The following is a 461,373-nucleotide window of genomic DNA, read 5'->3' as shown; positions in this document are numbered from 1 at the left end:
CGTGGTACCCGGGGAACTTCCCGGCATCCTGCGCACAGGCCGCCGCGTTGGCCGCACGGAGCGAGCCGGAGCCGCCGAAGTTGCCATCGATGAGGGTCACGAGGTGGTACTCGGTCCTCAGTTGCCCGGCCTCGCGCAATTCGTTGATCGTTTTACGGAAGCCGTTCTCGAAGCCGGCACACCCTGGGCAGCGGAAGTCCTCGTAGACGGTGAGGGTGGACGCCGCGCCTGCCGCGCCTGCCGGGATGGCCACCCGCTTCTTGCCGGCCGCGCCCTTGGGCTCGACCACGGGGCCCCGCGCGTCGCCGGCATCGTCATCGTCCTGGCCGGCGATCAGGGCGCCGATGCCGCCCACCGCGCCGAGCACCACCACGATGACGCCCGCCGCGATCAGGGCGCGCTTCCGCTTTCGCCGCGCCTCGTCCATCGCGCGCTGTTCTTGCAGTCGCTCGCGAGCGCTGCGCTTATCCGTACGGTTGTGACTCACGCCCGTGCACAACGACGCACCGGAGCACGGCTGCGCTCCGGTGCCAGGTATTCGCCCGATCGAGCGATGGTTGCGCAAGGTGGCCACACGGCGGGCGACGGGCTGGCAAGTGCGTCGAGGCCCGGCTCAGGTGGTGGCCTTCCCCGCTCGCACGGCGCGAGCCCGGCCCACAAACGGCCGGCAGACGGCGGTGCCGACAACCGAGGCAGCGGCGGGAGCGGTGACCGCGGCGCCCGGAGCACAGTGCTGGGCGAACCCAGCACCGGCGAAGAACACCGCCACCGACACCGCCGGTGGGAGCGCGAACACACCGCACCCCGGACAGCGGGAGCTGCCCGGGGTGCGGGTGCGGGTCGGCGGCGGTGGCGTACCGCTAGCGGCGTTACGCGCGCTGGCGTACCCCCTTGGCCAGGTCGGCCGCTAGCGTGCGCACGCCGGCCAGGCCCGTTTCCAGGTCGGGCGCGTCCAAAAGTTGCTTGACGAAAGCGGAGCCGACGATCACGCCGTCCGCGAACTGCGCCACCTCGGCGGCCTGTTCGGGGTTGGACACGCCAAGGCCCACGCACACCGGCAGTTCGGTGCTGGCGCGGGTGCGGGTCACCAGGTCCTGGGCCTGGAGACCAACGGACTCGCGGGTTCCCGTGACCCCCATCAGCGACGCCGCGTAGACGAAGCCGCTGCCCGCGGCCGTGATGGTGGCCAATCGCTCGTCGCGGCTGCTCGGTGCGACCACGAACACGGTGGCAAGCCCGTGCTGCTCGGCCGCGTCCCGCCAGACCCTGGACTCCTGTACCGGCAGGTCGGGCAGGATGCACCCGGCGCCGCCGGCCGCGGCGAGATCGGCCGCGAAGCGCTCGACGCCGTACCGGTCCACCGGGTTCCAGTACGTCATGCACAGCACCGGCGCGCCGGTGGCCGCATGCACCTCGCGGACCGTGCGGATCACATCCACGATCTTCAGGCCGCCGCGCAACGCGATGTCGTCGGCGGTTTGGATGATGGGCCCGTCAAGTACCGGGTCGCTGTGTGGCAGCCCGACCTCCACGATGTCGCAACCGCCCTCGACCATCGCGGAGATGGCGCGCACGCCGTCGTCCACGGTGGGGAAACCAGCCGGGAGATAGCCGACAAGCGCGGCCCTGTTCTCGGCTCTGGCCTGGGCGAGTACGCCGTTCAGCAGGGTGATGTTGCCGCTCATTTGGCCCCCTCGTCGTCCGACCCGTCATACAGCCCGAAGTAACGGGCGGCCGTGTCCATGTCCTTGTCCCCACGCCCGGAAAGGTTGACCAGGAGTAGTCCATCGGGGCCCAGCTCGCGACCAAGCTCTAGCGCCCCGGCGAGCGCGTGCGCGCTCTCGATGGCGGGGATGATGCCCTCGGTTTGCGACAGCAGCCGCAGCGACTGCATGGCGGCGTCGTCGGTCGCGGAGCGGTATTCGGCCCGCCCCACGTCCTTGAGGTAGGCGTGCTCGGGGCCCACGCCCGGGTAGTCGAGCCCGGCCGAGATCGAGTACGGCTCGGTGATCTGTCCGTCCTCGTCCTGAAGGACGTACGAACGAGAGCCGTGCAAGATGCCGGGGTCGCCGACGCTCAGCGTGGCAGCGTGCTCGCCGCTGTCGATGCCGTGCCCGGCGGGCTCCACGCCCACCAGTCGGACGCCTTCGTCAGGGATGAAGGCGTGGAAGAGGCCGATCGCGTTGGAGCCGCCGCCGACGCAGGCCACGGCCACGTCGGGCAGTCGCCCGGCCCGCTCCAGGATTTGGCGGCGGGCCTCGACCCCGATCACTCGATGGAAGTCGCGTACCAGTGCCGGGAAGGGATGCGGGCCCGCGACGGTGCCGAACAGGTAGTGGGTGCGGTCCACGTTGGCGACCCAGTCCCGGAACGCCTCGTTGATGGCGTCCTTGAGGGTCCGGCTGCCGGACTTCACGGCGATGACCTCGGCGCCGAGCATCCGCATCCGGGCGACGTTCAGCGCCTGCCGCTCGGTGTCCACCTCGCCCATGTAGATGGTGCATTCGAGGCCGAACAGCGCGCACGCGGTGGCGGTAGCCACGCCATGCTGCCCGGCGCCGGTCTCGGCGATGACCCGGGTCTTGCCCATGCGCTTGGTGAGCAGCGCCTGCCCGAGCACATTGTTGATCTTGTGGGAGCCGGTGTGGTTGAGGTCTTCTCGCTTGAGGAAGACCCGCGCTCCCCCCGCGTGCTCGGCGAACCGAGGCACCTCGGTCAGGGCGCTTGGCCGCCCCGTGTAGTTGACCATCAGCTCGCCGAGTTCGGCGGCGAACTCCGGGTCCGTCTTGGCCTTGTCGTACTCGGCGGCGACCTCATCGACCGCGGCAACCAGCGCCTCGGGGATGAACTTGCCGCCGAACGCGCCGAAGTACCCCTCGACGTTCGGGATCTGACCCTGGGGGTCGGGAATAAAGAAATCGGAAGTCATCCGGTGCACTCCTCAGCCGGGGCCTTGGCCCCGCGGATGTCACGGGCGCACCCAGCCGCGCCGCCGGGTCGGCAGCAGACCGGGATCGTCAAGATCGCGGTGCGCCGCTCGGCGGGTGGCAGAGTACGCCGTAAGGAAAAGACACGGAAAGTCACGATACGAACCGCGAGCGCCGGCGCGGCGGCCCTGTCGAGGGACGCGCCGCAGTCGGGCGCTCGATACACCGAGCCACCACCGCGATCAGCGCACGGCCAGCCCTCGGCACGGCCTACCGGTGCGCCACCCCGGCAGCCGGATGGCTGGCGGAGGGGGCTCGGCATGGCTGCGTACCCGCAGGGGATGGCGGGGCGCGGTGCGGCTCAGCGGCCGGTGGGCGCCCCCGGCCATCGACGGCCGTTGACTTGTCCTGGCTCACAGCCAATGTGGTAGCGCACCCGGCGCCCCCGCACTCGACGAGCGGGCGCCCGGCAGCCGCGGTGCCAGGGAGGCAACGCGCGGCGATCGGGCTCGGCGCAGGCGGCGAACATGGCGGAAAGTCAGCCCCGTCCGTGCCGCAGCGCGGGGTGGGCGCCGGCGGCCACGAGGTCCGCGACGGCGGTCTTCGGGTCGCGGCCGGTGACGAGCGACTCGCCGACGAGCACGGCGTCCGCGCCCTCGTTCGCGTAGGCGATCAGGTCGTGCGGGCCGCGCACGCCGGACTCGGCGATCTTCACGATGTGCGGCGGAATCTCGGGCGCGACCCGGGCGAAGTTGCCCCGGTCCACCTCAAGGGTCTTCAGGTTGCGGGCGTTGATGCCGATGATGCGTGCGCCGGCGGCCACCGCGCGCTCCGCCTCCTCCTCGTCGTGCACCTCCACGAGCGGGGTGAGCCCGATCGACACGGCGCGCTCGATCAGCGAGACCAGCGCCTCCTGGTCGAGGGCCGCAACGATCAGCAAGATGACGTCGGCACCGTACGCACGGGCCTCCCACAACTGGTAGGAGGTGACGATGAAGTCCTTGCGCAGCACGGGGATGTCCACCCGGGCGCGCACGGCCTCCAGGTCGGCGAGCGAGCCGCCGAAGCGACGCTGCTCGGTCAACACGCTGATGAGCGCCGCGCCGCCCGCCTCGTAGTCGGCGGCGAGCCCGGCCGGGTCCGCGATGGCGGCCAGCGCGCCCTTGGACGGGCTGGAGCGCTTGACCTCGCAGATCACCTTGACGCTGTCGCCCTTGAGCGCGGCCACACCGTCCTTGGCCTGCGGTGCCTTGGCGGCGCGCTCCTTGAGCTCGTCGAGGCTGACCTGAGCCTGCCGTTCGGCGAGGTCGGCACGGACTCCGTCGATGATCTCGTCGAGCACACTCACGGAGCGGCCCCCTTCCGATGGAGCTTGGTGGTCGGCGCCGGTGCGGCGGATGACCGCATCACCAGGCACTGGCGATGGTAACCGCCGCGGGACTGAGGGCGCGCATCCGGTTGACGACAACGCCATCATCTGGACGCCCCGGCAGGTGACGGACAGGCATCAAGGGGCCAGCGCAGTCCCGTATGGCAGGTTGCGGACGAGTGTGAACATCAGCACCAACAGGCCCAGGGACCACCAGGCGCGACGCATCCGCTGAGGGCGTACGGGGCGCGTGGCAAACGCCGGGCGCGCAGTGCGTGCGAGATGTGGCAGGCGTGCGCACCGGGCGCACCAAACCGTCCACGCGACGGCGCAGGCGACGTACCCGGCGACCGCCAGCGCATTGGCGCCCAGCGCCGCGGCAAGGTCGCCGTGGGCCAGGCAGTACGCGCCGCGCAGCCCGCCGCAGCCGGGGCAGAGCAGACCGGTGTGTTGGAGCATCGGGCAGGCGGGGTAGTGCCCCGGCTCGTGGGGATCGACAGCGGCCACACTCGCGAAGGCGGCCACGGCGCCTACGAGTACACCGATCGGGGCTGCCAGGCGGCGCGGGAGTGAGACGACGCGGGAGTGGCTGGGCCGGAGCTGGTCGGACACGGTTCGAGTGTCCGCCCGATCGGGCCCGCGCGCAGCTCAGGGGGCGCGGCAGGGGCCGTTCCGGGCGGCGAGTGACGGGGGCGGAGGCCCGTACGGAACCGCCGACACCCGGGGGGCCGTGCAGGGCGTACGAGAGGGAAGTCGCACGGGGGGCGCCCGGGGGTGGGGGCAGGGGGCGGGGGCCCGGGGGTGGGGCCCCCAGGCCCGGCCGACTACGGGCGTCGGTTACGGCTGCGGGCTGTGCTGCACCACGTGCGGTCGCCGCTTGGGCTGGCCCATTCCGGCCGCGCGCATGGCCATGCCCACGACGCCGCCGACCACCACCACACCGAGCCCCGCCCAGAAGCCCACCGGGTTGGCCAGCACGGTGAACGCACCGGAAATGCAGAAGCCGATGAAGGCGATGATGACGCCGGTCCAGGCGGCCGGGGTGTGTCCGTGACTGGTACCCGACATGAGTTCTCCTCGTTCGCTGTGTCGCTCCCCCCACCACGCCAGACGGCCGGACACCGGCTGGGCGCAGTTCGCGGGGAGTTGCCCTCAGATTCGGGGCATGGGGCTGCGTTGGACCATTGTCCCTGACGTGCTGAGGTGAGATCAGCCTGGGGTGGGCCGAGTGGGAGGCCCACGGGCCGGCAGTGGCTTTCGGGGCGGGCGGCTCGGGGCGGGCGGCTCGGGGCGGGCGCGCCAGGGTAAGCGTGCGCGGGCGGGGGTGAGCGTTCAGCCCCCGGCTCAGCCCACGCGGCCGGTCGGGTCCTCGCCTCGGTCCAGGGCCTTCCACAGCTCCTCGGGCCGATCGGGGTCGGGCGCCGGGCGGGAGCGGCGCGGGCGGGGCCGGTCCGTGTCGCCACCGGCGCGCTCGTACCGCCCCGACATGGCGGGCCAGGCCCGGCCGTAGCCCAGCGCCAGCACCCCGGCGAGGAAGATCAGCACGCCGCCGGTGAACGCCACCCAGGGCCAGGGGGTGTGGCTGACGCCGTGGATGGCGGTGTCGGCGATGCCTGTGGTCTCGGCGGCCTTGGCCTCCAGGGCGGAGGTGTCGTCCAGCGCGAGCAGCGAGCCAACGGCGATGCCGGCCCCGCACAGGGCGAGGACGCCGGCGACCGCGTACCGGCCAAGGCCACGCGCGGCGAACACCGCGATCAGTGCGGCAAGGCCGACGATGGCCAGCGCCCCGGGCAGACCGGTGATGTCCTGGCCATCGACCGCGCGCCGCAGGTCTCCTTGGGCGAAGACCGCGTTGCCCTCGGCCCAGGTGCGGCCCGAGGCGAGCAGAACGAGGGCCGCGCCGAGCGCGGCGAACAGCAGCGCGGCGGCAAGGCTGAGCTTGGTGCGCTTGCCCGCCGCGCTGCCGCTTTTGGCGCGTGCGGCGGCCTCGGCTTGGTTACGGGGCTGGGGAACAGCGGCTGTACTCACGCCTACCACTATCCCTCACCCGATGGTGCGGCAGGTTGCGCGGGGCCCCTGCCCGCAGCACAGGCCCACCAAGAGCGGCCCCTGCCAGCAGCGAGAAGGCCGGCTCTTCCCCGTACGCGAGACCCGACCCGCCCGCCCCACACCACATGACCTTGCCGAGGGCTATCCCCGCTGGAGTCGGTTGGCCGTGGCGACGGCCCGCAGTACCGCCGCCGCCTTGTTGCGGCATTCGGTGTTCTCCGCAGCCGGGTCCGAGTCGGCGACGACGCCCGCGCCCGCCTGCACGTAGGCCGTTCCGTCCCGGAGCAGGGCGGTGCGGATCGCGATCGCCGTGTCCGAGTCGCCTGCGAAGTCGAGGTAACCGACGCAGCCGCCGTACAGACCGCGCCGGGTGGGCTCCAGCTCCTCGATGATCTGCATGGCGCGCGGCTTGGGCGCGCCGGAGAGCGTGCCGGCCGGGAAGCAGGCGGTGAGTACGTCGAAGGCGGTACGTCCGGGCGCGAGGTTGCCGGTGACCGTGGAGACGATGTGCATGACGTGGCTGTAGCGCTCGACGGACATGAAGTCCACGACCTCCACGCTGCCCGGCTCGCACACCCGGCCGAGGTCGTTGCGCCCCAGGTCAACGAGCATCAGATGCTCGGCCCGCTCCTTGGGGTCGGCCAGGAGTTCATCCGCGAGGGCGGCATCCTCCTGCGGGGTGGCGCCGCGCGGCCGGGTCCCGGCGATCGGGTGCAGCATGGCGTACCCGTCCTCGACCTTGACCAGTGCCTCCGGGCTGGAGCCGACCACGTCGAAGGCGCCGGTGGCGGTGCCATCGGCGCCCGGGAAGCGGAACAGGTACATGTAGGGGCTCGGGTTGGTGGCCCGCAGGACCCGGTACACGTCCAGGGCACTGGCCTCGCAGGGCGTCTCGAACCGCTGCGAGGGCACGACCTGGAACGCCTCGCCCGCGTGGATGCGCTCCTTGATGTCCCGTACGACGTCCATGTACGCCTCGCCGCCCCACAGCGCGGTGAACTCGGGTAGTTCGGCGGGCGGCAGCACGGCGGGGCTGGTGGGCATGGGTCGGGCGAGGTCGGCGGTCATCGCGTCGAGCCGGGCGACGGCGTCGTCGTACGCCTCGTCGATGCCAGTGTCGAGGTCGTTGTGGTTGATCGCGTTGGCGATCAACAGCACCGTGCCGTCCCAGTGGTCGAGCACGGCGAGGTCCGAGGTGAGCAACATCGTCAGTTCGGGCAGCTGCAGATCGTCCCGGCCGCTGTCGCCGATCTTCTCCAGCCGGCGCACGATGTCGTAGCCGAGGTAGCCGACCATGCCGCCGGTGAACGGCGGCAACTGGATGAGGCCACCTAGGTCGCGGGGAGTGTGCAGGGCCTCGACGGTGGCGCGCAGCGTCTCCAGCGGATCGCCGTCCGTCGGCACGCCGACCGGCGGGGTGCCGAGCCAGTGGGTGCGGCCGTCGCGCTCGGTGAGGGTGGCGGCGCTGCGCACGCCGATGAAGGAGTAACGGGACCAGGAACGGCCGTTCTCCGCCGATTCGAGGAGGAAGGTGCCCGGCCGCCCGACCCAGTGCGGCCCGCCGCTCTCACCCTGGCCCGAGGTCTCGTCGTGGCCGGTGGCGCTGCCTTGGCGCGCGGCACCGTCTTGGCCAGCGGCACCGTAGCGGCGCACAGCGCTGGCTGGACTGTTTGGGCTGTCGGCGGGGGAACCCGCCAGCTTGCGGTACAGGCCGACCGGTGTGTCCCCATCCGCGAGCAGCCTGCGGCTGACGGGGATGACGCGGCGGTCTGCCGCCAGCTTCCGGAAGGTCTCGCGGTCCATGGTGCCCGTCGCGTCCGTCATACCCGCATCGCCCGTCGTGTCGTGCGCATCGCCTGCGTCCTGGTGGCCCCGGGGGCCTGGTCTTCGAAGTTCCGGGGGCGGTCGGGGCGCCGAGCGTGGCCGGAGCCCGGGAGATCCGGGAACCAAGCCGTGCCCAGTGCCCCGGCCGGAGCCGGGAATCCGCTCGCACTCATCGTCCCGGGGCACCCGGTCCCGACCGGTGACCCCATCATGGTCGGTGTCCGCGCTCGACGGCACCGGTGGTCGTCATGGCAGCGGAGCCTACTGCCCCAGTGGCAGCGTGCCCGCGTCGAAACAGGTGCGGTCGCCGGTGTGGCAAGCCGCGCCGACCTGGTCCACCTTGACCAGCAAGGTGTCGGCATCGCAGTCCAGGGCCACGGACTTGACGTGCTGTACATGTCCGGAGGTGTCGCCCTTGACCCAGTACGCCCGCCGGCTGCGGCTCCAGTACGTGCAGCGCCCGGTGGTCAGGGTGCGGTGGAGGGCCTCATCGTCCATCCAGCCGAGCATCAACACCTCGCCGGTGTCGTGTTGCTGGGCGATGGCGGGCACGAGGCCATCGGCGCTGCGCTTGAGACGATCCGCGATGGCGGGGTCAAGTCCGCTGGTGGGGCCGGCCGGGACGGCGTCCGCGGCATCATACGAGGCGCTCGCTGCCGTGGCCGGGGTCGCTGCCGGGGCGCCAGGGGTGGGGTCGAGACGGGACATGGGCCCATTATGCCCAGCGGGAGATGCCTCGGCGGGCGCCTTTCCTTCAGTCCGTACATCGCCACTGCGGCACCATTCGTCACGCGTAGCCCACAGCCGTCAGCCCAGCGCTCCGTGCTCATCCCCCTTCCGTACCCACCGCGTACCCACCGCATCCGCCGCATCCGCCGCGTACCCACCGCGTGACCGCCATGTGCCCGCCCCGTACCCATCGCGTCCCGACCCCGTACCAGGAAGCAGCCCGGTGGTGGCGAGACCCGGACCATGCGGCATGCTGCTGATATGACATATCCGCCGCCGCCGAACGACCCTCACCAGCCGGGAAACTACGGCGGCTTCGGCCCGCCGCAGCAAGGTTTCGGGCCGCCCGCACAGCCCGGAGGGCCGCCTGCGGGCGGACCGCCCATACCGCCGGGCGGGCCGTACATGCAGCCGGGTGGGCCGCCCATGCAGCCCGGTGGCTTCGGGGCGTACCCGCCGCCTCCGCCGCCGCCCCGCCGTAACAACGGGAAGATCGCGGCCATCGTCGTGGGCTCCGTAGTGGCGATCGCCGTACTCGCGGGCGTCGTGGTCGCCGCGACCGGGGATGACGGCGACGACAAGGCGGCCAAGGAGAAGCCTCGCGACGCCCCGATCTCGTCCGTGCCGAAGGTGCCGACAGGTGTGCCGTCCCTCGATCTGCCGTCCGCGTCGGAGTCCCCGGGCCAGGGAGCCCCGGTCGGGGGTGGCAGCCAGACGCCCAGCAGCGGTCCGTCCAGCACTCCGTCCGCCGCGCCCACCGACCTGGTGCCCTACGTCGTGCTCAGCCCGGGCACCTGCTTCGACCACCCGGGCCTCGACCCCAGCGTGAGGCAGGTCGAAAAGCGGGCGTGCACCAGCGCGCACGACGGCGAGGTGATCTCCAATGCGACGCTGACGGGCACCTTCAGCACCGAGAAGGAGATTCAGACCAAGGCTCTGTCGCTGTGTGAGCCGGCCGCGAAGGCCCGGTTGCAGAAGATCCCGGCGGGCAAGACGTACTTCTACTACGCGCTCTACCCCTCGCAGTCCACCTACAGCATTCGCGGTATGGACCAGGTCTCCTGCTCGTTGACGCTCAGCGCTTCCCCGGGCGGCGCGAAGTTGACGGAGAAGCTGCCGTCGAAGTAGCAGCCCGGCCGCCGATCCATCGACCAGCCGGCCCTCGACCAGCCGCCGCTGGCTCCGGGCCCCACCCGCCGGGACGACTCGCGGGTGGCACGGCCGCGCCGCGCGGGTGCGCGGCGCGGCTGCACCCGCCGCCGCGCCGGCTGTGCCAGCCGTGTCAACCGTGTCCGGGCGGCTTCGCTGGCCGTAGGGTGGCGACATGTCTACGTACGCGAAGCGCGAACGGCTGGTGCTCGCCGACCTGTTGGAGGGTGCCGGGCCCCAGGCTCCGACCCTGTGCGGCGACTGGACCACCCGCGACCTGGCGGCCCATGTGGTGGTGCGTGAGCGCCGCAGTGACGCCGCCGCCGGCCTCCTGATCAAGCCGCTGGCGGCCCGGCTGGCGCGGGTGCAGGGCGAGTTCGCGGCGAAGCCGTACGAGGAGCTGATCCAGCTCATCCGTACGGGCCCGCCCCGGTTCTCGCCCTTCGCCCTGAAGCAGGTCGATGAGGCCGCCAACATCGTCGAGTTCTACGTACACGCCGAGGACGTCCGCCGCGCCCAGCCCGACTGGACCCCGCGCGAGCTGGACCCGGTCTTCTCCAGCACCCTGTGGAGCCGCGTCGAACGCGTGGCCCGCGCACTGGCCCGCAAGAGCCCGGTGGGCCTGGTCGTACGCATCCCGGATGGTCGCACGGCGGTAGCCCGCAAGGGCACCCCGGTCGTCACGGTCACCGGCGACCCCGCGGAGGTACTGCTCTTCCTTTACGGCCGCCAGGACGCGGCACGCGTGGAGGTAACGGGCGACAAGGAGGCGGTAACCCGGGCCCGCGAGGCAAGCCTGGGGTTGTGACCTCGGGGGCCGCGGCTAGCTCCCGACAGCGTCGGGCGCGAGCTGGTACAGGGGCGGGCCGGCCCGGGCGCCCGGGCCGGCGTCCGGGGACGCGTGGCCCCCGTGCTGCTCACAGGTGCGCGGCCGACATCGGCGGCATCACGGCCCAGGACGGTCAACTGCGCAGCCAGGCGCTCTACCTCGGTCACGACCTCTGCGGGCAGGCCACCCACGACGTGCTCGGCGTCCGGGTCGTAGCTCCAGGTCCAGCCGCCGCTCACGAGGAGATCTCGTGGTGTGCCAGGTCGGTGATCTGTTGCAGCTCGGCGAGTGCAGAGCGAAGAACCTCTCGGTCCGTCGCCTCTTCGGCCGCCCTCTCCAGCTCGCGTAGCCGTGCGGCGCGGGCCGGGTAGCGCTGGATGGCGACGAACTCGCCCCACCACTGCAAGAAGGTACGCAGTGGGGCGATGGTGCTCTGAGCCGCGGCCTGCTCGACCGCGCGATCGAGATGCTCGGCGAAGGACGGCAGCTGAGCGGGGGCGATCTGGGCGACCGCGGCGCGAAGAGCTGACAGAGTGAGTGCCGGCATGGGGATGAGGGGCCCATCGGGGGCAGCGGGCTGCTCGGTCATCGAAATGTCTCCTGGGCGGCGATCCGCGCGATCACCATGTCCGGGCCGTAGTGGGAAACGCTGAACTGAGCCTACGCCCGCTCCTCGCCAGCCACCCAGCAGCCGACACTCCTCGATCGCCGCGGAGCGCGTGGGACCGCGGCCAGCCCGGATCTCTGTGCGAAGACGCAGGCACCCGGAGCGCGCACCCATCACACACCGGCCCCTCCCCCACTCACCCAGCAGTTGGGCACCCCGCCGCCGCTCCTCGCACCGACCCGCAGCGCACTCACGAAGTAGCCTGCTGCGCCCACGCCTTGTGGACGTCGAAGACGACGAGCATGCCGCCACATCCGTCGGGCTCCGACCACCACTCGTCGGCCAGCGCGTCCACGATCATTAGGCCGCGCCCCCAATCTCGTCCGGCTTCGCCCTGCGCGGCCGTAACGTGGCGACGCGTCCTGGATTGCGGACTTTCACCCGCAGCGTGGTCCCCACTCGATACCAGTCCACACGCACACGCCACACCCCCTCCGCGTCCCCGCACCGGATCGCGTTGGTGACGAGTTCCGAAAGCATCAACTCACAGTCGTCCACGGCGCAGACAAGGTGCTCGTAAGCGACGATCTTGCGGAACCAGCGCCGCGCTCGCGCGACGGACTCGGGCTCCGGACGCAGCACTATGGCCCCAACCCAGCGGGGACCCAATTCGTCGTCGCGTACTCCCCATTCGGGCGCCATCGAGCCACCTCCGCAAGAGACTTCTCTAGAGAGATTCAGACGCCCCAATGAAACCCAAACTTCTCTAGAGATGTCAACCGGCCTATCACCCCCGCCGCTCACGCCAGCGCGACGCGACCTAGGGTGTCTCTAGAGAGGATGGAGGACGAGCGTTGACAGCAAGCCGAGGCGACGGACAGCTCAAGTACCAGCGCATCGCCGAGACGCTCAAGGCGGCGATTGCCACGGGTGAGTACGGTCCGGGCGACCGGCTCCCCGGCGAGAACGAGCTGATGGCCACGCACCAGGTCGCCCGAATGACGGCACGGCAAGCGCTCGGCGTGCTGCGGAGCGAGGGGATTGCCGAGGCCCGCAAAGGCGCTGGGGTTTTCGTACGCACCTTCCGCCCCATCCGCCGGCACGGCATCCAGCGCGTGGCCCGGGAACGGTGGGCGGCGGGTCAGTCCGTTTGGACGGCCGACCTGGACGCAGGGCGGGAACTGATCGTGGATGACGCCTCGGTACGCGAGGGGCAGGCCCCTGAAAACGTGGCGGCTACGCTCGGGCTCCGGCCAGAAGAACCAGTGTGTGTCCGCACGCGCCGCTTCGTACTCGACGACAAACCCGTCCTGCTCTCCGCCTCCTACCTCCCGGCCTCCCTGGTCGCCGGTACGGCCATCGCCGAGCAGGACAGCGGCCCCGGCGGCATCTACGCCCGACTCGCCGAACTCGGGCACGCGCCCGCCCACTTCCGCGAGGAGATCCGCTGCCGGATGCCCACGGCGGCCGAGACGCAGCGGCTCCAGCTCTCCAGCGGCACGCCCGTCGTGCTCATCTGCCGCACCGCCTTCACCGCCGATGACCGGGCCGTGGAGGTCAACGAGATGGTGCTGGACGCCAGTTCGTACATTCTGGAGTACGACTTCGACGCCTGAGCCACCGAGAACGCCCGGCGCGCCACCGGCGCCGCCGCCCCTCGCACCGGCCCGCAGCGCACTCACGAAGCGAGCCGCCCGCGCCGCGCGCCCTACCCCCGGCCCGCGCGCCCCCGCGGCAGCACACAGGCCGGCGCCAGCCCCTGCCCGGCGGGCCCGTTCAGCGCGGACCGCCCTGCACTCAGGGCCCGGCTACGGGGGCTCATCACCCCCGGGGGCCCCGCCACGGCCCCTACCGAACCGGCTGCCCCGCCTCCCGTAGAGCCCCCTTGACCTCGCCGATGCGTAGGTCGCCGAAGTGGAACACGGAAGCCGCCAACACGGCGTCAGCACCTGCCGCGATGGCCGGGGGGAAGTCGGCGAGCTTGCCGGCGCCGCCGCTGGCGATGACCGGGATGGTGACCTCCGCGCGGACGGCCTTGATCATCGCCGTGTCGTAGCCGTCCTTCGTGCCGTCCGCGTCCATGGAGTTCAACAGGATCTCGCCGGCGCCGAGTTCCGCCGCGCGGTGTGCCCACTCGACGGCGTCCAGGCCCGTGCCGCGGCGTCCGCCGTGGGTGGTGACCTCGTAACCGGAGTCGGTCTCGGTGCCCTGCGGGCAGCGGCGGGCGTCCACGGAAAGGACGAGGACCTGGCTGCCGAAGCGCTCGGCGATCTCGCGGATCAGTTCGGGTCTGGCGATCGCGGCCGTGTTGACGCCGACCTTGTCCGCGCCCGCCCGCAGCAGCCGGTCCACGTCCTCGGGGGCACGTACCCCGCCGCCGACCGTGAGCGGGATGAAGACCTGCTCAGCGGTGCGACGGACGACGTCGTAGGTGGTCTCGCGGTTGCCAGACGACGCGGTGATGTCCAAGAACGTCAACTCGTCGGCGCCCTCGTCGCCGTACAGCCTGGCCATCTCCACCGGGTCGCCCGCGTCCCGCAGGTTTTGGAAGTTGACGCCCTTGACAACGCGGCCGTTGTCCACATCGAGGCAGGGGATGACTCGGACCGCGAGGGTCATGGCATTCGTCCTTCGGTGGTGCGGGCCGCGCCGTCGTCGGTGGCGCGGGATGTGCTGTCGCCGCTGGTACGGGCCGTGCCACTAGCCTCTTCCGCGGCCGGGGCGGCGGCGCGGCCGGGGCGGAACGCTTCGAGTTCCACCTCGACCAGCACCCGCGAGTCAACGAAGCCCGAGACCACGACCAGCGTGGTGGCCGGGCGCACGGCGGCGAAGATCTCCCGGTGGGCGCGGCTGACGGCGTCCACATCGCGGGCGTGGGTGAAGTAGACGCGCGTACGAAGGACGGCGTCGGCGCCGAGGCCGAAGCCGCCGAGCGCGGCGAGCGCGTGGCGCAACGCCGCCAAGGTCTGCTCGTACGGGTCGCCTTCACCCTGGAGTACGCCGTCTACCAGGGGCATGGTCCCGGCGACGAAGACCAGGTCTCCGGCCGCCACGGCCCGCGCGGAGCCGATCGTCTCTTCCCAGGGGCTCTCGCTCTGGTGCCGCTCGATCGTGTGCTCATGCCGGACGGGCTCGGGTGTGGTCATACGGACACTGCCTCCAACGCCTCTTCCAAGGTGAACGCCTTGGCGTAGAGCGCCTTGCCGACGATGGCACCCTCGACGCCCTCCGGTACCAGCCTGGTGATCGCGCGCAGGTCGTCAAGGGAGGAGACGCCGCCGGATGCGACGACGGGCCGGTCGGTGACGGCGCAGACGTCGCGCAGAAGCTGGAGGTTCGGGCCCTGGAGCGTACCGTCCTTGGCGATGTCGGTGACCACGTAGCGGGCGCAGCCCTCCGCGTCGAGTCGGGCCAGCGTGGTGAACAGGTCGCCGCCGTCGCGGGTCCAGCCCCGGCCGCGCAGCGTGGTGCCTCGCACATCGAGGCCCACGGCGATGCGGTCGCCGTGCTCGGCGATGGCCTTGGCGACCCACTGCGGGGACTCCAGGGCCGCGGTGCCTAGGTTGACCCGGGTGCAGCCGGTGGCCAGCGCGGCCTTGAGCGAGGCGTCGTCGCGGATGCCGCCGGACAGCTCGACCTTCACGTCCATGGCCTGGGTGACCTCGGCGATCTGGGTGCGGTTGTCGCCGGTGCCGAACGCCGCATCGAGGTCCACCAGATGCAGCCACTCGGCGCCCGCTTGCTGCCAGGCGAGCGCCGCGGCCAGTGGGTCGCCGTAGGAGGTCTCGGAGCCGGATTCCCCGTGGACGAGGCGGACGGCCTGGCCGTCGCGTACGTCTACCGCGGGGAGGAGTTCGAGCTTGCTCATCTGGGTCCAGTCTTTCGAGTCAAGGACGGATAAGACGGAGAAGGGCCAGTGAACGGCGCCTAGAGGGTGCCGAGCCAGTTGGTCAGCAGGTGCGCTCCGACGTCGCCGGACTTCTCGGGGTGGAACTGGGTGGCCCGCAGCGGGCCGTTCTCCACGGCCGCCACGAACGGCTCGCCGTGCGTGGCCCACGTGACCTGGGGCGGGCGCATGGCGGGGCTGGTCGCCTCGAATGTCCACTCCTGTGCGGCGTAGGAGTGCACGAAGTAGAACCGGGCGTCCGCGTCAAGGCCCGCGAACAGCGCGGAGTCCTCGGCCGCGTTGACCGTGTTCCAGCCCATGTGCGGTACGACGGGCGCCCGCAGCGGGCCGACGGTGCCGGGCCACTCGTCCAGGCCTTCGGTCTGTACGCCGTGCTCGATGCCGCGCTCGAAGAGGATCTGCATGCCGACGCAGATGCCGAGCACGGGGCGCCCACCGGCGAGCCTGCGGCCCACGATCCAGTCGCCGCGCGCCGCGCGCAGGCCCTGCATGCAGGCGGCGAAGGCGCCGACGCCGGGAACCAGGAGCCCATCGGCCTCCATGGCCCGGTCGTAGTCGCGGGTGATCTCGACGTTCGCGCCGACGTGGGCCAGGGCCCGCTCGGCGGAGCGCACGTTGCCGAAGCCGTAGTCGAGGACCACCACCGAGGGCGTGCGCCGGGTCATCCCCACACCCCCTGGATGCGCAGCACGCCCGACACCAGGCACATGGCGGCGCTGATGCCGAGCAGTACGACCACGCCCCGGGGCATCCCCTGCTTGGTAAAGGAGTAGACGCCGCCGAAGAGGAAGAGCCCGACGACGATGAGGATGGTGGACAGACCGGTCACAGCGTTCTCCCGTTCATGACGGCCGTGGGCGCCGCGGAACTAGCCGTGGGCGCCGCGGGGGTGGGGGCTGCGGGCGTGGCGGTCTCGCGGCGGCTCACAGCGCGCCCTTGGTCGAGGGGAGGATGCCGGCGGCGCGCGGGTCGCGCTCGCTCGCGTACCGCAGGGCCCGGGCGATGGCCTTGAACTGGCACTCGACGATGTGGTGCGCATTGCGCCCGTACGGCACGTGGACGTGCAGCGCGACCTGCGCCTGAGCGACGAAGGACTCCAGGATGTGCCGGGTCATCGTCGTGTCGTACGCCCCGATCATGGGGGCGATGTTCTCGGGCTCGGTGTGGACGAGGTAGGGGCGCCCCGAGAGGTCCACGGTGACCTGGGCGAGCGACTCGTCCAGCGGCACCGTGCAGTTGCCGAAGCGGTAGATCCCCACCTTGTCGCCGAGCGCCTGCTTGAAGGCGGCGCCCAGGGCGAGGGCGGTGTCCTCGATCGTGTGGTGCGTGTCGATGTGCAGATCGCCCTCGGTCTTGACGGTAAGGTCGAAGAGGCCGTGCCTGCCGAGTTGGTCGAGCATGTGGTCGTAGAAGCCGACCCCGGTGGAGATCTCGGTCCTTCCAGTGCCGTCCAGGTCGATCTCGACCAGCACGGATGTTTCCTTGGTCGTGCGTTCCACGCGTCCTACGCGGGTCATCGCTTGTTCTCCTTCAGTACCGCCCGGACCGCGTCCAGGAACGCGTCGTTCTCCGCGGGAGTGCCCACACTGACCCGCAGCCAGCCCGGCACGCCGTTGTCGCGGACCAGCACACCGTGATCGAGGATCGCTTGCCAGATCGCCTGCTGGTCGGCGGGGGGCGTGTCCCCTGACTCGCCCGCCGCACCCGGATGGGTGGAAGGGAAGCCGAACTGCACGAAGTTGGCATCCGAGTCGGTGACCGCACAGCCCATGGCGCGCAGTTCCGTCACCAGCCGGTCGCGCTGGGCCTTGAGCTGCTCCACGTACCCAAGGAGCGTATCGGTGTGTTCCAGTGCGGCGAGCGCGGTGGCTTGGGTCACGGCGGACAGGTGGTAGGGCAGCCGCACCAACTGCACGGCGTCCACGACGGCCGGATCGGCGGCCAGGTACCCCAGGCGCAGACCGGCCGCGCCGAACGCCTTGGACATGGTCCGGGTGAGGACCAGCAGGGGGCGGTCCGCGATCAGCGGCAGCAGCGACGGCTGGTGGCTGAACTCGCCGTACGCCTCGTCGATCACCACCAGCGCCCCGCCCTCCCGCTCCCTGGCGGTCTGCGCCGCCTCGTACAGGGCGAGCACGGTGGCCGCGTCCACGGCGGTGCCGGTGGGGTTGTTCGGCGAGCAGATGAAGATCACGTGCGGGCGCAGCCGGGCGATCTCCGCGGTGGCGGCGGCCACGTCGATGGTGAAGTCGTCGCGCCGCGGCCCGGAGATCCATCCGGTGCCGGTACCGCGCGCGATGAGGGCGTGCATGGAGTACGAGGGTTCGAAGCCGATCGCGGTACGGCCGGGGCCGCCGAAGGTTTGCAGAAGCTGCTGAATGATCTCGTTCGAGCCGTTGGCGGCCCAGACGTTCGCCAACTCCACCGGGTGGCCCGCGGTGGAGGAGAGGTAGCCGGCGAGGCCGGTGCGCAACTCGACCGCGTCCCGGTCCGGGTAGCGGTTGAGGCCGCGGGCGGCCTCGGCGACCCGTTCGGCGATCCTGGCGACCAGCGCTTCGGGCAGCGGATAGGGGTTCTCATTGGTGTTCAGCCGCACCGGGACATCGAGCTGCGGCGCTCCGTACGGGCTCTTGCCGCGCAGTTCGTCCCGGATGGGGAGGTCATCGATTCCGGTCACGTGCCTTGCGGAGCCTTCCGTGCGGTGGCGGCGTTGCCCGGGACGGCCGGGGTCGCGTGGGGTGCGGGCGGTAGCGCGTCGCCGAAGCGCGCCGTGAGGGCGGCGCCGTGCGCGGGCAGGTCCTCCGCGTCGGCGAGGGTCACCACGTGTCCGGTGACCTCGGCGAGGGCGTCTCGCGAGTAGTCCACCACGTGGATGCCGCGCAGGAAGGACTGCACCGACAGGCCGGAGGAGTGGCAGGCGCAGCCGCCGGTGGGCAGCACGTGGTTCGAGCCGGCGCAGTAGTCGCCGAGCGAGACCGGTGCGTAGGGACCGACGAAGACCGCCCCTGCGTTGCGGACCCGGGCGGCGACCTGGGCCGCGTCCCTGGTCTGGATCTCCAGGTGCTCGGCGGCGTACGCGTCCACGACGGCCAAGCCCTGGTCGATGTCGGACACGAGGACGATGCCCGATTGCCGCCCGGCCAGCGCCTCGGTGATGCGCTCGCGGTGCTTGGCCTGGGCGACCCGCGTCGTCAGCTCGGCTTCGACCGCATCGGCCAGCGACGGGGAGTCGGTAACGAGCACGGCGGCGGCCAGCGTGTCGTGCTCGGCCTGGCTGATCAGATCGGCTGCGACGTGGCCGGGGTCGGCGCTGTCGTCGGCGAGGATCGCGATCTCGGTGGGCCCGGCCTCGGCGTCGATGCCGATGCGGCCCTTGAGCAGGCGCTTTGCCGCGGCCACCCAGATGTTTCCGGGGCCGGTGACGAGCTGCGTGGGGCGGCACTCATCGGTGCCGTACGCGAACATGGCGATCGCCTGAGCGCCGCCGGCCGCGTACACCTCATCCACGCCGAGCAGGGCGCAGGCGGCGAGGATGGTCGGGTGCGGCAGGCCGTCGAAGGCGGCCTGGGGCGGTGAGGAGACCGCGAGCGAGGACACGCCCGCCTCCTGCGCGGGCACCACGTTCATGACCACCGATGACGGGTAGACGGCGTTGCCGCCCGGCACGTACAGGCCGACCCGCTCGACCGGCACCCAGCGCTCAGTGACGGTCCCGCCGGGCACCACCTGGACGGTGTGGTCGCGGCGGCGCTGCTCGCGGTGGACGATCCTGGCCCGCCGGATGGACTCCTCCAGCGCGGCCCTGACCTTCGGGTCGAGGTCTTCCAGGGCCTGGCTGATGGTCTCGGTAGCCACCCGCACGCGCTCGATGCGCACACCGTCGAACCGTTCCGCGTAGTCGATCAGCGCCGCGGTGCCACGATGATGCACGTCGTCGCAGATGGGCCGCACCTTTTCCAGGGCGGCTTCGACGTCGAGCTCGGCACGGGGCAGCAGGTCGCGGTCGATCCCGCCATTGGCCCCAGGGGCCACAGCGGTACCGCGCAGATCGATTCGGGAGATCACGCAATCAATTGTCTCAGACGTGTCCCGAGCCCCGCCCCGCCGTATCAATCACTGATACCAGCCCCCTAGGTTGGCGCTGACCAGTGGTGTTCAACCGGTCACGCAACGGGAATGTGGTCCGTACAGGCGTACGGGGCATAGGGAGGGGACACAGCGGTGACGGAACCACATGACGGGGACCCGCCCGACGGGCTTGGTCTGACTCCCGCCGAGTGGGGTATGTGGCAGGCGTTCCGCACCGGCAGCACCTTCGATTTACGCTCCCCCAACCAGCACCGCAACGACCCCACAGGCCCGCACGCCTGGGGCCCCGAGCGCAGCGTGCGGGCCCGGGTGCTGGCGCTGCTGCTCCTTGAGCCGCCGGCCGCCCAGCCGGGCCGGGTGGCCGCGCTCAAGCTGAACGGCGCGTACGTCACCGGCACCCTTGAGCTGTCCGGCGGCACCATCGCCCCCTTCGTCGAGCTGCGCAACTGTCGCTTCGAGCAAGAGGTGTTGCTGCCCGAGAGCCGGTTCACCACGCTGCGTCTGGTCGGCTGCGCCATCCCGCGCATCGAGGCGGCCCGGCTGCACACCGAGGGAGACCTACACCTGCCGCGCTGCACGGTGGACCGGGGCATTCGGCTCACCGACGCGCATATCGGTACGGACCTCCTGCTCAACCAGCTCGTGGTGCGCAAGGACCGATATGGCAGGTCGATCGCCGCCGATGGGCTCAACGTGGCCCAGGACCTCCAGGCCGAGCTCATCGAGTCCTACGGCGAGTTGACCATGCGCGGCGCGCACATAGGCGTCTCGCTCAGCCTGCGCGGCAGCAAGCTGCGCAACCCGTACGGCCGCAGGGCGCTCAACGCCCCGCAGCTCAGCGTGGAGCGCACGCTGTACCTGACGCCCGCCGGCCTCACCGGCTCGCCCAACTCGACGGACTTGAGCGGTTTAAGCGATTTGAGCGGTCTGCCGTATTCCACCGACACCACACCGCCGTACGGCATCGCGCTGCCGCCGACCGGCGGCGTGCGCACCCAGCGCTTCGAATGCGAGGGCGGCGTCCGGCTGGACGACGGCCGGTTCGGCGACGCGATCGACATCGACCAGGCGCGCTTCACCATGGCCAGCGACCAGGAGTTGTCGCTGCGCCGGGTACAGACGCCGGAGCTGCGGTTCATGTGCGAGCGCCAGCAAAACGGGCGCGTGGTGCTCTCCGGCGCGAAGGTGGTCAACCTCGTGGACAAGTCCACGAGCTGGCCGGGGCCCGGCGGTTTGGCCATGGCGGGATTCGCGTACGAATCGCTGATACCGCGCGGCCACTTTCCGCTCGCGCGGCGCCTTGAGTGGGTGGCCGCCGCCACCCCCGAGTACGCGCCGGAGCCGTACGAGATGCTGGCCACCGCGCTGCGCGACTGCGGCGAGGAAGAGTCCGCCCGCGAGGTGCTGCTCGCCAAGCAGCGCCGCCGGCGCGAAACGCTGCCGCTGGTCGGGAAGATGTGGGGCTACCTCCAGGACTGGATGGTTGCTTACGGGTATCGGCCGGGCCGGGCGGCGGTGTGGATCGCCCTGCTGTGGGGCGTCGGCGCGGTGTTCTTCTCCAGCCACCAGCCGGCGCCGATCAAGGGTGATGAGGGCCCGGAGTGGAATGCGGCCCTGTACACGCTGGATGTGCTCCTACCGGTCATCGACCTCGGCCAGGCCAATTTCTGGACGCCGGAGGGCCGGGCCCAGTGGGTGACGGCCGTGCTGGTGCTCCTTGGCTGGATCTTGGCGACCACGGTCGCGGCGGGCGCCTCCCGCCTACTGCGCCGCAACTAGCCAGGGCCTGCACATCTCAAGGCGGCTTCGTCACATCGAACCTGACGGCGAAAACCCGCCCCAACGGGCAGACTTGGGGCCCCGTACACCCGCGCTACCCGCGCCGCGACCAGGGATACGGGCGCAGCCCATTAGGCTTACCCGTCGTGACTGCCGCCCGCCTGCCGCTCTTCCCGCTGAACACCGTGCTGTTTCCCGGCCTCGTGCTGCCGCTGAACATTTTCGAGCAGCGGTATCGCGCGCTGATGCGCGACCTCGCGGCGCTTTCGTCAGACGAGCCGCGCAACTTCGCCGTCGTCGCCATCCGCGACGGCCGCGAGGTCGCGACGACCGCCCCTGGCATGCCCGATCCCACCGCCCAACCGGAGCGCGGGGCGGCAGCGGGGTTCGGTGACGACCCGATGCGAGCACTGCACTCGGTGGGTTGTATCGCCGACGCGGCCACCATCCGAGAGCAGCCAGATGGCACCTTCGAGGCGATCGCCACCGGCACCACCCGCTTCAAGCTGCTGTCCGTGGACGCCTCGGGCCCGTATCTGACCGCGGAGGTCGAGCCGCTTGAGGAGACCGCGGGCGACGGCGCGGGCGCGCTGGCCTCGGGCGTCGTACGGGCGTTCCGCACCTACCAAAAGCGGCTCGCAGGGGCCCGCGAACGGAGTGTGACCACCTCTGACCAGGACCTGCCGGACGAGCCATCGGTGCTGTCGTATCTGGTCGCTGCCGCGGCGGTGCTGGACGTTCCTGCCAAGCAGCGGCTGCTTCAGGCGCCCGATACGGCCAGCCGGCTCGCGGAGGAGCTGAAATTGCTGCGCGCCGAAGCCGCGGTGATCGGTAAGCTCCCGTCCCTGCCCATGATCGACCTCACCCGGCGCCCCACCAGCCCCAACTGACCAGCAGGGCCCGTTCGCGGCGATAGTGGCCGCGAGCAAGCCTCTGGGCCGAGCGCCCCGGCTCAGCACCTGAGCGCGCGCACCGGCCGAGCGCCCCGACCGAGCGGGAGGAAGCCCTCGTGGCAAGGAAGCCGCAACAGCATGCGAAGGCGGCGAAGGGCAAGAAGCAGCCATCCGGTGGCACTCCGGCCACGGTCGTGCTCACCGAGGCCGGCACGGATTTCACGCTGCACTCCTACCCGCACGATCCGGCCGACCCCGCGTACACCTCCTACGGCGAGGAGGCAGCCCGTGCGCTGGGCGTCGCCCCCGAGCAGGTCTTCAAGACGTTGGTCGCGGACGTGGACGGCGCGCTGACGGTCGCCATCGTGCCGGTTTCGGGCTCGCTCGACCTCAAGGCGCTGGCCGCGGCGGTGGGCGGCAAGCGGGCCACGATGGCGGACCCGGTAGCAGCCGAGCGCGTCACCGGGTACGTACGAGGCGGCATCTCGCCCCTGGGCCAGCGCAGGCGGCTTCGTACGGCCCTGGACGCCTCAGCGGCCGGCCATGCCACGGTGTGCGTCTCGGCGGGGCGGCGCGGCCTGGAGGTCGAGCTCTCCCCCACCGACCTCGCGGCCCTCACGGATGCGGTGATCGCCCCCATCGCCCGTGCCTGACCCCTGGACGTTGGGCGCGACCTCCGCTACGACAGACAGTGCGGGCCGCCGCACGCGCGCCACGCACCGGGGAGGACGTCCATGTCCAAACGCACCCGCAAGCGCCGCTGGCGCCTGAAGAAGTCCAGAGCCAACCACGGCCGCCGCCCGTCGTAACCCGCACCGGCGCGGGCAGCGATCAGCGGACAGCGGACAGGCAGAGCCGGCAGGCAGGCGCGGGCCAGCGGGCAGAGGCACGTAACGCGGCAGATGCTTGCGGCCCAGCCCACCACCGCGTCTACCAGGCAGCGCTGATGACAGCGCGCTGACGACACTGGCGGGTACGAGACGTGCGCCTACGAAGCTCCCGGCGCGGGTCAAGAGCCCTGCGGCGGCTGTCCTGCGGACGATCCGTGCGGCGGCTCCGGAGACTGCACGGGCCGTGCGGCCGGTGCGGGCTGCCCGGACGGCTGTTCAGATGGCGCAGGCTGCTGCCCGGGCGGCGCGGGCTGTTCCGGCTGCGCTCCCCACGAGCTCTCGCCCTCATGCGCTGCCCCCGGTCCGGCCGCGAGGTGCTCCGCCTCCTGCGGCTCGGGGTCGCGTGGGCCCCACAGCCCGCTGAGGATGAGCTGCATCACCATGGCGGCCACGGGCCAGGCCAGCAGCGCGCCCTTGGCCTTCAGTTCGAGTGGCCCGTCGAAGGGCACCCGGTTGCCGGCCTCCCGCGCGCTGACCGCCAGATCCGTCTCCGGGCCGAGCCGGACTCCGAGCCGCCAGCCGAGCCAGGAGGCGAGCAGGCCGCCGATGGCCAGGGCGAGCACGAGCGGCACCCCGCCGGTACGGCGGAACCAGAAGACGAGCGCGGCCGTTAGCAGCCCCAGGCCGAGCGCGATCAGCACGAACGTGCCGTCGCCGCCGATCGCCTCCTCGCCCTCGGAGTTCTTGAGGTAGACGACATTGCCATCGGCGACCATCTGCACGCGCGGCGCCAGCCACACCCACAGCAGGCCAAGGATGACGCCGGCAACAGCGACGGCGACCGTGATGATGGCCGCGTCCCGAAGTTCGGACCGCGTTCCGGGCCGCGCGCTGGACCGCCCGGCGCCGTGCGCTCGCCCGGCGTGCGGGTCATCGGCAGCGGCCGGGGGCCCCGACTGCGGCTGCGACTGCGCAGGGGGCTGCGGGCCGGAGTCCGGTGAGGGCTGGTCGGAGGGTGTCAACGGTGCGGTCACTCCGTCATCGTGCCAGGTGGGGGGTGTACGTGGGTCGGCAGGCGGCCCACTGCGCTGCGTCACTGCACCGCCGCCTTGCGGTAGGCCCAGGTAGCGGCGGCCAACGATACGACCCCCACCGCCGCACAGACTCCGAGGTTGATCCCCACGGCCAACCAGTCGGTGTGCGTGTCGAAGGAGTGGGCGAGCGCCTCCACACCGTACGTGGAAGGCAGCAGATCGCGGGCGAACTGCACCGGCGCGGGCATCCGTTCGGGGGGCAACACGCCGAGCAGCAGGGCAGCGGACATGCCGAGTTGCCCGCACAGCGTGGCCAACTCGGGGCGGGGTGCTAGGAGCCCAAGGGCCGCGCCGAGCCCGGCGAGCGCCGCCCCGGACAGCGGAATCACGGCGAGCAGCACCCATAGGTGCATCATCGGCAGCCCGAACAGCATGCTTCCGACGACGGCCGTGACGATGGTCCCGGGCACGGTGAAGGAGGCGTACGCGCCGGCGGCGCCGAGCACCACGGCCGCCGGTGGCACCGGCAGCGTCGCGTAGTGATCGAGCCCGCCGCTGGCCCGGAGCTGCCCGAAATACTGGGCGAGCAAGTTGAGCGCGACGAACGCGACGACCAGGACGCTGGCCCCGGCGACCACGGCGCGCGCCTCGCTCCCACCGTCCACGACCCCGCGCATCATGACCATGATGCCGATGGACTGGAAGGTGGCCACGAACAGCAACGGGATACGGGCCACTCGGGCCCGCGACAACTGGGCCCGATACACAGCGGCAAGCGCGGGCAGCAACCGCGCCCGCGCCGCAAGCGGGGCCGCCTCGCGCACCCCGGCATCGGCACCGGCGTTGGCGTCGCCGCCCGGCTCGGCTGCGGCACGGGCGGGCACGGCCTCCGCAGACACGGCACTCACGTTGTGCGGCTCCTCTTCAGTACGTTCCGTACGAGCTGACCAGCGACGGCGCCATGCGCTGCGCAGCGGCCCGATGCGCTGCGCAGCCTCCCGCACCCTGTCACGCGCCCCGCCTCCCAGTCCGCCGCCCGACCACTGTCGTCCCGTGCTCGCTGCCCCGACCGGACGGCTCACGCCTTCACCAGGCCGTCCGTACCTTGCGTGCGCCCACCCAACGCCAGGTAGACGTCCTCCAGGCTGGGCGTGGTCAGGGTGAAGTCGTCCAGGGCTGCGAAGGCCGGGCCGCCGGTCACCGCGGCGATCACCGCGCGTGCCTCTTCCGGCGCCAGCCGCAGCGTCCAGCGCCGCCCCGCCGCGCGGGCGGCGTCCTGGAGTGCGGCGACCTCGGGCACATCCAGCGGCGGCTGATCGCGCCACACGAGATCGACCCGTACATCACCGGCGACGAGCGCCTTGAGCCCGGAGGGCGTGTCACAAGCGATGACCCGGCCGTTGTCCATGACCGCGACCCGGTCCAGGACCGTCTCGGCCTCGATGACGTTATGGGTGACCAGCAGCACGGTGGTGCCGCTCTCGGCCCGTCTGCGGTCGATGGCCGACCAGACGGCGCGGCGCGCGATGGGGTCCATGCCGGTGGTCGGCTCGTCCAGCACCAGCATGGGGCGCTCGCCTACCAGCGCCGCCGCCACGCAGGCCAGCCGCCGCTGCCCGCCGGAGAGCTTCTTGATCGCCCGGCCGGCGATGGGCGCCAGGCCGAGTTCGTCGAGGACGGCATCCCGCTCGGCTCGGGCTCGGCGAGCGTCAAGCCCGCGCAGCCGCCCGGTCGTCTCGGCGGCCAGCGCGACGGTCAGTTCATCGAGGGCGGTGGATTCCTGGCCCAGATAGCCGACGAGACGCGAGGCCCGGTCCGGATGCCGTACGAGGTCGTGGCCGAGCAGATCGACGCTGCCTTGCTCCGGCTTCAGCAGCCCGGTGAGCTGACGGACCAGCGTGGACTTCCCCGCACCGTTGGGCCCGAGCAGTCCAAAGATCTCGCCCCGCAGCACGTCGAGGTCGATGCCGTCGCTGGCACGAATGGCGGGCCCCTGGGGGGCGCCGCGGCGGGCGCGGGCGGCTGGGTACGTCTTGACGAGGCCGCGCACCACGCACACCGCGTCGCTGCTCGCCGTCTTGCCCCCGGAGCCGCGCTCCGTCTGTTTCGCGCCCGTCCTCACGAGCTATGAGGGTACGCGCCTTGAGGTCACCGCCCTGCTTCGGGGCCGCTTCGGCACCCTTCCGTCGCCACCCGGAACCCGCCCGCAACGGTGTCAGCACCCGGTGAGCTACGACGGCTATCAGCCACCGCCACACGCGCCCGGGCGACGGTCGGGCGGCGCGGTCCATGGCACATCCGACGGCGAATGGGCCAATGAGTTGGCGCAGGTCACCGCCCGCAGCGCGGCACAAGACGGCGCAAACCGTGACGGAATTGCGTCGGCGGCCTCACGAGATGGTGCCGAATCACACCGAAATCAGCGCTCGCCCCCGCGCGACAGGGCGGGTTCCGGGGTGGCTACTGCACGGCGGGGGCGTGATCTACCGCCATCCGAGTGTCGATTTCACGCCAGAAGCCGGCTCGGATCGCGTAGCGGTCGTGTTCGTCAATCTGGTCGTCCTTGTGCGCCAGCAGCCCGAAACGGGCCGCGTAGCGCAGCAGTTCGCCGTCGATACGGTGGGGAATGCGCGGGTACTCCGTGGAGAGCTGTTGAACGTGCACGGAGTCCGAGAGCCGCTCGATCCAGCGCCTGGCGAAGACCTGCCCGACCTCGAAGGGGTCGCCGCTGACGGCGGTGATGTCCTCTTCCCGGTCGGCCCAGCGCTGTTCGGCCGTCGTGAGCTGGGCCAGCATCGGCAGCGAGGCGGTCTCGGAAGGTTCGCCGGTGGCGGCGGCCGTGCCCCGCTCCACCCACCCCTTGTCCGATGACCAGCGCAGCGTGGCGGTAGCTACCGGCTGGGGAGGCTGGGAGCCCGCGGCGCCGAGGGCCGCCGCGCCCGGCCGCCCGAGCCCGGCGAGGTCTTTGGGCGTGGGGACGCCGCCCCCCTTGCTGCCGCTGCCGGCGGTGCCGTCAGCGGGAGTCGTTTCGGTGGCCGCCGCGGAGTCGGCGTCCCGCTGGTCGGTGCTGGTGGACCCGGCGGGCGCGGGGCGTGCCGTGCCGTTGCGCCCGGTCGGGCGGCTGGTCTGCGATCCGGCGGCGGCAGCGGCAGCGGCGGCGGCCGTCTCGGGTAGCGGTGCGGAAAGGATGGCGGCGATCTCGGGGCGGGGCTCGGAGCTGGACGCACAGGGACCGCCGAGTTCCTTGGCCCGTACCGCCTGGGTGATCCACGTTCGATCGAGCACGCGCCGCTCATCGGCCTCGGCGACCAGGTCCTCGGACTGGTTGTAGTCGCCGTCAGCGGCCTGGACCGCCCACAGGTGCACGGCTACGCCGTGTTCCTTGGCTGACATCAGACCGGGCAGCAGATCGCCGTCTCCCGTGACGAGAACGATGTCGGAACACGCTCGGTTGCGGGCGAGTTCCGTCAGTTCCGCATGCATGGCGGCGTCCACCCCCTTCTGCGCCCAACGGCCGTCGCTGCGGGTCAGAGCCCCGAGTCGGACGGTGACCCGAGGCATCACGCGCAGTCGGCGGTGCTCGGGCTGCGGCACTCGATCGGGGGCGCCGTCAAACCAGTAGATACGCAGCAGCGGCCGTTCCGTGTCGGCCTCGGCGCGGTCGCGCAACCCCTTGATGAGGGCGGTGTGATCGACGGTGATGCGGGAGCGGGCAGGTTCCCCGGCGAGCAGGCTCGCGGCGGCGCCCAGCAGATACCCGGCGTCCACCAGGACGACGCAGCGGTCCACGTTCCACCCTCTTTCCTCACGGTCCAGTGTGCGGCAGCCCCCCGGCACAGCCCTGCCCCGGCATTTTGCCTCGGCTTTCCTTTGAGTCTGCCCGACCGTACGAGGGTTATCAGCCCGAACTCGATCATCGGCGTGGCGGATACGGAAGGCCCTAGCCCATCGCGCCGTTCACACAGGGTAATTGCCCGAAATGCAGGCTTCTGATGGTCGTGCCAGGGTGTTTTTCCAGGGGGTAACCCTCTCACTGGAGGCACGACGATGGGCAAGCACAAGCGCGAGCGAAATCAGCAACAGAAGGCCAGCGCCGCCGAACGCAGCCAGCAGCAGGCCCAAAAGTCCGCTGTGGAGGCACAGTCCCCAGGCCAAGCGCAGGCACAGGGAAGCCCGGCGGATGTGGCCCGCAAGCATCAGCGCAGGTTCGGACACAACTGATTTCCCGCATCAGCGCGGCCACCGCCGACCGACCGACTCCGCCCTCACCATGCCCCTCACAAGCCCCTGTGAGGACTCTCCCGTCCCACGAACGCGACGCAGCTAAGTACGCGGCGAGCAATGACCGAGCCGCCCTGCATACGCGGTGCCGGCACGCGAGAAATCGTAGGAAAAGCACGGCAGTAACCCGGGGCAACAGAGGAAAAGGGCCCGTAAAACACAAGGAAAAACTGCAAGAAAGAGCTCAAAAAGGGGGCGCGTTCACGAAAGAACGCGCCCTCTTCCGATGCCTCCACCACCACGCTACGCACGGCCGCTACTCCTGCACCGTGGCCACTGGCATCACCATCACCACCAACACCACCGGCACCGGCACCGGCACCGGCACAGCCGACGCGCCGTACGGCCGCCGCCCCCGGCCCCGGCCACCCACTCCCCGGTAGCGGGGGCGCGAACGACCGGGCTTGTCGTTACGCGCCCAGGCAGGACGGGCCGAGCAGCACCTTCAAGTCGCCGAAGAGTGCCGGGTCGGCGGTGACCCGGTGCCGGTCGAGCCGCAGCACGGTGGTCTTGCGCGCGCCCTGGAGCTTGATCCGCACCTCGGTGGAGCCGCGGTGATGGGTCAGCACCTCGCCCAACTTCTCCACCAGCGGCGGAGTGACCTTCACGGTGGGGATGGTGATGGTGACCGGCGCATTGGCGGACGCCTCAGACACATCGGGGACCATCATCTCCATGGCGACCAGCCGGGGCACGTCCTCACGCTTGTCCAGCCGGCCCTTGACGAAGACGACGACGTCCTCGATCAGTTGGGTGGAGACGAGTTGGTAGGTGGCGGGGAAGAACATGCACTCGATGGAGCCCGCGAGGTCCTCCACGGTGGCGATGGCCCAGGCGTTGCCCTGCTTGGTCATCTTGCGCTGGAGGCCGGAGATGATGCCGCCGATGGTGACGATCGCACCGTCCGCGTGCTCACCGCCGGTGAGCTGCGAGATCGCCGCGTCGGCCTTGTCATTGAGCACATGCTCGATGCCGAACAGCGGGTGGTCCGAGACGTAAAGACCGAGCATCTCCCGCTCTTGGGCGAGCAGATACGACTTGTCCCACTCGATGTCGGAGAACTCCACGTCGAGTCCGAAGCCAGGCGTGTCGTCGCCGCTGTCATCCCCCATGCCGCCGAAGAGGTCGAACTGCCCCTCTGCCTCCTTGCGCTTCACCGCAACCACGTTGTCGATCATGACCTCGTAGTGCGCGGTGAGGCCCTTGCGGGTGTGGCCCATCTCGTCGAAGGCGCCGGCCTTGATCAGCGATTCAGTGGTGCGCTTGTTGCAGCAGACCGCCTCGACCTTGTCAAGGTAGTCGGGGAAGGACGCGAACTTCCCCTTCGCCTTGCGGCTGCGAATGATCGAATCGACAACGTTCTGGCCGACGTTGCGCACGGCGGTGAGGCCGAAGAGGATCACGTCGTCACCCTGCGCGGCGAAGTTCGCCTCCGACTCGTTGACGTTCGGCGGCAGCACCTTGATGCCCATGCGGCGGCACTCGTTGAGGTAGACCGCGGACTTGTCCTTGTCGTCGCGCACCGAGGTCAGCAGCGCGGACATGTATTCGGCCGGATAGTTGGCCTTGAGGTAAGCGGTCCAGTACGTGACCAGGCCGTACGCCGATGAGTGCGCCTTGTTGAACGCGTACCCGGCGAAGGGGACCAGCACGTCCCACACGGCCTGGACCGCCTCGTCCGAATAGCCGCGCTCGCGGCAGCCCGACCGGAACGGAATGAATTCCTTGTCGAGGACTTCCTGCTTCTTCTTACCCATGGCACGCCGCAGCAGGTCGGCCTGTCCCAGCGAGTAGCCGGCGAGCACCTGCGCGGCCTTCTGTACCTGCTCCTGGTACACGATGAGGCCGTAGGTGATGCCGAGGACCTCCTTGAGAGGCTCCTCAAGCTCCGGGTGAATCGGGGTGATCTCCTGCTGGCCGTTCTTGCGCAGCGCGTAGTTGGTGTGCGAGTTCATGCCCATGGGGCCCGGCCGATACAGGGCCGAGACGGCGGAAATGTCCTCGAAGTTGTCGGGCTTCATCAGCCGCAGCAAGGACCGCATCGGGCCGCCGTCGAACTGGAAGACGCCCAACGTGTCGCCTCGGCACAGCAGTTCGTAGGTCGTCGGGTCATCGAGCGGAAGCGAGAGCAACTCGATGTCGATGCCCTTGTTCCGCTTGATGAGCTTGACCGCGTCATCCATGATCGTCAGGTTGCGCAGGCCCAGGAAGTCCATCTTCAGCAGGCCGAGGTCTTCACAGGTGGGGTAGTCCCACTGCGTGATCGTCACGCCGTCGGAGTGCCGCACCCAGACCGGAACGTGGTCGGTGATGGTCTCACTGGACATGATCACGCCGGCCGCGTGCACACCCATCTGCCGCACCAGGCCCTCGACACCCTTTGCCGTGTCGATCACCTTCTTCACGTCCGGCTCGTTCTCATACATCGCCCGCACCTCGCCCGCCTCGCTGTAGCGCGGGTGGGAGGGGTCGGTGATGCCGGCGAGATTGATGCCCTTTCCGAGTACATCGGCCGGCATGGCCTTGGTGATGCGGTCGCCCATCGCGTACGGATAGCCGAGCACCCGGGACGAGTCCTTGATGGCGTTCTTCGCCTTGATCGTGCCGTACGTACCGATCATCGCGACCTTGTCGGCCCCGTACTTCTCGGTCACATACCGAATCACCTCGGCGCGCCGACGCTCGTCGAAGTCGATATCGACATCGGGCATCGACACCCGCTCGGGGTTGAGGAACCGCTCGAAGATCAGCCCGTGCTCGATCGGGTCGAGGTCGGTGATCCCCAGCGCGTACGACACGATCGAACCGGCCGCCGAACCGCGCCCGGGGCCCACCGCGATCCCGTTGTTCTTCGCCCACATGATGAAGTCGGCAACCACCAAGAAGTACCCCGGGAACCCCATCTGAATGATGACGCCCATCTCGTACTCGACCAGCTTTTGCCGATCCTCGGGAACTCCTGCCGGATAGCGCCGGGCCATGCCTCGCTTGACTTCCTCCTGGAACCAGGAGACTTCGGTGTAACCATCGGGCACATCGAAGCGGGGCATCAGGTCACGCTTTTTGAACCAGCCTGTCGTATCGACCTGTTCGGCCACCAACAGCGTGTTGGCGCACCCCTCCTGCCATGCGTCGGATGAGTCCACCGCATACATCTCATCCGTGGACTTGAGGTAATAACCCGTCCCATCGAACCGGAACCGGTCCGGGTCCGAGATGTTCTTCCCCGTCTGAATACACAACAACGCATCGTGGGCGGCTGCCTCATGCGCATACGTGTAATGCGAGTCATTGGTCACCAGCGGCGGGATACCCAGCTTCTTCCCGATCTCAAGCAGGCCGTCCCGCACCCGCTTTTCGATATCCAGGCCATGGTCCATCAACTCCAGGAAGTACCGGCCCTTCCCGAAGATGTCCTGATACTCGGCCGCCGCCTTCAACGCCTCATCCGCATGCCCGAGCCGCAGCCGTGTCTGCACCTCACCCGACGGGCACCCGGTGGAGGCGATCAAACCCTCCGCATGCTGGGCGATCACTTCCTTGTCCATCCGGGGCCACTTCGTCAACCACCCCTCCTTGTACGCATCCGACGACAACCGGAAAAGGTTGTGCAGCCCCGTCTGGCTGGCCGCCCAGATCGTCTTATGCGTATAGCCACCCGAACCCGACACATCGTCGCGCTTTTGATGCGGCTGACCCCATTGAATACGCCGCTTGTTTCGCCGCGACTCGGGCGCCACATACGCCTCGATCCCGATGATGGGCGTAATGCCTGCCTTGGTCGCCTGCTGGTAGAAGTCGTAGGCACCATGCAGGTTCCCGTGGTCGGTCATCGCGATATGCGACATGCCCATCTGCTTGCACGCATCGAACATGTCCTTCAGTCGCGCCGCACCATCGAGCAGCGAATACTGAGTGTGCACATGCAGATGCGTAAAGGGCGGTTTGGCCACGGTGGAAGACCTCCGGCGAACAGTGGGTGACGGCTGTTCCCCTCCTCCCCGCAGGGTGAGTCAGGAGGGAAAGATGGCTCTGAAGTCTACGTCGAGCGACCGACACCATGCGGGCACTCGCGGATAGCCTTGCGCGTTGGTACCGGCGGAACAGCAGTTCCATGCGACGCACCCCAGGAGGACCAAGCGATGGCGACCGAGCACGGCCAGGCCGCACAGCGTGGCGAGCGGATTCTCGCCGTCTTCGACACCGCCTTCGGCGAGCTGCTCGCCGCCGATCCAGCGGCCTTCCGGGTCAAGTTCCGGAAGATGGCCGCCTCCGCGTTCGCCTTCTACCGGGGCACGGCCTGCCTGTTCTACGGCGATCTTGAGGACGAGCGGGACGGCGGTCCGTATCTGGACGAGCGCACCAGCCGGGTGTGGATGCACGGCGATCTGCACGCCGAGAACTTCGGCACGTACATGGATGCCAACGGTCGGCTCATCTTCAACGTCAACGACTTCGACGAAGCGTACGTGGGCCCCTTCACCTGGGACCTCAAGCGCTTCGCGGCCTCCGTGGCGTTGATCGGCTACACCAAGGCACTCAGCGACGAGACGATCACGGCGCTGGTGCGCGCGTACGCACGCGCCTACCGGGAGCGGATTTCGGCCCTCGCCTCCGGTGCCAAGGACGACGAGGTGCCACCGTTCACGTTGGACACCGCGGACGGGCCGCTGCTCGACGCGCTGCGCGACGCCCGCTCACTCACCCGATTCGGGCTGCTTGAGTCGATGACCGAGATCCGCGACTTCGAGCGCCGGTTCGCCGCGGGCGGCGGCTCCATCGAGCTGGACGCGGCCACCCGGTACAAGGTCCTGGCGGCGTTCGACGGCTATCTGGAGACGCTGCCGGAGTCCAGCTTGGACCGGCCCGACTCCTACCGGGTCAAGGACGTCGTGGGCCGCCGCGGGATCGGCATCGGCAGCGCGGGCCTGCCCTCGTACAACATTCTCCTGGAGGGCAACAGCGACGCCCTGGAGAACGACGTGGTGATCTACATGAAGCAGGCGCAGACCCCCTCCGTCGCCTCGCACATCACCGACGAGCGGGTCCGCAGCTACTTCCAGCACGAGGGACACCGCACGGTCATCTCGCAGCGCGCCCTTCAGGCGCACGCCGATCCGTGGCTGGGCTGGACCGAGTTGGACGGTTCGGGCCAGCTCGTGGCCGAGGTGTCGCCGTACGCCGTTGACCTGGACTGGTCGGACATCGACGACCTCGATGAGATCACCCAGGTCGTCGCCGACCTAGGCCGCGCCACCGCCACGATGCACGCGGCGGCCGACGACGAGAGCGGCCATTCGCTGGTGCCGTTCTCCACCGAGCGCGCCATCGACGCGGCGATCGCCGCCGATGAGGACGGTTTCGCCGACCTGCTGGTGGACTTCGCGCACTCCTACGGCGCGCGGGCCCGGGCGGATCACCAGATCTTCGTGGACCTCTTCCGCAACGGAGCCATCCCGGGTCTGTGACCCAGCCCCGCGGGGCAGCCAACGGTCGGCTCGCGCTGCTGGCTGCGCTGCCCCGTACGGGAAGCGCGAACGGCCCCATGGAGGTACGAGCCGGTCCCCAGGGGGCGCGAGCGGGCCCATGGAGGGTTGGGCGTGAGCCGATCCATGGGGGTAGGCCTAGACCACCTTGCACGAAGGCGGTGGTAGGCGTTGGGCGGGCGCTGCGGCAACGCGCCGGTGAGGGCCGAACCCGTGTCCGACCCCGCTATGGTTGCTCGCCATGCAGCCAGGTCAGCAGCAGCCCGGGGAAGAGCAGAACCCACAAGGACCGCCTCCCAGCCCGCCGTTCCCGCCTCCTCCGCCCGCTCAGCAGCCGGCGGCAGCGCAGCCAGGCCCCTACCCGCAACAGCAGCCGGGGCCGTACCCACAGCAGCCAGGCCAGTACCCGCAACAGCCGGGACAGTACCCGCAACCGCAGGGGCCCGGCGACCCGCAGTGGGGTCAGCCCGGGGTGCCCGCACCGCGCAAGGGCGGCTCGACGCGCCGCACGACCATGGCCGTCGTCGCGTCGATCGCCGCGATCGCGCTGGCGGCCACCGCGTTCCTTGTGCTGGGCAACGATGACGCAAACAGCGGCAGCAGCGCGAATGACGACACAGCAACCGCCGGAAAGCCGGCGCTCACGGGCGGCAACGACGGCGACGACGCCAGCACTTCGGGCGGCACCGGCGGTGATACGGGAGGCCCGAGCGGTGGCGCTCAGGAGCCGCCCGGAAAGCTCGTCAAGCCCGCGAACAGCACGGGCGTGGACGGCACCACGGTCATCATCGGCCCATCCGATGCCTCGGCGACCCTGGACGTCTACGAGGACCTGCGCTGCCCGCCGTGCGCGCACTTCGAGCAGAACGTCGGCGAGACCATCATCAAGGACGTCAAGGCCGGCAAGTACAAGGCGTCCTTCCACATGGCCACGTTCCTGGACGGCTCCATGGGCGGCAACGGCTCCAAGAACGCCCTCAGCGCCCTGGGGGCGGCCCTAGACGTCAGTCCCGAGGCGTTCCTCCACTACAAGAAGGCCCTCTACGCCCAGGGCAACCACCCCGAGGAGGGCACGGACGCCTTCGCGCAGGACTCCCACCTGTTGAAGGTCGCCGACCAGGTCCCCGAGCTCAAGACCAACACCAAGTTTCAGGCCCATGTGCGCGCCGGGACCTTCGATGCCTGGGCGCTGAAGATGTCCGCGGCGTTCACCGCCAGCGCGGTGCAGAGCACACCGACCGTCGAACTGAACGGCCAGAAGCTGACCGCGAACGGCATGGGTGCTCCGATGACCGCCGAGGAGTTCACCGCAGCGGTGGACGGGCGCATCTAGGTTTCGCGGCCACCGCTCGCGATGCGGCCAGGCGCGCGGCGGGCGCGGGCTGAAACGCCCGCCGCCCGCTCCCGCCACGACACCGTATGATCAATTCCGAAAAAGTAATGTGAAATACGCCACACCGGCGCGGCTGAGCGGCCCTGTCGCCGCGACCTGCACGGCGATGCCGAATCTTGACACGCCACTTATCCGCGCCCGTGGCACACTCTCGGGCGATGGACATATCGGCGGCACGGTTGCGAGCGGTGCGCGCAGCGCTGTTCACAGCGCTGTGCGTGACGCTGTCCGCTGCTTCCCATGTGCTGCTCTCCCGAGCCCCGCTCCCGTTGCCGATCATCGTGCTGCTGTGCGGTGTCGTCTTCGGCATCGCTTACGCGCTGGCGGGCCGTGAGCGCAGTTACGGTGCGATCGCCGCCCTGCTGATTCCGCTTGAACTGGCCGCTGACACCGTTTTTACCGCCGGTCAACACGCCTGTTACGGGCAGGCGGGCGGGCCCGTCGCAGGTCCGCTGCGCACGATGGGCGTAGATCTGCTGTGCCACGGCGGCGATGTCGGCTCCCCGCTGGCCCAACTGACCGCCGATGGCGGTAGCGCCGCCGTCACGGCCTCGGCAAGCGCTCATTCGGTGGCGCCCTGGCTGCTCCTCACCGCCCATGTGGCGGTTGGTCTGATCGCCGCCGCCTGGCTGCGCCGGGGTGAGGCCGCGCTGAGCCAAGTGGTACGGGCCCTCACCTCCTTCGCGTTCCGCCCGCTCCTGGTGGCGTTCGCCGCCGTCGTCACCGACCGGCTGCCCCGCTCGGCCACCCGCCCCGCGTGCCGTCCGCTGACCGCGCGCAGCCTGCCGCTCCTCCTGCACTCCGTCGTCAGACGCGGCCCGCCGCCCGTCTGGGCCCTGGCCTAAGCACAGCGCCCCTAGGCGCCCCGGGCACCGCGCCGCGTGCCGCCGCCATCTCGCGGACCTACGGCACTGCGCGCACCGGCGCATTGGCGATCACCGCCAGTCGCCGCAGCCGACTTCAGACATACGACGACGGAGAACACAGTCATGAGCAATCGAAACAACCAGCAGAACAAGCAGGCGGCCCGAGAGCGGCTGCGCGCCGAGCGGGAGAAGCAGGCGAAGAAGGAGAAGGTGCGTCGGCAGCTCGTCGTCGGTGGCTCCATCGTCGCGGTCCTCGCCGTGGCGGGCGGCATCGGCGTGGCGGTCGCCAACATGGGCGGCGGCAGCGAGAACAGCGAGATGAGCGGTCCGGAATGGCGTTCCGCCGCCGCGAAGAAGACGTATGCGCAGCCGGCCAACACGACCGGTGACAAGGGCACGGCGATCGTCATCGGCGACGAGAAGGCCAAGGAGACCATCGACCTCTACGAGGACCCGCGGTGCCCCGCGTGTGCGACTTTCGAGCAGCTCAACGGCAAGCAGGTGGACCAGGACACCAAGGACGCCCGCTATAAGGTGCGGTTCGTCCTGGTCAACTTCATTGACGACATTGCCGGAGGCAGCGGGTCGAAGAACGCCGTCAGTGCGCTCGGCGCCGCGCTGAACGTCAGCCCGCAGGCCTTCCTGGACTACAAGACGGCGCTCTTCACCAAGGACAACCACCCGGAAGAGCGCGACGACCAGTACTCCAACGACAAGAAGCTGTTGGAGATCGCCAAGCAGGTTCCCGCGCTCAAGGGCAACCAGAAGTTCGAAAAGGCCGTGAAGGACGGTACTTACGACAAGTGGGCGCTGGAAATGGGCAAGCTCTTCAAGAAGAACAACATTCAGGGCACGCCCGCGCTCATGCACAACGGCGAGAAGGTCACCGTGAACGGCAAGGACACGCCCATGGCCCCCGAGGACTACATCAAGGTCATGGACGAGAAGTTCCCCAAGAAGTAAGGGTGCGGGGCGTGGGTGGGCCGCTGCCGCCCACCCACGCCGGGCTCCGTCGCCCAAGCCGCCCGCACGGAACGCTGCCCTAAACGTTGCCCCGAACAAGCCGCCCGTACGGAGCGCTGCCGCGAAACGACGGTTGCACAGTTCAGTCCGCATAGGCAGTGCCAGCACGGGACTTCGTCTCGACGCCGGCCGCGTGCTGGTGCCTCGATGGGCGCATACCGCTCGTGAACGGGGGCCGTCCGGCTCCGGGCCCTGCGCATCGCTGGCGTGACCAGCAGGTGTCGAGCACGCCACATCTCGTCGCAAGCCTGCCACTGACGCCTACCGGCCAGTATGGTCATCGGCCGTGACCTCTCAAGACGCCATATCTCGCCGCTCCGCCGTTACGGCCGTCGCGGCCTCAGCGGCCCTGCTGCCCCTGGCCGGCCTCTCCCTCGCGCACGCCGCGACCGATGGCCCCGCTTTCCTGCACGGCGTGGCCTCCGGTGACCCGCTGCCCGACGGCGTGCTGCTGTGGACGCGAGTCACCCCGAGCCCGGACGCCGTGCCGGGGTCCGGGCGCGGGCCGGCCGTCGAGGTCACCTGGGAGGTGTCCGAGGCGGAGGACTTCGCCACCGTCGTCGCGCACGGCAGGGTGAAGGCCACCGTGGACGCCGACCACACCGTCAAGGCCGATGTGCGCGGGCTGCGGCCCGGCACCGCGTACTCCTACCGCTTCGCGGCGGGCGACGCCGTCTCCCCCGTGGGCCGCACCCGGACCGCCCCGGCGCACAACACCTCGGACGGCAATGTGCGCTTCGGCGTGGTCTCGTGCGCGAACTGGGAGGCCGGGTTCTTCTCCGCGTACCGGCATCTGGCGGCCCGCAGGGACGTGGACGCGGTGCTGCACCTGGGCGATTACCTCTACGAGTACCCCGCGGGCACCTACCCGGCGGCGAAGTACGGCGTGCGCCGGCACTCCCCCGCCCGTGAGATCGTCACCCTCGCCGACTACCGCGTTCGGCACGGCAACCACCACACCGACGCCGATCTACGGGCCCTGCACGCGGCGCATCCGGTGATCGCCATCTGGGACGACCACGAGTTCGCCAACGACGCCTGGTCGGGGGGCGCGGAGAACCACACCCCGGGCACCGAGGGTGAGTGGGCGGCCCGGGTGGCGGCGGCAAAGCAGGCGTACTTCGAGTGGATGCCGGTACGGCCGAGCACGGCGGGCACCACCTACCGCAGGCTGCACTTCGGCTCACTGGCCGAGTTGCACCTGCTCGACCTGCGCTCGTTCCGCTCCCAGCAGGTGACGGCGGGCAGCGGGAGCGTGGACGACCCGGATCGCACGATCACCGGACGAGCCCAACTCGACTGGCTCAAGGCCGGGCTCGCGACCTCCAGCGCGCGCTGGAAGCTCGTCGGCACCTCGGTGATGATCTCCCCGTTCGCCTTCGGCGCGCTCCCTGCCCAACTGCTGAAGCCGCTGGCCGAGTTGGTGGGGCTGCCGAACGAGGGGATCGCGCCCATCGTGGACCAGTGGGACGGCTACACCGACGACCGCCGCGAGTTGCTGGGCCACCTACGCGAGCGGAGCATCGACAACACGGTCTTCCTCACCGGCGACATCCATATGGCCTGGGCCAACGACGTGCCGGCGAAGGCCGCGACGTACCCGCTCTCGCCCTCCGTGGCCACCGAGTTCGTGGTCACGTCGGTCACCTCGGACAATGTCGATGATCTACTGCACGTCGCCCCACACACCCTCTCGCTCGCCGGGGTCACCGCGATCAAGGCCGCCAACCGGCATGTGAAGTGGCTGGACATGGACTCACACGGCTACGGCGTGGTCGATGTGACGGCGGAGCGCACGCAGATGGACTACTTCACCATCTCCGACAAGACCGACCCGAACGCCACCACTTCCTGGGCTCGCTCCTACCGAACCCAGTCGGGCACCCAACGCCTGGAGCGGGCCGACCAGCCGGTGCGCTGACACGGCCAGAGCCGGGGGTGCGGTGTCGCGGGCGCGGCCCCGCGGGCCGACCGCCCCCGGGGGCTCCTCGGGGGCCCGAGCCCCCTACAGCTCGTCCAGGAACCCCAGCGCCACCTTCCAGGTGCTTTCCGCGGCCTCTTCGTCGTAGTCCGGCAGGTCCGGGTCGGTGTAGATGTGGCCGGCGCCCGGGTAGCGGTAGACCTCCACGTCCGCGCCGGCCCGGCCCATCCGCAGATACCAGGCGTTGAGCCAGTCGTGCGGCTCGAACGGGTCCGGGTCCGCCACGTGCAACTGCACCGGCAGCCCGTCCGTGGCAGCGTCGTCCGCGATGTCCGACGTGCCGTGCAGCAGGAGCAGCCCGCGCGCCTTGGTGTCGCCGAGTGCGAGAGTCTGCGCGATCGAGCCGCCGAGCGAGAAGCCCGCGTACACCAGGCCACGCTCGGAAAGCGGGGCCACGGCGCGCACGGCGCGCAACAGCAGCTCGTCCTTGCCGATCGCGTCCTTGATCGCCATGCCGGCTTCGACGGTTTCGGAGGTTCAACCCTCGTAGAGGTCGGGCAGGTGCACCTCATGGCCCGCGGCACGCAACCGCTCGGCAGCCGTGTGCACGGCAGGGCGCAGCCCATACGCGGAGTGGAAGAGCACAATTGTCGATGGCCGGGCCACTGGAGTCACATCCCTGTCGCTGTTTCGTAGGTATCCCATCGTGCCAGTTACGGTGGCGGACGGTGACCCGCGAAGAGGACCCGAAGAGGAGCTGAAGTGTCCATGGAGGACGTGCTGCGACCGCTGATCGTCATCGGCGGTTCGGTCACGCTCACGGTCGTCGTCGGCTGGGTGGTCGATCGGCTGTTGAACAAGACCGACCAGCGCCACCCCGAGACGCCGCTGTGGGGGCTGCTGCGCCGCTGCCGATACCCCTTTCAGGTGGCGATGTGCACAGGGCTCATACACGGCTCGTACCGCGAGACCCAGCTGCTCGACAAGGACAGCCACTGGGACGCGATCGGCCTCGTCCTCACCCTGATATTCATCGTCATGGTGGCCTGGCTCGCGGTGCGGATCTCGGCCGCCGTGATCGAGTCGAGTTACGCGCGCTACGCCACCGGCCGCCGCGATCCGGCGCGTGCCCGCCGGGTGCGTACCCAGCTCACGCTGATTCAGCGGGTGGTCGCCGCGGTGGTGGGGGTGGTGTCAGCCTCCGTGGTGCTGCTCCAGTTCCCGGCCATGCAGGCGTTCGGCACCTCGATGTTGGCCTCGGCCGGTGTGCTCGGCATCGTCGCCGGTATCGCCGCCCAGTCCACCTTGGGCAATCTCTTCGCCGGGCTACAGATCGCCTTCGGGGACACCGTGCGCATCGGGGACACCGTGGTGGTCGAGGGCGAGTGGGGCACGGTGGATGAGATCACTCTCACCTATCTGGTCGTCCGCACCTGGGACGAGCGGATGATCACGATGCCTGTGTCGTACTTCACCAGCAAGCCCTTCGAGAACTGGTCGCGCGGCGGCGCTCAGATGACCGGCACCGTGTTCTTCCAGCTCGATCACGCGGTGCCGGTGGAGAAGATGCGCGAGCGGCTTCGGGTGGTACTCGACGACTGCCAGGCGTGGGACGGCCGGGCCTGGAACCTGCTCGTCACCGACACCACGCCCAGCACCGTCGAGGTACGGGCGCTGGCCACTGCACGCAACGCGGATGACCTGTGGACGCTGCGCTGCGAGATCCGTGAGCGGCTGCTGACGTGGCTGCGCGACGAGCACCCGTACGCCCTGCCGCGCATCCTCACCGCCCCCGCCCCCGGGCGGGACACCGGCCACCTTCCGGCCCAGGGGCCCGCACCGCAGTCCCCCGGGGACGTCCTGGGCGCTGCGGGCGCTGCGGGCGCTGCGGGCGCAGCCTCGTCGTAAGCCCCTACGCACCGCACCGCACCGCCGCGCTGTCGCACCGCTGCGCCACCACACCGCCGCACCGCTGTCTCGCGTCGGCGTCGGCGTCGGCGTCGGCGTCGGCATAGCCGCACCCCGCGTCAGGGCCGATCCGGCGGCAGGGTCCCGCGCAGGCTGCGCATGTCGAGCTGGTGGAGCACTCGGTCGGTGATCTCCGGGTCGGCGCCTGGCTCGCTGCGGACGGCCAGCACCTCGTGCCGGGCCGCCGACAACAGCTCGCCGTGGATGTGTTGGAGCCGCTTGCCGCGCGCCACCCGCCGTTCGTGGCTCTCCCGCCGGTCGTCCGCGACGATGTCGGGGCAGATGCGGGCGCCGAGGTCGTACGCGCGGCGGGCGAGCTGTTCCAGCAGTTCATCCGGGAGATCCTCCTCTTCCTCGATCTCCTTGAGCCGGCGCCGGGTCGCCTTCAGCACCCGTTCCGCCAGCTCCCGCTCGAACGCCTCCTCCGCCTTGGCATCGGGGCTCACCCGCAGCCGGCGCACCAGCCACGGCAGGCTGAGCCCCTGGATGAGCAGGGTGGCGAGCACCACCGAGAAGGCAATGAACAAGATTTCGTCCCGGGCCGGGAAGTCGCCGCCGTCGTCCACGGTGAACGGAATGGCCAGGGCCAGCGCAACCGATGCCACGCCGCGCATCCCCGACCACCACATGATGACCGTCTCCCGCCAGCTCATCGGGATGTCCTCGTCGTAATCCCGCCGCTGGTGCAACCGCTTGGCCAGCCACGCCGCGGGCAGCAGCCACAGCAGCCGCATCCCCACCACGACCGCGACGATGGCCGCACCGGTGCCAAGGAACTCGTCCCAGCGTCCAGCCGCGGTGCCCACGACGGCATGCAGCTCAAGCCCGATGAGCCCAAAGGCCACGCCGGTCACCAGGGTGTCCACCACCTCCCAGAAGGTGCGCCCGGCCAGCCGGCCCAACACGTCGTCGGCGTCGGCCGCGTGCTCGGACAAGAAGAGCGCCGTGGTGAGCACCGCGAGCACGCCCGAGCCGTGGAACTCCTCGGCCAGTACGTACGCGGCGAAGGGCACAAGCAGCGTCAGCCCGATCTGGAGCGTCGGATCATCGAGGAGCCCCATCAGCTTGGACGTCGCCCAGCCGAGCAAGAGCCCGACGGCGACCGCGACGACCGCCGAGAGCGCCAGCGTCCCGGCCGCGCTCGGCAGCGAGAAGCTACCGCTGACGGCGGCGGCGATCGCCACGTGGTAGAGCACGATGGCGGCGACATCGTTGAACAGCCCCTCGCCCTCCAAGATGGAGACCATGCGGCGCGGCAGCCCAAGCCGCCCCGCCACCGCGGTGGCAGCGACCGGGTCCGGTGGGGCGACCAGCGCGCCGAGCGCCACGGCGGCGGCAACCGGCAGCCCGGGCACCATGGCATGCGCGAGCGCCGCCACCGCGGCGGTGGTGACGAAGACCAGGGCGACGGCGAGCAGGAAGATGGCCCGCTTGTTGGCCACGAACTGCCGCCACGAGGTGCGCTGCACGGCCGCGTACAACAGCGGAGGCAACACCAGCGGAAGGATCAGGTCCGGCGGCACCCGAACGTTGGGCACCCACGGCAGCAGCGCGAGGGCCACACCGATCAGCGTCATCAGCACCGGTGGTGGCAGGCTCAATCGCTCCCCAACGGGAACCATCACCACGGCCCCGAGCAGCAAGAGGAGCAGTAGGGCTAGCTGATCCACGGGCCGTGCCCTTCCGGAGTCGGTCAGACGATCACGGCTTCAAGCCTGCCATGCGGTACGACAAATACCGCACTGAGCCCTCGCGTGAGGCGCACTCCGCGCTCCGTTGGACCACCAGCCAGCCCCGCACCGCCATGTCATCGGCGGTGGGGCCGTGCAGGTTAGGCGCTTTCCGCCCGCACCCGGTCCAGCGCCTGCTGCAAGTCCTGCGGGTAGGTGCTCTCGAACTCCACCCAGCGCCCGTCCGCCGGGTGCTCAAAGCCCAGCCGCATGGCGTGCAGCCACTGCCGGGAGAGCATCCATCGCTGGGCAAGGGTCGGGTCTGCGCCGTAGGTGAGGTCGCCGACGCACGGATGGCGATGCGCGGCCATGTGCACCCGGATCTGGTGCGTACGCCCGGTCTCCAGCTTGATGTCCAGCAGGCTCGCGGCCCGGAACGCCTCGATCAGGTCGTAGTGCGTGACGCTGGGCTTGCCATCGGCGGTGACCGCCCACTTGTAGTCGGCGGTGGGGTGCCGGCCGATCGGCGCGTCGATGGTTCCGCTCATCGGGTCCGGGTGGCCCTGCACCAGCGCGTGGTACCGCTTGTCCACCGTGCGCTCGCGGAACTGCTGCTTGAGCAGGGTGTACGCGCGCTCCGACTTGGCGACGGCCATCAGCCCCGAGGTGCCCACGTCGAGCCGGTGCACGATGCCCTGACGCTCGGCGGCGCCCGAGGTGGAGATGCGGTAGCCGGCGGCGGCGAGGCCACCGATGACGGTGGTGCCACTCCAGCCGGGGCTCGGGTGTGCGGCAACGCCGACCGGCTTGACGATGACCACGATGTCCTCGTCGTCGTGCACGATCTCCATGCCATCGACGGGCTCGGCGATGATCTGCACGGGCGGCGCGGCCTGCGGCATCTCTACTTCAAGCCAGGCCCCGCCGGAGACCCGGTCGGACTTCCCGGCCTCTGAGCCGTCCACCCGCACCTTCCCCGCGGCGGCCAGCTCGGCCGCCTTGGTGCGGGAGAAGCCGAACATTCGGGCGAGTGCGGCATCGACACGCTCACCCTCTAGGCCATCGGGTACGGGCAGCGTGCGGATTTCGGGAAGCGTACTCACCCAACGAGTATGCCGGACGGCCACCGCGTCTTCGTACGCCCGTCCTGTTCCCCATACCGTGCGGGACCGACAAGCGACACGGTCAACGACCCGCGAACCCGGAGCCAACTGGGCCGTGGCGCCCGTGGCGCCACTGACGTCGGGTGGGGTTACTCACCGTCCGACGTCAGTGCGGATGCACCGTGCCGTCTGGGTCCAGGCCACGAAAGGAGAGGATCACGATCGTGATGCCGCCGCAGACGATCGCGGAGTCGGCGAGGTTGAAGACCGCGAAGTTCGCGGGCGCGATGAAGTCAACCACCGCGCCCTTGAACCCGCCGGGGGTACGAAACAGTCGGTCGGTGAGGTTGCCGAGCGCCCCACCGAGCAGCATCCCCAGCGCGATCGCCCACGGCACGCTGTACAGCTTGCGGGCGATGCGGGCGATCACCACGATCACGATGGCGGCGATGCAGGTGAAGACGATGGTCATCGCCTCGCCGAGGCCGAAGGCGGCACCACGGTTGCGCACCACCTCAAACCGCAGCCAGCTCCCCAGCACATCGATGGAACCCTCGTGCTCAAGCTGGGACACCACAATGATCTTCGTGCTCAGATCGAGCAGGTAGGCGACCGCGGCGACCGCGAGCAGCACAAGAATGCGCCGCTCGCCCCGCCCGCCGGTCGTGCCCGGCTCCGCCGAGGCGCCGGCTTCTTCCACCTTCGCCGGCTCTGCCGAGGCGCCGGCTTCTTCGGCCTTCTCCGGCTCTGGCGTTCCGATGGCCTGCTCCGCCTCTGTCACGTGAGTCCCTCAACGTCGCTTCCCCCGGGCGCCAAGCCACCCTGGTAGAGCACGAGCGTACGACACCCCCGTTACGCCATCGTCAGCGGCGTTCTTGCCGTTGCTTGCACTCCACGCACAGCGTGGCCCGCGGAAAGGCCTGCATCCTGGCCTTGCCGATCGGATTGCCGCAGTTCTCGCACAACCCGTACGTCCCGGCCTCAAGCCGCGCTAGCGCACGCTCGCTTTGGAGCAACATCTCGCGAGCGTTGCTGTTCAACGCCATCTCGTGCTCGCGCGTGACGTTCTTGGTGCCGGTGTCGGCCTGATCGTCGCCTGCCCCATCGCCGGAATCTCGCAGCAGACCACTCAGCGCCTCCTCCGATGCCTGAATCTCGGAGCGCAGCCGCTGTGCCTCCTCTTCCAACGTGGTACGCGCCTGGTCCACCTCGGCCGGTGACCAGGGGTCCTCGTCCGGCCGGATGGCCAGCTCGCCCGGTTCCGCGGGGGCAGCCACCCGGGCTCCCGGCACCGCGCCCACCTCCGGCTCGGCCCGCTTGCCGATCGACGCCCCACCCGGAGTCTCCTTAGCAGCCACCTTCTTGGCTCCCGTCTTTTTCGCGGGCACCGCCTTCTTGGCCGGTGCGGCCTTCTTGGCTGTGTTCTTTTTTGTTGTGTTCTTCTTCGCTGCGCTCTTCTTTGCTGCGCTCTGTTTTGCTGCGCGCTCCTGTGCTGTGCGTTCCTTTGCCGGGGCCGCCGCGGTGGCCTCCTTGGCTTGGGCCTTAGCCGGTGCCTTAGCCGGTGCCTCAGCTGCCGTGGTGGCCTTCTTTGCCGGTGTCGTCTTTCGCTCGGGTGCGCCCCGGATGGCAGGTGCGTCCTTCCGTGCCGATGCCGCCTGCTGCCCGGGCGACGACGACGTTGCGGAGGATGTGTGTGGCGCGGGTGCGGCCCGCCCGGCCGACGCCGTGGACTGCTGCACGGCGGTCTTCCTCACCACCTTGGCCGCGCCCCCTTCACATACTGTGATCTTGCGCGCGCATCGTGCCGGAACGATAAAACGACTCCCACCACGCGGCAACAGGGCACGCCGCCCTCCGAAGCCCCGGGCACCTCCACCCGACAAGACGCGGTATGCGGCCCGCCACCTGGCAGACCGGTCTCAACCGTTGTGCCCCACGGCACGCGGGGTAATCCGACCTCGATCGCGCCCGCCGCCGCGATGGCCACCGCACGCCGGAGTCGGGCAGATCGGCAGGTGGGTGAGGTGCCGATGAGAGCCACGGGACGACAGCAGCCAAGGCCAGGCGGCCTGCGACAAGAGCGAGAGCGCGGGAAGAGGCGAGTGCAAGAGCGCAGCAAGAAGGGCAGCGCGGTGGGGAGAAAAACACGGTCGGCCGCCCACCGCACGGGCCGTACACTGAGCGCAGCGAGAGGCGTAGAAGGGGACGAGTAGCGCCGTACGCAGCCAGGAGCGATCCGGGGATGGTGTGAGCCCGGAGGCCAGCGCGACGTGAAGATCACCCCAGAGCCGCCGGAGGAAAGCTCCCCGCTCCCGTAGCGGACGGACGCGAGTAGAGCCGGCAGCGCGACCCCAATGAGGGGGCCGTGAACGGTGTTCACGGCCAAGGAGGGTGGTACCGCGGGAGCAACCTTGCTCTCGTCCCTTCGACGGACCACGCAAGCCGTTCCGCCGGAGGAAGAGACAGTTTCATGACGTCGCAGCCGTCCCAGCCGCCGCTGTACCGCCAGGTACCCGCCCAGGTGGACCTCCCCGCCCTGGAACACGCCGTGCTCGACTTCTGGCGTGAGAACAAGGTCTTCGCCCGCTCGCTCGAACAGTCACAGGGGCGCCCGGAGTGGGTGTTCTACGAGGGCCCGCCCACCGCCAACGGCATGCCAGGGGCTCATCACATCGAGGCCCGAGTCTTCAAGGACGTCTTCCCGCGCTTTCGCACCATGCGCGGCTACCACGTCGCCCGCAAGGCCGGCTGGGACTGCCATGGGCTGCCCGTGGAGCTGGCGGTCGAGAAGGAACTGGGCTTCAACGGCAAGAAGGACATCGAGGCGTACGGCATCGCGGAGTTCAACGCGAAGTGCCGCGAGTCGGTGACCCGGCACACCGACGCCTTCGCCGAGCTGACCACGCGCATGGGGTACTGGACCGACCTCGATGACGCCTACCGCACCATGAACCCGAGTTACGTGGATTCCGTGTGGTGGTCGCTGAAGGAGATCTTCGCCAAGGGCCTCCTCGTCCAGGACCACCGCGTCGCCCCCTGGTGCCCGCGCTGCGGCACCGGCCTGTCGGACCACGAGCTGGCCCAGGGCTACGAGACGGTGGTCGATCCCTCCGTCTATGTGCGCCTGCCGCTCACCTCCGGGCCGCTCGCCGGCGAGGCCGCGCTGCTGATCTGGACGACCACGCCGTGGACCCTGGTCTCCAACACCGCCGTCGCCGTACACCCCGACGTTCGCTACGTGGTCGCCTCCAACGGCCAGGAGAAGCTGGTCGTTGCCGAGCTGCTTCTTGGCAAGGCGCTGGGCGAGGGCTGGGAGGCGACCGGCCAGTCGTTCACCGGCGCTGAGATGGAGCGCTGGACCTACCAGCGCCCCTTCGAGCTGGTCGAGCTGGCGGACGCCAACTTCGTCGTCAACGCCGAGTACGTGACCACCGAGGACGGCACGGGCCTGGTCCACCAGGCCCCGGCCTTCGGTGAGGACGACCTCAAGACCTGCAAGAACTACGGACTTCCGGTGATCAACCCGGTCCGCCCCGACGGTACGTTCGAGGCGGAGCTGCCGCTCATCGGCGGCCAGTTCTTCAAGAAGGCCGACGAGGTCCTGGTCGCGGACCTCCAGGCGCGTGACCTGCTGTTCCAACATGTGGCGTATGAGCACAGCTACCCGCACTGCTGGCGCTGCCACACCGCACTGCTCTACTACGCGCAGCCGTCGTGGTACATCCGCACCACGGCCATCAAGGACCGCCTCCTGGAGGAGAACGAGCGGACCAACTGGTTCCCCGACTCGGTCAAGACCGGCCGCTACGGCGACTGGCTGCACAACAACATCGACTGGGCGCTGTCCCGCAACCGCTACTGGGGCACCCCGCTGCCCATCTGGCGTTGCGAGGAGGACCACCTGACCTGCGTCGGCTCCCGGGCCGAACTCAGCGAGCTGACCGGCAGCGACCAGTCGAGCCTCGACCCGCACCGCCCGTACATCGACGAGGTCACCTTCGCCTGTCCGCACGACGGCTGCGCGCTCACGGCCGTCCGCGTGCCGGAGGTCATCGACGCCTGGTACGACTCGGGAGCGATGCCGTTCGCGCAGTGGGGCTACCCGTACCAGAACAAGGAACTCTTCGAGAAGCGCTACCCGGCGCAGTTCATCTCGGAGGCCATCGACCAAACGCGCGGCTGGTTCTACACGCTGATGGCGATCGGCACCCTGGTCTTCGACAAGTCGTCCTACGAGAACGTGGTCTGCCTCGGCCACATCCTCGCCGAGGACGGCCGCAAGATGTCCAAGCACCTGGGCAACATCCTGCAACCGATCCCGCTGATGGATCAGCACGGCGCGGACGCGGTGCGCTGGTTCATGGCCGCGGGCGGCTCCCCGTGGGCGGCACGCCGAGTCGGGCACGGCACGATCCAGGAGGTGGTGCGCAAGACGCTGCTCACCTACTGGAACACGGTGGCCTTCCAGGCGCTGTACGCGCGTACCTCCCAGTGGGCGCCCAGCGCATCGGACCCGGCCCCGGCCGAGCGCCCGCTGCTCGACCGCTGGGTGCTCAGCGAGTTGCACGCGCTGAGCGACCAGGTCACCGCCGCCCTGGAGGCGTACGACACACAGCGCGCGGGAAAGCTGCTTTCGGCGTTCGTGGATGGCCTGTCCAACTGGTACGTGCGCCGCTCCCGGCGCCGCTTTTGGCAAGGTGACGCGGCGGCGCTGCGTACCCTGCACGAGGCGCTGGAGACCGTCACCCGCCTGATGGCGCCGCTGGTCCCCTTCATCACGGAGCGAGTCTGGCAAGACCTGGTCGTGTCTGTAGACGCGGACGCCCCAAGCTCGGTGCACCTGGCGACGTGGCCGGAGGCCGACCCCGCGCTGATCAACCCACTGCTGTCGGAACAGATGCTGCTGGTGCGCCGGCTGGTCGAACTGGGCCGCGCCTCGCGCGCCGAGTCCGGCGTGAAGACCCGGCAGCCGCTGTCCCGGGCGCTGATCGCGGCGAGCGGCTTCGACACCCTCCCCGACGAACTGCGGGCGCAGATCGCCGAGGAACTGAACGTGACGTCGCTGGCCTCGCTGTCCGATATGGGTGGCTCGCTGGTGGACACCACGGCGAAAGCCAACTTCCGTGCACTGGGCAAGCGGTTCGGCAAGGGAGTCCAGGTGGTGGCCAAGGCCATTGCGGACGCCGATGCCGCCGCGCTCTCCCTGGCGCTGCGCGAGGGCACCGCGGCGGTGACGATCGACGGCGAGCGCGTTGACCTCGCGCCCGACGAGGTGATCATCACCGAAACCCCGCGTGAGGGCTGGTCGGTGGCGTCCGATGCGGGCGCGACGGTCGCCCTCGACCTGGAGATCACGCCGGAGTTGCGCCGCGCGGGCCTGGCCAGGGATGCGATCCGGCTGATCCAGGAGGCGCGGAAGAACTCCGGTCTCGATGTGGCGGATCGGATCGCGGTGCGCTGGTCGGTGACGGAGCCGGAGACCGCCGAGGCGGTCACCGAACACTCCGCGCTCATCGCGGACGAGGTGCTGGGCACGGACTTCGCCCAGGGCGCGGCCGACGACAGCTTCGGCGAGCCCTTCACGGACGAGGCCCTGGGCCTGACGTTCCGGTTGCGCAAGGTGTAACGCCGACCGCTCATCGAGCCGGGCCACGCCCCTCGTTCCGCGCACACCGCGCGCGGGCCGGGGGGCGTGGTCGTTGCCGGGCAGGAGCGTGTCGCGCAGAGGCACGCTATCGCGCGCGGGGGCGCGCCAGGCAGGCGCCGTCGTGCCCGCACCGCCGCGCAACAGGGCACCCCCGAGCGCTCCCTCACGCCAACCACCACAATCCACTCACCGTGCGTTCACGCCACGCACCACAATCCGGCACGACAACGGGCCGGGCCCCTGGGAAGTCCCAGGGGCCCGGCCCGTAAATCCGCCGACGACTAGCGCCCAACGACGCTGCGCGGCCTAATCAGTTGTCGTCCTCGTCGATCAGGAAGCCACGCATCGGCGACGGAGCTTGCTGCATCGGCTGCGGACCTTGCGGTCGCACCGGCGCCATCGGCTGTGTCATCGCCGGGGACATCTGCTGCTGCCCACCGTACGAGGGGGCGTTGCCACCCATGCCCTGGTTCCCGCCCATGCCCTGGTTGCCACCCATGCTCTGGTTTCCACCCATGGTGTGACCACCGCCGCCCATGGCGCTCGCACCGGCCGAGGCCATGGAGCCGCTCATCGAGGGGGACGGCGGCAACGAGGCAGTGGCCGGGTTGCGCGGCGGGGCCAGCGAGTCATCGGCCTGGTTCTCCAGCTGACGGAGCTGGCTCTCCAGGTACGACTTCAGTCGCGTGCGGTACTCGCGCTCGAAGCCACGCAGGTCCTCGACCTTGCGCTCCAACGTGGCGCGGGCCGACTCCAGCGAGCCCATCGCTACGCGGTGCTTCTCCTGCGCGTCCCGCTCCAACGCATCCGCCTTGGAGCGCGCGTCGCGCTCCAGGCCCTCGGCACGGCTACGCGCCTCACCGACGATCTTGTTGGCCTCGGAACGGGCCTCCGCGATCGCCTGGTCGGCGGTCTGCTGTGCCAGCGAGAGCACACGGGCGGCGCTGTCGCCGCCGGGGCCCTGCCCGGGCTGCTGATGCTGCGGGCCGGGGCCACCCATGGGGCCACCCATCGGGCCGTGCTGACCCATTGGGCCAGGGCCGCCTTGGCCCATCGGGCCGGGGCCGTGCGGGCCCTGCGGGCCATGGCCACCGGGGCCTGGCGGAAGCTGCGGTGCACCACCGGGCAACTGGGGCGGGCCGCCCATCTGTTGCTGTTGCTGCTGCGGCGGCACCGGCTGCGGTCCTGATATGGCAGCGGGCACGGGGGCGCCGGGCCTGTCCTGCGGCTCCTGCTTACGCATGCCTTGCTGCTGGTTTTGCGCAGCGGCACGGGTAGCAGCGGCCAGCTTGGCCCGGAGGTCCTCGTTCTCGCGGAGCAGTCGGGTCAGTTCCGCTTCGACCTCATCGAGAAAGGCATCGACCTCGTCCTCGTCATAGCCTTCTCGGAGGCGGACGGTCGTGAACTGCTTGTTCCGCACGTCCTCGGGGGTCAACGGCATCTCTTCTTCACCTCAACGTTGTCGTCGGCAATCGGCAAGACCGTATCGTTCACAACCCGCTCACCACGGAGATCAGGATGTAAACGATGATCATCAATACGAAGAAGGACAGGTCGAGCGCCACGCCCCCGAGACGCAGCGGCGGAATGAACCGCCGCAGAAGCTTGAGTGGCGGATCGGTGACAGTGTAGGTGGCCTCAAGGACCACCACCATCGCCTTGCCTGGTTGCCATGAGCGAGCAAACTGGAAGACGTAGTCCATCACCAGTCGGAAGATCAGTACGACCAGGAAAACCAACAGCACGACGTGGATCACGTCCAGTGCGATGTTCATCCCCGCGCGTCCCTCTCCCCTTGCTCATACCTGGCCTTGCGGCCGCCGATTGCCTGGTGTTGCGTCTCAGCTCTGGTTGAAGAACCCACCCTCTGCGATACGGGCCTTGTCCTCCGCCGTGACATCGACGTTAGCAGGCGACAACAGGAACACCTTCTGAGTCACCCGTTCAATACTTCCGTGCAGACCGAAGACTAGACCGGCCGCGAAGTCCACAAGCCGCTTCGCGTCAGTGTCATCCATCTCAGTCAAATTCATGATCACGGGTGTGCCCTCGCGGAAGTGTTCCCCGATAGTACGGGCTTCGTTGTAGGTACGAGGGTGCAGTGTGGTGATGCGGTAGGGCTCCCGCTCGGACACGACCTTGGGCATGATCACCGGTGAGTTCTTCTCCAGGCTTTGACGTTCGGGTGTGATAGATGCCACGGGGGCGATTCGGGCGGGACGTCCGGTTTCGGTGACGAGAGGAGCCGGTTCACGCTGTGCGGGTGGATGAGCAACTCGCACCGGTTCGTCCCTTTCCGGTCGCGTTTCGACCTCCGACTGGTGCTGCCGCCGCGCACGTTCCGGTTCCGGTTCGGGCTCGAAGTCATCGTCGGGGTCGAACCCCCGGCCGTCGTACCCATCGTCCTCCACGAGGCCGAGGTAGACCGCCATCTTGCGCATAGCGCCGGCCATTCTCTGCGTCCTCCGCTCTGTGGTGGATCGCTTCCGCCACCAGATGCCTTGAATCCACGCGGCCTGCCCGCCTTTTGGCGGGAATGACCATATTTTCTACTGTGGTCCGACTTGCTTGGCGACGTTACCCGAGCCGAGGTCGGACTCCGAGTACCGCAGTCCCGACGCGTAGATGTGTCGCACCGGCCGCTACGGCCTCTTCGAGGTCCGAGCTCATTCCGGCCGAGACCATGGTGGCAGTCGGATGAGCCACGCGCAGGCTGGATGACATTTCCCTCAATCGCTCAAAAGCCGCCCGCGGCCTACCCGCGTAAGGCCCAACGAGCGGAGCAACCGTCATCAGCCCACACAGGCGCAGCCCTTCGGCCTCCGCCACCGCGTCAGCGAGCTCATCCACCCGGTCCGGAGCGACGCCGCCCCTGCCTTCGGCGTCCCCCGACTCAGCGTCAAGGGCCACCTGGAGCAGACAGTCGAGCTCACGACCGGCACGCACCGCGGCCGTCGAAAGCGCGTTGACCAACCGTTTCCGGTCAACAGACTGCACAACGTCAGCGTAACTGGCTACGGAACGAACCTTGTTCGTCTGCAATTGCCCCACAAAGTGCCATCGCAACAGCAGGTCCGTACAGGCCGCAGCCTTGGGAGCGGCGTCCTGATCGCGGTTCTCGGCGACCTCGCGCACCCCGAGCTCCGACAACAGCCGGACGTCATCGGCCGGGTAGGTCTTGGTGACCACGATGAGCGTGACCTCCGAGCGCTGGCGGCCAACGGCCGCACACGCGGCGTCGATCCGCTCCTCCACCCGGGCCAGATTGTCCGCCAATTCGCTTTTACGGTCCGTCATCGCGCTGCCTCCCCACCCTCGTCGTACGCCCCCGGAAGCCAGACATAGCTCGCAAGCCGCCCCGTACTGCGCTCACGCCGATAGGAGAAGTGGTCCGCTGACTCCAGCGTGCACACGTCGGAGCCTACGAAAGACGTCGTCACGTTGACGCCGAGCCCAGCTAGTTGGGCTCGTACCCCGCGGGCGACATCGACCGCTGGGGTGCCCCAACTCGTGGTGGCCCAGGCCTCGGGCACCACGGCGGCCACCGCGGCGCGCATCTCCTCGGGCACCTCGTAGCAGTGGCCGCAGACCGCCGGGCCAGTACGGACGACCATCCGTGCGGGCTCGGCTCCGAGCCCGACCATGGCCTCAACCGTCGCCGGAACCACCCCTGCCACCAGCCCCGGCCGCCCCGCGTGGGCGGCACCGGCCACGCCGGCGATCGGGTCGGCGAGCAAGACCGGGGTGCAGTCGGCCGTGAGCACCGCAAGGGGCAGACCCCGCTGAACCGTCACCACCGCGTCAACCTCGGGGATCTCCCCCTCCCCCCACGGACCGCGGACGACGGCGACGTCTCGACCGTGCACCTGGCGCATCCACACCACGCGCCCCGCGTCAAGACCGAGCGCCCCTGCCGCGCGTGCGCGGTTGGCCCGTACCGCGGCTGGGTCGTCACCGACCGCGCCACCGAGGTTGAGCTGGTCATACGGAGCGGCGCTCACCCCACCCCACCGGTCGGTGAAGGCGAAGTGCGCGCCGCTCGTCTCGTTGTGGTGCCCTATCACTGTGTGCTGTTCACTTCAGTCGTGCTCACGCAAGGCCGGTCACTTCAAGAAGTCCGGCACATCGAGCTCCTCGGCCGCGCTGTCCTGGTAAGGACGGGCCGGGGGCACCTGCGGTGAACTAACGGGCGGAGCGGGAGTCTGACCGTGGTGGCCGGGGTAGGAAGACGGCACCTCGGCGACCGGGGTTGGCTCGGGCTCAAGCGGCTCCCCCTGCTGCGAGCCCGGCACGCCCTCGCGCGAGGTGACGCTGCCAAGGCCGCCATAGCTGGACCGGGAATCGGCCGGCGCGCTCGGCCGACCGCTTTGGCCGCTGGAAGCGGAGGAGCCGTCATCGCGGCCTCCGTACGAGCCGAGCGCCTTGTCCCGGCTGCCCTTGGGCGGGGGCTGTCCCCCGTCGAAGCCGGCGGCGATGACGGTGACCCGCACCTCGTCGCCGAGGGCATCGTCGATCACCGCACCGAAGATGATGTTGGCCTCCGGGTGCGCCGCCTCGCTCACGAGCTGCGCGGCCTCGTTGATCTCGAAGAGACCGAGGTCGGAGCCGCCGGAGATGGAGAGCAGCACGCCCCTGGCGCCGTCGATGGACGCCTCAAGGAGCGGGGAGGAGATGGCCATTTCGGCGGCGGCCACCGCACGGTCGTCACCGCGTGCGGAGCCGATGCCCATCAGGGCGGAGCCGGCTTCCGACATCACGGACTTGACGTCCGCGAAGTCCAGGTTGATCAGGCCGGGGGTGGTGATCAAATCGGTGATGCCCTGCACGCCGGACAGCAGCACCTGGTCCGCGGACTTGAACGCGTCAAGCACGCTGACCTGACGGTCCGAGATGGACAGCAGTCGGTCGTTGGGGATGACGATCAGGGTGTCAACCTCGTCCCGCAGGCCCGCGATGCCGTCCTCCGCCTGGTTCGCACGGCGGCGGCCCTCGAAGGTGAAGGGGCGGGTGACCACACCGATGGTCAGTGCGCCCAGCGAGCGTGCGATGTTGGCGACGACCGGGGCGCCGCCGGTGCCGGTGCCGCCACCCTCACCCGCGGTGACGAAGACCATGTCGGCCCCCTTGAGGACCTCTTCGATCTCCTCGCGGTGATCCTCGGCCGCCTTGCGGCCGACGTCGGGGTTGGCGCCCGCGCCGAGGCCACGGGTGAGTTCACGACCGACGTCGAGCTTGACGTCGGCGTCGCTCATCAGCAGGGCCTGCGCATCGGTGTTGATCGCGATGAACTCGACGCCCTTGAGCCCGACCTCGATCATCCGGTTGATGGCGTTCACGCCACCGCCGCCAATGCCGACGACCTTGATGACTGCGAGGTAGTTCTGCGGTGCTGCCACGTCGAAGGCCTCTCGCCTCGATTTACGTGTCGTCGCCCGCTGTTGTTGCGGTGCGCCGACGGATGCCGATGGGGCGGTCCTCAATGCCGACCCAAACCCTAACCCTGAAGTTTAGGGTTATCTCTGTCACTGTTCCGTGAAGTCTTTGGAACAGGACACTAAGTCGACAAGTGGCGCGCGTTCAATGAACACGCCGAACCTCCCGTTTTTCTTTTCACCCTATGTGATCACCCAGGGGGCTAGCCAGCCGGGGGCTGGCCAGCCTCGATGCGCGTCAACTCAACGACAACGCGCCAACAAGTCTGAAGTCAACTCCCTGACACAGCAGGCGCGCCCGGCGCGCTGACGTCGAAGTGCTCCGCCTCGCGCTCCGCTTTCAACAGCGCGACCAGAGCGACGGACTTCGCCTTGTCCTGTTCCGGGCTTCCCCACTGCACCGTCCGGCCGTCGGACAGCTCAAGGCTAATGGCGTCGTAGGAGCGTACGCGGATGACTCGGGTATCCGCGCGAACCGTGGCCGGAAGGCTTGACGCGACCTCCACCGCCGCCCGACGCAAATATTCTTCACCGAATCTCCGCAGACTGGGCGAGCGCTTCGCTTCCATTTCCAGTCGGGGAATGCCCTTCGGCGCCTTGGCGACGGTGGCGAAACGCACTCCCTCAGCGTCCATTTCGATGAACTTCCCGGCTTTTTCCAGGAGGAGTTCTGGCTGACGCTCAGTCACTTTAAGGCCGATGGTGTTCGGCCAAGAGCGCTCAACGTGCACCGAAGCGATCCGCGGCAGCTTGGCACGCAACCGCTTCGCCACCGTACCGGTGTCCACCGACATCAGCGGCGCATCCATGGGCACCGCCGCCGCCTCGCGCACCTCCTCGGGCCGCAACGCCTCGGCGCCTTGGACCGTCACCCGCTCCACACGCAGCCAGTCGGAGCCGTACAGCACCCAGAGGCTGACACCGCCGAGCAAGACGGCGACGATGGCGGCCAGCACCAGGGTGCGGCGAGGGGGAAGCCGCAGTCGGTCGCGGATTCGCCGTGGGGGCGGGCCGGAGGACTGCGAGCGTTTCTCGCGGTGTGCGCTCCCGCGCTGGGCGGTCGTCGGTCCGGCCACGCTCCCCAAGCCTCCTGCTGTTATTGGCCGCTACCCGGCCCTGCGGGCAGCGATCGCCTCGTACACCATCCCGACGAGGAGTTCGTCGGCGTCCCTGCGGCCGAACTCGGAGGCGGCACGCGACATTTCGAACAGCCGGTGCGGATCGCCCAGCACGGGCAGCACGTTGCTTTGCACCCACTCCGGCGTCAGCTCGGCGTCATCGACGAGCAGTCCACCACCCGCCTTGACCAGTGGCTGGGCGTTCAGTCGCTGTTCGCCGTTGCCGATCGGCAACGGGACGAACGCGGCGGGCAGCCCAACAGCGGACAGTTCGGCGACGGTCATGGCGCCCGCACGGCAGAGCATCATGTCGGCCGCCGCGTACGCCAGGTCCATCCGGTCCACGTACGGTACCGGGATGTAGGGCGGCATTCCGGGCATGTTGTCCACGCGCGGCATTTCGTTCTTCGGGCCGACCGCGTGCAGGATCTGAATTCCGGCGCGCTGCAAGAACGGCGCGACGGACTGCACCACCTCATTGAGCCGCCGCGCGCCCTGCGAGCCGCCGGAGACCAGCAGGGTCGGCAGGTTCGGGTCGAGCCCGAACGCGGCGCGGGCCTCGGGCCTGACGCGGGCGCGGTCAAGGACGGCGATGGTGCGCCGCAGCGGGATGCCTACGTAGTGGGCGTTGCGCAGCTTGCTGTCCGGGGTGCTGACCGCGACGAACTTGGCGTACCGGGAGCCGATCTTGTTGGCCAGGCCCGGGCGGGCGTTGGCCTCGTGGACGATGATCGGCACTCCGAGGCGCTTGGCGGCCAGGTAGCCGGGGAGCGCGACGTAGCCACCGAAGCCGACGACACAGTCCGCCTTGGTGCGTTCCAGGATCTGCTCGGCAGCCTTGATGGTTCCGCGTAGCCGTCCGGGGACGGTGATCAGCTCAGGTGTGGGCTTACGGGGCAGCGGTACGGCGGGGATGAGCCCGAGTTCGTAGCCCCGCTCGGGCACGAGCCGGGTCTCAAGACCCTTCTCCGTGCCCAGCGCTGTGATCCCCACGGTTGGGTCCTGCCTGCGCAGGGCATCCGCGAGGGCGAGCGCGGGCTCGATGTGACCGGCGGTCCCCCCACCGGCGAGTACGACATGCACCGAAATTCACCGCTCTCCGGACGGACGTTTCTTGACGCGCCGTCTCATCGTCTTCCATCTCACCCCAGGCTGCCGCATGGCCAACGCAGCTCGGGCACCGGGCTCTGCACGCGCGAAGGCGATCAACAGACCGATGGCGAACATGGTCGGCAGCAGGGCTGAACCTCCGTAGGAGAACAGCGGCAGGGGGACTCCGGCGATCGGCAGTAGACCGAGCACCGCACCGATGTTGATCACGGCCTGCGCCGTGACCCAGGTGGTCACACCTCCCGCGGCATACCTCACGAAGGGGTCCTCCGTGCGTCCGGCCACGCGGATACCCGCATAGCCTAGAGCCGCGAAGAGGGCGAGCACTGACAGTGTCCCTGCGAGGCCGAGTTCCTCGCCGGTGATGGCGAAGATGAAGTCCGTGTGAGGCTCAGGGAGTTCACCCCATTTTTCCATACTGGCGCCGAGTCCGGAACCGAACCATCCGCCATTGGCCAGAGCGTAGATGCCGTGCACGGCCTGCCAGCACTGATCGTTGGAGCCGGGATCGGTGGCACCGATACAAGCCAGCCGCGACATCCGGTTGGGGCTGGTCTTGATGAGGATGAGACCCACGATGGCCGCCGAGCCGAGTACGCCGACAAAGAGTCGGGTCGGTGCACCGGCCAGCCACAACAGTCCGAACAGCACCGCGGTCAGGATGATCGCTGTGCCCATGTCGCCGCCCAGCATGATCAGCCCGAGCAGGACGAAGGCGGCCGGAACCAGCGGCACCAGCAGATGCTTCCACTGGCCCAAAAGGTGCTTCTCCTCCTTGCGTGCGAGAAGATCGGCGCCCCACAGCACGAGTGCCAGCTTGCCGAACTCGCTGGGCTGGAGCTGGAAAGGACCGCCGAGCGCGATCCAGTTCTGGTTGCCGTTGACCGCGACTCCGATCCCCGGCACTTGGACCAGGCACATCAAGACCACGGATACGGCCAGCAGCGGGTAGGCCAGCGCACGGTGCAGCCTGATGGGCATCCGCACGGCGGCCAGCATCAACAGCCCGCCGATGATGGCCGCGAGCAACTGCTTACGGAAGAAGAACGAGGGGGCGAGCCCAGACTGCAACGCCTTGATCTGGGATGCGGAGTAGACCATCACCAGGCCGAGCACGATGAGCAGGACGCTGCCGCCCAGGATGAGGTAGTACGCGGTGAGCGGCCGGTCCCAGGCGCGGCGGGCCCGCTCGCGCAGCCGTGCCAGCGCCACCAGCGGGCTGCGGCGTGGCGGCCTCGACGTAGGCGGGCGCCTGGCCGTGCCGCGGCCTGCCCGAGCGCCCGCGGCGCCCGCCCGCGCGGGCGGTGCGGTGGCTCGCCCGCGTAGCGCGATACGGGCAGCAGAGCGCGGAGCGCGGGCGACAGAGCGCGGGGCGCGGGCAGCAGAGCGCGCGGAGTCGTCGGCCATCATCTCGGTGTCCCCTCCACTGATGTGCGGCGCCGCGGTCCACGGCGCGGGGACCAACGGCTAGCCGTGCTCGGCTCGGCCGGGGGCGAGCGCGCGCACCGCGTCGGCGAACGCCTCGCCGCGCTTGTTGTAGTTGGTGAACATATCCATCGATGCGCACGCGGGGGCCAAGAGCACCGTGTCGCCCGATTCCGCGAGCCCCGCAGCTGCCTGGACCGCCGCGGACATCGCACCAGTGTCCGTCCGGTCGAGGTCGACCACCGGGACCTGCGGGGCGTGTCGCGCGAGGGCTTCCCTGATCAGCGTGCGATCGGCGCCGATGAGGACCGCGCCGCGCAGCCGTGCGGCCGACGCGGTGACCAGCTCGTCGAAGGTGGCGCCCTTGGCGAGGCCCCCCGCGATCCACACGATGGGCTCGTACGCGGCCAACGACGCCTGCGCGGCGTGCGGGTTGGTCGCCTTGGAGTCGTCCACGAAGTCAACGCCGCCCACGGTCGCGACGTGCTCGATGCGGTGCGGCTCGGGCCGGAAGGCGCGTAGTCCGTCGCGTACGGCGGCGGCGGGCACACCGTAGGCGCGGGCGAGCGCGGCGGCGGCGAGCGCGTTGGCGATGGTGTGCGGAGCGGCGGTGCCTGCGCCGGCGGCCAGGTCCACGACCTCGGCCAGCTCCTGGGCCTGGCGCTGCCGGTTCTCCACGAAGGCGCGGTCCACGAGGATGCCGTCCACGACGCCGAGTTGGGAGGGGCCCGGCGCGCCGAGGGTGAAGCCGATGGCGCGGCAGCCTTCGGCCACATCCGCCGCCCGTACTAGTTCCTCGGTCCCCGGGTCTGCCGCGTTGTAGACGCAGGCGATCTGGCTGCCCTCGTAGATGCGGCCCTTGTCGGCCGCGTACGCCTGCATGGAGCCGTGCCAGTCGAGGTGGTCGGGGGCCAGGTTGAGTACGGCGGCGGAGTGGGCGCGCAGCGAGGGCGCCCAGTGCAATTGGTAGCTGGACAGCTCGACGGCGAGGACGTCGTACTCCTGCTCGCCGAGTACGACGTCGAACAGGGAGACGCCGATGTTGCCGACTGCCGCGGTGCGCAATCCGGCGGCCTCCAAGATGGCGGCGAGCATCCGTACCGTGGTCGTCTTGCCGTTGGTGCCGGTGACGGCCAGCCAGGGCGCGGCCGGCCGGCCCTGGCTGCCGCGTAGCCGCCAGGCGATCTCCACGTCGCCGACCACCTCGACGCCCGCCGTGGCCGCCGCATCGAAGAGCGGGCTGGTCGGCTTCCAGCCGGGCGTGGTGACGACCAGTTCGGTCCCTGCGGGCAGGGTGTCGCCGTCGCCTAGGCGCACAGTGACACCCAGCGCCTCAAGTTCGGTGGCCTCGGCGCGTTGGCGCTCCCCGTCGCTGCTGTTCACGACGGTCACCTGGGCCCCGAGGCCCCGCAGCGCGCGCGCTGCGGGGACGCCGGACACGCCGAGGCCGGCGACGGTGATGTGCCGTCCTGCGTACGTGTCCGTCACTTGGCCGCCGCCCAGCCCGCGTAGAAGATGCCGAGCCCGACGATCACGCACATGCCTTGGATGATCCAGAATCTGACCACCACCAGCACTTCGCTCCAGCCTTTGAGTTCGAAGTGGTGCTGGAGTGGCGCCATGCGAAAGACGCGCTTTCCGGTCATCCGGAAGGAACCGACCTGGATGACGACGGACATCGTGATCAGGACGAACAGGCCGCCGAGCAGCGCGAGCAGCATTTCGGTACGGGAGCAGATCGCAAGCCCGGCGAGCGCGCCGCCGAGGGCGAGTGAGCCGGTGTCGCCCATGAAGATCTTGGCCGGCGAGGTGTTCCACCACAGGAAGCCGAAGCAGGCGCCCATGAGTGCGGAGGCCACGATCGCCAGGTCGAGCGGGTCACGCACCTCGTAACACGCCTGCCCCGCGGTCGGCATGTTCGCGCACGACTCCTGGTACTGCCAGACGCCGATGAAGGTGTACGCACCGAAGACCATCACCGATGCGCCGGTGGCCAGGCCGTCGAGGCCATCGGTGAGGTTCACGCCGTTGGACATCGCCAGGATCATGAACAGCGCCCAGATCACGAAGATCACGGGGCCGATCTCCCAGCCGAAGTCCTGGGTGAAGGAGAGCCGGTCGGAGGCCGGGGACTGGCCGCGGGCGTCCGCGAAGTTGAGCGAGAGGATCGCGAAGCCGATGCCCACGATGAGCTGCCCGGTCATCTTCGCCTTGGCGCGTAGCCCCAGGCTCCGCTGTTTGACGATCTTGATGTAGTCGTCGAGGAAGCCGACCAGGCCCATGCCCGTGAAGAGGAAGAGCACGAGCACGCCGGAGAACGTCGGCTCGCTTGAGGTGATCACCTTCGTCAGGACGTACGCGATGATCGTGGCCAGGATGAAGGCGATGCCACCCATGGTCGGAGTGCCGCGCTTGCCGTGGTGGCCGCGTGGGCCATCGTCACGGATGTACTGCCCGTACCCCTTGCGGGCGAGGAGCTTGATCAGCAGCGGGGTGCCGACCAAGGTCAGGAAGAGTCCGATCACTCCGGAGAAGAGGATCTGCTTCATCGCGCGGCACCCTCGCCCTCGGCAGCGCCCGGTTCACTCAGTAGCTCCATCGCGACCTGCTCCAGGCCGACCGACCTGGACGCCTTCACCAGCGCGATGTCTCCCGGGCGCAACTCTCTGCGCAACAGTTCGACCGCCGCCCGCGCGTCGGACACGTGCACCGACTCCTCACCCCACGAACCCTCGTTCTTGGCGCCCATGTCGATCCAGGCAGCCTCCCGGCCACCGATCGCCACGAGCTTGCTGACGTTGAGCCGGACGGCCAGCCGTCCGACCGCGTCGTGCTCGGCGAGTGACTCCTCGCCGAGTTCGGCCATCTGACCGAGCACCGCCCATGTGCGTCCCCCCTGTGCCCTATGAGCCGAGCCCATCGCGACGAGCGCGCGCAGCGCGGCTCGCATGGAGTCGGGGTTCGCGTTATAGGCGTCGTTGACGATCGTCACGCCGTCCGCGCGCTCGGTGACCTCCATCCGCCAGCGGGAGAGCTGTCCGGCCTCGGAGAGCGCACGGGCGATCTCAGGGGCTGGCATGCCCAACGCGTGGGCGACGGCGGCAGCGGCGAGCGCGTTCGACACGTGGTGCTCACCGTACAGGCGCATGGTCACGTCACCGCACCCGGTGGGTGTGCGAAGCGTGAAGCTAGGTTGTCCGAGGTCGGTAAGCCGGACATTCTCGGCGCGTACGTGGGCGTCAGCGGCCTCGCCGAACAACAACACGCTGGCCTTGGTGCGCGAGGCCATGGCGCGTACCAGCGGATCGTCGGCGTTGAGCACCGCGACTCCGCCCGCATCCGCGGCCGGCAGCACCTCGACGAGCTCGCCCTTGGCCTGCGCAATCTGCTCCCGGCTGCCGAACTCCCCGATGTGCGCGGTGCCGACGTTGAGCACCAGGCCGATGTGAGGTGGCGTCAACTCCGCGAGGTAGCGGATGTGGCCGATTCCGCGCGCCCCCATCTCCAAGACGAGGTGGCGCGTGGTGTCGTCGGCGCGCAGCGCGGTGAGCGGCATGCCGATCTCGTTGTTGAACGAGCCAGGCGTCCACACCGTGGGCCCGAGCCGCTCCAGGAGTTGGGCGATGAGGTCCTTGGTACTGGTCTTGCCGGCCGATCCGGTGAGGCCGATGACACGGGCGCCGAGCCGCTCAACGACGGCGCGTGCGAGCGCGCCGAGCGCGGCGACCACGTCGTCCACGACGATCGCGGGCACGCCGACGGGCCTGGCGGCGATGACCGCTACCGCCCCGTCGGCGATGGCGCCCTCGGCGTAGTCGTGCCCATCGACGCGCTCGCCCGCGATCGCGGCGAACAGGCCCCCGGGCCGCACCTCGCGGGAGTCGATGACAACGGGCCCGGTGACGAGCCGCTGGAGGTCCGGTATGTCGTGCGGCTGTCCGCCGACGAGGGCGGTGATCTCAGCGAGAGACAGCGAGATCACAGGTCACCTCCGGCGTTTCCCGTGGGCTGCCTGGGAGAGGGTGATGCGCGCATGGCGGTGGGTCATCCCTGATCGTCGTGGTGCTGCGTACGAGAAGCGCTGGGCGCTGCGGATGTGTAGTGCTGAGTGCCGGATTCTGGCCGGGCTGCCACGATGGCCTCGCGCAGCACCTGCCGGTCGTCAAAGGCGCGTACTACGCCAGCGATGTGCTGGCCCTGCTCGTGGCCCTTGCCCGCCACGATGACCGTGTCGCCGGGTTCGGCGCGGGCGACGGCCGCGGCGATGGCGGCGGCGCGCTCCTCTTCGACCAACACCGTGCCGCGCTCGTGCGTGGGCACATCGGCGGCCCCCGAGAGCATGGCAGCCAAGATCGCCAACGGGTCCTCGGAGCGCGGGTTGTCCGAGGTGAGGACGGCGGTGTCGGAGAGTCGGGCCAAGGCCGCGCCCATGGCGTGCCGCTTGTGCGGGTCGCGGTCGCCGCCGCAGCCGAGTACGGCGTGCAGTTTGCCATCGGTGACCTTGCGCAGTGCGCGCAGGACGGACTCGACGGCGTCGGGCTTGTGCGCGTAGTCCACGACCGCCAGGTAGGGCTGGCCCACATCGATGCGCTCAAGACGGCCCGGCACGCCGGGCACGGCGGCGACGCCGTCCGCGGCGATCTGCGGGTCGATTCCGGCGACGACCAGGGCGGTGATCGCGGCGAGCGCGTTGGCGACGTTGAAGGGGCCAGGTAGCGGGGCGCTGGCGCGCACCGCCTGGCCCGCGGGGCCGAGCGCGGTGAACGTCGAGCCGAGTTGGCCGACCTCCACGTCATCGGCACGCCAGTCGGCGTCCGGGTGTCCCTCGGCGGAGAACGTGGTGACGGGAATCTCGGCCTCGCTCGCGAGGCGCTTGCCGTACCCGTCGTCGTAGTTGATGACCGCGGCACGGCTGCGATCCTTGGTGAACAACCGCGCCTTTGCCCGGTAGTAGTCCTCCATGTCCGGGTGGAAGTCGAGGTGTTCGGGGCTGAGATTGTTGAAGACGGCGATGTCAAAGACGCAGCCGTCAACGCGGCCCAGGACCAGCGCATGGCTGGAGACCTCCATGGCGACCGAGCGCACACCGCGCTCGCGCATCACCGCGAACAGCGCCTGGAGGTCGGTCGCCTCGGGCGTGGTGCGTTCGGACTTGATGCGCTCGTCGCCGATGCGGGTCTCTACGGTCCCGATCAGGCCGGTGAGGCCCGCGGCTGCCGGCTCTGCGGCGCCGCGCGCGCCGGTCTCGGGTCGTGCCGGGCCGCTCTGCACGGCCAGCGCCGCGCGCAGACCGCCTTCCATGAGGTACGCGGTGGTCGTCTTGCCCGACGTACCGGTGATACCGATCTGGAGCAGGTCATCGCCCGGCTCACCGTAGATCGTGGCCGCGAGTGCGCCCATGCGGGCCCGTGGGTCCGGCACGATCAGCGCCGGGAGCCCGGCTGCCCGGACGCGCTCGGCGCCCGCCGCGTCGGTCAGCGCGGCGATGGCGCCGAGATCGGCAGCTTGGGCGACGAAGTCGGCGCCGTGCAGGCGGGCGCCGGGCAGCGCGGCATAGATATCGCCGGGGCGTACCGCGCGGGAGTCATGTGTGATGCCGGTGGCCTCGGCGCTCTCCTTGGCTGCCGCTGGGGCCTCGATGCCGAGCTGACCGGCCAGCTCCGCGAGGGGGGTGGGGCGCACCCGGGTGGGGCGAGGCGGACCTGGATAGACCGAGGCCGCTTCTTTCTGGGTGGTTTGGGACTGATCAGCGTGTGGCACGGCGGTGAGCGTACCGGGCGCATGGGGTCCGCCGCTAAATGAGGGTGGCGCGAGGGGAGCCCCTGGTGGCTGGGCGAAAGCCCCACCCGTCGCCGCGAGCGTGGCGCAGGGGCCCGGCGCCACTGCGCCGGTGGGCGTGGATGACCCACCAGGCGCGCCTACCGCGGGCGCTGGGGCGATGCCGGGCGGGTGGTGGGTCGGGCGGCGGGGCCCACGGTTCCCGGGTTCGGGGGTGATCGTACTCACGGCTGCCCGCGCTCACCCTCCGGGCTGGTACGTCACGGGCAGCCGCACGGGCGGCTTGCCGGTAGGCGCCACCCGCATGGTCTTCAGCGCGAACTCCATCACCTTTTTGTAGACCGGGCCGCAGACCTGGCCGCCGAAATAGCTGCCCTTGGTCGGATTTTGAACCGCGCAGTACACGGTCACTCGCGGCTTGTCCGCGGGCGCGAACCCGGCGAAGGAAGCGGTGTAACCGTGGTAGCGACCGGTTTTGGGGTCTACCCGGTTGGACGTACCCGTCTTGCCCGCGACGCGGTATCCGGGGATCTTCGCCTTCGCCCCGGTGCCCTCCTGATCGTCAATGACGGACTCCAGCATGTGAGCGAGCGTCTTCGCCGTCTGCTGGCTCACCACGCGGCTGCGCGCCGGCTCGGGCGCGGGCGTGAACTGCCCGTCTGGCCCCTTGGTGCCTCGTACCAGCGTCGGTACGACGCGCTCGCCGCCACCCGCGATGGTGGAGTACACCGACGCCGCCTGCACGGCGTTGAGCGATAGGCCCTGTCCGAAGGGGATCGTGTACTGCTGCGAGGCGCTCCAATCCTGCGGTTTGGCCAAGATGCCGGGGGTCTCACCGGGAAAGCCGAGGCCCGTTGGCCGGCCCAGGCCGAAGCTACGCAGATAGGAATAGAGGATCTGATTGGACGCAGCCTGGTTTTTTCCTAGTTGTTCGGTGGCCAGGATGGTGCCGATGTTGCTGGACTTGGCGAGCACGCCGTTGAGCGTCAGATGCCAGGTGGGGTGGTCGATGTCGTCGGCAAACGCCCGGTCGGCGCGCGGCAGGCGGTTGGGGACCTCGACGGGGGTGCTCGGCGTGGCCACGCCCTCCTCCAGGACGGCCGCAAGCGACATCAGCTTGCTGGTGCTTCCCGGCTCGTACGCGTCGGTGAGCGCGGCGTTGCCCAACGCCTGCGGATCGGCCGCCGAGACGTTGGCCGGGTCGAAGCCGGGCGCGTTGGCCAACGCCAGGATCTCGCCCGTCTTGGTGTCCTGCACGACGACATAGCCGCGATCCGCCTTGGACTCCTGCACCTGGTCGCTGATCGCGCGCTGCGCGGCCCATTGCAGGTCACGGTCGATGGTCAGCTCCACATCGGTGCCCGGCACCGCGGACTGTTCCTTCACATCGCCGGTGGGCACCTGCCGGCCACCGGATTGGGCGTACACCCGCTTGCCGTCCTTGCCGGCCAGCTTCGCGTTCAGCAACTGCTCGACTCCGGCGCCGCCCTTGCCCTGGGAGTCAACGAAGCCGAGTATCCCGGCGGCGAGTTCGCCATTGGGATACACCCGCTTGCTGTGGGCCTCCCGGTTGATTCCGGCCAGCACATTGACGCCCCGGCCCTTGGCCTCCTTGTCGGCGAGCGCGCTCTTGAGGTCCTTGAGCTGATTCCACACCTGCGGCGTCTGCTGCCGGGCGAGCACGGCGTACTTGGACTTGGGGTTGGCCGTAAGCGTCCTGACCAGTGTCTCCTCGCTGACGCCCAAAATCGGCGAGAGCAGCACGGCGGCCTGTCGTGGCGCATCGGCGGTCTTGGCGCGTTCGGGGGTGAGCAGGTCGGGCGCCGCGGTGATGTCGTACGCGTCCACGGTGGTGGCCAGGTCCACGCCGCTGCGGTCGGTGATCGATCCACGCTCGGCGGCCAGGGTGACCGGAATGTAGCGGTTGACGTTGGCCTTGGCGGAGTAGGCGTTGGCGTCCACGGCCTGTACCTGGAGCAGCCGCACCACGAAGGCGAGCATCACCAGCGTCAGGCCCAGGCTCACCAGTCGCAGCCGGGGCCGCGGATTGCCGAATCGCACCGGCGGGCCGCCCGAGCCCCGCGGGCGGGGCGCCCGGGGGCGCCCTGAACGGTCGCGGGCGGGCTTGCGCCACTGCGCCGCGGTCATCGACCGGCCGGCGACCCGATCGCGGCCGGCCCCCCGGTCGCCATCCCCGCGATCGCCATCCCCGCGACCCTCGGGGGCAAGTCCGCCACCGAAGCGGCCGTTGCCACGGTCGTCACCGTTCCCGCCTCCGGCGGCATCGGCGCGCTCCGGGCCGACGTCGCCGCCGCGGGCCCCTACGGCGCCCGCACCAGCCCCGGCGTCGTTGTGGGGATGCTCCCGCCGGCGCGTGCGGCCGGCCCCCGACTCGCGCCGCTCCTCGCCGGTCCGCTCCTGGCCGTTCCGTGCCTGCCCGTTCCGTGCCGCTTCCCGCGGGTGGATCACACCGGGCGGGACGCCGTCACGCTGTCCTGGATCACCCTGGCGAGCCTGCGCACGCGGACCGGCCTGCGCGCGCAGGCGGTTCTCCTCGCGCGTGCGCAGGCTCGCGCGCCGGGCGCGCTCTCGCGAGCGCGCGCCATCGTCCGAGCCGGAGTCCGGCTCACGTCGCGAGCGGCCCCCTGGTCGCGGGCGCTCGGCGTTCTCGTCGTAGGAGCTGTCCCCGTCGTAGGAGCCGGCTCCGTCGTACGAGCCGTCGCCGTCATACGGGCCAACCGGTCGCAGCCGGCTGCTGTCGCCGCGGAACGGGCCTGCCGACCGTGCGCGGTCGGTGCCGCCGGGGTACGGGCCTGGTGAGGGGGCACGGCCGCCCTCACGGCGGGGCACCGCGCCACGCATGCGGGAGGCGCCGCCTTCGCGCGGCCGGGGCGCGCCACCCCAGCGCGGCCCGGGCTCACTGGCGCCTGGGCCGCCCTGACGGGGCGCGCGCTCGCCCTCGCGCGGGCCTGGGCCCTCTCGCCGGGCGCCGGTGCGGTCCGTGCGCGGGCCGTCCGCGCGGCGTACGCGGTCATCGGGGTACGGGCTTTCGCCGGCGCCCGGGCGCCCCGCCGGCCGGGGCCCACCCCCGGGGCCGGGGCGAGCACCTGGAGCAGGGCGGGCGTCTGGGGCAGGGCGAGCGCCGGCGCGCGGGCCTCGCGCCGCACGGTCCGTACGGTCCGTACGGTCCGTACGTTCGGCGCGTTCGGCGCGTTCGGCCCATCGGGCACGCTCGGCTTGCTCGTCTCGGCTGGCACGCTGGTCCCGGCGTCCCGGTGCCTCGCGTGGGGTCCTGGGCTCCCCCGGCGGCTGCGGGTCGCGGGGCGGCTGCCGTCCCTCGCGCCGCTCTTGGCTGCTCCGTGGCGGCTGCCCTGGCCGTTGGCCGCCGGCGGCCCGTGCACGTTGCGCATCCCGCGCAGCACGGCGGTCGCTCAACTGCCGCTCGTCGGCCGGGCCTGAGCCACGCCGCTCCCCCGGGCCGTTGGGGCCTCGGCGATCACGTGGGGCGCGGCGGTCGCCCGGCTCTCGCGGGTCCCTCGGCTCCCGGCCGGTCATTTTCGGCCTCCGTCCTGGAAGTGCGGCACCACGTCACCTGCCGGAGGTCGGGATGGAATTCGCTGGCGTACGGGCGCCGGGCGCCACGGGCTGGCCGGCGAGCGCCCCCGCATCGGCGGGGGCGGCGTGCTGAGCGGTCGGGGCGGCACCCTGAGCACCCTGAGCACCCTGAGCACCCTGAGCACCCTGAGCACCCTGCCCGATGGTCGGGGCGGCGCCTGGCATCGCGCCAGGTTGCACAGCAGTGTTTCCGGAGTACCCGGAGTTCCCGGAGTACCCGGAGTTCCCAGAGTTCCCGAAGTCTCCTGAGCCGAAAGGCGGTGTCAAAGTGCCCGAGGACGTACCGGACGGCGTGGCCCCAGGCCGCAGCCCGGGCGGTAGGGAGCCGGTCGGAGCGCCTTGGGTCAACGGCTGGCCGGTCGCCGGCGCTGGCACGCCGCGTACCGTGCCGTCCGGGTTCAAGAAGGCGGGGCTGCCGCCCGGTACCAGGCCCAGCTCACGTGCCCGCTGCTCCAAGGTGTCCGGTTGCGCGAGCGCGTCCACCTCCTGCTGAAGGCCCTGTTGCTCGTCCGTCGCGTCGTTGGTTTGGCGTTCCAGCCGGCTCAACTCGAAGGAGCCCTGGTTGAGCGAGGAGTTGAGGAGCAGCAGGGTGATCAGCCCGGAGCCAAGGAGCACGACGACAAGGAGCACGAAGGGGGTACGCCGCGCATTTCCCACCCCGTGCGGGCCCGCTGGCCGCAGCCGGACCAGCCGGGGCACCCTGCCACCGCCCCCGCGGCGCCCCGGGCCACTCACGGGGCCTCCTCGCGAATGCGCTGCGCGCCGCGCAGCCTGGCCGGGGCGGCACGCCGATTTTCGGCGACCTCCGCCTCGGTGGGCAGCTCGGCGCCACGGGTGAGGAGGCTCAAGCGCGGCTGGTAGCGCTCGGGCACGACGGGCAGCCCAGGTGGCGCCGTGTTTGCGGCTCCGGCCGCAAACACCCGCTTGACCAGGCGGTCTTCAAGCGAGTGGTAGGCGAGCACGGCGATACGGCCACCGACGGCCAGGCGGGAGACGGCGCCGGGGATGGCCCGCTCAACGCTCTTCAGCTCGCCGTTGACCTCGATGCGCAGGGCCTGGAAGGTGCGCTTGGCCGGGTTGCCGCCGGTGCGCTTGGCCGCCTGCGGGAGCGCGTTACGGATCAGCTCGACGAGCCGGGCGCTGTTGCGGAACGGTTCCTGGTCGCGTTCGCGCACCACCACTTCCACGATCTTGCGCGCGAACTTCTCTTCCCCGTACGTCCGCAGCACCCGCACCAATTCGCCCGGCGGGTAGGTGTTGAGCACCTCGGCGGCGCTGATTCCGGTGCTTTGGTCCATGCGCATGTCCAGCGGCGCGTCCTGGGCGTACGCGAATCCGCGGTCGGCCTCGTCCAACTGCATGGAGGACACGCCGAGGTCGAACAGGACGCCCTGCACCCGGGGCACTCCCAGCCGGTCAAGGACATCGGGCAACTCGTCGTAGACCGCGTGCACCAAGGTGGCGCGGTCGCCGTACGGGGCGAGGCGCTCGGCGGAGAGCTTCAATGCGGCGGTGTCGCGGTCGAGCGCGATGAGGCGGGCGGCGGGAAAGGTGCGCAGCAGCGCCTCGCTGTGCCCGCCGAGTCCCAGCGTGCAGTCCACCACCACCGCCCCGGGCTCAGCAAGCGCCGGGGCGAGCAGATCCAGACAGCGGTGGAGCATGACGGGAACGTGGAGAGCGTTGCTGCTCATGCGCCCTTCCAGGGAGGGTGGGGGTCGCGTGCCGCTGGGTCCCCGCCCGCTCGCTGAAGGGGAAGCGGCCTACTGGCGCCGGGGAAGTGACGTCAGGCGGCCGGGAGCGGGAGGAGGCCGAGTGGCACGTACACGCCGCACACGCGGGAGATTTGTCGATTCATAGGGGAGCACCACGTCTCCCACTTCGCGTCACTTTAGTGCACTCGTCCCCTCGGTCAACCAACCCACCAGCGCGTCTCGCGCCTGTTCTTTACCGCTTGGACCACCCGTACGGAGTAACCGACAACCCCCCTGTGGGTTACCTCACATGGAGTCGGGTTGATCGCGTTTGCCCGACCCTCCCGCGTCGTCCCGCCCCGCTGCCAGTTACGGTCGTGACATGCCGACCTCCGCGCCTTCACCGCTGCCCCCCTCTCACGACAGCGACAGTGCTCCGCTGGGCACGGTGACCGACTCCCTCGTCGAGGCCAATAAGCGTTACGCCGCCGAGTTCACCGACCCCGGCATGGACGCTCACCCGGTACGCCGAGTCGCAGTCGTCGCCTGCATGGACGCCCGTATCGACCTCCACGCTGCGCTGGGCCTCGAACTGGGTGACTGCCACACCATCCGCAATGCGGGCGGCGTGGTCACCGACGACATCATTCGCTCGCTGACGATCAGCCAGCGAGCGCTCGGCACCCGCAGCGTCGTACTGATCCACCACACCAACTGTGGCCTACTCACCCTGACCGAGGACTTCCGGCACGAGATCGAGGAGGAGGTCGGCCAGCGCCCCGCGTGGGCGGTGGAGGCTTTCCGAGACCTGGACGCGGACGTTCGGCAGTCGATGCAGCGGGTGCGCACCTCGCCGTTCCTGCCGCACACCGATGACGTGCGCGGTTTCGTCTTCGATGTGGCCACGGGATTGCTGCGGGAGATCAGCCCGCGCAACTGAGTGTGCCGCCCTGCCGCCGGTGCGGCCGGTTCCGGAACCTGCGATCATGCCTGGCCAGACCAGTACGGTCGGGCAGGAGTGCGGACACGCCTGGCCAGGTGCCGCGAAAGCAGGCAATCGATACCGAATCAGCGAGCTCAATCCGCTACAACGCCTTCGTTCCCGGCATTTCGCCCCCGGTTATCCACAGGCGAGTGACGGAAAGCGGCAAGGGCGGCAAGAATGCGTAGGTGACATCACCCCTCGCCACTGTGAGGGGTGCGGTGTCGGCATTTGGGGTGGACCGGTCCGCATCATGGACGTGGTCTGGAGAACGGGCCGAGGAGGGCCGGGTGACGACCTATGACGAACGAGCGAGCCTCAGCGATCTGACCACCACAGCGGATCGGGTCCGCAGGTCGGTGGAGGGTGTGATCGAGGGCAAGCCCGAGGTCGTACGGCTTTCGCTGACCGTGCTGCTCGCCGAGGGACACCTGTTGATCGAGGATGTCCCAGGGGTGGGCAAGACGATGCTCGCCAAGGCGCTGGCGCGGTCCATCGACTGCTCAGTGCGCCGCATCCAATTCACGCCCGACCTGCTGCCTTCGGATATCACCGGAGTCAGCATCTATGACCAGCAGCGCAAGGAATTCGAGTTCAAGCCGGGTGCGATCTTCGCGCAGATCGTCATCGGCGACGAGATCAACCGCGCCTCGCCCAAGACCCAGTCCGCCCTCCTTGAGTCGATGGAGGAGCGCCAGGTCACCATGGACGGGCAAACCTACGAGCTGCCCGACCCCTTCATGGTCGTCGCCACCCAAAACCCGGTCGAGATGGAGGGCACGTACCCGCTGCCCGAGGCCCAGCGCGACCGTTTCATGGCCCGCGTGTCCATCGGCTATCCGCACCCCGAAGCGGAGCTGCAAATGCTCGATGTGCACGGCGGCGTGTCGCCCCTGGACGATATGCAGCCGGTGGCGCACGCACACGACATCATCAAGCTGGTCGATGCGGTGCGTACGGTGCACGTCTCCGAGCCGGTGCGGCGTTACGTAGTCGAACTGGTCGGCGCCACGCGGCACCACCCGGATCTGCGACTGGGCGCGTCGCCACGCGCCACGCTGCATCTGATGCGGGCCGCGAAGGCAGCGGCGGCGCTCAGCGGCCGGGAGTATGTGCTCCCCGACGACGTGCAGGCGCTGGCCATATCCGTCCTTGCGCACCGGTTGTTGCCCACGGCGCAGGCCCAGCTCAATCGGCGTACTGCGGATCAGGTCGTCGGCGAGATCCTGCACCGTACGCCGGTGCCTTCGCCGTACGGCCAGCAGCCTCCGGGCGCCCGGGGGGCGTGATGTCCGCCGGGGGGATGTCGGCGGAGCAGGACCCTAGTTTGGGGGGTGCGCGCGCGGCGCTCGCCGGGCTGACGACGCGCGGCAGGTCCTTTCTCGCCGCGGGCGTCGCCGCCGCGGTGTGCAGCTTTGTGCTGGGCCAGGCGGACCTGCTGCGGGTGGGGTTGCTGCTGACTGCGTTGCCGCTGGTGTGTGTCGCGGTGGTCTACCGCACCCGGTATCGGGTCTCGGGCAGTAGACGGCTCACCCCCGGCCGGGTCCCAGCGGGCTCCGAGGCCAGGGTGCACCTGCGCATCGACAATGTGTCTCGGCTGCCCACCGGCGTGCTGATGTTGCAGGACCGGGTGCCGTACGTGCTGGGCCCCCGGCCTCGGTTCGTGCTGGACCGGGTGGAGACGGGCGGTCAGCGCGAGGTGTCCTACCGGGTGCGCTCCGATTTGCGCGGGCGCTATCCGCTGGGACCGTTGCAGTTGCGGCTGACCGATCCGTTTGGCATGTGCGAGCTGACCCGTGCCTTCAGTAGTTACGACACGCTGACGGTGGTTCCCCGTGCGGAGCCGCTGCCCCCGGTGCGGCTCTCCGGTGAGGCCGCTGGGTACGGGGATGGCCGGCATCGCTCCCTGGCACTGGCCGGTGAGGACGATGTGATCCCCCGCGGCTACCGGCACGGTGATGATCTGCGCCGGGTGCACTGGCGCTCTACCGCACGCTACGGCGAGCTGATGGTGCGCCGCGAGGAACAGCCGCGGCGAGCCCGCTGCACGGTGCTCCTCGACACTCGCCGGACGGCGCATCGAGGCGCCGGGCCCGACTCTCCGTTCGAGTGGGCGGTATCGGGCGCGGCCTCGACCACGGTGCACCTGCTGGAGCGGGGGTACTCGGTGCGGCTGCTGACCGACACCGGCAGCTCGGTGCCCGGCCACGACGGCGCCGGAGGCTACGCCGGCTCCCACGACTCGGCGGACGCCGCCGGATTGATGCTGGACACTCTCTCCGTGGTGGAGCACTCCGACGGCGCCGGGTTTTCCCGCGCCCACGACGCGCTGCGCGGCGGGAACGAGGGGCTGCTCGTCGCCTTCCTGGGCGAGCTGGACGAGGAACAAGCGACCTTGGTGGCTCGCATGCGACAACGCAGCGGCGTGGCCGTGGCGTTCGTGCTGGACGGTGCCGCCTGGGCCCGTGGCGTGCACGGCCCACCGTCACAGCGGTTCGATGAGCGTCTGCGACTCCTACGAGACGCGGGGTGGACGGTGCTGCCCGTCGCCCCAGGCATGCCGCTGCCCGAGCTGTGGCGGCAGGCCGACCACTACCGCACGCAGCACGGCGGCATGTCGGCGCCGGGCGGCGCGAGCGGAGGCTGGGCATGAGCGGAAGCGCGCGACTGGCGCTGTGCGCGGCGCTGGCCACCTTGGCGGCGAGCTGCGCGATGCTGCCGCTGATCGATACGTCCGGCTGGCTCCTGCAAGCGACGTTACTGCTCGGCATCCAGACCTGTGTGGGCGTGCTGGCCCGGCGAGTGCCGTTGGCCCGCCTGGTGACCGTCGCGGCCCAGGCCCTGGTGGGGCTGCTGCTGCTGACCGTCTCATTCGCCCGTGGCCAAGCCATCGCGGGGGTGTTGCCGAGCCCGGCCGTCTTCCGCGAGTTGGGCCGGCTCATGTCCGAAGGCGTCGATGACGTCGGGCAGTACGCCATCCCCGCGCCCGGGACCACCGGCATCAAGCTGTTGCTCGTGGGTGGCGTCCTGGTGATCGGCCTGTGGGTGGACGCACTCGCGGTGACGTTCCGCAGCGCCGCGCCCGCCGGGTTGCCCTTGCTCGCGCTGTTCTCGATCGCAGCAGGCCTATCCGATGACGGAACGGACTGGCTGTGGTTCTTGGCAGCGGCGGCCGGCTATTTGTTGCTGCTGCTCGCCGAGGGCCGGGACCGGTTGTCGCAGTGGGGGCGCGTGTTCAGTGGCGGCGCCGGGCCGCGCGGGCAGGGACGGGCGTCTTCCGGTCTCGACGGAGCGGGCAGTACCTCGCTGTCCCCGGTGCGGACCGGACGCCGGATCAGTGTGCTCGCGCTCGGCATCGCGCTCGCCGTGCCGGCGATCCTCCCCTCACTGAACAGCGGGCTGCTCAATGACCAAACGAGCGGCGGCACGGCCGGCGACGGCACGGGCGGCACCATTTCCGCGGTCAATCCGCTGGTGTCCCTACAGAACAGCCTCAATCAGCCGGAGGACAAGGAGGTGCTGCGCTACCGCACCTCCGCTTCCGACACCCAGGACATGTACCTGCGCATCGTGGCACTCGATACGTTCGACGGTGCCGCGTGGAAGCCATCCGAGCGCCGAGTGCAGGACGTGCCGGATCAGTTGCCGACCCCGGTAGGGCTGCGCTCCGACGTGCGTACGGGCTCCGTAGACACGGTGATCAAGGCCGCCGACTGGTACGCACAGAACTGGCTTCCGCTCCCCTACCCCGCATCGACGGTGCGCATCGACGGACGCTGGCGCTTCGAGCCGGAAGGCCGCACGGTCGTCGGCGACCGAGGACAAAACACCCGCGGCGCGCAGTACGAAGTGTCCAGCCTGACCGTGCAGCCCACCGCCGCGCAGCTAGCGCAGGCCCCGGCACCCCCGGCACAGCTGCTGCGCGAATACACCCAGGTGCCCGACTCGCTGCCGTCGGTCGTGGCCAGCACGGCGGAGCAGGTGACCAAGGGCGCAGGCAACGCGTACGAACAAGCCGTGAAGTTGCAGAAATGGTTCTCCCTTGAGGGTGGTTTCCGCTACGACACCCAGGTAAAGGCGGGTAGCGGCAGCAAGGCGATCGCCAAGTTCCTTGAGCAGCGTGAGGGCTTCTGCGTCCACTTCTCGTTCTCGATGGCGGCAATGGCCAGGACGCTCGGTATCCCGGCCCGAGTCGCGGTCGGCTTTATGCCGGGCGCCGCTCAGACGGACGGCTCGATGTCGGTTGGCCTGCGGGACGCGCACGCCTGGCCCGAGTTGTACTTCGAGGGTGTCGGCTGGACTCGTTTCGAGCCCACGCCCAGCCGGGGCACGCAGCCCGACTACACCATCGATGAGACGCCATCCGAGGACGACCCGGCCGTGCCGCTGCCTCAGCCGACCAGCGCGGACGAGCCGTCCGCTCGCCCTTCGCCTTCCGAGAGCTGCACCGCCGACATGAAGCGACTCGGCGAGTGCGGTGGGCCGGCAGCCAGGGAGCCGGACGAAGACGACAAGGACAGTGGTACGCCCTGGGGCAAGATCACACTGATCAGCTCCGGTGCGTTGGCGGTGGTGGTGATCCCCCTGTTGCCGCTGCTCTGGCGAGTGCGGATACGGTCCCGCCGGCTGAGCGAAACGGCCGGGCGTACCCCGGAGGCCGCCGCGGCCCGCACGGTGGCCGCCTGGCAGGAGCTGCTGGACACCGGCTGGGACCACGGCATCCTCCCGGACGAGTCGCTCACCCCGCGCAAGGCGGCGGCCCGGATCGTCGAGGCGGGCTCGCTGGAGGGGCCACCGGCGGACGCGGCACACCGGGTGGCGGCGGCCGTGGAGGAGACCTGGTACGCCCCGCGGCCCCGACCTGTGGCGAGCCTGGCGGCGGACGTACGACTGGTGGCGACCGGGCTGCGCGACGCAGCCACCAAGCCCACCCGGCTGCGTGCCCTGCTGCTGCCTCGGTCGGCGTCGCGAGTGGCGACGGAGGTGTCTCATCGCGGGTCCGTGCTGATCAACCGGTGGCATGACTCCGCCTGGCAGCGAAAGCTCACTAGCCTGCGCTTCCCGGGACGCCAGCGCGGCTGAGCCTCGATTGAGCGGGCGCGTCGCGCCCGCACCCGCGCCCGCACCCGCACCCGCACCCGCGGGGATGGTCCATCGGGCCTCGTGCACTCGTCACGCTGTGACTCGTCGCCCCCGCACCCGCGGGGTGTCCTCTCCTGGGGCGGCGGCCCACCTCTTGGCGCCGCTGTCGCCGCCGCCTTCTCGGGGCGGCGCGCTGCGGGTGCGCTCCCTGGGTATTCGGTGCGCCTGTCCGTCGCGGCCTGTACGGGGAGCCCGCACGGGTCTGCCCGCGCCGTAGCCGAGGTGGGCGAGGCCGGGGACGGCGAAGCTCGCCGCTACACCATGACAAAAGAGCTATGAGCGGAGCGTCACTCGTAAGTGACGCTCCGCTCATAGCTCTTACCGTTAGACGGCCTTCAATGAGTCGTCAAGCAGCCTCAACCTAAGTCCTACACCGTGCGCGGTTTTCGTCGTCCAGGACAACCACGCCTTGGCATGTGTGGAATCCAGCGAACTCCTAGTGCCCCTGCTCATCGCGGCGACGCTGCCACCGCTCCTCGATTCGGTTCATCATCGAACGGCGCTGATGACGGCTTGGCCTGCGCGATGCTGCTGCCCCGCCGTCTCCTGTTCCCTGGGTCTGGGCCTGGGCCTGCTCACCTGGCTTGGGTGCCTTACGCCAACCGGTCACGGCCAGAACGGCGCATCCCAGCATGACGAGGAACCCCACAACGCTGATCCAGATCTGCTGGGCGACCATCCCAGCCATCAAGAGCGCGATGCCCACCAAAAAACCCGCGACCGCCTGGTAGACCCGGCGACGGGTGTATGTGCGCAGGCCGCTACCCTCAAGCGCTGTCGCGAATTTGGGATCTTCGGCGTACAGCGCTCGCTCCATCTGCTCGAGCATGCGCTGCTCGTGCTCCGAGAGCGGCACGGAGTCCTCCTACTCGTCGGTCGCGGGGGGCGACCGGGGTGCGACCCTTCCAGGATAGGCAGGGAATCGCCCCCGTGAAACCCGCCCCTCTGCGCCAATTCACCCACCAGTACCGCAGTGGTGCCTGATGGCTCTGAGACGTCCATTCCCCACCCACCGACCCGCCATGCCGGACCGTGTGCCTTCGATCATACGGTGGGAACGAGCTGATCGGGTGGCCTGTGGCCGACTGCACGCCGCTCTGGCGGCCGTTGCCACGCGCTAGTCCACGCGAGTGACGGGTGGGACGGGGATCACTGCCGCTCGGCCAGTACGTGCAACTGGGTGGCGACAGAGTGGAACGCGGGCTGCTCAGCCGCCGCGGCCTCCAGCCGCAGCAGCGCGTCCATGGCCCCCGGTTCGGTGTCCACCAGGACGCCCGGGACCAGGTCAGCGAAGACGCGCACGCCGTGTACGGCACTCACGCGCAGCCCCGCCGCCGTCACCAGCTCGGACAGTTGGTCGGCCGTGAAGCGCCGCGGCACCGGGTCGCCCTCGCCCCAGCGGCCCGCCGGGTCAGTGAGCACCTGCCGGGCCTCCACGAAGTGCCCGGCCAGCGCGCGGGCGAGCACCGCCCCGCCGAGCCCGGCGGCGAGCAGGCTGAGCACGCCCGCGGGCCGCAGTGCTGCGACGGCGTTGCGTACGCCTTCGGCCGGGTCGTCCATGTACTCCAAGACGCCGTGGCAGAGCACCACGTCGTATCCATCGCGGTTCACCACGTCGAACAGGCCGTGGGCGTCGCCCTGCACACCGCGTACCCGATCGGCCACACCGGCCTCGGCGGCCCGGCGCTCCAAGGCGAACAGCGCGTTGGGGCTGGGGTCAACGACCGTGACCCGGTGTCCCAGACGGGCGACGGGAACCGCAAAGTTGCCGGTCCCGCCGCCGGTGTCCAAGACGTCTAGGGCAGTGTGATCGAGGTGATCGAGGTGGTGGTCGGGGTGGTCTGGGTGGTCGGGGCTGCCGGTGTGGACGGGGTGGCCTACCGTGCTCGCGCCGTCCTGGCCCGCGGCCTTGACCCGGCGATCCAGGGCGCCCCGCAGGACCTCCCAGACCACGGCAGTACGAAGAGACGCACGGGGGCGCAACGGGTCTGACACAGCGGGTGGCTCCTCGGCGCGGTGCCGACACGGCCTGCGGCGGTGTCGGCGAGAAACTGACGTCGTAGAACCCCAGCCTATTGCCTCCGATGCGGTGACCGGTCGCGTGGTGTGGGTCGGCCGCGTCAGCCTCCCGCCGCGTCGTCGCGTGGCGCGTCGTCGCGTGGCGCCTGCCGGGGCAGCACGGGTTGCAGCACCAGCATGCGCTCCACTATGCGCAGGAACATGCCGGCGTCCCGCAGCAGGTCGTCCGCGTCTCGGTCGCTGGCCGCGCCGTGTATGCCTGCCTCGGCCCGCGCCCTGCGGCCGGCGCCAGAGGCGAACAGCGCGCTCCACTCGGTCAGTTCCGGCATCACCTCGGGCAGCACCTCCCACGCGCTGCGGATGCGCTGGCGTCGCCGTGGGCTGGTTTCGGGACGGCCATGGACGGCGAGCACGGCGGCAGCCGTGCGCAGGGCGGCCAGATGCGCAGTGGCGAAGCGCTCGTTGGGCGCCGCCAGCACGGCGGCCTCTTCCAGTCCCTGATGGGCCTGGGTGAGCAGGTCGAGGGCCGCGGGCGGGGCTGTGGCACGGCGGAGTACGGGGTGGACATCGCTCGCGGGACCGGTCAACGAAGGGGCAGCGGCGGCATGGTGCCGTCGTGCGGCGGCGGTACTGGCCATGACGAACCTCCTGTCGTCGTCGGGCGGTCCGTCATGTGGTAATGGGACCGCCTTATGTGCCCATCGTGGGGCACACCACTGACAATCGGCTCTGACCTGCGTTAACGCCGATAGCACAGCGGGCGGCAGGGCGCCGACGCGGCACGCTGACCACACCGCGAAAGCCGCTGCTGCCACGTCGGTTCGGGAGTGGTCCAGGCCGTCTTCGGCAGCGCACCGAACCAGCACCCACCACATCGAGCCGATTCCCACAGCAGAGCCACGGCCGCGACCCACGCCCGTCAATCCGAGCTCCACATTCCGAGCTCCGAACCCCCCGACTGGTGTGACGACGGCTGGTCCGTGCATACTTTTTAGACTGACCAGTCAGCCTAAAAGGAGTCTCGTGAACCAATCTCCTCGTCCTGCCGGGGAGGCACACTCCCCGCCCGGGGCGGCCGTCATGACCCAGGGGCTGGGCGTGCGCGGCCCGCGCGGCTGGGCGTTCAGCGACATCAACATCACTGCGGCGCCCGGCGCGCTGATCGCCGTCGTGGGCCCGTCCGGCACTGGGCGCACCTGCCTGCTGCTCGCGCTCACCGGCCGCATGCGCATCACCGCCGGGCTGGCCGAAGTGGGTGAGTACCGGCTGCCGCGGCAGATGACAGCCGTGCGCCGCAGCACCGGGCTCGGCCCCGTGCCCGGCGTATCGGATCTCGAACCGGCGCTCACCGTCGCCGAGCAGCTACGCGAACGGGCCCTACTCGCCCGCCGGTTCGGCGGCTCCCTGCGTGGGCTGCTCCGACCGCGCGCCGAGCGTGCGGCCGACTCCCGCGCGCGGATCGACAACGCGTTGAGCCGTGCCGGTCTTGACCTGGACACGCTACCGAAGGGGCCGCGCACGGCCGTGCGCGATCTGGAGCGCCTTGAGGCCCTACGGCTCTCGGTCGCCCTCGCGCTGATCGGCTGCCCCCGGCTACTGGCCGTCGATGACGCCGACCTCAAGCTGTCGGCGGCCGACCAGGCCCGCGCCTGGTCGATGCTGCGCGGCATCGCCGATGGCGGGACCACAGTTCTCGCCGTATGCAGCGAACCGCCGCAGGGTGCCGTGGTGGTCACCACTAGGCGGGCCGACCGCCCGCGAGAGGCCAGCGGGCTCAACGCAACCAGCACAACCAGCGCAGCCAGCACAACCAGCGGGCCCGGTGAGCTCGACGGGGCCAGGAAATCCAGCCAGACCAGCAAGACCCGTAAGACCCGCCAGGACCGCACGGCACATGAGCACGAGGAAGGGGCGCCGGATGCGATCGCCGAAGCTGGCCGCGCTTGAGCTGAAGCGATTCGGTCGGGGCAAGCTGCCGCGGGCCGCCCTCGCCGCGATACTGCTGCTTCCCCTGCTGTACGGCGCGCTGTACCTGTGGTCCTTCTGGGACCCGTACGACCGTCTGGACAAGATTCCGGTCGCGCTCGTCAACGCCGACAAGGGCGCCACGGTAGGCGGCGAGAAAATGGTCGTCGGCGACGAACTCGTCAAGGGACTACGGGACAGCAACACGTTCGAGTGGCACGAAACCACCGCCGAGCAGGCACGCAAAGGGGTCGAGAAGGGCACGTACTATCTGTCGCTGACCGTCCCCTCCCACTTCAGTAATCAGATCGCCTCAAGTTCCGGTGATGCGCCGGAGACCGGTGCGCTGAAGGTGCGTACGAACGACGCCAACAACTACATCGTCGGACAGATCTCCCGCACCGTGTTCTCCGAGGTGCGCGCCGCCGCCTCCAGCAAGGCGTCGCGCGGCTTCTACGACAAGATCTTTGTGAGCTTCTCCGACATCCATGGAAAGACGGCGGAAGCGGCCAAGGGTGCCGACAAGCTCGGCGACGGGATCGGCAAGGCGAAGGACGGCGCCGACAAGATCCACAAGGGGCTCGACAAGGCCGAGAAGGGCAGCAAGTCCCTCAGCGGCGGGGTGACGAAGCTCCACACCGGCTCGGGCCGGTTGAAGACGGGTGCGGGCGACGTCGCCGAGGGCACCCAGCAGCTCGCCGACAAGGTCAACGGTGCCTACCGCGACAACGCGAACGCCCGCCGCTTCCTCACGGAGCACGGCAAGGACATCGGCGACGCCTCCCAACTCGTCGCCGACGCCTCGCGGCGCATCGGCGGCGACCTCGACACGCTGCCCGCGTCCACCACCACCGCCGCGACCAAGGCCCGGACGGCGGCCGATGATCTCGCCGCCGAGCACCGGAGCCGCTGTACGGGGCTCACGCCGCCGACGAGCGGCCCGACCGGTGGCGCCGGCCCTAGCCAGGGCCCGGGAACCGCTAGCCCCAAGGACACCACTGGCCCCAGTGACCCCGCTGGTCCTCACAACGGCAGTAGCGCGAGCGCCCCGGGCGCCGGTCGGACCGCCCCCGGCGCGCGGTCGGGCGCACCCGAGGCGAACGCCTCGCTGCCCGCGCCCGTGTGCGACTCCCTCAACAAGGCCGTGGACGCCGCCGACAGCGCCGCCGACGTGGCGGAGGACCTCGACACTCTGGTGCACAAGAACACCGATGGTCTGGACAAGCTCGCCCGCGACCTAGACGACGTGCACGACAAGGCCGCCTGGCTGGCGCAGCACGCCCCGAACCTGAGCAGGGACATCGACGCGGCCGTAACCAAGATCAACGCGCTCAACGCGGGCGCGCACAAGGTCGCCGCCGGCGCCGGGCAACTGCACGGCGGTCTCAGCACCGCCAAAACCGGCGCCTCGTCCCTGCACACCGGCGTTGATGACCTGCACACCGGAGCGGGCAGCCTCGACGGGGGCCTGTTCAAGCTCGTGGACGGCTCAGGGAAGCTGTCCGGCGGGCTGCATGACGGCGTCAAGAAGATCCCCGACTACGGGAAGCAAGAGCGGGACGCTCGTACCGAGGTCATGGCCGACCCCGTACAGCTCGCCTCCCAGTCGATGCACGCGGCACCCAACTACGGCACCGGGTTCGCCCCGTACTTCATCCCACTTTCCCTGTGGGTCGGCGCGATGGTGGCGTACATGCTCATCCAGCCGCTCAACCGGCGCGCGCTGGCCGCCGGGGCGTCACCGCTGCGGATCACGCTAGCGGGCTGGCTGCCGGTCGCGGCGATCGGTGCCGTGCAGACGATGGTGTTGATGTCCGTGCTGCACTGGGGCCTTGGCCTGGAGATGGCTCGCGCCGCGGGCACCGTGGGCTTCCTGCTCCTGGTCACCTGTTGCTTCGCTGCGATCGTGCAGTGGTTGAACGCGCGCTTCGGGCCCGCCGGACGCATTCTCGTCCTCGCGCTGCTGATGCTTCAGTTGACGTCGGCCGGCGGTACCTATCCGGTGCAGACCAGCCCGGCGTTCTTCAACGCCCTGCATCCGCTGCTGCCGATGAGCTACATCGTGGAGGCGCTCCGCAGGCTGATCACCGGCGGCGGGCTGGAACCGGTATGGCAGGGCAGTGTGGTCCTGCTGGCCTTCACCGTGGGCGCGCTGGCCCTGACGACCGTGTCGGCCCGCCGCAAGCAGGTGTGGTCCATCGACCGGCTGCACCCGGAGCTCACCCTGTGAGCGGCGCGAACCGCCGACCCGCGCCGACAGGCAGAATCGGGGGCATGGACACCAGCGCCGCGCCCGCATCACGAACACCCGCGGGATCGCCCGCCGACAACCGCAGGCAGGCCACCCGGCGCAAACTCTTCGAAGCCGCCGTCACGCTCATCGCGGAACAGGGCTTCTCCTCCACCACGGTGGACGAGATTGCCGAGCGGGCAGGCGTTGCCAAGGGCACCGTCTACTACAACTTCGCCAGTAAGTCGGTGCTGTTCGAGGAGTTGCTGCGGCACGGCATCGAACTGCTGCGAGACGCGCTCCAGGAGGCTGCCGACGAGGTGGCCGCGCGCGGCGGCAGCAGCGTTGCCGCACTCGACGCGATGATCCGCTCCGGACTCGTCTTCATCGACGGCTATCCGGCGCTGACCCAGCTCTACGCCGCCGAGTTGTGGCGCACCAACCGCGCCTGGCAGTCCACGCTGATGGTGGTACGCGCCAAGGTACTGGCCGTGATCGAGTCCGTACTGCACGACGGGGTGGCCAAGGACGAACTGAGCGCGGAAATCGACATCGGCCTGACGGCGTCGGCCCTGTTCGGGATGGTGTTGGTGGCGGCCCTTGACTGGAAGTCCTATCAGCCCCAGCGCTCGCTCGACGATGTGCACGCCGCGCTCTCCCTGCTGATCCAGGGGCGAGTGAGCGGCAACCGCGCGACGGGCCCGGCCCCGGCTTCGTAGCGGCGCACGGGGGAGCGGCGTGCGGGGGCGGCGTGCGGGGGCGCGAGGCTACGCCGTGGTGCGGGCTCTGCGCGCCGGCTCGACAACGGAGAAGGCGCTGTTCTGGCGTTGATCGATCCCCCTCGACCGACCCCAGAACAGCGCCTCCCCCTACGCCCCCGCGGCTCCCCCGAACCCCGCCCCCGTACCCCGTGCTCCCCCGTGCCCCCGTCATCCCCCGTGCCCCAGTTGCCCGAGGCTCCCCCGCTGTCGGGCTCCCCCGAACCAACCCGCCCCCCGTCACGGCCGGGCCGCCGCGCCGTTCCGCCGCCCCGTGTCGGCGGTGCGGCGCCAGCGCCCCTTCCGTGCCCCTCACTCTTCCGTCTTCCCAGGCCGGGCCCCATCCGCGCGGCTACTCATCTGTGCGCCTAGGTAGAGGTACTCAGGCTGTGAGTGGCGGCGCCCAGCCGCAGCCGCGACCGGGCGGCAGCGTTGTTAGACGCAGCCGGGCGGCGGCCTTGTCAGTGGTGGCGGATAAAGTCGTTGGCATGGCACGGATTGCGGTGATCGGCGCGGGGATGGGCGCGATGGCAGCCGCCGCCAGGCTGGCCGTCGCGGGCCACCGGGTGGCGGTGTACGAGCGTGGGCGAACTCACGGCGGCGGCGTGGGCCGTCGTGAGCGGGACGGGTTCGCCTTTGACACCGGCCCCGGGTTGCTGCATCTGCCCGCCGTCTACCGCGATCTGTTCGTCAAGACCGGCAAGGAGACGCTGGAGCAGTGCGTCGATTTGCGGCAGGTCGATCCGGCCGCTGCCCACATCTTCCCCGGCGGGGCGCGGGTCGCCCTGCCGAACGCCTCCCGAGCCGGGGTGGTCAGTGCGCTCGACGCCGCGCTTGGCACGGGTGCGGGTGAGCGGTGGAGCGAGCTGATCAACCGCGCACGCGAGGTATGGGATGCCACCCGGCGGCCCCTGCTTGAGGAGCCGTTGCGCGCCGACGTGGCATCGCTGGCCGATGACCCGTATCCGGCACTGCGGCGCGGCTGGTTTCCGCGTGGCGGCCCGGCCCCGCTAGCCAAGGTTGCCCGGCGTGAGCTGGCCGACCCGCGGCTTGCCGCACTCTTGGAGAGTCACGCCCTGGCGTACGGCCTCGATCCGCGGCACGCGCCCGCCAGCGCAAGCGTGCTCGCCTATATGGAGCAGACCTTCGGCAGTTGGTACGCACGGGGCGGGATGCGGGCTTTGGCCAACGCGCTCTACGAACGCTGTCTGGCCCGCAGGGTGGAGTTCGCCTTCGACGCGGAGGCCGTGGCCGTGCGTACCAAGGGGGGCCGGGCCGCGGGCGTTGAGTTGGCGAACGGCTCGGTGATCGATGCGGACCTGGTGGTCGCCGGGGTGAGCCCGGCGCGGCTGGAGCACCTGCTTGCGGCGGGCGCCACCGTGGCCGACCCCGCCCTCGCCGCTACCGGTCCTGCTGCGGGAGCTGGCGTCAGCGGCGCGAGCGCGGGCCGCCCCGGCCCGGGTCGGGAGCAGGCGCCGCTCGGCCGGTTTTCGGTGTTCCTCGCGCTGCGCGGCGCCAGGCCCGCCGGAGCGGCGCACCGCACGGTCGTGCACTCGGCGGACCGCGACGGGGAGTACGCGGCGCTGTTCCCGGCGCTGCCCGGACGCAGCCGGCCGGGCAGCGCCGAGCGGGCAGCGCCCGGCGCAGGGGTGGCAGAGCAGCCGACGGTGACCGTGTTGCGCCCCGATGACCTGGAACTGGTGCCGGACGGCGATCACGAGGCGGTGACCCTCACCGCTGCCGCGCGCCCGCATGGCGCGGTGGACTGGGCCCGCTCTGCGTCATGCACCGCGCTGGCCGAGGAAGCTGCGGACCGGCTGGTCACGGCCGCCGAGGTGGCGGTACCGGGCCTACGGGACCGGCTGCTGTGGCGCGAGATACGCACCCCGTACGACACTGCCCAGGACACGGGCGCGGCGACCGGCGGCGTGCCGGGCCCTGCCCTCGCGGGCGCCGGCGGACAGTTCCTGGCACCGACGAACCTGAGCCGGCTGCCGGGGCTGTATGTGGTGGGCGGTTGGGCGCATCCGGGCGGCGGCCTCGCGCACGCCGGCATGTCGGGCGCTATGGTCGCCGGCCTGATCATCGATGGCGCGGACTGGCGCGGCTCTCAATAGCGGTATTGCTCGTCGTGGCCTGTGTCGCGGTAGTCCGGGTCGTACGGATAGGGCTGCGGTTGCCCGGCGGGCGGAGCCCCCGGTGGCATCTCGCCGTCGCGCTGCTGCGGCACCCACACGCCGTCCGACGGAGTCTGCGGATACTGTTGCGGCGCTCCATAGCCATCGGCCGGATAGCCGCCCTGGCCATAGCCGTCGCTGCCCGGATCGCCGATGTCATAGCCCGCGCCATAGCCGCCGCCTGGGTCTCCTGCGTATCCCGGTCCGGCGAACTCCTGCCCGGAATAGCTCGGCTCGGCGAGCTGCGGCTCGGGGTAGCCGCCGCCGTCAGGAACGCCCTGGCCGTCGTAGCCGGCTTGGGGGTAACCGTCTGGGGGGAAGCCGGCTGCGGCGTAACCGTCCTGGGCGGGTGCCGGCGGCTGACCGTAGGGATCGTAGGGGCCCGGCGTGTTCAGGGCGTCCTGACCGTAGGCGTCGAGCGGATGGCTGGTGTAGGCGTAGGGGTCGTCGGTGGGCGGCGGGGCGCTGCCGTAGGACTGCTCGGAGTTGCCGGCGTAGCCCCCCGCGCCGTAACCGTAGGCGTCCCCGGCATGACCGTCACCGCCCGGCGGATAGCCGTGCTGGCCGTCGCTGGCGTCTTGCCCTGCGTATCCCGCGTACGCCTCGAACCCACCGGCTGCGTCCGCTGCACCGCCGTCGCCGCCTGGGGCTTGGCCGCCCTGGGCGCTGGGTGTTCCGTGCGCGGCGTCCGGAGCACCGGGGGCGGAGGCGCCCGGAGCACCGGCTGCGCTGTATATGCCGTAGCCGTCGGTGTCGTCAGGTAGCGGCTGCGGCTGGTAGGTGGGCACGGGCTGGGTGACGAGCGGGGCGGCGGCCGGGGGCGGCAGCGCGTCCGGTTCCGCTTGTAGATCGGAGACCCGCAGCGTGGGCTTGGCGGCCGGGGCCGCGGCGCCCCTACGTCGCTTGCTGCCGCCGCTGCCCCGGCCGCTGTTGCTGTTGCTGTTGCTGTCAGGACCACCGCGCAACGACCAACCGGTGGCGAAACCACGTCGGAAGGACAGCGTGACGTAGGTCTGCCCGACCGCGAAGGCCGCCGCACCCGCCGCGATGACGAGCACCGAGGGAAGCACGACGCCCACCACGACGCAGAGGAAGCCGCCAAAGGCCAACAGCCGCCAGCGCAACCGGGCCTTGTACTGGAGCAGTACCTCACCGAGCAACCACAGTGCGACGACGCCGAATGCGCAGTAGAGGACCGCCCAGCCCATGTCCGCCCCTCTCGTCCGGCCGCAGAGGTCCGGCCGTCACCGCCGTCAGGACCGTTGGTGCAGCCCCAGGTTCTCGTAGATCTCAAGCGTGGCCGTGGAGTGATTCAGGGTGATGAAGTGCAGCCCGGGGATCTCTTCGGCCGTCAACCGCGCGCACAGCTCAGTGGCGTAGTCGATTCCGATTGAGCGTACAGCCGCTGGATCGTCCTTGACCGCCAGGATGCGAGACGCAAGTTCGGGCGGGAAAGCGGCGTTGCTCAACTGCGCGAAGCGCTCGATCTGCCGAACGTTAGTGACCGGCATGATCTCGGGGATGATTGGGGTCGAACAGCCCGCTGCCGCGACCCGGTCCCGCAACCGCAGATAGTCCTCCGGATAGAAGAACATCTGGGTGATCGCGAAGTCGGCGCCCGCGCGGCACTTGGCGACGAAGTGCCGGACGTCGGCGTCCCAGTCTTGTGAGCGCGGGTGCATCTCGGGGAACGCCGCGACGCCGACGCAGAAGTCGCCGGACTCCTTGATCAGCTCGACGAGTTCGGCGGCGTAGCCGATGCCCTCGGGGTGGCGCACCCACTCGCCCATCGGATCGCCGGGCGGGTCGCCGCGCACCGCGAGCATGTTGCGGATACCCGCGTCGGCGTATTGGCCAATCACATTGCGTAGCTCGGACAGCGAGTGGTTAACGGCGGTGAGATGGGCGACCGGGGTGAGAGTAGTGTCCGTGGCAATGCGCTCCGTCGCACGCACGGTGCCCTCGCGCGACGAGCCTCCTGCACCGTAGGTGACAGAGACAAAGGTGGGCGCAACGGCCTCAATGCGGCGAATGGCATTCCACAGGGTTCGCTCGCCCTTCTCAGTCTTCGGGGCCGAGAACTCAAAAGAATAGGACTGTTCGCCGGAAGCGAGCAGGTCGCGCACGGTACGGGCGTGGTCGGTCCGGGTGGACGCTGTGCCTAGGGCCATACCAGCAGGTTATCCAGCCGATCGGCGGGCCCCCAACCTTCCGTTGCGATATGTCCGCTAGGCCCGGATCGATGTCCAGCTTTCGGACAACGACCCGGGGTTCGTTGGCGCGGCTGCGCTCTCGGAGCAGGCCACTTTCTCAGCGCAGGCCGCTTCGCTCACCCGAAGGCGGCGACAGCGGGCTAGCGGTGGCTCTGTTGGGCCGCGCGCTCCCGCACCCGCTTGGCCAAGCTGGCGGTGGCCTCGGCCGGGTCATCGGCCTCGGTGATGGCGCGCACCACCACCACCCGGCGCGCTCCGGCGTCGAGGACCTCCTCCAGGTTGGCCGCGTCGATCCCGCCAATGGCGAACCAGGGCCGGTCGCAGGCGAGCGACGCCGCGTACCGCACCAGGGGCAGCCCGGGGGCGTGCCGGCCCGGCTTGGTCGGCGTCGGCCAGCAGGGGCCCGTGCAGTAGTAGTCAACGCCGGGCTCGACGGCCGCGGCGGCGGCCTCCGCCTGCGCATGGGTCGATCGCCCGATCAGCACCTCGTCGCCGAGGATCGCCCGAGCCGCGGACACCGGCAGGTCACCCTGGCCCAGGTGCAGCACCTGGGCCCCGGCCGGCTGCGTCCCGGCCGGCTGTGCCCCTGCCCGCTGTGGGCCGCGGGTGGCGAAGGCGACATCGGCGCGGTCATTGACTGCGAGCAGCTTGCCATGCCTACGGCACGCCTCGGCGAACACCGCGAGGTGATTGAGCTCCTCGGCCGCCTCCATGCCCTTGTCCCGCAGTTGCACGATGTCCACACCGGCGGCGAGCACCGCGTCAAGGAACTGCGGCAGGTCGCCCTGGCGCTTGCGGGCGTCGGTACACAGATACAGCCGGGCGTCGGCGAGTTGTTGGCCTGCGGTGGCCATGGAGCGGTCTCCCCCCAAATCGGCGGCGTACGGGCCGGGCGAGGTGAGCCCCGGCCCGTACGCCGGTCGGTTGCGTTCTCTACGTATTACGAAGGAGCGCGGACGGCGGAGCCTCGCGGGCGCGGGCCCGCTGCTGGCGGCGCCGCCCCGCGCGCTCGGCTCACACCGCGAGCGCCTGCGCCCGGCGCTTCACCTCCGTACCGCGGTTCTCGCGGAGCGCCTGTGCTGGGGTGCCGGGGAGCGTTGGGTCCGGAGTGAAAAGCCACTCCAGCATCTCTTCGTCGGTGAAGCCGTCGTCCCGCAGCAGCGTCAAGGTGCCGACGAGGCCCTTGATGATCCGGCCGTCCTCAATGAGATCGGCAGGCACCTGGAGCACGCGGTTCTCACCGCGGCGCACCGCAATCAACTGGCCCTCCTTGACCAGTTGCCGAACGCGGGTCACCTCGACGTCGAATTGTTCGGCGATGTCGGGGAGGGTGAGCCAGGCAGGGACGAGAGCATCGGTCTTTGCGTCAATCTCGGTCACGGGACAAGCCTGCCATCTGGGACTGACAGTGGGTAGCCGGAGCGGCCCGCCTGTCGTCGCTCCGACCGCGGCTACGTCCCGTCTGCCGGGCCGTGACCTGCACGTCCTGGCCTGCGGCTGGCGTCTCGTGCGCCGGCTGGTGGCGGCGATGCTAGGCCGGGCCGGGGGTGCTGGGCTACGCCGTGTGCAGGCACCATAAGGACCTCACCGTACGGCGGATTTCAACGGAATTGAGGGGTCGGCCGCGCGGGTCGTGTCCAAACCGGCGCCGCGCTCGATGAGCTTGCGGCCCTGGGTGAGGTCACGAGGACGGCCCACCGCCAGCAGAGCGATCAAGACGCCCTCGCGTAGCCAGCACACGGTCCACGCGGCGCTGGTCGGGTCGCCGCGCCACACCAGCGTGTCCGCGGCCGTGTGGTGCCCCGCGTACTGCACGAACCGGCCGAATTGCTCGGACCAGAAGTACGGCACCGGGTCGTAGACGGGGCCAGTGAAGTTGGCGGCCTCGCCGCCGACGATGTGTGCGGCAACCGTGCGCGGGCCCTGAAGCGCGTTGTCCCAGTGGTGGACGAGGAGGCGCTGTCCATAGCGGGCCGAGGGGAAGGAGACGCAGTCACCGACCGCGTAGACGCCGGGTACTGAGGCTCGGAGCGCGTCATCGGCGAGGATGGAGCGGTCCGGCGCGAGGGCGATGCCCGAGCCAAGGAGCCAATCCGTCGCCGGCCTGGCTCCGATGCCGACGACCACGGCGCCCGCGGGCAGCCGGGTGCCGTCATCGAGCAGCACTACGCCGTGCTCCACCGCGCTCACCCTGGCCCCGGTGCGCAGCACGGCACCGCTGTCCGCGTACCAGCCGACCATGTGAGCGGCCACCTCGGCCGGCAGCGCGCCCGCTAGCGGGCGCTCCGCGGCCTCGACGACGGTGACCGCACAACCCGCCTCGCGAGCCGCGGTCGCGAACTCGGCGCCGATCCAACCCGCCCCGACGACCACGATGTCGCGCTGCGCGGCAAGCACCGGACGCAGCCGCTCCGCATCGTCCAGCGTCCGCAGCACATGCACCCCTGGTACGCCCTCGCTGCCGGGCAGCGCGATCGGCTCCGCGCCGGTGGCGATGACGAGATGTCCGTACGGCACGGGGCCCGCATCGGTCTGAACGAGTCGTTCCGCAGGGCGTACGCCGGACACCCGCCGCCCGAGCTCCAGGTCTATGCCGAGCGCGGCGAAGTCCACGTCGAACGCCGAGCCATCGGCCTTGCCTAGCAGCACCGTCTTGGAGAGCGGGGGCCGGTCGTAGGGCGGGTGGGACTCGGCTCCCAGCAACGAGATGTCGCCGGTCCAGCCCTGCTCACGCAGGGCGACCGCGGTCTGCACCCCGGCCATCCCGGCACCGACAATCACGACCTTTCGGTCGTCGCGGCCCAGGCCACCGGTCACGTCGCCGCCACTGCGGCCGATGCTCGTTGCCTCGGTGTCCTCGCTCACGCGATCACTGTAAGACGACGGGTGTCGCCCGCCGCAGCGCCGTGCGGGGAGATCTCCGACACAAGACGCCACCCGGTACAGCGGCGTGAGCTGCGACCTCAGCCCCGGTCCACGCCCGCACCCGCCCCATCCGGCGGCCCGGACCGCACTCAACCCCGCCCCGCCCGGTGGCCCGGACCGCACTCAACCCGCCCCGCCCGGTGGCCCGGACCGCACTCATCCCGCCCCACCCGGTGGCCCGGTCGGTGCCCTGACCACCGATGCGGGTCAGCTCCATTCCGGGCGCCCCCGCGCCCGTACTAGGGTGGCGGGTGCACACCACTCGCGGGAGCCCGGACGCACCGGGCTGAGAGGGGGGCTGGCGGCCCCCGACCGTACGAACCTGATCCGGGTCATTCCGGCGAAGGGAGGGGCTGGACGCCCATGCACGCGTCTGCCGATGGCGGGTCCGCTGCGGCCCCGCCACCCCACCACGATCCCCAACACCCCACGAACCCGCAGCACCCCATGAACCCGCGGCGCCGCGGGTCCCCTGGCGCCGCGCGGCATGAGCCCGCGCACGGCACGGCGACGTTCGCGGCCCACCCAACGCCATCGGCCGCCGCCGGCGAGCCCGAAGCCACCTCCGGGCCGACCCCGGCTACCGCGGCGCAACCGGTCGAGCCCGCCGCCCGGCAGGCCGCGCCGACAACCTCCGATGTCCGCTGCGATGTACTGGTGATCGGCGGCGGCATCATCGGCCTGGTGACCGCCTGGCGGGCCGCGCAGCGCGGGCTGCGCACCGTGGTGGCCGACCCGGCGCCCGGTGGCGGGGCAGCTCAGGTCGCTGCGGGGATGCTGGCCGCGGTCACCGAGACGCACTTCGGTGAGGAGCTACTGCTCGGCCTCAACCTGGCATCAGCGCGCCGTTACCCCGCATTCGCCGCCGAGCTCGAAGAGGCGAGCGGCCAGCCAACCGGCTACCGCACCTGCGGCACCCTCGCCGTCGCACTCGACTCCGACGACCGCGCCCAGCTTCGCGATCTGCACGCATTGCAGCAGCGCTGCGGGCTGGACGCGCAGTGGCTCACCGGGCGCGAGTGCCGCCGGCTTGAGCCCCTGCTCGCGCCCGGCGTACGCGGTGGCCTACAGGTCAGCGGCGACCACCAACTCGACCCCCGGCTGCTCGCCAGCGCCCTGCTGACCGCCTGCGAACGGGCCGGGGTCGGCTTCCACCGCGCCTGGGCGCAACGGCTGACCCTGACCGGCGCCGAAACCGGGGCCTGGACCGAAACCGGGACCGGAACCAGGACCAGGACCGAAACCGGAACTGAGTACGGAGCCGGAACTGGGCACGGAGCCGACGACCACACCGCCGGCCTGGGGCGCGCAGCGCAGGGCGCAGGGCGCGCGGGGGCAGACCACCGCGCCACCGATGGGCTGCGCGCCACCGGCGCCGTACTAGCCGATGGGACCCGAGTCGCGGCGGGCCAGGTCGTGCTCGCGGGCGGCAGCCTCAGCGGGCGTCTTGCCGGTGTGCCACCACATGTCGTACCACCGGTACGGCCCGTGAAGGGGCAGTTGCTGCGGCTGCGGGTGCCGACCGCGCTGGCCGCCGCTGGGCCGTTTTTGTCCCGCACGGTACGAGCCGTCGTCCGCGGCGGGCACGTCTACCTCGTCCCCCGAGCCAATGGCGAGCTGATCGTCGGCGCGACCACGGAGGAACTCGGCTGGGACACCACCATCACCGCGGGCGGCCTCTATGAACTGCTGCGGGACGCGCACGAGGTGGTGCCCGGTATTACCGAGCTTGAGCTCGTCGAAACGATGGCCGGGCTGCGGCCTGGCTCGCCCGACAACGCGCCCCTGCTGGGCCCGACCGGACTCCCCGGGCTGCTCCTCGCGACCGGCCACCACCGCAACGGGGTGCTGCTCACTCCGGTGACCGGCGATGTGATGGCGGAGGTACTGACCGGCGGCCAGCTACCCGCGCTAGCGCGACCCTTCACGCCGCTGCGCTTCACCGCGCCCCCCGAACCTGCCCCGGCCGCCCCCTATGCGCGCCCGGACACCGTCCCCTTGGCCCACCACACCCGCACCGGGGCGCCCCGGCCAACCGACGCATCCCAGGAGCAGCAAGCATGACCGTCTCCGTTTCCCTCACCGTCTCCGTCAACGGTGAGATCCGACAGGTGCCCGCTGGCATCACTCTCGACCAACTCGTCGCCACGCTGACCACCGCACCGGGTGGGGTAGCCGCCGCCGTCAACGAGACGGTCGTGCCGCGCGGGCAGTGGCCCGTCACCGCGCTGTCCGCCCAGGACCGCGTCGAGGTGCTCACCGCCGTCCAGGGAGGTTGATCCGTACCCATGTCCCATACCGCCCTCAACCACCTCCAGGCCGCCACGGCCCACGCGTCCCTGCCGTCCACCCCATCCGTCACGCCCACCTCCTCCGCCCAGCCCGCCGGGGCCGCGGCCTCCACCGGAACCGCGGACTCCGCCGGGGAGCACGGGTTTACGCCATGCCCCGATCCGCTGACCATCGCCGGGCAGCAGTTCGCCTCCCGACTGATCATGGGGACCGGCGGCGCCCCCAGTTTGGAGATCCTGGAGCGCGCGCTAATCGCCTCCGGCACCCAGATGACAACCGTCGCCATGCGCCGCCTCAACCCCACGGTTCAAGGCTCCGTGCTGTCCGTACTCGGCAGGCTGGGCATCCAGGTGCTGCCGAACACGGCGGGCTGTTTCACGGCCGGTGAGGCGGTGCTCACCGCCCGGCTGGCGCGGGAGGCGTTGGGTACGGACTGGGTGAAGCTGGAGGTCGTTGCCGACGAGCGCACTCTGCTGCCGGACCCGGTTGAGCTGCTGGACGCGGCGGAGACGCTGGTCGAGGACGGGTTCACAGTGCTGCCCTACACCAATGACGACCCGGTCCTCGCCCGCAAGCTGGAGGACGTCGGCTGTGCGGCGATCATGCCGCTAGGCTCCCCGATCGGCTCCGGGCTCGGCATCCGCAATCCGCACAATTTCCAGCTCATCACCGCGCACGCCCAGGTGCCCGTCATCCTCGACGCGGGCGCCGGCACCGCATCCGACGTCGCGTTCGCGATGGAGCTTGGCTGCGCGGCCGTCATGCTCGCCTCCGCCGTCACCCGAGCACAGGAGCCTGAGCTCATGGCGGAGGCGATGCGGTACGCGGTGTCGGCGGGCCGCCTCGCCAGCCGCGCGGGCCGCATCCCGCGGCGGCACTTCGCCGAGGCGTCCTCACCTGCGGACGGCCGGGCGGCCTTGGACCCGGAGCGCCCGGCGTTCGGCTAGGCGGGGGCGCGGGCCACAGGGCGGAGGCCACGGGGCGGGAGGCGGGGACTACCGGGCGGGAGGCGGGGACTACGGGGCGCAGGCCGGCGCACCGAGCCTCCCACTCGAACAACCGTCCGATCCTCCTGTCACCGTTCGGCTTCAGTCGTCTCTTCCCCGATGCTGGTGAGCGCGGGTGTCGGGGCCTACTCGTAGACTCCTTTGTCGTGGATACGACCCTGCAAGACCCTCTCGTCGGGCACGTGCTCGACGGCCGCTACCGGATCGAGGCGCGAATCGCCATCGGCGGTATGGCGACGGTCTACCGGGCCGTCGATACTCGCCTCGATCGGGTGCTCGCGCTCAAGGTGATGCACCCCTCGTTGGCCGCCGACGCCGCGTTCGTCGAACGGTTCATCCGGGAGGCCAAGTCGGTGGCCCGGCTCGACCATCCCAATGTGGTGGGCGTGTTCGACCAGGGCACGGACGGCACCTACGTCTACCTCGCGATGGAGTACGTCGCGGGGTGCACGTTGCGCGACGTGCTGCGCGAGCGCGGTGCGCTCCAGCCCCGCGTCGCACTCGACATCGCGGAACCGGTGCTCGCGGCGCTGGGCGCGGCCCATCTGGCCGGGCTCGTGCACCGCGACATGAAGCCGGAGAACGTCCTGATCGGGGACGACGGTCGGGTGAAGGTCGCCGACTTCGGGCTCGTACGGGCCGTGGACACGGCGACCAACACCTCGACCGGCGCCGTACTGGGCACCGTCTCCTATCTGGCGCCCGAACAGATCGAGCACGGCACGGCCGACACACGGGCAGATGTGTACGCGTGCGGCGTGGTCCTGTACGAGATGCTGACCGGCGCCAGGCCCCACTCGGGCACCACTCCGGCGCAGGTGCTCTACCAGCAGTTGCACGAGGAGGTACCGGCCCCGTCGCAGAGCGTGCCCGGGCTCGCGCCCGAGCTGGACGAGCTGGTGGCCAGCGCGACCGCACGCGACCCCGAGCTGCGCCCGGCCGGTGCCGTTGAGTTCCTGGGCCTGGCGCGTACGGCGCGCTCGGGCCTCACCGATACGCAGCTCGATGTGGCCCCGCCGCTGGCCAAGGCGGGGACGCTTGACACCCCGGTGCGACGAGCGGGCAGCGGCCCCGACGACCGTACGAGCGTGCTCCCGCGGGCCGCCGCGGCCCGGGCCAGCACCGCGCAGACCCAGCGGCAGCCCGCCCCCCGCGCCGAGGCCGACCCGAGCGCAGGGGCAGCCGGGGAGGACGAGCTGAACCGCACCAGCGTGCTGCGGCCCCAGCTGCTGCCGGAGCGCCCCGTCAACGACGAGCCCCCGCCGCGCCTGCCCCGGCGCGCCCCCGGCGGGCTGCGCATGCCACGCCGTCCGGTGCTGACCCTGGTGACGGCGGTGCTGCTGCTCCTGGGCATCGGACTGGGCGTTTGGTACATAAACTCCGGCCAGTTCACGCATGTGCCCGCGGTGCTCAGCATGGAGCAGGGCAGGGCCGAGAAGAAGATCCATGACGCGGGTCTCGACGTGAAGGTCAAGCACGGCTTCAGTGACGTCGTGGACAAGGGCAAGGTCATCTCGACCCATCCAAAGAGCAACGCCCGCATCCGCAACACGGGAACGGTGACGATCACGATCTCGCGCGGTACGGAGACGGCCGAGGTGCCGAATGTCGCCGGGATGTCCCTGGACGACGCCAGAGCGAAAATCGAGGACGCCGGGCTGAGCGTCGGCAAGGTGACCAAGCGGTTCAGCGATGAGACGCCGCGCGGTGACGCCTTGACCACCGACCCCAAGGCCGGTTCGGAGCGCAGGCCGGATTCGGCGGTGTCGATCACCGTGAGCAAGGGTGCACCGATCGATGTTCCCGATGTGATCGGTGACGAGATCGAAGAGGCCGAGTCCGCGCTGCGCGACTCAGGGTTCGAGGTCAAGATCGCCGAGGAGCAGGTGTTCTCGGACGAGGACAAGGACACCATCGCCGCTCAGAACCCGCCCGAGGGGTCCCGCGCAGCCGAGGGCGACACGATCACCCTGACGGTCTCCAAGGGCGAGGAAATGATCGAGGTGCCCTCGGTCGAGGGCAACAGCCTCGACGACGCACGGGACAAACTGGAGGAAGAGGGCTTCGAGGTCGGCGTCGATCGCTTCTTCTTCGGCGACACGGTCTTCCACCAGTCGGTCGATGGCGGCGACGAGGCCCCCAAGGGCAGCAAGATCACCCTGCGGGTGCGCTGAACGCGGCGAGCACCGTAGGACCAACAACAGGACCGACCGCACCCAGCACGCAAGCACGCCCGCCCCGGCCATGCGCCACCAGCAGCCGTACGGCGGCCAGGACAGCCGCACGGCCCTGCCGCAACCAGCAACCAGCAACCGTGCCGCCGTACGGCGGCCGTGCAGCGGCTGTGAGGTGGCCGTGAGGTGGCCAAGGACACCGGGGCCAGCGCTCCGCGGGGCCGTTTCGGCTGGCACCCTGGGTACGTGAGCACGTCTGTTATTCGCACCCGCAACCCCATCGGTGGCCATGTTCCCGTCGCCGGAGGACTCGCCTCCGTGGGGCTCCCCTACGCCCGTGACCTGGGTGCCGAGGCCGTTCAGGTCTTTGTCGCCAACCCGCGCGGCTGGGCCACACCGCTCGGGAATCCGCGCCAGGACGAGGAGTTCCGTGCGGCCTGCGCCGCCGATTCGATTCCGGCGTACGTCCATGCGCCGTATCTGATCAATTTCGGCTCGCACACCGAGGCGACGGCCGAGAGGTCGGTGGACTCGCTGCGGCACTCGCTGCGCAGGGGCCGGGCGATCGGGGCGCTCGGGGTGGTCGTCCACACCGGCTCGGCGACCGGCGGACGACCGCGCGAGACCGCGCTGGCGCAGGTCAGGGAGCGGTTGCTGCCGCTACTTGACGAGCTGACGCACGACGATGACCCGTGGCTGTTGCTGGAGCCGACCGCGGGGCAGGGGGCGTCGCTGTGCGCCCTCGCCGAGGACCTAGGGCCCTACTTCGAGGTACTCGACCGCCATCCGCGGCTCGGCGTCTGTCTGGACACCTGCCATGCGTTCGCGGCCGGGCATGACATGGCGGCCATCGGAGGCACCAAGGCGCTGCTGGATGAACTGGTCGAGGTGACGGGCGAAGGTCGGCTGAAATTGATCCACGCGAACGACTCGAAGGACGTCGTCGGCGCCCATAAGGACCGGCACGAGAACATCGGCGCCGGGCACATCGGGGCCGATGCGTTCGGCGAACTGTTCGCCCATCCGGCCACCGCCGGTGTGCCGCTGGTCATCGAGACGCCCGGCGGCAAGGAAGGCCATGCGGCGGACGTGGCGCGACTCAAGGACCTCCGCGCGGCGGCCTGAGAGCCCCCGCGCGGCGCCCACCAGGGCCGCAGCCCCGGCACAAGCGAGGCGCCAGCGGGCTCCTGACCCAGGCAAGCGAGGCGCCGGCTAGCAGTCGGCTACAGTTCGGGCCCCTCGCCCGGCTTCTCCTGGTAGGAGTAACGCTGTTCGCGCCAGGGGTCACCGACGTTGTGGTAACCGCGCTCTTCCCAAAAGCCCCGCCGGTCCGCGGTCATGTACTCCACGCCGCGGACCCATTTCGGGCCTTTCCACGCGTAGAGCTGGGGCACGATGAGTCGGACCGGGAATCCGTGTTCGGCGGTCAGCGGTTCGCCGCCCTTGTGCGTGGCGAAAATCGTCCGCTCGGCGGCGAAATCTTCCAGTGGCAGATTCGAGCTGAAGCCGTATTCGGCCCACACCATCACATGGGTGACATCGGGGGCCGGTGGCACGCGTTCCAGAAACAGTTGGGCCGGCACGCCGCCCCACTCCGCTCCCAGCATGCTGAACTTCGTTACGCAGTGCAGATCGGCCATGATGGTGGAGTACGGAAGCGCCGAGAATTCCTCGTGCGTCCAACAGCGCTTGTCGCCGTCTGCTGTCGCGCCGAATACCCGGAACTCCCAGCGGTCAGGGCGAAACCGCGGCACCGGCCCGTAGTGCGTGACCGGCCAGCCCCGCTGTAGCCGTTGTCCCGGAGGTAGCTGCCCCTGCGCCCCTTCACGACCTTCCGGCTGACCCATGCCTCCATGGTGTCAGACCTTCGGGGGTGGTCGTGACCAGCAACTCTGCTATTCGGGCAACTCATACTAAGCATGCACTTACTGGACGGTGTCGCCGGCGCGGTGCGAGGATGCGCACGAACTCCCGTTCCCGCTTGCTTTGGAAGGAGCCTCTGCGATGCAGGGCGACCCCGAGGTCCTTGAATTCCTCAATGAACAGCTCACCGGCGAGCTCACCGCGATCAACCAATACTTCTTGCACGCGAAAATGCAGGAGAACTTCGGTTGGACCAAGCTCGCGAAGTACACCCGGCACGAGTCGTTCGACGAGATGAAGCACGCCGAGGTGCTGACCGATCGGATTCTGTTCCTGGAGGGCTTGCCTAACTACCAGCGGCTGTTCCACGTACGAATCGGCCAGACGGTCACCGAGATGTTCCAGGCGGACCGGCAGGTCGAGGTGGAGGCGATCGACCGGCTGCGGCGCGGCATTGAGGTCATGCGGGCCAAGGGCGACATCACGTCAGCGAACATCTTCGAAAAAATCCTCGAAGACGAGGAACACCACATCGACTATCTCGACACCCAGCTTGAGCTGATCGAGAAGCTGGGCGAGCCGCTCTATATCGCGCAGATCATCGAGCAGCCCGAGAGCTAACCGGCGCCGGCTTCGGCAGATCGTATGCGCCGCCGGGCGGGCGCCTCATGCAGCCGGGTCCGCTCGCTTCGGACGGCGGTGCGATAGCGCTGATCGGCCGACAGCACGCAGTCAGGCCGCTTCGGCAGCGGGCAGCGCCGAGGGCACATCGGCCGTCTCCGACGCCAGCGCCGGGGACAAGTCGGCCATCTCCGACGCCAGCGCCGTGGTCGCACCGTCGGCGCCGAGTCGGTCGAGCACCTCGCGCCGGGGGCACCCAGCGCCTCGCCCGAGCAGCGCCTGTATGCGACGTACGCACGAGCCGCAGTCGGTGCCAGCCTTGCTGGCAGAGGCTATTTGGCGAGGCGTACAGACACCGCTGTCCGCATGCTCACGTACTTGCTTCTCGGTGATGCCGAAGCATGAACAGACGTACACGCGGTCACCACCCGGACGGATTGATAGGGAAACCCCATCGCCATTGATTGATGAGGTTACCCTTACCTTACCCGGCCTCCCTGGGTGATAACAGCTCAGGCAACAGCAGTGGGGCGCGGATCACAGATCCGCGCCCCACTCGCCATCTCACTAGCTGATTTTTTACTGGTGGCGGTACATCTCCGCGACCAAGAAGGCCAGGTCAAGGGACTGGCTGCGGTTCAGTCGGGGGTCGCACGCGGTCTCGTAGCGCTGATGTAGATCGTCCACGAAGATTTCGTCGCCGCCGCCCACGCATTCGGTGACGTCGTCGCCGGTCAGCTCGACGTGGATGCCACCGGGGTGGGTGCCCAGGCTCTTGTGGACCTCGAAGAAGCCCTTGACCTCGTCCAACACGTCATCGAAGCGTCGCGTCTTGTGCCCGGAGGCCGCCTCGAAGGTGTTGCCGTGCATGGGGTCGCTGATCCAGACGACCTGAGCGCCGGACGCGGAGACCTTCTCCACCAGGGTGGGCAGCTTGTCGCGGACCTTGTCCGCGCCCATCCGGGCGATGAACGTCAGCCGTCCCGGCTCGCGGTCCGGGTCGAGGCGCTCGATAAGGGTGAGCGCGTCCTCGACCGTGCTGGTCGGGCCGAGCTTCACCCCGATCGGGTTGCGGATCTTGGAGGCGAACTCGATGTGCGCGCCGTCGAGCTGCCGGGTGCGCTCACCGATCCACACCATGTGCCCGGAGACGTCGTACAGATCGCCGGTGCGCGAGTCAACGCGGGTGAGCGCCGACTCGTAGTCGAGCACCAGGGCCTCGTGGGAGGAGTAGAACTCGACGGTCTTGAACTCTTCGGGGTCCACCCCGCAGGCGTTCATGAAGTTCAGCGCGCGGTCGATCTCGCGCGCCAGCGCCTCGTAGCGCTGCCCGGAGGGGGACGACTTCACGAAGTCCTGGTTCCAGGCGTGCACTTGGCGCAGGTCGGCGTAGCCACCGGTGGTGAAGGCGCGCACCAGGTTCAGCGTTGCGGCGGACGCGTGGTACATCCGCTTGAGCCGCTGCGGGTCCGGAATGCGGGCGGCCTCGGTGAACTCGAAGCCGTTGACGGAGTCACCACGGTAGGTGGGCAGCGTCACACCGTCGCGGGTCTCGGTCGGCTTGGAGCGGGGCTTGCTGTACTGGCCCGCGATCCGGCCGACCTTGACCACCGGCACCGAGCCCGCGTACGTCAGGACGGCGCCCATCTGGAGCAGCGTCTTGAGCTTGTTGCGGATCTGGTCTGCGCCGACGGCGTCGAACGCCTCCGCGCAGTCACCGCCCTGGAGCAAAAACGCCTCACCACGCGCCACCGCGCCCAGCCGCGCGCGCAACTGGTCGCACTCGCCTGCGAAGACGAGCGGCGGATACGACTCAAGCTCAGCGAGCACATCGCGCAGAGCCTCGTGGTCCGGCCAGTCGGGCTGCTGCGCCGCGGGAAGGGAGCGCCAGGTGTGGCCACCGGCGTGGGTTTCAGCGTTCACGGTCACGTCGTCAACATTACGGGGTCCTGGCGGGCCCCTACGCCTTCGCCCATAAGTTGAGACACTTCCCTGATTGATTAGCAGCCTGATTCGCAGCCGGCCACACGCGACCCCCGCCCCGTTGCTGACCTGCGCCGGAGGCTTCACGACCGGTTGCGCGCCGTCCGCTCTATCTGGCCGGCCGGCGCTCGACGCACTGCTCGGCGTCACCGACCACCGGCATACCCCGCCCGGTCGGCGAGCCCTCGCGGAGTTCCTCCGGTCGCCAGCTGCCGGCAGCCGCCCAGCGTCAGGTATGGTGCCGCTCATGTACGCGCAGCCAGCTAACTTCTGGTGGTGGACCGCTCACTCGGCGGCCCACTAACGCGCGTTTCACTCAACGCCACGCGAAGGCCGCCCCGAGGGGCGGCCTTCGCTGCGTTTGCAGGCCGTTCCTCCCCTGAAGGTCCACGACGAGCCCCGTGGACTCCGTTCCGGCAGGAAGGACCCCGCCATGTCCCACCACACGCCACCACCTACCGCATCCGAGCTTGTTCGGCGCCTGCTGACCGCCGGCTGTCCGCCGTTCGCCCTCCTGCGCCGCCGCACCCCGGGGCACGACCAGGACACCGTGGAGGTGCTGATCGGGCCGGTCTGCGAGGTGTCTCGGCTCGCCGATATCCCGCTGCCGGCCGAGGAGGCGGGCCCGCTGCCGGACGGCACAGCGGTATCGGACGCGCTCGCCCTCGTACCGTTTCGGCAGATCCGCGAGCGCGGCTTCGACGCGCACGACGATGGGACGCCGCTGGCCGTGCTGCGTCCCGACGAGGCGTACGCGCTGCCGCTAGGTGACCTCCTGGACGCGCTGCCCGCCGACCCGGTCCAGGTGCGTGACGGCGCCTTCGACATCGATGACGACGCATACGCGCAGATCGTGCGGCGCGTCATCGATGAGGAGATCGGCACCGGCGAGGGCGCCAACTTCGTGATTCGACGAACCTTCCAGGGCGAGATTCCCGGCTTCGGTGCGCAGGAAGCACTCGCACTGTTCCGGCGGCTGCTGGCCGGCGAGCGCGGCGCGTACTGGACGTACGTGGTGCGCACCGGCGAGCGGACGCTGGTCGGTGCCAGCCCCGAGGTGCACGTGCGGATGTCGGGCGAGACGGTCGTGATGAACCCGATCAGCGGCACCTACCGCTACCCGGAGCAGGGCCCCGACGCCGAGGGGCTGCTCGCCTTCCTGCGCGATCGCAAGGAGGTGGAGGAGCTGTCGATGGTCGTGGACGAAGAGCTGAAGATGATGTGCGCCGTCGGTGACCGGGGCGGGGTGGTCGTCGGTCCCCGGTTGCGGGAGATGGCGCATCTGGCGCACACCGAGTACGAGTTGCGCGGGCGCAGCACGCTGGATGTGCGGGAGGTGCTGCGGCAGACGATGTTCGCGGCGACCGTCACGGGTTCTCCGGTGCAAAACGCGTGCCGGGTGATCGCCCGGCATGAGCCGCCCGGTGACGACGGCCGGGCCCGCGGCTACTACGCGGGGGCGCTCGCGCTGATCGGCCGGGACGCCGGAGGCGCCCGCACCTTGGACTCCCCCATCTTGATCCGTACCGCCGACATCGACGTGCACGGACGGCTGCGGGTGCCGGTCGGGGCGACCTTGGTGCGGCACTCAGACCCGCGCGGTGAGGTCGCCGAGACGCACGCCAAGGCGGCCGGGGTGCTGACCGCGCTGGGCGTGCGGGCAGCGCCGGCGCGCCCCACCGGAGCGAGCCCCACCCGGCTCGCGGACGATCCCCGGGTGCGGGCCGCCCTAGATGCGCGGCGCGCGGATCTGGCACCGTTTTGGCTGCGGATGCGCACGCCAGGGCCTGACGAGGGGCGGGCGGGGCATGCGCTGGTGATTGACGGCGAGGACACGTTCACGGCGATGCTGGCGCATCTGCTGGCCACGTCCGGGCTGCGGGTCGAGGTGCGGGGGTTCGCCGAACCAGGACTGCGGGAGGCGGCGCTGACGCATCCGGGCCCGATCGTGCTCGGCCCCGGGCCCGGCAATCCCATCGACAGCTCCGCCACCTCCCCCACAGCCGACCCGAAGATGCGGCTACTGCGCGCTCTCGCGGCCGATTTGGTACGTCACCATCGGCACGGGCTGCTTGGCGTGTGCCTGGGCCATGAGCTGATCGCGGCGGAGTTGGGGCTTGACATCGTACGCAAGCAGGTCCCGGCACAGGGCGCCCAGGAACGGATCGACTTCTTCGGGCGGCCGGAGACCGTTGGCTTCTACAACACGTTCACGGCCCGGTGCGATGAGCCCGTGGTGCACAAACTGGCCCTGCAAGGCGTGGAGTTGAGCCGCGACTCGATGAGCGGTGAGGTGCATGCGCTGCGCGGGGCTGGCTTTGGCGGGCTCCAGTTCCACCCGGAGTCGGTGCTGACGTTGAACGGTGCGGCGTTGGTGGCGCAGGAGTTGACGCTCGCCCGGGAGACGGTGCCGCTGAGCTGACGGGAGCGGCGGCGCCAGCGGACGAGTGGCGAGTGGACGGGGCCGGGCCACGGCCCCGTCCACCGGTGTCCACCAGCATCCGCCGGCGCCGGCCCATCCGATCCGGGCCAGGCCCGGTAGGGCTAAACCGAACCAGACCTGCCGAACCAGACCGGGCCGAAGCAGACCGATCCGGGCCAGACCCGGCAGGGCCAGCCGGGCCGCCCCGAGGCGCGCTCGTGCCGGGGCGGCCGGTGGCGCGTCAGCCGAAGAAGACCCCGGCCTCCGCGTAGAGCTTCGGGTCCACGGTCTTCAGCTTCGCGGTCGCGTCGGCCAGCGGCACGCGCACCACATCCGTGCCACGCAGCGAGACCATCACGCCGTAGGCCTCGTCCCGCACCGCCTCGATGGCGTGCAGACCAAAGCGGGTGGCCAGCCAGCGGTCGAAGGCACTGGGGGTGCCGCCGCGCTGCACGTGGCCGAGCACGGTGGTCCTGGCCTCTTTGCCGGTGCGCCTTTCGATCTCCTTGGCCAGCCACTCGCCGACGCCGGAGAGCCGCACATGCCCGAAGGAGTCCAGCGAGCCGTCCTTGAGGACCATCTCGCCGCCCTTGGGCGTTGCGCCTTCCGCGACCACGACGATGGGCGCGTAGCGAACCTTGAACCGGGACTCGACCCAGCCGCAGACTTGCTGCACGTCGAATCGCTGCTCGGGGATGAGGATGACGTTGGCACCGCCCGCAAGCCCCGAGTGCAGGGCGATCCAGCCAGCGTGCCGGCCCATCACCTCCACCACCAGGACCCGCATATGCGACTCCGCCGTGGTGTGCAGTCGGTCGATGGCCTCGGTGGCGATGTTGACGGCGGTGTCGAAGCCGAAGGTGTAGTCGGTGGCGGACAGGTCGTTGTCGATGGTCTTGGGGACGCCGACGCACGGCACTCCGTACTCGTCCGACAGGCGTGCCGCGACGCCGAGGGTGTCCTCGCCGCCGATCGCGATCAGCGCGTCCACCTCGTACTTGGTGAGGTTCTCCTTGATCCGACGGATGCCGTTCTCCGCCTTGAGGGGGTTGGTCCGCGACGATCCGAGGATGGTGCCGCCGCGCGGCAGGATGCCGCGCACGGCGGGGATGTCGAGCGGCACGATGTCGCCCGCCAGTGGCCCGCGCCAGCCGTCTCTGAATCCGGTGAACGAGTATCCGTAGTCCTGGACGCCCTTACGCACCGCTGCGCGGATGACCGCGTTGAGACCGGGGCAGTCACCGCCTCCGGTCAGCACTCCGACCCGCATCGCATCTTCCCTTCTCCCGTGAATGACCCGATATGACGGACCACGCTAACGGTGATCCAGGTCACAGGGGATGGGGCGGTTGATGAATTCCGTTGCCCCGCGGGGAAGTTGAGTTGCCGCGTTCACCCGTACGAGGGGCACGGACGGCGCAGCGCGTTCGTTCGGCGGTCGCCTGCGGCTTAAGCGCCGTCGTCCAGGCCCCGTTCGATGGCGTAACGCACCAGCTCGACGCGGTTGTGCAGTTGTAGCTTGCCGAGGGTGTTTTGGACGTGGTTTTGCACGGTGCGGTGAGAGATGACCAACCGCTCGGCGATCTGCTTGTACGAAAGGCCCTTGGCGACCAGGCGCAGCACCTCGGTCTCCCGGTCGGTCAACCGTGGGGCGCTCGGTTCGTTGGCCCGGGCCGGGGCCGGGTCGGTGGCGAGCCGCCGGTACTCGCCGAGGACCAGGCCCGCGAGGCCAGGGGTGAACACCGTGTCGCCGGCGGCCGTCCGGCGTACTGCGTCCACGAGTTCGGCGGTGGACGCCGACTTGAGGAGGTAGCCGGTGGCGCCCGACTTCACGGCCTCCAGCACATCGGCGTGCTCGCCGCTCGCGGACAGGACGAGCACCCGCAACGCCGGGTTCGCGCCCACCAGTTCCTTGCACACCTGCACGCCGGGCAGGCCGGGCAGATTGAGGTCGAGCACCAACACCTCGGGCTCGACCGCCATCGCCCTACGCACCGCCTGCGGCCCGTCACCTGCCGTCGCCACCACATCGAAGCCGGCCTCGGCCAGATCGCGGGCGACCGCGTCCCGCCACATCGGGTGGTCGTCCACCACCATCACTCGTACGGTCGCTGCCTCGCTCATGACGCGTCCTTCCTCCCCCGCGGAACTCTGAGCTCCACCTCCGTGCCCTGTCCGGGGACCGATACGAGATCCGCGCTCCCGCCCAGGTCGCGCAGGCGTCCTCGGATCGAGAGGGCGACGCCGAGCCGCCCCTCGCGTTCGGCGTCCGCGAGCCGCCCCTCCGGTATGCCCGGGCCGTCGTCGCGGACGGTGACGATCACGGCGTCCGGTTCGTCCTCGACGAGAATCCACGCCTGCGCGTCGTCCCCCGCGTGGTTGCGCACATTGTCCAGCGCGGCACTCACCGCCCCTGCCAGCTCTGCCGCGGCGGAGCCCGGCAGCAACACGGGAGCACCCGGTTCGGCGAACGAGACTTTGGCCCCGGCGTGCGGCGCCAGCAGCGCCCGTAGGTCGTACGGCTCGTCGCCCGGGTCATCTGCGGCGTCCGCAGCGCGGCCCGCGATCCTGACGGTCGCCACCGGCAAGGCGTCGCCTCCCACCGGCCCGGCCGCCGGGCCGTGGCCGCGCTGGCCAAGACCGCTGGAGATCAGGGTACGCAGCGCCACCTCCTGCTCGCCCGCCATCCGGCCGAGCTCGGCCGCGTCGCCGCCGATGGCGACGCCGCGCCGCTGCACCATGGCGAGCACCTGAAGCACACTGTCGTGGATGTCGCGGGCGAGTCGCTCCCGCTCTCGGGTGGCCGCCTCGATCTGTAGGGCGCGGGCCAGCGTGCGCTCACTGGCCCTGGCCACCTCGACCACGTAGCCGATGGCCACGCTGGCCACCCACACCAGCAGCACGTTGTGCACCGTGTTCTGCGCGAAGGCCCCGCGCTCGGCGATGTTGGCGACGCCCGCCACAGCCGACGCCACCGCGCCCCAGCGCCAGCCGCCCTTGATGGCGAAGCCGAGCACGGCGCCCGCGGTCCAAATCGACGGCAGGGTTGGCCCGCCGTCCACGATCCGCTCATGGGTATCGACCAGCGGCGTCAACAGGATGCCGACGATCGCCACGCCGAGGTCCACGATCAAAAAGCGCTTGGTGCATCGCTCGGCAGAGGCCACCATGCGCCAGGTGAAGGCCATCCAGCCGGCCAGCAGCAGCATGTACGCCCCGGCGCCGAGGGGATGCTCGTACTCGTGGTAGCCGTGGGCGTACAGGGCAATCGCATACAGCGCGGCGAGTATGCGGTAGCCGGTGAGGGCGCGCCACAGTGGCTGCTCAACGGACATGCGCACCACGCGCTCACGCACCGGACGCTCACGTACCTGCCGCTGAGCCATCTCCCCCACCCCCGCTGGGCACCGCTCCCCTATCGGCGTCGGTGGCCTAGTCGGCCTTGTCCCGCTCCGCCGTGTCCTGGCCGTCTGCAATACGCGAGCTATCCGCGAGGCCCGAGCTGTCCGGAGCATCCGACTGCGTTGGCCTGCCGTGCTGTTCGTGCCCGGTCTTGGCAGGGGGCGCGACCCTTTCGGCCTTCGCGACCTTTGCGCCCTTTACTCCTCTTTCTTCCTCTGCCTGCTTCTTCGCCGCATCGGCGAGTTGCCGCTTGGCGGCGGTCGCGTAGACGTCCACGTACTCCTGGCCGGACAGCTTCATGATCTCGTACATCACCTCGTCGGTGACCGAGCGGAGGATGAACCGATCGCCGTCCATGCCGTAGTAGCGGCTGAAGTCCAGCGGCTTGCCGATCTTGATCCCGGGGCGCATCAGCTTCGGCATCACCTTGCCCGGCGGCTGAATCTTCTCGGTGTCGATCATCGCGACGGGGATCACCGGAGCGCCACTGGCCAGCGCGACGCGGGCCAAACCACCGGGCTTACCGCGGTAGAGCCGCCCGTCCGGGGAGCGGGTGCCCTCCGGGTAGATGCCGAACAGCTCACCCCGCTCCAGCACCTCGATGCCGCTCTTGATCGCGGCCTCGCCGGCGCCGCGGGCCCCCGAGCGGTCCACCGGAAGCTGGCCCACCCCCTTGAAGAAGGCGGCGGTCATCTTGCCCTTGAGGCCAGGTGAGGTGAAGTACTCCGCCTTCGCGATGAAGGTGACCTTCCGGTCGAGCATCGCGGGCAGGAAGAAGGAGTCCGAGAAGGAGAGGTGATTGCTCGCCAAAATCGCAGGCCCCTCAGCTGGGATGTTCTCCAAGCCCTCCACCCAGGGCCGAAAGGCAAGCTTCAGCGACCCACCGATGGAAAGCTTCATTGCGCCGTAGAACAAACCGAGGACCTCCTGTATCCGACGAGGAGACCTTAACCCGCCGCGCGGCGGGGCTCTCGCCCGACGTTCGAGCGGGCTCGCGCGCCCTGGCCCGTGGCCGGCCGTACCACCGCTGACCAGTGTCCGCCGGGCCCATATCGGGCACCGATCGGCCTACCCGGCGTGCGGCGCTCCGCGTAGGCTGAAGTCCCAACCGTCCGGCCGCGTCCGGCCCCTGACCGAACGGAGACCCCGGTGCCGCTGTCCCCCGGAGCCGAGCCGTTCCACCACATCGGCGGAGCTGTCGGCGTGCTCGTCTGCCACGGCTTCACCGGCTCCCCGCAGTCCGTTCGGCCCTGGGCCGAGTCTTTGGCCGAGCGCGGCCACACCGTTTCGCTGCCCCTGCTGCCCGGTCACGGCACCCGCTGGCAGGACCTGGCCGTCACCGGTTGGCAAGACTGGTACGCGGAGGTGGACCGGGAGCTGCACAGGCTGGCGAAACGCTGTGAACAGGTCTTTGTGTGTGGCCTTTCCATGGGTGGCGCGCTGGCGTTGCGGCTCGCGGCCCGGCACGGGGACACCGTCAGGGGACTGGTTTTGGTCAACCCGGCGAACAAGGTGCACGACGTGGCGGCCAGGGCGCTGCCGGTCGTACGGCATCTGGTGCCTTCGACGAAGGGCATCGCCAGCGACATCGCCAAGCCGGGCTCCCAGGAGTACGGCTACGACCGGGTGCCGCTGCACGCCGCGCACTCACTGCGGCAGCTCTTCCAGCAAGTGGACGCCGATCTTCCGCGTGTCACCCAGCCGCTGCTGCTGTTGCACAGCCCCCAAGACCATGTGGTGCCGCCGGTGGACTCGGCGCGCATTCTGGGCCGGGTCGCGTCCACGGACATCACCGAGCGACTGTTGGAGCGCAGCTACCACGTGGCCACGCTGGACTACGACGCGGACCTGATCTTCGCCGACACGCACCGGTTCATCAGCCGCCTCGCGCCCGGTGTCAGCGCGCCGCATCCGGATCGGGTGGGCTAGCCGTGCCACGGGCTGAGGGAGAGACGGGCCCGGGCCCGGTGCCCGAGCGCGACGCCAACGCGGACGCGGACCAGAAGCTGACCGGTCCCGCTGCCGACGAACAGCCGGACCCCCACCCCCAGGACACCGCCGCCCCCGTGGACGCTGACACCCCGGGCCACGCCGTCCGCCCGGACGACACCCAGACGAACGACGTAAGGGCGGATGGCGTACAGGGCGACGGTGTACGGGGCGATGGCGTACGGGCGGAGGCCGTGCCAGGCGATGCCGCGCAGGCCAACGACGTACAGGCGGACGCCGCACAGGCCGATGCCGTACGCACCGACGACGGCGCGCTCCCGACCGCAGGTCCAGCGGAGTCAGCCAGCCAAGCGGCGCCCGGCCCGGACGGCGACGACCACGCCGGCACTGACACTGGCGACAGGGGCGAGGGCACGAACGGTACGCACCGCACGACGGGTGATCTGGCAGCTCATGGCGGCGCGGCCGACCAGGGTGGGCCAGCCGGACAGAACGGCCCCACGGCCAAAGACGGCACGGTCAAACACGGTGCTGTCAGAGACAACGCGGCCAAGAACGACGCCACCGGCAGCGGCCGGCCTGGCAGCGGCGGGAGCAGCGCCGAGCAAAAGCGTGCGGCCTCGGAGCGCTCGGCCGACGACGACGCCTGGGCCGAGATCGTCGCGGCCTATGGCGAGGAGCCACCGGACCCGCCGGGCGTGGCCCCCTGGTCCGCGGCCGATGGCCGGGCCGAGTCAATGATGGACGGGTCCGGCCGGGAGATCGCCCCGGGCAAGCCCGACAAGACGCTGGGCACAGCGGACGACGCCACGCCCACGCGGCGGGCCGGGGCGGACGGCAGCGAAGGCCGGGGGCCCGACACGGACCCGGACGATTCGCAGGCGCGACCGGCGGTGCCGGTCGGTAGCTCCGTCGTCTTCGCGCCGGGCGTGGGCCCGCGCGATTGGCGGCCCGCCGAGCCATCGGACAACGACCTCGACGCGACCGACGAGGGCCATTTCGTCCCTCCGGAGCCGCCGCCGCTGCCGCGGGCCGACACCACGGCGCGCTTCGCCTGGCTCGCCGTGCTCGGCGGGCCGCTCCTGCTGCTGCTGATGGTGGTGTTCCAACAGGAGATCACCTGGTGGATCGCCACCCTTGGCGTCGGCGGCTTCCTCGGCGGCTTCGCCACGCTGGTCATGCGGATGCGGAGCGATGACGAGGAGGACGAGGACCCCGGACGGGGCGCGGTCGTCTGACCGCGCGGGCCGTCGTCTCGCCCCGCCAGGTCAGCTGGTGGCCGTAGGGGGTTGGGGCAGGCGAAGTGCGGCCAGCACCGGCAGATGGTCGGCGGCGGCGTGCAGATCGGCGGCGCGCACTCCAGCGAGCCCGTTCGGCACTCCGCAGCCGAGAACCTCGACGCCCTCGGTGGTCAGCACGGCATCGGGGCGCTGACGCGGGTCCGCGGGTGTCGAGGTGTACTCGCTGCCCCACGGTTTCGCCACCCAGGCATCGCACAGGGGGCCGGTCAGGCGCTGGAACGCCCTGCCGTCCGGACGCTCGTTGAGGTCACCCGCCAGCACCGCGTACGGAGCGTCCAACCCGGACAGCCGGTTAAGCAGCGCCCCCGCCTGGTTGTACCGTTCGCCGGCGGCGGGGCTGAGGTGGCAGCTCACCACGCCGAGCCGCACCTCGCCGAACCGCAGCACGGCCGCGGCGAAGCCGCGCCGGTGCTGACCGGGCGTACGCGGCAGCAATACCTCCTCGGTGTGCTCCACCTGGGCCCGTAGCGTGCTGAAGATTGCCGGGCCCGTGGTGGTGGCGCCGCCCGTCACGTGGAACAACTCGGCGTCGCGGGCCAGCCGTGCCAGCGCCTTGCGCCAGCGGAAGAATCGCGGCGCCTCCTGGACGCACACCACATCGGGCGCGGTTGCGCGGATCACCCGGGCCACCGTCTGCCGGGCGGTGCCCGGCCGCTGGCCGGGCTCGTCGCGCAGTGAGCGGATGTTGTAGCTGAGCACCCGCACCACGACGGAGCCGTCTGGCTCCCTACCGGATGCGGGCAGATCGTGCTGATCACTTCGTACGGCCGCGAGCGTCACTTCGCCACTCCAGAACTGAAACCGGACCCTGATGTTCTTCTCTGCGGTACTGCCGTGCGTGGTACTACCGTTGCCGACGATGCTGGTGCGGCCGAAGTTCCCCAAGTAACCGGCGAGTTCGACAGGCCCCGGACGATCGCGGAGTTCCCGCGTCCGCTCTCGGGCCCTCCCGGCGTTCGCCGCATCATTCCCGGCCGCAGCGTTCCCGGCCGCACCCGTCCCTGCCTTCGCCGCATGGGGTTACAGGCGCCTTCAGGAGTGACCGATGCCGGCGCGAGCCCGCCCCCGGCGCCGGCGGGGAGCGCGCGCCGCCTTGATCAGCCCTGACGGGCCAGGTCCGCCGCGCCGACCAGCCCTGCCTCGCCACCGAGTTGGGCCGCCAACACCTGTGCGTGGGGGCGCCATTGGCCGCCCACCAGCCAGCGCCGGAAGGACTTGCGGATCGGATCGAGTACGAGGTCGCCCTCGTCGGAGACGCCGCCCCCGACGATAAACGCGGACGGGTCGAAGAGCGAGGCGAGGTCGGCGAGGCCCGAGCCAGCCCAACGGGCAAGTTCGCGGAAGGAGTCGATGGCGACCGGGTCGCCGTTTCTGGCGGCCTGGCTCACATGCCTGCCCTCGATCCCGGCGGCGGTGCCGTCGCCGAGGCTGAGCAGGACCGTCGCGTTCTCCGGGGTCGCGGCGGCGCGTTGCTTCGCGTACCGAACGAGAGCCCGTCCGGAGGCGTACTGCTCCCAACAGCCTTGGCTGCCGCAGCCGCACAGCAGGCCGTCCGGCACTACTCGAATGTGCCCGAACTCGCCCGCGACGCCGAACCGGCCTCGACGTAGCTTGTTGCCGATGATCACGCCGCCACCGAGCCCGGTGCCGAGCGTGATGCAGATGACGTCCTCATGGCCCTGGCCCGCGCCGAACCGGTACTCGCCCCAGGCCGCCGCGTTGGCATCGTTCTCCACCACGACCGGCAGCCCGACGCGCTGTTCGACCTTGTCCTTGAGCGCCTCATGGCGCCAGTTGATGTTCGGCGCGAACAACACGGTGGCGCGCTTGTCATCCACGTAGCCGGCGGCTCCGATGCCGACCGCCTCCACCTCGTGGTCAACGCTGACGGTACGTACCGCCTCCGCGATGGCGTCCACAACGCCCTCTGGGGTCGGCGGTGTCGGCACCTTGCAGGTGTCGAGAATCGAGCCCTCTTCGTCAACCACGCCTGCTGCGATCTTGGTGCCGCCGATATCGACGCCGATGGTGAGTCCCATGTGTCCCTCAGTTCTCGGTCGAACCTCGCCGCGGCTAACCGTACCGGAGGGCGGCCTCAGTCGAGGTCGATGCGTTCACTTCCTGGAGGCGTATCGTCTCGATCGTCCCCCGAGTCATGCTCCGCAGCCGCCCCCTTCGCGCTCCCGCGCGCTGCCTGGTCATCGCCCTTGGTCCATTGCTGCTCCTGCCCGATGACCGCTGCTCGATAGGCTGCAAGCAGCTCTGATCCGGCCGTCGCAAGGTGATCGAAGACATCGGGGTTGCGCTCGATAACGGGTTCCACCACGGCCTTCGCCTGCCCGATGACTTGCCGTACGACGGTTTGGGCAGCTATGCCAGCGATCGGGCCTTGAAGCGAAGAGAGCTTGTTGGCCACCGCTTCCGCCAACTTCCGCAGTTCCTCGGCGGCGCTGGTCGGCTGCGGTCCGTAGTGGGCCCGTCGCCTGGCGCGTTCGGCGGCGAGGTCCTCGGCACACGCCTGCTCCCAGGCGTTCGGGTCGGGCACGGACCGGGGCTGGCTCTCCTGGCCCTCCTGGCTTGGCTGGTCGGCTGGGGTGGCGTCGTCTTCTTGGGCGGCCTGGTGGGCCCGACTGGCCCGCCCTGCCCGGTCGGGTTGGGGGGCCTCTCGTCCGCTGTCCGCGCCGTCCTGGCCGGGTTCAGGGGGAGGGCTGGGCACGCCTTCGACGTCGTCCGGGCGCTCGGTGGCATCGCTCATGGCGGACTCCTGCGGTGCGGCTGGCCGGTCGGCCCGTCCGGGGCGATCGGCCCGGCCTGTTCTGGTCGGCCCATCCGACGTTACCCGAACGGCGGTGTGCCGTTCAGGGCCTGCGGGGCCACAGCTGCGGATCGGGCGCGAAGCGCACCCGCAGCTCGCCCTCGTGCAGACCCGCGCCGGATACGGTGCACCGGCGCAGCGCGGACGGCAGCGGCAGCACCCGGCGGAACTGCCCCGCGGTGATCACCAGTTCATCACCGCGCCGCACCAGCCCGATCTCGCCCCGCTCGGCCCCCTCCAGGGGCAGCCGCCACACCAGCAGCCCCTCGCTGGCCAGCCGGTCCTCGATGGTCCGGGGGTCGGCTGCGGGCCGATCGGGGCGCAGATCGGGGGCGCCGACCACGTCCGCGATCATCCCGAGGTCCGCGAGGCCGCGCGGATCACGCCCCAGATGCGGCACCTCGCGCACCAAGCTGCCGGGCGGCCTGGCCCTTGGACTGGCCGATGGGTGGGGCCCGGTCCGGTCGGCGGCGCGCTGCTCGTCGTACGGGCCTGCCGGCTCCGTCCGCTCGTACGCCTCCCGCAGCTCCTTGAGCGCGGCCTGCTGCTGACCCGAAGCGGCGGTCAACCAGGGGTCGGCGGAGCCCATGGGCAACAGCCGGTTGGCGATCACCGCATCCACCCGGCACCCGTAGAGGGCGAGCCCGGTGCGGGCCGAGCGCAGGGCTCGGGCGGCCAGCGGTCCCGGCTCGGTGACCAGTCGTACCGTCAGCGCGTCGGAGTCGATGATCCGCTGCACGGCGTCCAGCTCGCTGTGCCACTGCGCCACCGTCTCGTACAGCCGCTGTGTCGGTACGGGCACGCCGGCGAGCTGTGCCAGTACCGGGTGCAGCGCACGAGCGGCCTGTCGCTCAGCCGGCAGCAACCGCCGCAGATAGCGGCCGAGTTGCTCCGGCAGCGCCAGCAGTCGGGCCGCCTCGGGCGCGGGCGGCATATCGATGACGAGCACGTCCCAGACGGGTTCGCCCGCGTGGTCGTCGTACGGGCCGCCCCCGCCCGCGGGGTCCGCGTCTGCATGGCCCAGGTCCGCGCGCTCAACGCCCCTGTGGGCCGCTCGCACCGCTGCCAGCAGGGCGAACGCCTCGGCGCCGGGCAGCTCGGTGGCTTCCTCGGCCTCCAGGGCCGTGGCACCGACGAAGTCGAGAACGGCGCGGGCGCGGTCCTGTACGGCGGTCAGCTCGGTCCGGAAGTGCTCGCCCGTAGCGATCCGGGCCGCCCACAGGCCGCTGGCCATCTCCACGGGCGGGGTCCAGGGCGCGGTCTGCTCGGCATCGTCAACAGCGGAAGTGGAGGCAGCACCAGAAGGGCTAGCAGAGGCGTAGGAAGCGGAAGCGGCAAAGGCGACGGCAGCCGGCGGCGCGCCGTCAGCGCCGAAGATTTCGTCCAGGGTGCCGTCGCGGCCGGTGGTGAGCAGCAGGGTGCGGTGCCCGGCGCGGGCCGCCGCAAGTGCGGTGGCGGCGGCAATGGTGGTGCGGCCACTTCCGCCGATGCCGGTGATGAGGACGGTACGCATCTGGGTCAACCGGTCACGCCGGTCTCCACGCGCTTCTTCAGGCCCGCCAACGCCCGGTCGATGATGACCTTCTCGGCCTTGCGCTTGATCATGCCGAGCATGGGGATCTTGACGTCCACGGTGAGTTGGTAGGTCACCTGGGTGCGGGTGCCGTCGCCGATGGGGGCAAGTCGGTAGGAGCCGTCGAGCGAGCGCAGCATCTGGGACTTCACGAGCGACCAGCTCACCTCTCGCTCCCCTGACCAGGTGTACGCGAGGGTGTGGTCGTCCTTGATGGCCCCGGCGTCGAGTACCAGCCTGACCTGTTCGGCACGGCCCTGTGGGTCCTTCGCGAGGACCTCGGCCTCCTTGACCTCCCCGGTCCACTCGGGGTAGCGGTCGAAGTCGGCGATCACCCCCATCACGTCGGCCGGGGCCGCTTCGATCGTGATGCTTGAGCTGGTGTGTTCCGCCATCGCCGTGGCTCCTCCATACCGGTCCGCCGCCTCGTACGCCTGCCGCTGAAGGCTACCGCGCGCCGCCCACCCGCCCGACCGCCGGCGACCGGTCCCGCCATACGGCCCCGCACGGGGGCAAGTCCGCGCCGTGGCGCACCGCGCTTCATGGCGGGCTCAGGGCAGGCGCACAGCATGTCCACGGCGGGCCCACAGCGGGAGTACGGCGCCCGGGCGGCAGCTCCATGGCCCACCGGGGCTCGTACAGCCGTACGGGGGCGTCCAATGGGCGTGGGGCGGGTCTACAGCGAGCGTGCGGCGCGGGGGCGACTGGCTGCGCGACGCATGGCTGCGCTGCGCCGGACGGCCGGCGACCGCCTCACCACTCCAGGACCCAGGGCGTGCCCGTCGAGGCGAAGTGACCGACGTTGACGCACTCGGTGGCGCCGACCCGCATCCGGCGGGCGAGCGGCTGGTGGACGTGGCCGAACAGGGCGTACATCGGCCGGGTCGCGCGGATAGCGTCGAGCAAGGCCGAACTGCCGCGCTCGAAGCGCCGGGCGACGGTGTCGTAACACAGTTCGGGCACGTTGGGCGGAATGTGCGTGCACAGCACGTCCACCTCGCCGAGTGCGGCGATCTTCGCCGCGTAGGTGTCGTCGTCGATCTCGTACGGGGTGTGCATGGGGGTTCGTAGTCCGCCGCCGACGAAGCCGAAGACCCGGCCCCCGATCTCCACCCGTTCGCCGTCCAAGACGGTGGTGCCGGCGCCCGTGTACTCGGGCCACAGAGCCGGGATATCGACGTTGCCGTAGGTGGCGTAGGTCGGCGTCGGAAAGGCGGCGAAGAGCTCGGCATACTGCCTGCGGACCGCTACCTCCACGGCCGCCTCACGGCTGCCGCCGCTTCGCTCCTCGACCTCGGCCCACAGCATGCGGGCGAACTCGCGGGCCTCATCGAAGCGGCGGGCGGTGCGCAGGGCCACGATGCGGTGGGCGTTCTCGATGCCGAACAGGTCCGGGAAGATGCCGCGCGAGTGATCGGCGTAGTCGAGGAAAAGCACGAGGTCACCGAGGCAGACCAGGACATCGGCGCCCTCGCCCGCCGTGCCCAGATCCCGGCTGTTGCCATGCACATCACTGACCACGTGAACTCGCATGCGCCTCACCCTAGGCCCGGTAAGTGGTTCGCCGGAAGGGCCCCCACCTGCGGTTACTTCCGCGTCACCCTGCTTTGGCACTACTGTGCGCGAAGCAGCCTCCATGGTGTGTGACGCATAAAACATCTAGGCGTGACCCCTATACCAATAGCCGTACCGATGGGTAACGTCCGGGCAGTCCTACCCCACTGCCTGATCATGGACCGCAGCCGACGTAGCACGCCACAGCGACGTGGCGCCGGCGCCCGACGAGGAGCAGCAGTCTTGCGCGAGTTCAGCCTCCCGGCCCTTTACGAAGTACCGGCCGTCGGCAATTTGACGGACCTCATCCGGCGCAACGCCGCCCAGCATCCGAACGTCGCCGTGCTCGGCCGCAAGGTCGAGGGCCAGTGGCAGGACGTCACGGCCGCCACCTTCCTGGCCGAGGTGCGCGCCGCGGCCAAGGGGCTGATCGCCTTCGACGTGCGGCCGGGCGACCGGGTCGGCCTGATGTCCCGCACCCGCTACGAATGGACGCTTCTCGACTTCGCGATCTGGAGCGCGGGCGCGGTCACGGTGCCGGTGTACGACACCAGTTCGCCCGAGCAGATCCAATGGATTCTCAGCGACTCGGGCGCCGTGGCCTGTCTGGTGGAGACGCCGGAGCACGAGGCCATCGTGGAGTCCGTACGCGACGGATTGCCCGCCCTCGACCATGTGTGGCAGATCGAACAGGACGCGGTGGCGGTGCTTGAGGCCGCCGGCGATGAGGTCACGGACACGGCCGTCGATGAGCGCAGCGCCGCGGCGACCGCCGACTCCCCCGCCACGATCGTCTACACCTCGGGTACCACCGGGCGCCCCAAAGGCTGTGTGCTGACCCACCGCAGCTTCTTCGCGGAGTGCGGCAACGCCGTCGAACGCCTGAAGCCGATCTTCCAGACCGGCGAGTCATCGGTACTGCTCTTCCTGCCGGTGGCGCACGTCTTCGGCCGTCTGGTGCAGGTGGCCGCCGTACTCGCGCCGATCAAGCTCGGCCATGTCGCCGACGTCAAGACCCTCACCACCGAACTCGCCTCCTTCCGGCCGACGTTGGTGCTCGGTGTGCCGCGCGTCTTTGAGAAGGTCTACAACTCGGCGCGGGCGAAGGCCCAGGCGGACGGCAAGGGCAAGATCTTCGACAAGGCGGCGGAGTGCGCCATCGCGTACAGCCGCGCCCTCGACACCTCGGGCGGCGTGCCGCTCGGCCTGCGGCTCAAGCACAAGGTCTTCGACCGGCTGGTGTTCAGCAAGCTGCGCGCCGTGCTCGGCGGCCGGGCCACGCACGCGATCTCCGGAGGCGCACCGCTGGGCGAGCGGCTCGGGCACTTCTACCGGGGCATCGGCTTCACGGTCCTTGAGGGGTACGGCCTGACGGAGTCCTGCGCGGCCACCACGTTCAACCCGTGGGACCGGCAGAAGATCGGCACGGTGGGCCAGCCGATGCCGGGCTCGGTGGTGCGCATCGCGGACGACGGCGAGGTGCTGCTGCACGGCGAGCACCTGTTCAGTGGCTACTGGAACAACGAAACGGCCACCGCCGAAGCGCTGTCCGAAGGCTGGTTTCACACCGGCGACGTGGGAACGCTCGACGAGGATGGCTATCTGACGATCACGGGGCGCAAGAAGGAGATCATCGTGACGGCGGGCGGCAAAAACGTCGCCCCCGCCGTCATCGAGGACCGCATTCGGGCGCACGCGCTGGTTGCCGAGTGCATGGTGGTGGGCGAGGCGCGACCGTTCGTCGGCGCGCTGATCACGCTGGACGAGGAGTTCTTGCCCCGCTGGGCGGCCGAGCACGGGAAGCCCGCCGACAGCGCCGCTGCCGACCTGCGTTTCGACCCCGAACTCCGCGCCGAGGTTCAGCGCGCGGTGGACGACGGCAACGCGGCGGTCTCCAAGGCCGAGTCGGTCCGCGAGTTCCGCATCTTGCCCACGCAGTTCACCGAGGACTCGGGCCATGTGACGCCCTCGATGAAGCTCAAGCGGAATGTGGTGGCGAAGGACTACGCGGACGAGATCGAGGCCATCTACCACGGCTGAGCCCGAGCCGGCCCCAAGGACGCGGCGGCTCCTCTCGCCGCGCCCACACCTCGCCCCTGCTCCGCCGCGTGTCGCCACTTCCCCACCCCGCCCGTGAAGCGCACAGCGCAGGCAGCAGCGCACGCCCCCGCTCAGGGCGTGCGCGTTAGAGCAGTTCCGCCAGGCGCTGGGCCAACAGGTCCCAGCGCCAGCGTTCTTCGACCCAGGCCCGGCCGCGCTCGCCCATGCGGTGGCGTAGGTCCGGGTCGGTCAACAGGGTGACGATCCGGTCCGCGCTCTCCTCGGGCGAGCTGCCCCGTACGACCCAGCCGCTCTCCCCGTCGAGTACCGCGTCCGGCGCGCCACCCGAGTCTCCGGCCACCACGGGCAACCCGGTCGCGGACGCCTCCAGGTAGACGATGCCAAGGCCCTCGACGTCGAGCCCACCACGCCGGGTGCGGCAGGGCATCGCGAAGACATCGCCCGCCCCGTAGTGGGCCGGCAGCTCCGCCGCGGTCACCGGGCCGGTGAAGCGCACCGAGTCCGTCACGTTGGTCTGCCGGGCGAGCCGTTCCAGCTCCGCCCGGTACGGGCCGCCGCCGACGATCAGCAGCACCGCGTCCGGCACCCGGCTCAGGATGCGCGGCAGCCCGAGGATCAGTGTGTCCTGCCCCTTGCGCGGTACGAGCCGCGATACGCACACCACCACGGGGCGGCCGGCGAGGCCGAGCCTGGCCCTGAGTTCCTGGCCGCCGGAGCCGGGGTGAAAGGTCTTCTCGTCCACGCCCGGCGGCAGGGGGACCATGCGGTCGGCGGCCCGCCGCTCAAGTGCGCCCGCGATCCGGGAGCGGGTGTACTCACCGAGGTAGGTGAGGGTGTCGGTGCCTTCCCCGATCCGGCGTAGCAGCTGCCGGGCGGCGGGGAGCTGGGCCCAGCCGGCTTCGTGCCCGTGGGTGGTGGCAACCAGCCGCCGCGCGCCCGCGGCGCGTAGTGCGGGGGCCATCAAGCCCAGCGGGGCCGCGGCGCCGAACCACACCGAGGAGCAGCCGTGCGCGCGCAGCAACTCGCTCGCCCGCCGGGTGACGCGGGGCGTGGGCAGCAGCATGGTCGTAGGGTCGCGCACCACCGTGAAGGGCTGCTCCGCGTCGAAGGCGGCGCATGCTTGTGCGCCTTCCGGTCCGCGCTTCCAGGTACTGGCGTAGACGACGAGCTGTGCCGGGTCCAGGCGCAGCGCCATGTTGTGCAAAAACGTTTGGATGCCGCCGGGTCGGGGCGGGAAGTCGTTGGTGACGATCAAGGTCTTGTCCATCGCCGCCGACAGTACCCAAACCGATCCCTCCACGGCGTCGCGCAGCGGCATTGCGAAGGGGGCATTACGCAGGGCGTCCCGCAGTATTCCCGGTCAGTGCTCCCGTCGTGCTCCCCTCGTGTTCCCCTCGGCGTTCCCCGTAGGCGTCCGCCGTCGCTCGCGCTGGACCACGGCCAGCTTGGCGGTCCTACGGCACCTGCTGTCGCCGTGGCTGCGGCTCGGCCTGCGCGCCGAGTTGTTTCTTCAGGTAGGACCGCCAGCGCTCCGTGAACTCATCCTCACTGATGCCCAGTTCTCGGCGCAGTGCCTCGCGCACGGCTCCTTGGCGATCAGGCGCCTTGCCGACCGCGCGGTAGAAGGCGACCAGCTTCCGCTCCCCCCACTGGTCGGCGATCATGCGGCAGGCGAGCCAGCCCTGCTCGTACGCCTGGGCCAGCACATTGCCGTCTCCGGTGAAGCCGAAGTCGGCGTCGCCCGGCAGCTCACGGGGCAGCTTGCCGCTCTCGACGGAGCGGGTCAGCTCGGGGGCGACCTGACGGGGGTAGGTCTTGGTCTCGCGGTAGCCGATCCAGTCGGCGAAGCCCTCGGAGAGCCATAGCGGGGTGCTGGGGGAGGTGTGGGCGCGGGTGGCGACATGGGCGCTCTCATGGGTCATCACGACCCGCCGCCCGAGGTCGCCGAGCACGTCGTACGCGTCGGGGTTGACGATCACCCGATCTGCGGGCACGGTGCCCGAGCCGCCGATCTCGCCGGTGGTGACCGCGGCGATCCCCCGATAACCGGAAGCGGAACCGCCGAGTAGGCCCGCCATGTCGCCCAGCGAGCTCGGCACCTGGACCACCACGCGGCCCGCCCACGGTCCGCGCCAGGCCCGCTGCACGGCGGGCACCGCGCCGTCCGCGGTCTCGGCGACGTCCTGGAGGTAGCGCCGGTCATGGCCGACGCCGAGCACCAGGCTGTGCCGACCGCGGACCACCGAGACCCGGCCCTGATCCCATAGTTGCTGCACGTCGCGCTGGTCGGCCACCGGCGCGGCAGCGCCGGGCTCACCGTCGAACACCTCGTCCGCGGCCACGTACCAACGGTGGCCGTGCTGGACGAGGGTGAACCGCTGCGGTGCGACCACGGGCGCGGTGTCGTATCCCTTGATGCGGTAGCTGAGTTCAACCTGCACGGCGACCCTGCGCCCAGTGCCCACGACGGGCGGGAAGCCGCCCTTGCGGACCAGGCGGTACTGCCAGGAGCTGAGCGGCACCTCGGCCAGGTCGTCGAACATCCGCTGCTGGTCGGTGCGATGGCGGCTGGCCACGCGGTCAACGGTCGCCAGATACGCGTCCTTGTCCCGGTCCCGCACGGCCTCGGCACGCCGCTCCAGCAACCGTTGGATGCTTCGGACATCGGGGTCGGGCTTCTCCGACTCATCGTCCCAGCCCGCCATCGCGGCCAGCGCGCTGAGCATCGCCGTCAACGCCACCAGGACGGCCACTACGCCACTGACCGCCCACCGTCCACCCCACCGCAACCTGCCCGCCACGCCGTCGATCGTACGGGCTGCCCGCCGGCAGCATCAGCCGAACACCGATGCCGAGGCGGCCGACGCCGCACTCCGTGTCAGGGCCGGTTGACGGAGGACACGGGCATCATCTGGACGGGGTCGTAGCGCACCTGCGCGCCCGGGTAGGGGGCGTGGATCACCTGTCCGCTGCCCACATACATCCCGACGTGGCTGGCGTCGTCGCGGTAGACCACCAGGTCGCCCGGTTGCGCCTGGCTCAGCGGCACCCGTTGGCCGGCGCCGGCCTGCCCCTGCGAGGTGCGGGGAACGGACACGCCAGCCCGGTGCCACGCCCACTGGGTCAGCCCCGAGCAGTCGTAGGCGCTGGGCCCCGCCTGCCCCCAGGCGTACGGCGATCCAACGGCCTGCTGGGCGGCGCGCACGGCGGCGGCGGCGCGCGAGGAAACCGTGACCGCACCCGCCACACCCGCCTCGCCGGGCTGCTCGTCCGGCCGGCCCTGCCGCTCCGTGCGCTGCGCGCGCTCGCCGCGCCGCACCTCGTCCCGTTCGGCTTGGGTGAGGCCGTTGAGGACCGTACGGGCGGCGGCGAGCTTGGCCGTCACCTCACGCTTGTGCTGGGAGACGGCCTTTCGGCTGCGTTCGAGCTCAACGAGCTTGCCTGCGGCCTCGGTACGTTCTTGCCGCAGCACCCGTTGTGCCGTGCGCAGCATCCGGAGTTGGCCCGTGTGCCGGTTGGTGATGCGGTCGAGCGTCGCGGACTTGGTGAGGAAGCCGTCCGGATCCTCGGTGAGCAGCAGGGTCAGGCTCGGGTCAACGCCGCCGGAGCGGTACTGGGCGCCGGCGAGCGCGCCGAGCGCGCCGCGCAACTGGTTGACCTTCTCCTGGCCACGGGCCACCCTGTTGTGCAAGACGTTCACACGATCGCGGAGTTCGTCGGTGTGCTCCTTGGCCAGGTTGTACTTCTCGGTGGCCCGCTCGGCCTGGTGGAAGAGACGATCCACGGTCCGCTTGGCGGAGCTGGTGCTCTGCGCGCCGTGGGCATCACCGCGCTGGGCGTCGCTGCTTGGCGGGCCGGCGGGCCGGGCACCGGGGTCGGCCCCGGCCGGGGCCGCGGAGAGCGCGACCGCTGAGGCGGCCAGCGCGGCGGACAACATGGTCACCCGGGCCGGCCGGTCATGTGCTGAGGGCGAGGTACGGCGATGGGACGCCACTGGAGGCCGCTTTCCCTTCCGCTGGGAGCGGTCCCCCGCGCCCACGGACAGGCGTACGACAGGGCGTGACCGCGCCGCAGACAGTAGCCGTACGACCACGGAGCATCCAAGGACCGTTCGGCGCACAACGCGCCGCCCTGCCCTGCCCGTCTCTCCCAAGGTGCAGGTCACCGGCATGGCAGGCGGTCAACCCGAAGCCCGGCGGTTCCCTCGAACGGGCGCTACGTTGGCGCGTGTATCCGCGCAGCGGTCGCTCGACGTGGGCAGCAGCACCGCCACAGCCCCGACGACCGGTCGGCGGCGGCGCCTCGCCTGCGCCCAACCCAGGGGCGTAGAGCGGCAATTGCGCGCGGTGTGCACAGGCCAGCGACGGGCGCTCAACCGAAAGCGCCCGGGCCGCCGTGCGGCCCGGGCGCCCGAAGTATGTACTCAGCCGACGCGGACGCCGAACTGGAACGGCATGTTGTTGATCGACTCGAAGCGCACATTGGCGCCGGGCTTCGGGGCGTGCAGCACCTGGCCGTTGCCCGCGTAGAGACCGATGTGGTGCAGGTCCCCGTAGAAGAGCACCAGGTCGCCGGGCTGGAGTTCGCTCTGCCCAATGCGGGTGCCGTTGTTGGCCTGCGCCTGCGAGGTGCGATCGAGCGAGACGTCAGCCTGGCCGTACGCCCAGGAGGTGAGTCCCGAGCAGTCGAAGGAGCTCGGCCCGGTGGCTCCCCACACGTACGGGGAACCGATCTTGGTCTTCGCGGCGGCGAGGGCGGCGCCGGCGCGGCCCGACACCGGCACGTCCTTGCCCGTGTCACCGGTGTCACCAGTGCCGCCGGCGTCCTTGCCCGTGTCCTCGCCGGTTTTCGTGTCGAGGTTGGCGCGCTCGGAGGCGGAGCGGTTGGCGCGCTCCTCCGCCTCGGCGATCTTCGCGCGTTCCTCGGCACTCAAAGTGTTGAGTAGCGACTGGGCCTTGGAGAGCTTGCCCTGGATGTCCTTCTTCTTGCCGCCCAGCGCCTTGCGCGTCTCGGCCAGGTCCTTGAGCTTCGAGCCGGCCTCCTCACGCTGCTGCTGGAGGGTGCGCTGCTTGTCGGCGATCTTCTTGAGGGAGCCCGCCTGCTTGCTGCTGACCTGGTTGAGCGTGGACGCCTTGTCCAGGTAGTCATCCGGGTCTGAGGCGAGGATGAGCTGCAAGGAGGGGTCCACGCCGCCGGAGCGGTACTGGGCGGTGGCCATCGAACCCAGGCCGTTACGGAGCTGGTTGAGCTCCCCCTGACCGCGTGCCACCTTGTCCTGGAGCGCGTCCACCTGCTGTTCGAGGGTGTCCTGCTTTTCCTTGGCCCCGTTGTACTTCTCGGTGGCCACCTCGGCCTCTTCGTACAGCTTGTCAACCTGAGCCTTGACGTCCTTCTTGGTCGGCTTCGGGTCGGCGTGCGCGGCCTGCGAGGTGAGGGCGACGGCAGCGGCGGCGGTCGCGGTGAGGACGGTTACCCGAGTGCGGCTCGGCTGCTTGGGACGACGGTGGGACGCCACAGTGGGCGAGCTCCTTCTTCCTCCAGCCGCCTACCGGGTGCTGGGGCGCTAACCCGGCTCTGTGTCACAGACACCCAGGGCGAGGGTCGGCAGCACAGACTCGGCGGTACCTCCGCTGCCACTCCGGATGAGTGATCAACCGCGCGAAGGTTCGAGGCTCGACCTTAGTGACCTCCCCGTGATCCGTTCAAACTCACAGGGGAAAATCTTGGCCGTCGGACGCATCCTTTACCAACATCACACATTCGGTGACCCCACACTGACACACAGCTCACCTCCGAGCAGCACATACGCGGCCATTGCCCGCGACCCGACGGAAGTTGACCGGTTCGTCCAAAGCTGCTCGTAGATGAGCCGCTATCAGATCGGATGCCGCGCCATTCGGCGCCGCGGGTGGACCGACCGCAGTGAGCGGCAGCCTGCGCGCCCCAGCGCGCCGCGGGGCGCACCGGCCGCTTCCCGTGCGCGCTTCCGGTACGCCGCTTCCGGTACGGGCCGACACCGGGGTGCGCCGGGCCAAAAAGATGCTGGGGCAAGGAGATGCTGGGGCCAGGGAGCGCCGACGTCGGCGAGTGCCCTGGCCGCTGGGGATCAGGTGCGCGCGAGGCGCTTGAGCAGCAGCGCGGACGCCACCGGGCGGGCCCCGGCCTTGGCCACGCCATCGGCCACCTCACGGTCGGTGGAGACCACCACCACGGGCCGACCGGGTGGCTCGGCCCGCACCAGTTGCCGAATCAGCTCGTCGGCGGTCACACCCGGCTTGCTGAACATCACCCGTACCCCGCGCGGCGGCGCGAGCAGCACCGGGGCGGCCAGCTCGGCCCCGTCGAAGACACAGGTCATCTCGGCGCCGGTCTGCGCCGCGAGCACCGCGAGGCCACCGAGCAGCCGCAGCCGCTGCTTTTCCAACGGCATCGTCGGATAGCCGGTCTTGGTGACGTTGTAACCATCCACCACCAGATGGGCCTGCGGCAGGGCGAGGAGTTGGTCGAGCAGCGCGGGGTCCATGTCGGACAGAGCGCGGGCCGCGATGTCCTTGGGCGTCATCTTGCCGGGCTCCACGGCGTCCACCGTGTCGGCCGGTCGCATGGAGGCGGGCGGCAACGCCAGTTCGCGGCGCAGCCCCTGAGCCGCATCGAGCATGGTGTCGAGCAACAGCCGCAGGCGCATGTCCTCCACGCTGCGTCCCTCGCGCACGGCACGGCGGCTGGCCTCAAGGGCCGCGTCGGTCTCGGCGAGCTTGGCCTTCAGGCGCCGCGCCTCCCCCTCGCCCCGCGCCTGCTCGGCCGCGGCGGCGGCGCGCTGGGCCTCCAGTTCGCTGGCGGACTTGCGCAGCGCCGCCTCACCGCGCCGGACGTCGCTGAGCGCGCTGCGCAGCTTGCGTTGGAGCGCGTCGGCCTCCTTGCGGGCCGCCTCAAGCTCCGTACGCGCGCGGTCCCCATCGCTGCGGGCTGCCGCGCGCACCTGATCCAGTTCTTCGCGCACCCGCCGTAGCTCGTCAAGGACCTGCTCCCCGGCGCGCTCGGCATTGACCCGCTGCGCCTCCTCGCCGGCGGCCTCGACGAGCTTGACCCAGCCGGTGGGCCGCAACACGTAGGCGATGGCGGCGACATCCACCGGGTCGGCAGCGGCCGGCGGCGATCCGGCGTCGATGGCCTCGGCCAGCTCGGACTGCGTCTCACGAAGCCGGGCGGCGATCCGCTGCCGGAACGCCGGCACCGTCGCGACGGCGACGGCCATGGCGTTTCCCGCGAACTTCGCCCGGCGCGTTGGGGTGAAGCGGGCGTACTGTCGCAACTGAGGCGGTAGCTCACCAACGGTCAACCCGCCGAAGGCATCGGCGACCAGGGACACGACCCGATGCCTGACCCCTTCGGGCAGCGGGCGGTCGAGCACCTCGGCAGCCTCGCCGGCGCCTTCGCAGTCGCCAGAGTCCCCGGCGTCCCCAGCACCATCAACAGCGTCTGGGCCGCTCGTCCGCTCCACCACCTGTCACCGCTCCGTTCTCAGGCGCTCGCGCCCGGGCGGTCCACCAGCTCGATCTGATCGACCGCGTTACACCAGCGGCAGCGCACCGACTCAATAGTCTCACTGACCACCTCGCGCTCCTCGATCCTGTGCTCCCCGGCCAGGTCGAGGTGGACGTACTCGACCACCTTGGTCGAGCGGGTCACATCGAAGCGGGTGAGGTTGCCGCACAAGGTGCAGCGCCAGCGAGTGTCCGCTGTCGGCTGGGGAACGGCCATGGTGTCGTCCTTAGTCTTCTTCGCGTTCGTTCGCGGCCCACGCGGTTTCCCGCCCGGCCTGCCGCGCGATACGGCCGCGTCCACACGCGTCGCACCAAGCGCGGTAGGCCACACACGGCCTACCGCCTGCCCCCGGAGCGCCCGGACCCCACCGCGGTGCGCCCTCGGACTGCGGGAGTGCTTCCCGTAACCCTACGGCCTGATGGACGTCGGGTGGGGGCCACAGCGGTACCCGGCACTCGGCGAGGCGATCCGCCGGGTTCATACGGATACGGGATGATCTGGACATGTTCAAGAAGGCGATGTCGTTCGACGGCCCTCTCATGACATATGCCCTCATCGCTAGTTGCTGTCTCCTCTTCTTGGTCAGCCCATCGGCCGAGCTGTCTCCCCCGGATGGGGCCCGGTCCGAACTCCTGCGCGCGCAGGCCGACTACTTTGCGCGCTGGGGTGTGGTGCCCGCGCAGTTGTGGGACGGTCCCGTTCCACTGGCCCTTGACCCACTGACAGCCCTCTTCGTCCACGGGAACTGGCTACACCTGCTGGGCAACATGCTCTTCCTCCATGTGTTCGGGACGATGGCCGAGGCACGCCTTGGCCGGCTGCGATTCCTGCTGTTCTACCTGGCCACCGGCTATCTAGCGCTCGTCGGCTTCGCCGCTGCGCACACGGAGTCCACCCAGCCGCTGGTGGGGGCGTCCGGGGCGATCTCCGGGGTGCTCGGCGCCTTTCTCTTCCTCTTTCCGCAAGCCCGGGTCACCAGCCTCTTCCCCTTTTTGTTCTTCCTACCGCTGCGCTTTCCCGCCTGGCTGGTCCTGCCGTTTTGGTGCACACTCCAATGGCTGGCCGCCCGCCAGAGCGGCCCCCGCCCCGGCGTCGCCTATCTCGCACATCTGATCGGCTTCGGCATCGGCTTCCTCTACGCCCTGGCCTGCTGGCGCGGGCGGGCGGGGGCTGAGCCGGACCCGAAGCGTCCGGCTACAGTGAAAGGGCCCGTCCAGGCCACCGAGGGAGACAGCCAGCCGTGATCACGTCGATCGTGCTCATCAAGACCAGCGTGGACCAGATCCCCGAGATCGCCGAGAAGATCGCCGCGCTGGAGGGCGTCAGCGAGGTGTACTCGGTCACCGGCGCGCACGACCTGATCGCCATGGTGCGAGTGGCTGAACACGATGACCTGGCGGACGTCATCCCCGGCCGCATCAGCAAGGTGCCCGGCGTGGCCGCTACGGAGACGCACATCGCCTTTCGTACGTACTCGCAGCACGACCTGGAGGCGGCGTTCGCCATCGGGCTCGACTCGTAGCGGCTCGCCCCGTAGCGGGCTCGACCCCGTAGCGCCTTGGGTGGCGCGGGACGTGCCGTCGAAGGTCGAACGCGAATTTGGCCCACCCTCGCGCGGCACACCCTCGCCCAGCTACGCCCGGCGCAGCCAGACCCGGGAGCGCGACACCGGATCAAGCCCGCACGGCTCCCGGGCCCGCGGGCCCGGGAAGCGCCAGTGTGCTCAGGCCGCCGCTGCTCCGCGGTCCGGTACGCAGCGGCCGTCCTCGGTGCGGTAGCTCCACCGCGCCCCGTCCTGCACCAGTTCCCGTACCGCCCGCACGAATCGCTCCACGTGCTCATCGGGCGTTCCCGCACCAAAGCTGACCCGAATCGCGTTGAGCGAACCCGCGCCGCCAGGCCCGTTGGCCTGCTCCGGCGCACCGCACTCCCCGGGCTCCGTCTGCTCTCCACCGAGCAGCGTCCGCACCAGCGGGTGCGCGCAGAACAGCCCGTCTCGTACGCCGATCCCGTACTCCGCGGACAATGCCGCCGCGAAGTGCGAGCTGTTCCAGCCGTCCACGACGAAGGAGAGCACTCCGACTCGGGGCGCGTCGTCGCCGAACAGTGAGAGCACCCGCACCTGCGGCACATCGGCGAGCCCGTCTCGTACCTTCGCGATCAGCTGCTGTTCCCTGGCCACCAGCGTGTCGAACCCCGCCTCGGTCAGCGCCTTGCACGCCGCCGCGATCGCGTACACGCCGATGACGTTGGGCGAACCGGCCTCGTGACGGGCGGCGGTGGTGTGCCACTCGACGTCCACCCCGCCGTCCACACGCCGCGCCACCGTGCGGCTGGCGCCGCCACCCGCGAGGTACGGCTCGGCTTCGCGCAGCCAGTCCGACCGCCCGGCGAGCACCCCGGAGCCAAACGGCGCGTACAGCTTGTGCCCGGAGAACGCGATCCAGTCCACGTCCAACTCCGCGACGCTGACCGGGTGGTGCGGCGCGAGTTGCGCGGCGTCAAGGACGATCCGGGCGCCGTGCGCGTGCGCCGCCTGCGCCAGCTCCCGCACCGGCCACAGCTCTCCGGTCACATTCGAGGCACCCGTCACACAGACCAGGGCGGGCGTCGCGTCCCGCTGCTGCTCGGCCAGCGCGCGCTCCAGCGTCTGCACGGCCTCGCCCGGCGACCGGGGGGCGCTGAGGTAGCTCACCTGTACGCCCTCGCGACGCTCCCAGGGCAGCAGCGACGCGTGGTGCTCGGTCTCGAACACGAACACCCGGGTGCCGGTGGGCAGCACGGCGGCCAGCAGGTTGAGCGAGTCGGTGGTGGAACGGGTGAAGATCACCTGGTCATCGGCGCGGCAGCCGAGGAAGGCTGCCACATCGGCACGACTGGTCTCGAACAGGTCGGTGGACAGCTGTGAGAGGTAGCCGGCGCCGCGGTGCACACTGCCGTAGTAGGGGGCGTACGCGGCCACGTCGTCCCACACCCGGCGCAGGGCGGGCGCGCTGGCGGCGTAGTCGAGCGCGGCGTAGGTGACCTCGCCGCCGGTGACCAGCGGAACCCGTACATCCGCACCCAGCACCGGCAACGGCGCAGCGGTCGTGGCGAGCGCGCAGGCGGGGTCGGATGGCGCGGCGCCGCCAGCGGAAGCAGCAACGGCGGGCGCCCCGCCGGCGGCGGCATGGGCCGGGGCAGATGCGGCCAAAGCGGTGGCCGGGGCGGTAGCAGAAGGGTGCGTGGACATGGCGAGATCTCCCGGCAGGGCAGGGCTTCGCAGCGAGGAAGCCGCATGGCTTTGAGGAAACGCACGACCGATGGCGCCGCCATCGGCTGGTGCAGAAACGGCCCTGACACGCAGGCGGCGGAGCTCATGCGAGCAGGTCAAGGGCCGGAATAACCGGAGGACCGGAAAACCGGTCAGCGGGAAAAAGGGGCTCGAAGCCCTAACGCATTCGCTGATTCACGGAGAATCTCCCTCGACCACCAGGACCCCTGGCTGTCTCACTCAGATCGAGTGCGAGGGGTCCGCGCTTGCCGTAGGCCTCGCTGCCTACGACCTGGTCATCACCCGGGGCACCCCGCCACGGACGGAGGGTTGCCGGACAGCGGGCCGGGGCCTATGTCGCTGTCACTCGTGACCTAGGCAGCATCATGCCACACACCGCGCGCACCGCAAACGCCCCCCGCTCCGCACCACTTCACGCCACCGCTCTCACCCCCACACCCCCGCTCGCACGCCCACGGCCCGCAGCGGCGCGCACCCACCCGCGCGCCCCAGCCCGCAGCGCACCCGGCCTTAACCGCACGCGAAGGGCGCGCCCCTGAGCGAGGCACGCCCTACACGAAGCAGCCGCGTCTACTGCTGGCTGACGGCAACCCACCGTTCGAGCGTCTGCTTCGCCGCGCCCGAGTCGATGGACTGTGCGGCCCGGCCCAGCGCTGCGCCGATCCGTTCGACCAGCGGCGGCAGCTCAAGGGGCGGTGCGCCCGCCTCGAAGCGTGCGGCCGACTCGGCCGCGGATGCGCTCAGCAGCCCGTCCAGGGCGACGAGCGCCGCCGCCGAGTTGAGCAACACGGCGTCTCGTACGGGCCCTCGTTCGCCCGCCAGGAGCCGGCGGGCCACATCGGCGTTGTACGAGGCGTCAGCCCCCCGCAGCGCCTCCACCGGCACCAGTTCGAGGCCGACGTCCCTGGGGTCGAAGATCTCCTCTCGTACGGTCCCGTCGCGGACCTCCCACACGCGCGAGGTGGCGGTGGTGGTCAGTTCGTCCAGGCCGTCGTCGCCCCGGAAGACCAGTGCGCTGACGCCCCGGCCCGCCAGCACCCCGGCGAGGATCGGCGCCATCCTGAGATCAGCGACGCCGGTGGCCTGGGCCCCGACGCGGGCCGGATTGGTGAGCGGGCCAAGGAAGTTGAACGTGGTGGGGATGCCGAGTTCGCGTCGGGCGTTGGCCACATGTCGCAGCGACGGGTGGAACTTGACGGCGAAACAGAAGGTGATGCCGGCCTGCTCGGCGACCTCGGCCACCCGTGCCGGCGTCAGCTCCAGATTGACGCCGAGCTTCTCCAGGACGTCGGACGAGCCGCTGGCCGACGAGGACGCCCGGTTGCCGTGCTTGACGACCCGGGCGCCGGTGCCTGCCACGACGATCGAGGACATGGTGGAGATGTTGACGGTCTTGGCCCCGTCGCCACCTGTTCCGACGATGTCCACGGTAGGGCCCGGGACTTCGATGAGGTTGGCGTGGTCGTACATCGTACGCACCATGCCGGCGACCTCGTCCACCGTCTCGCCCTTGGCTCGCAGGGCAACCGCGAACCCCGCGATCTGTACGTCGCTGGCCTCGCCCCGCATGATGCGATCCATCGCCCAGGCGGAGGCGTCGGCACTGAGATCCTGGCCGGCGAGCAAGGTGCGCAAAATGCCTGGCCAAGTGTGGGCCGTCGCGCTGTCGCCGCCTGCCGGGGTCACAACGTTCATGGTCCACGCTCCTGGTGGTGGGTTGAGTTTGCGGTCAGCCTATCCAGGGCCAGGGAACGGCGAAGAACCCCGTCCAGACCTCGGACGGGGTTCTCGCTGTGGCGATCAGTAGATGACCAGGCAGAGATCAGTGGTGGCCGTGGCCGCTGGTGATCTCCTTGTACTCCTCGGGGGTCGGCTTGGGGATCTGGGTGTCCTCGCCGTACAGACCCTTCGAGAGCTTGACGCGAAGCTTCTCGGAGCGGCTGGGCTTGCGCACCACACCGTTCTCATCCACCTCGGGCTCCAGCTCAAGCGGCTTGTACTGGTCGTGCGCCGTGAGGGTGTGCAGCTCATCCGACGACAGCGGCTCGTGCACCTCGATGAACTCGCCGTGCGGCAGCCGCTTGATGATGCCCGACTCGCGGCCGTGCAACACCTTGTCCTTGTCACGCCGCTGGAGACCCAGGCAGATCCGCTTGGTGACGATGAAGGCCAAAACCGGTGCGACGAAGAACGCAACCCGCGAGAACCAGGTGATCGCATTGATCGACAGATGGAAGTGCGTAGCCCAGATGTCGTTACCGCCAGCGACCAGCATGGTGAGGTAGCTCACGCACCAAGCGACACCGAAGCCTGTGCGGACCGGAGCGTTGCGCGGCCGGACCAGCAGGTGGTGGTGGCGCTTGTCACCGGTGGCCCAGGACTCGACGAACGGGTACGCCGCGATGGACACCAGCAGCAGCGGGAAGATCAACAGCGGAATGAACACACCGAGTACCAGAGTGTGGCCCCAGGCGTTGATCTCCCAGCCAGGCATCACCCGGATCAAACCCTCGGCGAAGCCGAGATACCAGTCCGGCTGGGCACCCGTGGACACCTGGTCCGGTCGGTAGGGGCCGATCGCCCACACCGGGTTGATGGTGGCCACGGCGGCGATCGCCGCGATGACACCGAAGACCAGGAAGAAGAAGCCTCCGGCCTTGCCCATGTACACCGGCAGGAACGGCGTGCCCACCACGTTGGTGTTGGTCTTGCCCGGTCCTGGCCAGTGCGTGTGCTTGTGCAGGAACACCATGATCAGGTGCGCCACGACCAGGCCGAGCATGATGCCCGGTAGCAGCAGGATGTGGATCGAGTAGAACCGGCCGACGAAATCGTGTCCGGGGAACTCGCCTCCGAAGAGGAACATCGACAGATACGTGCCGATCACCGGGGCCGACAGGATGGCGCCCTGGGTGAAGCGAACACCGGTACCGGAGAGCAGGTCATCTGGCAGCGAGTAGCCAGTGAGGCCGGTGAAGAGGCCGAGCACCAGCAGCAGGAAGCCGAAGACCCAGTTCATCTCGCGCGGCTTGCGGTACGCGCCGGTGAAGAAGACTCGCATCATGTGCACGAACATGGCGCCGATGAAGATCAGCGCGGCCCAGTGGTGGATCTGCCGGATCAGCAATCCGCCGCGGACCTCGAAGCTGATGTCCAGCGTCGAGGCGTACGCCTCCGACATCCTGATGCCCTGCATGGGGACGTAATCGCCGTGGTAGACGATCTCACCCATGCTGGGGTTGAAGAACATCGTCAGGTACACACCCGTGAGGATGATGATGATGAAGCTGTACAGGCAGATCTCACCGATCATGAACGACCAGTGATCCGGGAAGATCTTGCGCAGGTTGGCCTTGGCGAGGCTGTATACGCCTAGCCGGCTGTCGGCCCAGTCAGCGACACGCTCGCCCGCTGGAGCCTTTTTGCGCCGAGTGTCAGTTGCAGTGCTCATCCGCGCTCCCAGTAGGCAGGACCGACGGGCTCCGCGAAGTCGCCCATCGCCTCAAGGTAGCCCTTGTCATTGACCGTGATCCGAAGCTGCGGCAGTGAGTGGCCCGCTGGCCCGAAGATGACACGTCCGCCATCGGTCAGATCGAAGGTCGATTGGTGACACGGGCACAGCACGTGGTGCGTCTGCTGCTCATAGAGGCTGATCGGACAGCCCACATGGGTGCAGATCTTCGAGAACGCGACAATGCCCTCGTGCGACCAGTCCAGTTCGCGCTTGTCCTTGATGTTCTCCGGCTGTAGCCGGACGATCATGAGCGCCGCCTTGGCGATCTCGTTGTGGAAGTCGTGGTCTTCCTCGCTGAGACCTTCGGGCATGGCAAACGTCAGCGAACCAACGGAGATGTCCTCGGGGCGAAGCGGCTCAAGCGTGTTCTCGTTGATGAGCATCTTGCCCTTGGCCCACTTGGTGTGCCGGAGCTTGGTGCCCGGCAGCGGGCCGAGGTCGCGCAGCAGTACCAGACCGGTGAGCGGCACCATGGCCACCGCACCGATGAGGGTGTTGCGGACCAGCTTGCGGCGCCCGATGTCTGACTCGCGGGCACCCTCCTGGAAGCCTGCGAGCACCTCCTCGCGCACCTCGGGGGAGGCATCGAGGTCGTGTCGCTCTTCGGCGACCTCAACATCGGTCATCAGGGTGCGGGCCCAGTGGATGGCGCCGGCACCGATGCAGAACAACGCCAGACCGAGCGTCATGCCCAACGAGAAGTTGAGCGCGCTGACGCGTCCGATCGGGAAGATGTAGACGATCTTGTCAATGTCGAACGACACGTACGAGACGATGAAGCCGATCGTGGACAGCATCGACAGCGTGAACAGACCGGCAACCGCGCGCTCGGAGCGCTTGGCGGCCTGCTCATCAATGTCCTGAACACGATGCTCGTGGGGCGGCAGCCCGGGGTTGGCGAACGGGTCGTCCCGTTTCGACAGCGCTCCGCTGTCGGCACCTTCCGGCTGCTGCGGCAGGTTCTCTTCGGAGTTGTCTTTGGAGTTGTCTTGGCTGCTCATGACTTCTTGGCCTTCGTGGTCCGGGCTGCGACCCAAATGGTGATGGCGATCAGCAGACCCAGGCCGAACACCCAAGCGAACAAGCCCTCAACCACCGGGCCAATCCCGCCCAGCGTGAAGCCACCAGGGGTCGCGGCGTCTTCGCCGTTGACCTTGTCGAGATAGGCAATAATGTCCCTCTTTTCCTTCTCCGGCATGACCGTGTCGGGGAAAGACGGCATGTTCTGCGGGCCGGTCTGCATGGCCTCGTAGATGTGCTTCGGGTCCACACCGTCAAGGGAGGGCGCGTACTTGCCGTTGCTCAGCGCCCCGCCCTTGCCAGAGAAATTGTGGCACTGGGCACAGTTCGAACGGAAGAGCTGCCCACCGTTGGCAGCATCTTCCTTGCCATCAAGGCTGTACTGGCTCTTGGTCGGCGTTTCCGGGCCGGCACCGAGCGAAGCGACGTACGCCGCGAGCTGCTCGGTCTCGGCGGCCGAGTACACCTTGGGCTTCTTCGGCACCTGGGCACCGTTTTGCTGAGCCGGCATGCGGCCGGTGCTCACCTGGAAGTCCACGGCGGCGGCGCCGACGCCTACCAGGCTCGGACCGTCAGATGTGCCTTGGCCGCCTGTGCCGTGGCAGCTTGCGCAGCCCACGGCGTAGAGCTTTTTGCCCTCGTCGATGGCGAGGGAGGTCTGGGCCTCTTCGGCCTTGGCCTTGTCCGCGGGTGCGAACGCGGCATAAAGCCCCCCCGTGGCCGCCAGCGCGAAGAGTAGGACGACGAGCGCCGCCAGCGGGTGGCGCCGTCGTGCGGAGAGCTTTTTCACGGATTACCCCGGTGTCAGGATCTTCTGCGTCGATGCTTGGCTACGTCTCTGGTGAAACGCGGGTCCGGTGCGGGACCGGTTACTTGATCATGTAGATCGTGGCAAAGAGTCCGATCCAGACGACATCGACAAAGTGCCAGTAGTACGACACGACGATGGCCGCCGTCGCCTGTTCGTGTGTGAACCTCTTGGCCGCGTACGTCCTGCCTAGGACCAGCAAGAACGCAATGAGTCCGCCCGTCACGTGCAGACCGTGGAAGCCAGTGGTCAAGTAGAAGACCGAGCCGTAGGGGTCAGACGAGAGCGAAAGACCCTCGTGCTTGACCAACTCGGTGTACTCGAAGACCTGACCACCGACGAAGATCGCACCCATCACGAAGGTGACCACGAACCACATGCGCAACTTCTTCACATCGCCACGCTCGGCGGCGAAGACGCCGAGCTGGCAGGTGAGAGAGGAGAGCACCAGGATCGTGGTGTTCGTCGCGGAGAACGGGAAGTTCAGCGCATCGGCCATTTCCTTCCAGTGCTCGGCGCCCATCACCGATCGGATGGTGAAGTACATCGCGAAGAGGGCCGCGAAGAACATCAGCTCGGAACTCAGCCAGATGATGGTTCCGACGCTGGTGAGGTTCGGTCGGTTGACCGACGGGTGCGCGTGCCCGGTATCTACTGCTGTTGCTGTCGCCACGACCGACATTATGTCGGTCGCTTATCCCGCCCTCACCTCGGGGGGTCCCGTTCGGAGTGTCAAGGCTGTTCAAGCGGCTCGTACGGCCTATTGGCCCGGTCCCTCGAAGGAGCGAAGCGGTAGCCGGTGCTCCGTGGCACGTTCGGTGCGCCAGCGCTCCTGACGGCTCGTCGGCCCGATCATGAATGCGTACGACCCCTCCTCTCAGCGGGCCGTGGCGCAGTAGCATCCGCCCAGCGGACCCACTCCGTTTTGTGCTGTCCACCTGCCTGGAGGAAAGATGCGGCCCACTGCCACGGTGCTGGTCTACAGCGATGACGCGGGCACCCGCGAGCAGGTGCGGCTGGCCGCCGGGCGGCGACCAGCGGCCGATGTGCCCGAGATTGAGTTCTTTGAGTGCGCCACCTTGCCCGCGGTCCTTGAGGCCCTGGACGCCGGCGGCATCGACGTGTGCGTTCTGGACGGGGAGACGGCGCCCGCTGGAGGCATGGGCGTGTGCCGGCAGATCAAGGACGAGATCTACGCCTGCCCACCGGTGCTGCTGCTCATGGGCCGTCCGCAGGACGCCTGGCTGGCTACCTGGAGCCGCGCCGAGGCGGCCGTGACGCACCCGGTGGACCCGGCGGCGCTCGCGGACGCACTGGCCGGCCTGCTGCGCCGGCAACAGGCCATAAGCGCCTGAGCGGACGCCTGAGCGCTACGCGTTAGGGGGCTTGGCCAGCGCTGGCCAGGCCCCCTCGTGCGGTGCTGGGCCGGCGGGTGCCTGGCACGGGTGGCGCGCCGTCAGGCAGCTCAGATGGCCGGGCGCAGCCGGGCCGAGTCGGCGGGGCCGCTGCCGTCCCTGCGCCCTGCCGTCAGGGCGCTGCCCTGACGCCACTTGTCCCAGGACAGATTCCAGTCGCCGAAGCCGTTGTCGAACGGCGTCATCGTGGCGCCGTTGCTGCCCACCACCGTGACGAGGTCACCCGGGCGCACGGTGTCGAAGAACCAGTGGGCGTTGGCCGTACTCATGCCGGTGCAGCCGTGGCTGACGTTGGCGGAGCCTTGCGAGCCGACCGACCAGGGCGCGGCGTGCACGTACTCGCCGCTCCAGGTGACCCGGGTGGCCCAGTGCACCGGCAGGTCGTAGGACTCCGAACTGCCCTCGGCGATGCCGATGCTGGTGCCGCGCATTCGGACGAAGGACTCCTTGGCGAGAATGACCTTGACGCCGTTGCGAGTGTCGAAGCCCGGCTTGCCTGTGGTGATGGGGATGGTGCGGATCGTCTTGCCGTCCCGTGTGACGGTCATTTGGTGCGTGCTCGCGTCCGTGCGGGCCTCGATCCTGGCGCCGGTACGCAGCGTGAGAGGCTTGGTGGGGCCGCCGTGCAGCCCGTCTGCGAGCTTGATGCCGTCCAGGTGGCTGCGCACCGTGATGGTGGCTTTGGTGGGCCAATAGGCACGCGGGCGGTAGTGCAGCGTCCGACCGTCCACCCAGTGCCAGCTGCCCTCGACCGTGGGCTGGGAGCTGACACGCAGGGCGCGTTCGACGGTGGCGCGCGCCCCGCGATCCTCGACCGGGGCGCTGAGTTCGGCCGTAACGGGCTGGCCGACGCCGTAGGTGCCGCTCTCGGGGCCAAAGCGCACCCGCAGCCGCTTGTCGGCCGGCGCGGTGTTGAGGCCGATGGTCTTACGACCCGGCCTGCCGTCGCCGTTCTCGGTGCTCACGCGGAGCGTGTAGTGGGCTCCTGCGGCGAGCGGGGCGGTGGAGCGCCACCGTTTGCCATCGGCGGTGAGTTCGCCGCGTAGATAGCGGCCTGTGGCGTCGGTCGCGGTGACATCCGTGATGCGGCTACCGCCGCCCTTGGCGGTGATCTCCAGAGGCTTGTCCGGGTCGGCCTTGCGGTCGTCCCGGCCGCCGCTGAAGGAGATCTGTTCCGCCGCGTCGTACGGCTTGTCCGCCAGCGGGTCCGAAGAGGAACTCCCGCAGGCAACGACGCCTATCGCCAACGGCGCCACCAGCAGAGCACAGCGGATGGGTATTCGGGAGCGAGAGGTGTGGCTCATGACCACACGCTAAGAACGGCGGCGGGATTCGGCGCGCGCAGCGGCGCAAACGAGGGGCGGGCCCGCGGCCTACGGGGGCCGGCACGCGCCCCACACGCCGGGGGCACGCATGGCAGTACGCCCAGTACGAGCAGTACGAGCAGTACGAGCAGTACGAGCAGAGCCCGGACACCTGGGCGGTGTCCGGGCCCTACGCGCAAGCGGGTGCGAGCTACTGGGTGCGGTTCTCGCCCCGGTAATACTCGAAGACCCAGCCGAAGATGCTGATCAGGATGATCGGGGCGGAGAAGTACATCAGCCACCAGCCGAAGACGACGCCAAGGAAGGCGAACGCGCTTCCGACCGCCAAGGACAGCGGCTGCCAGCTGTGCGGACTGAAGAAGCCCAGCTCACCGGCGTCATCGGCGACGTCAGCGTCCTTGTTGTCCTGCGCTCCGGCATCCACCCGGCGTGCCGTGAACGCCAGGTAGTAGCCGATCATGATGCTGAGCCCGAAGGCCAGGAAGAGCGCGGTCGTACCGGCCGGCTCCTTCGACCACACGCCATAGACGATCGCCATGGCCAGGACGAAGACGGCGAGCCAGATGAACAGCCGGCCTTGGATCTTCACTTGCCTGCCTCCTTGCCACCCGCGAGGGCCTTCTCATCGGTGTGCTCGACGTTTTCAAGCTGGTCGAGCGCGGCGATCTCCGGGTGGTGCAGATCGAACGCCGGGGATTCGGAGCGAATACGCGGCAGCGTAAGGAAGTTGTGCCGCGGCGGCGGGCAGGAGGTCGCCCACTCCAGGGAGCGGCCGTATCCCCACGGGTCGTCCACCTCGACCTTCTTGCCGTACTTCGCGGTCTTCCAGACGTTGTAGAAGAACGGCAGTACGGACAGGCCGAGCAGGAACGAGCTGATCGTCGAAATCGTGTTCAGCGTGGTGAAGCCGTCCGCCGCCAGATAGTCGGCGTACCGGCGCGGCATGCCCTCGGCGCCCAGCCAGTGCTGCACCAAGAACGTGCCGTGGAAGCCGATGAACAGCGTCCAGAAGGTGATCTTCCCGAGTCGCTCGTCCAGCATCTTGCCGGTGAACTTCGGCCACCAGAAGTGGAATCCGGAGAACATGGCGAACACCACGGTGCCGAAGATGACGTAGTGGAAGTGCGCGACCACGAAGTACGAGTCTGAGACGTGGAAGTCCATCGGCGGCGAGGCCAGGATGACACCGGTCAAACCACCGAAGGTGAAGGTGATCAGGAAGCCGACCGCCCACAGCATGGGTGTCTCGAAACTCAGACTGCCCTTCCACATCGTGCCGATCCAGTTGAAGAACTTCACACCGGTTGGCACCGCGATAAGGAAGGTCATAAAGGAGAAGAACGGTAGGAGCACGCCGCCTGTGACGTACATATGGTGCGCCCAGACCGTCACCGAAAGACCGGCAATGGCGATCGTCGCGGCCACCAGACCGATGTAGCCGAACATCGGCTTGCGGCTGAAGACCGGGATGACCTCGGAAATAATGCCGAAGAACGGTAGGGCGATGATGTACACCTCTGGATGGCCAAAGAACCAGAAGAGGTGTTGCCATAGCAGTGCGCCGCCATTGGCCGCGTCAAAGATATGCGCCCCGAATTTTCGATCCGCCTCAAGGGCGAACAGCGCGGCGGCCAGCACCGGGAAGGCGAGCAGCACCAGCACACCGGTGAGCAGCACGTTCCAGGTGAAGATCGGCATCCGGAACATCGTCATGCCAGGTGCGCGCATGCAGATGATCGTGGTGATGAAGTTGACCGAGCCGAGGATGGTGCCGAAGCCCGAGAGGGCCAGACCCATGATCCACATGTCGGCGCCGATACCCGGCGAGCGGACCGCGTCCGACAGCGGGGAGTAGGCGAACCAGCCGAAGTCGGCTGCGCCGTCAGGGGTGAGGAACCCGCCGACCGCGATCAGCGAGCCGAGCAGGTAGAGCCAGTAGGCGAACATGTTCAGCCGCGGGAACGCCACGTCGGGCGCGCCGATCTGTAGCGGCATGATCCAGTTGGCGAATCCGGCGAAGAGCGGCGTCGCGAACATCAGCAGCATGATCGTGCCGTGCATCGTGAACGCCTGGTTGAACTGCTCGTTCGACATGATCTGCGTGCCAGGTCGAGCGAGTTCGGCGCGCATGAAGAGCGCCATGACGCCGCCGATGCAGAAGAACGCGAACGACGTGACCAGGTACATCGTGCCGATCGTCTTGTGATCGGTGGTGGTCAGCCATTTCACCACGGCGCTGCCGGGGGCTTTCCGATACTCGGGCGGTGCTGCCTTTGCCGTGTCGGCGGCGGCACCCTGAGGTTCGTTGAGGATGCTCACTGGTTCTTGGTCTCCGCGTTCTTTGCGGCGTCCGTCTGCTTGATGGTTGCCGGGAGGTAGCCGGTCTGACCCTTCTTCGCCAGGTCCTTCAGGTGCTTCCGGTACTCCTCGGGGGAGACCACCTTGACGTTGAAGAGCATCCGGGAGTGGTCCTTGCCGCAGAGCTCGGCGCACTTACCCATGAAGGTGCCCTCCTTGTTAGGAGTCACCTCGAAACGGTTGGTGTGGCCGGGGATGACGTCCTGCTTCATCAGGAAGGGGATCACCCAAAACGAGTGGATGACGTCTCGTGAGGTGAGCACGAACTGGACCGTCTCGCCCTTCGGCAGCCACAGCGTCGGTCCGGGCCAGCCCTTGTCAGGGTTGCGGTCGCCCGGGGTGCCCTTTTCGTACACGCCCTCGGCGCCCTTGGGCACGGCCTTCAGCATTCGGTCAGGAATGCCGGCGACCTCCTTGGGAGTTTTCGCGGGTGTGGACAGATTGCCGTCCACGTTCTCCATGTAGTTGAAGCCCCAGCTCCATTGGAAGCCCACCACGTTGATGACGTGGTCGGGCTTCTTGGAAGTCTTCAGGAGCTCGCTCTCATCGCGCGCGGTGAAGTAGAAGAGCACCGAGACGATGACGAGCGGCACGACGGTATACAGCGCCTCGATGGGCATGTTGTACCGCGTCTGCGGGGGTACCTCGACCTTGGTCCTGCTGCGCCGGTGGAATACGACGCTCCACAGGATCAGGCCCCAGACCAGCACGCCTGTGGCAAGTGCTGCCGCCCAGGAGCCCTGCCACAGGGAGAGAATCCGCGGCGCCTCCTCCGTGACGGGGGTGGGCATTCCGAGGCGGGGGAAGTCCTTGGATGTGCAGCCGGTAGCGGTCGCAAGGACCAGGCCCGCGGCCAGCGCCTGCGGCAGCTTCCGCCGCATCGGGCGCCGCGACGAGCGGTCGGAGCCGTTGGGACTCACGTAGCGCCTTCCCGAGAGTCTCGCCCGTGCGGCCGGCTGCGGCCGTCTCGCTGGTCGGTCGCCGGCCCGCTGCGGGCAGGGGTTTGGATGTTTATGCGGACCAAACCCTACTGGACGCTATTTGGGGCCGCGCGGGGAGGGTGCCCAACGCGCCGGTCCGCACCCCGAAGGGGTGGAACGGCCGGCTCCAGGCGGCATCTGACGGACCGCTGAAAGGGCCTTGAGCAGGGGATCGATGCGGCAACGGCGGCGGTCGCGCACGGGGTGCGGTACGGGCCGGAAGCCCGGCGGGGCGGGGCAAGGACACGTCGCTGACGGCGCTGACAGCGCTATCGGCGACCGCGCGTACCGCCCACGAGCTGGCCCGGTCCCCTCCGGCAACGGCCCGGGAGCCTCTTGGCCCACCTGGGCGACTCTGCGTGAGCCGCACTACGGCGTGCCCCCAACTGCGTCGTCTAGCGTTCCCCGCGTGCCCTACTTCGACGCGGCTTCCTCCGCTCCCCCGCACCCCGTGGCCCGGCAGGCGCTGCTCGCCGCCCTGGACGAGGGGTGGGCCGACCCGGCTCGGCTCTATCGCGAGGGCCGGCAGGCGCGGCTGCTCCTTGACGCCGCGCGGCAGACCGCGGCGGAAGCGGTCGGCTGCCGCCCGGACGAACTGGTCTTCACCCCTTCGGGGACGCGCGCGGTGCACCAGGGCATCGCGGGCGCGCTCGCGGGCCGCCGCCGGGTGGGCCGGGGCCTGGTCATCTCGGCCGTCGAGCACTCCGCCGTGCTGCACGCGGCCACCGCGCACACGACGGCGGGCGGCACGGTCACCGAGCTCGGCGTGGACCGTACGGGCCGGGTGTCGCCCGCCGCGTATGAGGAGGCGCTACGCCAGGGCGGTGACCCGATCGCGCTCGCCTGCCTCCAGTCCGCCAACCACGAGGTCGGCACCGAACAACCGGTGGCCGAGGTCGCCGCGATCTGCCGCGAGTCGAGCGTGCCGCTGCTGGTGGACGCCGCGCAGTCGCTGCCCTGGGGCCGGGTCGCGGACGGCTGGTCGCTGCTGACGGCGAGCGCGCACAAGTGGGGCGGCCCGGCGGGCGTCGGGCTGCTGGCGGTGCGCAAGGGCGTACGGTTCGCGCCCCAGGGCCCGCTGGATGAGCGGGAGTCGGGGCGTTCGGCGGGCTTCGAGAACCTGCCGGCCATCGTCGCGGCTGCGGCGTCGCTGCGGGCCGTACGGCAGGAGGCCGAGTCCGAGGCGCTGCGGCTGCGGGCCCTCGTGGAGGGGATCAGGACCCGGGTGCCGGAGCTGGTGCCGGACGTGGAGGTGGTAGGCGACCCGCTGCGACGGCTGCCGCATCTGGTCACCTTTTCCTGTCTCTATGTCGATGGGGAGACACTGCTGCATGAGTTGGACCGGGCGGAGTTCGCCGTCTCGTCCGGGTCCTCTTGTACGTCGAGCACGCTGACTCCCAGTCATGTCCTGCGCGCGATGGGCGTGCTCTCGGAGGGCAACGTGCGCGTCTCGCTCCCCCGCAGCACGACCGCCGAGGATGTGGACCGGTTCCTGGCCGTGCTGCCCGGGATCGTGGCGTCCGTACGGGAGAAGTTGGGCGCCCCCGTCGCGCGGCGGGCGGGCCCAGACACTGCGGCGGGCCCGGGTGATGCGGTAGGGGCAGGGGCCGCTGTCACGGCCGAGGTTCCGGCGCTGACCGTGGACGCGCTCGGTAAGCGGTGTCCGCTGCCCGTCATCGAACTGGCCAAGGTCATCGACAGTGTGCCGGTCGGCGCTGTGATCTCGGTGCTGGCCGACGACGATGCGGCGCGCCTGGACATTCCGGCGTGGTGCACCATGCGGGGCCAGGAGTTCGTGGGCGAGCGAGCGGCGCAGCGTGGCGTGGCCTACTGGGTCCGCCGGGCGTAACGGCCCTACGGCCCCGAAGGGCAGCCGACGAGCCGCAGCAGCCGAAGAAAAGTGCGGAAAGCGGCGGCGGGCAGGGTGCCGCGGAGGCAACCGATGGGTAGGGCCGAAGACGCGAGTGTCCGCATCTTCGGCCCTACCGAAGGCCGTCCGCCTCGTGCTGGCCCCGTACGGGGCCAGCCTCACAGCGAACTCAGGCTCGTGCGAGACCCGTAGCAGGCCGCTGACTTGTTGAGTGGTTCGCAGCTGCTCGGCCGATCAAGCGCGTATCAGACCAGTTCGGCCGGCAAATGCGGCTTGACCTCGCCCGCCGCCTCCGCCCCGTAGGCCTTTTGGAACCGCTCCAGGAAGCGTCCGGAGCGCAGCTCGTACTCCTGGGTACCCAGCGTTTCGATGACCAGCGTTGCCACCATGCAACCGACCTGGGCCGCTCGCTCCAAGGAGAGCTCCCAGGACACGCCGGCGAGGAAGCCGGCGCGGAACGCGTCGCCGACGCCGGTCGGATCGACCTTGGCGTTCTCCTCGGGCACGCCCACCTCGATGGTGGGCTCGCCGGTGCGCTCGATGCGCACGCCGCTCGCGCCCAGGGTGGTGACCCGGGTGCCGACCTTGCCGAGGATCTCGTCGGCGGTCCAGCCGGTCTTGTTTTCGATCAGCGCCTTCTCGTACTCGTTGGTGAACAGGTACGTGGCGCCCTCGACCAGACGGCGGATGTCCTCGCCCTCCATCCGGGCGAGCTGCTGGGAGGGGTCGGCGGCGAAGGCGAGGCCGCGTGTGCGGCACTCGTCGGTGTGCCTGACCATCGCCTCCGGGTCGTCGGCGCCGATCAGCACCAGATCGAGGCCGCCCACGCGGTCCGCGATGGGCTGGAGCTCGATCTGTCGAGCCTCACTCATGGCGCCGGTGTAGAAGGACGCGATCTGGTTGTGGTCGGTGTCGGTGGTGCACACGAAGCGCGCGGTGTGCAGCAACTCCGAGATGTGGACCGACTCGGTGTCCACACCGTGTCGGTCGAGCCAGGCGCGGTACTCGGCGAAGTCCTCCCCGGCCGCGCCGACCAGGACCGGGCGCAGACCGAGCGCGCCCATCCCGAAGCAGATATTGGGGGCAACTCCGCCCCGGCGGATGTCGAGAGCGTCAACCAGGAAGGACAGCGAGACCGTATGCAACTGATCGGCGACCAGTTGGTCGGCGAAACGGCCCGGGAAGGTCATCAGGTGGTCAGTGGCGATGGAGCCGGTAACAGCAATGCGCACGGCGAGTCTGCTCCTGCGGGCGACGACAAGGACGTTGGTAAGGACGATCGCTTCACGCTATCGGGTTCGCCCTCTCGCGCCGAACGGGCAAAACTACCCGATAGTAGGGCTTTCTTCGCGCCGTATGCCCTGCATACGGTTTCCTTAGCCGGGGTGTGCGTCAGTCCGCCCCACGGACCGGGAGAGCTCATGCATCAGCACGCCACCCCCGACCTTCCCGTTCGCGCCGCCGAACCAGAGTCGCTGGATGAACTGCGGGCCGACTGTGCGCGGATGGCATCGCGCTGGACAACGCACCACGGTGGGACCGCAGGGCCGCCGGTGGGCCCGGCGCAGATCCACGGCGTACGAGTGCCGTCGGCCTCCGCCCATTTGGTGGACGGGATGTCCGAGTACGGCGACTGAGGCTAGCTGCCGGCCGCATCGGCCGCACAGTCGGCACGGGCCGCGGGCCGCTGCGCGCGCCGCGCAGACCGGCCGCGCGCCTTGTGCGCGGGGTGCGTGCCCAGGCCGTGTGCGTGGGCCCGACACACGGCGCTCACCTCCGGTTTTCCGGGAGAAGTCACGCATCGCTTCGGTGGCCTAGGGGGGTCGTTGCGGGCCGCTGTGACATCTCGGGGGAACCGGCTGCTCCTTCGTTCCGTCCCATCGGCGTCCCTTCCAAGGGGATGGAGCCGAACCGAAGAGCGGAGCCGAAGGAGTAATACCGTGAGCACCGAGGACACCCCCGAGGACCTCTCCAAGGAGACGTCCGACTACACCGACACGAAGACCGCACGCAAGCGCCGCTCGCCGCTGACCATAGCGACGGTGGCCGCAGCGGTGCTGGTGGTCGGCGGCGGCGGCGCCTACTGGGCGTCGGCAGCCTCCGACGACGGCGGCTCGAAAGACGGCGGCCGGTCGAGTGACGCCGCAGAACCCGCGCCGCTGGCCCTCGACTCAACTACGGGTGAGGCGCGCGAGGGCATCGCCGTTGGCGAGCCCAGCCCCACCCGAGCCCGCTATCAGGCGCCCGGCGAACTCCCCGACGCACCGCGCGAGACAGCCCCGGTCTACCGCAGCGGGCAGAAGGTGGCCCGCGCGGATGTTGAGCGGCTGGCCGCGGCACTCAAGGTGTCCGGCACGCCCCGGCTTGAGCAGGGCGTCTGGACGGTGGGCGGCACCCCGAACCGGATGAGCCCGACGCTTCGTGTGAAGGAGACGGGCGCTGGAGGCTGGTCGTTCACCAAGGCCGGGGCGCCGGGCGGGGACGGCTGTCTGGAGCCGCCGCACACCATGGAGAACGGCGACAGCCCCGACTCATCGGCCCCGAGCTGCGGCTCGCTGCGCGATGGCAGGGGCGAGCGTGCCGGCGGCGCGAAGGATGCGCGGCAGAGCCGGGACGCCAAGGACCCCAAGAGCGCGCCGGCCACGGTGGACGGCGGAAAAGACCCGGTGTCGGCGGCCGAAGCGAAGGACGCAGCGCAGCCGGTACTGAAAACCCTGGGCCAAAGCGACGCCAAGCTGGATGCGAGCCGCACCTACGGGGCGATTCGCGGCGTGACCGCCGACCCTGTCTTCGACGGGCTGCCCACGTACGGCTGGCAGACCAACGTGGAGGTGGGCGTGGACGGCGAGGTGGCCGACGCCAGTGGCTTCCTCAGCAAGCTGACGAAGGGCGACGAGTACCCGTTGATCAGCGCCGACCAGGCGTTGAAGGCGCTGAACGCGCAGGGCGGCAGCGAGGGCGGAGTGTCCATCGGCGGCTGCGCGTCGGCCGAGCCCGCCACACCCGACAAGGGCAGCAAGGGCGATGAAGCCCATCAGGGTGGCGACGACAAGCGGGAGATCGCGCCGTGCGAGCCGTCGCCCGGCAAGCAGCCCGCCGCAGAGGTGCGCAAGGCCACGTTCGGGCTCGGCATGCGGTTCGTTGAGGGCCAGCAAACCCTGGTGCCGTCGTGGATGTTCACGGTGCACCCGGCAGACGCGAAGGACGGTGAGGCCGACTTCACCGTGACGCAGCCGGCCGTGGACCCGAAGTATGTGGCAGGTCCCAAGACCGCGCCCAGCACGCCGGCTGACGAGGGTTCAGGTTCGAAGACCGGCGACGGTGCGCACCCGTTGAAGCAGGTCGAGTCCTACCGCACGCACGGCAAGGAGCTGACCGTGCGGTTCTGGGGCGGGGTCTGTTCGACGTACACGGCCACCGCAGACACGTCGTCGTCCACGGTGAAGGTGCAGGTCAACAGCGCGCCGGAGAAGCCGGGCGGAAACTGCATCCACCTCGCCAAGGAATTCGAGAAGAAGATCACGCTGGACGGGCCGCTGGACGGCCGCGAGGTGATGGACGCGGCGTCGGGCAAGACGGTGCCCAAGGGCTCATCGAAGAACAAGTGAGGGCGGCCCTCGACGGGCCGTGACGGGCAGCACCATACGCAAGGCGGCGGTCCCTCAGTCTGTGGCTGAGGGACCGCCGCCCTGCGTACGTACGCCTTGTGCGCGTCAGCGTGGCCGGGGCGCGGGCGCCCCGGCAGGCTTCGCGGGTCCGCTCGACCAAGGCGCTTTCGCCATCGAGCGGACCCCGATGGCCTTAGCTGAAGGAGTCACCGCAGGCGCAGGAGCCCGTGGCGTTCGGGTTGTCGATGGTGAAGCCCTGCTTCTCGATGGTGTCCACGAAGTCGATGGAGGCACCACCCAGGTACGGGGCGCTCATGCGGTCGGTGACGACCTTGACGCCATCGAAGTTCTTCACGACATCGCCGTCGAGCGAACGCTCGTCAAAGAAGAGCTGGTAGCGCAGGCCAGAGCAGCCACCGGGCTGGACAGCGACGCGCAGCGCAAGGTCCTCACGGCCTTCCTGCTCCAGCAGTGCCTTGACCTTGCCCGCGGCGGCATCGGACAGGAGGATGCCGTCGATCGTGGTGGTGTCGTCCTGAACCGTCATCTGCTTCTCTCCCGGGTTGTACGGACTGCTTGCCCTCGGCTCCAACCCACGCCGCGCCGAATTCATTCCGACTCTGGCGCGTGTCTTCCCTCTTCATGCTCGCACACCGGTGTCTGGCCGGACATAGGCCGCCGGACCGGGAATGCGTCACATCGACATGATGGCCATCGTCAGGGTGACGCAAAGCGGCTATGATAGATAACGTCAATCAGACGAAAAGGCTTGTCTGCGGAAATAGAAAGGGTGCGTGCAGTGACCACCGCCCAAACTCTCGACGTCCAGCCCACGCCACTGGCCCTGCTACTCCTGGGCCGCGAAGCCGACCCCCGAAGCGAGCGCGGCGTGGAGTGCCCAGGGGACCTCCCCGCAGCCTCCGACCCCGACCTCGTGGCACGCGCCCGCGCGGCCAAGGAAAAGCTCGGGGACCGGGTCTTCGTGCTCGGCCACCACTACCAGCGCGACGAGGTCATCGAGTTCGCGGACGTCACCGGGGACTCCTTCAAGCTCGCCCGGGACGCCGCAGCCCGGCCGGACGCCGAGTTCATCGTCTTTTGCGGCGTGCACTTCATGGCCGAATCCGCCGACATCCTCACCGGCGACAATCAGCAGGTCATCCTCCCCGACCTGGCCGCGGGCTGCTCGATGGCCGACATGGCCACCGCCGAGCAGGTCGCGGAGTGCTGGGACGTGCTGACCGAGGCGGGCGTCGCGGAGGCGACTGTGCCCGTCTCGTACATGAACTCTTCCGCCGACATCAAGGCGTTTACCGGCAAGCACGGCGGCACGATCTGCACATCGTCCAACGCGAAGCGGGCGCTGGAGTGGGCCTTCGCCCAGGGCGACCGCCCTGCCAGCCCTGGTAGCCCTGCCAGCCCTGGCAGCACCGGCAGCACCGATACGAAGGTCCTCTTCCTGCCGGACCAGCACCTCGGGCGCAACACCGCCGTCCGGGAGCTGGGGATGACCCTGGAGGACTGCGTCCTGTACAACCCGCACAAGCCAAACGGCGGCCTGACCGTCGAGGAGCTGCGGGCGGCGAAGATGATCCTGTGGCGCGGGCACTGCTCGGTGCATGGCCGGTTCTCGCTGGAGTCGGTACGTGACGTACGAGAGCGCATACCCGGTGTCAACGTACTGGTGCACCCCGAGTGCAAGCACGAGGTGGTTGCAGCGGCGGACTACGTGGGCTCGACCGAGCACATCATCAAGACCCTGGAGGCCGCCCCTGCCGGGTCGAAGTGGGCGATCGGCACTGAGCTGAACCTGGTCCGGCGACTGGCGAACCGGTTCGCCGACGAGGGCAAGGAGATCACCTTTCTCGATAAGACGGTGTGCTTCTGCTCCACGATGAACCGCATCGACCTCCCACACCTGGTCTGGACCCTGGAGTCGCTCGCGAACGGCACGGTGATCAACCGCATCGAGGTCGATCGGGAGACGGAAAGCTTCGCGAAGCTGGCGCTTGAGCGCATGCTGTCTCTGCCGTAGCCGGGCGAGTCGCAGCGTGGGAAGGCCCGCGCGAGCAGGCCGGCGCGGATAGGCCCGCGCGAGCAGGCCGGCCCGCACATCGCACGCCCCGGCCGGCATCCTTGCGGTCTTACACCGTGGTGCCGGCCGGGGCGTGCCTGCGCGGGGCTCCAGGCACCCGCGGGCCCCGCCCCGTATCGCGGTGTGTTCTCGCCCCACCAGAGGGAGACAGCCCCGTCGATGCCCAGGTGGTTCGCGCCCCGGCACATGCCGCAGCCGCACTGCGTACGGCACTGCGTACGGCACTGCGTACGGCACTGCGTACTCGCCCGGTCTCACTCCGTTCGAGGGCGCACCAGTCCGGTTTCGTAGGCGATGACGACCAGTTGGGCGCGGTCGCGGGCGCCGAGCTTGGCCATCGCCCGATTCACATGGGTCTTGACGGTGAGCGGGCTGACCTGGAGTCGTTCGGCGATCTGGTCGTTGGAGAGCCCGCCGGCGACCTGCACGAGCACCTCGCGTTCGCGCACGGTGAGCGCCGCAAGCCGGGCCGTCTCGTAGCCGCCCCCGGCGGCCCCGCCGGAACCACCGCCCTGGGCCAAGAACTTGGCGATCAGCCCCTTGGTCGCAACCGGCGAGAGCAACGCCTCGCCCGCCGCCGCGACCCGGATGGCGGCCAGGAGTTCCTCGGGTTCGGCGCCCTTGCCAAGGAAGCCACTGGCACCAGCGCGCAGCGATTCCACCACGTACTCGTCCACTTCGAAGGTGGTCAGCATGACGATGCGGACCTCCGCGAGCGAGGGGTCCGCGCTGATCGTGCGGGTGGCGGCGAGCCCGTCAGTGCCGGGCATCCGAATGTCCATCAACACCACATCGGCGTTCGTGGCGCGGGTCAGTTCGACGGCCTCGGCGCCGTCCGACGCCTCGCCGACAACCTCCATGTCGGCCTCGGAGTCCACCAGGATGCGGAACGCGCTGCGCAACAGCGCCTGGTCATCCGCGAGCACCACCTTGATCGTCATACGCTCTCGTCCCCTCCCGTACGGCTGCGTACCGGAAGTGTCGCGCGCACCCGAAAGCCGCCTTCCGGGTGGGGGGCTGCCTCGCAGGCGCCGCGCAGCGCGGCGACGCGCTCGCGCATGCCGATCAGGCCGTGGCCACCGCCGTCAGCCGCCCCGGGCTGGACGCTTGGTGCCTCGGCCGTGCCGTTGCGGGCAGCGCCGCCGCCCCGGCCGCTGGTCTGCCCCGCCCTGCCGGCTGCCGGGCCTGCCTTGCCGGACCCCGGGGCTCCCTTGCCGCCTTTGCTGCCCTTGCCGCCACTCGTGCCGCCGCTGCTCCCCACACCGTCCGCGCCGCCTGTACCGGCGTTGGCCACTCCCGATGTCCCGCCGTCGTCGATGACGGTGATCTCCAGCTCGTCGTGCTGCCGGATGATGTGGACCTCGGCCGCCGCGGCCGGTCCCGCGTGCTTGTGCACATTGGTCAGCGCCTCCTGGATGACCCGGTAGGCGGTGAGATCGACGGCCGTTGGCAGGTCGCCGGAGACCTTGGCCACTTCCGCCGCGTCGGTGACCAGCGGGCCCGGCTCGCGCCGGCTGGCGGCCTCGACGGTGACCCGCAGCCCGGAGCGTACGAAGCCGTCGATGAGTTGGTCGAGCACGCCGAGCCCGGGGGCGGGCTCGGTGGGGGCCTCTGGATCGCCGTACTGCCGCAACAGGCCCACGGTCGCACGGAGTTCGCCGAGGGCCGACCGGCTTGCCTCGCGTACGTGCGCGAGCGCCTGCTTGGCCTGGTCGGGGCGGCTGTCCATGATGTGCGATGCCACCCCGGCCTGCACATTGACCAGCGCAATGTGGTGGGCGACCACGTCGTGCAGCTCGCGGGCGATGCGCAGCCGCTCCTCGGCAACCCGGCGCCTGGCCTCCTCCTCGCGAGTGCGCTCGGCCCGTATGGCGCGCTCCTCGATCGCCGCGACGAAGGCGCGGCGGCTGCGCACCGCGTCACCGGCGGCTGCTGCCATGCCGGTCCAGGCGAAGATGCCGAGGTTCTCCTGTGCGTACCAGGGCGATACGCCGAAGATCATCACGGTGCCGGTGAGCAGGACGACGGTGGCAGCGCCGATGCGCCAGGTGGTGTGACGATCGGTGGAAGCGGCGACGGTGTACAGCGCGACGACGACGCTGATCGCTAGTTGGGAGGGCGGCACGGTGCCCTCGCGGGAGCACACGATGCCCAGCATGCTCATGACGGTGGTCGCGGCGAGCACCGTACGGGGCATCCTGCGGCGCAGCACCAGGACGGCGCTGCACAGCGCGGCCAGGCCCACCAGGAGCGGCCCGACGTCGGGCCTGTTCTGGGATGGCCCGGACACCGAACTCATCAGGACGCAGAAGAAGACACCCGTAGCGATCAGGGCATCCACCGCGAGCGGATGCGCACGGAGCCAGGAAAACCGGACCGGCACCGGTCGCGGGGTGTCCGGTCCTGGGGCAGCGGGAGTCACGACATCCAACGGTACGGGCTGAGGCATGGGGCCGTTACCACTTCATAGCGCGGCTCGCCCCCGTCCCGAGAGGGGGAGTCCTCCGGTAGACGGGGGCGGTGGGAGCGCTGGTGTCAGGTGGGGTGCTGGGTGGCGTGGGCGGTGAATCGTGTGCGGTGGATCGTGTGCGGTGGGCCGTGGGGCGTTTTTCAGCCGGGGATCAGTCCGTCGTCGCTGAGCATCGCCTTGACCTCCTCAAGGGTGGCGTCAGGGCCGGGCAGGATGAGCTCCGATGGCTGGAGCGCAGCGTCGGGGAGCGGCTTGCCGAGGCGCCGTACGGCATCGAGCAGCGCGATCAACGTGAGCCGGAAGGCGGGGTGGTCACCGCGCTGTATCTCGGCGAGCAGCTCGTCATCCAGTCGGCCCAGTTCGGCGAAGTGGGCGTCGTCGAGCTCTACCTGTCCCTCCCCCATGATCCGTACGATCACGACGGCCTCCCTTGCTTACGATCTTGCTCAAGATTTCGCTCGGGGTCTTGCTCGGGCCTTGCTAGCGGGCTTGCTGGGGGCTTGCTAGCGGGCTTGCTCAGCGACGGGGCGCGACTGCTGCCGCGCCCCTGCCATCATTGCTTGTCGAAGCGCGGCTTGTGCTGGTCAACGGGCTGTACCTGGCTACCGGGCGAGCTTTTTCCGCCCTCGATGGACGGCGCTCCGCTGCCCCCGGCGAGCTCGGCCTTCATCCGCTGGAGTTCGATTTCCACATCCGTACCGCCCGAGATGCGGTCGAGCTCGGCCGCGATGTCGTCCTTGGCGGCCAGGCCGGACTGATCATCGAGCGCGCCCGAGGCGAGCAGCTCGTCGATGGCCCCGGCGCGCGCCTGGAGCTGCGCGGTCTTGTCCTCGGCCCGCTGGATCGCCATGCCGACGTCGCCCATCTCCTCGGAGATGCCGGAGAACGCCTCGCCGATGCGGGTCTGGGCCTGGGCCGCGGTGTACGTGGCCTTGATGGTTTCCTTCTTGGTGCGGAAGGCATCGACCTTGGCCTGCAACCGCTGCGAGGCCAGGGTGAGCTTTTCCTCCTCGCCTTGCAGCGTCCGGTGCTGCGTCTCCAGGTCGGTGACCTGCTGTTGCAGCGCGGCCCTGCGAGAGAGCGCCTCACGAGCCAGGTCCTCGCGGCCAAGGGCGAGGGCCTTGCGGCCCTGATCCTCAAGCTTCGACGACTGGCCCTGCAACTGGTTCAACTGCAGTTCGAGCCGCTTGCGGGACGTCGCCACGTCGGCGACTCCGCGTCGCACCTTTTGGAGCAGCTCAAGCTGCTTCTGGTACGAGTAGTCAAGGGTCTCGCGCGGGTCCTCGGCCCGGTCCAGGGCCTTATTGGCCTTCGCGCGGAAGATCATTCCCATACGCTTCATGACACCGCTCATGGGCCTCGCGCGCCCCCTTCTGACGGACTTCGGCTCCAGCACCCTCTACAGACCCAGCGTACGGGCCCTGCATCTATTACCGCACTGTTCAGGCGTTCCCGGACTCCTCCTCTAGGACGATCAGAGCTGCGCCGTCTCCCGCCCGAGGAGTAGGTGACGCCCGGGGAAACGCCGCTACACACAGGTACGACGTATGGCCGTTGCCGGATCGTTCCCCCCGCGGCTGTGGTCCATACCCCTACACCCCGTACCCTTGGGTTTCGTGTTCCGAAGCCGTTCGAAGGATGAGCAGTCCGCGCCCTCTCAGGTGTCCGCGGACCAGTCGCAGCAGACCCGTAACCCGCAGGCGCCCAAGGGTCGCCCCACGCCCAAGCGCAGCGAGGCACAATCGCAGCGCCGCAGTGTGGCCAGCACGCCAACCAACCGCAAGCAGGCCGCCAAGCGGCAGCGGGAGGCCCGGCGTGCGGACCTGGCCAAGCAGCGGGAGGCTCTCGCCAACGGCGATGAGCGCTATCTCCCCAACCGGGACCGTGGCCCGATCCGGCGCTTCGCCCGGGATTATGTGGACTCCCGGTTCGTCGTCGCGGAGTTTTTCCTGCCGCTCGCGGTGATCATCTTGATCCTGAGCATGGTGCAGGCCGGGGCCATGCAGCAGTACGTGCTGCTGCTGTGGATGATCGTGATCTTGCTGATCGTCATTAACTCGGTGTTCATGGGCATCTCGATGAAGCGCCAGTTGCGCAAGCGGTTCCCCGATGAAAACTTGCGCGGCGCCGTTCCGTACGCCCTGATGCGCAGCCTGCAAATGCGCCGACTGCGGTTGCCCAAGCCGCAGGTCAAGCGCGGAGAGCGGCCCTGAGTCCGGGGGCTGCCTTCGCTCGCGGCGCGGAGAACTGGCTCAGCGGCCTCGGCGCGTTGCGCAACACCGTCCGCCAGGAGCTCGTTGCACGGCAGTTGGACGAGCAGCTGGCCCAGCGCTTTCCCGCCGCGCAGCGGCTTCGGGTGCTCGACGTCGGCCTTGGCCATGGCACCCAGGCCCTTCGCCTGGCCCGCGCGGGGCACGAGGTCACCGGCCTTGAGTCGGACCCGGCGATGTTGGCCGCCGTGCGCGCCGCGCTCAGCAGCGAGCCGCGGTTCGTCCGGGAGCGCGTGCGACTCCTGCACGGCGACGCCCGGGATACCGGGGCGCATTTCCTGCCCGGCGCCTTCGATACCGTGCTCTGCCACGGTGTGCTGATGTACGTGCCCGAGCCCGATCCGATGCTCGCCGGTCTCGCTCGGGTGCTGGCCCCCGGCGGGCTGCTGTCGCTGGTCGTACGGAACGCCGATGCGCTCGCCCTACGGCCCGGGCTCGCCGGCGACTGGTCGGGCGCGCTCGCCGCGTTCGACTCCCCCGCGTACCGCAACCGGCTCGGCCTACACGTGCGCGCCGACCGGCTCGCGGACCTCACGGCCACGCTGGCGGGCATCGGTGCACCCGTGCACGCCTGGTATGGCGTGCGGCTGTTCACCGATGGCGCCGCCGATGGCGCCGCGCCCCCGGCCGCGCACGCGTTGGCCACCTTGCTGGACGCGGAGGACCGCGCCGGCCGCACCGACCCGTACCGGGCCGTGGCGGCGCTGCTGCACCTGTGCGGCGTCCGGGGCTGAGGCTGCTCCGTCAAGGCGGCGGAGGCCCGCGCCCGCCCGCGCCTGCCCGCGTCTGCGTGGCACACGCGTGGCGGCCACTGCGGCCCTGCCTGTGCCCGATAGCCCCGATAGCCCCGATAGCGGAGCACCCGCACAACGGCAGCGACAACAGTGGCGCCAACAGCAGCGACAACGGGCCACCTAACACAACGGCCTAAAATCGGCCGCGCGTTCGCGTCAGGCAAGGTGCTCCGCGGTGCGTCTGCCTTCCTGCCAGGAGTGGTTTCACAGTCAGGAGGGAACGTGCCCGCCCAGCAGGACGCCGCCACGCCGACGACACCCCCGGCCCGGCCAACGCCTCCCGCCCCCAGCTCTTCGTCAGCTGGTCGGGGACGGCCGGCCGATGTACCGGAGCAGCCGACGAAGCTGCCCGCGCGGGAGACTTGGGCCATCCTCTACGCGCACATTCGGCCGCACCGCTGGACCATCGCCCTGGCCGGGTTGTTCGCACTGTTCGGTGCGGCAACTGGGCTGGTGCAGCCGCTGGCCGCCAAGGAGTTGGTCAACCGGCTCGGTGACGGTGAATCGATCGCCGGCATGCTGATCGCGCTCAGCCTGCTGGTGGTGCTCGGCACGGTGATCGACGCGCTCGGCGCGTATCTCCTGGAGCGCACCGCGGAGTCCGTGGTGCTGGCCGCACGGCGCCGCCTGGTAGGGCGGCTGCTGCGGCTGCGACTGCCCGAGATCGAACGCACCCAGCCCGGCGACCTGATGTCGCGGGTCACATCCGACACCACCCTGCTGCGCTCGGTGGCCACGGAATCGCTGGTCGGGGTGGTCACCGGGGGTTTGACGCTGGTCGCGACCATCGTGCTGATGGGGCTGATGGACCCCCTGTTGCTGCTGGTCACGTTGGGCGTGATGACGCTGATCGGCAGCGCGGTGGGGCTGGTCATGCCTCGTATCGCTCGCGCCAGCAAGGCCGCCCAGGAGGCGGTCGGGGCGATAGCCACCGTGCTGGAACGCACCTTCGGCGCCTTCCGCACGGTCAAGGCATCCGGTGCCGAGGATCGTGAGAACGCCGCGGTGGACGCGGCGGCGCAGGACGCGTGGCGACATGGCGTACGAGCCGCCAAGTGGCAGGCGCTGGCGTGGTCGTCGGTGGGCCTCGCGGTCCAGGTCTCGTTCCTCGCGGTGCTCGGCGTGGGCGGCGCGAGAGTGGCGTCCGGGGCGACCGATGTGGGCACGCTCATCGCCTTCTTGCTCTTCCTGTTCTATCTCATCGACCCGGTCAGCCGGCTGGTGGGAGCCGTCTCGCAGTACCAGGTGGGGGCGGCTGCCGTGGCCCGGATCAACGAGGCCGAGCAGTTGGAGACGGAGGACGTGCCGGCGACGAGCGCGAAGGCCGCACGCAGCGCGACCGAGTCCGGCCGAGCAGCCGGCTGCGGTCCGGCGACGGTGGCCTTCGATGAGGTCACCTTCCGGTACCGCGAGGATCTGCCATACGTCCACCACGGTGTCAGTTTCAGCGTCCCCAGCGGCGGCCTGACGGCGTTCGTCGGCCCGTCAGGTGCCGGAAAGACCACCGTCTTCGGGCTGATCGAGCGGTTCTACGAGGCCACCGGAGGCCGCGTGCTCGTAGACGGCCAGGACGTCATGGACTGGCCCCTCGACCAGCTACGGGCCTCCATCGGGTACGTCGAGCAGGACGCGCCGGTCCTCGCCGGCACGCTGCGCGACAACCTCTTGTTCGCCCAACCGCACGCCACCGAGCAGGACATTCAGGACACCCTCGTCCGCACCAAGCTCGACGGCCTGGTGGAGCAACTGCCGGACGGTCTGGAGACGGTCGTCGGCCATCGCGGCAGCAAGCTGTCGGGCGGGGAGAAACAGCGGGTGGCCATCGCCAGGGCGCTGCTGCGCCGCCCTCGGCTGCTGCTCCTCGACGAGGCCACCTCACAGCTCGACGCGGTCAACGAGATGGCGCTACGGGACGCGATATCGGAAGCGGCACGCGAGACGACGGTTCTCGTCGTGGCCCACCGGCTGTCCACGGTCACCCTCGCCGATCGCATCGTGGTGATGGAGGCGGGCCTCGTACGCGCGGTGGGCACGCACGACGAACTGGTGGCGTCCGATCCGCTTTACGGGGAGTTGGCCGCGGCCCAGCTCCTCGCCACGGCGTAACGACGGGGCTGCGGCACAAGGCCGGGTCCACCGCGCACCCCGTGAGCCATGAGGGTCCGCCGCGCTTGGGCGACGGTGGCCCAAGCGGCGCAGTCCGCAGGCCGACAGGCCCACCAAAAGGGACACTTCCGGCATGAATGTCTCACGCGAACACGGTGTTGCGCGTCGGCTGGCAGGAGCGGCGTCCGCCGTGCTGTGTGCGGCGGCGCTGTTGAGCGGATGCACCTCCGACTCCGGCTCCGGCTCCGCCCCGGGCCCGGGCACGGGCTCAGCCTCCGGGGCCGACTCCGAGGCGGCGTCCAAGACGCCAGGTGAGGCCGCGCAGCCGTCCGTGCGGAGGGGCGACGGCGGCGAACGGGGTGGCGGGCAGGCGCTCCAGAGCGCCTACCAGCAGACCGTTCAGGCCGTGCTGCCGTCCGTCGTACAGATCACCACAGGTCAGGGCCTGGGTTCAGGCATCGTCTACGACAAGCGCGGCCATATCGTCACCAATGCCCACGTCGTCGGGGACGCCGAGGCGTTCGATGTGACGCTGGCCACCGGCCGGGACACGCTACGGGCGCGCGTCGTCTCCAGCTTTCCACCGCAGGACCTGGCCGTGATCAAGCTGGATGACCCGCCCAAGGGACTGAAGCCCGCGGTGTTCGGCGACTCGGGAAAGGTGGGCGTTGGACAGCTCGTACTGGCCATGGGCAGCCCACTTGGCCTGTCCGGGAGCGTTACCCAGGGCATCGTCTCGGCGGTGGGCCGCACCGTGAACGAGGGGAGAAGCGGCGGCGGCACGGGGGCGACGATCAGCAATCTGGTGCAGACGTCGGCCGCCATCAACCCCGGCAACAGCGGTGGCGCGTTGGTCAACCTCGACGAGCAGGTCATCGGCATTCCCACCCTGGCGGCCACCGACCCGGAGCTCGGCGACGCGGCGGCCGGGATCGGCTTCGCCATCCCCGCATCGACCGTCACCGACATCGCCGACCAAATGATCAAGAGCGGCAGGGTGACGGAGTCGGGCAAGGCCACGCTGGGTATCACCGGACGCACCGTGCTCGGCGCCGACTACCGCCCCGCCGGGGTCGCGGTCGCCGCGGTCGCCCGGGGCGGGGCCGCCGCGAAGGCCGGGGTCAGGGCCGGCGACATCGTCGTACGGTTGGGCAACGCGAAGATCACCACGATGTCTGCGCTCTCCGAGGCGCTGGCCCGGTACGCGCCGGGCGACCGGACGAAGCTGACGTACGCCCGCGATGGCGACGAGCGAACCGTCTCCGTGTCCCTGAGCCAGCTCTGAACCCCGCTCGATCTCCCTCGGGCCACGACTAGCTCCGCCGGCGCCCCGGCTAGACCTCCCCCGGCTCTTCCAGCTTCCCGCCCCTCCCCCGGCGCCCCAGCGCCTTTGGCATCTCAGCTCGGCGCCGCGAAACACCGGCGGACCCCGGCGGCAGGCCGGCGCACCCTGGCGGCAGGAAGGAAACACCAAGGCGCCCGCCCCCGGTGCGGGGACGGGCGCCACCTGGATACGAGCGCGTTCAGCCGGCCGCCTCGGCCTGGTCCGCGTGCAGGCTCATCGGCCCGTAGATCTTGGTGTCGTCCTCGAACAGGAACACCTGGTCCACGCCGCCGTCGAGCAGGTCTTTCCACACCTCACCGATCCAGGACTCCGCGTCCCCCTGGGTCGGAAAGTCGTCCGGCTCCACCGGAGAAGCCGTCTGCGTCCCATCGGCCTTCTCGAACCGCCACGTCCACGCCATGTCCGCTCCGTCTCTGCCGCCGTGTTGCCGTACGCCCCGGTGTCGGAGCGCACGCCCGCGGGCGTGCGCCGCAACCTGCGCTGCCGTGCACGCTCCGCGTCGCAGCGCAGAGCGTGCGGCCGGTACCGGATACGGCCTGCTTCCCAGGCAGACTAGCCCGGCCGGACACTCCGTCGGAGGTGGCCCCGCGCGCTCGCCGTCCGCGGACGCGAGACGATCAGGGTGTGGAACTGACTCTCCTCGGCACCGGAACCCCCAGCGGACTACCCCGGCCCGACTGCCCCTGCGCTACCTGCGCCACCGCCATCGGGCCCGGCGCACGGGCCGCGACGGCGCTGCTGATCGACGGCGCGCTGCTGCTCGACCTCACTCCGGGACCGGCCCTGGCCGCCGCACGGGCCGGGCGCACGCTCGCCGGCGTACGGCAGGTACTGCTGTCGCACCCGCACGACGGGCCCGCGGTCGAATTCCCGGCCGGGCTGCCCGCGCCCGGCCGGGCCGCGGACGGGCGGGAGCTGGCGCTGCTGAGCGGGCATCGGGCGCGGGCGATCGCGCTGGACGCGCCGGGTACGGGGTACGACGTGACAGGGCCCCAGGGCGAGCGGCTGCTGTATCTGCCGCCCGGCGCCGCCCCGGCGGGGCTGCCGGACCCCACGGTGGCGGGCACTGCGACCACCGCGCGCGGCGGCGCCCGTCCGTACGACATGGTTCTGCTCGACGTGCTGGGGCGCCCCGACGCGCTGGCCCGGCTGCGCAACGCTGGCCTGGCCGCGCCCACCACGGACGTCCTGGCCGTCCACATCGACCACACCGCGCCGCCGGGGGCCGAGTTGCACCGCAGGCTCGCCGCGGCGGGCGCGCGGACCGTCACCGATGGCGAGACGCTGATCGTCGGCGAGTACCACGCGGTGCCCGATCTGCCGCGGCGCACGCTGGTCCTCGGTGGCGCACGCTCCGGCAAGTCGCTGGAGGCGGAGCGGCGCTTGGCCGCGTTCCCCGATGTGCAATACGTGGCGACCGGCGGCGGCCGTTCGGGCGACCCGGAGTGGGCGGCGCGAATCGCCGCGCACCGCGAGCGCCGGCCGGGGAGCTGGCGTACGACCGAAACCTGCGATTTGCCGCCGCTCCTGGCGGGCGAGGGTCCGCCGCTGCTCGTGGACTGCCTGTCGCTATGGCTGACCGACGCGATGGACACGGTGGGCGCATGGGACGACCAGCGGTGGGCCGGCCGCGGTGCGGGGGCCCTGCGGGAACGCGTTGTGGAGCTGGTGGCCGCGGTGCGGGCCACCCGGCGCCCACTGGTGGCCGTGAGCAACGAGGTCGGCTCGGGCGTGGTGCCCGCGACGGCTTCGGGGCGCCGCTTCCGCGATGAGCTGGGCCGCTTGAACGCGGCCATCGCGGCCGAATGCGAGCACGTGCTGCTCGTAGTGGCGGGCCAGGCGCTGACGCTGCGCTGAGCGCTATGGGCGATCGAAGCGACGTGGCAACCGCGCTGGCGAGCAAGGCCGATAGGGAGAGCTGCGTCATCGATGCCGAGGGGGTGGCCACCCTCAGCACGAGCGCCGGCTCGTGAGCCGCGCTGCCGGGCACCCGGCGGGGTGGGACGAGTACAGGAGCGGGCCCCTGTGGGGCGCCCAGGGGCGATAGGGTTCGTCGGATGAGCGGCCTACACCTCGATGACTTCGTCGATCTGATCGAACGCCCCGACGGCAGCGTGCGACGCGACGCCGAGGAGCGCCGTGCCCAGCTGGTGACGCCACCCGGTGCGCTGGGGCGGCTTGACGAGCTCGGCGAGTGGCTGGCCGCTGCGCAGGCGAGCGTGCCGGTCAAGCCGATCGAGCGCCCGCGGGTGCTGCTGTTCGCCGGCGACCACGGCGTTGCCGAGCTGGGCGTCTCGGGGCGCCCGGCGGGCAGCACCAAGGAGCTCGTACGGGCCACGCTCGACGGCAGCAGCGCGGTGGCGATCCTCGCCCGCCGCTACGGCGCCGGGCTGCGCGTCGTGGACATGGCGGTGGACTGCGATCCGGCCGAGCTGCCCGACGAGGTCACCAAGCACCGGGTACGGCGGAGTTCGGGCCGCATCGACATCGAGGACGCACTCAGCGCCGACGAGGCAGAGCGGGCGTTCCGGGCCGGCATGGCGGTCGCCGATGAGGAGGCCGACTCCGGCACCGATCTGGTGGTGCTCGGCGATCTGAGCGTGGGCGGCACCACCGCCGCCAGCACCTTGATCGCGGCGCTGTGTGGCACGGACGCCTCCGTGGTCACCGGGCGCGGCGGGGTCAGCATCGACGACCTGGCGTGGATGCGTAAGTGCGCAGCGATCCGCGACGCACTACGTCGAGCCAGGCCGGTGCTCGGCGACCAGTTGGAACTGCTCGCCACATCGGGCGGTGCCGACCTGGCCGCGATCACCGGATTCCTGCTGCAAAGTGCGGTACGCCACACGCCCGTGATCTTGGACGGGGTGGTCTCGGCGGCGTGTGCGCTCGTGGCGCAGCGGGTCGCTTTCCGGGCCCCGGACTGGTGGCTGGCGGGCCAGGCGAGCGGGGAGCCGGCGCAGGCCAAGGCGTTGGACCGCGTCGCGCTCAACCCTCTTCTCGACCACGGCGTCAGTGTGGGTGAGGGGACCGGGGCGCTGCTCGCACTGCCAATGGTGCAGGCTGCGGCGGCCCTGGCAGCGGAGCTTCCGTTGCGGGACTGACGCGGGACCGACCGCCCGCGTGGGACACCGCGACCCGGCACGTACCGCAGGGCGCACTGAGGCAGGAGCCGCACGCGCCTCGTGGGACCTGTCGGAGCCCGGTGGGGAGCCGTGCGTCGCGGCATCCCCAGCAGGTGCGGCTGCCGAGCGCTGGCAGGTGCGGGCTGACCGAGCACCGGCAGGTGCGGGCTGACTGAGCACCGGCCAGTACGGGCCGACCGAGCATCAATTTCGGACAAATAGCTTTTCCCTCATATGCTCTATTTTTATGGGAGAAGTGCGCTTGAATCGGGATGAAGACGTGCAGCGGGGCCCGTGGGCCTATCGGGGTGCGGTGTTCGCGGTCTGGTATCTGCGGGCCATCACGTTCATCAACCTGCTGAGCGCCGTGTGGGTGTCCTTCGGCAACGATGTCCGCCGCCATAACGTCGATGAATACTTCACGCCCTATCTGCTGACAGCGGGCTTCTTCTCGGCCGCACTCTCGTTCTTCCTCGCCATCACCATGCGGCGCCGCAAGCGCGCCGCATGGATTCTCAACCTGGTGCTCAGCGGGCTGCTGCTGGCCGTCCTTGCGCTGGCCATCCCCTTCCACGAGTTTCGGCAGCACGCCCAAAACTGGGTCTCGCTGCTGCTGACCGCGCTGTTCGTGGCGGCGCTCCTGGTGGGCAGGCGCGAGTTTTACGCGAAGGGCGACCGCTCCAACCCCAAGCTCGCCGCGGCCGTCGCGGTGGGCGGGCTACTGGTCGGCTCGCTGTTGGCCGCAGCCCTGGTCACCATCGCCAATACCGCCGCGGACGACGAGCGCTCGACCTTCCTCACCCGCTGGCGGTACGGCATCATGCGGCTGATCTCGTTGGCCGCCGACGACGAGCGCTTTCCCGGCATTGTCACGCCCGGCTGGGTGGACGTGTTCATCAACATGCTGAGCACACTGTTGCTGCTGCTCGTGCTGTACGCCGCCTTCCGCTCCCGCCGCGTCGTCGATCCGATCACACCCGGTGACGAGGAGAAGCTGCGCACTCTTCTGGAGCGGCACGGCGAGCGGGACTCGCTCGGCTACTTCGCGCTACGGCACGACAAGAGCGTCATCTGGTCCCCTTCGGGGAAGTCCGCGGTCACCTACCGCGTCGTCGGCGGCGTATCGCTCGCCTCCGGTGACCCGATCGGCGATCCGGAGGCGTGGCCAGGGGCGATCGACCGCTGGCTCGCCGAGGCCCGCGAACACGGCTGGGCTCCCGCCGTGATGGGCGCCAGCGAAGAGGGCGGCACGGTGTACGCCCGGCACGGCATGGACGCGCTGGAACTGGGTGACGAAGCGTTGGTGGACACCGACGAGTTCACCCTTGAGGGCCGTGCGATGCGCACCGTGCGGCAGGCGTACAACCGGGTCAAGCGGGCCGGGTACACCGTTCGTATCCGCCGCCACGAGGAGATCCCCGACGAGGAGATGCGCGAACTCGTGCGGCTCGCCGACGACTGGCGCGACGGCGAGACCGAGCGCGGTTTCTCGATGGCGCTTGGCCGCCTCGGCGACCCGAACGACGGCCGCTGCGCGATGCTGGAGTGCTTCGACGCGGACGGCGAGCCCAAGGCCCTGCTCAGCTTCGCGCCCTGGGGGCCGCGGGGCCTCTCCCTCGACCTGATGCGGCGGGACCGCAACTCCGACAACGGGCTGATGGAATTCATGGTCCTAGAGCTCATCCAGCGATCGAAGGAGGTGGGCATCACACAAATCTCACTGAACTTCGCGATGTTCCGTTCCGTCTTCGAACGTGGCGCCAAGCTCGGCGCGGGCCCCGTGCTGCGGCTGTGGCGCTCGCTGCTGAGCTTTTGCTCGCGCTGGTGGCAGATCGAGTCGCTCTACCGCGCCAACGCGAAGTACCGGCCCATCTGGGAGCCGCGCTACCTGCTCTTCGAGAAGAGCACCGACCTGCTGCGGATCGGCCTGGCCAGCGCCCGGGCGGAGGGCTTCCTGGAGGCGCCCGGCCTGCCCAAGTGGCTCAACCGCAAGCATCTGGAGACCCGGCGATGATCCTCACAGCAGCGCGCCGTGCCGTACGGGCCGAATGGGGGCCGCTGGCCGGGGCCATCCGGGCGGGTCTGGTGCGTCGCAAGGCCGCGGCGTTGTCGGTGACGATCGCGGCCGTGTGTTTGATCGTGCTGTGCCAGTACCTGCAAAACCAGTCCTGGGGCCGCGGACCGGTCGAGTACCTCGGCTATGTCCAGACGTCCCAGCCCTGGTGGGTCTCGCTGCTCCGCACCCCCCTGTCGCTGTTCGTGCCCGCGCCCGACCTGCCGGTTTGGGGCGGACTGCTTCAGGTCTTCGTCGTCTTCGCCGTGTGCGAGTGCGCTCTTGGCTGGCGGCGCACGCTGCTGGTCGCGTACGTCGCCACGCTGGCGGGCACCACGTACGCGCGCATCGGTGTCGCGCTGGGCCCCGGTGGCCTCCTCGGCCTCCCCGCCTCCACCGCGGACATCCACGACACCGGCCCGTCCGCGGCCGTCGTCGGGCTGTCGGTGTACGTGTGCTGGCGCTACCGCGCCTGGTTGACCGGCACCGCGGTGGTGGGCTCGATGCTGTGGGAGATCTACGCCAAGCCGAACCTGGCGGGCCGGGAACATCTGGTGGCGATCATGGCGATCGCCGTGGTGTGCGCGGTACGTACGTACCGGGAACGCCGACGACGGCTCGTGCCCGCCCCTACCGCGGGGAAAGCCGGGGAGAAAGCCACGGAGGGAGCGGCACGGCTAGCCCCGCAGGGGCGGGAAGGACCAGCCCCGCAGGGGCGGGAAGGACCAGCCCCGCTGCGGGCGCTGGGCGAACGGCGGACACCGCGGGAGCGGCCAGCCCCGCAGAAACCGCGAGAACCGCGAGAACCGCAGGCAGCGCAGGCAGCGCAGGCAGCGCAGGCGCCGGAGGCTTCACGGACACCGTGGGAGCAGCGTCGGCGGGTCGTGCGTACGACCGGCTCCGCCAACTCCCCCCGCGGTCATGGCTCCGGAAAGCCGCCCAGCCAGTCCTGGGCCTTGCGCCGCAGTCGGTTCCATCGGGCGTCGTGACGCCGGGCGCGGTGCAGCGCCCTGGCGCGGGCCGCCGGCCGGTTTCGGTAGCGGCGCTTGGCCCACGGCGAGTTCGGGCGGGCTAGCCGCAGCGCGCCGAACAGCGCCACGAACGGCACCAGGACGCCGAGCACCGCGATGCGTGGCTTGCCCTTGGCCAAGGCAAGCAGCGAGAACACGAAGTTGCCGGTCACATTGAGCACGACCACGCGCCGGTCATGCCGCTCAGTCGCCGTCAGATCGTTGACGCCGAACGGCAGCAAACCTCCGAGCACCAGCGTCACCAGGGCCGCCGTCAGTACCACGACCTCCACGCTCTTGCGGCCCTGCTCCGTCCAGTACACGTCGTCCAGGTGCAGTACGAGCGCGAACTCGTCCAGCACCAACCCCGCCCCCAGCCCGAAGAGCACCGCGAAGACGGCGGCCTCGGCCCCATGTCGCCCGCTGGCGACCGCGCCGAACCCGCCGATGACGGTGAGCACCACGCCCGGCACCACGTGGTGCACATGCAGCCCGCCCGCCATCACGTTGCGGAACGGCCCCCTCCCCGCGCGGATCAGCCGGGTGATCAGCCGTACCGCGACGAACGCCAGCACGAACGAGGCCAACGCCAACAGCAACGGCAGCTTGCCGGGCTCCACGACGTTCCGCTGCCACCAGTACCCCATGGCCTCTCACCGTGCGCGATAACCTGCGGCGCGATGGACACCACGCCGCACCCGTCCCCCGCACGCCCGCCCCGCGCCCCGCGCCCCGGCCCGGGCGCCCTCGCGTCCGCTCTCGCGCACGGGATGCGGTTCGCCTTCGGCACGCTCACCGCGCTTCCGGTGCGGGTGACCCGCTGGGATCGGGCCGCCGCACGGACGGGCATGCTCTGCGCGCCGTTGGCCGGTCTCGTGGTGGGCCTGTTCGCGGCGGCCCCCGGCGGGTTGCTGCTCCTTGGTGGCGGCGGGCCGCTACTCGCCGCCGTCGCCACGGTCGCGGTGCCCGCTGCGGTGACGCGCGGGCTGCATCTGGACGGCCTCGCGGACACCGCGGACGGTCTTGGCAGCGCGAAGCCACCCGAGGACGCGTTGCGCATCATGAAGCGCTCCGACATCGGTCCGTTCGGCGTGATCACGCTGCTCCTGGTGCTGCTCGCGCAGGTCGCCGCTGTGTACGAGTTGTACGCGGACCGCTGGGCCAGCGGCGCGCTCGCGGTGACCGTGGCGGCGATCGCCGCGCGCTGCGCGCTGACCTTGGCCAGCCGCGCCGGGGTGCCCGCCGCGCGCCCTGAAGGGTTGGGCGCGGCCGTGGCCGGAGTGGTCCCGGTGCGCGCGGCGCTGGCCGCCGCCGCGCTGACGGCCTCGTGCTGCGCGGGCGCGGGGGCGCTGGAGGGCCCGTACGGCGCGCTGCGCTGCGGCCTTGCCGTGCTCGCTGCGCTCGGCGCCGCCGAACTGCTGCTACGGCACTGCCGGCGCCGTTTCGGCGGGGTGACCGGCGACGTGTTCGGCGCCTTGGCGGAAACGGCGATGACGGCGGCGCTGGTCGTGCTGACGCTGGGCTGAGGCAGCCTCGGCGACGGCCGGGCGGGCGGGCGCTGCCCTGCGCGCTGCCGGCGCTGCCCTGCGCGCTGCCGGCGCCCGCTTTCGCGCTACCGGCGCGGACCCCGCGCGGGGCACGCCCCCTCGTGTGCGCGGCCGGTCGCGCCCCAACCCCCGGGCGGAACACCGCAGATGAGGGGGCCGGCACCGCCCGTGCCCGCCGCCTAAGTCTCACCTTCCATCGTCCATCGGGCAGGTCAGCCCGATGCGGGCACAACACGCCCCGTACAGCGCGAGTTAGGCTCGCGATGGCCGCCACGACCACCGCACCGGGCCGCACCCCGTCATGGGATCAGCGCATACGATGCCCACGGCACGGCCGGCCCACCCAACGGCCCACACCTCAACGGAAGAGAGACCCCACCACCGTGACTGCTCTGACTCTCAGCACGTCCAGCGCGACCACACTGCGTGCGGACGCCGTCGTCGTCGGTGTGGCGAAGGGCGCCAAGGGCCCCATCGTCGCGTCGGGCGCCGAGGCCATCGACAAGGCTTTCGACGGCAAGCTGGCCGCCATCCTAGAATCCCTCGGCGCCTCCGGTGGCGAGGGCGAGGTCACCAAGCTGCCGTCCGCAGCCAGCATCAAGGCCCCCATCGTGCTGGCGATCGGCCTCGGTGACGCGCCCGCCAAGGGCGACGGCTTCGACGCCGAGACGCTGCGCCGGGCCGCGGGTGCCGCTGCCCGTGCGCTAGCCGGTACCAAGAAGGCCGCGTTCGCGCTGCCGCTGGAGGACGTCGAGTCCGCCGCCGCGGTCGCCGAGGGCGCGCTCCTCGGTGCGTACGCGTTCACCGCCTACCGAGGCGGCGACGACAAGGACAAGAACGCCAAGGGCAACGGCGCCGGCGCCAGTGCGCCGCTCGCGGAGATCACGCTGCTCGGCGGGAAGCCGCGGGACAAGGCGTACAAGGCGGCCACCGAGCGTGCCATCGCCGTGGCTGCCGAGGTCAACCGCGCCCGCGACCTGATCAACACCCCGTCCAACGACCTGAACCCGAAGTCCTTCGCCGAGCAGGCGCAGGCCGCGGCCAAGGAGTTCGGCCTGACGGTCGAGGTGCTGGACGAGAAGGCGCTCAAGAAGGGCGGCTACGGCGGCCTGCTGGGCGTGGGCCAGGGCTCCGAGAGCCCGCCCCGGCTGGTCAAGCTCACCTACACGCACGCCAAGGCGAGCAAGACGCTGGCGCTGGTCGGCAAGGGCATCACGTACGACTCGGGCGGCATCTCGCTCAAGCCCCCGGGCCACAACGAGACGATGAAGTGCGACATGAGTGGCGCCGCCGCCGTGTTCGCCACCGTCGTGGCCGCCGCCAAGCTGGGCCTCCAGGTCAACATCACCGGCTGGCTCGCGCTCGCCGAGAACATGCCGTCCGGCTCGGCGACCCGCCCCGGCGACGTGCTGCGGATGTACAGCGGCAAGACCGTCGAGGTGCTGAACACCGATGCCGAGGGCCGGCTGGTGCTCGCCGACGCGCTCACCCGCGCCTCGGAGGAGAAGCCGGACGCCATCGTGGACGTGGCGACCCTGACCGGCGCCATGGTGCTCGCCCTCGGCAACCGCACCTTCGGGATCATGTCGAACGACGAGGCCTTCCGCACCACCTTGCACGAGCTCTCGCAGGAGGCGGGCGAGCAGTCCTGGCCGATGCCGCTGCCCGCCGAGCTGCTCAAGGGCATGGACTCCCCGATCGCCGACATCGCCAACATGGGCGAGCGCGCGGGTGGTGGCCTGGTTGCCGGTCTGTTCCTGAAGGAGTTCGTGGGCGAGGGCATCACCTGGGCGCACCTGGACATCGCGGGCCCGGCCTTCCACGAGGGCGCGCCGTTCGGCTACACGCACAAGGGCGGCACCGGCTCCGCCGTGCGGACCCTGGTGCTGCTCGCCGAGCGCACCGCCGCGGGTGACCTGGGCTGATCGTCCAGCTCTTCGCGTGGTCCGGGGGCACGGGTGGTCCGGCAGCCGTCCCCCGGATGAACGCGGCAGTACCCAGAGCGTGACCAACGGCCCCGTGCGTCCAGCGCCCGGGGCCGTCGCACGTTCGCTGACAGCGATCTACTAGTCAGTACGAGCGGTGCGGGGCACCGCATCCGCCGGGGATTCGGGCCGTACGGGCGCTTTCGACCACCTCGGACACCGGCCCGGCGTCCCGCCGTCCGCGAACAAGTGCGAAGATGTTGTCTCGGCAGGACAGGGCCCCGGCTCACGCACACACCGAGCCAGACCGCATGGCCGAGCAGCTAGCGGCCGAACAACAGCCGCCGCCCGGTCACCGGCTCTGCTTCCGTAGGCTCTGCTGGAGACAGCAGAGAAACCGAAGCGCAGCGGAGTGACCGGCTCCGGCGTACCCATGCATGGAGGACGTGACGTGGCGAACGACGCCAGCACTGTTTTCGACCTAGTGATCCTCGGGGGCGGCAGCGGTGGTTACGCCGCAGCCCTGCGCGGAGCTCAGCTGGGCCTGGACGTCGCCCTGATCGAAAAGAACAAGGTCGGCGGCACCTGCCTGCACAACGGCTGCATCCCCACCAAGGCACTGCTACACGCCGGTGAGATTGCCGATCAGGCGCGGGACAGCGCCGAGTTCGGTGTCAAGGCCAGCTTCGACGGCATCGACATGGCGGCCGTGCACCAGTACAAGGACGGCGTGATCTCCGGCCTGTACAAAGGCCTCCAGGGCCTGATTGCCAGCCGCAAGGTCACCTACGTAGAGGGCGAGGGCCGGCTGTCGTCGCCGACCTCGGTAGATGTGAACGGCCAGCGTTACGAAGGCCGCCACGTCCTGTTGGCGACCGGCTCCGTGCCGAAGTCGCTGCCGGGCCTGGAGATCGACGGCAACCGCGTCATCTCCTCCGACCACGCCCTCGTCCTGGACCGCGTGCCGCAGTCCGCGATCGTGCTGGGCGGCGGCGTCATCGGCGTGGAGTTCGCCTCCGCCTGGAAGTCCTTCGGCGCCGATGTGACCATCGTCGAGGCACTGCCGAACCTGGTTCCGGTCGAGGACGTGAACAGCTCCAAGCTCTTGGAGCGCGCGTTCCGCAAGCGCGGCATCAAGTTCTCCGTGGGCTCCCGCTTCTCGGGCGTCGAGTACACCGCCAATGGCGTAAAGGTCTCCCTGGAGAACGGCAAGACCTTCGAGGCCGAGCTGCTGCTCGTCGCCGTTGGCCGCGGACCGGTCTCCCAGGGCCTGGGTTACGAGGAGGCCGGGGTCGCCACCGACCGCGGCTACGTCCTGGTGGACGAGTACATGCGCACCAACGTGCCGACCATCTCGGCCGTTGGCGACCTCGTCCCCACGCTCCAGCTCGCGCACGTCGGCTTCGCCGAGGGCATCCTGGTGGCGGAGCGGCTCGCCGGCCTGCCGACGGTGCCGATCGACTACGACGGCGTGCCGCGCGTCACGTACTGCCACCCCGAGGTCGCCTCCGTTGGCGTCACCGAGGAGAAGGCCAAGGAGCGGTACGGCGCCGACAAGGTCGTCACCTTGAAGTACAACCTGGGCGGCAACGGCAAGAGCCGCATCCTGAAGACCACGGGCGAGATCAAGCTCGTCCAGGTGCGGGACGGTGCCGTGGTTGGCGTCCACATGGTCGGTGACCGCATGGGTGAGCAGGTTGGCGAGGCACAGCTCATCTACAACTGGGAGGCCCTGCCCGCCGAGGTGGCGCAGCTCATCCACGCACACCCGACGCAGAACGAAGCCCTCGGCGAGGCCCACCTGGCGTTGGCCGGCAAGCCGCTGCACTCGCACGACTAGTAGTACCGGGCGCGACCACATCCGCAAGATTGTTAGGAGCAACCGAAACCATGGCGGTTTCCGTAACCCTGCCGGCGCTCGGCGAGAGCGTCACCGAGGGCACCGTCACCCGCTGGCTCAAGGCCGAGGGTGAGCGCGTCGAGGCCGATGAGCCCCTGCTTGAGGTCTCGACCGACAAAGTAGACACCGAGATTCCGGCCCCCGCGTCCGGCGTCCTGGCCTCCATCAAGGTGGCCGAGGACGAGACCGTTGAGGTCGGCGCCGAACTGGCCGTCATCGATGACGGCTCCGGCGCCCCCGCCCAGGCGGCCCCGGCCGCTGAGGCCGAGGCGCCCGCCGCACAACCCGCCCCTGCCGCACAGCCCGAGCCCGCCGCGCAGCCCGAGCCCGCCCCGGCGCAGGCCGAGGCCCCGCAGCAGGCCGAGGCCCCTGCGGGCGCGGCCGAGGGGACCGCGGTCACGCTGCCCGCACTGGGCGAGTCCGTAACCGAGGGCACCGTCACGCGCTGGCTCAAGTCGGTGGGCGACTCCGTCGAGGAAGACGAGCCGCTGCTTGAGGTTTCCACCGACAAGGTGGACACCGAGATCCCCGCCCCGGTCTCCGGCACCCTGCTGGAGATCGTGATCGGCGAGGACGAGACGGCTGAGGTCGGCGCCAAGCTGGCCGTCATCGGCGCCGCCGGTGCGGCTCCGGCCGCTGCCCCGGCCCCGGCAGCCCCGGCCCCGGCTGAGCAGCCGGCCCCCGCGCAGGCGCCCGCTCCGCAGGCGGCACCTGCTCCGCAGGCGACCCAAGCAACGACGCCTGCTCCGCAGGCGGCTACGGCACCCGCTCCGCAGGCGCCGACCGTTCCCGCCCCGCAAGCAGCCACCCCGGCTCCGGTCGCCCCGGAGCCGACCCCGGCCGCCCCGGTGCCCGCTCCGGCGCCGGCCGCGGCTCCGGCTGCGACCAGTGCGGACGCGGACGGTGCCTACGTCACCCCGCTGGTGCGCAAGCTCGCCGCCGAGAGTGGCGTCAACCTGACCACGGTCAAGGGCACCGGCGTCGGTGGCCGCATCCGCAAGCAGGACGTCGTAGACGCTGCTGCTGCTGCCGCTGCCGCTGCCAAGGCACAGCAGGCCGCTCCGGCGCCGGCCGCCGCCGCGTCGAAGGCTCCGGTCCTGGAGACCTCGCCGCTGCGCGGGCAGACCGTCAAGATGCCGCGTATTCGCAAGCTCATCGGCGACAACATGCTGAAGGCCCTGCACGAGCAGGCGCAGCTCTCCAGCGTGGTCGAGGTGGACGTCACCAAGATCATGCGGCTGCGGGCACGGGCGAAGGACGCGTTCGCACAGCGCGAGGGCCTCAAGCTCTCGCCGATGCCGTTCTTCGTGAAGGCCGCCGTCCAGGCGCTGAAGGCCTACCCGGCCGTCAACGCCCGGATCAACGAGACCGATGGCACCATCACCTACTTCGACACCGAGAACGTCGGTATCGCGGTGGATGCCGAGAAGGGCCTGATGACCCCGGTCATCAAGGGTGCCGGTGACCTCAACCTGGCGGGCATCGCCCGTAAGACGGCTGAGCTCGCGGGCAACGTCCGGGCGAACAAGATCAGCCCTGACGACCTGGCGGGTGCGACGTTCACGATCAGCAACACCGGCTCGCGCGGTGCGCTGTTCGACACGATCATCGTGCCGCCGAACCAGGTGGCGATCCTGGGCATCGGTGCGACCGTCAAGCGCCCCGTGGTCATCGACCACCCGGAGCTTGGCGAGACCATCGCCGTCCGCAACATGACCTACCTGACGCTTTCCTACGACCACCGGTTGGTGGACGGCGCCGACGCCGCCCGCTACCTGGGGGCCGTGAAGGCGATCCTGGAGGCCGGCGAGTTCGAGGTCGAGCTCGGCCTGTGAGCAACGCCGCATTGACGCGGTAACCCAGCGGCCCCGGTTCACCACGGTGAACCGGGGCCGCTGGCGTTCCGGCACCGGATGAAGGGCGAAGACAGGACCGGCCCCGGGGCCGAAACGAAGCCCGGGGGCCGAGACGAGACTCGGCTCAAGACGGCGTTACCGGGATAATGGCCGTCGTTTACCGCGCTCACCCCCCGTACGGCGCGCGACCACGAGGAGCACTTCCATGACCCCGCCAGTCGTCCACTCGCTCCGCGAGCAGATCCGCGAGCACATTCTGGAGGGGATCGTCAGCGGTCGCTGGCAGCCGGGCGAACGGATCGTAGAGCGGCACATCGCCGTAGAGCTCGCGGTCAGCCAAACGCCGGTACGCGAGGCACTGCGCGAGCTGGAGTCGCTGCGGCTGATCGAATCTGCTCCCAACAAGGGCGTACGCGTACGCAACCTGACTGCTGACGACCTCAAGGAGAGCTACCCGGTGCGGGCCGGTCTTGAGCAAGTGGCCGCTGAGCTGGCCGCCGGACGGCTGGCTGCTGACACGACGGCGCTGGAGCACGAGGTGGCAGCGCTGCGCGACGCGGACCGGGAACACGACGGCGAGGCTCAGGTCAGGCACACCGTGGCCTTCCATCGCGAGATCGTCATGGCCTCCGGCAACAGCGTGCTGCTGCACACCTGGGAGTCACTGGGCATCGAGGTCTGGACGACGCTGTCGATCCGCTGGCTGAGCCCGGAGCCGCGCTCCCACGCCCAAGAGCACCAGGAGCTCGTGGACGCCTTCCGCCGCCACGATCCGCAGATAGGGGATCTCCTGCGTACCCATGTTCTGAGTTGTGCCCCGCGTCTGTAATTCCGTCTGTGATCCCGTCTGCGATCCCGTCTTTGCTCCGGTCGCGCCCCGGGGCAGCGCGTCTGGCCGCGCGAGGAACGCGACGGATCGCGGCCTGAGCCATCGGGCATCAGGCATCGGGCATCGGGCATCCCAGACGGTCACGGGTCGGGGCGGTAGACGAGGACCATGGCGATGATCGCTGCGAGGAGTAGCCAGGCCATGTGCACGTTCTCTCCTCTGGGACGGATGGGACGGCTGAGGCAGCGGCGTAACGGTGCTCGGGTGCTGGCGCTCGGGTGCTTGGGGGGTGCTGGTGCTGATGTTGACGCTGGCGCGGGTCTGACCGCGCCTAGCGGACGGTGGCGGTCCGGTGCGTACGCCGTCGTGCGTACGCCGTCGTGCCCAGCCGCCTCCAGGCGCTCGCTTGGGCCGTTCGCCGCGGTGGGTGGCGGGAGGTCTCACGATGCCGCGCCTGGCACCCGGTGGGCATCGGACCACCGGTCACACCTTGGCTCGCACGGGTAGCCCGTGGGCTTACGTCCCCGGGCTCATGTCCCGCCGCAGGTCAGGTGGTTACGATCGCGCAGTGCCCATCACGTCTGCCATACCGCGCCCGTCGCGCCCTGCGCTGCCCCAGCGGGTGCCCACTCCCCAACGGATATGGCGGCGTGCACGGCCGGTCGCCGCGGCGGCGCTGGCCTGGTGCGGGGCCGTCGTGTACCCCTTCGCCCTGTTCTCAGCGGCGCAAGCGGGACCGTATCGCTCGGCTTCCCTACGGTTCACCCTGACGGCCGCCGCCACGGTGCTGCCGGTGTGGCTGTTACGGCGACGCCCGATGGCGGCCCTGGTGCTGATGCTGATCGGTACGTTCGCCGGAGCGACGCCGCAGGGGCCGCCCTGGGAGCAGGGAGTGCCGTGGGAGGTCAGCTATCTGCTGGTGTTGGTGGACGACGCCGTGGTCGGCTACATCGCCGCTACCAGGTCGCGCCGCACGGGTCTGGCCGCCGCCGCGCTGACCCTCATCGTGCAGATCGCTGTCGCGACGTCTCGCACCAGCGCGACCGATTCCTTCACCAACACCGTGCTCCTGTGCCTGGTGGCCCTCGTCGCCGCCTGGACGGCCGGTCGCGCACTGCAAGAACGCCGCGAGCACGCCGCCGCGCTCCGTACACAGGCCGCGGCCCAAGCGGTCACCGCCGAACGGCTGCGTATCGCCCGAGAGTTGCACGACATGATCGCGCACAGCATGGGCATCATCGCCATCCAAGCGGGCGTGGGTAGCCGGGTCATCGACACCCAGCCCGCCGAGGCCCGCACCGCCCTCACCGTCATCGAGGCCACCAGCAGGGAAACGCTCGCCGGGCTACGGCGGACACTCGGCGCCCTCCGCCGCACCGAGCCGACCGCCGGCTATGGCAGCGGCAGGGGCGGCGGTGCCGGCGCGCCCCACGAGCCCGCTCCCGGCCTCGATGACCTTGGCCGGCTGGCCGCCGCGACGGCGGACGCGGGCGTACGGGTGGAGGTGCGCTGGCGAGGAGAGCGGCGGCCACTGCCCGCCGATATCGATCTGGCCTGCTACCGGATCGTCCAGGAAGCCCTGACCAACGTCGTACGCCACGCGGGGACGAGCGCGTGCCGGGTGACCGTCGCCTATCAGGAAGCGGAACTGTTGATCCAGATCGACGACGAGGGTCGCGCAAGCACGACCGCGCCCGGCGAGAGGTTCGGCATCGTCGGCATGCGAGAGCGGGTCGGCCTGCTGCGCGGACAGTTCACCGCGGGGCCGCGCCCCGAAGGGGGGTTCCGGGTGGCGGCTCTGCTGCCGGTGCCGGTGTCGGTGCCGGTGGGGACAGCAACTGGCAAGCACGTGGGTGCGGACGTGAACGTGGGCGCTGATGCGGACGTTGATGGGGCCGTTGCTGGGAACGCGGGCGCTGATGCGGACGCAAACGCTGACGTGCGGAGGGTGGGCACAAGCTTGAGTACAGGCACGAGTACGAGTGCGGGTACACGCACGGGCCTAGGCGCGCGGCGGGGGGATCGATGAGTGTTCGTGTCGTGCTCGCCGACGACCAGCCACTGGTACGAGCCGGCCTTCGGGTGCTGATGGCTGACACGCCCAGCATCGTTGTCGTCGGCGAGGCCGCGACCGGCGCCGAGGCGGTCCGGCTCGCCGACGAGGTCCGACCGGATGTGGTGGTGATGGACATTCGGATGCCCGACATGGATGGAATTGAGGCTACGCGCCGGATCACGGCCGGCTCCCCATTGGTGCGCAGCCTCATCCTCACCACCTTCGATGACGACGACTACGTTTACGGCGCGCTGCGGGCCGGGGCCAGCGGGTTCCTCGTCAAGGACATGGCGCTCGAACACATCCTGGAGGCCATTCACGTGGTCGCCGCCGGGGACGCCCTGATCGCACCGAGCGTCACCCGCCGGCTGATCGAGGAGTTCGCGGGCCGCCCCGAACCCGCGCCGCCACCGCTGCCGACACATGGCATCACCGATCGGGAGCGCGAGGTGCTGACACTCGTGGGCCGCGGCCTGTCCAACGCGGAGATCGCCGCCGAACTGTGCATCGCCATGGCCACCGCCAAGGCCCATGTCGCACGGCTTTTCACCAAGCTCGGCGCCCGCGACCGGGTCCAGTTGGTGATCACGGCCTACGAGTTGAGGCTGGTCAGGCCGCACCGCTGAGGGGCCGTACGGGACCAGAAAGAGTTCGACGGAGCCAGCCACGGGACGTCCGGCGCCGGACGGGTGCCGCGGGAAAGGCCGCCGGGCAGCGAGCGCCGCGCTGGCATCTCGCTGGCGCCGCGCCGGGTGAGCTGCCGTGGCCGGGCGGTGGCCGACCCGGCACGGAGTGCCGGCGATCGAGACACCCCGTGCCGACTTTTGCCGATTCGCCGCGAACCATTGATCGATCATCGATCAGAGTCGTATGGTCAAAACGTGGGGCGCGACACCCCTGCCTGCCGCTCTCGCTCTCCCGTCCGGAAAGGGGCCACCCATGCCCGATCCCGTACGCATTCCGTACAGCCAGCTTGACCAGATCCCGGACCGGGACCCGCAGGAGACCGCCGAGTGGTGCGCGTCGCTTGACGCCGTAACCAAGGCGGCGGGCCCCAGCCGCGCCGCGTACCTGATGCGTCGCACCCTGGAGCACGCCGCGCGCTCAGCACCCTCGTCGCACGCCCCGCACGCCCCGCACCTGGGGGGTTTCCCGGGCCTTCCCGACCTGCTGGAAACCGACTACGTCAACACGATCCCCACCGCCGCCGAGCCCGCCTTCCCTGGCGATGAGGCGATGGAGTCCCGGATCACGGCGTGGACCCGGTGGAACGCCGCAGCGATGGTCACCCGTGGCGCGCGCTACGGCCTCGGCGGGCACATCGCCACCTATGCCTCCGCCGCCTGGCTGTATGAGATCGGCTTCCAGCACTTCTTCCGCGGCAAGGAGAGCGACCGTTCGGGGGACCAGCTCTACCTCCAGGGCCACGCATCCCCCGGCATCTACGCCCGCGCCTTCCTCGACGGTCGGCTCAGCGAGGCGCAACTCGACCGGTTCCGCCAGGAGGCGGACCCCGGCATGTCAGGGCTGCCGTCCTACCCGCACCCGCGCCGGCTGCCGTGGCTGTGGGAGTTCCCCACTGTCTCGATGGGGCTCGGCCCGCTCTCGGCCATCTACCAGGCGCGGTTCAACCGCTATCTGGAGCACCGAGGCGTCAAGGACACCTCCAGCTCCCATGTATGGGCCTTCCTCGGCGACGGCGAGATGGACGAACCCGAGTCAACCGCTGCCCTCGCGCTGGCGGGTCGGGAGAGCCTGGACAACCTCACCTTCGTCATCAACTGCAACTTGCAGCGCCTCGACGGCCCGGTGCGGCCCAACTTCAAGATCGTGCAGGAGCTTGAGGCACAATTCCGCGCCGCCGGCTGGAACGTGGTCAAGGCGCTGTGGGGCGCCGCCTGGGACGAGGTGCTGGCCCGCGACACCGAGGGCGCGCTGCTGCGCAGGCTGCGCGAGGTGCCGGACGCCCAGTTCCAGACGTACGCCACGCGCGACGCGGCCTATCTCCGCGAGCACTTCTTCGGCGCCGAGCCCGCGCTGACCGCGATCGGCCGCGAGCTGACCGACGCGAAGCTGCTCGAACTGTTCCAGACCTCGCGCGCCGGGCACGAGCCCCGCAAGGTGTACGCGGCGTACCGCGCGGCCATCGAGCACAAGGGTGCGCCGACGGTGATCCTGGCGCAGACCGTCAAGGGGTACACGCTCGGCCCCGGCTTTGAGTCCCGCAACGCCAACCACCAGATGAAGAAGCTGACGGGCAAGCAGTTCCGCGCCATGCGGGACCTGCTCGAACTTCCCATCCCGGACAGCGCGTTGAACGACGACCTGGTCCCGTACGCACACCCAGGCGAGAACTCCCCCGAGCTGCGCTACCTACGCGAGCGCCGCGCGGCTCTCGGCGGCCCCGCCCCCGCCCGCAAGGTGATCGCGAGGCCGCTGCCCGCCCCGGCCGCCACACCGTTCGAGGCGCTGTACAAGGGCTCCGGAAGCCAGGAGATCGCCACCACGATGGCGTTCGTCCGCCTCGTCAAGGACTTGATGCGGGACAAGGAGACGGGGCACCGCTGGGTGCCGATCGTGCCGGACGAGGCCCGCACCTTCGGCATGGAGTCACTGTTCCCCTCGGCCGGGCTCTACTCCCCGGTCGGCCAGACCTACGACCCGGTCGATCGCGATCAGCTCCTCTACTACAAAGAGGCAAAAAACGGTCAGATCCTCAACGAGGGGATCACCGAAGCGGGGTCGCTGGCCGAGTTCACCGCTGCCGCAACGGCGTATGCCACGCACGCCGAGCCGATGATCCCGTTCTACATCTTCTACTCGATGTTCGGCTGGCAGCGCACAGCCGACCAGTTTTGGGCACTGGCCGACCAACTCGGCCGCGGCTTCGTCATCGGCGCGACCGCAGGCCGTACGACGATGACCGGCGAGGGCCTCCAGCACGCCGATGGCCACTCCCATCTGATCGCCTCCACCAATCCGGCGGCGATCTCCTACGACCCGGCGTTCGCGTATGAGGTCGCGGTGATCGTCAAGGAGGGTCTGCGCCGAATGTACGGCGAGGTGGTCGATGGCGAGGACCCGAACGTCTTCTACTACCTGACGGTCTACAACGAGACCAAGGTGCAGCCCCCCATGCCCGAGGGCGTCGAGGAGGGCATCATCAAGGGCCTCTACCGCTACCGACAGGCCGACCCCACCGCGGTAGCCGCCGCCAGAGCCGCCACCGCCTCCGGCAACGCCACCGTCTTGGGGGGCGGCGACGCTGCCCCGCCGCACCTTCAACTCCTCGCCTCGGGCACCGCCATCCACTGGGTGCTGGACGCCCAGCGCTTGCTGGCCGAGGAATGGGGAGTGGCCGCCGACGTATGGTCGGCACCCTCATGGACCGAGCTGCGCCGCGACGCCCTGTCCTGTGACGCGGCGCAGCTCAAGGGCGAGGATCGGGTCCCATACGTCATCCGTGCCCTGGCCGGCGTATCGGGCCCGGTCCTCGCAGTCAGCGACTGGATGCGGTCGGTTCCCGACCAGATAGCCCCCTGGGTAGAGCAGGACTGGTCCTCAATCGGCACGGACGGATTTGGTCTCTCCGACACTCGCGAGGCCGCCCGGCGCCACTTCGGCGTCGATCCGCAGTCGATAACGGTGGCGGCACTCGCGGCACTGGCCAAGCGCGGCGAGATCAAACCGGAAACGGTCCGCGAGGCCGCCCAACAGTACGGCCTCTGATCCGCGCGGGCCGCAATCGGGGCGTGCTCCGAGCGGTGCGGGCTCTTCCGTGCCGCGGCGCGTGCGGTAAGCCGGCCGGCCCGTGGCGAGCCCGGCTCGGCCCCCTTCCCTACCGGCAAGGCGACTGTCAGTGGCCGCGTGCATGATGACCCCATGCGCGCGGCCCGACTGATCAAGATGGTGTTGCTGCTCCAGTCTCGGGCCTCCATGACGGGGGCCGAGTTGGCGGACCGGCTGGAGGTATCGGAGCGGACGGTGGTCAGGGATGTGCTGGCCCTGTCCGAGGCTGGAGTCCCGGTGTACGCAGACCGGGGCAGAGTCGGTGGCTACCGCCTCATCGGCGGCTATCGCACCCGGCTCACCGGCCTCGGCCGCAGCGAGGCGGAGGCGCTGTTTTTGTCCGGAGTGCCATCCGCCCTGCGCGAGATGGGCCTCGCGGACGCGGCTTCGGCGGCGCGGCTAAAGGTGTCGGCCGCGCTGTTGCCCGAGCTGAGCGACGCTGCGGACGGTGCGGCCCAGCGCTTTCATCTCGATGCGCCCGGCTGGTATCACGAGCCGACCCCGCCGCAGTTGCTGCCGACGATCGCGGACGCGGTCTGGGACGACCGGCGGATCACCGGGCGCTACCGCCGTAGCGGAACGGAGGTGGAGCGCACGCTGGAGCCGTACGGGCTCGTGCTCAAGGCAGGCGTCTGGTATCTGGCGGCGCGAGTCGGCGAGTCCTGGCGGGTCTACCGTGTCGATCGGTTCGCCGCCATCACCCGGTCCGATGAGCGCTTCGAGCGCGATACGAGCTTCGAGCTGCCCGACTTCTGGGCAAAGCAGGCGCAGCAGTTCCTACGCTCCATCTTGCAAACCGAGATCGTGTTGCGACTGTCCGAGCGTGGCGCACGACAACTGCCGCACGCCACGGACCCATTGGCCGCCCGGGAGGCGATGGCGGCGGCGGCCGGCCCCGATGAACAGGGGTGGATGACGGTCACCCTCGCCGTTGAGACGCTGGAGGTCGCCTACGAGCAACTGCTGGGGCTGGGCCCGGAGTGCGAGGTGCTCCAGCCATTGGCACTACGCGAGCGCGTCGCCGCAGCACTGGCCCGAGCGGCGGCCCTCTATGGTGAGCGATCCCCGAGGCAGTAGCCGGCCACCGCGGCACAGCGCCCCGGGAAGGCCCGGGCACTGGGCGGCCCCCCAGACAAGACCAGCCCAGACCGGCCCAGATCAGACCTGCCGAGATCCGAGCTGGCAGGGCCCCGCGGACCAAGCTCGGGCCAAGCCTGTACGGGGCTCGGGGGCTCGGGGGCTCGGGCCAAGCCCGTACGGGCGCGGAGCGCGGGGCCGCGGAGCGCTGGCCGAGCCGGTACGGGCCCCTGCCCGGCGTGGCACGGCCCCAAAGGCCCCGGTCACGCCGGCAGGGGTTCGTCAAAGGCCGCGCCTACCGGTAGTCCGCCGCCGTGCCGTCCTTGCCGCCGTAGACGATGTCGCGGAAGTAGCCGTCACAGTCCGGCTGCGAGCCATCGGTGTCCCTGAAGCCGTACACCTTGGCCAGTTCGCCGCTGGAGAGTGAGGCACCGTTCCATCGGGCCTTGCCCTCGTCTGCGGCGAGCGCGACGACCGCCTTGCCGATGAACGCCGGCGACTCGGCGATCGCGAAGTGCGGCTCCTGCGCGGTCGCGTCGCGCCAGTTGTCCTCCGTCACCCCGAAGTGGTCCAGCATCTCTTCCGAGCGCAAGAAGCCGGGCGACATGCTGACGGCCGTGCCGCCGTACTCCTTCACCTCCTCGGAAATGCCGAACGCCGCCCGGATCGGCACGTTTTTTGCAATATCGAAGAAGAGGTTGCTGCGATAGGTCTTGTTCGACTCGGCCGTGCCATCGGTCACCTCGACCACCAGCCCGCCGGCCCTGCGGATCACCAGGGGCAGCACGTAGTGGTTGGTGATGAGGTGGGTGTCGATGCCGAGCCGCAGCATGCGCAGCCCCTTGTCGAGGTCCACATCCCACGCCTTCGTATCGAACTCGATCAGCCGGTCGCCGCCCCACACCCCGTTGACCAGGATGTCCAATCGCCCTTGCTCGCCGTCGATGCGTTCCGCCAAGGCGCGTACCTGCTCCGGCTCCAGGTGGTCGGTGCGTACGGGGATACCGGTGCCGCCGGCCGCCGTCACCAACTCCGCCGTCTCCTCGATGGTCTCGCTCGCCCGGCCCACCTCGCTCACCAAGATTCCGGTGCCATCGGGGCCACCGGCCTGACGCGAGGTGCGGCCGGTCACATAGACGGTGGCGCCCGCCTGCCCCAGCGCGACGGCGATCGCCCTACTCGCGCCGCGCGTCGCCCCCGCGACCAGTGCGATTTTATCCGCCAGCGCGACTGTTCCCTCAGTCTTCACCTGCGCACGTCCCTTCCGCTTAGCGTGTCGCGTTGTTGCCGCGTGTTGCGTTGTTGCCGCTCACGACAGTGCCGGGAAATCGAGTCATCTCCTGTCGTGATTCCCGCGGGCGTGCCATGTCGGTACCCCGCACCGATGAGGCCACCTGGAACAAAACAATACAAAGCAGCCCGTCTCGTACGAGCGAATCGCACGACGGTCGTACGAGCTGGGAAATAACGGGCCGACCTGTGCGTGGTAACGACACAGCAGCATCCGGGGCACTCGGCGTGCATGGCCGGGGCGCAGGACCGATGCTGGTCCCTGTGATGGACGAGACGGAGTTCTGGGCACTGATCGACTCATCTCGTGAGGCCGCCGATGGCGATCCCGAGTATCAAGCTGACCTGCTGATCGACCGGCTGCTGCAACTCGACCCGGACTCCGTGGTCGATTTCGCCCGCCACTTCGACGCGCGCTACAACCGCGCCTATCGCTGGGACCTGTGGGGCGCCGCCGCCGTGCTGCTCGACGGCGCGAACGACGATGCGTTCGACGACTTCCGATGCTGGCTGATCGGCCAGGGCCGGGAGGTCTTCGAAGGCGCGCTGCACGAACCCGATGACCTGGCGCACCTGCTCGATGACTTCGACCCGCGCGCGGACGGTGATGCGGAGGATCTGGGCTACGCGGCGGACGAGGCGTACGAACAGCTCACCGGCGTAGAAACGCCCGACCTCGGCCTTGCCGAGCCCCCGAGCGAGCCCGATGGCCCCGCGCTCCCGCTCCGCGACACCAAGGCCCTGGCGGACCGCTTTCCCCTGCTCTGGACGCGGTTCCGCAAGGCCGGGACCTGACACCCGTAGCCCAGGGCCCGGGGCCGGGCGGCGTCAACTCGCCGGGCCCCGGGTCATCGGGTGCCAGGCCCACGGGCACCAGCTCGCTGGAACGCACCCGGGCACCACGTCTACAGCCGGCAGACAACGCCCTCAGAGGCTTCGGCCCATCAGCACATCGTCCACGTACGCCCCCTCCAGCAGGAACTCCCCCGCCAGCACCCCCTCCACGGCGAAGCCCGCAGCCTCGTACAACCGCCGCGCCGGCGTGTTGTGCCCCAGCACCCGCAGCGTGAGCCGCACCGCGCCTTGCCGGCGGGCCTCCGCACATGCCGCGTGCAACAGTCCCCGCCCCACGCCGCGGCCCCGGGCCCACTCATCGACGGCGAGCCCCTGGATCTGGCGTACATGCGCATTGGCGGCCAGCGGCGTCGGCGGGAGCAGCCGGATGTAGCCCGCCACCCGGCCGTCCACCTCGGCGACCAGGTGCTGCGCGGGCGGGTGCTGAGCGTCAAAGAATGGCGCGTAGGGGGGCGTGGGTCGCGGTTGCACGGAGTGCAACCGCGACCAGGCGCGCCGGTCGAGGGCGCCCAGCGCCGCTCCGTCCGCCGACCGCGCGAGCCGCACCGTCAGGCCACCGGCGGAAGGCTGCGCGGCGGGAGGCTGCGCGACGGAGGGCTGTGCGGCGGAGGGCTGTGGCGCAAGGCCGGCCGGGTGCGCGGACGACGGCCGCACCGGTTCGGGAACGGCGGGAGATGGCACCGGTGCGGGTTCAGACATGCGCAACACTGTGCCATCCGGTGCCGCGCCTCGGACATCCCTTTTCGCCCACCCCCCAGCGCTCCCCGCCGCTCGCCGCCCGCTCCAAACGCCTACTGCTCGCGCGTCCCCACTCTTCTTCCCACTCACCGCCCCCCGAGCCGCCCGCCACTCCTCGGCTACTCAGCTCCCCGGCTCGCCCGCTCCCCGTCCGCCTGTCTCCGCACATCCCGGTGCCCATCGGGGGCAGGATGGCCCCTATGCGTATCGCAGTCACCGGTTCGACGGGCCTCATCGGCTCCGCCCTCGCCCACGCGCTCCGCACGGACGGCCACCATGTCGTACGCCTCGTACGCCATACCCCGCGGACGGATCACGAGGTGGAGTGGGACCCGCGCAGGCAATGGGTGGACGCGACCGGGCTCATCGGCTGCGAGGCCGTGGTCCACCTGGCGGGCGCGGGCATCGCGGACCGGCGCTGGAGCGCTGCCCGCAAGCGGGAGTTGCGGGACAGCCGAGTGCTGGGCACCGCCGCCATCGCCGAGGCCGTCGCCTCGCTGGATACCCCGCCCGAGCTGATGATCTCCGGCAGTGCCATCGGCATCTACGGCGACACCGGCGACCGCCCCGTGGACGAGTACGCCCCGCCCGGGCATGGGTTCCTGGCCGATCTGTGCCAGGAGTGGGAGGAGGCGGCGGCGCCAGCCGTCGAGGCGGGCATCCGCACCGCGTACGCCCGTACCGGACTGGTCGTGGCGCGCCAAGGGGGCGCTTGGGGGCGCATGTTTCCGCTCTTCAGGGCGGGTCTCGGCGGACGGCTCGGCGCCGGAGACCAGTTCTGGAGCTTCATCGCGCTACGGGACGAGATCGCGGCCCTACGCCACATCATCGACACCGAGTCGCTGTCGGGCCCGGTGAACCTCACCGCACCGCACCCGGTCACCAACCGCGAGGTCACCGCCGCCATGGGCCGGGTGCTACACCGCCCCACCGCACTGGCCGTGCCCCGGCCCGCGCTACGCCTCGCCCTTGGCGAGTTGGCCACCGATGTCCTCAGTAGCCAGCGGGTCATCCCCCAACGCCTGCTCGACTCCGGCTTCACGTTCGCCTTTCCCCGCGTCGATGATGCGGTGCGGGCCGCCTGGACCACCCGCGGCACGGCCCAGGGAGCGCCCAACAGGCACTGAGCCCGCGGCAAGCCCCAGCCACTGCTCCGCCCAAGCGCGCCGCACGCCCCCTACCCGAGGGTCATCCCCGCCTCGTACGCCCGCACTCGCCCCGCACCCCGCGCCCGCGCTCCCCTACGTGACAGCTCACGCCTCCATGGTTGGGCTCACGCCCGCACCGTGGGGCTCACGCCCCCAACTCCCCGCGCCCCCGTCCCACCACCAGCACCCGAGGCGTCCGCCAGCGACGCACGACCACCGTGCGACCGCCGTGCGACCGTGCACGGTCCGTGCGCGACTGTCGTCGCCTGGCTCTCTCAGTACCGTCAAGCCCCCAAGACTGCGTCATGCATCCCCGTAGCCAGTTGAGGGCATCAAGGCCCAGAACACCTCGCAGCGACCTCGGGAGGGGCACGTGCTCAGCAGCACACGCCACACGGACGTCGTCATCGTCGGGGCCGGCCTCTCTGGCCTCGCCGCGGCCCACCAACTGACCAGCGCCGGACTGACGGTGACGGTTATCGAGGCCAAGCGGCGAGTGGGCGGGCGCATGGCGACCGAGGAAATCGACGGCTTCCGGCTCGATCACAGCAGCCAGTTCCTCAACACTTCCTTTCCCGAGCTCTGGCGCACGCCGGGGCTCAGGGGGCTGCCACTGCGGCCCTTTTCGCCCGGCGTACTGGTCCACGGCGAGGGCCGTACGCACCGGATCGGTGAACCCCGCAGTACCGGGGGTGTGTTCACCACGGCGCGCGCGCTCGCCACGGCGGCCCGCGCTCCGCGCATCGGCGGACTCGACCAGGCCCGGCTCGGTGCCGCGCTCAGCAGGCTCGCCATGGTGCCCACGCACCGGCTCCTGGCGCGCCCCGAGCGCCCCACGGCCGCCGCGCTCTCGGTCCGCGGCCTTCCCTCCCGCACGATCGACGGCTTTGTGCGCCCGCTCCTGACCGCGCTGCTCTCCGACCCGGATCTGGTGACCTCCAGTCGCTGCGCCGACCTCGTGCTGCGCGGCTACGCCCGGGGGCGCCTGTGCCTGCCGGCGGGCGGCGCGTCCGCTGTTCCGGAACTGCTGGCCCGTGCGCTGCCGCCGGGCACGGTACGTACCGGCGTACGGGCCGTCTCGGCCTCCACCACGACCGTCACCACCGCCGAGCACGGCGAGTTGAACTGTCGCTCCGTGCTGGTGGCCACCGGCGCCAAGGCCGCCGCGGAACTGCTGCCCGGGCTGCGGCTGCCGGACTTTCACCCGGTCACGGTGCTGCACTACGCAGCCGACGCGGCGCCACTGCGCGAGCCCGCCCTCATCCTGGCCAGCGACCGGCATGGCCCCGTCGCGTACACCACGGTGGCCAGCGAGGTGGACCCCTCACGGGCCAAGCCGGGCCATGCGCTGATCACCTCGGTCACGCTCGGCGCCGCGGCAACGGCCCCGACTGCCACGCTCGACCACGCCGTGCGCAACCAACTCGCCCGCGCCTACGACGCCTCAACGACCGGCTGGCGACTGCTCGCCGCCTTCCATGATCCCTACGCGGTGCCGGCCATGCCCGCCCCGCACGACCTGCGCCGCCCGGTCCGACTGCTCCACGGCCTGTACGTGTGCGGCGACCACCGCGACACGAGCTCGGCCCAGGGCGCGCTCTACTCCGGCCGCCGGGCGGCCCGTGAAGTCCTCCGTGACTTCGGCCTCACCCCGGGCTGCGACCCGGCGCCGCTCAGCGTGGCGGCGTAGCCGCGTAACCCGCCGCGACCGCCGGACGGGCCGTGCGGCACCCGTCCGGCGCCCGCGCGGCGGCCCATCCGGCACCGTTGGCCGGGGCGCTCCCCCGCAAGGCGCAGGGCGGTGCCCCAGGGCCACCAGCAGGCATCATCCGCGCCGGCGCTCGGACCTCACCCGAGCGCCGCTACCCGCTCCCGGTACCCGCGTACGGGCGCGGCGTCTCGGTACGGTTCGAGTCGGCGCTCGAAGTCGCGCACATACTCCACCGCGCGCACCGACCGCATCTCCGACGCCTGCTGCGCCGCCTCGGCGCCGAGCGCGCACGCCTGCTCCAACTCGCCAAGGCCAAGCCGGGCCGTCGCCAGCACCACTCGGCAAAAGACGCGGCTGCGTGCATACGCAGCGCCTCGCAGTTGCAGCGAACGCTCGGCGTGCTGGGCCGCTGCGCGGTACTGCTGGAGGTCCCGATAGCAGTGCCCGAAGTCGTCCGCGAGCTGCGACTCGTCGAAGAACCGCGCCCAATACGGGACGTCGTCTCCAGGCCGGGCCGTCTCCAGCGCCCGTTCCGCCCGCGCCAGCGACGCCGTGCAGGCGCGGGCCTCGGAGAGTACGCCGTGCCCGCGCGCCTCAGCGGCGTGCAACAGCGCCTGCACCACCGGCGGTGCGCCGGAGCCCACGCCCTGCTGGGCGACCCGCGCAAGCTGCACCGCCTCCCTGCCGTGCCCCAGATAGACGGCCTGGCGGCTCATCGTCACCAGCACATAGCTGCCGTACGCCCGGTCGCCGGCGGCCTGGGCAAGCCGCAGCGACTGTACGAAGTAGCGCTGTGCCAGACCGTGCGCGGCGATGTCGTACGAGGTCCAGCCGGCCAGCCGGGTCAGGTCCGCAACCGCGGCGAACAGCCGGCGCCCAACGGACTCCCCGTAGCTGCCCCGCAGCATGGGTTCGCCCTCGTGCTCCAGATAGCGCACCAGCGCCTGCCGCGCGTGCCCACCGCCGTACGCGTGGTCCAACGCCCTGAAAAGCTCACCGACCGAGCGCAACGCGGCGATATCGCCGGAGGTGACCCGATGCCCCGGGCCCCGGTCGGTGCGGTCGGTGAGCCGCTGTCGCGGCACCGCGACCCGGTTCTGTAGCGGAACGCGTGCGCTGCCCACACCTGCGACGGCGCCTGCGGCACCGGCCACCGCGGTCTGCCCAGCCGGCGCGCCGTGACCACCGCCCGGGCCACGCGCGGCCCCGCCGACGCCACCGTGCCCCACGGCACCGCCGGGGCCTGCGGCACCGCTGCTCCCCGGGCCGCCGGGGCGCCCTCCTGCGGGCCCCGCTCCTGGAGGCCCCGCTCCTGGGGGCCCCACGCGCCCGGGGCCCTCGGGCCCCCCGTGCGAGGGTCTGACGGGGGCCGGCGCGCCACGTGCCACCCGCTCGTCGGCGCGCCCGATCAGCCAGTCCCGGCTCGGCACCACCAGCCCGGCCGGGGTGAAGGCGATCTTCCGTAGTTCGCTGTGGCTGCCGGAGTCCTTCCGCCACAGCCCGCTGACGATGTCCACCGCCTCCTCGGGCGAGGAAGCGAACTCCAGGCCCGCGTACACCGGGGCGCACGCGTCAAGGCCGAGGTCCTGCGCGGACAGCCGTCTGCCAAGGCGCCGGGTGAAGACCTCGGCGATCAGCGCCGGTGTCGTGCCACGCGGCTGTTGTCCGCGCAGCCAGCGCGTCACCGACGTCTTGTCGTATCGCAGGTCAAGGCCGTGCTCTAGCCCAAGCTGGTCCACTCGCCGGGCGAGCCCGGCGTGCGAGAAACCGGCCTCGGCAATGAGCGCGGCGAGCTGACGGTTGGGGGTGTGCTGCGGGGGTCGTTCCGTCATCAGCCTGCCGGTCTCCCTGATCGCGTCGCTCTGTGGAACGGCGTGAATTTAGCGGTTGGCGGTGCCCTTCTCGCCACCTTCGCCCCACATTCATCCGATCGTGTGAGAAGCGATGAGATACGTAACGCCCGGCGCACGCCTACCTGCGCCGCTGTATCCCTACCCGCTTGCTCGGCGCCTCCCCTGTCTTTCTCTGCCCCTCCTTCCCCCCTGCCCCCTCTGCGCCGCCCTGCCCCTATCCACCCCCCTCTCTGCCCCTCCTCCGCCTCGTTTCAGGCTTGCCCCAGGCGCGTCTCACGCTCATCTCGGCCCCAGCTGCCACACGTGCCACGCCCTTCGCGCCCTCGGTCCCACCGACCGGCACGACGGCCGCGGAACAGCCGGCGGAATCGTCAGCGCACGGCCGCCTGCCGGTGGCCCGCACCGCCGCCGTACAGTGGCTGAGGCGCATCGGTTGCGAGTTTGTTCGAAGGAGCTGCCATGGGGCTTCCCCAGCCAATCGCAGAGCAGGACGAGCTGCGCTTCGTACACATGGGGTTCGGCGCAGAGGCCGTCGAATACCAGGAGGCCTGGCAGGAACAGCGCCGGGTGCACGCGGCGCGCTTCGCCGACGAGATCCCCGACACCTGCCTCCTCCTTGAGCACCCGCCGGTCTACACCGCCGGGCGGCGTACGGCCGACAACGAGCGCCCCCTAGACGGCACCCCCGTGGTCGACGTGGACCGCGGCGGCAAGATCACCTGGCATGGCCCGGGCCAACTCGTCGGCTACCCGATTGTGAAGCTGCCGCGTCCGGTGGATGTGATCGCCCACGTACGCCGCCTGGAAGACGCGCTGCTGCTCACCTGCGCGGAGTTCGGTGTGGAGACCACCCGCATCGAGGGCCGCAGCGGCGTATGGGTCCTGGGCGACCCCGTCGAGCAGCGTCCGGCCATCGGCGGCCTCAAGTTGGACTTCGATCCCCGGCTGGCCGACGAGGAGTTCGACGCGCGACTCAACGGTCCTGAGTACGCCCCCTCCAACGCGGGCCAGCGGCGCGAGGACCGCAAACTGGCCGCCATCGGCGTACGGATCGCCAAGGGCGTCACCATGCACGGCTTCTCGCTGAACTGCAATCCGGACAACACCTGGTTCGATCGCATCGTGCCGTGCGGCATCCGCGACGCCGGGGTGACCTCGCTCTCGCATGAGCTGGGCCGTGACGTACCGGTGGCCGAGGTGCTCCCCGTGATCGAGGGACACCTTCAGGACGTACTGAGCCACAGCGTGCCGCTTCCGCGCGCCGTGTGAGGAATGCACCCCGCAGCTCTCCGGTTGGTCTCGACAGAAGAGCATGTGTTGCACGGGCGTACCCTGGTGTTCGCCGAAGATTCGAAAGCCGCGCCGCCAAGCGAAGTGGAGTGCCGGACGTGTCCGCAGTCGCACCCGATGGACGCAAAATGCTGCGCCTGGAGGTCCGGAACAGCCAGACCCCCATCGAGCGCAAGCCTGAGTGGATCAAGACCCGGGCGAAGATGGGTCCTGAGTACAACCAGTTGCAGAAGCTGGTGAAGAGCGAGGGCCTGCACACGGTGTGCCAGGAGGCGGGCTGTCCCAACATCTTCGAATGCTGGGAGGATCGCGAGGCGACATTTTTGATCGGCGGCGACCAGTGCACGCGGCGCTGCGACTTCTGCCAGATCGACACCGGCAAGCCACAGGAGCTCGACCGCGACGAGCCCCGCCGGGTCGCGGAGTCCGTGCAGCAGATGGAGCTGCGCTACGCCACCATCACCGGCGTCGCCCGCGACGACCTGGAGGACGGCGGCGCCTGGCTGTACGCGGAGACCGTGCGGCAGATTCACGCCACCATGCCGGACACCGGCGTCGAGCTGCTCATCCCGGACTTCAACGCCGTACCCGAGCAGCTCGCCGAGGTGTTCTCCTCCCGCCCCGAGGTGCTGGCCCACAACGTGGAGACGGTGCCGCGCATCTTCCGCCGCATCCGCCCCGGCTTCCGTTACGAGCGCTCCCTTGAGGTGATCACCAAGGCCCGCGAGGCCGGCCTGGTCACCAAGTCCAACTTGATCCTTGGCATGGGTGAGGAGCGGTCGGAGGTCAGCCAGGCCCTGCGCGACCTGTACGAGGCGGGCTGCGAGCTCATCACGATCACCCAGTACCTGCGCCCCACCCCTCGGCACCACCCCGTGGAGCGCTGGGTGAAGCCGCACGAGTTCGTCGAGTTGAAGGACGAGGCCGACGAGATCGGTTACGCCGGCGTGATGTCGGGCCCACTGGTCCGCTCCTCGTACCGCGCGGGCCGGCTGTACCAGCAGGCCATCGAACGGCGTAACGCCACGCTGCCCGCAAAGACCGCCTGAGCGGCTGGTCGCCACCCCGGCCGCGACCGGCCGCGAGCTGCCGCCTTGGCCTGCTGTGCGGCCCGTACGACCTGCGAGAACATGCGCACGTACGGGCCGCACAGGCGTTACATGGGGCGCGACCACCTCGACACGCCCCGGTAACACCGATGAGTGACGATAGAGGCACAGAACGTTCACCAGTGGAATGACTCGCCCCGAGGAGACCGCCACCATGCTGGCCGCGCCTGTAAGCCCGCTCGCACGCCCGTCCGTCGCCGGGGCCCTGCGCACGATCGAGGGCCTGTTGATGAGCGCAGGGCAGCGCACTGCCCGTCGTAACGCGTGGACATCGGTGCTCGAAGACCGGCGTCGCGCCGAGGACCGTCGGGAGGCCGAACACCTGATGGAGGCCGTGGCGACCCGCACCTCGCAGGCGACGTAAACTGCCGTACATGGCGAGGAAGGAAACATCCGAGAACCCCGGGCGGCTGAAACAGATCGCTCTGACCTACAAGATGACCAAGAAGGCCGACTCAAAGGTCGGTCTTGTCGTCGCGGCTGTGGGAATCGTCACCTTCGGTGTCTTCCTCGCCATCGGCCTGTGGATCGACCATCCGATCCTGCTTGGCATCTTGGGCTTCGTGCTGGCCTTCCTCGCGATGGCCATCATCTTCGGCCGCCGGGCGGAGCGGGCAGCCTTCGGACAGATGGAGGGCCAGCCGGGCGCGGCTGCGGCCGTGCTGGAGAACGTGGGCCGTGGTTGGTCCGTGACGCCTGCCGTGGCCATGAACCGCAGCCAGGACGTCATCCACCGGGCAGTCGGCAAGGCAGGCATCGTGCTCGTCGCCGAGGGCAACCCGAACCGGCTCCGGTCCATGCTGGCCGCCGAGAAGAAGCGCATGGCCCGCATCGTCGCCGACGTACCGGTGCACGACGTGTTGGTCGGCAAGGGCGAGGGCGAAGTCCCGATCAAGAAGCTGCGGGCCACGCTGCTCAAGCTCCCCCGCGTCCTACCCGGCGCGCAGGTCACCGTGGTCAACGACCGGCTCAGGGCGCTCGGCGACTTGATGAGCAATATGCCGATCCCCAAAGGCCCCATGCCCAAGAACCTACGGATGCCGAAGGGCCGCTGAGCGAGCCTTCGAGCGGCGGCGACAGCCACCGCGAGCGCCGCACCGATGGGCGGTCCGGAACGAGTGTTCCGGACCGCCCATCGGCGTTCTCAGGACGGCTCGTACGCCTCGTGTACGTACGCGAGGTGTACGTACACGAGGTATCTGCGCGGATAAGGATCGGCAGGCTCGCTTGCCGATCGGCAGACAGGCTCACGGATCGACAGGCCGACAACCGAACAAGGCCGCGGATCTACGCACCTTCACAGGCGGATTTGGATGGCTCCCGCCGCACGGTCGTGTAGCCCGCGGGCGTCGCGGTCCCAGATCACGGCGGGGACCACGAGGCCGAGCAGCACGCAACGCAGCAGGGTGCGCGGAAACGACAGTCGGTTTCCGTCCAGGCCGATGACGCGCACGCGGCACAGCATCTTGCCCGGCGTGCAGCCGAGCGTGCCCACGGTCAGCAGGGACATCACCAAGAAGACGGGCAGCGCCCAATTCCCGGCCGACGCCGCGTTACGGTCGGCGATCAGGCCGTACGCAACGAGGAGGCACAACCCCCAGTCGACGAGGAGGGCCAGCATCCGCCGGCCGGGCGGCGCGATGGCGCCCTTCCCCTCGCGGGGCAAACCGAGCCGTTCGCCCCGGTAACCGAAATCGACGCCCATCTCCTCGGCCGTCGCGCGCGGCCCGGAGAGCCACGATCCGAGAACCTGCCTGTTATCCACTCCCCTACGGTACTGCGACCGCATACGCCCCCGTCCGCTCGGGGCCGGGAACGGCCTGATGGCATCGCCGTACACTGCCGCGAAGGGCGCACCCCGGCCCGCGTGCCGGTTAACCTCAGCGAAACAAATGGGTCATGCTCGGGAAATCCCGGCTACCTATGGTCGGGCCCAGCGCACCACCGCACAGGTCAGCGCGATCGAAGCAACCCCGACCGCTCCCGGCCGGGCTAGGAGGAGTGGGATGTTCCAGAACGGCGACGACGCCAAGAAGTACATTGCGGATGAGGACGTCAAGTTCGTGGACGTCCGCTTCTGCGACCTGCCTGGCGTGATGCAGCACTTCACGATCCCGGCGACGGCGTTCGACCCTGCCGAAGAGCTGGCCTTCGACGGCTCCTCGATCCGCGGCTTCCAGGCGATCCACGAGTCGGACATGGCGCTGCGCGCGGACTTGAGCACGGCGCGTCTCGATCCCTTCCGCCGGGACAAGACGGTCAACATCAACTTCTTCATCCACGACCCGATCACGGGCGAGCAGTACAGCCGCGACCCGCGCAACATCGCCAAGAAGGCCGAGGCGTATCTGGCCTCCACCGGCATCGCGGACACCGCGTACTTCGGCCCCGAGGCCGAGTTCTACGTCTTTGACAATGTGCGCTTCAACACCGCCGCTAACGAGTCCTTCTACCACATCGACTCCGAGGCGGGCGCCTGGAACACCGGCGCGGTGGAGAACAACCGCGGCTACAAGGTGCGTTACAAGGGCGGCTACTTCCCGGTTCCGCCGGTGGACCACTTCGCCGATCTGCGTGCGGAGATCTCCCTTGAGCTGGAGAAGTCGGGCCTACAGGTCGAGCGTCAGCATCACGAGGTGGGCACCGCAGGCCAGGCCGAGATCAACTACAAGTTCAACACGCTGCTGGCCGCGGCTGACGACCTGATGCTCTTCAAGTACATCGTGAAGAACGTCGCCTGGCGCAACGGCAAGACCGCGACCTTCATGCCCAAGCCGATCTTCGGCGACAACGGCTCCGGGATGCACGTCCACCAGTCGCTGTGGTCCGGCGGCGATCCCCTCTTCTACGACGAGCAGGGCTACGCGGGCCTTTCGGACATGGCCCGCTACTACATCGGCGGCATCCTCAAGCACGCCCCGTCGCTGCTGGCCTTCACCAACCCGACGGTGAACTCCTACCACCGCCTGGTCCCCGGCTTCGAGGCCCCGGTCAACATGGTCTACTCGCAGCGCAACCGCTCCGCGGCCATGCGCATCCCGATCACGGGCTCCAACCCGAAGGCCAAGCGCGTCGAGTTCCGCGCCCCGGACCCGTCCTCGAACCCGTACCTGGCCTTCTCGGCCCTCCTCCTCGCGGGCCTGGACGGCGTGAAGAACAAGATCGAGCCGGCCGAGCCGATCGACAAGGACCTCTACGAACTCGCCCCCGAGGAGCACGCGAGCGTGCCCCAGGTCCCCACGTCCCTGCCGGCCGTCCTGGAAGCCCTGGAAGCCGACAACGAGTACCTCCAGCAGGGCGGCGTCTTCACGTCCGACCTGATCGAGACCTGGATCGACTACAAGCGCACCCACGAGATCGCCCCCATCCAACTCCGCCCGCACCCGCACGAGTTCGAGCTGTACTTCGACCTTTAACGGGCCGGGGTCGAGCCCGCCCGAGAAAGCTCCCCGACGTTGCTGGCGTAACGCCAGGTGAGTTGTCGAAGGCCGCCACCGCGCAGGACGATTCCTGGGGGTGGCGGCCTTCGTGCTGCCCCGACCGCTTCAGGCGATGCGCGACGGGGCGATACGAGCGTCATCGTGGCAGGGCGAGAGGTCGGTCAGCGCAGTGCCCGGGGCAATTCCTCTCGGTGGACGATGCCCAGGCGCTGGGTGGCACGGGTCAGCGCTACGTACAGATCGCTCGTTTCGAACTGGGCGGGCTCCACCACCAGCACATGGTCGAACTCCAGGCCCTTGGCCTGGCGTGGGTCGAGTAGCACCAGCGGGCGCGTGAGGTCGGGCGTGGTGCCCGCGGTGACTCCCGTCAGGGCAGCGGCGATCTCCTCGTGCAGTGCCCTCGGCGCGATCACCGCGAGGCGCCCCTCGTGGGGTGTCAAGTCCGCGGCGGCCTGAGCCACTGCGCCCGGCAGGTTCTCGCCGGCATGCCGTTTCCACGGTGCCTCGCCGGTTGAGCGCACTGAGGTGGGGGACGCGATGGAAGGGTTCTTCTCCCGTACCACCCTGGCGGCCAGCTCCATGATTTCGGCAGGCGTGCGGTAGTTGACTCCCAGCGTGACGTGCTCGAAACGGTCACCGACATACGGTTGCAGGATCTTCTCCCACGACCCGACGCCGGCCGCATCGGATGTTTGGGCCGGGTCGCCGACCAAGGTCAGCGAACGGGTCGGTGAGCGGCGCATCAGCAGCCGCCATGCCATCGGCGAGAGCTCCTGTGCCTCATCGACGATGATGTGCCCGAATGCCCAGGTACGGTCGGCCGCGGCGCGCTCGGCCGCGCTGCGACGGTCGGCCTCCTCGTGCCGCTCCGCCATCCGTTCGGCATCGATGATGTCGTGGGCGGCGAGGACCTCGGATTCCTCGTCCTCGAACTCGTAACTCTCCGAGCCCCGCGACAGCTCCAAGACGCCCTGGGCGTAGGCGATCCGCTCCTGTCGTGCCGCCTCGGCCGCGGCCTGCTCGGCGCTGTCGTCGGCCCCCAGCAGCTCGGCCGCTTCGTCGAGCAGCGGGACGTCGGCCGGGGTCCACTCACCGTCGCCGGGTGCACGCCGGATGGTGTCGGCGTCCTGGTCCGATACGTACACGGGTGCGGCCAGGTAGTCGGCGAGGAACCCTTCGGGGGTGAGGGGCGGCCACAGCTCATCGACGGCGGCATGCACTGCCTTGCTCACGGCGATGCCGCTGCCGAGCTGGGCGATGTCGTCCGGGCCAAGGAAGTTGGGGCCGCCGTGAAGGTCGGCGCCGATGCGCTCGGTGAGCTGGGCGGTGAGGGCGTCGATGACCCGAAAGACGAAGTACGGGCGGGCGAGGTTGTGCGGCAGACGGGTGTCACGTGCTGCCTGGCGAGCCTCGTAGGCGATCTCCCAGTCGAGGACGAGGTCCCCTCCGTCGTCGTGCGGGATGATCAGCGGGGCGCCGGGGGCCGGCAACTGTTGCCGGTCGCGCACGGCGAGGGCGAGCGCCTCAGCCATCTGCTCGCCACCCTTGACGGCGCCGGCCCGGGGCGTGTCGGTGCCGGTGGCGTGGACGCCGGGGAAGAGTTCGGCCTGCGTGGCGAGGAGAACGCCGGTCTCGCCGAGCGCGGGCAGTACCTCCTCGATGTAGCGCAGGAAGGTCGGGTTGGGGCCCACGATGAGCACGGCGCGCCTGGCGAGCAGCTCGCGGTGTTCGTAGAGCAGGAATGCGGCCCGGTGCAGCGCCACGGCCGTCTTTCCCGTGCCAGGGCCACCCTCGACGACGAGGACACCACGGTGCGGGGCGCGGATGATGTTGTCCTGCTCCGCCTGGATGGTTCGCACGATGTCGCCCATGCGTCCGGTGCGCGCGGAGTTCAACGCCGCAAGCAGGACGTCGTCACCGTTCGGGTCCTCGAAGCCGGTGCGTTCGCGGTCCTTGAGGTCGAGGATCTCATCATGGAGTTCGATGACCGTGCGGCCCTCGGTGGCGATGTGCCGACGCCGGCGCATACCCATGGGGGTGTACCCGGTGGCGAGATAGAAGGGGCGGGCCACCGGCGCACGCCAATCGATCAGAAGTGGAGTGCGTGCGGCGTCGTCCTCGCGGATTCCGATACGCCCGATGTGGTGCGCAACCCCATCTGAGAGATCGATGCGGCCGAAACACAGCGAGCCGTCCACCGTATTCAGCGCGGCCAGCAGGCCCGAGCGCTCCGCGACCAGGACGTCGCGTTCGAGGCGGGCCTGCATGCCCGTCCCGACCGGCGTCAGTGCGTCCTCGACGTCTCGCGCGGCGACGAGGCGCAGCGCATCAACACGGGCATGGAGTCGATCGATGAATTCCTGCTCTCCCCGCAATTCGACGTTTTCCCGGTTTGACAAAACGGCTCCCTGTCGGATACAGTTCTCACTGTGAGGCCCCTTTGCGGGGCTTTTTTGCGTGGGCATAGAAGAACCCACTATACGCGAGATAATCCCCGGTCCGCCATTGCGGGCCGGGGATTACTCATATCGTCGCGGCAGCCGGTTTCCCTGCCGATCAGCGGCGCGTTCTCATCGCAGAACAGCCGCGTGGTGGGGGGCTTGCGCCTCCGCTAAGGGGCGCGTACGGCAATATCCGCACCGGCCGCGCTGCCCCAGCCGTAAACCGCAGCCCCGAGCCCCAACTCGGACCCGCAGCCCTCGCCTCCAGCTCGGACCCGCAGCCCCGGTTCCAGCCCCGGGCCCGCACCGCCTCCACCGCGCCTACTCCCCCTCAGCCGCCTCGTCCCTGGCGCTGAGGGCCACGTTGTTGGTGACCGTGAAGAAGGGCTTGATGCGGGTGGTGCCGCGGGTGGGGTGTTCGTGGAGGGCCGGGGGGACGTAGTCGGTCTTCTTGCGGTCCACGAGGTCGCCCGTGATGCGGCCCAGCGGGACGGGGGGCTGGTCGGCGGTGCGTACGGTGAGGTCCCACAGGTCGTGTTCCACGGTGCGGCGCTGGAGCGCCTCGGCGTACGGGAGCGTGAAGGTGAACAGGTCATCGCCCAGCGGGGTGACGGGGACGGCGAAGTCGTGTGCGGCGTCTTCGCGCGCTGCGGCGTGCACGGTCGCCTCGGTCAGCGGCAGCCCGGTGGGGGCGAGCACACGGGCGGTGATGGTTGCCGCGTCGTGAGTGATGGCGATGCGGGTGACCTCGGCGTGGGCGGGGCGTTGCCAGGTGCGTAGGGCGAGGAAGCCATCGGTGGTGGTGTACGGGACCCAGGCCGCGATGCCGTCTGCGTTACGTACCGGGGGTTGGCCGATCAGTCGGGCCTGTTCGGTGAGGGCCGCGGTCAGGCGGGTGCGGGTGTTGCTGCCGCGGGGTGCCACGTAGCAGTCCCAGCGGCCCTCCGGCAGCGTGTGTTCGCTGTGCTGGAGTGTCACGTTGACGCTGCCGTCGCCGGCGCCGGTTTCGGTTTCGGGTAGGGGGACGCGGACCTCGCGGCGCTGCGGGTCACGGCGCAGGCGGGCCACGAAGTCGAGAGGGCCGGCCGGTGGGGCATCAGCGGTCAGCCGGATACGGACATCGCCGATGGCGCTGGAGCGGGCGAAGGCCAGGTGTCGGGGTGTCGTTTCGGCTGCGCCCGGCGTTCCCGACTTGGCACCGGAGGCCGATGCCGCGCCGTCGTCGCCGCGCAGCGCGGCGCGCATGCGTCGCAGTAGGCCGGGGCGTTCGGCCTTGGGCGCGCGCTCGCGGTCTCGATCGCCGGCCCGGCCGGGGGCGCGTTCGCGCGAAAGGGTGGTGAAGAGTTCCTCGTACCGACGCCCGATGACATCAGGCGCGAACGAGGACGCCTTGGCGAGGGCTCCCGCGCCGAGTTTCCGGCGCAGCGTTTCGTCGGACATGAGGGAGCGCAGGGCATCGGCGTACACGCCGGCGCCCGGTATGGGTTCGTCTTTGGCGAGGGGGACGAGCAGGCCGTCCTGGCCGTGGCTGATGATCTCCGCGGGGCCGTGCGGGCAGTCGGTCGCGATGACCGGGACGCCGCAATGCATGGCCTCCACGATGGTCATGCCGAAGGACTCCATGTCCGAGGCGACCGCGGCCACGGCACCCTTGGCCCACTCGGTTTCGATGGGAGAGACCGCGCCCATGAGGAACACGCGGTCGTATAGGCCTAGTTCATCGATGAGCCGACGCAGCTTGGGCCGCTCGGGGCCGCGCCCGTACAGCCTCAGCGTCCAGTCCGGATAGTCAGCGGCCACGGCGGCAAAGGCGTTGATGAGCCGGTCGTAACGCTTGACGGCAACCAGCCGGCCAGCCGACACGATGACGCGGGAGTCCAGGCTGGAGGGTTCGACCTCGGGTCGGGGCACGCCGTTGGGGATGGCCAAGATGGTGGTGCCGATGCCGGGCAGGGCCGTGCGGTACTGGCGGGCGTCGGCCTCCGACACGGTCACGAAGGCATCGAGGTCGCGTAGCGCGGTGTTCTGGTCGGTGCGCAACTGGTCGCTGTGCGCGTCGAGCGAGAGGTGTTCTTGGCCGATGCGCAGACAACGGCGCTGCCCATAGCGGGCGAGGTAGCCGTTGAGGATGGGGCGGGTGGCGATCACCACGTCGGCGTCGGTTCGGCCGAGGAAGCCGGCGATGCGCTCATCGTGCAGTGCGGTGTAGCGCAGCCGGCCGAAGTCAACGCCCTTGTCGGGGAACATCGTGTTCGGCAGCTTGGTCAGTTCGTGCTCGCCCTCGTAGGTGGGGCTGTCCTCGCGCATATCGATCAGCGAGGTCAGGGGCACGCGAGCGTCGTACGACAACTGCGGCTCGTCGGCTACCCGGTGCACGCTGACGACCTCGACGTCGTGCCCGGCCGCCAGCGCGGTGGACAGGTTCAGCGTTGAACGGATAGTCCCCCCGATGCCGTACGCATTGTGGATCAGAAACACGATCTTCATCTGGGAGGCCCCCACCGCTACTGCCACCACGACCCACCGATGGGCTCGTGGACTGATGAACCTCTGGCCCACGCGGACAGAGGGCGCCCCTCGCTCAGGAGTACGGGTTACTGGAAGGGCACGAACGTGACCGCATGTGTCACATTCCGACAGCAAAATTAACCTAAACCCCGCGCACGCGTCATCTTGCGATCAGTTTTCGGCCTATGGCTTTCGCGTGCGCGAGATCAACATCGTGCGGAATGGTTGCCTTCTCCACCCTGCATGTGATGAGCGTCACAGCGAGTGTCGTCGGTGGCGTGGGTGCGTACGGGCGCGGGCGGTACGGCGACTACCGCCAGGGGCGCACGACAGCGGGCCGCCCCGTTCAGCTAGGAAACGGGCCGGCCCGGTCAGAAACGAAACTCGCGGCGTCACCTCTTGGCCCCGACTGTCGGGACGGCGAAGCCAGAACGGCCAGAAAAGCAGCGGCTCGGCAGGGGGCCGAGCGGGGCCGGGATGCCGAACGGGGCCGTCAGTTCTCCTGCTCTTCACCCAGCAGTTCGCGCAGCTCCCCCACCGCCTCCCGGAGCCGGGTGGCGAACGTGTGCATCTCGGCGGCCACCGGGCGCGGAGTGCTCAGATAGACGTTGAAGCGGTCGGGGAGCAGGACGTACGCGACGCCGATGCAGCGGCTGCTGGTGGAGCCGAAGCCGAAGTGCTGGATGTGTGCTGAGGGCGCGGAGCTGGTGCTCAGGTAGTCGTCCCGCATGATCCGCCAGCCGGGGCTGCGGTAGAGGGCGGGCTGTTCCGTGATCCCGAGGGCCTCGCCACGGCGGCGTTGGATCAGTTCCAGCTCCCACAGGTGCTGTTCGGGCGCCTGGCCCAGCTGGCATTCCTTGGCGCGGGCCACATGCTGGTCGGCGGCGGTGCGCAGCGCGGCGCGGCGGGTAGCCGCGTCCGCCGCCGGGTCCTCCATCGCCGCAACGAAGCGCTGGATCTCGGGGGTGACGACGCGCATCGCCTCGGTGCGCCCGCGCCGATACGAGCGGGTGGCGATCGACTCGTATGTGGCGCCAAGACGGCCCTTGGCACGCTGGTGGGCCAGTTGGTAGGCGAGTTGAACGAAGGCGTCCGGTGACACGCGCAGCGACTTGGCGGTGTTGGCGCCGAAGTCGGCGAAGGGGACGGTGCACGTCGCGGTGGCCTCGCCGTAAGCGGCGAAGGCGTCGGCGGCCGAGCGCACCTGGCCACGTAGCGCCTGGTCCAGCTCGAAGACGATGGGGCGCGGCGTCGGTGCGCCCTGGTCCGTGGCGCCGGATCGCCGGGAGTGCTCATCGGCCGGGGTGCCCAAAACGGCGTCCACGAAACTGAGGACGGTCGTTCCGTCCAGTTCGCAGTGCTCGACGTTGATGCCTGCCTGGCCATCGGCGAACACGATCAAGGAGAGCGCCTTGTCGAACCAGCGATTGCCCCGGTCGCCGTAGAGCAGTTCATCGCAGGTGTGCTGGATGTCGGCGGGGGCGAAGTCCTCAAGGCAGACGCAGAACAGCGCGGTCTCGACGTCGTCCAGCGCGTCCGCGTTACGCGGATGGCAGGCGAGCAGCGACTGGCGGGCAGCGGCCCACTCCGCGCGGGCCATGGTGGTGAGGTGCCCAACCGAGGTGTCGGGCGCCGGCGGCTCGGCACCCATCTCCAACACCGCGTGCAGCCCAGCCTCCACATCGTCCAGGCTGTGCGGTACGCCGTCCGGGCCGAGCACATCGAGGCGGAACATGGCGCCCCGGTGGAACACCACGATGTGCCGGGCCGGCGAGGGACCTGGCCAGCCTTCGGTGTACGGGGCGCGGACGGTGTCCTGGACCGTGCCGGGAATCCGGGTGGCGGAGAACAGGAATTTGTTCTGCTCCATCGTCTGCGGCTGCCCACGCTGCACGATCGGCGGCACCAGCTCCTGGTCGAGTTGTCGCTTGTAGTGCACGGCGCCGGCAATGAGCCCGGCGGCCCGCTGCACCTGCAGCTGGGCCGCGTCCTTGAACAGGAAGAAGAAGTTGGCGTTGAGCGCGATGCGATCGCGCCGACCCAGGTAGCGGTACGGCCAGAAGGTGTCCAGCCAGCTGTGCACGCCGTCGCTGGCGTCGTACGTCGCCAGTGCCGCTTGCAGGGCCTGCCCCGGGCCGTCGGCAGCGGCGAAGGCGGCCACCTCAGCCTCGGTGTCCGCCAACTCTTCGGCGGTCAGCAGTGGCGCGCACCAGGCGAGAAACCGCTGGCAGCTTTCCTCCAGCGTGGGCAGCGGAACACGCGGAAGTACGTCTTCATGCGCGAAGGTGGACGTGGTGGCCGCCGCGGCGGGTGCGGGCTCCCCGGTGCCCGTGGGCACGGTCGCCGAAGCGGTCACCTTCGGGGACGCCCCAGGGGTCGCCCCGGGCATCGCCCCCGGCATCGACGGCGTGGTTTCCGGTCCCTGACTCGTATGCATGTCTGCTCTCTCTTTACTCGTACGGGGCTACGGGGCTACGGGGCTAAACCAGCTTCGGTGTACCGGCTCGTGGACTCATAGCGGCCTGTTGGCGCGGGCGAGGGGGAAGCGGGCCAGGGGGCGAGGAGCCAAGGGTGCCAACGGCCGCTAATCGAGGAGCCGGTCACCACGGGCGGCCCCGCCTGCGGCTACGAGGCGTGCAGCCGCGAGGTGTTCGGGCAGCACCCGGCCGAAGAGCTGTCGGGTGCGCGCGACGCTGCCGACGACGCCGGGGCGCTCGCTGTAGGCGAAGATCGCGCAGTGCCGGGCGCTTACGCCGCGTACCGGGCTCACCCGGTGCAGCGAGTGACGGCCCTTGAAGAGTTGGAGGTCGCCGGCGCGCAACGGAAGGCGCCGGATGAACCGCTCGCCCCGCCCGTGGAGGACGTCCCCGACATCGTCGAAGTTCTCGGCGTGCGCGGACCTGATGTTGGGGCAGTATTCGAAGAGGCCGCCGTCTTCGGGCACTTGGGTCAGCATGCTCACGGTGAACTCGTTGGTGTCGAAGTGCCACGGATGTTCCCTACCTGGCCCCACGACGTTGAGCACGAGAGCGGAGAGCGGGTCCGCGAGCTCGTGCAGCGTGGGAAGGGTGAAGCAGCGAGCGATGAAGCGCTGAAACGCCTGGTGCGCGTACAGCTGGCTGATCAGGGCGGCAGCGGGAATACGGTCCCGGGCGACGAACGCGTTACCCCGCTCGAAAGACACCTGCCCAGGGTGTCCATCAGGTAACTCGGCGCCCACGGCGATGTTGTAGACATTGACCGTTTCCACGTCATAGTGCGCCCGGGGCGCGAGTGCCGCGCATTCCTCCCGTAGGGCGCCGTGCAGTGCCGGACGGATGAAGTCGCGCAGTACGGTGCAGCCAGCAGTGGCCAGTTCGCGCTGCGCATGGGCCACCACGGCCTGCCCCGCGGCCCCTGGGAGATCCAGCAAGGGGTACCGGGCCGTGTTGACCACCTGGTCAAGCCACGTCGCTTCCACAGTGCCCATGGGGGTCCTCTCCACGTACGAGTCGGCCAGTGCGAGCGAAAGGGCAGTTGCGGTACGTCCGCGGCCCCGCCGCCGGTTGCTCGCTGCGGCGTGGGGGCGGACCGTGGGCACCTGGCCCGCAGCATCGATTTCGGTAACTGTACTGACGGGTAACGCAGTTCGCGGTGCACACGTCACCACTGAATCTGTGACACGTCACACTATGCCGATGCCCGCACACCGCAGCGTGTGGGGGCACACCGCCCGCCTCTCCCCGCTCAAGCACCGCAACCTGAACCTGCTCGACCGCTACAGCTTCACCGCCAGCGTCCCGGCCGCCGGCGCCCTGCGCCCGCTGCGCGATCCGGACGCGCCCGAACTGGACGAGGACGACAGACGGGAGCGGGCAGGACTACGGGTGGCTGACTGGGGCGGTGATGAGCTTGCGGGCCGTCTTGTGGCGAACTACGGCGGTCAGGCGCCCGCGATCAGCGTACCGAGGGCCGTGCGCTGGTGGGTGACCGAGCGGCCTGTGCGGGTCGTCGTCACCATGCCTGCTGATCTGAGCGCCGCTGCGTGGGACGAGGCCGTCGCGTTGCTGACGTGGAGAGCGTGGGCCAGGGATGTCGTGGTGTGAGGCTCGGTGAGGAGGCGCAGGGCGTCCAGTCGGGTGCGGCCCAGGACGGCGGCCAGGGTCTCGGCGGGGACGACCGGACGCCCCGCGGTGGGCGGGAGCCCGGGACCGGCTGGGTACGTCAGGACTGCGGGATGGCCCGGGGTGACTTGGAGAAGTGGGCCCGCCGGGTGGTGGAAGGTGGGCAGCAGAACCAGGCCGCGCCCATCGAGGCAGACGTCGCGGTCCGGCGCTGCGCCGGGCCATTCCCACACGTCCTCGTGGAGTCGGCTGCCCGGGGCCAGGCCAGTCAGCGTGGCGGCCACGCCGTGCTCGGCGACCGTCAGGGCGCACCGGGTGAACTCCGCACGGTGCAGATCCTGTACGACGCACCAGACCGGCGCGAGGACCGTTTCGTACGCAGCCTGCTGGGCGCGGTGCAGGGTGCGCCAGGCCGTGTCGTCGCCCGCGTGCAGGCCGCGGATCCAGAGGGGGGCGGGCATCGCCCCGTAGACCCGCTCCAGTTCGGAGCGGACGAGACCGGGGCTGGTGGCGCGGATCTGTTCGAAGCCGTCGGCCATGGTGTCACCGAGGACGTCGAGGAAGGATGGCGGGCGGCCCGCTGGAACCAGGTCGGCGAGCGGGTTAGCTGCGGCCGGGAGGGAGCGCAGGACGCGTCCGCGCCACGGCGCGAACAGCGGCCCGCCATGCCGGTTCACGGCAGTCCTCAGGGTGGCGTGCAGCTCCTGGAGCGGCGCCGGGCGGGGAGCGAAGCGGATCTGGACGAAGTCCTGCGCGGTGAAGTGGATTCGCAGCACCCTCACAACTCCCCATCCCGGGCCAGCCTTTCGGCCAGGGCCTGAACCTTCGCACTGTGACGGCCGCCGCCCCAAGGATATTCGTATGTCTGCTCGACGCACTCTTCTGAAAGGCACCCTATTCGGGAGTGCCGCCGCCCTGCTGCCCACGGCTGTGTCCGCCTTCGGTGGCGGCCCGTTCCTCCGGCTGCCCGCGCCCGCCGGCCCGTACCCCGTAGGCATGCAGACGGTCCATCTGACGGACCCTGTCCGTACCGACCCATGGGTGGGTGGCGTGCGGGAGTTGATGCTGACCGTCCTGTACCCGGCCCGATCGGTACGCGGCTTCTCCCGGGCCCCGCAGCTCACCCCGGACGAGGCCGGGGTGTTCGCCGAGTACGCGCCGCACGTTCATCCGGGACTGCCGGAGCCGGGAGCGGTGGACTGGGGCGCGGTCCTCACCCACGGGTACGTGGGCGCGCCGCCGCTGCCCGGGCGGCGGCCGGTGCTGGTGTACTCACCAGGCGGCGGTGATTCCCGCACGCTCGGCACAACCCTCGCCGAGGACCTGGCGAGCCACGGCCGAGTGGTCGTCCTCGTCGACCACCCCGGTGACGCTTCTCAGGTGGAACTGCCCACCGGGATGCGCACGACGGTCCTGATCGGACCACCGGACCTGGTGACCTTCCGCACGATGGTGGACACCCGGATCGCGGACCTCCGCCTGGTCCTGGACCGGCTCAGCGACCTGCCACTCGCACCGGTCATGGACCTCTACCGGATCGGTTTGTACGGGCACTCCGCAGGCGGCACGGCGGCGGTGTACGCGGCCCGTCGCAACCGTAGGGTCGGCGCGGTGGCGAACCTGGAGGGCTATCTCGACCTGTACCCGTCGGTCGGCTTCGACCGGCCGCTGCTGCTGTGCCGCACCGACGGATTCGAGGGTGCCGCCCGTATTGAGTCCTCCTGGGCGACGCTTCCTGGCCGCCGCGTGCTGCTTGCCGACGCGAACCACTGGGCGTTTACCGACTACGGCCCGCTCGGCGCACGGCTCCAGACCGCGGGCCTGGTGACACCGACAGTACGGGCCGCGCTTATCGGCACCGGCGACCCGGCTGTGACCCTCGCTGAGGTACGACGCCGGGTGAGGACCTTCTTCGCCCACCATCTGTCGTAGCGGAACTACGAGGAGACGGCCGGTGGCCTGTCCAGTGGACCCGGACTCTCCGTGCTGGAGTACGCGCGGCCGGGCGACACCGTGCACATCTCCGAGGTGTTCCGCCTCATTCGCGGCACCGGGCGCATCGCCCGGTCCGCGATCCGCTACGGCGGTTCCGCTGCCGCTGAGGGGACGCGCGGGCGCGCCGCCGCAATGAAAGCGCCGCCGAGCCCGCCAACTCCAAGCCCGCCGCCCCGGGGCCAGGGCTCCGGGGCGGACGGTCGTCAGTGTGGTCAGTCGTCGATGTGACCGGTCAGTCGTCGAAGTGGATGAGGGAACGCACCATGTGGCACGTGGTGTCGGACGGCGGATGCACTCCGATGCGGACCGCGATATTGCGTATCCGGCGGTTGGATGCCTGCTCTGGGCGGTACACCCCGGCGTGCAGCAGGGCGATGGCCAGACGCATGGCCTTCAGGCGGCGGTGGTGGGTCTCGTACCACTCACGCGGGTGCCCGGCTGGCATCCGCTTCTTCGGCAGCGTCGGGAAGCTCGGCAGGTCCGGCAGGTACGGAAGAGGTGTTGCGGCAACGGCCATCGGCGTCCTCCAGAGGCGGTCGTTTGCCCTCTCTCTTACTCCTTGTATTTTACGCCAGGACACTGACAATCGCCCCAGGCCAGACGGGGTTTGGCCGAGGTGGAGGGGAGCGGTTGGGGGTACGGTGACGGGCATGGAGATCTGGATCAATCCGGCCTGTTCGAAGTGCCGCGGCGCCCTCGCTCTACTCGATGAGGAAGGCGCGCGGTACACCGTCCGTCGCTACCTCGATGACGTGCCGAACCACGAGGAGATCCGCGCCGTGCTCGACCGACTCGGGCTGGAGCCTTGGGACATCACGCGGACTCAGGAGGCCACCGCGAAGGAGTTGGGGCTGAGGGACTGGCCGCGCGATGCGGATGCGCGCGGCCGTTGGATCGCGGCGCTCGTACAGCACCCCACATTGATCCAGCGCCCGATCATCACGGCGGATGACAACTCGGCCCTGGTGGCACGTACGGATGAGGCGGTACGGGAAGCGATCTCCCGTTCCAAGGACTGAGCCAGCGCACGGCGAGATGCGGCGGTTGCGGCAGGTCGCAGCGCCCGGCGAGTGCACGGGCGCAGGGGCGCTGCCTGCGCCGTTGAGCCGGCGTGGAATTCGGGCCCGCGGGTCCGGTACGGAAGGGGTGCGCCGGCCTCCACGGCCCGGGCCGTTAGCCCAACGCCGGTGCCTCGTGCTCGGTCGGCGGCGGGGTGGGTGGCTCAGCCGACGACGGCGGGGACGCGGAGGGGGATGCGGCGGCGGACGCAGACGCGACAGCCGCAACGGAGGGCGCGGGGTGCGGGACTGCCGGTGGCACGGTGGACGGCGCTGCCGGCGTTGTCGGTGCTGGCGTTGTCGGTGCCGGCGGCGTTGCAGGGGCCGGTGCCGACCGGGGCACCGCGGATGTCAACGGCTCAGTCGCGCGCCCAATGGCCAGCGGGTTGGCGCCGTAGGTGATCCGGATGACGCCATCGGCGTGCCGCTCGGCGACGGCCTGGACACCGAACACCTCGCGCAGGACCTCGGTGGTCAGCACGTCGAGCACCGGGCCCGCCGCCGCCACGGTGCCCTCGTTCAGGACCACGAGGTGGTCACAGAGCCTGGCGGCGAGATCGAGGTCGTGCAGGACGGCGAGTGTGGTGGTGCCGGTGCCGCGGATGAGGTCGAGGAGTTCGAAACGGGCGCGGATGTCGAGGTGGTTGGTCAGTTCGTCGAGGACCAGCAGCTTCGGGCGCTGGGCCAGCGCGCGGGCGAGCAGTACCCGCTGGCGTTCGCCGCCGGACAGGGAAGCGAAGTCCCGGTCCTCCAGCGTGCGGGCGCCGCAGGCGTCCAGGGCCTCCTCCACCGCCCGATGGTCATCGGCGCCGTCTCGGCCGAGCAGCCCGTGGTGGGGGGTGCGGCCCAGGGCGACGATTTCCTTGACACACAGACCCACCGCGGTGCCGGCGCTGTCTTGCAGGACCGCGGCGGTACGTCGGGCCGCGGCGCGAGCCGGCAGTTTCCATACGTCGTCGCCGGCCACGCGCACCACGCCCCGGGCCGGGCGCAGCGACCGGTAGACGGCGCGCAGCAAGGTGGACTTGCCGCTGCCGTTGGGACCGATGAGTCCCACGATGTCGCCCTGTTGGGCCTCCAGGCTGACGTCACGCAGGATGGGCTGATGATCGAGGACGACGTGCAACCCGTCCACGGTGAGCTTCATGCGGTCCTCACGCTCCCCATCCGGTGTCCAAGGCAGTCGCTCCCGTTCTCAGTGGTCGAGCCGTGGCCCCGGGCCTGCGTCAAGGTCCCGGGCCGGCGTCGAGGCCCCATCGCAGCCGGGGGCAACGTCAGGTCCTCGACCCCCACGCCGAAGGCCAGTGTGCGTCCCGGGCTCGTATCGTGCCGCTCATCCGGCATCCAGACTCCTGTTGCGGCGCAGCAGCCACAGGAAGAAGGGTGCCCCGAACAGAGCGGTGAGGATGCCGAGCGGCAGTTCATTTGGCCGGTTAACGGTGCGCGAGAGCAGATCGACGACGACGAGGTAGATGGAGCCGACGACGGCGGCGAGCGGCAGTAGCCTGCGGTGATCGGCGCCGACTGCCAGGCGTACCAGATGCGGGATCATCAGCCCCACGAAGCCGATGCCGCCGGCGACGGCGATAACGGTGCCGGTCAGCAGCGAGGACAGCACCAGGAGCACGGCGCGCAGCCGGTGTACGTCCACGCCGAGCGCGGTGGCCGATTCATCACCGGCGAGCAGCGCGTTGAGCTGGCGGCCGAACAGCGCCAGAAATAGCGTGCTGCCGATGACGACGGTGCTCACCAGGCCGAGCTGGTTCCATTTGGCGCCCGCGACGCTGCCGAGCATCCAAAACATCACGGAGCGCAGTTCGGTGGGCGTGGCCTGGAGCTGGAGGTAGCTCGTACCGGCGAGGAAGAGATAGCCGACCGCCACGCCGGAGAGCACCAGTCGGGTGGGGGCGACGCGGCCTCGGGTCTGGCCGAGTACGAAGACCAGGGCGACGGCGATCATCGCCCCGGCGAACGCGGCGGCCGATACGCCGAGCCCACCGAGCGCGCCACCGGCCATGGTGATGACCATGACGGCGCCCAACGAGGCGCCGGAGGAGACGCCGAGGACGTACGGGTCGGCGAGCGGGTTGGCCACCACCGCTTGCAAGACCACTCCGGAGACCGCGAGCCCGGCGCCGACGAGTGCGGCGAGCACCACACGGGGGGTGCGGAAGTTCCATACGATCTGGTCGAGCGCGGGGTCGGCGGCGGAGCCGCTGCCCGTGAGGTGGTGCCACACGATCTGCCAGACATCGGCCACCGGGATGGTGACCGCGCCGATGCTCACGGCCACCATCATCGTCGCCGCGAGCACGGCGAGCAGGGCAACGAGCAGCGGGGCGGTGGGAATCTTGACGATACGCGGGCCACGCGGGCCCTTGACCGGGTGCGACGGGGGCGGCGGGCGCTGTTCCTTGGCGGGTGCGGGCGAGGTGTCGGCGGTCCGCGCGGCGAAGACGCGCAGCAGTACGCGACCGCGCGCCCGTGCGAGGCCGCGGGACAGCGTGGCTTTACGCGCCCGTGCGAGGCCGCGGGGCAGCGCGGCAGCACGTCGCGGTGCGAGGCCGCGGGGCAGCGCGAACGGGAACGGCACGGCAAGCGCATGAGACAGCGGTGGCAAGCGGGACACTAGGGGCGTGCGCGCGGTGCGCTGCCACGCGCTGGTGTGCGCGCTCACCGGTCCCCCAGCGCCTCCGGATGCAGCATCTTGCCGAGCTTGTCCACGGCCACGTCGTTGCTCGGTCCAAGGTAGATCGAGTCGGAGAGCACGATGTACCGGTTGTTCTTGGCGGCCGGCCACTGGGGGAACTCCTTGATCAGCTTGCGCGCGTAGGCTGCCGGGTTCTTGTCCTGGTACCCCATCACCACCAGCGCGTCCACGGGTTCGGCCGCGACCTTCTCCTTGCTCAGATCCGCGAAGGTGTTCTTGGTGGCCGATGAGAAGGCGTTGGTGCCGCCCGCCTTGGCGAGGATGTCATTCCAGATGCCGTTGGCCGCTACCGAGCTGAAGTCGTTGCCGCCCATCGACATGTTGGAGAAGACCACCATGACCCGGGGCTTCTTCTTGTCACCCTTGGCCTGGATCTTGTCGCTGACCTCGGCGATTCGCCGCTTCGAGTCGGCGATCAGCTTCTCCGCGCGCTTTTCGACCTGGAAGATCTTGCCCAGGTCGCGCAGCAGTTGATAGCTGTCCTCGATGGTCATCTTGGAGGTGTCTTCGTCGCAGCCCTCCGGTGAGATGTAGCTGTTCGCGGCGACCGTGGCGAGGTCGTCGCGAGTGGCGAAGCCGTTGCCCGAGGTGAATGCGTACCCGGTGGTCCCCAACACCAGGTCGGGGCGGAGTCCGAGCATCGCCTCGCGCGCGATGCCGAATGCGTCGTTGGGCTTGATACCACCGTCCGGCAGCTCTTTGATGGCCTTGGCTCGGCCTGCGACCTCGGAGGCTCCGTACCACTGCTGGTTGGCCACGATGCGGTCACCGAGGCCAAGGGCGAGCAGCGCGGAGACCTCGGCCACCGAGGCGCCGTTCGTGACGACGACGCGGCTGGGCGCCTTGGTGTACGTGGTGGTGCGCCCACAGTTCTTCAGCGTGACGGGGTAGCCGGCGCCGGAGCGTTCGCCCTTGCCTGCATTCTCCGTGTCCGTGGACGACGAACTGCCGCCGCAGGCCGCCGTGACCAGGCAGAGCGCTCCGGCCAGCACCGCGATGGCGGGCCGTTTCCTATGCATGCGGGCTCCTCGGGATGGTTCGGACTCCGCCTCAGTAGTCGGGGCGGAGTCCGCCCGGGTTCCCGACTTGGTCTAACCAGCCGCGACTGGCTCTGGTCGATCATCGCCCGTGGGGCGAGGCAGGATTCCGGTTTTTACGCAGTGGTCCAGATAACGGAAAACCAATGACCGGTCGATGGCTGGGCAGCTGATGCCGGTGCCCGCGAGGCCGCGCAGCACGTTGTCCGCCCGGATTTCCCCGAGTCCCAACTCGGGCTCCGCCGCGCCATTCGCCTCATCGGTGGCCGCGCCTGACTTCCCCGGTCCCTCCTCCGAGACCGTCTCAAGCTTTCCGCCGGTGGCCACTGCCCCGCCCTTGTCTGCCCCGCTTGCTTCTTCCGCACCGCCGAAGGTGTCGAAGAAGGCGAGTGTGGTCGTCGCCACATCGGCGGCCCGCGGCAGTTCGGTGCGCCACTGGCCCAGCGGCAATTGGCGTACCGGATAGCCGTAGGCCCGTACCCACGCATACAGGTCATTGAGCCGCAACTGAGGCGCGGGCGCATGGTTGTACACCACGTCCGCGTCCGGCCCACCGCTCAGCGCGAGCCGAACGACGGCGCGCGCCACGTAGTCCACCGGGGTCCACACCTCGGCCTCGAAGAGGTCGGGCACGATGCCGGCGGGGATGCCCGCGCGCAGCACGCTCCAGACGAAGTCGCGCTCGTTGACATAGCCGGTGTCGGGGGCGCCGACGATCCGGCCCAGGCGGTGCAGGGTGACCGGAAGACCGCGCTCCGCGGCTTGTTCGAGGAGCCGCTCGGAGGCCCATTTGCTCTGCTGGTAGCCGTAGATGAGCCCGGCGTGCGGCGGAAAGAACGCCTCGGGGACCTCGGGGCTGTGGCTGTAGGGCGGGGCCGTGGAGAGCGTGGAGATCAGATGGAACGGAACGCTGCGGGGCGCTGCCAGGCGCAGCAGTTCCCGGGTGGACTCGGTGTTGGCGCCCCGCAGGCTGGAATATTCGCGCATGATGCTCACCGTCGCGGCGTTGTGGAACACCGCGTCGCAGCTTGCGGAGAGTTCGGCCAGCCGCGCCGGGGCGAGGCCCAGGTGAGGTTTGCCGAGATCGGCGGGTTCGGCGACGATCCGCCGTGCCGCCTCGCCCACGGTGAGCTGCTGATCGTCCAGCGCCTGGCGGAGCCGGGCGGCGGCCTGCTCGCGGTCGGCCGCGCGTACCAGGCAGACCACCTCGGCGTCCGTGCTGGCCAAAAGCTCGGCCAGCAGATGGGCGCCGACGAAACCGGTGGCGCCGGTGAGCAGCACCTGGCGCGGCGGCGCAGCGCGGTCCACGGGCACGGGCCGCCTGGTGTCGGCGCTACCCGCGGGCCCGGTGGACTTGTTGGCAGCCCCGCCTGCGGACTCGGCGTCCGTCGTGGGAGCGACGCCGCTCCTTGTGCCGGGCACGATGTCGGCCGCTAGCACGGCATCGCGAGCGACCGCCGCGACGGCGGCGGGCAGGCCGGCGGGGATGCCGGCAGTGGCGTCGGCCGCGGCCAGCTCCTCGCTGGCCGGGCCCTGCGCCGCTGCCCCGGATGTGGCCGCGGCACCCTGCGCAGGTCCGCCGCCCGCGCGTTCGTCGAGGAAGGCGGCCAGCTCGCCGGCCGTGGGGTACTGGAAGAGCCAGGCCACCTTCACCTCGCGCGCCAGCTCCACGCCGAGCCGGTTGGCGACCTGGATGGCTTGGAGCGACTGGGCGCCGAGGTCGAAGAAGTCGTCCTGCGGAGCGATGTGTTCGGTGCCCAGAATCTGCTCCCAGACGCCGGCGATGGCCCGCTCCAGCGGATTGCCGCCGGGCTGCGCCGCGGCCTCGTCGGCGCCCCGGCCGGTGGCCGGGGCATCGAGCGCGGTGAGCGCATTACGGTCGATCTTGCCGGAGCTGGTCAGTGGCAGCCGCTCGTGGAAGGTGAGCGCGGAGGGAATCATCGCGGCCGGCAGCACCGCCCGCAGCCCCTCGCGTACCGCGGTCGCCTCCGGCGCCGTGCCATCGGCCACGAGGTGGGCGACGAGCCGGCGGGTGCCATCGGGCAGGATCTGCCCGACCACGGCGGCCTCCCGAATGCCCGGGTGGCGCAGCAGGGCCGTCTCCACCTCGGTGGGGTGCACCCGATGCCCGCTGATCTTGAACTCGCCGTCCACCCGGCCGATGAACCGCAGCAGTCCGTCGCCCGCGAGCCGCACCAGGTCGCCCGTACGGTACGCACGCGGCGCCCCGTCCAGCGCGGCCAGCGGGGCGAACCGCGCGGCGTCGGCCGTGTGCGCGCCCCGGTAGCCACGGGCGAGCGCGTCGCCCACGAGGTGGAGCTCGCCCACCGTGCCGGGCCCGCCCGCATCGGTACCGGGGCCGTCCGCCACCGGTACCAGGACGGCCCGGGTGCCGGGCAGCGGGCGGCCGATGGGCACATCGCCCGGGGCCAGTTCGGGGGCGTGCAAATCCGCGACGGTGGCGACCACGGTGGCCTCGGTCGGACCGTAGGTGTTGAACAGCCGCACCGAGGTACCCACCGCCCGCCGCCATCGATCTACGCGCTCGGGCACGGCAGCCTCGCCGCCGATGATGACGGTGCGTACGGCGGCGGGCAGGGTGGCGGCGCCGGTGGACAGCGCGTACGCCATCTCGTGCCAGTACGCCGTGGGCAGGTCGAGGACGCTGATGCGCAGCCGCTCGCAGGCGCCGGTGAGCGTGGGCACCGACTCGGTCATCTCGTCGGTGCGCACGACCAGCGTTGCGCCCGCGCACAGGGTCAGGAAGATCTCTTCGACGCTGGCGTCGAAGTGCAGCGGAGCGAACTGCAAGACGCGGTCTTGCGCACCGAGCTCATAGCGCTCGGTGGCGCCGGTGACGAAGTGGGCCAGCGCGCCGTGGCTGATCTCCACGCCCTTAGGCGCGCCGGTGGAGCCCGAGGTGTAGATGACGTACGCCAGGTCGTCCGGCGCGACGGCCGGCGGCGCGACCTTGCCATCGGCAACAGGATCGGCACCGAAAACGGCATCGGCATCGGCATCAGCTTCGGCCTTGGCCGTGGCTTCCGTGCGTGCGGTGGCATCGAGCAGCACCACCGGCACCGCCCTGGCGCCCCCTGGCAGCGGCACGGCACGTTCTCCGGGCCCGCTCTTTTCCTTGGCCCTGCCGGCACCTTCGGCCTCACTGGTCCCGCCGGATTCAGCACCGGGCAGCTTCGCCGCGTAGGCGGCGGTGGTGAGGACGGCGCCGGCTTCGGCGGCTGCCAGCAAGGCGGTGGTACGCGACGTGGGCGCGCCGGGGTCCAGCGGGCAGTAGGCGGCGCCTGCGTACAGCGTGCCGAGGATGGCGGTCACGGCGTCGATGCCGCGCGGCAGGGCGATGGCCACCAGCGAGCCGGGGCCGAGCCCGCGCGCGGTGAGCAGGTTGGCCACCCGGCGTGCCGCAGTGGTCAGTTCGGTGTAGCTCATCCGCTGTTCGCCGTGCTCGACGGCGGTGGCCGCACCCTGGGTCGCGGCCCGCTCGGCGATCCGGTCGAGCACCGGACGAACGCTTTCGCGCAGCGGTCCGCCGTCGATGACAGGCAGCGCGGCTGTGCCGCCCGCAGCTCCTGCCGCTGAGCCCGGGGCCGACCGGCCAGCACCGGCCACAGCGGCCCCACCCGTAACGACGGAGGTGGCAGCAGCGGAGCCGCCAGCCGGGCCCGCCACTTCGGACAGTGGCCGGTGCGGCTCCGCGAGCGCCGCACGCAGCAGCGCGAGCAGCCCCCGCTGATGCCCCGCCAGATCACTGACGCTGTACAGCTCGGGGTTGGCGTCGAAGGCGAAGCGCAGGCCCGCGCCCTCGGCCCGGTCGTAGACGTTGACGGAGAGGTCGTCAACGGGGCCTGCTGACACGTTGTGCACGGTGCTGGGGTGACCGGCGAAGCGCAGGTCGTACTCGAAGGGCATGATGTTCACGCCGGGGCCCGACAGCCGTTTCTTGCCGCCGATCAGCTTGAGGTCGCGCCGCAGATGCTCGTAGCGGTAGCGCTGGTGCGGTAGGCCCGCGCGAAGTTCGGCGGCCACCCGCGGGGCGAGGTCGGCGAGGCTGTCGCGGTCACCGATCGGCACCCGCAGCGGCAGTACGTTACGCACCATGCACGGCACCCGCAGCGACACCGAACCGAGCCGCCCCATCACGGGCACGCTCAGCACGGCCTCGGCGGCGCCGCTGACCTGCTGGATGTAGCACGCGGTGCTGGCGAGCAGCACATCCGACCAGGTAACGGACAGCTCGGCGGCGACCTTGCGCAGCGCGCCGACCTCGTCCGCGGCCAGGTCGGTGACCTGCCGTAGGAAGTCGCGGGCGGGCAGCCCGGAGTTGCTGGTGAGGCTGGGCACGGCCGGCCGGTCGGCGTACCGCTGGGTCCAGTACGCGCGGTCCTTCTCGCGCCGGGGCGAGTTCTGGTACGCGTGTTCCTCGTCGCGGACCGACTGGAACGTGCCGAAGCCGCTGTCGCCAGCGGCCTGGTCCGAGGCCAGCGCGGTGTAGACGTCGGCGATGCGGCGGGCGACGAGGGACAGCCCGAAGCCGTCGAGTGCGATGTGGTGGACCCGGTGATACCACCAGTGCTCATGGGTGCCGACCCGGAACAGGGCGTGCTCGAAGACCGGTTCGCGCTCCAGATCGACGGGGCGTGCCATGTCGCGGGCCATCCACGCCAGCGCGGCGGCGCGCGGCGCCGCCTCGGGGGTCAGGTCGGCGATGTGCGGGCGCCAGTCGGTGGCGGGCGTGGTGACCTGCCGGGGCCGGCCGTCGATGACGGTGAAGCGGACGTTCAGCGCCTCGGTTTCGGCGATCACCTGGTGCAGCGCCCGTTCGAACGCCGCGGTGTCCACCGAGCCCGCGATGCACACGTACTCGGCCGTGTTGAAAGCGGGGCTTTCCCGGTCGAGTTGCTGGCCGGTCCAGATGCCTTCCTGTGCGGCGAGCAGCGGATGGTGCTCCCCCGCCGGCACCTGCTGCCCTGCGGGCCCGTCGCTTGCGGTGCGTTCCGGGCTTTTGGTCTGCTTCGTGCCGTCAGGCTTGGGCATGTTCGGCTCCCGACAGGCGTTCCGACAGGAGGTCCCACCATGCGGCGAACGAGGTGCGTTCGGCGAGCTCCACGAAGCTCACCTCGGCGCCCGCCGCGCGCCAGCGTTCGGCGAGGCTGACGATGCGTAGCGAGTCCAGGCCCGCGTACAGGGGGTTTTCGCTGAGGTCTACTTCATCCGGCTGCTGGTGCAGCACCTCCGCGAGGTCGGCGCGGAAGGTCGCCAGCGTCAAGGGCTCAGACATGTCGTTCTCTCTTGGGTAGCGGGTGCGGGGGGCTGCGGCGACGGCGGTCAGTTGACCTTGCGCTCCGCGTCCTTCCAGAAGCGGTCGCGCAGTTCGCGGCGGAGGATCTTGCCGCTGGGGTTGCGCGGCACCTGATCGATGAACTCGTAGTGGGCGGGCAACTTGAAGCTGGCGAGCCGTTCCACCAAGAAGCGGTGCAAATCCCTGGGGGTGGGCTGCTGGCCTGGGGCGACGACGACGAAGGCGTGGATGGTTTCGCCCCAGCGTTCGTCGGGCGCGCCCACCACACATGCCTCGGCTACCGCGGGGTGCCCTTCTAGGGCGCCCTCGATCTCGGCCGGATAGACATTCTCACCGGCGACGATCACGGCGTCCTTGATTCGGTCGCTGATGAAGACGTAGCCGTCCTCGTCCAGATATCCGGCGTCCCCGGTGTGAATCCACTCGCCGACGAGCGTCTCGCGCGTCTTGTCCGGCAGGCCCCAGTATTCGATCATGCGCGCCGGGGTGGCCAGGCACACCTCGCCTACGCTCCCGGTCGGCAACGGCTCCCCGTCGCCATCGATGATCTTGGCGCGTACGCCGGGGTACGGGTGGCCCGCGGCCTTCATCCGGGGGTGGCCGGGGATGTGGGCGGCCGGGGGGAGGCAGACGGCCGTGTTGCCGGTCTCGGTCAGCCCGTAGATCTGGGCAAACTCACAGCCGAACATGGCCAGGCTCTGCTCCAGCAGCGCCTCGGAGATGGGCGAGCCGCCGTAGACGATCTTGCGCAGGGTGTGGAAGTCCTCGGGGGCCATGCCCGGCTCGGCGAGCATCATGCGCAGCATGGCGGGCACCACGCAGGCGGTGGTGATGCCCAGTTGCTTGATGAGGGCGTTGGCATCGTGGGCGGCGAACGCGCGCATCGCGACGACGGTGACGCCCGCGTTGAAGTTCTGCGTCGCCCACCACAGGCCACCGACGTGGAACCCGGGGATGCCGATCAGCGCGATGTCACCGGCGCGCCAGTCGATCCAGTCAAGGCCCTCGGAGGCGAGGGCGTCGCGGATGGCGAAGAAGCTGCGGTGCGCGAGCACCACGCCCTTGGGTAGCCCCGTGGTGCCGCTGGTGTAGATCTGGGCGACGGCGGTGTCCTGGGTCACCTCGCAGCTCAGGTCGGTGTCCGGGTGCGCGCGCTTCCAGGTGGCGAAGTCGGTGGCCGCGGCGGCGGGCGCGCCACTGGGTGCGGCGTCGGTGCGTCCCGCGGCTGGGGTGGCGGTGCGTCCCGCCGCTGGAGTGGCGGTCGGAGAGGTGGCGGTACCGGGAGGCGTGGTGGCTGCCTGCGTGGCGCCGGTGGTGCCCAGCCGAACCACCGTCGCGGGGGCGGCGTCCGGCAGCCGGTCGATGACCGGTGCGAACTCCGCCTCCAGGAACAGCAGTTCACTGCCGGAGTCGCGCAGGATGTGGCTGACCTCGGGCGCGGTCAGCCGCCAGTTTATGGGGACGAGCACGGTCTCGCTCTTGGCGCAGCCGAAGAGGATCTCGTAGTAGTGCTCGGACTCCTTGCCGAGGTAGGCGACGCGCGTGCCGGGGCCAAGGCCAGCGGCCTTGATGGCGTGCGCGATGCGGTTGCTCTCCCGGTGAAGTTGCCCATACGTCAGGACACGGCCCTCGCACAGCACGGCCGGGACGTCCGGCTGGCGCTCGGCGTGAAAGCGTGCCGTCTCGTCGAGGGTGTGCAGGTTCGGGTGGTGAAGCCTGCTGTCCGCTGTACGCGTCATCGTGGAATCGGCCATGTCCTGCGCCTCCGCATTCGGTCCGTGGTGCGGGCCGCCGCCCGTTCCGGCGGCGCGCACCACGGCGGGTGTTATTGCTGTGTGAAGGTGACGGCTAGGCGACGTTGACAAAGGCGAGGGTGACCTCGCCGTCGCAGCGACCGCCGTCGGCGTCCCAATACCGGTACGACGTCTCGGCGAACAACATGGGATTGCCGCCGCCTGGCGTACGCCGGGTAATGGAAAGGAAGGTCATCTCACCGGAGAATGAACGGGGGTTGATCGGCCGCCGGAAATTGCTGCCGAATCTTGCGATGAGAATGTCTGGAAGCTGGTGCCGCCAGTAGTCCTCCATCGTCCAGGAGGCAAACCCCGGCATGAGCCCTTCCTGCACGGACTTGGCGACCAGGTAATACATCATCTGGTTGTAGCAGATGTTCACCTCGACCGCGTTCAGATGCCCCGTGTCGTCGATATAGCACGACTCCGGAATGGCGAACGTGCAGCGCGCCGTGCCATGCCCGGCACTGGTGCCGACCTCCGCGGAGAGCAGGTACTTGCAGTTCTCCTTGTACGGGCGCAGCACCGGGGCGAGGAGATTCTCGTCGGTGGGATACCACTCCGGCGCCGAAGGCGGAGTGCCGACGGCCTGATCGGTGGCGTGCGGGCTCATCAGGCCGCGATTCCGTCGAAGAGCTTGCGCTCGTCGTGCACGGTGACCCGGAAGGAGACGGTCGGCTCCGGAGCGGAGGTGTGCAGGGCGCGGTGGATGAGGCTGCGGTTGTCCCAGACCAGCAAGTCGCCCTTCTCGAAGCTCTGGAGGTGGATGTTGGGGTGCGTGAAGGTTTCGTCAAGCTGCCCGGTGGCCTCGAAGAGCTCGTGCAGCAAGTCGGTCTCCAGCGGCTTGCCCTCCGCGTCCTGGATGTCCACGGTGAAGCCCTCGCTGAGGTAGAGCACCGTCTCCCCGGTCATCGGGTGCGTGAAGGTGGTGGGCTGCACCACCGGCGGAGTCTTGGTCTCGACCTCCTCGATGATTTCGGAGATCGGCCGGTAGACATCGTGCGGGCGAATCTTGAAGTACTTGCGCACGGAGTGCTTGCACTGCGTGCCCGCTGCCGCCTTCTTCAGGTTTTCGGGCAGCGCCTCGTACGCCTTGCCCATGTCGATGAAGTAGGTGCCGCGGTTCTTCTGCGGAATGACCTGCGGGTAGATCAGGGTGATGCCGAACGGGTCCGGCATGAACATGTAGTCGGCGTGCCAGAACTTGCCGGTCTTCGGTACCCCGATCTGCTTCCCGTCCTTGGGAACGTTCGAGGAAACGAAGATCTCCTCGACCTCGGGGTGCTGGTACATCGGCTCGTAGTAGGTCTCCGGACGACCGAGCCGCTTGCCGAGCTCCAGGAACTGCTCGGGCGAAAGGTCCTGCCCCTTGAGGACCGCGATCTTCTGCGTGTAGATGGCTTCCTTGAGTTTTTTGATATCCGCCTCGGAAGCACTGGCGTAGTTGAATCCGTGCACGGCGGCGCCGAGCGTCTTGCCTTCCTGCGGGATGATCTCCATGGTGACTGCCTTTCGGGGAATGGGTGAAGCCGCGGTGATCAGAAGTGGCTGGGAAAGGGCGCGTACGGCTATGAGGCGAGCCGTTCGTCAATGAGCTTGGCGGTCGCGCCGAGACTGAGGTCGGGGTGCAGCTCGTTGTCCTCGATGCTGACGCCCAGTTCACGTTCGACGTGCATGCTGATCTCGACGAGAGTCAGCGAATCGACGTCGAGCTCCGCGTAGGTGACATCCGGGGTGATGTCACCCGGCGGCGCCTCGTGCAACTTGGTCAGCAAGGCGATGAGCTGGTCATAGGTGGCGCTCATGACGCGTGAGGTCCTCCCTCTTCTGCGGGTGCGGATACAGGTGTGACTGTCGTGGGTGCGGACGGCGTACGAGGTGCCAGGGTGGGCCAGCTCAACAGGCACGAACCCCAGGTCAGGCCGCCGCCGAAGGCGGTGAGCAGAACCCGGTCGCCGGGCTCGATGACCTTGCGCGCCGCCGCGTCCGCGAGCGCCAGCGGAATGGAGGCGGCACCGGTGTTGCCGACCGACTCGACGTTGGAGACGCACCGTTCAGGCGGTAGACCGAGGTCGTCGGCGACCGCGCGCAAGATGCGCTGGTTGGCCTGGTGGGGCACGAAGTGATCGACCTCGTCCACCTTCCAGTCCGCGGCGGTGAGCGAGGCGCGGGCCGATGCCGACATGCGGGTGATGGCGTGTCGGTAGACCGCCTTTCCCTGCATGGCGAAGTGCCGATCGGCGCGGCTGACCTCACCCGGTGTGGAGCGCTGGCGGGAGCCGCCCGCCGCCACGATGATCAGTTCTTCCCCGGCGCCGTCGCTGCCGAGGTCGAAGTGGCCGATGGCGCCCGGCTCTTCGGAGTGTCCGGCGCGTAGCACGACCGCTCCGGCACCATCGCCGAAGATGATCGCGTTCGTACGGTCATCCGGGTCCACGATGGCCGAGTAGGTGTCCGCGCCGATCAATAGGACCCGGGTTGCGACACCCGCTGTGATCAGGCCGGCGGCCGAGGCGAGCCCGTAGACGAACCCGGTGCACACGGCGCTCACATCGAACGCCGCCGCGCCCGTGAGGCCGAGCCGGTGGGCCACCAGCGGGGCGGTGGCCGGGCAGCTCCGGTCGGGGGTGGTGGTGGCGACGACGAGGGCGTCCACCTGGGCGATACCGGCCGACTCCAGGGCCCGGCGACCGGCCTCGACGGCGAGGTCCGAGGTGGCCTGACCGGGTTCGACGAAGTGCCGCTGACCGATACCGGTACGCGTCCTGATCCACTCATCACTGGTGTCAAGACGCTGCGACAACTCATCGTTGGTGACGATGCGAGGCGGCACCCAACCTGCGAGCCCACACAGTACGGCGGCGCGCTCTCGCCGTCCGCCAGCCGCCCGCGGGCCGGACGGGTGCGGTCGATCGTCGGGTTCGGGGGGTGGGTCGGCGCTGGGCACAGCGGTCTCCTCAATCGGCATGCACGGGGTGAAGGTGAGGTGATGAGTAGGGGAAGGGGAGCCCGCCCGAGGCGGCGGGCGGTGAACGTGGGGCTGTTGGGCTAGCGACCGTTACCGGCCTGGAGCCCTCCTCAGCGCGAGGAGCACCAGCGCCCCGCAGCAGATTCCGGCCGCGATCAGATAGCTGACCAGGCGAATGCCGTCGATCAAGCCATCGTGCAGTGCAACGCCGCTCAGTCCGTCACTGTGCGTGTTGGCGACGGCGACCAAGATGGCGAGGCCAACGGCGCCGCCTACCTGGAGCGTGGTGGAGGCGAGCCCCGAGGCGATGCCCTGGTCGCCGGGGGCGACGCCGGAGGCGGCCACGATCCACATGGCGGTCCAGGCCGCCCCTTGACCCAGGCTCAGCAGTACCAGGCCCGGCACGAGGCGTCCGTAGGAGCCGTCGTCGGTGAAGCCCACAGCGAGCGCAGCGGCTCCGGCCGCGCCGAGCAGCATTCCGCCGAGCAGCGTGACGCGCACACCGAAGGCGGCGATGGCCCGCTCTCCGACCTGGGTTCCGGCCGCAACCATCACGGCCGGCAGCAAGAAGGCCAGGCCCGTATTGAGCGCGCTGTAGCCGTGTACGACCTGGAAGTAGCGGGTCAGGAAGTAGGGGACCGAGGCGAAGGTGGCGTTGAAGACGGCGGCCAGTGCCATGGCGGCCACCAGCGAGCGGTGCGCGAACAGCCGTGCCGGGGTGAGCGGATCGCGGGTTCGCGTTTCGATGACCGCGAACGCGACGAGCAGCAGCAGCGCGCACAGCGCGCAGCTCACCGTGGAGGCGCTGGACCAGCCCGCATCGGGCCCGCGAACCAGGACGAAGACCAGCAACGTGATGCCCGATGTCGCGGTCAAAGCGCCCAGCACATCGAAGTCCCGCTTACGGGACAGCGGCGGGTCGGCGGGAAAGAGCAGCCACCCGGCGAGCGCGATGGCCCCGGCCAAGGGGACGTTGACCAAGAAGACCGATGGCCAGTCGAACGCCTCCACCAGCACGCCGCCAAGCAGCGAGCCGAAGCACAGCCCGCCGGCTCCGGCCGCACCCCAAACGGCCAACGCCTTGTTACGGCGCGGGCCTTCCTCGTAGATCGTGTTGATCAGGGAGAGGGTGGCGGGAAAGAGCAGTGAGCCGCCGATGCCCTGCACGGCACGCACGGCGACCAGCAGCCAGGCCGTGTCGGACAGGCCACCGATGAGGGAGGAGACGGCGTACAACATGGCGGCGAGGACGAACATCCGACGTCGGCCCAGCAGGTCGGTGGCCCGGCCGCCGAGTAGCAAAAAGCCGCCGGTGGCCACCACATAGGCGCTGACCACCCACTGCAAGTCCTGCTCGGAGAAGCCAAGGCCGTCCTGAATGCTCGGCAACGCGACGTAGACGATGTTGAAGTCGAGCGCGATGACGAGTTGCGCGGCAGCCAGCACGAGCAGGGACAGCCCGAGGCGTTGGCGTGGTGGCGCAGACGACGACGTAAGTGCGGACATTCTCAGACATTCCCCCCTAGGAACCTACCGAAAGCGCAACAGCGGTTCCCCATGCCTTGTGCGACGGATCATCACTGCGGTGCCAAACGCTGCACCGCACACCGAAATGACCGGCTTGGGCGGTGGGCCTCGCCAACCCAGGGCCCCTGGTCTAGGACGCCTGGTTCATATGCCGGCGGACGGCTCGTTGTGGATGCTTGCTCACGCCTTCCGGTGCGGCAAGCGTTCGACTTTCTTTTCGGCCTGGCTCAGATTCCGGTTGCGGCTCCGGTTAAAGCGTCACCGAGCGTCAGCATGTAAAGCTGAAATCAGCCACCTGAAGAGACGCATTCTCTCCCCTTCTTCCACCCGGCCGGCCGGCGACCCAGGGCGTTACCCAACGAGAGAGTCAGCGAAACACCACCCAGCTTCGCGCTTTTTGCCCGGTTCGACAACCCTAAAGTCGGCTCGCATGGGCGTTTTTCAGCCATCGCCAGACGAGCTTACCGCCCCAGGGATGGCCGATTCAAGCGGGTACGCAGCTGGAATGCGAGCATCCGAGACGCATTCACGGGGCCGCTCGGAGCCCTTCATTCCGGGCTCCCAAGAAGGGCCTTTTCCAGTAGTCGCGCGAGAACCCAATTGAGTTCCCAACAGATGCGAACTTCTTCATCACATGTTGCCTTGGCATAGACCAAGCTGTCCAGACGTTAGGCAGTTGACGCCTGATTTACGGCTACATACACGATGGCGGGCCATCGTTAACCCAAAATCCCACCGGATCGGCAGAGAGTCGCTGCGACAGTGCTGTATCGGACATCAAAAGTGTGCTGGGTACCGATGGTCGAGATCACCCGGCGCTCCCGCAAGCACACGGTTACGCGGACCCAGGTCGGGGGAGCATATACGGCCGCGACCCGTCGTTGTGACCTTGCCCACCGTTCACACCGCGTTCACTGAGAGCCGCTTCTCAACGCCGACTGCCGCCGCCCGTTGCCCACAGCAACGGACGGCGGCAGTCACCGCGCATGGCGAGGGAGGAGCTGGTCAGCCCTCTCCCATCAGCTTCCGGATCTCCGTGATGAGCGCGACCAAGGCCTTGCGCTCAGAGATGGTGGTGTCCGGATGCCACAGGTCCACCAGGAGGCAGGTGCGCGGTCGCGTCCCGGAGTTCCACGCCTCGTGCTCAAAGGAGTAGTCAAAGAGCAGGCATTTTCCCTCGTCCCAGCCGCGAGTCTCCCCCGCGACCTTGATTCCGCAGCCCTCCGGAATGTCCACCGCCAGGTGCAGGTTGATGCTGAAGTTCCACAAGTCGCAGTGCGGCTTGATGGCCGCACCGGGCAGCAACGTGGAGAAATGGCACTCAAGGAGCGGGCAGATCTTCTCGGTGTCCACCGCGAAGTCCTTGACCACCTGGTACGCGGTCGGTGCCGGCTCCGCCGACTCGGTCACCAGGCCGCCCTTGCGGTAGAGGTAAAGGGCCTGCCAGTCCTCCTGCGGCGTCAGGTAGTGCTCATAGTTGGAAAATGCCTCACGGCGCGCGGCCCAGGCCGTCTCCAGCTCCGCTTTGATCGAGCCGTGATGCGTCTCAAGGGCACCTATGAACGGTGTCAGTTCGGCATGGCCGTACGGATCATGCCAGGGCTGCTGGGAAATCCCCGGCATGATCCATTTTGCGCCCTGCTGCAACGGGTGTCGCTGCTGCTTCTTTGTATCGAGCATCTCCTCCACACGCTCGATGGAGTCGGAGCCGTACTCGCTCCGGATCGCGGCGAAGGCGTTCTCAATCTCCGGTGTCACGGGGAAGTCTCCTGATGGGTTGAGGAAAATTTGAGGTATCCCCAGCGGGATAGCTGGTGGAGGAAAGCCGGGGGAAAAGCCGAGGTAACGGAGGTAACAGGGGTAACGAGCGGCGGCGGAAAGAGACCAGGGCAGGGAGTGCGGGCGAGGGTGCCGACAAGGCGAGCACCACGGTTCGGGCAACCTGGGACATACCCCGGTGGCCGGATCGAGAAGCTCCTGCGACCCGGCCACGCCGGATGGCCGGATCACTCGCCTACGAAAACACGCCTTCCAACGCGGCGCGCCCCGCTTCCCCTTGAGGCGGACGTTGAGGCTGCCGTTTGGGCTGCCGTTTGGCGACGCGGCGCCGCGGTGCAGCGCGCCGTTCAGGCCGCGATCGCGACCCCGGACACTTCAGCGGTGCGCAGCAGCATGATGAGGTCATCTCGTGCGCGGGCCACCCGGGAGCGCACCGTGCCGACCGGACAGGCGACGACGGCCGCGGCCTCGGCATAGGGCAGGCCGAGCAGTTGGGTCAGGATGAACGCCTCCCGCCGCTGCGGCTCCAGCGTGTCCAGGAGGTCGAGCAGCGCAACGCCTTCCTCGAAGCCGGGCAGCCCGCAGGGCTGGGTGCCCTCGGCGGCCGACTGCCAGTTGGGCGCGTCGGCGACACGGGGCCTGGCGGCGGCTGACCGGTAGCGGTCGATGACCACGCGGCGCGCGATCGACAGCAGCCAGGTACGCGCGTAGGAGCGGCCCGCGAAGCGGGGCAGTGAGTTGAGCGCCCGCAGAAACGTCTCTTGAGTCAGGTCATCCGCACCGTGGACGTCAGCGCTCAGGTGAGTGACAAACCGCCAGACATCCCGATAGGTGGCGCGCACGAAGCGCTCAACGGCCACGGGGTCACCGTCTCGTGCCGCCAGCGCCCAGTCGGTCACCTCCTCGTCGTCCGCGGGGCGGGACGGTCCGGGGCAGGCCCGGACTAGGGCAGGAATCATCGCAACGGGGTCCTTTGGGGGCTGTGTGCCGTGCCATGGGTGAGCACGGCCCGGCGAGGACAGCTCCGCATGCCTCACATGGCCACGTCCGATGGCCGCGTTGCCGGCAAGGGCACGGTCGCGTCATCGGCGCGGGACACGGCGAGGGACCGCGGGGCTGGAGCCGACGCATCCGGGGCCGCCTTCGCGGGGGCGGCACCACGTCGGAAATACGCCCGTCACCAAGAGGCGGCGCCGCACGGCGCGAGTGACGGTGCGTTCAGCAGGGGGTGACGGACGCCGGCGGGCCCCGGCCAACAAGGACATGCCGCAGAAAGATCTGCCGGGGGCGCCGGAGGCGAAACGCGGCCATCGGACAGAGCCGAGGAGGCCGCCAGGCACCCGCGGCCAGGCCGCGCAGCGCGGTGCGCAACGGTACGAAGACGGCGGCGCCCAACGCCCGACCGAGCCGGAACGCGGCACGCTCGCCGCGCCACAACCACAAGCCGCACAGCAGCGCGGCCAGCACATGGGCCAGCAGCATGCCCCAGCCATGGCAGAACGGCGACAGGCCGGCCAGGGCCAGATCGCCATGGTCGGTGGCCAAGCGGGCCACGGAAGACGAACCGGAGGCAGCGGCCTCGCCCGCTCCCCCGCGCCCCGGCGGCGCCCAGTGGCCGGCATGCAGCGCATGCGCCGCGTGGGACATCCGAACCGGGCTGCCGTGCGCCCCCGACGTGGAGCCGGGAAGCTGCATCAGGGAGAACAGCAGGTGCAACCCGAGCTGCGCCGCGACCGTCGCTCCCGTCACGACGAACGCCCCACGCTCACGTCCGGCGAGCCACCAGGCAGCCGATGCCGTCCCGGCGAAGGCACTTGCCAGGGCGAGCGGCGGCAGGGCGGCACCGGACGCCAAGGAATGACCTGCGGCAGCGGCAGCGACGCATACGGCCGCGAAGGTCGCGGCACGTATGGCGCGGCACGCCAGTCCAGTGGTCATAATCGACATGTTGCCAGCCGCCACCGACAAGCGGAGTACCCGCGAAGGAAACTTTGCCGGCGGTCTGCGCCGCCGTAAGACCTCCATGAACAGCGCTCATGCCCGATCGGGCATGGGGCACTTGGGGTTGGTGATGCTGTTGAGGGGTAACCGGATGTTTGCATTCCGCACCCGCTGGCCAGCGCCGTGGCCGAAATTCCAAGCGCCGCGCCCCACGTTGCTCGCAGCAGCAGGTCATCCGGCCAGTTCGAGCGCAGGCCGGGGCGGGCACGAGGCAGGCAGGGTGCGCGCCCATCGGCGAACGGAGCCCGCCTCGCCTTCAGCAAACCGATGTGACCTGCGACCGAGCCGCGACCTCCGTCGGATTGTCTGCTTCAATAGAGGCATGGCCAGCCTCCACACCACCGCGACAGGTCGCACCGACCTTGAGCCGTTTTGGCCTTCTCGCCAGGGGCATCACTTCGATCGCGAGTGTTGTCGCGCGTTCTGACGCGCGGGCCCGCCCACTCCGCTGCCGCTGACGTTCCTCTGCATACGTCAACTCCCCGGCCGCCAGCCCTGCCCGTGCGCACGACGTCCACCGACGCCCGCTGCGCGAAAGAGCTGACCACCATGACGAATGTACGTCCGCTACCCCCTTCTTCCACTTCTTCGGGCCTTTCGGCCCCTTCCGTCTCTTCCCTCTCTTCCGTCTCTTCCGTCTCTTCGGTCACCGCCGCTTCGGCTGTGTCCGCTGCCCCCTCTGCTTCTTCCGCTGCTGCCACCGCTTCGCCGCAGTCGCTGCGGGCGGCGCGCGCACACCCCACCCGGCAGCGGCTCCGCGCGGTCGCCCCCGATGAACTGCCGCCGGTAGCCGACCTACTGCACGGCGACGCCACCTGGCTGCCCGCGCCCGCACACAGCCTCCCCACGCTGCCAGGGCAGCCGCCGATGGTCGGCTATCTGGTCCTGGTGCCCGCCGACCGGCGACCCGGCGGCGGACCGGTGACAGCCCCGCCACCCGCGCCGCCGCAGGGCGATGCGCTGATCCGTATCGATCCCGAACAGCGCACGGTCCAGGTCGCGGAACGACCGCTGGAGCTGACCTACCTGGAGTTCGAGTTGCTGGCCCACCTGGTGGCGCATCCGCACCGGGTGCACACCAGGGACCAGCTCGTGACCACCGTGTGGGGATACGGCCACATCGGCGACGGCAGGACCGTCGATGTCCATATCGCCAGGCTGCGCCGCAAGCTGGGCGCAGAGCACCGCGCGGCGATTGTCACCGTGCGCCGGGTGGGCTACAAGTACGCTCCCATGGGCTAACTCCCGTTCCGCAGGCGGCCATCCGCGGGCGCGGCCGACGGTATAGCGTGCCCGTATGGAACTCGATCGCTTCATGCCCGAGCACGACTTCCGGTCTCGTTACAGCCGCCGGATCGCGGCCGATCCGGTGACGACCTGGGACGCCTTTCAGGAGCTGACCGCCGAGGAGCTCCACATCACTCAGGTGCTGATCGGCATCCGTTCGCTGGGCACGGTGCGGCTCAGCGGGCGGGTCTCGTCGGCGGCTCCCGTCCCGCTGTTGACCAGCGGGACCGGGGAGGAAGTACGGGGCAAGATTGCGAAGTTCTGGCATGTACGACCCGAGGTGGCTCCGATCGAGGACGGCGACCCCGAGGCGTTCGTCAACTTCGTTGAGCCCGGCTGGGCCAAGACGGTCACCGGGGCACGGGTCGTTGCCGAGGGTGACGGCAGCGTGCTCACCATCGAGACCCGGGTGCGCTGCACGGACGAGCGGTCCCGGCTGATCTTCGCGGCGTACTGGCTGGCCATCCGGGCGGGGGGCGCTGGTCTCGTCCGGCTGGAAATGCTGCAAGCCGTGGCCCGCCGGGTGGAGCCCGCGGCGGAGTTGGCGGCCTAACGTACTCGGACGGCCGGGCGGCACGCGGCCCAGGGCCCCTACCCGCCGGGCCCGACACAGACTGGCGCACACGTAGCCGCCGGACACGGATATCCGTGTCCGGCGGCTACGTCCGTGGCTCGCTCGGTGGCTACCTCTTGTCCGCCTCCGTCAGCAACAGCGACAGCGGTGCGTAGCGTCATCCGAGACGTGGCGGCGACGTGCGCTGCCCAGGCAGCTCAGGCAGCTCAGTAGCGGCGCGCCTCGTCATCGTGTGGCTGGTCGTAGCCGGCACCGTAACCGTGGCCGTTCGCCGCATAGTGGTCCTGGCCGTACGCACCAGAGGTGGCGGCCATCGCCTGCTGAGCGGCCAGCGGTCGGGTAGCAGGCTCCGTAGGCTCCTCGCCGTGCGAGAAGTGCGGCAGCCAGTCCAGCCAGCGGGGCAGATACCAGTTCTTCTCACCAAGCAGGGCCATCACCGAGGGCAGCAGCACCATCCGGACCACGGTGGCATCGAGCAGCACCGCGACCGCCAAGCCGACACCCATCTGCTGCATGTCCTGCATGGACAGCATCGCGAAGACTCCGAACACCGCAACCATGATCGCTGCCGCGCCGGTGATGGACCCGGCGGTGGCCTGGATGCCTTCGGTGATCGCCTCACGGGTGGAGCGGCCCCGATCGTGGGCCTCGCGGATGCGGGAGACGACGAAGACGTGGTAGTCCATCGACAGGCCGAACAAGATCACCAGGACGAACAGCGGCATCCAGGACTCGATCGCACCGGCCTTCTCCATACCGAGCGTCTCGGCGCCCCAGCCGTGCTGGAAGACGGCGACCATCACGCCGTAAGCGGCGGCCACGGACAGCAGGTTGAGCACGATCGACACCACAGCGATGGGCACCGAGCGGAAGCAGACCAGCATCAGTACGAATGTCATCGCGATGATGAACAGGAAGACCGGCACAATGCCCGCCTTGAGCTGATCGTTGAAGTCCTCCGATGAGGCCAGGTCGCCGGTGACGTACACCTTCTCGGTAGCGTCGGCCAGCGTGCTGGGCACCACGTCCTCGCGTAGCGTCTCCAGGGCCCGCTTGGAGTCGCTGTCCGAGCCGTTGCCCGCCAGCGGTACGTCGATCTCCGCGACGCCCTTGTCCCGGTGCGTAACGACCTCGATCGCCTTACCGAACTCGCCGGTCTCGGACGCCTTCTTCTTGAAGTCGGCGACCGCGCCGCGGAATTCCGGCGAGGTCACATCGGCCTCCATCACCACCTGGGCCGGGGTGGGCCCACCGGGGAAGGTGTCGGTGATCTCCCCGAAGGACACCGAAATCTCGGCGTCCTTGCCGAACTGCTTCTCCAGCCCGAGTTGCTCGGTCTTCATGCCCAGTGCGGGTGCGCCCAGCACCACCAGCAGGGCCGCGGCCAGGACGGCGAACACCTTCGGCTTGGCGACGACGGGCTTGATCAGCTTGGTGACGACGCCACCGCTGGTGGCCCGCCCGGCCCGGCGCTGCGCCCTGCGGCCCACGAACGGCAGCCGTCCCTTGTCCACGCGGTCACCGAGCCAGGACAACATCGCGGGCAGCACCGTCACGGAGCCGAGCATCGCGATGAAGACGACCACGATGGTGGCGACCGCGAAGCCCTTGAACAGGAGCAGCCCCGAGAAGAACATGCCGGCCATGGCGACCATGACCGTGAAGCCGGAGACCAGCACGGTGTGGCCGCTGGTGGCCGCGGCGATACGCAGCGCGGTTTCCGCGTCCCGCCCAGCGGCCCGCTCGTCCCGCTCCCGGCGCAGGTAGAACAGGCAGTAATCGACGCCGACGGCGAGACCGACCAGGAACATCACCGAGTTGATGGTGGGCGTGAGGTGCATCTGATGGCTGACCAGTGCCAGTACACCGAAGGTCGCCACGCAGGCGGTGAGCGCGAGGATCACCGGCAGCAGCGCGGCGACGACCGCGCCGAAGACCACCAGGAGAATGCCGAGCGCCAGCGGGACGGCCGTGAACTCGGCCTTCTTCATGTCGTCGCTGAGCACCGTGTCCAGCCAAGTGCCGGAGCTGGCTTCGCCGAACTGGTAGACCTCCAGTTCCTTATGGGACTTGGCAGCCTTGTCCACCACCTCCATGACAGGGTCCACACGGTCCGATGAGGTGTCCGCGTCGCCCTTCATATCGAAGGTGATCAGTCCCTCCCGACCGCTGTCGGAGCGAACCGGCTCCTTGACCTGGTCCACCTCACCGGTCTGCTTGATGTCGGTGGTGAGCTGGTTCGCCACGCTTTGCCAGCCGTCCGGCTCAGCGCTGCGCACCATGACCATCTCGCCCGCTGGGGTGTCGAGGCCGGCATCCTCAAGGATCTTTTCGGCCTTGACCGAGTCGCCCGCACCGTCCTCGGAGTTGGTCATCTCGACCATGCCCGACGCGCCGCCGACCACGGCGAGCAGCACGACGAACAACAGCCACCCGAAGATCGCGGTCTTGCGGTGGCGGGTACTCCATCCGCCGAGCCGGGCAGCGAGGTTCTGCTTCATGGCGTCTCTCCCCCTGGGTTAAGGACCGAATAAGTCACGTCCCCAAAGTTAGAAATTGCGCGCCCTGCGTCACAGCCGCCAAGGCACCCAACGCCCGAAGCAAAAGGCGAGGTCAAGGGGGTGGTGCTAGATACACCCCGGCTCGGGGCCCGGGGCCAGTGCCCGACAATGGCCGGACAGCCACACTGGGGAAGTGCCCGTAATTCGGGCGAGAGATGGCATACGACGGGGAGACGTCAGATGAGAGTCCGCAACGCATTGCGCACCACCGCTCAGGGGTTCGCGCTGGCGTTCATCACGCTCACGGGCTCGATCACCCTCTTCGTGCTGACGGTGCTGTCGATCGCCTTCATCATGCTGGGGGTCGGGCTGATCACCACCCCGCTCGTCCTGTCCGCGGTGCGCGGCTTCGCCAACTTCCGCAGGCTGAAGGCGGCCGAGTGGGCCGGCATCACGATTCCCGTGCCCTATCGCCCGTTCCCATCCGATATGCGCACCGGGTTCACCGGGCAGGTCGAGCGGTGCACCCTGCTGCTCAAGGACCCGGCGACCTGGCGCGATCTGCTGTGGATGTTCACCGACATGATCGCTGGCTATGTCACCGCGCTGCTCTCCTTCATCTTCATCCCGTACGCGATCTACGGATGGGTCCTGGCAGCAGGCGTGTGGCGGCCGATCGTGCACAACGGGGGCAACGAGTGGTACGCGTTCATTCCCATCTCCTCGCAGTTCACGGCGAACCTCGCGGCGCTGCTCGGACTGGTCTTCCTGGTGGTTTCGCTGTACGTGAGCCCGCTGATGCTGCGCGGCCACTTCCTGCTCTGCCGCAGCCTGCTGGCCCCCACTCCGCAGATGGCGCTGACGGCCCGGGTCGAGCGACTGACCACGACCCGGCATGACGCGGTGGACAACTCAGCTGCCGAGCTGCGCCGCATCGAACGTGATCTGCACGACGGGGCGCAGGCCCGGCTGGTGGCGATGGGCATGAGCCTCGGCACCATCGAGGCACTGATCGAGAAGGACCCGCAGCAGGCGAAGAAGATGCTGTCGATGGCCCGCGCCAACTCCGCCGAGGCACTGTCCGAGCTGCGCGACCTGGTGCGCGGCATTCACCCGCCGGTGCTGGCCGAGCGCGGTCTGGGCGATGCCGTACGAGCCTTGGCGCTGCGCATGCCGATGCCGGTAGAGACCGATGTGGATCTTCCGGGGCGGTTCGAGGAGCCGGTGGAGGCAGCGGCGTACTTCGCCGTCAGCGAGGTGCTGACGAACGCGGCCAAGCACGCCGAGGCGGAACGGGTGTGGCTGGATGTGCACTACGCCGCCGGCATGCTGCGGATCGCGGTGACCGACAACGGCCTAGGCGGCGTGGACACCACACTCGGCTCCGGGCTCGCGGGCATCGAGCGGCGGCTCGGCGCCTTCGATGGGCTGCTGGCCGTCAACAGCCCGATCGGCGGCCCGACGATGGTGACCTTGGAGATTCCCTGCGAGCCCTACCCGGCACGCCCGACGATGCGCTGACCAGCTTCCCGGCTCCGCTGGGCCCCGTTTGGTCCCGTTTCCTTGGCTTCGTGTCCTTGGCCCGTTTCCTTGGCTTCGTCTCCTTGGCTCCGTCTCCACGGTGGGGGCGGGGCTGGCCCGGGGGCCGAGCCCAGGCTCGTAACGCACGGGCGGAACACGACCGAATTTCGCGCCCGGCGCCCCGTTTGGGACCATGGGCCGAGCGCTGGCGCCTGGCCGCGTCGTGGACCTGAGATGGATGCAGATGAACGAGTGGACCCAGATCCGGGACCGTGCGGGTTCCATCGTCCGAGAGGACGCGGCGTTCCTCGTTTTGAACAAGCCCGCCGGAATCTCCGTCATGGGCGAGCGCCATGAAAGTGACCTGGTCAGGATGGCCGATGAGGTCGGCGAGACGCTGATCCCGTGCCATCGGATCGACAAAGTGACCTCGGGTGCGGTGTTGTTCGCCAAGGAACAGCGCATCCAGTCCGAGGTGACCAGGCAGTTCAACAAGCGCACGGTGGACAAGACGTATCTGGCCTTGGTGCCCACCGCGGGGCTGCCCGGTGGCCTGCCGCTGCGCGGCACCATCGACATGCCGCTCAGCGTGGGCCGCAAGAACCGGGTGCGGGTCGGCGCACAGCGCGAGGACATCGCGGCCAGCGTGCCGCAGGGGCCGGCTGGCCCGGCTGGCCCGGACACAGCGCACGGCTCGTGGCGGGTGCCGCAGGAGAAGGTGTTCACACACGTCAAGACCTATCCGTCGATCACCCACTTCACCCGGCTGTGGTCGGATGACCGGCACACGCTGCTGGTCATCGAGCCGATCACCGGGCGCAGGCACCAGATCCGGGTACACCTGGCGTGGATCGGTTTTCCCATCGTGGGCGACCCACTGTTCGACAAGCAGGCGGCGGCCAGGGGCGAGCGCACGGGCCTGCACTCCTGGCGGTTGAGCTTCGATGCGACCTGGGCCGGCAACGAGCGCATCACGGTCTCGGCGGAGCCGAGCGACGACTTCTGGGCGCCGGTGGCGGACCGCCTACCGGCGGGTGGACCGGCCGCCGTGCTGGGCGGCTGGGCGGCTACGGGGCCTTCTGCCGCTTGAGTGGCACCGGGTCCAGCGGTGCCTGGCGTTCGACTTAGCCGCGCCCGCTTCCTAGGTAGAGTGCGGGGCACCCGCCGCCGCCGGAACCCGGTGGCCACCGCCCCGTCCGCTGGAGTCCGCAGTGCGCGTTGTCGTTGCCGAAGATCTCTTCTTGCTCCGGGACGGTCTGGTCCGGATGCTGGAGGCGTACGACTTCGAGATCGCCGCCGCCGTGGAGACCGGGCCCGAACTCACCCGCGCGCTCGCGGAGTTGAAGCCCGATGTGGCCGTGGTGGACGTACGGTTGCCGCCGTCCTTCACCGACGAGGGGCTACAGTGCGCGCTCGCCGCACGCCGGGCGACGCCGGGGCTGCCGGTTCTGGTCCTGTCCCAGCACGTCGAGCAGTTGTACGCGCGTGAACTGCTCGCCGATGGCAGCGGCGGCATCGGCTATCTCCTCAAGGATCGCGTCTTTGACGCGGATCAGTTCATCGACGCGGTACGGCGGGTGGCTGCGGGCGGTACGGCCATGGACCCGCAGGTCATTTCGCAACTGCTCTCGCGGCGCTCCCAGGACAAGCCGATGGGCAATTTGACGCCTCGGGAGAAGGAAGTGATGGAGCTGATGGCACAGGGCCGGTCCAACGCGGCCATAGCCGCGCAGCTCTTCGTCACCGAACGGGCTGTCGCCAAACACACCTCGAACATCTTCGGAAAGCTTGGAATGTCCCCCTCCGACGACGACAACCGCCGTGTTCTCGCCGTTCTTGCCTACCTCGACCGAGGCTGACGACACCAGCTCCGGACGTCTCGACCCCGGCAGTGCCAGCGGTTACCGTGCCCCTCGCATGTGTCCGCTGATTCTTTCGAGCCGTGGGGGCATCCGTGAGTGATCTGACCAGACGCACCGTCCTTGGCACCGCTGGAGCCATGGGAGTCACCGCCGCACTGGCCGCGCACGGCAGCGGGGCCAGCGCCGCCCCGCTCGCCGAGGCCCACGCGTCGGAGCAAGGCGAACCGTTCAGCATTGCGCCCGCCCGTGCGGCCTTGGCCCGGCTGCTGCCCGAGCACGCAGCACAGTTCCGGTTGCGGCAGATCAGCGGCGGCGCCGGGGAGCCTGGCGGCCCCGCGGGGTCGGGGGGCGCTGGCGGCTCGGGCCCCGGCCGCCACCGGCGCCCGGAGAGCTTCACCGTTACCGGCTCCACCGGCCATATCGAGGTCTCCGGAACCAGCCCCGCCGTGCTGCTGACCGGAGTTCACTGGTACCTCAAGTACGTCTGCCAGGCGCAGCTGACGTGGTCGGGCAGTCAGCTTGAGCTGCCGGATCGGCTGCCCGCGCCCGGCAAGGCGCTGCGCCGCTCCACCACGCTGCCGCACCGCTTCGCGTTTAACGACACCCATGACGGTTACACCGCTCCGTACGCCGACTGGGAACGCTGGGAGCGGATGATCGATCTGCTCGCGCTGCACGGCTGCAACGAGGTGCTGGTCACCGCGGGCCAGGAGGCGGTCTACCACCGGCTGCTCCTGGAGTTCGGCTACTCGGACGCCGAGCTACGTACCTGGCTGCCCGCGCCCTCCCACCAGCCCTGGTGGCTACTGCAAAACATGAGCGAGTACGGCGGACCCATCAGTCCCGAACTGCTGGCCAAGCGCACCGAGTTGGGCCAGCGCATCGCCCGCCGGCTGCGCGAGCTGGGCATGTCCGCGGTCTTCCCCGGCTACTTCGGCACCGTCCCGGCGGGCTTCGCCGAGCGCAATCCGGGCGGGCGCACCATCAAGCAGGGCACGTGGAACGGGCTGCCGCGGCCGGACTGGCTGGACCCGCGCACCCCCGTGTTCGACCGGGTCGCCGCCGCCTTCTACCGGCATCAAAAAGAGCTGTTCGGCCCGGCTGTCGGCTACAAGATGGACCTGCTGCACGAGGGCGGCAACGCGGGCGACGTGCCGGTGGCGGACGCGGCGCGCGCCGTGCAGCGCGCGCTGCACACCGCTCAGCCCGAGGCCGTATGGGTGATTCTCGGTTGGCAGGAGAACCCCCGCCGGGAGCTGTTGGATGCCGTGGACAAGGACCGGCTGCTGGTCGTTGACGGGCTCTCGGACCTGGAGCGGATCACCGACCGCGAACGGGACTGGGCCGGCACGCCGTACGCGTTCGGCACGATCCCCAACTTCGGTGGCCGCACCACGATCGGCGCGAAGACACATATGTGGACGGATCGTTTCACCGTCTGGCGGGACAAGCCCGGCAGCAAGCTGGTGGGTACCGCGTACATGCCGGAGGCCGCCGAGCGCGACCCGGCCGCATTCGAGCTGTTCAGCGAGCTGGCCTGGCGCGATGAGGCGGTGGATCGCGAAGCCTGGTTCGCGAACTACGCCGACACCCGCTATGGCGGCAAGGACGAGCAGGCGCGTGCGGCGTTCGCGGTGCTGCGCGACAGCACGTACCGGATCACCAGCAGCGACGGGCGCCCGCATGACTCGCTCTTCGCGGCGCGTCCCAATCTGACGGCTCGTTCGGGCACGCACCACGCCACCCGTGTGCCCGCGTTCGATCCCGCCGTGTTCGACACCGCGTTCGCCGCGCTGCTCGGCGTGCGCCCCGCGCTGCGCGGCTCGGACACCTACCGGCACGATGTGACCGACCTGGGCCGACAGGTTCTGGCCAACCGCTCCCACCAGTTGCTGCCGCAGCTCAAGGCGGCCTTTCAGCGCAAGGACTTGAGCACCTTCCGCGCCCTGTCCCGGCTGTGGTTGCGGCTGATGGGCCTGAGCGAGGAGATGACCGGGGCACACCGCCGTTTCCTGCTGGGTCCCTGGCTCGCGGACGCGAAACGGATGGCCTCCAGTGAGGCCGAGGAGGCGCAACTTGAGCACTCCGCGCGGGCGCTGATCACCATCTGGGCCACGCGCGCCACCGCAGATACGGGCCGGCTCGCCAACTACGGCAACCGCGACTGGCAGGGTTTGGTCGGCGATTTCCACCTTCCGCAGTGGCAGAGCTATCTCGACGAGTTGGAGGACGCGCTCGCCGAGGGCCGCGAGCCCAAGACGTTCGACTGGTATCCGATCGAGGAGCCGTGGACCCGGGAGCGCAAGAGCTACCCGGAGCGGCCGACGCGCGACGCGCATCGCACGGCGAGTCGGGTGCGCGAGGTGCTGGCGAAGGCCCCGTACCAGGGCACCACCGAGGTCAGCGCCGCCCCGACCACACTCGAACCCGGTGGCGCCGCGCTGGTCACCGTCACGTTCCGCAACGTCAATGGCTTCTCTCCCACCGGCCGCGTTGACTTCCAGTTGACCGGCCTTGAGGCCACCCCGCAGGGCCCCACGTCGGTGCCCAGCGTGCCGGCGGCGGGCAGCGCCGACGCCGAGTGGCGGGTCATTGCGCCGAGCACGCCGTTGCAGGCGCCGCTCAAGCCCGTGCCGTACGAGCTGAGCACGGTTTACGGGCCCCAGGGCGAGGAGCGCGTCACCGACGTGCGCACCGGCACGCTCTACGTCGCCGGCCGGCTGGCGCAGGGGCTGCGCACCGTCACCAACAACGGTGCCGTCTTCGGCCAACTCGACGGCCGGTACGCCATCGAGGGCGGCGGGCGGGACCTGTGGAAGGCCACCACCGAGTTCGGCTCGATCTATCGCGCCCAGGCGCTGTCCGCAGGCGGTGTGGTGACCGTACGCGTGGACAGCCAGCCCGCTACTGGGGCGTGGGCTCGCGCGGGCATCATCGTCCGCAACAGCCTCGCCACGGCGGGCTCTGCCGGTTTCCTCAACCTGTCCAGCACGCCCGCCAACGGCATCGTGCTGTCCTACGACACCAACGGGGACGGCACCTTGGACACCTACAAGCGCACCACGGGCGTGCAGGCCCCAGTCCTGCTGCGGCTGACGCGTGCGGCGTCCGGCGCGTACACCGGGGCCTTTTCGACGGACGACGGGGCGAGTTGGCGCACGGTGGCCACGGTCACCGTGCCAGGCGCCGCCGACCGCCAGGACGCGGGCTTGTTCATGACGGCAACGCACGGCGGGTCCGGGGCCCGCGGGCTGGTGGAGTTCAGCGCCTGGGAAACGCGCTAGCAGTCATCCAACCGAGGCGTGGGGCCCGGTTTCCGGGCCCCACGCCACACCCGTGTAGGTGACCATCCCTGCCCTCGCTCGTTCTACGGGCCGTGGAGCAGCAGCAGGCGACAGCGCCCCCCTTTGAGCCCTTTGTCCCCATCGACGTGGAGCTCGCCGAGGCCGCGATCATCGAGCACTATCCGCGGTTGGTGCGGCTTGGCTACGTCGTACTGCCACCCGGCCTGCGCCGTACCCGCCGCGTGCTCACCGCGCACGCGCTGACCCAGCGCGCACTGCCCCGCGGCAAGGTTCCCGACACCGACGCACCGGGCCCCGGGCGCGCGTGCGCGATGCCGGGCCAGCGCGGGGCGCCCAGCGGCGATGACGGCGCCGGCTACGCGTATGTGCGGCTGCGGGTGCTCCAGGCCGCGCTGGAGGCCGCGCGCCCGCGGCGGCCCTGGGAGCTACCTCGCAGGGCCGGGTTGCCGCCGCTGCTCCCGCAGGTGTGGGGGCTGCGGTTGTTCCCGCGCTCCGGCGGGGCGGATGAGATGGCCCTGGAGAACACGCTGGGTGCCCTGTCCGGGCCTGGCCGCGCCGCCATCGCGCTACGCAGCCTCGACGGGCTCGACGACCGCGCACTGCACCGAGTCCTTGAGGCGGCGGGGGTCACGGACGTACGGGCGGCGATCGCCGAAGCGGACGGCGTACGCGGCCCGGCGGGCAGCGCCGATCACGTGCTGTTGAGCTCACCGGGTTTCGACCCGTGTTCGCTGCGCGCCCGGCCAACGGATCTGATGCGGCGGCGCCAGCACACCCGGGCGGCGATCGCCGCGGCGGCGGCCCTCACGGTCTGCGGTGTACTGCTCGGGCTGCCCGGTGACGGCTGGGGGCCGGACGGTGCGGCGGCGCCCGCGTATGCGCGTAACCCCGCAGCCGAGGCGGCCCTTGACCCGGCGCGGCTGACCCGTGCCAAGCCCGCCGCCTGGCGCGCGGCCACCCGGCCCGACTTCGGTTCCTGGCCGGCCCGCGGCGACCGCGTCGCCGACCGCGCCCTGCTGCGGCGCGCGCTGGCCGTATGGGCGCGCCCCGGCGGCTCGGTGCGGGTCTCGGCAACACTTGGCACGCTGCCAGGACCGCCCGCAGGGCCGCCCCAGTTGCTGTACGCGGGGGTGGTGGACCGGGACGCCGTGGTGCTGTTCTACGACGGGCTGCGGGTGATCAGGTATGCGGAGGCCGCGCGCGGTGACGGGGGCGATGCCCTGCTGGACCTCGGGCGCGCCGACGCCGCCGACGAGGCGTCCGCGACGGCGGTGGTCGTCGGCCGCACCGATGGCAACGTGCGCTATTTGACCGCCCCGTGGGTGCGGTCGGTGGCGGTACGGGACCTGCTCAAGCCCCACGCGCCGAAGCGGCCGGTGCGCCGGGGCCCCGATGGTGTGACCGCGCCGGTCCGTAGCTCCGCTGAGGCCAAGGACTGCACGACGTGGTTCGCCCTCCAACTCGGCAGCCGCCTGGCCACCGATCTCGGGGAGCTCACGCCGGCACGACTGACGTACGGGTCGCCGCGCGACCGCGCTGCGGACGTCACCGAAGCGGCGGCGCGGGAGAGTTGGGCGCGCACCGCCTGCCAGCTGCCCGCGCTGCGCGGCGCGGGCGTACGCAGCGTCAACGCGTGGCCGTTCGCCACCCAGCCGTTGCCGGAGGGCGCCGGCACCGTGGCATGGCTGTGCACCAGGGCCGAGACCTGGCGCGGGACAGGCACCAAGACGCTCGCCCAGATCCAACTGCCCACGTCCGAGCCCAGCGCGCAGGGTGCTGTCGCCGCCCGCGCGGAGGACTCGGCAGCGTGCGGGCCGCGCGAGCCACGGGTGTTGTCGGGGGCGATGTGGAAGTCGCCGAGCAACCAGTGGTACGTACTGGCGGCGGGCAGTTCCGACGTCGCATCGATCACGCTCAGCGGCGGCGTCAGCGGCTCATCCCTGGGCAACCTGCTGGCCCTGCCGGCCGAGCGCGGCGCCAGCCCAAAGGTGAGCGCCACCCTCGCCGATGGTAGCCGCCTGTCCGCACTGCACTGACCGACGCTCCACTGACCGGCACCGTATTCACCGGCACCGTATTCACCGGCACCGTATTGACCGGCACTGCACTGACCGACGCTACGTTGCCGGCACTCCCGACACCGCGCTCTGGGCCCAGCACGCGACCGTACGGCGTACGGCATCCGCACGGGCAACTATGCAGGCAACCGCGCAGGCGTCCGCACGAGCAGCTGTACGAAAAACTCCTGCGCGCACCCCTATTGCCACATGCTTACTCGCCAGTACATTGACGGCATGTCTAATACGGCCAAGGCGCAGCCTGCCCCCGTAGCCTCGGAGTACATACCGCTCAAGGCGCGCAATGTGGACTTCGAGTGGTCCGGCACGCCCCTGCACTGGGTGCCCGGCGATCCCGCTACGACGCACACGATCAATGTGTTGCACCTGCTGCTTCCGGCCGGTGAGCGCTGGTTCGTGCACGTCTACAAGCAGGTGCTGCCGTTCATCCGCGACGAGCAGTTGCGCGCGGACGTGATCGGGTTCATCGGGCAGGAGGCCATGCACTCCCAGGCGCACGACGAGGTGCTGCCGCACCTGAAGGAGCTCGGGCTCGACCCGACCCCGTACACGGCGCAGGTCGATTGGCTCTTCGAGAAGCTACTCGGCGACCGGACGCTACCGCCGGGCAAGGCGCGCCAGTGGTGGCTGATGGAGCGGGTCGCGATGATCGCGGCGATTGAGCACTACACCGCGTTCCTCGGCGATTGGGTGCTGGGCGCGCAGGCGCTCGACCGCAAGGGCTGTGACCCGACCATGCTCGACCTGCTGCGCTGGCACGGCGCCGAGGAGGTCGAGCATCGGTCGGTGGCATTCGACCTGTTCCAGCACGTCGATGGCAGCTACCGGCGCCGGGCACGCACCTGGGCCACGGCCTTTGCCGCGCTGGTGTTCCTGTGGCAGCGCGGGATCAGGTTCTTCATGGAACACGACCCGACGCTACTCAACGGCAAGGCCAGCCTCCGAGAGTTCCTCCGCGCCGGACGAGAGGGTGTGCTGCCCCGCACCGGCGCCATCGCGCGCTCCATACCGGCGTACTTGAGCCGCACCTATCACCCCTCGCAGGAGTGCAGCACCGCCCAGGCCGTGGCGTACCTCGCCCGCTCTCCCGCCGCGCTGGCCGCCGAGGCCAAGATGACCCCCGCCCGCACGACCGGAGGTGCCTGACATGGCCCGCGTGCCGCTGCCCCGCCCCCGTACCGTCATCGTCGTGGCCGCAGCCGCGCTGCTCGTCAAGCGCGCCATGGGGCGCCGGGTCCAGCAGTCGCCGCTGTGGCCGATGCCCGCACTGGAAGACCCGATATCGGGGCGCGGCCGGTCCGGACTCGGTGGCGCGACCTTGCGCCTGCTGGTCACCGAGCGGCAGGAGGCGGCCGAAGGCGTCGTACAGCTGCGTCTGACCGGCAGCGAGCTACCGCCGTGGCAGCCAGGTGCTCACCTCGACCTCGTGCTGCCATCGGGGACCATCCGGCAGTTCTCGCTGTGTGGCGACCCGGCCGACAGCGGCTCGTACACCATCGCCACCCGGCTGATCGCAGGCGGCCGGGGCGGCTCCCGCGAGGTCCATGAGCAGGTGCACGAGGGCGAGGAGATCGAGGTACGCGGGCCGCGCAACCGCTTCCCGCTGGTCGATGCCCCCGCGTACGTCTTCATCGCGGGCGGCATCGGGATCACCCCCATCCTGCCGATGCTGCGCGCCGCGGAGGAGGCGGGAACGCCGTGGCGGCTGCTGTACGGCGGGCGCTCGCTGGCCTCCATGCCCTTCGTGGCGGAGGTCGAAAAGCTCGGCGGCCCGGAGAAGGTGACCCTGGTGCCCGAGGACGAGCGGGGCCTGCCGGACCTGGCGGGCGCACTGGCCGACGCGCCCGATGACGCGGCGGTGTACTGCTGCGGTCCGGACGGGCTGATGGACGCGGTAGCCGAGTTGTACGCGGCGGGCGCCCCGGGCGGCGGGCTGCACATGGAGCGGTTCGCGCCGGGCGGCAACCGGCACCGTACGGGCGTGAACGGCGCGTTCGAGGTCGAGCTGCGCCGCACCGGCGCCACGGTCGATGTGGGCCCCGAAACCAGCGTGCTGGCGGCCATACGTGAGCAGGCCCTGCCCGACCTGGCGTACTCCTGCGCCCAGGGCTTTTGCGGCACGTGTCTCCAGCGGGTCATCGCAGGCGACATCGACCACCGCGACGAGTTGCTGACGGACGCGGAGCGGGACGACCAGATGCTCATCTGCGTCTCGCGGGTGTACGGGGACAAGCTCGTGCTCGACCTCTGAGACGGCCGGCGGGGGCTTCCCGCCGGAGGGGCCGGGCACGGGGCCGGGGCCGCTGGTTCATTCGGCGGCCCCGGCTCGCTTCGGCCGGCTGGTGGTTGGCACGGTGGCCGGCTGGTTGCGGTGGTGGTGGTGGTGGTTGCGGGGCGGCTGCCCGTTGAGTGGCGGGCAGCGGATATCGCTTGGACGGTACGTAAAAACCGCGCTCACCTGCGGCCGGGGCGGCCAACTAGGATGTCCGCATGGCCAACAGCGTGCGCCGCAGAATGGGCGTCGAGCAGCGACGCGAGCAGCTCATCACCGTGGCGCTCGATCTGTTCGGCCACCGGTCGCCCGAAGACGTCTCGATCGATGAGATCGCCGAGCGGGCCGGGATATCTCGGCCATTGGTGTACCACTACTTCCCCGGCAAGCAGAGCCTGTACGAGGCGGCCCTGCGGCGAGCGGCCGACGAACTCAGCGCCCGCTTCGTCGAACCGCGCGAGGGCCCGCTCGGGGAGCGGCTACTGCGGGTCATGGGCCGTTTCTTCGACTTCGTCGAGGATCACGGGCCCGGCTTCTCTGCGCTGATGCGCGGCGGCCCGGCCGCCTCGGTCGGCGGCGGCGAGCAGTCCCCTGCCACAAGCAACGCCAGCGCGATGATCGACGATGTGCGACAGGCGGCGTACGAGCAGATCTTGACCCACCTGGAGATCGAACGCCCCTCAGCACGCCTGGAGTTGGTCGTCAGGTCGTGGGTCTCGCTGGCGGAGACGACCGCGCTGCTGTGGCTCGACGGGCGCCGGGTGCCGCGCGTCGAGTTGGAGGTCCAGCTCGTCCATGAGTTCGTAGCGCTGGCTGCGGTGAGCGCCGCGTACGACGCGGAGATGGCCGCGCTCGTGCGGCGAATGCTGGAACGGGAGCCTCCGGATGGCCTCTTCGCCGACCTGGTCACCCGGCTGTTCGCGCTGGTCCCCCAGGTGTAAAAGGCGGCTGCCGGTTTCGCGCCATGACGTCCACCGCCCGACGCCTGTTCGACGCCAAGTTGTCAGACACCCAGGGTAGCGTCACCTCGTGACCACGCACGCGATACCTCCGCACCCCCTCCTCACCCTGGCGGCCGACCCAACGGGCCGCTCTTTGGGTCTCGACTTCGACCTACCGCCAGGCACTTTGCACCGGCTCACCCTCGACGGCCTGTGGCACGAACCGCTGTTGTGGCGCGCTACCGAGCCCACCGCAGAGGAGACCTGGGGCCAGTTGTTGCCGGCGCTGAAGGCGGCCGGATTGCAGCCGGTGCTACTCGGCGGGGCGCGTGAGACCGATGGGGACCAGCCCTGGGACGAGGAGCTCGGCCCCGATATGGCCACCGACCCGGACGAGTTCGACGCCGCGGAGCTGCTCGCCGAGTGGTGGGCGGACAACACCGCTCCGGTGGAGGACGAGGAGCGGGGGGACGCCACCGCGCCGCAGCACGACGCGCGCGAGCACGACGGGCCGCGGGTCGCCGCCGGCGGCACCGGCACCGCCGAAGACACTGACGCCGCTGACGCCGCTGACGACACAGCGACCAACGGCGTAGTCGATGGCCTGGCCGACGGCGAGGACGAGGATGCCGGGCCGGCGCGGCGCGGCACGGGTTCGGCGGCGGACGAGGTCGATGACGCCGAGGCGCTCGCCCCGTACGGCATCGAGTGGCCGGGGTTGGCGCAGCCGCGCATCCCGCTGGTGGACCCGGACGAGCGGGCTGCCGAGGTGGCTGCGGCGCTGGTCGAGTACGACATCCTCACCGCGCCCCGGATCGCCCTGGTGCCGGCGGAGCGCAGCGCGGACATACTGGCGGCGATCGGCTGGCTCGGCACGCTGAACTACGACAACGACGCGGCCCCCTTCTCCGCCGTGCTGCGCTCGTGGGAGGACAGGTTCGGGATACGCGTGGTGGCGCTGGAGTTCGACGTCCTGCACGTGTCGGTGCCCCATCCGCCGCGCACACTGGAGGAGGCCCTGCCCATCGCCGCCGAGCACTTCGCGTTCTGCCCGGACAACATCTGGCAGGACAGCGAGACGCTGGAGCAGTACGCGCGGGAGCACCTGGTGGACAAGCACAACTGGTCGTTCTGGTGGGATTGAGCAGGTGCTCTGCGCACCTCGACCATGAGTGAGGCAGCGGCCTTTTCCGCGCCGTGGCCATGAGTTGAGGCAGCGGTTTTCTCAGCGCCTTGGCCGTGAACAGCGCAGGCCAACAAGCGGTGGTGCGCCCCCGGGCGCTTGGGGGAGACGGGGGGTGGAGCGGCGGCCAGGGGCAGGGGGCGGGACGCCTCGTGTGGAGCTCTGGTCGCCGCGGCGCGGTTCTTCGCGGCCTGCGTGCGGGTCGCGGCGCGCGGGAGCCCGGTGCGCTCCACCCGCGCGGTGCCGGGAAGGTACACCTGCGAGTGAGACGAGGGAATCACTCGTTAGCCAGGTCGGTTGGCATCTGAGCAACGCCCATTCAGCAGGCCGTAACGGGTGCTGAAGCAACCACCTTGCGCGGGGAGAGCTCATGAGTGGACTTCATCCCAGATTCATCACTTTCGACATGTACGGGACTTTGACGGACTTCGCCATAGGGCCCGCTGCCAGAGAGGTGATCAAGGATGTAGCTCCGCCCGAGAGGCTGGGCGCCTTTCTCCACCGGTTCGCCTGTTATCAACTCGATGAGGTGATGGGCGATTGGCGGCCTTACGACGAGGTCATTTCCCGAGCCTTCGAGCGGGCTTGCCGCAGTACCGGAATCGAGTTCCGGCCGAGCGATCCCGCCGCGGTATTTGCAGCGATCCCGCAATGGGGACCACACCCCGACGTCCCCGGGGCCCTTGCGAAGCTCGCTGAGCATTTCCCTCTCGTCATCATCTCCAACGCCGCAGACGAGCACGCTGACCACAATGTCGCGAAGCTCGGCGCATCGTTTCACGCGGTATATACAGCGGAGATGTCACAGGCATATAAGCCGAGACTGCGTGCGTTCGAGTTCATGTACGAGCAGTTGGGCTGCCGACCCGAAGAGACGATGCACGTGTCGTCCAGCCCACGCTACGACCTACAGTCCGCAACCGACCTCGGCGTGCGAGACACTGTGTACCTCAATAGAGGAAATGAGCCGTCGGCGCCTTTTTATCACGCCCACGAGGTCACCTCCCTTGCCGGCGTGGTGGACCTTCTAGCCATCTGACATTGCTGTTGTCATTGCGGCGCGTTACCGCACTCCCCACCGCTTTCCCGTCATACGCGGCGGCGCACGCCCCCGCCCCGCCCGCCCTCGGCAACCACCCGCAAGCCGGTCCGGCTCCGCTCACTGGACGCCCCATGACCGGCCTCGTCGGCCATGCCGGCCTCGTCGGCCTCGTCGGGCAGCCCAAGGCTCCGCCGTACGGCCGGGGGCGCCACCCGTTGGGACGCGCGCTGCTCGCGCCGCCCCGGCACCCGGCACCCGGCACCCGGCACCCAACGTCCAGGCGTCCGGCCGCGGCGCTTCCGCTCTGGCGGGCTCGCACCCGCTAAACAGGGAGCATGCAGACATTCCTCCCCTACCCCCGTTTCTCGGCCGCCGCTGCGGTGCTCGACGCGCGGCGGCTCGGTAAGCAGCGCGTCGAGACCATCCAGGTACTGCGCGGGCTGACCGTGCCCGGTTACGGATGGCGGCATCATCCCGCCGTGCGGATGTGGACCGGCTACGAGGAGGCCCTGGTCCGCTACGGCCTGGAGATGTGCCGGGTCTGGTGTGACAGCGGGCGCGCGGACACCTGCGCCGGCACGCTGGTGGCCGACTTGGCCACCAGCGGCTGGCACGGCGAGGTGCGCAGTCAAGACGAGCTTGCCCAGGCGGATGAGCTGCCGCCCTGGCTCGGCGATCTGGCGTTCCACGAGAGTCACCAGTCGGCTCTGGTACGCAAGGACCCGGACCACTACGGCCCGCACTTCCCCGGTGTGCCCGACGACCTGCCGTACGTCTGGCCAGAGTCCGACCGCGTGCCGTAGCTGAGTTGTTCACCAGTGGGGGCGCTCACACCGCCCACCACACCGCCGTATCAGCCGGCAGCTCCGTCATCCCTCCCTGCGCCGCATCGAGGTGGCCGCTGGCGACAAGCACGGGGCCGGGCGCGGGCACGTTCACGGGCCGCCCCGTGGTGTTGACCGTGCACTGCACACCGCCGCCCTGCGGCGATGCGCGCCAAAAGGAGAGCACCCCGGCTGGCGCCTCCAACCAGTGCACCGCGTCCCCGGCGCCGAGCGCGGGTTGCTCGCGCCGCACCGCGAGCGCCTGGCGGTAGAGCTCAAGCGTCGAGTGCGGGTCACCACTTTGCGCGGCCACACTCAGCCGCGCCCACGCGGCCGGCTGCGGCAACCAGCTCGGGCGGCCGGACTCGGGGCCGAAGCCGTACGAGGGGCTCTCGCCCGACCAGGGGATGGGCACGCGGCAGCCATCTCGTAGCCCGCCCTGGCCATTGCTGCGGAAGAACGAGGGGTCCTGCCGTACCTCGTCGGGCAGGTCCGTGACCTCGGGCAGGCCCAGTTCCTCGCCCTGGTAGAGGTACGCCGAGCCGGGCAGCGCCAGCATGAGCAGCGTCGCCGCCCGCGCCCGGCGCAGCCCCTGTTCCGGGCTGCTTTCGGCGAGCCGGGTGGCGTGCCGTACGACGTCGTGGTTGGACAGCACCCAGGTGCTGGGTGCGCCGACCGGCCGCATCGCCTCCAGCGAGGCATCGATGGCGGCGCGCAGCGCGACGGCGTCCCAACCCGTCTTGAGGTAGTGGAAGTTGAACGCCTGGTGGAGTTCGTCGGGGCGCAGATAGAGCGCGGTGCGCTGGGCGCTTGGGGTCCACGCCTCGGCGACGCCGATGCGCTGACCGGGGTACTCGTCGAAGACGGCTCGCCAGCTTCGGTAGATCTCGTGGACGCCGTCCTGGTCGAAGAAGGGCAGTGGCTGGCTGCCGAGCAGCCTGAGCTGTCCGGCGTGACCCGTGTCGGGCAGCCCCGCGGCCTTCACGAGCCCGTGGGCCACATCGATGCGAAACCCGTCGATGCCCAGGTCGAGCCAGAACCGCAGGATGGAGCGGAACTCGTCGTGGACGGCGGGGTGTTCCCAGTTGAAGTCGGGCTGTTGCGGGGCGAAAAGGTGCAGATACCACTCGCCCGGGGTGCCGTCCGGGTGGGTGGTGCGGGTCCAGGCCGGGCCACCGAAGATGGACTCCCAGTCGTTGGGCGGCAGTTGACCTGCTTCTCCCTTGCCGGGGCGGAAGTGGAAGCGGTCGCGCAGCGCGCAACCGGGTCCTTCGCGTACTGCCTGCTGGAACCACGCGTGCTGATCGGAGCAGTGATTGGGGACGAGGTCCACGATGACTCGCAGGCCAAGGCCGTGGGCCGTGTTGATGACGGCCTCGGCGTCGTGGAGGGTGCCGAACATCGGGTCGATCGCGCGGTAGTCGGCGACGTCGTACCCCGCGTCTGCCTGTGGCGAGGCGTAGAAGGGGCTGAGCCAAACGGCGTCAACGCCCAGGTCCTTGAGGTAGGGCAGGCGGTGGCGTACGCCTTGGAGGTCGCCCATGCCGTCGCCGTTGGCGTCGGCGAAGCTGCGCGGATAGACCTGGTAGATGACGGCGTCCCGCCACCAGTCCGGTTGTTGGTCACCGGCCGTCGTGCCGGGGGTGCCGCTGGTGAGGTGGTCCGTGGAGGCCGTACCGGTGGGAGTGGTGAGGTGCTGAGTCATGTCATCCCTGGAGGGCTCGAATACGGAACGACGGCGGCCGGCCGCTCGGGGCCGGGGCGCCGCCGCGGTGGGGCATGGCGGGCTGCCGTGGTCCGCCCGTCGGTCATGGCTTGGTGGCGCCGGCCGTCGGATCGGCGGGTGGCGCTGCACGCGAAGGTGAGACGGACGGCGATGAGCGAGGTCGGGTGGCGGGACGGACGGCGCATATCAACTCCTCCCCACCCCTTCCCACTCCACTCCCGCCCCTGCTGCTTCTGCTCCTGCTCCTGCTCCTGCTTCCGCCTGTGCTGCTGCCTGTGCTGACGCTGTCCGTTGCGTCGCGGCGTAGCGGCGTCGGGTTGTCCAGGAACGTAACAGGGCCGCAAGAAGCCGGAAAGAGCTTGCGGATTTTTTCCACCGAGGCAGCTAAACACTGCCTCCATGCGCCTACCTCGCGACCAGTGTGCGCACTTGACAGGCAGGTCACTGCCGTCAGTTGGCGTGTCGCTGCCGCGCTACCGCCTTCGAAACTTCTTGCAGAACTTGCAGCGGTGGCCTCGCTTCCGGAGGTCATCGGAGCGGTAATTCTCGGGGCTTGTCGCCCGCCTTGGCCCGTGGTGGGCATTCCGACAGCCGACCGGTACAGTCCCACTCCATGACCGCACGGCTTGTTGACATCGCAGTCCAAGCGGGGGTCAGCGAAGCCACCGTGAGCCGGGTGCTCAACGGGAAGCCCGGCGTGGCCGCGGGCACGCGCGCATCCGTGTTCGCCGCACTCGACGTCCTCGGCTACGAGCGCCCCGTACGACTGCGCCGGCGCAGCGCCGGACTGGTCGGGCTGATCACTCCGGAACTGGACAACCCGATCTTCCCCGCCCTCGCACAGGTCGTCGGGCAGGCCCTGGCACGGCAGGGCTACACCCCGGTGCTCGCCACCCAGACCCCTGGCGGCGCCACCGAGGACGAGCTGACCGAGATGCTGGTGGACCGGGGAGTGGCCGGCATCATCGTCGTCTCCGGGCTGCACGCTGACACCACGGCCGATGTACGGCGCTACGCCCGGCTACGCGGCCAGGGCGTGCCCTTCGTGCTGGTAGACGGTTACTCGCCCGAGGTGCGGGCGCCCTTCATCTCTCCGGACGATCGGGTCGCGATGGTGCTGGCCGTCACCCACCTGGCCGCACTCGGGCACACCGGGATCGGGCTGGCGCTCGGGCCCAAGCGGTTTGTGCCGGTACAGCGCAAGATCGAGGGTTTCCAGCGCGGCATGAGTGAACGACTCGGCCTGACGGCCCAGGCGTGCGCCACGTTGATCGAACACTCCCTCTACTCCCTGGAGGGCGGCCAGGCCGCCGGTGGCGCGCTGATCGAACGGGGCTGTACCGCCGTCGTATGCGCCAGCGACATGATGGCGCTCGGCGCCATCCGGGCCGCCCGCGAGCGGGGGCTGCGGGTGCCGCAGGACGTATCGGTGGTCGGCTTCGACGACTCGCCACTGATCGCCTTCACCGATCCCCCACTGACCACGGTCCGCAAGCCGGTGCGGGCGATGGGCCAGGCGGCAGTGCGGGCGCTGCTTGAGGAGATCGGCGGCGCGCACTCGTCGGACGCAGCGAGTGCCGCGCCCGCCCCCTTGTACAGCGAGTTCGTCTTCCTGCCCGAGTTGGTCGTACGAGGTTCAACCGCTTCCGCCCCACGCGTCACATAAGCCGACTCCTGCCCGCGTCGCGTAAGGGTCTGAGCAGCAGCTGTCCGACCCACGGGGGAGCCGGGCTTCCGACCTGGGGGTGAGCTGCCGAGCAGGCATGTCTGGCAGACTGTTCTCCTATGGGTGAAGCGACTCTGAGGACTCCGGAAGGCCGGAACGCAGCTCCCCCGCCACCCATCGAGGAGCGCGCGGGTGCCCGCCAGCCGACCGTTTCCGAGCGGCTGGCTCGACTGCGCCTGCCGCGTCGGCCACGGCTGTGGTTCGAGATCTTGCTGATCGCGGTCAGCTACTGGACGTACTCGCTCATCCGTAACGCCGTCCCGGCCCAAAAGACCACCGCGTTCCGCAACGCCGACTGGATCTGGCGCGCCGAAGACCAGCTGGGACTCGCCTTCGAGCACAGCGTCAATCACGGCATCAACTCGGTGACCTGGTTGATCGTCGGCATGAACTACTACTACGCCACGCTGCACTTCGTCGTGACGATCGGCGTCTTGGTGTGGCTCTACCGCTGGCATCCCGGACGGTACGCGGCAACCCGCCTGGTGCTGTTCGCGACCACCGGCGTGGCACTGATCGGCTTCTACTTCTTCCCCCTCGCCCCGCCCCGGCTGATGCCGGGCATGGGCTTCATCGACACCGTCATCGTCCACCACACGTGGGGCTCGATGGCCTCGGGCAATTTGGCCGAGGTGTCCAACCAGTACGCGGCGATGCCGTCGATGCACATCGGTTGGTCCACGTGGTGCGGCCTCACCATCGCCGCCCTCGCCAGCCGTCGCTGGGTCAAGGCGCTCGGCGTGCTCTACCCGATGGCGACGCTCGTGGTCATCGTCGCCACGGCCAACCACTTCTGGCTGGATGCCATCGGCGGCCTCATCTGTCTGACGATCGGTTTCACGGTCGCGGCATGGTGGTATACGGCGTCGCCGTACCAGCTACCGCAGCACATCGCTGGCCCTGCCCGTTCTGCCCAGCTGCGGCGCTGGGCACCGGCCGGGGGCGCAGGACGCGCCGCGCTGGCCGCGCCAGCGGCCGGGAGCCCGCGTACGCCGGGCGGGGCGACGGCCGCGCACGCTCCTAGCCGCCCCGCGCCCACTACGGACGCGCCGGCGGTGAACGCCTCCGCCGCATCCGTTCCGTACGCCACATCCGCTGTGTCCCGCCCGGACGGCGACTCCCCCGCAGTCGCCACTGCCCCGGACACCGCCGCAGACGACACCGCACCGCCCCGGGGGATGGGCCTGGCCGAAGGCCGGTCCGACCCCGCCGAAGACCAGCCCGCACCCGACCGGAGCCGCTCCGCGTCGCGCCGCACCTGACGACGTTCCGGGCGGCAGCGGGCGGCAGCGAGGGGCAACCGTCAGCAGCCTCCGCCCCGGGCTCCGGGCGCTGGGCTCCGAGCTTCGAGCTTCGAGCTTCGAGCTTCGAGCTTCGAGCTTCGAGCTTCGAGCTTCGAGCTTCGAGCTTCGAGGGATGCTCAGCCCGTGTAGTCGTAGAACAAGCGCTCCATCACCGCGCGGGCGCGCCGGGTCGTACGGCGGTAGTCGTCCACCATTTCGCCGACGTGACCCGGCTCGTAGCCGAAGTAGCGGCCAACGGCCGCAAGCTCGCGGCCATCGGCCGGGAAGGTGTCACCGGGTCGGCCGCGTACCAGCATCACCGCATTGCGCACCCGGGTCGCGAGCACCCACGCCTCGTCCAGCGTCTGTGCGTCGTCGGTGTCGATCAGCCCGGCCGCGTGCGCGGCGGCGAGGGCTATCCGGGTGCGGGTGGTGCGCAGTCCCGGTTCGCCCCAGGCGTGCTGCATCTGGAGGAGTTGCACCGTCCACTCGACGTCGGACAGGCCGCCGCGGCCGAGTTTGGTGTGCGTGGTGGAGTCGGCGCCGCGCGGCAACCGCTCGGATTCCATGCGGGCCTTGAGCCGCCGGATCTCGCGTACCGCGTCCTCGCCGAGCCCGCCGGCCGGGTAGCGCAACGGGTCAACCAGTTCGATGAACCGCTCCCCCAACTCGACATCACCCGCAACCGGCTCGGCCCGCAGCAGGGCCTGGCTCTCCCAGACCAGCGCCCAGCGTCGGTAGTACGCGGCGTACGAGGCGAGAGTGCGCACCAGCGGCCCCGACTTGCCCTCCGGGCGCAGATCGGCGTCGATGACCAGCGGCGGATCGGCGGTGGGGAGCTGAAGCAGCCGCCGCATCTCATTGGCCACGGAGAACGCGGCGCGCGCCGCCTCTTGCTCATTGGCCCCTGGGTGCGGCTCGTGAACAAACAGCACATCCGCGTCGGAACCGTAGCCGAGCTCGTGCCCGCCGAAGCGGCCCATGCCGATGACCGCGATGCGGGTGGGCAGAGCGTCGTCGCCGGCTCCGCGCACGGCGGCGCGCAGCGCGCCCGCGATGGTGGCCGCGTTGAGGTCGGTGAGTGCGGCGCCGACCGCATCGACGGCGGCTCCGACGTCGAGGCCCACCGGCGACCCGTCACCGACGGCGGCGGCGGAGGCGGCCGGTCCGGTGGCCGTGCCCCCCGTCCCGTGCGACGGCTGCGCCGAGTGCGAGGCGAAGGCGCCGATGAGGTCGGCGGCGGAGGTGCGGAACAGCTCGCGGCGCCGTACGCCACGGGCGGCGACAACCGCCTGCTCGGGCCCATCGGCGCGGCCTACGGCGGCAAGCACCTCCTGTTCGAGTGCGGCCCGATCGCGCGGGCGCAGCCCCTGCGCATCGCCGAGCAGCGCTACCGCCTCCGGGGCGCGGAGCAGCAGGTCGGGGGCGAGCCGTCCGGCGGAGAGCACGCGGGCCAGGTTTTCGGCAGCGGCGCCCTCGTCGCGGAGCAGCCGCAGGTACCAGGGGGTCTTACCGAGCGCGTCGGAGACCTTGCGGAAGTTGAGCAGCCCGGCATCGGGGTCGGCGGAGTCGGCGAACCAGCCGAGCAGCACCGGTAGCAGGGTGCGTTGGATGGCGGCCTTGCGGGTCACTCCGGAGGCCAGCGCCTCCAGATGGCGCAGGGCGCCCACCGGGTCGGCGTAGCCAAGGGCCCCAAGGCGCTGGCCCGCGGCCTTGGTGCTGAGTCGGGTTTCGCCCGGTTCGAGCTGGGCGACGGCGTCGAGCAGCGGCCGGTAAAACAGCTTCTCGTGCAGCCGCCGTACCTCGCGTGCATGCCGCTTCCACTCCTGCCGCAGCCGGGCCACCGGCTCGGTGCGCGGCCACCCGAACGGGCGGGACAGGGAGCGGCCGAGCCGCCGCAGATCGGTCTCGTCCTCGGGTACGAGGTGGGTGCGGCGCAGCTTGTAGAGCTGGATGTGGTGCTCCATGGCGCGCAGGAAGCGATACGCGTCATCCAGCGCAGCAGCGTCCGCACGGCCCACATAGCCGCCGGCGGCGAGGGCGGCGAGCGCGTCCAAGGTGGTGCCGCTGCGTAGGGACGCGTCGCTGCGGCCGTGCACGAGTTGCAGCAACTGCACGGCGAACTCGACGTCGCGCAGACCGCCAGGACCCAGCTTGAGCTCCCGATCCACCTGGGCGGCGGGAATGTTCTCCACGACCCGGCGGCGCATCTGCTGCACGTCGGGCACGAAGTTCTCACGCTCCGCCACCTGCCAAACGAGGGGTGACAGCGCGTTCACGTACGCCTGCCCCAGGGCAACGTCCCCGGCCATCGGGCGCGCCTTCAGCAGCGCCTGGAACTCCCAGGTCTTGGCCCAGCGCTGGTAGTACGCGAGATGGCTGGCGAGGGAACGCACCAACGGTCCGTTGCGCCCCTCCGGGCGGAGGTTGGCGTCCACCGGCCAGATGGTGCCCTCTGCGGTGACGTCACCGCAGATCCGCATCAGATGTGCCGCGAGCCGAGTAGCGGCCCGCAGCGCGGCCGGCTCGTCATCGGCCGACCCACCACCGACTGCCGCGCTGTCGGCTGCTGCGCCATCGGCTCCGCCGGGGCCATCTGCCGGACCGGAGCGCGCGGAACCGGAAGTCGCGGAACCGGGTCGCTGCGGCGCTTCGGCCACGAAGATGACGTCCACGTCCGACACGTAATTCAGCTCATGCCCGCCACACTTACCCATCCCGATCACGGCCAGCCGACAAGCAGCGGCGTCGTCGGGCGCCTCCTCGGCGGCGATCTTCAAGGCGGTACGCACCGTAGCGGTGGCCAGATCGGCAAGTTCGGCGGCGGTCTGGGCAACACCGGTGGTGCCGCAGACATCGCGGGCCGCAATGCCCAGCAGACACCTGCGGTAGGCGACGCGCAGCGCGTCGGGCCTGGTCTGCCCCTCATCGGGTGCGCCCCACACCCCGTGCTCCAGCGCCTGCTCGAACTGGGGCGTGGTCGGATGGAGATCGGCGGACTCGTACGTCACCAGCGAGTGCCAGTCGCCGGGGTGCCGAGCGAGATGATCGCCCAGCGCCTCGGACGCCCCAAGCACCCCCAGCAACCGGTCCCGCAGCGGCTTGGCGGAGGTAACGGTCGCCAGCAACGTCTGCCGCTCCTCATCGGCCAGCGCCTCCGCAAGCCGCACCAGACCCATCAGGGCAAGATTGGGATCGGCGGTCGCCCCCAGCGCGTCAAACAGCACCGGGTCTTCTCGTACGGTGGCAAGTTCGGGCACGTCAAGCAACCGCTCGGCCGTCGCCGGGTCGGTGAATCCACAGCGCAGCAGCCGTCCGAACCGACTGTCCCGTCGTCCCTGTAGCACGGCGTACCGCCTTTCCGCGCGGCCGTCACCCGGCCGCCGCACCGCTCCAGCCTGCCGGCCACCACCGGGCCACGGCCACTCGCCATGATCCGCGTCGGAGCTTAGTACCTGGCAGCCGCCCCGCTGGTGGCACGGGGTGCCTGTGCCCAGCGTGCCGTATGGGGCTGCGTGCGCTGGCGGCGCGGCGGGACGGGGCGGGAGACGCTGAGGGCGGCAAGCTGTGCGTGGGGCTGCCGTTCCCTGCGCCCGGCCACCTCCGGAGGGGCAAGGGACGCCCACCTCACGCCGGCACCATGCCCCCGCTGCCCCGTGCCGCGCAACGAGCCGACCCCGGGAAGTTACCGAGTAGCCGGGCAGCACGAGCGCCCCCGACTGGTCGCAGTCGGGGCTTCGCTGCGCGCGAGGCTACCTGGCTTCTTGGCGGATCAGGTGTGGGGGGCAGGCCAGCGGGGGCCGGTGTCCGGGTCGTGGCACCAGGCGTACTGATCGTCCGGGGTGACGGTGAGGCCGAAGTCGTAGAGGTCGGGACGGCCCTCGGCCTCCCACCAGTGCCATGCGGCTTCGAGTTGGTCCGCGAGGCGGTGGGGACCGCCCTGGTAGGCGATGGTGTGCCCGCCGGTGGTGACGATGTTGGCCCAGGACATCGCGTTGTCGTGGAGCCAGGCGTGTGCGCCGTCGTCATCTGCCGCGGTGGTGAGGTGGATGTGGGGGTGACGAGCGCGTACGGCGAAACGCAGATGCCAGTCGGCGTGGAGGACGGCGAGGTCGTGGGCGAAGAACCGTTCGTCGGCAGGAGGCCCGGCGCCACGGATGGCGGGGTAGGTGCAATTGGTAGGGGCGTGGCGGGCGGGCATGAACTGGGCGAGACCTTGCATCCAGCCGTGCGCCGACCGGCCGTCTGCGGCGACGGTCAAGGCGACGTGTCCCAAGCGTCCCCAGGGGGTGACGATGCGCCCGCCGGGTCGGGTCTGGACGATCCAGGTCCAGGGGATGGCCTCGACGGCATAGGTGGAGATGACGCGATCGTAAGGGGCGTCGGCCGGCCAGCCGCGGGCCCCGTCACCCACGTGCACCGCGACGTCCAGGCCATGGGCCTTGAGGCGCTGAGCAGCGGACGCAGCGAGGTCGGCATCGACCTCCACGCTGTCCACCCGGGCCGCGTGCCGAGCGAGGAGGCCGGCGTTCCAGCCGGTGCCGGTGCCCAGTTCGAGGACGCGGTGGCCCGGGTCGGTCTGGAGGGAGTCGAGCATGTCGGCGACGACTGAAGTGCACGACAGCGAAGAGGTGGCCCGGGCGCCGGTGAGCTGGGTGACGGTGGAGTCGTAGGGGCCTGCGTAAACCGCCTGGGCCCAGGCGGTGGGGTCGGCGCTGCGGTCGATGGGGCGATAGGCGGTGCCGTCCCACACCCACACTCGATCAGGTGCGAACTCGTGCCGTGGCAGGTCGTGCACGGCTTGCCGTATCCACGGGGAGCTTTCTGGCCAGGCTCCGGCGGCGGTCATGGCGGTGTCGAGTCGCTGTTGCTCGGCGAGCACCGGTCAGCCCTTCTTGCGCTTGCCGCCGGAGGGAGGCGGGGGCGGGACTTTGTGATCGGCGTTGTCGGGCGGCGGAGTTCCGCTGGAGGGGGGTGGTGTCGGCTTCTCGTGCTTGCCGGACATGGTCGTTTTCCTCCCTGTTCTTGGGAGGGCCAGCATCCTGCGATGGATCGGGCGCTTCTAGGGCGGCGCGGGGGCGCGTTGGGGTGCACGGTCAGCGGACGAGCGCTGCCGGGGCATGACAATGGGGACGCCCCTACTCAGGAGCCCATGCCCAGGAGCCCATACCCAGGAGGAGGACAGCGGCCTGCCGGGCGCAGTCGGTGTCGCTGGCCAACCACACCGCCCGGCACAGCTCGGACGGTGGGCGCGGGGCGGGGACCGGGGTCGGGTCAGGCGCGTGTCAGCGGTGCTGTCTGGGACGAGCCCGTGCTCCCCGCGTGGGCGGGGGTGGTCCGCAAAAACGCTAGCGCTCGCTGAGCGGATCAGCCGGTCTACCGCCTGAACTGCGTTGCTGCGGCGAGAGCCGTATCCCACGGGTACGGCCGCTTCTCTCCGGGCGGATTCGGCGCGAAGCCGCCCGCCCCGTACAGCACGGTGACGCCAACCGCCCGTAGCGTTTCGACGGAGCGCGCAAACTGCGGGTGCTGGGCGTAGGCCGAGTTCACACACGGCATGGTGACCAACGGGACATCCTTGCCAATGCCCTCGGCCACGACGCCCACCGGGAACGAGGACGTGATTCCCAGGGCCCAGGCGTTAAGGCTGTTCATGGTGATCGGGGCGAACAGGATCACGTCGGCCTTGGGCCACACATCGGGCTCGCCCGGCCGCTTGTACTGCGACCGTACGGGCCTGCCGGTCACGTCCTCCAGGTGGGGCACCTGGTCCGCCAGCCAGTCCGCCGCCGTTGGCGTCAACCCCACGCACACCTCCCACCCGGCATCCCGTACGCGACGCACGACCTGCGGGAACCCCGCTACGGGCGGTGCTGCCGCTCCAAAGAGGTGCAACACTCTCGGCATGCCCAGCAGTTCACCACACGCGTCCGTCCCCGCGTGGGCAGGGTGAGACGCGCGTACCGTTCCCAGCCTCCGAGCGGCACGGACTCGCAGCGGCTACCGCACGGGACGATCCCCCTACCGATGGCATTCACCGAGGGGATTAACCGTGGTCAATCTCGCCCAGCTGCAAGGTGGTTGCCACGCGGACTGAGATAGCCCGCGGCTACGGGCATCAAGCCGTGATCAGGCGCAGTAGCCCATCAGTGTCAACGAGGTCGGCGACGGCCGCCGAAGCGCCTGCTGCCGTCAGATCGTCCACACCAGTCCGGCCCGTCGCTACCCCGATCACCCGTACGCCGAGCGCCAGCCCTCCCTGCACGTCAGCCCGAGTGTCACCGAGCAATACCGCGCGGCTGGGTGGGACGTCGGCACGTTCCAAGGCTCGGCTCACCAGGCCCGGCCGCTCGTCGGCATCCTCCCCGAACGCGGCCACGTTGAGGTCCAGGAATCTGCCCAAACCGAAGGCCGCCAGTTTCACCTCGGCAGCCGACCGGATATTGCCGGTCACGACCGTCTGCCGTACTCCCCGACAGTCAGCCAGCGCAGCGAGGAGTGGCAAAGCCCCCGGCAAGGCACGACCGCGCTCGCGCATCGCGGTGACGTGACGCAGGTGCGCGGCTCCCAGTGCCCGCGCGAACTCCTCGAACAACTTCCGCGAGTACCGCACCCCGTGCAGCCGCGCCGTCTCGCGGACGATAACGGGCTCGGTCAGCCCGTCGATGCTCACCTGCTCCCGCATCTCCACGCCAGTCACCTCGTGAAACGCCGTAGCCCACAGCTCGCGTCCCACGCCGCGGGTCTCTACGAGTGTGTGGTCGATGTCCCACAGAACCAGGAGTCCTTCTGTCATCGCTGCAACCGCCCCTCGTCGGACTCCACGCTGAACACTCTCAACGGAGGCTGGCATGGTCGCACCCGAACTGCCCATCGGGGCGCGATCGAGCACTACCTAGGCCACCCGGACGTAGAAACGCGTGGCGGCGCTCATCGGCTCCGCTGCCGACGTGCGAGCCACTGTCGAGCATGGCTACAGGGCGCCGACCTTTTCGCAGCGCCGGCTAGGAGTAATGCCGACCCCACCAATCGGCGAAGGCCAGTGAGCGCATTCCGGCTGGAGCTCCCTCGGCAGCAAGTGTCCGGACGCTTGTGGGGTCGTGCACACGCGGTTCTACTCGTCGCTGACGCCCCGCCCGTACGCTGGCGACGACACCGAGCGCGCTGGGGGGCATCATGAGCAGTCCGCATATCGGGCACAACATCTCCGAGGTCCGCAAGATCCGCAAGTTGTCCGTCCGCCAGCTCGCCACGAAGGTCAACGTGTCGGTCTCCAGCATGGAGAAGTACGAACGCGGGTCCCGAACCGTCCCGCCGGGCATCATTGCCAAGCTCGCGCAGGCGCTCAGCGTTGGCCCTGAGCGGATCACCGGCCAGCCCTACATGAACGGTGCGGAGGCTGAGGACCAGGTGCAGGGCGTCATCCCTGAACTGCGGCGCATCATGCTCACCTACGACAGCCCGGACGATCTGGCGGTCGCACCCCGGCCACTTCCCGTGCTCGCCGCCGAAGCGGAGACCGTGGCGCGGATGCGCCAAGACGGCCGGTACGTACCCATGGGCCCACTGCTGCCGCCGCTGCTGGCCGAGTTGACGCACTTGGCCCTCGGGGCGCGTGTTGAGGAGGATCGTCGGTGTGCGTTCTGGTGGCTTGCCAGGGCCTACCGTGCCTCGAACAGCCTGGCTCACAAACTGGGCTACCACGACTTGTCCATGGCGGCGATCGAGCGCGTGCAGTGGGCAGCGGACAGGTCGGCAGATCCACTGATGCAGGTCACCGCCGCATACCTCAAGGCCGGGGCCATGCTTCGCGTTGGCTCTTTCCAGTCGGCCCGACGAGTCCTGACCGGCCTGGAACAGGAGGTGTCTCACCTCGCTCCGGAAGAGTCACTGTCCGACCCACAGCTCGCTGTTCACGGAGGCATCCTCCTCAAGCTCGCCATCCTGGAGGCACGCGACGGCTTCCCCGACCGTGCTCAGCAGCGCCTGATTGAGGCTCGGGCCACCGCCGCCTTCCTCGGGGAGCGCGACACGGATCACTACGAGATGAGCTTCGGCCCCACCAACGTGCGTATTCATGAGATTGCGAGCCTCATCGACTCAGGTGACACGGAGCAGGCACTGGCGAGGCTCGCCGAATGGGGCGAGGACCAACAACGCGACGAGTGGGCGCTACCGCTGGATCTCGCAGCCGAGCGGGCGAGCCATCACCACATTGATGTCGCATCGGCCCAGCTCGCAGAGGGGCACCGTGCTCAGTCGTTCGCGTCTCTACGCCGCGCAAGGACTCTGAGTCCGAACCACACGCGGTTTCACCCGACCGTGCGCGCGGTGTCGGGCACGCTGGTGCGGCTGGATCGGTCGCAGGACGAGGAGTTGGCCGCCTTCGCCCACTGGGTCGGCGCGTAGCTGTCAAGTAACTCTCTAGAAGTTCATCCGCATATTTCTGTGCGGTCAAGACAGCTACTAGACGGAATGATTCCCTTATCGACAGCGATTGCCAAGGGGATCATCCATGTTCACTTCCACGCCGTACGCCGCCCGCCAATGGCGCACCACCACCGAGCCGACCGCAAGCGTCGTGAAAGAGAACTGCGCGAGCGACTTCACCCCCGGGCTGGCGCACACGGACGGCATGGAGTGGTGCCCGGGGCCCGGTAGCGCCCCGCGTGGCCGGAGACTCGTTGAAGGGCGGCGCGGCGCCCCTTCAGGGGTCGTTATATCGCGGGCGAACGAAGACGAGCCATCGTCCAACTCACCGAGCCGCAGCCCCGCCGGCCGTCCTCTAACCTGCTTCCCATGATTCGCGCGGTGGTCTTCGATGTCGGTGAGTGCCTGGTTGACGAAACGCGAGAGTACGGAACTTGGGCTGACTGGCTGGGTGTGCCGCGGCATACCTTCGCGGCCATGTTCGGTGCGGTCATCGCTCAGGGGCAGGACTATCGAGAAACCTTCCGCATGTTCCGGCCAGGCTTCGACCTATACGCCGAGCGGGACCGTCGTGCGGAGGCCGGGCAGCCGGAGAGTTTCGGCGAGGGGGACCTGTATGCAGATGTGCGGCCGGCGCTACGACAACTGCGCGCTGACGGTCTGTGGCTGGGCATCGCGGGGAACCAGACCGTGCGAGCGGGAAAGATTCTGCGAGAGCTCTTCACTGACGACGTGGACCTAATCGGCACCTCCGATGACTGGGGCGCTGCCAAGCCGGAGCCACTGTTCTTCGAGCGCGTCACCGAGGTCGTGCCCTTCAGCGCCGAGGAGACGCTGTACGTCGGCGACCGCGTGGACAATGACATCGCTCCCGCCCGAGTTGCCGGGATGCACACCGCACTGATCCGGCGCGGTCCTTGGGGCGTCATCCAGTGGTCGAGCGAGGACGCGCAAAAGCTCCCGACGTTCCGAGTCGAGAGCCTACGCGAGCTGTCCGGGCTGATCTTGAACTTCAACGAGCGAGAGCGCTGACCGTCGTGCCCCATCCGTACAGCCGGTCGTCCAGGCTGCGGACGCACCGTTCGTTCTGCCATGGGGCCAGCGCGCGGCGTACCTCCTTGACACGGTCCATACCCGTCGCATACCAGGTGATCGCGAGCTGATCAAGTGCCTTACTCGCAGCCTCGCACGCGGCCTCGGGGTGGCCCGTAGCGGCCTCGACCGCCGCCAAGTCGCCGAAGACCACACTGCGTTGCTTGTCGGACTCGGGGGGAAGTTGCTCCAAGACCGCGAGTAGCGTTTCCCGTGCCTGGGGGAAATGGCCGGCCTTGAGCTGGGTGTTCCCCTTGAAAGCGGCCAACCGGATGGAGTCGAACCAGTCCAACCACTCGGGTGTCGGATGGTCGCTTCCGGCTGCGAGCAGGTCCTCACCATGACCGATGAGGTGCAATGCGGTACGGCAATTGCCGCACCGGGTCTCACATTCGGCCTCAACAGCGTCCAGCCACGCCAGCAATGTGGCGGGCGCGGGCCCTCGACGCGCGTAAGTCCGAGCCGCGACCATGCGTTCCGCAGCCTCGTCCCGCCGCCCGGCCCAGCCAGGGATGAAGGCGGTGTGGGCCAAGATGGCGGCGCCCAGCAACGGGTCGTCGGCCTCCCCTGCCGCTTGAAGGGCGCGGGTCAGGGTATCGGCTGCGCGGTCGGGGTCACGGAGGTCGAAGAACTCAATACGGGCGACGAGAAGGTACGACTCGGCGAGTGCCGTGGCACACCTCCGGCGGACCACTCCGGTGGTCTCGGGAAGGATCGCGCAACCCAGACGGGCATGTTCGAGAGCGGTCAGATGGAGTGCGGTGGGAGCGATGGCCCAGTACAGATTTCGGTGTGCGCGCGTGATGGTCTCGTACTGGACACCCACGCTGACAGGGTGGGAGACCGAGGTGGCTTGCACGGGCACGGTGGCCAGCGAGGATGCGCCACCCGAGGGTCCTGGCCGCCGCTGTTGTGGCCGTTCAATGCTCGCACCCCATGGCGGGGTGAAGCCAAGTTGCTCGATGGGCTGACCGAGAAGATGGATGAGGACTCTCTGGTGGTCGGGTTGCGGCCACGGCGGTACAGCTGACTCCCACCGGCGAACCTGCCGGACGCCCACAGACAGGCCCCGGATGCCCAGGGATGGGGCAGCCTTCGTCATGGCGGTCGCCAGAGCCCCTTGAGAGCGGTAACCAGCCGCTGCGCGAGCGGCCTTGAGCGCGGTGTTGCCTACGGATCGTGGCACCTTCACCTCCGGTAGCGGACGCGGATGTACCGCCAGAATGCCAGGATGGACCCCTCTAGCCCTCACTGTCACCCTTCAAGGTGCCAAGAAGTCCTTAACGCGTCCCATAAAAGTCCGCTGTAAGTCCTCGTCCAGAGTCCTCCCCAAAGGCACGCTGTAACGCACATCACCTTCCGAGGACCGGAGGCCCCATGGACACACACCATTCGCTAGTCGCAGCGGACGGCTGCACTCTGCCCCTGACCCGCGTTGAGTGGAACGCTATGCGGGTGCCACGCTCCGCAGGCATTGCGACCCTGAAGGCTCTTAGCCCTCGCATCGGAGCTGTCCTCGAAACATCGGACGATCTGTACTTTTTCATCGCGCCCGGTACGAGGAAGACGGTCGCCACACACGTGCCCGACACATGGGCTCTGAGCGTCCGCCGGCAACTCTCGATCCCACCGTCACGGCGAACGCAGGGACCGGGCCCGGTCTGGCATATTCACCCAGATATCAACTGGCATACAGATGGGGCCGCTCTTCTGGCAGCTCTGAGAGACGTCTCCACCTTCCCCGACTGGATTCCAGACGGCGGCGGCGTCCGCTGGACGCGGGTCGGTGAACTGGGGTGGCACGCCCTCACGTTGCCGCTGCATCTCGGCAACCGGGTCCTCGCTCAGCTCGGTGACACCAGCGGTGCGGTGATCCAGGAGGACATCGAACCGCACCTGACCTGGCTCATCGAGCCCAACGCTCCAGCCGTGCAGCACCTGCGCGCAGACGACAGGTGCACCCTGGCCGGGGACGACGGCAGCTTCCTCTTCGTCCCCGGCATGACCCGAGACCACCTCGTATGGTGGCGCATCACACCCGAGCCGGACCGGCTGCTCACCGACGCTCCCCGCCTCGCCGACGCCATCACCACCACCCTGCACCACCGCACCCCAGGCGGCGCGGCGCGATGAACCTCCCCTGGTCCCCACCCGCCAGCACCGACGCCCTACCGCTCCCCGCAGGCCACGTCTGGGACGCGGTGCGTACCAACGTCGCGGTCGCCCGCTGCGCGTTCGCCTTCCTCGACCACGAACACCCCACCTCCGCAACCATCATCGACGCCTTCGGCGGCTCCGCCTACTGGCTCGTCCCCAAGGGTCCGGCCACCCGCCAACCCGGCCTGCCCTGGGACCGCATGAGCCACCACGTCACCCTCATCACCGGCGAACGCGGCGCCCATTACGTCGCCGTGCCACCCGCACACCACCGCACCAGCCCCGGCATCTACTGGCGCATCCCCCACACCTGGACAGGCCACTACCTCACCGACCCCTACACCCTCGCCACATTCCTCGAACCCGCCGCCCTCCACATCCACGGCACACAAGCACTCGAAACACAAGCACTCGGGACACAAGCACTCACAAAAGGGCCAACCACATGACCCGCAGCACCTACCGCTTCGTAGACATGACCATCGGCCCCGACCTCGACGCCGAGCCCTACACCGCCCGTGCCACGTGTGCCACCTGCGGTGAGCAGTCCCCGCAACCGACCGCCGAAGGTCCAACGGGCCAGCACAGCCAGGCGCAACGCTGGTGCCGCACTCACGCCGCCATCGACCACCCCGGTGGTCGGCACCTGCACTACACCGCCACCATCACTTACGGGTGGCTCATCACCCCCGCCGAGGACATCGGACCCGCCGCCGAGTACGAGCCCGGGGGTTGATCGTGCCCCCGCTGGGCCCCGCCGCCCGGCAATCAGTCAGCCGTACGCTGGCCGTGAGTGCTCCCACCCATCAAGGGGACCCACATGATCGATCACACCGGCATGACAACGGGAGAACGGATCGCCTACTACCGCACCAAGGCCGGCCGCACCCAGGCCGCCGTCGCGGGCTTGGTGGACCGTTCCGAGGATTGGCTGAGCAAGGTTGAGCGCGGGGTTCTTCCCCTCGACTCACTGAGCATGCTGATTCGGATTGCCCGCGAACTCGGACTCAACAACGTCGGCGACCTCGTCGGCCCCTCGCTCAACCTCAGCCTCGTCGGCCCAGAACACCCCGCAGTGCCCGGTATCCGGCGCGCTCTCAATGCACCCCCATCGTTGCTCGGTGTCGGACTCCCCGGCGACCCACTGACCGCGCAGCAACTTGCCGAGCGAGTCGCCGAGGCGTGGGGCATTTACGAGACTCAAGTCGAACGGTATGAGCCGGTCGGCGAGATGCTGCCGGGGCTGCTCGCCGAGGCGTACACCACACTGCGCGCCACTCGCGGAGGTGAGGAGCTGACCGCGGTCCATGCGCTCGTATCACTGTTACACCTGCACCAGGTGTTCCTGCGGCGACTGGGCGAGCGAAAACTGTCCCTTCGTGCTGCGGACCGGGCTATGCAGATCGCGGACGAAACTGGTGACCTGGCGCTGACGGCTGCTGCCGCTTGGAACGTGTGCGGCATCCTGACCAGCTCTGGCGAAGTGGCCGACTCGTTGGAACTCGCCCGCAGCACGATCGCCCATTGCCGCCCCGGCGATGACCCGTCACCGGAGCATTTGTCGGCGTACGGTGCCCTGCACCTGGCTGCGGTCATCGCTGCCGTTCGGGACAACAAGGCGCCTACGGCGTGGGACATGCTGCGATCTGCCGATGTGGTCGCCGAACGAATCGGGGTCGATCGCAACGACTTCCATACGAGTTTCGGGCCCACCAACGTCCGGATGCACGGGGTGCACCTCGCGGCCGAGGAAGGTGACGTCAGCGAGGCCCTGCGGCTCGCCGACGATGTAGAAGTGCCCGAGCCCGGCGGAGTGCTACCGCTGGAGCGGACGACTCGCTACCGGGTTGAGGTGATGCACGCCCACCGGCTAAGCGGGGACGATTTCGGCGCCCTGTGGATGTTGCGGCAGATCATCGAGACGTCACCGGAGGAGGCCCGGTACTCCTCCCTGGTAAAGGGGGCAGTGCAGAACTTGCTGCAGCGACCCCGCCCGGACACACGCGCTGAGCTTCACCGTATCGCCCAACACGTAGGCGTTTGGGCTTAGGCGGGCCCGGAACGTTCATTCGTCCAGGCCGCCTCAGCGCTGCGGCGCCGCCCCCGAGCAACCAACCCGCTATCCGCGCCCGGTGCCTCAGCTACGGGAACACCGATGCGGCCCGCGAACGACGCGGGCACACCCACAGGGCCCGCCTGGTGCCGCACTCCACGAGACCCGCGCCAAGCCCCCCACCCCGGCCACCCGCCAGGGGCGCGCCGCCCTACAACACCGGCAGCATCTTCCGCAGTTCGAACGCCGTGACCTCGGAGCGGTACTCCTCCCACTCCTGCTTCTTGTTGCGCAGGAAGAAGTCGAAGACGTGCTCTCCCAGCGTCTCCGCCACGAGTTCGCTCCGCTCCATGAGGGCGATCGCCTCGCCGAGGTTTTGTGGGAAGGGTTCGATGCCCATGGCGCGCCGTTCGGAGTCGGACAGCGCCCACACGTCGTCGTCGGCGCCGGCCGGGAGTTCGTAGCCCTCCTCGACGCCCTTCAGCCCGGCCGCTAGCAGGACCGCGTACGTCAGGTAGGGGTTGGCGCCGGAGTCGATGGAGCGGACCTCCACGCGAGTTGAGCCGGTTTTACCGGGCTTGTACATCGGTACCCGGATCAGCGCGGAGCGGTTGTTGTGGCCCCAGCAGATGTACGAGGGTGCCTCGCCGCCCGCGCCCGCGGTGCGTTGGGAGCCGCCCCAGATGCGTTTGTACGAGTTGACCCACTGGTTGGTCACGGCGGAGGTTTCCGCGGCGTGCTTGAGCAGGCCCGCGATGAAGGACCGGCCAACCTTGGAGAGCTGGTACTCGGCACCGGACTCGTGGAAGGCGTTGCGGTCGCCCTCGAAGAGTGAGAGGTGGGTGTGCATACCGGAGCCGGGGTATTCCGAGAACGGCTTGGGCATGAAGGTGGCCTGTACGCCCTGTTCCAGCGCGACCTGCTTCATGACGAGGCGGAAGGTCATGACGTTGTCGGCGGTGGAGAGCGCGTCGGCGTAGCGCAGATCGATTTCTTGCTGGCCTGGCGCGCCCTCGTGGTGGGAGAACTCGACCGAGATGCCCATGGATTCGAGCATGGTGATCGCCTGGCGGCGGAAGTCCATGCCGACGTTTTGCGGGGTGTGGTCGAAGTAGCCGGAAGAGTCGGCGGGTACCGGCCGGGTGCCATCGACGGGCTTGTTCTTCAGCAGGAAGAACTCGATCTCGGGGTGGGTGTAGAAGGTGAACCCCAGGTCAGAGGTTTTCGCGAGGATGCGCTTGAGGACGTAGCGGGGGTCGGCGTACGACGGTGAGCCGTCCGGCATCAGGATGTCGCAGAACATCCGTGCGGTGCCGGGGGCCTCGGCGCGCCACGGCAGGATTTGGAAGGTGGCCGGATCTGGCTTCGCAATCATGTCGGATTCGTAGACCCGGGCGAAGCCCTCGATCGCGGAGCCGTCGAAGCCGATTCCCTCGTCAAACGCCTGCTCCAGCTCGGCGGGGGCCACCGCGACGGATTTGAGGAAGCCGAGCACATCGGTGAACCACAGCCGTACGAACCGGATGTCGCGCTCTTCGAGCGTGCGGAGCACGAACTCCTGCTGCTTATCCATAGTACCTATCCTCGCAGGTCAGACGGCCGATCTGGGGTGCTTGGCAGATCCGGCGACACCTCAGTATTACGCCACCGGGTTTCCGTTGAGTTTCGCATCCACACCGGCACTTCGCGCCAACACATACGAGTTCCCCGATACCGCGCGTTTCCCAGGTTTTTCCGAGGCCGTGTGATGACCCCGTGCGTAGCCCCTAATGCGCCTACGGGCCCTGGCACACCGGCCCTGGCGGTACGGGGCTTGGCGTGCCGGCTCTGGCGTGCGTACGCGGGCGGCGATGAGGCGCCGGCCCGATTAGTCCGTCCTTGGCTCTTCCCCGCGTGAGGTGGCATGTGAAATTTCACATGCCACACGCCCCGCGCGTGTCCATGCCAATGGATGTTCAGCGGTGCTCACCGTCCGCGGCGTGCCAGGCGACCTATCCCCACGGGAGGCACACTCTATGAGGACCACTCCGGTGCAACGGCGCACCGGCCCGCCAGCAACTCGGTCAACCCGGGCAACGCTGGCTGCCCTGGCTGCCCTGGCTATATCTCTGTGTCTGAGTGTCGGGCTGCTCGGTGCCCCCAGCCACGCGATCCCACGTCACGCGGCCTCCGCCGCCACCCTCGCCCCTACGTCCGCTGCCGCCCCAGCGCCAAGCCCCACCGGCGCCGAACCGCACGGTCCTTCCCCCGCCGATGGGCGGGAGGAGGACCCCAAGCACGTACGGGACGCGGCCATTCCGCTCGCGCAGCGCTCACCGCTCGCGGCCGAAAAGGACGCGCTACGGCGCTCGTACGGCGACCACCCCGCCAACCTCGCCAGCTCTCACGGGTCCGCCAAGTCCACCACGGCTGTCACACGGCCGTCACGGCTCTACCCGAGCACCGGCGCCCCTCGGCGCGCGAGGTGGCCCAAGTGGCGTGCAACGTCGGCGACTTCACCCAGAACACCGGTGCCTCGCTGGTCAAGAAGATCAAGGGCTCGTCCACCGACTGCATCAACACCCTCTTCAACCTCACCGGAACCAACGCGCGCGGCGCGTTCCGCGGGCAGCAGATGGTCACCGTCGCCCAGGCGCTTCGCGCCGGCTCGGACAGCTACCCGGGCAATGGCTCGACCGGCATGCCACAGGTCGTACTGTTTGTGGGCGCCGGGTACTTTGCGCACTGGTACCACCCGCAGGACGTCGGCGCGTACGGACCGGCGCTGCGCACCGCGATCCGGGGCGGGCTCGACGCGTTCTTCAACTCTCCGCGCTCAGCGGACGTCACCGACGCCAACGGCGAGACCCCGTCCGAGGCCTCACCCTGATCGACAGCGCCGAGGAGAATGCCCGCTACCTCCCGCTGGTGCAGCAGCCGTTGACTGCGTACGACGGCTCGTACAACGGCTCGTGGTGGATGCTCAACGCGGTCAACGACGTCTATATGGTGCTGTTCCACGGTCCCCAGGTGCCCGCGTTCGTGACCGCTGTGGAGCGGGACCCGGGCGTACTGCGGACGTTGTTCGACTTCGCCGGTTCGCACCTGGAGCTGCTGGGCGGCGAGCAGAGCTATCTCGCCTCCAACGCCGGGCGCGAGTTGGGCCGCTTCCTCCAGCACGCTTCGCTGCGGGCGGAGGCCAACCCGCTCGTTCGGGGCATCCACACCAACAACGGCGGCATGCACCTCGAAGGCGACCCGTCGATGCAGGGCAACCAGCCGCGGTTCATCGCTTACGAAGCGGAGTGGCGGCGGCCGGAGTTCGCGATCTGGAACCTCGACCATGAGTACACCCACCACCTCGACGGCCGGTTCACTATGCACGGCGACTTCGAGGCGGGCATCAGCACACCGACCGTGTGGTGGATCGAGGGCTTCGCCGAGTACGTGTCGTACGGCTACCGCAAGCTGCCCTGTCGGAAGGCCGCTGCCGAGGCCGGAAAGCATACCTATCGGCTCAGCACGCTCTTCGACACCACGTACGACGCCGACACCGGACGCGTCTACCGCTGGGGCTACCTCGCGGTGCGGTACATGCTGGAGAACCACCGCGCCGATAGGGAAACGGTGCTCTCGGGTACTACCGCAGCGGTGACTGGGCGGGCACCCGGCGGCGCCTCACACGCACCATCGGCACCCGCTATGACGCGGATTGGGACGTCTGGCTGACCGACTGCGCGGCGGGCGGCTGCACCAAGACGGCCTGACCCGAACGCCGCACGGGGCCCGGCCGCGTCACCCTCGGCCTCGAAGCCCTCAGTCCTGAGCCCTGCATGAGGCCCCGGGCTCTGATCCCGTACGGCGCGACGGAGCGCGACTGCGGTACGGGATGCCGAGCGGCCGGGCCCGCCGCCCTACCCCGCCGCCCTCGTCCCGCCCCCAACGGGACGAGGGCGGCGGTCCCCGTGGACCGGGCCGAGTAGGGGCCGAGGTGCGTTGCTGAAATGTGAAGTTATACTCTCCGTGCCCAACCTAGGACGGAGGGGCCCCACGTGGCTGACCTGCGCCAACGCAACCTGATTTTGGTCCAGGAGCGGTTGCGCGACCAAGTGGCGAACGCTCTGCGTGCCGCCATGATCGCCGGCGAACTCCGGACCGGAACGGTCTACTCCGCCCCGACGCTGGCCGCCGAACTCGGTGTCTCGGCGACGCCGGTCCGCGAGGCGATGCTCGCCCTTGCCCGCGAGGGCCTGGTGGAGCCCGTACGCAACAAAGGCTTCCGGATCACTGAGCTGTCCGACCGCGACCTCGACGAGTACAGCGAGATCCGAGAACTGATCGAAGTGCCCATCATCGGGCGGGTGACGCGCACCGTCTGTGTGGAGGACTTGGAGTCGATGCGCCCCGTCGCCCAAGAGATCGTCGCCGCCGCCGACCGTCATGACCTCATCGGCTATCTGGAGGCGGACCGCAGGTTCCACCTTCAACTCGTCGGCTTGGCCGGAAATGCCCGCCTGGTGGAGGTCGTCGGCGATCTCCGTAACAGGGCCCGGCTGTTCGGCCTCGCTCGGCTGGACGGCAACGGCGAACTGGTGGCGTCCGCCGGAGAACATCTCGAACTCCTCGATCTGATGATCGCCGGCGACGCCGAGGGGGCCCAGGAGTGCATGCGGCGCCATCTGGGGCATGTGCGGTCGCTCTGGTCTTCGCGGCCCAAGGCAACCAAGGAAACTAAGGAAACTAAGGAAGAAGCCCCGCATACCCCGCCGGGGTAAACTCGTCGCGATGAAGGCCCGCCAGCGCTCGGCACCGCGCACCCAGCGACGAGGCACCCCATGGGGTGCCCGCTTGCTGCTGTTCACGGCCCTGCTGTTCGGCGTCGTCACCATGCACACGCTGGGCCACCCCACGGGACACGGCACCCCGGCCGGACACACCGCGCCCGTGCAGACCCAGCAGACCCAGCAGACCCAGTCGGCCGCGGCCCGTCACCTGGACCACCCCACGGCCGCCGGGGCCGGTGCGTCCGTGCACCACACAGCCCACGCCGAGCGCCCCGCGGCACCGCACACCGCCGCTGCCCCACTGGCCGCCCCTCTCCATCTCACCGACCCCGCGCACGGCGGCATGGACCCCATGTCCGTCTGCCTCGCGGTACTCGGGGTGTGGACCATCGCGCTACTCCTCAGCGCCGCTGCCCGTCGCCGGGCCAGCGCCTCCGCCGCCGAGCGTTTGACCGCGCTGGCCCACGCCCTGCGGCCCGATCCACCACCCCGTCTCGCATCGTTGGCACGTCGCACGGTGCTGCGCATGTAGGACGGCCGCCGCCGTTCCCTCCGCCCTCTCGTCTCGACCAACCCGGTGCTCTTGCCCGCACGTTGGTCGGGCGCTACGGGGCGCCCGCGAGCGGCAGCCGGCCCTCCCTTACGCAACGACACCGATCCGAGGTGTATTTCGTCATGCGCACCACCACTCGGCGTACCCTGCTCGCCGCCACCGCCACCGCCACCGCCGCGATGGCGGGTGGCGGACTGCTCGCCGCTTGTTCATCCAGTTCCCACTCGGGTTCCCGCTCGGGTTCCCGCTCGGGTTCCCGCTCGGGTTCCGATTCCCGCTCAGGTTCCGGCTCCGGCTCGCCCGGCGGCCATGGCAAGGACGCGACTCCCGCCGAGGGCAGCGGCGACTATGTGGCACCCGACGGCGCCGAGGTCGCCGCCGCTGAGCGCCGGCGCCGCCCCGGCCCGGTGCGGGAGGTCAGCCTCACCGCTACGCGCGCCCGGCTCGACCTCGGCGGCGGGGTGGCCGTCAACTCCTGGGCCTACGGCGGCGCGTTGCCCGGCAAGGAACTGCGGATCACCGCGGGTGACACGCTCGCCCTATCGCTCGCCAACCACCTGCCGGAGGCCACCTCGCTCCACTGGCACGGGCTGGCGCTACGCAACGACATGGATGGCGTGCCGGGTCTGACTCAGCGTCCGATCGCTGCGGGCGCCTCGTTCGCGTACCGATTCACGGTGCCGCACCCCGGCACGTACTGGTTCCACCCCCACTCGGGCGTCCAGCAGGACCGCGGGCTGTACGCACCGCTCATCGTCGATGACCCGAAGGAGCCGCTGTCGTACGACAAGGAGTGGGTCGTGGTGCTGGACGACTGGGTGGACGGTGTCGAGGGCAGTACTCCGGATGCGGTGCTCGCCGAGCTCAGCGCCGGCATGGAGCACGGAGCCGGCGGCGGCGCGGGAGGCGAGGACGGCGGCGGCATGGAGCACGGGGGCGGGCACGGTGGGACGGGCCACGGCGGGAGCGCGAGCCCCTCGGCCAGGTCCGGCCCGTCCCGGATGATGATGGGCGCGACCAGCAAGCTACTTGGCGGCGACGCGGGTGATGTGGCGTACCCGTACTACCTCATCAACGGCCGTACGGCGCAGGACCCCCGCACCTTCACGGCGCGGCCCGGGGATCGGGTGCGTATCCGGCTGATCAACGCGGGCGGGGACACGGCGTTCCGGGTCGTGCTGGGCGGCCACACCATGACCGTGACGCACACGGATGGCTTTCCGGTCGAGCACGCAACGACGGATGCGCTACTCCTTGGCATGGGTGAGCGCTACGACGTGCTGGTCACGGCCAAGGATGGCGTCTTCCCGCTGACCGCGGTGGCCGAGGGGAAGAAGCGCGCGGCGCTCGCCGTGCTACGCACCGGAGGTGGCGCGGCGCCCACCGCCAAGACCCGCCCGAGGGAGTTGGACGGCACGTTGCTGACCGCGCTTGAGCTGCGGGCGGCCGAGCCCGTACGACTGTCGCGCCGCGCACCGGACCGCACGATCAGGCTCCGTCTGACGGGCTCGATGGCCCGCTACGACTGGGCGATCAACGGCAAGCGCTCCGACCCGGAAAGCCGGCTTCCGGTGCGCGCGGGCGAACGCGTACGGCTGTCGTTCGTGAACGACAGCGCGATGTGGCACCCGATGCATCTGCACGGCCACACCTTCGCCCTGGCCTCGTCCACGGCCGCACGGGGCGGGGGCACCGGGCGCCGGGCCGCTCCCCTAAGCGGCGGCCCGCGCAAGGACACCGCCATCGTGCTGCCGGGCCGCCGCCTCGACGTGGACCTCGATGCGGACAATCCGGGCCTATGGATGCTGCACTGCCACAACGTCTACCACGCGGAGACGGGCATGATGACGGTCCTTGGCTACCGCAGGTAGCAACGACAGCCGGTGCCGACTGAGGGGGCGGGGCCTTGGCTCCGCCCCCTCGCTCCGCCCCCGATTCGCCCCCCCGCTTCGCGCCCGCTCCGCGCCCCCCGCTCCGCCCCCTCGCTTCGTGCCCGCCACCAGTGCGCAACGCATGGGCTAACGCAGTGGTGGCCCCAGCCACATCGCGTCAGTAAGACGATTACACTGGCCGTGTGCCTCAACTTCGCCTCGCTCTGAATCAGATCGACTCCACCGTCGGCGACCTCGCGGCCAACGCCGAGACAGTCGTCCAATGGACCCGGCACTCCGCCGAACAGGGCGCCCACCTGGTGGCGTTTCCCGAAATGGCGCTGACCGGCTACCCCGTCGAGGACCTGGCACTACGCGCCTCCTTCGTCGAAGCGTCCCGCTCCGCGCTGACCGACCTCGCGGCCCGCCTGAAGGCAGAGGGGTTCGGCGAGCTACCGGTGATCGTCGGCTACCTCGACCGCAGCGACAAGGAGCAGCCGCGCTATGGGCAGCCCGCGGGCGCGCCGCGCAACGCCGCCGCAGTGCTGCACCGCGGGCAGGTGGTGCTGACCTTCGCCAAGCACCACTTGCCGAATTACGGCGTCTTCGATGAGTTCCGCTACTTCGTACCGGGCGAGACGATGCCGATCATCCGGGTGCACGGCATCGATGTCGCCCTCGCCATCTGCGAGGACCTGTGGCAGGACGGCGGCCGGGTGCCCGCCACCCGGTCGGCCGGGGCCGGGCTGCTGGTGTCCATCAACGCCTCCCCGTACGAGCGGGAGAAGAACGACACCCGCCTTGACCTGGTACGCAAGCGGGCGCAGGAGGCGGGCTGCACGACCGCTTACCTCGCGATGATCGGTGGTCAGGACGAGTTGGTCTTCGACGGTGACTCGATCGTGGTGGATCAGGGCGGCGAGGTGATCGCGCGGGCCCCGCAGTTCGCCGAGGGCTGTGTGCTGATCGACCTGGACCTGCCGGCCGCGGCCGATGAGCCGCCGTCCGGGGTCGTGGACGACGGGCTGCGCATCGACCACGTCACGCTCAGCCAAGAGCCGCTGCCCGCGTACGAGCGTGAGCTGGCCGGCGGACAGGCCGAGCGGCTCGGCGACGAGGAGGAGATTTACACCGCGCTGGTGGTGGGGTTGCGCGCGTACGTGGCCAAGAACGGGTTCCGTAGCGTGCTCATCGGGCTCTCCGGAGGCATTGACTCGGCGCTGGTGGCGGCCATAGCCTGCGATGCGGTCGGTGCGCGCAACGTGTACGGGGTGTCCATGCCCTCCAAATACTCGTCGAGCCATTCCAAGGACGACGCCGCGGAACTGGCCCGGCGCACCGGCCTGAACTTCCGTACGGTGCCGATCGTGCCGATGTTCGAGGCGTACATGGGCTCGCTCGATTTGACCGGACTTGCCGAGGAGAACCTCCAGGCGCGGCTGCGCGGCACGCTGCTGATGGGGCTCTCCAACCAGGAGGGCCATATCGTCCTTGCCCCCGGCAACAAGTCCGAGCTGGCGTGCGGCTATTCCACGCTGTACGGCGACTCTGTCGGCGCGTACGGCCCGATCAAGGACCTCTACAAGACGGCCGTCTTCCGGCTCGCGAAGTGGCGCAACCAGGCGGCCACCGATCGCGGCCAGACGCCGCCGATCCCGGAGAACTCCATCGCCAAGCCGCCGAGCGCGGAGTTGCGCCCCGGCCAGGTGGACGCCGATTCGCTGCCCGACTACGACGTACTCGACCAGATCCTGAACCGTTACGTGGACCGCGACCAGGGCAGTGCGGAGATCGTCGCGGCGGGCTTCGAGCCGCAGCTGGTCACCCGGGTGCTGCGGATGGTGGACGCGGCCGAGTACAAGCGGCGCCAGTACCCGCCGGGCACCAAAATCTCCGCCAAGGGCTTCGGCAAGGACCGCAGGCTACCGATCACCAGCCGCTGGCGCGAGTCGGGCTGATCTGCCGGCGGGCCCCGGCCAAGACGCACGGGAATGCCTGCCCCCGCACGCCGGTTGACACTGCGTGACGACGTGCGCGTGCAGGCGGTGCCGGCGAATCCATGAGACAACGCAGCGACAGGGAGTGACCCGGTGAAGGTCGAGATCTACAGCGACATCGCCTGCCCGTGGTGTTACCTCGGTAAGGCCCGCTTCGAACAGGCCTTGGCCGCGTATCCGCTGGCTGACCAGGTCGAGGTGGTCTACCGGCCGTTCCAGCTCGATCCGAGCGCGCCGCAGGAGCCGCTGCCGCACCGCGAGGTGCTGGCGAGCAAGTTCGGCCCGCGCGCCGCGGCGATGGACGCCCACATCACGGACCTCGGCACCGCCGAGAACCTCACCTTCGACTTCGACACCGTCGTGGAGAACAACTCTCTGCTGGCCCACCGTCTGCTGAGGTACGCGCTCGACGAGTACGGCCCGGACGCCCAGGCCCGCCTCAAGGGCCGGCTGCTTGCCGCCCACTTCGGCGAGGGCATGGACATCGGCGACCACGAACAGCTCACGGACGTCGCCGTCGCGGTCGGCCTCGACCGCGAGGCAGCCGCGGCGTTCCTGCACAGCGACGCGCTGCGCGACGAGGTCCTTGACGACATCGAAACGGCCCGGCAGCGCGGCATCACGGCCGTCCCCACCTTCGTCTTCGAGGGCCAGTGGGCGGTCCAGGGCGGCCAGGAGCCGGGAGCGTTCCTGAGCATCCTGGAACAGGTCGCTCAGGAGACGGCCGCCGCGCCGCCGCCGCCGTCCGGCCAGGCCGCGGCACCAGGCACTGCTGCCTCCCCGGACGCGGGGGCGAAGCCGGACGCCGAGACGCAGTCGGGCGCCGGGGCGGGCCCGGGTACGGCCGCCGCCTGCGAGGGCGATGCGTGCGAGGCCCCGCGCAACTGAACTCGCCGGTGCGCGGCCGGCTGGGCCTGCGAACCGCAGCCGGCTGGGCCTGCGTGCTGCGTGTCGCGTGTCGCGTGTCGCGTGTCGCGTGTCGCGTGTCGCGTGTCGCTACAGATTGACCGATGCCGCAACCGGCAAATGGTCGCTGCCGGTGTCGGGCAGGGTCCAGGCGGAGACCGGGTCCACGCCGCGCACCATGATCTGGTCGATGCGTGCCATGGGGAACGACGCGGGCCAACTGAAGCCGAAGCCGTCGCCCGCCGCGCCCTGTGCCGAGCGGAGCTGAGAGGTGACGGGGGCGAGCGCGCGGTCGTTCATGGTGCCGTTGAGGTCGCCGAGGAGGATTACCTTGTCGAGTTGCTCAGCCGAGATGGCCGCACCCAGGGCGTCCGCGCTGTCATCGCGCTGACCTGCCGTGAAGCCGGCGTTGAACTTGACCCGCACGGACGGCAGGTGTGCCACATAAACGGCGACCTCGCCCTTTGGCGCGACGACCGTGGCCCGCATGGCGCGGGGCCAGCCCATCTTGATGTCCACGGCTTGCGCGTCCTTCAGCGGGTACTTGCTCCACAGCCCGACCGTGCCCTTGACCGCGTGGTGCGGATACGCCGACCTGAGCGTCTTCTCATACGCGGGCAACGCGCCGCTCGTCAGCTCCTCCAACGCGACGACCTGCGCCCCCGAGGCCGCCACGTCCTTCGCCGTACCAGCCGGGTCGGAGTTGTCGGCGTTGACGTTATGCGTCACCACCGTGAGATCTCCGCCGGAACCGGACTTACTGGTCAGCAGCCCGCCGAAGAGATTCAGCCAGACGATGGAGGGGAGCAGCAGCGCGACCAGCGCCGTGGCCGAGCGGCGGATCAGCGCACAGGCTAGGAGCATCGGAATGCCCACCATGCCGATCCACGGCAGAAACGTCTCCAGCAGGCTGCCAAGGTTGCCCACGTCGTTGGGGATCTGCGCATGCAAGATCATCAGCAGCGCCATCACGACGGCGAGCGCCGCAACGATCACACCGCGCCGCCAGACGCCGCGCCCCCGCCAGCCGTCGATCAGACGCCGCGCCCGGGAGCGGGCCGGTCCGGGCTCGTCCCGGTCGTGCCCCGTCTCTTCCGCGTACGCCTGCGCCATGCGTCGTCCTCACTAGATCACCGGCCCGTCATCGCCTAGACCATAGGCGATGACCAGGGCGTTTCCCGACGCTCTGGGTGAGCGTCTCGAAAGTGAGGACGAGTGATGGGCAGGCCCGGGTTCCTTATCGGGGAACTCGGGCGCGGGCTGTGACAGAACGGGCACAAATCGGAACACATGGAGTGCAAGGCGTGCAACCAGGGCGACGAAGCAGTCAGCGATCGAGGGCAACCGATCGCCGTGGACCATGTGTCAGACCTGGCTGGAACTCCCCCGTACAGGGGGCGTCTCCCGCGCCGTCCCGGCCCCGCTCCTAGTGCTGCACCCAACACGCCGGGCCCTACCGGCCCCCACCGGCTATGCCCGCGGGCGTACTCCGTCGAGCACCGTGTCCACGATGCGCTCCGCGAGCCCTTCCGGCAGTTCCATCCACTCGTGCAGCAACACCCGCGAGAGCATCGGGCCGACGAACAGTTCGGCGAGCAGGTCGATGTCCTCGTCGGGACGGATTTCACCGGTGGTGACGCCGCGTCGCAGCACCGCGCGCATCGCATCGCGTCGCTTGCGCACCACCGTGTCGTGATACTCCCGCCACAGTTCCGGGTGCGCCTTCACCTGCGCGATCACCGTGCGAAGCAGCGCCGAGTGCCGTTTGGCCAGGCCCCGCCGGCGCAGGATTTCCAGCATCATGACGAGGTCATCGCGTACCGAATCGCCCACGGGTTCCGGGGACTCCACGTCGAGCGCCCGCATCACGTCGAGGATGAGTGCGGGTTTGCCCGACCAGCGGCGGTAGACGGTGGCCTTGCCGACGCCCGCCTCCCGGGCGATGCGTTCCATGGACAGCTCACCGACCGTGGCGCCGTCCTCCAGGAGGCGCAGCACGGTCTCGATGATGGCCGTGTCCGCCGCAGCGCTGCGTGGACGGCCCCGCCGCTCCCCCGCCCCATACGCCGGCTGCTCCGGTACGCCATTGACCGGCAACTCGGCGGTTGGTGGCCCATGGGGCGGTACGGCGTAAGCCGGAGCCGCTGGTGCCGCCGGTGTCATGGGAGGGAGCGGGGCAGCGGTGGGCTCGGGGGCGGCCACCGCCGGCGCAGTCGGCGGCGCTTCCGCGGGCGCGGCGCCCGGGGCGCCATCCGGCGCGGCCGGCCGGACGACTGTCACCAGGGGCGCGCCGTCGCTGGCGCGGCGGTGCTCCCGACCGGAGTGGTGGTCGTCTCGGCCGGGTGTGCGGCCCGCGTCGGATGGCGTGGAAATCACCGGTGTGCCTCCAGCGTCTTGTGCTCGCTGTCCGCCGCGCCTGGGCCCTGCGTCGGCTGCCGGGGCGGCTGCTTGCCAGGCAGGAACAGCGCGACCACCGCCGCGCCGATCAGCGCGACGCCGGCCGCGCTGATGGAGGTGATGTGCATGGCGTGGATGAAGGCGTCGTTCGCCGGCCCCACCAATGCCTTGCCGTGCACGCCCATGCGTTCCGCCGTGCCGAGCGTGGCCTCGATGGACTCGCCCGCGGTGTGGCGCTGATCGTCGGAGAGGCCGGGTACGGCCGCGAGTTCGTCGTTGATGCCGTTACGGTACGTGGTGGACAGCAGCGAGCCCAGCACGGCCACCCCCAGCGCACCGCCGACCTGCCGGAAGGTGTTGTTGAGCGCGGAGCCCGAGCCCGCCTTCTCGCGGGGCAGCGCCTGCATGATCGAGACGGTGACGGGCGGCATGATGTGCGCCATTCCCGTGCCTTGAACGAAGAAGAGGACCTCAAGCACCCAGATCGGGGTGTCCGTGTCGAGGAGCAGGAAGCCGGCGAGCGTCGCCGCGACGAGCAGCATGCCGACGGTGCACACGATGCGCGAGCCGAAGCGGTCCACCACGAGGCGAGCTCGGGGCGCGAAGATCAGTTGCGCCACGGCAAGCGGGATCAGCAAGAGGCCGGACTCCAACGGGCTGTAGCCGCGCACGCTTTGCGTGTAGAAGACGATGAAGAACGTCACGCCCATCAGCGCGAAAAAGACCAGCGCGATGGCGCCGATGGCGGCGGAGAACGCCGGATTGCGGAAGTAACTGACGTCGATGGCTGGATGTTCGCTGCGCTTCTCGTGCCAGACGAACAGCAGGAGGACCACCACCCCGCCGCCCACGGTGCCCAACACCTGCGGATCGGCGAAGTCCGCTAGTTGACCGCCCTTGATGATCCCGTAGACGAGCAGCACCAGACCCACGACGGACAGCAGCACACCCATGGGGTCGAACCGACCCGGTGAGGGGTCGCGCGAGTCCGGTACGAGGACGATCATCGCGATGAGGCCGACGATCACGACGGGGACGTTGATCAGGAAGACCGAGCCCCACCAGAAGTGATTGAGCAGGATGCCGCCGGTGATCGGGCCGATGGCGATGGCGAGACCCACTGCGGCGGCCCAGATGCCGATCGCCTTCGGCTGCTCGTCACGCTCGAAGACGTTCATCAAGATGGCGAGGGTCGCCGGCATCACCAGGGCGCCGCCGAGGCCCATGACGGCCCGGTAGGTGATCAGTTCGCCGGGCGAGGCGGACATGGCGGCGAACACCGAGCCGACGCCGAACACCACCATGCCGGCCAGCAGGACCTTCTTGCGGCCGATGCGGTCCCCCATCAGGCCGGCGGTGAAGAGCAGCCCCGCGAAGACGAGGGTGTAGGAGTTGATCGCCCATTCCAGCTCGCTCTGAGTGGCTCCCAGGCCGGTCGGTTCCGGCGACGAGATGGTCTTCATGGCGACATTGAGGATCGAGTTGTCCAGCACCACGATGAGCACGCTGAACATGAGGACGACGAGAATCGCCCACCGCCTGCGGTGGACCGCCTCGGGCACGGTGCGGGCCGTGGCTATGTCGGAAGGGGTTGCCATGCCGGCCAGGTTACGACCTTTTCGATACGAGACCGTCTCGTATTGGAAAGACTTTACGTACCGGTGCCCCGTGCCGACCTGCGCGACCGGCCCCGGGGCGACGAGCGGCGTGGGTACGGGGTGGGTCTCGTGTCCGGATGGTGGTCGTGGCTTGTGGGGCGAACAGAAACGGACGGCTCTTCCGCATCGAGTGGGCCTCGTGCCAGCATGGAGGCGGTCCAGGGACGCCGTCAGGGCGCCTTGAGATGACGAAGACACGAAAACGGAGCCATGTCATGACGACGCATGCCTCACACCAGGCTGCACCCACCGCATCGGCCGCGACGTCGGCCAGCGGAGCGGCAGCACCGACAGCGCCGACAGTCCCGGCAGCACCGACCGGGAACAAGCCCGACAGCGGCAAGTCGCTGTACGGCGGTAAGGGCTCCCGGCGGATCACCGTCCGGGACATCGCAGCCGCCAAGGAACGCGGCGAAAAGTGGCCCATGCTCACCGCCTACGACGCCATGACCGCATCGGTCTTCGACGAGGCGGGCATTCCCGTGCTGCTCGTCGGCGACTCGATGGGCAACTGCCACCTCGGCTACGAGTCCACCGTGCCGGTCACCATGGACGAGATCACCATCCTCGCCGCAGCCGTGGTACGCGGCACCAAGCGCGCCCTCATCGTCGGCGACCTCCCCTTCGGGGCGTACCAGGAGGGCCCCGTACAGGCCCTGCGCAGTGCGACCCGGCTGATCAAGGAGGCGGGCGTCGGCGCGGTGAAGCTGGAGGGCGGCGAGCGCTCCGCCGACCAGATCGAGCTTCTCGTACGATCCGGCATCCCGGTGATGGCTCACATCGGTCTCACGCCGCAGTCCGTCAACGCCTTCGGCGGCTATCCAGTGCAGGGCCGCGGCGAGGAGGCGGCCCAGCAGTTGCTCAGGGACGCCAAGGCGGCGCAGGACGCGGGTGCCTTCGCGGTGGTCCTCGAACTCGTGCCGGCTGAACTCGCCGCCGAGGCAACCCGTTCGCTGCACATCCCGACCGTGGGCATCGGCGCGGGCGTGGAGTGCGACGCACAGGTGCTGGTGTGGACGGACATGGCGGGCCTGACCAGCGGCCGGGTGCCGCGCTTCGTCAAGCAGTACGCGCAGTTGCGCGAAACGCTCGGTGAGGCGGCACGGGCCTTCGCCGACGACGTCATCGGCAGCACCTATCCGGCCCCGGAACACGCTTTCCACTAAGGTCGCGGGCCCCGCGGGAACACCGCCACGCCCTTGATCGGCCCCGCCCGAACTGCTGTTGGGGCGGGGCTGGCATCGCTGGTCTCGCTGGCATCGCTGGGGTGCTACGCCACGCGCCTGCGGCGTCTGAGGCCGCCGGGGAGCGCGTCGTGTCGCCGCGCGGTGGGCGGCCCACCTCGCCTTACCGACAGGTCCACCGCCGTTACCGACGGCTCGCCGACCCCCACATGTCGGCGGGGCGTCGGTGGGCTGTCGGCCGATTGTCAGTGGTGTCTGAGAACGTAAGTCCATGACGCGTTCGCAGAATTCACCACACGACACAAGTCCCGGCCGCGGCAACGCGGTCGAGGTACGGGGGTTGGTCAAGCACTACGGCACCACCAAGGCGCTCGACGGCGTTGACCTCGACGTCAAGGAGGGCACCGTGCTCGGTGTCCTCGGTCCCAACGGCGCGGGCAAGACGACGCTGGTGCGCTGCCTGTCCACCCTGATCACGCCGGACGCCGGCAGTGCGAGGGTGGCCGGCTTCGATGTGCTGCGCCAGCCGCGGCAGTTGCGTCGGGCCATCGGCCTCACCGGGCAGTACGCATCGGTGGACGAAAAGCTCTCCGGCTGGGAGAACCTCTACATGATCGGGCGGCTGCTCGATCTCTCGCGCGCCGCGGCCCGCAAGCGGGCCGACGCGTTGTTGGAGCGCTTCTCGCTGACCGAGTCCGCGAAGCGACCCGCAGCGCAGTATTCGGGCGGTATGCGCCGCCGACTCGACCTCGCCGCTTCGATGATCGGCAACCCCCAGGTCCTGTATCTGGACGAGCCGACCACCGGCCTCGACCCGCGCACCCGTAACGAGGTGTGGGAGGAGGTGCGTCGGATGGTCGCCGATGGCGCGACGGTCCTGCTCACCACGCAGTACATGGAGGAGGCCGAGCAGCTCGCTGACGAGCTGACGGTCATCGACCGGGGCAAGGTCATCGCCGGCGGCCAGGTCGCCGAGCTCAAGGCAAAGGTCGGCGGGCGCACCCTGCAAATTCGCCCCTCGGACCCGGAGCAGTTGCACCGGATGGTCGGCGCCGTCGCGCAGGCCGGTCTTGAAGGCGTCGCTGGTGCCCGGGCCGACGTGGCCGAGGGCCTGGTCAATGTGCCGATCGTCAGCGACGAGCAACTCACGGCGCTGATCGGGCTCCTCAGCGAGCGCGGCTTCAGCATCTCCAGCATCGACACCCATCTGCCCAGCCTGGACGAGGTGTTCTTGGCCATCACGGGCCGCAAGACCTCGGACAGCGAGCTGGGACAGGACAACATCAAGCTTGAGGAGGTCGCCGCATGAGCGCGGCTACCATCACCGCTCCGGACAAGGCTCCGGACCAGCAGTCGCAGGTGACCAAGAAGGTGGATACCGACGAGGGTCGGATCGGCCTGCGCGCCAATGCCCGGCACATCGGCGCGCTGGTGCGCCGTAACGCCATGCAGATCAAGCAGGACCCGGAGTCGATGTTCGACGCCCTGCTGATGCCGATCATCTTCACACTGCTCTTCGTGTACGTCTTCGGCGGCGCGGTCGGCGGCAGCCTCGGTGGTGACCGTGATGTGTACATCAACTACGTCATTCCGGGCCTGCTCGCCATGGGTGGCCTGAACATCGCGATGTCCGTGGGCACCGGCGTCAACGACGACTTCAACAAGGGAGTGATGGACCGCTTCCGCACCATGCCGATAGCCCGCTCCTCCGTGTTGATAGCGAAGTTGATCGTGGAGGGCGGCCGGATGCTGGTCTCGTCCCTGATCCTGCTCACGGTGGCCTTCATCATCGGCTTCGACCTGAAGACGGGCCCGCTGGAACTGCTGGCCGCTGTGGGACTCGCGCTGGTCTTCGGCGCGTCGCTCACCTGGATCTTCATGCTGCTCGGTCTGTCGATGAAGACTCCGCAGGCGGTGCAGGGCGTCGGCTTCCTCGCGATCATGCCGCTCCAGTTCGGGTCCTCGGTCTTCGCCCCGACCGGGACGATGCCGGGTTGGTTGCAGACCTTCACCGACTACAACCCGCTGTCCAACCTCGCGGACGCGGCCCGCGCCCTGCTGAACGGCGAAGGCGCGGTGGCCAGCCCCACGCTGACCACGCTGGCCTGGTCGGTCGGCATCACCCTGGTGACCGCGCCGCTAGCGGTGCGCAAGTTCCGTACGAAGACCTGAGCACATGGCACGGCCGGTCAGCCCTCGCCACCACCCCAGGGGCTTTCGGCCCCGCGGGCCATCCGCTGCGCCGGCCATCCTGGCGGCGGCGCCCGGGCGACGCCGGGTGCGAGGCCGGGCCCGCTGGTGGGGTGCGCGGCTGGGGCAGCGCCGAGTGTCAGCCCAGTTCAGCGACGCGTCAAATGAGGGTCGCGGCCTCCGCGAGGGAGAGGCCGCGGCCCTTCGCGTACTCCCGCTGATAGTCCGTGTCCGGCAGTACGGCGCGCGCCGCCCCCTCCGCCGCTGCCCGCACCGCCCGCTGCACTCGGGCGAGCACCATGCCGGGTGGGAAAAGCGCGTCGTGCGCCCCGATCAACTGGGCGGCGACGCATGCGTCATCGACTCCGCCCAGGCCAGCCCGCGCCCGCGCACCCGTTGCGAGCTGGACGACCGGCACCTGTGGCGCGACCATCGAAGTCACCGACGACCCGGTCTTGGCCACGGCCGACCTGAGTCGTTCGAGCGCGTCAGCGAATCGTCCCTCCAGCGTGTCCAGCCAGCCGATCAGCCCCTCCACCATGCCCTGGAACAGTTCAAGCGTGCGCGAACCGAACTCCACAAGCTGGTCTTCGAGTCGCGCCCGGGCCTCCCCGTAGCGGCCCTGTTCGGCGCACCACACGGCGTACTGCAAGCGCGCGTAGGACATCGCCTCGGTGCTCATGCGCTGGCCCTGATCCATGATCTCAACGAGCATGCGCGCGCCCCGCTCGGCCTCTTCCGCGCTGTCGGCGCACTCGATCACCACGCCCGCCAGTCGCGCCTTGAGCAGCCACACCTGGGCCTGTGCGCCAAGGCGCTCCGCGTAGCCGATCGCCTTGCGATAGTCGTCGGCCGCCGCCGCGTACTCGCCGCGCTCCTCACGTGCCTCGCCGCGCCCGGACAGTGCCTCGGCCGCGCCCCAGGCATCGCCGAGCCGCTCGAAGATCTCCAGGCTCTCGCCGACGTCGCGGTCCGCGCTCGACGGGTCCGTATGCCGGCCGGAGAGCACCTTCGCCCGGAGCTGCAAGGTGTACGCCAGCTCCCAGGGCGCGCCGATCTCCCGGCAGGCACGTACCGCGACATCGACCACCTCCCGCAGGTAGGGGAAGTCGTCGGCCAGCAGCACCGCGAAGAACCACAGAGCACCCGGCAGCCGGCAGGTTTGCGGCAGCCCGGGGCGGTATGCGTCGATAACACCCTGCAACTCCCGCTGGGCCGTGGGGTTGTCCATCCGGTGCAGATCGCCCTCGATGATGGAAAGGCCCAACAGCCGCACCCCGCGCCGCGCTTCTTCCAGCTGGTCGGGTGGCATCGGCGGCGGTGCATCAGTGGGCCGAGTGAACAGCGGCGGCGCGGGTTCGACCGGCGGCAGGAACGGATTGGGGCCGAGTTCGGCCGCTGCCTTGGCCCAGGTACGCAGGTCAGCGCGATGGTCTCGCAGATGCCAGAACCAGCTCAGCGACAACGCCAGGCACAGCGCCTCGTGCTCGTCCCGAGCGGCGACGGCCCGGCGCAGCGCGGTGCGTAGATTGTCGTGCTCCAACTCCAGTCGCCACAGCCAACTGCCCTGTTCGGCGCCGCGCAGCAACGGGTCGGCCAGGCGGGCGAGTTCGCGGTACGTCACGAGGTGCTGCCGCTCCACGGCCGCACGCTCCCCCGCCTCGTCCAGCCGCTCGGCGGCGTACTCGGCGACGGTCTCCAGGAGGCGGTAGCGCATGCCGCCGCAGAACGCCGCATCGGCGGCCTGCCCCACGCCCCCATTCGCCAGGCCCGCGCCCGCCTGGCTCGCACCCGCCAGGCCCGCATCGCGCGCCTGCCACCCACGCTCACCGCCGCCGCCGCCGCCGAGAGCAACGCCCGCGGCGTCTGTGCTGTTGGTGCTGTTGGTGCTGTTGGTGCTGTTGGTAGTCGTGCCTGCGGTGCCAGTTTCGGTGGTGGGGGTGGCGTTGCCCAGGTCGCCTCGCCGCGTGCGGTCGGTGCCCGCTTCGGCTACGGTCCGCGCGGTGGACTCGGGCGGGGCCGCGACAACCAACGACTTGTCGATCAGGGAACCGAGCAGCGCGGCGACATCACGCGGGTCCACGTGGTCGTCCTTCGCGCGGGCGACGCCAGCCACCGGCGCAAGTCCAGCGCCAGCGCTGCTACCGCTGCCAGCGCCGTTCCCGCTGCCAGCGCCGCTACCGCTGCCGATGCCGCTCTCCGGGTCGGCGCACACCGCCTCGGCGGACGTCAGGTCACAGCCGCCCGCGAACACCGACAGGCGCCGCAGCACGGCTCGCTCTCGCGCGTCGAGCAGGTCCCAGGACCAATCCACGACGGCCCGCAGGGTCTGTTGTCGGGGCAGCAGGGTCCTGCTGCCGGTGGTCAGCAGCCGGAAGCGATCGTCGAGCCGGTCGGCAAGCTGCCGGGGCGAGAGCAGCCGCAGCCGCGCGGCGGCGAGTTCGATCGCCAGCGGCAGACCGTCCAGCCGGCGGCAGATCTCGGCACAGGCCCCCGGGTCGTCCTCGACGCGGAACCCAGGCCGCGCGGAGACCCCCCGATCGGCCAGCAACCGCAGCGCGACCGGCTGCGGCAGCGGTTCTACGGGACGTACGAGTTCGCCGGGTACGGCGAGTGGTTCCCGGCTGGTGGCCAGCACCGTCACGTCGGGACAGTGTGCGAGCAGCGACTCGGCGACCCGGGCCGCGACCTCGATGACGTGCTCGCAGTTGTCGAGGACGAGCAGCATGCGGCGGGCGGCGCAGTGCTCGGTGAGCCGGATCAGCGGGTCGAGTGCGGTGCGGTCGGCGGCGGCCCGCAGCCCCTCGGCGGCGGTCCCCCTGATGACGGTCTCCCGTGCACCAAGCGTGGTCAGGACCGTCTCCACCACGGTATCCGGATCATCCACGGGCGCGAGTTCGGCGAGCCACACGCCATCCGGCCAGTCACCGGCGACGCTGCCGGCAGCTACCTGGGACAGCCGGGTCTTGCCCGAGCCGCCCGGCCCGAGCAGCGTGACGAGCCGGTGCGTGGCGAGGTCGCCGCGCAACGCTTGGAGCTCGTTCTCGCGCCCGACGAAGCTCGTGAGCGACGTCCGCAGGTTCCCGACCCTCGGGGTGAGACGAGCGCCGTCCCTACCCGGCCCGGCATCCGCGGAGGTCGCCCCCGCCGCACGGGAGCCCGCCACGCGAAAGCCCTCGGTACGCAGATCGGCCATGCCGGGGCTCGGCGCGTCGAGACCCGCGGCGGTATCGAGCGCCGCGGCATCGGGCGCCGCGGTGTCGGGCGCCGCGGTATCGGGCTCTGCCGTGTAGGGCGCCGCGGTATCGGGAGTGGTATCGGGGGACGCCTTCGCGGCGCCGCCCGTGGGCCGTGCGACTCCTCGTACGGCCCAACCATCAGGCACACCTGGCACACCTGGCACACCGCTCGAAAGTGCTCCCGGAGGGGTCCTCCTGCCGGTTCCGGTGGGCTGCGGCCCGGTCGGGGTGGGCGGCGGTCCCTGCGCGGCTTCGGCGGCTGGCCGGTCCGTGCAGGCCTCGCCATCCCCGGGGTTTCGGCCGCGGCCCGCGGTGGGCCGCGGGGGCGGGGTGGGTGCGGGATCTCGGGCGGGGGTTGGGGTCAACAACTCGGCGTGCAGCGCGCGCAGCTCTGGCCCCGGGTCGGCGCCGAGCCGATCGGCCAACTCAATGCGTGCCCGCTCATATTCGGCCAACGCCTCCGCCGTGCGGCCAGTGTCGCGCAGTGCGCGGATGCGTAGCGCGTGCAGCGACTCATCGAGGGGATGGGCACCGCACAGTTCGGTGAGGCCGGGCAGCGCGTGCGCCGCGCGGCCCAGCGCAAGATCGGCCCTGGCCCGATCGCGCCGCGCGTCCAGCCGCCGCGCCTCGGTCCGTACCGCCACGGCCGTACGACTGGGCAGGTCTGCCAGGGCCGGCCCACGCCACAGGGCGAGGGCCTCGTCCAGCAGATCGGCCGCCCTGGCCGGATCTCCGCTCTCCAGCGCATGAGCCCCGTCGCGGGCAAGCCTCTCAAAGCGGTGCAGATCAATTGATTCGGGATCGGCCTGCAACAGGTAGCCCCCATCGACGGAAACGATCGCCGCGCGACCTATCGCCCGCCGCAACCTCCCGACCAGGGCCTGAAGTGCCCCGCTGGCGTCGCGGGGCGCCGTGCCCCCGGCGCCGGGCGCGCCGGCGTCACCGTTCCAGATCTCATCGATGAGCGCCTGCGCGGTACGGGCTCGGCCAGGACGCAGCGCGAGCGCCGCAAGGAGCGCGCGCAGCCGGGCGCCACCGAGCGCGGCGGGGGTGCCGTCGTCGTGATGGGCCTGGGTGGTGCCGAGAATGCCGTAACGCACATGACCCATTGTGGTTGACGGCCAACTGCCGGAGTTCACTGGTCCTCGGTCTCCGGTTTCCTCACAGCGGTCTGTGCCGCGGTGTTGTCACGGTTCTCCCCGGCGGCGGCTGCCCTGCGGGGATGGCGCATGGCGCGGAAGCAGGCGCCGGTCGGGACGAGGTCCGCATTACGTAAGGGCGTACGCCTCGCCCACGCGGAGCGCTCCCGCTTCCCCTGCTCCAGCCCCTGCTCCAGCCCCTTCGCCCGCTTCCTATCGGCCGAGACCACCGTCCCCACAGCCCCTACCATCCCTGCCAACCCTGACCTCTCCACAGCTCCTGCTACTCCCGCAGCTCTTACCAGCCCCGCCAGCCCCGCCAGCTTCGATGTGGTCTCCCGCCGGCGCTGCCGGCTGCGCGGTTCAGGCCGCTGCGGTCCACCGCCCCACTCTGCCTGGAACTCCGGAGGTGCCGCGCGTCGTTTTCTGTGCGCCGGGCGCTGCCGCGCGGTTACCGTCGCCAGGGGCGCCGTCACGATCGGGTGCCCGGCCCGCCCTCGCCTCTTTGGAGCCGCGCCCGATGACCGCTCCCGCCGCTCGCCGCGACCAACGCGTCAGCCCCGTCTTTCTCGCCCTCGTGGCGATTATGGGGGTGTCGGCGTGGGCGGTGTGGAAGGACGCCGTCGCCAGCACCGGCTTCGCGGTGTTCTTGTTCGTGGTCTCCGGTTGGATCGTCTCGCTGTGCCTCCACGAGTACGCGCATGCGCGCGTCGCCCTGCACAGCGGGGACCTGACCATCGGGGCGAAGGGCTATCTGACGCTTAACCCGCTGCGTTACACGCATCCGCTGCTGAGCATCGGGCTGCCGCTGCTGTTCGTGGTGATGGGCGGGATCGGGTTGCCGGGCGGTGCGGTGTTCATCGAGCGGCACCGTATCCAGGGGCGCTGGAAGCACAGCCTGATCTCGGCGGCCGGGCCGCTGACCAATGTGCTGTTCGCGGTGGTACTGACCGCACCGTTCTGGCTCGGCTGGCTGGACGGCGCTCCGCTGGAGTTCCGGGCCGCGCTGGCCTTTTTGGCGCTGCTCCAGGTCACCGCGGCGCTGCTCAATTCACTGCCGGTGCCGGGGCTCGACGGTTACGGGGTGATCGAGCCCTGGCTCTCATCCGGGGTGCGGCGGCAGGCGGAGCCGTTCGCCCCCTTCGGCCTGCTCGCGGTCTTCGGTCTGCTGTGGATTCCCGAGGTCAATGTCGTGTTCTTCGACGCGGTGGACGCGATGTTGCGGGCCCTGGACGTATCCGAATACGAGACCTGGTACGGGCTCGAATCATTCCGCTTCTGGCCGGAGCAACCGAGCGGGCCGGCGGACTGGTTCCCCGTTCATTGAGCGGTCACTTCGCCACGAGAAGCGCTACGAAAGGCGCCGCGGGGAGGCGCCGCAGGAGTGCCGACGGCGTCGGGCGAGCCATCGGGTCGCCGCGGTGAGCGATCACCGCGGTGGGAGGTTGCCCTGGGCAGCCGCCCGCTCGGTCCTGACCTTGCGCACGTACAACCACCACAGGTTGCTGGTGACCCCGGCCAGCAAAACCCATACGACGCCCACCCAGTTTCCCTTGACGAAGGACACGACGGCCGCGGCGATGGCCAGGGCGCATACGGCCAGTGCGTACAGGGCGAGGCGCCGGGCAGAGTCGGTCTTCGACTGGGCGGACATGGGGTGGCTCCTGCGGGGGCGGGGCTGGGTCCTCGCCATTGTCCCTCACGCGCGAGCCCGGGCCGCGCCCGGTCCCGGGCCCGCCAGCTGCCGGCTTCGCAAAATGCCGGGTCATCCCAGATGCCGGGTCAGCTCAGGTGCCGGCCTCGCCAGACGCCGGCAGCGCCCGCCGGACGTACACACCGCCCGGCCGGGCCCGCCAGGGCGAAGCCTGCTCACACGTCCGTGACCCGCAGCCCCGCATGCGCCTTGTAGCGGCGGTTCACCGAGATCAGGTTGGCCACCAGGGACTCCACCTGGTGGGCGTTACGCAGCCGGCCCGCGAAGATGCCGCGCATGCCGGGGATGCGGCCGGCCAGCGCCTGCACCAGGTCGGTGTCCGCGCGGCGCTCGCCGAGTACCAGCACATCCGTGTCGATCTCGGCGATCTCGGGGTCCTGGAGCAGCACCGCCGACAGATGGTGGAAGGCGGCGGTGACCCGGGAGTCGGGCAGCAGGGCCGCGGCCTGCTCGGCGGCACTGCCCTCCGCCGGCTTGAGTGCGTACGCGCCCTGCTTGTCGAAGCCGAGCGGATTGACGCAGTCGATGACGAGCTTGCCCGCCAACTCGGTACGCAGCGCCTCCAGCGTCTTCGCGTGACCGTCCCAGGGCACCGCGATGATCACGATGTCGCTGCGCCGCGCGCACTCGCTGTTGTCGGCGCCGTCAACTCCGTGACCCAACTCGGCGGCTGCGCTTTGCGCGCGGTCGGCGGCGCGCGAGCCGATGATCACCTGCTGGCCCGCCTTGGCCAGCCGGTAGGCGAGGCCACGCCCCTGGTCGCCGGTGCCGCCCAGGACGCCGACCACCAGGTCGGACACGTCGGGCAGCTCCCACGGGTCCTTGGCCGGCGCCTTGCCCTCGGCTGGTGCCGTGGCCTTGCTCGCGTCGTCTGTAGAAGTCATACGGTCGATCCTGCCAGCACTCCCACGGCCCGGCCGTACCGGGCGGTAGTGGCGCGGCTCACGCCTTGACGCTGCCCTCGGACAGCCCCGTGCGCCAGTACCGCTGGAGCACCCCCATCAGCACCATCAACGGGATGACGGACAAGAACGCGCCACCCACTGTGTACTGGTAGAGCTCGGGCGCCCGATCGGCGTAGCCCTGCCAGCCGACCAGGCCGAGTTGGATCGGGTACAGGTCGGAGTCGTTGAGCATGACCAGCGGCAGGAAGAAGTTATTCCAGATGTGGACGAATTGGAACAGGAAGACGGTCACCAGGGCGGGGCTCATCAACCGCATCACCAGCGTGCCGAAGATCCGCAGTTCGCCCGCGCCATCGATCCTGGCGGCCTCAAGCAGCGAGTCGGGCACGGCGGCCGAGGCGTAGATGCGGCACAGGTAGACCCCGAAGGGGCTGACGACGCTCGGCAGGAGCACGGCCCAGTAGGTGTTGGCGAGGCCGATCTCGCTGAACAGCAGATACAGCGGCAGGGCGAGCGCCGTGCCGGGGATCAGCACCCCGGCCAGGATCACGTTGAAGATGGTTTCTCGGCCCCGGAAGACGAACTTCGCCAGCGCGTATCCGGCGGCGGCCGACAGCAGCGTGGCCGCCAGCGCGCCGACGCCCGCGTACAGCAGGCTGTTCAGCAGCCAGGTGACGTAGATGCCGTTGTCGTAGGTCAGGACGTCGTGCAGATAGTCGATGGGATGCGGGTTGGCGAACCAGAAGCCGAAGGTGCCGAAGAGGTCGCCGGTGTTCTTGGTCGCGGAGATGGTGAGCCAGTAGACCGGCACCAGGAAGTAGATGGCGGCGATCGAGAGCAGCGAGACGGTGATGATGCGGTGCCGCAAGGGCGGTTGCTGGCTCACTTGCCGTCCCTCCCGTCCCGGGGGCCCCGGCCGACGAGTCTGAGGAAGCCGAACGACAGCACGCAGGCGACCAGCGCGAGCAGTACCGCTTCGGCCGCCGCGATGTGTTGGTTGTTGCTGGTGAACGCCTGGTTGTAGGCGTGCAGGTTGGGGGTGTAGCCGGAGTCGATGGAGGTGCCCAGGGGGCGCAGCACCATCGGTTCGGCGAAGAGTTGGAGGGTGCCGATGATGCTGAACACGGTGGTGAGCACCAGCGCGGGCCTGATCAGTGGCAGCTTGATGTGCCGGGCGATCTGCCAGGCGTTGGCGCCATCGATCCGCGCGGCCTCGTACAACTCCTCGGAGATCGCCTTGAGCTGGGCGATCAGGACGAGCATGTTGTAGCCGGTGAACTGCCAGGTGACGATGTTGGCGATGGACCACAGGACGGTGTCTCTGGCCAGGAATTCCACCTGCCACCCGGCCGAGTCCGCCATCTCGACCAGTGGGCTGATGCCGGGGACGTAGAGGAAGCCCCACAGGATGGAGGCGATGACGCCGGGGATGCCGTACGGCAGGAAGAACGCGGTCCGAAAGAAGCCGACCCAGCGCGCCGATGCGGCCTCAAGGAGTAGGGCGAGCGCGGTGGCGAAGATGATCATTACGGGGATCTGTACGGCCCCGAACAGCAGCACCCGACCGAAGCCATTGATGAACCGTTCGTCTTCTAACGCGTGCGTGTAGTTGGAAAAACCCGCCCAGACCTCGTTGGTTCGGCCGCCGAGCCCCAGCGGCCCGGTCCGTTCGACCTTCAGCAGGCTCTGGTAGATGGCATAGCCGATGGGCGCGATGAAACAGAGCAGGAACAGGGCGAGGAACGGCACCAGGAAACCGGCCGCCGCGCGGGCGTTGCGGGCCTCGGTGCGGGTAGGGCGCTTCACGTTGCGGGGTACTCCTATCGCCTGGCGGTCCGGCTAGGTCTGCGAGCGGCCACCCGGCGGAGCCCGGCCGGAGCACCTACCGGGGCGCGCGCCGGAGCACATACGGGAGCACGCGCCGGGGCCCACGCCAGAGCGGCCCACGCCGGAGCACGCACCCCAGCGAGTTGGCCTCGTGGTGGCCACACACCGGCAGGTCACCCGCTGGCCGAGCCCGGGCCGGCCGCCACCTTGAGCCCCTTGTCCTTCAGGTCGTTGATGGTCTCGCCCTGCACCGTCTTCAGCACCGAGCGGAACGAGGTGCCGTCCGCGATCGCCTCCGTAAACGCATCGCCGAGCCGCTGATAGAGGGTGTCCACGGTGGGGCCCCACTTCCAGCTCGTATCCACGCCCTTGCCCGCTTCGGTGAACACTCGGCTGTAGTGCTGGCCGCCGAAGAACGCCTTGCGGCCCTCCAGGTCGGCGGCGCGGTAGCCGGAGGTGGCGCTGGGGAATCCGTAGCCGCCTTCGATCAGCAACTTGATGGCCTCGGGAGCGGAGTTGAGCCAGACGGCGAAGGCCAGGGCGTCCTTGGGGTACGCGGAGTCGTTGAACACCACCGTGGTTGAGCCGCCCCAGTTGGCGTGCGCGTTCTCGCCCTTCTTCCACTGCGGCATCGGGAGCACCCGCCACTTGCCCGCGGTCTTCGGCGCATTGCCGACCAACAGCGCATCTCCCCAGCTCGCGCCGAGCCAGGAAACGATGTCACCGGTCTGGATGTTCTTGTACCAGGCGTTCTGCCGGTCCGGGTCGGTCTTGATCAATCCCTCGTCCACCAGCCGGCTCCAGTAGTCGGCGACCTTGAGCGAGGGCGCGTCATCGATGGCGACGGTCCAGGTGTCGCCCTTGGTGTCGAACCAGCGCCCGCCCGCCTGCCAGACCAGGCCCGCGAAGCGATTGCCGTTGGTCGCGGAGAAGGTCTCGATCCAGGCGCCCTTCTTACGGATGGCCTGGGCCGCCCGCGCATAGTCGGCCCACGTTTGCGGGGCCTCGATGCCCCACTTGTCGAACAGGTCCTGACGTACGAACAGGCCCATGGGGCCCGAGTCCTGCGGAATGGCGTACACCGACGTACCGAACACCGACTGTTGCCACTGCCAGCCGATGAACCGGGACTTGTAGCGATCGGCACCGAGCTTGGACAGGTCGGCCAGGGCGTTGTCCAAAAGGAAGCTGGGAACGACCGAATACTCTATCTGCCCCAGGTCCGGGGCATCGCCCGCCTTCACGGCGGCGTGCATCTTGGCGTACTGCGCGCCATTGACCGCCGAGACCTTCTCCAGGTTGATCTGCACCTCGGGGTTCTTGCGGTTCCACAGGGCCACGGGCTTCTCGATGCCGGGCACCCAGGACCAGAAGTCGAGAGTGACCTGCTGCCCCTTCTTGCGCTCCTTGCCCCCGCCGCCGCTGCCGTCGTCATCGCTGCCGCACCCCGCGAGGGCGAACCCGGCCGCGGCGGCTGCCGCGGTGCCAAGGACGGTGCGTCGGTCGAGTCCGGATGGGCTCATGCCAGGTCCTCCACGGGGATGCGGCGGAACGTGATGGTCGAGTACGCGCTGAAGTCACCCGTCTCGTAGAGCAGCCCTACGGTGTCCGCATCGATCCGGGCGAGATCGCAGTACGCGGCGGGCAGCCCGTCCACGGTGTGCGCCGATCGCCAGGTGAGGCCGCCATCGGCGCTGGCTCGGACCGTCATCAGCGCACGGGCGTGGGGGTCGGCGGGCCCGGCGAACAACAGCGCATCGCCGGTGCCGGGCGCGGCCGGCTCCAGGTACAGCACACTGCACTGCACAACGGGCGCCACGAGACCGGCTTGCGGCCGAAACGGCTTGTCCAGCGAGGCACCGCCATCGGTGGAGTAGGCGTCGGCGCGGTTGCCGGGGGCGGCGGAGTCGGTGCGGGCATTGAAGTACAGCCGGCCGTCCGGGAGTTCGGTCGCCGTTGTCTCGTTGACATTGACATTGACACTGGCGTTCGCGTTGGCGTTGGCGTTCGCGTTGGCGTTGGCGTTGGCGTGACCGTCCGGATTGTCGTCCACATAGCCGATCCGCCAGCTCTCGCCACCGTCGTCGCTGAGCAGGGCATGCCCGCCGTTGTACTTGCCCTCGGTTCCGCTGTCGGAGCCCGATGGCGGCAGCGAGTGGTTGCCCGGCACCACGATGCGCCCGGCGTACTCGCCTTGGCGCACCTGGATGGCGTGCCCGGGCGTAGTCGCGTACCAACGCCACTCGGGCCGCTTGACGTCCTCGGTAATCTCGCGCGGTACGGACCAGTTCGCCCCGTCGTCGTCGCTGTGCTGCACCCACACCCGCCGCCCCGCAGCGGCTGGGACCAGCCCTTGCCGAATGCGGTCCTCGGTGGCGCTGGCCGCGCTGCGCACCTGCACCAGCACGATCCGGCCGCTGTCGATGACCACAGGGGCGGGGTTTCCCGCCGTGCCGTCGCTGTTGCGGCCCACGAGCTGAAGCGGGCCCCAGGTGCGCCCGCCATCAGTGGAGCGCCTGAGCACCAGGTCGATATCGCCCGAGTCCGCCGACGAGGACACCCGGCCCTCCGCGAAGGCCAACACGGTGCCCTCGCCCGTCACGACCGCCGCGGGAATCCGGTAGCTCGCGTATCCACCGGTGCCTGCCCGGTAGGGCACGGACATCTCGTACGTCGTGTACGCCTTATACGCCTTATACGCCGCCATTTCGTTTGCCATCAGAGCCTCCTGATGCTCCGTTGCAATCGAGCGCCAACGACAGGACGTAGGACGTCCCTTGTGTGCGGTGACCATAGGGAATGCCTCACAGAGCGTCAAGGCTCGGCACATGAACAGTTAGCGTTGCGCCCTTGAGGACTCCGCCAAACGATGCAGTGGCACCGCTCTCCGTCTCCTGCCGTGGGCTGAGGTGTCGAACGGCGAGCGGGCCTAGCGTGAACGGCGTGAGGAGTGCGCAGTGCACGCCGGCACGCATAAGGGCCGAACGCGCCGCCGGGTGCGCGTTTGGGGGACGGCTGTACGGCACGTAGGGGCACGCACGGCGCGCCCCGTTCCCGTTTTCCGCCTACGGCCCTGCACGGGGCGCAGGGGCGCAGGGGGCGCGCGAAACCGAGGAACGCACAGGGCGCGAAGAGTCGAACCCAAGCGGGAGTGCGGGCGGGGGTGCGGGCCGCGGAGAGGCCGTCCTGGTGTGCGGGCTGCGGTGCGAGTAAGAGCAGGGGTTCCTAGACGTGGCGAAAAGAGCGGTCACCTTGGCAGCAGGCGTGAGGCATCTCATCGAAGGGGCCGCGGCAGTCGTCGTCGGGCTCGCCCTGTGGCTGTTCACCGGAGGCGTGGAAACGCCGGTGATCACCCTGAAGAAGGTGGGTGTGGCGGTGATGTGCTTTGGCGCGGTGCAAATGATGGTCGGTACGTGGACGACGGCGCGTCAGCGGCGCTGAGGCGCCCGCCCGCGCGACGCGGAGGCCGGACGCCAGGAAGCCTAGGCGCCAAAAGGTGGGAAAGCCGAAAGGTTCTTGCCGGAGCCGCTGGGCGGCGACTGTGGGCAAGATCGCTCGATAATCGGTTGCTCGTGTTCGATGGTCGGCGGACGATGACCTTTCGTGACCCAACCCGAGCAGCCCGACGGGGCAGATCCCGGTAGCCAGCCCATCCAGGCCGCTGGGGCCGCCGAGACCACCGGGGCCGCTGAGACGGCCGAGGCCACCCCAGACGCCGAAGCTGCCACCGCAGGCGTCAAGGTCGCGGAGGCGATCGAGGTCACCGGCAGACCCTCACCCGCGCAAGGTGGCCGGCTCAGGTCGCTGCTTCCCGATCTCTCGCCCTGGCGCTCATCACGCGACTTCCGGCTGTTGTGGATGGCCGGTGCCGTGACCTCCTTCGGCAGCTTCCTGACCATGATCGCGCTGCCGTTGCAGATCAAGGAGCTGACCGGGTCGGCCTTCGCGGTCGGGGCCATCGGCGCGGTGCAGCTCGTGCCACTGATCGTCTTCAGTCTCTACGGTGGCGCGCTCGCCGACGCCATGGACCGGCGCAAGCTCATCTTGCTCACCGAGCTCGGTCTCGGCGTCCTCACCGCGCTTTTGCTGGCCAACAGTCTGCTACCGAGCCCCATGCTGTGGCCGCTGTACGTGGTGGCTGCCCTCACCAGCGCGCTGGCCGGGCTCCAGCAGCCGGCGATCGACGCGCTCACGGCCCGGATCGTCCCGCACGACCAGCTCACCGCAGCCGCCGCACTGAACTCCATCCGCTGGCAGCTCTCGGCCATCGTGGGCCCATCGCTGGCGGGCGTCATCGTCGCGTTCGCCGGGTTGCCCGTCGCGTACACGCTGGACCTGCTCACCTTCTTCCTCTCCTTGGTCCTGGCGCTGCGGCTGGCCTCGGCGCCGCCCGCGCACGACGCCGAGCGGCCCTCACTGACCGGAATCCTGGAGGGCGCGCGCTACGCCTGGCGGCGCAAGGAACTCCTGGGCACCTACGCAGTGGACATGGTCGCCATGTTCTTCGCCTATCCGAACGCGCTCTTCCCCTTCCTCGCCGACGACCTGGACGCCTCGTGGGCCCTTGGCCTGATGTACGCGGCCGGCTCGGTCGGCTCCGTCCTGGTCAGCATGACCAGCGGCTGGACCTCGCGGGTGCACCGGCACGGCCGGATGGTGGTGTTCGGAGCCGCGCTCTGGGGTTTGGCGATGGCCGCTGCCGGGGCGCTGCCCAACATCTGGCTGGTGCTGCTGTGCCTGGCGGTGGCGGGCGGCGCGGACATGGTCAGCGGCCTCTTCCGGTCCACCATGTGGAACCAGACCATTCCGGATGGGCTGCGCGGCCGGCTCGCCGGCATCGAGATGCTCTCGTACATGACGGGCCCGCAGCTCGGCCAGGTCCGTGCGGGCACGATGGCCGCGATGACCAGCGTGCGGACCTCGGTCTGGTCGGGCGGCGTCGCGTGCGTCGCCGCGGTGGGGCTGCTGGCGGCGTCGCTGCCGAAGCTGATGGCGTACGACGCGCGGACGGACCGGCACGCGCTCCAGATGCGCGCGGAGCGCGCCAAGCGCGAAGCGGGCCCTACCGCGAGCTGAGCCGGGGCCCGGGTCGCGAGTCCCGGGCCCGGGCCAGCCGGCGCAGGCCGGCTTTTGCTCCGCTGCTTCTACCCTGCTGCGGGGTCGGGGGCCAGGCCATCAGCGACCAAGCCGGCGAGGACGGCCTCCCCCAGCGCATGTACCGCCGATTGCGGACGCACCATCACGGTGAACTCCCCGATCCGCCCCGACGCGTCGAACTGGAGCAAGTCGATGCCATGGATCTGTTTGCCCGCCACATTGGCCCGAAACGGCAAGATCACCGACGGCACCTCTCCATCGGCGGCACTGGTCTCGGCCGAGCCCTCCAGGTGTCCGAGGTAGCGAAAATCCTCAAAGGTGCGCAAGAGCACTCCGAAAAGCGCCAGCACCATGGCCTTGCCCTCGAAGGGTGTGAACTTCACCGGGCTGTAGAGACAAACATCGTCAGCAAACATGTCGCCGAGCGCATCAAGGTCATGCTTTTCCACGGCGGTCCGAAAGTCTTCAGCAGTTCCCACTGGTCCCTCCATCACTCAATCCGCTGCCATGTCGGCTTCTCGACCATGACGCTGCGAGCGTGCAGCACGGAAGCGGGGAGGGGAAGAGCACCTTCGACGCACTGGCGGTGCGCAGGCGCTCCGTCCTCCCTGCCGTGGCCTCACCGATGCATCGGCGAGGCCCTGCCGGTGGCCTGCCGGTGGCCTGCCGGGCCCAGGGGCCCCGGTGCGGTGGTCGGACGAGGCAGCGCCGAAGGCCCGCGGCTTGGCCCGTAGCGCCGTGACTAGTCGTTCCAGCGGGAGTCCGCCTGCCAGTCGCGTTCGCGGTCCGCCACGTGTTCCATCGCGTGGGACGCTTCCTCGCGCGTCGCGTAGGGGCCCAGGCGGTCGGCCGCCCGGCACTGCGGGCCCTCCTCTACGCGCTGGTGCTGGACGCAGTAGTACCACTCGCCGGGCTTGCCCTTCGTACGCCTCTTGAACAGCGCCATCTCGTCCCCTTCTCTCGCATGCACCCCACCTGGCACCTCACCAACGTGTGCTGGCTCACTTGCCGCCATGGTGCCCGATGCGGCCTGGATACACTCGTTGGCATGTCTGGCCAGTCGCTTCTTGTCCCGGGGCAGCTCTCCCCCGCCCGCACCGTTCCCGCCTCCATTCCCCGACCCGAGTACGTGGGTAAGGACGCCCCTACCCCGTACACCGGTCCCGAGGTGCAGGATGCCGAGACGATTGAGCGGATGCGCGTCGCTGGGCGCATCGCCGCGCAGGCTCTGGAGGAGACCGCGCGGCATATCGCGCCCGGCGTGACCACGGACGAACTCGACCGCGTCGCGCACGAGTTCATGTGTGATCACGGCTCTTACCCCTCCACGCTCGGTTACCGCAAGTACCCCAAGTCGCTGTGCACCTCGGTTAACGAGGTGATCTGCCACGGCATCCCCGACTCGACGGTGTTGCGCGATGGCGACATCGTGAACCTGGACATCACTGCCTATATCGGCGGCGTGCACGGTGACAACAACGGCACCTATCTGTGCGGTGACGTGGACGAGGAGTCACGGCTCCTGGTGGAGCGCACCCAGGAGTCGCTGAACCGGGCCATCAAGGCGGTCAAGCCAGGCCGCCAGATCAACATCATCGGGCGGGTCATCGAGTCGTACGCCAAGCGCTTCGGCTACGGCGTGGTGCGGGACTTCACCGGCCACGGCATCAATACCTCGTTCCACTCGGGTCTGATCGTGCCGCACTACGACAGTCCGCACCACACCACCGAGATCAAGACCGGGATGACGTTCACCATTGAGCCGATGCTGACTTTGGGAACGTACGAGTACGACATGTGGGACGACGGCTGGACCATCGTCACCAAGGACCGCAAGCGCACCGCGCAGTTCGAGCACACGCTCGTGGTCACCGACACCGGCGCGGAGATCCTCACCCTGCCGTAGCCCCGAGCTCCGTAGCGCGAGCGCCCACATGGCCGCCGCGATCACCGCCCGACGGGCGGAGGTCGCGGCGGTGACGTTTTTACCGACAGCACGTCGGAAACTGATTGACTTAGGCAAGCCTAAGTAGACACAATCGGAGGGCAGGCCGTCCTCACATCGGGCATCTCGCACCGCTGCGACGTGCCGTTCGCCCCCACCGGCCCCCGGAGGTCCGTCTTGGATGCCATATCCACCCCTGAGCCGTTCTCGACGCTGATCCGCACCGCCTCGCGTGCCCAGCACACCGAAGCCGGGGCCGGAGCCTTCATGAGCGCCATGCTCGGCGGAAGGCTGGAGGTGCCCGCCTTCCGGTGCTACACGGAGCAACTCTGGTTCATTTACCGGGCGATGGAGCTCGCCTCCGAACAGCTGGTGGCCGACCCGGTGGCCGGGCCCTTCCTTCAGCCCGAGCTGTCCCGTACCAGGGAGCTGGAACGCGATCTGGCCTTCCTCGGCGGCGCCGGCTGGCGCGACGCCGTGGAGCCGCTGTCCAGCACGGTGGCGTACGCCGCGCGCATCGAGGAGTGCGCGCGGCAGTGGCCCGCCGGGTTCGTCGCCCACCACTACACGCGCTACCTCGGCGATCTCTCCGGCGGCCAGATCATCCGCGACATCGCCGAGAAGACCTGGGGTTTCGCGCGCAAGGGCGACGGGGTGCGGTTCTACGTCTTCGAGGACATCGGCAACCCGGCCGCGTTCAAGCGCGAGTACCGCGCGCTGCTGGACGCCCTCCCGGTGGACGACCTGGAGAAGCAGCGCGTCATCGACGAGTGCCGGCGGGCGTACGCGCTGAACACCGCCGTCCTGCGGCAGCTCGGCGAGCACCTCGGCACCGACGACCGCGGCTCGCTCAGCGCCTGATTCGGGCCGGGCGGCGCGCTTGCCGATCGACAGGTCGGCCCGGTACGACACCACCGTAGGCGCCCCCTACGACAAGGCCCGCGCCCGCCATACCCCGCCCGGGTCTGCCGGGCGCGCTGAGCCCGCTGCTGGGCGCGCTGAACCCGCCGCACGGGGAGTCGGCGCCCGCCGCAAAGTGGCCACGGCCCAGGGCGGCGCCCGCGCTCACCGGTGGACGGACCGGTGGGCGCGGGCGCCGTGTGGGGGGTGGTTCTCGACGTCGCGCCTGGGCGCGGCGTCCTTAGCTCTCCGCAGCGGTAGCGGTCGCCGCAGAGCTGCGGCGGCGTACGGCGAACGTTGCCGCCGCGCCACCGGCGACCAGCACGCCCGCCGCGCCGAGTAGCACGCCGGTGGGCACGTCCGAGCCGGTGGCCGCCAGTGAACCGGAGCCGCCGGTGGTGCCGCCACCGGTCACTCCGCCGCCGCCTTGCCCCTGGGTGACGGGGGTGGTGGCGGTGTTGCCGCCCGTGCTCGGGGGGACGGGCGGCAGGCTGGCGTTCTTGTCCAGCGACACGGCGAGGGTGACCGGGTCAAGCTGCTCGCCCGCTTGGTAATAGCCACCGAACGCCTTGGCGCCGCCCGCGGTCAGCGTCGCCGGAACGTTCTTGAGGGAGATCACCTTGTTCACGGCCGTCAGATCCCCCGTGGGCAGGGCCAGATGGGCGAGCTTTTGATCGTTGGTCCGGGTGACCTTGCCGGTGACCTTGTCCTTTGAAGAGATGTCGGCTACCAAAGTGCCCTTGCTGCCGCTCGCCTTCACCGTGAGGTCGCTGAACTTGAGGTCGAGCTTGCCCTGGTGCCCGGTGAAGCGCACCGCCCCGGCGAACTTGGCGTCCAGTGCCTTGGACGACGCGTCATAGGTGCCGCTGCCCTTGGGGAAACGGTAGATCTCGCCCTGCTTCTTGGCGCCGCCGGAGAGCGCCACCTTGCCGTTCGCCATCGGCCCGGTGATGTACGTGCGGAAGCCCTCCTTCACACCCCAGTCGAGGTCACCGGCGACGATCACGCCGCTCTCGGCGGGCTGCCCGGTGGTGGGGCTCGGGCTCGGCCCGCCCGTGGGGGGAGTCGTCGGCGGGGTCGTGGACGGTGTGGGCGGCGCAGTTGTGGGCGGGGTCGTGGACGGCGTAGGCGGCGGGGTGGTGGGCGGGGGCGTCGTCGGGTCGGGTGGCACCGGGCCGCCGGGGGTCACCGTCAACGTCGCCGGGTCCAGCTTCGTGCCCGGCTCGTACCCCGCGCCGAACACCTTCGCGCCGGCCTCCGTCAGCGTGCTGGGTATGTTCGCGTACTCCATGGCGCCGCCATCGCCGGTGCCCGGCTTGATGCCGGTCAGGTCCAGATCGGCGAGCCCGACGTCATTGCCCTCGGTGACCTCGCCAGATTCCTTGTCCTTCGACCGGAAGTCGGCGGTGATCGCGCCCTTGAGCTGCTCCGTGTTGACCTTGAGGTCACTCAACTCGAGGTCGAGCTGCTTGCCATGGCCGGTGAACCGCACACTGCCCTGGAAGGCGGTGGCGACGGCGTGCGAGCCGGTGTCATAGGTGCCGGTGCCGTTGACGAAGGTGAACGGCCCGTTGTTCGCGGCCTGCTTGGCGCCGCCCGCCACGGTGATCTTGCCATCGGCGATGGGGCCCACCACGTACTCGCGGAAGCTCTCCTTCACGCCCCAGTCCAGGGTGCCGTTCTTCAGCACCACCTTCGGCGGGGCGTCCACCTTTCCCTCGTCGCCGGTGGCGTACGCGGCGGCGGGCAGGCTCAGCGCGGCGGCGCCGAACGCGAAGGCGGTGGCAGTGGCGGCGGCCCGCGCGACGGTGGTGCGCCGCGTTCTGCGGGGCGCGGACGAAGTAAGGGACATCGTCGAATTTCTCCTAGCTACTCGATGCGTGGGACCGGCCGCTTCAAGCCTGGTAGGGCCCGGTGTCTGGTGGGCGGTGCGGGCTGAACCTGCTGGTCGATCCGCGCAGTTGCTGTGTGTCGTACGGAGGGCGGGTGTCATTCGGATGCGATACGAGTGTCACGCCTACGGGACGTGTGTGCTGTTCATAAGACGCCCGTGCGGTCGTGAAGGCTGTGTGATGGCGACAATCGGTTCACCGTGTTCATGGCGGGTTCAATCGGCTGCCGGTGCGGCGGTGTTGCCCTCGCCCGAAGGGGAACCAGTGACTCCGGCAGCGTCGGCAGTGGCGGCGGCGTGGCGCCTGCGTACGGTGACGAAGGCGACCGCGGCTCCCGCCGCGAGCAGCACCCCGGTTCCGGTGGCCAACACCGGGGCCGACAGCGCGCCGCCGGAGTCATCCGAGCCATCGGCATCCCCGGGCGCGGCGGCGGCGACCGGCGACGCGGACCCTTCCGCGGTAGGCGTGGCGGTCGGCTCGCTGCCCAGGTCGGGCAGGGGCGGCAGCTTCGCGTCCGCGTTGGTGGCGACGGCCAGCGAGAGGGGGTCCATGGCAGTCCCCTCCTGGTACATGCTGTTGAACGCCTTCGCACCATCCTTGGTGAGCCTGGTGGGCGCCTCCGTCACGGCGAGCAGCCCGTCCTTCGGTGTGGTGCCCAGCAACGCCTTGGCGTCGAAGGTGGCCAACGGTACGGCGCGGCGGGTCGCCCCCTCGGTGGTCACATCCGCCAAGAGCGTGCCCCGGCCATCGGCGACTCGGGCCCGCATACCGCTCAGCGCCAGGTCTAGACGATCGCCGGTGAAGTGCGTACGGCCGATGAAGGTGGCGTCTAGAGTGCCGGCGCGCTGGTCGTAGGAGCCCTTGCCGGTCGGGAAGCGGAAGAGCGCGCCGCCGTCCTGGGCTCCTTGCGACAGCTTCCAAGCACCCTTGGCAATGGGCCCGGTGACGTACTCCCGGAAGGTGCGGCGCACCCCCCAGTCGAGGGCGGCGTCCTGGATCTTCCCAACGGTCTTGCCCTTGGCGTCTCCCTCGGGCTTGCCCTTGGATGTGGGCTCGTTCTTGTCCTTGTCCTTGGCCTTGCCGTTTGGACCGTCCTTGGCCTTGCCGTTTGGATCGTCGTCGCCCTGCTGGTCGGGTTTCTCGGACGTCATGTCGGCCGACAGGCTGAGCGGGTCGAGTTGGGTGCCTGCCGTGTAGTACCCAGCGAAGGCCTGGGCCCCACGCGCGGTGAGCGTGGTCGGAATGGAGTTGAGCACCACGGCGGTGCCACCCCCGCGCATGTTCACCCCGGACAGGTCGAGCGACGCCAGCGGCACCTGACTGGTGTGGGTCACCGTGCCGGTGCCCTTGGCCTTGCTCACCATGTCCGCGTACAGGGTGCCGCTGCCAGCAGTGGAGGTACGCACCGTCAACCGGCTCATCCGCAGGTCCAGTTCGTACGCGCCGTCCGGCTTGCGGTGCCCGACAAAGCGCACCCCACCGGAGAACGCCGCGCTGAAGGAGCCGCTGCCCGGGTCGTACGAGCCCTGCGCGGAGTGGAAGCGGAACTGGCTCTCCCCCACCGTTGCGGCGCCGCCATCAAGGCTCCAACTGCCCTGGGCGATGGGCCCGGTGACATACCGTTGGAAGGAGGACTTCAGGCCCCAGTCGAGCCGACCGCCGGAGACCGTGCGGTCCGCCGCATGTGCGCTGGTGGCGGGTGACAGCGCGCCGAGCAGTCCGGCAAGCAGCACGAGCACACCGGCACGGGTCCAACTGGCTGGCAGCATCGGATGCCCCTCCCGGACGTAGCGACTCAGGTAAGGCTAACCTAAGCTACTGCTCGACCTGGGTGAAACCCCGGGGTGGGTGAGCCGGTAGCAGGACAACCGCGCAGGACAACAGGACAAGACGACAGAGAGGCGAAAACGTGCAGCAACGGCAGTCGGCGGGGACGTCGGCCCGTGTCCCGCGCCTCGTCGGCGCCCTCGTCACGACGCTGGCGCTCGCACTCGGGCTCACCGGTTGCGGCGGCTCGGGCGGTGGCTCGGGCAGCGGCTCTGACGGTGCGAAGGGTCCGGGCAACACGGCGGGGGCGCGGCAAGCGGAAGCGCTGGAACCGCTGGCGGGCCGGCCCGCTTCGCACCTCCCGGCGACCGTCACCTCGGCCGATGGGCACCGCACCACCGTGCGCAGCACGGAACGGATCGTGCCGCTGACCGGCTCCCTCGCGGAGATCGTGTTCACCATCGGCCTCGGCGACAAGGTCGTCGGCCGGGACATCACCGCCGACTTCACACAGGCCAAGGATCTGCCGGTGGTGACCCGTGCGCACGATGTGTCGGCGGAGAACGTGCTCTCGCTGAAGCCAACCCTCGTCCTCGCCGACACCAGCACGGGCCCGAGCGAGGCCATCGACCAGATACGGGACGCCGGCGTGCCGTTGGTCATCCTTGAGCCCGCGAAGAAGCTCGGCGATGTCGGCACCCGGATCGACGCGGTGGCCGCCGCGTTGGGCGTTCCCGCCGCCGGAGACACGTTGCGGCAGCGTACCGAGCGGCGCATCGACGCCGTACGCACGAAAATCAAGCGCCCGGCGGACGGCAAGCGCCCGCGCGTGGCCTTCTTGTACGTACGCGGCTCGGCCGCCGTGTACCTGCTGGGCGGACGCGACTCGGGAGCGAGTTCGCTCCTTGAGGCCGCGGGCGCGCTGGACGCCGGCAAGGAATCGGGCCTGAAGAAGGACTTCACGCCGATCACCAGCGAGGCCCTGGCGAAGGCCGCCCCGGACGCCATCCTCGTGATGACCAAGGGACTTGACTCGGTCGATGGCGTGGACGGGCTGTTGAAGCTGCCGGGCGTCGCCGAGACGCCAGCCGGCCTTGACCGCCGCGTCGTCTCCATCGAGGACGGCACGTTGCTCAACTACGGCCCGCGCACTGACCAGGTGCTGCGCTCGCTCGTGGACCAGTTGTACGAGGACGCCGCGTGACGGTGTCGGCCCAGCCACCGCACTCCCCCGGGCAGGCCGCGGACGCCGACACCCCGTCGCCCGCCGACGATGCCAACCGGCCAGCCACCCGCGAGCAACGGCCCAAGCCCGCGGTGCCGCAAGCCGTGGCCGACGCTGCCCTTGACGTTGCGCCCGACAAAGCGTCCCAAGACGCGCCCGGTGCCGCACCGGCCAGGCGGCGGCGCGGACGGGCCGCCACGCTGACGTTGGGGCTCGCCGTGGGGCTGCTCACGCTGTCGCTGATCTCCGCGGGGACCGGCGCGTACGACATTGCGGTGGGTGACATCGTCGGCTCGGTGCAGCACCGCATGGGCCTGGGCGGCAGCGCGTTGGACCGGGTCGGCGAGAGCGTCCTGTGGAACGTACGGCTGCCGCGGGTCGTCCTCGCCCTGCTCGTTGGGGCGTCGCTGGGCTGCGCGGGCGCGCTGATGCAGGGCGGCTTCGGCAACCCGCTGGCCGAGCCCGGGGTGATCGGCATCTCGGCGGGTGCCGCCGTTGGCGCGGTGGGCTCCATCGCGATGGAGCTGACCTTCCTCGGCGACTGGACGGTCACCGCCTGCGCCTTCGTCTCCGGGCTGTTGACGGTGCTGCTCGTCTACGTCCTCGCGCGCTCCGATGGCCGAACCGAGGTCGTCACCCTCATTCTCACCGGCATCGCCGTCAACGCCTTCGCGGGCGCCCTGATCGGCCTGTCCGTGTTCTTCGCCGACAACGCGCAGCTCACCCAGATCACGTTCTGGCAGCTCGGCAGCCTCTCCCAGGCCACCTGGCCGAAGGTGCTCGCGGTGCTGCCCTGTGCGGCGGTCGGGCTGTTCCTCGCGCCGCTGTTCGCCCGCAAGCTGGACCTGCTCTCGCTCGGGGAGCGCCCGGCCCGTCATCTGGGCGTTGATGTGGAGCGGTTGCGGCTGACCGTGGTGGTGCTGGTGGCGCTGCTTACGGCCGCCGCCGTCGCCGTCGCCGGCATCATCACCTTCGTCGGGCTGCTTGTGCCGCACCTGCTGCGGATGGCCGCAGGGCCCGGGCATCGCTTCTTGGTGCCCGGCAGCGCCCTGGGCGGCGCGGTGGTGCTGGTCGGCGCGGACTTGGCGGCGCGTACCGTGGCCAACCCCGCCGAGCTTCCGCTGGGCGTGTTGACCGCGCTGTTCGGCAGCCCGTTCTTCTTTTGGCTGCTCCGCAGGACCCGGCGCAGGCAAGGAGGCTGGGCATGAGCGTACGCACCCTCGCGGCCCTGTTGACCCGGCGCACCCGGCAGCTTCCGGGCCGCCCTGCGCCGGGCGATCTCGTCGCCGATGTACGGGACGTGCGGGTCACCCTCGGGGGCCGCCGGGTGCTTACCGATGTGTGCCTTGAGATCAGGGCGGGCCAGGTGCTCGCCCTGGTCGGGCCGAACGGGGCGGGCAAGTCCACGCTGCTGGCCGCGCTCGCCGCCGATCTGCCTGCCGAATCCGGCACCGTACGCATCGATGGCCGCCTTGCCGCCGACTGGAGCCCGCCCGAACTGGCGCTGCGGCGCGCCGTGTTGCCCCAGTCCGCCGCGCTGTCCTTTCCGTTCACGGTGGAGGAGGTGGTGCGCATGGGCCGCGCCCCGTGGGCGGGCACCCGCGCGGAGGATGAGGACGACCCGGCGGTGGCGTCGGCCATGGCGACCACCGAGGTCGCCGAGTTCGCGCAGCGGTCCTTCGGTGCCCTCTCCGGCGGCGAACGCGCCCGGGTCGCGCTGGCCAGGGTGCTCGCCCAGCGGGCGCCGCTGCTGCTGCTCGACGAGCCGACCGCCGCACTCGACCTGCGTCACCAGGAGTTGGTGTTGCGGGTGTGCCAGGAGCGGGCCGCGGCGGGGGACGCGGTCGTCGTGGTCCTGCACGACCTGGGGCTCGCGGCGGCGTACGCGGACCATGCCGCCGTGCTGCACGAGGGCAGCGTCGCAGCCGATGGGCCGCCGGGCGAGGTGTTCGACGCGAAGTTGCTCTCCAGCGTGTATCGGCAGCCGGTGGAGGTGCTGCCGCATCCGCGGACCGGAACTCCGCTCGTACTGCCGCGCCGTGACGTCCAGCGTGGCGAGCCGCGGCCCTGACACCGGTCCCCGGGCTTGGGTCCTCGCGTGCCCCGTATAGGGTTGCGCCGTTCGTGGCGTCCTCGATGGAGAACGAGGCGCACCCGAAGGAGCAGGAGCACCATGACTGGAAGGTTGCCCCGCCTGGAGTTGACGGCTCTGACGGCCGCGGCGCTGCTGATGCTGACCGGGTGCATGACGGTGCACGGCGAGCGGGAGGTCATCCCGGCGGTGAGCAAGGAGGAGGCCCCCAAGGTCCTCAAGGCGTTCACCGACACGTACAACAAGGCGTGGCGGACGGCCGATCCGGAGCTGATCTCCCAGGCCGAGACGGGCCCACTCCTCGCGATCGGCAAGGCGGATCTGACGGCGGAACGCAAGGTTCGTCCCAAGGGCAACCCGCAGGCGGGCGCGCTGGAGCTGAAGAACGCCCGGTTCACCATCCCCAAGCAGGCGGGCTGGCCGAAGTTCTTCGTCGCCGACGCGGACAGCAACCGAGGCACCGACCGTTGGATGCTGCTGTTCACCCGCAACGACATGGACGAGCCGTGGCGGGCCGCCTATCTGTCGCTGCTCAGCGACGACGAGGTGCCCGACTTCGCGCTGGACGGCGACGGCTTCGCCAAACCGGTGCAAACGGGCGCCAATTCGGGCCTTGTGGTACGGCCGGACCAGCTCAGTTCGTCCTACGCCGACTACCTGATGACGGGCAAGGGCTCGACGTTCGCCGACGGGGCGGCCACCTCCGCGCTGCGGGCGGAGCGCAAGAGGCATCTGCGTACCCCGAAATACTGGACGGAGTACATCGACACCCCGGCGCACGGCGCCGACTTCGCGCCGGCGGGGCTACGCACCAAGGACGGCGGCGGCGTGGTCTTCTTCGCCTCGGACCACCGGCAAAAGCAGACCGTGGCCAAGGGATACCGGCCCACCCCGCCCGAGCGCGTCGAGGCGGTCATGACCGGCAAGGCCCGCAAGGCGGTCACGCTCACCCGGGTCTTCGAGTCCTCGGTGCACGTCCCGGCCAAGGGCGCCGCGGACCGCAAGGTGGTCTTCCTCAACCGGCTTGAGGGCGTCACGGCGGCGAAGGGCGAATAGGCGAAGGGCCGGTAGCAGCGCGAGAGCGTTGCTACCGCGCCGCCGCTGGGCGCTGCGCCGCTGGCGGGGCCCGGCGTCCAGGGGGCGCTCCAGTAGCGGCAGTGATCGGTGGTAGGTAGGCGGTAGGCAGCAGCCAGCGCAGGGTGGTCGGCGGCCGGCGAGCGCCGGTCTGTCGTACCAGCCGGACGGCGCCGGCTCGCGATGCTGGCCGATGGTGCCGGTTCGCGCCCTGGCGCCGGCGGCTTCGAGGGCGCTCAGCGGCCGATCGGCCAGGCCGCCGTCTCGTGGTCCGCGTCATCGCTCGCGTACAGCGCACACGCGTCGGTGAGGGTCTCCAGCAAGGTCAGCGGGTCAGGCAGCGGGCGCTCGGGGCCGAGCAGCCAGGCGACGCGCCCATCACTCGGTAGGCGCGCGGGCGGCACCAGCACATAGCTCCCCCGGCAGTGCCAGCGCAGCCCCGGGTGCTCGTCCATGGTCTCGGGGTGACAGTCCAGTTCGCACGGCCACCACTCGTCCTCGTCGGCCGGGGTGCCGCGGGTCGCGGTGAAAAAGAGCATCCGGTCCGGGCTGCACGTGGCGACGGGGCCGACCTCGATGCCCGCCGCGCCCAGCCGCTCCAGGGCGTGCCGCCCGGCGTCCGCCGGCACGTCGAGCACGTCGTGCGCCATGCCGGTGGCGGTGATGAAATTGGCCTCGGGTTGGGTCCGCAGCCACTGGGTGACGCGCTCCGCATCGGTCGTGGCCTGGGTCTGCCAGCCGAAGGACACGGGGTGCCGGGCCGGGGTGGGACAGCCAACGCGGTCACAGGAACAGCGGTAGCCGGCGGGGTACGCGGCCGGGGCGAGTGGGAAGTCAGCGGTCGCCGCGGCCAACAGCAGATCCTCGCGTGAGCCCCCGGCGCCGGCGGCCGGGTCCGTATCGGCGCCCGATCCGCCCCTGGGTCGGCGCAGCCACTGGGAGAACCTGCCTTTGCGTTCCATCTATCCCCTCGCTTCGCCACTGTCCTGAGATCAATGCTGCCACCATCCTGCGCCCCAGGTGACCGCGGTGCGGAGCCGGGGGCGCAGAGACTATCCCCTTGCCGGGTGCCAAGAGCAGGCAGATCACGATTTTTGACCCTAGCGTTTTACTTATGATCACTCGGACCGTTGTGACGGCCGTCATCACGCTGTCCTTGAGCGTTCCCCTATCGACAGCGACCACTAGTGCACCCGCGCGCCCCGGCGCACACGACGGGGATTGGCTCCTGAGCCGGCAGCGCGAACAGCAGCCGGGGCTGGGATCTTGGCATAGGCCGGGGCCGGCCAACGTGGCCGCGCTGTCGTCCCTGACGTACGTCGCACACCGGGGCGGATCGCCAGGCCACCCCGAGAACAGCATGTCCGCGCTGGACAACGCCTTTCGCGGCGGCGCAGCCCAGGTGCTCGACTTCGACACCCGGATGCTGCGCGATGGCACCCTGGTGGCCCTGCACGACGCGACGCTGGACCGTACGACCGACCGGCAGGGGCCGGTACGGGCGCTGAACGCCAGGCAGTGGAGGCAGGTGCGGCTGCGACCTCGCCCCGGGGCCGGGGACGAGCCCGTGGAGCGACCGCCCACGGTGCGTGAGGTGCTCGACCGGTTCGGTGGTCACTCCGTGCTGATGCTGGAGGTCAAGGACCCGCGCGCACTGCCTGAGCTGGCCCGGATGATCCATGCGCGGGGCCTGACGCGCTCGGTCTTCGTCGCCAGCCGGCGCCCAGCGGTGGCCCGCGCCGTGCACCGCAAGGGGCTGCTCGCCCAGTTGTGGCGGTCGGCCGGGCAGTTGCGCAACGACCGGCCGGAGCGCTGGCGAGGCTTTGTGAGCCTGCTCGACGTGGACCATCGGGCGCGCGCTGGGGACCTGCGGCGCGCGGTCGCATCCGGCATACCGCGCGTATGGGCGCACACGGTGAACACGCCAGCCGACCGCGATCGGGCACTCCGGCTCGGCTGTCAGGGGATCGTCACCGACCTGCTGGCGCTGCTCGCCTCGATTCCGGCGCACAGGAGCTGACCGGCCCGCACAAGGGCTGGCCCGCCCGCACGGGAGCTGACCCGGCCGGGACCGGCTGTTCGGGCGACGACGGCCAGCGGGGGCTATGTCGCCGCGGCGGTCGGTTCGCCCACGGCGGTGAGCCCAGGGCCGGTGCCGGTGCCGGCACCAGGGCCGGTGCCGGTACTGATGCCGTGCAGCACCTGTTCCACGATGGCGTCCGCGTAGGCGTGGCTCATGGGCAGGGTGCGCAGCGACCAGCGGTGAAAGATGGAGCCTACGATCATCTCGACAGTGACCCGCATATCGATGCCGGCGGCGATCTGCCCGGCCTGTTGGGCCACGCGCAGCCGCTCGGTCCAGGCGGCGAGCTGCGGTTCAAGGATGCGGGCGTTGATCTCCGCGCCAAGTTCGGGGTCGTTTTGACTCTCGGCGATCAACGCCCGGGTGGGGAGCGCGTACTTGGGGTCGCCCATCCCATCGACGGTGGCACGAAGGACGGTCTTGAGGTCGGCGGCGAGGTCTCCGGTGTCGGGGAGGACGATTTCCGGCGCCCCGTCGCTCTGGTCGAGGAAGGAGTCGAAGAGCACGGCGGCCTTCGACGGCCACCAGCGATAAATGGTCTGCTTGCCCACGCCCGCGCGGGCCGCGATGGCTTCGATGGTGAGCTTGCCGAAGCCGACCTCGCCTACGAGTTCGAGGGCGGCGTCCAGGATCGCGCGGCGCGAGCGCTCGCTGCGGCGGCTTGAGTCAGGGGCCGTCTTACGGGCCATTCTCTCGGTCATACCCGGCAATGTACCAACTACGAGGCGAGACGTATCGTCTTGACAAGACGTATCGTCTCGCCGAAACTCAGGAGGGTCGCGAGGCGAGTTGTCCCGGGCCGAGGTCACCCGAACCACGGCGACCCGCACCAAGGCCACCCGGCTCGGGCGGCCCCGCGAGAGATCAACCCCGAAGGGCCCCACATGTGCACCAAGAGCAAGGGACTCGCGGGGCTTGGAAGTTTTCCAGCAGTCCAGCAGAACAGAGAGTAGGGAAGTTTTATGAGCAAGGGACGTTCCGGAAGCATGCTCGGCGTCGGCGGCACCCGCTCCAACCTCCCCCGGACCGCCATGCGCGGCGGGCGCGGCAAGCGGGGAGCCCAGGGCGATCTCGACCCGATGGCACAGAAGCGGGAATTGCTGCGCAAACTCCAGGAGAAGAACCAGCCATCGGGCGGGGATGCGGACGCGTGATCCGATCCCGCTCGCCGGGGCCGTTCGGTCCGCGTCTTCGCGCGGCCCGGACGGCCCGGCGCTTCAGCCGTTCCCGCCCCGGCCCGGAGGAACCAGGCGGCGACTGACACAAAAGGGCCATGCGCCGGGGCCCCGCAGACGCCTCGACACACACCAAGTGTGATGGATCGAGCACCACAAGCGACAATTCGCCGAGTAGGGGCAGCATGGGGGTCGATCTGAGTCAGGTGCAAACCATCCTTACGGTCCATGTACACCAGTCCGCCAGGGTGGACGATTTTGATGCGTACGCGACCCGTACGTATCCATCGCCATCGGGAGGAGCTCTCTTTGCGTACATCTCAGCGCCGCGCGACCCCGCGCCGCTACCTGATGTGCTCACCAGCGCACTTCAAGGTCACCTACTCCATCAACCCCTGGATGGACCCGACCAAACCCGTGGACCTCCCGCTCGCGGTCGCGCAGTGGGAGGACCTTCGGGACCGCTACCGCGCGCTCGGTCACACCGTCGAAGAGCTGACCCCCGACCCCGCACTGCCCGACATGGTGTTCGCAGCCAATGGTGCCGTCGTCGTCGAAGGGCGCGTCCTCGGGGCCCGCTTCGCCCATCCCGAGCGCACCGCCGAGGCCGCGGCACATGCCACCTGGTTCCGTACGCACGGCTACGCGGACGTGTACGAGCCGGAGCACATCAACGAGGGCGAGGGCGACTTCGCCGTCACCGCTTCCTGGCTGCTGGCCGGGCGCGGCTTCCGCAGCAGCCCGCTGTCCCATCCCGAGGCCCAGGAGTTCTTTGGCCGCCCGGTCATCGGCCTTGACCTCGTGAACCCCCGCTACTACCACTTGGACACGGCGCTGGCCGTGCTCGACGACTCCACCGACGGCGACATCATGTACTACCCGGGCGCCTTCTCCACCGGCAGTCAGGCCGTACTCGCCCGCCTCTTCCCCGACGCGCTGATCGCCGCCGAGAAGGACGCCGCGGCGTTCGGCCTCAACGCGGTCAGCGACGGCCGCCATGTGCTGCTGCCGCAGGAGGCGGTGGGCCTCTTCGAGCCGCTGCGCGAACGTGGCTACGAACCGATCGGACTCGACCTCGGCGAACTGCTCAAGGGCGGCGGCAGCGTCAAGTGCTGCACTCAGGAGCTGCGATAGCCCTGCATAGCCCCGCATCCGGTCGGTCCCTCACGCACGGCAACCGGGCCGTGCGTACCCGACCCCCGATGGCCCCAGCCTCCCTGGGCACAACAGCTAACCCGCACCCAGCGGGCCAAGCGCGGCTGACCGCCAACCGGCGCTCTTGCACCCGCACCGGGCTCGCCTGATCAGCAGGTCGAGCACCGCTCAGCGCGGGCCCTACGTGCCTGCTCCAACGGGCCCAGCCCACCGCACGAGCGGGTCCGGCCGACACGGCCGGACCCGTCTTCCTACCGCCCCGCTCCCCCACCACAAGTCCGGTCTGTCCCACCGGCCGTTCCCCGACTGGACCGTCCCCCACCGACCGTCCCCGACTGGACCGTCCCCCACCGACCGTCCCCGACTGGACCGTTCCCCACCGATCGCTCCCCACCGATCGTTCCTTACCGGCCGAGGTCACTCGTCGTCGGGTTCCGCCGCCGGGGGCCAGGTGTCCCCCCAGACGGTGTCGCGGGCCGCCCGGTAGAGCAGGCCGTGCCGCTTGGTGACCGTCTCGCGGCGCAGCGCCCCATCGGCCACACACAGGTCGAGCAATACCTGGCCCTTGCGAATCTGCGGATGGCGCACCACGCGGTGCTCCGCCGTCCGGCCGGACACGGCGGGGGTCACGGCCACCACATAGCTGAACTTCTCGTCCTCGTACGGTAGTGAGCCGCCCTTGACCTGCCGGTGGAGCGACGAGCGGCTGACCCGGGCCGCGAAGTGGCACCAGTTGGTGCCGGGGTCGATGGGGCACGCGTCGCTGTGCGGACAGGGCGCGAGTACGGTGAGCCCCGCTTCGATGAGTTGCTCGCGGGCGCGCAGCACCCGTAGATAGCCCTCCGGTGTGCCGGGCTCGATCACCGCTACGGCGCGCCCCGCACCGGCTGCCGCGCCGGTCACCGCCCGCTGGTCGGCCTCGGTCAGCTCGCCGAGTACGTACGAGATGGTGACCAGGTCGGCCGTCTGCGGCAGGGTGAAGCCGGCGCCGATCGGGAGCCGTTGCCAGCGCGCCGCGGCCAACGCCGTGGAGCCGGCTGCGGCGGCCAGTTCACGGCCCAGCGCGAGCGCGGGCTCGGCCCAGTCGTACACGGTGGTCGTGCGCTGCCCATCCGCCCAGGTCGCCGCGGCGGCCCAACTCGCCGCGCCGGTGCCGCCGCCGATGTCGCAGTGTGTTGCGGGCGTCCAGTGCGGGGCGGCGTCCCGGAGCGCGCCCAGTGCGTGCCGTACGGCCTCGAAGGTGGCGGGCATCCGGTACGCGGCGTACGCGGCGACGTCGGACCGGTCCCGCAGCACCGGCGCCGCGGTGGGGGTGTGTCCCCGGTAGTTGCTGATCAGCCGCTCGACGGCCTGGGTGGCCTGCTTCGGCGGGAGCCCGTCCAGGAGGGCGGCGAGGGCGATGCGCAGGGTCTCGCTGGTGACAGGGGGACGGCAGGCGTGCATCCGGTGGAGTTTAGTGCGTGCGGGCTGCCGTCGATGCCACGCTTCGCGCCGGGTTAGGCGGGGGGCTGCGGTGGGCGGTGGGCACGGAGGTGTTTCCGTAGCGCATGGGATGCGTCGGCGTCATGCGCTCCACAGCGGCTCGGGTGCCGACCGGGGCCAAGGGAACTGGCTTCGCGCAGGCCGTCGGGCCTGGCAGATGACGACCGCGGGGGGATACGTGTCAGCCTCCGCTACCGCCCAGCGGGGAGCGTGCCGCTGGTGGGCGCCGCCTCAGAAGCCGAACAGGTCGGCGTCGGTGACGTCGGCGAGATGGGCCAGTGCGTCCCTGAGACTGGAGGGGGCATCGGTGAGGGTGCGGCCGTGCTCCGCCGTGCGCCACAGTGTCGTGCGAACGCGCTTGGAGGAGCGCGTTTGAATCGCCGCCATCACCTGCTGGAGCAGTTGGTCGGCGTCTTGCCACGCCTGTTCGCGCAGCAGGCATTGCAGGAGTCGCGCGTCACTCATCCCGGCGTGACCAACCGTCGTGGTCACCGGACGGTTCACCACCGTCTGGAACACGTCGATGGCCTTGGCCGTTCGCCCTGCCTCCTGGAGCACATGGCCCAGGTGCCCCTCCACCTCCCCGGGAGTCACCCACCATGCCCAGTACGGGTCGTCATCGCGGGTGCCGTCATCCAGTAGTGAGCGTGCGGCCGACAGGGCACGAACCGCCTCCGTCGTACGGCCGACGCCGGCCATGGCCTTTGCCTCGCGGACGCGGAAGATGGCCTCGACCCGGGGCGCGAGACGACCACGCTCCAGCACTCCCTGCGTGATGGCCAATGCCTCTCGATGGTTTCCCACCCACTCACAGCACATCGCGGCGTTCTGCTGGATGAGCCGCTCCATGCACGTATCACCGGAGGAACGAGCCAGGGTGAGCGCCTCCTGATTGGCTCGCCGTGCGGCCGAGTGCAGCTCGGCGTCGAACAGCACCCAGCCGGCCACCTCCGCCAACTCCGCCGCGGCGGCTCGGATATCACGCTCGTACCGAGGGTCGTAATCGGCGTCTTCCAACCTCTTGCGGACGATGCGATACGCCCGCACCGCTGGCTCAGCCACGGGGACACCGAGCGGACCGTTGTCCAGGGCCACAAGTTGCTGTGACGTTTCCCGAATGGCATGGGCGAAGCCGGCCCCCCGGGTCCCGCTGATCCGCAGGGGCGCATCGGAGAACGTCGGCGGCCCAGCTTGCTCGGAGGCTGTCGCCAACGCCACGAGTTCGCCAGTCGCGTTCAACACGTGGCCCAGGGCTTCGGCGAATTGCCGTGAAGGCGCTTGCTTACCTGCGAGGACTCGACATAAGTAGGCCGGGTCGTAGATCATCTTGCGCGACACCGCGCGCATCGAAAGCCCCTGATCACGCAGCAGTTGTTCGACGCGTCGGGCGAAAGCACGACTTCCCATCCGCCTACGGTACTCGTCGCCGTTGGTCACCCATTGATCACCACGTGTGGTGGTCGATCAACAGGCATCTCCTGAGCAAGTCGGAGCTTGGCAGTTCCCGTGCGTGACGAGGCCGTCCGACCCCGCCACCGCGGCGCCCCAAGGGTGTGGGCCACGCTCGGGGCGCCAGGGCCAGGGCTCAGTCCTTGGTCGGGCTGCCCGCCACGGGGGCCATCGGCTGGGCCCGCATCATCTCGCTACCGTTCGCCCTGCGCTGCCACGGACGGCACAGCCCCACGAAACAGGCGGCTGCGGCGAACGTGCATCCGACCTGCACCAACGTCATCGGCACCGCCGTGTCCTCACCCGCGATGCCGACCAGCGGCGAGGCGATGGCACCAATCAGGAAGGAGGTCGTGCCAAGGAGGGCAGAGGCGGAACCGGCGGCGTGCGGCGTACGCATCAGGGCCTGGGCGTTGGTGTTGGGCATCACCAGGCCCATCGCGGACATCAGCACGAACAGCCCCACGGACATCGGCACCAGACCGACCGCACCGAATACACCGGACGCCATGAGCAGCAACGCCACCGAGGCCGCCATGATCACCGCGAGGCCCACGGTCACCGCCTTGTCAAGGCTGACCCGGCCGACGAGCACCTTGCCGTTGAGCTGGCCGATCGCCACCAGGCCGATCGAGTTCACGCCGAACAGCAGGCTGAAGGTCTGCGGCGAGGCCCCGTAGATCTCCTGGATAACAAAGGCGGACCCGGAGACGTACGCGAAGAGCGCCGCGAAGGCGAAGCTGCCCGCGAGCGTGTAGCCGGTGAAGACCCGGTCGGCGAGCAGCCCGCGCATGGTGTGCAGCGTCTGGCTCAGGCCACCGGTGTGCCGCCGCTCGGGCGGCAGGGTCTCATCGAGGCGGCGCCAGACGACCACGGTGAGCAGGATGCCGATGACGGTCAGGACGACGAAGACCCCGCGCCAGTCGGTGAGTTGCAACACCTGCCCGCCGATCACCGGCGCGATGATCGGTGCGACGCCCGAGATCAGCATCAGCGTGGAGAAGAAGCGGGCCATTTCCACGCCGTCATACAGGTCACGTACGACCGCCCGTGCGATCACGATGCCCGCGGCGCCCGCCAGCCCCTGGAGCAGCCGGAAGACGATGAGCAGTTCCGCGTTCGGGGCGAACGCGCAGATGGCGGTGGCGATGACGTAGATCACCATGCCGACGAGCAGCGGACGGCGCCGCCCCCAGCGGTCGCTCATGGGTCCGACGACGAGCTGTCCGAGCGCCATGCCCAACAAACACGCGGTCAGCGTGAGCTGCACGGTGGCGGCGGGACTGTGCAGCGCGTCGGTCACCTCCGGCAGCGCCGGGAGGTACATGTCCATGGAGAGCGGCGGAAGCGCGGTGAGGCCGCCGAGGATGAGAGTGACCAGCAGGCTGGTCCGGCGCTGGGCGGCGAGCTGCGGCGTGACGGGTGCGGCCGACGCCGTCGCGGCGTGCGAGGCGCGCTGACCGGGCACGGCCGGCACGCCGGGGTGCGATCCGGAGGCGGTGTTTTCCCAGTTTCCGGAGTGGTCCGGGTTTCCCGCGTGACCCGAGTTTCCCGAGTGGCCCGAGCGCGTCGGTGGGCCGGGTATGACGGGGTCGGCGGTGGCGGCCGGGGCATCGGCGACGCCGGCCGGGGCGTCGGGAACGGTAGCGGTGGCGGGGTTGTCGGTGAGCTCGGCCGTTCGCGGGCCGGGGTCCGTCATGCGTGACTCCATGGTCGTTTGATGGCCTAACCATGTTGTCATGCAGGCGGCGTGGCCTTACCCGGAATAGCACTCCTGGCCACGTGATTCCCGGCTCAGCCCGACAGTCCTACGTCGAAGTCCCTACCGGCTCTCCGCCGAAGGAAGGAGCGGCAAGACGCCGGTGCCACCCCGTGGAGGCACCGGCGCCCGGCAGCCGGCCACTGCTGACCGGCTTTGCTTCACTGCTGACCGACTTCCTTGTTGATGGCCGCAGGAGAGTCGTAGTTCTTCTCAGGGAGCGACTTCAACGCCCCCATGACGTCCTTGCTGGCTCCGTGCTCCTTGGCCTGCTCTACGATGTCGCCCTTTGAGGCGGGGTAGTGCACTCCGCCCAGGCACTTCTGCATTTCGATCGGGTTCACGTCCATACGGCCATGAGAGTCGCCCCGCCCCACGGTCGCCAATGGACATCCGCCAAACGGGTGACCCGGTGGGCGCCACTGCGTACGGCTCAGGCCGGGTTCAGACCCGGGTTGCCCGCCTCCGTCACGAAGGACGCCACGGTGGCGATCGGGGCGCCCGGCTTGGTGACGTAGGGAACGGTCTTGTAGTCGGCGCGCGCCTGCTTGCCGTCGAGGGTGACGGCCACGTAGCCACGCTGCCCGTTGTAGAACTTCAGGTGCGCGTTGGCCTTCATGTACCGGTCCCAGTCGGCGGGCTTCTCCGCGCCGTCCTTGCCGCTGGCGATGGACGTGGTGACGAACTCGACGCCGACGGTGCGCGAGTCGGGCTTCGCGAAGTCGCGCTTGACGTCGAGCGCGTAGTGCACGTGCACGTCTCCGGTGAGGACCACCAGGTTGTCCACGCCCGCCGACTCGGCGCCGGCCAGCACCCGCTGCCTGGATGCCGGGTAGCCGTCCCAGGAGTCCATGCTGAGCTTGTAGTCGGCGCTGGAGGTGCTGCGCCGCTCGGCGAACGTGACCTGCTGCGGGACGACGTTCCACAGGGCCTTGGACTGCCGCCAGCCATCGATCAGCCAGCGCTCCTGCGCGGCGCCGGTGAGGGTGCGCGAGGGGTCTTGCGACTCGGGCCCCGGCACCTTCCAGCCGTCCCCGTACGCCTGGTTCGAGCGGTACTGGCGGGTGTCCAAAATGTCGAACTGCGCCAACCGGCCGTACTGAAGCCGCCGGTAGAGCCGCATGTCGGGGCCGTTCGGCCGCTGCGGTGCGCGCAGCGGCTGGTTCTCCCAGTACGCGCGGTAGGCGGCGGCGCGCCGGATCAAGAACTCCTCCGGCGGCACGTCGTTCTCGGGGATGTCGCCCGCGTAGTTGTTCTCGGTCTCGTGGTCATCCCAGGTGACGACGAAGGGGTGGGCGGCGTGCGCGGCCCGCAGGTCCGGGTCGGTCTTGTAGAGCGCGTACCGCAGCCGGTAGTCCTCCAGCGTCGTGGTCTCCCGGTTGAAGACGGCGGGCAGCGTGCGGTCCGTGTAGTTACGGGCCCCGCCGACCGCGTTCACGGCGTACTCGTAGAGGTAGTCACCAAGGTGGAAGACGACGTCCAGGTCCTCGTTGGCCAGGTGGCGGTGGGCCGTGAAGTAGCCGTCGTGGTACGCCTGACAGGAGACGACGCCGAGCCGCAGATCGGAGATGCGCGCCCCGGCAGCGGGCGCGGTGCGGGTGCGGCCGACCTCGCTGATCCAGGTGCCGGTCCGAAAGCGGAAGTAGTACACCCGGTCGGCCCTGAGCCCGGTCGGCTCGACGTGCACCGTGTGGTTGAACTCGGGGTAGGCGATGGTCGTGCCGCGCCGCGCGATACGGCGGAACTCCTCGTCGTACGCGACCTCCCAGCGCACCTGGACCTGCTTGCGTGGCAGGCCACCGCCGGTCTCGTACGGGCGCGGCGCCAGGCGCGTCCACAGCACGACCGAGTCGGGGCGCGGGTCGCCGGAGGCGACGCCCAGGGTGAACGGATGATCGGCGATCCGCCGCGCGTCCAGCGTGGCCGATGCGGCCTCCGCGCTGCCCGGCAGGTTGGTGGCGAAGGCGAGCGCCGCGGCGGCGCCCGTGACGGTCAGAAACCTACGGCGACCGAGGTGCGCCGCGGCGGCCCGCATGTCCCGTTCGGCCTGCTCCTCGTGCGATGCGTACGTCATCTGCCTCTCCCCGGGCTGGTGTTGTCGCTGGTGATTGGAGTAGAGGCGAACGGCGGCACGCTGACTCGTGTACGACGCATACATGTCGGGTGGATGAGTTCCCTCCCCGCAACGGGCCCTTCGGGGCATTCCATGACAGGTCCCTGCCACGATTGCCGTCGTGGGGAAGCCCATGCGTGAGGACGCGGAATGAGCGGCCGGGCGAGCAGGCGGCAGCGCAGCTGGCCCCGAAGGGTGCGGGCCTGGGCACCCGTACGTCCCGGCATCAGCAGCCTGCGGTCCGCGCCGGCCTCGAAGCGCATACATACGGGCATACATACGCATATGAAAAGGTCCTGAAGCACAGTGAGATCGATCGCTGCGCTTCAGCCGGCCCATCAGCGGCTGGGTGGGCGGGCGTCACCCGGCCCGCACGGCCAAGTTGGCGCCGGAATAGCCGGCTCGCGGGGACGGTTGCCCCGAGCATGACGACGCAGCGTGACCAAGGCCCACGGCCCACCGCCCCAGCCACGCGGGCCAGCGAGCAGCAGCCCGCTCCCGGCCAGGACACCCGGACCGCCCAGCCCCAGACCGCCACTCCCCCGCCCTCCGCCCCGGAGGCCGGCCCGAACAGCACTGGTCCGAGGGGCCCAGGCGCCGCCGTGACTGCGGAGGTGCTGCGCTATGCGGCGTTCACACACGACCCGGAGGGTGGCAACCCTGCTGGTGTGGTACTCGACGCGGCCGGCCTGTCCGACGCCGAGCAGCTCGCCATAGCGGCGGAATTGGGCTATTCGGAGACGGCGTTCCTGACCTCCCCACCGGTTGGCCTCGGTGGCGCCCCGGGCCGGGCGTTCACGGTGCGCTACTTCAGCCCGTTGGCCGAGGTGCCGTTCTGCGGGCACGCCACGGTCGCCGCCGCGGTGGCGCTCGCGGAGCGGATCGGCCCCGGCGAGCTGATGTTCGCCACTGCCGCCGGCACCGTTCCGGTCTCTGTGACCGTCCGGGACGGTGTCCCGTACGCCACGCTCACCAGCGTCGAGCCGCACGTATCCGAGGTCGCGGACGCGGACCTCGCAGAGACGCTGGCCGCGCTCGGCTGGACGGCCGCCGAACTCGACCCGCGGCTACCTGCCCGCATCGCCTACGCGGGCGCCCGGCACCTGGTGTTGGCCGCCGCCACCCGCGATCGGCTGGCCCGCCTTGACTACGACTTCGACCGGCTCGGCGCCTTCATGCGCGCCCTAGACCTGACCACGCTCCAACTCGTGTGGGCGGCCCCCGGCGCGACGTCAAAGTCGGCCGTCTTCCACGTGCGCGACCCGTTTCCTGTCGGTGGCGTGGTCGAGGACCCGGCGACCGGCGCGGCAGCAGCGGCGTTCGGCGCGTACACCCGCGCCCTGGGCGTGGTCTCGGCGCCCGCCACGCTCACCCTGCACCAGGGCGAGGACCTGGGGCGGCCTGGCCTCCTTGAGGTGCGCATCGCCGCCGATGACCCGCGGATTCGGGTGACGGGAGCGGGGATACGCATCCCCTGACCGACCCGCGCCCGCCCGCTCTGCTCCGCCTTGGCCGGGCCAGGCCGGGCCGACATGGCGATGACCATTTCCCGCCAGCACGTTGACGAGCCACTCAGCAAGCTTTCCTCATGACCCGGAATTCACCCACCGAATTCGGGTGCCACAGTACGAGGAAGGCAATAACAGCAAGGTCAACGCGACTGGAATCCAAGGTCATCGTCATCACCGGAGGAAACTCGGATATCGGCAGAGCGGTCGCGGAACGCATCGCTTCCGAGGGGGCAATCGTCGTGCTCGGAGCGCGACGCAAGGATCTCGGCGAGAAAGTACCCCGCGGCGAGGTCCCCGACGTCGTCACGGGCGCGGCGTGGGGAAGATCCCCGCGCTGCTCGGGGGTGGCGTAATACGACGGACGAGTCGGCCATATACGCCGGGTTCTGTCACCCCAGTGCCTTACGGCCCAAGGGGAGGCGGCCATCCATCTAGGGCTGCCGTTGCCGACAGCCTCGTGCGGTCTACCCGCGAACTCGGGCTGGCAGCCCTCAACCGTTCGCGCAGAGCCACTTATTAGCGGCTCCTTTTGACCTTGCTCCGGGTGGGGTTTACCGAGCCATCCGAGTCACCTCGGACGCTGGTGGTCTCTTACACCACCGTTTCACCCTTACCGAAAACCTGACGGCTTTCGGCGGTCTGTTTTCTGTGGCACTGTCCCGCGGGTCACCCCGGGTGGGCGTTACCCACCACCCTGCCGTATGGAGCCCGGACGTTCCTCGGCGGGCATCTTCCGAATTCCGCAGAACTCGGCAGAGCCCGACGCGACCGCCCAGCCGACTCGTCCGTCGTGCGCACCATGCTACCCGCCGACCGAGGCGCTCTCGGCGCTGGTGGGGGCGCAGGCCCGGCCGGCGCCCGCCGCCCGGGCAGTGGGAGGCGAGGTGGTCAGGCCCACAGCCCATGGCGCCCGGCCGCCGTGGGCGACAGAATCGGCCGCATGCGAATTGAGGCGGGGCTACGCCGCGAACTCGGCACCTTCGACGCGGTCATGACCGGGCTCGGGGCCATGATCGGCGCCGGGGTGTTCGCCGCGTTCGCGCCCGCCGCCGACGCCGCCGGCTCCGGTCTGCTGCTCGCCCTCGGTCTGGCCGCGGTCGTGGCGTACTGCAACGCCACCTCATCGGCGCGGCTCGCCGCCCGCTATCCGGCCTCCGGCGGCACCTACGTCTACGGGCGAGAACGCCTCGGCCCGTTTTGGGGACATCTGGCCGGTTGGAGCTTTGTGGTCGGCAAGACCGCGTCCTGCGCGGCGATGGCCCTGGTGGTGGGCTCGTACGTATGGCCGGACCACGAGCGGACGGTGGCGGTCGCCGCCGTGGTGACCCTGACCGTGGTCAACTGCCTCGGGGTACGCAAGGCCGCCTGGCTCACCTGGGTGATCGTCGCGGCGGTGCTCGCCGTCCTTGCCGCGGTCTGCGTCGCCGCGTGGAGCGGCGAGCACGCCCGGGCACCGTGGGCGGCGGACGAGACCGCCACTGAGGTGACGTTCGGCGGGGTGTTGCAAGCGGCGGGCCTGCTGTTCTTCGCGTTCGCCGGGTACGCCAGAATCGCCACGCTCGGCGAGGAGGTACGCGATCCGACCCGTACCATCCCGCGGGCGATCCCCCTGGCCCTGTGCATCGTCCTCGTCGTCTACGCGGCGGTCGGGGCCGCCACCTTGGCCACGCTCGGGCCCGGCGGGCTGGCGGACGCGAGCGCGCCGCTCGCCGACACGGTGCGCGCGGCGGGCGCGGGGTGGCTGGTTCCCGTCGTACGGGTCGGCGCGGCGCTCGCCGCGCTCGGCGCGCTGCTCACGCTGATCCTCGGCGTCTCCCGTACCACGTTGGCCATGGCCCGTGACCGACATCTGCCGGGGCTGTTGACAGCGGTCCATGCGCGCACGGCGGCCCCCTACCGCGCGGAGATCGCGGTCGGCGCCGTGGTAGCCGTGGCGGTGACGGTGGCAGATCTCCGCGGGGCCATCGGCTTCTCCTCCTTCGGCGTGCTCGCCTACTACGCGATCGCCAACGCCAGCGCACTCACCCTCACCGCCGAGGAGTCCCGCCCACCCCGCCTCATCCCCGTCATCGGCCTCGCCGGCTGCGCCACCCTCGCCTTCGCCCTGCCACTGTCGGCGGTCGTGACGGGAACGGCTGTAGTGGCGGGTGGGGCGCTGTCGTACGGGGCACGGGAGCGCTGGGGACGGCGGCGCGGGTAGGCACGGTTTTCACGCGGCCCCGCCACCGGCATAGGCTGCGGCGGGGCCGCCCACCGGTCGCCGTCCCGGACCCGGCGAGCCAGGTGCAGGCCCCCACGACATGCCGGCGCCCACAGGTGCCAGCGCCCGTGAGGGCTGGTGCTCGTAGGGTCAGCGGCCCGGGCCCTCCCGCTCGTACCGCGCAGCGTGGCGAGGCGCCCGCGGCCGATACCGCTGGCCCACGTCGTCGTATGTCGTTCCACCGTGTCGCCGTCCGGGTGAGGAGAACCACCGTGCTCGTGTTGTTGCCGCCGTCCGAGGGGAAGGCCCCCAGCGGGTCCGGCGCCGCCCTGAAATTGGACGCGTTGTCGTTGCCGGAGCTCGGGGCGGCGCGGGCTGCGGTGCTGGATGAGCTGGTGTCGCTGTGCGCGGGCGACGAGGAGAAGGCCGCGGAGGTCCTCGGGCTGAGCCAGGGATTGCGTGGCGAGATCGCCAAGAACGCCGAGCTGCGCACCGCTGGGGCCAAGCCCGCCGGGCAGATCTATACCGGTGTGCTCTACGACGCGCTCGACCTGGCCACCCTCGATTCGGCCGCACGGCGCCGCGCGGCCCGCTCCTTGCTGGTGTTCTCGGGGCTGTGGGGCGCTGTTCGGATCGGCGACCGCATCCCCTCCTACCGCTGCTCGATGGGCGTCAAGCTGCCCGGCCTCGGCGCGCTCGGTGCGTACTGGCGCGGCCCCATGAGCGAGGCGCTGCCCGCGGTCGCGGGCCGGGGCCTGGTGCTTGACCTGCGATCGGCGGCGTACGCGACGGCGTGGAAGCCGAGCGGCGAGGTCGCGGAGCGCACGGCGACGGTGCGCGTGCTCCAGTCAAAGATCGTGAACGGCGTGGAGAAGCGGACGATCGTCAGCCACTTCAACAAGGCGACGAAGGGCCGCATGGTCCGCGACCTGCTGACGGCCGGGGCCGCACCCCGTGGGCCAAGGGAACTGGTCGAGGCGCTGCGCGAGCTGGGCTACGCGGTGGAGGCGGCGGCCCCGGCACACCACGGCACGGCGTGGGCACTGGATGTAGTGGTGACGGAGCTCTGACGGCCCTTCATCCAGCGCGTTGCATCATACGCAACCATCGTTGCGAATAATGGAGCGTGGGCGGAAGATGGTCGAGTGACTGGTGCTGCTTCTTCCTCTGCTCCCCATTTTCCTGATTCCCCTGGTTCCTCTGGTGTCTCTGGTGCCTCTGGTGTCTCTCATGCCACTGGTACCCCTGATTCCCCTCAGTCTCCTCGTCCCTCCGTGCTGGGGCTCACGCCCGTCATCCCCGTGGTCGTCATCGATGACGCGGCGGATGCGGTGCCGCTGGCGCGGGCCCTGGTGGCGGGCGGCCTGCCCGCGATCGAGGTGACGCTGCGTACGGCCGTGGCGCCGGACGCGATCCGGGCCATCGCCGCCGAAGTGCCAGGCGCCGTGGTCGGCGCGGGCACGGTGCTGACGCCCGATGACGTACGGACGGCGCAGGCGGCGGGGGCACAGTTCCTGGTCAGCCCGGGGTGGACGGAGCGGCTGCTGGATGCCCTCCAGGGCTCGGGGCTGCCGTTCCTGCCGGGCGTGTCCACCGCGTCGGAGGTGCTGGGCCTACTGGACCGCGGGGTACGCGAGATGAAGTTCTTCCCGGCGCAGGCGGCTGGCGGCGCAGCGTATCTACGCGCCCTGTCCGCTCCGCTGCCCCAGGCGAGGTTTTGCCCCACGGGCGGCATCGGCCTCGCCTCGGCCCCGACGTATCTGGCGCTGCCGAACGTGGGCTGTGTGGGCGGCAGTTGGATGCTCCCCACGGATGCGCTCCGTGCCCGGGACTGGGCACGCGTCGAAAGCCTGGCGCGCGAGGCGTCCGCGCTGGGGCACACCGCGTAAGCCTGCGCGAGCGCATCAGGCAGGCATGGCAGGTACGACCCACGGACGCGAGGTGGCGCGCAGCGGCTACCGCAAGTGCGAGGTGTCGTTCAGCAGCCGCAGCGACGCGTTGCCGTCGCCGAAGTAGGCCACCGCCGAGAGGGACGCCGCCGAGAGTTCCATGCGGAACAGGGACTCCGGCGGGGCCCCGATGGCCAGTCGGACCAAGGTCTTGATCGGGGTGACGTGGGTGACGAGGAGCACCGTTTGGCCCGCGTGGCGCGCGATGAGCTTGTCCCGGGAGAGCGCCACCCGGCGGGCCACCGCCGCGAAGCTCTCGCCGTCCCCGGTAGGCGCGGTCCTTGTCGAGGCGAGCCAGGCCGTGAGGTCGGCCGGATAGCGCTCACGTACCTCGGCGAACGTCAGCCCCTCCCACGCGCCGAAGTCCGTCTCGCGCAGCCCCTCGTCGATCTGCACCTCAAGGCCGAGCCGTGCCGCCACCGCGTCCGCCGTCTCGCGGCAGCGCCGCAGCGGGGAGCTGACGATCGCCTGAACGGTGCCGCGTGCGGCCAGCGCAGCCGCCGCGTACTCGGCCTGGCGGCGCCCGGCGGGCGACAGTTGCGGGTCGGACCCGGTGCTGCCGGAGAACCTCTTCTGCGGGGTGAGCGCGGTCTCGCCGTGTCGGAGCAGCACAAAGGTGGTCGGCGGGGCCAGGTCCGCTGAGGCCGCCCAGCCCATCGCCGGCAGGACGGGCCGCGCGGTGGCGCCGGCAGCGGGAGTGACCGCACCGGATTCAGGAGTGGCCGCACCGGGCGCCCATGCGGCACCAGTCGAGTCCAAAGCCGCCGTGGAGTGTGCCGGCTGCCACTGCTCGCCCCGGCTGCCCGCGTCCATCGCCTCGTTGGCGAGCCGGTCGGCGTGCTTGTTCTGCTCCCGCGGAATCCACGCGTACGTCACCTGGCCGGCCGGAAAGATGGCCTGTGCCTGGGTCGCGAGCGGGCGCATGTCCGGATGCTTGATCTTCCAACGGCCCGACATCTGCTCGACAACGAGCTTGGAGTCCATGCGGACCCGGACCTGTGCCGTGGGGTCGAGCGCGTACGCGGCACGCAGCCCGGCGATCAACCCCTTGTACTCGGCCACGTTGTTGGTGGCCGTCCCGATGGACTCTGCCGCCTCGGCCAGGACGTCGCCGGTCGCCTGGTCGAACACCACGGCCCCGTAACCCGCGGGCCCCGGGTTGCCCCGAGACCCGCCGTCCGCCTCGACGACAAAGTGGTTCGCCATGTGAACTCAGAGACCCGACTCGGGCGTACGGATCAGGATGCGGCGGCAGTTCTCGCACCGCAGCACCTCGTCAGGGGCCGCGGCCTTGATCTCGTTGACCTCGGTGATGTTGAGCTCCAGGCGACAGCCTTCGCAGTGGCGCTGGAAGAGCCGGGCCGCTCCGACGCCGCCCTGCTGGGCGCGCAGCTTCTCGTACAACTTCAGCAGGTCGGCCGGTACGGAACCGGCGACGATCTCGCGCTCCTTGGTAGCCGTCGCCATCTCGGCCTCGATGGTCTCGGCGGCAGCGTCGCGGCGCGTGCTGGCATCGGCGATCTTGGCCTCGACGGAGGCGACGCGCTCGGTGAGTTCGGCAGCACGCTCCTGCGCGGACTCACGCCGCTCCATGATCTCCAGGACGACGTCCTCCAGGGCGCCTTGCCGCTTGGCGAGCGAGACGATCTCGTGCTGAAGGTTCTCCAGGTCCTTGGGCGAGGTGGTGGCGCCGGAGTCCAGGCGCTTTTGGTCGCGGGCAGCTCGCTGGCGGACCTGATCGACGTCCTGCTCCGCCTTGATCTGCTCGCGGGCGGTGTCGCTGTCCTCAGTTTGCGCGGCCACGAGCAGGTCGCGAAGCTGCGTCAGGTCGGCGTCCAGGATGTCGATCTCGTCGAGCTCGGGCAGGTTCTCCCGCTTGTGGGAGAGCTGGGAGAGCCGTACGTCGAGCGCCTGGACGTCGAGAAGGCGGATTTGGTCAGCGGGCGCGGCGTTCAGTTCGGGGCTCCAGAAGGCTAAGAGGGCTTGAGAGGGCTAAGGACAGCTTGAGGGCTAAAGAGTGCGGGCTGGGGCAGGTGAGGGCGCGTGCGCGGTCCATGGGTCGGTGACCGTACGCGAAATATGGGTGCGCAGGCCCCAGCCGTTCCGGTCGGAGATCTCATCGAGCTGGGCCGCGGCCTGCTCGGTCCAGGGCCACTCGGTGGCCCAGTGCGCGGCATCGACGAGGGCGAGCTGGCCGGAGGCTGTGGGCTCCCTACGCTCCCTGGCCTCGGAGGCCGGGTGGTGGCGCAGGTCGGCGGTGACGTAGGCATCGACGCCGGCCGCTCGGACGGCGTCGAAGAGGCCGTCGCCCGAGCCACCGCAGACGGCAACCGTACGGATCGTGCGCTCCGGGTCTCCGGCGATGCGCACGCCCTGCGCGGTGCGCGGCAGGCGCTCCGCGACCCGCTCGCCGAACGCGGCCAGGCTCAGCGGCGCGTCCAACTCGCAGATCCGGCCAAGGCCCCGGCGGCCCGCCGGGTCGCTCGGGTCGGGTACGAGCGGGGCGGTGACGCGCAGGTCAAGGGCTCCGGCGAGCGCGTCGGAGACGCCTGGGTCGGCGCGGTCCGCGTTGGTGTGCGCCACGTGCAGCGCGATGTCGTGCTTGATCAGTGTGTGCACCACACGGCCCTTGGAGGTCGAGGCCGCGACGGTCGTCGTGCCCCGTAGGTAGAGCGGGTGGTGCGTGATGAGCAGGTCGGCGTCGAGCCGCACCGCCTCATCGGCGATGTCCAGTACGGGATCGACGGCGAACAGGACGCGCGTAACGGGCCGGTCAGGATCTCCGCAGACCGTGCCGACGGCGTCCCATTCCTCGGCCCGCTCCGGGGGCCACAGAGCGTCGAGCGCGGTGAGAACTTCAGCGAGTGCGGGCACGGGTCAGAGGTTACCTGCCCACCGCCCCCGAACGCCCCGGAGCTGGGGCACCGCCTCCCGCCGCCGGCGCACCGTAGCCGCCGCGCTACCCCAAGGTCATCACACCGCTGCGACACCGCTCCGACGCCGAACCGCCACCTAGTAAGCACAGCCAACGGCGCGCGTGCCGGGAAACCGGGCGATAGCCACCCTTTCGCGTGAAGTGCCGCACCTCTCCCCGTTCGCACCCCGGTCGGGAAAAGTACGTTCAGGCGCCGGAGGTGACCGTTCCATGACGGCCTGTGCCATCGAGACCGCTCCCCAGACTGATCGCGACACCCACCACATTGATCGCGACGCGCGCCCTGCCACCCTTGGCGCCGCTCCAGGCCCTGCCCCCGACGCCCCACAGGGCGCGGCCGGGCGCGAGCCCGGGGGCCCCGGAGGCCCCGGAGGTACCGCCGCGCACCGGGGCCGGACTGACGGGGCTCCCCTCACCCTCACCGCGGACGGCTCGTACGCCGCCAGGCTCGCGGTCTGCCGTACGACCGGCGAACGGTTCCCGGAGCGCTGGACGCTGGACGGGCCCGAGCCGTACGCCGTGCCGCTGCCCACCCACCAGCCGGAGGAGCCGGACAGCGAGGTGCTGCCGCTGGCGGACGGGCGGGTGCTGATCCGGCGCCGCGTCGCCGAACGGCACGCGCTCTCGCTGCTGTACCCCACGGGCCCCGGTACCGGCGAACTACCGCTCGGGTTCATCGAGTGCGACACGCTGTCCCTGCTGCCGCCGGCGCCGTGCGGCGTCCTGGCGTACGCGCTCGCACGGGGCGAACAGTCCACCCACATTTGGTTGGTGCACGGCGGCTCGCTCGGGCCCGAGCACATCGCGGAGGTGCCGGGGCAGTGTTCCGCGGGAAGCTGGCTCGACCGTGAGGGGCGACTTTTGGCCCTGGACCGCGAGTTGGCGGGCCGGGTCAAGACCGTCGTCGTGGACCTGCGGCGAGGCGGCGAAATCAGTCCGCTGCTCCAGATCACCGAGGACAGCGATGACCGCCTCCTGCTCGCCGACCCGGACAGCGGTCTGTTGCTCGTACGATCCAACGCGCCCGGCCGGGACCGGCTCGGCTGGGGCGTGCTCGGCAGCGCGCGCCCGGTGCGGTTCCCCGACTGCCTCGACCCGTCCCCGGACGGCCCGCACCGCGGCGCCGCGGTGCCATCGGCGGTGACGTTGACGCCGTTCGCGGCCCAACCGGGCCAGACGCTGACGCCGGAGAACTGCGCGGTGGCGTTCCGCCTGGCGCCGGTGCGACCTGTCGATGCGGGTCGTGGCCCAGGGGCGGGCTGTGGTGCGGGGGCCAGCTTTGCAACGGGCCCCGGCGCGTCGGCCGGCTCTGGCGGGACAACGGACTGCGCCGCGGGGGGTCGGCCGGGGTGGAGTGACGGCTGCGGGCCGGGTGGCGACCAGGGGCCGGCCGGCGGCTACTCGCCGGATCGGGAGACCCATCGGCCCACCGCCGGCCGAGCGACGGAGGAGGGCCGGGGCCGCGGGGATGACGGCGGTAGTTGGGTCGTCCTATGGCGCCCCATGGAGCGCCGGCTGCACCATGTGTCGCCTCCGCCCGGCTGGCTGGCGGGTACGGGGCTGTGGACCCGCAACGCAGAACTCCGCCTGCCCTACGCCACGCCGCAGGCTCCCTGCGGCGTGGCCCGCCTGCGCATGCCGGAGCCCACCCCGAAGCCACGAGCGAGACAGGCGGCCCAACCGGGGCCGATGCCTATGCCCATGCCCATGCCCATGGCGGTGCCTATGCCGGTGCCGGTGCCGGTGCCGGTGCCGGTGCCTATGACCGTGCCGCTGGCGCCTATGCCAGGACCGATGCCAGAGCGGATGCCGATGCCGTATCCGCTGCACGGCGCGGCGGGGCGCGAGTCAGCAACGCACACCCGGGCGGGCCACGAGCCAGCGGGCGACGAGCAGGCAGCGCACGCGGGCGCGGGTCACGAGCCAGCAGAGCACGCAGCGCCCGCCTCCGCGCGGGCATGGTCGGCCGATGCGCGTCAACGAACTGCGGCCCCCTGCTCGGTTCCCCCGCTCGACGACGTACCCCCCGATCGCGACGGTGGCGTATCCCCCGCGGGCGACGCTGCGGCTGCACACCACCAAGACCCGCCCCCGTGGCGCGCTGGCGCTATCCAGCTCCGCGGGGTGGTGCACCCCATCTGCCGGCCCGTACCGCTACAGCAGGCGCCACTCACCGGCGACCGCTAGCAGTACGGGCCGGCACGGTGCCGGATGAGCCGAAGGAACGGCCACGCTGAGTAGTCGCATGGACCGACACCGTGGTCGGTCGAGCTGTGCGTGCCGGCCGCACTGGGTAGCCGTACGGGCCGGCAAGATGGCCGAATAGTGGTACAGGACCGATGAGTTGACTGCGCAGGTGATGCCCTCGGGCCGGTCATCCCCCATGGCTCCGGCAGCTGCCCGTAGCCCGGTAGCCGTGGGTGATCGACGGCCTGGTTAGACTTCGGTGGGGGCTGCGCAGCCGTACGCCTGGCACATTTTTCGGGTGTCGAACGGTCCTGCGCTGGTGGCGCGTTGACGTCGGTCACAGCCCGCATGCACGGGCAGTGACTCCCCACGCGCACCACACATAGCGATAGTTCACGGAGTGACTTCCCTCATGGCCAAAGTCCGAACGGAAACCGCCGAGGCACGTCAATTGGGCTCGCCCGCATCGCAGCTGGGCAGCAATGCCACCGCCGATGTGATGGGCGCGGGCAAGCACCGCGGGCCCGCAGCCGCTGAGCACCGCCAAGAACCCGTACAAGGAAAGCACCGACGACCAGCGGGCGAATAACGGCGGGCTGGGGTGACGGCAGCATGTCCGTCTGCACCGAAACGACGCCCCTGGCCAAGGGCCATACGCTGCCCACTGTCCTCAGTGGTGCCAGGGCAGCTGAATCGGTTCAACAGGGACATGCCCAGCCACCAGCTCGGCCGCCAACTCGGCCAGGCCGAAGGGGTAGACGGTCTCATGGGTGGCGGCTGCCAGGTCAGCGATGGGCCACCAGTGATACCCGGCATGGTACTTGCGCTCATTCGCTTCCTGCCCCGTCACATCGACCTGGTGGGTGGTGACACGAAGATGAAAGAAGACGTCCCGGAAGACCCCTTCAGCCCATCCGATATCTGCGTACCCGCAGGTCTCCGCGACTGCCGGTCCCAGCGCCTCTGGCACCACCGACAGGCCCGTCTCTTCACACAGCTCGCGGGCTGCCGCCTCTGCCAGGGTCTCCCCGTCCTCGACGCCGCCACCGGGCGTGCACCAGCCGTGGCCGCTCCCGGGGGCATCTGGATGGACACGGAACGTGAACAACAGCAGGCGGTCCAGCTCATCGAGCAACAGCACACGAGCGGAGTCGCGACGGTAACTTCCCTGATCAGGCATGCCGGAAGCGTAGTTCGGACCACGCCCACAGACTCAACACCCACAGACTCCACGCGAACAGGCCCAACGCCAACAGACTCAGCGCGGACAGCCGTTGGGTTTCGCACCCTGCCAGGACTGCTCTGGTCTGGATGCGGGCGGCTGCGCGTCCGCATGCGGACGGGCGGCTGCGCGACCCACACGCGCGGACCGGCTCAGGTGTACTCGACCACGGTGTCGGCCAATACCGGGGCGCCGGCTCGCTCGCTATCGGGGCCTTCGTCGGCGATGGTCACAAGCACCCGCACTCGGCCGCTTTGTGGCCACATCCGCACACGCAGCGTCTCGCCCGGGTAGACGACGCCGGAAAAGCGGGTTTCGTACGCGCTGACGCGGCTCACGTCGCCGTCCAACACGGTGTCCACGACGGCCTTGAGCACGATGCCGTACGAGCACAAGCCGTGCAGGATCGGCCGGTCGAAGCCAGCGAGCGCCGCGAATTCAGGGTCGGCGTGCAGCGGATTCCAGTCGCCGGACAGGCGGTAGAGCAACGCTTGGTCCTCGCGCGTGGATCGGTGAACGGTGTGGTCGGGATCGCGGTCCGGGAGTTCGGCGCGCTGCGAGGGCCCGCGCTCACCGCCGAACCCGCCCTCGCCACGGACGAAGATCTGGCTGTCCGAGCTCCACAGCGGCCCGTCCGCGTCCGCGACGTCCGAGCGCAACACGATGACCGCGGCCTTGCCTTTGTCGTAGACGGCGGCCACCCGCGAGCTCTGGTTGGCCTGCCCGGACACGGGCAGCGGTCGGTGCATCGCGATGCGCTGACCACCGTGCAGCACGGCCGCCAAGTCGATCTCGATGCCGGGGGCCGAGAGCCCTGCGGCGAGCGCCATCTTGCCACCGGCGACGGTGGCGAAACTGGGTAGCACGTGCAGCCGGTCTTCCAGCGTGTAGCGCAACTCGGCGGGGTGGGTGGCCGCTGCCGGCACTTCGGTTCTGGAGCCGGCGCCGATGCCCAGGTGATAGAGCAGTACGTCCTTGGCGTCCCAGGTGAGGGGGGTGCTGGTCGGCTCGGCGGCGGTGGCCTTGGCGACGTCGATCGGCATGGGGGCGCTGCTCCTTCGGCACGGGCGGAAGGCATCCGACAGGAGATCCCGGCCCGATCCGTCCGCACCGTCAGCCGCGCCGGGGCCGTAGCTGGTCGGCCGCCGGTCCTCACCCGGGGCGCCCCGTGGTGCAGTGCGGACAACGGCACTGCACCGCGGACCCGTTCCTAGAACACGTTCTAGCCGATGCCTTCCCTGTATAGCCGACGCCCCAGCCCCGGGGAAAGGGCCCACGTGAGGAAAGGCCGCGAGCCACTCCCCCACGGGAACCCAGTCACCGTCACCAGCGGGCCCAGCTAAGACCGGTTACGACCAGTTACGACCGGCTAGGACCGGCTACCAACGCGCTGCACCGCCTGTGCCGCCTGTGCCGCCTTTCCCAACCACCGTCCGTGACATTTGTCCTGGTCAATCATCAACATTCACCTCTGTCGAGGTCAGGAGGCGCATCCGTAGCGTCAAAGGCATGAAGCACGCCGAAAGAGCAGCTCAGAAATCACCGATGGCGCCCAGCGCGCTGGGAGTTGGCAGGACGCCTAGCGCCCCGCTCGCCGTGCACCTGAGTAACGTCTCCCGCACCTACGGCCCGGTCCGCGCCGTGGACGGCCTGGACCTGGACATACCGCGCGGCCAAACCGTCGCCTTGCTCGGCCGCAACGGCGCGGGCAAGTCCACCTCGCTCAGCATGCTGCTCGGCCTGCTGCCCCCGTCGTCCGGGGAGGTCCGGCTCTTCGGGGCTGCGCCACAGCGCGCGGTGCGCGAGGGCCGGGTGGGGGCGATGCTCCAGGACGGGAAGCCCATTCCGCGCGTGACGGTACGAGAGTTGGTCCGATTCGTGGCCAGCAGCTATCCGGCACCCCTGCCGGTCGCTGAGACGCTGGCCATCGCCGGGCTCGATGAGCTCGCGCACCGGCGCGTGGACAAGCTCTCGGGCGGCCAGGCGCAGCGCGTCCGGTTCGCTGTGGCGCTTGCCGGCGACCCCGAACTCATCGTGCTCGACGAGCCGACGACGGCGCTGGACGTGGCGGCCCGCCGCGCGTTTTGGGAAGCCATGCGCCGGTACGCACGGCGGGGCAACACCGTGCTGTTCTCGACGCACTACCTCCAGGAGGCGGACGAGAACGCCGACCGAATCGTCGTCATCGACCGGGGCCGGGTCGCCGCCGATGGGCCGGCCGATGAGATCAAGCGGACGGTCGGGGGCAGCCTGGTCGCCTTCGACCTGGCAGGAGCGCCATCCGCGGGGCTCGCCCTGCTGCCCGGTGTGACCTCCGTGGAGGTCCACGGCGACCGCGCCCGGCTGCGTAGCAGCAACTCCGACGCCACCGTCATGGCCCTGGCACAGCGCGGCGCCATCCGAAGCCTTGAGGTGGCACCGGCCAGCCTCGAAGAGGCATTCCTGGCCCTGACCACGGCCCTGACCACGGCCCCGACCACGGCCCCAGCCCCGGCCCGCACCCAAGCCGCCACCCAGCGGCGGACCGCCGCCCCGATCCCTCCGCACGCCAAGGAAGCAACCCGGTGATCACCTACATCACGCTCGAAGTCCGGCGCACACTGCGCGACACCGGGTTCGTCGTCTTTGGCATCGGCATGCCGGTGGTGATGTACCTGCTCTTTACCAACCTCGGCATCAGCGGTGACGACAAGCGCGAGACCGCGATATCGCTCATGGTCGGCATGGCCGCGTACGGGGCGCTCGGTTCCGCGCTCAGCGTCGGCACGGGGCTCGCCGAGGACAAGACGATCGGCTGGCTGCGCCAGTTGCGGCTCATCCCGCTCGCCCCCTCGCACGTCGTCGCGGGCCGCGCACTCACCGGCTCCGTCATCGTGCTGCCCGCCATCGTGGCGGTGTTGCTCGCCGGCCGCCTCATCAACCACGTGGAGCTGGCCGCATGGCAATGGGCCGCGCTCCTTGGCCTGCTGTGGATCGGCACCGCGCCGTTCACGCTGCTGGGCCTTGGCAACGGCTATCTGCTGACCGCGCAGACCACGGGCGTGGTCAACGTCTCTTGCAATCTGGGCCTGTCCATCGTCGGCGGGCTATGGATACCGTCCACCAACTTCCCGCATTGGCTGCGCGCCATCTCCGACTGGACCCCCACCCACCGCTTCGCCGACCTGGGCTGGAGCATCACCGAGGGGCACGCGCCCGGGCTGCTGACGACGCTGACGCTGCTCGGTTGGCTAGCGGCATTCGGCGGCTACGCCCTGCGCTCGTACCGCGTCTGCGCCCGTACGGCGTGACCCGATGGCCGCCCGACCCGGCAGCCGGCGGGGTACCCGGGGCCCCCGAGTACCCCGCCGGCTGCGGCGAGCGGCAGCACGTACGCCCAGACGAGGCGCCCAGCGAGGGAGCGCACGGCGCGTACGGTACGCACTGGCCCGCAATCGGTCAGCCGAAACGGTCACACCGGCTGCCCCCGCCACGCGGAAGAACCGGCCGCGCGGAAGGGCTGGCCCCGCCGGAAGGGCTGGCCCCGCCGGAGGGATCAAGGCGGCGGGTCAGCCGGCGGCGCGGCGCGGAACGAAACGAGGGGTGGGCGGCATGGTGCTGGCGTGGTTGACGGGCACCCGGAGGGCCGCGGCGGACAGCGGACCGACGCAAGCGGGGCAACGGGCGGGTCGCGCCGCCAACGAGCGGAGCGACGTGCCCGACGACGGGCCGAACGAGTGGGCGCTGATGCCCTGGCTGCTCATGGCCAGTGGCTGCGCGGTGGACGTCTGGGAGGGCGATGTCGCGCATCGGTGGCTGGCCGCGGCGGGACTCGTGCTGTTCGTCGGGTGCTACGTCGCCGTCGTCTTTGTCGGCGCCAGTAGCGCCCCTTCCCGACGCCGGACCTCGATGCGTCTGCTGCTGCCCATGGCGGCCCTGGCCATCGCGCTTGGCGGGGGGTACGGCGGCACCTGGCTGTCCCTGTTCTCGCTGCTCTCCTTGGTCACGGGGGTCGCGGTGCGCGGGCGCTCGGCGCTGACCGCATTGCTCGGTGTGGTCGTCATCGGCATGCTGAGTGCCATGTACGGAGGCCACCCGGATCAGGTGATGACCGTCGCGTACTCCTCGCTGCTGTCCGGTGCGGTGGTCTCGATCATCCTGCGCCAGGTCTCCGCCGTGCACGCACTGCACAACTCCCGGGGTGCGTTGGCCCGTTCCGCGGTGGAGCAGGAGCGGCTGCGGTTCTCCCGCGACCTGCACGACCTACTCGGCCATACGATGTCGGTCATCGTGGTGAAGGCGGAGGCGGTGCGGCGGCTGGCCCCGCGTGATCTGGACGCCGCCCTCGCACAGGCTGCGGACATCGAGGCGGTCGGGCGCCAGGCCCTCACCGAGATCCGCGAGGCCGTCACGGGCTACCGCGAAGGCAGTTTGGCCACCGAGTTGGACCGTGCCCGCTCGCTGCTCGGCGCTTCCTGCATCGAGGCGGTCGTGCGGCAGTCGGGGCCGCCGCTGCCGCCCCAGGTCGAGGCCCTACTCGGTTGGGTGATCCGCGAGGGCGTCACCAACACGGTCCGGCACAGCGGCGCGACCCGCTGCAAGATCGAGCTGAATGCGGGTATCGATCGGGTGCGCCTCGACATCGTGGACAACGGAGACACCCAAGCGACGGCCACGGGCGGCGGCGGTACGGGACTGACGGGCCTGACCGAACGGCTGGCCGCCGCGGGCGGTGCGCTCCGCTCGGGCCCGGCCGGCAAGCGCGGCTTCCGGCTCACCGTCGAACTGCCCATAGACGCGGTGCGGGAGGCGTACGAGGCCCACGGCCCGAATGACCCGGTTTACCCGGACTACCCGGCCTCCCCGGCCCACCCGTTCAGTGCAGACAGGCCGGGCGGTGCGGGGGCGACGGCGCCCGGGTCCGCCCGTCAGTAGTAGCCCGTTTCGCCGTCCAGCAGTTCCCGAATGGTGTCCAGGTGCCCGGCGTGCCGGGCGGTCTCCTCGATCATGTGGAACAGCATCCACCGCAGGCTGGCGCTCCCGGAGGCGTACCGCGTCTGCTGGCCCAACGCGTCGAGCCCGTGCGCCGCGATGATCTCGTTGGAGAGCGCGCACTGCTGCTGGTAGTCCGCCAGCAGCTGGGCCAGCGGTACGCCATCGACCCGCATGTCGGCGTCCTCCGGGCCCTCAGCGAACCGCGGCCCTTCGGCGGGCCGGCCGAGAAACATGTACTCGAACCAGAGGTTTTCGACCCAGCGCAAGTGAGAGACGAGGCCTGCCACGGTCATCAGGGGAGAGGTGGGCAGGAGCGACCGATGGGCGTCCGCGTCCGACAGCCCTTCGCACTTCCACGCGATGACTGCTCGCTGCATATCGAGCCAGCCGATCAACTGGGTGCGCTCATCGGCGGTATGGGCAGGTCGCTGGCGGGGCGGTGAGGTCATGAGCGGTGACGGTACGCCCGGCGCCTTGGGGCTCGCATGTGGTTTTCCGGTTCCAGCGTTGGCAAGGCCCGTCTTTGTGCTGGTTAGGCTGGGGGCATGACCGATCTCGGTGGTGAGCAGCCGACCGCTCCCGAAGGCGAGCGGGCCATGCGGCGTACCCGGGTGTTGCTCGCCGAGGACCAGGGCATGATGCGTGGTGCGCTGGCGTTGTTGCTGGGGCTTGAGCCGGACATCGAGGTGGTCGCGCAGGTGGCCGCGGGAGACCAGATCGTGCCCCGTGCGTGGGAGACGCGCCCCGATGTTGCGCTTCTCGACATCGAACTGCCCGGCCGAAGTGGCCTGGACGCGGCGGCTGACCTCCGTGCCCAGTTGCCGGAGTGCCGGGTGCTGATCCTGACCACCTTTGGCCGCCCCGGCTATCTGCGGCGCGCGATGGAGGCCGGCGCGTGCGGTTTTCTGGTCAAGGACGGGCCCGTTGAGGAACTGGCCGCGGCGATTCGGCGGGTGCTCGCGGGCGAGCGGGTCATCGACCCCGCGCTTGCTGCCGCCGCGTTGAGCGCGGGTCCGAGCCCGCTCACCCAGCGCGAGTGCGACGTCCTGACAGCGGCGGCGGACGGCGCGACCGTCGCGGACGTCGCGGCGCGGGTTCACCTTTCGCCCGCCACGGTACGTAACTACCTGTCGTCGGCCATCGGCAAGACCCAAACCCGTAACCGCATGGAGGCCGTCCGCGCGGCCCGCCAAAACGGCTGGCTGTGAACCCCGGCCGCTGGCCTCTCCCGTGCCGCGGCGACGCCGTCAGGTGCGGAGGTAGGAGGCGCCGTTGAGGTCAAGGACCGTGCCGGAACTCCACTGAGCCTCGGGGGAGGCCAGCCACAGCACCGCAGCCGCGATCTCCTCGGGCGTCGCGACCCGGCCGAACGGGCTCTGGGCACGGATGGCTTCGCCCTGCGCCCCGGTCAGCCGGTGCGCGACCCGGTCGGTGTCGATGAAGCCGGGCGCCACGGAGGAAACGGCGATGCCGTACGGGGCGAGGGCGACGGCCAGTGACTGGCCGAGCGCATGCACGGCCGCCTTCGTCGCCCCGTACGCCGGGTGGTCGGGCTCGCCGCGAAACGCCCCGCGCGAGCCGATGTTGACGATGCGCCCGCCTGCACCCTGGTCGATCATGTGCCGGGCGGCGAGGTGGCTCAGATTGGCGGTGCCGAACAGATTGACCGCCACATGCGCCTGCCAGGCGGCAGTCCACTCCTCGTACGACGTGTGTGCCGGCGGATGCGGGGTGTTGACCGCCGCGTTGTTCACCAGGACGTCGATGCCGCCCAGCGCGGTGACTGTCTCGCGCATCAACTCCTGGGCGCCATCGGAGGTCGAGAGGTCGGCGCCGATCAGCGCATGTCCGGCCCCGGCCAGGCTGGCCAGTGTGGCCTCGGCGTCCGCGCGTCGCGTCCCGTAGTGCACGGCCACCTGGTCGCCCCGTTCCGCGAAGGCCGCCGCCACCGCCCGGCCGAGCCCACGCGAGGCGCCGCTGACGAGTACCCGCCGCCCGGTGTCGGGGAACGGCGCCGTGGCCGATGCGGGTGCGGCGGCCGACGCGGGTGCGCCGGGTGGGGCTGGGGCGTCGGCCATGGTGGTGGTCTCTCCTCGTGTACTCCACGCTCTCTCCGCGCGGTGCGGCGGCGTACGGTACGCGGTGCCGGCTGTTACGCGCCAGGGCGCCCGGGCGGGCGCGTGGCGGGTTCCGCCGTCGCGGAGCCGGCCGCATCCACCGCGCCTGGCCCCTGCGCCGTGTCGGGCACCTCTGCCGCGTCGGGCTCTGCCACGTCGCCCGCACCCTGCTGAGCCGTCGCATCCAGCGGACCAGCAGCCGGCACTCGTGGCCTTGGCAACAGCGTGACCAGCACCGTAGCCAGCGCCAGGACCAGCGCCCCGACCAAGAACGCCCGGCCGTAGCCCTCCGTCAGCGCGTGCGCGCCCGCGGAGCGACCGCCGAGCGCATCGGTGCGGTCGGCGGAGACGGTGACCAAAAGCGACAAACCGAGCGCACCACCGATGGTGCGGGAGGTGTTGAGCAGCCCCGAGACGACGCCCGCCTCGGTGACCTCGACGCCCGATGTCGCCGCCGCGGTGAGCGGGGTCATCATCAGGCCGGCGCCGAACGACATCAGGATGCCGGGCCCGATGATCGTGGAGAGGAACGTGCCGTCCACATCCATGGTGCTCTGCCAGCCGAAGCCCACCGTGGCCACCACCCCGCCGGCCAGCGTGAGTAGCCGCGGGTCCACGCCGCGCGCCATGAGTTTGGGAGCGAGTTGGGCACCAACAATGATCGAGATGGTGTGCGGCAAAAACGCCAGGCCGGTCCGAACGGCGCTGTAGTCGAGGACATTTTGCATGTACAGCGAGAGGAAGTACCACATCGCGAAGAAGCCGATGCCGCACACCAGCAGCACGAGGTTCGCCGACCAGACGGAGCGGACGCGGAACAGCCGTAGCGGTATGAGCGGCTCGGGTGTGCGGGATTCGACCACCACGAAGGCAGCGAGTGCGAGCAGCCCGCCGATGAGCGGCACCGCGGCGTCGGCCGCGCCCCACCCGTGTGCCTCGGTCTGCGCGATTCCGTACGCCACCGCTCCGACGCCACAGGTGACGAGCACCGCACCCGGTAGGTCCAGCGGGCGGCGGGAGGCTATCGCGTGCTTGCCGGTCAGCGCGCTGGCCGCGATGACGAAGACCAGTACCCCGATGGGTACGTTGATGAGGAGCACCCAGCGCCAGGACAGATAGTCGGTGAGTACGCCGCCGATGAGGCCACCGGCCGCGCCGCCGCCGATGCCGACAGCCATCCACAGCCCGATGGCCCGCACCCGCTCGGGCCCCTCCGGGAACGATGAGGTGATGATGGTGAGCGTGGACGGTGCGAGGGTGGCCGCGCCGATGCCCTGGACGGCGCGGGCCGCGATGACCTGCCAGGGCTCCTGGGCGAGCCCGCCCGCGAGGCTGGCTGCGGTGAACAGGCCGAGGCCGACCAGGAACACCTGCTTTCGCCCGAAGAGGTCCCCCGCCCTGCCGCCGAGCAGCATGAAACCGGCGTAGGTGAGGGTGTACGCGTTTGCCACCCACTGCAAATCGTTCTCGCCGAGGCCGAGCCCCGTACGCATGGAGGGCAGCGCCACGTTGACGACGGATACGTCGAGGACGACAAGGAACTGCCCCGCGCACGCTGCGACGATCACCGCCCAGGCGAGCGGCGTCGGCCGCGAGGCGGCAGGGGCCGGAACTTCGACTGCGGCGGGTCCGCCAGCATCTGTCTGCGACATGTCAGTCATGCTGGCAGCGGGTCGCCTCCCTGCCTCCGGTTGCCGGCCGTGAACCGGGACTCACACGTTCGAATAGGGGGCGAGGACGAGCGGATAGGGGTTCGCCTGGGGGGAATCAACCCGGATCGGTGCCGAAAAAACCAGAAGTAGCGGAAACATCAGGAAAACCCGGAAGGTCCAGCGAATGAAACAAATACAGCAAAACAGCAAATACAGCACACCATAAAGTCCGCACCCCGCGGACATTCCAGCAATACAGCACAACGCCCGTAGACAAACGCAAAGCAGCGTAGAGAGCAGAGGAATAGATCATGCCGCCCAAGACGGAGATCGTCGCCGCGTTCGAGGCGGCCAAGGGGTTCATGCCGCTCGACGAGGGGCTGGCGCTGTACGAGGCGGCCATGGTGGCGGGCGCGAGCGGGCTGCCCCTGCTGGAGGTGGGCACCTACTGCGGGCGCTCGACCATCCTGCTGGCCGCCGCCGCGCGCGAGACGGGCACCGTGGCCATCACGGTGGACCATCACCGCGGCTCGGAGGAGCAGCAGCCGGGTTGGGAGTACCACGACCCTTCGGTCATCGATCCGCACGTGGGCCGGATGGATACGCTGCCGACGTTTCGCCGCACGCTGCATGCGGCCGGCCTTGAAGACCAGGTCATCGCCGTCGTCGGGCGCTCCCCGCAGGTAGCGGCGGTCTGGGGCGGGCAACTCGGCCTGGTGTTCATCGACGGCGGGCACACCGACGAGCACGCCGGCGGTGACTACGAGGGCTGGGTACCGCACCTCGCACCCGATGGACTGCTGGTCATCCATGACGTGTTCGCCGACCCGGCCGACGGCGGGCAGGCTCCGTATCGCGTGTATCGCCGCGCGTTGGAATCGGGCGCATTCGCCGAAACGTCAGCGACCGGCTCCCTGCGCGTCCTGCGCCGCACGGCACCAGGCATCTGAGTCTCCCACCTCGCATCCCAGCCGTCACATCACTCACATCTGCCCCCATCAGCCCCGCCCGCGCGCCGTCTTGTGCTCTTACGCGGCCCGAGTACGCCCCACCGCGCACCGACCGGCGCGCGGCGGACTACCATCGCCCGCGTGTCGAACGGCAGTTTTCCTCCCACCCCGCGCCGACTCGGCGGCACGCTCGTCATCGTGCTGGCCGTGCTCGCGCCGGTCTGCTTCGCGGGCTGGCTCGTCTGGCGCTCCATGAGCGAGGACGACGCAAAGGCCGCCGGCGCCCCATCGGGTGCGTCGTCGGCTCCGTCCCTGGTGCCCAACGGCGGTGGAAAGCAGGGCGTCTCCGGCAGCCCCGGTGCTTCGGCGCAGCCCCAGTCACCGGCGCCGAGTCGTGCACCGGCCAAGAACGCGCTACGGGGAAAGGTCGTGGTGGTCGATCCGGGACACAATCCGCGCAACCGCGACCACACCGCCGACATCGCCCGCACGGTAGATGTTGGCACCCATCGCAAGGAATGCGACACCACAGGCACGGCGACCAATTCCGGCTATGCCGAGGCCACGTTCACTCTCGATGTCTCACGGCGCGTGCGGACCCTGCTCAGCGAGCGTGGTGCGACCGTCAAGCTCACCCAGAACGACGACCGCCCCTACGGACCGTGTGTGGACGAGCGGGCCGCGATCGGCAACGAGGCGCACGCGGACGCCGCAGTCTCGGTCCATGCGGACGGAGCGGGCGCCGGCCAGCGCGGATTCCATGTGATCTTGCCCGCGTCCGTACGAGGCGGTGGCGCCGACACCTCCGCCATCACCGGCCCCTCCCGCCGCCTGGGCAATCGCTTGGTGCGCGGCTTCACCGAGGCCACCCAAAGCGCCCCCGCCAACTACCTCGGCGGAGGCGAGGGCTTGACAGTCCGGGATGATTTGGGCGGACTCAACCTGTCCACGGTTCCCAAGGTGTTCATTGAGTGTGGCAATATGCGCGATTCGAAGGATGCGGCGCTGCTGACCGATGCGCACTGGAGGCAACGGGCAGCACGTGGTATCGCTGACGGCATTACGGACTTCTTGCTCGGCAAGCGATAACAACCCGATTGAGCAGCCGTAACAGTCGCTCCCGCAGGGGAACACCCGGCCGTTCCAGCGATACATTCACCCGTACGATGGGGGGCCACCCCCGCGCCCTCGCACTTCGCGTCCGGCGACAGCGACGAAAAACAGACGAGACCGACAGAGGACCTTACGTGAACATCCGCTCCCTCACTCGAGGCGATGGCGTGGTGATCGGAGCAGCGGTGTTGCTGTTCATCGCCTCGTTCCTCGACTTCATCGCCTACGACTGCCCGTCAGGCGCCCCGGACAGTGCATGCCCGGGCTTCAACGGCTGGGCTTCGGACTACGCTCCCGCGACGGCGGGCATCTTCGTCCTCGGTGTCGTCGGTGCGGCCCTGATCATCCTCTCGCGCCTGCTGCCTCAGGGCCGCAACCTGGTCGGCCTCACGCTCGACCAGTGGGGGATCGCCCTCGTGGTGGCGGCGGCCTTCACCGCCACCTGGACGATGATCTTCAGCCACCCGGAGAACCTCGAAAAGGGCCCTGGGCAGATCATGGCCTTCATCGCCCTTCTGGTACTGGCCGCCGCCGCGGTGCTCACGCCGCGCGTCCCCGCCCTCAAGGCCCCGCTCATGGGCTCCGGCTCGCCCCAGCCCGTCGCCCCGTACGGCGGTCACCCGGGCCAGCCGGCCGGCGGCTACGGCTACCCTGGCGCCGCACAGCAGGGCGCCCCGTCCCCGTATGGTGCGCCGGTCGGCGGTCCGCCCTCGTACGGCGGCCAGCCCTCGGGTGCGGCGCCGGCTCCGGTGGCCGGTGGCGGGGACTTCGCCCCGTTCTGGTTTGCGGTTCCGGTGGCGCGTCCGCTCTACGCCGAGGACGGGTCGGCCACGCCGATCGCCGAGTTGGCGCCCGGCACCTGGTACCTCGCCGTGGAGCAGCGCGGGCAGGCGCTCGTTGCTCAGACGCAGGACGGCCGTCGTGGCGTCCTCCAGGACACCACGGGCATCCAGCGCGGCTGACTCCGCAAGCCAGCAGAACCCCACGGCCCCTCGCCCCGCAACGGGCGAGGGGCCGTTGTCATCCCCGCGCCCGGCGACGGGCGAGAAGCCGGTGGCGTCCGCCTCCGCACGAGCAAGGCGACCGGTGGCACGCGCGTGCCCACCCCGTAAGACCGTCGCACGCTGGCTCCGTCCACTGGCTCCGCCTGCTGGCCCTGTTCGCTGGCCCTGTTCGCTGGCCCTGTTTACTGACGGAGCGTCGGCAAGTGCCCTTTGTAGGGGGGATCGCCCCGCTGCCCGGTCACCCTTCCCCTTTCTTCGAGCTGTTCCTTAAGCGAAGCTGGCCCGGTCCAGCCAGAAGTCCAGGACGGACCGGTCGCCGCTGATCTCCACCCGGTCGGTGCTGACCGGCAGCCGGCGATAGAAGACACGCAGCAGGTCGGTGAGCGGGCCGCGCACCGTCACGGTCGCCTCCCCCTTGGCCCGGCTCCATCGGATGCCGTCCGCGACCAGCTCGATGACCCAGTGGGCGGCCAACTCCGCGGGGGCGTCCGTGGCGTACAGGTGGATCGTCTCGCCCTTGCCGCGCAACTCGGCGAGCTTGGGGTTGTACTCGACGGCCAGCGGGTTGCTGATGATCTCAAGCCACTCGTCGATGGCGTCCGCGGCGATCTCCGGGTCCACCGTGTACGCGGCGCCCGTGGTGGCGGCGGCATCCGCCCGGTGGATCGCCGTCTCATGCGTCATCCGGCGCGCCCAGAAGGCAGGGCTTTGCTCCGGGGCCCAGGTCCACACCGGGGCGTCGGGGCCCGCCTCGCTCAGGGTCGCCGCGAACCTCGCCGCTCCATCGGCCAGCCAGGCGGCCATGGCCTGCGGATCGTCACCCTCGGGAGCCGCCGATTCGGGCCGCTCGTCCGCCACGTACTCCGTGGCCCGGGTGCTCACCAGGTACTCGGCCCAGCGCTGGGCCCGGCCAACGTGCCGCAGCAGCTCGGCGAGCGTCCACTCCGGGCACGTCGGCACCTTCACCGAGAGGTCCGCATCGGCGATGGTGGCGTGTAGTTGGTCGCATTCGGCGGTGAACGCGGTGCGGTAACGGTCGTACCCAAGACGGCTCATGGGCCTACCGTACGACCCACCTCTGACATCTCGGCCTGGAGGCATTCCGTCGCAGGGCGCGCCCAAGCGTCAGCGTGCCCCATGTGTACACAACGCGGATCTGGCGTGCGTATCACCGGGACGGGCGTGCGTGCTGGCTGGCCGGCGGGCCCGCGCTGGCCATCGGGGTAACCGAGCCGGATATCGGCGGCCCGCCCCGAGCATCGGGTACCCGAGCGCGGTCTCAGCAGCAGTCCGGGTCCAGCCCCCAGGGCAAGCGCTCGCCGCCGAAGACCATCGCGGTCGCATCGTCGCCCCCGAGCGCCGCCGCCGCGAGCAGCAGCGAGCCCGCCGTCCAGGTGGTCAGTTCGTCGGGCCAGATGGCGCCGTCGTCAAAGACGTAACCGGTCCAGTACATGCCGTCGTCGGCGCGCAGGTGCTGGATGGATTGCAGCACCTTCACCGCACGGTCGGACTCCCCTATCGCCCACAGGGCGAGGGCCAGTTCGCAGCTCTCACCACCCGTCACCCAGGGGTTCGGGGCCACGCAACGCACTCCGTATTCGGGTACGACGAACCGGTCCCAGCCCTCCTCGATGCGCTCCTTGGCGGCGGCACCGGTCAGCGCGCCGCCGAGAACCGGGTAGTACCAGTCCATCGAGTAGCGGCTCTTGTCGAGGAACCGTTCCGGGTGGTGCCGGATCGCGTGGCCGAGCCAGCCGAGCGCCAACTCCCAGTCGGGTTGCGGCTCTTCGCGGTGTTCGGCGATGGCCAGGGCGCAGCGCAGCGCCTGGTGGATCGATGAGCAACCAGTGAGCAGCGCATCGGAGACGATGGCGCCGCCGCGCTCGGGTGCCTCGCGCTTCCAGCCGATCTGGCCGCCGGCTGCCTGGAGTTCGAGCACGAAGGTGATGGCGGCGAAGACCGTAGGCCACAACTGGTCCAGGAATGCGTCATCGCCGGTGGCCAGGTAGTGGTGCCAGGCGCCGACCGCGACGTAGGCACAGAAGTTGGTTTCCCGGCTCCGGTCGGTGGGCCGGTCGGCGGCGACGCCATCGGGTGTGTCGGGGTAGGCCGCGTACCAGGAGCCGTCCGGGTTCTGGTGCCGGGCGAGCCAGCGGTACGCGGCCTCGGCACGCTCATGCTCACCCGCCGCGTCCAGCGCCATCGCGGCCTCGATGTGGTCCCACGGGTCGAGGTGGTGCCCGCGAAACCACGGGATGGCGCCGTCTGGGCGCTGCGCGGCGAGGATGCCGGCAACGGTGGCGACGGCCTGTTCCGCGGTGAGGACGCCGGGCAGCACCAGGTGTTCCGTACGCTCCGGCCCACGGTCCGCGACGGTCACTCCCGCTCCTCGTGTGAGGAGCGTGCGGTGCGCGAGGCACCAAAGGCGTCAGTGGGGCTAGCGGTACGGGGCGTGCCAACGGGGGCAGGCCCTTCGGTGGCGTCGGCCCGGGTCGGCGCGGCATCGGCCGCGGATGCGGCGGCATGCGTCGGGGGCGGCGTGGTGTCGGCGGTGCCCGGTTCGGGGTCGGGCAGCAGCCCGGCCGGGGGGTGCGGCTTCGTCGCGTACGCCACGAAGCTCTTGCCGATCAGTGGGTTCAGCGCGCTTTCCGCGACCCGGGTGGCGAGCGGCTTCTTCATGATGTCCCAGACCAGCAGCTTGTGGTAGGCGCGAACCGGCAGCGCCTTGTCGTTGTCCACGCCGAACGCGCACTTCAGCCACCAGTAGGGGCTGTGCAGACCGTGCGCGTGATGCGTGCCGTACGGCCGCAGCCCGGCCTCGCGCATCTTGTCGAGCAGTTCGTCGCCGCGGTAGATGCGGATGTGGCCGCCCTCGACCTCGTGGTACGCGTCGGACAGCGTCCAGCACACCTTCTCGGGGCCGTAGCGCGGAACGGTGACCGCTATGCGTCCGCCCGGGCGCAACACCCGCACCATCTCGGCAAGCACGCCCTTGTCGTCGGGGATGTGCTCCATCACCTCGGAGATGATCACCACGTCGAAGCTGTCGTCGGGGAAGGGCAACGCGAGCGCGTCACCTTCCATGGCGGTCGCGGTGGCCGTCGCCGGGACCTCGCCCGCCTCTCGCATCGCGGCGAACCAGCGGGCGACCTCACGGATCTCCTCGCCGTTGCGATCGAGCGCGACGACGTGCGCGCCGCGTCGATAACACTCGAAGGCGTGACGGCCCGCGCCACAGCCGAGGTCGAGGACCCGATCGCCTGCGGCGAGCGGGAAGCGGGAGAAGTCGATGGTCAGCACGGGGAGCTGCCCTCTCTTTCCATCAGGCGGCGATGCACGGCGGCGAGCGTACGACCCGGAGCCGGCGCTGGCACGGGGCGGGACGGTCAGACAGTTTTAGGTGATCAGTCAGGCAGGCGGTCGGGCGGTCAGGCGATCAGTCACAGCGACGGAGCGTGCGGAGTGGAGCCGGGCGGGTGCGCGCGTGCTGCTCTCGTGGGGTGGCGCGGGGCGGGGGGGTACGTGGTCGGGGGCCGGGGCCGGGGTCGGGGTCGGGGGCCGGGGTCGGGGGTCGGGGTCAGCGGCGGCGCGCTGCGGCGGCGGCCTGGACGCTGATGGCCTGTCGATAGTGCTCGACGGTGCCGCGTGCGGCCTGCTCCCAGGTGAAGCGGCGCAGCACCCGTTCCCGCCCGGCGGCGCCGAGGCGGGCGCGCAGCGCCGCATCGCCGAGCAGCCGCCCCAGAGCCTGCGCGAGCGCGCCCGCGTCGCCGGGGGGCACCGCTAGGCAGGTTTCGCCGTCCGGGCCCGCAACCTCGGGGATGGCGCCTCCGGTGGTGGCCACCAGCGGGGTGCCGGTGGCCATCGCCTCCGCGGCGGGCAGCGAGAACCCCTCGTACAGCGAGGGCACACACGCCACCTGCGCGCTGCGGACGAGATCGACCAACTCCGCGTCGGAGATGCCCTTGACGAACTCGACGGCACCTGCGAGCCCGTACCGCTCTATCGCCGCGGCCACCGGCCCGTCCTCGGCGCGTTTGCCGACGACGACCAGGTGGGCGGCGGGCTGTTCGGTGCGGAGCTTGGCAAGCGCCTCGACCAGGTGGATGAGCCCCTTGAGCGGCACATCGGCGCTGGAGGTGGTGACGATCCGGCCGGGGATCTCGGGGACGGCCGGGTCGGGTGAGAAGAGCGCGGCGTCGGCGCCGATGTGCACCACGTGCACGCGGCGCGGCTCCACTCCGAGCTGGTCCACGATCTCCTGCCGGGACGAGCCGGAGACCGTCAGCACGGAGGGGAGCCGCCGTGCGACCCGCTTCTGCATCCGTGTGAAGGCGTACCAGCGGCGCACGGAGGCGCGCCGACGCCAGTTGGTGGCGGCATCCAGCTCCAGCTTGCGGTCCACCGTGATGGGGTGGTGCACGGTGGTGACCAGCGGGAATCCGGCACGGGGCAGACCGAGGAGGCCATAGCCGAGGGTCTGGTTGTCGTGGACGACGTCGAAGGCGCCGCGGCGTGCGGCGAGGTGGCGGCGGGCCCGCAGGCTGAAGGTGAGCGGCTCGGGGAAGCCGCCGGTCCACATGGTGCCGACCTCAAGGGCGTCGATCCAGTCCCGGAACTCCCGCGCCTTGGGGGTACGGAACGGGTCGGGCTGCCGGTAGAGGTCGAGGCTGGCCAGTTCGGTGAGGCGGACGCTGCCGCCCGCGGGGAAGGCAGGGCTGTGCATGCCGTCAAGCGCACCGTCGAGCACCGGATACGGCTGGGCGCCCAGCACCTCGACCTGATGGCCGAGCCGGGCCAGCTCGCGGGAGAGGTGGCGTACGTAGACGCCTTGGCCGCCGCAGAACGGGTTGCCCTTGTAGGTGAGCAGCGCGATGCGCAACGGCCTGCCGTCTGCGGCGGGGGGCGCCGTCCGGAGCGGATCGGGTCCGGTCGCCTGCGCGGCCTCAGCGGTCACTCGCGGCCCCCTTCGTGGTGCAGTTCAGCGGGAGCGTAACCGCTCACCGATATCTAGAACAAGTTCCACTATCGGAACGGGTGGGAAGTCTTGAAGATACCCGCCGCGCCGGCGTGCCTTTGGTGCGGGCCGGGTGATTCGTACCACTGGTTGACCCGGGGTTGTGCCGCCGCGCTCGCGCGCCGTAGGGGCCAGCGAACCCCCCGTGCACGGGCCGGAGCGGCGCCGCAGGGTCGCGCTGAAGTGCAACAGGTTCCAGTGGCTCGCGCCGTCCCGCAGGCCCTGCCATCATGCACGGTGTTCGCAGCCGACCCAGCAGCCGCACCGCCATGGCCACTGTCACCGCCGCTATGGCCATTTCCACCGCCAGCACCGCCGCCACTATCGCTATCGCCACCGCGCCCGAGCCTGTGCCACAGCCCGCACCGAAGCCCGCATCGAGGTAGGACAGATGACCGCAGCCTCAAAGCCGGCCTCTTTGCCGCTCACCGAGCGGCAGGAGGCGCGCCGCCGCCGCATCCTGCATGCCAGCGCCCAACTGGCCAGCCGGGGTGGCTTCGAGGCCGTACAGATGCGGGAGGTGGCCGAGAGTTCGGGCGTGGCGCTCGGCACGCTCTACCGCTACTTCCCCTCCAAGGTGCATCTGTTGGTGGCGACCATGCAGGATCAGTTGCAGCGGTTGCACGAGACGCTGCGCAAGCGTCCGCCGACCGAGGAGGAGCCGTCGGCGCGAGTCGCGCAGACGCTGATGCGGGCGTTTCGGGCCATGCAGCGCGAGCCGCATCTGGCGGAGGCGATGGTGCGCGCGCTGACCTTCGCCGACCGCTCGGTCAGCCCCGAGGTGGACACGGTCTCCCGGCTGACGACGGCGATCATCCTGGACGCCATGGGCCTGCCCGGCTCGCCGACCCCGGCACAACTTTCGGCCGTGCGCGTGATCGAGCACACCTGGCACTCCGCTCTCATCACCTGGCTCTCCGGGCGGGCCTCGATTGCTCAAGTGAAGATCGACATTGAAACCGTATGCCGGCTTATTGACCTCACCAACCCCAACTGACCCACTAGGGGGCGCATAAGGAGCGTACGCCGTCTGTCGCGCGCCCCCTCGCCCCGTTTTGGCTAGTTATCCCCAGCCAAGTCCGTCACGATCGCGGGTATCTATGGACGTTGCTCGGCGCAGTGCCGAGGACGGGGGGTTGGGGAGGGGTACAGAACGTGATCAGAGTTCTTCTTGTGCACGACACTCGGCTGTTGCGGTCCGCGCTGGGGGCGCTGCTCAGCACGGCCCGAGACATTGAGACGACGGCCAGTTCCTGGCGCAACGCACCAAGCACTACTCGTTCCTTACGGCCCCATGTCTGTGTGGTGGACGTGGACTGTCCCGGCGCCGCCGGCATATCGGGCTTCGCCGGCGATACCGGGCTCACCAAGCTCGACCCGAGCGGCGCGCAGAACAAGCACCCACTTCTCGTACTAGCAAACGCGGGGCACCCGGGATGCCTGCGCCAGGCATACGAGGCGAAGGCGCTCGGCTATGTCGATAAGGACGCCCCGCCTGACCGGCTCTTGAACGCCATACGCCAGGTGGCGAAGGGGGAACGATTCGTCGATGACGCCCTCGGCTACGGCTTTCTCCAGGCGGCCGAAATTCCGCTCACCAAAAGGGAGTTGAGCGTGCTAACGCTCGCCGCCGAGGGTGCCTCGGTCGGCGACATCGCGCGCCGTCTGCATCTGTCCCATGGAACGGTGCGCAACTACATGGCCGCCATCACCCGCAAGACCGGCGCCCGCAACCGGGTGGACGCCATCCGCATCTCGCAAAGTGCCGGTTGGCTGTGAGGTAGCGGCCGGCAAGTCGCTCGCGGGGCCGGGTGCACACGGCGCAGGCGGCGCAGGCGGGGCGCCTGCGCGGTCGTGCCGGTCGTGCCGGTCCCGGGAGGTAGGGGCATCGGCCGGGGGGGACCAGCCGCCCGCCAGGTCCCGGTAGAGCGCGCAGGTGTTGAGCAACTCTTCGTGCGTGCCGCAGGCCGGGTGCTGGCCGTCCATGACCAGCACCCGGTCGGCCCGGCGGGCGGAGCTGACCCGGTGTGCGATGACGATCAGCGTGCTGCCGGGTCGGCGTGCGAACGCCTGCTCCGCGCGTGCCTCCGCCGCCGGGTCGAGGTGGCAGGTCGCCTCGTCGAGCAGCACGACGGGTGCGGGCGAGAGGTAGGCGCGGGCGAGCGCGATCAGTTGCCGCTGCCCCGCCGAGAGCGAGCCCGGCTCGACGCTGCCACCTGGCCCGCCCCACTGCGCCACGAGCGCGGTGAGCCCGATCGCGTCCACGGCCGCCATCAGCTCCGACTCGGGCACTGGCTCGGCCCGTAGGTAACCGAGGTTCTCGGCAACCGTGCCGGTGAACACGTACGCCTCCTGTGGGATCAGCACCCGCGCCGCGGCCAGGTCGGCGGCATCCCTGCCGCGCACCGGGACACCGCAAACGACGATCTCGCCGCCGCGCGGCACGAGCAGCCCGGCGATCAGCCCGGCCAGCGTGGACTTGCCGACGCCGCTCGGCCCGACGACTGCCAGGTGCCCACCCGCCGGCACATCGAGGTCAAGGTCGCGCACCACGGGCTCGGCGTGCTCCCCGTACGCGAAGGTGACGGCGCGCAGCGAGACGGCCGGTGAAATGGCGGGGACGGCCGGCGATGCAGCCGACGAGACAGCAGATGAGACAGTACGGGGCGCGGCGGCGGCCGGCGCGGATGAGGTAGCGGCGGTGGTGGGCTCGGGGGTGGGCGGGGGCTCGGCCGCGCGTTCGGCTAGTCGGCGGATCACCACGACCAGCCGGGAGCCGCTGAGCCCGATGCCCTGGATCAGGCTCTGCAAGGCGGGCAGCAGCGACTGGGTGAGGTAGGTGAGCGCACCGACCAGGGAGCCCGCGGTGACACCGCGGTCCAGCAACCACGGCGTGCACAGCAACAGCAGCACCACCGGCAGCCGTCCACCGACACCGAGCGCCAACTCCCGTAGCGTCCCCCAGCGAGCCAACGCCCGCGCCGCCGCCACCTCGGCGTCGATCCGTACGTCTACCTCCCCGGCGACCCGCTCCTCAGCCCCCGCCGCCGTGATGTCCCGTAGCCCGGCGGCTGCCTGGCCAAGCTCCGTCGCGATGCCCTCGTCCGCGTCCAAGAACACCTCTTGGACGCGGGCCATCGGCCGCAGCGAAGCCGCGAACAGCGTCAACCCCGCGAGCAGCGGTGGCACCACGATCAGCAGCAGTACGGGGGCGAGCGAGAAGAGCCCTACCAGCGCCCCGATCGCGACGAAGACGAACGAGCGCGAGACCATGACCAGCCCGGCGAAGGTGTCCCTGGCGATCTCCACCTGGTGCGTGAGCCGGGAAACGGCGGCGCTTTCGCCACGGCCGGCGGTACCCCGCACCGCATCCCCCACGGCGCGGTCCACCACCCGCCGCACCAGTCCGTCGCGCAGCGGCTCGACGAGCGCGGCGACCTCGCGATAGACCCGGCCCGTTCCGTACGCACCCGCCACAACGGCCAGCGCGGCCAGCCCGAGCCAGCCAAGCCCCGTCGCCCGCTCCCCCGCGAGGAAGCCGTCGTCCAGGGCGCGGGCCAGCGCGTAGCCGGTGAGGAACGTCTGCCCGGCCTCCAGGACCGACCAACCGGCGAGCCGCAGCAACACCCGCCACCTGCGCCGCAAAAAGAGCGCCCCCTCGGCGTACGCCCCTTCTTTGGCGTGCGGTCGGCCATCTTGACCGGGCGCAGGGGCGTCAACCATGCGTGGTGCCTTTCGCGTTGACGGCGGGGTCCGGTACGGCTTGGGGTACGGCGCCCGAGCCCGCGGGGCTGGTGGTGTCGGCGTTGCAGGCTTCTTCGGCGGTGCAGGCGTCTTCGGCGGTGCAGGCGTTGTCGGTGGTGCAGGCGTTGTCGGCGGGGGTGCTGAACACGGCGCGGTAGTCCGGGTGCTGCCACAGCTCGTGGTGCGGGGCGAGCGCGCGGATGGTGCCGGCGTCCAACCAGGCCACCTGGTCCGCGCGGGCCGCGGTCGCGACGCGGTGTGCCACGATCAGACAGGTACGGGAGCGCCGTTGGCGAGTGAGGGCTTCGCTGACGCGCAGTTCGGTGACGGTGTCCAAACTCGACGTCGCGTCATCGAGTACCAAAAGGCGCCCCTGGTGGGCGAACGCGCGTGCAAGACCGAGGCGCTGAGCCTCGCCGCCGGACAGTGGGGCATATGCGCAAGGGGTCGCGTAACCATCGGGCAGCAGCCTGATGAAGTCGTCCGCGCAGGCAGCACGCGCCGCCGCGGTGACCCGGTCGGGCGAGGGCGCCACGCCACCGAAGGCGATGGTGCCGCCGATGGTGCCGCCGAGCAGCGCGGGCCGCTCGAAGGCGTAGCCCACCTCGCGACGCAGCGCCTCGTGGGAGAGCGCGGTGAGCGGCACACCGTCCAACAACACCTGGCCCTCGTCCGGGTCAGCCAGTCGCCCGGCGAGCGCGGCGAGCAACGACTTTCCGGCGCCGGAGCGGCCAACGACGGCCACTGCCTGACCAGCCGGCACCCGCAGCCACACCTCGCGCAACACGGGCCGCTCGCCACGCGACACCCCCACGCCGCGCAACTCCAGCGCCCCGCGCAGGGGCTGCGGCTGGCTCGGCCCGGCTGGCCCGGCTGGCTCGGCTGGCCCGGCTGGCCCGGCTGGCCCGGCTGGCTGGTGGATGGTGGCTCGGCCCTTTGCGAGGTTCGCTGCCGGGCCTGTTGCGGGGCATGTTGCGGGACCTGTTGCGGGGTCGGGGGCGCGTAGTGCGGGTGGTAGGTCCTCGTTGCCGTAGGCCATGGGTCGCTGGCCGAGGATACGGGCCAGCCGGCGGGCGGCGCTGCGGCTGCGCACCAGGCTGTTGATCCGGCCGACGAGCATGCCGAATCCGGTGGCGAGGGTGGCGTACCGGGAGGCCGCGAGCAGACTGCCGATGCTGAGTTCGCCCGCCGTCAGCCGCATGCCGGCGACGGCGAGTACGGCGATCTGGAGCAGCGGCAGCACCGCGGCGGTCTGAGCGGTGGAGCGGCCCTGAACGCGCCACATGTGGAAGCCGTGGCGGCCGAGTTCGGGCAGCCCGGCGAGTATGCGCTCCCGTTCGCGTACGGCCGTGCCCGCGGCGGCCACCGTGCGCGCACCGTGCAGCGTCTCCACCAACCGGCCCGCGATCTCGCCCTGGCTGTGCTGGTAGCGGGCCACGCTGTCAGTGGTGTCCCGTACAAAGGAACGCAGGAGCGTTCCCAGGACGGGCAGGCCGACCAGGAAGGCGAGGGCGAGCCATGGGTCGATGAGGGCGAGGGCGATGAGGCCGCCGATGGGCGTGATGACGGCGGCGGCGGTCGCGGCGAGCGTGGTGGGGGCGGTTCCGGCGTGCACGGCGTTGCCTACGAGCCGGGACACCAGGTCACCGTGGGCGAGGCCGTCAGGGCGGGGTCCGAGGGCGAGTGCATGGCGCAGCGTGTGGCGGCGAACCCAGGCGGTGGCGCGGGCGTTGGTGGTGCCGGTGAGGAGTCCGCAGAGGGTGTCTAGGGCGATGAGCAGTGCGGTGAGGGCCGCACAACCGGCGACCCAGCGGCCGGCGGCGGCTCCGCCGTCATCGGCCAGCAGGAGATCGATGGTGTGTCCGATGGTGGCGGGCAGGGCGAGCCCCACACCCGCGGCGGCGGTGCTCAACAGGCACAACACGGCGGCACGCCCGGCGTGGTGCCGCAGCGCGTCCCGGAGCAGCCGATCCGCCAGTCGTACGGTGCGCGGATCGGAGTCGGGCTCGCGGCCCGCGCCGGACTTCGGATCGCGGGAGGGCTTCGGCTTGCGGCCCGCGCCGGACTTCGCGTCGCGGGCGGATGCCGAGGCGTGCCCTGGCTCTCGCGCGGGCCGTTGATCGGGATCTGGGCCGGTGGGACGGTCGGTTGCTGAGGCCATGCGCGGCGGGTCCTCGCGAGGGGGGTTGGTGACGAGCACGGTCATGAACAGCCTTGGCGAGCAAGGAAGTCGAGGTGCTTACGCCCATCGGGCTCCGCAGCTCGGATGCTCCGCTCTGGCGTCCCGGGTGCTTCGCTGCGGGCCCGTACGCACCGGAAGTTCGTCGAGTCGGGCGCGAGTTGAGGTGCGTACAAGCTGAGCTCTACGCCTCGCATCGAGGCCCGCGCGCGCCGTCGTGCGCGGTGGGGCGCTGTTCCCGGCTGATGTCGGGAGGTGACGGCGATCCCGGGCGAGGGCAGTTCCACCCGGGACCGCTCGTCGGTGGCCCGTTAGGTCACGGGCCGCTCAGCTGCGCCGAACGCTCACCCCAGCGGGGTGAGGACAGCTCAGAGACAGAGGAGCAGGCTGACGTTGCTGTCACAGAGCAGCAGGCTCGCGGTGCTCAGGTCGCCGCCGTTGCCGGACAGCTCGTCCTCGGACTCCAGCATCTGCAGGTCGAGTAGCGACATAGTGTCTTCCTTTCGTTGCCTACCCCGTGGGGCAGGTGCGGAGGTGGTGCGGGTACGGCCCCCCGGCGGGGGGCCGGCTCTAGGGCCGCCGAAGCGGCGGGAGGAAGGGCAGCGAGGCGGGCTCGGGGTGCAGTGCCGCGCCGAGCGCGAGCAGGGACCCCGCTCCGCCGGTGCCCAGGTCCATGGACAGACGCATCATCTGGTCGCCGGGGAAGGCAAGTTCGCCCTGGTACGGCACGGCGTACCAGCTCAGCTCCGCGAGTTGAGCGCTCAGATGTGCGGCATAGGTGGCTGTGGGTGTGGCTGTGGTTACGGCCGTGGCGCCGGAGGTGGCGGCCGTCGTGGCGGCCTCAGCGGCAGTACGGATGGTGGCGGGTGGGACGGTGCTGCGGCTGAGGTGCAGGATCATGCCGGCGCGCCCGTTGAACAACCCTGACTGCGCGTAGTAGCGCATCTGCGCGGCGGGCAGGATGGCGGCTGCGGCCTGTCTCAACTGCTCGTCGTCGCGGTGGGCGAGGTAGCTGTCGATGACCATGCCGATGCCGACGCTGCCCGCACCGAGGTAGGGCATGGTGCGTACCCGTTCGTCCACGGCCAGGGTGCCGTGCCGGTCGGTGACGCAGCGGGCCAGGTCGTGGCGCAGCGCGCGTGCCGCAAGGTCGAGGAAGGCTGGGTCACCGCCGTGCTCGTACAGCCGCAGAAAGAGCAGCGCCGGGCCGGAGGCACCGTAGAGCAGCCCGGCGCGGCCCTGCCGCGCACCGGCGCGTCCCCCTGGCGCGCCGGCGGCGGAGGCGCCGCCGGCCGACGTCCCGGCTGCTGATGTACCGGCTGATGTACCGGCTGCGGATGTCGCGTTGGGCGGCGTGCCGTTGGCCGAAGCGTGCGCTGCGGCGCCGTCATCGGGCTCGCTCTCGTATCGCTGCGCCAACAACCCGGCGGCCTCCAGGGCGTGGTCACGCAGTGCGCTCTCGCCTGTGGACCGCGCCAGCGCGTCCAGGGCCAGCCCGACGCCCGCGATGCCGCCGTACAGGTCGGGCACCAAGCGCTGCCACTTCTCGTCCAGCACCCGGCCGGTCAGCTCCAGCGCGCGCTCGGTGTGTCCGAGTCGGTCCAGGACGTATGCCACGCCCATCAGCCCGTCGTAGAAGCCAAGCGGTGTGCCCAGCGGGGGTGGGTCGGTGTGTGCGAGGAGCCATTCCTCGCCCTCGGGGTACCGCGCGGCGCCCACTTGGTCGAGCGTGTAGAGCACTCCGGCTGCCCCGTGCGCGACGCCGAGGCCACCACCGTCACTGAACTGGGCCACATCGCCAGGAAAGAGCCGGTCATCGCGGTCCGGGGTGGCCGAGGCACGGATGGCCGCCACGATCGAGTCGCGGCTCCGCGGCCAGTCGGCGGGCTCCACCGGCAGGTACGCGCTGGGCGCCGGCGCAGCGAGTGAAGCGAGCCCACGTGACGCGGCGGGTGCGGTGGGCACAGCGGGCGACGGCGTGCGTGCCGGGGCGGCCTGGGGGCGCGGGCCCTGCGCCTCCCCCGTGATCACCTGGACGGCCTCGTCAAGGAAGGCGCGGGGCACCGGGAACCGTTGGGCCGCGATCTCGGCGAGGTGTACCGCCTTGCCCCGGTCGAGGACGAACAGCGTGGTCATCGGCACGAACAGCGCCAGCCGCAGGCAAGCGAGCGCGTAGTGGTCCACGGCGAATCCGCGCCGGTCCGGCGGGGCCATGAAGCCCGGGTGCGCGAGGGACTGCCGTAGCCCTTCGTCGATGTGTGCGGCGGCCTCGAAGTCGAGCAGCTTCACCGACTCTTCGTCGGGTGCGACCATCACGTTGAACATGTGCAGGTCGTTGAAGACCACGCCCCGGCTGTGTACGGCGGCCACCGCCTCCTCGACGGCGCGGTGCACTCGCAGCGCCCAGTGGGTGTAGTCGGCCAGGGCCTGCGGGGCCGGGTCGGTGGCAAGCAGCGGGTGTCGCTGGGCGAAGAAGGAGTTGAGGGGGCGGCCCTCCAGAAAGTCCATGACCAAGAAGCGGTGATCGCCGAGCACGAACCAATCACGCACCCCGGGCGCCACCCCCAGCCCAGAAAGCCGTTCAAGCGCCGTCTTCTCCCGCTCAAGCCGGGTGACGGCGTCCGCGCCATCGGCGGCAAGCCCCGCGAACGGCCTGGCCTCCTTGAACGCCACCTGCTCACCGGTACGAGTGTCACGCCCTGCGTAGACCCCGCCGCCGTTGGAGAAGTGCAGCGCACGTTCGATCTGGTACGGCAGATCCGCCGTCGTCGTCGCATTGCGGGCCGCAAGCTGCGGCACGAGGAACTCGGGGAGCTTCGCCCACTTCGGGTGGTGGAAGGTGGGGTCACGGCGATCCGGTACGAGCACACCGGCGGGGTCTTCGATGGCGGGTACGAGGGTGCCGCTGTCATCCACGCAGTAGCGGGGGGCGAATCCGCCGTAGCGCACATACAGCGGGCCGTCCTTCCACCGTAGATCGCTGAGGATATACGGACCCTGCTCACCATCGAGTATGGCGCCCAATTCGGTGAGAGTGGTATGCAGTTCGCCCTCGTCCGCCGGATAGAGGGTGAAGAATTTCCCACTGGAACCGCGGCCCGCGTATTTGGAGTTGCGCAAGTGCAGCGCATTCGGACCGGGGATGAATTTGAACGGCAATTCTTTGGGGACGCAGTAGTCCCACACCTTCGCCGCGGTCTTCTCCGCGTTGTCAAGGCAGGCCGAGACATGGATCTTCCAGCCCTGCGAGGGGCGCCCGGGCCGTGGCGTTCCATCCGGCCGCACCGGGTGGTAGTGGAGCCAGTCCCCAGAGAGTTGGCGCAGCCACCCCGCTGGAGCGGGGCGCTGGGCGATGTCGAAGAGGCCGCTGCCGGCGACGCGCGCCCCGGGCTTGCCGGGCTTGCCGGGCTTGCCATCACCGGACGCCTGATCAGTCGAGGCGCGCTCGGAGGTACGGGTCAGGCGATCCGGGGTCTCGTAGAAAAACCTGTCGGCCAGGCAATAGACCTCGTATCGCTTGTCCATAGTGCTCCCTCTCTGTGGCGATGCCTTGAGAGTTGCACTCACTTGGGGTCAGCGAACAGTCGCATTCGTCATGAGAGAGCCGTGCGGAACGCATAGGTAACTTACGGGCGTTGTGCAGCGCCACCGGCCCTGACCTGTTCGTTCCGCCGGTTCGTCAGCCCATTAGTCCACGGGGGGAAAGATGAGTTCTCCGCTGGCCCGCGAACGAATCGTGATGGCCTCCACTGGGCAACTCTCTGCGGCGTCCAGCACCGGATCGGACGGGTCCGTTTCGGCGGCGATCGGCTCGGCCGCCCCCACCACGCCGCGCCGGAACGCGTCCGGCGCACTCCCCACACACATCCCAGAGCCGATACACGCGTCCTGGTCAACCTCGATGTGCCAGCGCTCCGTCATGCCGCCTCACCTTCTCCGTACGCCCCCGAGGGCACGTTCATCACCTTGCCCGCACCCTAGGCGGACGGCTCCCGAGCCCAACTCCCGCCCCCACGCGGCCTCGCACCCGACTTCCGCACCCGACTTCCGGCGTACGGTCCGACGCGCCCCGCCCCGCGCCCCAGCCGCACCCACCTCACCAGCCGCACCCACCGCGCGCTGGCCCGGGACAGCCCGCGCAGGGCACACCACGGGACACGAGCCTGACAGCCGGGCGCGACAGCCAGGCGCGCTGGCCGTGCGCGACAGCCAGGCGTGCCGGCCGGGCCTGGTGGCCAGGCGCGGCGACCAGAGACGGCAGCCGCACGGCGACCACCAGGCCCTCCTCGCCCACCCTGACGAGTTGCGAAGTCTCCGTGACCTACTTAGCGTGCGCTATGGCGGTTAAGGGCATTTTCATGCGATATGCCCCGCCCGCTGCTGGGGACCCCTGGGCGGGGAGCCGGTGAGTGTTCACCGTCACCGCCGACTGCCCCGGCGCTCCGCTCAGCCGCAGTTCTTGATTGGTCGGGCACTCCCCACCGGGGAGCCGCTCCCCCACGTCCCTGGAGACAACAGATGTTCCTACAGTCCACGGTCAGCAAGCTCGCCTTGGCCGCCGCAACCGGCGCCCTGGCGCTCGCTACCGCCGCCACCCCGGCGCTGGCGTCCACCGCCAACGCCACCCCGGATCGCACCACTACCGCCACGGAGCGCACCACCGCCACCGCGGAGACCGAGACCGCGCGTTACAACGGCCGCGTCATCGCGAGGAAGGGCCTGCTGATCCGGAGCGGTCCCAGCCAGCGGCACCGGGTCGTCGGCGCCCTTCCGTACGGCACGATCGTCCACATCGTGTGCAAGGCGAACGGCCAGAACATCGACGGCAACCCGCGCTGGTACCTGCTGAGCAGTGGCAAGTGGGCCTGGGGCGCGGCCCGCTACATCGCCAACATCGGCAGGGCCCCGCACTGGTGCTGAGCTGACGCCCGGCACCGCCGGAGCGACATGGCGTCGGCCTTCACCGCCCGAAGAGGGTGGTGGAGGCCGACGTTCTGACGTGCACCAGGACACCAGGCAGCACGCCCGCAGGGCGGGGGCCGGGGCGCCGTCACGAGCGGGGAGCGGGAGCCGAAACCGCGGCGGATAGGCTGTGCCGGACAACTTCATTCCGCCCCGGGGCGGGGAAAGCCGGTGCGAGACCGGCGCTGACCCGCAACCGTGAGTGCGGCGCGTGCCCTGCGCACGACCGCGCAAGCCGGAGCACCCGTACCGAGGCGACAAGGCTCCCGGAGCCGGTCACGCCCATCGAGGCGCGGTCCGGTCCGCCGGCACCCGTCGAGGTTTGCGGAGCTGAGCCCGGTGCCACCGCGTGTCACCGCGCGGGTGGATGGCCGTGCGCGGCTGTGCACCACCCACCGCGACGACCGATGCCGCGATGACCGACATCGCGGCGCTACACCGAGAGGCACCGACCATGGCCCCCTCCTTCGTCGTCCACGCGCGCCGCGGCGCCGTGGCCCTGGCCTGCATCGCCGTTTTGGGTGCAGCCGCGGCGCCCGTCGCCAGCGCCGATGAGTCGCCGTCCCCCAAGGGGTCGCCGTCCACGCCGGCGTCCGGGTCCGCACAGCTACCCAAGGGGCTGTACGGGGCGAAGGACCCGAAGTTCGACGGCGTATGGCGACAGTCGCTGGCCTTCCTCGCGCAGCACGCGACGGACATCACCCCGGCCACCGATGCCATCGACTGGCTCGCCGGCCAGCAGTGCGACGACGGCGGCTTCGCCACCTATCGGGCGGACCCGAAGGCTCCGTGCGAAGCGAAGAAGGGCGAGTTCAGCGACGCGACGGGGGTCGCGGTGCAGGCGCTCGCCGCGGTCGGCGGGCGGGGCACCGTGGTGGCCAAGGGGCTCGACTGGCTCACCCGGCACCAGAACGCGGACGGCGGCTGGGGCATGAACCCGGGCAGCCCCAGTGACCCGAACTCCACCGCCGTGGCGATCGGCGCGTTCGCCGCCGCCGACAAGGACCCGGCGAAGGTCGCGTCCGCGAAGGGCGGCAAGAACCCGTACGACGCGCTGTTGGGCTTCCAGCTCGGGTGTGATGCGAAGGAGAGCGAGCGGGGCGCGTTCGGCTACCTGCCCGACAAGAACGGAAAGCTGTCTCCCAACGCGCTCGCCACGGCGGACAGCACCATCGCCGCACGGGGCAAGGGCTTCCTCATCGACCCCGCCGAGCAGAGCGACAGCGCGGCCGTGCAGCCGCTGCCGTGTAAGGACGGGACGAAGAAGCCCAACCCGCAAGGCACAGCGGGCCACAAGACCGGAGACCCGAAGACCGCAGCCGACGCCGCCACCGCCTATCTCACGGCGGCGCTTTCCGCACAGGGCCAGCACCTGATGGCGGCGCTGCCCGGCGCGAAGCCGCAGCCCGACTTCGGCAGCACGGCCGACGCGGTGATCGCGCTCGCGGCCGGCGACCAGCGAAAGGCGGCGCAGGCCCCGCTCGGATGGCTCCAGGCCAGCAAGAACGGCGCGCTGACCTGGGCGAAGGGTGACCCCGGCGCGCTGGCCAAGCTGGTGCTGGCGACCCGTGCGGCCGGTGCGGACCCGCGCGCTTTCGGCGGTACGGACCTGGTCAAGCAGCTCAATGCCACCGGCCCGGCGCCAGCGGCGGACTCGTCCAACGACGACGCGAAGGACAACAACAACCAGGATGACAAGGGCGACAAGGGCGACAAGGGCGATGACGACGGTGGCGGCATGGCCGTCTGGTGGATCGTCGGCGTTGGTCTGGTGGGCGGCATCGGCATCGGCTTTTTGCTGAGTGGGCGTAAGAAGCAGCAGCTCTGATGCCCAACGGGTACGCGGCCGGGGAGTGCGCGACCGCGGGCAACGCGGCTGAGGTGCCTGCGACTGAGGTACGTGCGCCCGATGGGCGCGTGGCTGACCAGGCGACCGCCTGGTCAGCCACGCGGTCCGACCGGGCGACCACTGGCTCTGACGCGCGACGGTGGCCGCGGTCGCAGTGGTGGCCGCGGCCACCGCGGTCCTCGGTACGGTCCGTACGCCGCGCCGCGCGCACGCGGCGCTCCCGCGGCCGTGAGGTGACGACCGTGGTGGCCGTGGCGGCCACCGTGCTGGCCGGTCCGCTCCTCGGCATCTGGAGTGCCGCCCCGGCGGCGGCCGATGGGTACCGCTACTGGTCGTTTTGGGAGCGGGACGGCGACGGCTGGTCGTACGCGACGCAGGGGCCCGCCAGCGCGCGGCCCGGTGACGGCGACGTCGTCGGCTTCCGCTTCGCGGTCAGCAAGGACTCGCGGGATGCGGCGCGCCCACGCAGCGCGGCCGACTTCGATGCCAGCTGCGCCGAAACCCCCGGCAAGGGCGGCACGAAGCGGATCGCGGTCGTCCTCGACTTCGGTACGCCCCAGGACGCGCCGGACGGCGACCGGCCGCCCCGCACCCGTACCGCATGCGCGCGTATCGACGGTGACGGCACCGCGGCGGACGCGTTGGCGAGCGTGGCGCGGCCACTGCGGTACAACTCCGCTGCGCTGTTGTGCGCGATCGCCGGCTACCCCACGTCGGGCTGCGGCGAGCAGGTACGCGGTGGCGGGGACCAGTCGCAGGACTCGTCCGCAGCAGGGGAGGCCGAAAGCTCCGGCGGCACGGGTTCCACGTCCGACGCGGACGGGGCCTCGCACACAGCCGACGCCCCGGACAGCGACGCCGGCGACGACGGGCCGTCCGCGGGGCTGATCGGCGGCCTCGTTGCCGTCGTTGCGCTGGGCGCCGCGGCACTGTGGCAGGCGCGCCGTCGCCGCGGATGACCGCCAAGGACCACCCGGTGACCAGCGACCCCAACCGCGACGGCACCCCCGACGCACGCGACCGCGCCCTTCGCCCGCCTGACCGCGACCGCGACCCACGCGACGCTGCCCCCGATGCACGCACGTGGCGTGCCGCCCGCGCCTGGCGGGGCGTCCGGGCGCCGCTCACCACCCGGGCGCGCACCCTGCACGCCGGGGCGTGGTGGGTATGGGCGCTGGGGCTTGCAGTGGCCGCCTCCCGTACGGCCAACCCCTTGCTACTTGGGCTGCTGATCGGGGTTGCGGGGTATGTGGTGGCGGTGCGCCGCACGCAGGACCCGTGGGCCCGGTCGTATGGCGCCTTCGTCAAGATCGGTCTTGTGGTGATCGGCATTCGGCTGATCTTCGCGGTCTTCCTCGGCTCCCCGATCCCCGGCACGCACACCGTGCTCACCCTTCCGCAGGCCCCGCTGCCCGAGTGGGCCAAGGGGGTGCGGATCGGTGGCCGGGTGACAGCCGAGGGGCTGGTCTTCGCGCTGTACGACGGGCTCAAGCTGGCCACGCTGCTGATCTGCGTCGGCGCGGCCAACGCGCTGGCCAACCCGGCCCGGTTGCTGAAGTCGCTGCCCGGGGCGCTGTACGAGGCGGGCGTGGCCATCGTCGTCGCGATGACCTTCGCGCCCCATCTGGTCGCGGACGTCCAGCGGTTGCGCGCCACGCGGCGGCTGCGCGGTCGGGCCGACCGGGGCGTCAAGGCCCTTTGGCAGGTCGGACTGCCGGTTTTGGAGGGCGCGTTGGAGCGTTCGGTGGCGCTCGCTGCCGCGATGGACGCACGCGGCTACGGCCGCACCGCGCAGGTGCCGCGCGCCGTGCGGCACACAACCACCGCGCTCACGCTCGGCGGCCTGCTGGGCGTCTGCGCCGGAACGTACGGCCTGCTCGCCGCGCAGGGCGCGGGCTACGCGTTGCCCGTCCTGCTCGCCGGGCTCGCCGCGGCGCTCGGCGGGCTGTGGCTTGGCGGACGCCGCTCCGTGCGCACTCGGTACCGGCCCGATCGGTGGGGCGCACGGGCCTGGCTGGTCTCGGGGTCGGGGGCCGGGGTCGCCGGGCTGATGATCTGGGCGAGTGCGTACGCCCCCACCGCGCTCCACCCGCCCGCCGTTCCGCTCACCGCGCCCACCCTGCCGCTGTGGCCCGCCGCCTCGGTACTGCTCGGCCTGCTGCCCGCCCTGGTGGCCCCCGCCCCGCCTGCCCCGCCCGCTTCGCCATCGAAGGAGACCCCGCGGTGATCCGCTTCGAGCAGGTGTCCGTCACCTACGAGGACGCCGCCGGGCCCGCTCTGCGGGGCGTGGACCTGAGCGTTGATGAGGGCGAGTTGTGTCTACTCGTCGGTCCTTCCGGTGTCGGTAAATCGACATTGCTCGGCGCCGTGTCCGGGCTCGTACCGCACTTCACCGGCGGCACCCTGCACGGCAGAGTCACCGTGGCCGGCCGCGACACCCGTACGCATCGGCCTCGTGAACTCGCCGATATCGTCGGCACCGTGGGCCAGGACCCCCTTGCGCATTTCGTCACCGACACCGTCGAGGACGAACTCGCCTACGGCATGGAATCGCTCGGGCTGCCACCCGACACCATGCGCCGCCGCGTTGAGGAGACCCTTGACCTGCTGGGTCTCGCGTCCTTGCGGGACCGTCCGATCGCCACGCTCTCCAGCGGCCAGCAACAGCGCGTGGCCATCGGCTCCGTGCTCACCGCGCATCCGCGGGTCCTCGTGCTCGACGAGCCGACCTCCGCGCTCGACCCGGCCGCCGCCGAGGAGGTGCTGGCCGTGCTGCAACGCCTCGTCCACGACCTGGGCACCACCGTCTTGCTGGCCGAACACCGCCTGGAGCGGGTCGTGCAGTACGCGGACCAGGTCATCCTGCTACCCGAGCCGGGCGCGGCGCCGGTGATCGGTGCGCCCGCCGACATCATGGCCGTATCCCCGGTGTTCCCGCCGGTAGTGGCGCTGGGGCGGCTCGCCGGTTGGTCGCCGCTGCCGCTGTCGGTACGAGACGCCCGCCGCAAGGCGAAGGCACTTCGCGAGCGGCTCGCCCCGCTCGCGGCAGCCGCCGGAGCCGGGGCTGCATTTCAGCCCGAGGCCGGAGCTGCCCCGCTCGCCCCCACCCGGCCCGCCGCCCCCACCCTGCCCATGCTGCCCACCAATACCAGTCGCCCCATCGGCGAGGCCAAGGGCTTGTCCGTACGACGGGGCCGGATCGAGGCCCTGAAAGGGGTGGACCTGACGGTACGCCCCGGCGAGACCATCGCCCTGATGGGCCGTAACGGGGCCGGAAAGTCCACGTTGCTCTCGGCGTTCGTCGGACTGCACGAGCCAGCGGCAGGCACGGTACGGGTCGGCGACGCAATTCCGCACCGCACCAGGCCCGCCGAACTGCTGCGGCACGTCGGCCTCGTACCGCAAGAGCCGCGCGATCTGCTGTACGCGGACACGGTGGCGACCGAGTGTCAGGCGGCCGACCGGGATGCGGACGCGCCGGCCGGCAGCTGCCGGGCTTTGGTGACCGGGCTGCTGCCGGACGTCGCCGACGCCACCCACCCGCGGGATCTGTCGGAGGGGCAGCGGCTCGCCCTCGCGCTAGCGGTGATCCTCACCGCCCGGCCGCCGCTGATCCTGCTGGACGAACCGACCCGGGGCCTGGATTACGCGGCCAAGGCCCGGTTGGTGGACATCCTGCGCTCGCTGGCAGCAGCGGGTCATGCCACCGTGTTGGCCACCCACGATGTGGAGCTCGCCGCTGAACTGGCCCACCGGGTGGTCATCCTGGCCGATGGCGAGGTGGTCGCCGACGGGCCGACCGCCGAGGTCGTCGTCTCATCGCCCGCCTTCGCGCCCCAGGTCGCCAAGGTGCTGGCGCCGCTGCCCTGGCTCACGGTTCCGCACGTCGCGCGCGCCCTGGAGGCCACCGCATGACGGGGCCGCCCGGGGTGGTGAGCCAGACCCCTGCGCAACGCCAGGCTCGGCCCATTCGACTCGGCCCGCGATCCGTGGCCGCCCTCGCGCTCATCAGCGCGATCGGGGTGGCCGCGTTCGGCTGGCCGTTGCTCGCCGAATCCGATTCGGGGCTCGCACACTCACGGGATGCGCCCTGGCTGTTCGCGGCGCTGCTGCCGCTGCTGCTTGCCGTGGTGGTGGCGACCATCGCCGATACCGGCCTGGATGCGAAGGCCATCGCGATGCTGGGCGTGCTGGCCGCCGCCGGCGCTGCGCTGCGCCCGCTCGGCGCCGGCACCGCCGGGATCGAGCCGATGTTCTTCCTGATGGTCTTGTCGGGGCGGGTTCTTGGGCCCGGTTTCGGCTTTGTGCTCGGGTCGGTGGCCATGTTCGCCTCCGCCCTGCTGACCGGCGGTGTCGGCCCGTGGATGCCCTTTCAGATGCTGGCGATGGGCTGGGTCGCGATGGGCGCCGGGCTGCTACCGGGCCCGCACCGGCTGCGCGGCCGGGCGGAACTCGTGCTCCTCGCGGGCTACGGGGCGGTGTCATCGGCCCTCTATGGGCTGATCATGAACCTACAAGGGTGGCCGTACATCGGCGGCCTGGGCTCCAGCATCTCGTTCGTGCCCGGCGACCCCCTGCCCGAGAACCTGTCCCGCTTCCTCGCGTACCACCTGGCCACCTCGCTCGGCTGGGACCTGCCGCGCGCCGTGCTGACGGTCATCCTCGTCCTCGGCCTGGGCAGCACCATCCTCAAGGCCCTACGCCGCGCGACCCGCAGGGCCGCCTTCGACGCACCGGTAACCTTCCACCCGAACGAGCCCGGCACGTGACCCACCGGCCGCAAGCCGCGGCCGGAAGCCACAGCCCCAAGCCACAGCCCCACCAGCCCCGCGTGCCGGGCCCGAGCCCGGCGCGTAACCGCTGCACCCGCTGCACCCGCTGCGTAACCACTACAACCGCTGAAGGATCGTTCCCGCCGCCAGGCCGCCACCCGCGCTCATCGTGATGAGCGCGAACTCCTTGTCCTGCCGCTCCAGTTCGTGCAGGGCCGTGGTGATCAACCGGGCGCCGGTGGCGCCCACCGGGTGGCCCAGGGCGATCGCACCGCCGTTGACGTTGACCCGCTCCAGGTCCTGGTCGAAGACCTGCGCCCAGGACAGCACCACCGAGGCGAACGCCTCGTTGATCTCGACCAGGTCGATGTCCGCAAGCGTCATGCCCGCCCTGCCGAGCACCGCGCGGGTCGCGTCGATCGGGCCGTCGAGATGGTAGTGCGGGTCCGCACCGACCAGGGCCTGAGCGACGATACGGGCGCGGGGCCTCAGTTTGAGGGCGCGGGCCATGCGCCGAGATGCCCAGAGCACCGCGCACGCCCCATCCGAGACCTGCGCGGAGTTGCCTGCCGTGTGCACGGCGGCCGGCATGACCGCCCGTAGGGCCGCGAGCGTCTCCATGCTGGTGCCCCGCAGTCCCTCGTCACGCTCAACGGCCCGCCCCATGAGCTCGCCCGCTGCTCGTTCCTCCTCGGTGGCCGGCGCCTGTACGGCGAACGTCTCGCGTGTGAATCGCTCCTCCGACCATGCCCGCGCCGCCCGCTCCTGCGACATCAGGCCCACCGAGTCCACCCGAGCCCGGGTGAGGCCGCGGTGCCGGGCTATTCGCTCGGCGGCCTCGAACTGGCCCGGCAGGTCCACATGCCACGTATCGGGCCACGGCCTGCCGGGGCCGTGCCGGGCATCGCTCCCCAGCGGCACCCGCGACATGGCTTCGACGCCGCAGCCGATGCCCACATCGATCACGCCGCTCGCGATCATGTTGGCCACCATGTGGTTGGCCTGCTGCGATGCACCGCACTGGCAGTCCACCGTGGTCGCGGCCGTCTCGTACGGCAAGCCCATGGCCAACCACGCGTTGCGAGCCAGGTTCATGGCCTGCTCCCCGGCGTGGGTGGCGGTCCCGCTCACGATCTGCTCGACGCAGTCGGCCTTGAGCCCGGTGCGGGTGAGGAGTTCGAGGTACGTCTCGCCCAGCAGGCTCGCGGGGTGTACGGAGGCGAGCGCTCCGCCGCGCTTGCCGATGGGAGTGCGTACCGCTTCGACGATGACGGGTTCCGCGGCCATGGCTCGTCCTCTCCTCGCGTCCGCATGCAGGGCGAGCCGGTGCGTGCCCCCCAAAAAGCAGGACGGGTACGCGTATGCGTAACGGGCGTTAAGTCTGCGGAGACCCCGTCCGAAGGCGCAAGGGTCGTGCACGTGCGAAGCCAACGGACGGTAAAAGCCAACGGGCAAGCGGATAAAGGGAAATGGCGAAGTGGAGAGCGCACGAGTGGGAGCGGACGGGGCGGGGGACGAGTGGGGATGCGAGGACGCAGGGAGTGCCGGGGACGGGTGCGGAGCCGGGCAAGCAGGCCCCCTGGTCGGCCACGACACACCACTGTCGCGCCGGCCGTAGGCTCTGGCGCCGAGCAGCGGACGTACAGCCCGCCGCAGCGAGCCGGCTGGTTCGTGCCACCCCGTGACCCATGGCCAGAGCCTCGCCTACGGTGGACGCTATGACCGCCGACCCGCCTCCCGCCTCGCTCACCGACGCTGTCCCACTCGTCGGCGGCGTCCAGATACGCCCCTTCGCCGAGTCCGACGCCAAGGCACTGGCCGCGGCCTATTCGCGTAACCGCGACCACCTTCAGCCCTGGGAGCCCACGCGCCCCGACGTCTTCTACACCGCCGAAGGCCAGCTCGCCCGGCTGCGCGAGCAGGAGGAGGAGCGGCGCGGGGGGCGATTGATGGCGTGGATGCTATGGGAGGACGGCCAGATCATCGGCACCGTGTCGCTCGTCGGCATGGTGCGCGGTCCGTTCCACAGCGCCAACCTCGGCTACTGGATCGCCGCGGACCAGGTCGGTCGGGGCCTGGCCACGACAACAGTGCGCGCCGTGTGCCAAACGGCTGACCAGCGGATGCGGCTGCACCGCCTACAGGCGACGACGATGCTGGCCAATGCGCGTTCGCAGCGGGTGCTGGCCAAGTGCGGTTTTCACCCGATCGGCAAGGCGGAGCGCTATCTGCACATCGACGGCGCCTGGCGAGACCACCTGATCTTCCAGCTCATCCTCAACGACCGCCCCCCGAGCTGAATCCGCCTGCCCCGGGCTGTCGTCCCAGCGCCGAAGCCCGCCGCCTAGGGGCGCGGGTGAGCGCCGCCCGCGTCGCCGCCCGCGATGCTTCGCCGCTCAAGATGCGGGGAGCGGTGTGAGGTCGGATGCTGGCTGAACGCGACGATCCGTGCGGGGGCGAGCGGGAGGACAGGCATGTTCGCAGGTCTGGGCCGCTTCGTGGTGCGGCGGCCGTGGTGGGTGATCGTGACCTGGGTCATCGCCGCGGCGGCCGTCATCTCGCTCGCCCCCAAGCTCACCGCCACCAGCGACGAGGCGAGCTTCCTGCCGTCCAGCTACGAGTCGATCCGGGCGATGGACCTGCAAGAGGCCAAGTTCCCGCAGCAGCAGAACATCGGCGCCATCATCGTCTTCCAACGCTCGGACGGCGCGCGGCTGACCTCGGCCGACTCCGCCGACGTACGAAAGATCTCGGCCGCCCTCGCGAAGAAGAAGATCCCCGAGGTCCAGGACGTCGAGGCGGCTTCCGCGTCACCCAACAAGCGGGTACAGACCGCGATCATCGCCATGCCCAAGACGACCAACCCGGACGACACCTCACAACAGGACGCGGCGCAGACGCTGCGCGACAAACTACCCGCGGAGTTGGACGGCACCGATCTCACGGCGGGGGTGACGGGCTCGGCGGCCCAGGGACTCGACGAGCGGGAGTCATCCGAACGGGCCGGGACGCTGGTAGCCGTCGGCACCGTCGTGATCATCGTCGTACTGTTGCTGCTCATCTTCCGCAGCCCGATCATCGCGCTGCTACCCGTGGTGCTCATCGGCCTCATCTCGCCCATGACCACGGGCCTGATCGCCAGCGCCAACGAGATCTTCGATATGAAGGCGGATCGGTCCATCCAGGAACTGCTGACGGTGGTGCTGTTCGGCGTTGGCACCGACTACATCCTGTTTCTGCTGTTTCGCTACCGCGAGGCGCTGCGCGCGGGCGAGGACGCCAAGGGCGGGATGGTGCACGCCGTGGAGCGGGTCGGCGAGGCCATCGCTTCGGCCGCTGGGGCCGTCATCGTCGCCTTCGCCGCGCTCGCGCTGTCCACCCTTGGCATGCTCAAGTCCATGGGCCCGGCGCTGGCCATCGCCGTCTTCGTCACCTTGCTCGCCGGTCTGACGCTGGTGCCCGCCGTGGTGTCGCTGCTCGGCACCCGGGTGTTTTGGCCCTCACGATCGTGGCAGGCGGAGCCGACCGGCGCCGGCTTTGCCCGGTTCGGGCGGGTGCTCGCGCGCCGTCCGGCGGTGTGGGCCCTGCTGTCCGCCGTGTTCATGGGCGCCCTCGCGGTCGGCGCACTCGGCTACCGCGCCAACTTCGACCTCGCAGGCTCCTCGCTGCCCAAGTCCAAGGAGTCCATGGTCGCCCAGCGGGACATGGAGAAGGGGTTCCCGGCCGGGACCACCGACCCGACCTCGGTCTATCTCGACTCCACCGGCGACCGGCGGCTCAGCCGCGCCGATACGGCCGCCTTCCGGACCAAGCTCCGGGCGGTGGACGGCGTCGGCTCGGTCGATGCCGCGCTGCTCAGCAAGGACCGGCGGACGGCAGCGTACGAGGTGGTGCTCACCGACCCGCCCGCGTCCGATGACGCGCTGGACACGGTCAAGAAGGGCGTGCGCCCGGCGGCCGACGAGGCGGCGCCGCACGGTGCCCGCGCCCTGGTGGGCGGCTCGACGGCGGTGTACGTGGACATCAACAAGGCAGTGGACCGGGACTACGCCGTGGTCTTCCCCGTCGCCGCGCTGTGCATCATGGTCATCCTCGGGCTCCTGCTGCGCAGCCTGGTCGCACCCTGGTATCTGATGATCTCGGTCGCGCTCGGCTTCGGAGCCACGCTCGGCGCGACCTCGCTCCTCTTCCAGCAGATCGGCAGCCAGCCGGGGTTGATGTTCATGCTCCCGGTGATCATGTACCTGTTCGTTGTCGCTCTTGGCACCGACTACAACATCCTGATGGTGTCGCGGTTGCGAGAGGAGGCGCGCGAGGGGCGCGATCCGCGCGATGCGGCCGGTACGGCGGTACGGCACTCGGGACCGACCATCGCCGCCGCGGGCGTCATCTTGGCCGGTACGTTCGCCACGCTGATGCTCGCCGGCAACGCCACCCTGTCGCAGATGGGCTTCGCCCTGTCCTTCGGCATCGCGGTGGCGGCGTTTGTGATGGCCATGATTTTCACGCCGAGCCTGACGGCCCTGATCGGCCATACCGCATGGTGGCCCGGCCACGGCGACGAGCACCCCCGGCAGGGCGGACGTACCGCGCAAACAGCCCAGGCAGCACAGACCGGCCGCGGCTCCGCGGCACACAGCCCAACCGAGCCACCACCGGACGAGCCCCAACGCTGACCCGGCGTGCGGCGCGGCGGGGATGACGGGGGTGGCGGGGATGACGGGGCCGCGGTGCTGACGACGGCGGGGCCGTCGCCCCGCCGCTTCGGCGGCCGGGTTATCGGGCCGCGTCGGCGGGTGTGGGCCGGTCGCCCGGGTCCGCATCGGCATCGGGGCTGTCCAGCGCCGGTGCGTCAGGGGCTGTGGAGTCGCCGCCCGAGGCTGTGGAGTCGCCGCCCGGGGCTGTGGAGTCGCCGCCCGAGGCGGCGGAGTCGCCGCCCGAGGCCGGCGATGGCACCGCAGCCTTTCCTGCCGCGGGCCCGGCCGCAACGGTGGACGTGGACGCGGGCGCCGCCAGGGGTTCGGCCCCTGACAGCTTCGCCCTGGCCCTGGCCCAGAGCGCGACCACCGACTTCAGGCCCGCTCCCGCGCTGCCCGTGCCGGTTTCGACCGGGGCGCGGCCGGCGCCGGTCAGTACGTACTGGAGGCCGAAGCCGGCCATGACGACGGCCGCACCGCCCACCGCGTCGAGGAGGTAGTGGTTGGCCGTGCCGACGATCACCGCGGTGGTCAGCAGCGGGTACAGCACGCCGAGCACCTTCATCCACATCTTGGGCGCGACCAGGACGATCACCACGGCGCACCACAGCGACCAGCCGATGTGCAGCGATGGCATCGCCGCGTACTGGTTGGACAGCTTGGTCAGCGCGCCGAAGTCCGGGTCGTTGAGGTCCTGCGGGCCGTGCGCGGTGTCGATGTAGCCCATGTCCATCAGGCGCGGTGGCGCCAGTGGGTAGAGCCAGAAACCGAGCAGCGCGAGCAGCGTGCCGAGGGCAAGCGGCGTGCGCGCCCAGCGGTAGGTGGCGGGGCGGCATGCGTACAGCCAGGCCAGCAGCGCCATCGGGACCAGGAAATGGAACGTGGTGTAGTAGTAGTTCATGCTCGCTTCGAGCCACGGTGTGTCGGCCACGAAGTGGTTGAACCAGTGCTCCATGTCGATGTGCAGCCAGCCCTCGATGGTGAGGATCTGCCTGCCGTGTCCCTCGGCGAGGCTCCGTTCGTCCGGCGCGTGGCCGCGAATGAACGAGTAGCCCCAGTAGCCGACGCGGATGAGCATCAGCTCAAGGATCAGGTTCGGCCGGGACAGCGGGCGCCGCCAGAACTTCAGCAGCGGCACCCACGCGTACCGGCTCGTGGCGGGTTCGGCGTGCGGGGTCGGCAGCGGCTTGTCCCAGGCCGGGGCGGTACGGGAGAGGAAGGGCACCAGGCAGGCGGCGGCCAGCGCCGCCAGCAGTGGGGCGTTTTCGCCGAGGAAGCCCACGCCCTCCACGTTCGGCAAGAGGGCGGTCCGGTTCAGCGTCATCACCAGCACCACGAGCACCGGCCACACCAGCCGGTCCCCCTGTCGCTTGCCCACCCGGCCGACGACGGCGAGCAGTATCCACAGGAGTTGGTGCTGCCAGGAGGTGGGCGAGACGGCGAGCGCCACACAGCCGGTGACAGCGGCGGCGAGCAGAAGCTGTCCGTCCTTGGCGTATTGCGCGGCGCGGCGCAGGCCCACCCAGATCACCACGGCCGCGAGCACGGCCAGCAGCGCCAGCTCCAACGGGCCACGCAGCCCGACCCGCAGCAGCAGGCCGTGCAGGGACTGGTTGGACAGGCTGTCGGCGGGCTCGCCGAGGCCGGCGCCGCCGATGTGGTGCACCCAGTACGTCCACGAGTCGTGCGGCATGGCGGCCCAGGCCAGCGCGGAGCAGCTGGCGAAGGTGGCGCCGGTGAGCACGGCGGCGCGGCGGCGGCCAGTGAGCCACAGCAACCCGGCGAACAGCAGCAGGGCAGGCTGAAGCGCCGCGGCAACGCCGATGAGCAGGGCCGACTGTCGGGCTGAGGTCTTCGGCAGCAGGGTCAGCAGCACCAGCAGGACGGGGATGATGCTGGTCTGGCCGAGGGTGAAGGCGTTGCGTACCGGCAGGGAGAGGACGACCAGGCTGATGGCGACGGGGGCGGCGAGCAGCGCGGTACGCCGGGAGACCGGGGCCGGCAGCGAGCGTGCGGCGACCAGGCCGAGCACGACGACGAGGATGAGGGTGCCGAAGGTCCAGGCGACGCCGAGGCTCTGCTCGGCGGCGCGGGTCAGTGGCTTGAGGACGAGCCCGGCGAAGGGCGTGCCGGTGAACGCGTCAGTGTCGTACAGCGAACCCCGTACGTGCAGCACGCCGTTCTCACCGGTCCACGTCTCCAGATCGGTCAGGCGCTGGTCCGGTGGCAGCCGCAGTACGGCCGCCGCCTGTCGGACGGCCAACAGGCCAGCTAGCACCCACAGCGCGGCGAGCGCCATGCCGATCCGCGATCGGGCGGTCGGTTCCGACCGCGTGCCCGCGGAACCCCCCAGTCCACTCCGTTCGACGTCTGCCACGCCCCGCTGCTCCCCCACTCGCCGTGTCACTTGCATCCAATGTTTGAGACGTTACTGAGCCCGTAGAACAGACGCCGAAAACCGCCACGTCACCTGACTGCCGTCGCGGGTTGTCCGAAGCCGTGCGCCGTTCGACGGGTAACCGTCCATACGCGTACACGTCGCCAGGAGTAATTTCACCACTTTCCCCTAGGTCATCTCGCCACCGGGTCGCCAGGGGCGCCCGCCGCCCGCTGGAAGAGTCCTGGAGTCACTCCGAAGCTGCGCACGAACCAGCGGTGGAAATGGCTCTGGTCGGCGAAGCCCACGGCCAGCGCGGCATCCGCGGCCGTGGTACCCGCCGCGAGGAGGCGGCGGGCCTCGCGCAGCCGAAGCTGTCGCTGGAAGTCGCTCGGCGCCATCCCGTACTCGGCGCGAAACGCCCGGTACAGCGCATACCGACTACAGCCGGCCGCCGCCGCGAGCCGCTGCGCCGGGATGTCGTCGGCGTACCGCTCCAGGAGCAGGGTGCGGGCCTTGTGCGCGGCCCGTACGGAGCCGTCGCCGGGGCGGTAGCGGATGTGCGGCGCCCGGCTGCCACCGCGCCGCACCATGGCGGTGACGGCGGCGGTGAGTCGTTCGTCACGCACCAGCTGCCCGGCGCCGCCGAGCAGCGCGGTGTGCAGCCGTAGCACCGCGCGGCGCAGGACCGGGTCGGCGAGCACGGGCTGGTCGAACAGCGGCATGGCCGCGGTCCCCTCGTTCCCGCACGAATCGGCGGTCACCACAGACCCCACAGACCCCGCAGACCCCACAGACCCGGCAGCTCTGGCAGTCCCGGTCGCCCCATCGGCCGTCTCGGCGCCGGCCATGTCCGCGAGCACCGAGCGCACCACGCTGGGCCCGAGGTGCATGATGCGGTACTGGTAGCCGAGTTCGGCGGCGGCCTCCCCGTCGTGCGGGTCGTCGGGGTTGAAGGCCATCACCATCCCGGCGCCGCTGGTGTGCGCGGCGCCCCTACAGGTGAACCGCTGGGCTCCGGCCTCGGTGACCGCGAAGGAGTAGGCGTCGTGGCTGTGCCGGTGGAAGGTGTGCTGGAAGAAGTGGGCGTGCATGGCCTCCAGCGGGCGCTGGCCATCGCGCCAGTAGCGAGCCCAGCCGTCCGCGCGCGGCGGCGTCCCCATCACTTCCTCCATCACGTCATTGTGCCGCGCCCCCTGGGTCTCCCGCTGCGTGAACCGGTGACGGCCGGTGCCTACCGAGGGCTGCGCGGCGCCGCGCACCAGCGTTCAAGACAACGGGGTGAGCCCCACGGCACCGTGCTGGCATGCGCTTTGACACCAAGATTGCGGTGGTCGTCCGGGACGACCTCGCCAGCTGGCAGAAACTGAACGTGACCGCATTCCTGTCCAGTGGCATCGCTCACTGCGCCGACGAGATCGTCGGCAAGCCCTATGCGGACGGCTCGGGCAACGACTACCTGCCGATGTTCCGTGAACCCGTCCTCGTCTACGCGGCCGACGCTCCGGCCCTGAGCCGCACCCGTACCCGCGCCCTGACCCGGGGTGTGGCCACCGCGCTCTACCCGATGGAGTTGTTCGCCACCGACAACGATGACGACAACCGGGCCGCCGTGCTCGCCATCCGGGCCGAGGACCTCGACCTGGCGGGCATCGCAGTGCGCGGCCCACGCGCTGCCGTGGACAAGGTCATCAGGGGGCTGCGCCTGCACGGCTGAGCGGGCGCGGGCGTACGCGCCGGCTGGGTGCCCTCGCGGTCACCGCAGCCGGCGGTAGTTGCTACCGTCCCTGGCCCGTTCCAGCCAGCCATCGGTCACCAGGTAGCGACGGAGGGCGGAACAGTCGTCGTGCACCGTGCGCAGCGCCTCGTTCACCTCTGGCTCGGTGTAGGACCGTGCGCGCTCGAACAGCGTCTCGGTGAGATGCCTGAGCAACTGCTCGCGGCGCACCGTCTTGCGCGGGATGGCGGTCAGCCGCCCCTGGGAGAGGAGGTCGGACAACGGCGGCGGGGCACTGGGCATGCGGTTTCCTCCGGTACGGGCGATCCTGTACGGCGATTCGGTACGGGCGAGTTCCGTACGGGCGTTGGGGCCGGCCGGTGGCAGCGGTGGAACGTGGGCCGCTGGCGTCGGCGCGGCAGTCAACCGTCGCCGCGCCGAGCGTGCCACGGCAGACGGCCCGCCGCATCGGCTTTTCGCGGCGGCCGTCCGTCCCCGCGGCCGGCCGCTGTGCCCCCGCGCCACCTCGCCACCGCGTACGGAGCGAAGAACCGCGCTCGCGACGGTCCCCACACCGGTGGGCCCGCGGCGAGCGGGTCGCGCCCTCCCGGCGCCGCGGCTGCCTCGTATAGGAGACTGCTTGCACAGGCCAAGATCAGGTCGCCGTCGCGGTGACCGTGTGTGAGAGGTGCCGTGTGAGCGTCGTCAAGATCAATGTGCTAACCGTTCCCGCCGAGCAGCGCGAGGTGCTGGAGCAGCGGTTCGCCGCTCGGGCCGGCTCCGTGGAGAACTCTGACGGCTTCGAGTGGTTCGAACTGCTCCGCCCCGTCGAGGGCACCGACCAGTACCTCGTCTACACCCGGTGGCGCAGCGAGGCGGACTTCACGGCGTGGATGGAGACCACCATGAAGGCCAGCCACGGCGGCGACGCAGGCGCGGGCGGTGAGCGGCCCAAGCCCGCCGCGTCCGGTTCCACGCTGTGGTCCTTCGATGTCGTCCAGCAGGCGGCCCCCAAGGGCTGACCGCTCGGCCCCGGCACGCTGCGGCGCCCGGTACGCAGCCGCGGCAACCAGCAGAAATTGCACTGCGGCGGCCCGTACCGGGTGCTCACAATGACCGGCATGACAACGACCTCCATCCCCCGGCCGTCGTGGGACGTCGGCCCGCGACCCGTGCATGCGGCGGACTCGGCCGCGCTGCTGCGCGCGTACTTCATCGAAGTCAGCGACCGCTACTACCAGGTGCACCACGGACGCCGCTCGACCGATGAGGAGATCGAGTCGGGTCTCATCGAGCACCACAGCGATGATCTGGTGCCGCCCCACGCGGTGTTCCTGCTCGGGCGATACGGTCGCCGTCCCGCCGAGCCCGCGGGCTGCGCGGGGGTGCGGCTGCTCGATGCGGCGACGGCGGAGCTGAAGCGGCTGTACGTACGGCCCGCCCTGCGGGGGACGGGCGGCGGCGCCGCGCTGCTCACCGCCGCACACGCGGCGGCACGGGAGCTGGGTGCGGAGCGGATCATCTTGGACACCCGGCATGACCTGGTCGAGGCGCGGGCGCTGTACGCACGGCACGGGTACGGGGAGACCTCTCGGTACAACGACGACCCGTATGCGGAGCGCTGGTTCACCAAACAGTTGGTCTGAGCGGCAGCCGCGAAGCTGGCGGCGTAAAGCAGGAGGTCGCGAAGCTGGCGGCGTAAAGCAGGAGGCCGCAAAGCTGCCGGCGTAAAGCAAGGGGCCGCGAAGCTGGGGCGGCGCGGACCACACCGGCCCGCGCCGCACCGGGTCACGCCGTCCGGCGGCGTACGCCGGGCCCGGTCCGCCGGTAGGCGTCGCCGTTGTGGGGGCGCTCGCCATCGGAGCCGCAGAGCTCGCCCGTCAGCTCGCGGACCAACTCGATCAGGTCCGTTGGGCGATCCGGGCCCCACCAGTCGCCGAGCAGTTCGGCCAGCGACTCCTCGCGGGCGTGGGAGAGCCGGCCGGCGATCTCGCGGCCCTGCGGGGTCAGGACCAACGTCAGGCCCTGACGCGCGGCGAGACGCCGCTCCTCGACCTGGCGGGCGGCCTCGGTGACGACGCCGAGCGGTAGGGCGGCGCGCTCGGCGAGCAGGCCGGGCTCGACGGAGCCGTACCGGCTGATCCGCAACAGCAGCCAGCACGAGGCTGGCCGCAGGTCCACCCCGGCGCGTTCGGAGATCTTCGCGTAGATGTGCTTGCGGCCCTCGCGGCTGCCGAGCGTGGACAGGGCGCGGGCGACCTCGTCGCGCGAGGTGCGCTCGACGGGGTTGCTGGAGATGACCTCACTCGCGTCCGGGGCGGTCACCGAGCCGCGCAACGGCTCCTCGCGCAGAAACCAGGCCAGCGCCAGCGCGACGAGCACCAGCGGCACCGCGTACAAGAAGACGTCGGTGATGGAGGTGGCGTACGCGTCGAGCACCCCGTTTCGCGGCCCCGGGGGGAGTTGGCCAACGGCGCGCGGGTCGGCGCTGAGGGCGTCCGGGTCGGCGCCGGGCGGCAGCGGCTGGCCGGCGAGCGCGTCGGCGATGCGCGGGCCGAGCTTGTTGGCGAAGATGGTGCCGAAGATGGAGACGCCGAACGAGGCGCCGATGGAGCGGAAGAACGTGGCGCCCGAGGTGGCGACGCCGAGGTCCGCGTAATCGACGGAGTTCTGCACGATGAGCACCAGGACCTGCATCACCAGGCCAAGGCCCAGGCCGAACACGAAGAAGTACGTGCTCATCTCGGCGACGCCGCTGTGCCGGTCGAGCTGGTGGAGCAGCAGCAGCCCCACCGCGGTGACGGCGGTGCCGGCGATGGGGAAGACCCGGTAGTGCCCGGTGCGGCTGACGATCTGCCCCGACACCGTGGAGGCGATCAAGAGTCCCAACACCATCGGCAACATATGCACGCCGGACATGGTGGGTGAGACGTCCTGGACGACCTGGAGGAACGTCGGCAGATAGGTCATGCTCCCGAACATCGCGAAGCCGATGACGAAGCCGATGACCGAACACAGCGCGAAGGTCCTGCTGCGGAACAGCTCCAACGGCAACACGGGTTCCGCCGCGCGCTGCTCCACCCGTATGAAGGCGATGAGGAGCACGGCGCCCAGCACGCCGAGGCCGATGATCTGCCAGGAGCCCCAGTCGTACGTGACGCCGCCGAGCGAGGCCAGCAACACCAGGCATGCGGCGACGGCGGCGATGAGGAAGGTGCCGAGGTAGTCGATGGTGTGCCGGGTCCTGCGCCGCGGGATGTGCAGCACGGCGGCGATCACCAGGAGCGCCACGATGCCGACCGGCAGGTTGATGTAGAACACCCAGCGCCAGCTCAGATGGTCCACGAACAGGCCGCCAAGGAGCGGCCCCAGCACGCTGGTGGCACCGAAGACGGCGCCGAACAAGCCCTGGTAGCGGCCCCGCTCCCGTGGCGGCACCAGATCGCCGACGATCGCCATGGACAGCACGATCAGCCCACCGCCACCCAGCCCCTGGAGCGCCCGGAATCCGATGAGTTGCGGCATGTCCTGGGCGATCCCGCACAGCGCCGAGCCGATCAGAAAGATGACGATGGCCAACTGGTAGAGGTTCTTGCGCCCGTACTGGTCCCCGAGCTTGCCCCACAGCGGCGTCGCGGCGGTGGAGGCGAGGAGGTACGCGGTCACCACCCACGACAGGTGCTCCAGGCCGCCGAGGTCGCTGACGATGGTGGGCAGCGCCGTCGAGACGATCGTTTGATCGAGCGCAGCGAGCAACATTCCAAGGAGCAACGCGCCGATGGCCACCAGGACGGACCGCTTCTGGTGCTCGTCCTGGGTGCTGTGGGTGCTGTGGGTGCTGTGGTCGCTTTGGCTGCTTGGGGCTCCCTGGTGGTGGCCTGCGGGGTGCGGCGTGCTGGGCACGGGGCTGGGCGTGCGGGGGTCCTGGGCCACGGCGGCTCCTCGGGTCCGGCTGCCACTGATCCGCCAGCGGCGGTCAGCCTCTGCATCCCATCCTCACCCGTTTGCCCGCTTACGGCCTGCTGAGCGATGTCCTCACCCCGAACAACGGCGTGCGCGAACACCTGACCGGTCTGCATAATCGCCTGCGTCTTGAAAGGGAGGGAACACCGTGACGGGAGAGCTCTGCCCGCACTGCTTTGCGCCGCCACGCGCCGACGGACGCCCGGGCTGCACGTGCGCGGCGCGCACGGGCGACCGACCGGACGCCACGGCCACCACCGCGCTGCACGGCATATCCGAACCGGCCCGCTCCGGCGAGCAGCATCCGGCCGACGAACCGCCCCTGGGCGGCACCACGGGCCCGGGTGGCGCGCTGGCACCGGACGGCAGCGGGCCACACCCCGAGGACCTCATGCTGTTCGCCGACGAGCCGCCACCGGCCGCCACGGGGTCGGGCCCGGGGCCTGACAGCGCGGGGCCTGACGGCGAGGCTCACAAGGACGGTACAGGCGGCACAGACGGCGCCGGAGGCGCCGGTGACGAGACGCCCGACGGCCGCCCCGGTGGGCGCGCGGCGAGACCGGTGAGCCATCGAAGGCGGCGCCCGGTGGCGATCGTGCTCGTGGCTGCGGCCATCGTCGCCGTACTGGGCACCTTGGCGTTCGGGACCGGCCTGCTCGGCGGCGACGGGGGCGACGATGACCGGGGCGAGCGGGCGCTGCCCGACGCGCACCTGGCGTCCCCGTCCGAGGCCCTGCCCACCTGGGACGGCAAGATGACGAGCAGCGCGACGCCGCCACCGAGCGGCACCGCGACCACCTCGCCCTCCGCCTCGCCCTCCGCGACCCGGTCCGGCAGCCAGCGGCCGTCCCCCAAGGCGTCGGCAACCCCGGACGGCCGCAGCGGTGCGCCCCATGCGTCGGATGCATCGACGGCCCCGCCCGCCACCCGGCCGTCCCCGACCGAGTCCACCGGCGAGGTCGGCGACCCGCCCCAACCACCGAACTCGCCTTCCGCCGACCCGCCGAAGCCGTCTGGCCCGCCCGTTCTACGCGAGGGCGACAGCGGCCCGGAGGTGGCCGAACTCCAGGACCGGCTGCGCCAAACCTGGACCTACGGCGGAGCAGCGGATGGTGCGTACGACGCGGGCGTGACGGACGCGGTGCACGACTACCAAAGCCGCCACGACCTCGCAGGCGACCCCGAGGGCGTCTACGGCCCCCGTACCCGTGCCTACCTGGAAGCCCGTACGGACGAGCCGTAGCGCGGCGCCAAGGCTCCCCACCGAGGCCCCACGGGGCGCAGCCCCCACGGGGCGCGGAGCACAGGGCCCCGAAACCACGGCCGCGTGCTTCCCACCGGCAGCTGCCCGATGTGAGGTGTTCATCGGGGCTGTGGCCGGCGGCGCTGGCGTTTGGCGCAGTCTCTTTGTATGTTTGGGAAACAAAGTGGTTCCGCCCGCACCCCTGACCGCAGGCGGAACCGCTTGCCTTCGCGCACCGCGCGCCCACGTCGAGCCCAGGAGTGCCCCATGGCTCCCACGAGCACGCCCCAGACCATCGACGCCGTCAAGGCGCTGCTTCTCGACATGGACGGGACGCTCGTCAATTCCGACGCCGTCGTGGAGCGCTGCTGGCGGCGCTGGGCCGCCGAACACGGGCTGGACGGCGACAGCGTGATCAAGGTCGTACACGGGCGGCAGGGCCAGGCCACCATGGCCGTGCTCCTCCCCGACCGCCCGCACGAGGAGAACATCGCCGACAACGCGCGGATGCTCGCCTGGGAGACATCGGATCTGACCGGCGTGGTGCCGGTGCCGGGCGCACCCGCCTTCCTGGCCTCGCTCGCACAGTTGCCGCACGCCTTGGTGACCTCCGCCGACAAGGGCCTGGCACGGGCACGGATGGGCGCCTGCGGGCTGCCGATGCCGCGCGTACGGGTCACCGCCGAGTGCGTGAGCGCCAGCAAGCCGGACCCGGAGGGCTTCCTCAAGGGCGCGGCCGAGCTTGGCTTCGCGCCCGCGGACTGCGTCGTCTTCGAAGACTCCGAGGTGGGCATTGCGGCCGGCCTGGCGGCTGGAATGCGTGTCGTGGGCGTGGGCCCCCGCGCTGCGGCGTACACGCCCACCGCGCACGTACGGGACCTGGAGCACCTCCGCGTCGAGGCCCTGCCGGACGGCAGCATGACCCTGCACCTAACGCCCTGACCCCTACTCACCTAGCGCCCTGACCCCTGCGCCTACCCCTACCCATCGGCGTAGGGGTTGGCGCAGGGGTACGCCACGCCTCACTCGCCCCGCACCCACCCCACGCCCCGGACGCACACCCCGCCCCCACCGGACGCACGCCGCGCCGCGCTCCGGCGCACGGCGCGCCCCGCTCCAGCGGCACGCGCTCCCGCAGCGACGACGGCCGGCGGCGACACCTGCCCTCGCAGCGAGGCCAGCACCAGCACCAGCACCAGCACCAGCATTAACGATGCCGCCGGGCGGCGATACGCGTAGGGCGGCGACGCTGCGGGTATCGACGACGCGTAGGTTGGCGACGACGGCCGGCGAGGACGTCTGAATTGTCATCGGTGGGCGATGACGCACGGGTCGGCGAGGACGTGAAGACCCGCCGCAGCGGCTGGAGTTGTACAGACTGATTTCCTACCTGACGCGCCGTACATCCCGTCTTACCCGCCCCGCGCAGTTCGCTGGATCACTCTGGGCTGGGCACCGCGCGAGCGCGTACCGCGCGCACGCCTGCCCCACACCTCCGGAAGGGAACACAAGGATGTCCTCCATGGGGAAGCCTCCGGCGACACTGGACGATCCTGGTGACCCGCGGGCCACCGACGTCGGCGGCGGACCGGTTCGCGGGGATCTGGCCATAGACGAAGCGCTGGGCCGCATGGGCGTCATCCTGCAACGCGGCGCAGGGAGCGTCACGCTGCGCGCGCTCACCGGCGGCGCCCGATGGGACACGGCGCCGGCGAACCTACGGCCGCTGACGTCGCGCGAGCGGCTCAGCGCGCGGATCGCGGTGGTCAACGGGCGGTGGGGGAAGTGACCGAGGACGAGGCGATCGCCGCAATCGGCGACGCGGTGGAGGACACGGTCACCGGCCGTACCGGCATCATGACGGACGCAGGTCCGTACACCTCCCCGGTGACCCGGCGCACGATGTTCCTGGTCTTCATCAGGCCGGAGCGCGGTGGCATCGAGTGGACGGTGGAGCCCACCCAAGTGCGACGGCACCCGACCGACGCATCCGCGCCCCGGCGCTGCGCCCCCGCGCCACGCACAGCGGCCCGCGCCGACACCAGCCCTCCGCACGCGGCCCCGCGCCACTGATCCCATCAGCCCGCCGGCCCCGGGCGCGATCAGCCGTACGCCCGTCCACCCGGGGCACATCCGCCGGGGCGCCCCGAGCGGGGCGCATCGGCCGGCGTCGGGCTCGTTACGCCGAGACCGCCTCGTACAGGCTGACCGCGGCCAGCAGCAGCATCACGCACGCGCCGATTTTGGTGATCAGCCGGAGCGGTACGTACTTCATCAGCGTGCGCCCGCCGACGATGCCGATGCCGGCCACGGCCCACAGCGCGAGCACAGCGCCGACACCGACGGACAGCGGGCTGTCGTAGCGGGCGGCCAGGTTGGCGGTCATGATCTGGGTCAGATCGCCGAACTCGGCGACCAGGATCAGCATGAAGCCGCTGCCAGCGACCTTCCAAAAGCTCTGGTCAGCGGGCTTTTTAACCTCCTCATCGGCGTCGTCCTTCTTCAGCAGGAGCATGGCCGCGCCGGCCAGGAAGAGCACGCCGACGATCGCCTGGAGCAGTCGTTGCGGCAGCAGGGTGAGCACGCTGCCGGCGGCGATGGCGAGCGCGACGTGGACGGCGAACGCGGCGGCGACGCCGGCGAAGACGTACGACGCGCGGTAGCGGGTGCCCAGCATCAGACCGGCCAGGGCGGTCTTGTCGGGCAGTTCGGCGAGGAAGACGACGCCGAAGGTCACGGCGGCGACGGTGAGGCTGAACACGGGGTGGATGTCCTCATTCGGTCGGGCGACCGCACCGAAAAGGGCCCTGCGAGAGGGGTCGCTTCGGCACGGCAGCGTCAAACACTGCGGCCGAAGGTCTCGCTGGCACGGTGGTGTGCACGGAACAAAGGCGGCATATCTCGCGGATATGCCCGATCCGTACCCACCGGCCTCCGGGCGCCGGCTCACCTTCCCCCTGACGCGTGAGCGCCCCGCCGCAAGCGGCGGACGAGAGACGGGCGAGCAGTATGTCGACGGTCCGGCGAAGAGCTACTCCCCTTCTGCTGCCGTCGAGGATACGTCAGCGTCCGCGATCCGGTGCAGCCGTCCTGTGGCGACCAGCTCAAGCACCACTGCGACCGCCACCACCTGCACCGCCATCAGCGCGACCAGCACAAAGAGCTGGACCGCGCCGGCCTGCACCGGCGAGGCGCCACCCAGCAGCATCCCGACGAAGGCCCCGGGCAACGTGACGAGGCCCACGGTCCTGGTCTGGTCGAGGCCCGGCAGCAACGCGTCGGCGGCGGCGGGGCGGGCGATCTCCAGTCGGGCGTCGCGGGCGAGCAGTCCCAGCGCGAGGCCGGCCTCCACCTCGCCCCGCCGTACCTCCAACTCGTCCAGGGCACGTCGGCCGCCGAGCACCGTCGCGGTGAGCGCGCCGCCGATGAGAATGCCGGTGACCGGGATCAGCGTGATGCCCTTGACCGGCACCAGGCCGGTCAGCAGCAGCGCGGCGACCACCGGTACCACCCCCGCGGCGATCGGCGGCGCGGCCCAGCCCCAGGTGCGGTTGGTGGTGATGCGGCGGCCAGCCGTGCGTACGGCGACCGCGAACATCATGGCGATGAAGGCGAGCAACAGCGGCACGGCGCGTACGACCCAGCCGATGAGCAGGGCGACGGCGGCTAGTTGCAAAACGGCGCGCAACCCCGCGGTCAGCACAGCGCGCGCATGGCTCTGCCCGCCGTCACTGCGCGCCTGCGCCGCCGATGCCTCCGATGCGCCCGGCGCATGCACTCCGCCCAACGCACCCGATGCATCCGATGCGCCCGTACGCCTCCACCCGGTGCGTCGTAGCACCGCGCGCACCCCCCGCCGGCACCATCGCACCGCGCGCGAGATCACCGCACGCCAGGTGTGGGCGCCTCGCGCCGTGGCCGCGCCCCCAGCTTGTCGTGCGCCTATGCCATGCGTGAGGTGGGCGAGCGCGCCAACGGCCGCGGCGGCGATGAGCAGGGCGGCAAGCACCATCCCGAGCGTGGGACTCACGGGCAGCAGGGCCGCACCAGCGAGGTGGGTCACGGCAGGCACACCCTCACCTTACGGCGCGTCAAAGCACTGGCCATGGCCGCCGCGTACGGATACGCCAAACCCCTAGCGCCCCTTGCTTTGACATGACCGCGTCGTCACCCTGTTACCTAGCGCCTACCCCACGGAAACCCGGCGCCGAGAACATATCTGGGCCACAGCGCCCGCATCCCCCCACTTCAGAGGGAGTTCGCCATGTCCCGTACGGACACGACCTCATCACGTCGAGGCGTCTACGCGCGTCGAGCCACCGCCATCGGTGGACTCGTCACGCTGGTCGGCACGTTGGTGCTGAGCGGCCCGAGCGCGTATGCCGCTCCGCCCACCCCGCCGGACGCCGCCACCGCGCGCACCTACCTCTCGCAGCTCACCGTCAAGGCCGAGGGCTCATCGGACGGTTACAGCCGCGACAAGTTCCCGCACTGGAGCACTCAGAACGGCGCCTGCAACACCCGCGAGGTCGTCCTCAAACGGGACGGCAAGGACGTCGAGCAGGACAGCAGTTGCGCCGCCGTCAAGGGCTCCTGGTTCTCCCCGTACGACGGCGCTACCTGGCACGCGGCGTCCGACGTGGACATCGACCACATGGTGCCGCTGTCCGAGGCCTGGAAGTCCGGCGCCAACGCCTGGACCACGTCCCGGCGTGAGGGCTTCGCCAACGACCTCACTCGCGCCCAGCTCCTCGCCGTCACCGACAACGTCAACCAGGCCAAGGGGGACAAGGACCCCGCCGAGTGGCTGCCGCCCACCAACAGCTACCACTGCACGTACGCCCGGATGTGGGTCTCGGTGAAGCACTCCTACGGCCTGTCCGTTGACAGCGCCGAAAAGAGCGCCCTCAGCAGCATCCTCAACCGCTGCTGACCAGCCCGCACCACGCACCACCACTGGCCCGCCGCCCCCCGCACGGGGCGGCGGGCCAGCCGCATGGGTGGGCGACGGCGTGTGCTGTGTGACAGCTGGTGCGTGACAACTGATGCGCGACAACTGATCGAGGTCCGCTTCGATGCTGCTTCCTGCACGGGCCGCCACGTCGGCGGAAACTTCCCGTGCGGCCCGGTCATTCCGTACCGTACAAACGCGCGAACAGTAGAGCCGTACGGTACGTGCGTACGGCCGTGGCGAACGCGCCGGACGGCCGCGCTGGGCCACCGGGGGCGCCCCCACGGCCACATGGCCCCACGGCCACGCGGCGACGAAGCGACGGAGGGACAGCAGATGGCCAGGTTGCGCCTGGGGCCGTTGCTACGCCAGATCGACTGGGAAACTGGCGAGCGCGCCACCGTATGGGTGGAGACCGACGAGCCGTGCACGGTAGAGGTGCGCTGCGTACCCGTAGCGGACGCTGCCACCGGTGGCGCGCCGCAGGTAGCGCACACCGAGCCCGTACGAGAGCAGCTCACCGCCGGCGCACAGCCGGGCGGATCGACTCGCACCTGGCGGATCGCCGGGCACCACTACGCCCTCGTGGAGGTCACGGGGCTGCGCCCGGGCAGCGTGAGCGCGTATGAGGTGCTGCTCGACGGCGAACGGGTGTGGCCGCTGCCGGACTCACGGTTCCCCGCGTCCACGATCCGTACGCCGTCCCCCGAGCAAGCGACCGCACGCGGCCAAGCAGCCGCCTCCGCCACCGGTGGCGCGCCCGCCGTGCAGATCGTCTTCGGCTCCTGCCGATGGGCGGCGCCACCCGGAGCGGACGCCCATGATCCGGTCGGCCCCGACGCGCTGGACACCCTCGCCGGCCACATCGCCCACACGCCTGATGGCGAGCGCCCCGATGCGCTGGTCCTGCTCGGCGACCAGGTGTACGCGGACGAGACCTCAGCGGCCACCCGCGCCTGGCTGGCCACCCGGCGCGATGTGAGCCAGCCACCGTGGCACCAGGTCGCGGACTACGAGGAGTACACCCGGCTCTACTACGAGTCCTGGCTTGACCCGGAGGTGCGGTGGCTGCTCTCCACCGTGCCCAGCTGCATGATGTTCGATGATCATGACGTGGTCGATGATTGGAATACCAGCGCCGCCTGGTTGGCGCAGATGCGGGCCACCCCCTGGTGGCGCACGCGGGTGCTGAGCGGGCTGATGTCGTACTGGGTGTACCAGCACCTGGGCAACCTCTCCCCCGCCGAACTCGCGGCCGACGAACTCTACGCGGCGGTCCGCGCGGCAAGCACAGCGCAAGAGCAGCAGGAGAACGAGCAACGGGAGCGCCGGGAGAAGCTCCAGGCGCAGAGCGCGACGGCGGAGCAGGCCAGTGGGGCAGCGCCGGCCGATGAGGCGAGCGCGGGGCCCGGTACGACGGTCAGCTCCGTGTCGGCGGCGGGTGGTGCCGCCGCCGAAGCGCCTACCGGACACTCGGGGTTGGCTCATCCCACGACGGCGCCGGACGCCACCGCTGTGCTGCGCGACTTCGTCGAACGCTCCGACGCCGACCCGACGTTCGCCCGCTGGAGCTATCGTCGCGACTACGGTCGCGTGCGGTTGCTGATGGTGGACACCCGGGCAGCCCGGGTGCTCGACGAGGGCGCCAGGTCCATGCTCGACGAGAAAGAGTTGACCTGGCTCCGCGACCAGGCGCACGCGGGCCAAGGCGAGATGGACCATCTGCTCATCGGCACCTCGCTGCCGTGGCTGTTGCCCCACTTCGTACACGACGTCGAGGGGTGGAACGCGGCGCTGTGCGCGGGCGAACGCGGGCCCCGCTGGGCGCGGATCGCCGAGAACGTACGGCAGCGCGCCGATCTGGAGCACTGGTCGGCCTTCCCCAGCTCCTTCGACGCGCTGACCGACCTGATCGCCGAGGCGGGGCGCGGCCCACAGGCACCCGCGACGATCAGCGTGCTGTCCGGGGACGTGCACCACGCATACGTCGCAGAGCCTGACTGGTCACGCTGGCCGCTGCCGCCCAACAGCCACGTGCTGCAACTGACCTGCTCGCCGGTGCACAACAGCATTCCGGCGTCGATCCGAGTCGGTTTCCGGTTCGGCTGGAGCCGAGCGGGCCGCCAACTCGGCCGCGTCTTCGCCCGGCACGGCAGGACGGGGCGGGCGGCGCTCGGTTGGCGGCGCACGGGCGGGCCCTGGTTCGGCAACCAGCTCATGACCCTGACGCTGCGCGGCCGGGACGCGAAGCTACGCCTTGATCAGGCGCGCGTGGACCGCTCGGGGGCGGCCAGGCTGGTCACCGCGATGCAACGCACCGTGGGCCCACCGCGCCGCTGACCGCCACGGCACCCGACCGGCACCGACCCACGGCACCCGAGCGGCACCGACCCACGACACCAACCCACGGCACCGCCCTACTGTCGCTCCGCGGTGTCGGCGGCGATAGCCGCCACGGCCTGGGCCACGTGGGCCGTCGCAGCCTCCTTGTCGATGCCGGCATCCGCCAAGACGCCGGCCCCGTCCTCGTGTTCAAGGAGCGCGAGCAGCAGGTGTTCCGTCCCGACGTGGTTGTGCCCCAGCCGCAGGGCCTCCCGGAGCGTCAGCTCCAGCGCCTTGCGTGCCCCTGCGGTGTACGGGATGAGCTCGGGCACCTCGTCTGCCGCCGCAGGCAGCGCCGCGACCACCACCTCCCGCACCCGTTCCAGCGGCACGTCCTGCGCGAGGATCGCCCGCGCACCCAGCCCCTGTGGCTCACTCAGCAGCCCAAGGACCAGATGTTCGGGGCCCACCTCCGCGTTGGCCGCGGCCTTGGCCTCGTTGTGCGCGGCCACCACCGCGTTCTTGGCCCGCTCGGTGAACTGGTTGAAGCCCTGCTGCGGGTTGGGGTCCGCCGACTCCCCCGCGCCCTTGGGCACGAACCGCTTCTGGGCCGCCTGCCGGGTGACCCCCATGCTCTTGCCGATCTCCGTCCAGGAGGCGCCGGAGCGCCGCGCCTGGTCCACGAAGTGGCCGATCAGATGATCGGCCAGGTCCCCGAGGTGGTCGGCGGCCACCACCGCGCCGGAGAGCTGGTCGAGCGCGTCGGGGTGGACCTTCTTGATGGCCTCGATCAGCTCGTCGAGCCGGACGGGAGGCGTCACGCTTAATGGCTTCGTCATGCGTCAACCGTAGGTTGACAGCCTCGACTCGTCAACCGTGGGTTGACAGCCGAAGGACCAAGGTCCGCACCCCTCGGACACCCTTTCCGTGGAGGCACTTCTCGACGGACCGTCGAAATTCGGCCACGCTCGCGTTCACTACACGAACGACCTCAAAGCGAGCGGCCTGAGCCTCGCGAAAAGTCCATACCAACTGGTCGAGACCACTAGGCAGCTACCTGCACGTCGCCGTGGGCTCGACGTGCCGACCGAGGGTGTTCACCGAGTACAGGTGGCGGACGGCGATCCCGTAAGGGGTTGGTGACGCTGCGCGGCGCAGCCGCCGCGATGCGTGCAACGCCACGGGCAGGGGCGATGGACACATACCGCCCTCCACGCCCACTTCCCGCCCCCGCGCGCGGCCGGCAAGGGCTTCTCCAGGCCACATGGAGACAGCCTGGCAGAACTTGAACTTGCAACAATCGGATAGGCGTACCTAACCTGGCCCCCTCGTTGTTTCCCGTCCCCGAAACGAGGAGTCCCCCTCATGCCATATCCCGCCCCGCTCACCGAGCGCCTCGACGCTGCGCGGCCTCACGTCCTGTCCCTGTTCCGGATCGTCGTCGGCCTGCTGTTCGCCTGCCACGGCGCCTCTTCGCTCTTTGGCGTCCTCGGCGGCGTAGGCGGCACCGGCGCCACCATTGACACGGGCTCCTGGCCCGGCTGGTACGCGTCCGTGATCCAACTCGTCGGCGGCATCCTCGTAATGACCGGCCTCCTCACCCGCCCCGCCGCGTTCATATCCTCCGGCTCGATGGCGTACGCCTACTTCGTCGAGCACCAGACCGAGAAGCTGTGGCCGCTCGAAAACGGCGGCGAGGCGTCCGCGATGTTCTGCTGGGCGTTCTTGCTCATCGTCTTCACCGGCCCCGGCCCCTGGGCGCTCGACCGCGTTATCGGCAGCGAGCGCGAGCAGCTCTCGACCGAGCCGCGGCGCCAGCCGACCCGCGTCTGACCACCCGCGGGCCGTCCATCGGCCCGCTAGCCCACCGCTCACCGGCACCTGTGCCGGTGTTGCGTCCGGCACCCCGGCCGCCACCCGATATCGATCGGGTGGCGGCCGGACGCCGTTCAGACCCGACTCGCCCCCTTGCGCGAACGCTCGCCGACCAGCAGCGCAGAGGTGAGCCGCAGGCGGCGGCGCCACCGCCCCGGGCGCCCCGCACGCGGGTGCATGAGGACCGTCAGCTGATGGCTCTACCGATCTGCCGAGGTAACGACGTGGTGACGAGTCGATATATCGAGGTACCGAGATTGGGCGGAATAACTGGCCCGTTATGCGATGTTGTGCACGGTGTGCCCATGCGCTTGGGCCTCATTATCGACACTTAACGACCCTGTCACATGCACCCACAGCGGCCGTGCGGCGCGATCACAGCCTCAGGAGATCAACACCAGCGGCTCGTGCTCGGTATGCTCTTTCGACACAGGCGTACGCTGTATGGCTGTAGAGGCCGCTCCTGCCGCTCCCTTGCGACGTCGCGGCGGGGGATCGGGATCGGGAGAGACGTTGCTAGAAACCTTGGGGTCGTTGGTAAACACCCCGTGGATCTACGTGATCATCGGCATGTCCGTACTCCTCGATGTCTTCCTGCCCGTACTACCCAGCGGCATCTTGGTGATCGCTGCGGCCACGGCCGCAGCCGGCACCACGACCGCCGATGCGGTGGGTGCCGCGCGAGGCGTAAAGCCCGACGCCGACGTGCCCGAGATGCTCGCGCTGGTGCTGTGCGCCGCCACTGCCTCTTTGCTCGGTGACCTGGTCGCCTACCGGCTGGCCTGGCGTGGTGGCGAACGCCTCGACCGCGCCATCGCCCGATCCCGCCGACTGACCGCCGCCCAGCAGAAGTTGGGCACCGCCCTGGTGCATGGCGGAGGCACACTCGTCGTCCTCGCCCGGTTCGCGCCCGCCGGGCGCTCCGTGGTGAGCCTGGGCGCTGGCGCCGCGCACCGTAAGGCTGCTGAGTTTCTGCCCTGGTCCGCGCTGGCCGGGTTGATGTGGGCCGCGTACAGCGTGGGCCTTGGCTACCTGGGTGGCCAGTGGCTCGGTGCCACCTGGCTGAGCACCGCCGTCTCGGTGTTGTCACTGTTCGCGGTCGGCACGATCGCCGGATACGTGATGAGCCGCCGCCCGGCCAACCACGAGGCCCCGCAAGCCTCCTGAAGCGCCATCGGCCGCGGGGTCTACCGCTCACGCATGCGCGCCGCGCCGGCCGGAGCGCGACCTACGACGCCATACGAACGCGCATACGAATCAATCACCCCGCGTCTTCACTCGATTACAGGCACCTGCGTAAATCCGGTTATCGTCCCTCCCATGCTCATCTCCCTCCCTTCCGCTTCAGCATGGTGACCCGTCGCGCCCGGTTCGGTTTCACGGTCGTGGCCAGCGCTGCGCTGCTCGGCGCCGGGATCATGACCGTACGAGAACTGGCTGAGGACACTGCCGACCCATTGCCCACCGTTCCGGACGAGCACCGCGCGGCGATCGAGGCCGCAGCCCGCACCTGCGCCCCGCTGAGCGTGCCGTTGCTCGGCGCGCAAATCGACGCTGAGAGCGGGTGGGACCCTCAAGCGAGTTCCGGCAAGGCCGATGGGATCGCGCAGTTCGCGCCGGCCACCTGGTCCGAATGGGGCCGCGACGCAGACGGCGACGGCAAGGCCGATGTCTGGAACCCCAAGGACGCCATCCCGGCCCAGGCCCGCTATCTCTGCCACCTCTACACCTCGGTCAAGGACGTCCCCGGCAACCCCACCGAACTAGCCCTCGCCGCCTACAACGCGGGCCCCGGCGCGGTACTCCGGGCGCGCGGCATCCCCGAGTTCAACGAAACCCAGGGCTACGTGAAGCGCATCACCAAGCAACTGCTGCCCGAATACGAGCAGACGGAACGGGAGCGGCGCGAAAGGCTACAAAAAGACACCGGCAAAACCGCCAGCACATCCCCTGGTGCAACATCCAACGAAAACAGCGATTAGCGCGGCGGCGAAAGCGGCGGCGGGAGGACCGGAGACACAGCGGGCTCCGGTGACACGGGTGCCACCGGAGCCACCGGAGCCACCGGCAATGCGGATGGCAGCACTGGTTTTGCACTATTCCGCACTGCTCCGAACTGTTTCGCGCGCTCCAAGCTATCCCGCGCTATTTCGCGCTGCCCGGTGCCATCGCGCGCTACTCCATGCAATTTCATGCTATTCCGGGTCCTGTGCGAGGAAATCCTCCACGATCCGTATCAGCGCAAGTGGCGACTCGTCCGCCGGATAGTGCCCCGCATACGGCAAAATCACCAGCCTGGCGGCCGGGTACCACCGCAGCCATGTCTGGCGCATGACCTCGGCCGACAGCGCCGGGTCGTGCCCGCCGACCACCACGCATACCGGCAGCTTCGAGCCGGAGATCTGCTCGTGGAAGTCCTCCAGCGCCCAGGAGTCGAGCCATGCGCGAAGCGCCTGGGGGACGCTGTGTTCGACGGAGTGCCGGACCATGAGGTCGAGCCACACATCGGGGTGACGGTTGCCCGTCGTTACGTCGATGATCGTGCGGCGGTTCTCGGGGTGCTCGGCGGCCGAGGCGAACAACTCCCACTGCTCGCCCTCCATCGGCGCCCCGCTAGCGGGCACCGGCGCTATTCCCACCAGCCGGCGCACCCGGAGCGGTGCCGCCGCCAACACACGCTGCGCGACCGCGGCACCCATCGAGTGCCCCAGCAGCGAGAAACGCTGCCAGCCCAAGTGGTCGGCCAGGGCCAGCAGGTCCCGACCCGCCTCGCTGGTGGTGTATTCGCCGGGCACATCACGCGCTGTGCCGTAGCCCCGCAGATCCGGCATGACGTAGGTGAACGTCCGCCGGTCGATGTGTGGGAGCAGCGCTGCGTACGCGGCACGGTCCGAAAACCAGCCGTGTATGGCCATGACCCGGTGCGGGCCCTCTCCAATGACCTCGTGCGGTGGTACGAAGGGAGCGAGGGGAGCCACGACGCCTCCGGTCCGGGGTTCGATGCGAGCGCCTGGCACACCCGCAGGGCATAACCGTGACCTCAACTCAGCGCGTGGGCAAGCCGCCTGGCCGGATCGGTTGCACCGGTGACAAGGCCGGGGACCCCGTCGATCGGCGCGCCGCGCACCGCCACAGGCCCGCCGCCAGCGCCGTCGGGTTCGTACAAGATCACCTGACGGGGCCGGAACTACGCCGCTGACGTGACCCTCTTCACCACCGGCCCGCCCCCGTACGGGGCCCGGCCTCGGGAGATACTGCGCACAGCCGTACGCGTCCGCCCAGTGGGTCTGCGGCGAACCAACCCGGCAAGCGCAGGGGGTGCGGGGGCGGGGCGTGCACACAAGAGACGGAGCGCGCCCTGGGCGACGGCGGTGGGACTGCTGGAGGCCCGGGCGAGCGCGAAGGAACGAGGGAGCAGCATGAGGATCGGAATCGTCGGTGCCACCGGCCAGGTCGGCGGCGTGATGCGCGGCATACTCGCCGAGCGCGGATTCCCGGTGGAGCAGTTGCGGCTGTTCGCCTCCGCACGCTCAGCGGGGCGGACCCTGCCCTGGCAGGGCACCGAGATCAGCGTCGAGGACGCGGCCACCGCGGACTTCTCCGGCCTTGACATCGTGCTGTTCTCGGCGGGCGGTGCGAGCTCCAAGGTGCTGGCCCCCAAGGTGGCGGCAGCCGGGCCCGTGGTGATCGACAACTCGTCGGCCTGGCGGATGGACCCGCAGGTTCCGCTCGTCGTCTCGGAGGTGAACCCGCACGCCATCGCCGAGCGCCCGAAGGGCATCATCGCCAACCCCAACTGCACCACGATGGCCGCCATGCCGGTGCTGCGCCCGCTGCATGCCGAGGCCGGTCTGACGGGCCTGGTGGTCGCCACGTACCAGGCGGTGTCCGGCAGCGGCCTTGAGGGCGTGAGCGAACTGGATGAGCAGGTACGCAAGACCGCCGAGTCAGCGGCCCAACTCACGCACGACGGCGCGGCCGTGGACCTGCCAGCCCCGCGCAAGTTCGCGCGCCCGATCGCCTTCAATGTGCTGCCGCTGGCCGGGTCCCTCCTCGACGATGGCTCCGGCGAGACGGACGAGGAGCGCAAGCTGCGTAACGAGAGCCGCAAGATCCTGGGCATCCCGGAACTGCTGGTCTCCGGCACCTGCGTACGGGTTCCCGTGTTCACCGGCCACTCGCTTCAGATCAACGCCCGCTTCGCCCGCCCGCTCAGCCCCGAGCGCGCCGCAGCGCTGCTGGCCGCCGCCCCGGGCATTGCGCTGTCCGACATCCCCACGCCACTGCAAGCCGCCGGTCAGGACCCCACATACGTGGGCCGCATACGGCGCGACGAGACCGTCCCAGACGGCCACGGCCTGGCTCTCTTCTGCTCCAGCGACAACCTCCGCAAGGGTGCTGCGCTGAACGCCGTGCAGATCGCGGAACTCGTGGCGGCGGAATCCGCGGCGTAATGCCCGTAACTGGCGCCGTTACGCCGTGTTATCCGGCCGGCTGTCCAGCCGCGCCGCGCTGCGCCCGCCGAAGGGCACATCCGGCTGCGCGTTGTGTAACCCGGCCATGGTGATCTGCACGTAGCGGCGCCAGTCCCCCGTCCCGTTCCTGATGATTGCCGCAAGCCCGCACACGATCATGCTGAGGTCGGCCACCTCCACGTCCGGGCGGATCACTCCCTGCGCCCTGGCGCGCGCGATGAGTTCGGCCGCTATCGCCTCGGTGCGCTCCGCCGCGGCGCCCGCCGGCCTGGCCGACCCGAGCGTTGCCTCGATCGATGCGGTCAGCCCGCGATCGGTGGCCAGCACCTCGCCGATGTACGCGATGTAGCGGGTGAGCCCATCGGCGGCGTCCGGGCATGGCAAACACGCCGTGCGGCCGAACTCGACGATGTCCGCGTGCCGTTGTTCGCCCGCGGCCTCGATGAGCGCGGCTCGGCTGGGGAAGTGCCGGTAGACGGTGCCGACGCCGACCCCTGCGGCCCTGGCGACTTCGGGCATCTGCACATCCTCACCGCGCGCCGTGAAGAGGTCGCGCGCGGCGTTGAGGACGCGGGCCCGATTGCGCTCTGCGTCGGCGCGCGGCTTGCGGCGCCGTGGGGGCGTTGGGGTGGGCACGGTGCCCGATCTTAGTGCCAGCGCTGCCGGCGCGTTCCGTGACCGCATTCCAGGGACCTGGCATACGCGCAGGTCAGAGGCCAATTCAGCGTTCCAGCGTCCCGGATGGATGCGATTCCATTGCGGCTCAGGCTCGTTCATGGCGGAGTTGCCCCATGAACACGCACTCGCACACCGAGACCGCTACTGACGCCGGGACCGGCACCATGGCCGCCCCGGCCAGCACTTCCCGTATCAACTCCCGGGCCCGGTTGGGCCGCCCGGCTGCCATCGGCCTCGCGGTGCTGACCGCCGCCGCCACCGCTACCGCTCTCGCCCCGGCCGCGAACGCAGCGCCGCACTCGGCTCCGGCCCCGGTCTCGTCGGAGCCCGCGTTCCTGGCGCCGAACGAACTGCCGCCGCACCGGACGTCCGCCTGGTACGCCAGCGACGTCACGCCCGGTACGCCGGACCCGCTGCCGTTCTGCTTCGGCCCCTCGCTGCCCGGTGCGACCTCGGTGCACCGCAACTTCTGGACCGAGTACGACACCGGCGCCGTGCAGGTGACCGTCGTAGGACGGGACCAGGCGGACGCCAAGTCACTGGCGGCGCTGTTCAACAAGGCCATCCGCACATGCGCGGACCAGGCCGAGCAAGAAGATCCCGACGTGAAGGCGGAGTTCCGCGACTACGGCCGCATCAACGTCGAAGAAGGCGCGAACGTCTACGGCATCCACACCGCGCACGCGTCGGGCCCCTCCGACATCAACCTCTTCTCGGTCGGACGGGACGGCAGGACGGTCACCGTGGTGAAGTGGGGCCAGATGGGCAACTTCCAGCACGCCCAGGTAGCCGACTTCAAGCGGACCACGACGACGGCGGTCAACAAGCTCTACTGATCCGTAGGGGCGGTGCCCGTACGGCAGCGGCCCGCTCCCCCTCGCCCCATCTGGTGCGCGAGGGGGAGCGGGCCATCGTCGCGTCCGCGGATCGGGGATCGCTGACGCGTGGCGCGGGATCGCTGGCGCGTGGCGCGAGGACCGCTGACGCGTGGCGCGAGGACCGCCGCCGAGCCGGCACGTGAGGAACGAGCCGTCCGGCTCACTCCGTCACTTCAAGAACGCGCCCTTGTCGAAGGCGTTCAGGCCGTTCGCCCAGATCTGGTCCACGCGGCTGGTCTCTTCCTGGTTCGGGTTCGGGTTGGTGCAGGAGGGGCCGGGGCCACCACCGGACATCAGCTCCTCGCACGGGCCCTCGTAGTGGTCCGGAAGCCCAAGGACGTGGCCGGTCTCGTGCGCGGTGACCCGGGTCGAGTCGAACTCCTGGTTCTGCTTGTAGTCCAGGAAGATGTAGCCGCCGCCGTGCCCGTCGGTGCTGGCGTACGAGCCGCGCGGGTCGTCGCCCTCGCGGTACTCGAAGTCGCCGCCCGAGCCCTCCTGGAGCTTCACGTTGGCGACGTGGGAGTTCCATATCTCGGTGCTCTTCGCGATCTGCGACGAGAAGGTGGGCGCCTGGCTGGCGTCGTAGGTGACAGTGACGGCCCGCTCGCCGGTCTTGGCCTGCTTGGCCTTGGCCGAGTTGATGACGGCCTCGAAGAACGCCTTGGTCGCCGCGGTGTCCTCGGCGGAGCCGTTGTAGGCGGCAATGCTGGCAGGGGTGGACCGGTGGGTGGCGTCCGCGGTGACGGAGGCGGAGGCTGGGAGCGCCGTCATGGTGGCCAGCCCGAGGCCCAGCGAAACGGACAGAAATATCTTGGGGTTTTTCACGTGGGGGGATTCCTTTGTGCTGCCCGAAGGTCAAGCGATCGCCGTGGGGTAGCGGTCAGACCGTCCGGAACATTGGTCCCGCCGAGTGTCAGGGAGGTTCCGCTCGATGCGGATGATGCCAATCGGCCATAGCACGAAGCTATGGGGCAACTAAGCCGACTAACAGCGCCTATCTCCACATATCGGCACAGCACGGCATCGAAAGCACCTCGGTACGACGTCGCCACTCATCGCGCCATGCGCCTGCCCCTGGCACAAATGAACGGTTTGTGTGTCTGGTGTGTGTCGTGTGAGCGCCGTTATGCTCCGGCCGTGGAGCTCGACGTGAGACACCTTCGTGCGCTATGTGCTATTGCCGACGCCGGCAGCGTGCGCAAGGCTGCGCTGCAACTGGGCATGACGCAGCCATCCCTCACCACGCAGCTCAGGCGCATCGAGAACGCGATAGGAGGCCTGCTGTTCACCCGGGAGCAATCGGGCAGCCAGCCCACGCCGCTCGGGCGCTCCGTGCTGACGCGGGCCCGACCGATAGTGGCCGATATGAGCGCCTTGGTCACGGCCGCCAAGGATGCCGCGGCTCATGCCAGCGGGGCACATCTGCGCATCGGCAGCACCGGCAACCGCGCCGTGGCGGGCTGGTTGCGCAAGCTGCACGCCCGACTGCCCGACGCGGACACCACGATCCATGTCGATGTGTCGGCAACGATGCTGCTGCAGATGGTGGCGACCCACCAACTCGACATCGCGTTCGTGCACGAATTCGCCGGCTTTCCGCTGCCGGTGCCCGGTGGTGTCGAGCGGCGCATCTTGGTCGCCAAGGAACCGCAGTTCATCGCGCTGTCGGCGAGCCACCCGGCGGCGGGCCGCCCCGTGGTGCGGCTCTCCGACCTGGCCAATGACCGCTGGGTGGTGGACCTGACCGTGGATGACGAGTGCGCCGCGCTGCGCCGGGTCTTGAGCGACGCCGGGCTCAACCCGCGCATGGTTCACGTCAGGGACAACACCACGGCCGCCGAACTGGTCGCCTCGGGCGAGGCGGTCTCGCCGTGCCAGCCCACCACGGTTACGCGTGAGGGGATGGTGATCCGCCCGCTGCTCGACGATCCGCTGACCGTACGGCTGTTCACGGTGTCTCGGCCGCAGGCCACCACTGGACCCGACGCCGACGCGCTCCACGCCGACCTGAAGTCGGCCTATCTCGAACTGGCGTGGGCGAACACCGCTTACCGGCTGTGGCTGCTACGCCACAACAGTGCGCTGCTTTCGCCCGATGAGGTCGCTTCGGATGACCGCGCCCGGTCGGCCACCGCCTCGCGCCTGACACCTACCCCGATCACGCTGCCCGTTCCAGGGCCTGCTCCAGAGTCGGCACCGGCCTGAGCAATCCCGTGAGGTCGGCGATCTCCATCAACCGCAGCGTGATCGCGTGCGCGCAGACCAACCGCAACCGCCCCGCACGACTGGCCATCCGCTCCTCCGCGCGCACCAGCAGAGCAAGTCCGGTGCAGTCGAAGAACGTCGTATGACGCAAATCAATCACCACGAGTTGCGCACCGGACGGCGCGGTCGCCTCGTCAAGGGCGCTCCTGATCTCCTCGGCGGTGGCGAGATCCACATCCCCGGACAGTTCCACGACGGTACTGCCGTGCACTGCGTACGACCGTGCCAGCCGCGCCCCGGCGTCCCTCACGCTCGCCCCACTGACATCGCTCACCTTCACGCCATCCCCGTCGCAACGCCCCGTTTCCCCCACAGCCCGTACGCCCCCCGTTCCCCCGGTTGCTCCCGAATCCTGCGCATTTCCCGTGCCCCATGTCTCCCCCAGGTTTCCCAAGTGCCCCTCAAAGGCACCCGCCCGCCCAGCCTCCATCGAACCGGGAGCCGCTTGCACACGGGAGAACGCGACGATTTCTCCGCGCTCCTCCGTCGCCGTCCTTCGCTGCTGGTCACAGCCCATGTCGAGGTCCCCGTATCCGCCTGTCCTGCCACCTTGGTACGGGAACGCCTAGTGCCCGGTGCCTGGTGCCCCTGGACGTCGATTTCACGCCATCAGGAGCTGGGGTGACAGGCGGGTCAGGTTAGCGGTGTGTGACCACGGGGCGGGATGAAGGAACGATTCTTTCGAGCCAAAGAACACTCGTATGAGTGAAGACACCTAGCAGAGCTTCTTGTTGATGGGCTGTCGAGCAGATGACCAGACAGTGGTATTCACATGACGAAAAGCGAGGCAAGCACGAGCGGCCCGGCTGCTCACGGCAGCCGGGCCGAGCAACCGGGCCGCGCGCGTCCTCCCTTACCCACTCATCCGGGCATCGGCGGCGGTACCAGCGCCGCGGGTGCGGGGCGTCGCCAGCTCAAGCGCGTTGACCCACAGCCCCGTTCGGCGCGTTCCATCTGAATGCCGATGTTCGTCAGGCCGTTGACACAGGTCTGGTAGGCGCCGGTGGCCCCCGCCGCCTTCGGGTAGCGAGGGGGCTTTCGCCATGCTCGGGTTGACGAGCAGCCGTCACCGCAGGGCAGCGATGGCCCGCACGACTAGAGCTCGCGCTTCTGCACCGTAGACCGCCATGCTGCGAAGCCGCTCGAACGCCCGCAGATAGAGTTCCACTTCGGCCGGTTGCGTGATCCGCACACGCGCTGATAGCAGCTCGACGGACACGATCTTGTCGTCGTACATGTGGAAGGTCTCGACCGGCCACTGGTCACGTTGCTGCGTCGCATGCGGGATGACGCCGAGTGAGACAGTCGGCAGCGCTCCCGCTGTGAGCAGGTGACCGAGTTGCGCGGCCATCGCTTCAGAGTCGCCGATTTGGTGGCGCAAAGCTGACTCTTCCACCAGGAGCACGAACCGGCGGCTGGCCTCGTGCATGATCCGCGATCGCTCTATGCGTGCTGCCCCGGCGGCGGAGCCATCGTTGACTGGGATCTCGCGGAAGTCGGCGATCGCGCTGAGCAGCGCCGAGGCGTACCCCTGGGTCTGAAGGAATCCCGGCACCAAAATGGACGAGTACACACGAAAGAGCTTGGTCCGCTGGAAGAGGCTCGTGCTGCTGCCCTGCAAGTGCGCCATGCCACTGCGGACCTGGTGGCGCCATTCGGTGTACATCGACTCGGCGGCCAGCACTTTGGAAAGCAGCCCTTCCACCTCCTCGGGTGCGTCGCACGCCTGACACCACAGGCGAATGTCCTTGGTCGAAGGCGAGGTGCGGGCGTTCTCGATGCGGGAAGTCTTGGAGTGATGCCAGGCGCAGCGGTGGGCCAGCTCAGTCACGGTCAGGTCCGCTCGCCGGCGAAGGTCGCGAAGCTGCCGGCCGATTGCCTGACGCGCTTTTTGGGTGGAAGACACGGACATGAGCCAGCCCAGCCGCTACCTAGCGGATCTCGTACTGCTCGTGTGGGATGGCTCGTTCCCACACCGCTTCGAAGGCGCTGGCGCACAGACGCGCCATATGGGGGTCTTCGGTGACTTCCGGTCCGCCCGACGCCCCGTCACCAGCGAAGTGATTCCAGCGAACTAGGCGACCGTCGAACAGCCAGAAGTCATTGCCGGGCAGGCTGATGTCGGATGCCTGCCGGCGTGGAAGCCACCGCACTTGTTCGCCTGCCGCCACGTTTGTGAAGGTGCCCGAGTGTTCGTAATGGATGTACTCGGACACCGGCTCGGACACGATCCGTGCACGACGTATGGCCACGCCGCGGCCGACTGCCTCGGCCACGAGATCGAGCCACGGCCGCCACCACGAAGCGCGGTCAGCCGGGTCGTACCGGACCCCTGCTCGCCAGTCGGCGAAGGGCCCCTTCTCGGCATCTACGGCGTACCAGTCGCGCATCTCTAGATGGACTGCCGAGTGCTGTGCCTGCCGAAGCTGGTCAGCGAACGGGCTCGGCGGCGGCCCCAAGGGCTTCGATGGCATCGCATGCCTCTCTGATCATGTGCACCATCCGGGCAGGGATACGGATCACAGCCTCGTGATCGGGAATACCGACTGCGTGACCTGGCAGCGAGAACGCGGTGCATTCGGCGTCCTGGTCTGCTTCGGGCTTCCATCCTTGGAATAGGAGTTCCCGCCTTGTTGTATCGATCCACACGGTGGGGCTTTCATCATCCCCCGTGTCTGGGTCGATCCCGATGAACACTAGCGACATGGCTGCCTCCGGTCACGAGCTGTGCCGATGTGTGCACATGCTCCGGCCGCTGGAGGTTAGCGGTCAAGGAGTGCCCGAGTACCTGTCACCCGGTAAGGCGTCGGTCTGCACACATCTGCACATCGCTGGCTGTAGCGCGTGTTGCGATTCTTAGCTTCTGTGCAGCGACGCTCGGCGACCCGGCGCCGGGCATGACCTGCGGAGAGGCTGCGCCATGCCGACCGAAACCAGTACGCCCACCACCCCGCCCTACGACTGGATTCCGCCCGGTGGCGGCATGCGCTGGACCAGCGTTGGTGAACTCGGCTGGCACACCCTCACCTTGCCGATGTACCTGGGCAATCGCGTCCTGGCCGAACTCGGCGACACCAGCGGTGCGGTCATCCAAGAAGACGCCGACGACCGGCTGACGTGGCTGATCGAACCGCACGCACCAGCCGTCCAACACCTGCGCGAGAACCACAACGTCACCCTGTCGGGAGACGACGGCAGTTACGTCTTCGTCCCCGGCATCACCCGTCACCACATCGTGTGGTGGCGCATCGAGCCCACCAGCAACCGGCTACTCACCGAAGCCGGCAAACTCGCCGACGCCATCACGCCGCCACCCGCCAAAGAGGGGCCGGTGCGGCCCAAGGCACCCTGAAGGCGCCCGTAGCACCGTCACGCGGCGGCCCCCGCCAGGCGTTGGCGGGAGCCGGTCGCTGCCTCCCGGGCTGGGCCGGGAGTACCGTTCTGAGTGTCTACTTCGGAACGAGGAGACCGGTATGCCCGAGCCCACTGACATCGGCACGCGCCTCTGCGACATCCGCAAGCGCCGGGGCCTGACGCAAGGTCAGTTATCCGATGCCTCCGGTGTCTCTCTTTCCCTGATCAGAAAGCTGGAGCAGCAGCAGGTAGACCGCACCCGGCTGGAGACGGCCCGGAAGCTGGCCGCAGCACTCCGAATCCCCACCTCACGCCTGCTCGATCGCAGCAACGCCGACGCCGAGCAGCACGCCGAAGGCCCTTCGGCATTGTGGCTGCCAGTGCAGCAGGCCGTCGAGCTACCCCCGCCCACAGACGCCCTCTCCGAGTCGCCGACCTTGCAGAGCGTGCAGGCAGCAGCCACTGCGGTGCGAGACTTTCGCGCGTCTGCGCGGTTGGCCGAGGCCGCAGTCCTTTTACCGCACGCAGTGCGGGATGCTGACGCGCTGGGCGACTCCGCCGAGGCGCGCGACGTGCGCGCTTACGTCCTCCAACTCGCCGGTTCCATGCTCACTCAGACCCACCAGTACGAAGCCGCCTCGGTAGCCCTCCGGCGGGCCCTCGCTACGGCGCAGGACCAGCACCGCGCAGCCTCTGTGGTGGGGACCATGTGCTGGCTGGCTGTCCGGCAGGGGCATCTGGACCAAGCGCGGAAGCTGGCCGCGGCGTGGGCAGACGACGTAGAGCCACGGATGAGTCGCGCTTCAACGGACGACCTCGCCGCGTGGGGCGAGCTGCTGCTGCACCTAGCGGCAGCGTGCGTACGAGACAACCGGCCGGACGAGGCAGCGGATGCGTTGAAGCTCGCCCACGGTGCCGCGGCGATGACCGGCCGAGACCTGCCGCTCGGCCGGCGAATGAGCCCATGGGGCCCGCTGGCCGTGGCGTACAAGAGGGCTGAGCGGCATATGGTGCTTGACCACCCTGACAAGGTGCTGGAGATCGCGCCGAGCGCCGACGCGCGAACACCAGATGCGGGAAGAAAACAAAACGCGTTCAACCGCCACCGCCTGGACGTGGCGGCGGCGTACGCCCGCATGCGCGATCACACGCAGGCCGTCGCGGCCCTATCGGACATCCACGAACGGGTTCCTGAGTGGCTGGCGCAGCAGCGATACGCGCGGGACATCCTGAGTGACGTAGTGAAGCGGCGGCGCATGCTCACGCAAGAAATGCGTCAATTGGCGGACGCTATAGGGCTACCGCTGTAACGCGTGCAACCTACATGCGGGTTACATGGGGGCTAGGCCCGTGCAGAGTGTCCTAGTCCAAACCCCAACCGCACCCTTACGTTCGGTCATCAAGTGATTACCGTTGATGACCCCGGAGGCTGCGCCATGCCGACCGACACCAGTACGCCCGCCACCCCGCCCCATGAGTGGATTCCGCCCGGTGGCGGGGTGAACTGGACCCGGGTCGGTGACCTCGGTTGGCACGCGCTGACCCTGCCGACCTACCTCGGCAACCGCGTCCTCGCGCACCTCGGTGACGGCAGTGGCGCGGTCATCCAAGAGGACATCGGCCGTGAGATGACCTGGTTGATCGCACCGCACGCACCAGCCGTGCAACACCTGCGCGCCGACGACAGGTTCACCCTGGCCGGGGACGACGGCAGCTTTCTCTTCGTCCCCGGCATGACCCGGGACCACCTCGTATGGTGGCGCATCGCCCCCGAGCCGGACCGGCTGCTCACCCCAGCTGCACGCCTCGCCGACGCCATCGCCACCACCCTGCAACGGACCACCCCGCGCCACCGCACCCCAGGCGGCGCGGCGCGATGAACCTCCCCTGGTCCCCACCCGCCAGCACCGACGCCCTACCGCTCCCCGCGGGCCACATCTGGGACGCGGTACGTACCGACGTCGCGGTCGCCCGCTGCGCGTTCGCCTTCCTCGACCACGAACACCCCACCTCCGCAACCATCATCGACGCCTTCGGCGGCTCCGCCTACTGGCTCGTCCCCAAGAGCCGGGCCACCCGCCAACCCGGCCTGCCCTGGGACCGCATGAGCCACCACGTCACCCTCATCACCGGCGAACAAGGTGCCCACTACGTCGCCGTGCCACCCGCCCACCACCGCACCAGCCCCGGCATCTACTGGCGCATCCCCCACACCTGGTCAGGCCACTACCTCACCGACCCCTACACCCTCGCCGCATTCCTCGAACCCGCCGCCCTCCACGTCCACGGCACACAAGCACTCGAAACACAGGCACTCGGGACACAAGCACTCACACAAGGGCCAACCACATGACCCGCAGCACCTACCGCTTCGTAGACATGGCCATCGGCCCCGACCCGCAAGGGGTGCCGTACGCCGTGCGCGCCACCTGCGTCACCTGCGGTGAACAGTCACCGCAACCCGAACCCGACCAAGGGCCGACAGGGCAACACAGCCAGGCGCAGCGCTGGTGCCGCACCCACGCCGCCATCGACCACCCCGGTGGCCGCCACCTCCACTACACCGCAACGGTGACCTTCGGATGGCTGGTCACCCCGGCCGAGGACATCGGACCCGCCGCCGACGAACCCGGGAGCGAAAGGTGGGAACCCATGCGTTGTCGTCATCCCCGCGCCGACGACGTAGTCCAGCTGTAGGCATCGCGTGGGCGGGCCATTCCGCTCAGCCCAAAAACACCTCTGGCCTGGCCTTTCTGGGGTGAAAGGCCAGGCCAGTTTGGTGGGCACAGACGGATTTGAACCGCCGACATCTGCCTTGTAAGGGCAGCGCTCTAACCGCTGAGCTATGCGCCCTGGCGTGAGCCGACAGCGTACCCCGATGCCGCCCCATACTCGCAAACCCGTGCCCCTGGCCCAAGGCGTTACGAGGCTGGTCGGGGGGTTGGTCGCAGGTTGCGGCGGCTTGCCCGGGTCGGGCGGGGCCGCGGGGTGGCACGGGAGGGGCAGCCACAGCAAACCGTGAACTATCCGGGCCGTGTATTCGTCCCTAACGGGTGGGAGAATGGCATTCGGGCCTGGGGCGATTTATCGGGAGAGGGTAGTGACGGCGACCACCACGCAGTCTGTACGGCTAGCACGCCGCCTACTTCATGGCCGACTGCCCGCCCCATCCGTCACCCGCGTCAAGGAGCCCGCCCCAGCCAGCGCCACCACCAGAGATACCAAGCCGGGACCCGCCAAGCCAAGAAACGCTAAGGCAGGAAACGCCAAGCCAGGACACCCCGAGCCGGGCGGCCCTACGGCCGCCCTCGCGGCAACCGGCATCGAGGCAAGCCACTGCGCCACAACCAGCACCGGTACGCGTCGCACCGTGCCCGGAAGGCCCGGCCGCGTGGGCATCGGGCGGGTTGCCGGGGACGTCGTCGCGCTCGCCCTGCTGCCCGTGCCGCTCGCGCTCGCCGCTTGGGCCGGTTCCTTCGCCGGCGGTGGTACGCGGCGGTGGTTCGGGCGGGGAGAGAGTGGGCGGGCCGATGCGCAGGTGGCCAAGGACGCCGCTGCCGCGGCGTTCTACGACTTGGACACCGCCCAGCGGGACCTGCGGATCTCCCTTGAGGTGATCACTGCCGTCGATGACTCCGCCGCCGCGCGCAAGGCCGCCAGTGACTTCGCGGCCATCGGGCAGCGCATCGACCAGGTCAGCCATGAGTACATCACCGCCGTGGACTCCCATGACCTCGACCGGGACGACCTCGAAGCCTCCGCCGCCGCCCGTGCCAGCAGCGAACTGACGCGGGCCAAGGCCGAGCTTGACCGCACCAAGAGCGACCTCGACCGGTTCGCGCAGGGGCTGGCCCCGCTGCTGCGGACGGCCGAAACCCAGCTGGCCCGGCTCGCACCGGCCGTCGAGCGAGCCCGGCAGGCACTCCTTGCGGCCAGCAACGCGCTGGACGCCGTACGGGCATCCGGACTGCGGGCCGACGATCTGGCGGCCCGACTCGCCGCGCTCTCCCCGGAGTTGACCAAGCTGAACCAGGGCGCCGGGCAGCACGGCGTACAGGAGACCATCCGGCGCGCCGACCATGTGCTGCGTGCGGCCGAAGGGGTACGCGGGGAGGCCGAGCGGTTGCCGGCGACCGCCGCGGAGATCGACAAGCGGCTGGTCTCGCTGCGTACCCGCGCCGAGGCCATCACCACCCGTACCGAGGGCGTCGAACCGGTGCTCAGCGAGTTGCGCCGCCGCTACAGCGCCGCCTGTTGGCAGGACCTCCAGCCCGTTGCGGAGCAGGCTGCGGGCTCCGTCACGCAGGCCGAGGCCAAGCTCAAAGAGGCCAGGGCGGCGCGAGACGAACAGCGCTGGCCGGACGCCATATCGCTGTTGTCCACCGCGCGGGCACTGCTCAACACCACCGATGAGGCGGTCTCCGCGGCCGGTGAGCGACTGCGCCGCCTGAACGAGGTCTCGCACGATCAGACCGGCGAGATCGAGCGCACCCGGTTCGCCCTGCGCGACGCCCAGCGGCTGGCCATGGCGGGCCGTAACACCCCCGATCCGCGGCACGCCCGCCCGCTGGACGACGCCGTCGCCCGATTGGACCGTGCGGTCGCCGGCCTGGAGGGGCGCCATCCCGATTGGTGGCACTTCCTCACCGAGACCGAGGCGGTACGGCAGAGCGTCGCCCGCGTCGTACAGGAGATCCGCGAGGAGCGCGGCGCGGCCGGCGGCTGACTTCCCCGCGCCCGGGAACTCGCGCCCGGGAACTCGCGTCCGGGAGCTGGCACCCAGGAGCCCCCGCCCAGGCGAGCGCGCCGTCCGTCGCACCGGGGGATCGCCCCACCCCCGCACCGGGTGGACGGTCTGCGCACCGGGTGGACGGTCTACGGGTTCGGGCCCCGCGGGGTCCGCATTAGGCTGCCGACATGCCTCGTTACGAATACCGCTGCCGCGCCTGCGGTGCGAACTTTGAGCTCAGTCGGCCCATGGCCGAGTCCAACGCCTCCGCCGTCTGCCCCGATGGGCACGACGACACGGTGAAGCTGCTGTCCACGGTTGCCGTTGGCGGGAGCGCGTCCGCGCCCCGTGGCGCCGCCGCCCCGGGCGGCGGTGGCGGCGGGTGCTGCGGTGGTGGCTGCTGCGGCTGAGGTACGCGGGGCGCACGGCGCGGCTCACCGCGCCGCGGGCGCACGCCTACGCGGCCGGGCCGCCCTGCCGGGGCCGGGCCCGCTGGTCAGTTGTTGGGTGGTGGTGGCGTGCCGCGGCGGCGGGCGAGTGAGCCGGACGCGGCCGAGTTGTGCACCGTGAAGGCCACCGTGCCCGGCAGGTAGCGGTCGTCCGACCATTCGATCGGGGCGCCGGCCGGGTCGGTGCTACGCCGCCGCTCACGCAGGAGTGCGTCGCCCGGCCGGCAGCCGAGCAGCCGGGCGTCGTCCGCGTCGGCGCGTACGAGATCGACGGTGTGCTGGGCATCCGCGATCATGACGCCCTGTTCCTCAAGCCGCACCGTGTGCGAGACGGCATCGGGCTTCAGCCGGGCGATCAGGGCGCCGATGTGCTCCGGGTACACCGTGCGCTCCACCATCGCCGGGCGGCCGGAGAGCGTACGAATGCGCAACACGCGGTATACGAACGCGCCGGCGACCAGGCGCAGTTGGTCCCTCTCGGTCTCATCGGCCGGGCGACGGGTGAGACCGACGACCCGGCCTCCCGGCTTCTCGCCGATGGAGCGGGCCCAGCGGGTGAAGCTGAGGAGCTCGCCGAAGCTCTGCACACGTTCGGTGCCCAGCACGACGCGCCGGGTACCTCGCCGGGAGGTGACCAGGCCGTCCGTGCGCAGCACGGACAGCGCCTGCCGAATGGTGCCCCGGGAGACCCCGTACCGCTGTGCCAGGTCGCCCTCGGCGGGCAGCCGGCCGCCGGAGCCGTACCCTCCCTCGGTGATCGCCTGCCGTAGGTCGGCCGCCACCTTCTGGTACATCGTCCGCGGCCGGTCCGCGGGCGCGCCGCCCTGGGTCGCGCCGTCCACCACTGCCGTTCTCCCTGTCTCCCGCGCTCGCCGCGCGCCGGTCCTGCTGAGGCACGTGCCCATCCGCTACGACGATCCGCACCGCCGGCGCTCGTCGCCGGGGTGTCTAGGAACGCGAGCCTAGCGGCGCCCGGCACGGTGGCCGACCGTCCACGGGCCCCGCCAAGGTGAGCAACGGATGGGCGACCCAGCGGGCTACTGCTCTCGGCGGCGGGCCAGGGTCAGCCCGTCGGCCACCTCTAGCAGGACCGAGTCAACGCGGGAATCCGCCCGTACGTGCTCGTTAAACGCATGGATCGCGGCCCCGTTGACCGAGGCGGACGAGGGGTTGACGACTTCTCCTCCGTACAAGACGTTGTCCACGGCGATCAGGCCGCCAGGACGCATCCGGGGCACCAACTCCTCCCAGTAGGCGAGGTATCCCGGCTTGTCGGCGTCCACGAAGGCCAGGTCGATGTGCGGCTCGCTGGGCATGGCGCGCAGCGTCTCCAGAGCGGGCGCTATCCGCAGTTCGATACGGTCCGCGACGCCCGCCTCCTCCCACGCCGCGCGGCCGTACGCCGTCCACTCCGCCGAGACGTCGCAGGCGATGAGCTTCCCCTCCGGGGGCAGTGCCTGGGCCATGCAGAGGGCGGAGAGGCCGGTGAAGGTGCCGATTTCCACGATGTGCCGGGCGCCGGTCAGCCGGACCAAAAAGGCCAGCAGTGGCCCCTGCTCCTGCGCCACCTGCATCTCGGCGTGATCGGGGAGCTGGGCGCGGGTGTTCGCGATGAGCTCGCGCTGCACGGGGTCGGGTGGTGGGTTGTGGTCCAGTACGTAGTCATGGAGTGCGGTCGAGCGCTTCGCGTGCCGGGTTTCGGCCATGATGTGTACCCTCCCGTTGCGTCTCGCTACTTTTCCGGGACGACGCTGCCTAACTACCCACGTAGCGCAGCACGGCAAGCACGCGGCGACTGTAGCCCGACGTTCCGGTCAGTCCGAGCTTGTCGAAGATGGCGTTGATGTGCTTCTCGACCGCGCTGCGCGACACGAACAGCCGTTCCGCGATGGCGGCGTTGCCGTGCCCCTGGGCCATCGCGTCCAACACCTCACGCTCCCGTTCGGTGAGCCTGGCGAGCGGGTCCACATGGGTGCTGCGGGCCAGGAGTTGGCGTACCACCTCGGGGTCAAAGGCCGCCTGGCCTGCGGCGACGCGTTCCAGGGCGTCCAGGAACTCGTCCACCTGCACCACCCGGTCCTTGAGCAGATAGCCCACGCCACCGCCGCCGGCGGTCAGCTCGCCGGTCAGCAGCTCGGTGGCGTAGCGCTTCTCGACGTACTGGGAGAGCACGAGTACGCCCAGGCGCGGGTAGCGGCGGCGGATCTCCAGTGCGGCGCGTAGTCCCTCGTCGGTGTGCGTGGGTGGCATGCGCACATCGACGCACACCGCGTCCGCCGGGTGTGCATCCACCGCGTCGAGCAGCGCGGTGGCGTCGCCGACCGCCGCGACGACGTCGTGGCCCTCCTCGGCGAGCAGCCGGATCAGGCCCTCGCGCAGCAGTGTCGAATCGTCGGCCAGGATTACGCGCACGGCAACTCCGCTGTGATGGTGGTGGGGCCGCCGGGCGGGCTGTCCAGCCGCAGGCTGCCGTCGATCGCTGCGGCCCGCTGGGCGAGCCCGAGCAGCCCGCTGCCCGTGGGGTCGGCGCCGCCGGAGCCGTCGTCGGTGATCCGTACCCGCAGGACGAGTGGAAGCGCCAGGTCGCCGCCGCTGGCGGCCGGATTGGTGGCCTCTGGCGCGGGGCGCGGTGGCTTGCCTGGCAGTGCGCCGGAGTGCGGCCCCGCGAGGGCCGGCACCGGGCGGGTCGCTGGGGCGCGGGTGAGGGCGATGTGGATGGTGTGGGCGTTGGCGTGCTTGATGGCGTTCGTGACGGCCTCGCAGACGACGAAGTACGCGACGGTGCGCACCGGGATCGCGGGCTCGACCGTGAGCCCGTAATCGAGGCGTACGGGCAGGCTGGAGCGTTCGGCGACGGTCTCAAGGGCCGCCCGCAACCCCGCCTCGTCGAGGACCGTGGGGTACACCCGCCACGCGACCTCGCGCAGCTCCGCCAGGGCCTGGCGGCTCTCCTCGTGCGCCTGGACGAGCAGTGCGTGGGCCCGCTCGGGGTCCTGGCCGCGGCGGGCGCGGCCGAGCAGCATGCCGAGCGCCACCAGCCGCTGCTGCACCCCGTCGTGCAGATCGCGCTCGATGCGGCGGCGCTCGTCGTGTACGGCGGCGACGACCCCGGCCCTGCTGCTGGCCAGCTCCTCGATGCGGCGACGCAGCACGTCCTGCGGAGCGACGCCGAGGAAGTGCCAGGCCAACTGGCGTTCCAAGACGACGATTCCGGCCAGGCTCTGCGCGGCGAGGAAGAACAGGAACATGCCGCCCACCGCCGCGTACACATTGGTGAGGAAGTTGCCCTTTTCGAAGATGACCCAGCCCCAGAGCAACAGCGATCCGTACCCCATACCGACCAGCAAGGCGAGCACCACGAGGCAGCCGAGCGCGCCCAGCAGCCAGTGCACCGCCAGGTAGCCGAGCGCCCTGCTGCCGCCGTAAGCCGAGCCGATCTCGACGCGCAGGAAGTACGCCAACCGCCACCGCTCCAGTCGGGCCAGCCGCCGTGCCCCGCACGCCACCACTCCAAGCACCGTCTGCCGGGCCCGCGGCCAGACGAATACGCACAGCAGGGCCAGGCCCGAGACGGCGGCGTAGACGAGTCCGAGCAGGGTCGTGCAGCCGCCGATCGCAAGCCCCACGGATATCCGCAGCCCCTGCCGCACCCACATCCACATCCACATACGGCGCACGCTAATCGCATCGCCCGGCCCGGCACACTGAGGATTTCCGCAGGCCGTGGGTGCGGAGCACGGCACACTCGGCGGGCGGCTCACACCATGGCCGGCCATGGGGCCGAGTTTCTAGCGTTCTTGGCATGACAGATCGCATCACCGACTGGGCGACCGGTCTCATGGATTCCCTCGGCGCGCCGGGCGCGGGGCTGGCCATCGCACTGGAAAACCTGTTTCCGCCCTTGCCGAGCGAGGTGATCCTGCCGCTGGCCGGGTTCTCGGCCGGGCAGGGTGACATGAACCTGCTGGCCGTGCTGGCGTGGACCACCGCGGGCTCGGTGGTCGGCGCGCTCGCGCTGTACTGGGTGGGCGCGCTGCTCGGCCGGGACCGGGTGATCGCACTCGCCGGGCGGCTGCCGCTGGTGAAGCCGGCCGACATCGACAAGACCGAGGCTTGGTTCGTCCGGCACGGCACGAAGGCCATCTTCTTCGGCCGCATGATTCCCATCTTTCGCAGCCTCATCTCCATCCCCGCCGGCGTCGAACGGATGTCGCTGCCTGTCTTCATCGCTTTGACCACGCTCGGCAGCCTCATCTGGAACACGGCGTTCGTGCTCGCCGGGTACGCCCTGGGGGACAACTGGGAGGACGTCTCGGACTATGTCTCCGTCTACTCCAAGGGCGTACTCGCCGTGGCAGCGCTGGCCGTCATCGCGTTCATCGCACTCCGGCTGACCCGGCCGGGACAGGGCAGGCGGCGCGAATAGGCGCGGCGGGGACTCCGTACGGGGCACGGGGCGCGGAGGGTTCCGTACGCGTACGGGGCACGGGGATTCCGTACGGGGCACGGGGCACGGGGCGCGCTGGCCCCGTACGCACCTCGGGGCCAGCTTCGCGCCTGGCGTACGCCCGATCGGGACGTCAGGAACTCCCGCCCGCCGCCTTGAGGAACTGGCGCAAGATCTCCTCGCCGGCCGCCACACCACGCTCCGCGAGGGCGCTGACATGCGGTGCCGACCAGTTCGCTTCGGCCAGTTCGCCGTGCCCCGGGCGCCAGCCCTGGTCGGCGGCGAGCAGCAGATCCGCATCCAGGAGGGCGTCCCCCGCGCCGAGCACCCGCTGCGCTCCGGTACGCCGCGCCACCTCGGCGACGGCGGCGCTCTTCGTCAGCGGCCTGGGCACCACGTACAGCTTGCGGCCCTGGAGCGAGACGCCCCAACCGCGCTGCTCGGCCCACTCCGTCAACTCCCGCACCCAGCCATCGGGCAACAGCGCACGCTCGACCACGAGATAGGCGAACAGGTCCTCCGCGCTGCGCTCCTTGAGCAGCCACGCCGGATCGGCGGTGGCGACCAGGTGGGCGCGTATCTCCGCGAGCCCCGCACACTCGGTGCTCAGCGCCTGGCGGACACCGCGGTGCCAATCCGGGTCGCTCTCACCGTCCACCAGCAGATGGCCGCCGTTCGCGCAGACCGCGTAGCGCGGCGGCGGGCCCGGCAGGCGGATGCGCCCGTACTGCTCCCGAGTGCGGGTCGTGGCCGGGACGAAGACGGCGGCCGACGCGAGCTCGACGAGCAGCGCGGCGGCGGTCTCGGTCAGGTACGAGAGCGGCTTGGCCTGGTACACCTCGACGCACAGCAGCCGCGGCGCCAGCGCATCGGGCACGTCGAGTGCCAGCGCGGCGGCCGAGTAGATGAGCGTCCGGTCGAGATCGCTGGCGACGAGCGTACGAGCCGCCGCGCGGGCCGCTGGGCCCGGGACGGAGCCCGCCGGGGCGGTTTCGCGGCCGGTGGGCGAAGAGGTCACCGGAGCGGTTTCGGGGCCGGTGGGTTGGGAGGCGTGGGGCGTGGTCACGAGGCGACTGCCTTTCCGTCCGCGCCGGTCGCGCCGCGCGTAAAGCGGGGGTGTATCAACCCGACGCAGCTGTACGGCAGGTCATCCACCTCCTCCACCGGGACCCCGCGCTGCTCGGCGAGCAGCCGGACGTGGTCAAGGTCGGGCCCCGCGCCGCGCTGTGCGAGGACCTTCCACGGGACGCGGCGCAGCAGGACCCGGGTGGTTTCGCCGACGCCCGGCTTGACGAGGTTCACGTCGTGGATGCCGTACGCCTCGCTGATCCGCTCGACGGCGGCCCAGCCCTCCCAGGTGGGCGCCCGCCGTGCGGACGCCAACTCCTTCGCGTCGCGGGCCACGTCGTCGGCCACCTCGGCGAAGTGGCCCGCGATCGTGTCGAGGAACATCGTGGAGAGGTCAACACCGGCCAACTCGCGATAGAACTTCGCGCCGTGGAACTGGCCGGGCCGCACCAGGTCCGCGCGGAGCACGGTGCGCGATATGAGCCCGGAGACCGTCGAGTTCAGGCACGCGGACGGGATGAGGAAGTCGTCTCGGGTCCCGTACGTCTCCACACAGCCGCCGGGGTCGGCGAGCACGGCGATCCGCGGATCGAACCCGCGTGCCCCGCCCGTTGCCTCGAACTCCTCGATGGCCTGCGCCAGTTCGCGGGTGATGGCGCCCTTTCCGGTCCAGCCGTCCACGAAGACGATGTCCACCGGGTCATGGTGCCGGGCCAGCCAGTGCAGCGCCGCGGTGTCGATGCCACGGCCGCGCACGATGGAGATTGCGTAGTGCGGCAGGTCGATTCCGTGCGCGTGCTGGGCCCAGCGGCGCATCAGCACGCCGACCGGCGTGCCCGCACGCGCCAGTGAGACCAGCACGGGCCGGGCTTCGGGCCCGCGCCCAGGGCGTGTGCCGTGTTCGGCGAGCACCGTCTCCGTCACCGCCCCCACGGCTTGCGCGATGCGAGCGGCCGAGGTCTTCAGCGCGGCCTGGAACAGCGCGTGGTACGCCTCGCTCGGCTGGTACTCGACGGGCAGCGACTCCGCGTAGTGCGCGCCCCCGCTCTGGATCGCCTCCTCCCGCTCCTCGATCGGCGCCTCCAACGTGACGGCGGAGAAGTCCTGCAACAACCAGCCGACCTCGTCGGCGGCGTACGAGGAGAAGTCGGGCCCGCGGAGCGGCTCTGGCATGGATGGCGCCTGTCGGTCGGGCGCGCCGATGGGCGCGCGCGGGGTGGGGGGCGTGTCGGGCGGAAGAGACGGCCGGGGCTGCGGGTTTGACGCGGGCCCGGGCGGGGTGAGCGCGGGGGCGTCCGGCGCGGTGGGTGGGACGTAGGACGGCACCACGGCGAACAGCAGCCGCTCCGTATGGGCGGCGAGCACGTCCAGCAGTCCGCCCGGCGCGTGCAGTGCGTCCGTATCGGCGGCCGAATCCACGACGGCCACGATGGCGTCGAAGCGGCGCCCCGGGTCGCTACCGGGGTCCACGTTGTACGCGTAACGCGGCCCAGGCCCGTCAGCGGGCGCATCGTGCGCGGGGAACGTGAGGCGGGTGCGGATGGCGTACTCGGGGTCATCGAGCGCCAGCACGGGCGACCTGGTCGTGGTCGAGTACCGCACCTCGGGCGCGCCGGTCCCCGGCCCCTGCGCCGCGTCCTGGAGCAGCAGCACCTCCTGCAACGCCTCGGCCAGCCGCAGCGGCGCGTACATCAACTCTTCGAACCCGAGCACCAGCACGCGCGACACCTCCGGCTGCGCGCCGCGCGCTGCCGCACCGTGTGCGGCCGGGTCTCGGGTCTCGGCTGCCACCGGCGTCGCGGTTGCCACCGGCGTCCCGGTTGCCTCAGCCGTCATCGCTGCCTCAGCCGTCGCCACGGCATCCACCGCCGTGGTACGCACCGCCTTCGGGCCCGTTGCCGCATCGGCGTGGAGCGCCGCGGCGATGCGCCGGGCCATGTCGGGCAGCGCGGACTCAAGGGTCGCCCGGTGCTCCGGTGTGAAGCCGTGCCGACCACCGTCGGGCAGCCCCCGGGGCCAACCGAGTGCTACGCGCCGGGCAACCACCCGGGGGCTTACGCGAACGCCCCCCGCGCCCTGCACACCAGGCTCCGCGGCCCGTACGCCAGCCTCCACCCCGCCGGCGCGCGCCCCATCGGCCCGTGCCCCACCAGCCTCCGGCGATGCCGCCGCCTCGTGCTCGGCCACCAGTGCCTGGCCGCGCGCCAGCACATCGGCCGGTAGCCGCACCGTGCCCGCCGCCAGGGCGATCAGGTCCACCCGGGCGCCCAGCGTGGCCGCGACGCGCTCCAGCTGGGCGCGGTCGGCAGCCGAGCGCATATCGACCAAGGCCACCACGACATACCGGTCCCTGGGGAAGCGCCGGTGCAACACCTCGATGGTGTTCAAGACCGTGCGCCCGGTCGAGAACTCGTCGTCCACCAGGACCAATGGCCCATCGCCTGCCAGCAGTTCAGGGTGCTCCGGTAGCAGCAGATGCGAGCTCGCGTGGCTGTGCTCCTCTTCGAAGCCGCCCACCGGCCGCACCCCGGCCACCGGCCTGCGGGTCGAGTGGAGATACGGGGCGAGCGCGAGCCCGTCCGCAACGCTGTGGCCAAGCCCGGTCGCGGTCTCCGCGTAACCGAGCACGACCGCGCGGGCCGCTTGGGTATCGCCGAGCAGAGCGCGCACCCGCTCACCGAGCCGCACCCCCGCGCCGTAGACGATGGCGGGCCGCTGCGGTACGTGTTTGCCAAGGACGTTGGACACCAGCAGATGGGCCCGCCGAGGATTACGCCGCAACGCGAGCCCCAGCAACCCCCGCAACCGCTCACCAGCACCAGCAGCACCACCGGCACCACCGGCAGCACCCCCGCCCCCGCCCCAAACGCCGCCGTCTCCGGTCAACGCGTCGCCCCCGGTCAACGCATCGCCCGAGCCCGCGGGCGCGTCCTCTAGAGCGATTCCCAGGTGGTCCGCGACCCACTGACCTGACCACATCACGCGCTGCCCCACTCCGTCGTTCCTCATGTCGCCCACATCACCCACATCATCCCGCTCTGCCACATCCCCTCCACCAGGCGCCCGGAACCGGCCATGCGCCCCGCGTCGCACGCGCTCCGGCGTGTACGCGTCCCCAGGCAAGCGAGCGCGGCCCAAGCCGTGCGTGGCCCGCACCTCAGTGCGCAGTGGGCAGCCCCGCCGAGAGCAGTTCCACGAATCCCACGCCCTCACGCGCCACCCCGAACACCTCGGCGCGCAGCACGGTGCGCTCGGCCCAGGCCCGGTGTGGCTTCACCTCGTTCATCTTGTTCGTGTACGCGGAACGCAGCACACCGCCGCCGCAGCGCTGCGGCTGGAGGATGTCGGCCGCGTCGCTGAACTCCTCATGGCTGACGACCGACAACGCGTGCACGGGTGCCACATGGGTGGGATGAATGCAGGTCTTGCCCTGAAGGCCGTTCGCGCGGTCGAGTTCGATCTCGCGCAGCAGCCCGTCCATGTCGTGCTCGATGAGCGCGGTACGCAACGCCTCGGCCTCCCCTATGAAGGGGCTGCGCCGAAGCTGCGGCTTGAACATGCGCTCGTGCGGCTTGAAGTATTCCCACACCGGGCCGGTGACCGTGAACCCGGTGCCGTCCGCGCGGCCGAGCACATTGACCACGTCCGCGATGACTGAGGCGACCAACTGCACGTCGTACGCCGTCATATCGGGCGCCCTGCGCAGCCCGTAGGCGGAGCAGAAGTCGGTGACGCCGAGCCGTAGCGCCAGCACCCGGTCCCGGTATTTGTCCACGGTGCGGGCTATGCCGCCCAGGGTCTCCGCCCGGGTCTCCAGATGCAGCAACTCCGGCGATTCCAGCACGGGCATGGCGTACAACCGCCGCTCCAGGCCCGGATCGCAGGATGCGAGCGCCTCAAGGAACGGTACGCCTCGCTCTTCGGTGAACTTGGGAAGCACAAATCCGGACAGCAGCCGTACCGAGGAGTCGAGCCTTCGGATCAGATCCGGGATCTGCTCGGCGGCCCGTACCCGGATGAAGAGCAGCGGCAACGCGGTGCCGGCGTCCCGTGCGGCCAACTCGGCGAATTGCCGAACCAGGTTCTCCTCGGCTTGCTTCACCTCGCCGTCGTCGATCGAGTCCTCTAGGCACAGCACCATCGAGACCACGCCCTGGCCTGCCTGTTTGATGATGGCGTCGGCGAGGTGGGACCGGGTGGCAGGACTGTAGAGGGTGGCTCCGAGGGCCACGGCGAGGGTTCCGGCCGGTGCGTCGGCCGTGAACTCGGTCGGCTCACGATGGAAGAGGTCCTTCCGCGCTTCCGCCGATAGATGTCCGAAATGACGCATAAAACTCCCTGAGCTGCCGCAGCCTTCCGACAGCCCGACTGGCCGGAAGCGTGGCCGATAATCGTACGACCAATGCGGGTCAAGAGTTCCCCAAGTGCATGAAAGTCCGGTAACTCACATGCATACGCAGGGTGGACTCGCTTCCCGTATCGCTTGGATAGCCACCGCTTACCCACCACTTACCCAGCGCACCGCCCCCACGTTGTTACCGCCCCCATCGGGAGGGCAGGATTGCGGCCATGACGCACGCGATGTCGAAGGGGTCGAACATCCCGCTGGAGGCAACTGCCGTACGGGCGGTGCTGCGCTGGACACCAGGGCCGGACGTACCGGACGTGGACGCCTCGGCCCTGCTGCTCGCCGGTGACGGCCATGTGCGCTCGGACGAGGACTTCGTCTTCTACAACCAGCCGCGGCACCCTTCGGGGCTGGTGCGACATTTGCCCAAAAAACGGCTTACGGAAGGACTTACGGACACCATCGAGGCCGATTTGGCGCCGCTCGATGCGGGGGTGAACCGGGTGGTGCTCGCGGCCTCCGCCGATGGCGGCCCGTTCGGCCGGGTCCGCGACCTGAGCCTGCGGCTGTACGACGCCTCGGCAGCCGATGGCACCGAACCCATCGCGGTCTTCGACGTGACCGCCGAGACAGGCGAGGAGACTGCGCTCATCTGCGGCGAGCTGTATCGGCGCGGCGAGCGCTGGAAGTTCCGCGCGCTCGGGCAGGGCTACGACTCCGGACTCGTGGGCCTGGCCACGGAGTTCGGCATCTCGGTGGACGAGGCCGAAGCACCGCCCGCTGCGCCGCCCGCCCCGCAGCCGGCCCCGCACAGCACCGACACACCGGGCCATACGGGCGCCACCATCCCGGCGGGCCCCTCGTATGCCACCGGCGCACCAGGCCCAACGGGTGCTCCCGCGCCGGGCGGCCCAACCGCAGCGCCGGGGCCTCCTGCCACCCCACCGCAGCGCGCGGCGACAGGGTACGGCTTCCCGCCGCCTCCGCCGGCGCCGCCGACCGCCCCTCCGATCGCTCCACCACAGCCCGCAAGTGCGCCCGCGTACGCCCCCGAAGGCGGGCCAAGGGGGCGGGGCGACGCCCAGTGGGCGGGGTACCCGCAGCACCCACCGGTGCCTGCGCAGCCCAGTTACGGATATCCGCAGCATCCGGCGTATGGCTACCCGCAGCACCCGCAGCGAGTGGTGCCGGTGCCCGATCCCGCCTTTCAACTTCCGCCCCAGGGGCCCCAGTTCCAGCGGCGCCACTGAGCGCCGGAAGCCGCGTCCGAGGCCGCACCCGAGGGGAACCAACGGCCCCGGATGCCGGCCTGGCGCCTCAGACCTTGGCCTTTTTGTAGCCCCGGCCCCACTGAAGTCCCCACCCGTACAAGCGGTCGATCTCCGCCTGGAACCCGTAGACGTACTTCACCTCGCGCCGCACGATGATCTCGCCCTTGACGTTCTCTATGAGCACCACGGCGCAGGACCGCGCCTGGGGGGCGCGCTCGTCGAGGATGATCTCGATGCGCGGACCGTTGCTCGGGTAGAGCGTGACCACTCCGTGCGTCCGGTCGAAGGCGGGCGTGCCGTCGTAGATGTAGACGAAGATCAACAACCGGCTGAAGTCGTCCTTGTGGTCCATGTTGATATAGACCGTCTCACCGGACGCCGAACCGAACCGGTCGTCGCCACTGAGTTGGACATAGGGCGACTCGTTCAGCGATCCGAAGAAGTTGCCCAGCGGCTGCACCACGCCCTTGCTGCCGTTTTGTAGTTCGTACATGCATGCCAGGTCGAGGTCCACATTGACCATCGCGGGCCCCTGCGCCTGCACCATCTCCGGCTTGAACATCTGGAGCGGATGCCGCAGCAGCCCTCCGCGCGGTTTGCTGTTGAAGTCGGAGGTACGCATCCGCCAGGAAAGGTTGACCCGGAGGTTGCCGGTCGCAGCGCCTTGCTTGGTCAGCGAGACGCTCGAATGCCGCTTGGTCAGCTCGACGGCCCCAGAGGCGCCACCGCTATCGAAATTCTGTCCCGCTCCACGTCCCCAGCCGTCCCAGAACGGCATCGCTCCCACCCCCATGTCCGACGACGTCACGCAACTTCGCGGGGCGGGCCGCGAGGTGCAACCTCGCGGCCCGCCCCGTAGAAGCGTTCCGCATCCTGGCCCGGGTCACACTCCGGAGGTGACCTCGGACTTCTCGTTCGAGCCACCCGCGCCACCCTCCGCCGCGATGCGGCGGTTGCGGGCGACGGATGACCAGAACGAGCCGGCGATCAGCGCGATGCCGATGAGACCGGTGATCAGCTCGTGGATGTGCCACTTGATGGTGATCATCAGCAGCGCGGCGAGTGCGCCGATCGCGTAGTGCGCACCGTGCTCCAGGTAAACGTAGTCGTCCAGGGTGCCCTGCCGGACCAGGTACACCGTGAGCGACCTGACGTACATGGCACCGATGCCGAGGCCGAGCGCCATCCAGAAGATGTGGTTGGTGACCGCGAAGGCGCCGATCACGCCGTCGAAGGAGAAGGACGCGTCCAGCACCTCAAGGTAGAGGAACATGAAGAACGCGGCCTTGCCCGCAAGGCCGACCATGGTCGGCTCCTTGCCCTTCTTCTTGGCCTCTTCCTCCGCCTCGTGTTCGCGCTCCTCCTCTTCTTCGAGCTTGTTCTCGAAGTGGCTGGAGAGCCCCCCGACGATCAGATACGTGATCAGGCCGGCGATGCCGGACAGCATCACCGTCGCCGCCTTGTCCACATGTCCGCCGCCGTGTTGCGCGGCCGTTTCGGCCCAGGTGGTGGCGGCGACCAGCAGCACGATGAGGGCCACGCAGATCGAGAGCCCGTCGATCTTGCCGAGCCGCGACAGCGGGCGCTCCAGCCAGCCGATCCACTTGTGCTCACGCTCCCCGAAGATGAAGTCGAGGAAGATCATGAGCAGGAACATGCCGCCAAAGGAAGCGATGGCCGGATGCGCGTCCGTCACCAGCTGCTCGTACTTGTCGGCATCGTTCATCGCCAGCTCGACGGCCTCGATGGGCCCGAGCTGGGCGGTGACAGCGACGATGACGACGGGGAAGACCAGCCGCATGCCGAAGACGGCGATGATGATGCCGATGCTGAGGAAGATTTTCTGCCAGAAGGCGTTCATCTTCTTCAGCACGCCGGCATTGACGACCGCGTTGTCGAAGGACAGCGAGATCTCCAGGAGGGAGAGGATCGCGACAATCGCGAACGCCTCCCAGCCCCAGAAGATCGCGGCACAGGCGAGTCCCGCGGCGGTGACGCCGAAGGACCAGCCGAAGGTTCTCAGGAGCACTGGCCACCCAATCATGTGTGAGGGGTCCCCCGCGCCTCGTGCGCGGTTTTACGAAACGTTGACCCCGAAGTCTAGAGCGATACCTCGCAGACCCGACGCGTACCCCTGACCGACTGCCCGGAACTTCCACTCCCCGCCGTATCGGTAAACCTCGCCGAAGATCATCGCCGTTTCGCTGGAGGCGTCCTCGCTCAGGTCGTAACGGGCCAACTCGCTGCCGTCTGCCTGGTTGACCACGCGGATGAACGCGTTGCTGACCTGTCCGAAGCTCTGTCCTCTGGCGTCCGCGTCATGAATGGAGACCGGAAAAATAATCTTGTCAACCTCGGCCGGCACCTTGGCGAGGTCCAAGATCAGCGACTCATCATCGCCGTCGCCCTCGCCGGTGAGGTTGTCACCGGTGTGCTCGACGGAGCCCTCGGGGCTCTTGAGGTTGTTGTAGAAGATGAAGAACTCGTCGCCGAGCACCCTGCCCGAGTGGCACAGCAACGCGCTGGCGTCGAGGTCGAACGGCGCGCCGGTGGTGGAGCGTGCGTCCCAGCCGAGCCCCACGAGCACCTGTGTGAGATTCGGCGCGGCCTTCGAGAGGGAGACGTTGCCTCCCTTGGCAAGCGTTACGCCCATGTTTTCGTGTCCTCCCCGGTGTCACGGCGCTTCGTACGGCTCGCGCTGCACCACTGCACTGCTCGTACTGCACGCCTCATACTGTGCACGCCCTGCTGGCCATGCCAGCACTGCTCATATTGCTTGTTCTGCTCGTTCTGCTCGTTTCGCGGGCCCGCTAGACCGATGCACCGCGACATTTCCGCACCGGGCCCGCACCGCGCCGGGCCCGCTCGCACCACGCCCGACGATCGCGCCCAGCGTGCCAGCGCCCCGCGATCGCTGCGCCGGATGTGGCGAGCGGGCGGCGCATGGTGCGTGCCGCGCTCCGAACTGGAGCGTGGTTGTGTGCCGCACGCGGCCCGCAGCCTGGTGTACGGGCCCGCAAGCTTGGGGTACGGGGGCTACGCGCCGGCGTACGCCCGTACCGAGCCGTACCACCGCATCCGGCGCCGCACTCCCGGGTTGAGTCGGGCCCCGCGCCAGAAGGCCGGGGTGTGCGGCGCCGGATGCGCTACGGCAAGGCGCTACGGCTCAGACGCCGAGGCCCTAAAGCTCTGGACACCAAGGTCCTGGACCCTGAAGTCCTGGCCCCTCGGGCCCTGGGCCCTGAAAGCCCCGAGCCCCGAAGCCCTGAGCTCCGGGTCCTTGAGAACCTCGCTCAGACCTTGACGCCAAAGTCCTGCGCGATGCCCCGTAGGCCCGAGGCGTATCCCTGGCCAATGGCCCGGAACTTCCACTCGGCACCGTTGCGGTACAGCTCGCCGAAGACCATCGCGGTCTCGGTCGAGGCGTCCTCGCTCAGGTCGTAGCGGGCCAGCTCGACGTTGTCGGCCTGGTTGACGACGCGGATGAACGCGTTGCGCACCTGGCCGAAGCTCTGCTGGCGGGTCTCGGCGTCGTAGATCGAGACCGGGAAAACGATCTTCTCAACATCGGCCGGAACACCGGCGAGGTTGACCTTGATCTGCTCGTCGTCGCCCTCGCCCTCACCGGTGATGTTGTCACCGGTGTGCTCGACGGAGCCGTCGGGGCTCTTCAGGTTGTTGAAGAAGACGAAGTTCGAGTCATTGGTGACCTTGCCCTCGGCGTTGGCCAGCAGCGCGCTGGCGTCGAGGTCGAAGTCATTGCCCGTGGTCGTACGGGCGTCCCAGCCAAGACCGACGATCACGGCGGTCAGGTTAGGGGCTTCCTTGGTCAGCGAGACGTTGCCGCCCTTGCTGAGGCTGACTCCCACGAGTCCTCCCTGGTGAGTTTCGTCAGGAGCACATCGTGCCCCCGTCATACGGTTGCCATCGGATCAACGTTTTGATCCTAGTGAGCGGTTCCCTCCTAGCGGTACGACCGTGCGTCGCCCGGTGGAGGTGTCGCGCCTGATCCGCGGGCCCCGCCCGGCCGCGTCGGGGCGCGTCGATCTGCTTAGAGCGCCTCAAGTGCCTTCGCGTAGTCGTTGAGATCACGGGCGTCCGGCAGCCCATTGACGACCGACCAGCGCACCACGCCCTCCTTGTCGATCACAAAGGTGCCACGTACCGCGCAGCCCTTCTCCTCGTCAAAGACGCCATAGGCCCGAGAGACCTCGCCGTGCGGCCAGAAGTCGGACAGCAGCGGGTACTCAAGGTTCTCCTGCTCGGCGAAGACGCGCAGGCTGAAGGGCGAGTCATTGGAGACCGCAAGAAGCTGCACATCGTCATTGACGAACGTGGGCAGCTCATCGCGGAGCGCGCACAGCTCTCCGGTGCACACACCGGTGAAGGCGAACGGGTAGAAGAGCAGCACGACGTTCTTCTCACCGCGGAATTCGGAGAGCGTGACCTGCTCGCCATGCTGGTTCTTCAACGTGAATTCCGGGGCCTTCGTACCGACCTCTACAGCCATGGGAGACATCCCTTCGAAGAAGCTCAACAGAACGCGTCCACCCTACGCGTAGAGCCCCCGCCCGACCGTCGTCGGATGGGGGCTCTACGCAGCCTCAGGCCGAGGCTATCGGCGGTTCAACGCTTGCTAGAGCGAGCGGACTTCGGGGTGACTAGGCGGCTGCCGCTCCAGTCCTTCGCGGCGCTAATGCTCTTGGTCTGGGACAGACCGGCGGTCGTCGCCGCCTCACCGATGTCGCTGGGCTCCACGTACCCATCGCGACCGGTCTTCGGGGTCATCAGCCAGACCGGGGCACCTTCGTCGATCATGGTGGTGGCGTCCACGAGCGCGTCGGTCAGGTCGCCGTCGTCCTCTCGGAACCACAGCACCACGGCATCGGCCACGTCGCCGTAATCCTCGTCGACTAGCTCGGTGCCGGTGAGCTCCTCGATGCCCTCACGCAGCTCCTGCTCCACGTCGTCGTCGAAGCCGATCTCCTGGACCACCTGCCCGGGCTCGAAACCCAGCCTGGCGGCCGGGTTGGTCCGCTCCTCCGCGTGGTCCGCGGTCGCGCTCACGGATTGCCTCCTGTCATTCTGCGAGAAATTGTCTTGATCGCCTCGCGCGTACGCGGGGCATTGGGCGTAGTCCACACGTGCCGGGCGGTTCGCGCAAGTACCCGGCTGTCGATCCCGCCCAAACGTTGACGACTCGCCGCAACTCACATCCCGACGCCAGTGGTGCAAGTGATTCACAACACAGCCTTATGTCCGGCTTGCGAAGTTCTTTCCCGACGCTACGGCATTCGGGGCCGTATCGGTCACACACAGCCGTACACAAAGGACTTCCATAGTGGGCGTAGGGTTGCCATTTGGCCGTCGCTCGCCGACGGGTCCCGCAGCGCCCGTCTCATCCTGTGGTGGTTACCACCGGGTAGAGATGACGTACTCGCTCACCGCGGTACACGATGGAAGACGGCGCGATTGCAGGGACAGATTGAAGACCGCGTGCGCAGCAGCACTCACGTGCCGAGCACGACACGACAGAACAGCGAAGGAACAGCGTGGCTTCCGGATCAGATCGCAACCCGATCATCATTGGCGGCCTTCCCAGCCAGGTCCCGGACTTCGATCCCGAAGAGACCCAGGAATGGCTCGACTCGCTCGACGCAGCCGTCGATGAGCGAGGCCGGGAACGCGCCCGCTATCTGATGCTCCGCCTGATCGAGCGGGCCCGCGAAAAGCGGGTTGCCGTGCCCGAGATGCGCAGCACGGACTACGTCAACACCATCGCGACCAAGGACGAGCCGTTCTTCCCCGGCAACGAGGAGATCGAGCGCAAGGTCCTGAACGCGACCCGTTGGAACGCGGCCGTCATGGTCTCCCGCGCGCAGCGCCCCGGCATCGGCGTCGGCGGCCACATCGCCACCTTCGCTTCCTCGGCTTCTCTCTACGACGTGGGCTTCAACCACTTCTTCCGGGGCAAGGACGCGGGCGACGGCGGAGACCAGATCTTCTTTCAGGGCCACGCTTCGCCCGGCATCTACGCCCGCGCCTTTCTCCTGGACCGGCTGAACGAGCACCACCTCGACGCCTTCCGGCAGGAGAAGTCCAAGGCCCCCTACGGCCTCTCCAGCTACCCGCACCCGCGGCTGATGCCGGACTTTTGGGAGTTCCCGACCGTCTCGATGGGCCTTGGCCCACTCGGTGCGATCTACCAGGCCCGGATGAACCGCTACATGGAGGCCCGTGGCATCGCCGACACCTCCACGTCGCACGTGTGGGCCTACCTCGGCGACGGCGAGATGGATGAGCCCGAGTCACTCGGTCAGCTCTCCATCGCCGCCCGGGAAAACCTGGACAACCTGACCTTCGTCGTCAACTGCAACCTCCAGCGGCTCGACGGCCCGGTGCGTGGCAACGGCAAGGTCATGCAGGAACTGGAGTCGCAGTTCCGCGGCGCCGGGTGGAATGTGATCAAGCTGGTGTGGGACCGGAGCTGGGACCCGCTGCTCGCGCAGGACCGGGACGGCGTGCTGGTCAACAAGCTGAACACGACCCCGGACGGTCAGTTCCAGACGTACGCGACCGAGACCGGTTCCTACATTCGCCAGCACTTCTTCGGTGACGACCAGCGGTTGCGCGCCATGGTCGAGAACATGACCGACGACCAGATCCTGCACCTGGGCCGCGGCGGTCACGACCACAAGAAGATCTACGCGGCGTACGAGGCGGCCAAGGAGCATAAGGGCCAGCCCACCGTGATCCTGGCGCAGACCGTCAAGGGCTGGACGCTTGGCCCCAACTTCGAGGGCCGCAACGCGACCCACCAGATGAAGAAGCTGACGGTCGAGGACCTCAAGCGCTTCCGTGACCGGTTGCACCTGCCGATCGCGGACAAGGAGCTGGAGTCGGGCCTGCCCCCGTACTACCACCCGGGCCGGGACTCCGAAGAAATCCAGTACATGCACGACCGCCGCAAGTCGCTGGGTGGCTATGTGCCGACCCGCATCGTGCGCGCGAAGCCGCTGCCGCTGCCGGCGGACAAACTGTACGCGGCGGCCAAGAAGGGCTCGGGCCAGCAGTCGATCGCCACCACCATGGCGTTCGTGCGGGTGCTGAAGGACCTGATGCGGGACAAGGAGATCGGCAAGCGCTTCGTGCTGATCGCCCCCGACGAGTACCGCACGTTCGGCATGGACGCGTTCTTCCCGTCCGCCAAGATCTACAACCCGCTGGGCCAGCAGTACGAGTCCGTCGACCGCGATCTGCTGCTCGCGTACAAGGAGTCTCCGACCGGCCAGATGCTGCACGACGGCATCTCCGAAGCGGGCTGTACGGCGTCGCTGATCGCGGCGGGCTCGGCGTACGCCACGCACGGCGAGCCGCTGATCCCGGTCTACGTCTTCTACTCGATGTTCGGGTTCCAGCGCACCGGTGACCAGTTCTGGCAGATGGCCGACCAGCTCGCCCGCGGTTTCGTACTCGGCGCGACCGCTGGCCGCACGACGCTGACCGGTGAGGGCCTTCAGCACGCCGATGGCCACTCGCACCTGCTGGCCTCGACGAACCCGGCGTGTGTGGCGTACGACCCGGCGTACGGGTACGAGATCGCGCACATCGTGCAGGACGGTCTGCGCCGGATGTACGGCGAGACCGCCGATGGCCAGCCGGGCGAGGACGTCTTCTACTACCTCACCGTCTACAACGAGCCGATCCAACACCCGGCGGAGCCCGCCGACGTGGACGTCGAGGGCATCCTCAAGGGCGTCTACCGCGTCAAAAGCGGCGACAAGGGCGCCATTCCGGCGCAGATCCTCGCCTCCGGCGTGGCGGTGCCGTGGGCGCTTGAAGCCCAGCAGATCCTGGCCGACGAGTGGAACGTCACAGCGGACGTCTGGTCGGCGACTTCCTGGAACGAGTTGCGCCGCGACGCGATCGAGGTCGAGGAGTACAACCTGCTGCACCCGGAGGAGGAGCAGCGCGTCCCGTACGTGACGACCAAGCTCTCCGGCGCGCAGGGTCCGTTCGTGGCCGTGTCCGACTGGATGCGCGCGGTGCCCGACCAGATCGCCCGTTGGGTCCCGGGCCGGTACCAGTCGCTCGGCGCGGACGGCTTCGGCTTCGCCGACACGCGGGGAGCGGCCCGCCGCTTCTTCAACATCGACGCCCAGTCGATCGTCCTCGGCGTGCTCACGGAGCTCGCCCAGGAGGGGAAGGTCGATCGGTCCGCCCTCAAGCAGGCCATTGACCGCTACCAACTGCTGGACGCGACCGCGGCCGACCCGGGGGCTGCCGGCGGCGATGCGTAGGCGCTGAGTCAGATCGGCGAATGGCCCGCGCTCGCGGGGTGGTGCTGCCTTGAGAGGCGGCCCGCACCCGGCGAGCCGGGCCTTTCGCTTGCCGGCGGCCCGTTTGTCGGCGGCGCTTACTTATGGGCGCTGGCTTACGGGCTCTCGCTGACGGGCTCTCGCTGACAGCCGCTTGCTTACGGGCGGCTGGCCGCGAGGTGGTCAGCGCTCCCAGATTTTGATGGCCCGGATCTGGTAGGGCGACTGCGGCAGCCAGGAGCCGCTGCCCTTGCCCGGATAGGTGTCGTACTCGCCCGTCTCGCCGCATTCGGCGCTTTGGTACGTCGTGACCGGGCGCCCCGTACGGTTCGCCAGCGAGGCAGCCTTGGCGCCTGCGGCCAGCGGGACACAGCTCTCGATGTCGGTGTTCGACAGCTCGTGGATGTGGCGCGGCCCCGTGAAGTTCGCCCGCCCCCACAGACAGAGCTGACCCGCCGCACAGTCCCCGAGCCGCCCCGTGGCCTGGGTAACGGCGGGCTGCTGTGCAGTGGCCGGTGGCGGCGTCAGGGCCGTCGTCGTGGCCGCCAGCGCCCCCATCGCCGCGATGACCGTGAGTGTTCTCACGGCGGTGACGCGCATGGTCCTGGCACGCGCCGTGGCAGTGGCACGTGCCGTGGTGGCCCGCGCGCTGGTACGCGTCGGCGGAGCCGCTGCGCTGGGCGGCCTGATGGGTGGCGCGCTGGGCAGCGTGATGGGTGGCGCGGTGGGTGGTGCGGTCGTGGGCGTCGTCGTACGCATCGCTGTCACTCCCCGTGTGCTGGGTTGAGGCGCGGGCCGCTGCGGCCCGCCCCGGGGAGCCGTGACCATCGCGGCCAGCAGATGTCTGCCCTGCGGTGCGACTCCCTGTGACCGCAGCCTGCTGGCCCGGCGGGTGGCCCGCCAAGAGCAGTCCTCGCACTCGACCCAGATAGGGGACGACCCCGCCGGCTGACGCCTGGCGAGGCCGTTGACGTGCGATGTTGACGTTGGGTAAGGGGGCGAAGCGGCAGGTCATGGCCGGTTCGATGGGCGCTACGCACCGCTTCGGGACGCGTGGCAAGACTCCTCGACGTACACCTGAATGGGCGACGCCCCGTACTCAGATGTGAGCCGCCGCGGGTGGCCCAACCCCGGCCCAACCCCGGCCCGACCCCGACACACACCGCACACCCGATGCCCCGTATCACGAACGATGCGACCGCAACGATGGGCTGCGCCCAGCACGACCGCGCACGACCGCCCGATCCGATAAACCGGACGAAATCCCCAGAATCCAAAATCCAGAGAAATAGCGACCCGTGCGGACGATGAGGGCTCACCAAAAGGGCGACACCAACCTCATATCCTGCACTCAATTGTCCTGATTTAAACGTGAGATGGCCCACCCGTTTTGGCGACCGCCGGCCTGCTTCTCCTAGGGTGGTCCGCGGTGACTTCTTTTTCGGAGCTCGGCTCCCCCTCTCCCCTGTCATGGGCTTGCACGGCCACGACCTGGCGCACGTTGCTCGCGCTGGCCGTGGTTTTCGTGCTGCTCGCCACCACCGGCTGGTCCGCGGTTCGCCAGCTCAGGGCCGCCCCTGACCCGCTGAGCGCCTCGCTGGCCGCCTGGGGGAAGGGGACCATCGGCGGGCGGCAGCTCCCGGACGCGGACTCCCCGCCGCACCGGTTGACACGGTTCTTCGACTCGCTGACCGGCTCCCAGCTCGCCCACCTGGCCCGGCGCTATTCGCTCGCCGTGGGCAACCTCAACGGCGCCCCGGTGTCGGTGCGCTACCAGGCCAACCGGCTGGCGCTCAACGAGGCCCGGCTAGTGGAGCGCGAGCGCATGCACGACAGCCGGCTCACGCCGTACGGGCGACACGAGGCGGAGCGCCGCATGCACCGCTTCGAGTCGCTGCTGAGTGGCGGTCGGCAGATCCTCGCCTTCAACCCATCGGGTTCGGGACGAGCTGCCGAGGTGTTCGGCCAGCTGGAAACCGCGAAGCGGGTGTCGGTCGTGGTACCCGGTGTGGACACCGACCTCTTGACGTTCGAGCGAACCCGCCAGCCCAACCGTGCGCCGGTCGGCATGGCTCGTACGCTCTACGCCGCCGAGCGGACCGCGAGCCCCCAGACGAAAACCGCCGTGATCGCCTGGGCCGACTACACCAGCCCGGCCGGCATCGGCATGGACGCCGTCACCGGCGGTCGCGCAGGGGACGGCGCCGACCGGCTGCGCGCCACACTCAGCGGGCTACCGAACCGCGCCGACGCCAAGGTCGCGCTGTTCTGCCACAGCTATGGCTCCGTGGTGTGTGGGGTCGCCGCCGACGACCTGCCGCGTGAAGTCACCGACATCGCCGTTTCGGGCAGCCCCGGAATGCGCGCCGAGCACGCCTTTGACCTGGGCACATCGGCACGTATTTGGGCCATGCGGGACCGCGGCGACTGGATCGCCGACGTGCCGCACCTCGACGTCGGCGGACTGGGGCACGGGGCCGACCCGGTCTCGTCCGACTTCGGTGCTCGGGTGCTGTCCGCTGACGGGGCCATCGGACACGCGGGATACTTCGAGCCGGGGACGGCGAGCCTCGCCAACTTCGCCAAGGTCGGAGTGGGCGCGCTCACGTCGGTGAGCTGCGGGGGCGGTGATGCGTGCACCGCGGGCCTGGCCTGACCGCGGGGGAAGACGCAAAGATAGCCAAACAGAGGTTTGACGCGCGTAGCGCACCAAAGGGGGACGGGCGGGCGACCGCAACATACGATGAGCCACATGGGTGATGTGCTGACCGGTTTTCACACGGTCTGGGAGTTCAACGCCGACTCCGTGCTCATCCGCTTCGAACGGGGGATTCGTACGCCGAAGCTGCTCCAGGCTCTCGGCGAACGTCGCATCCCCTACGAGGCGTTGGCAGGAGTCGAGCTGACGCCTGGCAAGCGCGGAACGGTGGTATTGCGCGCGGTGCCAAGGCCCGGCGCCGATCCGCTGATGGACGCGGCGGACGGACAGCTCAAGGAAGGCTGCGACCCGTACCGGTTGGTGCTGCCCGCCGAGCGGGAGACCCTCGCCGAGTACTACGCGGAGGAGATACGGGCCGCGCTCGGCCCCGAGGCCAAGACGCCCGCCGACGCCTACGTGGTGGCGGCGCCTACCGCGCCGATGGCCTTCAAGGCGTACGACGGCAAGGCGTCCTTCGACGGCTCGTCGGTCGCCTTTCGGTGGTTTTGGACGGGTGCGTCCTCCGCCAAGTGGAAGGCGGGTGACCAGCGCTTTCAGGTCGGGGAGCTCACGGGGGTGGAGTGGCGGTCGCCCGAGGTATTCAACGGGCATCTGCGGCTCGTGGCGCGCGGTGCGGAGGGCGCCGAACCGGGCGCGGCCGACCAGAACCCGGCCGCCGTCGTCTTCGGCATGGGTTACGGCCTGGTGCATGACTCGCTGCCGTTCGCGGCGGCCGTCCTTGAGGCGGTACGCACCTCCTCGCCCGCCAGCGGCCTCGCCGGTCTGCGCCAGCATGGCGCCTCGGGTACGGGCCCGGTGGACAACCAGCAGATCTCCGCCCGGCCCGATCCCGGCCACATCGCCGACCGCATCCGGCACCTGGGCGAGCTCCATCAGGCGGGGCTGCTCACGGATGATGAGTTCACGGCGAAGAAGACGGAGCTCCTGGCGGAGCTGTGACCGCGTGCGCGGCGCGCCCGACACCCTTGCGGTGGGCGCGCCCCGCAGCCCCCCGCCCGCCTCGGTCGTTCCCGCCACGCCCCCACGCGCCACCCACCCAGCCCACACTCACGCCCACGCTCGGGGCACCCCCTGCGGCACCGCTCCGCCGCCGGTCAGGCCATACGCTGGGCCCGTCATGCCCTCAGTGCCGCCGGGAGTGCCCCCGGCATCCGCATCGCCGCCGCCGAGTAGCGGCGCGCCGGCAGCGCTGCGCCACAAAGCGGCGCAGGCCCTGCGCCGGGTGGCGCGCGACGTCGCGCACGATCTGACCACCCCGGCGAAGCCGCCGCCGCTTGCCCACAGCGCGCGGCGCTGGTCGCGTCGGTTGCCGTACTTCTTCGTCTTCGTCCTCACCGCGATCTTGCTGCCGGTCACCGGCACGGGGCTCACCGCGGACTACGGGCTGCATCCGGCCGTTTCGGTCCTGCTGGCCACCGCGCAGGTGGCGCCGTTGCTGCTCGCCGTGAACCGGCCGCTCCAGGCGTGGTGGATCATCTTCCTCGCCGACGTCGTGGGCGGGTTCACGCTGCTGTCGGTGGCGCCGAACGAATATCGGTCGTGGCCGTGGACCCCGATGGTGATCATCGGCTACCTCCCGCTTTCGCTCTTCCTCGGGCTGCGTGAGCGGCGGCGCACGCTCGCCACCATCTGGCTGCTGACCGGGGCTGCCGGGACCCTCTTCGAGCTGATCTCGCAGGACCGTAGCGACGGCTCCCCCGTACTGCTCTTCGTCCTGAGCGGCGTGCTGCTGCTACTCGGCGGCACGCTGCGCGAACGCCACGACGTCCAGCGGCGACTGGCCGAGGTCGAGACCATCAGCGAGGCGGAACGCGCCCGCCGCACGCTCCTTGAGGAACGGGCCCGCATCGCCCGCGAGCTCCATGACGTGGTGGCGCACCATATGTCGGTGATCACGGTGCAGGCGGACAGCGCCCCGTATCGCATCGAGGGACTGCCCCCGCGGGCCAGCGAGGAGTTCGGCACCATCGCGGCCACCGCCCGCGAGTCGCTCACCGAGATGCGGCGGCTGCTCGGCGTGTTGCGCAGCGACGGTGGTGGGGACGGCGCCGGGGACCCCGAGCGCGCCCCGCAGCCTGGGCTCGCCCGGGTGCCGCAGCTCGTGGAGGCGACGCTGCGGGCCGGGGTGCCGGTGGAGTGGGACATCTCCGACGCCGTCACCAGGCTCGGCCTGCTCTCCCCGGCCGTGGAGCTCTCCGCGTACCGGATTGTGCAGGAGGCGCTGGCCAACGTCGTACGGCACGCGCCGGGCGCCACCACCCGCGTTTCGCTCACCACCACCGGCAGCCATTTGGGCGTGCTGGTGATCAATTACGCTCCCGCCCAGGTGGCTTCCGCGCCGCTGGAGACCACCGGTACCGGCCATGGTCTGGTGGGCATGCGCGAACGCGTGCGGCTCGTGGGCGGCACCGTGGACATCGGCCCCCTGCCCGATGGCGGGTTCCGGGTGGCGGCGCGGCTACCGCTCGATCCGCCGGAGTCGGGGCACGACAGTGCCACCGGGGCAACTGCCAACGCCCCGGATGCGTCCTCGGGGACGCCAGAGAGCTAGTTCCCGGGTACGTCGCCGTGGTGAGGCCTTTTCGTGCAGCCCCGCGGCGAAGGCCCGTAGCGAAGATTCGCGAACACGATGCGCAGACAAGAGCAGCCAAGAAAGGCCCCACGAACCCATGACCACTCGGGTGATCATCGTTGACGATCAGGCCATGGTGCGGGCGGGCTTCGCCGCGCTGCTCGCCGCGCAGAGCGACATCGACGTCGTCGGCGAGGCGCCGGACGGACGGCAGGGGGTCGAGGTCAGCCGCACCACCCATCCCGATGTGGTGCTCATGGACGTCCGGATGCCCGAGATGGACGGTTTGGAGGCGGCCCGGCACCTCCTCTCGCCGCCGCCCGGGGTGATCCACCGGCCGAAGGTGCTGATGCTCACCACATTCGACGTGGACGACTACGTGTACGAGGCACTACGCGCGGGCGCCAGCGGCTTTCTCCTCAAGGACGCGCCGCCCGCCGACCTCATCTCGGCGGTACGAGTCGTCGCGGCGGGCGAGGCGCTGCTCGCGCCATCGGTGACCCGCCGTCTGATCGCCGACTTCGCTCGGCAGCGCCCCGCCCCGCGCCGCGACCCACAGCTTCGGCTGAAGGGCCTCACACCTCGCGAGACCGAGGTGTTGGAACTGATAGCCCGGGGCCTGTCGAACTCGGAGATCGCCGCCTCGCTGATCCTCGCGGAGCAGACCGTGAAGACCCACATCGGCCGGGTGCTCGCCAAGCTCGGGCTGCGAGACCGTGCGCAGGCGGTGATCTTCGCGTACGAATCGGGTCTGGTCGCACCGGGCGACGCACCCTAGCGCCCACCCGGGCTGACTCGCTGACCTGCGCACATCCGGACGACCCCCTACTCCAGTAGCACCCCGCAGTACCCCGGAGCCACCCGCAGGTTGGCTCCGTAGCGTGATGTACCGCTACCCGTTCGCTTCTTACTTTCCCTCCGCCAGGCCGCCACGCAGGCAGGCCACCGGACGAGGGAGTAAGCGACCATGGCTCAGCTCGGGCCGCACAGCCAGCAGCGGCAGCAGGCCCGGCGACCTCGATGGGGCGCGCGCCGGCGCGACCGCGGCCTCGGGCGCGGCCAGCGGGCCCTGGTGGCCGCCGCCCTCGCCGTCACCGCCGTCACCGGCACGGCGGGCTGGGCCGTCGCCCACGAGCAGCCCGCCATCACCGGACCGCCGCCGGGTGCCGCGTCCTGGCGCGCCGATGATGTGCTGGAGCGCACGCTGCCCGACCCGGCGACCGCTTCGCCCGGCGCCGTCGCCCGCTTCTTCGCCAGCTTGGACGCGCCCGAGCGGCGCACGCTGGCCCAGCGGCATCCGCTGATCGTCGGCAATCTGGATGGCGCGCCGGTGGCGTTGCGGTACGCGGCCAACGCCCGGGCGCTGGCGGCCGAGCGCCGAGCGGAACTCGCGCGTGCCACCGACTCGGCGCTGAGCTCGCAAACCCGCGCTCAGGCCCGCGACCGGGCCGATCACTACGGCGCGCTCCTGGCCAACGGCCGGCACATCCTCGCGTTCGACCCGCGCGACCGCGGCCAGATCGCGGAGGTGTACGGGGATCTGACCAGCGCCCGCCGCACGGCCGTGATCGTGCCGGGCTCCGACATCGACCTCGGCTCGTACGCCGAGGAGATGCCCAAGAGCCCTGGCGACAGGAGGGACGGCGGGGGCAGTGACCATCCGGGCGTAGCCGACGACACGGCGTACGCGACTCCGGTGGGCATGGCGACGTCGCTGCGCTCCGAACTCGTCCGGCAGGCCCCCCACACCGGCACCGCCGTCATCTCCTGGACCGGCTACTCCACACCGGTCGGCCTTGGTCTGGACGCCGCGACAGGGCGGTTGGCGGGGGCGGGCGCGCCGCGGCTCGACCGGTTCCTGGCCGGGCTCGCCGCCGCCGAGGGAGCGCCTGCCGCGCCGCCCACCGTGCTCTGCCACAGCTACGGCTCGGTGGTCTGCGGGCTCGCAGCGCACCGGATCGGCCCCGACGCATCTGACCTGGTGGTCCTCGGCAGCCCGGGCACCCGGGCGGGCAGCGTGGCCGGGTTGCGGGCGGATGCGCGGGTCTGGGCGGCCAAGGACGGCTCCGACTGGATCGGGAAGGTGCCGCACATCGAGCTGCTCGGCCTGGGCCACGGCGCGGACCCCGCCGCCAGTGACTTCGGTGCCCGGCGGCTGTCCACGGCGCGCGTCGATGGGCACGCGGGCTACTTCGCGCCGGGCACGGAGTCGCTGCGTAACTTCGCCCGCGTCACACTCGGGGACTTCGGTTCGGTCCGCTGCGCGGTGGAGTCCGACAGCGCCGCGGCCGAAGCCCGGAAGTGCGCCGATGACCTGGTCTGATCCGGGTGCGCGGCAGTTCTCGGCCCGGCAGCGGCCCGAAGTCCCGGGCGGCCTCGACGAAGCCCCGGGCGGCGGCCTCCACGCGTTCCCCGGTGGCCTTCTCGGCGCCGCCGGCCGCACCGCCCGCCGCATCGACGCGCGCACCCCCACCGATCGGGACCGGGCCATCGACGGGTTGCGGGCCATCGCGCTCGTCGCCGTCGTCATCGGGCACTGGCTACTCGGCGGGCTCACCCGGGGCGAAGGTGGCGCGCTGGACACGGCGAGCCCGCTGGCCTCGCTTGGCCAACTGGCGCCGCTGAGCTGGGTGTTCCAACTTCTCGGACTCTTCTTCCTGGTGGGCGGGTACGCCTCCGTACGGTCCTGGCGCCGGGCCGCCGGCCGTGGCGTGGAGACCGGCGCCTGGGTGCGGGCCCGGTTGGTGCGGCTCGGGCGGCCGGTGGGCGCGGTCGGCGTCGCGTGGGCGGTCTTGGTGCCCGAGCTGCACACGGTGGGCGTGCCGGGCGACACCCTGCGGACAGCCGTCACGCTCGTCGCGCAACCCCTGTGGTTCGTGGTCGTGTACGCGGCCCTCACCGCGCTCACCCCGTACTGCGACCGCGCCGTCCGCCGCGCCGGCGCCTGGTCGGCGGCGCCCCTGCTGTGCTGCGTCGCCGCCGTGGATGTGCTGCGGTACGGGCCGTACGCGGATGCCGTGCCACCCGCGATCGGGCTGCTCAACGTGCTGCCCGGCTGGCTGTTCGGCTACCAACTCGGCGTCGCCTGGGGGCGCGGGCGCCTGCGTCGAGGTGGGGCCTGGCTGCTCCTGGTCGGCGGCGGGGTGCTGTTCGTGGCGCTGGTCACCTGGTGCGGCTATCCGGCGAGCATGGTCGGCGTGCCCGGCGAGGCCAGGACCAACTCGCATCCGCCGTCGCTGCTCGTGGTCGCGCTGGCCGCCACGCAGTGCGGTGCGGCGGTATTGCTGCGCGGGCCGCTGGCCCGCCTGTTGCGGCGGCCGGTGCTATGGGCCCCGGTGGCGCTGATCAATGTGTCCGCGCTGACGGTGCTGTGCTGGCACCAGTGCGCGCCGCTAGCACTGGCGCTCCCCGCCGCCCACCTGGGCGAGGTCCCGGGCCTGGTGGGCGCACCGGACTCGCCGGGGTGGCTGCTCCTGCGGTGCGCCTGGCTGCCGGTGTTCGGGGGGCTGTTGGTGGTGCTGGTGCGATGGGCGCGGCAGTTCGAGCGGGGGCCGGTCTCTCGCCCGGTGTCCGCTGCTCAGAGCGGGAGTGAGCCTGGCGGAGTGAGTAGGTGCGCCCGCTCATGACGGGCCGCGGGCGAGCTCGCACCGACGTTCCCCGGCTCCGCCTTCCCCACCGGCCTACACACCGCCCCTGGGGCCGTACCACTGCAAGGGTTGGCCGGTCACGGCAGCGATGCACTCGAAGTCATGGTCACGATGGAGAAGAGTGAGCCCCTGCAATTCGGCCGTCGCAGCGACGACGAGATCCACCGCGCCTGCGCTGCGGTGCTTGCCCTGCTGGGTAAGGGCCTCCTGAACCCGCCAGGCCCGATCGTAGGCGCGGTCATCGACGGGGACCCAGCCGAAGATCGACCGCATGTCCTCGATGCCACGCTTCCGATCGGCGGTTGACCGGGAACTGTAGAAGAACTCAAGGTCAGTGATCGGGCAGGTGGCGATCAGCCCGGCCGCCGCCGCCTGGTCCCAGCCGTACCGTTCCGCGTCCCCCCGCAGGAAGCCCGCTAGCGCACTGGTATCGATCAGAAACTGGGCCGCGTTCACCGGCGGTAGTTCTTCTTGTCCTCGAAGAGCTCCAGGTCGAAAGCGCCCTCATTGGCTGCGGCGCGGAGCCGAGTGAGGGCCAGGGCGCGGCGCCGGTTCTCCAGGACCTCGCGCAGGGCAGTGTTGACCGTTTCCTTCTTGGTGCCCGTCCCGAGAGCTTTCGCCACGTCGGCGACCAGGTCGTCGTCCAGATCGATAACGGTCCGACTCATTATGCGCCTCCGGATATCAAGAATGGAACACTGTATATATTACCTGGTTCTCCGCCGTGTCGGCCCGTGCGCCGGCTGGCGGTGCCTTCGTTTTTCGTACCGCCACCGCGGCGCGACTGCTCCGACGCCGGAACGCCGTAGGACCCGACCACCGAGCGGTCGGGTCCTACGGCTGTCCAACTAGGCGGCGCACACGACGGGTTCACTCCCAAGAGACGTTGCCCCGACACGCTCGCTGAGCGTGCGCCGACAAAGGGAGCCCGGCGCCGAAGCCCGGCCGGCGCGCCCCATCAAGGCCCCGCCCCATCAAGGCCCCGCTCCTTCGGGCCCGCTCCGTCAGGCCCGCGCCACCGCTCCGCGCCCGCGGCGCCCCCGCTACTCCCGGCCCACCGCTGTGAAGCTCATGTCGGCGTAGCGCCCGCCCGTGACCTGGCCGGCGATCGGCTCAAGGGCGGCCAGTTCGGCGGCGTCGAGGGTGAGCCGGGTGGCGGCGACGTTCTCGTCCAGGCGGGTGCGCTTGCGGGTGCCGGGGATCGGCACCACGGCCAGGCCGTGCACCGCGGCCCGCTGCTGCACCCAGGCCAGCGCGACCTGGGCCAGCGTCACGCCGCGGGCCGCGGCGATGGTGCGTACCGGCTCCAGGAGCGCCGCGTTCGCCGATGCGTTGTCGCCGGTGAAACGGGGCTGGGTGCGCCGCCAGTCGTCGCTGGCCAGTTCCTGTTCGGCGTTGACGAACGAGCCGGTGAGAAAGCCGCGGCCGAGCGGCGAGTACGGGACGAAGGTGACGCCCAGGTCCTTCGCCGCGTCCACCACCCCGTCCTCGACGTCCCGGCTGAACAGCGACCACTCGGACTGCACCGCGGCGATGGGGTGCACGCTGTGCGCGGCGCGCAGCTCGCCGCCGGAGACCTCGCTGAGGCCGAGCTGCTTGACCTTGCCCTCGGTGACGAGTTCGGCCATGGCGCCCACGGTCTCCTCGATCGGCACGTCGAGGTTGCGGCGGTGCATGTAGTAGAGGTCGATGTGGTCCACGCCGAGCCGTTGCAGGCTGCCCTCGATGGACTGCCGGATGTACGGGCGGTCGTTGCGGATCTCCTGGTACGAGGGGTCGTCCTCGCGCCGTACGATCGCGAACTTGGTGGCCAGCGTGATCTCGTCCCGGTGCGCCTTGACGAAGGGCGCGATGAACTCCTCGTTGCGGCCGAAGCCGTACATGTCGGCCGTGTCGAGGAGCGTGACGCCCAGCTCCAGGGCGTGCTCCAAGGTGGCCCTCGCCTCGGCCTCGTCCGTGGGCCCGTACGCGTGGGTCATGCCCATGCAGCCAAGGCCCTGCACGCCGACCTGGGGGCCGTCTATGCCGAGGCTGACGGCCGCGATCTTCTCGTTGCTCATGGCGGTTCAGGCCCTCTCCGACGCCCTATAGGCGTCAGCGTAGATGTCGATCTTGAAGTCGAGGACCGCGAGGGTGCTCTGCAATTCGGTAATCCGCTGCCGTACGTCCTCCCGGTGCGCGGTCAGCAGTTCTTCGCGTTCGGGGAAGGTGTGCTCACCTGCGCGGACCAGTTCCGCGTAGCGGACCATGTCCGCCACCGGCATGCCGGTCAGTCGCAGCTTGCCGACCAGGTCGAGCCAGTCGAGATCACGGTTGCTGTAGCGGCGCTGGCCGGTGTGCGACCGGTCCACGTGCGGCATCAGGCCGATCCGTTCGTACCAGCGCAGGGTGTGCGCGCTCAGCCCGGTCGTGGTGACCACCTCACTGATCGTGTACTGGTCACGGCCGGCTGGTCGCGGGTGCACCACGGGCCCCATACACATCGGCGCCGCCGTGCTGGCCGTCAACTCGGCTTGTGCGCTGTCCATCACGGTCATGCCGTTCACCCTTCGCAGGTTCGTTCCCTCGCGACGTCCTCAACGCTAGAGAGTTGGAGTGCACTCCAAGCAAGCGCGTTGTGGCGGCCATGTGACTCGGCAGGCCCGGCCGGTCAGGGCCTCGCCATCCGGCTCCACCGGCCGGGTCGTAGGCTCGCCGTCATGGAGAGCTTGCGGATGATCGAGAACTGGCCGGTCCCCTCGGCGGCGATTGCCGTCGTACGCGCCGATGGCACGGTGGCCGGATCGTACGGCCCAATTCGCGACCGTTTCCCGCTCGCGTCGGTAACCAAACCGCTGGTGGCGTACGCGGCGTTGGTCGCCATCGAGGAGGGTGCGGTCGAGTTGGACGAGGAGGCCGGGCCTGCCGGGTCCACCATTCGGCACCTGTTGGCGCACGCCTCGGGCCTGACCTTTGACGAGCACCGCACGATGGCCGGGCCTGGCGAGCGCCGCATCTACTCCAACGCGGGCTTCGAGACGCTCGGCAACCACATTGCCAAGGCCACGGACATCCCGTTCCCCGAATATGTGCGGCAGGCGGTGTTCGAGCCGCTCGGCATGGCAAGCAGCGAACTGGCCGGCTCGCCGGCCAAGGACGCGGTGTCCACGGTGGACGATTTGATCGCCTTCGCCGCGGAGCTGCAAAGCCCGCGCCTGGTGGCCCGGCAGTTCCTCGCCGAGGCGACCACGGTGGAGTTTCCGGGGCTGAGCGGCGTACTGCCCGGCTACGGGAACCAAAAGCCCAACGACTGGGGGCTCGGCTTCGAGATCCGCGCCGCGAAGTCGCCACACTGGACGGGCTCGGCGTCCTCGCCGCGCACCTACGGCCACTTCGGGCAGTCCGGGACGTTCCTGTGGGTCGATCCGGCGGCCGGTGCGGCGTGCGTGGCGCTGACGGACCGGGCGTTCGGACCCTGGGCGATCGAGGCGTGGCCCACCCTGACGGACGCGGTACTCGCCGAGTTGGCGCGGGCCTGACGGCAACGGCACGCCGCCACCGGTTCGATCTGCGCGCTGCGCGCGCACCGCGTCAGCGCTCAGGACGTCGCCTTGGCCGCCCGCCACTCCGGCGCGAGTACGGACCAGATCTCCTGGTCGTGCCGCTTCCCGCGGTACAGGTAGCTCTCCCGCAGCACGCCGTCTCGCGTCATTCCCAGGCGCCGGGCCACCGCGATGCTGGGTTCGTTCTCCGCTGAGACCCACCACTCCACGCGGTGGATGCCCCGCTCCTCGACGGCCCAGTCGATGATCGTCCGCACGGCCCGGGTCACCAGGCCCTTGCCCACCGCCGCTGGCTCCAGCCAGCAGCCCGCTTCGGCGGCGCCCTGCGCGACGTTCAGCGTCCGGAAGATGACCGCGCCGACCAGCGTGTCCTGGGTCCAGATCCCGTAGATCCGCCCGGTGTCGGCCGCACTCTTTTCCGCGTACGTCTGGAGGAATGCCCGGCTCGATGCCAGGTCCGTGATGATGTCGGGCAACCCGTTGTGCTGCCCGATGAACTCCCGTCCCCGGTTCACGTGTGCCAGGAAGTCCCCGGCCTGCCAAGGCTCCAGCGGGCGCAGCTCCGCGCCGTCGTCGCCCAGGGATATCGCGTACATCATCGCCCTTTGCAGTCGAAGCCAGTGCGCCCTCAACCTCTCGACCTTCTGCGGTCGCCACCGGTGCACCCCGTGCAGGGATCTTCGCACGGGCGCCACCAGCAGCCCTAGTAGCCGTAGTGGGGCTCCGCGTGCATCTCCCACACCAAGAACTCCGTGTCGCCCACCGCCGTGGCCCGCACGCCGGGACGCTCAGAGAGCCGCGCGGCATCCCCCGGGCCGAGCGTCTCGCCCGCCAGGCGTACCCCGCCGCGTACCACGTGGAGGTAGAGCGACGGCGCGTCGGGCAACTCCGTGTGCTCGCCGTCCACGAGGCGGCGCGGGTGCAGCACCGCCTCGGTGCGCTCCAGCGCGTACGGGGTAGCGTCGGCGATGCCGCGCACCACCTCGTACTCGGGTTCACCGCCCCAGGTGCCGGGCGTCAGCCACATCTGCACGAAGCGCAGCGGGTGCGCCCCCGCGTTCCGCTCGGTGTGCCGTACGCCGCTACCGGCGCTGAGCCGCTGCACATCGCCTGGTCGGACAACCGTCCGGTGCCCGGTGGAGTCCTCGTGGGTGAGCTCTCCCTCGATCACCCAGGTGACGATTTCCAGGTCGCGGTGTGGATGCTCGTCGAATCCGGCCCCGGGCGCGAGGTGCTCCTCGTTGCACGCCGCAAGCAGTCCGAACCGCACATTGTCTGGGTCGTAAAAGCCCGAGAAGGAGAACGCGTGCCAGGTTTCCATGCCCTGCTCCACGCCGCCTCGGTAGCGCTCACCAGCCCTTTGTACCCACGTCATCGGCCCACGGTAGCCCCTGCCGGGACCCCGTGCCCCCGTGTACCTCACCCGATAAGGCAGGCTTGTGCTCGTGCCTGAACCCGCATCCGCCACTCCGCATCCGCATCCCGCCACCCTCCGCAGACTGGAGAAGTCCTCTGGCAAGCTCGCGGCGGTGGCCATCGCCCGCATGGACGAGCAACTCCCGTGGTATCGGGCGATGCCACCCGAGAACCGTTCGTGGATCGGTCTGGTCGCACAGGCCGGTATCGCGGCGTTCACCGAGTGGTTCCGGCATCCGGAGACCCCGCAGGCGATCAGCACCGATGTGTTCGGCACCGCGCCGCGCGAGCTGACGCGGGCGATCACGCTGCGGCAGACCGTGGAAATGGTCAGGACGACCATCGAGGTCATGGAATCGGCCATCGACGAGGTGGCGGCGCCCGGTGACGAACTGGTGCTGCGCGAGGCGGTCCTGGTGTATGCGCGAGAGATCGCGTTCGCGACCGCCCAGGTGTACGCCCAGGCTGCCGAGGCCAGGGGCGCGTGGGACGCCCGGCTTGAGTCGCTCGTGGTGAACGCGGTGCTCTCCGGAGAGGCGGACGAGGGCGCGCTGTCCCGGGCCGCGGCGCTGGGCTGGACCGCGCCGGAGTCGGTGTGCGTGGTGCTCGGTAAGGCGCCCAGCGGCAACAGCGAGTTGACGGTTGAGGCCATTCGGCGCGCCGCCCGACACGCCAAGGTGCAGGTGTTGACCGGGGTGCTCGGCGAGCGGCTCGTGGTCATCGCGGGCGGCTCGGACAATCCGCTCCAGACGGCCAAGTCGCTCATCGGCCCCTTCGCCGCCGGTCCCGTCGTCGCCGGTCCTGTGGTCAACGACCTGCTGTCGGCGACCCGCTCGGCCGCCGCGGCGGCTGCCGGGCTGCGGGCGAGCGCGGCCTGGCCCGACGCTCCGCGGCCGGTCCTGGCAGACGATCTCCTGCCCGAACGAGCGATGGCCGGAGACCCTGCCGCCCGTGAACAGCTAGTGGAGGAGATCTACAGACCGCTGAGCGAGGCGGGCTCGGCGCTCCTGGAAACGCTGAGCGTTTACCTGGAGCAGGCAAGCAGCCTGGAAGGCGCCGCTCGAATGCTGTTTGTCCATCCCAACACCGTGCGCTACCGGCTGCGACGTGTGACCGACGTCACCGGATGGTCGCCGTCTGATGTGCGGTCCGCGTTCACACTCCGCATCGCCCTGATTCTGGGGCGGCTAGCGGACGCCGGAGTCTGAGTTCACGGGTTTGTGGAAGGCCCACAATTCCCTCGTCGGTTCTTCGTCCCTGTCCCCACGGGCGGGAGGGACCCCTCACAAGAGAGAGTGTGAGAGTGCTCGTACTCGTCGCTCCCGGCCAAGGCGCTCAGACGCCCGGCTTCCTGACCCCCTGGCTCGACCTCCCTGGTGTCGAAGACCAGCTTCGTGCTTGGTCCGCCGACCTTGACCTGGACCTGATCCACTACGGCACGAAGGCCGATGAGGACGAGATCCGGGACACTGCCGTGGCCCAGCCGCTGCTCGTGGCCGCCGCGCTCGTCTCGGCGCGACAGTTGTTCCCGACCGCGGATGACTTCACCGCCCAGGTGGGCGCCGCCGGTGGCCACAGCGTGGGTGAGCTGGCCGCTGCCGCGTTGACCGGCGTGTTGTCGGATGAGGCCGCCCTGCGGCTGGTCCGCACGCGCGGCCTTGCCATGGCCGAGGCCGCCGCCGTGACGCAGACCGGCATGGCCGCGCTCCTGGGTGGTGACCCGGATGTGGTCCTCCCGCACCTGGAGAAGCTCGGCCTGACCCCGGCGAACGTGAACGGCGCGGGCCAGATCGTGGCCGCCGGCACCGTCGAGCAGCTCGCCGCGCTCGCCGCGGACAAGCCGGAAGGCACCCGCAAGGTCGTCGCGCTCAAGGTGGCCGGCGCCTTCCACACCCAGCACATGGCCCCCGCGGTCGCGGCCCTTGAGGCCGCGGTGGCGGAGCTGACGCCCGCCGCCCCGCACACCCGGTACGTGTCCAACAAGGACGGCCAGCTCGTGATGTCCGGCACGGACGTCATCGACCGGCTGGTCGGCCAGGTGGCCAGCCCCGTGCGCTGGGACCTGTGCATGGAAACCTTCAGTGAGCTCGGCGTCACCGCGCTCATCGAGGTGGCGCCCGGCGGCGCCCTCACCGGGCTGGCCAAGCGCGCGCTGCCCGGCGTGAAGCACCTCGCGCTGAAGACCCCGGACCACCTCGAAGCGGCCCGCACGCTGATCGCCGAGCACGCTGTCCCGGCCGAATAGGAGTCCCCAGAGCATGACGTCGAAGATCAAGCCCGCCAAGGGCTCCCCGTACGCGCGCATCCTCGGCGTCGGCGGCTACCGCCCGACCCGCGTGGTGCCGAACGAAGAGATCCTCAAGCACATCGACTCGTCGGACGAGTGGATTCGCTCACGCTCCGGCATCGCCACCCGACACTGGGCCGGCCCGGAGGAGACGGTGGCCGCCATGTCCGTCGAGGCGGGCGGCAAGGCCATCGCGGACGCCGGGATCACGCCGGACCAGATCGGTGCCGTGATCGTCTCGACCGTCTCGCACTTCAAGCAGACCCCGGCCATCGCCACCGAGATCGCACACCGCCTGGGCACCGGCAAGCCCGCCGCCTTCGACATCTCCGCGGGCTGCGCCGGTTTCGGCTACGGCCTGACCCTGGCCAAGAGCCTGGTGGTCGAGGGCAGCGCGGAATACGCGCTGGTCCTCGGCGTGGAGCGGCTGTCCGACCTGACCGACCTGAGCGACCGCGCGACGGCCTTCCTGTTCGGCGACGGCGCGGGTGCCGTGGTGATCGGCCCGGCGAAGGAGCCCGGCATCGGCCCCACCGTGTGGGGTTCGGAGGGCGACAAGTCGAACACGATCATGCAGACCGAGTCCTGGGAGATCTACCGGGACGCCACCGACCTCGGCGAACTGCGCTACCCGGCCATCACGCAAGAGGGCCAGGCGGTCTTCCGCTGGGCCGTCTACGAGATGGCGAAGGTCGCTCAGCAGGCGCTGGACCAGGCCGGCGTGCAGGCCGAAGACCTCGACGTCTTCATCCCGCACCAGGCCAACATGCGGATCATCGACTCGATGGTCAAGACGCTCAAGCTGCCGGAGCATGTCGTGGTCGCCCGCGATGTGGAGTCCACCGGCAACACCTCGGCAGCCTCCATCCCGCTCGCCATGGAACGACTGTTGGCGACCGGACAGGCGAAGAGCGGCGACACCGCTCTCGTCATTGGTTTCGGGGCGGGTCTCGTATACGCCGCGACGGTCGTTACCCTCCCTTAGTCCGTACGATCAATCCGCGGATCTATCAAGATCAGCGCAGCCCGGAACCGTCGGCGCTGCGCACCTCACCGCACAACATTGAAGGAGAGCGCCGACATGGCCGCCACTCAGGAAGAGATCGTCGTCGGTCTCGCAGAGATCGTGAACGAGGTCGCCGGTATCCCGACCGAGGACGTCCAGGTGGACAAGTCCTTCACCGACGACCTGGACGTTGACTCGCTGTCCATGGTCGAGGTCGTCGTCGCCGCTGAAGAGCGCTTCGACGTCAAGATCCCGGACGACGACGTCAAGAACCTCAAGACCGTCGGCGACGCGACGAACTACATCCTCAAGCACCAGTCCGCATAGCACCGCCTGTCGCCACCCGAGCGGTGGCGCATTCCGCACCCTCTACCCGTGGAGAAAGAATCCCTGTGAACGCGACCAATCGCACGGTGGTCGTCACCGGTATCGGCGCAACCACACCGCTGGGTGGCGACAGCGCGTCATTTTGGGAGGGTCTGCTCGCCGGCCGTTCCGGCGTCGGCCCCCTCACCCAGGACTGGGCAGCCCAGTTGCCCGTCCGGATCGCGGCGCAAATCGCCGTGGAACCCGGCGAGTCCATCCCTCGGCCGCAGGCCAGGAAGCTCGACCGGTCGGCGCAGTTCGCGCTGATCGCGGCCCGCGAGGCGTGGGCGGACGCCGGGTACACCGGCAAGGCCGGGGGCGAGGCTTCCCTCGACCCGAACCGGCTCGGCACGGTCATCGCGTCCGGCATCGGCGGAGTGACCACGCTGCTCGGCCAGTACGACATTTTGCGGGAACAGGGTGTGCGCAAGGTGTCGCCGCACACCGTGCCCATGCTCATGCCCAACAGCCCGGCGGCCAACGTCGGGCTTGAGGTGAACGCCCAAGCCGGCGTGCACACCCCGGTGAGCGCCTGCGCCTCGGGCGCCGAGGCCATCGGCTACGCCATCGAGATGATCCGTACCGGCCGCGCCGACGTAGTCGTCGCAGGTGGCACCGAGGCGGCCATCCACCCGCTGCCCATCGCCGCGTTCGGCAACATGATGGCGATGACCAAAAACAACGACGACCCCGAGGGCGCCTCGCGCCCCTACGACACGGGCCGCGACGGCTTCGTGCTCGGAGAGGGCGCCGGCGTTGTGATCCTGGAGTCGGCCGAGCACGCCGCGCAGCGCGGCGCCACGGCCTACTGTGAGGCGATCGGTCAGGGCCTGTCCGCCGACAGCCACCACATCGCACAGCCCGAGCCGTCCGGCAGCGGCATCGCACGCGCCCTACAGAACCTGCTGGACGCCACCGACCTTGGCCCCGCCGAGATCACGCACATCAACGCGCACGCCACCTCGACGCCGCTGGGTGATGTCGCGGAGCTCAAGGCGCTGCGTAAGGTCTTCGGCAACGACGTCGATCACATGGCCATCTCGGCCACCAAGTCGATGACGGGCCATCTGCTCGGCGGCGCGGGCGGCATCGAGACCGTCGCGACGGTCCTTGCCCTCAAGCACCGGGTGGCACCGCCCACGGTCAACATCACCGAGCTCGACCCCGAGGTCGATGGGGACATCGTGCGCGACAAGCCCCGCGAGCTGCCCGCTGGCACCATCGCGGCGCTGAACAACTCGTTCGGCTTCGGCGGCCACAACGTGGCACTGGCCTTCCGTACGATCTGAGCCCCGCGACCCGCCGCTCGGCGGGCCCGGGCCGATCGACCCAGCCTTGTCCACCGCGCGCCGTGGCGGGCGTACGACGAACGCTGGAGCGCCCGCACGGTCTACTGACCGTGCGGGCGCTGTGCTGTGCGGGCGCTGTGCTGTGCGGGCGCTGTGCCGCGCCGTGCCGCGCCATGCCGTGCCGTGCCGTGCCACGGATGGGGGCCTACGCCGAGGATACGAAACCGGGGCGTACGGGGTCACCCGCGAGCCGCACGGAGCCCCATAGGGGCTTCGCATGAGGGCATACGGAGGCCGTACGGGAGCTGAGGGCGGATCAGACAGCCTCGTGTGGCTCACACGACCTGATGCAGCCAGCGCACCGGGGCGCCCTCTCCCGCGTACCGAAACGACTCCAACTCGTCGTCCCAGGGCTTGCCGAGAAGCCGGGTCACCTCGGTCGCCAGGTCACTTTCGCCCCGCGAGGCGCGGCCGAGTGCAGCTCGCAGCCGGTCTTCGGGGATGAGGATGTCACCGTGGATTCCGGTGACGGCGTGAAAGATGCCCAGCTCCGGCGTGGAGCTGTAGCGCTCGCCCTCGGCGGTGGCGCAGGGCTCCGCCGTCACCTCGAAGCGCAGCAGGTGCCAGCCGCGCAGCGCGGACGCGAGTTTGGACGCGGTGCCTGCCTGGCCCTGCCACGAGATCTCCGCGCGCCAGGTGCTGGGCGCGGCGGGCTGTCTGATCCAGTCCAGGGTGACGCGCACGCCGAGGACGCCCGCGATGGCCCATTCAATGTGCGGGCACAGCGCGCGCGGGGCGGAGTGAACGTACAGAACTCCACGTGTCGTCACCGGGACCTCCAGTGCGGTTCGAGGTTCGCCTTCCCCAGCGGCCTCGCGCTCCGTACCGGTTTGCGCCCAGGGCAGAGTCATTCTGCCCCAATGATCACACCTGCACCAGCCCCCGAGGCTACCTACAGTAAACACTACCGGGGGTAATTCTCTCTAAATGGGACAGTAAATGACGCGATGTAATCCTCTGGTACCGGAACGCGGACTCCCATGGTTGGAGTCCACCTCACACGGGAAAAGCTACCGCGCGGTGACGCCCGAGGAGTGACGTACCGTCGGTCCCGGATACATATCATTGCTCGGCACGAGGGGGGAACAGCGATGCGGGACCACGCTCGGTCAACTCGGCTCCGACGTTCCACAGCAGCCACTGCGCTGCTGGCCTGCGCGGCCCTACTCGCAGGGTGCACCGGCGATGACGATGGCCCCAGTTCCAAAAGCGGCACTTCGGGTGCCAAGCGCCCCGCGGTGAAACCCACCCCGACGTGGGACACCCGTCCTGGCTCCATTGCCTCCGTCGGGGACTCGATCACCCGGGGTTACGACGCCTGCTCGGTGCTCTCCGACTGCCCGGAAGCCTCCTGGTCCACCGGTTTGGACGTGGACAGCCTGGCCAAGCGACTGCTGCCCAACCCGCAGCAGCACACCTGGAACTACGCCGAGACCGGCGCGCTGATGGCCGATCTACCGGCGCAGCTCCAAACGGCGACGGTCAAGCGGCCCGAGTTGGTCACCGTAATGATCGGGGCCAACGACGCCTGCCGGGACTCGGTCGCCGAGATGACGTCGGTGGAAGACTTCCGGGCCGACTTCACGGCATCGCTGACCGCGTTGCGGCGTGCACTGCCCAAGACGCAGGTCTACGTGGCCAGCGTGCCCGACCTCAAGCGGCTGTGGTCGGAGGGCCGCAAGGACCCGGTCCGGCGGCAGGTGTGGAAGCTGGGCATCTGCCCGGTGATGCTGCGCGACCCGCAGTCCACACACGATCGAGCGAACGAACGGCGCGACCAGGTGCAGCAGCGGGTGCGCGACTACAACACGGTGCTGCGGGACGTATGCGGCAAGCTCGTGCTGTGCCGGTACGACCAGGCGGTGCACCGTTACCGCTTCACGGGCGATGAGCTGAGCAAGTGGGACTGGTTCCACCCCAGCAAGGAGGGCCAGCAAAAGCTGGCGGACCTGGCCTACCAGGAGATCAGCCGGCGCGAGACGCACGCCTAGCGCAACCGCCGCCACCCGGGCCCGTATCCGCGGTGCGTCGTCACCACCGAAACCTAGGCTCAGCCGTACCGTGCGACATCCCGTGGTGCGCCACGGGATGCCGCACACGTGGTGGGTCAGCGGGGGCCCATCGGGTCGGGGCCGTGCGGGCCCGGCCCGCCTGGGATGCCCGTGCCCAGTGCGGTGTCGCCGGAGGCGGGTGGGTCCTGCGACGTCGGCTCCCCCAGCAGATCGCGGGCGAGTAGCGTCGCCCCGGCTACCGCGCCCGGCATCACCACAACGGCGGCCAGGGGCACCAGGAAGAGCAGCGTGAGCGGCACCCCGAAGCCGAGCACGAGGAGCTTGCGAGAGCGCAGCAGGCGCAGCCGCTCGGCGAGCGGGACGCGGCGGCGCTGGAGCGCGACGGCGGTCAACTCCTCGGTGAGGAAGAAGCCGGCGATGCAAAAGCCGATGGCGGGGATCGCGGTCTGGCCGATGACGGGCAGGAAACCCGCCACGAACAGCAGCGTGCCCCACAGCACGACGCGGATGACGACGGTGGTGCTTTCCCGTAGGGCGATGAGCAGTTCGCGCCAGAGCGGCAGTCCCGATTCCGGGGCGTGCCCGTCGAGGGAGAGGTCCACGCGTTCGGAGAGGGATTCGTAGAACGGCTGGCCCACCAGCAGGGTGACGGCGGTGAAGGTGATCAGCGCGAGCAGCAGACAGCCGCCGAAGAACAACACGGCAAGTGCGCCGCGGAACAGCCCGAGCCAGGGGGTGCCCCAGTCATCGGCGAAGGGCGTCAGCCAGGAGATCGCGTCGTCGGTCCACAGGCCGAGTGCGATCAGCGCGGCGACATAGCCGACCAGCGTGATCAAGGCGGGCACCATGCCGAACCCCCAGGAACGGGGGTGTTGGGCCATCCATCGCTGACCCTTGATCAAATAGCCCACACCGGTCGCCAGATCTCGCATTGGCGCAGCTTAAGCGATGGTGAGCGGACCGGCCGGCCAGGGGCGGTGGAGCCGTCTTCGATGCGGCGGGTGGGGCATGGATCGCGTACGCCCGGGCGCCGCCCACGGCCTGCGAGAGACCGTGCGTACCGGCGGGGCCCGGGCGTCAGTCGCTGCCTGAAGGCAACAAAAAAGGCAGCTTGGGGCAGCAAAGGGCAACGAAAGGGCCTCAGTTGGCCGTGAGTGTCACCTGAATGTTGCCGCGGGTCGCGTTGGAGTACGGGCAGACCTGGTGGGCCTTTTCCACCAGGTCCTTGGCCGCGGCGGCGGTCATGTTCGGGATGGCCGCCGAGATCTCGACGGTAAGGCCGAACCCACCGTCCGGCGTCTTGCCTAGGCCGACCTTGGCAGTGACGGTGGAGCCGGAGATGTCGGCCTTCTCGCGCCGGGCCACGACGCCGAGCGCGCCCTGGAAGCAGGCGCTGTAACCGGCGGCGAACAGCTGCTCGGGGTTGGTTCCCGCGCCGCTGCCGCCCATCTCCTGCGGCGGATTGACGATGACGTCGAGCTTGCCGTCGTCAGTGGCGACGCGGCCGTCACGGCCGTTCTCGGCGGTGGCCACGGCGGTGTACGCGACGTCAACGGGCTGGATGGGCATGGTGGTTCCTCCTGGTGGGTGCCGCGGTTCGCGCCCGCGACCGCGGCACTGGGTTGCCGAGCCTCACCAAGCTGGCCCGGGCGCATACGGAGAGCGTCAGTCCGCGAGGCCGACGATCATCTTGCCGATGTTCTCGCCGCGCAGCAGGCCGAGGAAGGCGTCCACGGCGTTCTCGATGCCGGGCACCACCGTCTCGCGGTAGCGCAGGCTGCCATCGCGCAGCCAACCGCCGACCTCGTCCACGAACGGGCCGCGCAGGTCGAAGTGGTCCCTGACGAGCATGCCCTCCATCCGCAGCCGCTTGCCGATGATCAGCGGCAGGTTGTGCGGGGCCGGGCTGGGCTCGGTCGCGTTGTAGACGGCGATCATTCCGCAGACGGCGATCCGGCCGTGCACGTTGAGGGAGCCGATGGCGGCCTCCAGATGGTCGCCGCCGACGTTGTCGAAATAGACGTCGATGCCGTCCGGGGCGGCTTCCTTGAGCTGCTCGGCGACCGGGCCCTTCTTGTAGTTGAAGGCCGCGTGGAAGCCGTACTCCTCCAGCAGGAGTTGGACCTTTTCGTCCGAGCCCGCGCTGCCGATCACGCGCGAAGCACCCTTGAGCCGGGCAATCTGCCCGACCTGGCTGCCGACCGCGCCCGCGGCCCCGGAGACGAAGACGGTGTCGCCCTCCTGGAAGGAGGCGACGCGCAGCAGGCCCGAGTAGGCGGTGAGGCCGGTCATTCCGAGCACGCCGAGGTAGGCGCTGAGCGGGGCGATGTCGGGGTCGATGGCGGTGGCTTGCTTGCCCTCCACGACCGCGTACTCCCGCCAGCCGAGACCGTGCAGCACGTGGTCGCCGGGGCGGTAGCCGGGCGTGTCGGGGCCAACGGCGGCCACGACGCCGACCGCGCCGCCGTCCATCGGCTTGTTGAGCTCGAACGGCGGCGTGTACGACTTCACATCGTTCATCCGGCCCCTCATATACGGATCTACCGACATATGAGTGTTCTGCACCAGGATCTGCCCCGGACCCGGCTCTGCAACGCCCACCTCCCGCAGCGCGAAGTCGTCGAGCGTGGGCCAACCCTGCGGACGGGCGACGAGGTGCCACTCACGGCTGGTGGCGGGGAGACCGGTCGGGTGGGTGACGGACATGCAGCGACCCCTTCAGATACTTCACTAGGTGAAACAACCATGCACCTAGATATTTCATGGTGTCAAGCAACCGGGGGTATCCTGGCGCGTATGGCCCCTCGTACCGACCCACTCACCTTCGAGGTCGTCGAGCTCATCGGCGCCGTCGTGGCGCGCTACCACGAGGAATACGAGCAGGCGGCGGCCAAACACGCGCTCACCGGCGCGCAAGCGCGGGTGCTTGGTCTACTCGCCCGCGAACCGATGCCGATGCGCCGGATCGCGCAGCAACTCAAGTGCGAGCCGTCGAACATCACCGGCATCGTGGACCGCCTCGAAGGCCGGGGCCTGGTAGAGCGCCGACCCGACCCCGCCGACCGCCGGGTCAAACTCGCCGCCACCACCGAGACGGGCCTGAATACCGCGCTTCGATTGCGCGGCTCGCTCGACTTCGCAAGTGAGCCCCTGGCCGGGCTCTCCCATCAGGAACGCACGGTGCTACGTGATCTTCTGCAAAGGATGCTGGGGATCACAGCCGCTGCCTCCCCCGAGTAGTTAGGTTCGGATCATGAGTGATCAGACCACACGTCATTCCGTTGATTTCTACTTCGACCCCGCCTGCCCCTTCGCCTGGATCACCTCGCGCTGGATTTTGGAGGTCGAGCAGCACCGCGACCTCGATCTGCGTTTTCGCGTGATGAGCCTGTCCGTGCTCAATGAGGGGCGGGACGACCTCCCGGAGCGTTACAAGGAGTCCCTTGAGCGGAACTGGGGCCCGGTCCGGGTGTGCATAGCCGCAGCCCAGCAGCATGGCGAGGAGGTGCTGCGCGATCTGTACACCGCGCTCGGCACCCGCATACACAACGAAGAGCGCGAGGTGAGCCGGGTCCTGATCGAGGAGGCGCTGGCCGAGGCGGGCCTGCCAACGGATCTCGCGGACGCGGCGGACAGCACCGTCTATGACGAGGCACTGCGCAAGAGCCACCACGAGGGAATGGACCCGGTCGGCGAGGACGTCGGCACCCCGACCCTGCACATTGACGGTATCGCCTTCTTCGGTCCCGTACTGACGGGCATACCCCGCGGCGAGGAGGCGGTACGCGTCTTCGACGGGGCCCGTCTGCTGGCCGGTTATCCGAAGTTCTTTGAGCTGAAGCGCACTCGGACTGGCGAGTTGGACTTCTCGTAACCCGCACTGACGAGTTGCATCCCTCGTTGGCCCGGCCCGGCGTTGGCGCGGCGCGGCGCGGCGCGGCGATAGTACGGTCCGGCGGCGTCGCGACAGCATGCCGAGACGCCGCCGGGTCGCCGGCTCGGAGCTTGGGGCCGGGGCTTGGGGCTTGGGACTCGGGGCTTGGAACTCGCGGCATCAGGGCTCAGTGCGCAACCTCTTGGCGCTGCCTGGTCCGCGCACCGCCGCGGGTGCGCCACGATGGGAACCATGAACTCCCCGTCTGATGCGGAAGATCCCCGCGGTGACCCCGAAAGCGGCGCCCCGTCGTCGGCATACGCGGGACCCCGCGGCGGTCCTCGGCTCGGGCCCGCTTTCGGGCCGCTGCACTTCCAACTCGTGCTGTTGCGTCGCATGGCCGACCATCAGCCAGACCGAGTCGAGGAAGCGCTGCGGGAGTTGGAGGTGAGCAGGGCCGATTTGCGTGAGGCGAACCGCCGTTGGCAGGCCATGGTGCGCTCGCCGCGCCAGCAAGGTGCCGTACGGCGCTACCGCTCGGTGCTCGGCCCGCCCGATTCGGCGGCCCCGCGCCGGGTCGGCGATCTGGTGTGCGAGGCGCTGAGCTGGCCGGTGCCGCTGTGGCCCGCGCTGCGGTTTGAGGTACTGACCGGGCCGGGTGGGGCGGTGTGGAACGAGTGGCTGGTCCGTGCACCGCAGGCGGCGGGGCCCGCGCTGCGTACCGCGGCGGAGCTGCTGCCCTGGTCGTGCACGGTCGATGAGGTGGCCCGTGCCTTCGCCCCGGCGCGCCCCCTGGAGGGAACGGCGCCCACGCGGTGGCGGCTCGCGTTCACGGCGCCTACGGGGCCGCCCGAAACGGGCGTGGCCGGGACGCCGGGGCAGCGGGAGAACTACGTTGCGGAGTTCACGTGGGGCTTGCTCCAGCGGGTGGGGGTAGCGAAGTGAGAACGGCGCGGATGCCGCCGCGCCGCCACCCCCCTAGAGCCACGCAGCCGTAGAGCCATGCAGCCGTAGCCCACAGCCACCAGCACCTGCCGAAGCCGGGCCAGGGCCAGGGCCAGGGCCTAGAGCCAAGTTCAAGCCCGAGCCCAACCCTTGAGCCCCGAGCCCAAGACCCGAGCCGAACCCGCGCCCAAGCTGCTAGCTGGCGGGGAGGTTCCAGCCGGTGACCGCCGGCCGCCCGTGCTCAAGCCCGATGCGGCTCACGGTCGCCGTGTCCAGCCGGAACAGCGCTCCCGCCGCCGCAGGAAGGCCGAGCCTGCGGGCCGCGAGGACGCGCAGGAAGTGGCCATGCCCGACGAGCACCACATCGCCGGCGACACCGCTGGCCGGGCCATCGCCGACATCACCCTGCGCGCCACCATTCCGGCGCTCACCGGCCCCGCTCACGGCGCCGACACCGGCACTCTCGCCAGCCAAGCTCCCCGGCCCGTTGCTCTCGTCGAGTAGCGGGGCGAGCCGCGCCAATACCCGGTCCGCCCGGGCACCGACCTCGTCCGGTGACTCCCCCGGGTGCTCGGGGGAGTCACCCGCAGGCGCGCCGTCGGTCCACAGGGACCAGTGCGGTCGGGTGCGCTGGATATCGGGCGTGGTGATGCCCTCGTAGCCGCCGTATTCCCACTCCCGAAGGTCGGGTTCGACCTCGGCCCGGTCGAGCAGTCCGACCAGCCGGGCCGTCTCCTTGGCCCGTTCGCGCGGGCTGACCAGGACCAGCCCGATGGTTCTGGCGGCAAGGAGCGGTCGGAGCGCTTGGGCCTGAGCCACGCCCCGCTCGGTGAGCGGAAGGTCGGTCCAGCTCGTGTGCTGGCCCGAGCGGCTCCACTCCGTCTCGCCGTGCCGCACCAAGAGCAGCTCAGCCACGTTGATCCTGTTGCGTGTCCGCCGCGTCGGCAACTGAGGCACGCACCTCGTTCATGTCCAGGGCCCGCGCCTGACCGATGACGTCCTCAAGGCCGGCAGGCGGCAGCGCGCCCGGCTGGGCGAACACCGCGATGTTGTCCCGCACGATCATCAGCGTCGGAATGGACTGGATCTCAAAGGCCGCCGCCAGCTCGGGCTGCGCCTCCGTATCGACCTTGGCGAAGACCAGGTCATCGTGCTGCTCGGACGCCTTTTCGAACACCGGCGCGAACGTGCGGCACGGGCCGCACCAGGAGGCCCAGAAGTCGATCAAGACGAAACCGCTACTGGAGACGATCTCATCGAAGTTGTCCTTGGTGAGCTCCACCGTACTCATCTGCGGCACCCTGCTTTCCGTCTCGGCGGTGATTCCGGCAACCGTAACGAGCCCCGGGCACGCGCTATTCCGCCAGGCAGGCGCGTACGGTGGGAACCGTTGGCCGCCGGGCGTGGTCAAAGGCTCAGGTGTCGGCTGCCCGGAGCCGCGGCGTCCATAACACCTGACGTTATGGGCTTTTGGCATTGGTCGCGAAGCGAGCGGCGCGGGATAGTGAAGCCACGGCCGGGACGCCCGCAAGCCGGTACCTCATGGTGAGCGGTGGACCGTCCGTTGCAGGTCACGGTGTTCCGTGATCGGCGAGCCACCCCCCACGCAAGACTCCAGCGGCCGACAGCCGTGGTCCCATGACTGTCGGCCGCTGGCCCCAAGCACCAACTCCAGCGGTCGTCGGCCGCCGGACGTGGTCGGCTGGCGTACGGACGGCGGACTGACCGGCCTGGCGGGCCGTCCGCGGAACCGGAGACCACCAAGCTCCGGACGGCCGCCCCTGTGTGCGCGCACGACGCCACGTGCGCGCGCACAGGGCTCCGCAGCCGTCGCGGGCACCCGCCGCCAGCGCCCGAGCTCGACCCGTCGGCGTACCACGATCGGCTGCTACGCGAGGGTGCCGCTCAACGGTCGCTACGGGATCACTCCAGGTCTGCCGCGAGACGCCGCCCCGCGAACCCTTCCTTGGCCGCTTCGATCAGCGTGCCCTGGCTGCCGACAAGCCGGCCCGGGTCACGCCAGGCCAGCACATGGCGGACCCGTATCGGATCGCCCGTCAACCGTTTGGCGGCCATCCCCTCTCGCATGCGCACACCGCCCTGCGCCAACGCTAGCGCCGCCCCCTGGATGACCAGGTCGAACGCGGTCCCGGTATCGACGATGTCGTGATCGATACGAGGCGCGAACCCGGCCGCTACACAGATGGCGACAAAGGCCGCGCGGTCGCCACCATCGCGTTCCAGCGGCGACATGGTCCAGCTCTCCTCGGCCAGGTCCACAAGTTCCACCTGCTTCTCGCCCGCCAACCGATGCCCAATCGGCAGGAGCACGAGCGCGGGCTCAACCCCGATCACCGCGTGCACGATGCCGGCCTGCGGCTTGGACTCGTAACCGAAGACGTCGGTGATCGCCACGAGGTCGAGATGGTCATTGGCGAGCCGGTCAAGGGCCCAGGCCGCGGACGGGAACTGGTGCGAGGCCACCGGTGCGTCGATCAGACCCGACAGCCGGGTCGCCAGATGCGAGAACACCGGGCCCGGCGACCCGCCGAGCCGCACGGCCGACTCCTCGGTCGCCGCAGTGCGCTTGCTCTCGCGGATACGGTCGGCGCTGGCGACGGCGTTACGCGCATGGGCGATCACCTCGTCCCCGAAGCGCGTCGGCCGCACCCCCGTCACCTCCCGCACGAAGACGGGCTGTCCAAGCGCCGTTTCGATGCGTTTGAGCTGAGTGGAAACCGCAGGTTGAGATAGCAGCAGCGCGGCGGCGGCCCTGGTGAGACTTCCCGCGTCCGCGATCGCCACCAGAATGCGCAGGTGACGCAACTCCAGTTCCATAGGTCCCGCAACCTATCGCTCTTCGACGTCACCGAGAACCCGTCCACCACTGCGCCCGCACTTCAGCACGGACGCTCTTAGCCATGCACCCGAACTGCGCTAGCCCATAGGCCAGGACGATGATCTGGAAGGACCACCCCGCCACTCCTGCTTCAATGGCTGCGGGGGGTGAGGGACATGGTGTCCATCGACCGTTTGCTTGCTTTCGCCGTGATGTCACTACTGGTGACCGTGGTGCCTGGGCCGACCGTGCTCTTCGTGATCGGTCGAGCCCTGGCCCACGGCCGCCGCACGGCCCTCGCGACCGTCCTAGGCAATGTGCTCGGCTCCTACCTCCTGGTCGTCGCCGTGGCATTCGGCATCGGCTCGCTGGTGGAGCGTTCGGCGGCGCTCTTCCTCACGGTGAAGCTGACGGGCGCCGCGTATCTGGTCTTCCTCGGCGTCCAGGCGTTCCGGCACCGCAACGCGATGAACGTACGCACCGACGCCACCCCCGCAAAGGCGGCTCACGGCGATCTGCGAACGATCCTTGACGGGGTCGTGGTGGGCCTCACCAACCCCAAGGGCATCGTCTTCTTCATCGCGGTACTCCCCCAGTTCACCGTCCACTCAGCAGGCAACCTGCCCGCGCAAATGCTTCTCCTTGGGCTGGTCCCCATCGTGATCGGCCTGATCACCGACACCCTGTGGGGCCTGATCGCCGCATCGGCCCGCGACTGGTTCGCACGCTCGGAGCGCCGACTGTCCCTGGTCGGCGGGGCGGGCGGGGTCGCGATGATCGGCCTCGGCATCACGGCAGCAGCAACGGGCCGCTCGGACTGACCCGCCGCGCACCGCTCCCGGACAACGGCGCGGCAGCCACCCGCGGCATGCGCCACGCGCCGCGCACCACGCACCACGCACCACGCGCCAGAATCAGCACGCGTATCGCGCAACGCACATCGCTCAACCCGGAACGCGGGCGCCGGAACCCTGAGCGCCGGCCAGTCGTCCCGCACCTTCCACACGTACGCAATGGACGCCCGACTCCGCGCCCCTCAGCCCTGGACCCGCGCCGCCGCCGGCTTACGCACCAGCAGGCAACCGAACGGCGCACGCGCGGTCTTCGGCTCCTCGACCAGCCTGGCGTCTACCGTCAGACCTGCGCGGGTAGCCAACTCGGCGAGCCGGTCGGGCGGCAGCCGATAGAGGTCGAGGGACATCTCATGCCCGTACCCGTTCTCCTTGCGCCGTCGCTCATCTCCGACGTGAAAGCCGAGCAGTAGGTGGCCGCCGGGAGCCAGCACCCGGTAAAACTCCTCGAAGACTCGCGGCAGGACCTCCGGTGGCGAGTGGATGACGGAGTACCAGGCGACGATGCCGCCGAGCACGCCGTCCAACAGCGCCAGATCCGTCATCGTGCCCACGTCGAACGTCAGCTCCGGATGGTCCCGCCGGGCCACCGCGACCATCCCGGGCGAGAGTTCGACACCGAACGCGGCCAGCCCCAGGGAATGCAGGAACGCCGTCACATGGCCGGGCCCACACCCCACATCGGCGACCGGGCCGCCAGTTGCCCGTACGAGCCGAGCGAACGCCACTAGCATCGCGCGGCCCACCACATCGTCCTCAAAGACGGGGCGTACGAACTCGGCGTAATCGACAGCAACGGTGTCATACGACGCCCGGACATCTCGCAGGTAGGACGGCTCCGCCATGTGGCAGACCCTATCTGCGCCCCTCGGCGCCACCGGCGACGCGTGGCGTCGCTGCGGGCCGGCCTCAACCCGCTCAGCCAGGCGCGTCGCCGCGGTAGCGCAAGGGACACAGCAGAAGGAGGGTGGCCGCACAGGTGAGACCGCACACGCCCAGCATGGTGAGGCCGGCCCACCACCAGGCCGTACGCGTCAGGCCGATGAGGAGGCCGAAGGCCAGGGCCCCGTTCACCCATCCGCTCAGGGAGATCGCGTAGCCAACCGACGGGGAAAAGCCCATCCGGCCCGCAGCGGTGCACACCCTGGCAGCGCAGCTGTGAATCGCGAGAAGGCCCACAAAGGCGGCCGGGAACGCAGGCCCCCCTGACCACTGCGGCCAGCCGGTAGGCACGTCGTAGATAAACCATCCGAGACAGCCCCCCAGGGACAGGAACAGCACCGAACCGAAGGCCTCACCGGCCGCGTCGTTCTTACCGAACACCGCCATGACGGAGGCCGGGACCACTGCGGCGAGCAGGGACAGCAGTAGCTGCCAACCGGTCGCGAGCGGCGTCAACAAGCGGAGCAGCAGCCAGCTCGCGCCGGCCGCCACCAGCAGAACCCCCGACCACGCCGCTGCGGGACTGGTGAGCTGGCCGGGCAGCACGAGCGGCTGGCCAGACACCGTGGGCAGGGCCGCGAGACGTTCGTGTACGGCCCGTGCGCTGCGTGGCCGGTCCTTGGGCCGCCAGGCGAGGAGGGTGAGAACCAGTTCGTCCCATCCTTCCGGCAGGCCGGGGCGGAGCGTACTCGGTGGTGCCGGCGCGTCCGCTGTGGGGGAGATGGGGCCATCCGGGAACGGCCGCCGCCCCGTCAGCAACTCGTACAACAGGCACCCCAGTGCGTACAGATCGCTTCGCGCGTCCTTGTCGTCCCAGTCCTCGGCCTGCTCCGGAGCTGCGTACGCGAACGCTCCGGCGAGCCGGTCGGCGGACGGGGCGTAGCCGCGGTGGGTGTACCTGGCGATTTCGAAGTCCAGCACCACGGCCCGGCCGTCCTCGCCGATCATCACGTTCGAGGGCTTCAGGTGATCGTGCATTCCGCCGCTCTGCAACGCCATGCAGAGGTCCCGCCCCCACCGGGCCACCTCTCCCACCCCCGGCCTCCCCTCGGCCAACACCCGCTCCAGGGAACGGCCGTGCACCTCCTCCATCACCACGTACAGCACGGTGCAGCCGTCCACCACTTCCTGCCCGCAGTCGTAGACGGCCACGATGTGCGGGTGGGAACCCAACTTGGCGGCCTCGCGCGCGCTGAGCTTCAACGACCTGGTCGCCCAGCGCACATATCGCCGGTATTCCCGGTCCTCCGTACAGGGCCCGATCACCACGTCGGTCAGCGTCTTGACCGCGACATGGCGAGCAACTTGCGCATCCCACGCCCGCCACACCACCTTCGCTCCCCCGCCACCAATCCGCTCACCCAGCCGGTACCGCCCACCCAGCAGCGTCCCGCGCATGCCACGTCACGTCCCCTCATCGGCTTCGTCATGGGCTTCGTCGTCGTCGGCTTCGGCTTCGTCATGGGCTTCGGCTTCGGCTTCGGCTTCGGCTTCGGTCAGGGCACGCCGGACATCTTCGCTGAGCACCAACGGGACCCCTCCCGGCCTCCGGACTCGCCCCCCGTGGCGTGGCAGGGCAAAACCGCACCCGGCCCACACCACTCACAGGCGGAGAAAAAGGCCGTGGCAGCGAGCCGAGACGAACCAGGTGGGCCTCGCGGAGCCGTTCAGCGCCCCCGGGGGCGATCGGATCGAGGATCGTGCCGCATAGCCTCCGCCGATATCCGGCGTATCCATGGAGTTCACGATCGGCGTTTGCGCTGATCCAGATGACGCGTTCGCCCGAGCCGGCCAGTGAGTCGAGAACTTGATTCGGTTGCGGGCCAGCCCCCACGCCACCGGTAAGCACGATCCCGGTCGGGCGCTCGTAGGCAGCGCCGTAGGGTCACGGCGCGGCGGTCTTCTCGGAAGCGGTGTCGCTCTCGGACGCGTGTCGGGGAGAGGGGTAGCGCCGTACGGACAGTGCCATCACCGCGATGGTGATCAGGCCGGCGACGCAAGCGACCATCAGGACGCCGATGCCGCCGCGCGCGTTGACCACGCCGCCGCCGATGGCACCGGCCAACGCGATGCCCGCGTAGAGTCCGCTGGTGTTCAGCGCCACCGCCTCGGTGGCGGCGTCGCCGCCCAGCTGCATGGCGCGGGCGTTCATTGGGGGGTTGTTGCCCCACCCGGGCACCCCCCACAGCACCAACACGGTGCCGACCAGCCACACCGGTACCGCCCCCTGTCCGATGCCGCCGACCACCAGCAGCACCAAGGCCGCCGCCACCACGCCGCCGAACGCGGCCAGCAGGGTGCGGTCCACGCCCCACCGGTCGGTCAACCGGCCACCCAGCACGGTGCCCACCGCGCCCGAGACACCCACAATCGCGATGAAGACGCCCACATGCTGGCCGCCGACGCCGGTGAGATCGTGGGTGATGGGGGCCATGTAGATGTAGGGCATCAGCCCGCCGCAGGCCGCGAGCATCGTGCCGAGCACGCACAGCAGCACCGGGGGCCGACGCAACAAACGCAGCCGTTCGGCCACCCCGACCACCTGGGTGTGTGGTATCCGAGGCATCGTCAGCGCCGTAACCGCGATCGCCAGACACGTGAATGCCCCCACCGCGATAAAGGTGGCCCTCCACCCCGCCACGCCACTCAGCCACGAACCGAAGGGCACGCCGACCACCAGCGACACAGTCAGCCCCGCGGCCACGGTGCCGATCGCCCTGCCAGTGCGCTCCGGCGAGGCCAGCCGACCCGCGACCGCGAAGGCCGCCGGTGACAGCGTGGCAGCCACCAGCGCCGCCACCACCCGAAGGACCATCAGCATTCCGAAGGAGGGTGCCAACGCCGTGCCGAAGTTGACCACCGCGAACACCGCGAGTCCGCCCACGATCAGCGCCTTGCGCGGCACCCGCCTGGTGGCCACCGCGAGGATCGGGCAGGCAATCGCGTAGGTGAGCGAGAACACCGTCACCAACTGGCCCGCGGCGCCCTCGCTCACCTCTAAGTCGGCGGATATTGCCGGCAGAATTCCGGCGATGATGAAGTCATCCGTGCCGATAACGAACGTCGTCAACAGCAACGCCACCAGCCACCCCGAATTGCGCGCGGTTGGCTTCGCCACTTCCTCGTCAATCATGGACACGCCTCGCTCACCTTGAGATCAACCGTTCGTTCTCGGGGCCCGCGTTCGATCACCCTCAGATTGCTGGCGACCTCCGGGAGCACACCGGCGATGACCATGTCGTCGGAGAGCCGGCCGCGAACGAGGCGAGAGCCAGCGGCAGGGCATGAGGAACCGGCGCGGCGCCAGAAGTTGCGGACCGCGCTGCGGTGATTCTCGTCAGTCCTCGCCCTCCACTACTGGGCGAGTGGCCACCGTCTCGTCGATGTGCTTGACCAGCCGTCGCCGGAGCCCCTGAAGCGCGGCGATCTGATCATCGAGCATGGCCAGCCTGTCAGTGGCCAGGATCAACCACTCGTCGGAGTACGGGGCTTGCCGCAGCGGCACGTCCAGGCAGCCCCTCCCCAGAACGGGGCGTACGTCCTCCAGGGTGAGTCCCGCGTCCAGGGCGACCTTGATGTTCGCGACCCGTACGGCATCCAGCCGGTCGTACGCGCGGTAACCGTTGTCGGCGCGCTGCGGGGCCAGCAGACCCTGTTGCTCGTAGTAGCGCAGTGATCGGGGGCTGACGCCGGTGAGGCCGGCCAACTCTCCGATCCGCATCCCGATTTCCTTCGACATGGTGGGGATGCTACGACCTTGACACTGGCGTCAAGGTCAAGCCGATGAGTACGCCGAGCGGCCACTCCCCGAGTGGGACGCGGCACGGTGCCGGGTCGGTCGTACGGATACCAGCTCGCGCATGGCGCCATCCCTCGCCTCGGCTGAAGGGCTGGCAGCCCGATCGCGGCGGGGCGCGGCCCGGGGCGAGAGCCGCGGGCCATCCCCGCGCGTGCGGGGGCGACCCCTTGTTGAGCCCCGTCACCGTCGTCACGTCCGGACCATCCCCGCGCGGCGGGGCCGACACTTGCTGAGCTGGGGCTTTACCGGGCCGGGTGGCCGTTTTCGTTTAGTTGTTTTTTGGGGCGGGCCGAGAGGATGAGCCCGTCGAAGTCAACAGGTTGCCAGCGGTCACGGCCTGCGGTGCGGACAGCCCATCCCTGTTCCTTGGCTGCGAGTTCGATGAGCACACTCTCCACCTCTACCCGAACAACCTCCTGATCGCGACCAAGATGAGGTTCGCCCGGCCGGCCCCGAACATCTGGGTACCACACGGACACCTGGTGTACCTGCGCGCCTACGGCGAGGCGAGTCTGCGCCGCGGCGAAGGCCACAAGGTGAGCGCTGAGACTCGGGCCCGGTGGGCGAGCGTGGTCCCGCTGGTCCCGTCTGCCCGGATGGCTACAGCCTTCAGGCACCGGCAGTTGATCCTGATGCGCTGGCATGTCGTCGTGACAGGGCATCAGCACCAGACCCTACCCCGCAGCGCGGTCTGCGGCGCTCTCGATAGGCGGCGTCCACCACGCAGGAAGTTGCGGGCTCTTAACTTCGTAGCGGACAAGACACGTCGTAGGGGACAAGCCAGGAGTCGAAGCTTTCTCGCGGGCACTCGATGACAAGACGAAGAGGCGTTCCCGCCCACTGTGTGTCCCATCGTTCGTTCTTGCCGACTCCCTCCCACCAGTACGGCGGGTACGTCCGCTGGAGACTGAACTGCCTGCCCCGGCCCACTCGCAGCGCGAGGGGCGCGAGGCGCTGGCCGTTGGGGTCGGCGCCGTCCACCCCAGGCGTGAACGGGTAAGCCCCCAGACATGCGCATCAATGTCTTGTGAGGGAACTGATCCTGCTAGGCGTGGTGCTCGGTCGGCGTCATCGCTGCTGGTGATCGTGATCGTGATGTGGTCGAGGTGCCGCAGAGGGAGCGAGCCAGGGGAACGGCATACGGGGGACGGTAGCTTGACGTGCGGATGCCCTCCCCACTAATCCTGGGCAGGGCATCTGCGTATGCGCGACAGACGGGGATGAAGAGGGCCGGCATGCCGTACGACGGCCCCGGAGCACCGTTCGCGCCGATCACGTGAGCGAGTCGCCCGAAGATCGACACGGTGGGAGCACCGGGGCCGTACGTACACCGGTGGCCCGCGCTCAACCGCGCGGTCCGTCGAGCGCAGCATCAGAAGCAGGTTCTTGCTACGAACTCCGGCGGAGTCGGAGGGGTCCGCCGGAGCTCAGAGCGGGTCAGCTCTTGACGAGCTTGCCCATGGCGTGGGCCTCGTTGACGTCGCCGATGTCGAAGAACTTCCACGGCACGGTGAAGTAGCCGTTGGCGCCCCACCCGGTGCCCCAGCTGTTCTCGATCTTCACACCCTTGCTGTTGTAGCCGATGATGGTCACCTCGTGACCGCCGATGGCCGGGTCGGCGCTGTCGCTACCCGGGAGGTAGCTGTAGTTGCCGGCAGTGGTGGAGTTGAGCTTCTGGAAGCTCTTGTGGACCTCGAAGCCGATCGGCACGGGCATGCCTCGGGAGATCGAGTCCTTGATGGCCGTCTTCGCACTGCTGCCCTCGGTCGGCAGCTTGGTGAAGCCGGAGAGCTTGTACTTGGCCGCGTTGGCGCGCTCGGCGCGGTCCGGCTGGGTGGTGTAGTCGAAGTCGCCCTGCCAGTAGTGGGCCTTGGTGTCAATGCCCTGGTCCTTCTGCATCGGCAGCGCGACGGAGGCCCAGGTGCCCCGGTCGTTACCCTTGGCAATCTGCGCATAGGTGAACATAGGGGCCATTGGGCCGTTAGCGATCTTCTGCTCATTCATCAAAATGCCGTAGCCGGAGTAGCCGGTCGCCCAGGCCACGCAGGAGCCGACCTTGCCCTGGTCGCCGGGCGGCACCGCAAACTCGGTGAGGTCGTAGCTTTCCGGGGCTGCGGCGGTCCGCTTGATCGGCGCGATGTCGTTGAGTGCCGCCTTGGAAGGGGCGGACGCGGGAGCCTTCAAGCCTTTCGGCGGCGCATCCAGCCTGAAGCCCATGCCGTGCTCGGCCTGCGCCTTCTCGGTGGTGCCGTGCTGAGCGGTGACCGACGACTGGGGTGCGGCACCCGACGACTGGGGCGCGGTACCCGCCGAGGCGGTGGTGGCAAAAACCAGGCCGCTGAGGACGAGAGCGGTGGGAATGCCTATTGCTTTGGTCAGTCTCATGGAACTGGCTCCATCTGAGTGGGGTATGGAGGGCAGGCAAGTGTGAGGTGCGTGCCTGCGGGAAGTGGAATGAACTGACAGTGCTTCACATCGAGGTGGACCGCACTGTCGAGCGTTACCGAACCGGTCCGGCCGCCGCTGGCGGGTCCCTTCCTCTCGTCGCAGGTCAGCGCGGCGTTGGACAGTCAGTCCGGGGTCTTCGCGCCCAGGTTCGCAACGTGATCTTCGGGCGACGGGCACAACCATTGCACCGTGACGTGGGCATGTCCATGGAGGGCGGAGCGTTCACAGTTAAGCGTTGGCACCTCGCCAGGTGACCACCGAAGACGAACCCTCCACCTCGCGGCCTCACGGGTGTTCGCCGCTGCGTACCCACCGCTTCCCCTGTCCGTGGGTTGCAGTCGCTATGGGCACACCGCCGGGTCGATCCGTAGATGCACTGCCGACTGACCGACTGACCGCTTCCAGCGGCGTCGGCCGGTCACAACAGCGCGTGGGCACAAAGGCTCACGGGAGCGCGACGGCAACACTGCTCAGCACCCACGTAGCGGAACCGGCTGAACCCGCGCACGTCCGCTCCGCCACCCCTAGCTGCGACCTTGACACATGCCGAACCACGCCCCGAAGCGCGTGAGTTCTCTGTCCACCAGGCTGCACCGGCCGGCCAGTTCGTACTGGAGGTGCAGTGTGATCCCGCCGCGCTGCCTGCCACGTGTTACGCCTTCGGCACACCGTTCGGACAGGGCCCGGATGACCGTCGTCTGCTCCAACCGGCCGACGGCTGCGTGCACGCGGTCGGAACGCTGAAGAGTCCTGTTGCCTTCGGCATGTGCTGGGGCTGACACGTGGCTTGACTCCGTGTGCCGCTGCTGGACCGGACGTATGCCTGGCAGCCGCAGGACGTCGTCCCGCCCTGTTGAACGAACCACGAGGGCCTGGCGTTCGAGGCCGCGGCCCTGGCCGGAATCGACCTGCAAAGGCCCACTCACCACGATGGCCGGTCCAATGCCGATGGCCGCACTGACAGACCCGACCAGGTTACGTAGTCCGGGCAAGATACGTAGTCCGGAAAAGGGACCAAGGCCTCGATCTGGTGGCCGAGCCCCGCCTTTCGATCTCGTCCGTCGCAGCGTCCGCCGAACGCCGCCCGTCAGCCACCTGTCAGCGGACCACCCGTGATCACACCACGGGGCACACAAGGCATGGACGCCATTGCGGATACGTGCATCCATTGCACGTCCACCGAATCGTGGCCTGAAGGAACGAACCGGGGCCGACCGAACCTCACTTGTCGCGAAGCGGGCCATCCCCGTGGAGGCGAGTGCGGGGGCGACGGTCTGCGGGTCGCGTGCCCAGTCGTACGCCTCGGACCATCCGCGCGGCTGCGGGGACGACTTGCCATCTCAGGACCGGATGACCGCACTCCACCTCGCGTGAGCATTCCATTGTGGATGCGCAGGAGCGGTGGCGGCGGCGGGGGCGTGGCAGTTGGTCAGGCGGCGGATCACCCGGCGATGAGACGGGCCATGCGTTCGGTGTCAGTAAGGTCCCCCACCGCCACCGAGGCACCGGCCTCACGCAGATCGTCAGCAGTCGTACGCCCCGTCGCCACGCCGATCGCTCGCACACCACCGCCAAGGCCACCTTTCACATCGGCAGGAGTATCCCCAAGCAGCACTGCATGCCGCGCGGGAACTCGCGCTCGCTGGAGGGCGATTCGGACAAGGTCCGGACGCTCGTCAGCATCCTCTCCGAAAGCAGCGATACTCAGATCCAGGTGACGGCCAAGCCCGAAGGTTGCCAGTTTGACCTCGGCGGCCGACCTGACATTGCCGGTGACCACCGTCTGCCGCACCCCCTGCCGGACAGCCAACATCGCGAGCACCGACGGCACACCTGGCAGTGCATGCCCGCGTGCGCGTAACTCGGCGGCGCGACGCACATGCGCAGCCCCTAACACCTGGGAGAAATCCTCAAACAATGCGCGGGAGTCCTGCACCTCATGGAGCCGCGCAGTCTCGCGGAAGATCACCGGCTCGGCGAGGCCATCAATCCTTGCTTGCTGTTGCATGTCCTGGACCATCCCCGCGCGTGCGGGGCCGACCACCGCTGCATGAGCGCGGGCCCCACGCGAGCGGACCAGGTGATCCCCACAGGTGCAGGGGTGACGCCGACCGGACCCGTATCAACCTCGCCCATCGGACGGGAGCCTGTCGCCGTCGCGAGAAGCGAGCTGCCGGGCAGCAGGTACATCGAGCCGCGGTCGATCGCGGCACCTTGGACACCAGCGGGTCCTGGTGACGCCTTCCACCCGCGAAGTTGCCGGGAGAACGGACACCTCTGTCGAACTGCTGGTGTCACGCGGAACCAGACGCGCGAAAACAGAGGGTCCTTGCCACCTACGATCGGGTGGCAAGGACCGCTGTCAGGCTCAGTCCCCGTATCTGCGTACGAGGCTCTGCGGTGATCTGAGTGGCATGGCGGCTACTTGGTGAGGCCGTGCGCCTGGATGATGGTGTGGTTGGCGATACTGCCCTGCTTGTCGTCGAGTGCCACCTTGAACGAGACAGAGGCCGCGTTCTTGGGATGGCTCAGGTGGAGCGCCCGCTTGCCGCCGATGAACTTGACCGGAGTCGCCTTCCAGTTCTTGCCGCCGGCGTCGGAGACCGTGGACCTTCAACACCTTGAGTTTCGAGCCGTTGGCCGGGCCCCCGGGCACGGTGGTCCCGGAGCTCGGACTCGTCCCTGCCCGTCCCCCTCCGGCCTGTGGTTATGCCTTGCCACCGTCCTTGCCCATGGCTTTGCGGACAGCGTCCCGGGTCCGGTCCATGACTGCGGCCACCGGGCCCAGTGCCATGTTTTTGGCACCGGACTCCACCCCGGGGTGGGGATGGGTTGGTGCCATGGCTTCGGCTGCCCGAACCGCCTTGGCCATGGTGACCAGCCGCTCGGGGTCGGTCGAGCGCCGCAGGTGCGCGAACTCGTAGCGTTCCTCGGATCGCGCGTGTTCCATCACGTCGGTGCGCAGCTCCAGCAAAGCGGGCAAGAATGCCGCGTCCTCGGTGCCCATGTCCTCCAGGGCGCTGAGCTTTTCCTTGGCCAGGCGCTCTTCCTCCAGGCGGTCGGCCACGACCTGCCCGGCGTCGCCGAAGGCCTTACGTGCGAAGGGGTGCACCACTTCTTCCTCAGCGGTCTCGTGGACGGCGAGCATGCGCACCAGCCTACGAAAGGCGTCCTTGCGCTCTTCGCCCGTGGTGGTCTCCACCTGGTCGAACAAGTTGCGGATCTCACCGTGCTGGCGCATGAGCAAGGCCACCACGTCGTTGTCGTCGATCGGCGGGGCGTCGGACTGTTCAGCCTGTTCGGTCATGCCGCTCTCCTTGGTGATCGTCGGCGGGGTGATCGAGCGGGGCGGTGGTCACTTGGCCGATCGCAGCTCGGGAACCGGGTGCTCGCCCTCGGTCTCCAGCCGGTAGTCCCCGCCGATCATGGCGTCGTGCTGGGCCAGAACCTGGTCGCTCGGGGCCGGCTCGCCACCGTGGATGGCCTCCTGCATCGCTTCGAACCGCTCGTGGGCCTCTCGTACGTATCCGGTGCCAAGCGTGGTCAGATCGAGCTGGTTGGCGATCAGCTCCCGCAGATAGCCCTTGTTCGGCTCAAACGTGAGCACGTTGGGCAGGGAGGGCGCACATACCTCGGCTGCCTCCCGGCCGTCGTACCGGCGCATCAGGTCCGCCGCGATATGCAGGTGCTCCAGCTCCATGTTCAGGTGCAGCTCCCAGATGGCCTTGACCTTGGGATCGCTCTCTTGCTGCATGAAGGAGTGGTACAGGTAGCACTCGTTGTACTCGTGGTGGACGAGCTGCTCCCACCAGGATTCACCCGGGTCTACGAGTGACTCGTAGTGGGTGACGTGTTCCTCCTCGATGAGGCCGATCTCCTGGTAGAGCTGCCGCGCGATCGGCTCCATGTAGGTGGGGCCGGTGTTCATGTAGAAGTTCATCGTCTGCTGCTCGGCCGACATGATCGTCAGCGCGTGCAGCCGGGACAGCGGGTTGACGGTGTTCTTGTCGTACGGCTCGCGCACGTTGTCAACCGGGGCGCGGTGGTGCAGCGGAGTGGGGCGCCCAGGCATGACCTCGGTCAGGCCGTCCACGATCTTCTCGGCCTTGCGGTGCTCGATGATCTCGTACAGGTTGGCGTACCGGTACAGGTGATCGAAGTCCTCCAGCACACCGAACTGGTACGCCTGTTGCAGATACGAGTCAGGCTCCATCCGAGCCACCCACGCCGTCAGGTCCACTGCCACCTGCTCGTAGGCGATCGTCGTCTCCAACACAGAGGAAACCCCCGGCAAAAGCCAGTTCACGGCCTTCTGCTGCTGGGCCTCGATGTAGCGCGTGCGTGCGAGTTGCTGCTTAACCGCGAGGTCCGGACAGTGGCGGGCCATCTGGTGGCTGAACATGATCGCTTCGACCTCGATGCCGTTCATCGTGATGATGCGGCATCGGGTGTACGGATCACAGTGATCGGGGTCGATCGGCGCCACATTGAGCTCACGCCAGTTACGCAACTGTCGGTCCAGCGGGATGCCCCGCTGCTCAAGCGGATTGAACGACATGTGTGTCTCCGGGGTCGGGGACTAGATCCGTTCCACGTACCCGGAAATTTGCAACGTAAGGCACGTATTCCCCACACCCTCGGCCCAATGATCAGACCAGAAGTGCGACCTGGAGCCGTCCTCTCAGTTCACGGCCCCGCTCACGCGATCTCCACGTGCTCGGTCGCTACAGCTTCCCCGCCTTCATGTCGGCCCACGGTGGACTGCGGCCCTTGCGCGACCCGGACGGCAGCTGGGCTCGACGACGAGGACGGTGGACAGGACTGACGGCGCTCAGGGGGCCGGCCGGGGTGCCGCTATGACTTCGCCCGAGCGGCCCTCCTGCCCGCACGCCTTCCCCGAGGGCTCCCCGTACGCCTCCCGCCGAGGCTCAAGTTGGCACCGCGAGCGGTCCCCTTGCGGACCGGATCGGGTCAGCCGGCCAGGGTGGCGAGGGCGGCAGTCACGCCGCAGATGTTGGCGGCGGCGGAGAGGTTCAGGCCGGTCGGCGTGCCGAGGACATGACTGGTGCCGTGGTCTGCCGGGCGTGGGCGCGGCCGGTGGTGGCGTACCACTGGACGGCCAGGGCGACGGCGAGGGCGAGTTCGATGAGGTCGCCGCCGTAATACATGACCTGGGCACCGGTGTGCAGGTCTGGGGTGGTGAAAGCAGTACCGGGCGGCGCTGCCGCGTACAGGTTCTTGGCGAGTACGGCATGCGCGGCGCCGGCGGCCAGCAGTGTCGCCCCGCGCAGGAAGAGGCTCCAGCGGCGGCGCACAGGATCGAGCTGGCAGACGGCGAAGGAGAACAGCAGGCCGGCGGCCAGGACGTGCGCATGCACGGCGGCGTGCAACCGCGGCTCGTGCTGCATCGCCTCGAACAAATCGGTGCCGTACAGCAGCCACAACCCTCCGACATCGAGCAGGGCCGCCAGCGGCGGAAAGACCAGTACCCCTGCGGTACGGGAGTGCGCACAAGCCAGCAGCCCCCGGCGCGCCGCACCAGGCTTCAGGACGCGCAGGGCCAGGGTGAGGGGGCGGGCCAGGACGAGCAGCAGCGGGGCCGCCATGCCGACGATCAGGTGCTGGACCATGTGGGCGCTGAAAGGCCCACCCGGTAGTTCGCCCACCGCCGCCCAGGCCACCCCCGCGCCCCCCGCGGTGAAAGACACATCCCGCCACCAGGGCCAGGCGTCCCCCCGCCGCCGCAGACGGGCCGCGGCCACCAGATAGACAGCGGCCACCAGCAACGCCAGGGCAGCGGTGGCCAGTTCGACCAAGCCAGGGCCTGTGGCCGGGCCGGGATGGGCGTGCGCGATGATCAACACGACGCCGTCCTGCCGTGGCGGCCTGCGCGTACAGCCAGCACCACGCCGATCAGCAGCAGCAACAGACCGGCCATGTTCCACGCCCAGTCATACGGGGTGACATCCACGCCGTAGCGAATCTG

At 70.0% G+C, this 461,373-nt stretch carries 388 protein-coding genes, 1 tRNA gene, 1 other RNA gene, 6 pseudogenes and 2 riboswitches (2 of these 398 cut by a window edge); of the genes and pseudogenes, 178 read left to right on the top strand and 218 right to left on the bottom strand.

All coding sequences use genetic code 11. From position 1 onward, the window contains the following. Nucleotides 1-487, bottom strand: partial view of a DsbA family protein gene (locus FHS42_RS02685; RefSeq protein ID WP_312866674.1) — the 5' portion only. It extends 299 nt beyond the left edge of the window; 487 of the gene's 786 nt are visible here — the first part of the coding sequence; it begins with the start codon at nt 485-487; its stop codon lies off the left edge, out of view. A gap of 4 nt (nt 488-491) precedes the next feature. Here FHS42_RS02685 and FHS42_RS02680 point away from each other — a divergent pair, with 4 nt between their 5' ends. Further along, complete coding sequence (locus FHS42_RS02680) at nt 492-911, top strand: hypothetical protein (protein ID WP_184568824.1); 420 nt, start codon at nt 492-494, stop codon at nt 909-911. Here the strand turns inward: FHS42_RS02680 and trpA are convergent. The 9 genes from trpA to hisI all read right to left on the bottom strand — a co-directional run bounded on the left by trpA (nt 870) and on the right by hisI (nt 8,877). Further along, the gene (trpA, locus tag FHS42_RS02675) at nt 870-1,685 is read right to left on the bottom strand and encodes a tryptophan synthase subunit alpha (RefSeq protein WP_184568823.1); all 816 of its coding nucleotides are present in this window, start codon (nt 1,683-1,685) and stop codon (nt 870-872) included. The two genes, FHS42_RS02680 and trpA, sit on opposite strands and share 42 nt — an antisense overlap. Beyond that, on the bottom strand, nt 1,682-2,929 hold the full coding sequence (gene trpB, locus FHS42_RS02670; protein ID WP_184568822.1) for a tryptophan synthase subunit beta: 1,248 nt from the start codon (nt 2,927-2,929) through the stop codon (nt 1,682-1,684). The genes trpA and trpB overlap by 4 nt, the downstream gene beginning before the upstream one ends. Before the next feature lie 359 nt (nt 2,930-3,288). Next, nucleotides 3,289-3,456: a tryptophan biosynthesis modulator TrpM gene (gene trpM, locus FHS42_RS38965; protein ID WP_376772505.1), complete on the bottom strand. Its 168-nt coding sequence runs from the start codon at nt 3,454-3,456 to the stop codon at nt 3,289-3,291. Nucleotides 3,457-3,465: 9 nt separating this feature from the next. Further along, a complete protein-coding gene (gene trpC / locus FHS42_RS02665) occupies nt 3,466-4,275 on the bottom strand; it encodes an indole-3-glycerol phosphate synthase TrpC (RefSeq protein WP_184568821.1) in 810 nt (269 codons plus the stop codon). Between the two features lie 159 nt (nt 4,276-4,434). Beyond that, a complete protein-coding gene (locus tag FHS42_RS02660; RefSeq protein ID WP_184568820.1) occupies nt 4,435-4,908 on the bottom strand; it encodes a DUF2752 domain-containing protein in 474 nt (157 codons plus the stop codon). Between the two features lie 225 nt (nt 4,909-5,133). Then, a complete protein-coding gene (locus FHS42_RS02655) occupies nt 5,134-5,364 on the bottom strand; it encodes an HGxxPAAW family protein (RefSeq protein ID WP_184568819.1) in 231 nt (76 codons plus the stop codon). A 276-nt stretch (nt 5,365-5,640) separates the two neighbouring features. Beyond that, a complete protein-coding gene (locus FHS42_RS02650; RefSeq protein ID WP_376772504.1) occupies nt 5,641-6,324 on the bottom strand; it encodes a TIGR02234 family membrane protein in 684 nt (227 codons plus the stop codon). Nucleotides 6,325-6,486: 162 nt separating this feature from the next. Next, nucleotides 6,487-8,148, bottom strand: a complete 1,662-nt coding sequence (locus tag FHS42_RS02645) for an anthranilate synthase component I (protein ID WP_376772520.1) — start codon at nt 8,146-8,148, stop codon at nt 6,487-6,489. 282 nt (nt 8,149-8,430) lie between these two features. Beyond that, complete coding sequence (gene hisI, locus FHS42_RS02640) at nt 8,431-8,877, bottom strand: phosphoribosyl-AMP cyclohydrolase (protein WP_246494110.1); 447 nt, start codon at nt 8,875-8,877, stop codon at nt 8,431-8,433. 282 nt (nt 8,878-9,159) lie between these two features. Between hisI and FHS42_RS02635 the strand changes: the two genes are divergently transcribed. Both FHS42_RS02635 and FHS42_RS02630 read left to right on the top strand, forming a co-directional pair. After that, the gene (locus FHS42_RS02635) at nt 9,160-10,026 is read left to right on the top strand and encodes a hypothetical protein (protein WP_184568817.1); all 867 of its coding nucleotides are present in this window, start codon (nt 9,160-9,162) and stop codon (nt 10,024-10,026) included. Nucleotides 10,027-10,222: 196 nt separating this feature from the next. After that, nucleotides 10,223-10,855 carry a TIGR03085 family metal-binding protein gene (locus tag FHS42_RS02630; protein ID WP_184568816.1) on the top strand — a complete coding sequence of 211 codons (633 nt, stop codon included), beginning with the start codon at nt 10,223-10,225 and terminating at the stop codon, nt 10,853-10,855. 256 nt (nt 10,856-11,111) lie between these two features. Here the strand turns inward: FHS42_RS02630 and FHS42_RS02625 are convergent, their stop codons facing one another. Beyond that, nucleotides 11,112-11,465 (bottom strand): hypothetical protein, encoded by a 354-nt coding sequence (locus tag FHS42_RS02625; protein WP_184568815.1) that lies wholly within the window; start codon nt 11,463-11,465, stop codon nt 11,112-11,114. 378 nt (nt 11,466-11,843) lie between these two features. Continuing rightward, the gene (locus tag FHS42_RS02620; RefSeq protein ID WP_246494109.1) at nt 11,844-12,185 is read right to left on the bottom strand and encodes an ATP-binding protein; all 342 of its coding nucleotides are present in this window, start codon (nt 12,183-12,185) and stop codon (nt 11,844-11,846) included. A gap of 152 nt (nt 12,186-12,337) precedes the next feature. On the opposite strand from FHS42_RS02620, the gene FHS42_RS02615 reads away from it, so the two are divergent. Then, nucleotides 12,338-13,099 (top strand): GntR family transcriptional regulator, encoded by a 762-nt coding sequence (locus FHS42_RS02615; RefSeq protein WP_184568814.1) that lies wholly within the window; start codon nt 12,338-12,340, stop codon nt 13,097-13,099. A 232-nt stretch (nt 13,100-13,331) separates the two neighbouring features. Here the strand turns inward: FHS42_RS02615 and hisF are convergent, their stop codons facing one another. The 8 genes and pseudogenes from hisF to hisD all read right to left on the bottom strand — a co-directional run bounded on the left by hisF (nt 13,332) and on the right by hisD (nt 19,455). After that, on the bottom strand, nt 13,332-14,102 hold the full coding sequence (gene hisF, locus FHS42_RS02610; protein ID WP_184568813.1) for an imidazole glycerol phosphate synthase subunit HisF: 771 nt from the start codon (nt 14,100-14,102) through the stop codon (nt 13,332-13,334). A gap of 119 nt (nt 14,103-14,221) precedes the next feature. After that, a pseudogene (locus FHS42_RS02605) lies at nt 14,222-14,629 on the bottom strand (Rid family hydrolase); the annotation flags it as partial. Then, nucleotides 14,626-15,351, bottom strand: coding sequence for a bifunctional 1-(5-phosphoribosyl)-5-((5-phosphoribosylamino)methylideneamino)imidazole-4-carboxamide isomerase/phosphoribosylanthranilate isomerase PriA (gene priA, locus FHS42_RS02600; RefSeq protein WP_184568811.1), 726 nt, complete (start codon nt 15,349-15,351; stop codon nt 14,626-14,628). The gene priA and the pseudogene FHS42_RS02605, both read right to left, overlap by 4 nt. A 59-nt stretch (nt 15,352-15,410) precedes the next feature. Further along, nucleotides 15,411-16,055 (bottom strand): imidazole glycerol phosphate synthase subunit HisH, encoded by a 645-nt coding sequence (gene hisH, locus FHS42_RS02595; RefSeq protein WP_184568810.1) that lies wholly within the window; start codon nt 16,053-16,055, stop codon nt 15,411-15,413. Beyond that, on the bottom strand, nt 16,052-16,219 hold the full coding sequence (locus FHS42_RS02590) for a CG2302 family histidine operon protein (protein WP_184568809.1): 168 nt from the start codon (nt 16,217-16,219) through the stop codon (nt 16,052-16,054). The genes hisH and FHS42_RS02590 overlap by 4 nt, the downstream gene beginning before the upstream one ends. Before the next feature lie 94 nt (nt 16,220-16,313). Next, a complete protein-coding gene (gene hisB / locus FHS42_RS02585; protein ID WP_184568808.1) occupies nt 16,314-16,907 on the bottom strand; it encodes an imidazoleglycerol-phosphate dehydratase HisB in 594 nt (197 codons plus the stop codon). Next, on the bottom strand, nt 16,904-18,067 hold the full coding sequence (locus FHS42_RS02580; protein ID WP_184568807.1) for a histidinol-phosphate transaminase: 1,164 nt from the start codon (nt 18,065-18,067) through the stop codon (nt 16,904-16,906). Before FHS42_RS02580 ends, hisB begins: the two co-directional genes overlap by 4 nt. Continuing rightward, nucleotides 18,064-19,455, bottom strand: a complete 1,392-nt coding sequence (gene hisD, locus FHS42_RS02575) for a histidinol dehydrogenase (RefSeq protein ID WP_184568806.1) — start codon at nt 19,453-19,455, stop codon at nt 18,064-18,066. Before hisD ends, FHS42_RS02580 begins: the two co-directional genes overlap by 4 nt. 156 nt (nt 19,456-19,611) lie before the next feature. On the opposite strand from hisD, the gene FHS42_RS02570 reads away from it, so the two are divergent. The 4 genes from FHS42_RS02570 to FHS42_RS38960 all read left to right on the top strand — a co-directional run bounded on the left by FHS42_RS02570 (nt 19,612) and on the right by FHS42_RS38960 (nt 22,960). Beyond that, nucleotides 19,612-21,258, top strand: a complete 1,647-nt coding sequence (locus FHS42_RS02570; RefSeq protein WP_184568805.1) for an oxidoreductase — start codon at nt 19,612-19,614, stop codon at nt 21,256-21,258. Nucleotides 21,259-21,404: 146 nt separating this feature from the next. After that, nucleotides 21,405-22,148: an LON peptidase substrate-binding domain-containing protein gene (locus FHS42_RS02565; protein ID WP_184568804.1), complete on the top strand. Its 744-nt coding sequence runs from the start codon at nt 21,405-21,407 to the stop codon at nt 22,146-22,148. 119 nt (nt 22,149-22,267) lie between these two features. Continuing rightward, nucleotides 22,268-22,804, top strand: coding sequence for a Cys-tRNA(Pro) deacylase (ybaK, locus tag FHS42_RS02560; protein WP_184568803.1), 537 nt, complete (start codon nt 22,268-22,270; stop codon nt 22,802-22,804). 81 nt (nt 22,805-22,885) lie between these two features. Continuing rightward, a complete protein-coding gene (locus FHS42_RS38960; RefSeq protein WP_376772519.1) occupies nt 22,886-22,960 on the top strand; it encodes a 50S ribosomal protein bL37 in 75 nt (24 codons plus the stop codon). 200 nt (nt 22,961-23,160) lie between these two features. Here FHS42_RS38960 and FHS42_RS02555 read toward each other — a convergent pair whose 3' ends face one another. The 4 genes from FHS42_RS02555 to FHS42_RS02540 all read right to left on the bottom strand — a co-directional run bounded on the left by FHS42_RS02555 (nt 23,161) and on the right by FHS42_RS02540 (nt 27,804). Then, nucleotides 23,161-24,015 carry a hypothetical protein gene (locus FHS42_RS02555; protein WP_184568802.1) on the bottom strand — a complete coding sequence of 285 codons (855 nt, stop codon included), beginning with the start codon at nt 24,013-24,015 and terminating at the stop codon, nt 23,161-23,163. 59 nt (nt 24,016-24,074) lie between these two features. Further along, on the bottom strand, nt 24,075-24,923 hold the full coding sequence (locus FHS42_RS02550; RefSeq protein ID WP_376772503.1) for an ABC transporter permease: 849 nt from the start codon (nt 24,921-24,923) through the stop codon (nt 24,075-24,077). Nucleotides 24,924-25,093: 170 nt separating this feature from the next. Further along, nucleotides 25,094-26,074: an ABC transporter ATP-binding protein gene (locus FHS42_RS02545; RefSeq protein WP_184569060.1), complete on the bottom strand. Its 981-nt coding sequence runs from the start codon at nt 26,072-26,074 to the stop codon at nt 25,094-25,096. A 401-nt stretch (nt 26,075-26,475) separates the two neighbouring features. Continuing rightward, the gene (locus FHS42_RS02540; RefSeq protein WP_184568801.1) at nt 26,476-27,804 is read right to left on the bottom strand and encodes an NYN domain-containing protein; all 1,329 of its coding nucleotides are present in this window, start codon (nt 27,802-27,804) and stop codon (nt 26,476-26,478) included. Nucleotides 27,805-28,062: 258 nt separating this feature from the next. On the opposite strand from FHS42_RS02540, the gene FHS42_RS02535 reads away from it, so the two are divergent. After that, nucleotides 28,063-28,236: a hypothetical protein gene (locus FHS42_RS02535; RefSeq protein ID WP_184568800.1), complete on the top strand. Its 174-nt coding sequence runs from the start codon at nt 28,063-28,065 to the stop codon at nt 28,234-28,236. A 470-nt stretch (nt 28,237-28,706) separates the two neighbouring features. On the opposite strand, the gene dnaE is transcribed toward FHS42_RS02535, so the two are convergent. After that, a complete protein-coding gene (gene dnaE / locus FHS42_RS02530) occupies nt 28,707-32,249 on the bottom strand; it encodes a DNA polymerase III subunit alpha (RefSeq protein ID WP_184568799.1) in 3,543 nt (1,180 codons plus the stop codon). Nucleotides 32,250-32,438: 189 nt separating this feature from the next. Between dnaE and FHS42_RS02525 the strand changes: the two genes are divergently transcribed. From FHS42_RS02525 to FHS42_RS02505, 5 genes are all read left to right on the top strand, one after another. Beyond that, a complete protein-coding gene (locus FHS42_RS02525) occupies nt 32,439-33,764 on the top strand; it encodes a DUF2252 domain-containing protein (RefSeq protein ID WP_221475951.1) in 1,326 nt (441 codons plus the stop codon). A gap of 259 nt (nt 33,765-34,023) precedes the next feature. Continuing rightward, nucleotides 34,024-35,115, top strand: coding sequence for a thioredoxin domain-containing protein (locus tag FHS42_RS38470; protein WP_312866673.1), 1,092 nt, complete (start codon nt 34,024-34,026; stop codon nt 35,113-35,115). A gap of 218 nt (nt 35,116-35,333) precedes the next feature. Further along, the gene (locus FHS42_RS02515; protein ID WP_184568798.1) at nt 35,334-36,020 is read left to right on the top strand and encodes a hypothetical protein; all 687 of its coding nucleotides are present in this window, start codon (nt 35,334-35,336) and stop codon (nt 36,018-36,020) included. A gap of 144 nt (nt 36,021-36,164) precedes the next feature. Beyond that, nucleotides 36,165-37,004, top strand: coding sequence for a thioredoxin domain-containing protein (locus FHS42_RS02510; RefSeq protein WP_184568797.1), 840 nt, complete (start codon nt 36,165-36,167; stop codon nt 37,002-37,004). A 346-nt stretch (nt 37,005-37,350) separates the two neighbouring features. Further along, nucleotides 37,351-38,985 carry an alkaline phosphatase D family protein gene (locus FHS42_RS02505; protein ID WP_184568796.1) on the top strand — a complete coding sequence of 545 codons (1,635 nt, stop codon included), beginning with the start codon at nt 37,351-37,353 and terminating at the stop codon, nt 38,983-38,985. A gap of 84 nt (nt 38,986-39,069) precedes the next feature. Here FHS42_RS02505 and FHS42_RS02500 read toward each other — a convergent pair. Further along, a pseudogene (locus FHS42_RS02500) lies at nt 39,070-39,690 on the bottom strand (dienelactone hydrolase family protein). A 63-nt stretch (nt 39,691-39,753) separates the two neighbouring features. Here FHS42_RS02500 and FHS42_RS02495 point away from each other — a divergent pair. Beyond that, a complete protein-coding gene (locus FHS42_RS02495; protein WP_184569057.1) occupies nt 39,754-40,893 on the top strand; it encodes a mechanosensitive ion channel family protein in 1,140 nt (379 codons plus the stop codon). Between the two features lie 119 nt (nt 40,894-41,012). On the opposite strand, the gene FHS42_RS02490 is transcribed toward FHS42_RS02495, so the two are convergent. From FHS42_RS02490 to FHS42_RS02475, 4 genes are all read right to left on the bottom strand, one after another. Then, nucleotides 41,013-42,623, bottom strand: coding sequence for a Na+/H+ antiporter (locus FHS42_RS02490; protein WP_184568795.1), 1,611 nt, complete (start codon nt 42,621-42,623; stop codon nt 41,013-41,015). A gap of 161 nt (nt 42,624-42,784) precedes the next feature. Beyond that, nucleotides 42,785-43,726, bottom strand: a complete 942-nt coding sequence (locus FHS42_RS02485) for an RluA family pseudouridine synthase (RefSeq protein WP_184568794.1) — start codon at nt 43,724-43,726, stop codon at nt 42,785-42,787. A gap of 166 nt (nt 43,727-43,892) precedes the next feature. Beyond that, nucleotides 43,893-44,507, bottom strand: coding sequence for a signal peptidase II (gene lspA / locus FHS42_RS02480; protein ID WP_184568793.1), 615 nt, complete (start codon nt 44,505-44,507; stop codon nt 43,893-43,895). Between the two features lie 82 nt (nt 44,508-44,589). Beyond that, the gene (locus FHS42_RS02475; protein WP_312866671.1) at nt 44,590-45,483 is read right to left on the bottom strand and encodes a TraR/DksA family transcriptional regulator; all 894 of its coding nucleotides are present in this window, start codon (nt 45,481-45,483) and stop codon (nt 44,590-44,592) included. 713 nt (nt 45,484-46,196) lie between these two features. On the opposite strand from FHS42_RS02475, the gene ileS reads away from it, so the two are divergent. After that, entirely contained in the window at nt 46,197-49,352 is a 3,156-nt protein-coding gene (gene ileS, locus FHS42_RS02470; RefSeq protein ID WP_184568791.1) for an isoleucine--tRNA ligase, read from the top strand. Nucleotides 49,353-49,683: 331 nt separating this feature from the next. Here ileS and FHS42_RS02465 read toward each other — a convergent pair whose 3' ends face one another. The 16 genes from FHS42_RS02465 to rsmH all read right to left on the bottom strand — a co-directional run bounded on the left by FHS42_RS02465 (nt 49,684) and on the right by rsmH (nt 69,542). Next, nucleotides 49,684-50,814 (bottom strand): DivIVA domain-containing protein, encoded by a 1,131-nt coding sequence (locus FHS42_RS02465; protein ID WP_184568790.1) that lies wholly within the window; start codon nt 50,812-50,814, stop codon nt 49,684-49,686. A gap of 49 nt (nt 50,815-50,863) precedes the next feature. Then, complete coding sequence (locus tag FHS42_RS02460) at nt 50,864-51,148, bottom strand: YggT family protein (protein ID WP_184568789.1); 285 nt, start codon at nt 51,146-51,148, stop codon at nt 50,864-50,866. A 66-nt stretch (nt 51,149-51,214) separates the two neighbouring features. After that, the gene (locus FHS42_RS02455; RefSeq protein ID WP_184568788.1) at nt 51,215-51,826 is read right to left on the bottom strand and encodes a cell division protein SepF; all 612 of its coding nucleotides are present in this window, start codon (nt 51,824-51,826) and stop codon (nt 51,215-51,217) included. Between the two features lie 124 nt (nt 51,827-51,950). Then, nucleotides 51,951-52,670, bottom strand: coding sequence for a YggS family pyridoxal phosphate-dependent enzyme (locus tag FHS42_RS02450; RefSeq protein ID WP_184568787.1), 720 nt, complete (start codon nt 52,668-52,670; stop codon nt 51,951-51,953). Then, a complete protein-coding gene (gene pgeF, locus FHS42_RS02445; protein WP_184568786.1) occupies nt 52,667-53,437 on the bottom strand; it encodes a peptidoglycan editing factor PgeF in 771 nt (256 codons plus the stop codon). Before pgeF ends, FHS42_RS02450 begins: the two co-directional genes overlap by 4 nt. A gap of 39 nt (nt 53,438-53,476) precedes the next feature. Next, a complete protein-coding gene (ftsZ, locus tag FHS42_RS02440) occupies nt 53,477-54,769 on the bottom strand; it encodes a cell division protein FtsZ (RefSeq protein WP_184568785.1) in 1,293 nt (430 codons plus the stop codon). A gap of 308 nt (nt 54,770-55,077) precedes the next feature. Beyond that, nucleotides 55,078-55,881 (bottom strand): cell division protein FtsQ/DivIB, encoded by an 804-nt coding sequence (locus FHS42_RS02435; RefSeq protein ID WP_184568784.1) that lies wholly within the window; start codon nt 55,879-55,881, stop codon nt 55,078-55,080. 30 nt (nt 55,882-55,911) lie between these two features. Then, nucleotides 55,912-57,006, bottom strand: a complete 1,095-nt coding sequence (gene murG, locus FHS42_RS02430; RefSeq protein WP_184568783.1) for an undecaprenyldiphospho-muramoylpentapeptide beta-N-acetylglucosaminyltransferase — start codon at nt 57,004-57,006, stop codon at nt 55,912-55,914. 6 nt (nt 57,007-57,012) lie between these two features. After that, nucleotides 57,013-58,443, bottom strand: coding sequence for a putative lipid II flippase FtsW (ftsW, locus tag FHS42_RS02425; RefSeq protein WP_184568782.1), 1,431 nt, complete (start codon nt 58,441-58,443; stop codon nt 57,013-57,015). Between the two features lie 57 nt (nt 58,444-58,500). Then, nucleotides 58,501-59,946 carry a UDP-N-acetylmuramoyl-L-alanine--D-glutamate ligase gene (gene murD, locus FHS42_RS02420; protein WP_184568781.1) on the bottom strand — a complete coding sequence of 482 codons (1,446 nt, stop codon included), beginning with the start codon at nt 59,944-59,946 and terminating at the stop codon, nt 58,501-58,503. After that, nucleotides 59,943-61,007 (bottom strand): phospho-N-acetylmuramoyl-pentapeptide-transferase, encoded by a 1,065-nt coding sequence (gene mraY / locus FHS42_RS02415; RefSeq protein WP_184568780.1) that lies wholly within the window; start codon nt 61,005-61,007, stop codon nt 59,943-59,945. Before mraY ends, murD begins: the two co-directional genes overlap by 4 nt. After that, on the bottom strand, nt 61,004-62,440 hold the full coding sequence (locus tag FHS42_RS02410) for a UDP-N-acetylmuramoyl-tripeptide--D-alanyl-D-alanine ligase (protein ID WP_184568779.1): 1,437 nt from the start codon (nt 62,438-62,440) through the stop codon (nt 61,004-61,006). The genes mraY and FHS42_RS02410 overlap by 4 nt, the downstream gene beginning before the upstream one ends. Nucleotides 62,441-62,502: 62 nt before the next feature. Further along, nucleotides 62,503-64,218 carry a UDP-N-acetylmuramoyl-L-alanyl-D-glutamate--2,6-diaminopimelate ligase gene (locus FHS42_RS02405; RefSeq protein WP_312866669.1) on the bottom strand — a complete coding sequence of 572 codons (1,716 nt, stop codon included), beginning with the start codon at nt 64,216-64,218 and terminating at the stop codon, nt 62,503-62,505. 258 nt (nt 64,219-64,476) lie between these two features. Then, nucleotides 64,477-66,384, bottom strand: a complete 1,908-nt coding sequence (locus FHS42_RS02400; protein ID WP_184569055.1) for a peptidoglycan D,D-transpeptidase FtsI family protein — start codon at nt 66,382-66,384, stop codon at nt 64,477-64,479. Between the two features lie 1,440 nt (nt 66,385-67,824). After that, nucleotides 67,825-68,586 (bottom strand): cell division protein FtsL, encoded by a 762-nt coding sequence (gene ftsL / locus FHS42_RS36535; protein ID WP_376772501.1) that lies wholly within the window; start codon nt 68,584-68,586, stop codon nt 67,825-67,827. Further along, on the bottom strand, nt 68,583-69,542 hold the full coding sequence (gene rsmH / locus FHS42_RS02390; protein ID WP_184568778.1) for a 16S rRNA (cytosine(1402)-N(4))-methyltransferase RsmH: 960 nt from the start codon (nt 69,540-69,542) through the stop codon (nt 68,583-68,585). The genes ftsL and rsmH overlap by 4 nt, the downstream gene beginning before the upstream one ends. 382 nt (nt 69,543-69,924) lie before the next feature. Here rsmH and FHS42_RS02385 point away from each other — a divergent pair, with 382 nt between their 5' ends. The 4 genes from FHS42_RS02385 (at nt 69,925) to FHS42_RS02370 (ending at nt 75,606) form a co-directional block, all read left to right on the top strand. Beyond that, nucleotides 69,925-70,482, top strand: coding sequence for a beta-class carbonic anhydrase (locus FHS42_RS02385; RefSeq protein WP_184568777.1), 558 nt, complete (start codon nt 69,925-69,927; stop codon nt 70,480-70,482). Between the two features lie 332 nt (nt 70,483-70,814). Next, entirely contained in the window at nt 70,815-71,813 is a 999-nt protein-coding gene (locus FHS42_RS02380) for an AAA family ATPase (protein ID WP_184568776.1), read from the top strand. Further along, on the top strand, nt 71,813-73,177 hold the full coding sequence (locus FHS42_RS02375; RefSeq protein ID WP_184568775.1) for a DUF58 domain-containing protein: 1,365 nt from the start codon (nt 71,813-71,815) through the stop codon (nt 73,175-73,177). The genes FHS42_RS02380 and FHS42_RS02375 overlap by 1 nt, the downstream gene beginning before the upstream one ends. Then, a complete protein-coding gene (locus FHS42_RS02370) occupies nt 73,174-75,606 on the top strand; it encodes a transglutaminase TgpA family protein (RefSeq protein WP_184568774.1) in 2,433 nt (810 codons plus the stop codon). The genes FHS42_RS02375 and FHS42_RS02370 overlap by 4 nt, the downstream gene beginning before the upstream one ends. Nucleotides 75,607-76,102: 496 nt before the next feature. Here the strand turns inward: FHS42_RS02370 and FHS42_RS02365 are convergent, their stop codons facing one another. The 3 genes from FHS42_RS02365 to FHS42_RS02355 all read right to left on the bottom strand — a co-directional run bounded on the left by FHS42_RS02365 (nt 76,103) and on the right by FHS42_RS02355 (nt 78,323). Next, the gene (locus FHS42_RS02365) at nt 76,103-76,522 is read right to left on the bottom strand and encodes an SCO2097 family morphological protein (RefSeq protein ID WP_184568773.1); all 420 of its coding nucleotides are present in this window, start codon (nt 76,520-76,522) and stop codon (nt 76,103-76,105) included. Between the two features lie 293 nt (nt 76,523-76,815). Beyond that, nucleotides 76,816-77,661 carry a class I SAM-dependent methyltransferase gene (locus tag FHS42_RS02360; protein WP_184568772.1) on the bottom strand — a complete coding sequence of 282 codons (846 nt, stop codon included), beginning with the start codon at nt 77,659-77,661 and terminating at the stop codon, nt 76,816-76,818. A 125-nt stretch (nt 77,662-77,786) separates the two neighbouring features. Next, entirely contained in the window at nt 77,787-78,323 is a 537-nt protein-coding gene (locus FHS42_RS02355) for an SAV_6107 family HEPN domain-containing protein (protein ID WP_184568771.1), read from the bottom strand. A gap of 442 nt (nt 78,324-78,765) precedes the next feature. On the opposite strand from FHS42_RS02355, the gene FHS42_RS02350 reads away from it, so the two are divergent. The 4 genes from FHS42_RS02350 (at nt 78,766) to FHS42_RS02335 (ending at nt 84,755) form a co-directional block, all read left to right on the top strand. Then, nucleotides 78,766-79,632 carry an ATP-binding cassette domain-containing protein gene (locus FHS42_RS02350; RefSeq protein ID WP_184569054.1) on the top strand — a complete coding sequence of 289 codons (867 nt, stop codon included), beginning with the start codon at nt 78,766-78,768 and terminating at the stop codon, nt 79,630-79,632. Further along, a complete protein-coding gene (locus FHS42_RS02345) occupies nt 79,604-81,880 on the top strand; it encodes a YhgE/Pip family protein (RefSeq protein WP_184568770.1) in 2,277 nt (758 codons plus the stop codon). The genes FHS42_RS02350 and FHS42_RS02345 overlap by 29 nt, the downstream gene beginning before the upstream one ends. 44 nt (nt 81,881-81,924) lie before the next feature. Then, nucleotides 81,925-82,599 carry a TetR/AcrR family transcriptional regulator gene (locus FHS42_RS02340; RefSeq protein WP_184568769.1) on the top strand — a complete coding sequence of 225 codons (675 nt, stop codon included), beginning with the start codon at nt 81,925-81,927 and terminating at the stop codon, nt 82,597-82,599. A gap of 527 nt (nt 82,600-83,126) precedes the next feature. After that, nucleotides 83,127-84,755, top strand: a complete 1,629-nt coding sequence (locus tag FHS42_RS02335; RefSeq protein ID WP_184568768.1) for a phytoene desaturase family protein — start codon at nt 83,127-83,129, stop codon at nt 84,753-84,755. Here the strand turns inward: FHS42_RS02335 and FHS42_RS36530 are convergent. The 5 genes from FHS42_RS36530 to FHS42_RS02310 form a co-directional block, all read right to left on the bottom strand. Then, a complete protein-coding gene (locus tag FHS42_RS36530; protein ID WP_246494108.1) occupies nt 84,749-86,023 on the bottom strand; it encodes a hypothetical protein in 1,275 nt (424 codons plus the stop codon). The genes FHS42_RS02335 and FHS42_RS36530 overlap by 7 nt on opposite strands. 45 nt (nt 86,024-86,068) lie before the next feature. Next, nucleotides 86,069-86,986, bottom strand: coding sequence for a methylenetetrahydrofolate reductase [NAD(P)H] (gene metF / locus FHS42_RS02325; protein ID WP_184568767.1), 918 nt, complete (start codon nt 86,984-86,986; stop codon nt 86,069-86,071). A gap of 182 nt (nt 86,987-87,168) precedes the next feature. Beyond that, the gene (locus FHS42_RS02320) at nt 87,169-87,882 is read right to left on the bottom strand and encodes a thiamine phosphate synthase (protein WP_184568766.1); all 714 of its coding nucleotides are present in this window, start codon (nt 87,880-87,882) and stop codon (nt 87,169-87,171) included. A gap of 160 nt (nt 87,883-88,042) precedes the next feature. After that, a complete protein-coding gene (locus FHS42_RS02315) occupies nt 88,043-88,408 on the bottom strand; it encodes an Rv2175c family DNA-binding protein (RefSeq protein WP_184568765.1) in 366 nt (121 codons plus the stop codon). A 204-nt stretch (nt 88,409-88,612) separates the two neighbouring features. After that, nucleotides 88,613-89,791, bottom strand: a complete 1,179-nt coding sequence (locus FHS42_RS02310; protein WP_184569053.1) for an NAD(P)/FAD-dependent oxidoreductase — start codon at nt 89,789-89,791, stop codon at nt 88,613-88,615. A gap of 416 nt (nt 89,792-90,207) precedes the next feature. After that, a riboswitch (TPP riboswitch) is annotated at nt 90,208-90,319 on the top strand. Between the two features lie 288 nt (nt 90,320-90,607). Here FHS42_RS02310 and FHS42_RS02305 point away from each other — a divergent pair. From FHS42_RS02305 to FHS42_RS02285, 5 genes are all read left to right on the top strand, one after another. Beyond that, entirely contained in the window at nt 90,608-92,017 is a 1,410-nt protein-coding gene (locus FHS42_RS02305; protein ID WP_246494161.1) for an FAD-dependent oxidoreductase, read from the top strand. Next, complete coding sequence (gene thiS / locus FHS42_RS02300; protein WP_184568763.1) at nt 92,014-92,232, top strand: sulfur carrier protein ThiS; 219 nt, start codon at nt 92,014-92,016, stop codon at nt 92,230-92,232. Before FHS42_RS02305 ends, thiS begins: the two co-directional genes overlap by 4 nt. Nucleotides 92,233-92,448: 216 nt before the next feature. Beyond that, complete coding sequence (locus FHS42_RS02295) at nt 92,449-93,192, top strand: thiazole synthase (RefSeq protein WP_246494160.1); 744 nt, start codon at nt 92,449-92,451, stop codon at nt 93,190-93,192. 206 nt (nt 93,193-93,398) lie between these two features. Beyond that, on the top strand, nt 93,399-95,426 hold the full coding sequence (gene pknB / locus FHS42_RS02290; RefSeq protein WP_184568762.1) for a Stk1 family PASTA domain-containing Ser/Thr kinase: 2,028 nt from the start codon (nt 93,399-93,401) through the stop codon (nt 95,424-95,426). Nucleotides 95,427-95,672: 246 nt separating this feature from the next. Then, a complete protein-coding gene (locus FHS42_RS02285; protein WP_184568761.1) occupies nt 95,673-96,551 on the top strand; it encodes a deoxyribonuclease IV in 879 nt (292 codons plus the stop codon). A 98-nt stretch (nt 96,552-96,649) separates the two neighbouring features. On the opposite strand, the gene FHS42_RS02280 is transcribed toward FHS42_RS02285, so the two are convergent. Next, a complete protein-coding gene (locus FHS42_RS02280; RefSeq protein ID WP_184568760.1) occupies nt 96,650-97,273 on the bottom strand; it encodes a sulfite oxidase-like oxidoreductase in 624 nt (207 codons plus the stop codon). 157 nt (nt 97,274-97,430) lie between these two features. On the opposite strand from FHS42_RS02280, the gene bfr reads away from it, so the two are divergent. Further along, on the top strand, nt 97,431-97,910 hold the full coding sequence (gene bfr / locus FHS42_RS02275) for a bacterioferritin (RefSeq protein WP_184568759.1): 480 nt from the start codon (nt 97,431-97,433) through the stop codon (nt 97,908-97,910). Between the two features lie 111 nt (nt 97,911-98,021). Here the strand turns inward: bfr and FHS42_RS02270 are convergent, their stop codons facing one another. Continuing rightward, nucleotides 98,022-98,327 (bottom strand): (2Fe-2S)-binding protein, encoded by a 306-nt coding sequence (locus FHS42_RS02270; protein WP_184568758.1) that lies wholly within the window; start codon nt 98,325-98,327, stop codon nt 98,022-98,024. 162 nt (nt 98,328-98,489) lie between these two features. After that, nucleotides 98,490-99,839, bottom strand: a complete 1,350-nt coding sequence (locus FHS42_RS02265; protein ID WP_184568757.1) for a class II 3-deoxy-7-phosphoheptulonate synthase — start codon at nt 99,837-99,839, stop codon at nt 98,490-98,492. 487 nt (nt 99,840-100,326) lie between these two features. Between FHS42_RS02265 and FHS42_RS02260 the strand changes: the two genes are divergently transcribed. Further along, nucleotides 100,327-102,315 carry an anthranilate synthase family protein gene (locus FHS42_RS02260; RefSeq protein ID WP_184568756.1) on the top strand — a complete coding sequence of 663 codons (1,989 nt, stop codon included), beginning with the start codon at nt 100,327-100,329 and terminating at the stop codon, nt 102,313-102,315. Between the two features lie 241 nt (nt 102,316-102,556). Here the strand turns inward: FHS42_RS02260 and FHS42_RS02255 are convergent, their stop codons facing one another. The 4 genes from FHS42_RS02255 to FHS42_RS02240 form a co-directional block, all read right to left on the bottom strand. Next, nucleotides 102,557-103,585, bottom strand: coding sequence for a 6-phosphofructokinase (locus FHS42_RS02255; protein WP_184568755.1), 1,029 nt, complete (start codon nt 103,583-103,585; stop codon nt 102,557-102,559). Nucleotides 103,586-103,764: 179 nt separating this feature from the next. Then, a complete protein-coding gene (locus FHS42_RS02250; protein ID WP_184568754.1) occupies nt 103,765-104,439 on the bottom strand; it encodes a response regulator in 675 nt (224 codons plus the stop codon). Then, nucleotides 104,436-105,701: a MacS family sensor histidine kinase gene (gene macS / locus FHS42_RS02245; RefSeq protein WP_246494107.1), complete on the bottom strand. Its 1,266-nt coding sequence runs from the start codon at nt 105,699-105,701 to the stop codon at nt 104,436-104,438. The genes FHS42_RS02250 and macS overlap by 4 nt, the downstream gene beginning before the upstream one ends. Before the next feature lie 46 nt (nt 105,702-105,747). After that, on the bottom strand, nt 105,748-106,617 hold the full coding sequence (locus tag FHS42_RS02240) for a lysophospholipid acyltransferase family protein (protein WP_184568753.1): 870 nt from the start codon (nt 106,615-106,617) through the stop codon (nt 105,748-105,750). A gap of 249 nt (nt 106,618-106,866) precedes the next feature. Here FHS42_RS02240 and FHS42_RS02235 point away from each other — a divergent pair, with 249 nt between their 5' ends. Together FHS42_RS02235 and FHS42_RS36525 are read left to right on the top strand one after the other, a co-directional pair. Then, the gene (locus FHS42_RS02235; protein ID WP_184568752.1) at nt 106,867-107,646 is read left to right on the top strand and encodes an alpha/beta hydrolase; all 780 of its coding nucleotides are present in this window, start codon (nt 106,867-106,869) and stop codon (nt 107,644-107,646) included. Nucleotides 107,647-108,110: 464 nt separating this feature from the next. Beyond that, nucleotides 108,111-108,905 (top strand): hypothetical protein, encoded by a 795-nt coding sequence (locus FHS42_RS36525; RefSeq protein WP_376772518.1) that lies wholly within the window; start codon nt 108,111-108,113, stop codon nt 108,903-108,905. Nucleotides 108,906-108,935: 30 nt separating this feature from the next. Here FHS42_RS36525 and FHS42_RS02225 read toward each other — a convergent pair whose 3' ends face one another. The 6 genes from FHS42_RS02225 to FHS42_RS02200 all read right to left on the bottom strand — a co-directional run bounded on the left by FHS42_RS02225 (nt 108,936) and on the right by FHS42_RS02200 (nt 114,889). Continuing rightward, nucleotides 108,936-109,748: an endonuclease/exonuclease/phosphatase family protein gene (locus FHS42_RS02225; RefSeq protein ID WP_312866667.1), complete on the bottom strand. Its 813-nt coding sequence runs from the start codon at nt 109,746-109,748 to the stop codon at nt 108,936-108,938. Nucleotides 109,749-110,065: 317 nt separating this feature from the next. Continuing rightward, entirely contained in the window at nt 110,066-111,007 is a 942-nt protein-coding gene (locus tag FHS42_RS02220) for an ROK family glucokinase (protein WP_184568751.1), read from the bottom strand. 56 nt (nt 111,008-111,063) lie between these two features. Beyond that, nucleotides 111,064-111,513: a DUF5304 domain-containing protein gene (locus FHS42_RS02215; RefSeq protein ID WP_312866700.1), complete on the bottom strand. Its 450-nt coding sequence runs from the start codon at nt 111,511-111,513 to the stop codon at nt 111,064-111,066. A gap of 313 nt (nt 111,514-111,826) precedes the next feature. After that, nucleotides 111,827-113,296 (bottom strand): ArsA family ATPase, encoded by a 1,470-nt coding sequence (locus FHS42_RS02210; RefSeq protein ID WP_184569049.1) that lies wholly within the window; start codon nt 113,294-113,296, stop codon nt 111,827-111,829. A gap of 5 nt (nt 113,297-113,301) precedes the next feature. Further along, nucleotides 113,302-113,751, bottom strand: coding sequence for an SRPBCC family protein (locus FHS42_RS02205; RefSeq protein ID WP_184568749.1), 450 nt, complete (start codon nt 113,749-113,751; stop codon nt 113,302-113,304). Nucleotides 113,752-114,109: 358 nt separating this feature from the next. After that, on the bottom strand, nt 114,110-114,889 hold the full coding sequence (locus tag FHS42_RS02200) for a metallophosphoesterase family protein (RefSeq protein WP_184568748.1): 780 nt from the start codon (nt 114,887-114,889) through the stop codon (nt 114,110-114,112). Between the two features lie 264 nt (nt 114,890-115,153). Here FHS42_RS02200 and FHS42_RS02195 point away from each other — a divergent pair, with 264 nt between their 5' ends. After that, the gene (locus tag FHS42_RS02195) at nt 115,154-116,950 is read left to right on the top strand and encodes an AMP-dependent synthetase/ligase (protein ID WP_184568747.1); all 1,797 of its coding nucleotides are present in this window, start codon (nt 115,154-115,156) and stop codon (nt 116,948-116,950) included. A gap of 145 nt (nt 116,951-117,095) precedes the next feature. Here FHS42_RS02195 and FHS42_RS02190 read toward each other — a convergent pair whose 3' ends face one another. The 6 genes from FHS42_RS02190 to FHS42_RS02165 all read right to left on the bottom strand — a co-directional run bounded on the left by FHS42_RS02190 (nt 117,096) and on the right by FHS42_RS02165 (nt 124,732). Further along, the gene (locus tag FHS42_RS02190; RefSeq protein ID WP_184568746.1) at nt 117,096-118,238 is read right to left on the bottom strand and encodes a glycosyltransferase family 4 protein; all 1,143 of its coding nucleotides are present in this window, start codon (nt 118,236-118,238) and stop codon (nt 117,096-117,098) included. A 187-nt stretch (nt 118,239-118,425) separates the two neighbouring features. Beyond that, nucleotides 118,426-119,697, bottom strand: coding sequence for a hypothetical protein (locus FHS42_RS02185; protein WP_376772517.1), 1,272 nt, complete (start codon nt 119,695-119,697; stop codon nt 118,426-118,428). A 152-nt stretch (nt 119,698-119,849) separates the two neighbouring features. Then, a complete protein-coding gene (locus tag FHS42_RS02180; RefSeq protein WP_376772500.1) occupies nt 119,850-120,965 on the bottom strand; it encodes a C40 family peptidase in 1,116 nt (371 codons plus the stop codon). A 429-nt stretch (nt 120,966-121,394) separates the two neighbouring features. Continuing rightward, nucleotides 121,395-122,486, bottom strand: a complete 1,092-nt coding sequence (locus tag FHS42_RS02175; protein WP_184568744.1) for a C40 family peptidase — start codon at nt 122,484-122,486, stop codon at nt 121,395-121,397. Between the two features lie 591 nt (nt 122,487-123,077). Next, nucleotides 123,078-124,382 (bottom strand): NYN domain-containing protein, encoded by a 1,305-nt coding sequence (locus FHS42_RS02170; RefSeq protein ID WP_312866698.1) that lies wholly within the window; start codon nt 124,380-124,382, stop codon nt 123,078-123,080. A 110-nt stretch (nt 124,383-124,492) separates the two neighbouring features. Then, on the bottom strand, nt 124,493-124,732 hold the full coding sequence (locus FHS42_RS02165; RefSeq protein ID WP_184568743.1) for a hypothetical protein: 240 nt from the start codon (nt 124,730-124,732) through the stop codon (nt 124,493-124,495). A gap of 287 nt (nt 124,733-125,019) precedes the next feature. On the opposite strand from FHS42_RS02165, the gene FHS42_RS02160 reads away from it, so the two are divergent. Then, on the top strand, nt 125,020-125,760 hold the full coding sequence (locus FHS42_RS02160) for a rhomboid family intramembrane serine protease (RefSeq protein WP_246494106.1): 741 nt from the start codon (nt 125,020-125,022) through the stop codon (nt 125,758-125,760). Continuing rightward, the gene (locus FHS42_RS02155) at nt 125,757-126,038 is read left to right on the top strand and encodes an Lrp/AsnC family transcriptional regulator (RefSeq protein WP_184568742.1); all 282 of its coding nucleotides are present in this window, start codon (nt 125,757-125,759) and stop codon (nt 126,036-126,038) included. Before FHS42_RS02160 ends, FHS42_RS02155 begins: the two co-directional genes overlap by 4 nt. A 201-nt stretch (nt 126,039-126,239) precedes the next feature. On the opposite strand, the gene FHS42_RS02150 is transcribed toward FHS42_RS02155, so the two are convergent. From FHS42_RS02150 to ctaE, 6 genes are all read right to left on the bottom strand, one after another. Next, nucleotides 126,240-127,748 (bottom strand): aminotransferase class V-fold PLP-dependent enzyme, encoded by a 1,509-nt coding sequence (locus FHS42_RS02150; protein WP_184568741.1) that lies wholly within the window; start codon nt 127,746-127,748, stop codon nt 126,240-126,242. Nucleotides 127,749-128,026: 278 nt separating this feature from the next. Next, a riboswitch (SAM riboswitch) is annotated at nt 128,027-128,144 on the bottom strand. A gap of 216 nt (nt 128,145-128,360) precedes the next feature. Continuing rightward, nucleotides 128,361-129,485, bottom strand: coding sequence for an anthranilate phosphoribosyltransferase (gene trpD, locus FHS42_RS02145; RefSeq protein ID WP_184568740.1), 1,125 nt, complete (start codon nt 129,483-129,485; stop codon nt 128,361-128,363). A 127-nt stretch (nt 129,486-129,612) separates the two neighbouring features. Next, entirely contained in the window at nt 129,613-131,241 is a 1,629-nt protein-coding gene (gene qcrB / locus FHS42_RS02140) for a cytochrome bc1 complex cytochrome b subunit (RefSeq protein ID WP_184568739.1), read from the bottom strand. Then, on the bottom strand, nt 131,238-132,305 hold the full coding sequence (gene qcrA, locus FHS42_RS02135; RefSeq protein ID WP_184568738.1) for a cytochrome bc1 complex Rieske iron-sulfur subunit: 1,068 nt from the start codon (nt 132,303-132,305) through the stop codon (nt 131,238-131,240). The genes qcrB and qcrA overlap by 4 nt, the downstream gene beginning before the upstream one ends. Then, nucleotides 132,302-133,114 carry a cytochrome bc1 complex diheme cytochrome c subunit gene (gene qcrC / locus FHS42_RS02130; RefSeq protein ID WP_184568737.1) on the bottom strand — a complete coding sequence of 271 codons (813 nt, stop codon included), beginning with the start codon at nt 133,112-133,114 and terminating at the stop codon, nt 132,302-132,304. The genes qcrA and qcrC overlap by 4 nt, the downstream gene beginning before the upstream one ends. 79 nt (nt 133,115-133,193) lie before the next feature. Further along, nucleotides 133,194-133,814: an aa3-type cytochrome oxidase subunit III gene (gene ctaE / locus FHS42_RS02125; RefSeq protein WP_184568736.1), complete on the bottom strand. Its 621-nt coding sequence runs from the start codon at nt 133,812-133,814 to the stop codon at nt 133,194-133,196. Nucleotides 133,815-134,085: 271 nt separating this feature from the next. On the opposite strand from ctaE, the gene FHS42_RS02120 reads away from it, so the two are divergent. After that, complete coding sequence (locus tag FHS42_RS02120) at nt 134,086-134,487, top strand: DNA-binding transcriptional response regulator (protein WP_184568735.1); 402 nt, start codon at nt 134,086-134,088, stop codon at nt 134,485-134,487. Nucleotides 134,488-134,597: 110 nt separating this feature from the next. On the opposite strand, the gene FHS42_RS02115 is transcribed toward FHS42_RS02120, so the two are convergent. The 4 genes from FHS42_RS02115 to ctaC all read right to left on the bottom strand — a co-directional run bounded on the left by FHS42_RS02115 (nt 134,598) and on the right by ctaC (nt 139,150). Further along, nucleotides 134,598-135,851: a L,D-transpeptidase gene (locus tag FHS42_RS02115; RefSeq protein WP_184568734.1), complete on the bottom strand. Its 1,254-nt coding sequence runs from the start codon at nt 135,849-135,851 to the stop codon at nt 134,598-134,600. Between the two features lie 211 nt (nt 135,852-136,062). Beyond that, entirely contained in the window at nt 136,063-136,461 is a 399-nt protein-coding gene (locus tag FHS42_RS02110) for a cytochrome c oxidase subunit 4 (RefSeq protein WP_184568733.1), read from the bottom strand. Further along, nucleotides 136,458-138,191 carry an aa3-type cytochrome oxidase subunit I gene (gene ctaD, locus FHS42_RS02105; protein WP_184568732.1) on the bottom strand — a complete coding sequence of 578 codons (1,734 nt, stop codon included), beginning with the start codon at nt 138,189-138,191 and terminating at the stop codon, nt 136,458-136,460. Before ctaD ends, FHS42_RS02110 begins: the two co-directional genes overlap by 4 nt. Further along, nucleotides 138,188-139,150 carry an aa3-type cytochrome oxidase subunit II gene (ctaC, locus tag FHS42_RS02100; protein WP_184568731.1) on the bottom strand — a complete coding sequence of 321 codons (963 nt, stop codon included), beginning with the start codon at nt 139,148-139,150 and terminating at the stop codon, nt 138,188-138,190. Before ctaC ends, ctaD begins: the two co-directional genes overlap by 4 nt. Before the next feature lie 469 nt (nt 139,151-139,619). On the opposite strand from ctaC, the gene FHS42_RS02095 reads away from it, so the two are divergent. Then, complete coding sequence (locus FHS42_RS02095) at nt 139,620-141,059, top strand: cysteine desulfurase/sulfurtransferase TusA family protein (RefSeq protein ID WP_184568730.1); 1,440 nt, start codon at nt 139,620-139,622, stop codon at nt 141,057-141,059. Nucleotides 141,060-141,325: 266 nt separating this feature from the next. Here FHS42_RS02095 and FHS42_RS02090 read toward each other — a convergent pair whose 3' ends face one another. Then, complete coding sequence (locus tag FHS42_RS02090) at nt 141,326-142,312, bottom strand: carbohydrate kinase family protein (RefSeq protein ID WP_184568729.1); 987 nt, start codon at nt 142,310-142,312, stop codon at nt 141,326-141,328. 189 nt (nt 142,313-142,501) lie between these two features. Between FHS42_RS02090 and FHS42_RS02085 the strand changes: the two genes are divergently transcribed. Both FHS42_RS02085 and FHS42_RS02080 read left to right on the top strand, forming a co-directional pair. Beyond that, on the top strand, nt 142,502-142,717 hold the full coding sequence (locus tag FHS42_RS02085) for a hypothetical protein (protein WP_184568728.1): 216 nt from the start codon (nt 142,502-142,504) through the stop codon (nt 142,715-142,717). 303 nt (nt 142,718-143,020) lie between these two features. Continuing rightward, complete coding sequence (locus FHS42_RS02080) at nt 143,021-144,688, top strand: hypothetical protein (RefSeq protein WP_312866664.1); 1,668 nt, start codon at nt 143,021-143,023, stop codon at nt 144,686-144,688. 193 nt (nt 144,689-144,881) lie between these two features. Here the strand turns inward: FHS42_RS02080 and FHS42_RS02075 are convergent, their stop codons facing one another. Continuing rightward, nucleotides 144,882-145,235, bottom strand: coding sequence for a HesB/IscA family protein (locus FHS42_RS02075; protein ID WP_184568727.1), 354 nt, complete (start codon nt 145,233-145,235; stop codon nt 144,882-144,884). Nucleotides 145,236-145,478: 243 nt separating this feature from the next. Between FHS42_RS02075 and FHS42_RS02070 the strand changes: the two genes are divergently transcribed. Further along, a complete protein-coding gene (locus FHS42_RS02070; RefSeq protein WP_184568726.1) occupies nt 145,479-146,723 on the top strand; it encodes a quinolinate synthase in 1,245 nt (414 codons plus the stop codon). A 314-nt stretch (nt 146,724-147,037) separates the two neighbouring features. Here the strand turns inward: FHS42_RS02070 and FHS42_RS02065 are convergent, their stop codons facing one another. The 4 genes from FHS42_RS02065 to FHS42_RS02050 all read right to left on the bottom strand — a co-directional run bounded on the left by FHS42_RS02065 (nt 147,038) and on the right by FHS42_RS02050 (nt 150,607). After that, a complete protein-coding gene (locus FHS42_RS02065; protein ID WP_184568725.1) occupies nt 147,038-147,724 on the bottom strand; it encodes a response regulator in 687 nt (228 codons plus the stop codon). After that, nucleotides 147,721-149,214, bottom strand: a complete 1,494-nt coding sequence (locus tag FHS42_RS02060; protein ID WP_376772516.1) for a sensor histidine kinase — start codon at nt 149,212-149,214, stop codon at nt 147,721-147,723. Before FHS42_RS02060 ends, FHS42_RS02065 begins: the two co-directional genes overlap by 4 nt. Nucleotides 149,215-149,393: 179 nt before the next feature. Continuing rightward, nucleotides 149,394-149,672, bottom strand: a complete 279-nt coding sequence (gene pspAA / locus FHS42_RS02055; RefSeq protein WP_184568723.1) for a PspA-associated protein PspAA — start codon at nt 149,670-149,672, stop codon at nt 149,394-149,396. Nucleotides 149,673-149,806: 134 nt separating this feature from the next. Next, nucleotides 149,807-150,607, bottom strand: a complete 801-nt coding sequence (locus FHS42_RS02050; protein WP_184568722.1) for a PspA/IM30 family protein — start codon at nt 150,605-150,607, stop codon at nt 149,807-149,809. A gap of 262 nt (nt 150,608-150,869) precedes the next feature. Here FHS42_RS02050 and FHS42_RS02045 point away from each other — a divergent pair, with 262 nt between their 5' ends. The 4 genes from FHS42_RS02045 (at nt 150,870) to FHS42_RS02030 (ending at nt 155,708) form a co-directional block, all read left to right on the top strand. Continuing rightward, nucleotides 150,870-151,466, top strand: a complete 597-nt coding sequence (locus tag FHS42_RS02045; RefSeq protein ID WP_312866663.1) for a DUF3043 domain-containing protein — start codon at nt 150,870-150,872, stop codon at nt 151,464-151,466. Nucleotides 151,467-151,522: 56 nt separating this feature from the next. Continuing rightward, on the top strand, nt 151,523-152,257 hold the full coding sequence (locus FHS42_RS02040; protein WP_184568720.1) for a class I SAM-dependent methyltransferase: 735 nt from the start codon (nt 151,523-151,525) through the stop codon (nt 152,255-152,257). Nucleotides 152,258-152,662: 405 nt separating this feature from the next. Beyond that, on the top strand, nt 152,663-154,423 hold the full coding sequence (locus FHS42_RS02035; RefSeq protein ID WP_184569044.1) for an ABC transporter ATP-binding protein: 1,761 nt from the start codon (nt 152,663-152,665) through the stop codon (nt 154,421-154,423). Between the two features lie 133 nt (nt 154,424-154,556). Next, a complete protein-coding gene (locus FHS42_RS02030; protein WP_184568719.1) occupies nt 154,557-155,708 on the top strand; it encodes a S1C family serine protease in 1,152 nt (383 codons plus the stop codon). Between the two features lie 238 nt (nt 155,709-155,946). Here FHS42_RS02030 and FHS42_RS02025 read toward each other — a convergent pair whose 3' ends face one another. After that, complete coding sequence (locus FHS42_RS02025; protein WP_184568718.1) at nt 155,947-156,168, bottom strand: hypothetical protein; 222 nt, start codon at nt 156,166-156,168, stop codon at nt 155,947-155,949. A gap of 224 nt (nt 156,169-156,392) precedes the next feature. Between FHS42_RS02025 and FHS42_RS02020 the strand changes: the two genes are divergently transcribed. From FHS42_RS02020 to FHS42_RS02005, 4 genes are all read left to right on the top strand, one after another. Then, nucleotides 156,393-157,625: a bifunctional adenosylcobinamide kinase/adenosylcobinamide-phosphate guanylyltransferase gene (locus tag FHS42_RS02020; RefSeq protein WP_184568717.1), complete on the top strand. Its 1,233-nt coding sequence runs from the start codon at nt 156,393-156,395 to the stop codon at nt 157,623-157,625. A 200-nt stretch (nt 157,626-157,825) separates the two neighbouring features. After that, nucleotides 157,826-158,872, top strand: coding sequence for a nicotinate-nucleotide--dimethylbenzimidazole phosphoribosyltransferase (gene cobT, locus FHS42_RS02015; protein ID WP_184568716.1), 1,047 nt, complete (start codon nt 157,826-157,828; stop codon nt 158,870-158,872). A gap of 268 nt (nt 158,873-159,140) precedes the next feature. Next, nucleotides 159,141-160,907: a phosphatidylglycerol lysyltransferase domain-containing protein gene (locus tag FHS42_RS02010; protein WP_184568715.1), complete on the top strand. Its 1,767-nt coding sequence runs from the start codon at nt 159,141-159,143 to the stop codon at nt 160,905-160,907. Next, nucleotides 160,904-161,935 carry a hypothetical protein gene (locus tag FHS42_RS02005; RefSeq protein ID WP_184568714.1) on the top strand — a complete coding sequence of 344 codons (1,032 nt, stop codon included), beginning with the start codon at nt 160,904-160,906 and terminating at the stop codon, nt 161,933-161,935. Before FHS42_RS02010 ends, FHS42_RS02005 begins: the two co-directional genes overlap by 4 nt. On the opposite strand, the gene FHS42_RS02000 is transcribed toward FHS42_RS02005, so the two are convergent. Further along, the gene (locus tag FHS42_RS02000; protein ID WP_184568713.1) at nt 161,866-162,603 is read right to left on the bottom strand and encodes a hypothetical protein; all 738 of its coding nucleotides are present in this window, start codon (nt 162,601-162,603) and stop codon (nt 161,866-161,868) included. The genes FHS42_RS02005 and FHS42_RS02000 overlap by 70 nt on opposite strands. A gap of 33 nt (nt 162,604-162,636) precedes the next feature. Here FHS42_RS02000 and FHS42_RS01995 point away from each other — a divergent pair, with 33 nt between their 5' ends. From FHS42_RS01995 to FHS42_RS01955, 9 genes are all read left to right on the top strand, one after another. Then, nucleotides 162,637-163,482, top strand: a complete 846-nt coding sequence (locus FHS42_RS01995) for an adenosylcobinamide-GDP ribazoletransferase (protein WP_184568712.1) — start codon at nt 162,637-162,639, stop codon at nt 163,480-163,482. Nucleotides 163,483-163,886: 404 nt separating this feature from the next. Continuing rightward, nucleotides 163,887-165,428 (top strand): leucyl aminopeptidase, encoded by a 1,542-nt coding sequence (locus FHS42_RS01990; protein ID WP_184568711.1) that lies wholly within the window; start codon nt 163,887-163,889, stop codon nt 165,426-165,428. Between the two features lie 451 nt (nt 165,429-165,879). Then, nucleotides 165,880-167,268 (top strand): dihydrolipoyl dehydrogenase, encoded by a 1,389-nt coding sequence (gene lpdA / locus FHS42_RS01985; protein WP_184568710.1) that lies wholly within the window; start codon nt 165,880-165,882, stop codon nt 167,266-167,268. 50 nt (nt 167,269-167,318) lie between these two features. Further along, nucleotides 167,319-169,163, top strand: coding sequence for a 2-oxoglutarate dehydrogenase, E2 component, dihydrolipoamide succinyltransferase (sucB, locus tag FHS42_RS01980; RefSeq protein ID WP_184568709.1), 1,845 nt, complete (start codon nt 167,319-167,321; stop codon nt 169,161-169,163). A 226-nt stretch (nt 169,164-169,389) separates the two neighbouring features. Further along, nucleotides 169,390-170,013: a GntR family transcriptional regulator gene (locus FHS42_RS01975; protein WP_184568708.1), complete on the top strand. Its 624-nt coding sequence runs from the start codon at nt 169,390-169,392 to the stop codon at nt 170,011-170,013. 568 nt (nt 170,014-170,581) lie between these two features. Beyond that, nucleotides 170,582-172,042, top strand: a complete 1,461-nt coding sequence (locus tag FHS42_RS36520) for a sensor histidine kinase (protein ID WP_312866662.1) — start codon at nt 170,582-170,584, stop codon at nt 172,040-172,042. Then, nucleotides 172,039-172,695: a response regulator gene (locus FHS42_RS01965; protein WP_184568707.1), complete on the top strand. Its 657-nt coding sequence runs from the start codon at nt 172,039-172,041 to the stop codon at nt 172,693-172,695. Before FHS42_RS36520 ends, FHS42_RS01965 begins: the two co-directional genes overlap by 4 nt. 313 nt (nt 172,696-173,008) lie before the next feature. Beyond that, nucleotides 173,009-175,798: a pyruvate dehydrogenase (acetyl-transferring), homodimeric type gene (aceE, locus tag FHS42_RS01960; RefSeq protein WP_184568706.1), complete on the top strand. Its 2,790-nt coding sequence runs from the start codon at nt 173,009-173,011 to the stop codon at nt 175,796-175,798. 153 nt (nt 175,799-175,951) lie between these two features. Next, nucleotides 175,952-176,935, top strand: coding sequence for a helix-turn-helix transcriptional regulator (locus FHS42_RS01955; RefSeq protein WP_184568705.1), 984 nt, complete (start codon nt 175,952-175,954; stop codon nt 176,933-176,935). Nucleotides 176,936-177,230: 295 nt separating this feature from the next. Here FHS42_RS01955 and FHS42_RS01950 read toward each other — a convergent pair whose 3' ends face one another. After that, entirely contained in the window at nt 177,231-178,184 is a 954-nt protein-coding gene (locus FHS42_RS01950; RefSeq protein WP_184568704.1) for an SDR family oxidoreductase, read from the bottom strand. Nucleotides 178,185-178,492: 308 nt separating this feature from the next. Between FHS42_RS01950 and FHS42_RS01945 the strand changes: the two genes are divergently transcribed. Then, a complete protein-coding gene (locus FHS42_RS01945) occupies nt 178,493-179,020 on the top strand; it encodes a DUF4240 domain-containing protein (protein WP_184569042.1) in 528 nt (175 codons plus the stop codon). A 132-nt stretch (nt 179,021-179,152) separates the two neighbouring features. Here the strand turns inward: FHS42_RS01945 and FHS42_RS01940 are convergent, their stop codons facing one another. Continuing rightward, nucleotides 179,153-179,779: a GNAT family N-acetyltransferase gene (locus FHS42_RS01940; protein WP_184568703.1), complete on the bottom strand. Its 627-nt coding sequence runs from the start codon at nt 179,777-179,779 to the stop codon at nt 179,153-179,155. Between the two features lie 230 nt (nt 179,780-180,009). On the opposite strand from FHS42_RS01940, the gene FHS42_RS01935 reads away from it, so the two are divergent. Then, the gene (locus FHS42_RS01935) at nt 180,010-180,945 is read left to right on the top strand and encodes a TIGR01777 family oxidoreductase (protein WP_184568702.1); all 936 of its coding nucleotides are present in this window, start codon (nt 180,010-180,012) and stop codon (nt 180,943-180,945) included. Between the two features lie 394 nt (nt 180,946-181,339). Further along, nucleotides 181,340-182,656, top strand: coding sequence for an NAD(P)/FAD-dependent oxidoreductase (locus FHS42_RS01930; protein WP_184568701.1), 1,317 nt, complete (start codon nt 181,340-181,342; stop codon nt 182,654-182,656). A 158-nt stretch (nt 182,657-182,814) separates the two neighbouring features. On the opposite strand, the gene FHS42_RS01925 is transcribed toward FHS42_RS01930, so the two are convergent. After that, on the bottom strand, nt 182,815-184,509 hold the full coding sequence (locus FHS42_RS01925; RefSeq protein WP_184568700.1) for an NsdA family TPR-like regulatory protein: 1,695 nt from the start codon (nt 184,507-184,509) through the stop codon (nt 182,815-182,817). Nucleotides 184,510-184,989: 480 nt separating this feature from the next. Here FHS42_RS01925 and lipB point away from each other — a divergent pair, with 480 nt between their 5' ends. The 4 genes from lipB to FHS42_RS01905 all read left to right on the top strand — a co-directional run bounded on the left by lipB (nt 184,990) and on the right by FHS42_RS01905 (nt 187,984). After that, nucleotides 184,990-185,799, top strand: a complete 810-nt coding sequence (gene lipB, locus FHS42_RS01920) for a lipoyl(octanoyl) transferase LipB (protein WP_184568699.1) — start codon at nt 184,990-184,992, stop codon at nt 185,797-185,799. 119 nt (nt 185,800-185,918) lie between these two features. Then, on the top strand, nt 185,919-186,869 hold the full coding sequence (gene lipA / locus FHS42_RS01915) for a lipoyl synthase (RefSeq protein WP_184568698.1): 951 nt from the start codon (nt 185,919-185,921) through the stop codon (nt 186,867-186,869). Between the two features lie 214 nt (nt 186,870-187,083). Then, the gene (locus FHS42_RS01910; RefSeq protein ID WP_184569041.1) at nt 187,084-187,293 is read left to right on the top strand and encodes an SCO2195 family GlnR-regulated protein; all 210 of its coding nucleotides are present in this window, start codon (nt 187,084-187,086) and stop codon (nt 187,291-187,293) included. A 10-nt stretch (nt 187,294-187,303) separates the two neighbouring features. Continuing rightward, nucleotides 187,304-187,984 (top strand): DUF4191 domain-containing protein, encoded by a 681-nt coding sequence (locus tag FHS42_RS01905; RefSeq protein ID WP_184568697.1) that lies wholly within the window; start codon nt 187,304-187,306, stop codon nt 187,982-187,984. A 242-nt stretch (nt 187,985-188,226) separates the two neighbouring features. Here FHS42_RS01905 and FHS42_RS01900 read toward each other — a convergent pair whose 3' ends face one another. After that, nucleotides 188,227-188,694, bottom strand: a complete 468-nt coding sequence (locus FHS42_RS01900) for an RDD family protein (protein ID WP_184568696.1) — start codon at nt 188,692-188,694, stop codon at nt 188,227-188,229. A 241-nt stretch (nt 188,695-188,935) separates the two neighbouring features. On the opposite strand from FHS42_RS01900, the gene glnA reads away from it, so the two are divergent. After that, a complete protein-coding gene (gene glnA, locus FHS42_RS01895) occupies nt 188,936-190,345 on the top strand; it encodes a type I glutamate--ammonia ligase (protein ID WP_184568695.1) in 1,410 nt (469 codons plus the stop codon). Nucleotides 190,346-190,530: 185 nt separating this feature from the next. Here the strand turns inward: glnA and FHS42_RS01890 are convergent, their stop codons facing one another. The 5 genes from FHS42_RS01890 to FHS42_RS01870 form a co-directional block, all read right to left on the bottom strand. Further along, nucleotides 190,531-192,744: a HelD family protein gene (locus FHS42_RS01890; RefSeq protein ID WP_184569040.1), complete on the bottom strand. Its 2,214-nt coding sequence runs from the start codon at nt 192,742-192,744 to the stop codon at nt 190,531-190,533. A 387-nt stretch (nt 192,745-193,131) separates the two neighbouring features. Next, nucleotides 193,132-195,297: a glycosyltransferase family 4 protein gene (locus tag FHS42_RS01885; RefSeq protein ID WP_184568694.1), complete on the bottom strand. Its 2,166-nt coding sequence runs from the start codon at nt 195,295-195,297 to the stop codon at nt 193,132-193,134. Between the two features lie 514 nt (nt 195,298-195,811). Then, nucleotides 195,812-197,755: a choline/carnitine O-acyltransferase gene (locus tag FHS42_RS01880; protein ID WP_246494103.1), complete on the bottom strand. Its 1,944-nt coding sequence runs from the start codon at nt 197,753-197,755 to the stop codon at nt 195,812-195,814. Nucleotides 197,756-197,902: 147 nt separating this feature from the next. Beyond that, nucleotides 197,903-198,787 carry a HalD/BesD family halogenase gene (locus tag FHS42_RS01875; RefSeq protein WP_184568693.1) on the bottom strand — a complete coding sequence of 295 codons (885 nt, stop codon included), beginning with the start codon at nt 198,785-198,787 and terminating at the stop codon, nt 197,903-197,905. Between the two features lie 453 nt (nt 198,788-199,240). After that, on the bottom strand, nt 199,241-200,197 hold the full coding sequence (locus tag FHS42_RS01870) for an ArsR/SmtB family transcription factor (RefSeq protein WP_184568692.1): 957 nt from the start codon (nt 200,195-200,197) through the stop codon (nt 199,241-199,243). An 85-nt stretch (nt 200,198-200,282) separates the two neighbouring features. On the opposite strand from FHS42_RS01870, the gene FHS42_RS01865 reads away from it, so the two are divergent. Further along, nucleotides 200,283-201,353: an alpha/beta hydrolase family protein gene (locus FHS42_RS01865; protein WP_184568691.1), complete on the top strand. Its 1,071-nt coding sequence runs from the start codon at nt 200,283-200,285 to the stop codon at nt 201,351-201,353. Between the two features lie 295 nt (nt 201,354-201,648). On the opposite strand, the gene FHS42_RS01860 is transcribed toward FHS42_RS01865, so the two are convergent. Then, nucleotides 201,649-201,933, bottom strand: coding sequence for a hypothetical protein (locus tag FHS42_RS01860; protein ID WP_184568690.1), 285 nt, complete (start codon nt 201,931-201,933; stop codon nt 201,649-201,651). A gap of 133 nt (nt 201,934-202,066) precedes the next feature. Between FHS42_RS01860 and FHS42_RS01855 the strand changes: the two genes are divergently transcribed. Beyond that, nucleotides 202,067-202,435, top strand: coding sequence for an ArsC/Spx/MgsR family protein (locus FHS42_RS01855; RefSeq protein WP_184568689.1), 369 nt, complete (start codon nt 202,067-202,069; stop codon nt 202,433-202,435). 415 nt (nt 202,436-202,850) lie between these two features. Here the strand turns inward: FHS42_RS01855 and FHS42_RS01850 are convergent. The 14 genes and pseudogenes from FHS42_RS01850 to FHS42_RS01785 form a co-directional block, all read right to left on the bottom strand. Further along, a pseudogene (locus tag FHS42_RS01850) lies at nt 202,851-203,621 on the bottom strand (ABC transporter ATP-binding protein); the annotation flags it as partial. 186 nt (nt 203,622-203,807) lie between these two features. Then, on the bottom strand, nt 203,808-204,773 hold the full coding sequence (locus tag FHS42_RS01845) for a FecCD family ABC transporter permease (RefSeq protein ID WP_184569038.1): 966 nt from the start codon (nt 204,771-204,773) through the stop codon (nt 203,808-203,810). Nucleotides 204,774-205,147: 374 nt separating this feature from the next. Beyond that, nucleotides 205,148-206,203 (bottom strand): ABC transporter substrate-binding protein, encoded by a 1,056-nt coding sequence (locus FHS42_RS01840; protein ID WP_184568688.1) that lies wholly within the window; start codon nt 206,201-206,203, stop codon nt 205,148-205,150. Nucleotides 206,204-206,275: 72 nt separating this feature from the next. Continuing rightward, nucleotides 206,276-211,273 (bottom strand): thioester reductase domain-containing protein, encoded by a 4,998-nt coding sequence (locus FHS42_RS01835; RefSeq protein ID WP_184568687.1) that lies wholly within the window; start codon nt 211,271-211,273, stop codon nt 206,276-206,278. Further along, a complete protein-coding gene (locus tag FHS42_RS01830; protein ID WP_184568686.1) occupies nt 211,260-211,517 on the bottom strand; it encodes a phosphopantetheine-binding protein in 258 nt (85 codons plus the stop codon). Before FHS42_RS01830 ends, FHS42_RS01835 begins: the two co-directional genes overlap by 14 nt. A 47-nt stretch (nt 211,518-211,564) precedes the next feature. Next, nucleotides 211,565-213,292 carry a long-chain-fatty-acid--CoA ligase gene (locus FHS42_RS01825; RefSeq protein WP_221475944.1) on the bottom strand — a complete coding sequence of 576 codons (1,728 nt, stop codon included), beginning with the start codon at nt 213,290-213,292 and terminating at the stop codon, nt 211,565-211,567. 94 nt (nt 213,293-213,386) lie between these two features. Beyond that, nucleotides 213,387-213,944, bottom strand: a complete 558-nt coding sequence (scoD, locus tag FHS42_RS01820) for a (2E)-enoyl-ACP glycyltransferase (RefSeq protein ID WP_184568685.1) — start codon at nt 213,942-213,944, stop codon at nt 213,387-213,389. After that, nucleotides 213,944-214,831, bottom strand: a complete 888-nt coding sequence (gene scoE, locus FHS42_RS01815; RefSeq protein ID WP_184568684.1) for a (3R)-3-[(carboxymethyl)amino]fatty acid oxygenase/decarboxylase — start codon at nt 214,829-214,831, stop codon at nt 213,944-213,946. The genes scoD and scoE overlap by 1 nt, the downstream gene beginning before the upstream one ends. A 68-nt stretch (nt 214,832-214,899) precedes the next feature. Next, complete coding sequence (locus FHS42_RS01810) at nt 214,900-215,136, bottom strand: acyl carrier protein (protein WP_184568683.1); 237 nt, start codon at nt 215,134-215,136, stop codon at nt 214,900-214,902. Further along, on the bottom strand, nt 215,133-216,185 hold the full coding sequence (locus FHS42_RS01805; protein WP_246494153.1) for a beta-ketoacyl-ACP synthase III: 1,053 nt from the start codon (nt 216,183-216,185) through the stop codon (nt 215,133-215,135). The genes FHS42_RS01810 and FHS42_RS01805 overlap by 4 nt, the downstream gene beginning before the upstream one ends. A gap of 204 nt (nt 216,186-216,389) precedes the next feature. Beyond that, complete coding sequence (locus FHS42_RS01800) at nt 216,390-217,805, bottom strand: MFS transporter (protein WP_184568681.1); 1,416 nt, start codon at nt 217,803-217,805, stop codon at nt 216,390-216,392. A 1,026-nt stretch (nt 217,806-218,831) separates the two neighbouring features. Continuing rightward, nucleotides 218,832-219,584, bottom strand: a complete 753-nt coding sequence (locus FHS42_RS01795) for an aspartyl/asparaginyl beta-hydroxylase domain-containing protein (protein WP_184568680.1) — start codon at nt 219,582-219,584, stop codon at nt 218,832-218,834. A 368-nt stretch (nt 219,585-219,952) separates the two neighbouring features. Continuing rightward, the gene (locus tag FHS42_RS01790; protein WP_184568679.1) at nt 219,953-220,564 is read right to left on the bottom strand and encodes a sigma-70 family RNA polymerase sigma factor; all 612 of its coding nucleotides are present in this window, start codon (nt 220,562-220,564) and stop codon (nt 219,953-219,955) included. Between the two features lie 259 nt (nt 220,565-220,823). Further along, nucleotides 220,824-221,543 carry a hypothetical protein gene (locus FHS42_RS01785; protein ID WP_184568678.1) on the bottom strand — a complete coding sequence of 240 codons (720 nt, stop codon included), beginning with the start codon at nt 221,541-221,543 and terminating at the stop codon, nt 220,824-220,826. Nucleotides 221,544-222,269: 726 nt separating this feature from the next. Between FHS42_RS01785 and FHS42_RS01780 the strand changes: the two genes are divergently transcribed. Further along, the gene (locus tag FHS42_RS01780; protein ID WP_184568677.1) at nt 222,270-222,848 is read left to right on the top strand and encodes a winged helix-turn-helix domain-containing protein; all 579 of its coding nucleotides are present in this window, start codon (nt 222,270-222,272) and stop codon (nt 222,846-222,848) included. 55 nt (nt 222,849-222,903) lie between these two features. After that, entirely contained in the window at nt 222,904-223,446 is a 543-nt protein-coding gene (locus tag FHS42_RS01775) for a hypothetical protein (protein ID WP_184568676.1), read from the top strand. Nucleotides 223,447-223,673: 227 nt separating this feature from the next. Here the strand turns inward: FHS42_RS01775 and FHS42_RS01770 are convergent, their stop codons facing one another. Beyond that, on the bottom strand, nt 223,674-225,968 hold the full coding sequence (locus tag FHS42_RS01770) for an MMPL family transporter (RefSeq protein ID WP_184568675.1): 2,295 nt from the start codon (nt 225,966-225,968) through the stop codon (nt 223,674-223,676). Nucleotides 225,969-226,208: 240 nt separating this feature from the next. On the opposite strand from FHS42_RS01770, the gene FHS42_RS01765 reads away from it, so the two are divergent. The 12 genes from FHS42_RS01765 (at nt 226,209) to FHS42_RS01710 (ending at nt 240,975) form a co-directional block, all read left to right on the top strand. Then, entirely contained in the window at nt 226,209-227,489 is a 1,281-nt protein-coding gene (locus FHS42_RS01765; RefSeq protein ID WP_184568674.1) for a sensor histidine kinase, read from the top strand. A gap of 244 nt (nt 227,490-227,733) precedes the next feature. After that, nucleotides 227,734-228,579: an RluA family pseudouridine synthase gene (locus FHS42_RS01760; protein WP_184568673.1), complete on the top strand. Its 846-nt coding sequence runs from the start codon at nt 227,734-227,736 to the stop codon at nt 228,577-228,579. Between the two features lie 121 nt (nt 228,580-228,700). After that, on the top strand, nt 228,701-229,348 hold the full coding sequence (locus tag FHS42_RS01755; protein ID WP_184568672.1) for a LuxR C-terminal-related transcriptional regulator: 648 nt from the start codon (nt 228,701-228,703) through the stop codon (nt 229,346-229,348). Nucleotides 229,349-229,443: 95 nt separating this feature from the next. Then, nucleotides 229,444-232,635 (top strand): alpha-N-acetylglucosaminidase, encoded by a 3,192-nt coding sequence (locus FHS42_RS01750; RefSeq protein WP_184568671.1) that lies wholly within the window; start codon nt 229,444-229,446, stop codon nt 232,633-232,635. A 92-nt stretch (nt 232,636-232,727) separates the two neighbouring features. Beyond that, nucleotides 232,728-234,692: a hypothetical protein gene (locus FHS42_RS01745; RefSeq protein WP_184568670.1), complete on the top strand. Its 1,965-nt coding sequence runs from the start codon at nt 232,728-232,730 to the stop codon at nt 234,690-234,692. Further along, entirely contained in the window at nt 234,689-234,946 is a 258-nt protein-coding gene (locus tag FHS42_RS38955; protein WP_184569036.1) for a pentapeptide repeat-containing protein, read from the top strand. Before FHS42_RS01745 ends, FHS42_RS38955 begins: the two co-directional genes overlap by 4 nt. 4 nt (nt 234,947-234,950) lie before the next feature. Beyond that, complete coding sequence (locus FHS42_RS01735) at nt 234,951-235,880, top strand: metal-dependent hydrolase (RefSeq protein ID WP_184568669.1); 930 nt, start codon at nt 234,951-234,953, stop codon at nt 235,878-235,880. A gap of 1 nt (nt 235,881) precedes the next feature. Then, nucleotides 235,882-236,985: a PDR/VanB family oxidoreductase gene (locus FHS42_RS01730; protein WP_184568668.1), complete on the top strand. Its 1,104-nt coding sequence runs from the start codon at nt 235,882-235,884 to the stop codon at nt 236,983-236,985. 239 nt (nt 236,986-237,224) lie between these two features. Further along, complete coding sequence (locus FHS42_RS01725; protein ID WP_184568667.1) at nt 237,225-237,947, top strand: TetR/AcrR family transcriptional regulator; 723 nt, start codon at nt 237,225-237,227, stop codon at nt 237,945-237,947. Nucleotides 237,948-238,035: 88 nt separating this feature from the next. Continuing rightward, the gene (locus tag FHS42_RS01720) at nt 238,036-239,091 is read left to right on the top strand and encodes a DUF4253 domain-containing protein (RefSeq protein WP_312866660.1); all 1,056 of its coding nucleotides are present in this window, start codon (nt 238,036-238,038) and stop codon (nt 239,089-239,091) included. 409 nt (nt 239,092-239,500) lie between these two features. Then, the gene (locus FHS42_RS01715; RefSeq protein WP_184568666.1) at nt 239,501-240,169 is read left to right on the top strand and encodes a haloacid dehalogenase type II; all 669 of its coding nucleotides are present in this window, start codon (nt 239,501-239,503) and stop codon (nt 240,167-240,169) included. Nucleotides 240,170-240,507: 338 nt separating this feature from the next. Beyond that, nucleotides 240,508-240,975, top strand: coding sequence for an MSMEG_6728 family protein (locus FHS42_RS01710; protein ID WP_184568665.1), 468 nt, complete (start codon nt 240,508-240,510; stop codon nt 240,973-240,975). 25 nt (nt 240,976-241,000) lie between these two features. Here FHS42_RS01710 and FHS42_RS01705 read toward each other — a convergent pair whose 3' ends face one another. Next, nucleotides 241,001-242,701, bottom strand: a complete 1,701-nt coding sequence (locus tag FHS42_RS01705; protein WP_184568664.1) for a glycoside hydrolase family 13 protein — start codon at nt 242,699-242,701, stop codon at nt 241,001-241,003. A gap of 634 nt (nt 242,702-243,335) precedes the next feature. Between FHS42_RS01705 and FHS42_RS01700 the strand changes: the two genes are divergently transcribed. Together FHS42_RS01700 and FHS42_RS01695 are read left to right on the top strand one after the other, a co-directional pair. Next, nucleotides 243,336-244,388, top strand: coding sequence for a LacI family DNA-binding transcriptional regulator (locus FHS42_RS01700; protein WP_184568663.1), 1,053 nt, complete (start codon nt 243,336-243,338; stop codon nt 244,386-244,388). A 119-nt stretch (nt 244,389-244,507) separates the two neighbouring features. Further along, nucleotides 244,508-245,383: pseudogene (locus FHS42_RS01695) on the top strand (phosphatase PAP2 family protein); the annotation flags it as partial. A 485-nt stretch (nt 245,384-245,868) separates the two neighbouring features. Here FHS42_RS01695 and FHS42_RS01690 read toward each other — a convergent pair. The 4 genes from FHS42_RS01690 to FHS42_RS01675 all read right to left on the bottom strand — a co-directional run bounded on the left by FHS42_RS01690 (nt 245,869) and on the right by FHS42_RS01675 (nt 252,527). Beyond that, a complete protein-coding gene (locus FHS42_RS01690; RefSeq protein ID WP_184568661.1) occupies nt 245,869-249,078 on the bottom strand; it encodes a bifunctional [glutamine synthetase] adenylyltransferase/[glutamine synthetase]-adenylyl-L-tyrosine phosphorylase in 3,210 nt (1,069 codons plus the stop codon). Between the two features lie 425 nt (nt 249,079-249,503). Beyond that, entirely contained in the window at nt 249,504-250,613 is a 1,110-nt protein-coding gene (locus FHS42_RS01685; protein WP_312866659.1) for a methyltransferase domain-containing protein, read from the bottom strand. A 494-nt stretch (nt 250,614-251,107) separates the two neighbouring features. Beyond that, nucleotides 251,108-251,638 (bottom strand): flavoprotein, encoded by a 531-nt coding sequence (locus FHS42_RS01680; protein WP_184568660.1) that lies wholly within the window; start codon nt 251,636-251,638, stop codon nt 251,108-251,110. A 211-nt stretch (nt 251,639-251,849) separates the two neighbouring features. Beyond that, nucleotides 251,850-252,527: an HAD family hydrolase gene (locus FHS42_RS01675; RefSeq protein ID WP_184568659.1), complete on the bottom strand. Its 678-nt coding sequence runs from the start codon at nt 252,525-252,527 to the stop codon at nt 251,850-251,852. A 380-nt stretch (nt 252,528-252,907) separates the two neighbouring features. Here FHS42_RS01675 and FHS42_RS01670 point away from each other — a divergent pair, with 380 nt between their 5' ends. Then, on the top strand, nt 252,908-254,140 hold the full coding sequence (locus FHS42_RS01670; protein ID WP_184568658.1) for a helix-turn-helix domain-containing protein: 1,233 nt from the start codon (nt 252,908-252,910) through the stop codon (nt 254,138-254,140). Nucleotides 254,141-254,530: 390 nt separating this feature from the next. Next, nucleotides 254,531-255,193 carry an HAD family hydrolase gene (locus tag FHS42_RS01665; protein WP_184568657.1) on the top strand — a complete coding sequence of 221 codons (663 nt, stop codon included), beginning with the start codon at nt 254,531-254,533 and terminating at the stop codon, nt 255,191-255,193. On the opposite strand, the gene FHS42_RS01660 is transcribed toward FHS42_RS01665, so the two are convergent. After that, nucleotides 255,174-256,439 carry an NsdA family TPR-like regulatory protein gene (locus tag FHS42_RS01660; protein ID WP_184568656.1) on the bottom strand — a complete coding sequence of 422 codons (1,266 nt, stop codon included), beginning with the start codon at nt 256,437-256,439 and terminating at the stop codon, nt 255,174-255,176. The genes FHS42_RS01665 and FHS42_RS01660 overlap by 20 nt on opposite strands. A gap of 626 nt (nt 256,440-257,065) precedes the next feature. Between FHS42_RS01660 and FHS42_RS01655 the strand changes: the two genes are divergently transcribed. From FHS42_RS01655 to FHS42_RS01640, 4 genes are all read left to right on the top strand, one after another. Further along, nucleotides 257,066-257,386: a hypothetical protein gene (locus FHS42_RS01655; RefSeq protein WP_184568655.1), complete on the top strand. Its 321-nt coding sequence runs from the start codon at nt 257,066-257,068 to the stop codon at nt 257,384-257,386. Then, the gene (locus FHS42_RS01650) at nt 257,383-257,859 is read left to right on the top strand and encodes a hypothetical protein (RefSeq protein ID WP_184568654.1); all 477 of its coding nucleotides are present in this window, start codon (nt 257,383-257,385) and stop codon (nt 257,857-257,859) included. The genes FHS42_RS01655 and FHS42_RS01650 overlap by 4 nt, the downstream gene beginning before the upstream one ends. Continuing rightward, nucleotides 257,856-258,146 carry a DUF7848 domain-containing protein gene (locus FHS42_RS01645; protein WP_184568653.1) on the top strand — a complete coding sequence of 97 codons (291 nt, stop codon included), beginning with the start codon at nt 257,856-257,858 and terminating at the stop codon, nt 258,144-258,146. The genes FHS42_RS01650 and FHS42_RS01645 overlap by 4 nt, the downstream gene beginning before the upstream one ends. 84 nt (nt 258,147-258,230) lie before the next feature. Continuing rightward, complete coding sequence (locus tag FHS42_RS01640; protein WP_246494102.1) at nt 258,231-259,460, top strand: helix-turn-helix domain-containing protein; 1,230 nt, start codon at nt 258,231-258,233, stop codon at nt 259,458-259,460. Nucleotides 259,461-259,674: 214 nt separating this feature from the next. Here the strand turns inward: FHS42_RS01640 and glnA2 are convergent, their stop codons facing one another. Continuing rightward, nucleotides 259,675-261,036, bottom strand: a complete 1,362-nt coding sequence (glnA2, locus tag FHS42_RS01635) for a gamma-glutamylpolyamine synthetase GlnA2 (RefSeq protein WP_184568652.1) — start codon at nt 261,034-261,036, stop codon at nt 259,675-259,677. Nucleotides 261,037-261,414: 378 nt separating this feature from the next. Here glnA2 and FHS42_RS39330 point away from each other — a divergent pair. From FHS42_RS39330 to FHS42_RS01605, 6 genes and pseudogenes are all read left to right on the top strand, one after another. Continuing rightward, nucleotides 261,415-263,194: pseudogene (locus FHS42_RS39330) on the top strand (collagenase); the annotation flags it as partial. A 300-nt stretch (nt 263,195-263,494) separates the two neighbouring features. Next, nucleotides 263,495-264,217, top strand: coding sequence for a GntR family transcriptional regulator (locus tag FHS42_RS01625; protein WP_184568651.1), 723 nt, complete (start codon nt 263,495-263,497; stop codon nt 264,215-264,217). A 10-nt stretch (nt 264,218-264,227) separates the two neighbouring features. Then, nucleotides 264,228-264,758 carry a hypothetical protein gene (locus FHS42_RS01620; protein ID WP_184568650.1) on the top strand — a complete coding sequence of 177 codons (531 nt, stop codon included), beginning with the start codon at nt 264,228-264,230 and terminating at the stop codon, nt 264,756-264,758. A 143-nt stretch (nt 264,759-264,901) separates the two neighbouring features. Next, nucleotides 264,902-266,650: a multicopper oxidase family protein gene (locus FHS42_RS01615; RefSeq protein ID WP_184568649.1), complete on the top strand. Its 1,749-nt coding sequence runs from the start codon at nt 264,902-264,904 to the stop codon at nt 266,648-266,650. A gap of 203 nt (nt 266,651-266,853) precedes the next feature. Next, nucleotides 266,854-268,608, top strand: coding sequence for an NAD+ synthase (locus tag FHS42_RS01610; RefSeq protein ID WP_184568648.1), 1,755 nt, complete (start codon nt 266,854-266,856; stop codon nt 268,606-268,608). Between the two features lie 132 nt (nt 268,609-268,740). Then, the gene (locus FHS42_RS01605) at nt 268,741-269,535 is read left to right on the top strand and encodes a DsbA family oxidoreductase (protein ID WP_184568647.1); all 795 of its coding nucleotides are present in this window, start codon (nt 268,741-268,743) and stop codon (nt 269,533-269,535) included. Between the two features lie 108 nt (nt 269,536-269,643). Here FHS42_RS01605 and FHS42_RS01600 read toward each other — a convergent pair whose 3' ends face one another. From FHS42_RS01600 to FHS42_RS01590, 3 genes are all read right to left on the bottom strand, one after another. Further along, a complete protein-coding gene (locus FHS42_RS01600; RefSeq protein ID WP_184568646.1) occupies nt 269,644-270,666 on the bottom strand; it encodes an endonuclease/exonuclease/phosphatase family protein in 1,023 nt (340 codons plus the stop codon). Nucleotides 270,667-271,023: 357 nt separating this feature from the next. Further along, nucleotides 271,024-271,650: a TetR/AcrR family transcriptional regulator gene (locus FHS42_RS01595; protein ID WP_376772515.1), complete on the bottom strand. Its 627-nt coding sequence runs from the start codon at nt 271,648-271,650 to the stop codon at nt 271,024-271,026. Between the two features lie 275 nt (nt 271,651-271,925). Further along, nucleotides 271,926-273,548 carry an MFS transporter gene (locus FHS42_RS01590; protein ID WP_184568645.1) on the bottom strand — a complete coding sequence of 541 codons (1,623 nt, stop codon included), beginning with the start codon at nt 273,546-273,548 and terminating at the stop codon, nt 271,926-271,928. Between the two features lie 275 nt (nt 273,549-273,823). Between FHS42_RS01590 and panB the strand changes: the two genes are divergently transcribed. The 3 genes from panB (at nt 273,824) to FHS42_RS01575 (ending at nt 276,964) form a co-directional block, all read left to right on the top strand. Further along, a complete protein-coding gene (gene panB / locus FHS42_RS01585; RefSeq protein ID WP_246494101.1) occupies nt 273,824-274,774 on the top strand; it encodes a 3-methyl-2-oxobutanoate hydroxymethyltransferase in 951 nt (316 codons plus the stop codon). 289 nt (nt 274,775-275,063) lie between these two features. Further along, entirely contained in the window at nt 275,064-276,101 is a 1,038-nt protein-coding gene (locus FHS42_RS01580; protein ID WP_184568644.1) for an ATP-binding cassette domain-containing protein, read from the top strand. Beyond that, nucleotides 276,098-276,964, top strand: coding sequence for an ABC transporter permease (locus FHS42_RS01575; protein ID WP_184568643.1), 867 nt, complete (start codon nt 276,098-276,100; stop codon nt 276,962-276,964). Before FHS42_RS01580 ends, FHS42_RS01575 begins: the two co-directional genes overlap by 4 nt. A 178-nt stretch (nt 276,965-277,142) precedes the next feature. Here FHS42_RS01575 and FHS42_RS36515 read toward each other — a convergent pair whose 3' ends face one another. After that, entirely contained in the window at nt 277,143-281,330 is a 4,188-nt protein-coding gene (locus FHS42_RS36515) for an AfsR/SARP family transcriptional regulator (protein ID WP_246494100.1), read from the bottom strand. Between the two features lie 550 nt (nt 281,331-281,880). Between FHS42_RS36515 and FHS42_RS01560 the strand changes: the two genes are divergently transcribed. Further along, nucleotides 281,881-282,687, top strand: coding sequence for a site-2 protease family protein (locus FHS42_RS01560; protein WP_184568642.1), 807 nt, complete (start codon nt 281,881-281,883; stop codon nt 282,685-282,687). Between the two features lie 102 nt (nt 282,688-282,789). Here the strand turns inward: FHS42_RS01560 and FHS42_RS01555 are convergent, their stop codons facing one another. From FHS42_RS01555 to FHS42_RS01530, 6 genes are all read right to left on the bottom strand, one after another. Continuing rightward, nucleotides 282,790-283,014 carry a hypothetical protein gene (locus FHS42_RS01555; RefSeq protein WP_184568641.1) on the bottom strand — a complete coding sequence of 75 codons (225 nt, stop codon included), beginning with the start codon at nt 283,012-283,014 and terminating at the stop codon, nt 282,790-282,792. A gap of 215 nt (nt 283,015-283,229) precedes the next feature. Further along, nucleotides 283,230-283,958: an NADPH-dependent F420 reductase gene (gene npdG, locus FHS42_RS01550; protein WP_184568640.1), complete on the bottom strand. Its 729-nt coding sequence runs from the start codon at nt 283,956-283,958 to the stop codon at nt 283,230-283,232. A gap of 58 nt (nt 283,959-284,016) precedes the next feature. Then, a complete protein-coding gene (locus FHS42_RS01545; protein ID WP_184568639.1) occupies nt 284,017-284,865 on the bottom strand; it encodes a carbohydrate ABC transporter permease in 849 nt (282 codons plus the stop codon). Then, nucleotides 284,862-285,785 carry a carbohydrate ABC transporter permease gene (locus tag FHS42_RS01540; RefSeq protein ID WP_184568638.1) on the bottom strand — a complete coding sequence of 308 codons (924 nt, stop codon included), beginning with the start codon at nt 285,783-285,785 and terminating at the stop codon, nt 284,862-284,864. Before FHS42_RS01540 ends, FHS42_RS01545 begins: the two co-directional genes overlap by 4 nt. 194 nt (nt 285,786-285,979) lie before the next feature. Further along, nucleotides 285,980-287,329 (bottom strand): ABC transporter substrate-binding protein, encoded by a 1,350-nt coding sequence (locus FHS42_RS01535; protein WP_184568637.1) that lies wholly within the window; start codon nt 287,327-287,329, stop codon nt 285,980-285,982. Continuing rightward, on the bottom strand, nt 287,326-288,525 hold the full coding sequence (locus tag FHS42_RS01530) for a sialidase family protein (protein WP_246494099.1): 1,200 nt from the start codon (nt 288,523-288,525) through the stop codon (nt 287,326-287,328). Before FHS42_RS01530 ends, FHS42_RS01535 begins: the two co-directional genes overlap by 4 nt. A gap of 533 nt (nt 288,526-289,058) precedes the next feature. On the opposite strand from FHS42_RS01530, the gene FHS42_RS01525 reads away from it, so the two are divergent. After that, nucleotides 289,059-289,247, top strand: coding sequence for a DUF5708 family protein (locus FHS42_RS01525; protein ID WP_184568636.1), 189 nt, complete (start codon nt 289,059-289,061; stop codon nt 289,245-289,247). Between the two features lie 312 nt (nt 289,248-289,559). Continuing rightward, a complete protein-coding gene (locus FHS42_RS01520; RefSeq protein ID WP_312866696.1) occupies nt 289,560-290,882 on the top strand; it encodes an MFS transporter in 1,323 nt (440 codons plus the stop codon). Between the two features lie 68 nt (nt 290,883-290,950). Here the strand turns inward: FHS42_RS01520 and FHS42_RS01515 are convergent, their stop codons facing one another. Then, nucleotides 290,951-291,382, bottom strand: coding sequence for a nuclear transport factor 2 family protein (locus FHS42_RS01515; protein WP_184568635.1), 432 nt, complete (start codon nt 291,380-291,382; stop codon nt 290,951-290,953). Between the two features lie 263 nt (nt 291,383-291,645). Further along, a complete protein-coding gene (locus FHS42_RS01510) occupies nt 291,646-291,849 on the bottom strand; it encodes a hypothetical protein (protein WP_184568634.1) in 204 nt (67 codons plus the stop codon). Between the two features lie 102 nt (nt 291,850-291,951). Here FHS42_RS01510 and map point away from each other — a divergent pair, with 102 nt between their 5' ends. Continuing rightward, the gene (gene map / locus FHS42_RS01505) at nt 291,952-292,809 is read left to right on the top strand and encodes a type I methionyl aminopeptidase (protein ID WP_184568633.1); all 858 of its coding nucleotides are present in this window, start codon (nt 291,952-291,954) and stop codon (nt 292,807-292,809) included. Nucleotides 292,810-293,025: 216 nt separating this feature from the next. Beyond that, nucleotides 293,026-293,709 carry a biliverdin-producing heme oxygenase gene (locus FHS42_RS01500; protein ID WP_184568632.1) on the top strand — a complete coding sequence of 228 codons (684 nt, stop codon included), beginning with the start codon at nt 293,026-293,028 and terminating at the stop codon, nt 293,707-293,709. Between the two features lie 280 nt (nt 293,710-293,989). Here FHS42_RS01500 and FHS42_RS01495 read toward each other — a convergent pair whose 3' ends face one another. Both FHS42_RS01495 and FHS42_RS01490 read right to left on the bottom strand, forming a co-directional pair. Further along, nucleotides 293,990-295,600, bottom strand: a complete 1,611-nt coding sequence (locus FHS42_RS01495; protein ID WP_184568631.1) for an HtaA domain-containing protein — start codon at nt 295,598-295,600, stop codon at nt 293,990-293,992. 255 nt (nt 295,601-295,855) lie between these two features. Then, on the bottom strand, nt 295,856-297,409 hold the full coding sequence (locus FHS42_RS01490; RefSeq protein WP_184568630.1) for an HtaA domain-containing protein: 1,554 nt from the start codon (nt 297,407-297,409) through the stop codon (nt 295,856-295,858). 140 nt (nt 297,410-297,549) lie between these two features. Here FHS42_RS01490 and FHS42_RS01485 point away from each other — a divergent pair, with 140 nt between their 5' ends. The 4 genes from FHS42_RS01485 (at nt 297,550) to FHS42_RS01470 (ending at nt 301,780) form a co-directional block, all read left to right on the top strand. Further along, entirely contained in the window at nt 297,550-298,611 is a 1,062-nt protein-coding gene (locus tag FHS42_RS01485; RefSeq protein ID WP_184568629.1) for a heme/hemin ABC transporter substrate-binding protein, read from the top strand. Between the two features lie 125 nt (nt 298,612-298,736). Next, the gene (locus FHS42_RS01480) at nt 298,737-299,840 is read left to right on the top strand and encodes a FecCD family ABC transporter permease (protein ID WP_184569028.1); all 1,104 of its coding nucleotides are present in this window, start codon (nt 298,737-298,739) and stop codon (nt 299,838-299,840) included. Further along, a complete protein-coding gene (locus FHS42_RS01475) occupies nt 299,837-300,703 on the top strand; it encodes a heme ABC transporter ATP-binding protein (RefSeq protein ID WP_184568628.1) in 867 nt (288 codons plus the stop codon). Before FHS42_RS01480 ends, FHS42_RS01475 begins: the two co-directional genes overlap by 4 nt. A 102-nt stretch (nt 300,704-300,805) precedes the next feature. Continuing rightward, on the top strand, nt 300,806-301,780 hold the full coding sequence (locus FHS42_RS01470; RefSeq protein ID WP_246494098.1) for an SCO2278 family lipoprotein: 975 nt from the start codon (nt 300,806-300,808) through the stop codon (nt 301,778-301,780). Nucleotides 301,781-302,034: 254 nt separating this feature from the next. Here FHS42_RS01470 and FHS42_RS01465 read toward each other — a convergent pair whose 3' ends face one another. Next, nucleotides 302,035-302,760 (bottom strand): bifunctional DNA primase/polymerase, encoded by a 726-nt coding sequence (locus tag FHS42_RS01465; protein ID WP_184568627.1) that lies wholly within the window; start codon nt 302,758-302,760, stop codon nt 302,035-302,037. 152 nt (nt 302,761-302,912) lie between these two features. Here FHS42_RS01465 and FHS42_RS01460 point away from each other — a divergent pair, with 152 nt between their 5' ends. Next, the gene (locus tag FHS42_RS01460) at nt 302,913-303,818 is read left to right on the top strand and encodes a glycerophosphodiester phosphodiesterase (RefSeq protein ID WP_184568626.1); all 906 of its coding nucleotides are present in this window, start codon (nt 302,913-302,915) and stop codon (nt 303,816-303,818) included. An 83-nt stretch (nt 303,819-303,901) separates the two neighbouring features. Here the strand turns inward: FHS42_RS01460 and FHS42_RS01455 are convergent, their stop codons facing one another. Then, nucleotides 303,902-304,570: a TetR/AcrR family transcriptional regulator gene (locus tag FHS42_RS01455; RefSeq protein ID WP_184569026.1), complete on the bottom strand. Its 669-nt coding sequence runs from the start codon at nt 304,568-304,570 to the stop codon at nt 303,902-303,904. Between the two features lie 273 nt (nt 304,571-304,843). On the opposite strand from FHS42_RS01455, the gene FHS42_RS01450 reads away from it, so the two are divergent. Together FHS42_RS01450 and ddaH are read left to right on the top strand one after the other, a co-directional pair. Continuing rightward, nucleotides 304,844-305,035 carry a DUF6243 family protein gene (locus FHS42_RS01450; RefSeq protein WP_184568625.1) on the top strand — a complete coding sequence of 64 codons (192 nt, stop codon included), beginning with the start codon at nt 304,844-304,846 and terminating at the stop codon, nt 305,033-305,035. Between the two features lie 330 nt (nt 305,036-305,365). Continuing rightward, the gene (gene ddaH / locus FHS42_RS01445; RefSeq protein WP_376772496.1) at nt 305,366-306,190 is read left to right on the top strand and encodes a dimethylargininase; all 825 of its coding nucleotides are present in this window, start codon (nt 305,366-305,368) and stop codon (nt 306,188-306,190) included. A 438-nt stretch (nt 306,191-306,628) separates the two neighbouring features. Here ddaH and FHS42_RS01440 read toward each other — a convergent pair whose 3' ends face one another. The 5 genes from FHS42_RS01440 to FHS42_RS01420 form a co-directional block, all read right to left on the bottom strand. Next, nucleotides 306,629-307,654, bottom strand: a complete 1,026-nt coding sequence (locus tag FHS42_RS01440; protein WP_184568624.1) for a small ribosomal subunit Rsm22 family protein — start codon at nt 307,652-307,654, stop codon at nt 306,629-306,631. A 270-nt stretch (nt 307,655-307,924) separates the two neighbouring features. Then, nucleotides 307,925-309,100 carry a helix-turn-helix domain-containing protein gene (locus FHS42_RS01435; RefSeq protein ID WP_184568623.1) on the bottom strand — a complete coding sequence of 392 codons (1,176 nt, stop codon included), beginning with the start codon at nt 309,098-309,100 and terminating at the stop codon, nt 307,925-307,927. A 178-nt stretch (nt 309,101-309,278) separates the two neighbouring features. Then, nucleotides 309,279-310,841: a Bcr/CflA family multidrug efflux MFS transporter gene (locus tag FHS42_RS01430; protein WP_246494097.1), complete on the bottom strand. Its 1,563-nt coding sequence runs from the start codon at nt 310,839-310,841 to the stop codon at nt 309,279-309,281. A 221-nt stretch (nt 310,842-311,062) separates the two neighbouring features. Further along, nucleotides 311,063-311,251, bottom strand: a complete 189-nt coding sequence (locus FHS42_RS01425; RefSeq protein WP_184568622.1) for a DUF2795 domain-containing protein — start codon at nt 311,249-311,251, stop codon at nt 311,063-311,065. A gap of 83 nt (nt 311,252-311,334) precedes the next feature. Next, a complete protein-coding gene (locus tag FHS42_RS01420) occupies nt 311,335-312,975 on the bottom strand; it encodes an alkaline phosphatase D family protein (RefSeq protein WP_184568621.1) in 1,641 nt (546 codons plus the stop codon). 464 nt (nt 312,976-313,439) lie between these two features. On the opposite strand from FHS42_RS01420, the gene FHS42_RS01415 reads away from it, so the two are divergent. After that, nucleotides 313,440-314,492: a PhzF family protein gene (locus FHS42_RS01415; protein ID WP_221475941.1), complete on the top strand. Its 1,053-nt coding sequence runs from the start codon at nt 313,440-313,442 to the stop codon at nt 314,490-314,492. Between the two features lie 110 nt (nt 314,493-314,602). Beyond that, nucleotides 314,603-314,878 carry an SDR family NAD(P)-dependent oxidoreductase gene (locus FHS42_RS01410; protein WP_184568620.1) on the top strand — a complete coding sequence of 92 codons (276 nt, stop codon included), beginning with the start codon at nt 314,603-314,605 and terminating at the stop codon, nt 314,876-314,878. 5 nt (nt 314,879-314,883) lie between these two features. Here the strand turns inward: FHS42_RS01410 and rnpB are convergent. After that, nucleotides 314,884-315,309: RNase P RNA component class A (gene rnpB / locus FHS42_RS01405), an RNA gene on the bottom strand. A gap of 156 nt (nt 315,310-315,465) precedes the next feature. On the opposite strand from rnpB, the gene FHS42_RS01400 reads away from it, so the two are divergent. The 3 genes from FHS42_RS01400 (at nt 315,466) to eda (ending at nt 318,614) form a co-directional block, all read left to right on the top strand. Continuing rightward, nucleotides 315,466-316,725 carry an APC family permease gene (locus FHS42_RS01400; protein WP_184568619.1) on the top strand — a complete coding sequence of 420 codons (1,260 nt, stop codon included), beginning with the start codon at nt 315,466-315,468 and terminating at the stop codon, nt 316,723-316,725. A 272-nt stretch (nt 316,726-316,997) separates the two neighbouring features. Then, the gene (gene yaaA / locus FHS42_RS01395; protein WP_184568618.1) at nt 316,998-317,795 is read left to right on the top strand and encodes a peroxide stress protein YaaA; all 798 of its coding nucleotides are present in this window, start codon (nt 316,998-317,000) and stop codon (nt 317,793-317,795) included. A gap of 204 nt (nt 317,796-317,999) precedes the next feature. Then, nucleotides 318,000-318,614 carry a bifunctional 4-hydroxy-2-oxoglutarate aldolase/2-dehydro-3-deoxy-phosphogluconate aldolase gene (gene eda / locus FHS42_RS01390; RefSeq protein ID WP_184568617.1) on the top strand — a complete coding sequence of 205 codons (615 nt, stop codon included), beginning with the start codon at nt 318,000-318,002 and terminating at the stop codon, nt 318,612-318,614. A 66-nt stretch (nt 318,615-318,680) separates the two neighbouring features. On the opposite strand, the gene FHS42_RS01385 is transcribed toward eda, so the two are convergent. Genes FHS42_RS01385 through FHS42_RS01375 form a run of 3 tightly spaced genes read right to left on the bottom strand, consistent with a single transcriptional unit; the run spans nt 318,681 to nt 321,548 of the window. Further along, nucleotides 318,681-319,880, bottom strand: coding sequence for a bifunctional RNase H/acid phosphatase (locus FHS42_RS01385; RefSeq protein WP_184568616.1), 1,200 nt, complete (start codon nt 319,878-319,880; stop codon nt 318,681-318,683). Nucleotides 319,881-319,886: 6 nt separating this feature from the next. Continuing rightward, entirely contained in the window at nt 319,887-320,630 is a 744-nt protein-coding gene (locus FHS42_RS01380; protein WP_184569022.1) for a zinc ribbon domain-containing protein, read from the bottom strand. A gap of 54 nt (nt 320,631-320,684) precedes the next feature. Then, entirely contained in the window at nt 320,685-321,548 is an 864-nt protein-coding gene (locus tag FHS42_RS01375) for a Nif3-like dinuclear metal center hexameric protein (RefSeq protein ID WP_184568615.1), read from the bottom strand. A 271-nt stretch (nt 321,549-321,819) separates the two neighbouring features. Here FHS42_RS01375 and FHS42_RS36510 point away from each other — a divergent pair, with 271 nt between their 5' ends. Further along, nucleotides 321,820-323,796: a hypothetical protein gene (locus FHS42_RS36510; RefSeq protein WP_246494096.1), complete on the top strand. Its 1,977-nt coding sequence runs from the start codon at nt 321,820-321,822 to the stop codon at nt 323,794-323,796. 412 nt (nt 323,797-324,208) lie between these two features. After that, on the top strand, nt 324,209-324,385 hold the full coding sequence (locus tag FHS42_RS01365; protein WP_184568614.1) for a hypothetical protein: 177 nt from the start codon (nt 324,209-324,211) through the stop codon (nt 324,383-324,385). A gap of 81 nt (nt 324,386-324,466) precedes the next feature. Here FHS42_RS01365 and FHS42_RS01360 read toward each other — a convergent pair whose 3' ends face one another. Both FHS42_RS01360 and chsH3 read right to left on the bottom strand, forming a co-directional pair. Next, the gene (locus FHS42_RS01360) at nt 324,467-324,976 is read right to left on the bottom strand and encodes an NUDIX hydrolase (protein WP_184568613.1); all 510 of its coding nucleotides are present in this window, start codon (nt 324,974-324,976) and stop codon (nt 324,467-324,469) included. 194 nt (nt 324,977-325,170) lie between these two features. Next, entirely contained in the window at nt 325,171-326,061 is an 891-nt protein-coding gene (gene chsH3 / locus FHS42_RS01355; RefSeq protein ID WP_184568612.1) for an enoyl-CoA hydratase ChsH3, read from the bottom strand. A 502-nt stretch (nt 326,062-326,563) separates the two neighbouring features. On the opposite strand from chsH3, the gene FHS42_RS01350 reads away from it, so the two are divergent. The 3 genes from FHS42_RS01350 (at nt 326,564) to FHS42_RS01340 (ending at nt 329,932) form a co-directional block, all read left to right on the top strand. Next, the gene (locus tag FHS42_RS01350; protein WP_184569021.1) at nt 326,564-327,586 is read left to right on the top strand and encodes an ABC transporter ATP-binding protein; all 1,023 of its coding nucleotides are present in this window, start codon (nt 326,564-326,566) and stop codon (nt 327,584-327,586) included. Beyond that, complete coding sequence (locus tag FHS42_RS01345; RefSeq protein WP_184568611.1) at nt 327,583-328,308, top strand: ABC transporter permease; 726 nt, start codon at nt 327,583-327,585, stop codon at nt 328,306-328,308. Before FHS42_RS01350 ends, FHS42_RS01345 begins: the two co-directional genes overlap by 4 nt. 301 nt (nt 328,309-328,609) lie before the next feature. Further along, complete coding sequence (locus FHS42_RS01340) at nt 328,610-329,932, top strand: sensor histidine kinase (RefSeq protein WP_376772495.1); 1,323 nt, start codon at nt 328,610-328,612, stop codon at nt 329,930-329,932. Here FHS42_RS01340 and FHS42_RS01335 read toward each other — a convergent pair. Continuing rightward, nucleotides 329,926-330,441, bottom strand: coding sequence for a DinB family protein (locus FHS42_RS01335; RefSeq protein WP_184568610.1), 516 nt, complete (start codon nt 330,439-330,441; stop codon nt 329,926-329,928). The two genes, FHS42_RS01340 and FHS42_RS01335, sit on opposite strands and share 7 nt — an antisense overlap. Before the next feature lie 147 nt (nt 330,442-330,588). On the opposite strand from FHS42_RS01335, the gene FHS42_RS01330 reads away from it, so the two are divergent. Further along, on the top strand, nt 330,589-331,200 hold the full coding sequence (locus FHS42_RS01330) for a response regulator transcription factor (RefSeq protein WP_184569019.1): 612 nt from the start codon (nt 330,589-330,591) through the stop codon (nt 331,198-331,200). Between the two features lie 39 nt (nt 331,201-331,239). Here FHS42_RS01330 and FHS42_RS01325 read toward each other — a convergent pair whose 3' ends face one another. From FHS42_RS01325 to FHS42_RS01315, 3 genes are all read right to left on the bottom strand, one after another. Further along, nucleotides 331,240-332,070 carry an SDR family NAD(P)-dependent oxidoreductase gene (locus FHS42_RS01325; protein ID WP_184568609.1) on the bottom strand — a complete coding sequence of 277 codons (831 nt, stop codon included), beginning with the start codon at nt 332,068-332,070 and terminating at the stop codon, nt 331,240-331,242. A gap of 74 nt (nt 332,071-332,144) precedes the next feature. Beyond that, the gene (locus FHS42_RS01320) at nt 332,145-333,770 is read right to left on the bottom strand and encodes an MFS transporter (RefSeq protein WP_376772494.1); all 1,626 of its coding nucleotides are present in this window, start codon (nt 333,768-333,770) and stop codon (nt 332,145-332,147) included. A gap of 106 nt (nt 333,771-333,876) precedes the next feature. Continuing rightward, complete coding sequence (locus FHS42_RS01315) at nt 333,877-334,083, bottom strand: hypothetical protein (protein WP_184568607.1); 207 nt, start codon at nt 334,081-334,083, stop codon at nt 333,877-333,879. On the opposite strand from FHS42_RS01315, the gene FHS42_RS01310 reads away from it, so the two are divergent. From FHS42_RS01310 to FHS42_RS01300, 3 genes are all read left to right on the top strand, one after another. Beyond that, on the top strand, nt 334,073-334,711 hold the full coding sequence (locus FHS42_RS01310; RefSeq protein ID WP_184568606.1) for a class I SAM-dependent methyltransferase: 639 nt from the start codon (nt 334,073-334,075) through the stop codon (nt 334,709-334,711). The genes FHS42_RS01315 and FHS42_RS01310 overlap by 11 nt on opposite strands. A gap of 141 nt (nt 334,712-334,852) precedes the next feature. Beyond that, nucleotides 334,853-335,800 carry an N-acetylmuramoyl-L-alanine amidase gene (locus FHS42_RS01305; protein ID WP_184568605.1) on the top strand — a complete coding sequence of 316 codons (948 nt, stop codon included), beginning with the start codon at nt 334,853-334,855 and terminating at the stop codon, nt 335,798-335,800. Between the two features lie 158 nt (nt 335,801-335,958). Then, nucleotides 335,959-336,786: a hypothetical protein gene (locus tag FHS42_RS01300; protein ID WP_184568604.1), complete on the top strand. Its 828-nt coding sequence runs from the start codon at nt 335,959-335,961 to the stop codon at nt 336,784-336,786. A 309-nt stretch (nt 336,787-337,095) separates the two neighbouring features. On the opposite strand, the gene FHS42_RS01295 is transcribed toward FHS42_RS01300, so the two are convergent. The 4 genes from FHS42_RS01295 to FHS42_RS01280 all read right to left on the bottom strand — a co-directional run bounded on the left by FHS42_RS01295 (nt 337,096) and on the right by FHS42_RS01280 (nt 341,782). Beyond that, nucleotides 337,096-337,884, bottom strand: coding sequence for a maleylpyruvate isomerase family mycothiol-dependent enzyme (locus FHS42_RS01295; RefSeq protein WP_184568603.1), 789 nt, complete (start codon nt 337,882-337,884; stop codon nt 337,096-337,098). Between the two features lie 223 nt (nt 337,885-338,107). Further along, the gene (locus FHS42_RS01290) at nt 338,108-339,208 is read right to left on the bottom strand and encodes a prenyltransferase/squalene oxidase repeat-containing protein (RefSeq protein ID WP_184568602.1); all 1,101 of its coding nucleotides are present in this window, start codon (nt 339,206-339,208) and stop codon (nt 338,108-338,110) included. After that, nucleotides 339,205-340,128 (bottom strand): class I SAM-dependent methyltransferase, encoded by a 924-nt coding sequence (locus tag FHS42_RS01285; protein WP_312866657.1) that lies wholly within the window; start codon nt 340,126-340,128, stop codon nt 339,205-339,207. Before FHS42_RS01285 ends, FHS42_RS01290 begins: the two co-directional genes overlap by 4 nt. A gap of 277 nt (nt 340,129-340,405) precedes the next feature. After that, complete coding sequence (locus tag FHS42_RS01280; RefSeq protein WP_184568601.1) at nt 340,406-341,782, bottom strand: glycosyltransferase family 4 protein; 1,377 nt, start codon at nt 341,780-341,782, stop codon at nt 340,406-340,408. A 451-nt stretch (nt 341,783-342,233) separates the two neighbouring features. Here FHS42_RS01280 and FHS42_RS01275 point away from each other — a divergent pair, with 451 nt between their 5' ends. After that, nucleotides 342,234-342,839 carry a TetR family transcriptional regulator gene (locus FHS42_RS01275; protein ID WP_184568600.1) on the top strand — a complete coding sequence of 202 codons (606 nt, stop codon included), beginning with the start codon at nt 342,234-342,236 and terminating at the stop codon, nt 342,837-342,839. A gap of 158 nt (nt 342,840-342,997) precedes the next feature. Further along, a complete protein-coding gene (locus FHS42_RS01270; RefSeq protein ID WP_184568599.1) occupies nt 342,998-343,621 on the top strand; it encodes a response regulator transcription factor in 624 nt (207 codons plus the stop codon). 342 nt (nt 343,622-343,963) lie between these two features. Here the strand turns inward: FHS42_RS01270 and FHS42_RS38940 are convergent. From FHS42_RS38940 to FHS42_RS01245, 5 genes and pseudogenes are all read right to left on the bottom strand, one after another. After that, nucleotides 343,964-344,980: pseudogene (locus FHS42_RS38940) on the bottom strand (ATP-binding cassette domain-containing protein); the annotation flags it as partial. Nucleotides 344,981-345,557: 577 nt separating this feature from the next. Then, nucleotides 345,558-347,747 carry an ABC transporter ATP-binding protein gene (locus FHS42_RS36500; protein ID WP_246494093.1) on the bottom strand — a complete coding sequence of 730 codons (2,190 nt, stop codon included), beginning with the start codon at nt 347,745-347,747 and terminating at the stop codon, nt 345,558-345,560. 386 nt (nt 347,748-348,133) lie between these two features. Next, the gene (locus FHS42_RS01255; RefSeq protein WP_184568598.1) at nt 348,134-348,256 is read right to left on the bottom strand and encodes a SapB/AmfS family lanthipeptide; all 123 of its coding nucleotides are present in this window, start codon (nt 348,254-348,256) and stop codon (nt 348,134-348,136) included. A 79-nt stretch (nt 348,257-348,335) separates the two neighbouring features. Then, the gene (gene lanKC / locus FHS42_RS01250) at nt 348,336-351,290 is read right to left on the bottom strand and encodes a class III lanthionine synthetase LanKC (RefSeq protein ID WP_184568597.1); all 2,955 of its coding nucleotides are present in this window, start codon (nt 351,288-351,290) and stop codon (nt 348,336-348,338) included. A 162-nt stretch (nt 351,291-351,452) separates the two neighbouring features. Continuing rightward, nucleotides 351,453-351,686 (bottom strand): ferredoxin, encoded by a 234-nt coding sequence (locus FHS42_RS01245; protein WP_184568596.1) that lies wholly within the window; start codon nt 351,684-351,686, stop codon nt 351,453-351,455. Between the two features lie 597 nt (nt 351,687-352,283). On the opposite strand from FHS42_RS01245, the gene FHS42_RS01240 reads away from it, so the two are divergent. From FHS42_RS01240 to FHS42_RS01215, 6 genes are all read left to right on the top strand, one after another. After that, nucleotides 352,284-352,685 (top strand): SH3 domain-containing protein, encoded by a 402-nt coding sequence (locus tag FHS42_RS01240; RefSeq protein WP_184568595.1) that lies wholly within the window; start codon nt 352,284-352,286, stop codon nt 352,683-352,685. A 457-nt stretch (nt 352,686-353,142) separates the two neighbouring features. Next, nucleotides 353,143-354,555 (top strand): SCO2321 family membrane protein, encoded by a 1,413-nt coding sequence (locus FHS42_RS01235; RefSeq protein WP_184568594.1) that lies wholly within the window; start codon nt 353,143-353,145, stop codon nt 354,553-354,555. Between the two features lie 263 nt (nt 354,556-354,818). Continuing rightward, nucleotides 354,819-355,535 (top strand): SCO2322 family protein, encoded by a 717-nt coding sequence (locus FHS42_RS01230; protein WP_376772493.1) that lies wholly within the window; start codon nt 354,819-354,821, stop codon nt 355,533-355,535. Then, entirely contained in the window at nt 355,532-356,803 is a 1,272-nt protein-coding gene (locus tag FHS42_RS01225) for an energy-coupling factor transporter transmembrane component T (RefSeq protein ID WP_184568592.1), read from the top strand. Before FHS42_RS01230 ends, FHS42_RS01225 begins: the two co-directional genes overlap by 4 nt. Then, a complete protein-coding gene (locus FHS42_RS01220) occupies nt 356,800-358,491 on the top strand; it encodes an ABC transporter ATP-binding protein (protein ID WP_184568591.1) in 1,692 nt (563 codons plus the stop codon). The genes FHS42_RS01225 and FHS42_RS01220 overlap by 4 nt, the downstream gene beginning before the upstream one ends. Continuing rightward, a complete protein-coding gene (locus tag FHS42_RS01215; RefSeq protein WP_184568590.1) occupies nt 358,488-359,345 on the top strand; it encodes an ECF transporter S component in 858 nt (285 codons plus the stop codon). Before FHS42_RS01220 ends, FHS42_RS01215 begins: the two co-directional genes overlap by 4 nt. Nucleotides 359,346-359,465: 120 nt before the next feature. On the opposite strand, the gene FHS42_RS01210 is transcribed toward FHS42_RS01215, so the two are convergent. Continuing rightward, nucleotides 359,466-360,635: a steroid 3-ketoacyl-CoA thiolase gene (locus FHS42_RS01210; RefSeq protein WP_184568589.1), complete on the bottom strand. Its 1,170-nt coding sequence runs from the start codon at nt 360,633-360,635 to the stop codon at nt 359,466-359,468. A gap of 431 nt (nt 360,636-361,066) precedes the next feature. On the opposite strand from FHS42_RS01210, the gene FHS42_RS01205 reads away from it, so the two are divergent. Both FHS42_RS01205 and FHS42_RS01200 read left to right on the top strand, forming a co-directional pair. Continuing rightward, nucleotides 361,067-361,648 (top strand): GNAT family N-acetyltransferase, encoded by a 582-nt coding sequence (locus FHS42_RS01205; RefSeq protein WP_184568588.1) that lies wholly within the window; start codon nt 361,067-361,069, stop codon nt 361,646-361,648. Between the two features lie 174 nt (nt 361,649-361,822). Continuing rightward, the gene (locus tag FHS42_RS01200) at nt 361,823-364,024 is read left to right on the top strand and encodes an MMPL family transporter (RefSeq protein ID WP_184568587.1); all 2,202 of its coding nucleotides are present in this window, start codon (nt 361,823-361,825) and stop codon (nt 364,022-364,024) included. Nucleotides 364,025-364,124: 100 nt separating this feature from the next. Here FHS42_RS01200 and FHS42_RS01195 read toward each other — a convergent pair whose 3' ends face one another. Next, entirely contained in the window at nt 364,125-366,344 is a 2,220-nt protein-coding gene (locus FHS42_RS01195) for a bifunctional glycosyltransferase 87/phosphatase PAP2 family protein (RefSeq protein ID WP_246494143.1), read from the bottom strand. A gap of 272 nt (nt 366,345-366,616) precedes the next feature. Continuing rightward, the gene (locus FHS42_RS01190; protein WP_246494092.1) at nt 366,617-367,597 is read right to left on the bottom strand and encodes an AraC family transcriptional regulator; all 981 of its coding nucleotides are present in this window, start codon (nt 367,595-367,597) and stop codon (nt 366,617-366,619) included. 131 nt (nt 367,598-367,728) lie between these two features. On the opposite strand from FHS42_RS01190, the gene FHS42_RS01185 reads away from it, so the two are divergent. Further along, nucleotides 367,729-368,139, top strand: a complete 411-nt coding sequence (locus FHS42_RS01185) for a DUF2000 family protein (protein ID WP_184568585.1) — start codon at nt 367,729-367,731, stop codon at nt 368,137-368,139. A gap of 39 nt (nt 368,140-368,178) precedes the next feature. Here FHS42_RS01185 and FHS42_RS01180 read toward each other — a convergent pair whose 3' ends face one another. Continuing rightward, a complete protein-coding gene (locus tag FHS42_RS01180; RefSeq protein ID WP_184568584.1) occupies nt 368,179-368,442 on the bottom strand; it encodes a DUF2087 domain-containing protein in 264 nt (87 codons plus the stop codon). 392 nt (nt 368,443-368,834) lie between these two features. Here FHS42_RS01180 and FHS42_RS01175 point away from each other — a divergent pair, with 392 nt between their 5' ends. Then, entirely contained in the window at nt 368,835-369,161 is a 327-nt protein-coding gene (locus FHS42_RS01175) for an antibiotic biosynthesis monooxygenase family protein (protein ID WP_184568583.1), read from the top strand. A 99-nt stretch (nt 369,162-369,260) separates the two neighbouring features. Next, nucleotides 369,261-369,785, top strand: a complete 525-nt coding sequence (locus FHS42_RS01170; protein WP_246494091.1) for a GNAT family N-acetyltransferase — start codon at nt 369,261-369,263, stop codon at nt 369,783-369,785. Between the two features lie 142 nt (nt 369,786-369,927). Here the strand turns inward: FHS42_RS01170 and FHS42_RS01165 are convergent, their stop codons facing one another. Further along, the gene (locus FHS42_RS01165; protein WP_184568581.1) at nt 369,928-372,072 is read right to left on the bottom strand and encodes an MDR family MFS transporter; all 2,145 of its coding nucleotides are present in this window, start codon (nt 372,070-372,072) and stop codon (nt 369,928-369,930) included. A gap of 178 nt (nt 372,073-372,250) precedes the next feature. Here FHS42_RS01165 and FHS42_RS38460 point away from each other — a divergent pair, with 178 nt between their 5' ends. From FHS42_RS38460 to FHS42_RS01145, 4 genes are all read left to right on the top strand, one after another. Then, nucleotides 372,251-373,345 carry a peptidoglycan-binding domain-containing protein gene (locus FHS42_RS38460; protein WP_184568580.1) on the top strand — a complete coding sequence of 365 codons (1,095 nt, stop codon included), beginning with the start codon at nt 372,251-372,253 and terminating at the stop codon, nt 373,343-373,345. 267 nt (nt 373,346-373,612) lie between these two features. After that, a complete protein-coding gene (locus FHS42_RS01155; RefSeq protein WP_184568579.1) occupies nt 373,613-374,287 on the top strand; it encodes an HAD-IA family hydrolase in 675 nt (224 codons plus the stop codon). 580 nt (nt 374,288-374,867) lie between these two features. Beyond that, nucleotides 374,868-375,134 carry a hypothetical protein gene (locus tag FHS42_RS01150; protein WP_184568578.1) on the top strand — a complete coding sequence of 89 codons (267 nt, stop codon included), beginning with the start codon at nt 374,868-374,870 and terminating at the stop codon, nt 375,132-375,134. Next, nucleotides 375,131-375,418, top strand: a complete 288-nt coding sequence (locus FHS42_RS01145) for a hypothetical protein (protein WP_184568577.1) — start codon at nt 375,131-375,133, stop codon at nt 375,416-375,418. Before FHS42_RS01150 ends, FHS42_RS01145 begins: the two co-directional genes overlap by 4 nt. Before the next feature lie 106 nt (nt 375,419-375,524). On the opposite strand, the gene FHS42_RS01140 is transcribed toward FHS42_RS01145, so the two are convergent. Continuing rightward, entirely contained in the window at nt 375,525-376,106 is a 582-nt protein-coding gene (locus FHS42_RS01140; protein WP_184568576.1) for a TMEM165/GDT1 family protein, read from the bottom strand. Between the two features lie 270 nt (nt 376,107-376,376). Then, nucleotides 376,377-377,132, bottom strand: a complete 756-nt coding sequence (locus FHS42_RS01135) for an ABC transporter permease (protein WP_184569017.1) — start codon at nt 377,130-377,132, stop codon at nt 376,377-376,379. Nucleotides 377,133-377,609: 477 nt separating this feature from the next. On the opposite strand from FHS42_RS01135, the gene FHS42_RS01130 reads away from it, so the two are divergent. Together FHS42_RS01130 and FHS42_RS01125 are read left to right on the top strand one after the other, a co-directional pair. Continuing rightward, nucleotides 377,610-378,278, top strand: a complete 669-nt coding sequence (locus FHS42_RS01130) for an HNH endonuclease family protein (RefSeq protein ID WP_184568575.1) — start codon at nt 377,610-377,612, stop codon at nt 378,276-378,278. A 354-nt stretch (nt 378,279-378,632) separates the two neighbouring features. Beyond that, nucleotides 378,633-380,636 carry a DUF7800 domain-containing protein gene (locus FHS42_RS01125; RefSeq protein WP_184568574.1) on the top strand — a complete coding sequence of 668 codons (2,004 nt, stop codon included), beginning with the start codon at nt 378,633-378,635 and terminating at the stop codon, nt 380,634-380,636. A gap of 77 nt (nt 380,637-380,713) precedes the next feature. Here the strand turns inward: FHS42_RS01125 and FHS42_RS01120 are convergent, their stop codons facing one another. Next, nucleotides 380,714-381,457 (bottom strand): Clp protease N-terminal domain-containing protein, encoded by a 744-nt coding sequence (locus FHS42_RS01120; RefSeq protein ID WP_184568573.1) that lies wholly within the window; start codon nt 381,455-381,457, stop codon nt 380,714-380,716. 526 nt (nt 381,458-381,983) lie between these two features. Here FHS42_RS01120 and FHS42_RS01115 point away from each other — a divergent pair. The 3 genes from FHS42_RS01115 to FHS42_RS01105 all read left to right on the top strand — a co-directional run bounded on the left by FHS42_RS01115 (nt 381,984) and on the right by FHS42_RS01105 (nt 384,475). After that, entirely contained in the window at nt 381,984-382,451 is a 468-nt protein-coding gene (locus FHS42_RS01115; protein WP_184568572.1) for a DoxX family protein, read from the top strand. A 555-nt stretch (nt 382,452-383,006) separates the two neighbouring features. After that, complete coding sequence (locus tag FHS42_RS01110; RefSeq protein ID WP_184568571.1) at nt 383,007-383,660, top strand: DedA family protein; 654 nt, start codon at nt 383,007-383,009, stop codon at nt 383,658-383,660. 182 nt (nt 383,661-383,842) lie between these two features. Beyond that, nucleotides 383,843-384,475, top strand: a complete 633-nt coding sequence (locus FHS42_RS01105; protein WP_221475939.1) for a lytic transglycosylase domain-containing protein — start codon at nt 383,843-383,845, stop codon at nt 384,473-384,475. Nucleotides 384,476-384,688: 213 nt separating this feature from the next. Here FHS42_RS01105 and FHS42_RS01100 read toward each other — a convergent pair whose 3' ends face one another. Continuing rightward, complete coding sequence (locus FHS42_RS01100) at nt 384,689-385,471, bottom strand: alpha/beta fold hydrolase (RefSeq protein ID WP_312866655.1); 783 nt, start codon at nt 385,469-385,471, stop codon at nt 384,689-384,691. 441 nt (nt 385,472-385,912) lie between these two features. Between FHS42_RS01100 and FHS42_RS01095 the strand changes: the two genes are divergently transcribed. Next, the gene (locus tag FHS42_RS01095) at nt 385,913-386,947 is read left to right on the top strand and encodes an aspartate-semialdehyde dehydrogenase (RefSeq protein ID WP_184568570.1); all 1,035 of its coding nucleotides are present in this window, start codon (nt 385,913-385,915) and stop codon (nt 386,945-386,947) included. Nucleotides 386,948-386,965: 18 nt separating this feature from the next. On the opposite strand, the gene FHS42_RS01090 is transcribed toward FHS42_RS01095, so the two are convergent. Then, on the bottom strand, nt 386,966-387,604 hold the full coding sequence (locus tag FHS42_RS01090) for a TetR/AcrR family transcriptional regulator (protein ID WP_312866654.1): 639 nt from the start codon (nt 387,602-387,604) through the stop codon (nt 386,966-386,968). A gap of 155 nt (nt 387,605-387,759) precedes the next feature. On the opposite strand from FHS42_RS01090, the gene FHS42_RS01085 reads away from it, so the two are divergent. Then, nucleotides 387,760-388,482 (top strand): hypothetical protein, encoded by a 723-nt coding sequence (locus tag FHS42_RS01085; protein ID WP_246494090.1) that lies wholly within the window; start codon nt 387,760-387,762, stop codon nt 388,480-388,482. 210 nt (nt 388,483-388,692) lie between these two features. Here FHS42_RS01085 and snpA read toward each other — a convergent pair whose 3' ends face one another. Beyond that, a complete protein-coding gene (snpA, locus tag FHS42_RS01080) occupies nt 388,693-389,349 on the bottom strand; it encodes a snapalysin (RefSeq protein ID WP_184568569.1) in 657 nt (218 codons plus the stop codon). A gap of 324 nt (nt 389,350-389,673) precedes the next feature. Here snpA and FHS42_RS01075 point away from each other — a divergent pair, with 324 nt between their 5' ends. Then, a complete protein-coding gene (locus FHS42_RS01075) occupies nt 389,674-390,729 on the top strand; it encodes a LysR family transcriptional regulator (RefSeq protein WP_184568568.1) in 1,056 nt (351 codons plus the stop codon). On the opposite strand, the gene FHS42_RS36490 is transcribed toward FHS42_RS01075, so the two are convergent. From FHS42_RS36490 to FHS42_RS36485, 4 genes are all read right to left on the bottom strand, one after another. After that, nucleotides 390,683-391,063, bottom strand: coding sequence for an anti-sigma factor antagonist (locus FHS42_RS36490; RefSeq protein WP_312866653.1), 381 nt, complete (start codon nt 391,061-391,063; stop codon nt 390,683-390,685). The genes FHS42_RS01075 and FHS42_RS36490 overlap by 47 nt on opposite strands. A gap of 792 nt (nt 391,064-391,855) precedes the next feature. Continuing rightward, on the bottom strand, nt 391,856-392,701 hold the full coding sequence (locus FHS42_RS01065) for a helix-turn-helix domain-containing protein (protein ID WP_184568567.1): 846 nt from the start codon (nt 392,699-392,701) through the stop codon (nt 391,856-391,858). 19 nt (nt 392,702-392,720) lie between these two features. Next, nucleotides 392,721-393,263, bottom strand: coding sequence for a DUF6879 family protein (locus tag FHS42_RS01060; RefSeq protein WP_184568566.1), 543 nt, complete (start codon nt 393,261-393,263; stop codon nt 392,721-392,723). After that, the gene (locus FHS42_RS36485; RefSeq protein WP_246494089.1) at nt 393,220-393,495 is read right to left on the bottom strand and encodes a hypothetical protein; all 276 of its coding nucleotides are present in this window, start codon (nt 393,493-393,495) and stop codon (nt 393,220-393,222) included. Before FHS42_RS36485 ends, FHS42_RS01060 begins: the two co-directional genes overlap by 44 nt. Before the next feature lie 214 nt (nt 393,496-393,709). On the opposite strand from FHS42_RS36485, the gene FHS42_RS01055 reads away from it, so the two are divergent. The 5 genes from FHS42_RS01055 to FHS42_RS01035 all read left to right on the top strand — a co-directional run bounded on the left by FHS42_RS01055 (nt 393,710) and on the right by FHS42_RS01035 (nt 396,840). Further along, nucleotides 393,710-394,141, top strand: a complete 432-nt coding sequence (locus FHS42_RS01055; RefSeq protein WP_184568565.1) for a hypothetical protein — start codon at nt 393,710-393,712, stop codon at nt 394,139-394,141. Nucleotides 394,142-394,262: 121 nt separating this feature from the next. Continuing rightward, nucleotides 394,263-395,453: a helix-turn-helix domain-containing protein gene (locus FHS42_RS01050; protein ID WP_184568564.1), complete on the top strand. Its 1,191-nt coding sequence runs from the start codon at nt 394,263-394,265 to the stop codon at nt 395,451-395,453. A gap of 126 nt (nt 395,454-395,579) precedes the next feature. Next, complete coding sequence (locus FHS42_RS01045; protein ID WP_184568563.1) at nt 395,580-396,023, top strand: hypothetical protein; 444 nt, start codon at nt 395,580-395,582, stop codon at nt 396,021-396,023. Then, the gene (locus FHS42_RS01040) at nt 396,020-396,496 is read left to right on the top strand and encodes a hypothetical protein (RefSeq protein WP_184568562.1); all 477 of its coding nucleotides are present in this window, start codon (nt 396,020-396,022) and stop codon (nt 396,494-396,496) included. Before FHS42_RS01045 ends, FHS42_RS01040 begins: the two co-directional genes overlap by 4 nt. Then, nucleotides 396,493-396,840 carry a DUF7848 domain-containing protein gene (locus tag FHS42_RS01035; RefSeq protein WP_184568561.1) on the top strand — a complete coding sequence of 116 codons (348 nt, stop codon included), beginning with the start codon at nt 396,493-396,495 and terminating at the stop codon, nt 396,838-396,840. Before FHS42_RS01040 ends, FHS42_RS01035 begins: the two co-directional genes overlap by 4 nt. A gap of 80 nt (nt 396,841-396,920) precedes the next feature. Here FHS42_RS01035 and FHS42_RS01030 read toward each other — a convergent pair. Continuing rightward, nucleotides 396,921-396,996, bottom strand: a tRNA-Val gene (locus FHS42_RS01030). Nucleotides 396,997-397,513: 517 nt separating this feature from the next. Between FHS42_RS01030 and FHS42_RS01025 the strand changes: the two genes are divergently transcribed. Both FHS42_RS01025 and FHS42_RS01020 read left to right on the top strand, forming a co-directional pair. Further along, the gene (locus tag FHS42_RS01025; RefSeq protein WP_312866652.1) at nt 397,514-398,869 is read left to right on the top strand and encodes a hypothetical protein; all 1,356 of its coding nucleotides are present in this window, start codon (nt 397,514-397,516) and stop codon (nt 398,867-398,869) included. A gap of 191 nt (nt 398,870-399,060) precedes the next feature. Then, complete coding sequence (locus FHS42_RS01020; RefSeq protein WP_184568560.1) at nt 399,061-399,282, top strand: FmdB family zinc ribbon protein; 222 nt, start codon at nt 399,061-399,063, stop codon at nt 399,280-399,282. An 86-nt stretch (nt 399,283-399,368) separates the two neighbouring features. Here the strand turns inward: FHS42_RS01020 and FHS42_RS01015 are convergent, their stop codons facing one another. From FHS42_RS01015 to FHS42_RS01000, 4 genes are all read right to left on the bottom strand, one after another. Further along, nucleotides 399,369-400,166 (bottom strand): GntR family transcriptional regulator, encoded by a 798-nt coding sequence (locus FHS42_RS01015; protein ID WP_312866651.1) that lies wholly within the window; start codon nt 400,164-400,166, stop codon nt 399,369-399,371. Between the two features lie 192 nt (nt 400,167-400,358). Next, complete coding sequence (locus FHS42_RS01010; RefSeq protein WP_184568559.1) at nt 400,359-401,027, bottom strand: O-methyltransferase; 669 nt, start codon at nt 401,025-401,027, stop codon at nt 400,359-400,361. Between the two features lie 49 nt (nt 401,028-401,076). Then, the gene (locus FHS42_RS01005; protein WP_184568558.1) at nt 401,077-401,733 is read right to left on the bottom strand and encodes a response regulator transcription factor; all 657 of its coding nucleotides are present in this window, start codon (nt 401,731-401,733) and stop codon (nt 401,077-401,079) included. Then, nucleotides 401,724-402,983 carry a sensor histidine kinase gene (locus FHS42_RS01000; RefSeq protein WP_184569010.1) on the bottom strand — a complete coding sequence of 420 codons (1,260 nt, stop codon included), beginning with the start codon at nt 402,981-402,983 and terminating at the stop codon, nt 401,724-401,726. The genes FHS42_RS01005 and FHS42_RS01000 overlap by 10 nt, the downstream gene beginning before the upstream one ends. 140 nt (nt 402,984-403,123) lie before the next feature. On the opposite strand from FHS42_RS01000, the gene FHS42_RS00995 reads away from it, so the two are divergent. Beyond that, on the top strand, nt 403,124-403,747 hold the full coding sequence (locus FHS42_RS00995) for a DedA family protein (RefSeq protein ID WP_184568557.1): 624 nt from the start codon (nt 403,124-403,126) through the stop codon (nt 403,745-403,747). A gap of 154 nt (nt 403,748-403,901) precedes the next feature. Here FHS42_RS00995 and FHS42_RS00990 read toward each other — a convergent pair whose 3' ends face one another. The 3 genes from FHS42_RS00990 to FHS42_RS00980 form a co-directional block, all read right to left on the bottom strand. After that, entirely contained in the window at nt 403,902-404,675 is a 774-nt protein-coding gene (locus FHS42_RS00990; protein WP_184569009.1) for an HAD family hydrolase, read from the bottom strand. A 155-nt stretch (nt 404,676-404,830) separates the two neighbouring features. Continuing rightward, complete coding sequence (locus FHS42_RS00985; protein WP_184569008.1) at nt 404,831-407,815, bottom strand: phosphoribosyltransferase; 2,985 nt, start codon at nt 407,813-407,815, stop codon at nt 404,831-404,833. Between the two features lie 178 nt (nt 407,816-407,993). Next, the gene (locus FHS42_RS00980) at nt 407,994-409,166 is read right to left on the bottom strand and encodes an HpcH/HpaI aldolase/citrate lyase family protein (RefSeq protein WP_184568556.1); all 1,173 of its coding nucleotides are present in this window, start codon (nt 409,164-409,166) and stop codon (nt 407,994-407,996) included. 239 nt (nt 409,167-409,405) lie between these two features. Between FHS42_RS00980 and FHS42_RS00975 the strand changes: the two genes are divergently transcribed. Beyond that, a complete protein-coding gene (locus tag FHS42_RS00975; RefSeq protein WP_184568555.1) occupies nt 409,406-410,434 on the top strand; it encodes a TerD family protein in 1,029 nt (342 codons plus the stop codon). Between the two features lie 67 nt (nt 410,435-410,501). Here the strand turns inward: FHS42_RS00975 and FHS42_RS00970 are convergent, their stop codons facing one another. The 6 genes from FHS42_RS00970 to FHS42_RS00945 form a co-directional block, all read right to left on the bottom strand. Next, entirely contained in the window at nt 410,502-411,233 is a 732-nt protein-coding gene (locus FHS42_RS00970) for a TerD family protein (protein ID WP_184568554.1), read from the bottom strand. A 105-nt stretch (nt 411,234-411,338) separates the two neighbouring features. Further along, on the bottom strand, nt 411,339-412,484 hold the full coding sequence (locus tag FHS42_RS00965) for a DUF475 domain-containing protein (RefSeq protein ID WP_184568553.1): 1,146 nt from the start codon (nt 412,482-412,484) through the stop codon (nt 411,339-411,341). A 48-nt stretch (nt 412,485-412,532) separates the two neighbouring features. Next, entirely contained in the window at nt 412,533-413,108 is a 576-nt protein-coding gene (locus tag FHS42_RS00960) for a TerD family protein (RefSeq protein ID WP_184568552.1), read from the bottom strand. A 640-nt stretch (nt 413,109-413,748) separates the two neighbouring features. Next, nucleotides 413,749-414,324 carry a TerD family protein gene (locus FHS42_RS00955; RefSeq protein ID WP_184568551.1) on the bottom strand — a complete coding sequence of 192 codons (576 nt, stop codon included), beginning with the start codon at nt 414,322-414,324 and terminating at the stop codon, nt 413,749-413,751. A 182-nt stretch (nt 414,325-414,506) separates the two neighbouring features. Next, nucleotides 414,507-414,965 (bottom strand): peroxiredoxin, encoded by a 459-nt coding sequence (locus FHS42_RS00950; RefSeq protein WP_184568550.1) that lies wholly within the window; start codon nt 414,963-414,965, stop codon nt 414,507-414,509. A gap of 116 nt (nt 414,966-415,081) precedes the next feature. Beyond that, nucleotides 415,082-415,522, bottom strand: coding sequence for a DUF3052 domain-containing protein (locus FHS42_RS00945; protein WP_184568549.1), 441 nt, complete (start codon nt 415,520-415,522; stop codon nt 415,082-415,084). 485 nt (nt 415,523-416,007) lie between these two features. On the opposite strand from FHS42_RS00945, the gene aceE (FHS42_RS00940) reads away from it, so the two are divergent. Then, complete coding sequence (gene aceE / locus FHS42_RS00940; protein WP_184568548.1) at nt 416,008-418,755, top strand: pyruvate dehydrogenase (acetyl-transferring), homodimeric type; 2,748 nt, start codon at nt 416,008-416,010, stop codon at nt 418,753-418,755. A 201-nt stretch (nt 418,756-418,956) separates the two neighbouring features. On the opposite strand, the gene FHS42_RS00935 is transcribed toward aceE (FHS42_RS00940), so the two are convergent. Further along, entirely contained in the window at nt 418,957-419,358 is a 402-nt protein-coding gene (locus FHS42_RS00935) for a peptidase inhibitor family I36 protein (protein ID WP_312866649.1), read from the bottom strand. On the opposite strand from FHS42_RS00935, the gene FHS42_RS00930 reads away from it, so the two are divergent. From FHS42_RS00930 to FHS42_RS00900, 7 genes are all read left to right on the top strand, one after another. Beyond that, on the top strand, nt 419,339-419,560 hold the full coding sequence (locus FHS42_RS00930; protein WP_184569097.1) for a hypothetical protein: 222 nt from the start codon (nt 419,339-419,341) through the stop codon (nt 419,558-419,560). The two genes, FHS42_RS00935 and FHS42_RS00930, sit on opposite strands and share 20 nt — an antisense overlap. Before the next feature lie 642 nt (nt 419,561-420,202). Beyond that, a complete protein-coding gene (locus tag FHS42_RS00925; RefSeq protein WP_184568546.1) occupies nt 420,203-421,429 on the top strand; it encodes an alpha/beta hydrolase in 1,227 nt (408 codons plus the stop codon). 96 nt (nt 421,430-421,525) lie between these two features. Further along, nucleotides 421,526-422,431, top strand: coding sequence for a DUF4429 domain-containing protein (locus FHS42_RS00920; protein WP_184568545.1), 906 nt, complete (start codon nt 421,526-421,528; stop codon nt 422,429-422,431). Between the two features lie 178 nt (nt 422,432-422,609). Further along, on the top strand, nt 422,610-424,043 hold the full coding sequence (locus FHS42_RS00915; protein ID WP_184568544.1) for a sensor histidine kinase: 1,434 nt from the start codon (nt 422,610-422,612) through the stop codon (nt 424,041-424,043). A gap of 118 nt (nt 424,044-424,161) precedes the next feature. Next, complete coding sequence (locus FHS42_RS00910) at nt 424,162-424,842, top strand: response regulator (RefSeq protein WP_184568543.1); 681 nt, start codon at nt 424,162-424,164, stop codon at nt 424,840-424,842. Between the two features lie 189 nt (nt 424,843-425,031). Next, complete coding sequence (locus tag FHS42_RS00905) at nt 425,032-426,387, top strand: alpha/beta hydrolase (protein WP_184568542.1); 1,356 nt, start codon at nt 425,032-425,034, stop codon at nt 426,385-426,387. Then, entirely contained in the window at nt 426,374-427,690 is a 1,317-nt protein-coding gene (locus FHS42_RS00900; protein WP_184568541.1) for an acyltransferase family protein, read from the top strand. The genes FHS42_RS00905 and FHS42_RS00900 overlap by 14 nt, the downstream gene beginning before the upstream one ends. Nucleotides 427,691-427,744: 54 nt before the next feature. Here the strand turns inward: FHS42_RS00900 and FHS42_RS00895 are convergent, their stop codons facing one another. The 4 genes from FHS42_RS00895 to FHS42_RS00880 all read right to left on the bottom strand — a co-directional run bounded on the left by FHS42_RS00895 (nt 427,745) and on the right by FHS42_RS00880 (nt 430,248). Continuing rightward, complete coding sequence (locus FHS42_RS00895) at nt 427,745-428,167, bottom strand: PIN domain nuclease (RefSeq protein ID WP_184568540.1); 423 nt, start codon at nt 428,165-428,167, stop codon at nt 427,745-427,747. Beyond that, the gene (locus tag FHS42_RS00890; protein WP_184568539.1) at nt 428,164-428,379 is read right to left on the bottom strand and encodes a type II toxin-antitoxin system VapB family antitoxin; all 216 of its coding nucleotides are present in this window, start codon (nt 428,377-428,379) and stop codon (nt 428,164-428,166) included. Before FHS42_RS00890 ends, FHS42_RS00895 begins: the two co-directional genes overlap by 4 nt. Before the next feature lie 375 nt (nt 428,380-428,754). Beyond that, nucleotides 428,755-429,771, bottom strand: a complete 1,017-nt coding sequence (locus tag FHS42_RS00885) for an aldo/keto reductase (protein WP_184568538.1) — start codon at nt 429,769-429,771, stop codon at nt 428,755-428,757. A gap of 6 nt (nt 429,772-429,777) precedes the next feature. After that, nucleotides 429,778-430,248: a MerR family transcriptional regulator gene (locus FHS42_RS00880; RefSeq protein WP_184568537.1), complete on the bottom strand. Its 471-nt coding sequence runs from the start codon at nt 430,246-430,248 to the stop codon at nt 429,778-429,780. Between the two features lie 162 nt (nt 430,249-430,410). Here FHS42_RS00880 and FHS42_RS00875 point away from each other — a divergent pair, with 162 nt between their 5' ends. Beyond that, the gene (locus FHS42_RS00875; RefSeq protein WP_184568536.1) at nt 430,411-431,229 is read left to right on the top strand and encodes a serine hydrolase domain-containing protein; all 819 of its coding nucleotides are present in this window, start codon (nt 430,411-430,413) and stop codon (nt 431,227-431,229) included. A 59-nt stretch (nt 431,230-431,288) separates the two neighbouring features. Here the strand turns inward: FHS42_RS00875 and FHS42_RS00870 are convergent, their stop codons facing one another. Together FHS42_RS00870 and FHS42_RS00865 are read right to left on the bottom strand one after the other, a co-directional pair. Next, nucleotides 431,289-431,849 (bottom strand): GNAT family N-acetyltransferase, encoded by a 561-nt coding sequence (locus FHS42_RS00870; protein ID WP_184569007.1) that lies wholly within the window; start codon nt 431,847-431,849, stop codon nt 431,289-431,291. A gap of 107 nt (nt 431,850-431,956) precedes the next feature. Further along, entirely contained in the window at nt 431,957-432,628 is a 672-nt protein-coding gene (locus tag FHS42_RS00865; protein ID WP_184568535.1) for a pirin family protein, read from the bottom strand. A 70-nt stretch (nt 432,629-432,698) separates the two neighbouring features. Between FHS42_RS00865 and FHS42_RS00860 the strand changes: the two genes are divergently transcribed. The 5 genes from FHS42_RS00860 (at nt 432,699) to FHS42_RS00840 (ending at nt 437,617) form a co-directional block, all read left to right on the top strand. Further along, on the top strand, nt 432,699-433,877 hold the full coding sequence (locus FHS42_RS00860) for a PucR family transcriptional regulator (protein WP_184568534.1): 1,179 nt from the start codon (nt 432,699-432,701) through the stop codon (nt 433,875-433,877). 95 nt (nt 433,878-433,972) lie between these two features. Further along, on the top strand, nt 433,973-434,914 hold the full coding sequence (locus FHS42_RS00855; RefSeq protein WP_184568533.1) for an ACP S-malonyltransferase: 942 nt from the start codon (nt 433,973-433,975) through the stop codon (nt 434,912-434,914). Nucleotides 434,915-434,927: 13 nt separating this feature from the next. Then, on the top strand, nt 434,928-435,941 hold the full coding sequence (locus tag FHS42_RS00850; protein ID WP_184568532.1) for a ketoacyl-ACP synthase III: 1,014 nt from the start codon (nt 434,928-434,930) through the stop codon (nt 435,939-435,941). 96 nt (nt 435,942-436,037) lie between these two features. Then, nucleotides 436,038-436,289: an acyl carrier protein gene (locus tag FHS42_RS00845; protein ID WP_184568531.1), complete on the top strand. Its 252-nt coding sequence runs from the start codon at nt 436,038-436,040 to the stop codon at nt 436,287-436,289. 65 nt (nt 436,290-436,354) lie between these two features. After that, nucleotides 436,355-437,617: a beta-ketoacyl-[acyl-carrier-protein] synthase family protein gene (locus FHS42_RS00840; RefSeq protein ID WP_184568530.1), complete on the top strand. Its 1,263-nt coding sequence runs from the start codon at nt 436,355-436,357 to the stop codon at nt 437,615-437,617. Nucleotides 437,618-437,952: 335 nt separating this feature from the next. On the opposite strand, the gene FHS42_RS00835 is transcribed toward FHS42_RS00840, so the two are convergent. Continuing rightward, complete coding sequence (locus tag FHS42_RS00835; protein ID WP_184568529.1) at nt 437,953-438,447, bottom strand: DUF3145 domain-containing protein; 495 nt, start codon at nt 438,445-438,447, stop codon at nt 437,953-437,955. 321 nt (nt 438,448-438,768) lie between these two features. Between FHS42_RS00835 and FHS42_RS00830 the strand changes: the two genes are divergently transcribed. Further along, a complete protein-coding gene (locus tag FHS42_RS00830; RefSeq protein WP_184568528.1) occupies nt 438,769-439,668 on the top strand; it encodes an SGNH/GDSL hydrolase family protein in 900 nt (299 codons plus the stop codon). 116 nt (nt 439,669-439,784) lie between these two features. Here the strand turns inward: FHS42_RS00830 and FHS42_RS00825 are convergent, their stop codons facing one another. The 3 genes from FHS42_RS00825 to FHS42_RS00815 all read right to left on the bottom strand — a co-directional run bounded on the left by FHS42_RS00825 (nt 439,785) and on the right by FHS42_RS00815 (nt 442,395). Beyond that, nucleotides 439,785-440,621 (bottom strand): EI24 domain-containing protein, encoded by an 837-nt coding sequence (locus FHS42_RS00825; RefSeq protein ID WP_184568527.1) that lies wholly within the window; start codon nt 440,619-440,621, stop codon nt 439,785-439,787. A 208-nt stretch (nt 440,622-440,829) separates the two neighbouring features. Next, nucleotides 440,830-441,258 (bottom strand): organic hydroperoxide resistance protein, encoded by a 429-nt coding sequence (locus FHS42_RS00820; RefSeq protein ID WP_184568526.1) that lies wholly within the window; start codon nt 441,256-441,258, stop codon nt 440,830-440,832. A gap of 96 nt (nt 441,259-441,354) precedes the next feature. Next, nucleotides 441,355-442,395 carry an NADP-dependent oxidoreductase gene (locus FHS42_RS00815; protein ID WP_184568525.1) on the bottom strand — a complete coding sequence of 347 codons (1,041 nt, stop codon included), beginning with the start codon at nt 442,393-442,395 and terminating at the stop codon, nt 441,355-441,357. A 90-nt stretch (nt 442,396-442,485) separates the two neighbouring features. On the opposite strand from FHS42_RS00815, the gene FHS42_RS00810 reads away from it, so the two are divergent. From FHS42_RS00810 to FHS42_RS00800, 3 genes are all read left to right on the top strand, one after another. Beyond that, a complete protein-coding gene (locus tag FHS42_RS00810; RefSeq protein WP_184568524.1) occupies nt 442,486-442,929 on the top strand; it encodes a MarR family winged helix-turn-helix transcriptional regulator in 444 nt (147 codons plus the stop codon). Nucleotides 442,930-442,942: 13 nt separating this feature from the next. Then, nucleotides 442,943-443,563, top strand: coding sequence for a mycothiol-dependent nitroreductase Rv2466c family protein (locus FHS42_RS00805; protein WP_184568523.1), 621 nt, complete (start codon nt 442,943-442,945; stop codon nt 443,561-443,563). A gap of 252 nt (nt 443,564-443,815) precedes the next feature. Further along, nucleotides 443,816-444,508, top strand: a complete 693-nt coding sequence (locus FHS42_RS00800) for a hypothetical protein (protein WP_376772490.1) — start codon at nt 443,816-443,818, stop codon at nt 444,506-444,508. 195 nt (nt 444,509-444,703) lie between these two features. On the opposite strand, the gene FHS42_RS00795 is transcribed toward FHS42_RS00800, so the two are convergent. The 3 genes from FHS42_RS00795 to FHS42_RS00785 all read right to left on the bottom strand — a co-directional run bounded on the left by FHS42_RS00795 (nt 444,704) and on the right by FHS42_RS00785 (nt 447,346). Next, nucleotides 444,704-445,423 carry a histidine phosphatase family protein gene (locus FHS42_RS00795; protein ID WP_184568522.1) on the bottom strand — a complete coding sequence of 240 codons (720 nt, stop codon included), beginning with the start codon at nt 445,421-445,423 and terminating at the stop codon, nt 444,704-444,706. After that, nucleotides 445,416-445,799: a thioredoxin gene (gene trxA / locus FHS42_RS00790; protein WP_184568521.1), complete on the bottom strand. Its 384-nt coding sequence runs from the start codon at nt 445,797-445,799 to the stop codon at nt 445,416-445,418. The genes FHS42_RS00795 and trxA overlap by 8 nt, the downstream gene beginning before the upstream one ends. 632 nt (nt 445,800-446,431) lie before the next feature. Further along, on the bottom strand, nt 446,432-447,346 hold the full coding sequence (locus FHS42_RS00785; RefSeq protein ID WP_184568520.1) for a LysR family transcriptional regulator: 915 nt from the start codon (nt 447,344-447,346) through the stop codon (nt 446,432-446,434). 177 nt (nt 447,347-447,523) lie between these two features. On the opposite strand from FHS42_RS00785, the gene FHS42_RS00780 reads away from it, so the two are divergent. Next, a complete protein-coding gene (locus FHS42_RS00780) occupies nt 447,524-448,168 on the top strand; it encodes a LysE family translocator (RefSeq protein ID WP_184568519.1) in 645 nt (214 codons plus the stop codon). Nucleotides 448,169-448,383: 215 nt separating this feature from the next. Here FHS42_RS00780 and FHS42_RS00775 read toward each other — a convergent pair whose 3' ends face one another. From FHS42_RS00775 to FHS42_RS00725, 12 genes are all read right to left on the bottom strand, one after another. After that, nucleotides 448,384-449,043, bottom strand: coding sequence for a class I SAM-dependent DNA methyltransferase (locus FHS42_RS00775; protein WP_184568518.1), 660 nt, complete (start codon nt 449,041-449,043; stop codon nt 448,384-448,386). A 73-nt stretch (nt 449,044-449,116) separates the two neighbouring features. Continuing rightward, complete coding sequence (locus tag FHS42_RS00770) at nt 449,117-450,538, bottom strand: serine/threonine-protein kinase (protein ID WP_184568517.1); 1,422 nt, start codon at nt 450,536-450,538, stop codon at nt 449,117-449,119. Between the two features lie 6 nt (nt 450,539-450,544). After that, nucleotides 450,545-450,670: a hypothetical protein gene (locus FHS42_RS38065; protein WP_281392677.1), complete on the bottom strand. Its 126-nt coding sequence runs from the start codon at nt 450,668-450,670 to the stop codon at nt 450,545-450,547. A 355-nt stretch (nt 450,671-451,025) separates the two neighbouring features. Beyond that, entirely contained in the window at nt 451,026-452,273 is a 1,248-nt protein-coding gene (locus FHS42_RS00765; RefSeq protein WP_184569005.1) for an MFS transporter, read from the bottom strand. A 204-nt stretch (nt 452,274-452,477) separates the two neighbouring features. Further along, nucleotides 452,478-452,879, bottom strand: a complete 402-nt coding sequence (locus tag FHS42_RS00760; RefSeq protein WP_312866648.1) for a MerR family transcriptional regulator — start codon at nt 452,877-452,879, stop codon at nt 452,478-452,480. A gap of 302 nt (nt 452,880-453,181) precedes the next feature. Continuing rightward, a complete protein-coding gene (locus tag FHS42_RS38455) occupies nt 453,182-453,328 on the bottom strand; it encodes a type I-E CRISPR-associated endoribonuclease Cas2 (RefSeq protein ID WP_312866647.1) in 147 nt (48 codons plus the stop codon). A gap of 1,048 nt (nt 453,329-454,376) precedes the next feature. Then, on the bottom strand, nt 454,377-455,324 hold the full coding sequence (locus FHS42_RS00750; protein ID WP_184568515.1) for a C1 family peptidase: 948 nt from the start codon (nt 455,322-455,324) through the stop codon (nt 454,377-454,379). 1,504 nt (nt 455,325-456,828) lie between these two features. Then, entirely contained in the window at nt 456,829-457,395 is a 567-nt protein-coding gene (locus tag FHS42_RS00745; protein ID WP_246494087.1) for an HAD family hydrolase, read from the bottom strand. A gap of 699 nt (nt 457,396-458,094) precedes the next feature. Then, nucleotides 458,095-458,694 (bottom strand): hemerythrin domain-containing protein, encoded by a 600-nt coding sequence (locus FHS42_RS00740; RefSeq protein WP_184568513.1) that lies wholly within the window; start codon nt 458,692-458,694, stop codon nt 458,095-458,097. Nucleotides 458,695-458,742: 48 nt separating this feature from the next. Then, entirely contained in the window at nt 458,743-459,945 is a 1,203-nt protein-coding gene (locus tag FHS42_RS00735) for a ferritin-like domain-containing protein (protein WP_184568512.1), read from the bottom strand. A 475-nt stretch (nt 459,946-460,420) separates the two neighbouring features. After that, entirely contained in the window at nt 460,421-461,251 is an 831-nt protein-coding gene (locus tag FHS42_RS00730; RefSeq protein WP_312866646.1) for a cytochrome c oxidase assembly protein, read from the bottom strand. Further along, nucleotides 461,245-461,373 carry the end of a DUF2243 domain-containing protein gene (locus FHS42_RS00725; RefSeq protein ID WP_184569002.1) on the bottom strand. It continues 360 nt past the right edge of the window, so 129 of the gene's 489 nt are visible here — the last part of the coding sequence; the start codon falls outside the window, past its right edge; its stop codon occupies nt 461,245-461,247. The genes FHS42_RS00730 and FHS42_RS00725 overlap by 7 nt, the downstream gene beginning before the upstream one ends.

It is taken from the genome of Streptomyces zagrosensis, from assembly GCF_014203645.1.
GTDB lineage: Bacteria > Actinomycetota > Actinomycetes > Streptomycetales > Streptomycetaceae > Streptomyces > Streptomyces zagrosensis.
This window is presented reverse-complemented; position numbering and strand designations above follow the sequence as displayed.

What these genes read in the sequence shown, in the direction of transcription:
- ileS (WP_184568791.1), top strand. Translation starts at nt 46,197, where the DNA reads ATGACGTCGCAGCCGTCCCAGCCGCCGCTGTACCGCCAGGTACCCGCC.
- FHS42_RS01670 (WP_184568658.1), top strand. Translation starts at nt 252,908, where the DNA reads ATGAGCAGTCCGCATATCGGGCACAACATCTCCGAGGTCCGCAAGATC.
- FHS42_RS01235 (WP_184568594.1), top strand. Translation starts at nt 353,143, where the DNA reads ATGACCGACATCGCGGCGCTACACCGAGAGGCACCGACCATGGCCCCC.
- FHS42_RS01765 (WP_184568674.1), top strand. Translation starts at nt 226,209, where the DNA reads ATGAGAGTCCGCAACGCATTGCGCACCACCGCTCAGGGGTTCGCGCTG.
- FHS42_RS02630 (WP_184568816.1), top strand. Translation starts at nt 10,223, where the DNA reads ATGTCTACGTACGCGAAGCGCGAACGGCTGGTGCTCGCCGACCTGTTG.
- FHS42_RS01830 (WP_184568686.1), bottom strand. Translation starts at nt 211,517, where the DNA reads ATGTCTGAGCCCTTGACGCTGGCGACCTTCCGCGCCGACCTCGCGGAG.
- hisH (WP_184568810.1), bottom strand. Translation starts at nt 16,055, where the DNA reads ATGACCCGGCGCACGCCCTCGGTGGTGGTCCTCGACTACGGCTTCGGC.
- FHS42_RS00785 (WP_184568520.1), bottom strand. Translation starts at nt 447,346, where the DNA reads ATGGAACTGGAGTTGCGTCACCTGCGCATTCTGGTGGCGATCGCGGAC.
- FHS42_RS00900 (WP_184568541.1), top strand. Translation starts at nt 426,374, where the DNA reads ATGACCTGGTCTGATCCGGGTGCGCGGCAGTTCTCGGCCCGGCAGCGG.
- FHS42_RS01295 (WP_184568603.1), bottom strand. Translation starts at nt 337,884, where the DNA reads ATGAGCCGTCTTGGGTACGACCGTTACCGCACCGCGTTCACCGCCGAA.
- FHS42_RS01945 (WP_184569042.1), top strand. Translation starts at nt 178,493, where the DNA reads ATGGACGAGACGGAGTTCTGGGCACTGATCGACTCATCTCGTGAGGCC.
- aceE (WP_184568706.1), top strand. Translation starts at nt 173,009, where the DNA reads ATGCCCGATCCCGTACGCATTCCGTACAGCCAGCTTGACCAGATCCCG.
- FHS42_RS01155 (WP_184568579.1), top strand. Translation starts at nt 373,613, where the DNA reads ATGGCTCCCACGAGCACGCCCCAGACCATCGACGCCGTCAAGGCGCTG.
- FHS42_RS01245 (WP_184568596.1), bottom strand. Translation starts at nt 351,686, where the DNA reads ATGACGGAGCGCTGGCACATCGAGGTTGACCAGGACGCGTGTATCGGC.
- FHS42_RS01450 (WP_184568625.1), top strand. Translation starts at nt 304,844, where the DNA reads ATGAGCAAGGGACGTTCCGGAAGCATGCTCGGCGTCGGCGGCACCCGC.
- FHS42_RS01560 (WP_184568642.1), top strand. Translation starts at nt 281,881, where the DNA reads ATGACCGCTCCCGCCGCTCGCCGCGACCAACGCGTCAGCCCCGTCTTT.
- FHS42_RS00805 (WP_184568523.1), top strand. Translation starts at nt 442,943, where the DNA reads ATGAGTGATCAGACCACACGTCATTCCGTTGATTTCTACTTCGACCCC.
- FHS42_RS01415 (WP_221475941.1), top strand. Translation starts at nt 313,440, where the DNA reads ATGACGACGCAGCGTGACCAAGGCCCACGGCCCACCGCCCCAGCCACG.
- FHS42_RS01835 (WP_184568687.1), bottom strand. Translation starts at nt 211,273, where the DNA reads ATGCCCAAGCCTGACGGCACGAAGCAGACCAAAAGCCCGGAACGCACC.
- FHS42_RS01615 (WP_184568649.1), top strand. Translation starts at nt 264,902, where the DNA reads ATGCGCACCACCACTCGGCGTACCCTGCTCGCCGCCACCGCCACCGCC.
- FHS42_RS00800 (WP_376772490.1), top strand. Translation starts at nt 443,816, where the DNA reads ATGAACTCCCCGTCTGATGCGGAAGATCCCCGCGGTGACCCCGAAAGC.
- FHS42_RS01875 (WP_184568693.1), bottom strand. Translation starts at nt 198,787, where the DNA reads ATGGGCACTGTGGAAGCGACGTGGCTTGACCAGGTGGTCAACACGGCC.
- FHS42_RS01330 (WP_184569019.1), top strand. Translation starts at nt 330,589, where the DNA reads ATGCGGCGTACCCGGGTGTTGCTCGCCGAGGACCAGGGCATGATGCGT.
- FHS42_RS01710 (WP_184568665.1), top strand. Translation starts at nt 240,508, where the DNA reads ATGCAGACATTCCTCCCCTACCCCCGTTTCTCGGCCGCCGCTGCGGTG.
- FHS42_RS01455 (WP_184569026.1), bottom strand. Translation starts at nt 304,570, where the DNA reads ATGGCCCGTAAGACGGCCCCTGACTCAAGCCGCCGCAGCGAGCGCTCG.
- FHS42_RS01410 (WP_184568620.1), top strand. Translation starts at nt 314,603, where the DNA reads ATGACCCGGAATTCACCCACCGAATTCGGGTGCCACAGTACGAGGAAG.
- FHS42_RS01440 (WP_184568624.1), bottom strand. Translation starts at nt 307,654, where the DNA reads ATGCACGCCTGCCGTCCCCCTGTCACCAGCGAGACCCTGCGCATCGCC.
- FHS42_RS00890 (WP_184568539.1), bottom strand. Translation starts at nt 428,379, where the DNA reads ATGAGTCGGACCGTTATCGATCTGGACGACGACCTGGTCGCCGACGTG.
- FHS42_RS02355 (WP_184568771.1), bottom strand. Translation starts at nt 78,323, where the DNA reads ATGGCCAGTACCGCCGCCGCACGACGGCACCATGCCGCCGCTGCCCCT.
- hisB (WP_184568808.1), bottom strand. Translation starts at nt 16,907, where the DNA reads ATGACCCGCGTAGGACGCGTGGAACGCACGACCAAGGAAACATCCGTG.
- FHS42_RS02025 (WP_184568718.1), bottom strand. Translation starts at nt 156,168, where the DNA reads ATGGCGTGGACGTGGCGGTTCGAGAAGGCCGATGGGACGCAGACGGCT.
- trpD (WP_184568740.1), bottom strand. Translation starts at nt 129,485, where the DNA reads ATGAACGTTGTGACCCCGGCAGGCGGCGACAGCGCGACGGCCCACACT.
- FHS42_RS01240 (WP_184568595.1), top strand. Translation starts at nt 352,284, where the DNA reads ATGTTCCTACAGTCCACGGTCAGCAAGCTCGCCTTGGCCGCCGCAACC.
- FHS42_RS00760 (WP_312866648.1), bottom strand. Translation starts at nt 452,879, where the DNA reads ATGTCGAAGGAAATCGGGATGCGGATCGGAGAGTTGGCCGGCCTCACC.
- FHS42_RS00960 (WP_184568552.1), bottom strand. Translation starts at nt 413,108, where the DNA reads ATGGGCGTAACGCTTGCCAAGGGAGGCAACGTCTCCCTCTCGAAGGCC.
- FHS42_RS01385 (WP_184568616.1), bottom strand. Translation starts at nt 319,880, where the DNA reads ATGGCGAACCACTTTGTCGTCGAGGCGGACGGCGGGTCTCGGGGCAAC.
- FHS42_RS02455 (WP_184568788.1), bottom strand. Translation starts at nt 51,826, where the DNA reads ATGGCCGGCGCTATGCGCAAGATGGCGGTCTACCTCGGCCTCGTGGAG.
- lanKC (WP_184568597.1), bottom strand. Translation starts at nt 351,290, where the DNA reads ATGGACAAGCGATACGAGGTCTATTGCCTGGCCGACAGGTTTTTCTAC.
- FHS42_RS01425 (WP_184568622.1), bottom strand. Translation starts at nt 311,251, where the DNA reads ATGGACGTGAACCCGATCGAAATGCAGAAGTGCCTGGGCGGAGTGCAC.
- FHS42_RS01700 (WP_184568663.1), top strand. Translation starts at nt 243,336, where the DNA reads ATGACCGCACGGCTTGTTGACATCGCAGTCCAAGCGGGGGTCAGCGAA.
- FHS42_RS01000 (WP_184569010.1), bottom strand. Translation starts at nt 402,983, where the DNA reads ATGTGGATGTGGGTGCGGCAGGGGCTGCGGATATCCGTGGGGCTTGCG.
- metF (WP_184568767.1), bottom strand. Translation starts at nt 86,986, where the DNA reads ATGGCCCTAGGCACAGCGTCCACCCGGACCGACCACGCCCGTACCGTG.
- FHS42_RS01910 (WP_184569041.1), top strand. Translation starts at nt 187,084, where the DNA reads ATGCTGGCCGCGCCTGTAAGCCCGCTCGCACGCCCGTCCGTCGCCGGG.
- FHS42_RS00915 (WP_184568544.1), top strand. Translation starts at nt 422,610, where the DNA reads ATGCCCTCAGTGCCGCCGGGAGTGCCCCCGGCATCCGCATCGCCGCCG.
- sucB (WP_184568709.1), top strand. Translation starts at nt 167,319, where the DNA reads ATGGCGGTTTCCGTAACCCTGCCGGCGCTCGGCGAGAGCGTCACCGAG.
- FHS42_RS02335 (WP_184568768.1), top strand. Translation starts at nt 83,127, where the DNA reads ATGGCACGGATTGCGGTGATCGGCGCGGGGATGGGCGCGATGGCAGCC.
- FHS42_RS01860 (WP_184568690.1), bottom strand. Translation starts at nt 201,933, where the DNA reads ATGGCCGTTGCCGCAACACCTCTTCCGTACCTGCCGGACCTGCCGAGC.
- FHS42_RS01325 (WP_184568609.1), bottom strand. Translation starts at nt 332,070, where the DNA reads ATGGCCGACGCCCCAGCCCCACCCGGCGCACCCGCGTCGGCCGCCGCA.
- FHS42_RS01190 (WP_246494092.1), bottom strand. Translation starts at nt 367,597, where the DNA reads ATGGAGGAAGTGATGGGGACGCCGCCGCGCGCGGACGGCTGGGCTCGC.
- FHS42_RS01495 (WP_184568631.1), bottom strand. Translation starts at nt 295,600, where the DNA reads ATGTCCCTTACTTCGTCCGCGCCCCGCAGAACGCGGCGCACCACCGTC.
- FHS42_RS01170 (WP_246494091.1), top strand. Translation starts at nt 369,261, where the DNA reads ATGACAACGACCTCCATCCCCCGGCCGTCGTGGGACGTCGGCCCGCGA.
- FHS42_RS01800 (WP_184568681.1), bottom strand. Translation starts at nt 217,805, where the DNA reads ATGTCCGCACTTACGTCGTCGTCTGCGCCACCACGCCAACGCCTCGGG.
- FHS42_RS01675 (WP_184568659.1), bottom strand. Translation starts at nt 252,527, where the DNA reads ATGACAGAAGGACTCCTGGTTCTGTGGGACATCGACCACACACTCGTA.
- FHS42_RS01905 (WP_184568697.1), top strand. Translation starts at nt 187,304, where the DNA reads ATGGCGAGGAAGGAAACATCCGAGAACCCCGGGCGGCTGAAACAGATC.
- FHS42_RS01770 (WP_184568675.1), bottom strand. Translation starts at nt 225,968, where the DNA reads ATGAAGCAGAACCTCGCTGCCCGGCTCGGCGGATGGAGTACCCGCCAC.
- FHS42_RS00745 (WP_246494087.1), bottom strand. Translation starts at nt 457,395, where the DNA reads ATGCAACAGCAAGCAAGGATTGATGGCCTCGCCGAGCCGGTGATCTTC.
- glnA (WP_184568695.1), top strand. Translation starts at nt 188,936, where the DNA reads ATGTTCCAGAACGGCGACGACGCCAAGAAGTACATTGCGGATGAGGAC.
- macS (WP_246494107.1), bottom strand. Translation starts at nt 105,701, where the DNA reads ATGGCTCAGCGGCAGGTACGTGAGCGTCCGGTGCGTGAGCGCGTGGTG.
- FHS42_RS00985 (WP_184569008.1), bottom strand. Translation starts at nt 407,815, where the DNA reads ATGTGGTCAGGTCAGTGGGTCGCGGACCACCTGGGAATCGCTCTAGAG.
- FHS42_RS00825 (WP_184568527.1), bottom strand. Translation starts at nt 440,621, where the DNA reads ATGCGAGATCTGGCGACCGGTGTGGGCTATTTGATCAAGGGTCAGCGA.
- FHS42_RS01580 (WP_184568644.1), top strand. Translation starts at nt 275,064, where the DNA reads ATGACGCGTTCGCAGAATTCACCACACGACACAAGTCCCGGCCGCGGC.
- FHS42_RS00735 (WP_184568512.1), bottom strand. Translation starts at nt 459,945, where the DNA reads ATGTCGTTCAATCCGCTTGAGCAGCGGGGCATCCCGCTGGACCGACAG.
- FHS42_RS00930 (WP_184569097.1), top strand. Translation starts at nt 419,339, where the DNA reads ATGACCGTGAGTGTTCTCACGGCGGTGACGCGCATGGTCCTGGCACGC.
- FHS42_RS01195 (WP_246494143.1), bottom strand. Translation starts at nt 366,344, where the DNA reads ATGGCGCTCGCCGCGCTGTGGGTGCTAGCTGGCCTGTTGGCCGTCCGA.
- chsH3 (WP_184568612.1), bottom strand. Translation starts at nt 326,061, where the DNA reads ATGCCGATCGACGTCGCCAAGGCCACCGCCGCCGAGCCGACCAGCACC.
- FHS42_RS01180 (WP_184568584.1), bottom strand. Translation starts at nt 368,442, where the DNA reads ATGCCCAGTGCCCCGCCGCCGTTGTCCGACCTCCTCTCCCAGGGGCGG.
- FHS42_RS01650 (WP_184568654.1), top strand. Translation starts at nt 257,383, where the DNA reads ATGAACCTCCCCTGGTCCCCACCCGCCAGCACCGACGCCCTACCGCTC.
- FHS42_RS01645 (WP_184568653.1), top strand. Translation starts at nt 257,856, where the DNA reads ATGACCCGCAGCACCTACCGCTTCGTAGACATGACCATCGGCCCCGAC.
- FHS42_RS01535 (WP_184568637.1), bottom strand. Translation starts at nt 287,329, where the DNA reads ATGAGCCCATCCGGACTCGACCGACGCACCGTCCTTGGCACCGCGGCA.
- FHS42_RS01435 (WP_184568623.1), bottom strand. Translation starts at nt 309,100, where the DNA reads ATGGGAAGTCGTGCTTTCGCCCGACGCGTCGAACAACTGCTGCGTGAT.
- FHS42_RS01360 (WP_184568613.1), bottom strand. Translation starts at nt 324,976, where the DNA reads ATGCCTGATCAGGGAAGTTACCGTCGCGACTCCGCTCGTGTGCTGTTG.
- FHS42_RS01470 (WP_246494098.1), top strand. Translation starts at nt 300,806, where the DNA reads ATGACTGGAAGGTTGCCCCGCCTGGAGTTGACGGCTCTGACGGCCGCG.
- FHS42_RS01705 (WP_184568664.1), bottom strand. Translation starts at nt 242,701, where the DNA reads ATGACTCAGCACCTCACCACTCCCACCGGTACGGCCTCCACGGACCAC.
- hisI (WP_246494110.1), bottom strand. Translation starts at nt 8,877, where the DNA reads ATGTCCCGTCTCGACCCCACCCCTGGCGCCCCGGCAGCGACCCCGGCC.
- FHS42_RS01050 (WP_184568564.1), top strand. Translation starts at nt 394,263, where the DNA reads ATGCCCGAGCCCACTGACATCGGCACGCGCCTCTGCGACATCCGCAAG.
- FHS42_RS02340 (WP_184568769.1), top strand. Translation starts at nt 81,925, where the DNA reads ATGGACACCAGCGCCGCGCCCGCATCACGAACACCCGCGGGATCGCCC.
- FHS42_RS00845 (WP_184568531.1), top strand. Translation starts at nt 436,038, where the DNA reads ATGGCCGCCACTCAGGAAGAGATCGTCGTCGGTCTCGCAGAGATCGTG.
- FHS42_RS01600 (WP_184568646.1), bottom strand. Translation starts at nt 270,666, where the DNA reads ATGGCGCAGGCGTACGCGGAAGAGACGGGGCACGACCGGGACGAGCCC.
- FHS42_RS01310 (WP_184568606.1), top strand. Translation starts at nt 334,073, where the DNA reads ATGCCGCCCAAGACGGAGATCGTCGCCGCGTTCGAGGCGGCCAAGGGG.
- FHS42_RS01865 (WP_184568691.1), top strand. Translation starts at nt 200,283, where the DNA reads ATGTCTGCTCGACGCACTCTTCTGAAAGGCACCCTATTCGGGAGTGCC.
- FHS42_RS00810 (WP_184568524.1), top strand. Translation starts at nt 442,486, where the DNA reads ATGGCCCCTCGTACCGACCCACTCACCTTCGAGGTCGTCGAGCTCATC.
- FHS42_RS01150 (WP_184568578.1), top strand. Translation starts at nt 374,868, where the DNA reads ATGGGGAAGCCTCCGGCGACACTGGACGATCCTGGTGACCCGCGGGCC.
- FHS42_RS02000 (WP_184568713.1), bottom strand. Translation starts at nt 162,603, where the DNA reads ATGGGGTACTGGTGGCAGCGGAACGTCGTGGAGCCCGGCAAGCTGCCG.
- thiS (WP_184568763.1), top strand. Translation starts at nt 92,014, where the DNA reads ATGACCGTCTCCGTTTCCCTCACCGTCTCCGTCAACGGTGAGATCCGA.
- FHS42_RS00910 (WP_184568543.1), top strand. Translation starts at nt 424,162, where the DNA reads ATGACCACTCGGGTGATCATCGTTGACGATCAGGCCATGGTGCGGGCG.
- FHS42_RS00870 (WP_184569007.1), bottom strand. Translation starts at nt 431,849, where the DNA reads ATGTACGCGATATCCCTGGGCGACGACGGCGCGGAGCTGCGCCCGCTG.
- FHS42_RS02625 (WP_184568815.1), bottom strand. Translation starts at nt 11,465, where the DNA reads ATGACCGAGCAGCCCGCTGCCCCCGATGGGCCCCTCATCCCCATGCCG.
- FHS42_RS01400 (WP_184568619.1), top strand. Translation starts at nt 315,466, where the DNA reads ATGCGAATTGAGGCGGGGCTACGCCGCGAACTCGGCACCTTCGACGCG.
- scoD (WP_184568685.1), bottom strand. Translation starts at nt 213,944, where the DNA reads ATGAGCCCGCACGCCACCGATCAGGCCGTCGGCACTCCGCCTTCGGCG.
- FHS42_RS00975 (WP_184568555.1), top strand. Translation starts at nt 409,406, where the DNA reads ATGACGCACGCGATGTCGAAGGGGTCGAACATCCCGCTGGAGGCAACT.
- FHS42_RS00770 (WP_184568517.1), bottom strand. Translation starts at nt 450,538, where the DNA reads ATGCGCGGGACGCTGCTGGGTGGGCGGTACCGGCTGGGTGAGCGGATT.
- qcrB (WP_184568739.1), bottom strand. Translation starts at nt 131,241, where the DNA reads ATGAGCACTGCAACTGACACTCGGCGCAAAAAGGCTCCAGCGGGCGAG.
- FHS42_RS01725 (WP_184568667.1), top strand. Translation starts at nt 237,225, where the DNA reads ATGGCCAACAGCGTGCGCCGCAGAATGGGCGTCGAGCAGCGACGCGAG.
- rsmH (WP_184568778.1), bottom strand. Translation starts at nt 69,542, where the DNA reads ATGAGCAGCAACGCTCTCCACGTTCCCGTCATGCTCCACCGCTGTCTG.
- FHS42_RS00865 (WP_184568535.1), bottom strand. Translation starts at nt 432,628, where the DNA reads ATGACGTGGGTACAAAGGGCTGGTGAGCGCTACCGAGGCGGCGTGGAG.
- FHS42_RS02620 (WP_246494109.1), bottom strand. Translation starts at nt 12,185, where the DNA reads ATGGCGCCCGAATGGGGAGTACGCGACGACGAATTGGGTCCCCGCTGG.
- trpB (WP_184568822.1), bottom strand. Translation starts at nt 2,929, where the DNA reads ATGACTTCCGATTTCTTTATTCCCGACCCCCAGGGTCAGATCCCGAAC.
- glnA2 (WP_184568652.1), bottom strand. Translation starts at nt 261,036, where the DNA reads ATGGATAAGCAGCAGGAGTTCGTGCTCCGCACGCTCGAAGAGCGCGAC.
- FHS42_RS01130 (WP_184568575.1), top strand. Translation starts at nt 377,610, where the DNA reads ATGTCCCGTACGGACACGACCTCATCACGTCGAGGCGTCTACGCGCGT.
- FHS42_RS02450 (WP_184568787.1), bottom strand. Translation starts at nt 52,670, where the DNA reads ATGACGGACCGTAAAAGCGAATTGGCGGACAATCTGGCCCGGGTGGAG.
- lipB (WP_184568699.1), top strand. Translation starts at nt 184,990, where the DNA reads ATGGGGCTTCCCCAGCCAATCGCAGAGCAGGACGAGCTGCGCTTCGTA.
- FHS42_RS01880 (WP_246494103.1), bottom strand. Translation starts at nt 197,755, where the DNA reads ATGCATACGAGTCAGGGACCGGAAACCACGCCGTCGATGCCGGGGGCG.
- FHS42_RS01775 (WP_184568676.1), top strand. Translation starts at nt 222,904, where the DNA reads ATGGAACTCGATCGCTTCATGCCCGAGCACGACTTCCGGTCTCGTTAC.
- ftsW (WP_184568782.1), bottom strand. Translation starts at nt 58,443, where the DNA reads ATGATGGCCGACGACTCCGCGCGCTCTGCTGCCCGCGCCCCGCGCTCT.
- ctaE (WP_184568736.1), bottom strand. Translation starts at nt 133,814, where the DNA reads ATGTCGGTCGTGGCGACAGCAACAGCAGTAGATACCGGGCACGCGCAC.
- FHS42_RS01640 (WP_246494102.1), top strand. Translation starts at nt 258,231, where the DNA reads ATGATCGATCACACCGGCATGACAACGGGAGAACGGATCGCCTACTAC.
- FHS42_RS02210 (WP_184569049.1), bottom strand. Translation starts at nt 113,296, where the DNA reads ATGCGTACCGTCCTCATCACCGGCATCGGCGGAAGTGGCCGCACCACC.
- hisF (WP_184568813.1), bottom strand. Translation starts at nt 14,102, where the DNA reads ATGACCCTCGCGGTCCGAGTCATCCCCTGCCTCGATGTGGACAACGGC.
- FHS42_RS02280 (WP_184568760.1), bottom strand. Translation starts at nt 97,273, where the DNA reads ATGGGTCAGCCGGAAGGTCGTGAAGGGGCGCAGGGGCAGCTACCTCCG.
- FHS42_RS02160 (WP_246494106.1), top strand. Translation starts at nt 125,020, where the DNA reads ATGTTCAAGAAGGCGATGTCGTTCGACGGCCCTCTCATGACATATGCC.
- FHS42_RS01095 (WP_184568570.1), top strand. Translation starts at nt 385,913, where the DNA reads ATGAGGATCGGAATCGTCGGTGCCACCGGCCAGGTCGGCGGCGTGATG.
- FHS42_RS02200 (WP_184568748.1), bottom strand. Translation starts at nt 114,889, where the DNA reads ATGCGAGTTCACGTGGTCAGTGATGTGCATGGCAACAGCCGGGATCTG.
- FHS42_RS01510 (WP_184568634.1), bottom strand. Translation starts at nt 291,849, where the DNA reads ATGGCGCTGTTCAAGAGGCGTACGAAGGGCAAGCCCGGCGAGTGGTAC.
- FHS42_RS02065 (WP_184568725.1), bottom strand. Translation starts at nt 147,724, where the DNA reads ATGACGATCAAGGTGGTGCTCGCGGATGACCAGGCGCTGTTGCGCAGC.
- FHS42_RS01845 (WP_184569038.1), bottom strand. Translation starts at nt 204,773, where the DNA reads ATGATGGTGGCCGTGAGCATCGGCGCGGTCACCATCCCGGTGGCCGAT.
- FHS42_RS01115 (WP_184568572.1), top strand. Translation starts at nt 381,984, where the DNA reads ATGCCATATCCCGCCCCGCTCACCGAGCGCCTCGACGCTGCGCGGCCT.
- FHS42_RS01020 (WP_184568560.1), top strand. Translation starts at nt 399,061, where the DNA reads ATGCCTCGTTACGAATACCGCTGCCGCGCCTGCGGTGCGAACTTTGAG.
- bfr (WP_184568759.1), top strand. Translation starts at nt 97,431, where the DNA reads ATGCAGGGCGACCCCGAGGTCCTTGAATTCCTCAATGAACAGCTCACC.
- FHS42_RS01810 (WP_184568683.1), bottom strand. Translation starts at nt 215,136, where the DNA reads ATGAGCGCCACCTATGACCAGCTCATCGCCTTGCTGACCAAGTTGCAC.
- FHS42_RS00885 (WP_184568538.1), bottom strand. Translation starts at nt 429,771, where the DNA reads ATGAGCAACGAGAAGATCGCGGCCGTCAGCCTCGGCATAGACGGCCCC.
- FHS42_RS00920 (WP_184568545.1), top strand. Translation starts at nt 421,526, where the DNA reads ATGGGTGATGTGCTGACCGGTTTTCACACGGTCTGGGAGTTCAACGCC.
- FHS42_RS01665 (WP_184568657.1), top strand. Translation starts at nt 254,531, where the DNA reads ATGATTCGCGCGGTGGTCTTCGATGTCGGTGAGTGCCTGGTTGACGAA.
- trxA (WP_184568521.1), bottom strand. Translation starts at nt 445,799, where the DNA reads ATGAGTACGGTGGAGCTCACCAAGGACAACTTCGATGAGATCGTCTCC.
- FHS42_RS36515 (WP_246494100.1), bottom strand. Translation starts at nt 281,330, where the DNA reads ATGGGTCATGTGCGTTACGGCATTCTCGGCACCACCCAGGCCCATCAC.
- FHS42_RS02350 (WP_184569054.1), top strand. Translation starts at nt 78,766, where the DNA reads ATGACCCAGGGGCTGGGCGTGCGCGGCCCGCGCGGCTGGGCGTTCAGC.
- FHS42_RS01060 (WP_184568566.1), bottom strand. Translation starts at nt 393,263, where the DNA reads ATGCCATCGAAGCCCTTGGGGCCGCCGCCGAGCCCGTTCGCTGACCAG.
- FHS42_RS00880 (WP_184568537.1), bottom strand. Translation starts at nt 430,248, where the DNA reads ATGACCGTGATGGACAGCGCACAAGCCGAGTTGACGGCCAGCACGGCG.
- cobT (WP_184568716.1), top strand. Translation starts at nt 157,826, where the DNA reads ATGAGCGGCCTACACCTCGATGACTTCGTCGATCTGATCGAACGCCCC.
- FHS42_RS01320 (WP_376772494.1), bottom strand. Translation starts at nt 333,770, where the DNA reads ATGACTGACATGTCGCAGACAGATGCTGGCGGACCCGCCGCAGTCGAA.
- npdG (WP_184568640.1), bottom strand. Translation starts at nt 283,958, where the DNA reads ATGACTTCTACAGACGACGCGAGCAAGGCCACGGCACCAGCCGAGGGC.
- map (WP_184568633.1), top strand. Translation starts at nt 291,952, where the DNA reads ATGTCTGGCCAGTCGCTTCTTGTCCCGGGGCAGCTCTCCCCCGCCCGC.
- FHS42_RS00815 (WP_184568525.1), bottom strand. Translation starts at nt 442,395, where the DNA reads ATGTCCGTCACCCACCCGACCGGTCTCCCCGCCACCAGCCGTGAGTGG.
- FHS42_RS02030 (WP_184568719.1), top strand. Translation starts at nt 154,557, where the DNA reads ATGAATGTCTCACGCGAACACGGTGTTGCGCGTCGGCTGGCAGGAGCG.
- qcrA (WP_184568738.1), bottom strand. Translation starts at nt 132,305, where the DNA reads ATGAGCAGCCAAGACAACTCCAAAGACAACTCCGAAGAGAACCTGCCG.
- FHS42_RS02655 (WP_184568819.1), bottom strand. Translation starts at nt 5,364, where the DNA reads ATGTCGGGTACCAGTCACGGACACACCCCGGCCGCCTGGACCGGCGTC.
- FHS42_RS01420 (WP_184568621.1), bottom strand. Translation starts at nt 312,975, where the DNA reads ATGACGTACGCATCGCACGAGGAGCAGGCCGAACGGGACATGCGGGCC.
- priA (WP_184568811.1), bottom strand. Translation starts at nt 15,351, where the DNA reads ATGAGCAAGCTCGAACTCCTCCCCGCGGTAGACGTACGCGACGGCCAG.
- FHS42_RS01065 (WP_184568567.1), bottom strand. Translation starts at nt 392,701, where the DNA reads ATGTCCGTGTCTTCCACCCAAAAAGCGCGTCAGGCAATCGGCCGGCAG.
- FHS42_RS02250 (WP_184568754.1), bottom strand. Translation starts at nt 104,439, where the DNA reads ATGAGCGAGGCAGCGACCGTACGAGTGATGGTGGTGGACGACCACCCG.
- FHS42_RS00995 (WP_184568557.1), top strand. Translation starts at nt 403,124, where the DNA reads ATGACAGATCGCATCACCGACTGGGCGACCGGTCTCATGGATTCCCTC.
- FHS42_RS36500 (WP_246494093.1), bottom strand. Translation starts at nt 347,747, where the DNA reads ATGGCCTCAGCAACCGACCGTCCCACCGGCCCAGATCCCGATCAACGG.
- FHS42_RS01215 (WP_184568590.1), top strand. Translation starts at nt 358,488, where the DNA reads ATGACGGGGCCGCCCGGGGTGGTGAGCCAGACCCCTGCGCAACGCCAG.
- FHS42_RS02295 (WP_246494160.1), top strand. Translation starts at nt 92,449, where the DNA reads ATGGGGACCGGCGGCGCCCCCAGTTTGGAGATCCTGGAGCGCGCGCTA.
- FHS42_RS00830 (WP_184568528.1), top strand. Translation starts at nt 438,769, where the DNA reads ATGCGGGACCACGCTCGGTCAACTCGGCTCCGACGTTCCACAGCAGCC.
- trpA (WP_184568823.1), bottom strand. Translation starts at nt 1,685, where the DNA reads ATGAGCGGCAACATCACCCTGCTGAACGGCGTACTCGCCCAGGCCAGA.
- FHS42_RS01790 (WP_184568679.1), bottom strand. Translation starts at nt 220,564, where the DNA reads ATGATTCCTGCCCTAGTCCGGGCCTGCCCCGGACCGTCCCGCCCCGCG.
- FHS42_RS36485 (WP_246494089.1), bottom strand. Translation starts at nt 393,495, where the DNA reads ATGTCGCTAGTGTTCATCGGGATCGACCCAGACACGGGGGATGATGAA.
- FHS42_RS01010 (WP_184568559.1), bottom strand. Translation starts at nt 401,027, where the DNA reads ATGGCCGAAACCCGGCACGCGAAGCGCTCGACCGCACTCCATGACTAC.
- FHS42_RS02515 (WP_184568798.1), top strand. Translation starts at nt 35,334, where the DNA reads ATGGACATATCGGCGGCACGGTTGCGAGCGGTGCGCGCAGCGCTGTTC.
- FHS42_RS02310 (WP_184569053.1), bottom strand. Translation starts at nt 89,791, where the DNA reads ATGGCCGGGGTGCAGACCGCGGTCGCCCTGCGTGAGCAGGGCTGGACC.
- FHS42_RS02645 (WP_376772520.1), bottom strand. Translation starts at nt 8,148, where the DNA reads ATGGACCGCGAGACCTTCCGGAAGCTGGCGGCAGACCGCCGCGTCATC.
- FHS42_RS01620 (WP_184568650.1), top strand. Translation starts at nt 264,228, where the DNA reads ATGAAGGCCCGCCAGCGCTCGGCACCGCGCACCCAGCGACGAGGCACC.
- mraY (WP_184568780.1), bottom strand. Translation starts at nt 61,007, where the DNA reads ATGAAGCAGATCCTCTTCTCCGGAGTGATCGGACTCTTCCTGACCTTG.
- FHS42_RS02190 (WP_184568746.1), bottom strand. Translation starts at nt 118,238, where the DNA reads ATGGACAAGACCTTGATCGTCACCAACGACTTCCCGCCCCGACCCGGC.
- FHS42_RS36530 (WP_246494108.1), bottom strand. Translation starts at nt 86,023, where the DNA reads ATGGGCTGGGCGGTCCTCTACTGCGCATTCGGCGTCGTCGCACTGTGG.
- FHS42_RS00875 (WP_184568536.1), top strand. Translation starts at nt 430,411, where the DNA reads ATGGAGAGCTTGCGGATGATCGAGAACTGGCCGGTCCCCTCGGCGGCG.
- FHS42_RS00775 (WP_184568518.1), bottom strand. Translation starts at nt 449,043, where the DNA reads ATGGCGGAGCCGTCCTACCTGCGAGATGTCCGGGCGTCGTATGACACC.
- FHS42_RS01210 (WP_184568589.1), bottom strand. Translation starts at nt 360,635, where the DNA reads ATGGCCGCGGAACCCGTCATCGTCGAAGCGGTACGCACTCCCATCGGC.
- FHS42_RS01575 (WP_184568643.1), top strand. Translation starts at nt 276,098, where the DNA reads ATGAGCGCGGCTACCATCACCGCTCCGGACAAGGCTCCGGACCAGCAG.
- FHS42_RS02005 (WP_184568714.1), top strand. Translation starts at nt 160,904, where the DNA reads ATGATCCTCACAGCAGCGCGCCGTGCCGTACGGGCCGAATGGGGGCCG.
- FHS42_RS02260 (WP_184568756.1), top strand. Translation starts at nt 100,327, where the DNA reads ATGTCCCACCACACGCCACCACCTACCGCATCCGAGCTTGTTCGGCGC.
- FHS42_RS01125 (WP_184568574.1), top strand. Translation starts at nt 378,633, where the DNA reads ATGGCCAGGTTGCGCCTGGGGCCGTTGCTACGCCAGATCGACTGGGAA.
- FHS42_RS02205 (WP_184568749.1), bottom strand. Translation starts at nt 113,751, where the DNA reads ATGGCGGAACACACCAGCTCAAGCATCACGATCGAAGCGGCCCCGGCC.
- FHS42_RS02255 (WP_184568755.1), bottom strand. Translation starts at nt 103,585, where the DNA reads ATGCGGGTCGGAGTGCTGACCGGAGGCGGTGACTGCCCCGGTCTCAAC.
- FHS42_RS00950 (WP_184568550.1), bottom strand. Translation starts at nt 414,965, where the DNA reads ATGGCTGTAGAGGTCGGTACGAAGGCCCCGGAATTCACGTTGAAGAAC.
- FHS42_RS02220 (WP_184568751.1), bottom strand. Translation starts at nt 111,007, where the DNA reads ATGGGACTCACCATCGGCGTCGATATCGGCGGCACCAAGATCGCAGCA.
- FHS42_RS01035 (WP_184568561.1), top strand. Translation starts at nt 396,493, where the DNA reads ATGACCCGCAGCACCTACCGCTTCGTAGACATGGCCATCGGCCCCGAC.
- FHS42_RS01760 (WP_184568673.1), top strand. Translation starts at nt 227,734, where the DNA reads ATGAACGAGTGGACCCAGATCCGGGACCGTGCGGGTTCCATCGTCCGA.
- FHS42_RS01200 (WP_184568587.1), top strand. Translation starts at nt 361,823, where the DNA reads ATGTTCGCAGGTCTGGGCCGCTTCGTGGTGCGGCGGCCGTGGTGGGTG.
- FHS42_RS01935 (WP_184568702.1), top strand. Translation starts at nt 180,010, where the DNA reads ATGGCCCCTATGCGTATCGCAGTCACCGGTTCGACGGGCCTCATCGGC.
- scoE (WP_184568684.1), bottom strand. Translation starts at nt 214,831, where the DNA reads ATGGAGATCATCCCGCAGGAAGGCAAGACGCTCGGCGCCGCCGTGCAC.
- FHS42_RS02400 (WP_184569055.1), bottom strand. Translation starts at nt 66,384, where the DNA reads ATGACCGCGGCGCAGTGGCGCAAGCCCGCCCGCGACCGTTCAGGGCGC.
- trpM (WP_376772505.1), bottom strand. Translation starts at nt 3,456, where the DNA reads ATGTTCGCCGCCTGCGCCGAGCCCGATCGCCGCGCGTTGCCTCCCTGG.
- FHS42_RS00740 (WP_184568513.1), bottom strand. Translation starts at nt 458,694, where the DNA reads ATGACCGAACAGGCTGAACAGTCCGACGCCCCGCCGATCGACGACAAC.
- FHS42_RS00980 (WP_184568556.1), bottom strand. Translation starts at nt 409,166, where the DNA reads ATGCGTCATTTCGGACATCTATCGGCGGAAGCGCGGAAGGACCTCTTC.
- panB (WP_246494101.1), top strand. Translation starts at nt 273,824, where the DNA reads ATGACGACGCATGCCTCACACCAGGCTGCACCCACCGCATCGGCCGCG.
- FHS42_RS01925 (WP_184568700.1), bottom strand. Translation starts at nt 184,509, where the DNA reads ATGACGGAACGACCCCCGCAGCACACCCCCAACCGTCAGCTCGCCGCG.
- FHS42_RS00750 (WP_184568515.1), bottom strand. Translation starts at nt 455,324, where the DNA reads ATGAGACTGACCAAAGCAATAGGCATTCCCACCGCTCTCGTCCTCAGC.
- FHS42_RS01365 (WP_184568614.1), top strand. Translation starts at nt 324,209, where the DNA reads ATGGCCAAAGTCCGAACGGAAACCGCCGAGGCACGTCAATTGGGCTCG.
- FHS42_RS01055 (WP_184568565.1), top strand. Translation starts at nt 393,710, where the DNA reads ATGCCGACCGAAACCAGTACGCCCACCACCCCGCCCTACGACTGGATT.
- FHS42_RS01085 (WP_246494090.1), top strand. Translation starts at nt 387,760, where the DNA reads ATGAACACGCACTCGCACACCGAGACCGCTACTGACGCCGGGACCGGC.
- FHS42_RS01855 (WP_184568689.1), top strand. Translation starts at nt 202,067, where the DNA reads ATGGAGATCTGGATCAATCCGGCCTGTTCGAAGTGCCGCGGCGCCCTC.
- FHS42_RS01255 (WP_184568598.1), bottom strand. Translation starts at nt 348,256, where the DNA reads ATGTCGCTACTCGACCTGCAGATGCTGGAGTCCGAGGACGAGCTGTCC.
- FHS42_RS00780 (WP_184568519.1), top strand. Translation starts at nt 447,524, where the DNA reads ATGGTGTCCATCGACCGTTTGCTTGCTTTCGCCGTGATGTCACTACTG.
- FHS42_RS01735 (WP_184568669.1), top strand. Translation starts at nt 234,951, where the DNA reads ATGTCTAATACGGCCAAGGCGCAGCCTGCCCCCGTAGCCTCGGAGTAC.
- FHS42_RS02050 (WP_184568722.1), bottom strand. Translation starts at nt 150,607, where the DNA reads ATGAGCGGTGTCATGAAGCGTATGGGAATGATCTTCCGCGCGAAGGCC.
- FHS42_RS01225 (WP_184568592.1), top strand. Translation starts at nt 355,532, where the DNA reads ATGACCGCCAAGGACCACCCGGTGACCAGCGACCCCAACCGCGACGGC.
- FHS42_RS01275 (WP_184568600.1), top strand. Translation starts at nt 342,234, where the DNA reads ATGACCGCAGCCTCAAAGCCGGCCTCTTTGCCGCTCACCGAGCGGCAG.
- FHS42_RS00970 (WP_184568554.1), bottom strand. Translation starts at nt 411,233, where the DNA reads ATGCCGTTCTGGGACGGCTGGGGACGTGGAGCGGGACAGAATTTCGAT.
- FHS42_RS01680 (WP_184568660.1), bottom strand. Translation starts at nt 251,638, where the DNA reads ATGCCGAGAGTGTTGCACCTCTTTGGAGCGGCAGCACCGCCCGTAGCG.
- FHS42_RS01555 (WP_184568641.1), bottom strand. Translation starts at nt 283,014, where the DNA reads ATGTCCGCCCAGTCGAAGACCGACTCTGCCCGGCGCCTCGCCCTGTAC.
- FHS42_RS01590 (WP_184568645.1), bottom strand. Translation starts at nt 273,548, where the DNA reads ATGGCAACCCCTTCCGACATAGCCACGGCCCGCACCGTGCCCGAGGCG.
- FHS42_RS00850 (WP_184568532.1), top strand. Translation starts at nt 434,928, where the DNA reads ATGACGTCGAAGATCAAGCCCGCCAAGGGCTCCCCGTACGCGCGCATC.
- FHS42_RS01785 (WP_184568678.1), bottom strand. Translation starts at nt 221,543, where the DNA reads ATGACCACTGGACTGGCGTGCCGCGCCATACGTGCCGCGACCTTCGCG.
- FHS42_RS01715 (WP_184568666.1), top strand. Translation starts at nt 239,501, where the DNA reads ATGAGTGGACTTCATCCCAGATTCATCACTTTCGACATGTACGGGACT.
- FHS42_RS01730 (WP_184568668.1), top strand. Translation starts at nt 235,882, where the DNA reads ATGGCCCGCGTGCCGCTGCCCCGCCCCCGTACCGTCATCGTCGTGGCC.
- FHS42_RS02240 (WP_184568753.1), bottom strand. Translation starts at nt 106,617, where the DNA reads ATGAAGCTTTCCATCGGTGGGTCGCTGAAGCTTGCCTTTCGGCCCTGG.
- FHS42_RS01185 (WP_184568585.1), top strand. Translation starts at nt 367,729, where the DNA reads ATGCGCTTTGACACCAAGATTGCGGTGGTCGTCCGGGACGACCTCGCC.
- FHS42_RS02385 (WP_184568777.1), top strand. Translation starts at nt 69,925, where the DNA reads ATGCCGACCTCCGCGCCTTCACCGCTGCCCCCCTCTCACGACAGCGAC.
- FHS42_RS01335 (WP_184568610.1), bottom strand. Translation starts at nt 330,441, where the DNA reads ATGACCTCACCGCCCCGCCAGCGACCTGCCCATACCGCCGATGAGCGC.
- FHS42_RS02115 (WP_184568734.1), bottom strand. Translation starts at nt 135,851, where the DNA reads ATGAGCCACACCTCTCGCTCCCGAATACCCATCCGCTGTGCTCTGCTG.
- FHS42_RS02085 (WP_184568728.1), top strand. Translation starts at nt 142,502, where the DNA reads ATGCATCAGCACGCCACCCCCGACCTTCCCGTTCGCGCCGCCGAACCA.
- FHS42_RS00820 (WP_184568526.1), bottom strand. Translation starts at nt 441,258, where the DNA reads ATGCCCATCCAGCCCGTTGACGTCGCGTACACCGCCGTGGCCACCGCC.
- FHS42_RS02375 (WP_184568775.1), top strand. Translation starts at nt 71,813, where the DNA reads ATGTCCGCCGGGGGGATGTCGGCGGAGCAGGACCCTAGTTTGGGGGGT.
- FHS42_RS02465 (WP_184568790.1), bottom strand. Translation starts at nt 50,814, where the DNA reads ATGCCGTTGACCCCCGAGGACGTGCGGAACAAGCAGTTCACGACCGTC.
- FHS42_RS02165 (WP_184568743.1), bottom strand. Translation starts at nt 124,732, where the DNA reads ATGGCCGTTCCCCAGCCGACAGCGGACACTCGCTGGCGCTGCACCTTG.
- FHS42_RS02525 (WP_221475951.1), top strand. Translation starts at nt 32,439, where the DNA reads ATGGCGACCGAGCACGGCCAGGCCGCACAGCGTGGCGAGCGGATTCTC.
- FHS42_RS02010 (WP_184568715.1), top strand. Translation starts at nt 159,141, where the DNA reads ATGGGAGAAGTGCGCTTGAATCGGGATGAAGACGTGCAGCGGGGCCCG.
- FHS42_RS00765 (WP_184569005.1), bottom strand. Translation starts at nt 452,273, where the DNA reads ATGATTGACGAGGAAGTGGCGAAGCCAACCGCGCGCAATTCGGGGTGG.
- FHS42_RS01205 (WP_184568588.1), top strand. Translation starts at nt 361,067, where the DNA reads ATGACCGCCGACCCGCCTCCCGCCTCGCTCACCGACGCTGTCCCACTC.
- FHS42_RS01430 (WP_246494097.1), bottom strand. Translation starts at nt 310,841, where the DNA reads ATGACGGACCCCGGCCCGCGAACGGCCGAGCTCACCGACAACCCCGCC.
- FHS42_RS01340 (WP_376772495.1), top strand. Translation starts at nt 328,610, where the DNA reads ATGGTGCTGGCGTGGTTGACGGGCACCCGGAGGGCCGCGGCGGACAGC.
- FHS42_RS01120 (WP_184568573.1), bottom strand. Translation starts at nt 381,457, where the DNA reads ATGACGAAGCCATTAAGCGTGACGCCTCCCGTCCGGCTCGACGAGCTG.
- FHS42_RS02460 (WP_184568789.1), bottom strand. Translation starts at nt 51,148, where the DNA reads ATGAACATCGCACTGGACGTGATCCACGTCGTGCTGTTGGTTTTCCTG.
- FHS42_RS02510 (WP_184568797.1), top strand. Translation starts at nt 36,165, where the DNA reads ATGAGCAATCGAAACAACCAGCAGAACAAGCAGGCGGCCCGAGAGCGG.
- FHS42_RS01045 (WP_184568563.1), top strand. Translation starts at nt 395,580, where the DNA reads ATGCCGACCGACACCAGTACGCCCGCCACCCCGCCCCATGAGTGGATT.
- FHS42_RS01885 (WP_184568694.1), bottom strand. Translation starts at nt 195,297, where the DNA reads ATGAAGATCGTGTTTCTGATCCACAATGCGTACGGCATCGGGGGGACT.
- FHS42_RS01105 (WP_221475939.1), top strand. Translation starts at nt 383,843, where the DNA reads ATGGTGACCCGTCGCGCCCGGTTCGGTTTCACGGTCGTGGCCAGCGCT.
- FHS42_RS01465 (WP_184568627.1), bottom strand. Translation starts at nt 302,760, where the DNA reads ATGGAACGCAAAGGCAGGTTCTCCCAGTGGCTGCGCCGACCCAGGGGC.
- FHS42_RS02345 (WP_184568770.1), top strand. Translation starts at nt 79,604, where the DNA reads ATGCGATCGCCGAAGCTGGCCGCGCTTGAGCTGAAGCGATTCGGTCGG.
- FHS42_RS36510 (WP_246494096.1), top strand. Translation starts at nt 321,820, where the DNA reads ATGACGGCCTGTGCCATCGAGACCGCTCCCCAGACTGATCGCGACACC.
- FHS42_RS01490 (WP_184568630.1), bottom strand. Translation starts at nt 297,409, where the DNA reads ATGCTGCCAGCCAGTTGGACCCGTGCCGGTGTGCTCGTGCTGCTTGCC.
- FHS42_RS02120 (WP_184568735.1), top strand. Translation starts at nt 134,086, where the DNA reads ATGCGGCCCACTGCCACGGTGCTGGTCTACAGCGATGACGCGGGCACC.
- FHS42_RS01825 (WP_221475944.1), bottom strand. Translation starts at nt 213,292, where the DNA reads ATGGCCGATTCCACGATGACGCGTACAGCGGACAGCAGGCTTCACCAC.
- FHS42_RS01975 (WP_184568708.1), top strand. Translation starts at nt 169,390, where the DNA reads ATGACCCCGCCAGTCGTCCACTCGCTCCGCGAGCAGATCCGCGAGCAC.
- FHS42_RS02495 (WP_184569057.1), top strand. Translation starts at nt 39,754, where the DNA reads ATGGAGGACGTGCTGCGACCGCTGATCGTCATCGGCGGTTCGGTCACG.
- FHS42_RS01475 (WP_184568628.1), top strand. Translation starts at nt 299,837, where the DNA reads ATGAGCGTACGCACCCTCGCGGCCCTGTTGACCCGGCGCACCCGGCAG.
- FHS42_RS01350 (WP_184569021.1), top strand. Translation starts at nt 326,564, where the DNA reads ATGGCGCCCAGCGCGCTGGGAGTTGGCAGGACGCCTAGCGCCCCGCTC.
- FHS42_RS01965 (WP_184568707.1), top strand. Translation starts at nt 172,039, where the DNA reads ATGAGTGTTCGTGTCGTGCTCGCCGACGACCAGCCACTGGTACGAGCC.
- FHS42_RS01995 (WP_184568712.1), top strand. Translation starts at nt 162,637, where the DNA reads ATGGACACCACGCCGCACCCGTCCCCCGCACGCCCGCCCCGCGCCCCG.
- FHS42_RS01940 (WP_184568703.1), bottom strand. Translation starts at nt 179,779, where the DNA reads ATGTCTGAACCCGCACCGGTGCCATCTCCCGCCGTTCCCGAACCGGTG.
- FHS42_RS00905 (WP_184568542.1), top strand. Translation starts at nt 425,032, where the DNA reads ATGGCTCAGCTCGGGCCGCACAGCCAGCAGCGGCAGCAGGCCCGGCGA.
- FHS42_RS01530 (WP_246494099.1), bottom strand. Translation starts at nt 288,525, where the DNA reads ATGGCAAACGAAATGGCGGCGTATAAGGCGTATAAGGCGTACACGACG.
- FHS42_RS01840 (WP_184568688.1), bottom strand. Translation starts at nt 206,203, where the DNA reads ATGCATAGGAAACGGCCCGCCATCGCGGTGCTGGCCGGAGCGCTCTGC.
- FHS42_RS01460 (WP_184568626.1), top strand. Translation starts at nt 302,913, where the DNA reads ATGATCACTCGGACCGTTGTGACGGCCGTCATCACGCTGTCCTTGAGC.
- FHS42_RS01955 (WP_184568705.1), top strand. Translation starts at nt 175,952, where the DNA reads ATGCGCGCGGCCCGACTGATCAAGATGGTGTTGCTGCTCCAGTCTCGG.
- FHS42_RS02635 (WP_184568817.1), top strand. Translation starts at nt 9,160, where the DNA reads ATGACATATCCGCCGCCGCCGAACGACCCTCACCAGCCGGGAAACTAC.
- FHS42_RS02535 (WP_184568800.1), top strand. Translation starts at nt 28,063, where the DNA reads ATGGGCAAGCACAAGCGCGAGCGAAATCAGCAACAGAAGGCCAGCGCC.
- FHS42_RS02185 (WP_376772517.1), bottom strand. Translation starts at nt 119,697, where the DNA reads ATGCTCAGCGCGCTGGCCGCGATGGCGGGCTGGGACGATGAGTCGGAG.
- FHS42_RS02370 (WP_184568774.1), top strand. Translation starts at nt 73,174, where the DNA reads ATGAGCGGAAGCGCGCGACTGGCGCTGTGCGCGGCGCTGGCCACCTTG.
- FHS42_RS02150 (WP_184568741.1), bottom strand. Translation starts at nt 127,748, where the DNA reads ATGTCCACGCACCCTTCTGCTACCGCCCCGGCCACCGCTTTGGCCGCA.
- FHS42_RS02320 (WP_184568766.1), bottom strand. Translation starts at nt 87,882, where the DNA reads ATGGCCACCGCAGGCCAACAACTCGCCGACGCCCGGCTGTATCTGTGT.
- FHS42_RS02075 (WP_184568727.1), bottom strand. Translation starts at nt 145,235, where the DNA reads ATGACGGTTCAGGACGACACCACCACGATCGACGGCATCCTCCTGTCC.
- FHS42_RS01040 (WP_184568562.1), top strand. Translation starts at nt 396,020, where the DNA reads ATGAACCTCCCCTGGTCCCCACCCGCCAGCACCGACGCCCTACCGCTC.
- FHS42_RS38470 (WP_312866673.1), top strand. Translation starts at nt 34,024, where the DNA reads ATGCAGCCAGGTCAGCAGCAGCCCGGGGAAGAGCAGAACCCACAAGGA.